Source organism: Neomicrococcus aestuarii (assembly GCF_014201135.1).
Taxonomy (GTDB): domain Bacteria; phylum Actinomycetota; class Actinomycetes; order Actinomycetales; family Micrococcaceae; genus Neomicrococcus; species Neomicrococcus aestuarii.
The window spans coordinates 1,554,165-2,015,537 of record NZ_JACHDR010000001.1 but is presented as its reverse complement, the minus strand read 5'-3'; the positions used below and the strand labels follow the sequence as shown (position 1 = coordinate 2,015,537).

426 protein-coding genes, 5 tRNA genes, 2 rRNA genes, 8 pseudogenes and 3 riboswitches (2 of these 444 running past the window's edge) are annotated in these 461,373 nt (G+C 59.6%); of the genes and pseudogenes, 225 read left to right on the top strand and 216 right to left on the bottom strand.

The genetic code is table 11. The annotated features are described in order from the left end of the window. From putP to HD598_RS09115, 4 genes are all read left to right on the top strand, one after another. On the top strand, positions 1–849 hold the 3' portion of the coding sequence (gene putP / locus HD598_RS09130; protein WP_183665365.1) for a sodium/proline symporter PutP. Its footprint begins 672 nt before the window's first position; the window shows 849 of its 1,521 coding nt (coding positions 673–1,521); its start codon lies beyond the left edge, outside the window; it ends in the stop codon at positions 847–849. A gap of 265 nt (positions 850–1,114) precedes the next feature. Next, positions 1,115–1,381, top strand: coding sequence for a GlsB/YeaQ/YmgE family stress response membrane protein (locus tag HD598_RS09125; protein WP_071894713.1), 267 nt, complete (start codon positions 1,115–1,117; stop codon positions 1,379–1,381). 380 nt (positions 1,382–1,761) lie between these two features. Next, complete coding sequence (locus tag HD598_RS09120) at positions 1,762–2,814, top strand: SH3 domain-containing protein (RefSeq protein ID WP_183665363.1); 1,053 nt, start codon at positions 1,762–1,764, stop codon at positions 2,812–2,814. Between the two features lie 26 nt (positions 2,815–2,840). Beyond that, on the top strand, positions 2,841–3,311 hold the full coding sequence (locus HD598_RS09115) for an SRPBCC family protein (protein WP_183665360.1): 471 nt from the start codon (positions 2,841–2,843) through the stop codon (positions 3,309–3,311). A 3-nt stretch (positions 3,312–3,314) separates the two neighbouring features. Here the strand turns inward: HD598_RS09115 and HD598_RS09110 are convergent, their stop codons facing one another. After that, positions 3,315–4,157, bottom strand: coding sequence for an SDR family NAD(P)-dependent oxidoreductase (locus tag HD598_RS09110; protein ID WP_183665358.1), 843 nt, complete (start codon positions 4,155–4,157; stop codon positions 3,315–3,317). An 83-nt stretch (positions 4,158–4,240) separates the two neighbouring features. Between HD598_RS09110 and HD598_RS09105 the strand changes: the two genes are divergently transcribed. Continuing rightward, positions 4,241–4,852, top strand: a complete 612-nt coding sequence (locus HD598_RS09105) for a HutD/Ves family protein (RefSeq protein WP_183665356.1) — start codon at positions 4,241–4,243, stop codon at positions 4,850–4,852. A gap of 27 nt (positions 4,853–4,879) precedes the next feature. After that, positions 4,880–5,176 carry a hypothetical protein gene (locus tag HD598_RS09100; RefSeq protein ID WP_183665354.1) on the top strand — a complete coding sequence of 99 codons (297 nt, stop codon included), beginning with the start codon at positions 4,880–4,882 and terminating at the stop codon, positions 5,174–5,176. A 3-nt stretch (positions 5,177–5,179) separates the two neighbouring features. Here HD598_RS09100 and HD598_RS09095 read toward each other — a convergent pair whose 3' ends face one another. Both HD598_RS09095 and HD598_RS09090 read right to left on the bottom strand, forming a co-directional pair. After that, positions 5,180–6,373 (bottom strand): fatty acid desaturase family protein, encoded by a 1,194-nt coding sequence (locus tag HD598_RS09095; RefSeq protein ID WP_183665352.1) that lies wholly within the window; start codon positions 6,371–6,373, stop codon positions 5,180–5,182. A 12-nt stretch (positions 6,374–6,385) separates the two neighbouring features. Then, positions 6,386–7,444, bottom strand: coding sequence for a ferredoxin reductase (locus HD598_RS09090; RefSeq protein WP_183665350.1), 1,059 nt, complete (start codon positions 7,442–7,444; stop codon positions 6,386–6,388). 237 nt (positions 7,445–7,681) lie between these two features. Here HD598_RS09090 and HD598_RS09085 point away from each other — a divergent pair, with 237 nt between their 5' ends. After that, positions 7,682–8,359, top strand: coding sequence for a class I SAM-dependent methyltransferase (locus HD598_RS09085; protein WP_183665348.1), 678 nt, complete (start codon positions 7,682–7,684; stop codon positions 8,357–8,359). Between the two features lie 104 nt (positions 8,360–8,463). Here HD598_RS09085 and HD598_RS09080 read toward each other — a convergent pair whose 3' ends face one another. Continuing rightward, positions 8,464–9,624 (bottom strand): NAD(P)-dependent malic enzyme, encoded by a 1,161-nt coding sequence (locus HD598_RS09080; RefSeq protein WP_183665346.1) that lies wholly within the window; start codon positions 9,622–9,624, stop codon positions 8,464–8,466. Positions 9,625–9,921: 297 nt separating this feature from the next. Continuing rightward, a complete protein-coding gene (locus HD598_RS09075; protein ID WP_183665344.1) occupies positions 9,922–10,938 on the bottom strand; it encodes an NADP-dependent oxidoreductase in 1,017 nt (338 codons plus the stop codon). 129 nt (positions 10,939–11,067) lie between these two features. Here HD598_RS09075 and HD598_RS09070 point away from each other — a divergent pair, with 129 nt between their 5' ends. Both HD598_RS09070 and HD598_RS09065 read left to right on the top strand, forming a co-directional pair. Further along, positions 11,068–11,658: a TetR/AcrR family transcriptional regulator gene (locus HD598_RS09070; protein ID WP_183665342.1), complete on the top strand. Its 591-nt coding sequence runs from the start codon at positions 11,068–11,070 to the stop codon at positions 11,656–11,658. A 118-nt stretch (positions 11,659–11,776) separates the two neighbouring features. Then, complete coding sequence (locus HD598_RS09065; protein ID WP_409366202.1) at positions 11,777–13,873, top strand: heavy metal translocating P-type ATPase; 2,097 nt, start codon at positions 11,777–11,779, stop codon at positions 13,871–13,873. A gap of 51 nt (positions 13,874–13,924) precedes the next feature. On the opposite strand, the gene HD598_RS09060 is transcribed toward HD598_RS09065, so the two are convergent. Then, positions 13,925–14,110 (bottom strand): hypothetical protein, encoded by a 186-nt coding sequence (locus HD598_RS09060; RefSeq protein WP_183665338.1) that lies wholly within the window; start codon positions 14,108–14,110, stop codon positions 13,925–13,927. Positions 14,111–14,275: 165 nt separating this feature from the next. Here HD598_RS09060 and HD598_RS09055 point away from each other — a divergent pair, with 165 nt between their 5' ends. Next, the gene (locus HD598_RS09055; protein ID WP_183665336.1) at positions 14,276–14,488 is read left to right on the top strand and encodes a hypothetical protein; all 213 of its coding nucleotides are present in this window, start codon (positions 14,276–14,278) and stop codon (positions 14,486–14,488) included. A 99-nt stretch (positions 14,489–14,587) separates the two neighbouring features. Further along, positions 14,588–15,277, top strand: coding sequence for a hypothetical protein (locus tag HD598_RS09050; protein WP_183665334.1), 690 nt, complete (start codon positions 14,588–14,590; stop codon positions 15,275–15,277). A 153-nt stretch (positions 15,278–15,430) separates the two neighbouring features. Here HD598_RS09050 and HD598_RS09045 read toward each other — a convergent pair whose 3' ends face one another. Next, positions 15,431–15,931, bottom strand: coding sequence for a DinB family protein (locus tag HD598_RS09045; RefSeq protein WP_183665332.1), 501 nt, complete (start codon positions 15,929–15,931; stop codon positions 15,431–15,433). Between the two features lie 226 nt (positions 15,932–16,157). Here HD598_RS09045 and HD598_RS09040 point away from each other — a divergent pair, with 226 nt between their 5' ends. From HD598_RS09040 to HD598_RS09015, 6 genes are read left to right on the top strand one after another with little or no spacing between them, the layout of a single operon-like run. After that, on the top strand, positions 16,158–16,784 hold the full coding sequence (locus HD598_RS09040) for a biotin transporter BioY (RefSeq protein WP_071894702.1): 627 nt from the start codon (positions 16,158–16,160) through the stop codon (positions 16,782–16,784). After that, entirely contained in the window at positions 16,784–17,917 is a 1,134-nt protein-coding gene (locus HD598_RS09035) for a class I adenylate-forming enzyme family protein (protein ID WP_183665330.1), read from the top strand. Before HD598_RS09040 ends, HD598_RS09035 begins: the two co-directional genes overlap by 1 nt. A gap of 37 nt (positions 17,918–17,954) precedes the next feature. Continuing rightward, the gene (locus tag HD598_RS09030; RefSeq protein WP_183666790.1) at positions 17,955–19,091 is read left to right on the top strand and encodes a thiolase family protein; all 1,137 of its coding nucleotides are present in this window, start codon (positions 17,955–17,957) and stop codon (positions 19,089–19,091) included. Beyond that, on the top strand, positions 19,088–19,792 hold the full coding sequence (locus tag HD598_RS09025; protein WP_183665328.1) for an energy-coupling factor ABC transporter ATP-binding protein: 705 nt from the start codon (positions 19,088–19,090) through the stop codon (positions 19,790–19,792). The genes HD598_RS09030 and HD598_RS09025 overlap by 4 nt, the downstream gene beginning before the upstream one ends. After that, complete coding sequence (locus HD598_RS09020) at positions 19,786–20,409, top strand: energy-coupling factor transporter transmembrane component T family protein (protein ID WP_183665326.1); 624 nt, start codon at positions 19,786–19,788, stop codon at positions 20,407–20,409. Before HD598_RS09025 ends, HD598_RS09020 begins: the two co-directional genes overlap by 7 nt. After that, positions 20,406–20,732 carry a CHY zinc finger protein gene (locus HD598_RS09015; protein ID WP_183665324.1) on the top strand — a complete coding sequence of 109 codons (327 nt, stop codon included), beginning with the start codon at positions 20,406–20,408 and terminating at the stop codon, positions 20,730–20,732. Before HD598_RS09020 ends, HD598_RS09015 begins: the two co-directional genes overlap by 4 nt. Before the next feature lie 7 nt (positions 20,733–20,739). Here HD598_RS09015 and HD598_RS09010 read toward each other — a convergent pair whose 3' ends face one another. Together HD598_RS09010 and HD598_RS09005 are read right to left on the bottom strand one after the other, a co-directional pair. Beyond that, positions 20,740–21,297 (bottom strand): NUDIX hydrolase, encoded by a 558-nt coding sequence (locus HD598_RS09010; RefSeq protein ID WP_183665322.1) that lies wholly within the window; start codon positions 21,295–21,297, stop codon positions 20,740–20,742. Between the two features lie 35 nt (positions 21,298–21,332). Beyond that, positions 21,333–22,229, bottom strand: coding sequence for a dihydrodipicolinate synthase family protein (locus HD598_RS09005; protein WP_183665320.1), 897 nt, complete (start codon positions 22,227–22,229; stop codon positions 21,333–21,335). A gap of 134 nt (positions 22,230–22,363) precedes the next feature. Between HD598_RS09005 and HD598_RS09000 the strand changes: the two genes are divergently transcribed. Next, complete coding sequence (locus HD598_RS09000) at positions 22,364–22,795, top strand: hypothetical protein (protein ID WP_183665318.1); 432 nt, start codon at positions 22,364–22,366, stop codon at positions 22,793–22,795. Positions 22,796–23,186: 391 nt separating this feature from the next. On the opposite strand, the gene HD598_RS08995 is transcribed toward HD598_RS09000, so the two are convergent. From HD598_RS08995 to HD598_RS08975, 6 genes and pseudogenes are all read right to left on the bottom strand, one after another. Further along, positions 23,187–23,405, bottom strand: a complete 219-nt coding sequence (locus tag HD598_RS08995; RefSeq protein ID WP_183665316.1) for a KTSC domain-containing protein — start codon at positions 23,403–23,405, stop codon at positions 23,187–23,189. Beyond that, complete coding sequence (locus HD598_RS13555; protein ID WP_311539006.1) at positions 23,402–24,106, bottom strand: DUF2130 domain-containing protein; 705 nt, start codon at positions 24,104–24,106, stop codon at positions 23,402–23,404. Before HD598_RS13555 ends, HD598_RS08995 begins: the two co-directional genes overlap by 4 nt. Further along, positions 24,075–24,818 carry a DUF2130 domain-containing protein gene (locus HD598_RS13550; protein WP_260170527.1) on the bottom strand — a complete coding sequence of 248 codons (744 nt, stop codon included), beginning with the start codon at positions 24,816–24,818 and terminating at the stop codon, positions 24,075–24,077. Before HD598_RS13550 ends, HD598_RS13555 begins: the two co-directional genes overlap by 32 nt. Positions 24,819–24,820: 2 nt before the next feature. Continuing rightward, positions 24,821–26,701 carry an ATP-dependent nuclease gene (locus tag HD598_RS08985; protein WP_183665314.1) on the bottom strand — a complete coding sequence of 627 codons (1,881 nt, stop codon included), beginning with the start codon at positions 26,699–26,701 and terminating at the stop codon, positions 24,821–24,823. Continuing rightward, positions 26,701–28,473 carry a type I restriction endonuclease subunit R, EcoR124 family gene (locus tag HD598_RS08980; RefSeq protein WP_311539005.1) on the bottom strand — a complete coding sequence of 591 codons (1,773 nt, stop codon included), beginning with the start codon at positions 28,471–28,473 and terminating at the stop codon, positions 26,701–26,703. Before HD598_RS08980 ends, HD598_RS08985 begins: the two co-directional genes overlap by 1 nt. After that, positions 28,466–28,771 (bottom strand): annotated as a pseudogene (locus tag HD598_RS08975) (transposase); the annotation flags it as partial. The pseudogene HD598_RS08975 and the gene HD598_RS08980, both read right to left, overlap by 8 nt. Before the next feature lie 47 nt (positions 28,772–28,818). On the opposite strand from HD598_RS08975, the gene HD598_RS08970 reads away from it, so the two are divergent. After that, a complete protein-coding gene (locus tag HD598_RS08970) occupies positions 28,819–30,216 on the top strand; it encodes an IS30 family transposase (protein WP_183662820.1) in 1,398 nt (465 codons plus the stop codon). On the opposite strand, the gene HD598_RS08965 is transcribed toward HD598_RS08970, so the two are convergent. Next, positions 30,203–30,880, bottom strand: a complete 678-nt coding sequence (locus tag HD598_RS08965; protein WP_260170526.1) for an IS3 family transposase — start codon at positions 30,878–30,880, stop codon at positions 30,203–30,205. The genes HD598_RS08970 and HD598_RS08965 overlap by 14 nt on opposite strands. Further along, a complete protein-coding gene (locus HD598_RS08960; protein WP_183665308.1) occupies positions 30,880–31,164 on the bottom strand; it encodes a transposase in 285 nt (94 codons plus the stop codon). Before HD598_RS08960 ends, HD598_RS08965 begins: the two co-directional genes overlap by 1 nt. A 48-nt stretch (positions 31,165–31,212) precedes the next feature. On the opposite strand from HD598_RS08960, the pseudogene HD598_RS08955 reads away from it, so the two are divergent. The 6 genes and pseudogenes from HD598_RS08955 to HD598_RS08930 all read left to right on the top strand — a co-directional run. Then, positions 31,213–31,989, top strand: a pseudogene (locus HD598_RS08955) (transposase); the annotation flags it as partial. Positions 31,990–32,395: 406 nt separating this feature from the next. Beyond that, positions 32,396–34,150 carry a KAP family P-loop NTPase fold protein gene (locus tag HD598_RS08950; protein ID WP_183665306.1) on the top strand — a complete coding sequence of 585 codons (1,755 nt, stop codon included), beginning with the start codon at positions 32,396–32,398 and terminating at the stop codon, positions 34,148–34,150. Then, positions 34,140–35,015: a hypothetical protein gene (locus HD598_RS08945; protein ID WP_183665304.1), complete on the top strand. Its 876-nt coding sequence runs from the start codon at positions 34,140–34,142 to the stop codon at positions 35,013–35,015. The genes HD598_RS08950 and HD598_RS08945 overlap by 11 nt, the downstream gene beginning before the upstream one ends. A gap of 5 nt (positions 35,016–35,020) precedes the next feature. Continuing rightward, positions 35,021–36,304, top strand: coding sequence for a queuosine biosynthesis protein queC (locus HD598_RS08940; protein ID WP_183665302.1), 1,284 nt, complete (start codon positions 35,021–35,023; stop codon positions 36,302–36,304). Further along, entirely contained in the window at positions 36,301–37,056 is a 756-nt protein-coding gene (locus tag HD598_RS08935; protein ID WP_183665299.1) for a TatD family hydrolase, read from the top strand. Before HD598_RS08940 ends, HD598_RS08935 begins: the two co-directional genes overlap by 4 nt. Before the next feature lie 240 nt (positions 37,057–37,296). Next, on the top strand, positions 37,297–38,847 hold the full coding sequence (locus HD598_RS08930; RefSeq protein WP_183665297.1) for a hypothetical protein: 1,551 nt from the start codon (positions 37,297–37,299) through the stop codon (positions 38,845–38,847). Positions 38,848–39,103: 256 nt separating this feature from the next. Here the strand turns inward: HD598_RS08930 and HD598_RS08925 are convergent, their stop codons facing one another. Beyond that, positions 39,104–40,018, bottom strand: a complete 915-nt coding sequence (locus HD598_RS08925) for a hypothetical protein (RefSeq protein WP_183665295.1) — start codon at positions 40,016–40,018, stop codon at positions 39,104–39,106. A 4-nt stretch (positions 40,019–40,022) separates the two neighbouring features. Here HD598_RS08925 and HD598_RS08920 point away from each other — a divergent pair, with 4 nt between their 5' ends. Then, entirely contained in the window at positions 40,023–41,111 is a 1,089-nt protein-coding gene (locus tag HD598_RS08920) for a recombinase family protein (protein WP_183665293.1), read from the top strand. Further along, positions 41,063–41,533: a hypothetical protein gene (locus HD598_RS13545; protein ID WP_260170525.1), complete on the top strand. Its 471-nt coding sequence runs from the start codon at positions 41,063–41,065 to the stop codon at positions 41,531–41,533. Before HD598_RS08920 ends, HD598_RS13545 begins: the two co-directional genes overlap by 49 nt. A 568-nt stretch (positions 41,534–42,101) precedes the next feature. Here the strand turns inward: HD598_RS13545 and HD598_RS08910 are convergent. Then, positions 42,102–42,174 (bottom strand) — tRNA-Ala (locus HD598_RS08910). A gap of 113 nt (positions 42,175–42,287) precedes the next feature. Here HD598_RS08910 and HD598_RS08905 point away from each other — a divergent pair. The 4 genes from HD598_RS08905 to HD598_RS08890 all read left to right on the top strand — a co-directional run bounded on the left by HD598_RS08905 (position 42,288) and on the right by HD598_RS08890 (position 47,061). Next, a complete protein-coding gene (locus tag HD598_RS08905) occupies positions 42,288–43,760 on the top strand; it encodes a TrkH family potassium uptake protein (protein ID WP_311539004.1) in 1,473 nt (490 codons plus the stop codon). Then, complete coding sequence (locus HD598_RS08900; RefSeq protein ID WP_183665291.1) at positions 43,753–44,445, top strand: potassium channel family protein; 693 nt, start codon at positions 43,753–43,755, stop codon at positions 44,443–44,445. Before HD598_RS08905 ends, HD598_RS08900 begins: the two co-directional genes overlap by 8 nt. A 73-nt stretch (positions 44,446–44,518) precedes the next feature. Continuing rightward, positions 44,519–45,835, top strand: a complete 1,317-nt coding sequence (locus HD598_RS08895) for an AI-2E family transporter (protein ID WP_183665289.1) — start codon at positions 44,519–44,521, stop codon at positions 45,833–45,835. Between the two features lie 116 nt (positions 45,836–45,951). Continuing rightward, positions 45,952–47,061 (top strand): Fic family protein, encoded by a 1,110-nt coding sequence (locus HD598_RS08890; protein WP_311539003.1) that lies wholly within the window; start codon positions 45,952–45,954, stop codon positions 47,059–47,061. 8 nt (positions 47,062–47,069) lie between these two features. Here the strand turns inward: HD598_RS08890 and HD598_RS08885 are convergent, their stop codons facing one another. The 3 genes from HD598_RS08885 to HD598_RS08875 all read right to left on the bottom strand — a co-directional run bounded on the left by HD598_RS08885 (position 47,070) and on the right by HD598_RS08875 (position 50,167). Next, the gene (locus HD598_RS08885) at positions 47,070–48,323 is read right to left on the bottom strand and encodes an MFS transporter (protein ID WP_311539002.1); all 1,254 of its coding nucleotides are present in this window, start codon (positions 48,321–48,323) and stop codon (positions 47,070–47,072) included. Between the two features lie 175 nt (positions 48,324–48,498). Next, positions 48,499–48,675: a hypothetical protein gene (locus HD598_RS08880; protein WP_183665285.1), complete on the bottom strand. Its 177-nt coding sequence runs from the start codon at positions 48,673–48,675 to the stop codon at positions 48,499–48,501. A gap of 55 nt (positions 48,676–48,730) precedes the next feature. Next, the gene (locus tag HD598_RS08875; RefSeq protein WP_183665284.1) at positions 48,731–50,167 is read right to left on the bottom strand and encodes an MBL fold metallo-hydrolase; all 1,437 of its coding nucleotides are present in this window, start codon (positions 50,165–50,167) and stop codon (positions 48,731–48,733) included. Between the two features lie 163 nt (positions 50,168–50,330). On the opposite strand from HD598_RS08875, the gene HD598_RS08870 reads away from it, so the two are divergent. Next, complete coding sequence (locus tag HD598_RS08870; protein WP_071894686.1) at positions 50,331–50,588, top strand: metal-sensitive transcriptional regulator; 258 nt, start codon at positions 50,331–50,333, stop codon at positions 50,586–50,588. A 32-nt stretch (positions 50,589–50,620) separates the two neighbouring features. On the opposite strand, the gene HD598_RS08865 is transcribed toward HD598_RS08870, so the two are convergent. Further along, positions 50,621–51,211 carry an NADPH-dependent FMN reductase gene (locus HD598_RS08865; RefSeq protein ID WP_183665282.1) on the bottom strand — a complete coding sequence of 197 codons (591 nt, stop codon included), beginning with the start codon at positions 51,209–51,211 and terminating at the stop codon, positions 50,621–50,623. Positions 51,212–51,382: 171 nt separating this feature from the next. Continuing rightward, on the bottom strand, positions 51,383–52,537 hold the full coding sequence (locus HD598_RS08860) for an IS30 family transposase (protein ID WP_183666784.1): 1,155 nt from the start codon (positions 52,535–52,537) through the stop codon (positions 51,383–51,385). 32 nt (positions 52,538–52,569) lie between these two features. Here HD598_RS08860 and HD598_RS08855 point away from each other — a divergent pair. After that, positions 52,570–53,858, top strand: a protein-coding gene (locus tag HD598_RS08855) for an IS3 family transposase (protein WP_183665280.1) whose coding sequence is annotated in 2 segments (ribosomal slippage) — positions 52,570–52,843 and positions 52,843–53,858 — 1,290 coding nt in all. Because the reading frame shifts where the segments join, the coding sequence is not laid out codon by codon here. A gap of 177 nt (positions 53,859–54,035) precedes the next feature. Beyond that, positions 54,036–54,362 carry a BCCT family transporter gene (locus HD598_RS13540; protein ID WP_260170524.1) on the top strand — a complete coding sequence of 109 codons (327 nt, stop codon included), beginning with the start codon at positions 54,036–54,038 and terminating at the stop codon, positions 54,360–54,362. On the opposite strand, the gene HD598_RS08845 is transcribed toward HD598_RS13540, so the two are convergent. Both HD598_RS08845 and HD598_RS08840 read right to left on the bottom strand, forming a co-directional pair. Next, positions 54,335–55,135: a sulfite exporter TauE/SafE family protein gene (locus HD598_RS08845; RefSeq protein WP_221244629.1), complete on the bottom strand. Its 801-nt coding sequence runs from the start codon at positions 55,133–55,135 to the stop codon at positions 54,335–54,337. The genes HD598_RS13540 and HD598_RS08845 overlap by 28 nt on opposite strands. A gap of 105 nt (positions 55,136–55,240) precedes the next feature. Then, positions 55,241–55,381 carry a hypothetical protein gene (locus HD598_RS08840; protein WP_183665278.1) on the bottom strand — a complete coding sequence of 47 codons (141 nt, stop codon included), beginning with the start codon at positions 55,379–55,381 and terminating at the stop codon, positions 55,241–55,243. 57 nt (positions 55,382–55,438) lie between these two features. On the opposite strand from HD598_RS08840, the gene HD598_RS08835 reads away from it, so the two are divergent. Both HD598_RS08835 and HD598_RS08830 read left to right on the top strand, forming a co-directional pair. Next, positions 55,439–55,573 carry a hypothetical protein gene (locus tag HD598_RS08835; RefSeq protein WP_260170523.1) on the top strand — a complete coding sequence of 45 codons (135 nt, stop codon included), beginning with the start codon at positions 55,439–55,441 and terminating at the stop codon, positions 55,571–55,573. Between the two features lie 117 nt (positions 55,574–55,690). Next, positions 55,691–55,882 carry a benzoate/H(+) symporter BenE family transporter gene (locus HD598_RS08830; protein ID WP_183665276.1) on the top strand — a complete coding sequence of 64 codons (192 nt, stop codon included), beginning with the start codon at positions 55,691–55,693 and terminating at the stop codon, positions 55,880–55,882. On the opposite strand, the gene HD598_RS08825 is transcribed toward HD598_RS08830, so the two are convergent. Then, complete coding sequence (locus tag HD598_RS08825) at positions 55,879–56,370, bottom strand: PaaI family thioesterase (RefSeq protein WP_183665274.1); 492 nt, start codon at positions 56,368–56,370, stop codon at positions 55,879–55,881. The two genes, HD598_RS08830 and HD598_RS08825, sit on opposite strands and share 4 nt — an antisense overlap. Positions 56,371–56,516: 146 nt before the next feature. On the opposite strand from HD598_RS08825, the gene HD598_RS08820 reads away from it, so the two are divergent. After that, positions 56,517–57,539 (top strand): LLM class flavin-dependent oxidoreductase, encoded by a 1,023-nt coding sequence (locus HD598_RS08820; RefSeq protein ID WP_183665271.1) that lies wholly within the window; start codon positions 56,517–56,519, stop codon positions 57,537–57,539. Between the two features lie 54 nt (positions 57,540–57,593). Here the strand turns inward: HD598_RS08820 and HD598_RS08815 are convergent, their stop codons facing one another. Then, the gene (locus tag HD598_RS08815) at positions 57,594–58,772 is read right to left on the bottom strand and encodes a PD-(D/E)XK nuclease family protein (RefSeq protein WP_183665269.1); all 1,179 of its coding nucleotides are present in this window, start codon (positions 58,770–58,772) and stop codon (positions 57,594–57,596) included. Positions 58,773–58,852: 80 nt separating this feature from the next. Here HD598_RS08815 and HD598_RS08810 point away from each other — a divergent pair, with 80 nt between their 5' ends. Beyond that, complete coding sequence (locus tag HD598_RS08810) at positions 58,853–59,227, top strand: DUF3052 domain-containing protein (RefSeq protein WP_183665268.1); 375 nt, start codon at positions 58,853–58,855, stop codon at positions 59,225–59,227. A 708-nt stretch (positions 59,228–59,935) separates the two neighbouring features. Next, a complete protein-coding gene (locus tag HD598_RS08805) occupies positions 59,936–61,216 on the top strand; it encodes a reverse transcriptase domain-containing protein (RefSeq protein ID WP_221244628.1) in 1,281 nt (426 codons plus the stop codon). A gap of 146 nt (positions 61,217–61,362) precedes the next feature. On the opposite strand, the gene HD598_RS08800 is transcribed toward HD598_RS08805, so the two are convergent. Beyond that, positions 61,363–62,370 (bottom strand): PDR/VanB family oxidoreductase, encoded by a 1,008-nt coding sequence (locus tag HD598_RS08800; RefSeq protein ID WP_183665266.1) that lies wholly within the window; start codon positions 62,368–62,370, stop codon positions 61,363–61,365. Next, a complete protein-coding gene (locus HD598_RS08795) occupies positions 62,370–63,449 on the bottom strand; it encodes a Rieske 2Fe-2S domain-containing protein (protein WP_183665264.1) in 1,080 nt (359 codons plus the stop codon). Before HD598_RS08795 ends, HD598_RS08800 begins: the two co-directional genes overlap by 1 nt. Positions 63,450–63,814: 365 nt before the next feature. On the opposite strand from HD598_RS08795, the gene HD598_RS08790 reads away from it, so the two are divergent. Then, a complete protein-coding gene (locus HD598_RS08790; protein ID WP_183665262.1) occupies positions 63,815–65,143 on the top strand; it encodes a cryptochrome/photolyase family protein in 1,329 nt (442 codons plus the stop codon). Between the two features lie 133 nt (positions 65,144–65,276). Here the strand turns inward: HD598_RS08790 and HD598_RS08785 are convergent, their stop codons facing one another. The 3 genes from HD598_RS08785 to HD598_RS08775 form a co-directional block, all read right to left on the bottom strand. After that, entirely contained in the window at positions 65,277–66,677 is a 1,401-nt protein-coding gene (locus HD598_RS08785) for an MFS transporter (RefSeq protein WP_183665260.1), read from the bottom strand. Beyond that, complete coding sequence (locus HD598_RS08780; protein WP_221244627.1) at positions 66,670–67,110, bottom strand: MarR family winged helix-turn-helix transcriptional regulator; 441 nt, start codon at positions 67,108–67,110, stop codon at positions 66,670–66,672. Before HD598_RS08780 ends, HD598_RS08785 begins: the two co-directional genes overlap by 8 nt. 87 nt (positions 67,111–67,197) lie before the next feature. Beyond that, positions 67,198–68,352 carry a N(5)-(carboxyethyl)ornithine synthase gene (locus HD598_RS08775; RefSeq protein ID WP_409366201.1) on the bottom strand — a complete coding sequence of 385 codons (1,155 nt, stop codon included), beginning with the start codon at positions 68,350–68,352 and terminating at the stop codon, positions 67,198–67,200. Positions 68,353–69,044: 692 nt separating this feature from the next. Here HD598_RS08775 and HD598_RS08770 point away from each other — a divergent pair. Further along, positions 69,045–70,481: a pentapeptide repeat-containing protein gene (locus tag HD598_RS08770; protein ID WP_183665256.1), complete on the top strand. Its 1,437-nt coding sequence runs from the start codon at positions 69,045–69,047 to the stop codon at positions 70,479–70,481. 10 nt (positions 70,482–70,491) lie between these two features. On the opposite strand, the gene HD598_RS08765 is transcribed toward HD598_RS08770, so the two are convergent. The 4 genes from HD598_RS08765 to HD598_RS08750 form a co-directional block, all read right to left on the bottom strand. Further along, positions 70,492–71,076, bottom strand: a complete 585-nt coding sequence (locus HD598_RS08765; RefSeq protein ID WP_183665254.1) for a recombinase family protein — start codon at positions 71,074–71,076, stop codon at positions 70,492–70,494. Positions 71,077–71,233: 157 nt separating this feature from the next. Further along, a complete protein-coding gene (locus HD598_RS08760; protein WP_068731916.1) occupies positions 71,234–71,425 on the bottom strand; it encodes a hypothetical protein in 192 nt (63 codons plus the stop codon). Positions 71,426–71,680: 255 nt separating this feature from the next. After that, a complete protein-coding gene (locus tag HD598_RS08755) occupies positions 71,681–72,088 on the bottom strand; it encodes an SRPBCC domain-containing protein (protein WP_260170708.1) in 408 nt (135 codons plus the stop codon). Between the two features lie 489 nt (positions 72,089–72,577). Then, positions 72,578–72,970, bottom strand: coding sequence for a MerR family transcriptional regulator (locus HD598_RS08750; protein WP_183665250.1), 393 nt, complete (start codon positions 72,968–72,970; stop codon positions 72,578–72,580). Positions 72,971–73,136: 166 nt separating this feature from the next. Here HD598_RS08750 and HD598_RS08745 point away from each other — a divergent pair, with 166 nt between their 5' ends. From HD598_RS08745 to HD598_RS08730, 4 genes are all read left to right on the top strand, one after another. After that, a complete protein-coding gene (locus HD598_RS08745; protein ID WP_183665248.1) occupies positions 73,137–74,678 on the top strand; it encodes a SulP family inorganic anion transporter in 1,542 nt (513 codons plus the stop codon). A 220-nt stretch (positions 74,679–74,898) separates the two neighbouring features. Continuing rightward, on the top strand, positions 74,899–75,492 hold the full coding sequence (locus tag HD598_RS08740; protein WP_035762867.1) for a recombinase family protein: 594 nt from the start codon (positions 74,899–74,901) through the stop codon (positions 75,490–75,492). Between the two features lie 72 nt (positions 75,493–75,564). Next, complete coding sequence (locus HD598_RS08735; protein WP_311539000.1) at positions 75,565–77,007, top strand: Mu transposase C-terminal domain-containing protein; 1,443 nt, start codon at positions 75,565–75,567, stop codon at positions 77,005–77,007. Then, the gene (locus tag HD598_RS08730) at positions 77,007–77,819 is read left to right on the top strand and encodes an AAA family ATPase (RefSeq protein WP_183665246.1); all 813 of its coding nucleotides are present in this window, start codon (positions 77,007–77,009) and stop codon (positions 77,817–77,819) included. The genes HD598_RS08735 and HD598_RS08730 overlap by 1 nt, the downstream gene beginning before the upstream one ends. Before the next feature lie 341 nt (positions 77,820–78,160). On the opposite strand, the gene HD598_RS08725 is transcribed toward HD598_RS08730, so the two are convergent. Next, on the bottom strand, positions 78,161–78,550 hold the full coding sequence (locus tag HD598_RS08725) for a heavy metal-responsive transcriptional regulator (RefSeq protein WP_183665244.1): 390 nt from the start codon (positions 78,548–78,550) through the stop codon (positions 78,161–78,163). 106 nt (positions 78,551–78,656) lie between these two features. On the opposite strand from HD598_RS08725, the gene merA reads away from it, so the two are divergent. The 4 genes from merA to lspA all read left to right on the top strand — a co-directional run bounded on the left by merA (position 78,657) and on the right by lspA (position 83,135). Continuing rightward, on the top strand, positions 78,657–80,087 hold the full coding sequence (gene merA, locus HD598_RS08720) for a mercury(II) reductase (RefSeq protein ID WP_183665243.1): 1,431 nt from the start codon (positions 78,657–78,659) through the stop codon (positions 80,085–80,087). Between the two features lie 212 nt (positions 80,088–80,299). Continuing rightward, positions 80,300–80,686, top strand: coding sequence for an ArsR/SmtB family transcription factor (locus HD598_RS08715; protein WP_183665241.1), 387 nt, complete (start codon positions 80,300–80,302; stop codon positions 80,684–80,686). Beyond that, positions 80,683–82,629, top strand: coding sequence for a heavy metal translocating P-type ATPase (locus HD598_RS08710; RefSeq protein WP_183665239.1), 1,947 nt, complete (start codon positions 80,683–80,685; stop codon positions 82,627–82,629). The genes HD598_RS08715 and HD598_RS08710 overlap by 4 nt, the downstream gene beginning before the upstream one ends. Then, complete coding sequence (gene lspA, locus HD598_RS08705) at positions 82,626–83,135, top strand: signal peptidase II (protein WP_183665237.1); 510 nt, start codon at positions 82,626–82,628, stop codon at positions 83,133–83,135. The genes HD598_RS08710 and lspA overlap by 4 nt, the downstream gene beginning before the upstream one ends. Before the next feature lie 133 nt (positions 83,136–83,268). Here the strand turns inward: lspA and HD598_RS08700 are convergent, their stop codons facing one another. The 4 genes from HD598_RS08700 to HD598_RS08685 form a co-directional block, all read right to left on the bottom strand. Further along, complete coding sequence (locus tag HD598_RS08700) at positions 83,269–84,180, bottom strand: C40 family peptidase (protein WP_183665235.1); 912 nt, start codon at positions 84,178–84,180, stop codon at positions 83,269–83,271. A gap of 6 nt (positions 84,181–84,186) precedes the next feature. After that, a riboswitch (cyclic di-AMP (ydaO/yuaA leader) is annotated at positions 84,187–84,344 on the bottom strand. A gap of 85 nt (positions 84,345–84,429) precedes the next feature. Beyond that, the gene (locus HD598_RS08695) at positions 84,430–84,903 is read right to left on the bottom strand and encodes a histidine phosphatase family protein (RefSeq protein WP_183665233.1); all 474 of its coding nucleotides are present in this window, start codon (positions 84,901–84,903) and stop codon (positions 84,430–84,432) included. 11 nt (positions 84,904–84,914) lie between these two features. Then, entirely contained in the window at positions 84,915–86,480 is a 1,566-nt protein-coding gene (locus HD598_RS08690; RefSeq protein WP_183665231.1) for a multicopper oxidase family protein, read from the bottom strand. Positions 86,481–87,094: 614 nt separating this feature from the next. After that, positions 87,095–87,961: a F510_1955 family glycosylhydrolase gene (locus tag HD598_RS08685; protein ID WP_183665229.1), complete on the bottom strand. Its 867-nt coding sequence runs from the start codon at positions 87,959–87,961 to the stop codon at positions 87,095–87,097. A gap of 232 nt (positions 87,962–88,193) precedes the next feature. On the opposite strand from HD598_RS08685, the gene HD598_RS08680 reads away from it, so the two are divergent. The 6 genes from HD598_RS08680 (at position 88,194) to HD598_RS08655 (ending at position 94,631) form a co-directional block, all read left to right on the top strand. Beyond that, positions 88,194–88,862: a response regulator transcription factor gene (locus HD598_RS08680; protein ID WP_311538998.1), complete on the top strand. Its 669-nt coding sequence runs from the start codon at positions 88,194–88,196 to the stop codon at positions 88,860–88,862. Next, complete coding sequence (locus HD598_RS08675; protein ID WP_183665225.1) at positions 88,859–90,004, top strand: sensor histidine kinase; 1,146 nt, start codon at positions 88,859–88,861, stop codon at positions 90,002–90,004. Before HD598_RS08680 ends, HD598_RS08675 begins: the two co-directional genes overlap by 4 nt. A gap of 97 nt (positions 90,005–90,101) precedes the next feature. Continuing rightward, on the top strand, positions 90,102–90,431 hold the full coding sequence (locus tag HD598_RS08670; RefSeq protein WP_183665224.1) for a heavy-metal-associated domain-containing protein: 330 nt from the start codon (positions 90,102–90,104) through the stop codon (positions 90,429–90,431). A gap of 75 nt (positions 90,432–90,506) precedes the next feature. Further along, on the top strand, positions 90,507–92,744 hold the full coding sequence (locus tag HD598_RS08665; RefSeq protein ID WP_144824176.1) for a copper-translocating P-type ATPase: 2,238 nt from the start codon (positions 90,507–90,509) through the stop codon (positions 92,742–92,744). A gap of 59 nt (positions 92,745–92,803) precedes the next feature. Continuing rightward, positions 92,804–93,487, top strand: a complete 684-nt coding sequence (locus HD598_RS08660; RefSeq protein WP_002854313.1) for a DUF305 domain-containing protein — start codon at positions 92,804–92,806, stop codon at positions 93,485–93,487. 88 nt (positions 93,488–93,575) lie between these two features. Further along, positions 93,576–94,631, top strand: coding sequence for a type II glyceraldehyde-3-phosphate dehydrogenase (locus HD598_RS08655; RefSeq protein ID WP_002854314.1), 1,056 nt, complete (start codon positions 93,576–93,578; stop codon positions 94,629–94,631). Between the two features lie 106 nt (positions 94,632–94,737). On the opposite strand, the gene HD598_RS08650 is transcribed toward HD598_RS08655, so the two are convergent. Continuing rightward, positions 94,738–95,220 (bottom strand): beta/alpha barrel domain-containing protein, encoded by a 483-nt coding sequence (locus HD598_RS08650; protein ID WP_260170522.1) that lies wholly within the window; start codon positions 95,218–95,220, stop codon positions 94,738–94,740. Between the two features lie 68 nt (positions 95,221–95,288). Here HD598_RS08650 and HD598_RS13535 point away from each other — a divergent pair. Then, positions 95,289–95,480, top strand: a pseudogene (locus HD598_RS13535) (DUF4158 domain-containing protein); the annotation flags it as partial. Positions 95,481–95,619: 139 nt separating this feature from the next. On the opposite strand, the pseudogene HD598_RS08640 reads toward HD598_RS13535, so the two are convergent. After that, a pseudogene (locus tag HD598_RS08640) lies at positions 95,620–95,931 on the bottom strand (integrase core domain-containing protein); the annotation flags it as partial. Positions 95,932–95,978: 47 nt separating this feature from the next. Here HD598_RS08640 and HD598_RS08635 point away from each other — a divergent pair. Then, complete coding sequence (locus tag HD598_RS08635; RefSeq protein ID WP_183662820.1) at positions 95,979–97,376, top strand: IS30 family transposase; 1,398 nt, start codon at positions 95,979–95,981, stop codon at positions 97,374–97,376. A gap of 4 nt (positions 97,377–97,380) precedes the next feature. Here the strand turns inward: HD598_RS08635 and HD598_RS08630 are convergent. Then, positions 97,381–98,354 (bottom strand): annotated as a pseudogene (locus HD598_RS08630) (IS3 family transposase); the annotation flags it as partial. Between the two features lie 135 nt (positions 98,355–98,489). On the opposite strand from HD598_RS08630, the gene HD598_RS08620 reads away from it, so the two are divergent. Continuing rightward, complete coding sequence (locus HD598_RS08620; RefSeq protein ID WP_183665216.1) at positions 98,490–98,996, top strand: hypothetical protein; 507 nt, start codon at positions 98,490–98,492, stop codon at positions 98,994–98,996. Beyond that, entirely contained in the window at positions 98,989–100,413 is a 1,425-nt protein-coding gene (locus HD598_RS08615) for a heparan-alpha-glucosaminide N-acetyltransferase domain-containing protein (RefSeq protein WP_183665214.1), read from the top strand. The genes HD598_RS08620 and HD598_RS08615 overlap by 8 nt, the downstream gene beginning before the upstream one ends. A 162-nt stretch (positions 100,414–100,575) precedes the next feature. Here HD598_RS08615 and HD598_RS08610 read toward each other — a convergent pair whose 3' ends face one another. Continuing rightward, on the bottom strand, positions 100,576–101,175 hold the full coding sequence (locus HD598_RS08610) for a TetR/AcrR family transcriptional regulator (RefSeq protein ID WP_183665212.1): 600 nt from the start codon (positions 101,173–101,175) through the stop codon (positions 100,576–100,578). Between the two features lie 63 nt (positions 101,176–101,238). Here HD598_RS08610 and HD598_RS08605 point away from each other — a divergent pair, with 63 nt between their 5' ends. After that, positions 101,239–101,799 carry a hypothetical protein gene (locus tag HD598_RS08605; protein ID WP_183665210.1) on the top strand — a complete coding sequence of 187 codons (561 nt, stop codon included), beginning with the start codon at positions 101,239–101,241 and terminating at the stop codon, positions 101,797–101,799. A 441-nt stretch (positions 101,800–102,240) separates the two neighbouring features. Here HD598_RS08605 and HD598_RS08600 read toward each other — a convergent pair. The 3 genes from HD598_RS08600 to HD598_RS08590 form a co-directional block, all read right to left on the bottom strand. After that, positions 102,241–102,313, bottom strand: a tRNA-Ala gene (locus HD598_RS08600). 66 nt (positions 102,314–102,379) lie between these two features. After that, positions 102,380–102,982, bottom strand: a complete 603-nt coding sequence (locus HD598_RS08595) for a response regulator transcription factor (protein WP_183665208.1) — start codon at positions 102,980–102,982, stop codon at positions 102,380–102,382. Further along, positions 102,979–104,241 (bottom strand): sensor histidine kinase, encoded by a 1,263-nt coding sequence (locus HD598_RS08590; protein ID WP_183665206.1) that lies wholly within the window; start codon positions 104,239–104,241, stop codon positions 102,979–102,981. The genes HD598_RS08595 and HD598_RS08590 overlap by 4 nt, the downstream gene beginning before the upstream one ends. Before the next feature lie 142 nt (positions 104,242–104,383). On the opposite strand from HD598_RS08590, the gene HD598_RS08585 reads away from it, so the two are divergent. Further along, positions 104,384–104,851, top strand: coding sequence for a small multi-drug export protein (locus HD598_RS08585; RefSeq protein WP_183665204.1), 468 nt, complete (start codon positions 104,384–104,386; stop codon positions 104,849–104,851). Here HD598_RS08585 and HD598_RS08580 read toward each other — a convergent pair. Next, positions 104,848–106,998, bottom strand: a complete 2,151-nt coding sequence (locus HD598_RS08580) for an MMPL family transporter (protein WP_183665202.1) — start codon at positions 106,996–106,998, stop codon at positions 104,848–104,850. The two genes, HD598_RS08585 and HD598_RS08580, sit on opposite strands and share 4 nt — an antisense overlap. Before the next feature lie 62 nt (positions 106,999–107,060). On the opposite strand from HD598_RS08580, the gene HD598_RS08575 reads away from it, so the two are divergent. The 4 genes from HD598_RS08575 to HD598_RS08560 all read left to right on the top strand — a co-directional run bounded on the left by HD598_RS08575 (position 107,061) and on the right by HD598_RS08560 (position 109,044). Next, positions 107,061–107,591, top strand: a complete 531-nt coding sequence (locus HD598_RS08575; protein ID WP_183665200.1) for a MarR family winged helix-turn-helix transcriptional regulator — start codon at positions 107,061–107,063, stop codon at positions 107,589–107,591. Then, complete coding sequence (locus HD598_RS08570; RefSeq protein WP_221244625.1) at positions 107,588–107,842, top strand: LapA family protein; 255 nt, start codon at positions 107,588–107,590, stop codon at positions 107,840–107,842. The genes HD598_RS08575 and HD598_RS08570 overlap by 4 nt, the downstream gene beginning before the upstream one ends. Positions 107,843–107,946: 104 nt before the next feature. Further along, positions 107,947–108,405, top strand: coding sequence for a helix-turn-helix domain-containing protein (locus HD598_RS08565; protein ID WP_183665198.1), 459 nt, complete (start codon positions 107,947–107,949; stop codon positions 108,403–108,405). A 39-nt stretch (positions 108,406–108,444) separates the two neighbouring features. Next, complete coding sequence (locus HD598_RS08560; RefSeq protein ID WP_183665196.1) at positions 108,445–109,044, top strand: PIN domain-containing protein; 600 nt, start codon at positions 108,445–108,447, stop codon at positions 109,042–109,044. 48 nt (positions 109,045–109,092) lie between these two features. Here the strand turns inward: HD598_RS08560 and HD598_RS08555 are convergent, their stop codons facing one another. The 8 genes from HD598_RS08555 to glgX all read right to left on the bottom strand — a co-directional run bounded on the left by HD598_RS08555 (position 109,093) and on the right by glgX (position 118,045). Then, entirely contained in the window at positions 109,093–109,308 is a 216-nt protein-coding gene (locus HD598_RS08555) for a helix-turn-helix domain-containing protein (RefSeq protein ID WP_071894644.1), read from the bottom strand. A gap of 59 nt (positions 109,309–109,367) precedes the next feature. Further along, a complete protein-coding gene (locus HD598_RS08550) occupies positions 109,368–109,868 on the bottom strand; it encodes a DUF456 domain-containing protein (RefSeq protein WP_071894643.1) in 501 nt (166 codons plus the stop codon). Positions 109,869–109,950: 82 nt separating this feature from the next. Further along, a complete protein-coding gene (locus HD598_RS08545; protein ID WP_183665194.1) occupies positions 109,951–110,679 on the bottom strand; it encodes an HIRAN domain-containing protein in 729 nt (242 codons plus the stop codon). Next, positions 110,670–111,080 carry a hypothetical protein gene (locus tag HD598_RS08540; protein ID WP_183665192.1) on the bottom strand — a complete coding sequence of 137 codons (411 nt, stop codon included), beginning with the start codon at positions 111,078–111,080 and terminating at the stop codon, positions 110,670–110,672. The genes HD598_RS08545 and HD598_RS08540 overlap by 10 nt, the downstream gene beginning before the upstream one ends. 81 nt (positions 111,081–111,161) lie before the next feature. After that, positions 111,162–111,545, bottom strand: coding sequence for a hypothetical protein (locus HD598_RS08535; RefSeq protein WP_157103274.1), 384 nt, complete (start codon positions 111,543–111,545; stop codon positions 111,162–111,164). A gap of 15 nt (positions 111,546–111,560) precedes the next feature. After that, entirely contained in the window at positions 111,561–113,444 is a 1,884-nt protein-coding gene (treZ, locus tag HD598_RS08530) for a malto-oligosyltrehalose trehalohydrolase (RefSeq protein WP_183665190.1), read from the bottom strand. Between the two features lie 3 nt (positions 113,445–113,447). Continuing rightward, positions 113,448–115,841, bottom strand: coding sequence for a malto-oligosyltrehalose synthase (treY, locus tag HD598_RS08525; protein WP_183665188.1), 2,394 nt, complete (start codon positions 115,839–115,841; stop codon positions 113,448–113,450). An 11-nt stretch (positions 115,842–115,852) separates the two neighbouring features. Next, complete coding sequence (glgX, locus tag HD598_RS08520) at positions 115,853–118,045, bottom strand: glycogen debranching protein GlgX (RefSeq protein ID WP_183665186.1); 2,193 nt, start codon at positions 118,043–118,045, stop codon at positions 115,853–115,855. Between the two features lie 95 nt (positions 118,046–118,140). On the opposite strand from glgX, the gene HD598_RS08515 reads away from it, so the two are divergent. Further along, on the top strand, positions 118,141–119,598 hold the full coding sequence (locus tag HD598_RS08515; protein WP_183665184.1) for a GuaB1 family IMP dehydrogenase-related protein: 1,458 nt from the start codon (positions 118,141–118,143) through the stop codon (positions 119,596–119,598). A 17-nt stretch (positions 119,599–119,615) separates the two neighbouring features. Here the strand turns inward: HD598_RS08515 and HD598_RS08510 are convergent, their stop codons facing one another. After that, the gene (locus HD598_RS08510; RefSeq protein ID WP_183665182.1) at positions 119,616–122,153 is read right to left on the bottom strand and encodes a GcvT family protein; all 2,538 of its coding nucleotides are present in this window, start codon (positions 122,151–122,153) and stop codon (positions 119,616–119,618) included. A 215-nt stretch (positions 122,154–122,368) separates the two neighbouring features. Between HD598_RS08510 and HD598_RS08505 the strand changes: the two genes are divergently transcribed. Then, the gene (locus tag HD598_RS08505; protein WP_183665180.1) at positions 122,369–123,001 is read left to right on the top strand and encodes a GntR family transcriptional regulator; all 633 of its coding nucleotides are present in this window, start codon (positions 122,369–122,371) and stop codon (positions 122,999–123,001) included. Between the two features lie 117 nt (positions 123,002–123,118). On the opposite strand, the gene HD598_RS08500 is transcribed toward HD598_RS08505, so the two are convergent. The 6 genes from HD598_RS08500 to HD598_RS08475 all read right to left on the bottom strand — a co-directional run bounded on the left by HD598_RS08500 (position 123,119) and on the right by HD598_RS08475 (position 132,958). Further along, positions 123,119–124,909 (bottom strand): BCCT family transporter, encoded by a 1,791-nt coding sequence (locus HD598_RS08500; RefSeq protein ID WP_409366200.1) that lies wholly within the window; start codon positions 124,907–124,909, stop codon positions 123,119–123,121. 103 nt (positions 124,910–125,012) lie between these two features. Then, a complete protein-coding gene (locus tag HD598_RS08495) occupies positions 125,013–126,620 on the bottom strand; it encodes a GMC family oxidoreductase (RefSeq protein WP_183665177.1) in 1,608 nt (535 codons plus the stop codon). Between the two features lie 67 nt (positions 126,621–126,687). Further along, entirely contained in the window at positions 126,688–128,238 is a 1,551-nt protein-coding gene (locus HD598_RS08490; protein ID WP_183665175.1) for an aldehyde dehydrogenase family protein, read from the bottom strand. Next, a complete protein-coding gene (gene betT / locus HD598_RS08485; RefSeq protein WP_183666772.1) occupies positions 128,235–130,457 on the bottom strand; it encodes a choline BCCT transporter BetT in 2,223 nt (740 codons plus the stop codon). Before betT ends, HD598_RS08490 begins: the two co-directional genes overlap by 4 nt. A 202-nt stretch (positions 130,458–130,659) precedes the next feature. Next, positions 130,660–131,874 (bottom strand): formaldehyde dehydrogenase, glutathione-independent, encoded by a 1,215-nt coding sequence (gene fdhA, locus HD598_RS08480; RefSeq protein WP_183665173.1) that lies wholly within the window; start codon positions 131,872–131,874, stop codon positions 130,660–130,662. A gap of 160 nt (positions 131,875–132,034) precedes the next feature. Beyond that, positions 132,035–132,958 (bottom strand): LysR family transcriptional regulator, encoded by a 924-nt coding sequence (locus HD598_RS08475; protein ID WP_183665171.1) that lies wholly within the window; start codon positions 132,956–132,958, stop codon positions 132,035–132,037. A gap of 116 nt (positions 132,959–133,074) precedes the next feature. Here HD598_RS08475 and HD598_RS08470 point away from each other — a divergent pair, with 116 nt between their 5' ends. Continuing rightward, complete coding sequence (locus HD598_RS08470; protein WP_071894632.1) at positions 133,075–134,379, top strand: aromatic ring-hydroxylating oxygenase subunit alpha; 1,305 nt, start codon at positions 133,075–133,077, stop codon at positions 134,377–134,379. After that, entirely contained in the window at positions 134,376–135,743 is a 1,368-nt protein-coding gene (locus HD598_RS08465) for a ferredoxin reductase (protein ID WP_183665169.1), read from the top strand. Before HD598_RS08470 ends, HD598_RS08465 begins: the two co-directional genes overlap by 4 nt. 6 nt (positions 135,744–135,749) lie before the next feature. On the opposite strand, the gene HD598_RS08460 is transcribed toward HD598_RS08465, so the two are convergent. Then, positions 135,750–136,238 (bottom strand): Lrp/AsnC family transcriptional regulator, encoded by a 489-nt coding sequence (locus tag HD598_RS08460; RefSeq protein WP_071894630.1) that lies wholly within the window; start codon positions 136,236–136,238, stop codon positions 135,750–135,752. A gap of 159 nt (positions 136,239–136,397) precedes the next feature. On the opposite strand from HD598_RS08460, the gene ald reads away from it, so the two are divergent. Together ald and HD598_RS08450 are read left to right on the top strand one after the other, a co-directional pair. Next, a complete protein-coding gene (ald, locus tag HD598_RS08455; RefSeq protein WP_183665167.1) occupies positions 136,398–137,513 on the top strand; it encodes an alanine dehydrogenase in 1,116 nt (371 codons plus the stop codon). 233 nt (positions 137,514–137,746) lie between these two features. Continuing rightward, on the top strand, positions 137,747–139,168 hold the full coding sequence (locus HD598_RS08450; protein ID WP_183665165.1) for an SIR2 family protein: 1,422 nt from the start codon (positions 137,747–137,749) through the stop codon (positions 139,166–139,168). Positions 139,169–139,407: 239 nt separating this feature from the next. Here HD598_RS08450 and HD598_RS08445 read toward each other — a convergent pair whose 3' ends face one another. Continuing rightward, complete coding sequence (locus tag HD598_RS08445; RefSeq protein WP_221244624.1) at positions 139,408–139,863, bottom strand: DedA family protein; 456 nt, start codon at positions 139,861–139,863, stop codon at positions 139,408–139,410. Between the two features lie 127 nt (positions 139,864–139,990). Here HD598_RS08445 and HD598_RS08440 point away from each other — a divergent pair, with 127 nt between their 5' ends. Continuing rightward, positions 139,991–141,448, top strand: coding sequence for a benzaldehyde dehydrogenase (locus HD598_RS08440; protein WP_183665163.1), 1,458 nt, complete (start codon positions 139,991–139,993; stop codon positions 141,446–141,448). A gap of 510 nt (positions 141,449–141,958) precedes the next feature. Here HD598_RS08440 and HD598_RS08435 read toward each other — a convergent pair. After that, entirely contained in the window at positions 141,959–142,834 is an 876-nt protein-coding gene (locus tag HD598_RS08435; RefSeq protein ID WP_183665161.1) for an SDR family oxidoreductase, read from the bottom strand. Between the two features lie 103 nt (positions 142,835–142,937). Here HD598_RS08435 and HD598_RS08430 point away from each other — a divergent pair, with 103 nt between their 5' ends. Next, positions 142,938–143,303: a winged helix-turn-helix transcriptional regulator gene (locus HD598_RS08430; protein ID WP_183665159.1), complete on the top strand. Its 366-nt coding sequence runs from the start codon at positions 142,938–142,940 to the stop codon at positions 143,301–143,303. 11 nt (positions 143,304–143,314) lie between these two features. On the opposite strand, the gene HD598_RS08425 is transcribed toward HD598_RS08430, so the two are convergent. Continuing rightward, entirely contained in the window at positions 143,315–144,283 is a 969-nt protein-coding gene (locus tag HD598_RS08425) for a zinc-binding dehydrogenase (protein WP_183665157.1), read from the bottom strand. A gap of 158 nt (positions 144,284–144,441) precedes the next feature. On the opposite strand from HD598_RS08425, the gene HD598_RS08420 reads away from it, so the two are divergent. Both HD598_RS08420 and HD598_RS08415 read left to right on the top strand, forming a co-directional pair. Continuing rightward, a complete protein-coding gene (locus HD598_RS08420; RefSeq protein ID WP_071894617.1) occupies positions 144,442–144,909 on the top strand; it encodes a PaaI family thioesterase in 468 nt (155 codons plus the stop codon). An 85-nt stretch (positions 144,910–144,994) separates the two neighbouring features. Then, entirely contained in the window at positions 144,995–145,774 is a 780-nt protein-coding gene (locus HD598_RS08415) for an IclR family transcriptional regulator (RefSeq protein WP_260170521.1), read from the top strand. Between the two features lie 25 nt (positions 145,775–145,799). Here the strand turns inward: HD598_RS08415 and HD598_RS08410 are convergent, their stop codons facing one another. The 7 genes from HD598_RS08410 to HD598_RS08380 are packed head-to-tail and all read right to left on the bottom strand — an operon-like array spanning position 145,800 to position 152,384. Next, positions 145,800–146,312, bottom strand: a complete 513-nt coding sequence (locus HD598_RS08410; RefSeq protein WP_183665155.1) for a hypothetical protein — start codon at positions 146,310–146,312, stop codon at positions 145,800–145,802. 1 nt (position 146,313) lies between these two features. Beyond that, positions 146,314–147,903, bottom strand: a complete 1,590-nt coding sequence (locus HD598_RS08405) for an acyl-CoA synthetase (protein ID WP_183665153.1) — start codon at positions 147,901–147,903, stop codon at positions 146,314–146,316. Continuing rightward, positions 147,900–148,793 carry a 3-(cis-5,6-dihydroxycyclohexa-1,3-dien-1-yl)propanoate dehydrogenase gene (gene hcaB / locus HD598_RS08400; protein WP_183665151.1) on the bottom strand — a complete coding sequence of 298 codons (894 nt, stop codon included), beginning with the start codon at positions 148,791–148,793 and terminating at the stop codon, positions 147,900–147,902. Before hcaB ends, HD598_RS08405 begins: the two co-directional genes overlap by 4 nt. Before the next feature lie 33 nt (positions 148,794–148,826). Beyond that, positions 148,827–149,378: an aromatic-ring-hydroxylating dioxygenase subunit beta gene (locus HD598_RS08395; RefSeq protein WP_183665149.1), complete on the bottom strand. Its 552-nt coding sequence runs from the start codon at positions 149,376–149,378 to the stop codon at positions 148,827–148,829. A gap of 7 nt (positions 149,379–149,385) precedes the next feature. Continuing rightward, the gene (locus HD598_RS08390) at positions 149,386–150,603 is read right to left on the bottom strand and encodes an NAD(P)/FAD-dependent oxidoreductase (RefSeq protein WP_183665147.1); all 1,218 of its coding nucleotides are present in this window, start codon (positions 150,601–150,603) and stop codon (positions 149,386–149,388) included. A gap of 51 nt (positions 150,604–150,654) precedes the next feature. Further along, on the bottom strand, positions 150,655–151,002 hold the full coding sequence (locus HD598_RS08385; protein ID WP_183665145.1) for a bifunctional 3-phenylpropionate/cinnamic acid dioxygenase ferredoxin subunit: 348 nt from the start codon (positions 151,000–151,002) through the stop codon (positions 150,655–150,657). Between the two features lie 14 nt (positions 151,003–151,016). Then, on the bottom strand, positions 151,017–152,384 hold the full coding sequence (locus HD598_RS08380) for an aromatic ring-hydroxylating dioxygenase subunit alpha (RefSeq protein ID WP_183665143.1): 1,368 nt from the start codon (positions 152,382–152,384) through the stop codon (positions 151,017–151,019). 247 nt (positions 152,385–152,631) lie between these two features. Between HD598_RS08380 and HD598_RS08375 the strand changes: the two genes are divergently transcribed. From HD598_RS08375 to dmpG, 6 genes are all read left to right on the top strand, one after another. Continuing rightward, the gene (locus tag HD598_RS08375) at positions 152,632–154,059 is read left to right on the top strand and encodes an MFS transporter (RefSeq protein ID WP_183665141.1); all 1,428 of its coding nucleotides are present in this window, start codon (positions 152,632–152,634) and stop codon (positions 154,057–154,059) included. Between the two features lie 108 nt (positions 154,060–154,167). Further along, the gene (locus tag HD598_RS13775; RefSeq protein ID WP_183665139.1) at positions 154,168–154,617 is read left to right on the top strand and encodes a PaaI family thioesterase; all 450 of its coding nucleotides are present in this window, start codon (positions 154,168–154,170) and stop codon (positions 154,615–154,617) included. An 86-nt stretch (positions 154,618–154,703) separates the two neighbouring features. Continuing rightward, positions 154,704–155,645 (top strand): 3-carboxyethylcatechol 2,3-dioxygenase, encoded by a 942-nt coding sequence (locus tag HD598_RS08365; RefSeq protein WP_183665137.1) that lies wholly within the window; start codon positions 154,704–154,706, stop codon positions 155,643–155,645. Then, positions 155,645–156,490: a 2-keto-4-pentenoate hydratase gene (locus HD598_RS08360; RefSeq protein WP_084637201.1), complete on the top strand. Its 846-nt coding sequence runs from the start codon at positions 155,645–155,647 to the stop codon at positions 156,488–156,490. The genes HD598_RS08365 and HD598_RS08360 overlap by 1 nt, the downstream gene beginning before the upstream one ends. Before the next feature lie 8 nt (positions 156,491–156,498). Continuing rightward, positions 156,499–157,479, top strand: coding sequence for an acetaldehyde dehydrogenase (acetylating) (locus HD598_RS08355; RefSeq protein WP_183665135.1), 981 nt, complete (start codon positions 156,499–156,501; stop codon positions 157,477–157,479). After that, entirely contained in the window at positions 157,479–158,540 is a 1,062-nt protein-coding gene (dmpG, locus tag HD598_RS08350) for a 4-hydroxy-2-oxovalerate aldolase (RefSeq protein WP_183665133.1), read from the top strand. Before HD598_RS08355 ends, dmpG begins: the two co-directional genes overlap by 1 nt. A gap of 258 nt (positions 158,541–158,798) precedes the next feature. Here dmpG and HD598_RS08345 read toward each other — a convergent pair whose 3' ends face one another. The 5 genes from HD598_RS08345 to HD598_RS08325 all read right to left on the bottom strand — a co-directional run bounded on the left by HD598_RS08345 (position 158,799) and on the right by HD598_RS08325 (position 165,189). Beyond that, positions 158,799–160,361 (bottom strand): HNH endonuclease signature motif containing protein, encoded by a 1,563-nt coding sequence (locus tag HD598_RS08345; RefSeq protein ID WP_183665131.1) that lies wholly within the window; start codon positions 160,359–160,361, stop codon positions 158,799–158,801. Between the two features lie 217 nt (positions 160,362–160,578). Beyond that, positions 160,579–161,850, bottom strand: a complete 1,272-nt coding sequence (locus tag HD598_RS08340; protein WP_311538997.1) for an MFS transporter — start codon at positions 161,848–161,850, stop codon at positions 160,579–160,581. Between the two features lie 9 nt (positions 161,851–161,859). Further along, positions 161,860–162,735 carry an SGNH/GDSL hydrolase family protein gene (locus tag HD598_RS08335; protein WP_260170520.1) on the bottom strand — a complete coding sequence of 292 codons (876 nt, stop codon included), beginning with the start codon at positions 162,733–162,735 and terminating at the stop codon, positions 161,860–161,862. A 171-nt stretch (positions 162,736–162,906) separates the two neighbouring features. Continuing rightward, entirely contained in the window at positions 162,907–164,541 is a 1,635-nt protein-coding gene (locus tag HD598_RS08330; RefSeq protein WP_183665129.1) for an MDR family MFS transporter, read from the bottom strand. Beyond that, on the bottom strand, positions 164,542–165,189 hold the full coding sequence (locus HD598_RS08325; RefSeq protein WP_221244623.1) for a TetR family transcriptional regulator: 648 nt from the start codon (positions 165,187–165,189) through the stop codon (positions 164,542–164,544). 140 nt (positions 165,190–165,329) lie between these two features. Between HD598_RS08325 and HD598_RS08320 the strand changes: the two genes are divergently transcribed. After that, positions 165,330–167,504, top strand: coding sequence for an acetoacetate--CoA ligase (locus HD598_RS08320; protein ID WP_183665127.1), 2,175 nt, complete (start codon positions 165,330–165,332; stop codon positions 167,502–167,504). A 6-nt stretch (positions 167,505–167,510) separates the two neighbouring features. On the opposite strand, the gene HD598_RS08315 is transcribed toward HD598_RS08320, so the two are convergent. The 3 genes from HD598_RS08315 to HD598_RS08305 form a co-directional block, all read right to left on the bottom strand. Continuing rightward, entirely contained in the window at positions 167,511–168,491 is a 981-nt protein-coding gene (locus HD598_RS08315; protein ID WP_311538996.1) for an aldo/keto reductase, read from the bottom strand. 15 nt (positions 168,492–168,506) lie between these two features. Beyond that, positions 168,507–169,124: a malonic semialdehyde reductase gene (locus tag HD598_RS08310; RefSeq protein WP_183665125.1), complete on the bottom strand. Its 618-nt coding sequence runs from the start codon at positions 169,122–169,124 to the stop codon at positions 168,507–168,509. Positions 169,125–169,205: 81 nt separating this feature from the next. Next, positions 169,206–169,658 (bottom strand): VOC family protein, encoded by a 453-nt coding sequence (locus tag HD598_RS08305; protein ID WP_183665123.1) that lies wholly within the window; start codon positions 169,656–169,658, stop codon positions 169,206–169,208. Positions 169,659–169,819: 161 nt separating this feature from the next. Here HD598_RS08305 and HD598_RS08300 point away from each other — a divergent pair, with 161 nt between their 5' ends. After that, positions 169,820–170,566: an IclR family transcriptional regulator gene (locus HD598_RS08300; protein ID WP_183665121.1), complete on the top strand. Its 747-nt coding sequence runs from the start codon at positions 169,820–169,822 to the stop codon at positions 170,564–170,566. 7 nt (positions 170,567–170,573) lie between these two features. Here the strand turns inward: HD598_RS08300 and HD598_RS08295 are convergent, their stop codons facing one another. Beyond that, on the bottom strand, positions 170,574–171,356 hold the full coding sequence (locus HD598_RS08295) for an SDR family oxidoreductase (RefSeq protein WP_183665120.1): 783 nt from the start codon (positions 171,354–171,356) through the stop codon (positions 170,574–170,576). 217 nt (positions 171,357–171,573) lie between these two features. On the opposite strand from HD598_RS08295, the gene mhpA reads away from it, so the two are divergent. Continuing rightward, positions 171,574–173,322: a bifunctional 3-(3-hydroxy-phenyl)propionate/3-hydroxycinnamic acid hydroxylase MhpA gene (mhpA, locus tag HD598_RS08290; RefSeq protein WP_183665118.1), complete on the top strand. Its 1,749-nt coding sequence runs from the start codon at positions 171,574–171,576 to the stop codon at positions 173,320–173,322. A gap of 21 nt (positions 173,323–173,343) precedes the next feature. Here the strand turns inward: mhpA and HD598_RS08285 are convergent, their stop codons facing one another. After that, positions 173,344–174,414 carry a lactonase family protein gene (locus HD598_RS08285; RefSeq protein WP_183665116.1) on the bottom strand — a complete coding sequence of 357 codons (1,071 nt, stop codon included), beginning with the start codon at positions 174,412–174,414 and terminating at the stop codon, positions 173,344–173,346. A gap of 69 nt (positions 174,415–174,483) precedes the next feature. Between HD598_RS08285 and HD598_RS08280 the strand changes: the two genes are divergently transcribed. The 4 genes from HD598_RS08280 to HD598_RS08265 all read left to right on the top strand — a co-directional run bounded on the left by HD598_RS08280 (position 174,484) and on the right by HD598_RS08265 (position 178,684). Further along, positions 174,484–175,317 (top strand): fumarylacetoacetate hydrolase family protein, encoded by an 834-nt coding sequence (locus HD598_RS08280; protein ID WP_183665114.1) that lies wholly within the window; start codon positions 174,484–174,486, stop codon positions 175,315–175,317. A gap of 148 nt (positions 175,318–175,465) precedes the next feature. Continuing rightward, entirely contained in the window at positions 175,466–176,872 is a 1,407-nt protein-coding gene (locus tag HD598_RS08275) for a hypothetical protein (protein WP_183665112.1), read from the top strand. A 222-nt stretch (positions 176,873–177,094) separates the two neighbouring features. Further along, a complete protein-coding gene (locus HD598_RS08270; protein ID WP_071894596.1) occupies positions 177,095–177,952 on the top strand; it encodes an alpha/beta fold hydrolase in 858 nt (285 codons plus the stop codon). A gap of 129 nt (positions 177,953–178,081) precedes the next feature. Continuing rightward, positions 178,082–178,684 (top strand): mycothiol transferase, encoded by a 603-nt coding sequence (locus tag HD598_RS08265; protein WP_183665110.1) that lies wholly within the window; start codon positions 178,082–178,084, stop codon positions 178,682–178,684. Between the two features lie 76 nt (positions 178,685–178,760). On the opposite strand, the gene HD598_RS08260 is transcribed toward HD598_RS08265, so the two are convergent. Further along, positions 178,761–179,606 (bottom strand): HpcH/HpaI aldolase/citrate lyase family protein, encoded by an 846-nt coding sequence (locus HD598_RS08260; RefSeq protein WP_071894594.1) that lies wholly within the window; start codon positions 179,604–179,606, stop codon positions 178,761–178,763. A gap of 207 nt (positions 179,607–179,813) precedes the next feature. Between HD598_RS08260 and HD598_RS08255 the strand changes: the two genes are divergently transcribed. The 6 genes from HD598_RS08255 (at position 179,814) to HD598_RS08230 (ending at position 185,865) form a co-directional block, all read left to right on the top strand. Beyond that, positions 179,814–181,334 carry an HNH endonuclease gene (locus tag HD598_RS08255; protein WP_183665107.1) on the top strand — a complete coding sequence of 507 codons (1,521 nt, stop codon included), beginning with the start codon at positions 179,814–179,816 and terminating at the stop codon, positions 181,332–181,334. A 68-nt stretch (positions 181,335–181,402) separates the two neighbouring features. Then, on the top strand, positions 181,403–182,860 hold the full coding sequence (locus HD598_RS08250) for a glycoside hydrolase family 1 protein (RefSeq protein ID WP_183665105.1): 1,458 nt from the start codon (positions 181,403–181,405) through the stop codon (positions 182,858–182,860). Between the two features lie 13 nt (positions 182,861–182,873). Beyond that, positions 182,874–183,269, top strand: coding sequence for a helix-turn-helix domain-containing protein (locus HD598_RS08245; RefSeq protein WP_183665103.1), 396 nt, complete (start codon positions 182,874–182,876; stop codon positions 183,267–183,269). Next, complete coding sequence (locus HD598_RS08240; RefSeq protein WP_260170519.1) at positions 183,269–184,510, top strand: aminotransferase-like domain-containing protein; 1,242 nt, start codon at positions 183,269–183,271, stop codon at positions 184,508–184,510. The genes HD598_RS08245 and HD598_RS08240 overlap by 1 nt, the downstream gene beginning before the upstream one ends. Next, the gene (locus tag HD598_RS08235) at positions 184,507–185,127 is read left to right on the top strand and encodes a flavin reductase family protein (protein ID WP_183665099.1); all 621 of its coding nucleotides are present in this window, start codon (positions 184,507–184,509) and stop codon (positions 185,125–185,127) included. The genes HD598_RS08240 and HD598_RS08235 overlap by 4 nt, the downstream gene beginning before the upstream one ends. 120 nt (positions 185,128–185,247) lie before the next feature. Further along, positions 185,248–185,865, top strand: coding sequence for an NAD(P)-dependent oxidoreductase (locus HD598_RS08230; RefSeq protein WP_071894588.1), 618 nt, complete (start codon positions 185,248–185,250; stop codon positions 185,863–185,865). A gap of 117 nt (positions 185,866–185,982) precedes the next feature. On the opposite strand, the gene HD598_RS08225 is transcribed toward HD598_RS08230, so the two are convergent. From HD598_RS08225 to HD598_RS08210, 4 genes are all read right to left on the bottom strand, one after another. After that, positions 185,983–187,470: a dihydrolipoamide acetyltransferase family protein gene (locus HD598_RS08225; RefSeq protein WP_183665097.1), complete on the bottom strand. Its 1,488-nt coding sequence runs from the start codon at positions 187,468–187,470 to the stop codon at positions 185,983–185,985. A gap of 26 nt (positions 187,471–187,496) precedes the next feature. After that, positions 187,497–188,471, bottom strand: a complete 975-nt coding sequence (locus tag HD598_RS08220; protein ID WP_183665095.1) for an alpha-ketoacid dehydrogenase subunit beta — start codon at positions 188,469–188,471, stop codon at positions 187,497–187,499. Then, positions 188,468–189,607 carry a pyruvate dehydrogenase (acetyl-transferring) E1 component subunit alpha gene (pdhA, locus tag HD598_RS08215; RefSeq protein ID WP_260170518.1) on the bottom strand — a complete coding sequence of 380 codons (1,140 nt, stop codon included), beginning with the start codon at positions 189,605–189,607 and terminating at the stop codon, positions 188,468–188,470. The genes HD598_RS08220 and pdhA overlap by 4 nt, the downstream gene beginning before the upstream one ends. Before the next feature lie 254 nt (positions 189,608–189,861). Beyond that, a complete protein-coding gene (locus HD598_RS08210) occupies positions 189,862–190,965 on the bottom strand; it encodes a histidinol-phosphate transaminase (RefSeq protein WP_071894585.1) in 1,104 nt (367 codons plus the stop codon). A gap of 84 nt (positions 190,966–191,049) precedes the next feature. On the opposite strand from HD598_RS08210, the gene HD598_RS08205 reads away from it, so the two are divergent. Beyond that, positions 191,050–191,466 (top strand): phage holin family protein, encoded by a 417-nt coding sequence (locus tag HD598_RS08205; protein ID WP_071894584.1) that lies wholly within the window; start codon positions 191,050–191,052, stop codon positions 191,464–191,466. 24 nt (positions 191,467–191,490) lie between these two features. Here HD598_RS08205 and HD598_RS08200 read toward each other — a convergent pair whose 3' ends face one another. Then, on the bottom strand, positions 191,491–192,999 hold the full coding sequence (locus tag HD598_RS08200; RefSeq protein ID WP_071894583.1) for an alpha/beta hydrolase family protein: 1,509 nt from the start codon (positions 192,997–192,999) through the stop codon (positions 191,491–191,493). A gap of 59 nt (positions 193,000–193,058) precedes the next feature. Then, positions 193,059–193,454, bottom strand: a complete 396-nt coding sequence (locus HD598_RS08195) for a hypothetical protein (protein ID WP_071894582.1) — start codon at positions 193,452–193,454, stop codon at positions 193,059–193,061. A 206-nt stretch (positions 193,455–193,660) separates the two neighbouring features. Here HD598_RS08195 and purB point away from each other — a divergent pair, with 206 nt between their 5' ends. Further along, complete coding sequence (gene purB, locus HD598_RS08190; protein WP_071894581.1) at positions 193,661–195,103, top strand: adenylosuccinate lyase; 1,443 nt, start codon at positions 193,661–193,663, stop codon at positions 195,101–195,103. A 41-nt stretch (positions 195,104–195,144) separates the two neighbouring features. Here the strand turns inward: purB and HD598_RS08185 are convergent, their stop codons facing one another. From HD598_RS08185 to HD598_RS08150, 8 genes are all read right to left on the bottom strand, one after another. Beyond that, positions 195,145–195,789: a response regulator transcription factor gene (locus tag HD598_RS08185; protein WP_183665093.1), complete on the bottom strand. Its 645-nt coding sequence runs from the start codon at positions 195,787–195,789 to the stop codon at positions 195,145–195,147. After that, positions 195,783–196,895: a sensor histidine kinase gene (locus HD598_RS08180; RefSeq protein ID WP_183665091.1), complete on the bottom strand. Its 1,113-nt coding sequence runs from the start codon at positions 196,893–196,895 to the stop codon at positions 195,783–195,785. The genes HD598_RS08185 and HD598_RS08180 overlap by 7 nt, the downstream gene beginning before the upstream one ends. A 10-nt stretch (positions 196,896–196,905) precedes the next feature. Then, a complete protein-coding gene (locus tag HD598_RS08175) occupies positions 196,906–197,655 on the bottom strand; it encodes an ABC transporter permease (RefSeq protein WP_311538995.1) in 750 nt (249 codons plus the stop codon). Further along, positions 197,652–198,686 carry an ABC transporter ATP-binding protein gene (locus HD598_RS08170; protein ID WP_183665089.1) on the bottom strand — a complete coding sequence of 345 codons (1,035 nt, stop codon included), beginning with the start codon at positions 198,684–198,686 and terminating at the stop codon, positions 197,652–197,654. Before HD598_RS08170 ends, HD598_RS08175 begins: the two co-directional genes overlap by 4 nt. Before the next feature lie 105 nt (positions 198,687–198,791). Next, positions 198,792–200,000: a pyridoxal phosphate-dependent aminotransferase gene (locus HD598_RS08165; RefSeq protein WP_183665087.1), complete on the bottom strand. Its 1,209-nt coding sequence runs from the start codon at positions 199,998–200,000 to the stop codon at positions 198,792–198,794. Between the two features lie 36 nt (positions 200,001–200,036). Beyond that, positions 200,037–200,798 (bottom strand): oxygenase MpaB family protein, encoded by a 762-nt coding sequence (locus HD598_RS08160; protein ID WP_260170517.1) that lies wholly within the window; start codon positions 200,796–200,798, stop codon positions 200,037–200,039. A gap of 17 nt (positions 200,799–200,815) precedes the next feature. Then, positions 200,816–201,646: a thioesterase II family protein gene (locus HD598_RS08155; RefSeq protein WP_183665083.1), complete on the bottom strand. Its 831-nt coding sequence runs from the start codon at positions 201,644–201,646 to the stop codon at positions 200,816–200,818. A 44-nt stretch (positions 201,647–201,690) separates the two neighbouring features. Further along, positions 201,691–202,596 (bottom strand): Gmad2 immunoglobulin-like domain-containing protein, encoded by a 906-nt coding sequence (locus tag HD598_RS08150; RefSeq protein ID WP_183665081.1) that lies wholly within the window; start codon positions 202,594–202,596, stop codon positions 201,691–201,693. Positions 202,597–202,779: 183 nt separating this feature from the next. Here HD598_RS08150 and HD598_RS08145 point away from each other — a divergent pair. After that, positions 202,780–203,430 (top strand): annotated as a pseudogene (locus HD598_RS08145) (type I restriction endonuclease); the annotation flags it as partial. A 61-nt stretch (positions 203,431–203,491) separates the two neighbouring features. On the opposite strand, the pseudogene HD598_RS08140 reads toward HD598_RS08145, so the two are convergent. The 3 genes and pseudogenes from HD598_RS08140 to HD598_RS08130 form a co-directional block, all read right to left on the bottom strand. Further along, positions 203,492–203,779: pseudogene (locus tag HD598_RS08140) on the bottom strand (integrase core domain-containing protein); the annotation flags it as partial. Positions 203,780–203,783: 4 nt separating this feature from the next. Beyond that, on the bottom strand, positions 203,784–205,181 hold the full coding sequence (locus HD598_RS08135) for an IS30 family transposase (protein ID WP_183662820.1): 1,398 nt from the start codon (positions 205,179–205,181) through the stop codon (positions 203,784–203,786). A 47-nt stretch (positions 205,182–205,228) separates the two neighbouring features. Next, positions 205,229–206,094 (bottom strand): annotated as a pseudogene (locus tag HD598_RS08130) (IS3 family transposase); the annotation flags it as partial. Between the two features lie 842 nt (positions 206,095–206,936). On the opposite strand from HD598_RS08130, the gene HD598_RS08125 reads away from it, so the two are divergent. After that, positions 206,937–207,410 carry a hypothetical protein gene (locus HD598_RS08125; RefSeq protein ID WP_183665080.1) on the top strand — a complete coding sequence of 158 codons (474 nt, stop codon included), beginning with the start codon at positions 206,937–206,939 and terminating at the stop codon, positions 207,408–207,410. After that, positions 207,410–207,712, top strand: coding sequence for a transcriptional regulator (locus HD598_RS08120; protein ID WP_183665078.1), 303 nt, complete (start codon positions 207,410–207,412; stop codon positions 207,710–207,712). The genes HD598_RS08125 and HD598_RS08120 overlap by 1 nt, the downstream gene beginning before the upstream one ends. A 114-nt stretch (positions 207,713–207,826) precedes the next feature. On the opposite strand, the gene HD598_RS08115 is transcribed toward HD598_RS08120, so the two are convergent. The 4 genes from HD598_RS08115 to rlmN all read right to left on the bottom strand — a co-directional run bounded on the left by HD598_RS08115 (position 207,827) and on the right by rlmN (position 213,227). Continuing rightward, positions 207,827–208,273, bottom strand: coding sequence for a hypothetical protein (locus HD598_RS08115; RefSeq protein ID WP_183665076.1), 447 nt, complete (start codon positions 208,271–208,273; stop codon positions 207,827–207,829). Between the two features lie 257 nt (positions 208,274–208,530). Continuing rightward, positions 208,531–209,349 (bottom strand): IS21-like element helper ATPase IstB, encoded by an 819-nt coding sequence (gene istB / locus HD598_RS08110; RefSeq protein ID WP_183665074.1) that lies wholly within the window; start codon positions 209,347–209,349, stop codon positions 208,531–208,533. Then, the gene (istA, locus tag HD598_RS08105) at positions 209,346–211,022 is read right to left on the bottom strand and encodes an IS21 family transposase (RefSeq protein ID WP_183665072.1); all 1,677 of its coding nucleotides are present in this window, start codon (positions 211,020–211,022) and stop codon (positions 209,346–209,348) included. The genes istB and istA overlap by 4 nt, the downstream gene beginning before the upstream one ends. Before the next feature lie 858 nt (positions 211,023–211,880). Further along, positions 211,881–213,227 carry a 23S rRNA (adenine(2503)-C(2))-methyltransferase RlmN gene (rlmN, locus tag HD598_RS08100; RefSeq protein ID WP_183665070.1) on the bottom strand — a complete coding sequence of 449 codons (1,347 nt, stop codon included), beginning with the start codon at positions 213,225–213,227 and terminating at the stop codon, positions 211,881–211,883. Between the two features lie 157 nt (positions 213,228–213,384). Here rlmN and HD598_RS08095 point away from each other — a divergent pair, with 157 nt between their 5' ends. Both HD598_RS08095 and HD598_RS08090 read left to right on the top strand, forming a co-directional pair. Then, a complete protein-coding gene (locus tag HD598_RS08095) occupies positions 213,385–213,720 on the top strand; it encodes a PadR family transcriptional regulator (protein ID WP_183665068.1) in 336 nt (111 codons plus the stop codon). A 109-nt stretch (positions 213,721–213,829) separates the two neighbouring features. Continuing rightward, positions 213,830–214,126: a hypothetical protein gene (locus HD598_RS08090; protein ID WP_183665066.1), complete on the top strand. Its 297-nt coding sequence runs from the start codon at positions 213,830–213,832 to the stop codon at positions 214,124–214,126. 159 nt (positions 214,127–214,285) lie between these two features. Here HD598_RS08090 and HD598_RS08085 read toward each other — a convergent pair whose 3' ends face one another. The 3 genes from HD598_RS08085 to HD598_RS08075 form a co-directional block, all read right to left on the bottom strand. After that, a complete protein-coding gene (locus HD598_RS08085) occupies positions 214,286–214,783 on the bottom strand; it encodes a hypothetical protein (protein WP_183665063.1) in 498 nt (165 codons plus the stop codon). A gap of 202 nt (positions 214,784–214,985) precedes the next feature. Then, on the bottom strand, positions 214,986–216,197 hold the full coding sequence (locus HD598_RS08080) for an MFS transporter (protein ID WP_311538994.1): 1,212 nt from the start codon (positions 216,195–216,197) through the stop codon (positions 214,986–214,988). 111 nt (positions 216,198–216,308) lie between these two features. Further along, positions 216,309–217,547 carry a hypothetical protein gene (locus HD598_RS08075; RefSeq protein WP_183665062.1) on the bottom strand — a complete coding sequence of 413 codons (1,239 nt, stop codon included), beginning with the start codon at positions 217,545–217,547 and terminating at the stop codon, positions 216,309–216,311. Positions 217,548–217,697: 150 nt separating this feature from the next. Between HD598_RS08075 and HD598_RS08070 the strand changes: the two genes are divergently transcribed. Then, positions 217,698–218,330, top strand: coding sequence for an arsenate-mycothiol transferase ArsC (locus HD598_RS08070; protein WP_183665060.1), 633 nt, complete (start codon positions 217,698–217,700; stop codon positions 218,328–218,330). 33 nt (positions 218,331–218,363) lie between these two features. Here the strand turns inward: HD598_RS08070 and HD598_RS08065 are convergent, their stop codons facing one another. Next, the gene (locus HD598_RS08065) at positions 218,364–218,996 is read right to left on the bottom strand and encodes a response regulator transcription factor (protein WP_311538993.1); all 633 of its coding nucleotides are present in this window, start codon (positions 218,994–218,996) and stop codon (positions 218,364–218,366) included. A 43-nt stretch (positions 218,997–219,039) separates the two neighbouring features. After that, complete coding sequence (locus HD598_RS08060) at positions 219,040–219,213, bottom strand: hypothetical protein (protein ID WP_183665059.1); 174 nt, start codon at positions 219,211–219,213, stop codon at positions 219,040–219,042. A 245-nt stretch (positions 219,214–219,458) separates the two neighbouring features. On the opposite strand from HD598_RS08060, the gene HD598_RS08055 reads away from it, so the two are divergent. Further along, entirely contained in the window at positions 219,459–220,007 is a 549-nt protein-coding gene (locus HD598_RS08055; RefSeq protein WP_311538992.1) for an ABC transporter permease, read from the top strand. Positions 220,008–220,019: 12 nt separating this feature from the next. Beyond that, a complete protein-coding gene (locus HD598_RS08050) occupies positions 220,020–220,409 on the top strand; it encodes an ATP-binding cassette domain-containing protein (protein WP_183665057.1) in 390 nt (129 codons plus the stop codon). Positions 220,410–220,603: 194 nt separating this feature from the next. Here HD598_RS08050 and HD598_RS08045 read toward each other — a convergent pair whose 3' ends face one another. Both HD598_RS08045 and HD598_RS08040 read right to left on the bottom strand, forming a co-directional pair. Further along, complete coding sequence (locus HD598_RS08045) at positions 220,604–221,956, bottom strand: MFS transporter (protein WP_183643452.1); 1,353 nt, start codon at positions 221,954–221,956, stop codon at positions 220,604–220,606. Between the two features lie 179 nt (positions 221,957–222,135). Next, positions 222,136–222,873, bottom strand: a complete 738-nt coding sequence (locus HD598_RS08040) for an IclR family transcriptional regulator (protein ID WP_183665055.1) — start codon at positions 222,871–222,873, stop codon at positions 222,136–222,138. A gap of 66 nt (positions 222,874–222,939) precedes the next feature. Here HD598_RS08040 and HD598_RS08035 point away from each other — a divergent pair, with 66 nt between their 5' ends. Then, on the top strand, positions 222,940–224,136 hold the full coding sequence (locus HD598_RS08035) for an MFS transporter (protein WP_183665053.1): 1,197 nt from the start codon (positions 222,940–222,942) through the stop codon (positions 224,134–224,136). An 85-nt stretch (positions 224,137–224,221) separates the two neighbouring features. On the opposite strand, the gene HD598_RS08030 is transcribed toward HD598_RS08035, so the two are convergent. From HD598_RS08030 to HD598_RS08015, 4 genes are all read right to left on the bottom strand, one after another. Then, the gene (locus HD598_RS08030; RefSeq protein WP_183666750.1) at positions 224,222–224,629 is read right to left on the bottom strand and encodes a DUF779 domain-containing protein; all 408 of its coding nucleotides are present in this window, start codon (positions 224,627–224,629) and stop codon (positions 224,222–224,224) included. Between the two features lie 24 nt (positions 224,630–224,653). Beyond that, on the bottom strand, positions 224,654–226,177 hold the full coding sequence (gene exaC, locus HD598_RS08025; protein ID WP_311538991.1) for an acetaldehyde dehydrogenase ExaC: 1,524 nt from the start codon (positions 226,175–226,177) through the stop codon (positions 224,654–224,656). Between the two features lie 285 nt (positions 226,178–226,462). Next, complete coding sequence (locus tag HD598_RS08020; RefSeq protein WP_183665049.1) at positions 226,463–227,710, bottom strand: aminopeptidase P family protein; 1,248 nt, start codon at positions 227,708–227,710, stop codon at positions 226,463–226,465. Positions 227,711–227,879: 169 nt separating this feature from the next. Next, complete coding sequence (locus HD598_RS08015) at positions 227,880–228,401, bottom strand: creatininase family protein (protein ID WP_183665047.1); 522 nt, start codon at positions 228,399–228,401, stop codon at positions 227,880–227,882. A 32-nt stretch (positions 228,402–228,433) separates the two neighbouring features. Here HD598_RS08015 and HD598_RS08010 point away from each other — a divergent pair, with 32 nt between their 5' ends. The 5 genes from HD598_RS08010 to HD598_RS07990 all read left to right on the top strand — a co-directional run bounded on the left by HD598_RS08010 (position 228,434) and on the right by HD598_RS07990 (position 233,669). Further along, positions 228,434–229,453, top strand: a complete 1,020-nt coding sequence (locus tag HD598_RS08010; RefSeq protein WP_183665045.1) for a PucR family transcriptional regulator — start codon at positions 228,434–228,436, stop codon at positions 229,451–229,453. A 327-nt stretch (positions 229,454–229,780) separates the two neighbouring features. Then, positions 229,781–230,689: a hypothetical protein gene (locus HD598_RS08005; protein ID WP_183665043.1), complete on the top strand. Its 909-nt coding sequence runs from the start codon at positions 229,781–229,783 to the stop codon at positions 230,687–230,689. After that, positions 230,682–231,836, top strand: coding sequence for a peptidoglycan-binding domain-containing protein (locus HD598_RS08000; RefSeq protein WP_183665041.1), 1,155 nt, complete (start codon positions 230,682–230,684; stop codon positions 231,834–231,836). Before HD598_RS08005 ends, HD598_RS08000 begins: the two co-directional genes overlap by 8 nt. After that, on the top strand, positions 231,829–232,518 hold the full coding sequence (locus HD598_RS07995) for an ABC transporter ATP-binding protein (protein WP_183665038.1): 690 nt from the start codon (positions 231,829–231,831) through the stop codon (positions 232,516–232,518). Before HD598_RS08000 ends, HD598_RS07995 begins: the two co-directional genes overlap by 8 nt. A gap of 11 nt (positions 232,519–232,529) precedes the next feature. Further along, complete coding sequence (locus HD598_RS07990) at positions 232,530–233,669, top strand: ABC transporter permease (protein WP_183665036.1); 1,140 nt, start codon at positions 232,530–232,532, stop codon at positions 233,667–233,669. A 3-nt stretch (positions 233,670–233,672) separates the two neighbouring features. On the opposite strand, the gene HD598_RS07985 is transcribed toward HD598_RS07990, so the two are convergent. Further along, positions 233,673–234,332: a GntR family transcriptional regulator gene (locus HD598_RS07985; protein ID WP_311538990.1), complete on the bottom strand. Its 660-nt coding sequence runs from the start codon at positions 234,330–234,332 to the stop codon at positions 233,673–233,675. A 268-nt stretch (positions 234,333–234,600) separates the two neighbouring features. Between HD598_RS07985 and glyA the strand changes: the two genes are divergently transcribed. The 6 genes from glyA (at position 234,601) to HD598_RS07955 (ending at position 241,923) form a co-directional block, all read left to right on the top strand. After that, positions 234,601–235,968 (top strand): serine hydroxymethyltransferase, encoded by a 1,368-nt coding sequence (gene glyA / locus HD598_RS07980; RefSeq protein WP_183665034.1) that lies wholly within the window; start codon positions 234,601–234,603, stop codon positions 235,966–235,968. 2 nt (positions 235,969–235,970) lie between these two features. Beyond that, positions 235,971–237,191, top strand: a complete 1,221-nt coding sequence (locus HD598_RS07975; protein ID WP_183665032.1) for a sarcosine oxidase subunit beta family protein — start codon at positions 235,971–235,973, stop codon at positions 237,189–237,191. Between the two features lie 31 nt (positions 237,192–237,222). Next, positions 237,223–237,513: a sarcosine oxidase subunit delta gene (locus HD598_RS07970; protein ID WP_071894553.1), complete on the top strand. Its 291-nt coding sequence runs from the start codon at positions 237,223–237,225 to the stop codon at positions 237,511–237,513. Between the two features lies 1 nt (position 237,514). Further along, on the top strand, positions 237,515–240,427 hold the full coding sequence (locus tag HD598_RS07965; RefSeq protein ID WP_183665030.1) for a 2Fe-2S iron-sulfur cluster-binding protein: 2,913 nt from the start codon (positions 237,515–237,517) through the stop codon (positions 240,425–240,427). Then, entirely contained in the window at positions 240,417–241,052 is a 636-nt protein-coding gene (locus tag HD598_RS07960; protein WP_311538989.1) for a sarcosine oxidase subunit gamma, read from the top strand. Before HD598_RS07965 ends, HD598_RS07960 begins: the two co-directional genes overlap by 11 nt. Positions 241,053–241,494: 442 nt before the next feature. Continuing rightward, positions 241,495–241,923 (top strand): VOC family protein, encoded by a 429-nt coding sequence (locus HD598_RS07955; protein WP_183665026.1) that lies wholly within the window; start codon positions 241,495–241,497, stop codon positions 241,921–241,923. Positions 241,924–241,956: 33 nt separating this feature from the next. Here the strand turns inward: HD598_RS07955 and HD598_RS07950 are convergent, their stop codons facing one another. The 7 genes from HD598_RS07950 to HD598_RS07920 all read right to left on the bottom strand — a co-directional run bounded on the left by HD598_RS07950 (position 241,957) and on the right by HD598_RS07920 (position 249,235). Continuing rightward, on the bottom strand, positions 241,957–242,658 hold the full coding sequence (locus HD598_RS07950; RefSeq protein WP_260170701.1) for an RES domain-containing protein: 702 nt from the start codon (positions 242,656–242,658) through the stop codon (positions 241,957–241,959). A gap of 514 nt (positions 242,659–243,172) precedes the next feature. Continuing rightward, complete coding sequence (locus HD598_RS07945) at positions 243,173–243,310, bottom strand: hypothetical protein (RefSeq protein ID WP_183665022.1); 138 nt, start codon at positions 243,308–243,310, stop codon at positions 243,173–243,175. 115 nt (positions 243,311–243,425) lie between these two features. Continuing rightward, the gene (locus HD598_RS07940; RefSeq protein ID WP_183665021.1) at positions 243,426–244,634 is read right to left on the bottom strand and encodes a cysteine desulfurase family protein; all 1,209 of its coding nucleotides are present in this window, start codon (positions 244,632–244,634) and stop codon (positions 243,426–243,428) included. Next, complete coding sequence (gene nadC / locus HD598_RS07935; RefSeq protein ID WP_183665019.1) at positions 244,631–245,503, bottom strand: carboxylating nicotinate-nucleotide diphosphorylase; 873 nt, start codon at positions 245,501–245,503, stop codon at positions 244,631–244,633. Before nadC ends, HD598_RS07940 begins: the two co-directional genes overlap by 4 nt. Then, positions 245,500–247,146, bottom strand: coding sequence for an L-aspartate oxidase (nadB, locus tag HD598_RS07930; protein ID WP_311538988.1), 1,647 nt, complete (start codon positions 247,144–247,146; stop codon positions 245,500–245,502). The genes nadC and nadB overlap by 4 nt, the downstream gene beginning before the upstream one ends. Further along, a complete protein-coding gene (gene nadA, locus HD598_RS07925) occupies positions 247,143–248,459 on the bottom strand; it encodes a quinolinate synthase NadA (protein ID WP_183665017.1) in 1,317 nt (438 codons plus the stop codon). Before nadA ends, nadB begins: the two co-directional genes overlap by 4 nt. Next, complete coding sequence (locus tag HD598_RS07920; protein WP_183665015.1) at positions 248,456–249,235, bottom strand: NUDIX hydrolase; 780 nt, start codon at positions 249,233–249,235, stop codon at positions 248,456–248,458. The genes nadA and HD598_RS07920 overlap by 4 nt, the downstream gene beginning before the upstream one ends. Before the next feature lie 352 nt (positions 249,236–249,587). Here HD598_RS07920 and HD598_RS07915 point away from each other — a divergent pair, with 352 nt between their 5' ends. Together HD598_RS07915 and HD598_RS07910 are read left to right on the top strand one after the other, a co-directional pair. After that, positions 249,588–249,959 carry a hypothetical protein gene (locus HD598_RS07915; RefSeq protein ID WP_183665013.1) on the top strand — a complete coding sequence of 124 codons (372 nt, stop codon included), beginning with the start codon at positions 249,588–249,590 and terminating at the stop codon, positions 249,957–249,959. Between the two features lie 6 nt (positions 249,960–249,965). After that, positions 249,966–250,646, top strand: coding sequence for an RES family NAD+ phosphorylase (locus tag HD598_RS07910; protein ID WP_183665011.1), 681 nt, complete (start codon positions 249,966–249,968; stop codon positions 250,644–250,646). A 23-nt stretch (positions 250,647–250,669) separates the two neighbouring features. Here HD598_RS07910 and HD598_RS07905 read toward each other — a convergent pair whose 3' ends face one another. Further along, positions 250,670–251,812 carry a lipid II:glycine glycyltransferase FemX gene (locus tag HD598_RS07905; protein ID WP_183665009.1) on the bottom strand — a complete coding sequence of 381 codons (1,143 nt, stop codon included), beginning with the start codon at positions 251,810–251,812 and terminating at the stop codon, positions 250,670–250,672. A gap of 67 nt (positions 251,813–251,879) precedes the next feature. Continuing rightward, complete coding sequence (locus HD598_RS07900; protein ID WP_311538987.1) at positions 251,880–253,448, bottom strand: long-chain-fatty-acid--CoA ligase; 1,569 nt, start codon at positions 253,446–253,448, stop codon at positions 251,880–251,882. A gap of 153 nt (positions 253,449–253,601) precedes the next feature. On the opposite strand from HD598_RS07900, the gene HD598_RS07895 reads away from it, so the two are divergent. From HD598_RS07895 to HD598_RS07880, 4 genes are all read left to right on the top strand, one after another. Then, complete coding sequence (locus HD598_RS07895) at positions 253,602–253,913, top strand: metal-sensitive transcriptional regulator (RefSeq protein ID WP_071894541.1); 312 nt, start codon at positions 253,602–253,604, stop codon at positions 253,911–253,913. 17 nt (positions 253,914–253,930) lie between these two features. After that, positions 253,931–254,275: a heavy-metal-associated domain-containing protein gene (locus HD598_RS07890; RefSeq protein ID WP_260170516.1), complete on the top strand. Its 345-nt coding sequence runs from the start codon at positions 253,931–253,933 to the stop codon at positions 254,273–254,275. Positions 254,276–254,305: 30 nt separating this feature from the next. After that, on the top strand, positions 254,306–256,663 hold the full coding sequence (locus HD598_RS07885; RefSeq protein ID WP_183665007.1) for a heavy metal translocating P-type ATPase: 2,358 nt from the start codon (positions 254,306–254,308) through the stop codon (positions 256,661–256,663). 110 nt (positions 256,664–256,773) lie between these two features. After that, positions 256,774–258,042: an exonuclease domain-containing protein gene (locus HD598_RS07880; RefSeq protein WP_183665005.1), complete on the top strand. Its 1,269-nt coding sequence runs from the start codon at positions 256,774–256,776 to the stop codon at positions 258,040–258,042. A gap of 34 nt (positions 258,043–258,076) precedes the next feature. Here the strand turns inward: HD598_RS07880 and HD598_RS07875 are convergent, their stop codons facing one another. Next, positions 258,077–259,087: an EamA family transporter gene (locus HD598_RS07875; RefSeq protein WP_183665003.1), complete on the bottom strand. Its 1,011-nt coding sequence runs from the start codon at positions 259,085–259,087 to the stop codon at positions 258,077–258,079. A 94-nt stretch (positions 259,088–259,181) separates the two neighbouring features. Here HD598_RS07875 and HD598_RS07870 point away from each other — a divergent pair, with 94 nt between their 5' ends. Both HD598_RS07870 and HD598_RS07865 read left to right on the top strand, forming a co-directional pair. After that, positions 259,182–259,727 carry a CGNR zinc finger domain-containing protein gene (locus tag HD598_RS07870; RefSeq protein WP_071894535.1) on the top strand — a complete coding sequence of 182 codons (546 nt, stop codon included), beginning with the start codon at positions 259,182–259,184 and terminating at the stop codon, positions 259,725–259,727. Between the two features lie 42 nt (positions 259,728–259,769). Beyond that, the gene (locus tag HD598_RS07865) at positions 259,770–260,114 is read left to right on the top strand and encodes a hypothetical protein (RefSeq protein ID WP_071894534.1); all 345 of its coding nucleotides are present in this window, start codon (positions 259,770–259,772) and stop codon (positions 260,112–260,114) included. Positions 260,115–260,128: 14 nt separating this feature from the next. Here the strand turns inward: HD598_RS07865 and HD598_RS07860 are convergent, their stop codons facing one another. Both HD598_RS07860 and HD598_RS07855 read right to left on the bottom strand, forming a co-directional pair. Continuing rightward, positions 260,129–260,449, bottom strand: a complete 321-nt coding sequence (locus HD598_RS07860) for a hypothetical protein (protein ID WP_232317986.1) — start codon at positions 260,447–260,449, stop codon at positions 260,129–260,131. A 51-nt stretch (positions 260,450–260,500) separates the two neighbouring features. Then, entirely contained in the window at positions 260,501–261,085 is a 585-nt protein-coding gene (locus tag HD598_RS07855) for a hypothetical protein (RefSeq protein WP_183665001.1), read from the bottom strand. Between the two features lie 317 nt (positions 261,086–261,402). Here HD598_RS07855 and HD598_RS07850 point away from each other — a divergent pair, with 317 nt between their 5' ends. Then, on the top strand, positions 261,403–262,050 hold the full coding sequence (locus HD598_RS07850) for a TetR/AcrR family transcriptional regulator (protein ID WP_071894532.1): 648 nt from the start codon (positions 261,403–261,405) through the stop codon (positions 262,048–262,050). Positions 262,051–262,072: 22 nt separating this feature from the next. On the opposite strand, the gene HD598_RS07845 is transcribed toward HD598_RS07850, so the two are convergent. The 9 genes from HD598_RS07845 to HD598_RS07810 form a co-directional block, all read right to left on the bottom strand. Then, positions 262,073–263,386 carry an MATE family efflux transporter gene (locus HD598_RS07845; protein ID WP_071894531.1) on the bottom strand — a complete coding sequence of 438 codons (1,314 nt, stop codon included), beginning with the start codon at positions 263,384–263,386 and terminating at the stop codon, positions 262,073–262,075. After that, positions 263,383–264,642, bottom strand: coding sequence for an MFS transporter (locus HD598_RS07840; protein WP_311538986.1), 1,260 nt, complete (start codon positions 264,640–264,642; stop codon positions 263,383–263,385). Before HD598_RS07840 ends, HD598_RS07845 begins: the two co-directional genes overlap by 4 nt. Next, positions 264,639–265,418 (bottom strand): CPBP family intramembrane glutamic endopeptidase, encoded by a 780-nt coding sequence (locus tag HD598_RS13520; RefSeq protein WP_260170515.1) that lies wholly within the window; start codon positions 265,416–265,418, stop codon positions 264,639–264,641. The genes HD598_RS07840 and HD598_RS13520 overlap by 4 nt, the downstream gene beginning before the upstream one ends. A gap of 42 nt (positions 265,419–265,460) precedes the next feature. Beyond that, positions 265,461–266,801: a hypothetical protein gene (locus HD598_RS07835; protein ID WP_183664996.1), complete on the bottom strand. Its 1,341-nt coding sequence runs from the start codon at positions 266,799–266,801 to the stop codon at positions 265,461–265,463. 30 nt (positions 266,802–266,831) lie between these two features. Beyond that, entirely contained in the window at positions 266,832–268,991 is a 2,160-nt protein-coding gene (locus HD598_RS07830) for an ABC transporter ATP-binding protein (protein ID WP_409366180.1), read from the bottom strand. A 2-nt stretch (positions 268,992–268,993) separates the two neighbouring features. Beyond that, positions 268,994–270,739: an ABC transporter ATP-binding protein gene (locus HD598_RS07825; protein WP_183664994.1), complete on the bottom strand. Its 1,746-nt coding sequence runs from the start codon at positions 270,737–270,739 to the stop codon at positions 268,994–268,996. 229 nt (positions 270,740–270,968) lie between these two features. Beyond that, entirely contained in the window at positions 270,969–271,778 is an 810-nt protein-coding gene (locus HD598_RS07820) for a dioxygenase family protein (protein WP_183664992.1), read from the bottom strand. Positions 271,779–271,980: 202 nt separating this feature from the next. Next, entirely contained in the window at positions 271,981–272,535 is a 555-nt protein-coding gene (locus HD598_RS07815) for an NAD(P)H-dependent oxidoreductase (RefSeq protein ID WP_183664990.1), read from the bottom strand. A gap of 184 nt (positions 272,536–272,719) precedes the next feature. Further along, a complete protein-coding gene (locus tag HD598_RS07810) occupies positions 272,720–273,169 on the bottom strand; it encodes an SRPBCC family protein (RefSeq protein ID WP_183664988.1) in 450 nt (149 codons plus the stop codon). Positions 273,170–273,285: 116 nt separating this feature from the next. On the opposite strand from HD598_RS07810, the gene HD598_RS07805 reads away from it, so the two are divergent. The 6 genes from HD598_RS07805 to HD598_RS07780 all read left to right on the top strand — a co-directional run bounded on the left by HD598_RS07805 (position 273,286) and on the right by HD598_RS07780 (position 280,064). Beyond that, positions 273,286–273,834 carry a DUF2087 domain-containing protein gene (locus HD598_RS07805; RefSeq protein ID WP_183664987.1) on the top strand — a complete coding sequence of 183 codons (549 nt, stop codon included), beginning with the start codon at positions 273,286–273,288 and terminating at the stop codon, positions 273,832–273,834. A 96-nt stretch (positions 273,835–273,930) separates the two neighbouring features. Continuing rightward, on the top strand, positions 273,931–274,689 hold the full coding sequence (locus HD598_RS07800; protein WP_183664985.1) for a LamB/YcsF family protein: 759 nt from the start codon (positions 273,931–273,933) through the stop codon (positions 274,687–274,689). Beyond that, positions 274,686–276,470, top strand: a complete 1,785-nt coding sequence (locus HD598_RS07795; protein ID WP_183664983.1) for a 5-oxoprolinase subunit B/C family protein — start codon at positions 274,686–274,688, stop codon at positions 276,468–276,470. Before HD598_RS07800 ends, HD598_RS07795 begins: the two co-directional genes overlap by 4 nt. Next, positions 276,467–278,215, top strand: coding sequence for an acetyl/propionyl/methylcrotonyl-CoA carboxylase subunit alpha (locus tag HD598_RS07790; RefSeq protein ID WP_183664981.1), 1,749 nt, complete (start codon positions 276,467–276,469; stop codon positions 278,213–278,215). Before HD598_RS07795 ends, HD598_RS07790 begins: the two co-directional genes overlap by 4 nt. 40 nt (positions 278,216–278,255) lie before the next feature. After that, positions 278,256–278,936, top strand: coding sequence for a GntR family transcriptional regulator (locus HD598_RS07785; RefSeq protein WP_183664979.1), 681 nt, complete (start codon positions 278,256–278,258; stop codon positions 278,934–278,936). Positions 278,937–279,038: 102 nt separating this feature from the next. Further along, entirely contained in the window at positions 279,039–280,064 is a 1,026-nt protein-coding gene (locus HD598_RS07780) for a restriction endonuclease (RefSeq protein WP_071894521.1), read from the top strand. Positions 280,065–280,116: 52 nt separating this feature from the next. On the opposite strand, the gene HD598_RS07775 is transcribed toward HD598_RS07780, so the two are convergent. From HD598_RS07775 to HD598_RS07765, 3 genes are all read right to left on the bottom strand, one after another. Further along, entirely contained in the window at positions 280,117–280,806 is a 690-nt protein-coding gene (locus tag HD598_RS07775) for an 8-oxoguanine DNA glycosylase OGG fold protein (RefSeq protein ID WP_183664977.1), read from the bottom strand. 181 nt (positions 280,807–280,987) lie between these two features. After that, a complete protein-coding gene (locus HD598_RS07770) occupies positions 280,988–281,776 on the bottom strand; it encodes a putative hydro-lyase (protein ID WP_183666738.1) in 789 nt (262 codons plus the stop codon). 11 nt (positions 281,777–281,787) lie between these two features. Then, the gene (locus HD598_RS07765; RefSeq protein ID WP_183664975.1) at positions 281,788–283,005 is read right to left on the bottom strand and encodes an NRAMP family divalent metal transporter; all 1,218 of its coding nucleotides are present in this window, start codon (positions 283,003–283,005) and stop codon (positions 281,788–281,790) included. A gap of 269 nt (positions 283,006–283,274) precedes the next feature. Between HD598_RS07765 and HD598_RS07760 the strand changes: the two genes are divergently transcribed. The 5 genes from HD598_RS07760 to HD598_RS07740 all read left to right on the top strand — a co-directional run bounded on the left by HD598_RS07760 (position 283,275) and on the right by HD598_RS07740 (position 289,208). Then, positions 283,275–283,880: a rhodanese-like domain-containing protein gene (locus tag HD598_RS07760; RefSeq protein ID WP_183664973.1), complete on the top strand. Its 606-nt coding sequence runs from the start codon at positions 283,275–283,277 to the stop codon at positions 283,878–283,880. 188 nt (positions 283,881–284,068) lie between these two features. Then, on the top strand, positions 284,069–285,121 hold the full coding sequence (locus tag HD598_RS07755; protein ID WP_183664971.1) for an ABC transporter substrate-binding protein: 1,053 nt from the start codon (positions 284,069–284,071) through the stop codon (positions 285,119–285,121). 4 nt (positions 285,122–285,125) lie between these two features. Next, complete coding sequence (locus tag HD598_RS07750; RefSeq protein WP_183664969.1) at positions 285,126–286,175, top strand: FecCD family ABC transporter permease; 1,050 nt, start codon at positions 285,126–285,128, stop codon at positions 286,173–286,175. Further along, positions 286,172–287,227 (top strand): FecCD family ABC transporter permease, encoded by a 1,056-nt coding sequence (locus HD598_RS07745; RefSeq protein ID WP_311538985.1) that lies wholly within the window; start codon positions 286,172–286,174, stop codon positions 287,225–287,227. Before HD598_RS07750 ends, HD598_RS07745 begins: the two co-directional genes overlap by 4 nt. A 1-nt stretch (position 287,228) precedes the next feature. After that, the gene (locus HD598_RS07740) at positions 287,229–289,208 is read left to right on the top strand and encodes an ATP-binding cassette domain-containing protein (RefSeq protein WP_183664967.1); all 1,980 of its coding nucleotides are present in this window, start codon (positions 287,229–287,231) and stop codon (positions 289,206–289,208) included. On the opposite strand, the gene HD598_RS07735 is transcribed toward HD598_RS07740, so the two are convergent. The 3 genes from HD598_RS07735 to HD598_RS07725 are packed head-to-tail and all read right to left on the bottom strand — an operon-like array spanning position 289,178 to position 292,420. Further along, positions 289,178–289,996: a glycosyltransferase family 2 protein gene (locus HD598_RS07735; protein WP_183664965.1), complete on the bottom strand. Its 819-nt coding sequence runs from the start codon at positions 289,994–289,996 to the stop codon at positions 289,178–289,180. The genes HD598_RS07740 and HD598_RS07735 overlap by 31 nt on opposite strands. A 7-nt stretch (positions 289,997–290,003) precedes the next feature. Beyond that, a complete protein-coding gene (locus HD598_RS07730) occupies positions 290,004–291,356 on the bottom strand; it encodes a bifunctional PIG-L family deacetylase/class I SAM-dependent methyltransferase (protein WP_183664963.1) in 1,353 nt (450 codons plus the stop codon). Beyond that, the gene (locus tag HD598_RS07725; RefSeq protein WP_183664961.1) at positions 291,350–292,420 is read right to left on the bottom strand and encodes an acyl-CoA dehydrogenase family protein; all 1,071 of its coding nucleotides are present in this window, start codon (positions 292,418–292,420) and stop codon (positions 291,350–291,352) included. The genes HD598_RS07730 and HD598_RS07725 overlap by 7 nt, the downstream gene beginning before the upstream one ends. Positions 292,421–292,505: 85 nt before the next feature. Between HD598_RS07725 and HD598_RS07720 the strand changes: the two genes are divergently transcribed. The 6 genes from HD598_RS07720 to HD598_RS07695 all read left to right on the top strand — a co-directional run bounded on the left by HD598_RS07720 (position 292,506) and on the right by HD598_RS07695 (position 296,730). Next, on the top strand, positions 292,506–293,174 hold the full coding sequence (locus HD598_RS07720; protein WP_183664959.1) for an RNase H family protein: 669 nt from the start codon (positions 292,506–292,508) through the stop codon (positions 293,172–293,174). A gap of 57 nt (positions 293,175–293,231) precedes the next feature. Next, entirely contained in the window at positions 293,232–294,380 is a 1,149-nt protein-coding gene (locus tag HD598_RS07715) for a WD40/YVTN/BNR-like repeat-containing protein (RefSeq protein ID WP_183664957.1), read from the top strand. Positions 294,381–294,412: 32 nt separating this feature from the next. After that, on the top strand, positions 294,413–294,712 hold the full coding sequence (locus HD598_RS07710; RefSeq protein WP_183664955.1) for a MoaD/ThiS family protein: 300 nt from the start codon (positions 294,413–294,415) through the stop codon (positions 294,710–294,712). 29 nt (positions 294,713–294,741) lie between these two features. Continuing rightward, positions 294,742–295,242, top strand: coding sequence for a carboxymuconolactone decarboxylase family protein (locus HD598_RS07705; protein ID WP_183664953.1), 501 nt, complete (start codon positions 294,742–294,744; stop codon positions 295,240–295,242). 76 nt (positions 295,243–295,318) lie between these two features. Then, positions 295,319–296,359, top strand: a complete 1,041-nt coding sequence (locus tag HD598_RS07700) for a pirin family protein (protein ID WP_183664951.1) — start codon at positions 295,319–295,321, stop codon at positions 296,357–296,359. A gap of 26 nt (positions 296,360–296,385) precedes the next feature. Continuing rightward, positions 296,386–296,730: a GNAT family N-acetyltransferase gene (locus tag HD598_RS07695; RefSeq protein WP_183664949.1), complete on the top strand. Its 345-nt coding sequence runs from the start codon at positions 296,386–296,388 to the stop codon at positions 296,728–296,730. A 28-nt stretch (positions 296,731–296,758) separates the two neighbouring features. On the opposite strand, the gene HD598_RS07690 is transcribed toward HD598_RS07695, so the two are convergent. Then, a complete protein-coding gene (locus HD598_RS07690) occupies positions 296,759–297,172 on the bottom strand; it encodes a hypothetical protein (protein ID WP_183664947.1) in 414 nt (137 codons plus the stop codon). A 175-nt stretch (positions 297,173–297,347) separates the two neighbouring features. Here HD598_RS07690 and epsC point away from each other — a divergent pair, with 175 nt between their 5' ends. Further along, complete coding sequence (gene epsC / locus HD598_RS07685; RefSeq protein ID WP_183666734.1) at positions 297,348–297,920, top strand: serine O-acetyltransferase EpsC; 573 nt, start codon at positions 297,348–297,350, stop codon at positions 297,918–297,920. 24 nt (positions 297,921–297,944) lie between these two features. On the opposite strand, the gene HD598_RS07680 is transcribed toward epsC, so the two are convergent. The 3 genes from HD598_RS07680 to HD598_RS07670 all read right to left on the bottom strand — a co-directional run bounded on the left by HD598_RS07680 (position 297,945) and on the right by HD598_RS07670 (position 303,089). Beyond that, positions 297,945–301,025, bottom strand: a complete 3,081-nt coding sequence (locus tag HD598_RS07680) for an aminotransferase (protein ID WP_183664946.1) — start codon at positions 301,023–301,025, stop codon at positions 297,945–297,947. 93 nt (positions 301,026–301,118) lie between these two features. Next, positions 301,119–302,321 (bottom strand): acyl-CoA dehydrogenase family protein, encoded by a 1,203-nt coding sequence (locus HD598_RS07675; protein ID WP_183664944.1) that lies wholly within the window; start codon positions 302,319–302,321, stop codon positions 301,119–301,121. A 183-nt stretch (positions 302,322–302,504) separates the two neighbouring features. Continuing rightward, positions 302,505–303,089 (bottom strand): TetR/AcrR family transcriptional regulator, encoded by a 585-nt coding sequence (locus tag HD598_RS07670; RefSeq protein ID WP_183664942.1) that lies wholly within the window; start codon positions 303,087–303,089, stop codon positions 302,505–302,507. 119 nt (positions 303,090–303,208) lie between these two features. On the opposite strand from HD598_RS07670, the gene HD598_RS07665 reads away from it, so the two are divergent. Beyond that, positions 303,209–303,970 (top strand): SDR family NAD(P)-dependent oxidoreductase, encoded by a 762-nt coding sequence (locus tag HD598_RS07665; protein WP_183664940.1) that lies wholly within the window; start codon positions 303,209–303,211, stop codon positions 303,968–303,970. A gap of 65 nt (positions 303,971–304,035) precedes the next feature. On the opposite strand, the gene HD598_RS07660 is transcribed toward HD598_RS07665, so the two are convergent. Then, complete coding sequence (locus HD598_RS07660) at positions 304,036–304,638, bottom strand: LysE/ArgO family amino acid transporter (RefSeq protein ID WP_311538984.1); 603 nt, start codon at positions 304,636–304,638, stop codon at positions 304,036–304,038. 70 nt (positions 304,639–304,708) lie between these two features. On the opposite strand from HD598_RS07660, the gene HD598_RS07655 reads away from it, so the two are divergent. After that, on the top strand, positions 304,709–305,572 hold the full coding sequence (locus tag HD598_RS07655) for a LysR family transcriptional regulator ArgP (RefSeq protein ID WP_183664938.1): 864 nt from the start codon (positions 304,709–304,711) through the stop codon (positions 305,570–305,572). Here the strand turns inward: HD598_RS07655 and HD598_RS07650 are convergent. Further along, positions 305,565–305,969 (bottom strand): DUF1801 domain-containing protein, encoded by a 405-nt coding sequence (locus HD598_RS07650; protein ID WP_071894498.1) that lies wholly within the window; start codon positions 305,967–305,969, stop codon positions 305,565–305,567. The two genes, HD598_RS07655 and HD598_RS07650, sit on opposite strands and share 8 nt — an antisense overlap. Before the next feature lie 56 nt (positions 305,970–306,025). Here HD598_RS07650 and HD598_RS07645 point away from each other — a divergent pair, with 56 nt between their 5' ends. Beyond that, the gene (locus HD598_RS07645; protein WP_221244620.1) at positions 306,026–306,895 is read left to right on the top strand and encodes a sigma-70 family RNA polymerase sigma factor; all 870 of its coding nucleotides are present in this window, start codon (positions 306,026–306,028) and stop codon (positions 306,893–306,895) included. On the opposite strand, the gene HD598_RS07640 is transcribed toward HD598_RS07645, so the two are convergent. Together HD598_RS07640 and dnaB are read right to left on the bottom strand one after the other, a co-directional pair. Next, entirely contained in the window at positions 306,892–307,143 is a 252-nt protein-coding gene (locus HD598_RS07640) for a hypothetical protein (RefSeq protein ID WP_183664936.1), read from the bottom strand. The two genes, HD598_RS07645 and HD598_RS07640, sit on opposite strands and share 4 nt — an antisense overlap. Before the next feature lie 80 nt (positions 307,144–307,223). Beyond that, positions 307,224–308,588 (bottom strand): replicative DNA helicase, encoded by a 1,365-nt coding sequence (gene dnaB / locus HD598_RS07635; RefSeq protein ID WP_183664934.1) that lies wholly within the window; start codon positions 308,586–308,588, stop codon positions 307,224–307,226. A 716-nt stretch (positions 308,589–309,304) separates the two neighbouring features. On the opposite strand from dnaB, the gene HD598_RS07630 reads away from it, so the two are divergent. Beyond that, positions 309,305–309,736 carry a DUF1801 domain-containing protein gene (locus HD598_RS07630; protein WP_183664932.1) on the top strand — a complete coding sequence of 144 codons (432 nt, stop codon included), beginning with the start codon at positions 309,305–309,307 and terminating at the stop codon, positions 309,734–309,736. A gap of 94 nt (positions 309,737–309,830) precedes the next feature. Here the strand turns inward: HD598_RS07630 and HD598_RS07625 are convergent, their stop codons facing one another. The 11 genes from HD598_RS07625 to HD598_RS07575 form a co-directional block, all read right to left on the bottom strand. Beyond that, positions 309,831–310,379 carry a flavin reductase family protein gene (locus tag HD598_RS07625; RefSeq protein ID WP_071894493.1) on the bottom strand — a complete coding sequence of 183 codons (549 nt, stop codon included), beginning with the start codon at positions 310,377–310,379 and terminating at the stop codon, positions 309,831–309,833. 40 nt (positions 310,380–310,419) lie between these two features. Next, positions 310,420–310,534, bottom strand: a riboswitch (SAM riboswitch). Positions 310,535–311,295: 761 nt separating this feature from the next. Continuing rightward, the gene (gene rplI / locus HD598_RS07620; RefSeq protein WP_071894492.1) at positions 311,296–311,754 is read right to left on the bottom strand and encodes a 50S ribosomal protein L9; all 459 of its coding nucleotides are present in this window, start codon (positions 311,752–311,754) and stop codon (positions 311,296–311,298) included. 15 nt (positions 311,755–311,769) lie between these two features. Further along, positions 311,770–312,009, bottom strand: coding sequence for a 30S ribosomal protein S18 (gene rpsR / locus HD598_RS07615; protein WP_071894491.1), 240 nt, complete (start codon positions 312,007–312,009; stop codon positions 311,770–311,772). A gap of 101 nt (positions 312,010–312,110) precedes the next feature. Further along, positions 312,111–312,677, bottom strand: coding sequence for a single-stranded DNA-binding protein (locus HD598_RS07610; protein WP_183664930.1), 567 nt, complete (start codon positions 312,675–312,677; stop codon positions 312,111–312,113). A 40-nt stretch (positions 312,678–312,717) separates the two neighbouring features. Continuing rightward, the gene (rpsF, locus tag HD598_RS07605; protein WP_183664928.1) at positions 312,718–313,023 is read right to left on the bottom strand and encodes a 30S ribosomal protein S6; all 306 of its coding nucleotides are present in this window, start codon (positions 313,021–313,023) and stop codon (positions 312,718–312,720) included. Positions 313,024–313,236: 213 nt separating this feature from the next. Then, complete coding sequence (locus HD598_RS07600; RefSeq protein ID WP_183664926.1) at positions 313,237–314,529, bottom strand: M18 family aminopeptidase; 1,293 nt, start codon at positions 314,527–314,529, stop codon at positions 313,237–313,239. A gap of 28 nt (positions 314,530–314,557) precedes the next feature. Further along, on the bottom strand, positions 314,558–315,376 hold the full coding sequence (locus tag HD598_RS07595) for a response regulator (RefSeq protein ID WP_183664924.1): 819 nt from the start codon (positions 315,374–315,376) through the stop codon (positions 314,558–314,560). Further along, on the bottom strand, positions 315,373–316,746 hold the full coding sequence (locus HD598_RS07590) for a sensor histidine kinase (RefSeq protein WP_183664921.1): 1,374 nt from the start codon (positions 316,744–316,746) through the stop codon (positions 315,373–315,375). The genes HD598_RS07595 and HD598_RS07590 overlap by 4 nt, the downstream gene beginning before the upstream one ends. 65 nt (positions 316,747–316,811) lie before the next feature. After that, a complete protein-coding gene (locus HD598_RS07585; RefSeq protein WP_183664919.1) occupies positions 316,812–317,693 on the bottom strand; it encodes a hypothetical protein in 882 nt (293 codons plus the stop codon). A gap of 2 nt (positions 317,694–317,695) precedes the next feature. Further along, on the bottom strand, positions 317,696–318,628 hold the full coding sequence (locus tag HD598_RS07580; protein WP_183664917.1) for an ABC transporter ATP-binding protein: 933 nt from the start codon (positions 318,626–318,628) through the stop codon (positions 317,696–317,698). A 101-nt stretch (positions 318,629–318,729) separates the two neighbouring features. Then, complete coding sequence (locus HD598_RS07575) at positions 318,730–320,322, bottom strand: glycosyltransferase family 87 protein (protein ID WP_183664915.1); 1,593 nt, start codon at positions 320,320–320,322, stop codon at positions 318,730–318,732. Between the two features lie 104 nt (positions 320,323–320,426). Here HD598_RS07575 and HD598_RS07570 point away from each other — a divergent pair, with 104 nt between their 5' ends. Together HD598_RS07570 and HD598_RS07565 are read left to right on the top strand one after the other, a co-directional pair. Next, the gene (locus tag HD598_RS07570) at positions 320,427–321,389 is read left to right on the top strand and encodes a hypothetical protein (RefSeq protein ID WP_183664913.1); all 963 of its coding nucleotides are present in this window, start codon (positions 320,427–320,429) and stop codon (positions 321,387–321,389) included. A gap of 214 nt (positions 321,390–321,603) precedes the next feature. Continuing rightward, positions 321,604–322,689: an inositol-3-phosphate synthase gene (locus HD598_RS07565; protein ID WP_071894482.1), complete on the top strand. Its 1,086-nt coding sequence runs from the start codon at positions 321,604–321,606 to the stop codon at positions 322,687–322,689. Positions 322,690–322,810: 121 nt separating this feature from the next. On the opposite strand, the gene HD598_RS07560 is transcribed toward HD598_RS07565, so the two are convergent. The 3 genes from HD598_RS07560 to HD598_RS07550 all read right to left on the bottom strand — a co-directional run bounded on the left by HD598_RS07560 (position 322,811) and on the right by HD598_RS07550 (position 326,777). After that, a complete protein-coding gene (locus tag HD598_RS07560; RefSeq protein WP_183666728.1) occupies positions 322,811–324,472 on the bottom strand; it encodes a formate--tetrahydrofolate ligase in 1,662 nt (553 codons plus the stop codon). 227 nt (positions 324,473–324,699) lie between these two features. Next, the gene (locus HD598_RS07555; RefSeq protein ID WP_183664911.1) at positions 324,700–324,918 is read right to left on the bottom strand and encodes a hypothetical protein; all 219 of its coding nucleotides are present in this window, start codon (positions 324,916–324,918) and stop codon (positions 324,700–324,702) included. A 434-nt stretch (positions 324,919–325,352) separates the two neighbouring features. Beyond that, a complete protein-coding gene (locus HD598_RS07550) occupies positions 325,353–326,777 on the bottom strand; it encodes a CCA tRNA nucleotidyltransferase (RefSeq protein WP_183664909.1) in 1,425 nt (474 codons plus the stop codon). Positions 326,778–327,119: 342 nt separating this feature from the next. On the opposite strand from HD598_RS07550, the gene HD598_RS07545 reads away from it, so the two are divergent. From HD598_RS07545 to trxA, 5 genes are all read left to right on the top strand, one after another. Beyond that, positions 327,120–327,695, top strand: coding sequence for an NUDIX hydrolase (locus HD598_RS07545; RefSeq protein WP_183666726.1), 576 nt, complete (start codon positions 327,120–327,122; stop codon positions 327,693–327,695). Positions 327,696–327,699: 4 nt separating this feature from the next. Continuing rightward, positions 327,700–329,394, top strand: a complete 1,695-nt coding sequence (murJ, locus tag HD598_RS07540) for a murein biosynthesis integral membrane protein MurJ (protein ID WP_260170513.1) — start codon at positions 327,700–327,702, stop codon at positions 329,392–329,394. Between the two features lie 56 nt (positions 329,395–329,450). Next, positions 329,451–331,262, top strand: a complete 1,812-nt coding sequence (locus HD598_RS07535; RefSeq protein WP_183664907.1) for a hypothetical protein — start codon at positions 329,451–329,453, stop codon at positions 331,260–331,262. Positions 331,263–331,478: 216 nt separating this feature from the next. Then, the gene (trxB, locus tag HD598_RS07530; protein WP_071894477.1) at positions 331,479–332,468 is read left to right on the top strand and encodes a thioredoxin-disulfide reductase; all 990 of its coding nucleotides are present in this window, start codon (positions 331,479–331,481) and stop codon (positions 332,466–332,468) included. A gap of 61 nt (positions 332,469–332,529) precedes the next feature. Next, positions 332,530–332,853, top strand: a complete 324-nt coding sequence (trxA, locus tag HD598_RS07525; RefSeq protein ID WP_183664905.1) for a thioredoxin — start codon at positions 332,530–332,532, stop codon at positions 332,851–332,853. A 1,012-nt stretch (positions 332,854–333,865) separates the two neighbouring features. Here the strand turns inward: trxA and HD598_RS07520 are convergent. From HD598_RS07520 to rpmH, 8 genes are all read right to left on the bottom strand, one after another. After that, positions 333,866–335,011, bottom strand: coding sequence for a ParB/RepB/Spo0J family partition protein (locus HD598_RS07520; protein WP_260170694.1), 1,146 nt, complete (start codon positions 335,009–335,011; stop codon positions 333,866–333,868). 1,047 nt (positions 335,012–336,058) lie between these two features. Further along, positions 336,059–336,970, bottom strand: coding sequence for a ParA family protein (locus HD598_RS07515; RefSeq protein ID WP_157103347.1), 912 nt, complete (start codon positions 336,968–336,970; stop codon positions 336,059–336,061). A gap of 328 nt (positions 336,971–337,298) precedes the next feature. Further along, entirely contained in the window at positions 337,299–337,994 is a 696-nt protein-coding gene (rsmG, locus tag HD598_RS07510) for a 16S rRNA (guanine(527)-N(7))-methyltransferase RsmG (RefSeq protein ID WP_232317984.1), read from the bottom strand. A gap of 2 nt (positions 337,995–337,996) precedes the next feature. Beyond that, positions 337,997–338,581, bottom strand: a complete 585-nt coding sequence (locus tag HD598_RS07505) for a Jag family protein (RefSeq protein ID WP_183664903.1) — start codon at positions 338,579–338,581, stop codon at positions 337,997–337,999. A 3-nt stretch (positions 338,582–338,584) separates the two neighbouring features. Continuing rightward, complete coding sequence (gene yidC, locus HD598_RS07500) at positions 338,585–339,553, bottom strand: membrane protein insertase YidC (RefSeq protein ID WP_183664901.1); 969 nt, start codon at positions 339,551–339,553, stop codon at positions 338,585–338,587. Between the two features lie 6 nt (positions 339,554–339,559). Further along, positions 339,560–339,862 (bottom strand): membrane protein insertion efficiency factor YidD, encoded by a 303-nt coding sequence (gene yidD / locus HD598_RS07495; protein WP_232318127.1) that lies wholly within the window; start codon positions 339,860–339,862, stop codon positions 339,560–339,562. A gap of 115 nt (positions 339,863–339,977) precedes the next feature. After that, a complete protein-coding gene (gene rnpA, locus HD598_RS07490) occupies positions 339,978–340,358 on the bottom strand; it encodes a ribonuclease P protein component (RefSeq protein WP_071894472.1) in 381 nt (126 codons plus the stop codon). A gap of 64 nt (positions 340,359–340,422) precedes the next feature. Continuing rightward, positions 340,423–340,560, bottom strand: coding sequence for a 50S ribosomal protein L34 (rpmH, locus tag HD598_RS07485; RefSeq protein ID WP_071894471.1), 138 nt, complete (start codon positions 340,558–340,560; stop codon positions 340,423–340,425). Between the two features lie 385 nt (positions 340,561–340,945). Here rpmH and dnaA point away from each other — a divergent pair, with 385 nt between their 5' ends. The 11 genes from dnaA (at position 340,946) to HD598_RS07435 (ending at position 353,036) form a co-directional block, all read left to right on the top strand. Beyond that, the gene (dnaA, locus tag HD598_RS07480; RefSeq protein ID WP_183664897.1) at positions 340,946–342,376 is read left to right on the top strand and encodes a chromosomal replication initiator protein DnaA; all 1,431 of its coding nucleotides are present in this window, start codon (positions 340,946–340,948) and stop codon (positions 342,374–342,376) included. 431 nt (positions 342,377–342,807) lie between these two features. Then, positions 342,808–343,932, top strand: coding sequence for a DNA polymerase III subunit beta (gene dnaN, locus HD598_RS07475; RefSeq protein ID WP_183664895.1), 1,125 nt, complete (start codon positions 342,808–342,810; stop codon positions 343,930–343,932). Between the two features lie 91 nt (positions 343,933–344,023). Beyond that, a complete protein-coding gene (gnd, locus tag HD598_RS07470; RefSeq protein ID WP_183666720.1) occupies positions 344,024–344,911 on the top strand; it encodes a phosphogluconate dehydrogenase (NAD(+)-dependent, decarboxylating) in 888 nt (295 codons plus the stop codon). 9 nt (positions 344,912–344,920) lie between these two features. Beyond that, positions 344,921–346,150, top strand: a complete 1,230-nt coding sequence (recF, locus tag HD598_RS07465) for a DNA replication/repair protein RecF (RefSeq protein WP_183664893.1) — start codon at positions 344,921–344,923, stop codon at positions 346,148–346,150. Beyond that, positions 346,147–346,719 (top strand): DUF721 domain-containing protein, encoded by a 573-nt coding sequence (locus HD598_RS07460; protein WP_071894467.1) that lies wholly within the window; start codon positions 346,147–346,149, stop codon positions 346,717–346,719. Before recF ends, HD598_RS07460 begins: the two co-directional genes overlap by 4 nt. 379 nt (positions 346,720–347,098) lie before the next feature. Next, positions 347,099–349,105, top strand: coding sequence for a DNA topoisomerase (ATP-hydrolyzing) subunit B (gyrB, locus tag HD598_RS07455; RefSeq protein WP_183666718.1), 2,007 nt, complete (start codon positions 347,099–347,101; stop codon positions 349,103–349,105). A gap of 52 nt (positions 349,106–349,157) precedes the next feature. Next, complete coding sequence (gyrA, locus tag HD598_RS07450; RefSeq protein ID WP_260170512.1) at positions 349,158–351,968, top strand: DNA gyrase subunit A; 2,811 nt, start codon at positions 349,158–349,160, stop codon at positions 351,966–351,968. Positions 351,969–351,979: 11 nt separating this feature from the next. Next, complete coding sequence (locus HD598_RS07445; protein WP_071895293.1) at positions 351,980–352,558, top strand: DUF3566 domain-containing protein; 579 nt, start codon at positions 351,980–351,982, stop codon at positions 352,556–352,558. Between the two features lie 106 nt (positions 352,559–352,664). Continuing rightward, positions 352,665–352,738: transfer RNA gene (locus HD598_RS07440), tRNA-Ile, on the top strand. A 55-nt stretch (positions 352,739–352,793) separates the two neighbouring features. Next, on the top strand, positions 352,794–352,928 hold the full coding sequence (locus tag HD598_RS13315; RefSeq protein ID WP_221244617.1) for a DLW-39 family protein: 135 nt from the start codon (positions 352,794–352,796) through the stop codon (positions 352,926–352,928). Positions 352,929–352,963: 35 nt separating this feature from the next. Next, positions 352,964–353,036, top strand: a tRNA-Ala gene (locus tag HD598_RS07435). Between the two features lie 50 nt (positions 353,037–353,086). On the opposite strand, the gene HD598_RS07430 is transcribed toward HD598_RS07435, so the two are convergent. The 3 genes from HD598_RS07430 to HD598_RS07420 form a co-directional block, all read right to left on the bottom strand. Continuing rightward, complete coding sequence (locus tag HD598_RS07430) at positions 353,087–354,259, bottom strand: IS481 family transposase (protein WP_183664891.1); 1,173 nt, start codon at positions 354,257–354,259, stop codon at positions 353,087–353,089. Between the two features lie 241 nt (positions 354,260–354,500). Then, a complete protein-coding gene (locus HD598_RS07425) occupies positions 354,501–355,883 on the bottom strand; it encodes an MFS transporter (RefSeq protein ID WP_183664889.1) in 1,383 nt (460 codons plus the stop codon). A 353-nt stretch (positions 355,884–356,236) separates the two neighbouring features. Continuing rightward, positions 356,237–357,256: a LacI family DNA-binding transcriptional regulator gene (locus HD598_RS07420; protein ID WP_183664887.1), complete on the bottom strand. Its 1,020-nt coding sequence runs from the start codon at positions 357,254–357,256 to the stop codon at positions 356,237–356,239. Positions 357,257–357,449: 193 nt separating this feature from the next. Between HD598_RS07420 and HD598_RS07415 the strand changes: the two genes are divergently transcribed. From HD598_RS07415 to accC, 5 genes are all read left to right on the top strand, one after another. Next, positions 357,450–358,634 (top strand): oxygenase MpaB family protein, encoded by a 1,185-nt coding sequence (locus HD598_RS07415; RefSeq protein ID WP_183664885.1) that lies wholly within the window; start codon positions 357,450–357,452, stop codon positions 358,632–358,634. Between the two features lie 81 nt (positions 358,635–358,715). Then, complete coding sequence (locus tag HD598_RS07410; RefSeq protein ID WP_183664883.1) at positions 358,716–360,092, top strand: NAD-dependent succinate-semialdehyde dehydrogenase; 1,377 nt, start codon at positions 358,716–358,718, stop codon at positions 360,090–360,092. 69 nt (positions 360,093–360,161) lie between these two features. Next, the gene (locus tag HD598_RS07405) at positions 360,162–361,682 is read left to right on the top strand and encodes a pyruvate carboxylase subunit B (protein WP_183666714.1); all 1,521 of its coding nucleotides are present in this window, start codon (positions 360,162–360,164) and stop codon (positions 361,680–361,682) included. 15 nt (positions 361,683–361,697) lie between these two features. After that, entirely contained in the window at positions 361,698–362,249 is a 552-nt protein-coding gene (gene accB, locus HD598_RS07400; RefSeq protein WP_183664881.1) for an acetyl-CoA carboxylase biotin carboxyl carrier protein, read from the top strand. A gap of 40 nt (positions 362,250–362,289) precedes the next feature. Next, complete coding sequence (gene accC, locus HD598_RS07395) at positions 362,290–363,645, top strand: acetyl-CoA carboxylase biotin carboxylase subunit (RefSeq protein ID WP_183664879.1); 1,356 nt, start codon at positions 362,290–362,292, stop codon at positions 363,643–363,645. Between the two features lie 126 nt (positions 363,646–363,771). On the opposite strand, the gene HD598_RS07390 is transcribed toward accC, so the two are convergent. Then, positions 363,772–364,617 (bottom strand): glycosyltransferase family 2 protein, encoded by an 846-nt coding sequence (locus HD598_RS07390; RefSeq protein ID WP_071894463.1) that lies wholly within the window; start codon positions 364,615–364,617, stop codon positions 363,772–363,774. A gap of 67 nt (positions 364,618–364,684) precedes the next feature. Then, positions 364,685–365,947, bottom strand: a complete 1,263-nt coding sequence (locus HD598_RS07385; protein WP_183664877.1) for a hypothetical protein — start codon at positions 365,945–365,947, stop codon at positions 364,685–364,687. A gap of 158 nt (positions 365,948–366,105) precedes the next feature. Between HD598_RS07385 and HD598_RS07380 the strand changes: the two genes are divergently transcribed. The 5 genes from HD598_RS07380 (at position 366,106) to HD598_RS07360 (ending at position 371,807) form a co-directional block, all read left to right on the top strand. After that, complete coding sequence (locus HD598_RS07380) at positions 366,106–366,651, top strand: peptidylprolyl isomerase (protein ID WP_071894461.1); 546 nt, start codon at positions 366,106–366,108, stop codon at positions 366,649–366,651. Positions 366,652–366,778: 127 nt separating this feature from the next. Beyond that, positions 366,779–367,657 carry a rhomboid family intramembrane serine protease gene (locus HD598_RS07375; protein WP_183664875.1) on the top strand — a complete coding sequence of 293 codons (879 nt, stop codon included), beginning with the start codon at positions 366,779–366,781 and terminating at the stop codon, positions 367,655–367,657. A gap of 612 nt (positions 367,658–368,269) precedes the next feature. Beyond that, a complete protein-coding gene (locus HD598_RS07370) occupies positions 368,270–369,589 on the top strand; it encodes an MFS transporter (protein ID WP_183664873.1) in 1,320 nt (439 codons plus the stop codon). 2 nt (positions 369,590–369,591) lie between these two features. Further along, positions 369,592–370,635 carry a GNAT family N-acetyltransferase gene (locus HD598_RS13770; RefSeq protein ID WP_183664871.1) on the top strand — a complete coding sequence of 348 codons (1,044 nt, stop codon included), beginning with the start codon at positions 369,592–369,594 and terminating at the stop codon, positions 370,633–370,635. Next, positions 370,632–371,807, top strand: a complete 1,176-nt coding sequence (locus tag HD598_RS07360; RefSeq protein WP_183664869.1) for a PQQ-dependent sugar dehydrogenase — start codon at positions 370,632–370,634, stop codon at positions 371,805–371,807. The genes HD598_RS13770 and HD598_RS07360 overlap by 4 nt, the downstream gene beginning before the upstream one ends. Positions 371,808–371,859: 52 nt before the next feature. Here the strand turns inward: HD598_RS07360 and HD598_RS07355 are convergent, their stop codons facing one another. Then, entirely contained in the window at positions 371,860–372,372 is a 513-nt protein-coding gene (locus HD598_RS07355; protein WP_071894457.1) for a DUF3817 domain-containing protein, read from the bottom strand. A gap of 110 nt (positions 372,373–372,482) precedes the next feature. Beyond that, a riboswitch (guanidine-III (ykkC-III) riboswitch) is annotated at positions 372,483–372,549 on the top strand. A 12-nt stretch (positions 372,550–372,561) separates the two neighbouring features. On the opposite strand from HD598_RS07355, the gene HD598_RS07350 reads away from it, so the two are divergent. Beyond that, positions 372,562–372,876: a DMT family transporter gene (locus HD598_RS07350; RefSeq protein ID WP_071894456.1), complete on the top strand. Its 315-nt coding sequence runs from the start codon at positions 372,562–372,564 to the stop codon at positions 372,874–372,876. Between the two features lie 57 nt (positions 372,877–372,933). On the opposite strand, the gene HD598_RS07345 is transcribed toward HD598_RS07350, so the two are convergent. Together HD598_RS07345 and HD598_RS07340 are read right to left on the bottom strand one after the other, a co-directional pair. Further along, complete coding sequence (locus tag HD598_RS07345; protein ID WP_260170511.1) at positions 372,934–373,302, bottom strand: VOC family protein; 369 nt, start codon at positions 373,300–373,302, stop codon at positions 372,934–372,936. Between the two features lie 14 nt (positions 373,303–373,316). Then, on the bottom strand, positions 373,317–373,673 hold the full coding sequence (locus HD598_RS07340; protein WP_409366179.1) for a cell division protein CrgA: 357 nt from the start codon (positions 373,671–373,673) through the stop codon (positions 373,317–373,319). 138 nt (positions 373,674–373,811) lie between these two features. Between HD598_RS07340 and HD598_RS07335 the strand changes: the two genes are divergently transcribed. Both HD598_RS07335 and HD598_RS07330 read left to right on the top strand, forming a co-directional pair. Next, positions 373,812–374,615 carry a class E sortase gene (locus HD598_RS07335; protein WP_183664865.1) on the top strand — a complete coding sequence of 268 codons (804 nt, stop codon included), beginning with the start codon at positions 373,812–373,814 and terminating at the stop codon, positions 374,613–374,615. Between the two features lie 169 nt (positions 374,616–374,784). Continuing rightward, the gene (locus HD598_RS07330) at positions 374,785–375,462 is read left to right on the top strand and encodes an anthranilate synthase component II (protein WP_071895290.1); all 678 of its coding nucleotides are present in this window, start codon (positions 374,785–374,787) and stop codon (positions 375,460–375,462) included. Between the two features lie 47 nt (positions 375,463–375,509). On the opposite strand, the gene pknB is transcribed toward HD598_RS07330, so the two are convergent. From pknB to HD598_RS07295, 7 genes are read right to left on the bottom strand one after another with little or no spacing between them, the layout of a single operon-like run. Beyond that, positions 375,510–377,753 carry a Stk1 family PASTA domain-containing Ser/Thr kinase gene (pknB, locus tag HD598_RS07325; protein WP_183664862.1) on the bottom strand — a complete coding sequence of 748 codons (2,244 nt, stop codon included), beginning with the start codon at positions 377,751–377,753 and terminating at the stop codon, positions 375,510–375,512. 14 nt (positions 377,754–377,767) lie between these two features. After that, entirely contained in the window at positions 377,768–379,795 is a 2,028-nt protein-coding gene (locus HD598_RS07320; protein WP_183664860.1) for a protein kinase domain-containing protein, read from the bottom strand. Then, a complete protein-coding gene (locus HD598_RS07315) occupies positions 379,792–381,240 on the bottom strand; it encodes a peptidoglycan D,D-transpeptidase FtsI family protein (protein ID WP_071894450.1) in 1,449 nt (482 codons plus the stop codon). The genes HD598_RS07320 and HD598_RS07315 overlap by 4 nt, the downstream gene beginning before the upstream one ends. After that, entirely contained in the window at positions 381,237–382,802 is a 1,566-nt protein-coding gene (locus HD598_RS07310) for an FtsW/RodA/SpoVE family cell cycle protein (RefSeq protein ID WP_183664858.1), read from the bottom strand. Before HD598_RS07310 ends, HD598_RS07315 begins: the two co-directional genes overlap by 4 nt. Next, positions 382,799–384,544, bottom strand: coding sequence for a PP2C family protein-serine/threonine phosphatase (locus HD598_RS07305; protein ID WP_183664856.1), 1,746 nt, complete (start codon positions 384,542–384,544; stop codon positions 382,799–382,801). Before HD598_RS07305 ends, HD598_RS07310 begins: the two co-directional genes overlap by 4 nt. Then, complete coding sequence (locus HD598_RS07300) at positions 384,544–385,146, bottom strand: FHA domain-containing protein FhaB/FipA (RefSeq protein ID WP_183664854.1); 603 nt, start codon at positions 385,144–385,146, stop codon at positions 384,544–384,546. Before HD598_RS07300 ends, HD598_RS07305 begins: the two co-directional genes overlap by 1 nt. Further along, positions 385,143–386,042: an FhaA domain-containing protein gene (locus HD598_RS07295; protein ID WP_183664852.1), complete on the bottom strand. Its 900-nt coding sequence runs from the start codon at positions 386,040–386,042 to the stop codon at positions 385,143–385,145. The genes HD598_RS07300 and HD598_RS07295 overlap by 4 nt, the downstream gene beginning before the upstream one ends. 219 nt (positions 386,043–386,261) lie before the next feature. On the opposite strand from HD598_RS07295, the gene HD598_RS07290 reads away from it, so the two are divergent. After that, positions 386,262–386,345 (top strand) — tRNA-Leu (locus HD598_RS07290). A gap of 157 nt (positions 386,346–386,502) precedes the next feature. Here HD598_RS07290 and HD598_RS07285 read toward each other — a convergent pair. Together HD598_RS07285 and HD598_RS13765 are read right to left on the bottom strand one after the other, a co-directional pair. Next, complete coding sequence (locus HD598_RS07285) at positions 386,503–387,189, bottom strand: hypothetical protein (protein ID WP_183664850.1); 687 nt, start codon at positions 387,187–387,189, stop codon at positions 386,503–386,505. Positions 387,190–387,371: 182 nt separating this feature from the next. After that, a complete protein-coding gene (locus HD598_RS13765) occupies positions 387,372–388,157 on the bottom strand; it encodes a helix-turn-helix domain-containing protein (RefSeq protein ID WP_183664848.1) in 786 nt (261 codons plus the stop codon). Between the two features lie 272 nt (positions 388,158–388,429). On the opposite strand from HD598_RS13765, the gene HD598_RS07275 reads away from it, so the two are divergent. Both HD598_RS07275 and HD598_RS07270 read left to right on the top strand, forming a co-directional pair. Beyond that, positions 388,430–388,654 carry a hypothetical protein gene (locus HD598_RS07275; RefSeq protein WP_183664846.1) on the top strand — a complete coding sequence of 75 codons (225 nt, stop codon included), beginning with the start codon at positions 388,430–388,432 and terminating at the stop codon, positions 388,652–388,654. Positions 388,655–388,864: 210 nt separating this feature from the next. After that, a complete protein-coding gene (locus HD598_RS07270; protein ID WP_183664845.1) occupies positions 388,865–390,391 on the top strand; it encodes an HNH endonuclease signature motif containing protein in 1,527 nt (508 codons plus the stop codon). A 243-nt stretch (positions 390,392–390,634) separates the two neighbouring features. On the opposite strand, the gene HD598_RS07265 is transcribed toward HD598_RS07270, so the two are convergent. Continuing rightward, positions 390,635–392,665: an ABC1 kinase family protein gene (locus HD598_RS07265; protein WP_183664843.1), complete on the bottom strand. Its 2,031-nt coding sequence runs from the start codon at positions 392,663–392,665 to the stop codon at positions 390,635–390,637. Between the two features lie 143 nt (positions 392,666–392,808). On the opposite strand from HD598_RS07265, the gene HD598_RS07260 reads away from it, so the two are divergent. The 3 genes from HD598_RS07260 to HD598_RS07250 all read left to right on the top strand — a co-directional run bounded on the left by HD598_RS07260 (position 392,809) and on the right by HD598_RS07250 (position 394,909). Beyond that, positions 392,809–393,510: a dienelactone hydrolase family protein gene (locus HD598_RS07260; RefSeq protein WP_183664841.1), complete on the top strand. Its 702-nt coding sequence runs from the start codon at positions 392,809–392,811 to the stop codon at positions 393,508–393,510. 48 nt (positions 393,511–393,558) lie between these two features. Further along, positions 393,559–393,987, top strand: coding sequence for a universal stress protein (locus tag HD598_RS07255; protein WP_071894441.1), 429 nt, complete (start codon positions 393,559–393,561; stop codon positions 393,985–393,987). Between the two features lie 115 nt (positions 393,988–394,102). Further along, entirely contained in the window at positions 394,103–394,909 is an 807-nt protein-coding gene (locus tag HD598_RS07250; protein ID WP_183664839.1) for a LysR family transcriptional regulator substrate-binding protein, read from the top strand. Here the strand turns inward: HD598_RS07250 and HD598_RS07245 are convergent. Both HD598_RS07245 and HD598_RS07240 read right to left on the bottom strand, forming a co-directional pair. After that, a complete protein-coding gene (locus HD598_RS07245) occupies positions 394,863–396,266 on the bottom strand; it encodes a GntP family permease (protein WP_183664837.1) in 1,404 nt (467 codons plus the stop codon). The two genes, HD598_RS07250 and HD598_RS07245, sit on opposite strands and share 47 nt — an antisense overlap. Further along, positions 396,263–396,802 carry a gluconokinase gene (locus HD598_RS07240; RefSeq protein WP_183664835.1) on the bottom strand — a complete coding sequence of 180 codons (540 nt, stop codon included), beginning with the start codon at positions 396,800–396,802 and terminating at the stop codon, positions 396,263–396,265. Before HD598_RS07240 ends, HD598_RS07245 begins: the two co-directional genes overlap by 4 nt. A 180-nt stretch (positions 396,803–396,982) precedes the next feature. Between HD598_RS07240 and HD598_RS07235 the strand changes: the two genes are divergently transcribed. After that, positions 396,983–398,269, top strand: coding sequence for a carboxylate--amine ligase (locus tag HD598_RS07235; RefSeq protein ID WP_071894437.1), 1,287 nt, complete (start codon positions 396,983–396,985; stop codon positions 398,267–398,269). 37 nt (positions 398,270–398,306) lie between these two features. On the opposite strand, the gene HD598_RS07230 is transcribed toward HD598_RS07235, so the two are convergent. Continuing rightward, positions 398,307–398,807: a GNAT family N-acetyltransferase gene (locus HD598_RS07230; protein WP_183664833.1), complete on the bottom strand. Its 501-nt coding sequence runs from the start codon at positions 398,805–398,807 to the stop codon at positions 398,307–398,309. Positions 398,808–398,958: 151 nt separating this feature from the next. On the opposite strand from HD598_RS07230, the gene HD598_RS07225 reads away from it, so the two are divergent. The 15 genes from HD598_RS07225 (at position 398,959) to HD598_RS07155 (ending at position 413,844) form a co-directional block, all read left to right on the top strand. Then, a complete protein-coding gene (locus HD598_RS07225; protein WP_071894431.1) occupies positions 398,959–399,768 on the top strand; it encodes an enoyl-CoA hydratase/isomerase family protein in 810 nt (269 codons plus the stop codon). A gap of 89 nt (positions 399,769–399,857) precedes the next feature. Beyond that, the gene (locus tag HD598_RS07220; RefSeq protein WP_183664831.1) at positions 399,858–401,093 is read left to right on the top strand and encodes a C45 family autoproteolytic acyltransferase/hydolase; all 1,236 of its coding nucleotides are present in this window, start codon (positions 399,858–399,860) and stop codon (positions 401,091–401,093) included. A gap of 146 nt (positions 401,094–401,239) precedes the next feature. Then, positions 401,240–401,932, top strand: a complete 693-nt coding sequence (locus HD598_RS07215; RefSeq protein ID WP_183664829.1) for a fasciclin domain-containing protein — start codon at positions 401,240–401,242, stop codon at positions 401,930–401,932. 109 nt (positions 401,933–402,041) lie between these two features. Then, entirely contained in the window at positions 402,042–402,623 is a 582-nt protein-coding gene (gene sigK, locus HD598_RS07210) for an ECF RNA polymerase sigma factor SigK (protein ID WP_183664827.1), read from the top strand. After that, positions 402,623–403,444, top strand: a complete 822-nt coding sequence (locus HD598_RS07205; RefSeq protein ID WP_183664825.1) for an anti-sigma factor — start codon at positions 402,623–402,625, stop codon at positions 403,442–403,444. The genes sigK and HD598_RS07205 overlap by 1 nt, the downstream gene beginning before the upstream one ends. Positions 403,445–403,598: 154 nt before the next feature. Next, positions 403,599–405,173 carry a molybdopterin-dependent oxidoreductase gene (locus tag HD598_RS07200; RefSeq protein WP_183664823.1) on the top strand — a complete coding sequence of 525 codons (1,575 nt, stop codon included), beginning with the start codon at positions 403,599–403,601 and terminating at the stop codon, positions 405,171–405,173. 69 nt (positions 405,174–405,242) lie between these two features. Next, on the top strand, positions 405,243–405,485 hold the full coding sequence (locus tag HD598_RS07195; protein WP_071894426.1) for a hypothetical protein: 243 nt from the start codon (positions 405,243–405,245) through the stop codon (positions 405,483–405,485). Between the two features lie 73 nt (positions 405,486–405,558). Next, positions 405,559–406,473, top strand: a complete 915-nt coding sequence (locus HD598_RS07190) for a carbohydrate kinase family protein (RefSeq protein ID WP_071894425.1) — start codon at positions 405,559–405,561, stop codon at positions 406,471–406,473. A 245-nt stretch (positions 406,474–406,718) separates the two neighbouring features. Then, positions 406,719–407,888, top strand: coding sequence for an ABC transporter substrate-binding protein (locus HD598_RS07185; protein ID WP_183664821.1), 1,170 nt, complete (start codon positions 406,719–406,721; stop codon positions 407,886–407,888). Between the two features lie 6 nt (positions 407,889–407,894). Then, positions 407,895–408,803 carry an ABC transporter permease gene (locus HD598_RS07180; protein ID WP_183664819.1) on the top strand — a complete coding sequence of 303 codons (909 nt, stop codon included), beginning with the start codon at positions 407,895–407,897 and terminating at the stop codon, positions 408,801–408,803. Continuing rightward, complete coding sequence (locus HD598_RS07175; RefSeq protein WP_183664818.1) at positions 408,800–409,747, top strand: ABC transporter permease; 948 nt, start codon at positions 408,800–408,802, stop codon at positions 409,745–409,747. Before HD598_RS07180 ends, HD598_RS07175 begins: the two co-directional genes overlap by 4 nt. Further along, positions 409,744–410,859, top strand: a complete 1,116-nt coding sequence (locus tag HD598_RS07170) for an ABC transporter ATP-binding protein (RefSeq protein WP_311538982.1) — start codon at positions 409,744–409,746, stop codon at positions 410,857–410,859. Before HD598_RS07175 ends, HD598_RS07170 begins: the two co-directional genes overlap by 4 nt. Before the next feature lie 99 nt (positions 410,860–410,958). Beyond that, complete coding sequence (locus tag HD598_RS07165) at positions 410,959–411,756, top strand: HAD family hydrolase (protein WP_183664816.1); 798 nt, start codon at positions 410,959–410,961, stop codon at positions 411,754–411,756. 38 nt (positions 411,757–411,794) lie between these two features. After that, positions 411,795–412,667 (top strand): glycerophosphodiester phosphodiesterase, encoded by an 873-nt coding sequence (locus tag HD598_RS07160; protein WP_311538981.1) that lies wholly within the window; start codon positions 411,795–411,797, stop codon positions 412,665–412,667. Positions 412,668–412,866: 199 nt separating this feature from the next. Then, positions 412,867–413,844, top strand: coding sequence for an HpcH/HpaI aldolase/citrate lyase family protein (locus HD598_RS07155; RefSeq protein ID WP_183664814.1), 978 nt, complete (start codon positions 412,867–412,869; stop codon positions 413,842–413,844). A 45-nt stretch (positions 413,845–413,889) separates the two neighbouring features. On the opposite strand, the gene HD598_RS07150 is transcribed toward HD598_RS07155, so the two are convergent. Both HD598_RS07150 and HD598_RS07145 read right to left on the bottom strand, forming a co-directional pair. Next, the gene (locus tag HD598_RS07150) at positions 413,890–414,897 is read right to left on the bottom strand and encodes a hypothetical protein (RefSeq protein WP_183664812.1); all 1,008 of its coding nucleotides are present in this window, start codon (positions 414,895–414,897) and stop codon (positions 413,890–413,892) included. Between the two features lie 50 nt (positions 414,898–414,947). Next, a complete protein-coding gene (locus HD598_RS07145; RefSeq protein ID WP_071895284.1) occupies positions 414,948–416,270 on the bottom strand; it encodes a uracil-xanthine permease family protein in 1,323 nt (440 codons plus the stop codon). Between the two features lie 64 nt (positions 416,271–416,334). On the opposite strand from HD598_RS07145, the gene HD598_RS07140 reads away from it, so the two are divergent. Beyond that, a complete protein-coding gene (locus HD598_RS07140; protein WP_183664810.1) occupies positions 416,335–417,876 on the top strand; it encodes an aldehyde dehydrogenase family protein in 1,542 nt (513 codons plus the stop codon). A gap of 706 nt (positions 417,877–418,582) precedes the next feature. On the opposite strand, the gene pgm is transcribed toward HD598_RS07140, so the two are convergent. Then, positions 418,583–420,226 (bottom strand): phosphoglucomutase (alpha-D-glucose-1,6-bisphosphate-dependent), encoded by a 1,644-nt coding sequence (gene pgm, locus HD598_RS07135; protein ID WP_183664809.1) that lies wholly within the window; start codon positions 420,224–420,226, stop codon positions 418,583–418,585. 86 nt (positions 420,227–420,312) lie between these two features. Here pgm and HD598_RS07130 point away from each other — a divergent pair, with 86 nt between their 5' ends. After that, positions 420,313–420,609 (top strand): cupin domain-containing protein, encoded by a 297-nt coding sequence (locus HD598_RS07130; protein WP_071894419.1) that lies wholly within the window; start codon positions 420,313–420,315, stop codon positions 420,607–420,609. 90 nt (positions 420,610–420,699) lie between these two features. On the opposite strand, the gene HD598_RS07125 is transcribed toward HD598_RS07130, so the two are convergent. The 5 genes from HD598_RS07125 to HD598_RS07105 all read right to left on the bottom strand — a co-directional run bounded on the left by HD598_RS07125 (position 420,700) and on the right by HD598_RS07105 (position 426,424). Continuing rightward, positions 420,700–422,193, bottom strand: coding sequence for a peptide MFS transporter (locus HD598_RS07125; protein ID WP_183664807.1), 1,494 nt, complete (start codon positions 422,191–422,193; stop codon positions 420,700–420,702). Positions 422,194–422,232: 39 nt separating this feature from the next. Continuing rightward, positions 422,233–422,643 carry a hypothetical protein gene (locus HD598_RS07120; RefSeq protein ID WP_183664805.1) on the bottom strand — a complete coding sequence of 137 codons (411 nt, stop codon included), beginning with the start codon at positions 422,641–422,643 and terminating at the stop codon, positions 422,233–422,235. A gap of 32 nt (positions 422,644–422,675) precedes the next feature. Continuing rightward, the gene (locus tag HD598_RS07115) at positions 422,676–423,929 is read right to left on the bottom strand and encodes a M4 family metallopeptidase (protein WP_221244614.1); all 1,254 of its coding nucleotides are present in this window, start codon (positions 423,927–423,929) and stop codon (positions 422,676–422,678) included. Positions 423,930–424,025: 96 nt separating this feature from the next. Then, entirely contained in the window at positions 424,026–424,895 is an 870-nt protein-coding gene (locus tag HD598_RS07110) for a DNA/RNA non-specific endonuclease (protein ID WP_183664803.1), read from the bottom strand. Between the two features lie 23 nt (positions 424,896–424,918). Further along, positions 424,919–426,424: an amidase gene (locus tag HD598_RS07105; RefSeq protein ID WP_071894415.1), complete on the bottom strand. Its 1,506-nt coding sequence runs from the start codon at positions 426,422–426,424 to the stop codon at positions 424,919–424,921. Between the two features lie 68 nt (positions 426,425–426,492). On the opposite strand from HD598_RS07105, the gene HD598_RS07100 reads away from it, so the two are divergent. Beyond that, positions 426,493–426,819 (top strand): rhodanese-like domain-containing protein, encoded by a 327-nt coding sequence (locus HD598_RS07100; RefSeq protein WP_183664801.1) that lies wholly within the window; start codon positions 426,493–426,495, stop codon positions 426,817–426,819. Between the two features lie 62 nt (positions 426,820–426,881). Then, entirely contained in the window at positions 426,882–427,832 is a 951-nt protein-coding gene (gene pheA / locus HD598_RS07095; protein ID WP_183666706.1) for a prephenate dehydratase, read from the top strand. Between the two features lie 165 nt (positions 427,833–427,997). Here pheA and HD598_RS07090 read toward each other — a convergent pair whose 3' ends face one another. The 3 genes from HD598_RS07090 to HD598_RS07080 all read right to left on the bottom strand — a co-directional run bounded on the left by HD598_RS07090 (position 427,998) and on the right by HD598_RS07080 (position 430,756). Beyond that, the gene (locus tag HD598_RS07090; RefSeq protein WP_071894414.1) at positions 427,998–428,657 is read right to left on the bottom strand and encodes a methionine ABC transporter permease; all 660 of its coding nucleotides are present in this window, start codon (positions 428,655–428,657) and stop codon (positions 427,998–428,000) included. After that, the gene (locus HD598_RS07085) at positions 428,654–429,766 is read right to left on the bottom strand and encodes a methionine ABC transporter ATP-binding protein (protein WP_183664799.1); all 1,113 of its coding nucleotides are present in this window, start codon (positions 429,764–429,766) and stop codon (positions 428,654–428,656) included. Before HD598_RS07085 ends, HD598_RS07090 begins: the two co-directional genes overlap by 4 nt. A 78-nt stretch (positions 429,767–429,844) precedes the next feature. Then, on the bottom strand, positions 429,845–430,756 hold the full coding sequence (locus HD598_RS07080; protein WP_071894412.1) for a MetQ/NlpA family ABC transporter substrate-binding protein: 912 nt from the start codon (positions 430,754–430,756) through the stop codon (positions 429,845–429,847). 74 nt (positions 430,757–430,830) lie between these two features. Between HD598_RS07080 and HD598_RS07075 the strand changes: the two genes are divergently transcribed. Continuing rightward, positions 430,831–431,004, top strand: coding sequence for a hypothetical protein (locus HD598_RS07075; protein WP_157103256.1), 174 nt, complete (start codon positions 430,831–430,833; stop codon positions 431,002–431,004). Between the two features lie 52 nt (positions 431,005–431,056). Here the strand turns inward: HD598_RS07075 and HD598_RS07070 are convergent, their stop codons facing one another. Further along, on the bottom strand, positions 431,057–432,040 hold the full coding sequence (locus tag HD598_RS07070) for a diacylglycerol/lipid kinase family protein (protein WP_071894411.1): 984 nt from the start codon (positions 432,038–432,040) through the stop codon (positions 431,057–431,059). Positions 432,041–432,108: 68 nt separating this feature from the next. Here HD598_RS07070 and serS point away from each other — a divergent pair, with 68 nt between their 5' ends. Continuing rightward, complete coding sequence (serS, locus tag HD598_RS07065) at positions 432,109–433,395, top strand: serine--tRNA ligase (protein ID WP_071894410.1); 1,287 nt, start codon at positions 432,109–432,111, stop codon at positions 433,393–433,395. A 78-nt stretch (positions 433,396–433,473) separates the two neighbouring features. Continuing rightward, complete coding sequence (locus HD598_RS07060) at positions 433,474–433,893, top strand: VOC family protein (RefSeq protein WP_071895280.1); 420 nt, start codon at positions 433,474–433,476, stop codon at positions 433,891–433,893. Positions 433,894–434,046: 153 nt separating this feature from the next. Here HD598_RS07060 and HD598_RS07055 read toward each other — a convergent pair whose 3' ends face one another. Next, the gene (locus HD598_RS07055) at positions 434,047–435,828 is read right to left on the bottom strand and encodes a choice-of-anchor I family protein (protein ID WP_183664797.1); all 1,782 of its coding nucleotides are present in this window, start codon (positions 435,826–435,828) and stop codon (positions 434,047–434,049) included. Positions 435,829–436,190: 362 nt separating this feature from the next. On the opposite strand from HD598_RS07055, the gene HD598_RS07050 reads away from it, so the two are divergent. After that, positions 436,191–437,096: an HAD family hydrolase gene (locus HD598_RS07050; RefSeq protein WP_260170510.1), complete on the top strand. Its 906-nt coding sequence runs from the start codon at positions 436,191–436,193 to the stop codon at positions 437,094–437,096. 23 nt (positions 437,097–437,119) lie between these two features. On the opposite strand, the gene HD598_RS07045 is transcribed toward HD598_RS07050, so the two are convergent. Continuing rightward, positions 437,120–437,797: a hypothetical protein gene (locus HD598_RS07045; RefSeq protein ID WP_071894408.1), complete on the bottom strand. Its 678-nt coding sequence runs from the start codon at positions 437,795–437,797 to the stop codon at positions 437,120–437,122. Between the two features lie 436 nt (positions 437,798–438,233). Further along, positions 438,234–438,758 (bottom strand): inorganic diphosphatase, encoded by a 525-nt coding sequence (locus HD598_RS07040; RefSeq protein WP_183664795.1) that lies wholly within the window; start codon positions 438,756–438,758, stop codon positions 438,234–438,236. A 127-nt stretch (positions 438,759–438,885) separates the two neighbouring features. On the opposite strand from HD598_RS07040, the gene dacB reads away from it, so the two are divergent. The 5 genes from dacB (at position 438,886) to HD598_RS07015 (ending at position 445,108) form a co-directional block, all read left to right on the top strand. Then, positions 438,886–440,280: a D-alanyl-D-alanine carboxypeptidase/D-alanyl-D-alanine endopeptidase gene (gene dacB / locus HD598_RS07035; RefSeq protein ID WP_183664793.1), complete on the top strand. Its 1,395-nt coding sequence runs from the start codon at positions 438,886–438,888 to the stop codon at positions 440,278–440,280. Positions 440,281–440,369: 89 nt separating this feature from the next. Then, on the top strand, positions 440,370–441,677 hold the full coding sequence (locus tag HD598_RS07030; RefSeq protein ID WP_409366178.1) for a zinc-dependent metalloprotease: 1,308 nt from the start codon (positions 440,370–440,372) through the stop codon (positions 441,675–441,677). A 3-nt stretch (positions 441,678–441,680) separates the two neighbouring features. Continuing rightward, a complete protein-coding gene (gene tilS, locus HD598_RS07025) occupies positions 441,681–442,712 on the top strand; it encodes a tRNA lysidine(34) synthetase TilS (RefSeq protein WP_183664791.1) in 1,032 nt (343 codons plus the stop codon). Between the two features lie 69 nt (positions 442,713–442,781). Continuing rightward, complete coding sequence (gene hpt, locus HD598_RS07020) at positions 442,782–443,333, top strand: hypoxanthine phosphoribosyltransferase (RefSeq protein ID WP_071894404.1); 552 nt, start codon at positions 442,782–442,784, stop codon at positions 443,331–443,333. Between the two features lie 188 nt (positions 443,334–443,521). After that, complete coding sequence (locus HD598_RS07015) at positions 443,522–445,108, top strand: HNH endonuclease signature motif containing protein (protein ID WP_183664789.1); 1,587 nt, start codon at positions 443,522–443,524, stop codon at positions 445,106–445,108. Between the two features lie 120 nt (positions 445,109–445,228). Here the strand turns inward: HD598_RS07015 and HD598_RS07010 are convergent, their stop codons facing one another. After that, on the bottom strand, positions 445,229–446,215 hold the full coding sequence (locus HD598_RS07010; RefSeq protein ID WP_183664788.1) for a hypothetical protein: 987 nt from the start codon (positions 446,213–446,215) through the stop codon (positions 445,229–445,231). Positions 446,216–446,456: 241 nt separating this feature from the next. Between HD598_RS07010 and ftsH the strand changes: the two genes are divergently transcribed. The 10 genes from ftsH (at position 446,457) to panC (ending at position 455,581) form a co-directional block, all read left to right on the top strand. Next, positions 446,457–448,673, top strand: a complete 2,217-nt coding sequence (gene ftsH / locus HD598_RS07005) for an ATP-dependent zinc metalloprotease FtsH (RefSeq protein ID WP_183664786.1) — start codon at positions 446,457–446,459, stop codon at positions 448,671–448,673. Positions 448,674–448,736: 63 nt separating this feature from the next. Then, positions 448,737–449,324 carry a GTP cyclohydrolase I FolE gene (gene folE, locus HD598_RS07000; protein WP_071895277.1) on the top strand — a complete coding sequence of 196 codons (588 nt, stop codon included), beginning with the start codon at positions 448,737–448,739 and terminating at the stop codon, positions 449,322–449,324. Between the two features lie 7 nt (positions 449,325–449,331). Next, positions 449,332–450,258, top strand: a complete 927-nt coding sequence (folP, locus tag HD598_RS06995; RefSeq protein ID WP_183664783.1) for a dihydropteroate synthase — start codon at positions 449,332–449,334, stop codon at positions 450,256–450,258. Between the two features lie 12 nt (positions 450,259–450,270). After that, positions 450,271–450,657, top strand: coding sequence for a dihydroneopterin aldolase (gene folB, locus HD598_RS06990; protein WP_183664781.1), 387 nt, complete (start codon positions 450,271–450,273; stop codon positions 450,655–450,657). Then, positions 450,654–451,181, top strand: coding sequence for a 2-amino-4-hydroxy-6-hydroxymethyldihydropteridine diphosphokinase (gene folK, locus HD598_RS06985; protein WP_183664779.1), 528 nt, complete (start codon positions 450,654–450,656; stop codon positions 451,179–451,181). Before folB ends, folK begins: the two co-directional genes overlap by 4 nt. After that, positions 451,181–451,693: a DUF3180 domain-containing protein gene (locus HD598_RS06980; RefSeq protein ID WP_183664777.1), complete on the top strand. Its 513-nt coding sequence runs from the start codon at positions 451,181–451,183 to the stop codon at positions 451,691–451,693. The genes folK and HD598_RS06980 overlap by 1 nt, the downstream gene beginning before the upstream one ends. After that, a complete protein-coding gene (locus tag HD598_RS06975; RefSeq protein ID WP_183664775.1) occupies positions 451,674–452,189 on the top strand; it encodes a PH domain-containing protein in 516 nt (171 codons plus the stop codon). Before HD598_RS06980 ends, HD598_RS06975 begins: the two co-directional genes overlap by 20 nt. A 10-nt stretch (positions 452,190–452,199) precedes the next feature. Beyond that, positions 452,200–453,687 (top strand): PH domain-containing protein, encoded by a 1,488-nt coding sequence (locus HD598_RS06970; protein WP_183664773.1) that lies wholly within the window; start codon positions 452,200–452,202, stop codon positions 453,685–453,687. Continuing rightward, positions 453,680–454,576 carry a Rossmann-like and DUF2520 domain-containing protein gene (locus tag HD598_RS06965; protein WP_183664771.1) on the top strand — a complete coding sequence of 299 codons (897 nt, stop codon included), beginning with the start codon at positions 453,680–453,682 and terminating at the stop codon, positions 454,574–454,576. The genes HD598_RS06970 and HD598_RS06965 overlap by 8 nt, the downstream gene beginning before the upstream one ends. 84 nt (positions 454,577–454,660) lie before the next feature. Continuing rightward, on the top strand, positions 454,661–455,581 hold the full coding sequence (gene panC / locus HD598_RS06960) for a pantoate--beta-alanine ligase (protein WP_183666700.1): 921 nt from the start codon (positions 454,661–454,663) through the stop codon (positions 455,579–455,581). Here the strand turns inward: panC and HD598_RS06955 are convergent. After that, positions 455,578–456,582 carry an NAD(P)H-dependent flavin oxidoreductase gene (locus tag HD598_RS06955; RefSeq protein ID WP_183664769.1) on the bottom strand — a complete coding sequence of 335 codons (1,005 nt, stop codon included), beginning with the start codon at positions 456,580–456,582 and terminating at the stop codon, positions 455,578–455,580. The two genes, panC and HD598_RS06955, sit on opposite strands and share 4 nt — an antisense overlap. Before the next feature lie 261 nt (positions 456,583–456,843). Further along, complete coding sequence (locus HD598_RS06950; protein ID WP_183664767.1) at positions 456,844–457,125, bottom strand: hypothetical protein; 282 nt, start codon at positions 457,123–457,125, stop codon at positions 456,844–456,846. A 43-nt stretch (positions 457,126–457,168) separates the two neighbouring features. On the opposite strand from HD598_RS06950, the gene HD598_RS06945 reads away from it, so the two are divergent. Both HD598_RS06945 and HD598_RS06940 read left to right on the top strand, forming a co-directional pair. Beyond that, positions 457,169–458,692 (top strand): 16S ribosomal RNA (locus tag HD598_RS06945). A 511-nt stretch (positions 458,693–459,203) separates the two neighbouring features. After that, positions 459,204–461,373 (top strand): 23S ribosomal RNA (locus HD598_RS06940) (it continues 932 nt past the right edge of the window). Together the 16S and 23S rRNA genes form the textbook arrangement of a ribosomal RNA operon.

The window sequence follows — 461,373 nt, the reverse complement described above, 5'->3', positions numbered from 1 at the left end:
GCCGCGAACGCCGCCGATCCTGCCAACGAGCTGCACCGCACGTCGCTGATTTACGGCGGCACCGCACTGGGCATCATCTCCGCCTGCGCCTGGGGCTTGGGCTACTTCGGCCAGCCACACATCATTGTTCGCTTCATGGCCCTGCGCTCTCCACAGGACGCGAAGGCCGGACGCCGCATTGGTATTTCGTGGATGATCCTCACCGCCGCTGGCGCCATCAGCACCGCACTGGTGGGCATCGCCTGGTTCAACAAGTACCCAGAAACTTTGGAAGATCCTGAGACGGTCTTCTTGCGCATGTCCCAGATCCTTTTCCACCCATTCGTCGCTGGTCTGGTGCTTGCCGCCGTGCTTGCCGCGATCATGTCCACTATCTCTTCGCAGCTGATCGTGTGCTCTTCGGCGCTCGTAGAGGATCTCTACGGCATCATGGGCCGCAAGACCTCTGACCGCACCAACGTGAGCCTCGGACGCGTAGGCGTGTTGATCGTGGCACTCGTCGCTGGCATGTTGGCGTTGGATCCGAGTTCCAGCATTTTGGAACTCGTTGCTTTCGCGTGGGCCGGCTTCGGCGCAGCGTTTGGACCGGTCATCATCTTGGCGTTGTACTGGAAGAAGTTCACCTCGTGGGGCGCTCTCGCCGCGATGGTTTCCGGTGCCGTGACCGTGTTTATCTGGGGATCTAACGATGCCTTGAGCTCGACGCTGTACGAGATTGTTCCTGGCTTCATCATCGCTACCGTCTTGGGTGTTGTGGTGTCCTTGTTGACCACTAAGCACCACCCGGTGATTGACCGCGAATTCGCCGAAATGAAGCGCCATGCCGCTGGCGAAACCTCAGGAATCTAGAGCCAATCCAGATTCCATCTAGTCAAACGCGAATGCAATAAAACCGGGTTGAAAGATTCTTCAACCCGGTTTTATTCCCTATTTCGTCGATTGCAAAGACTCGATGGGGTCAAGCACAAATTTATTACGTGGTGTAAAATTGTCTTATGTCTGGAACGAGACCCCATGGTCAGTGCCCAAAAGGCATGGTCACTCGCCCCTCGCACCAGATGAAACCAAAAAGAGTTCACCTCGGTGAGCGTGTTAGTCAGGGAGGCAATACACAATGGGTTTTATCGGTTGGATCGTACTAGGACTTATCGCAGGAGCTATCGCTAAGGCAATCATGCCCGGCAACCAGGGCGGAGGTTGGTTCATGACCCTCATCTTGGGTGTTGTGGGCGCAATCCTCGGCGGCTGGATCGGCTCTGCACTCTTCAACGTCAACATCAACGAATTCTGGTCGATCTCCACGTGGCTCTTGGCCATCGTTGGTTCTTTGATCGTTCTCGTTATCTGGGGCTTCATCACGAAGAACCGTAGCAACGCCTAAGCATGACTTAGCGGTTCACCACACTTGGTGAACATGAACGACGGAAGCGTCCCCGCTCAAGCGGGGGCGCTTCTCTCATTTCCATCACCTTCTCTGGCGCCCTCGACTCCCCGGTGAGGCCACTTCACGACAACCACCCCCATGCGAGAACACTTATCGACAAGAAATATTCAAAAAGTTGTAGAAAGTTGGCCGCACATCAGGAGATGACTCAAAGAAGAACTCGCATCGACCCCCAAAAAGACACCGAATTGCCCCCGAATCTTGACCTCAAGCTCTTGTAACCCCTCCCCCACAAGAGCACACTCAAGAAGGGGGTTTTATGCATCACTTGGAAAATCCCCCGCAAAGTGGAACACACACACCATTGGGGGATCACCATGTCTGCCACAACGTTTCGCGCAGACTCTCATTCACGAATCCGCTGGACCGCCGCTCTCGCGGGGATCTCTATGGCCGCAACGGCACTGATCGGAGGCGGACAGGCCCAAGCTCAAGGACAGACACAGCAGGCCGTCAACGTCCCAGCAGGAAAACAAACGTATAGTCCGCAGCCAACACTTGCCCTCGCCACTGACATCAATACGTATGTCAGCCGGGGAATCACCACGGACAATCTCAATGTGCGCTCAGGACCTAGCGCAAGCTATCGGATCCTGACGTTCATCCCGACTGGCACCACCGTCACCCTGTATTACAAGCACCCGACCACCGGCTGGTACCGCGTGTATTATGGCGGCACGTGGGGCTGGGTCAGCTCAAGCTACATCCGGAGCATCGGCGCCTCGCCCACCGTGAATAGGTACACCGGCCCTAACCGAACGTCGCGAGTGGTTCTCACCTTCGATGATTGTCCGCTGACGCTCTCGGCGTTTGACGCCGCTACTCTTTACGCGCGCGACAACAACATCGGGCTAGTTCTGGCCCCTACCGGCACCTGCCTCTCGACTTTCAAGGCACGGTACGGAATTGACTTGGCGTCGCGAGCTCGTGCGCGCGGCCATTACGTGATCAACCATTCGGCCTCTCACCTGGAACTGACCACGTTGAGTTACTCGAGCATGTTGGCTCAGTTGGGCTCGCCTGGTGTCGTAACGAATATGGGCCGACCTCCGTATGGATCCGTCAACGCGACGGTCAACGCCGCCTATGCGGCAAAGGGGATGTACCAGTGGCTGTGGGATGTGGACACTCGAGATTGGGAGAATCGGTCCAAGTCCGTCACTATCTACAACGCCGTGTATTTGGCGCGTGCTGGTTCCACCGTCCTGATGCACATGCGTTGGTACGGTTTCAGCCCTGATTCGTTGCGTCAGATCAAGACGGGTCTGGCTAATCGCGGCCTGAATGTGTGCCGCCCGTATCGGGGCTATGACAACGCCGGATCTGTGCTGACATCTCCCACGTATCTGCCGCAAAGTCTGCCCTGTTGATGCCCTAGAAACGGTAGATTAGAAGGATGAACTGGTCCCATAGCGCAACTGTCACACTCCCTGAAGCGATGGCCGATGTGTGGGAGGTGATTTCCACGCCTGAGCTCTTGCCGGAGTGGAATCCCGCCGTGTCTAAGCTTGAGCGCCAGGATAAGTCGAAGCGACGACTCGTCCCCGGCGACCGTCTGGATTTTGTTCCTCAACCACCCATCATGGGCTCCATTCACGCCGCCACCGCTCCCCCGGCCGTGGTGACAGAGTTCCGTTTGGAGCGTGTTTTCGAGTGGCGTCAGCCTCAGCCTGGCGGTGGCATGACCGTGCGCTGGGATCTTGAAGCTGTTGCGGCCGGAACGCAGATCACTCAGACGGTGAAGATAACTGGCATCGGTTCGAAACTGTTCGCGGAGACCAACGGTAAGCCGTTTGCGGCGAATTTCGAACGCAACGCGAAGACGATCCCCGCCCTTGAGGATCATGCACGGGCCTACCGCGTATAAGTTCTAGTTCCGCCCGCGGAATGCCCGCATCGTCGAGTAGATCCCGAACGCATGCTCGGCAAGGTAGTCCCACGCTGGTGTGGGCAGTGCGCCGCGCAGTGTTCGGGCTGCGTTTGTCAGTTTCGGAATCACTACCAGTGGCGTGCCTTTGAGCATCGCCGTCCACGCCGCGCCGGTCACAGCTTCGGGCGTCAGTAGCTTGGTGAGTTTTACGGGCTGCGCGCCGTCGAACATGCCTGTGGAGGTGTAGAGCGGGCAGATGGTGGTCACGGCGATGTTGCTTCGCTCTGCTTGCAGCTCGAGTCGCAACGTATCAGACCAACCCAGCGCCGCCGCCTTACTTGCCGCGTAGACACTCATGCGCGGATTACTCACGAAAGCAGCCGCTGATGCGATATTCATGATGCGGCGCTGCTGAGTCCCTTGGTTCATGGCGGCGAGGAACTCGAGTGTGATGTGCATGGGGGCGCTCGCGTTGATGTTCATGGTCAACTCAATGTCCTGATGCGTGTGCTCCGCGAACGGCTTGCCGCGCACAATTCCCGCATTGTTGATGAGAATATCCGGGGTGCCGTTGGCGAGTACTTCTTGCGCTGCCAGTACGACGACGCTGGCTTGCGAAACGTCCACAACCTGCGGTTCGATGACGGTTTCGTGAGTGGAATCTTTGGCGAGAGTGCGCAGTTCCGTGGCGGCCTGCTCCAGGTTCTCAGCGTTGACGTCCCAGAGAACCACGCGCTTGGCACCTTCAAGGACCGCCTTTTGCGCATAGATTCTGCCCATTCCTAGCGCGGCGCCCGTAATGAGAACGGTCAGCCCGCGAGCGGACTCCAAAGTTGTAGTCATGCCCCCAAGCTACCCGCTGGTAACCTGCGAATCTAGACGCGGAGAGCAATTGTCAGAGGACGTTTCCAAACTATGCTCGACTCATGACTTCTTCATCCGCGTCACTGACCACAGGCTCCGTTATTTCCCTTGCTTCGAGCCCCAAGAAGTCCTGGGGTCACGGGGACGTACGCGTGATCGCTTCTGGTTCCATGCTGCCTGACGGCGCGTTGGAAGCGACCGGCGCGGGCGCTACCGACTTCGACTGGCGACTTAGCGTGGCATCCATCGAGGGCGCCGGCGACTTCACGCCTTATCCTGACTTTGAGCGCACGTTGACGGTCATCGTCGGCGAGTTGCTGGAGCTGACCATTGATAGCGAGACGCATCCCGTGGAGCTGTACCGCCCACTCAAGTTTGCCGGCGGCGCCGCGACCGTAGCGACTCTGCCGACGGGCGAAGTTCTAGCACTCAATGTCTTTGCCCGCACGGGCGTAGCACGGGCCAGCGTCCGCATTGTGGAGCTGTCCAAGAAAATGGAACAGCACCTCTTCGGAGCCCAGTTTGGGGTGCTCCTCCAAGGTGCTGCAACGATGTCCTACGCCGGGGCCGATCACCATCTCAACGTCCGCGACACCGTAGTGGGCGGTGAAGACGATTCGCCTCGCGTCACCGGCCGCGGTTTCATGGCTGTGGTGTCTTTCGATCTTCCCTAGCCCCCGGAAGTGATTCACACTTAGATCATGGAATCGCTCCGGCACTTTTGGGCGGAACATCGAACCCTACTCAGCGCAGTGGCTGCCGCGCTGAGCTTTGGGATCGGTGTGCTGTATCTGTTCGTCGTCCCTGAGTACCGGCCCACGACGGGACCGGCACTGCAATTCCTCTTGCGATACGCGCACTCGGCCTGCTGGTTCTTGCTGGCCATCACGTTCGCCTTGATCAAAGTGAATGGCACCGCGAAAATCCGGAAAGTCACCGCCTACACAGCGTTAGCGCTCTATGCAGGCTTCATGATGAGCTTTCTACTGACCCGCTAGAGATCAGGGAAGAGCCAAGCGGAAGACCTTGCCCCATGCGGATCCTACCTGCTTGTAGAGCGGGCCGGTGTTGTATGGGAGGCCGTAGCGTTCGCAGATTTCCTGAACCTTCGGTGCAATCTCGCCGTAGCGGCTTGATGGCAAGTCTGGGAACAAGTGGTGCTCCACTTGGTGGGACAGATTGCCAGTCATGAAGTGCAAGAACTTGGAGCCAGAGATGTTGGAGGATCCCAACATCTGGCGGATATACCAGTCACCGCGGGCTTCGCCGTCCACCATTTCGTCCGTGAACGTTTCCGTGCCGTCTGGGAAGTGGCCACAGAAGATCACGGAGTGAGCCCAGAGGTTACGAATCAGGTTTGCCGCAGCAGTTCCGAGGAACGCTTCCTTGTGCGCACCGGTGGCCAGAGCCAAGCCGGGTGTCACCACGAAGTCCTTCATGATCTGGCTACCGCCGGACTTGGCGAAAGCCTTGAGGTCATCCATGAAGACTTCCTTCGGCTTGGTGCCATCCAAGTAGAGGTCGATCTCCAAGTCATAGATGGCGATTCCCCACTCGAAGAAGGGAGCCAGAACCATATTGAAGACCGGGTTGAGGAGGTTAACCGGCGTCCACTCTTGAGCAGGATCCATACGCAAGAGGTTGAATCCCACGTCCTTGTCCTTGCCGAGGACATTGGTCCAACGGTGGTGAAGGTCGTTGTGAGTGTGCTGCCAAGAACGGGCCGGCGTCGCGAAGTCCCACTGCCACGTAGTGGAGTGAATGTCTGGATCGCGCATCCAGTCCCACTGACCGTGGAGAACATTGTGGCCGATCTCCATGTTTTCAATGATCTTGGCAGAAGCCAGGGCTGCCGTTGCGGCGACCCAGACCGCCTTGTTCTTTCCATCGAGGATCAAGGCGCCGCGGCCCAGGATCTCGAGGTAGCGCTGAAGTCGGATGACGCGGCGAATGTACTTCGCATCCTCGGTGCCGCGCCTCTTCAAGATGTCACTCTTGATGGTATCCAGCTCTTTGCAGAGCTCGGCGACTTGCTCGTCGCTCAAGTGCGCAGCCGCCGGTGGACGCACTGCTGGTGAGCCTTTATCCGCCAAGAGTCCTGGACGCACTTCACGCTTGTCACGCTGTGGCGCATGGGACGTGGTGTCGATGCGCGGAGGTGTTGGTTTTTTCTGCAAGGTAGCTAGTGGGTTCATATTTGCTCCTTTTTAGAGGCCTAGATTCACGCTACCGGCCGCAGCCGAAACGCATGTCTGGATTAATTCTCCGGGTTCGCCGTGCACCTCACCGGTGCGCAGATCCCTGACTTGTCCGGCCCGCAAAGGGGTCAAACAGCTGTGGCAGATGCCCATGCGGCAACCGCTAGGCATCAAAATTCCGGCGTCCTCGCCGATTTCAAGAAGCGTTGATTCGCCGTCGGCTTCCACTTCTTTGTCAGACAGTTCGAACGTCACCAGACCGCCAGCTCCGGGTTCGCCAGCGTTGAGCTCAGTATGAAATCTCTCTATGGTGAGCCCCGCCGCTCCGGTGCCGGACCGTGTCCACAAGGCTTCGGCGTCGGACACAAATCCTTCCGGTCCGCAGACGTAAGCTGCCCGCGTTCGCCAATCTGGACAGACTGCATCTAACTGCGCCGGGGTGCTCATATCGAAGCGTTCGCCTACCCCCGTGAAGTTTTCAATCAGCCGAAGACCGGGGAATTTCGCAGACAGTGCGCGCAATTCGTCCACGAAGAGGCTGTCCTCTTCGGTGCGTGCCGAGTGAATCAGCACCACGTCCGCAGTTTTCTGGTGCGGAATGAGCGTGCGAATCATGGACATGACAGGTGTGATGCCGCTGCCGGCGGTCATCATCAGGAGTGGTCGGGCCTCTTCGGGAAGGGTGAATTCGCCTTGAGCCGGCGCCAAGAACAGCACGTCGCCAACGCGAGTGTTGTGGACCAGCGTGCTAGATACTTCGCCGATGTCCGTCACGGTAACGGATGGGTGTTGGCCGGGAGCGGAGCTAATCGAGTAGGAGCGCCAGTGACGGACACCGTTAATTTCTACGCCGATACGGGCCCATTGGCCGGCCTTATGAGTGCGCCAGCCGTAGCCGGGGCGAAAATAGATGGTTGCGCTTTGCGGGGTCTCGCGTACTACTTCAGTAACTACGCCGCGCAATTGGCGACGCGAAAACACTGGATCGAAGAGTCCGAAGAGTTCCTCGACACCGAGTGGATGTATTGCAATAGACGCGGCCTGCGCCAAAGGCCTTAGCCGTTTCATTCTCTAAGTGTAGGTCGATTTGAGGATGCTTTTTGCTCCATGACGGGCATTCATCCCTCAGACGAGATACTGCTAGGCGGCGCACCGGTAACGTCCAGCTAACGGTCAGCATACCTGAGGCCACTTCACCGCCGCTCTACAAGTCCCGAGCACTGTTGGTGTGAATGCGCGCGGCGTCCTCACTGAAAATGCTCATGATTTGCGCACTTTTGACAATGCATGCCGGACACTTGAGGCATGAAAGAAACATCTGACCTTCAAGAGTTCTGGGAAGACCGCTATTCGAGCGCGGACCAGATTTGGTCCGGCCGCGTCAATGCGGTCCTGAAAGACGTCGCCAGAAACCTGACTCCCGGCACCGCCCTGGATCTAGGCTGCGGCGAGGGTGGCGACGCCATCTGGCTCGCCCAGAATGGCTGGAGCGTCACGGGCGTAGACCTTTCCACCACCGCTACCCAGCGCGCCAGCGAGGCTACGCTTGCCGCCGGAATTCCACCCGAACGCTTCCACTTCGAAGCCGCTGACCTCACCAAATGGTCCACCGAGGAGCGCTTCGACCTGGTCACCGCCTCATTCTTGCTCTCGTGGCCCATCGAGATTCCACGCGATGCCATCCTCGAGCGCGCCACGCAGTTCGTCGCTCCCGGCGGACACATCCTGGTCGTTGCACACGCCGCACCGCCACCATGGTCCAAACACGCACACGCTGACGAGCACCAGCACGGAGACGGACAGGCGGGCCACTCCCACGGCCCCAAATTCCCCACCCCGGAAAGCGATCCCGCGGTCCTTAACTTGGATCCTGCGAAGTGGGAAGTGCTGACGGTTGAACTTCGCGAGCGTTCCGCTCAAATGCCAGACGGTACGACGACGCAGCTCGACGACACTGTGGTCCTTGCGAAGCGTGTTGCTTAAGTAAGCGAAGCCCGCCCCAACACTGGTCCGTGTGAAACGGGTTCAGCCTGGAGGCGGGCTTTTGCTTGAGTAACGCTCGAGGCCGAGCGCTCAGTTACCGCTACTTAGGCGTTGACCTTGGATGCAGCAGCCACGGCTTCGGCAACAGCTGGAGCAACGCGTGGGTCCAGTGCGTTCGGAACAATGTGGTCCGTCGCGAGGTCATCGCCCACCAATTCGGCGATCGCGTGAGCGGCAGCTACGCGCATTTCCGGAGTGATACGGCGAGCGCCAGCGTCCAGTGCACCCTTGAAGATGCCCGGGAATGCCAAGACGTTGTTGATCTGGTTCGGGTAGTCAGAGCGTCCCGTTGCCACCACGGCTGCATACTTCGCGGCCACCTCTGGATCCACTTCTGGATCCGGGTTTGCCATCGCGAAAACCATGGAATTCTCGGCCATCGTGGCGATGTACTCTTCCGGCACCTTCGCGGCGGATACGCCGACGAACAAGTCGGCACCCACCAAAGCGACGTCGATTCCGCCGGAGAGGTTGTTCGGGTTCGTGACCTCAACCAGCTCTTGCTTGGAGGAGTGCAGATCCTCGCGGGACGCGGAAATGATGCCCTTGGAATCGCACACCACAATGTTCTTGACGCCTGCGGTGAGCAGGGTCTTGGTGATGGCTACGCCTGCGGCACCAGCGCCGGAGACCACGATCTTCACATCTTCCAGCTCGCGGCCGGTCACCTTGGCTGCGTTGATGAGGGCGGCCAAGACGACGACGGCGGTGCCGTGCTGGTCGTCATGCATCACGGGGATATCAAGTGCCTCAATAAGGCGCTCTTCCACTTCGAAGCACTTCGGCGCAGCGATGTCTTCGAGGTTGATGGCACCGAAAGACGGCGCAATCTGGATGATGGTCTCCACCATCTGATCAACGTCAGACTGGTTGATCACGATGGGAATCGAGTTCAAGTCACCGAACTCCTTGAAAAGCACGCTCTTGCCTTCCATAACTGGCAAGGAGGCGCGCGGTCCAATGTTGCCGAGACCCAAGACAGCGGAGCCGTCGGAAATCACGGCCACCAGGCGGCTAGCCCAGGTGTATTCCTTGGCGAGGCTTTCATCCTTCGCGATGGCGCGGGAAACCTGCGCTACACCCGGGGTGTAAGCGATGGATAGGTCGCGCTTGGTCTCGAGCTTCGCTTTGGGGGTGGCGTTGAGCTTTCCGCCTTGGTGATACTCAAAAATTTCTTCGTCATTAATGATGATGGGCTGAGTCATGAGGGTCTTTTCCTTCGGAAATTGTGGGGGCAAGAGGTTATGGCTAACAACAAGAGACAACGGCGGATTGGGCCGGTAATGCCATAACGACGTGCGCGAACAGTCCGAGGGTGCACGGAGCTTGCGCTAGATTCAGATCACACTGCGATGGCAGCGGTCTGCCGTCTAACTATAAAAGACCCTTTTGCGGTACCCCCGATTCCGGATATTTATTGCGTCACAGTTTGCGGCCGCAATCACTTTGTGACCAGAAGTCACTTGACTACGGCCGTTTCACCGAGCGGTTATTCGATCAAGCTACTTCGTGACGCGCACCAACATCTTGCCGGTGTTCGCACCACGCATCATGTCCAAGAACGCGTCCACAGTGTTCTCGATGCCATCAACAATGGTCTCGTCGTAGGAGATCTTGCCAGCAGGGAACCACTCGCCCATCTTTGCCTGGAATTCAGGCGCGAGGTGCAGGTAGGAGCCCAGCGTGAAGCCCTTGAGCGTGAGCGCGCGCGTGATGATATTGCTCATGTTGTTCGGGCCCGGCACTGCAGAGGTTTCGTTGTACGCCGAGATCGCTCCGCATAGGGCCGCGCGGCCGCCGTCGTTGAAGGCTGCGAGCGCCGCTTCGAGGTGCTCGCCACCTACGTTGTCGAAGAACACGTCAATGCCATTGGGTGCCGCGGCGGCCAGTTGCCCGCGAACATCGCCGTCCTTGTAGTTGAAGGCGGCGTCGTACCCGTATTTCTCCGTCAGCAGCGCAACCTTCTCCGCGCTACCGGCCGAGCCAATGACGCGGGCCGCGCCCAGCAGCTTCGCGATCTGACCCACGGCGGTTCCCACGGCCCCGGCCGCGCCGGAAACGAATACCGTATCGCCTTCCTTGAGGCCAGCGATCGCAGTCAAGCCCACGTACGCGGTGAGCCCGGTCATCCCCAAAATGTGGAGGTTCACCGAGAGTGGCACCCCCGGGATTTCGTGGATGGGACGGAAGGAGGCGGCGTCGTCCTGGATGATGTCGCTCCAGCCGTGCTGGTGCAGGACTACGGTGCCCACTGGCAATTCCTCGGCGGAGGATTCAACGACGCGGCCCACAGCGCCGCCCGTGATGCGCTCGCGGAGCTGATACGGCGGGGTGTAGCTGCGGACGTCGTTCATGCGGCCGCGCATGTACGGATCCACGGACACGAACTCGTTGCGCACGCGCACCTGCCCGGGCTCAAGTTCGCCGTAGGTGACCTGCACGGTTTGGAAATTGTCGTGCGTTGGCCAGCCGGTGGGGCGGGAGGCGAGCTGGATTTGCGTGCTGGTGGTGGTGCTCATGCGGTTTCCTTGCGTTAGTCCGTGGCGCGGGGTCGTTAAGTACGACGACGCTGGCTTCCGTTACGTCAACAATCTTTCTGTAACGAGTATTCCAGATTATGCTGGGATCATTCCGTGAGAAGAGGAAATTTGGCACGCACAACATCGTTTGACCGTCACGACGTCGCTCGGGGTGCCCGCGCCGTCTTTTGGTCCCAAGGCTATGAGGGTGCCGCGATTCCGGATCTGGAAGCGGCTACCGGGCTGAGTCGATCCAGCATTTACAACAGCTTTGGGTCCAAGTTGGGGCTCTTCGAAGCCGCCGTGGAGAGCTACCTGAAAGAAGTGGTTCGGCCGCGCATTCAGCCACTGACAGGTGATGTTGTTGAACCCGGTGCTCTTGAGGCGTATCTCCGGGATCTTCGGGAGACGTTCGCCGAGTTGACACCTCAGACTGCCTCGAACGGTTGTCTTCTGGTCAATACGGCCGGCTCTCCGATCGCCAAAGACGCCCATGTTGCTCAAGTGATCGCCGATTACCGCTCCGAGCTGGGGTCCGCGTTTTCCCACGGCGTCGCTGCGCTTTATCCCGAGCTCTCCCCCGCTGATGTTTCCCTCAAGGGCGAATCCATCACGGCGCTCGTGATTTCGGCGTTCGCCCTGGTTCGGGTCAACAGGGACCTCGCGGTGCAGAATCTGGAGACCGCCCTTCGGGTGATTGAGGCGAGTCCAGCGAGCTAATTGGGGCGCCCTTCGTCACATTGTGTCATGATGAGAATTACCCTTCCTCATATACCCCTAGTGGGTATATGCTTTGGCCATGGATCATGATCACTCATCGCACGCCACTGATTCCGACATGGACCACTCAAAAATGGACCATTCCACGATGAACCATATGGATCACAGCGAACATGCTGGACATGAAAACCACAGCGGGCACATGGGCCACGCAGGTCACGGTGGTCATGCCGGTCACGTGGCGATCTTCCGCCGCCTGTTCTGGATCATGCTGGTTCTGGCCATTCCAACCGTCGCTTTTAGCGCGTCCTTCGCGCACATCCTGGGCTATTCGCTTCCTGACGCCGAGTGGACCCACTGGGTCTCACCGATCCTCGGAACCGTCATGTACGTGTGGGGCGGCAAGCCGTTCCTGACCGGTGCGGTGGATGAGATCAAGGCTCGTAAGCCCGGCATGATGCTGCTGATTGCCCTCGCTATCACGGTGGCTTTCTTGGCATCGTGGGGTGCCTCGCTGGGCATCCTCGATCACGAACTGAACTTCTGGTGGGAGCTCGCGCTCCTGGTGGTGATCATGCTGTTGGGTCACTGGATCGAGATGCGATCGCTCGCCCAAACCACCTCCGCGCTGGACTCGCTCGCTGCCCTTCTCCCCGACGAAGCGGAAAAGGTGGACGGCGAAAACATTGTGAAGATTTCGCCGTCGGAACTAAGCGTGGGCGACGTCGTCGTCATCCGTCCCGGATCCTCCGTGCCCGCGGATGGAAAAATTGTGGACGGCTCCGCGTCCATGGACGAATCCATGATCACCGGTGAATCGAAAACCGTACGCCGCAACGTCGGTGACCCTGTGATCGCCGGAACCGTCGCGACGGATTCGGGCTTGCGCGTGGAGGTTACGGCAACCGGGGACGGCACCACGCTGGCCGGAATTCAGAAGCTCGTGGCCGAAGCGCAAGCATCATCGTCCCGAGCCCAACGCATTGCCGACACAGCGGCGTCGTGGTTGTTCTGGTTTGCCCTCGTCGCCGCGGTCATCACCGCCATCGTGTGGACGCTCGTGGGGCTGCCGGATGACGCCGTGGTCCGCACCATCACCGTGTTGGTAATCGCGTGCCCGCACGCTTTGGGCCTGGCTATTCCGCTGGTGGTGTCGATCGCCACCGAGCGTGCCGCCCGCAACGGTGTGCTCATTAAGGATCGTTTGGCGCTTGAGAGCATGCGCTCCGTGGATACCGTGATCTTTGATAAGACCGGAACGCTGACCAAGGGCGAGCCCGTGGTCACGGCCGTTCACGTTGATCCTTCTGCGCCGGCAAAGATCGGAAATCTGACCGAAGATTCGCTCGTGGCACTCGCCGCGGCCGCCGAAACGGACAGCGAGCACCCGCTGGCTCGGGCGATTGTTCGGGCAGCGACGGATCGTCAACTCGATGTTCCTCGCGCCACCGATTTCACGTCCTCTCCCGCCCAGGGCGTGCGCGCCACCGTGAGCGAGTCCGTGATCGAGGTGGGCGGACCGCTGTTGCTCGAGAAGCACGGCGTCCAAGAGTTGCCGGTTGCCGATGAGTGGCGCAAGAACGGCGCCATCATTTTGCACGTGCTCGCGGACGGCGCTGTGATTGGTGCGCTGAGCCTGGCCGATGAAATCCGTCCAGAATCCCGCGCCGCGATCGACGCCCTGCACAAGCAGGGCACCAAGGTGGTCATGATTACCGGTGACGCTCAGGCGGTCGCCGAATCCGTGGCGCGTGATCTGGGAATCGACCGAGTCTTCGCGGGCGTGCGTCCCGAGGATAAGGCCGCGAAGGTTGCCGAACTACAGGCCGAGGGCCGCAAGGTGGCGATGGTGGGCGACGGCGTGAACGACGCTCCCGCCCTTGCCCAAGCCGATGTCGGCATCGCGATTGGTGCCGGAACCGATGTGGCTATTGGTTCGGCCGGCGTCATCTTGGCGTCTTCCGATCCGCGCGCGGTGCTGTCAATCGTGGAACTGTCGCGGGCCAGCTATAAGAAGATGAAGCAAAACCTTTGGTGGGCCGCCGGTTACAACCTCATCTCCGTACCGCTGGCCGCTGGCATCCTGGCGCCGATCGGGTTCATGCTGCCCATGAGCGTGGGCGCCATCTTGATGTCCGTGTCCACGCTGGTGGTGGCGCTGAACGCGCAACTGTTGCGCCGACTGGATTTGAATCCGGAGACGCTGGCTAAGTAGAGAAATAGTCGGTGGTGGCTGGATTGTTCCTCGCCCACCACCGACTACCTACTAGAGCTTCGTGTAGTAGTCCCGAATGAACTTCGCCACTTGGTTGTACTCGTTGCGATCGAAGAAGCCAGCTTTCACAAGGTAGTTCTTCGGAGCCACGTTATGATTGCCCCCCGAGTGCTCTTGCATGGTGGCAACAGTGATGCACTTAGACAGGATGCCCCCGGGAGCCGCTAAGAAGTTCATCAAACAATCCAATGTCTACGGAAATTAACAAGTGAATATCTCACGTTCCAACCCCGCCACCTCCGATTTCTCCCAAACTGCTAAAACTCGTTCCCCGCATGGACAGGATTGACGTAACTGCTGCCTAGTTGGCTTATTACTGCCACCAAGCGGTAAGCTTTGGCTATGCCATCTCTGAAGGATCGTAAGACGCTTGAACGAGTCCGCGCTCAGCGCGCTGATTCTCAGCGCTCGATTTCTCCACGCGAAGATGAAATCAAAAACGACGCCGCCACAGGCCTGCGTCTTATCAATAGCTTTAAGAATAAGGCTGTAGGGCGCGCTGTACTTCTTTCGGGAATTTCCCCCGAGGACGCCCGCCGTCTCGGTGCCGTGTAGTTCAACCGCATTACCAAGTTGTCTACTTTTCCAAGAGTCACTCTTCGTTGCCTCACATCAGACTTGGGTCTAACGGTCCCACCGCTTGACCAGTGTTTTATGGACGAAATTGATCACCCTGTCTTTGCACATGCAAAGAGAATCTGGCAAGCGGGCAACGACCCCAAACTCGAACGAATAAGTTCCATAGACGACAACATATTTTTCAAGTGCAAGCCAAACGTGCCGCTACGCGGTGCCATGTGGCTTGAAAAGAATGCCAAAGACAAGGCATGGCTTGTAGCGGCAGGGCCAAGAAGCGAAGGGTCACGCGGGGATTTTTACGAAGCACTCCAATCCACTTGCGCCAGAAATCTCGCACGAGCAAGGATCTCGCGATCCAACTTTAAGTTGGGGAAGAATACGTACAGCGATCATTTGCTACCCGAAGACGACGATCGGAAACGCCTAGAGCTCGAACGAAATCTGACCTTAGTCCTGGAAGCTGACCAGAAGATCTTGGACATGGTGAGGAAAGCACAAGAAAGCCCTACTTCAGTTTTTGCTACTGAAGTCTATGGGTGCAAAGTCGAAACGATGGTAGAGAAAAGTGAGTTCCAAGAACTCTACGTTCACATTATGATCATTGGCTCAGCACCCAAAGATGCCATGTCACTAATCCTTAGCGTCGCAGTTCCCGAGGCATTTGAGGAAGACTGGGACTTTCTAGAGGAAGCGCCGGTGGGCATGGAATCTAGCGGCGGCATGTATTGCTACACCCTCCTCGCACCGGGCTGGAGACATCTCTAGCCACAACTCTCCAGTCGAATCTTACGGACTGGAAAACTATTTCTTATGAATATTATAAATGGGATATCATAACGACATTTTTGATATCCGAATTCAATAAACACGATAACGGAAATCAAATTTAATTCAAGGCTAATTACGCGAATTCCGCGGTCAACCCTCCAGGCCCGCCGCCAAGATCTGCTCCCTCAGAATCTCCGCGTGCCCGCAATGCTGGGCAAGTTCGCGTAGGACGTGCAGCTGGATCCACTGCACTGTGAGCGGTCCACGCCGGTTGCCGCACCAGACGGTCGAGGCGCTGACGCCCGCAACAGCCTCCCGCGATGCCTGACAGGTTTCCAGATACTCCCGCGCAACAGACTCAATCGTGTCCGAATCTTCTAGATCAAAGGACTCGTCCGGCGAGTCACCAATCCCCAAATCCGCCCGGGACATCCCCGTCCGAGCCTCTTGAAACCACACACGCTCCACGAAGATCGCATGCTTGAGCAATCCCAGAAGCGTCGTCTTGGACGGAACCAGGCGCCGATGCGCTTCCTCTTCCGTCAGCCCCTCAAGAGCAGCCAGAAGCATGACTCGGTGCTGATCGATGAACGCGAGGATCTGCGTCTCAAAATCCGCGGCGTACACGTGCAATTGATCGGGGTTACTCATGGAGACAGTATGGCGGACGGATTCCGCTGACATTACGACGACGCAGCGTAAGTCGTGCGCGCATCCTTCCGCTCACGCTGGGCTCACTCTGGGCTCCCGTTTTGCGACATGAGTCACAGGGTTGCTATCGTTGCAAGCAGTCGCTGAACACCGTTCAAGAATTCGTTTTCATGGCCGCCAATCCAGCGAAGCACTCGTTCACCTCACCCCCAGAAGGTCTGCAACCGTGACTACTTCACACACCTCCTTAGAGCAGCCGGGACGCGGACGTCTCGATGCCACCAGCCTGGCCCGCGTGGCGATCTTCGCCGCCATCGTTGCCGTCCTTGGCCTGCCCGGCTCCTTCAGCGTCGCCGGTGGCGTGCCCATCACTTTCCAGACGCTCGGCGTCATGCTCACCGGCGCCATTTTGGGCCCCTGGCTCGGCGCGCTCTCGATGACCGTTTTCATGGCGCTCGTCGCCCTCGGCTTGCCGCTTCTGGCTGGCGGCCGCGGCGGCATCGGCGTGTTCTTTGGCCCGTCTGCTGGCTACTTGTTTGGCTGGATTTTGGCCGCGTTCGTGATTGGCCTGATTGTGCACGCGGGTAACCGCAAGCCGGTCACGTGGCGGACGTTCCTGGCGATGATCGTGGGCGGCATCCTGGCCATCTACGCCATAGGCATCCCGGTCCAGAGCGCCGTCACGCGCCTGCCGATCGGCGACACCGTCCTGACCAGCCTTGTCTTCATCCCGGGCGACCTCATCAAGGCCGTGATCGCTACGATTATTGTCATGACACTCGTCAAGGCCTACCCCCGCGCTTTCCGCCGCACGTGGGCTTCACAGAACGCGTCGGTAGCGGAACGGGTCTAATGATCGTTCCTTTAGACGGTGGACATCCCGGTCTACTCGAGCAGCTTCGTGAGGTCCGCACCGCCGGCTATGTGCCGTTGGTGTTGGATCCTCGGTGGTCTGCCGAGTACCGGGATTCCATGGTTTCTGCGGCCGCGAGTGCTGAGATTCCGGAGGGTACCGCGTGGGCCACGCTGACGTCGGGCAGTAGCGGTTCGCCGCGGATCGTGCTCCGTACGGCTGCTTCGTGGCGGGACTCGTTCGCCGCGGTGTCTGAATTTCTGGGCGGCAGCGGCGCGGAAAGTGTGGCACTTCCCGCCCCTGCGTCGTCGTCCCTCACGCTCTTTTCCCTCGCGCACGCACTCGACGGCGGCCCCACTCCGCACCCACACATCACCCCCGCAACCGACGCGCTTCACGGCACCCCGCAGGCTCTTCGCGCGGCGCTCGAGGCGGGCACTCCCCCACGGTTGCGTGCGGCGCTGATCGGCGGCTCGCACCTGGATCCTGCCCTGCGCGAGCGCGCCGAGGCGGCCGACATCCGCGTGACCGCTTACTACGGTGCTGCGGAGCTTTCCTTCGTGGCGTACGACGACGGAGCTCACCCCAGTGCCTCCCCTCACGAGGGTCCGGGCTTGCGAGCATTTCCCGGGGTTGAGGTGGAGATTCGCGAAGGCAACGAGCTGTGGGTTCGATCGCCGTTCGTTGCGTCGGGGTATGCGGGTTCTGCCGGCCCGTTGCGGCGCGACGGCGCGTGGGCGACGGTCGGCGATCGAGCGGAGATTGTTGGCGGCCGCATCCGACTCTTGGGACGTGCCGATGATGCCATCTTGAGCGCTTCGGCGACCATCGTGCCGGAGGAAGTCGAGGCAGTGTTGCGTTCGATTCCAGGTGTGCGCGATGCGATCGTTTTTGGGCTGCCCCGCGAGCGCGTCGGCGCCCTGGTTGCCACGATGCTGGAGCTCGAGCCGGAGAGCAGCGACACCGCAGAACTTGCTAGGATTCGTGAGCTTGCCGCCGCCCGGCTGGCCACGGCCCACCGCCCCAAACGCTGGTTCCGCGGTCAGATTCCGCGCACCGCGTCCGGCAAACCAGCTCGCGCCGAAGTGTTGCGCTCAGTACTAGCAGGAGAGGCTGCACACCTTGGCTCCTAATCACGGCACTCTAAGCGAGGCGCTGTCTGATCAAGCACTGTCTGATCAAGCGCCGGTCATCATCGCCGCCCGACGTAGCCCTATCGGCACGCGGGGTCGCACGTTGGCAGGCTTGCGCGTCGAAGACTTGGCTGCACCCGTGATTCAGGCCGCCCTACGCGATGCCGAAAAGGTGAGCGGCTCCCCCATCACCGTGGCTGATGTTGTCTTGGGCAATTGCATGGGACCTGGCGGAAACCCGGGCCGCATCGCAGCCCTCGCCGCGGGCCTCGGACACGAAGTTCCCGGCGCCACCGTGGACCGCCAGTGCGGCAGCGGTCTGGCCGCCATCGTTGACGCTGCCGCCGCCATCCGGGCTGGCGACGAGCGAATTCGCGTGGCCGGTGGCGTCGAGAGCCCGTCCACTGCGCCGGTCCGTTCGGTGAATGGCGTTGCCTATGACCGCGCACCTTTCGCCCCCACCGGTTTTTCAGATCCCAGCATGACCCAGGCTGCCGAGAACCTCGCGGCGCTGGACGGCATTTCGCGCGAGCGCCAAGACGCGCACGCCGCGCGCAGTCACGCTCGCGCCCGGGCCGCTCGGGATGCGGGCCGCTTCGACGCCGAGTTGGTTCCGTTGGCTGGCTTGAAGTACGACGACGCCATCGGTGCGGCCGAGCGCCTCCTCCCGCGCCTACCGGAGTTGTTTCCCGGCGGCACGCTCACTGCTGGCACGGCCACGCGTATTGGCGACGGCTCTGCCGCCGTCGTGATTGCGCCTGCTTCTTATGCTCGATCCATCAACGCTCCGGGTCTCGCGATCCGTGCGTCCGCCGTGGTGGGCTGCGATCCAGCGCTTCCCGGAATCGGTGCGGCGGGAGCGATTCAGGCGGTTTTGCGATCAGCCGGAGTGGAGCTCTCGGACATCGACGCGCTGGAGATCGTGGAAGCTTTTGCCGCCCAGAGCTTAGCCGTGATCGACAGGATCGGGATTGACGAAGACGATCCTCGACTCTCCGCCGACGGCGGCGCTCTTGCTTTGGGACACCCGTGGGGCGCCAGTGGAGCGGTGGCCGTCGTGCGACTTTTCAGCCGGCTGGTTCGTTCAGGTGCACCCGCGGGGACTTTGGGTGTTGCCGCGGCGTCGATCGGTGGCGGCATGGGCATCGCCGCAGTACTGGAGGTAGTCCGATGAGCGTCGTTGAAAGCGCAAACGCCATTCATCTTGCTGGCGTCGGCGTGCGCTTGGGAGACACCGATGTCCTGCGTGATGTTTCCCTGGATTTGAACGCGCGCACCATCGCTGTGATCGGCGAAAACGGTTCGGGAAAATCCACGTTTGCCCGGTTGATCAGCGGATTGATTCACCGAACCTCGGGAGAGCTGAGCGTGCTGGGCGTGGACCCGAATCGCAAAGCCGCGGAGCTGCGTCGTCGTATTGCAGTGGTCTTCAGCAACCCGGACGCGCAAATCATCATGCCCACCGTCGCTGAAGACGTGGCCTTCTCACTGCGCGCGGACCGCCTGCCCGCAGCGGCGCTGAAGGAAAAAGTGGACACCGCGCTGGAACGATTCGGGCTCACCGCCCTTGCCGAGCGCTCCTCCCACGACCTTTCCGGCGGACAAAAACAACTGCTCGCGCTCTGCGGAGCGTTCGTGCGCAACCCCGAACTCGTCATCGCGGACGAACCCACCGCTTACCTCGACGCCCGCAACTCCCGGCGCGTGGCAGACCACCTCTTCGAAGACACCGGGCACCGCCTAGTGCTGGTCACCCACGACCTCGCGCTCGCCGAACGCTGCGACCAAGCCGTGGTGTTCGCCGGCGGCCGCGTGGACGCTGTAGGTGAACCAGCCGCTGTGATCGCGCGGTACGAGGAACTGCTGTCATGCTGACGCTGTATAAGCCCGGGAACGGGTGGCTGCACCGGATGCCGGCGGGCCGGAAGCTGCTGCTGATTGTGGTGGTAGTGCTCGCCGTTTCGCTCTTGCCATCCACGTATTGGGCCGCGGGTGTGGCCGGCGGTGCCGCGATTCTCGGGTATCTCGTGGCTGGTCTGGGACCGGGGATTGCTGGGCTCTCTGCCGGTCTCAAGGAGCTGTGGAATCAGGTGTACGGGGTGCGCTGGGTTATCGCGATTACGCTGATCAGCCAGCTGATTTTCATGGGCCCGGAGCCTGCCGTGGCGAATACCGCGCGCGTGACATCAGCCATTGTGCTGGCCGCGTTGCTGGCGCTCACCACGCGCGTTACTGCTCTGCTTGATGCAATTGAGCGTGGGCTTCGGCCGCTGGATCGCGTGGGAATTGACTCGCAGCGGATCGCCCTGTTGCTCACCGTGACCATCAGCATCATCCCGGTGCTCGCCGGAAAAGCCAACGAAGTGCGCGATGCTCAACGCGCCCGCGGCGCCCGGATGAGCCCGCGCACGTTCGTGGTGCCGTTCTTGATTGTGGCGCTCAAGCACGCCGATGAGCTCGGCGATGCGCTGACTGCGAGGGGTGTGCGATGAGTGATTCTAAGCCAGCTGTTTTGGGTCCGACTGTGGACGATCAGACCCGATGCGTCCATTACAAAACTGCGCTGGATGTCATCGCCATCAAGTTTGCGTGCTGCGGCGAGTATTACCCGTGCCATTTGTGCCATCTGGAGGGAGCCGACCACGACGCCCAGCAGTGGCCAGTGTCCTCGCGGGATCAGCGCGCGGTGCTGTGCGGAGTGTGCGGGTACGAGTTAGCGATCAACGAGTATTTGGGGGTTGATGCTTGCCCGTCGTGCGCCGCCTTGTTCAACCCCGGATGCAAGCTACACACGGAGCTGTATTTTCAGGTTTAGGCGCTTTTCAGGCTTTGTTGCTTGTCCCGAGCCCGGCCTGTGTTGCTTGCTTGAGGATGTTTGCTAGCCGGTTTTCGAACCCTGTGGCGAGGTTGTTTGGGAGGTCGTTCACTGGGAACCACTGGACGTCTTCACTTTCGTCGCTGACCTCGATGTTGGTGGCGGGGTCGGCGAGCGCCACGAATCCTACGTCCCAGTGAGCCGCGCACTTGAAGCCGCCGTGCAGCTCGTGGCGGTCCAGGTCCATGATGTTGTTGGTGGCCAGTGTGAGCGTTGCAATCCCCGACTCCTCGCGAGCTTCACGCTGGGCAGTATCGGCGACCGTGGCGTCGTCGTTCTCCAGGTGCCCACCAAACTGCACCCAGAACTGGCCCTTGCGGTGGAAGCAGAGCAGCACCCTGTCCAGAGCTGGCGAGAACACGAAGCACGAGCCCGTGATGTGCTCAGGTCCGCCCTCGCGGCGCAGTGCGGCGTCACCATGTTCTTCGACGAAGGCGACATATTTGCTGCGGTCTTCAGAATCGGGAAGCACTGTTAGCTGAGCGAGGAGGTTTGAGGTGATCACCTGTTTATCTTCTCAGGAACCGATGCAGCGTGCGGCTACTCGGCCAGCCCTAGCCCGGTGACGACTTTGGCCACGCTTTTACGTTGGCTTTCGTCTAGCCCCTGAATCGGAAGCGGTAGGCACTGGTTCGGTGCGAGTCCAAGGAACTCGGCGATTGCGGCGGTGACGCGCAAGCTACCGCCAAACTCCGCGAATAGATCCCACAGCGGAGACAGCCGTTCAGATTCCGCGGTGGCATCTTCAAATCGACCTTCTTGCACAGCCCGCGTGATTTTCAGGGCCACGTTCGGCAAGGTGCCGCCGATGACGGAGTACCAAACATCGCATCCAGCGTTAAGCCCAGCAGCCCCAAAAGCATCTCCGGAGACCCCAATTGAAACAGTTTCCGGAATCACTGCGCGAATGGAGTTCACTCGCTCTAGGGCCTGCGCCGGACCAGCGGGAACGCCAGGAATCTTAATCGACGCGATACCAGGAAGTGCCGCGACCCGTTCGTAGAGATCAAGAGTGAAGGTGAAGTGAGTGGTTCCGGGGTTGTCGTAGACGATGACCGGCAGATCGGTACTTTGAGTGACTGTCTTGTAAAGCTCAAATACATCGTTCGGCGTCAGCGCTTGGTACGTCATCGGCGCAAGCAAAACGGCGGCGGCGCCAGCGCATTCCGCAGCCTTGATGTTTGCCACCACGTGCGAGGCCCGAAGTGCGCCGACGCCGATGAACACGGGCGTCTCCCCCGCATGCTCGACCGCAAGATGAGCGACTCGCTCGCGTTCGGTTGCTGAAAGATACGCGTAAGAACCTGTTGACCCGAGAGCGGTGATGGAATCGACAGCGGCTGCCGAAAGTCGCGTCACAAGCCGGACAAACGAAGGCTCGTCAACGGAATCGTCGACAAGCGGCGTCAGTGGAAAGGCACTCAAGCCGGTGAGCATGTAGTTTCTCCGAACATCGATGGGTCTACCCGGAAGGGCAAAAATCGCCCGCGGGATCTAGCGGAAGCTTACTCTCGAAGCGACTTCGGTTCTGAGAAACTTTGGCGTGGAGTCTCACCAGATCGTTCGCGTCAGTGATCGAACACATTCTTCAGGCGAAAAGTCTGAATGCATGGGCAGAGCCATCAAGGGATACCGTAGCCGCCGATTCAGCAACCAGCTCAAACTTCGTACCACTGGTCATACCCCACACCCCGATTCGTCATGAGTGTCCACTGAACCAAGTACGGTTCAAACCCGCTGAACGCCGCATCCTCAGCCAAGCGCTCTTCAAGCGCATCGTCATCGACGACGACGAACGAGTCACCTACGTGCTAACCGACGCCGTCGCAGACGTTCTCGCCCACCTCAACGCGGAGGTGCCAGACGACCTCACCCCGGAAACGAACCTGCCCCGCGATCACGCGGGGCAGGTTTCGACCTTCCCAAAATGTGGGACTGTTTTCCTCGCATGCAAACGAGTTGCGGAGGGCGCATCATCATATTCGCTGCTACGCAGCGGCTGAGAACCGAATGCTCTCGGTCAGGCGAGAGCGCAAGCCGCAACCCCGTATCTCAGAGGCGCGAGCAGATCAAATCGTTGAGGCGTACATGGCGGGCGGAACGGTCTACGACTTGGCACGAGAGTTCGACTGCCACCGGGTCACGATCAGCGCGGTCTTGAAGCGTCGGGGCGTTACTCTCCGCCGCCTGTCACCAAGCGATGAACAGGTATCCGAGATGATTCGTCTTTACGAATCTGGCCTCTCCCTCTCAAAAGTGGGTGAGCGTCTCGGTTTCAACGCGACAACGGTGCTGCACCGACTGCGTGCGGTCGGGCGCACGAGTCGCAGCTCATATCAGCCATGAAGACGATGACCTCAATCGCTGCGGCTGCGCAGGAAGGAGAGCTGACGCCTAACTTGCAACCTTACGTACCGGGTACCCGGCCTTCTTCACGTTGACATAGAAATAGCGCCCAACACTTGGGGCAACGAGCAACTCATTGTAAATGGACGCTGGAACGCCAGCGTACTGATAGACACCACCCTTAACAAACGCGACTTCCAGCGTCTTCGTCTCCGGATCGTAGCCAACTTCAGCCACGTTGCTGCTCACTACTGATACTCGATTCATTCGTTGACTCCTTCGTCGTCTTTCGCAGCTTCTAGTTCCGCGAACTTTGCCGCCATCGTCGGGTTACTCCTGGTTAGCTTCTTGATGGTCACATCCTGAGCTTTATCGTTAGCGAGTCGCAAATTGCGTTCGGAGCCAAGAAGCGCCTCCTTCGCCTTTTGGAGCCGATCGATGGACTTGTCAATCTCGTCGATGGCTGTGTGGAAACGTCGCGCGGCGAGGTCGTAGTTCTTGCCGAACGCGGCTTTGAAAGTATCGAGCTCATTCTCGAAGTTCGTGATGTCGATGTTCTGCGCCTTCACCAACGCAAGCTCATTCTTATAGGTGAGTGCGTTGAGCGCTGCGTCACGCAGCAGGGTAATCATTTGAATAAAGAACTGCGGACGAATCACGTACATCTTCGGGTATCGGTACGAGACGTCCACGATCCCTGCGTTGTAAAGATCGCTCTCCGGTTCCAGGAGGGAGACCAGGATTGCGTACTCGCACCCCTTCTCGGTGCGATCCTTGTCGAGCTCTTTGAGGAAGTCCTCGTTCTTCTTCTTAGTGGCGGTCGTGTCGTTCTCGTTCTTCATCTCGAACATAATCGACACGATCTCGGTGCCGGACTCGTCGGAGTCGCGGAAGATGAAGTCGCCCTTGCTCCCTGTGCGGGCGTCGTTGTCCTTCTCAAAGTAGGCTCGGGGGGAAGGCTGTGGCACGGATACGGTTGAACTCGATCTCACAGTGCTGCTCGAGCGTCTCGCCGACCATCTTTGTCGACAGTTTCGCTTTCATATCGCGCAGCCGCTCGATCGCATCGTCGCGGTCCTTAATCTGCGTCTCGTACTTGTCCTTGAGTGACTTCTCCGCGAGCTGCTTCTCTAACTCCACCTTCGCCAGTCCGCTCTTGAACTCGTCGCGCTCCTTCTCGACCGCGCTCACCGCCTCGGTGATCGCCAGTTTCTGCGACACCTCGGCGCTCTCAAGCTCGGCTTTCAGAGCCTGAATCTCAGCGTCTTTCGTCGAGGCAGTCTTCTGCAATTCGGCGGAGAGCTTCGCTTCGGCGAGCTCGACGGCGGACTGCTTCTCCTGCTTAGCCTTCTCGAGCGCCCCGGTGAGGGAATCGCGCTCCTTCTCGACGGCCGTGAGTGCCTCCGTCACGGCGAGCTTCTGTTGAGCGTCACCGGCGTCGAGTCTGGCTTTCAGATCCTGAATCTCGGCGTCCTTGGCGGCGGCAGCTTTCTGCAGCTCTCCCGCAGCCTTCGCTTCGGCCAGCGCTAGAGCCTTCTGCTTGTCCTGGTCGGCAAGTTCGAGACGCTCATGGAGCTGCTTGTCGAACTCACTGTCACGGACCTGTTTGGCGATGTCGGCGTATCCCGCCTCATCGATAGTGAACGTCTTGCCGCAATGCGGGCACTTGATTTCATGCATGATCAAACCTCCTTTGCTTTCATCAGTATCTCGGTGAGCATCGGAGGAACCGTGCCCGCTGCTTCGAGAGTGGCCGTCCGATAGGCCAGCTGATTCTTCGACAGATTGATGCCAGAAGCAGCCTCGACTGCCTCACATGCCGATTCCCACTCGGGCCAATCGGCCCCGAGGAATGTCTCGAGGTGATCGTCGAAGACTGCCACGTTGTCGGCAACGACTGCCGACGGGAAGTCCTCCTCGGTGCGACCGAAGTACTTGAGCGCAGAGCGGTTAGCGGCGACATGACCAGCCCGCTCCTCATCGATCTTGTTCTGCTCCTTGCCGTTCGTCCGAGCACGCGCCTCAAATCCGCTGTCAGCGTCAAACAGTGCAAAAGTAGGAATCCCCAGGGCCGTCAGGATTGCGTGCGCCAACGGAATTGACTGCTTTCCACCAACTGGAACGATCGAAAGACCAGCTGCCTCCAGGGAGCCCACGCCTCCTCGGTCCCCGACGCCATACAAAACCGCCGACTCTGTAGTGCCTTCGACGAGAAGCGCCCGCTGAGCAAACAGCGCAACCGAGAGTTGATTCGTCACAACGCCGTCGAGTTGGCGATCAACGACCGCAGGCTTGACAACGCCCTTCAGCTTGTCCTTAACATCCACGAGGGACGCCGAGTGGACGGTCACGACCGGGGTTTCATCAGTTGATCGTGTCAGGCGACGCACCTGATCGAAATGCCGCGCTTCCAAAAAGTACGGACTGTGGGTTGCGTAGCTCACCTGGATGCGCTTGTCGGGGTCCTCCGCCAAAGAGCGGAGCACCTTCGCGAATGTCTGAGCCTGAATCGGGTGCTGGAATAGTTCCGGCTCCTCGATGGCCAAGCAGATAACGCCCTCCGCCGACGCCGCACCGGACTGCGCCAGCAGTTGCAGGGAAGAGATCAGCAGGGTGCGTTGGAACCCGTGGCCCTGGCGCTCGACGGCGGTCTCCGTCGCGCCATCCAGAATCGAGACGCCGAACGTAGTCCGCGGGGCTTTGAGCTCTACTTCTGCGGGCATGACCGATACCGCTCGCCCCGGCGTGTACGACGTCACAACCTCGTTAAGCTGCGCCGTCATCGTTTCGAGTTGCGCCTTGAACTTATCCTCATAGACCCGTTGTTGTCGGGCTCGGGCATCCTCCACGATTGTCGCGATTTCCTCGTCGGCCGCTGCTCGGTCAACAGAACGCTCGAGGATACGCCCAATAATGCTCGCCTTACCGTCGAGCGATTCTTCACTGGCACGAAGGTCCGCAGTGACGATCACGAAGTCGAACAGGCCACTCATCTTGCCGCCGCTATTGAAGCCGAAGAAATTGGTCTGCAGCGCCTCCGGAGCCTCCACTAATTGCGGGGTGTTTGCTGCTTCCCACGTCGTCATGGCCAGATCGACGGCCGTCCCCGTGGCCGCAGCGGGAAGCCCTAGCTCCGTTCGAGTTTGACGGAGCTCGGCGTAGAGTTGCTTCTTTGCTGTGGCGCTTGTCGCAGCCTTAATGTCGTTGAAGTCGGGGAAGCTTTTCGCATTCGCCGAGAAGACCTCCACGCCGCTGGCGGAACGCTGCTTCCAAGCGGTAAAAGTGTCGGCTCCGGCGGGAGCATATTTGCCGAGCGCCTCGCGGTCCTTTTCAGTCAGATCGTTGAAGGTGACCTGAACCTCGATATCTTCATCGATCGCCCCGAACGAGCAATCCTTCTCGGTCAACGACCCGGGTTTGCCGTTGAAATACCAGTCAAGAGCGCGGAGCACTGTTGACTTGCCGGTGCCGTTCGGGCCGATGAAGGTCGTGACGCTGTCGAAATCGATCGTCACATCCTTCAGCGTCCGGAAGTTCCGAATTCGAGCTGACTGAATCTTCATTAATTGCTCCCGTCTGGGCCCAGCCCGAAGAACCGTTCGAAGAACCCTCCGAGCTTCTGGATCACGCGTTGCTTCTTCTCGCCATGGCCGCCGTCAGCAGAGAACCGCGATACCGGCGGCAACACCTTCGTGATTGCTGTGCCGCTGGTGCGGATCTGTCCGTCGCGGAACGCGGTCTCAAGGAAGACGCGGGTCTCGTCTGCGCGGAGGTTCTCATCGGTGATGATGCTCTCGAGTTCGGCCTCGCGCTTGGCTGCGATGAATGCTCGCCATTCCTGGTCGATCTCGCCATCCACAGAGAGAGAATCGACGAAGTCCTCGATGAGGTCCTTCTTGTTGCGCAGGGTAGGGCTGGCGTCCACGGCGCGGGAGATCTCGGCACGGATCTCTTTGTCATCACCGTCGCCGCATTCATCGCGGTACTTCTGCACGAGCATGAGGATGTAGTCGACGTTGATCTCGACCTGCTTGATCAGCTCGATCTCGAAGACGACATCATCGTTGATCTGTTCCTTGTCGGCGTCTTTGTCCTTGCGGAACTCGGCATACAGGTCGAGGTAGACGCTGCGGTAGTCCTGGCCTTGACGGTCGGTCAGTAGGGCGGAGCCGTCGAACTCGTCGAACGAAGTCAGGATGTTCTGCAGTCGCAGGATCGCACCGAACAGCTGGATGAACTCCTTCTGCTCAGCCTCACCGATGATCTTCTGACCGAGAGGGAAGGCGCTGAGCAGTTCGTTGACTTTCTCGGCGTAGTCGTTGTAGTACTCGCCGTACGGCTTGAGAAGTACCACGCCGCGGGCGTCCTTGTTTCCGAACAGCGCGATCGCGTCGTTCGTCTCGTCTTCAAGGTCGCGGAAGCTGACGATGTTGCCGTAGGTCTTGACGGAGTTCAGGATGCGGTTCGTGCGCGAGTACGCCTGGATCAACCCGTGCGCGCGCAGGTTCTTGTCGACAAACAGGGTGTTCATCGTGGTCGCGTCGAAGCCGGTTAGGAACATGTTCACGACGATGACCAGGTCGATCTCGCGCTGTTTCAGCTTGAGCGAGAGATCTTTGTAGTAGTTCTGGAACCGGTCGGCGGAGGTGTCAAAGGACGTGCCGAACATGTCGTTGTAGTCCTGGATCGCGTCTTCCAGGAACGAGCGAGCGTCCATGTTCAGTGTGCCAGTGTCAAAGCCCTCTTCGTCGAGGCCGCCGTCTTCGACCGCGTCGTTAGCACCGTAGGAGTAGATCAGACCGACCTTCAACCGCTTATCGGATGGCAGGCCTTCTTGCTGGATCTGGAAGTGGTTGTAGTAAACGCGGGCGGCCTCGATAGACGCGGTCGTGAACAGCGCGTTGAAACCACGCACGCGGCGCTCCCCGAGCGTGTAGTGCTCGGCACGCTTGGTCTTCTGGTCGAAGTGCTCGAGCGTGTACTTCACGATGTCGGAGATGCGGCGCGAGTCGAGCAGGACACTCTCTGTGTCGATCGCAGACACTTGGCTGTCGTCGGGGTTGCCGACCTTGACGGTGTTGACGTAGTCGATCCGGCAGGGAAGCACGTTCTTGTCGGTGATTGCATCGACGATCGTGTGGGTGTGCAGCTTCTCACCGAACGCCTGCTCGGTGGTTTTGAGCTGCGGGTTCCCGCCGCTGCCGGATTTGGCGGAGAAGATCGGGGTGCCCGTGAAGCCGAAGAGGTTGTACCGCTTGAAGGCCTTTGTGATCGCGGTGTGCATGTCGCCGAACTGAACCGTACTGGGTTTGATAGACAGTTTGTGTTCACGCACTGAGTGTTCCAGCCGTGGTTTGTTGGTGGTAATTGGTTTCGAACTCGGTGGGAGTTTGATACCCGATACCTGAATGGATGCGTAGGGTGTTGAACCAGTGCACCCACTGCGCAGTGCTGGTTTCGACTTCTTGTACTGAGCCCCATACTTTCCGTTTCCTCGCGTGAATGAGTTCAGTCTTATACAAACCGATCACCGATTCCATCAACGCGTTATCCAACGCGTCACCCACCGTCCCAATAGAACCCCGCACACCCGCATGTGACAAGGCTTCTTTGAGTTCAGTGGACGTGTATTGCCCGGATTCAACTGGTCGTAGCAACACCTTGATCGTGGAGGTATGCAATGGGAAGACCATCAGCATGGGTGCGGCAGTTCACAGGCCGTTCAGCGATGAAGTCGCCGGGGGCTCCGTCTCATCGTCAGGAGGTCGAACGAGAGTTCTGGAAGCACATCGCCACCGGGATCACCTCTGAGAAGGCAGCAGAGGCCACTGGTGTGTCTCAAGCCGTTGGTGCTCGATGGTTCCGCAATCGTGGTGGTATGCCGCTGTTTATGTCCTCGAAGGTCTCTTCCCGGTACCTTTCCTTCCAAGAGCGTGAGGAGATCGCTCTGCTGCGAGCCCAAGAAATCGGTGTTCGCGAAATAGCTCGTCGTCTAGGACGGAGTCCTTCTACGATTTCACGAGAGTTACGGCGTAACGCGGCCACCCGAGGCGGGAAGTTGGACTATCGAGCCTCAGTTGCTCAATGGAAGTCGGAGGTCTTCGCTCAGCGGCCCAAGACTGCAAAGCTGGTGAGTAATCCCAGGTTGCGGGACTACGTTCAGGACCGACTGGCGGGAAAAGTCACCGCTGCTGACGGACAGGTGATTGATGGGCCTGATGAGGCTGTGTGGAAGGGCAGAAATAAGCCTCATCGCGGGGATCGCCGATGGGTGAAAGGCTGGAGTCCTGAGCAGATCTCCCATCGGCTGAAGGTTGACTTCCCTGAGGATGAGTCCATGCGGATCTCGCACGAAGCTATCTACCAGGCTCTCTACATTCAGGGCCGTGGTGCTCTGAAGCGTGAATTGGTGACCTGCTTGCGCACCGGCCGCGCCCTTCGGGTCCCGCGTGCCCGAGCGCAGGCGAAATCATGGGCCCATGTCGATGAGAAGGTCATTATCAGCCAACGGCCCGCCGAGGTCGAAGACCGAGCCGTGCCAGGCCATTGGGAAGGTGACCTGATCATTGGACTCAATCGCTCGGCAGTCGGCACGCTGGTCGAGCGCACCACACGGTTCACCATGCTTGTCCATCTGCCTCGCGAACAAGGCTACGGCACCCTCCCGCGGAAGAAGAACGGTCCTCCTTTAGCCGGGTACGGGGCAGTGAGCATGAAAAACGCGTTGTCGAAGACTGTTGCGGAACTGCCCGAGCATCTGCGAAAGTCACTCACCTGGGATCGAGGCAAAGAGCTCTCAGCTCATTCTCAGTTCACCGTCGAATCTGGAGTACCAGTCTATTTCGCAGACCCACGTAGCCCCTGGCAACGCGGCACGAACGAGAACACCAATGGGCTGCTACGGCAATACTTCCCCAAAGGCACCGATCTCTCACGATGGGGCGCTGAAGAAGTCGCAGCCATCGCTCACACCCTCAACACCAGGCCGCGAAAGACCCTGGGATGGAGAACCCCAGCTGAAGCGTTCGAAGATTATCTAGAATCAGTACAACAACCGAGTGTTGCTACCACCGATTGAATTCACCTTGAGTGCCGGCGTCTGAATGATGAATCAGCCTTTTCACGCTGAAACGCTGCCCACTAAGCCGTCGAACCATGAGTGCATGATTCAACGCACTCGTCACCAACGAGGTACGCCGAGACGTATCCACGTTCCATCCCAGAATCCTGCGGGAGGCCACATCGGTAATGAACGCGACATACACAAACCCTGACGGGACACGCACATAAGTGAAATCAGCCACCCAGACCGTGTTCAAATCCGTGACGTCCCACCCGCGTTTGACCAGATCAGGGAACCGGTGCGCGCTCCGATCGGAAACCGTGGTCACCGGCTTCTTGCCCCGAACGACCCCGTGAACACCGGCCAATCGCATCAACCGTGCCACGTGATCACGGCCCACAACATGGCCTTCACTCTTGAGTGCATGCCACATTTTCACAATCCCATACACCCCGTAATGACGCTCATGCAGCTGCCTCACGACCGGCACAAGCTCACTATCACGTCGTGTTCTGGCGCTTATTGGTCGGGATTTGAAAGCGTAATACGTGCTCGGGGCGATCTTCACACCAGCATGACGCGTGAGCACCGTGCAGATCGGCTTGACCCCATAGCGATCCCGAAACTGATCAATGAATTTCACGATCAACCTCGTGGGCCTCGAGCACCGCTTACGCATTAAGACGCGGCCGAACGCAAGATCTCGTTCGCCCGCTTCGCTTCCGCGAGCTCGCGCTTCAACCTACGATTCTCGCTCGCCAAATCCACACTCACAGCCCCTGCCAAACCAGGAGTTGATTGTCGATTCCATGTCCGCAACGTGTCATACGGCATCCCCACCACGCCAGCAACCTGCCGGATCGACGCCGTAAGAGACTCTTCCTGATACTCCGAGCGGCGTTCCTGCAACAACCGGACCGCGCGCTCCCGAAACGCTGTGTCGTACTTCACTCCACTGGGCATAACTCATTCTCCAATCAATCATGAGTGTCTACCAAACCCAGTACGGTTCACGAAACCGTCATCCGCTCCGCGTTGAAACAGGTGCCCGGGATCAACCCGAGCAGGCCCGGCCGCAAGGTGTTGATCCGTACCGACGGGGCTGGTGGTTCCAAACAGCTTCTCGGCTTCCTCTCCAGCAAGGGGGTGTCGTACTCGATCGGCTTCACGCTGCCCATGAGCACCCCGGAGCTCTACCACCTCATCCCCGAGACCGCGTGGCAGGACGCCTACAACGCCGACGGCCAGGTCCGCGACGGCGCAGCAGTGGTCGAGTTCACCGACCTCCTCCAGAGCAAGGGATCGTTGAACGGGTATCCCTCAGGGATGCGAGTGATCGTCCGCCGGGAACGCCCCCACCCCGGCGCTCAGCTCCGTTTTGATGATGTCGATGGCTACCGGCTTACCGCCTTCGTCACCAACACCCGCACCGGTCAGTTGGCTGACTTGGAGATGCGGCACCGGCGCCGGGCCCGCTGCGAGGACCGCATCCGCACCGCCAAGGACACCGGCCTGTCGAACCTGCCCTTGCAGGGCTTCGCGCAGAACCGCATCTGGCTGCTCATCGTTGGCTTGGCCAGCGACTTGCTCGCCTGGATGGCCATGCTCTGCCTCGACGGCCCCGCCAGGCGATGGGAACCCAAGACCCTGCGCCACCGCCTGTTCACGATCGCCGCCACGTTGGCCCACACGGGAAGGCGCACCATCCTGCACCTCAAGCGGAACAACCCCTGGTCCACAACCATCCTCGACGGCTGGAAGCGGCTCGCAGCCCTCACGACACCCTGACCACGCCGCCATCCGACCCGACGATCAGCAACACCTCTTCGGCAGTGGAACCGACGCCTACCCGCAGCGCATGCGGGACCTTGTCACACCCCCATGCCAGAATCATGACTACGAGACCGGCAGCGACGCTGGACCGTCGGTCAGCCGGGCCCTATGAAAGATCGAGGTTAGCTTGCGCACCGACGCCTCTGGTCTGTTGGGGCGGCGGATAGCGTGCCCACGGCCGACGGTTGTGGGCGACGGTAAGAAGCCCTCGGTGTCGCTACCCGATTCAACCGTCTCCGAGTAAGTCGCCGTGTCGAAGGGACGTGACGAGTCCGATGCGCGACAATGATTCATGACAGGGATCTCATGACAACCTAGGCGATTCGCACAGCTGAGCCATCGCCAGAGAGCGAGGCCGGCGATGGCGACAGCACCACCGCAGATCAGACTCTGGGACGACAACCCCAGCAGCCTGGACCTACTGGGGTTCGACGCGGTGGTCGATCCCATCGTCGCGGCAGTCCGGGAGCACCAGATTCACCCTCTGACACTCTCGGTACAGAGCCCCTGGGGTGGCGGGAAGTCCACTGTGCTCAAGCTCATCGAAGCCGAGTTCGAAAATGATGAGACCTGCTTCGTCGTCTCGACCAATCCTTGGGTTTACGACGATCAGGATGATGTCAAGGGCACCCTGATATCCGAGATCCTTCACGGTATCCAAGCGCAGATCAAAGACACTGGCGTCAAAGAGAGTGTCGGCAAGAAGGCCAAAGAGCTTCTGGAGCGGATCAGCTGGAGCCGAGCGGCTGTAGCGATTGCCAAGGGCGCTTTGACTTTTCAGGTCGATCCGCAGCAGATCGCCGACATCTTCCGCCCGAAGGATCCCGCTGGCCCGGAGTCAATGGCGAGTTTCAACGATGCGTACAAGGACTTGCTGGCCTTGATACCGAAAGTGGAGCGGGTCGTTGTTCTTGTAGACGATCTTGATCGTTGCCTGCCGGATGCGGTGACTGCGACGCTCGAGGCGATCAAGCTGTTCTTGTCGACAGAGAAGATGGTGTTCGTGCTGGCGGCGGATCAGGACATGGTTCGTGACGCCATCTCGGTCAGCCTGGACGGGGCTCGACGCGGCGATGTCTTCGCGAGGCGTTACCTGGAGAAGATTGTCCAGATTCCTATCGCGCTTCCGCGGCTATCTGGAACGGATGCGGAGGCGTACATCGGGCTCCTGATCGCGGGACGCACGATGGAGAAGGAAGACCTGCGCAAGTTGGCCGACCACGTCCGTAGCCGCAGGAACCAGAATCTGACGCCGCTGCTGCACGAACTTGGCGAACTGAAACCTGCACCGTCCGAGGAAGATCTGGCATTGGCGACCCAGCTCGCCGAGGGCTTGAGTGCCGATCGTCGCTCTAATCCCCGTCAGATCAAGCGATTCCTCAACGCGTTCGGTGTCCGGGAGTCCATCGCGCAAGCACGTCAGGTCAAGATCGCTCCGGCCGTGATGATCAAGATGTTGCTGCTCGAAGAGTTGCACCGCACGTCCTTCAACACCCTCGCTGCAGCTCCCGCCCAGGACCGCAGGGCGCTCCTGGCCCGCTGGGAGGCATGGGCGAACCCATCAGGAGAAGAGGGAGAGAACGCGACGCTTCCGACCGGCATCGATGATGGAACGAAGGATTGGGCGGCTGCGCCACCGTTCCTCAGTGATGAGAACCTGGACCCTTACATCAGTCTGGCTGCCAGCCTGATTAACGTCAGCATGGGCGCGCAGGTTTCGGACGACGTACTTGCCTTCATCAATGATCTTCTCGGAGAAAGCGAAGCTGCACGCAACGTCGCTGCCGAGAAGCTGTGTGATCGAGGCCAAGATGAACAACTTGCCGCGCTGGAAGTGCTGATTGGTGCCACGAAACGGACCGATAACGCTGAAGCGGTGATCCGAGGTGCCGTCCTCTGGGTGAGCAAGAACGCCACACTCGACGAGGCCGCCGCGGAGGGTATTGAGTCCCACTGCTGGGGAAATCGCCTCACGCCAGGATCAATCGTGGAACTCGCCAACAGCGGTCGCCCCGCGCTCCTAGGGCTAGTGCGCCGCGCTGCGCAGGACACCTCGCTGCACGCCGCAACACGAGAAGCCGCGCGCGACGAACTGGAGCAGCTCGATGGGAACTAGCGGCGCATACGGCGGCAGTAATACCGCCGAATGGAACGATTTCCGGGATGCCTGGTGCGATCTCGGCTCCTCGAGCGGCGGAAGCGTCGCAGACGCCGAGGCCTCCGAACCCGCCCCACCTTCGGACACGCTTTTCGATCCTGCACAGCCAGCCTCAGACCTCGACCGCGCTGGTCAAGCGCTCATCGACGCGCTGTGGCGCGACGATCCTGCCACCCGAGGCAACACAGTCCCCCCGATTCCTCGCCCTCGCGTCCCAGGACGCCGCGGGGCTGGCGCGGGAGGAGCAGGCGGTGCCCGCTCCTCTGGAGGACGTTCCGCAGGCACAGGCCGATCCGGCAGCAGGTCAACCAGGCAGGTAATTGGCGGGGCTTCTCGTGGTGGCGCGACGATCGGCGCCGCATACGCGCTCAGGGACCGCGACGCCCAACGGCTGTCGGACTACGGGCTCTCGCTGGAGGAGTTCGACTCCCTAACTCCTCGCGCGCGCATCAGTAGGCTCGTCACGATTATGGTCGGCGACGACGGACACCCCGACGATCGAGCCATCCGACAGGCAGCCACCGAGCAGGTCAAGAAGATCGTTGGCGTTGAGGGAGAACCGCCCACCGCCACCGAAGCGATCAAAGGATTCGTCAGCGCCTACATTTTCCAACTCGGGCTCGTGGAACTCCAAGACCAGATCACTAACGGCACTCTTGATGGCAATGAGGCCGTCGTACGCGAACGGATGCTACGCGGCTGGATCGATGCGAAGGTGCGCGGACTGGACATCGACGCTAGCCCAGCACTGTCCGCGAACAGCCTGCATCAAGCGGCAGCCGACCTTGCCCAACGAGCGATCCGTGTACTAAGAGCGAGGTGATCGACATGCCACAGACTCACTTCTACCTCTCCGGCGAAGATTCCACGAACGATAACTTGGCCGCCTACCAGCGGCTTCGGTGGCCAACCGTGGCAGCCGAGACTGACACCGTCAAGAGCGGACTCGGCTGGTGGTTGCCTTCACTGGGACATGTCCCAGACCAAGCCATCGACCTGACGCGCATCGCTGGCGCCGCGTACCTCGCCGATCGGCTTTCAGGAAGACCGACCGCCTTCACACGGCGCCTCCAACTGACCGTCGAAGTCGCTGATCCTGCGCCCTGGGAAGGCCAAGCCGCCAACCAACTCGCCCAACTGCTCACCTGGCTGACCGGCGACACCTGGGAGATCGAACTCGTTCAGGACCCCACCGCAAGACCCGCGGCCACCTCCGATAAGTCAGCCGATACCGTCGCGTCGGTCGCTCTACTCAGCGGAGGCCTCGACTCCTATCTCGGTGCGCTACACCTGCTGTCTACCATGGACGACGCTCCGCTGTTCGTCGGCCACTACGACACCGCTACCGCCGTGCGACGCGCCCAGAACACCATCCGCTCCTGGCTCCAAGAGAGCTACAAACCGGCGCCCTCCTACACGCAGATTGAGTTCACGCAGGCTGCTGGCAAGAAGGAATCCTCCAGCAGGAGCCGTTCTTTACTATTCATGGCGCTTGGAGTTGCCATCGCATCAAGTCGCCAGGCTACGACGCTCCTCGTGCCCGAGAACGGTTTCACCAGCCTAAATCTTCCGCTGCATCCCAACCGGGCCGGTGCGCTTTCGACCCGCTCCACCCATCCCGAGACCTTTTATCGCGTCAACGAACTCCTGCACACCCTCGGACTGTCGATATCGGTGACGAACCCGTTTGCCGACTACACCAAGGGTGAGGAGATGCGCCTGGTCGCTGACGGCCAGCCACCGACAGGATGGGAGCGCACCGCAGGATTGACAGTCTCGTGCAGCAAACTCGACGGGGCGCGCATCAAGGGCGGCAACTCCACTCTCAACTGCGGGCTGTGCTACGCATGCGTCACCCGTCGTGGTTCCTATATTGCGGCTGAGGTAGACGACACGACCATCTACCTCTCTGACAACCTGGACGGGAACGCTCGTGACGAACTCCTAGAGCGTCGTTACAGTGACCGCGCCGCCATCAGCTACGCGATAGCACGCGGTATCGACGAATACGCGATCGACGCAGGGACGTGGCCCCCAGATGCCGATCTAGACGCAATCAGCGATCTCGCTGAACGCGGACTGTCCGAACTGAGGGAAGTGGACCTGACATGACCGGTGCCAAACTTCCCGCGCTGGACGCCCATGCGCACATCGCTCCCGACGTCACCCAGGGTCAGATTGCTGCGCTCGGCAACGCTGTTGTGTTCGCTGTGACGCGAAGCCTGCATGAAGCGGACCAGGTCAAGAACCGGCGCGACAACTCACTCGTCTGGGGAGTCGGAGTTCACCCAGCGGTCGCGGCCGCTCGCGCCGTTTGGGACGCAGCGCGGTTCGAAGAGCTTCTAGGCTCGTTCGCGCTTGTCGGTGAGATCGGCCTGGACCGACGCGGCGGGAGCTGGGCTCAGCAACGCTCCATCTTTCACGAAGTCCTCACCATCGTCCGCGACGAGCCCGTGCTGGTCTCCGTTCACAGCTCCGGGGCACCAACCGAGGTCGTCCAACACCTCCACGATGTCAACGTGCGTGGAGCAATCCTTCATTGGTTCAACGGAGACGACACCGACGTCAAACGGGCGATCGACATGGATGCGTACTTCTCAGTCAACGCCGCGATGTCCGAAGAACAGCTTCGCCGCCTCCCGCGCGACCGAGTTCTGTGCGAGACGGACTTCCCGGCTCGAAAGGTCCGCGCCCGCACGCCCGCTGACACACAGAGGATCGAGAAGCTGCTGAGCGAAGCCTGGAGCATCAGCACTGGCGAAGTCCGGGCTACGACATGGTGGAACCTACGCACGCTCAGCGAGCGTTCCGGTGCCATCGAGCGCTTACCTGAGAAGATCGCAGATGTCCTGCTGTATTTGTAGATCCCAAGCACTGATCGCGTTTCGGTTTGATCATTCCGTTCAGCCGCGAACAACGCTTCGGCAGTCTTCGCCGAAGCCCATCCGCCGACAGCATCCCGCGAAGGGTGCTGGCTGGACGATCGCAACGATGGATAACTCGGGGCCGTGATGAACACCGCGTATCCACTCCCGACTCCTTCCACGGTGCGTCAGCTATACGGGTCTGCATTCCGGTGCGCGCATCCGGAGTGCAGCCGACCGTTGTACAAGCTCTCGGACGACACGGGTGACCGACTGCTGAACAGCCGAGTCGCCCATATCCACGCCCGCCGCAAGGGCGGACCACGGTGGCTCAAGATGACTGCCGACGAGAACCGGGCCTTCGACAACCTCGTTCTGCTATGCATCGAGCACTCCTACGAGATCGACGAGATGCCGGAGCTTTTCCCTGCCGACCTGCTTCGCGAGTGGAAGGCGGCGCAGATCGCAGAGCACGACCGCCTCCAACGCAACTGGCCGATCAACGACGATGAGGCAACTGAGGTGCTCGTCGCGTCAGAGTCGTTTGACGCGCTGCATGCTCCGTCAACGGTCGAACTGGTGCGTCGGGTAGAGGCACTTCGACTCGCGGCTGGGCGGACTCGCGCCGTCGTACGCTCGTGGGCTGGGCGTTGGCAGCAACTGCGAGAGCAGACGCGAAGATCTTTCAACATGTGGGATGACGAGGGCAATCCGGTGCACGTGGAGCCGTCGGAGATGGAAGTTCGCCCGATACAGGAGGGCATTCAGTCGGCTCTGGCGGCAGCGCTCGATGAAGTGGGGCCTGCGGCGGAGGCGGCACGAATCGAACTTGCTGCGGTCCGAGTGACAGGTAGACAGGTTGCTCCGTGGTGCGACGCTCTGGAACGTGCGATCACGGAGCTGATCGATACGGCTTCGACCTGGACGGGACGCTCTGAACCGGCGTCGGACACGGCATTCGATGATGCGCTGGGGGAACTCCAGCGATCGGTCACCGATCTCGTGCGCGCCTCTCGTGGCGAACAGGTCGCGGTGCCCGAGCTTCCACCAATCGCCAATGAGCCCGAGCAGGTGGACCCCCTGGCGGAACACCGAAAGCTCCTCGATGAAGCCCGACCGTTCCATCGAGTCCGTCACCGTCCGTACGACCCGGAACTCCGCGAGCGTGTTGCAGGCGCGACCGCTCAAGCCGCAGCGATCCCACCGACCGCACACTTCCTCGCGATTGGTCTTGACCCCACCGCCGCTCTCGCGATTGCGGTAGGGGGCAACGCGACCGAGGATGAGCGGCTCAAGCTTGTGGAACGGGATCAACAGCGGCTTCCAATCTGTGCTGCGGCCGCACTACTCCAGGAGGCCGGTCGCCACGGCGACGCGAAGGATGCCCCTGCCGTTGCCGCAGATGAGAACCTACGTCGCTTATGGTCGGAAACGGACTGGTCCAAAGGTGCCTCGTGGGTCGGCAACGACGTCAACGGTCAGTCGATGATGTGGGCCTTCGCCCGTGCGACATCAGACGCTGAAGTGCATGACCGCCTTGCCCATGCTCTAGAGACTGCGCCGCAGTTGCTGACGTCTCTTGTCGTCTCCTGCGCCGGCTGGGTAGAGCAGCTCGACTTTCAGACGTGTAACCTCATCGGATTCGATCGCACCTATCGCGAGCTTCCTCCCTGGCTACCCGTCAAGGCCATCAGGACGCTGGCAGCAGATGTAAAGGCGCTCGACAAAGGCATTGACGACGCGGACGTCCTGAACGCGCTTCTGCGGCACGCCCTCAGCGAAGTGGAGTAACAGTGAAATGCACCCCCCCGCGCGACCGACGCGCCACCAGCGCATGAGTGTTGATGCTCGGCACATGCTCGCGCTCGGCAAGTCAGGGCGGTATAAGCTCAAGCGGGACGCAGAAGCCATTTCCCCCAAGGTCTTGGCCGCTTTGCCCAACTGGGTCGCGCTCGACCCGACCCGTGAAGTCGCCGATCTCCTTGTCGGTGTCGATGAGGTACGTGTGACGTCACGGGCCGGAGTTCCGGTGAGCGGGCGCCCCTGCTTATGAGTCTTCCAAGAGCCTGCGGAACAGGTTCGTGACACTATCGGGATGGTCGATCTCGTGGTCGAGGTCGACCTCGAGAGCGGCACGAAGCTCAGGCAGGTCGGGTGCAGCGTACGCAGGGCTCTCCACGAACGAGATGACTTCGCGGATCGCTGCATCCCACCACTTCTGCGTGCCCCGTTCACCGCGCTGTGCACGGCGATCCTTGAGTAGGTCTTGCCAGACTCGCAGCTCCCAGGTGTTGCGGCCTGCCTCAATGGAGCCCTCGCCGGAGAGAAGCTCACGGAGCCGAGCCTCCAACTGATCCGCGCGCTTGGACTTGCGCTCCCAGGTGTCGACAGTGAAGTTCCACCAGACCTTTTGCCGTAGCCGCATGACTCTGTATGCCAGGTTCTGAGTGGAGTCGTCTTGGATGTCCTCGACGACTCGCTGAAGCTCACGAACGATGCGTTGTACATGCTCGACTTCGTAGGACACGGTGTCGACTGAAGACGCAGCGGAATCTGCGGAAGATGAAGCGGACTCTGCCGCGTCTGCGGCGTCTTGTGTGGTTCTGGTGAGCGCCAGGATTGGTGTAGCGACGTTGTTTTCGATCCCTTCAGCGATCTGGTCGACCTGGCTGCCCACGGCACCGACAGCTGAACGAAGCTCATCACTGACCTGGCGGAAGCGCATCGCGAAACTACCCGCTTCGCGGTCCAGGTAGATGCGTAGCAGCTCCTCATCGGTCAGCGCGCGCGTGGACCGGCCCTGCCGAGTTTGGCGACGGCCCTGGTCATCGAAGTGTGGTGGCATAGTCGGGCGAACCTCTACGCGGACGAACGGCGTTGGCTCGGCTACGCCCTCCTCCACGATGAAGACTTCGACCGGGACTGGTCGTGTCTTGCTCGTAACGTCTTGGATACGGGACACGGCCTTGTCGAGACCTCTGGGCAGTCCGACCCATCAGGTCAGCTACTGCATCGTGCACAAGGTCGACCGCCTCGCCCGCAACCGGGTAGATGACGTCGAGATCCACCGCCGCCTCGTCGAAGCCGGGGTGACGTTGGTTTCGGCGACGGAGAACATCGATGAGACGCCATCGGGGATGCTGCTGCACGGCATCATGTCCACGATCGCCGAGTTCTACTCCCGCAACCTCGCCACCGAGGTCGCCAAGGGTATGAACCAGGAGGCCATCGGCGGCGGCACGAACGGGCGCGCGCCCATCGGGTACCTGAACGTTCGCAAGCGCGATGAGCTCGGCCGTGAGGTTCGCACCATCGAGCTCGATCCCGAGCGAGCGCCGATGATCGAGTGGGCGTTCAAGGCCTACGCCTCGGGCAACTGGAGCGTCAGCCAGCTCCATGACGAGCTCACCTCGCGCGGGCTTCGCAGCCTGCCCACGCCTAAGAGGCCGGCGAAGCCGCTGGCGGTGTCCACCATCCATCGGCTCCTGACCAACCCTTACTACAAGGGCGATGTCATCTACCGAGGCACCCGCTACAAGGGCAACCACCCGGCGCTGGTGCCCGCCGAGGTCTGGTACCAGGTCCAGTCCGTGCTCACCGCGCACCAGTGCGCCGTCGAGGCAACCCAAGTCCACGGCCACTACCTCAAAGGCACCATCCACTGCGGCCAGTGCGGCTCCAGGCTCATCGTCTCCAACGCGAAGAACCGCCACGGCAACGTCTACTGCTACTTCGTGTGCTCCGGTCGGTACTCCAAGCGCACCGACTGCACACGCCAGGCGATGCTCATCGAAGATGTCGAGAAGCTCATCGAGGACTACTACACCCGCGTCCAGATCACGCCCGCCCAGCAGGACGCGCTGCAGGGATGCTCCAACATGAGTTCGACCGGCTCATGGCTGCTGAAACCGAGGAACTCGAACGCCTCACCACCAACCGCGACCGGCTCGAGGGCGAGCAGGACCGCCTCATGCAAGCGCACTAGGCCGACGCGATTCCACTCTCGGTGCTCAAGCGCGAGCAGGACCGCATCGTCGCCGAACTCGACCAAGTGACCCGCCGCATCGACGCCCACTTCGGCGACTACGCCGACGCCCGAGCCCACCTCGACGACGCCCTCGGCCTGCTCGCCAACTGCGCCGACATCTACACCCGCTGCGACGACACCAACCGGCGTCTGTGCAACCAGGCGTTCTTCACGAAGTTCTTCATCGACGAGGACAACGAGCTTCGCGTCGAGCACAACCGCCCCGTCGAGATGCTGCTCGATCCGCAGGTCAACGCCAACGCTCTGACCAGGGCCGCGGACGCGAACAAGGCCCGAACCCCGACCAACGTTTCCGTTGGCAAGGGTTCGAGCCTTGTGCGTGCGGTGGAGGTAAGGGTGTTGAGTCTCACCACATCGTTCACCCCATCTCCTGGGACATCCTTCACCCCGAACGTTTCTCTTTCCGGGGCTTTTATCGGTGGCGAGTGATCGTTCACCTAAAGACCTGGGACATCGTTCACTTCCGGGCGATTCACACCCATGTCCTAGGACATCGTTCACGAAGATAAACCGTGAGCACCCGGAACAAAGCCATCATCCTGGCCGTCGCCAAGCTCGTCGTGACCGCGGCGTTAGCGAAACCCCGTGCCGCTAAAAATGCCATGTTGAGTGTTCTGAAACCGGAGTATTTTCGACGCCGCGATTCACGTTACAAACTCAAATGCCTGCGAACCACGCAGCAAACGAGTTCCGGCAGCCACGTGAACTGCACCCTGTCAGATCGAGTCCAGATCATTGCAACGCCGCACTTGCATACGCTCCCGTGTCGGCCTCGACAGCGGAACACGACATCTATGGGCCATCCGTGCAGCTGATTCACATCGACGCGCGTCTGCGACCACTGTCATCGACACAAAAACCGGAGAAATACTCAAACAGTTCGAAATCGACCCCAACAAGAACTACCAAAAACAAAAACCCAGCACCCACCAGGCACCAAGTTAAACAAAAATGTCCTGGGACATCGTTCAGAACGATGTCCCAGGACATTACACGGTGGAGGTAAGGGGATTCGAACCCCTGACCTTCTGCATGCCATGCAGACGCGCTACCAACTGCGCCATACCCCCGTGCCCAAACTGATTCGTTCGGGAACGCTTATCTAATTTACTCCATATCTCTGCAAGGTTCCAAATCCGTAGCTGTACGAATAGGTCACCCTTAAGGAGTAGGCTTCCACCTTGTGTTCTTCAGAGCGCGTCTCAAACGCAAACTTCACGCGGCCGTAGCACCGGTCGCTGAGGCCCTAGACAAGCTGCGTTCCGGCTACCGCAGCCCCTACTCACATACCACCGGCAGAAGTTCGGTGATCGGCCAGCGGCTTCGTCGTCTCCAGCCGCAGACTCCGGCTCAGATCATCGCTATCGGATTCCTGACCACCATCGTGGTGGGAACGCTGTTGCTGATGACTCCGGCGGCTCGCGTGGGCGATGGCGCCGCGAGCTTCCTCGACGCCTTGTTCACCGCCACGTCCGCTACCTGTGTAACCGGCCTGATCACGGTGGACACCCCCACGTACTGGACGCCGTTCGGGCACGCGGTCATCATCGCGCTGATTCAGATCGGCGGCTTCGGCGTCATGTCCTTCGGCGCGCTGATCGGCCTCGTCATCACCCGCAAACTAGGCCTTCGATCCCGCCTGATCACCGCGCAGGAAACGAAAGCGCAAGGTCTGGGTGAGACCAAGCGCGTCATCGTGAATGTCCTGTTGATTAGCGCCGTGACGGAAGCCGCGATCGCCGTCGTACTGGCTCTTCGTTTTGCCCTCGGGTACGGGTACGCGCCTGATCAGGCAATCTGGTTCGGCGTTTTCCACTCGATTTCAGCGTTCAACAACGCCGGTTTCGCGCTCTACACGGACAGCATCATCGGCTTCGTAGGCGATCCCTGGATCGTCATCCCCTTGAGCATCGGCGTGATCCTCGGCGGCCTCGGCTTCCCCGTGATCATGGAGCTGCGCCGCCGCTACCGCAAGCCAAAATCCTTCAGCATCCACACCAAGCTCGTGCTGATCGGCACCGTGGTCCTCCTGGTGGGCGGCACCGTGTTCATCTCCGTCCTGGAATGGAACAACGCCAAGACTCTCGGCCCGCTCAGCGACGGCGAGAAAATCCTCGCGGGCTTCTTCCAATCCACCGTCACCCGTACCGCGGGCTTCAACTCGATCGACGTAGGCCAAATGCACCCGGTCTCCTGGCTGGGCATGGACATCCTCATGTTCATCGGAGCCGGCCCCGCCGGTACCGCCGGTGGTCTGAAGATCACCACGTTCGCAATCCTGTTCTTCATCATGCTCACCGAGATCCGCGGCGGCACCGCCGTGAACATCTTCGGCAAACGCATCTCCCGCTCCCTGCACCGCGAAGCGCTCACCATCGTGTTGCTCTCGCTGGGCTTGGTGGTGGGCTCCACCATGGCCATCATGTTGATGTCAGACCTCGGTCAGGATCGCATCCTCTTTGAGGTGGTCTCCGCGTTCGCCACCGTGGGAATGAGCACCGGTATCACCGCAGCGCTACCGCCCGCGGCGCAGTACATTTTGATTGTGCTGATGTTCGCTGGTCGTGTGGGTCCTGTGACTATTGCTTCCGCGCTGGCACTGAAGACGCGCCATCCGCTCTACGAATACCCGAAGGAAAGGCCGCTCATTGGCTAACTCACGCAAATTCTTTGGTTCATCGGAAACCCATGCCTTGCGCACGGTGGCCGTCATTGGCTTGGGCCGTTTCGGCGGCGCCCTCGCGGTGGAGCTGGAATCCCTTGGCGTCGAGGTCTTGGGCATCGACGCCCGCGAAGACACCGTGCAGAGCTTCAACGGCATCCTCACCCACGTGGTGCGCGCCGATTCCACGCGCGAGGAAGTGCTGCGCCAGCTCGGCGTCCACGAGCTCGACGTCGCCATTGTGGGCATCGGCTCGGACATCGAGGCGAGCATCCTGACCGCGTCCCGCTTGCTCAAGTTCAACAAGCCGGCCATCTGGGCGAAGGCTATTAGCGAGCCGCACGCAGAGATCCTGGGGCAGCTCGGCGTCAGCCATGTGGTGCGTCCGGAGAATGACATGGGCCGACGTGTAGCTCACCTGATTTCCGGCGGCATCATTGACTACATCGATTTGGGTCAGGACTTCGTGCTGGTCCGCACGCGCGCACCGGAATTCGCGTTGCACCGCCCGCTGAGCGTGCTCGAGCTGCGGAAGACGCACGGCATCACCATCACTGCGATCCGTCCGGCTGATGGCAAGTGGGAGTCCGCTACCCCGCAGACCATCATCGAAGCTGAGGATGAGATCCTGGTCCAGGGCCCGCGCCGCAACGTGGAGGGCTTCCGACCCAGCGCCTAGCGTGTGATCTAGATTGCTCCCAGCGTTTTAGAATGAAGTCATTGTTGGGGGGACTAGAAGAACGAGGGCGCGTGTGAGTGAGAATTCACGAACTGATAACCAGTACGACGACGCAGCACCGGTACCAGAGACCGTTGCAGTAGCGCACGGGTCAGATTCCGACGGTTCAGACTCGAAAGATCTGACCGTTCGGGACGTGATTTTCCGGGATCCGGACGACGGGCCAGTGGTGCCGATTGACGCACCGAAGCCGATTCCGGGCATCCCACGCTACTTGAGCATCGTCATTGGTGCCGCCGCACTGTTGATCATCTTGATCGCCGTGCAGGGCGCGAAAGACATCATTGCTCCAGTCTTCTTGGGCCTGAACCTGCTCATTGTGGTGTACCCGCTGCAGCGCTGGCTCGCCACCAAGATTCAACGACACGTGGCCGCCGCGATTGCCCTGGTGGTGGTGTTGCTGGTGCTGGGCCTCTTCGTGGCGCTGGCCGTGTGGTCCGTGACCGAGCTGATCCGCGAGCTTCCGCAGTACAACACGCAGTTCATGCGGCTCGTAAATGACATTTACGCGTGGCTTGAGAGCCTCGGCATCTCCAACTCCATGGTTCAGTCCAGCCTGCAAGGCATCACCGCGGGCAACCTTATGAGCCTCGTGACGCCGATCCTGAGCAACGTCACCGGCATCCTTTCGATGCTCGCGACACTGGTCATGGGCGTCTTCTTCTTCTCGATGGATTCGGCGAGTATCATCCGCCGCCTCACCCGCGTTGCCGAGGATCGCCCACACATCGCCGGCGCGCTCATTGACTTCGCCCACGGCGTCCGACGCTACTGGGTGGTCACCACCATCTTCGGCCTCATCGTGGCCGTGCTCGATGTGATGGTGCTGGGCATCATTGGCGTGCACTTGGTGTGGGTGTGGGGCGTGCTCGCGTTCATCACCAACTACATTCCGAACATCGGCTTCGTCATTGGCCTAGTGCCGCCAGCGCTCTTGGCACTCTTGGACGGCGGCTGGGTTCCGGCGCTCGCTGTGATCATCTCCTACAGCGTCCTAAACTTCACCGTGCAATCCATCATTCAGCCCAAGTTCACGGGCGAATCCGTGGGCGTGACGCCAACCGTGTCCTTCTTGTCTTTGATGTTCTGGGTGATCATCTTGGGCTGGCTGGGCGCGTTGATCGCGTTGCCGGCAACCCTCTTGCTCAAGGCCCTCCTGGTGGATGCCGATCCGAGCGCCCGCTGGATCAATGCCCTCATCTCCTCCAAGCCGCAGGATTCGCGCCCGCGTTCTAACGCGGATTTGTTGATGCTCGCTCAGATGGGCGGCACCGGCGTGAAAGCGGATGAGATCAAGAACGACGACGCCGCAGCTCGCCCCAATTCCTAGTCTTCGGACACAAGAATCTTCGGCCCGACCAAGAGAATAAGTGATAGCCAGCCAGGTCCATACCAAAGGCTAATCGAATAGCCTTTGGTATGGTGATCTCATGGCAAAGGATAATCGTGAGTCACCCGCTTGCCCGAGGTGATTACCAAGCCGCCGTCCCACCTTTCATTTCCGACCTTCAGGTGAGCCTTCCTTCGGAGACAATCGCGCTGGCTGACGACGCTAGCCAAGAACTGGCGCGGTTCGACGCTGAGGTCGGCACCATTGCGGCGCCCTTTGCGTCCATCTTGTTGCGGAGTGAATCGGCTTCCAGTTCGGAAGTGGAAAACCTAACTTCCAGCGCAAAACAACTTGCCCTTGCTGAAATCGGACAATCTAAGTCTGGAAATGCACAGCTGGTTGTTGCAAACGTTCGCGCAATGAAGGCCGCTATCGCGAAGTCAGATCAATTGAACGAGGCGTCCATCATCGCGATGCACGATGCCTTACTTCACGAATCTGCTCCGGATTTCACAGGCCACTGGCGCGACCAACAGGTTTGGATCGGCGGCGGAAGCATCTCTCCTCACGATGCGAAGTTCGTCCCACCTCATCAGTCTCGTGTGCCTGAACTCATGAGTGATCTTGTTTCCTTCGCCGAACGCACGGATATTCCTGTGCTGATACAAGCAGCAATTGCTCACGCCCAATTTGAAACCATTCACCCGTTTCCCGACGGCAACGGTCGTACTGGTCGCGCCCTGCTCCAGGGGATGCTCCGACACGGACGGCTCACGCAAAACGTCACCGTCCCGGTATCAGCCGGGCTCCTGCACAACATCGACGACTACTTCTCAGCGCTTACGGAATATCGCAAAGGTAACCCGGACGCGATCGTTAGTTCCTTAGCCGACGCGTCCTTTGCCGCTGTTCAGAATGGTCGTCAGCTGGTGAACGATATCCAATATGCTGCGGCCCGTTGGGACGAAGAAGTTCAAGCGAGGCGTCATTCATCGGTGCACTTGCTCAAAAAGTACCTACTCCGCCAACCCGTCATCGATGCCCAGACCGTCGCCCACCAATTGAACGTCAGTGTGGTCACAGCGGGACATGCCATTGATCGGCTTGTAGATGCCGGGGTGCTGAGCCAAATCAGCGCCGGAAGACGAAATCGCTTGTGGCAAGCACCGGAAATTTTAGCGGCCCTAGACGCTTTTGGGGACCGGGCGCGGCGTCGTCGTAATTAGCGCCGCAATTACGAGTTGGCTGAAGCCGCATCGATCTTGCGTTGGCGCATGCCGGTGATCAGCGCCAGGATCAGGCCAAGGACTGCGAGCGCGGCACCCAAGAACATCGGGGCGCGTAGGCCGAATCCGGCGTCCAAAACGGCTGCACCAAGGAGTGCACCGAGGGCGTTGGCGGTGTTGAGGCTCGAGTGGTTCAAGCTCGCTGCGAGGGCCTGAGCCTTCGGGGCCGAGTCCATGAGCAGTGCTTGAAGCGATGGGACCAAGGCAGAGCCTGCAATGCCCAGTAGCGGCACCCACACGAAGACGAGCCACGGGATGTGCGCTGTGAAGCCGAAGGCCAATTGCAGCACGATCATCACGATGCAGCACCACACGATGGTCTTGATAACGGAGACGTCAGAGAGCTTGCCGCCCACGCCGTTACCGATCACCATGCCCACGCCATAGAGCGCCAGGATCACGGGGACCGTCTGTAGCGGGATGCCGGCGACGTCCGTGGCGATCGGGGAAATGTAGGAATACATCGCGAAGAACCCACCAAATCCCACGACGCCGGTGGCGATCGCCATCCAGACCTGGCCGTTCTTGAGGGCCGTGAGTTCGGTCCGAACCGATGCATCCTTGGGCGCGGCGACGGGTGGAACGAAGATCGTGATGAGCACCAAGGTGAGTGCGCCGACGATCGCCACGGAGGCGAACATCCAGCGCCAGCCGATGGTCTGACCCAACCAAGTGATCAGCGGGACGCCCACCACGTTTGCGACGGACAGGCCCATCATGACCCAGGCGATCGCACTACCGCGCTTCGTGGGAGCTACGTAGGACGCAGCCAACAAGGCGGCCAGACCGAAGTAAGCACCGTGCGGAAGACCGGCCAAGAAACGGCTCACCACCACCAGTTCGTAGGTGGGAGCAAAGAAGGACAAGGCGTTGAAGACGGTGAACGCCAACATGAGCCACATGACGGCATTCTTGCGAGGTGCTTTCGCGAGCATCGCCGTGAGGATAGGAGCACCCACCACCACACCGAGCGCGTACGCACTGATCAGAACGCCCATCGCCGGAAGCGAGACACCCAGATCCAAAGCGCCTTCTTGAACGAGTCCCATAATGGTGAACTCGGTGGCGCCAATTCCGAAGCCACCCATCGCGAGCGCGAAGACCGCCCAGAACAATTTCTTGCCATACAGTTTGGGCGCAGAAACCGTGGTGTTCGGGGATGTAGCTGTGGGCTGGTCATCGGGTGCGGGATTTTGGGTCACGCGCCATCCTAGAATTTTTCGGCGCTCTTGAACATACAAGGGCCGGGAGAGGTGACTAATCTCTCCCGGCCCTTGCCTTACTATTCAGTTGATATTTCCGGTGCGCCGAGCACCGGAAGGTGAGGTGCCAGCCAGCGGGGGATCCACCACAAGCGGTCTGGCTGGCACCTAGCTTTTAGCGGCCAAAGAGCTTCGCGAAGAAGCCGCCTCCGGTGGAGGTTTCCTTCGGATCGTTGTCATGTCCTGGGCAACGATCGTTCTTCGGGATGTGGCGCATGACGTCATCCACGTGCTGGCCGCAGCCAGCCCAAGTGGTCTTTCCGCACTTCTTGCAAGATACTGCTCTGCACATATTGGTTTCTCCCTACGATGATTTTTGTTGTGGTGATGAGGAAATTCGATGATGACTACGCGTGCTGCGAAGTCCGTTGCTGGTTTCGCTGTTGAGCGGCGAACCATCCGGCATAGCTGCCTTCAAGTTCCACCACGCTGTAGCCGGCCCGGCGCAATCCACTTGCCACCACGGAGTTACGCACTCCGGACTGGCAGAAGGTGATGATGCTCTTTGCTGGCAATTCGTCGAGGCGCCACATGGCCGACCCGCCCGAGAGCTGCTGAGCTCCTGGGATGGTGCCTTCAGCGAACTCGTTCTTGGAGCGCACATCGATCAACGGCAACTCAGCGAGCTCGCCGTCTCCGGACTCGCGGGCTTCAATGAACTCTTCTGGAGTGATCATTTCCGGGATGTACTGCTCGAGCCCGTCAATGCTCGCAGTCCATGCATTAGCGCCGTCGATGCCTACGCGAAGCAGTGCATCGCGGAAGGTCTCGGCCGCCGCTTGCGACGGAGCCAGGACAATGAGGTCACGATCCTCTTCTTCAGGATCAATCACCCACGCGGCGTAGTTGCTCGCAGAGTTTCCTGCTGGCACGTTGAGCGAACCAACAACGGTTCCCTCATGCACTTCGGCCTGCGAACGCGTGTCGATGAAAATCGCCTGATCAGCAGCCAGTTCATCAGTGACTTGGGAATCCGTGAGCTCGCGCATTTCGGCAAGCTCACCGAGGATCGCTGGACCCTGCTTGTTCTGGCGCTTCATGCGAGCAAAATACGCGTGCGCATCCGGCTGCCCCGCAAGCAGAGCGTCGGTGAAGGCTGCGGCGTCGTCGTCCTTCATGAACGGTGCCCACCACGCAAACAAGCGTTCGTAACCAACCGTGCTGGACGGGATAGCGCCAAGCGCCTTGCCGCACGGGCTGCCGGCGCCGTGGCCCGGGTGAACCTGGACGTGATCCGGTAGCGCCAAGAAGACGTTCTTGAGGCTCTGGAAGAGGGCCTGTGCGCCACCGAAGCGGGTGTCCACTCCCCCGGCGGCCTCGTCAAGGAGGTCGGGGCGTCCCACATCGCCAGCGAAGACGAAGTCACCCGAGAGCAAGTAGCCTGGCTGATCCGTGACAGCGCCGTCCGTGATCAAGTAGGACAAGTGCTCGGGCGTGTGGCCCGGGGTGTGCAGTGCCTGCACGGTGATGTTGCCCAGCGCGAAGGTGTCTTGGTGCATTAAGCGCGTGGCGTCGAAGCCGTACTGCCAGTCCGCTCCGCCTTCGCCGGAGACCAGGAGCTCAGCTCCGGTAGCTGCCGCGAGTTCGCGAGATCCGGACAAGAAGTCCGCGTGAATGTGAGTTTCCGTCACGTGAGTGATGGTCAGGCCGTGCTTGGCGGCGAGGTCCAGATAGATCTGGATGTCGCGTCGTGGGTCAACGACCAATGCTTTGCCTTGGCGCTGACAGCCCACAAGGTAGCTGGCCTGAGCTAGGCCTTCTTCGTAGATTCGTTCAAGAAGCATTCCTTGTCCCCGTTCTCTGTCGTTGAAATACCTGAGGGGGTATCCGTTGATTTCATAGTAAATACCCCCATGGGTATACGTCAAGTTACCCCGGGGGGTATAGTTGAATCTTAAATCAGCGCACTACCGCGCGACGCAACAGAGTGCGCAACAAAGGAGAGTCATGGAACTCAATACCGAAGACATGAAGCCGATCATCAACCGGCTCAAGCGCGCACAAGGTCAAATGGGCGCAGTGATTCGCATGCTCGAAGAGGGCCGCGAATGCCAAGACGTCATTACGCAGCTATCCGCCGTATCGAAGGCCGTGGATCGCGCCGGCTTTGCGATTATTGCCAGCGGACTTCAGCAATGCTTGACGGATGAGAATTCGGATGTAGACCCTAAGGATCTCGAAAAGATGTTCATGAGCCTGGCCTAGGCTTCGCGCCCGGCCAGGCGTCATGCCTGAACTTAGACTTTGGCTTCAGCCTGCCCTTGAGCAGCAGCTACCAGCTCGCCCACGGCGGCCGTAATGTCCCGAGCGTGCGCGCCGACAACAGCTGCGGCGTCGTTCAGTAAATTATCTTTGCCGTAGTCAACCTCGCTACTGAGCGGAATCTGAATTCCCGTCTCCAGCACGTTCGCGCGAATACGGCCCAGCACCTGGCGCAACTGCTCGGCAGCCTTCGAGCCGCCCTTAGCACCGTAGCTCACCAACAGAATTGGCTTCTTGCGCCACTCTGAATAGAGATAGTCGATGGCATTTTTGAGGCTTGCGGGGTAGCCCCAGTTATATTCGGCGGTGACAATGACGACGGCGTCGCTCGCCTTAATGAGGCCGCTCCAATTTTTCGTGTGCTCGTGCACGTAGTTGCCGAGCGCCGGCATCTCAGGCTCGTCCAAGAACGGCAGATTCAGCTCCTTGAGGTCCGTCACTTCCACGTTGACCTGCGGGTTTTCGCCGATGATCCTGACGACCTCGTCCGCGATCTGCGGACCAACGCGCACAGGGCGCGTGCTCGCAATGATGACACGGATGGTGGCGGCCTGAGTTTCCGTCATGGCTTCCTCCTAGATGTGACGCCAATAACAACTCGTCCCAGCCTAGTGAATGATGCGAGGCCATTTCACTACAGCTCCGCCCCGAAGTGAGGCCATTTCACTACAGCCACCCCCATGTGAGAACACTTTTCGACGAGGAATCTCGGGCGGAGTCAATGGGTGATTGCAACGTTAGGTTGCTTGGTTGAGGAGTTCTTTGAAGCGTTTGTTGGGGGTTTCGAGGTTCAAGGTGGGTCGTGGCCGGTTGTTGAGGCTGTCTTGAACTCGTTTTAGGTCGGCCGCGGTGTGTACGGAAAGGTCGGAGCTTTTCGCGAACCAGTGCCGCAGGAGCCTGTTGGTGTTCTCGTTGGTGCCGCGTTGCCAGGGCGAGTGCGGGTCGCAGAAATACACTTGAAGATCGAGTGCTGTCTGGATTTCACGGTATCTAGCCATCTCGGTCCCACGATCGTAGGTCAGGGTCCGACGCATATCGGCTGGTAGCTTTTTCATCGCATTTTTGATGGCTTCGGCGACGTGGACGGAGTCATGGCCATCGGGTAAATGCAAGAGGATGGTGTACCGGGTGGTGCGTTCAACCAAGGTACCTATCGCCGCTTTCGAGGTTGCCCCTGACATGATCAGATCTGCTTCCCAGTGCCCTGGGACAGCCCGGTCTTGCACAGATGGTGGGCGTTCAGAGATCTTCAGTGCGTCCTTGTACGGTGATTGGTTACGACCTAACCCCCGACCGTCAACGATGCGTTTAGCCCGTCCCGTGGACAAGCACCGGTACAGGTCTTTACGCAGTTCGCCACGACCTTGAACATAGATCGCTTGGTAAATGGTTTCGTGACTGATCTGCATAGTCTTATCGTGCGCGAAGTCGCGGGCAAGAACCAGCGAGATCAGTTTCGGTGACCACCCTTGATCCATCGCGTCTTCCACGAACCGCACCAGTGCCGGGTTATCCAGTCGGCGCTTCTTCGGCCGGCGTGATCGCATGAAAGTGAAAACATCAGCAACACCAGCAATGTATTCGCCACTAGAGCTATTGCGGCGGATTTCTCGCCAGATCACGCTGCGATCCCGTCCGAGCTCGCGAGCGATCTGGGAACTTGAATACCCATCACGCACACGTAAAGCGATCTGAACACGCTCATCATGAGTAATCCGTCCAGTCCCGCCAACACCTTCACGCACATGAATGCCAGGAATGCTATCTCCACGTCCCGTTGTGAATTTCATACCGAGATTCTTGTCCATGCGTTTACGAGCAGCAGAGCGAGCCACGCCCGCCGTGACCGACGCCCGAGAAATCGACTCTCCCTGAACCGTCCCAGGTTTGATGCCGTATCTTTTCGAGTTGAGAGGATGGCTTCATGCCGAAGAAGATTGATGCCCAGGTCCGCGAACGAGCGGTCAGGCTGGTGCTTGAGCACCGAGCGGAATACCCATCGAACGCGAAGGCGATCGCAGCCGTTGCCCGTCAAGAAGGTGTAGGGGCTGAGTCGCTGCGCCGGTGGGTCATCCAAGCCGAGATCGATGTCGGTGCCCGGGAAGGTCAGACCAGCGAAGAGCACGCTGAGATCAAGCGGCTCAAAGCCGAGAACCGTCAGCTCCGTGAGGACGTAGCGATCCTGCGCGCGGCAACGACTTTCTTCGCGGGGGAACTCGACCCCCGCAACCGCTGATGATGGGCTTCATCGACCAAATGCGTTCGGAGGGCTTCGCCGTCGAGTCGATCGTACGCGTCCTGCGTGAGCAGGGCGTGAAGATCGCGGCACGCACCTACCGTGCGTGGAAACGCCCCCGGATCTCGGCTCGTACGGTGACCGACGCGATGGTCGTGGACGCGGTCCGTGACGCCGCCTGGAAGACCGTCGTCGACCAGACAGGCACGCAACGGCGTCGGATGACTCCGGAGGGGTTGTACGGGCGGAAGAAGATGACCGCGCTAATCCGCCGTACCGCCTTGCCAGAGGTCTCCCGCGGTGCAGTCGACCGCGCCATGCGGGCGTTGGGACTCTCGGGCGTCACGAGATCGAAAGCGATCCGTACGACGATCCGTGCGAAGGACGGGATCCGTGCCGGGGACCTGTTGAACCGGGACTTCACTGCCCCGCGGCCTGATCACACGTGGGTCACTGATTTCACCTACGTCCGCACCTGGACGGGCTGGGTATATGTTGCGTTCATCCTCGATGTGTTTTCGCAACGCATCGTGGCCTGGCATGTCCAGACCACCAAGCATGTCGACCTGGTCATGATCCCGTTGCGCATGGCGTTGTGGGAACGTGACCGGCAAGGCCACCGAGTCGGCCCTGGGCAGCTGCGGCATCACTCAGATGCGGGATCTCAATATACGTCTGTGATGCTCACCGAGCATCTCGCGTTGGAGGGTATCGCCGCATCGATTGGGTCGGTGGGTGATGCGTATGACAATGCGCTGATGGAGACGGTTAACGGGCTCTACAAGGCCGAGTGTGTGCGGACGACGATCTTCCACGACGGCCCTTACAAGACGATCGCGGACGTCGAGTTCGCGACCGCTGGATGGGTCGACTGGTATAACAACCGAAGGCTTCACGGTAGCCTTGGAATGGTCAGCCCCGACGAGTTCGAGGCGACCTATTACGCGGCCCTCACCCCAGAGCCGCTCCCCGCATAACAGCGGCATTAAACCTGGGACAGTTCACCCCGAGCGATCGCCTCAAAAAACCTACTCCACACAGGAAAGTAAATATCCTGCGTCCTTTTCGCCTTCACCATCACAACCTCCAGCCCAACAACGTTGCAATGACCATATGACTTTGGGTCGAAAAAGTTGTAGAAAATTGGCCGCACAGTGGGGTGGAAGACGGTGGACGGAGGGGCGGTTTCACCGGCTTCAAGCAACCTCAAAAGGCGTCGCAAACGCTCAGGTTTAGCCCTGCTCGTGGATGGCGGCCTGACCACCATGGAATACGCCACGCTGATCTTCGCGCTGCCCGTGACGATCGTTGCGTACCTCGTGATGGCCTCGTTCTCCAAGGTGCTTCGAATGGAACGTGCCGAGCGGGAGGGCCGGGCCCAGCGTCGTCGTACTGTATCTGCCGTGGGCGGCAACGTGCCCGAGCGATCCTGGCGCCGCCAGCAATCCCAGCGTCACGAAAGAAGCTGCGGAACGCTCTGAATAGCCGTGTAGATCGAGATAACAATCAGCAGGCTCGCGAAGCTGAGCTGAAGAACCTTCTTCGGAATGTGGTGCGCGAGCTTGCCGCCGACCACGGAGCCGCTCATCGCGAGCAGCGTGAAGACACTCACGACAACCCAGTCCAGGTGCATAGCCGCTTCGCCGTGCAGGATGAACGCCGTGACGCTGTTGAGGAAGATGACCAGCAGCGAGGTACCCACGGCCACCGGCATTGCGAGGCCGAAGACCAACATGAGCGCCGGAACAATCGCGAAGCCGCCGCCCACTCCGAAGAATCCGGTCAAGAAACCCACAATGGTGGCGGTGATGACAAGGTAAATAACCCCTCGGAAATTGATGACCAGCTTGCCGTCCACGCGCGCGAACAAACGGTTGAGGGTAGGCGGTTTGGTGGATGGCTTGAGGGCTTTGCGGATCATGGTTCCCGCAACCACCACTAGCAAGATGGAGAACAGCGAGAGCAAGAGCGCGCTATCAATGCCTTTTGCCATCAAGGTCCCGAGGAACGCACCGCCAATGCCGAAGACGCCAAACAGGATTCCTTCTTGGAACCACACGTGCTTGTAGCGGGCATGGGTAGAGACTCCAGAGAGCGCGCCTAAGCCCACAATCACGAGGGAGGCCACGGCGGCGTCGTGCACTGGAAGGCCCAAACCAAACGTCAACAGCGGGATGGCAAGAATTGCGCCACCACCGCCCAAGGCTCCCATCAAGAGACCAACGAATAGCCCGCCAACAATGGCAATGAACACGGCTTCTCCCTCTTTAGAGGGGGTACGTTAACGGCGTGAACGATACCCCCGGGAGTATTTTACCAGCTAGGCAGAGTGGGCAGTGGCTGCTCAGATTCCACGTGCTCAGCATCGCCGCGGGACAGCCACAATCGAGGTCGAGGAAATGGTGCAGTTTCCGAATTTCACCTCGTCAAAGGTGAGTTCTCCCGCCAAACGCTCAGCCTGCTGAGAGAAGTTGGCGATGGATTCTCCGAGTCGCGTCACGAGGTTCACGGTGGGCAGCGCCGCCAACCGCGCTTGTACTCGCAGTACGCGCCAAACATGCCCGAGTGGCTCTTGCGCGGCACCGTGAAGCCTGAGCTCGTGCTTGACCCGAAGCCACGCACCGATGGTGGGGCAGGCGAAGAGGCTGTCTACAACTACGTACTCGCCAAGGAAGGCCAGTCCAGCACTTGAGCTTCCCGGAAATCGTCGGTGCGTTCATCACGTCCGGTATCCTGATTTTGCTGCTCGGGTTGTCCGGCCTGGTGCGACGTGCCATGAAAGCCATGCTGATCGTTCGGAGGCCTCGAAATGCTCCGGGCGCTCCTGCAACCCCTCGTCACCGCGTTCTCCACCCGCTTCACGCTCGGCGCGCTCACCACGTTCGTCGTGACGATTTCCGGACTCAGCATCTGGAACATTCACCCGGCGTTCTGGGGTTTCGCCATCGGTTACGCGATTTCGCGTCTGCTGGAGCCTGCCGATTACGCGCCATCCGACTAACCAATCGGGAAAACGAGGCAGCTTCCCGTGGCTGTCGCCACGACCTTGCCCGCACCGTCCGTCACGTGACCCTCTGCGAACGCGACTCGACTGCCGGGCTTCGTCACCACGCCGGTCACAGTCAGCTCGCCGCTTTCCGCGGTCACGCCGCGCAAGTAATTGACCTTGATTTCGATCGACGTGTAGCCGCTGCCTTGCGGAAGCGTGGTCTGCACAGCGCATCCCAGCGCCGAGTCCAGCAGCGTACACACCAGCCCTCCATGAACAATGCCGAGCGGGTTGTAGTGCGACTCGTCCGGCGTGCACACAAACGAAACAGTTCCCGCGCTGACCTCGGACAACGTGAAATCCATGAGGCTTGCGATCGGCGGCGCAGGCAGGACTCTGGACATCATCTGTTGCATATATTCTAGGCCGGTCAGTTTCGGCATCGTCGCCGGACCCGGCCGCGGATCCGCCCACTCAATCACCTTTTTGCGCTCAGACATGCGGATTCCTTTCGCTTTCTTTTCTTTAGCGTACGACGCCGCAGCTTCAGTTACCCGCTACCGGTGCGAACTCTGTGGACACTGAGGGGACGCAGCGTAATTGTGCGTGCTGGAATAGATTCAGACGCATATAAGTTGAGGGAAGTATGAAGAACATAGGTTTTCTGTCATTCGGTCACTGGACCGACCATCCGCAGTCCGGGACACGCAGTGCGTCCGATGCGTTGTTGCAGGCAATTGACCTAGCCGTCGCTGCAGAAGAGCTGGGCGCTGATGGAGCATATTTCCGCGTCCACCACTTCGCTCAGCAATACGCGTCTCCGTTTCCACTCTTGGCGGCCATTGGCGCGCGCACCAAAAAGATTGAAATCGGTACGGGCGTCATCGATATGCGCTATGAAAACCCGCTGTACATGGCAGAAGACGCCGGCGCCGCGGACCTGATTTCGGGTGGCAGACTGCAGCTCGGCATTAGCCGTGGTTCACCAGAACAGGTGATCGACGGCTGGCGCCACTTCGGCTTCTCCCCTGCTGAGGGCGAATCCGATGCTGACATGGGACGTCGCCACACCGAGCGCTTGCTCGAGGTACTGACAGGCGAAGGCTTTGCACAGCCGAACCCTCGTCCGATGTTCCCGAATCCTCCGGGGCTGCTCCGCGTTGAGCCGCACTCCGAAGGACTTCGCGACCGCATTTGGTGGGGCTCCGGCTCCAACGACACCGCGGTCTGGGCAGCCAAGCTCGGCATGAATTTGCAAAGCTCCACCCTGAAGAACGACGAGAACGGCAAGCCGTTCCATGTTCAGCAGGCGGAGCAGATCGAGATCTACCGTCAGGCATGGAAGGAAGCCGGCCACGAGCGCACACCTCGCGTCTCTGTCAGCCGAAGCATCTTCGCCCTGACCGACGACCGCGACTGGCAGTACTTCGGCCGCGATCGCTACAGCTCGGACCAGGTGGGCCAGATCGACGCGAAGACTCGCGCCGTCTTTGGCCGTTCCTACGCGGGTGAGCCGGACGAACTCATCGAGACGCTCAAGCAGGACGAGGCCATCGCGGCCGCAGACACGCTGTTGCTCACGGTGCCGAATCAGCTCGGTGTTGAATACAACGCTCACGTCATTGAGTCGATCCTCAAGCACGTGGCTCCGGGTCTCGGCTGGCGCTAAGCCTTCGGGCGCAAGCGGCGGTTACCTTCGGGTGGCCGCCGCTTTGCTTTGCCATCAACTCGTGGCATCGAGAGCCAGGATTTCGTCCCGCAAGCGATAGTCGTCGGCGGACAGGCCGTGCAAAACTTCCAGCAACGAAACTTGGGACTGGCGCATAATCCTGCGGTTGCCAGTGCTTGCGATGAAAAGCTTCGAATAGTCAACAGTTTCACCGTCACCTAGGCTCAGACTGTCGCTCTCGTTTTCGACATAGTTCCATGCTGTTGGACCGAATCGAATCTCAAAATTTTGAGCGGACGTGGCGCCATCGTCAGCGGTGACAACCAGCTCAACGATCCATTGATAAATACCCACGTAGTTGGCTCGAATCTCGCGAACAGAGCCCGCTCGAAGCTTGCCGTCCAGCTGGTTGTGCAGGGTTGAGCGCGCATAGATCTTGAGTCGATCCTTAACCCTCTTGAGAACCTCTCGGCCGCCTTCAAAGCGCTCCCTTGCACGTTCGGCAACGTCGCTTGCAAACTTCTCAGCGGCCACATCACTTGTGCGCTCTCTGTAGCGTCTGGCTTCGCCCGAAACACAAATTGCGTCGATGAAAGCCAAAAACTCCGAATCACTCACTTCATCCCCCTTAGCGGCAAATTTCCTGTGCATCTGGATGAGGAACGAGTACTGCTCGGTGTGTAACTGTGCGTAGTTCCTCTCCTTGTTCAGCTCATCCATAAGGCGATCAAGGAATCTCTCATACGTAATCACCGTCGCACGTTCCCAACCGTCGGATTGGAGGTAGGTGTACTCGGATGCGCAGAGCAGAACGACGACGCCGAACTTACCGTCTCGCTGACCGTATTTGAGGTAGGAGTTGTAGCTATGCCCGTGGCCGTCGGAGGTTTCGTAGTTTTCCACTACGACTACGGTCGAGTCATTCTCTAAAACGAGGTCGGCGATATCTAGGCGATGTCCTGACTCGGCAGTATTGACTTCCTGACGGACGGAGTAAGGCTCGTCTGGCAGATCAGCCGAAGGTCCCAGCCGCTCGCGGATCAGGTTGAGAAAGACTCTCTGGCCTAGCGTTTCGAAGCGGCGCGAGCCTCCGATATCCAGAATCCATCGAAAGATGTTCGACAGCTGTTTCTCATGCGTCCCATGGTGCATCACGTTGAAGACATTGAACGATTCATGACTCGACCGGCCCAGCACGGGCAAGAGCTCGGTTATGAGGTCGTAGTCATCCATGCCCTCATTCTGCTACACCACTGCCTACGAAAAGTGAGCTGCGTCGTCGTAATTCAATTTCGAAATGGCACACTAGTGCCATGTCCAAGACCATCGCCGAAAAGCTTCAGATCAAGCCCGGAAATTCAGTGCACGTGGTGGGCGCCAGCGCCGAAGAACTCGCCCTATTGGAACCGTTGCCGGAGGGTGCGAGCTTTGTTGACGGAATCGAGGAAAGCGTTGCCGACTCAGCCCTCATTTTCGCGCGCGACAAGGCGCAACTGGATGAACTTTTCCTGCCTGTGCGCGACCATCTAGCTGGGACTCGCGCGGGCTGGGTGCTATATCCGAAGGGCAATAGGTCAGACATCAACCGGGACAGCATCTGGCGGTACATGGAAGAGTTCGACTGGACGCTGAACTCCAACGTGTCCATTGACGATTACTGGTCTGCGGTGCGGTTCAAGATGAAGTGACCTCCATGGGCCAAAAATCTGCAGAAGCACTCGGCTGTACCGATTCACCTGAGTATTGGCTGGGGTTCGAACATGAGGAGCACAAATACTTGAAGATCATTCTTGGAACAGGCTCACGCTAAAAGACCTGTTGACAACGAAATCCGAAAGCGTCGTGCTAAACCGGCCCGTACTGAGAACGTTTGAAGGTTGGAAGCCTTCTTCCAGCCGAGGTAGTCGATTGCCATTTAGACGCCCCATATCCGCTACAGTACATCTAGGTCCCCAGAGGGACTAGGCCTCGATCCGTTTTGGAGAAGATTACGATTGATCATCGTCTGATCCAATGGGGTTGCATTCGCGAGTTTGCAGCCCGCGTGACGCACACTTTGCCTGGATTTGAAGCCGTTGTTGGGGGCTGAGCAATTTGCTCAGCCCCCAACGCCCATACCGATAATCGGGAGTCCTCAAATGTGGTGGGAATTAGATAAGCGAATTCTTGATAGGTCTACTCGATTAGTCGTCGAGTTCGAGACCTACGCAAAATCTATCCACGATGAAAATGAACGCCGAAAGCGCAGAAGTTCAGGCCGACCGGATCTGCTCCCAGTTATACGCCCAGAGATCTGGAAACTCGATTCAGGGTTTAATCCATTTATTGTCCGGTCCAGACATAAGCGCATATCACACGCTCTGACACAGAGCCTTAGAAATCGATCCTACAGGCCTATGCGCCCCGCGGGCTTTAGCGTCCCAAAACCCTCCGGTGGCGAACGAATTATCAGCGCATTCCAAATTGCTGACGAGGTAGTCTCTAATCGAGTTTTTCGTTCTCTAACCCGCAAGAATTTACCAAAGCTCAGCGCACGAGCATATGCCTACCGGCCAGATCTGGGACCACACGACGCAATCTCATATATTTCGACCGAATTTCTAAGGGAACAGCGTCTTTTTGTCGCCGAATACGATTTCAGCAAATTTTTCGATAAAGTTGATCACAATTATATATTATCCTCACTTGATTCAATCGGAATAAATAGAACACCTCTTGAACAATATTTAATCGAGCGCTTCCTACAATCACCCGAGCCATATCTTTCTACTCGCGACAAGAATGAGGATGTCTCACCCAGAACTTATGGGATTCCACAGGGCACCTCACTCAGCCTATTTCTCGCTAATCTCGCCGCCTCCGAATTGGATCGCGGGCTTGAGAGACTCGGAGTTAGCTTCGTTCGATACGCCGACGACACACTTATTTGGAGCACCGATTACGGACGGATTGGGGAGGCCGCCTCGCTTTTGCAGGAGGCATCTAGCCGGATTGGCTCGCCAGTAAATTCAGAGAAGAGCCCTGGAATCCGGCTTCTCATCAAGGAGGAGACCAAGAATGTAGAGATGGCCTCAACAAAATACGTCGACTATTTGGGCCACCGACTTAGTCTTCGAAATGTCAGCTTGAAAGATAGCTCCATTACACGTTTGAAAAATCGAATCAACAAGTTGATTTATACCAACCTCCTGCTAGAGCCTTTACAACGCACCCAAGATTTCAATCGCCTAACCAATGTTGACAGGGACTATGTGACATTAATATGGCAACTTCGCCGATACTTATACGGACCTCTAAGCGAAAGCGACATTCGCCGTTTTCAAACGGGTGCAATACCACCTATGTCATTTGAAGGAGTAATGTCCTTCTTTCCCCTAATAACGGACGAGAATGCACTGCGAGAAATCGATGAATGGATGGCGACACGAGTGTGGCTTGCAATGCGAAAACGAACTGAGCTTCTGAAGACACCCGAAACAAAACTTCCGCAGCCACACAATATGGAAAAAAGCAAGCTTATTGGCTTTCAAACCACGTCAACACGTACTGGAGATATTATCGATTTGCGAATGCCAAGCGTTCGCAAAATTGCAAAGGTGATGAAAATGGCCATTTCCACTCATGGCCTTCACGTTGTGTCTGGCCAAGCACCGCTCTACCTTTATTCACAAGAATAGATCTGTTTCGACAGAGATTGAGGTCCTAGCCATTTCCAGCTTGGCCAGCGCTTTTCACAAACGATTATGGATCATAGTTTCACAAAACCGCTGATCCGGTTCATAGCAGTTTGACCTGCGCCCACTAAATCTATGTTAATTTGGCATTAGCTGGACTCGATAGTGACCACGGCGCGCTGCGCGCTGGCACCTTCAGAAGCCTTGTCAGCAGACCCCACCACCCGCGAAACGCAGCAGTTCATCTTCTGATTCAGGCGCTGCTGGCGCTCGCTATAGAACACGTCGCGGTGATCAATGATGCCGGTGAGCTCGGTGATGCGCACTTCACAGAGGCCGCATTCGCCCTTGCGACAGTCAAACATCATGTCCGCGCCCGCGTCCTCGAGCGCTTCCAGCATGGAGCGATCCGTGGGGACGCGCACTTCGAGATTCAGTTTGGGAACGCGAACAATGAACTCTTCGGGGTCATACCAACCGCTATTTCCGAAGGTTTCGTATCGCAAATTCGGTAGGTCCAATTCGCGTTCAATCCACGCGCGGCGCACGGCGTCCATGAGGCGGATGGGTCCGCACATGTAGAGCTCCGTGTTCAGGTCCACGTCGTTGAGCAGTTCGGCGACGGAGAGCGACGTGCCCTCGTCGTCGATGTGGGCTTGGAATCGCTCGCCGTGCTCGGCCTCGAGTTCTGCGAAATACGCCATCGCTTCACGGCTACGTCCCACGAAAACCAGGGTGTAATCCGCCTTGAGTCGCTTCAACACCCGTGCCATATTCGCAATCGCCGTCACGCCAATGCCACCCGCAAGCAGCACGTACTTCTGCGCGCCAACCCGCAGTGGGAAGTTCTGGAGCGGCTGAGTGATCCGCAACGAATCCCCCACGGAAACCGTATGCATGAACTCGGAACCACCGCGAGACAGCGGCGCCTTGAACACGCTGATGGCAATCCGCGAACCGTCCTCGGACGAATCCACCACCGAGTAAGAGCGCTGAACGTCCTCGCCATCAATCTGCACCAGCAGATCAATGTGGGAGCCAGGCTCCGCCTTCACCGGCAATTCCGGAGCAAAAACAATGCGTTTGATGTCGCGCGCAATCTCGGAGACCTCAACAACGGTCGCCGATTGCCACACCTGCGTTTGTGAAACCGCCATTAGGACGCCACCAACCGGCCTTCGGCCTCCAGCATCGCGGTGAGGATGCGGCGCACCCACATGCCTCCGGAGTCGATGTTGAGGTTGTAGAACTGGTAGTCCGGATTCGCGTCGATCGCGGCTTGCTGGGCTTGCAACATGGCCTCGTCTTCGGCGAAAACACCGTGCACGCCATCGCGCAATTGCGTGGTGATGAGCTGGCTGTCTAGGCGGTAGTTGCGCATGAACGCCCAGAAGTAGTGGCTGGATCGATCAGTTTCCGGGGTGATGGTGTTCATGACGTAGCCGTTGACGCCTTGGCTGCGGTCGCCCTGGGGCGCACCGGTGCCGGCCTTGGCAACGCCAACGTCAATACGAATAGTGCTCGGCGCTTCGAAGTGAATAATCTGCCAGCGATCCACCTTGCCCTCGAAACCAGGGAACTTGTCCCGCATATTCTTGAGCCAGAATGGCGGCGCATCGATGTTGTGCATCCAGCGCGTGACGGTGACGCGGTTGCCCTCATGTGTCACCACAAAGTCGGATTCGCTCAGCTCATCCTGGCCAATCGAGGACGAGTGCACGAACTCCTCGTGCGTGAGGTCCATGAGGTTATCGAGGATCAGCTGGTAGTTGCAGTCCGCGTGAATCGTGAGGCCGTCGCCGGCCCATTCCTCCGACGTCATCTGGGACATGTCCGGCACCAAGTCCGGATCCGCAAGCGTTGGGTCGCCCATCCAGATCCACACGTAGCGGTAGCGCTCCACCACTGGGAAACTCGGGACGATCGCGCTCGGGTTGATGGTCTCCTGCGCAGGCATGGAAATGCAGCGTCCAGCGGAGTTGTAAACAATGCCGTGGTAGGGGCATTGCAGGCCGTCCTTGCCCACAACCTTGCCCTGCGACAGCGGCGCGAGGCGGTGCCAGCACGCGTCGGCGAGCGCCACAGCGCGCCCGTCTTCCGTCCGATAAAGCGCCACCGGACGGTTGGCAATGCGGCGTGACATGGGCTTTCGGGTCACTTCGTGATCCCACGCCGCGACGTACCAGGCGTTCAACGGGTGCGGCAGAATCTTGGCGGTCACGGTATTCGTGCTCATGGGTTGTCCTTTCGAAACTAACTATGTGCATAGTTAGTTGGTTGGCTCAATAATACCTATGGAGATAGTGAGTTGCAACACATTCTTGTGCGCACTTCTTGAGGACGACGGCGCAGCTCGGCCCTGCGGGCAGGCTCAGCTCCGCGAGCCTCATCTTTCGGAGGTCCGCCTGCACCTTCCGATGCTTCGCAACCTTCTTTGGACGCGAAATCAATCCGGGCATGGCCAGTGGCCCACGGCGTAATAGTTGATGTTGTGACCGATCTTGAACATCAGGTCAGCGAAGGCCGTTGGCTTGACCCATTCACAGCCCGTGCCTTCGTCGCAGGCGATATCGATGATGAGCGCAACGATAGAATCAGCTCATGGTCGCTATCACGTGGTTCCGAGACGATTTAAGGCTTGCAGATCACGCGGCACTCAGTGCGGCGGCGAAAGATCCGGACGGAATCGTGGCGCTATACGTACTCGATGACGAAACTGCCGAAGTCCGTCCCCTTGGAAGTGCCGCTCGATGGTGGCTTCACGAGTCGCTCCAACAACTTGAGCGTTCTCTGGCCACCTATTCCATTCCATTGATTCTGCGTCGCGGCCCCGCAGAACAGGTGCTCCCCGAGGTGGTGTCAGAGGTCGGAGCCACCGCTGTGCACTGGAACCGCAGGTACGGAGCGGCCCGGGCTCTCGATGCTCGACTTAAAGAGTCGCTCACCGCTCGTGGAATTACTGCCCACTCCTACCACGGCAATCTGTTGTTCGAACCGTGGACAGTCACGAATTCCAGCGGGGATCCCTATGCTGTGTATTCAGCGTTTTGGCGAGCATGCTTGAGGTCGCCTGAACCCGACCATCCGCTTCCCATTCCAACCACACTGATCCCAGGTGGCCAGCAACCTTATAGCGAAGACCTAACGGCATGGAATCTTCAGCCCGTAACTCCTCGTTGGTGGAACGGATTTCACGACCGCTGGGTACCCGGCGAAGCGAAGGCACTCGAAAAGCTCACTCATTTCCTGGATAGCGCCGTGACTAGGTATCACGAAGAGCGTGATTTTCCAGCGCGAAGCGCTACTTCTGAGCTATCTCCCCACCTACGCTTTGGAGAAATCAGCCCTCGAACCATCTGGCATATCAGCCGCGCGGCGAATCAAGAAGTTGAAGTATTCCTTTCCGAACTTGGATGGCGCGAGTTTGCTTGGCACACTGCTTACGCATTCCCAGACCTTCACCAACGATCACTCAACCAGAAGTATCAAGACTTCCCATGGCGCAAGGGGGGCGGCGAGGAGGTTCAAGCTTGGCAACAAGGCAACACCGGGTACGGGATAGTAGACGCAGGCATGCGAGAGCTGTGGCAAACCGGCTTCATGCATAACCGAGTCCGCATGGTGGCGGCATCCTTCTTGACGAAGAATCTGCTGGTGGACTGGAGGGTGGGTGAAGAGTGGTTTTGGGACACGCTCGTCGACGCGGATGAAGCCAGCAATCCCTTTAACTGGCAATGGGTAGCAGGTTGCGGGCGCGATGCCTCACCGTACTTTCGAATCTTCAACCCACAAACGCAGCAAAAGAAGTTCGATCATGACGGCCTCTACGTCAACTGCTGGGCTCCTGAAAGCGCCAACCTCGAACCCCTTGTGGATCTGTCCCACTCTCGCGGCGAGGCTCTGGCCGCCTATGAGTCAATAAGGCACTGAGCGAGCCCCACCATAATAACTATGGGTCATTCGGGTTACCCGCGTGGGTGGAGAGGTCGGCATGGTCAACATGACCCGCGCATCAACCATCAGCGGTTGGTGCGCGCTTCCCCTTTTGTCTAATACGCAGAAACTATTTCCGGTGATGAGGAGACTGCTTGGGACGCGAAATCAGTGCGTGAATAAGCAGCGCAATAAACACGACACCAGCAAGGCCAGCGCTAATGGCGAGGGTCAGATCGATGCCTTCGGCAGTCGGGTGAGCGTCCGGCGCCATGTGTGCCGCGAGCACCGCAGCCGAGACGGCGGTTCCGAAGGAGCTACCCACAGTGCGGAGAACCTGATTGAAGGAGACCGAGCTTCCGAGTTCTTCCGCAGCGACACTGCGCGCAATCAGTCCAGGCATCGCCGCGTAGCTCGCGCCCATTCCCAGACCAAGCACCAACATGCCAAGGAGGATCTCCCAGAGCTGCGCATGGGACAGCCACATGAGAAATGCGGATGCTGCCATGATGCATGAGCCCACCGGAAGCAGGGTTGCCAAAGGGATGCGGTGGGACACTTTGCGAACCACGCGGTTTGCCGTGAAGCTACCCACCGAAAGCGGGAACATCACCCATCCTGCCCAGAACACCTGCAGCGCGATGCCGTAGCCAGTGGTCGCCGGTGCCTGAGCAATCAAGCTGGAGATCGAAAGTCCCAGATACATCACGGCACCTAGACCGATGGCCGTGCTGTTAGCCAGCAGCACCTCGCCATTTCGCAGGACGCGCAAGTTGATGAGCGGATGTGCAGACGCCAATTCAACCTTGACCCACGCCCACAAAGTGATGACGGAAACCAAGAACGTGCCGATGGTCAGCAGTGATCCCCAGCCCCAGTTGGGGCCTTCACTGATGCCGAGCAGGAGCAACCCCAAGCCGAGACCCAGCAAGACCGCGCCAGCAAAGTCGAAGGGAGTCCGCGGAGCCATCTCATCTGGGCCCGCGGGAACCACGCGAAGCACCACAATGATGGCGCTGACAACAAAAAGCGCGGCAAACCAGAAAGCGAATCGAAAATCGAAGAGTCCCGCGATGATGCCTGTCAGCGGATAACCAATGCCGATACCCGTCGCCACCGTGACGGACAGACTCGAGATGGCAGAACGCACCTTGTCAGGCGTTACATAGCGACGAGCCAAAGCAATCGTCACCGGCACAATTCCATACGTCAAACCCTGCAATAGACGACCGACCAAGAAGATGGAGAAGTTCGGCGCCGTCGCTGCGATCACGGATCCAACAAAGATGATGGTGAGCGACCACAACAACAGCCGCTTCTTATGCGGCCCATCGCTGATACGCCCCATGACCGGCGTCGCCACGGCGCCCACCAGAAGGTTCGCCGTCAGCATCCACTGCGCCGCACTCACGGAAACATTCATTTCTCGCGAAATAGTGGGCACCAACAGCATGCCCAAAGAGCTGACGATAGCCGTCGACAGAGCCGCGTAAATAAGCGCCGGCCCGAGTTTAGATCGCACTTCAGTCATCGGCCGCCTCTGATCCCAACTTCTGAAGGACAGGAATGGCAGCGCGAAGGATGGCGCGCTCATCATTAGAGAGACGTTCCTGGATGGCCGTTTGCAGCCAAGTGACGCCGGCGTCCAATTCTTCCGTCAATTTCTGTTGGCCCGCTTCGGTGAGCGTTATCCAGGTACGACGGCGATCGTCGTCGTCCGGGATGCGGGCAGTAAATCCCAAGTGTTCGAGCTCTTTTGTAGCGAGCGAAATTGCTTGCTGGCTGACTTGAACCACGGCCGCGAGTTCCGTGGTTGATGCACGACCGTGCTCCGCGAGATGGCGCAGAACGCCCAATTTTCCGGGCGAAAGTGTCCGCCGGGAATTGAAGCGGAGGGAGAACGGGTACAGCGCTTCGTAGAATGAGCGCGTCATCAGTTCGTGAGGCAAAGAGTCATGAGGCACTCAGAAAGTGTACAAGCTACTTGTGTAAGTTGCTTGTACACTTTCTGCCCTAACGCCCTAGGCGGAGTTTTATCGGCCTCAGATCTGCTATTTCTTGCCGCTCCGAGCGTATGGATAATCTTCATCACGCTTCTGGAAAGCGAGGATGGCACGGTTCTGGATCATGCCATTCCGGATCTCGATCGCGCGACGAATCGGCTCGCTCTTGTCCCAGGCTTCTTCGCCGTCGAGCACCACGCTGATGAATGGCAGGAGCGCCTCGCTAATTTCCCAGCTCGCCGAGTTCCAGAGGTAGGAAGGGCTGTGGTCAACCGCGTAGTAGTTGATGTTGTGGCCGATCTTGAACATCGGGTCTGCGAAAGTGGTTGGCCTCGCCCATTCAAATCCCATGCCTTCGTCGCAAGAAACATCGATGATGATGCTGCCAGGAGTGAAGACTTCAAGATCCGAATTCCGCACGTACATCAGCGGATCATTAGGGTCCTGCAGCGTGCAGTTCACGACGATGTCGCTCTTGGCCAAATAGTTCGCGAGCGGCCAGCGGCCCTCTTCGGTGATGGCCTCAAGGGAATCGTCGACCTGATCGAACTGCACCATGTCCACCGAGTGGATGGGCGAAGCGACCGCGGCGACTGCCCGACTGGTCAGCACGTGAACGTCGTTAATTCCGTGAGCAAGAAGCGCAGTGACTGCACCACGCGCCGTCGCACCGAAACCGATGACCGCGGCGCTGAGCCTGCGGCCGTAATCGCCAGTTGAGCCCGCCAAAGACAGCGCGTGGATGACCGAGGCGTAGCCGGCCAGCTCGTTGTTCTTGTGGAAGACGTGCAGCCCGAAGCTGCCGTCGGGGCCCCAGTGATTCATCGCTTCGAAAGCGATCAGCGTCAGCTTTTTATCGATGGCCAGCTGCGTGATGGCATCGTCTTGCACGCAGTGCGGCCAGCCCCACAAGATCTGTCCATTTTTCATGTCTTCAAGATCTGAAGGCTGAGGCTTGGGCAAAAGCAGAATGTCAGAAGCCGCAATCACCTCGGCGCGCGTGCCGATTGAACCCACATATTTGCCGATTTCTGAATCGTCCATGCCGAAGGGCTCGCCGTAGCCGGATTCCACCATGATGCGGTGTCGATAGTCCTCGTGGATGCGCTCAAAGTGAGCTGGATGGATTGGCACCCGGCGCTCGTCGATCTTCTTCGAAGTTCCCAGTACACCCATAGAAAGGGTTGTTGCCGTAGCCATTATTCACGTCCTGTCGGGAACGCCGCGGTGGCGTCCCCATACCTTCAACGGTACAGGTGATCTCTGGCGAGATTAGACACGAGACACTCATTGGCAACAGAACTAGAGACTCTCGCCTAGCGAATGGGACAAGTCACGTACAGCGTTCTGCATTACTCGAGAGAAGAGTCAACACAAATATTGGATGCTGTAGATAATTGAAAACCCACTCCGAGATTTATCAATTCCTACAGCAAACCGTCCGCCCAAGTTATCTCAGCAACCGCCCGGGCAAGCGATCTCTGGTCCGAAGGGCTCTTAGAAGAATGGGGCTACCAAGGTAAAAAGCCACTCGAAGCATCATCTGAACACCAAGGCCGACACAAAGTCCTAGAAATCTTCCCCACGGCAACGTCAAAACGACCGCAAGTCAGTAAGACGCAATCTGCAACCACCAGGACACACACAATCCAAACCAAGACACCGGAACTCGGCTACTAGGTCTGCATCTGAAGGATCCGAGAAACCTACAGTTTCAGAGCCGTCGTTTGACTAGAGATTTTCGACGACTTGGGTTAGTCGATAATCTCCAAAGGTGGAAGCGCACGCACGAAACCAACCCAAATGCTAGGTCCGATGTGTGGAGATTTTCCCTTCTTTGGGAGCTCGAAGATCGGCAGACTGGGTCGAAATGTGGACAAAAGGAATCTAGGGAAATGATTGTTATGGGCCGAAAAGGTAAGTCCAACGAACCACACAGTGCGTCCTCTAAAAGCACGCCACGGAGATCACAGCTCCTCTTTGCTGTTCTTGGAATGGTCGGTATTGGGGTCATGGTTTTTGTCGTACTTTGGTTCATCGTGGCTGGCGTTGTTAATAGTTCTTGGCCATGGGAGCTGGCTAGTGAAGGAACAACGAGAGCTAGCATTCTTTCGACTGTCTTTGCAGCTGTCGCCGGTATGGGTGGTATTACCTATCTAACGATTGCATACCGTAAGCAGAGTGATAGTGAAGCACTGAGCTTTATGAATCGGCTAGAGAATGCAGCACGACAACTCAGTTCGTTTGATCCCACTGTTCAGTTTGCTGGGATCTATGCACTCGAAGCGTTAGCTGATGAAAGTGAAGAAGATAGAAAACAACTTTGTATTGATGTGCTTTGCGGATACTTGCGTCTTCCCTACCAAGGCAACGGAGAACCCAGTCTGTTGCGAGAAGTAGTTGAGAAAAGAACGTGGACTTTCGAACGAGGCAACGTTGAAGAGATTCGAAGCCACATCCTACGTCCAGCGGATCGCGAAGTAAGGCTCACAATTATTCGAACCATTACTAAGCATCTCCAAGCGCACTCGCCCAATTCTTGGTCAAACTTGAACCTAGACTTCACCGGCGTTTTGTTCGATGGCGGAGACTTCTCTGGTGCAGTGTTCTCCGGCAAATCAGTTAGCTTCTCAGGCGCGTCATTCACTGGAACAGAAGTAACTTTCAAGGACGCCGTGTTCTCCAGTGAAAACCTTGATTTTAGTATGTCTGAGTTCAGAAGCGAGCGGATAGATTTTACTGGCGCCACGTTCATCGGAGGTATGACGTACTTCAAACACGCAAGGTTCAGTCGGGGTGATGCAATATTTACTGAAGCCAAATTCCAAGAAGGAGGGACTGTCTCGTTTAGATATGCCAATTTCTCAGGAAGGCTTGTGGATTTTTCTTCGGCAGAGTTCTCCGGCGGCACACTAAATTTTGAAGAGGCAGTGTTCTCACGGGTGATGATGAACTTCAGCGACTCCGTGTTTTCTGGATCCTTACTTCTTTTCACTTGGGCACGCATCGAAGGAATGTGGCTCAACTTCCATGGCTCGACTTTTTCAGGAGGCGAGCTGAAATTCAGTAACACAGAAATGTCCCACGGCTACTTATCGTTCAACGACACAATCTTCGAGGAAAACGGCAAAGTGTCCTTCAGAAGGTCAAACTTCGTTGGCACAAAGGTCACTTTTAAAGATGTGGTGCTTGGCGGTGGATCACTGGACTTCACTAATCCACAGTCTTGGGAAGTTCCACCCATGGTTCCATGGAAAGAGGGGAAACCTCCGATCGGCGTTACGCCCGAAGAATGGCCCCCAACTGTGGCTACAACCGACCCCCCTAAATAGAGCTATGAACTTAAGATGAATTTACGTCGATACGTTTCAGCTCTCGATAGATCGTGGTCCGGGAGACGTTGAAGAGCTCCGCAAGTTCGCTCTGCGTGTGCTCACCCCGGGCGGCGGTCGACAACAGATGCTTCCGCTGCGATGCGGAGAGCTTGGGCTGCTTACCCTTAAGCTTTCCTTTGGCTTTCGCAATGGCCATGCCTTCTCTAGTACGCGCTCGGATCAGATCCGCTTCGAACTCAGCGACCATCCCAAGCACATTAAAGAGGAGCCGACCAACAGGGTCTTTCGGATCATAAATACTCCCGCCAAGACTCAACGCGACACCTTTTCGGTTCAGCTCATCAGCAATGTCCCTCGCGTCGGGGAGTGAACGTGCCAGGCGGTCGAGTTTCGTCACGACGAGAGTGTCGCCAGCACGCACGGCGGCGAGTGCTTTTCCAAGTCCAGGACGTTCGCGATTAGTACCGGTCAACCCGTGATCGACATACAAGTTCTCGGGCAGCACGCCCAAAGCGCTCAGTGCAGCTTGTTGGGTTGCGAGATCCTGCTCGCTCGTTGAAACGCGCGCGTACCCGATAAGAAGTCCCGTCATGCCCTCATTGTTGCAGTTACGGTGCCTTCATCGCGCACATTATCGTGCGAGTTTTACGTGCACATGCAACGGCCGAGAACTTGCGACCGATGTCAGAGTCCGAAGTCCTCAGCACTTCTGTCCATAGTCAACAGCACTGCCGCCCGCAAGAGGAACCTTATGTGGAATAACGGGATGACCCGTCGGTGAACTTGTATCCGATGTGGAATTGTTGGATCAGGACGTGATCTACGAACTCATCCTTGATACTTTCTGAAAATTCGTCGGCTTCACGCCAGTTGTCAAAGACACCAAGCACGGTGTTGTCAGGGGTGGCATCCTGTTGGACGATCCATACGACTTTTTTCACTAGTGTCCTTTTTGACCGTTTCAAATCAGGGTAACGCAGACACCAATGAAGGGTCAGTGGCTGTCGTTTTCTTCTAAGTCGACAGCACAGTCCGAAGTCCTCTGTCCCGCATCGGGTGACCGCAAGCGGAACGCTCATTGCTCAGCTGCCTGTAGGAGGCTTCATAGTGGGTGTCCCGTAGGTCGGTCTTCTATCGGAGCCTCCCTAAGCGGAACCTTCACTGGGAAGGCACACAAGACCAAAGTCCCGCTAGCCTCAAACGTCCCGGAGAACTTCGTAGGTAGACCAGAAATCATCCATGGAGCGCGGGCGCCCCAAGAGCAGGTCTTCCAAATACAGTAGGTGCGTATGCCAGCCAGGCAGGTAATTTGTTGCTTCGACCCCGAGTTCATCGTGAGTCAGAACCAGGCCGACGGCATCATCAACCGACGTGAGTTCGATCTGCAACTTCGAGAGATCCTCGTCTGGGAATTTCCAGGTCATTGATAGCAGCTGTTCTGGTTCACAAGCCAGGATCTGACTGGTACAGGAATAGTTTTCTGCGTGCTGGATCGTCACAACACCACCATTGACGAATGTCCCTTCTGTGAGGATTCCGAGCCACTGAGGTAGCGCGGTGGGATCTGTAAGACCCCACCAAAGACGGCTTATCGGAACATTCATGGACCACTCATGTATTACGCGCCCGTTGGCTTCTTGAATGGAACGATTCTTGAGTGGCATATCCAGAGATTAGCTCAGAAGGGCGTTTGCATGACAGCTTTGTAGAGAAAACCACGCGTGCCCCGAACGTTGTCCCGTAAGCCGGTCGTTCACCGGTACAGGTGCAGACAACTTCGGACACTAACTGTGACTGTTAACTTCGTTTGGCGGTTGGAGCACAAATAGTTTTGGCGGTTAATGTTCACTTAAGCGGGTTATGGATGCCTGTTGGCCCTCTTTAGCTACGTGCTAGGAATGGGTTAAGTTAGGCGTTAGCTTGCAAGGCGCGGTACGTATGGTTTCATGCGCCAACAATCAGCGCGCCGATACCCGCGACCAAAAGTGAGCCGCGCCCCCGACTTACCCATGTTGGGCTTCCTCACCTCGAGCATCGAAAGCCAGGTCGCCTACCAGCAGCGAAAAGGTGAAACCGATGCCAGCGATGCTGATTCATTTGGTGTGCAGGTCAGCGATGAATGATTCGGCTCGTTCCAGGTTCAAGGCCAGTTTATCGCGCTTGGTGATCGCCCGCTGGGTGTATTCAGTGAGCTTCACACGAGCAGTTTCGTTAGCAGGTTCAGCGGCTAGTTTGTCCACTGTGTCTAGCAGTTCACCCATCTCTTCCAAGGTGAAACCCAGTGGTTTCATGGAACGGATCACCAGCATGCGTTTCAAATCTGATTCGGTATACACGCGAAATCCTCCCTCGCTGCGGGTGCTTGCTGGCAGGAGACCCACCTCGTCGTAATGGCGAATGGTGCGATGTGAGAGACCTGTCGCCTCAACCATGTCTCCAATATGCAGGGTGCGCGTATTAGCAGCCGCTGGTGTGGGTTCAGGCATGAGTTCCTCCGTGATCGTCAATTACAACCCTACCCTCACGTTAGGTTAGTGTGGGGTTAGATTTTTCAGGCCCTACCGAACAGGTAGCCCTTGACTCCTCCTGAGCGCAATGACGCGCCGCTAAGAATTCTATGCACTCCCAAGGGCTTTTGCCCTAAATCCATCAATGAATGGAGACTCCTTCGTGAGCACACAAACACCTGCAGAACCCCAGGCCCTCACGCCAGTAGAGCGCCAATCGGTGCTGCGCACCCTGAAATCCCCGCGACTACTCAAAACCGAAGTCCTCGCCGGGCTCGTCGTTGCTTTGGCCCTGATCCCTGAAGCCATCGCCTTCTCCATCATCGCCGGAGTCGACCCTCGCATTGGTCTCTTCGCGTCCTTCACCATGGCGGTCTCGATCGCCTTCCTCGGCGGACGCCCCGCCATGATTTCAGCCGCCACCGGTGCTATCGCCCTGGTGATCGCCCCGTTGATGGAAAGTCACGGGATCGATTACTTCATAGCCGCAGTGATCATGGCCGGAATTTTCCAAATCATCTTGGCATTGCTTGGGGTCGCTAAGCTCATGCGCTTCATCCCGCGCCAAGTGATGGTCGGTTTCGTCAACGCTCTGGCCATCCTGATTTTCATGTCTCAGGTTCCCGAGCTTCTCGGGGTCCCCTGGCTGGTCTATCCACTGACTGCGCTGGGACTTTTGATCGTCTTCGGCCTGCCTAAATTGACCACCGCGATCCCGGCTCCGCTGGTCGCCATTGTCGTTTTGACCCTCATTACCGTCTTCGCGTCCCTGGCTGTTCCCACCGTCGGGGATAAAGGAGAGCTGCCCGAAAGCCTACCCGCGTTATTTTTCCCTAACGTTCCACTGAATTTCGAGACGCTGCAGATTCTCTTCCCCTACGCTTTGGCCATGGCCTTCGTGGGACTACTTGAATCACTGATGACCGCGAAACTTGTCGATGATGTCACTGACACGCACTCGAATAAGACCCGCGAATCCTGGGGTCAGGGTGCAGCGAATATCATCACCGGATTCTTCGGCGGCATGGGCGGGTGCGCGATGATCGGGCAGACCATGATCAATGTGAAAGCTTCTGGAGCGCGAACGCGAATTTCCACTTTCCTCGCTGGTGTCTTCCTGCTCATCTTGGTCGTAGTCTTGGGTGATATCGTCGCGCTGATCCCGATGGCCGCACTGGTCGCGGTCATGATCTTCGTATCGATCGCCACCTTCGACTGGCACAGTATCAAGCCCTCCACGCTGCGCATGATGCCCAAGAGCGAAACCACCGTCATGCTGGTCACCGTGATCTTCACCGTCGCCACGCACAACCTCGCGATCGGTGTCGGGGCCGGTGTGCTTACTGCCATGGTGCTCTTCGCCAACCGCGTCGCGCACTTCGTGACCGTGACCCGCACAGTCGAAGAGCATTTTGACCAGGAAATTGCGAAGTATGTCGTCGACGGCGAATTGTTCTTCGCTTCCTCCAACGACCTATACACCCAGTTCAACTACGCAGAGGACCCTGAGGACATCGTGATCGACATGCATCAGTCGCATCTGTGGGACGCCTCGACCATTGCGGCCTTGGATTCCATCACTGACAAATATGAGAAGTATGGGAAGAACGTGGACGTTCAAGGGCTGAACCAAGCCAGTGCCAACATGCGCGAACGCATGGGTGGAAAACTCGGCGGCGGTCACTAATACATTAAGGAATGAAGAGGTATCGACGGAATCAGATTCCGCCGCTACCTCTTATTGTGCGTGTCTCAAAAATCTAAAGCTTTTTGAGACTCTACCTAGAGTAGAAACTTGTCGCATCAAATACTTGGAAAACGCGGGCTGTATTTGTCTTATAAACTCGTCCCAACGTAAAACGTCTTACCTGCTTGCCGCACAGGGGTTTTTGAGTCACACTGGGCAGGTGAGGCATTTGGGATACACACGAGTGAGCACTTCGAGCCAAGACGCGGCCTTGCAACTCGACGCTCTTGCTGCAGCGGGGGTGCAGAAACGCGACGTGTTCGCCGATGTGACATCCGGCAGCCGGAGCGCGATTGAGCGGCCCGGGATGAAGAAACTGCTCGAGTACGCGCAGTCCGGGGACACCGTGGTGGTCTGGCGAGTAGACCGGCTCGGGCGATCCCTGATCGATGTTTTGAACACCGTGAACCTCTTACGAGAGCGCGGGGTTAATGTCCGCTCCATTTCCGATGGCATAGACCCGGCCACGTCGACCGGACGGATGATGCTGAACATGCTCGCCTCATTGGCCGAGTACGAGCGAGAGCTGATCGTTGAACGAGTCAATGCCGGCATTGCTGCCGCCCGGCAATCCGGAACCCGTTTCGGCCGGCCGGTCTCTGACCCGGCGGTGATTGCCGATAAGCTCGCGATCGCCAAAGATGCCCGCGCCAGGGGACGCACCGCCGAAGACGCAGCACGTCTGGTTGGCTGGAGCCGCGCGACGTTCTACCGCCACTTGGGCCAAGAATCCGCCTCTGTCAAGAGCCTGTGATCGGCCATGTCCCGGCGAAGCGAAACGCGCAGGGACGCACCGCTGGGACAAAACCAGAATGGCAGCAGTACCGTGAAAGCAGGAACCTCTTACAGCGGCCTGATCAAGGCAACGGCACGCTGGGAAATACTGCGGCAACACGTCGAAGACGGAGTGCCGCTGACGGTCTTGGCTGAGGAACACCATATCGGCCTGAGGACACTGCAGCGATGGCACCAGAGCTTCAAGCTCCAGGGGAAGCCTGGTCTGGAACCGGTGGCACAGGGCAAACGCGGACGCCGGATGCCCAGCGACTTCGTGAAGCTGGTCGAAGGCCTCGCCTTAGCTAAACCGCCCAGGACCACTGCAGCCATCCACCAGCAAGCTAACAAGGTGGCGCTCCACCTGGGGTGGGCACCGGTTTCCTACTCCACCATCCGCTCGATTGTCGGCGAGATAGATCCCGGGATGATGACACTGGCGCAGCAAGGCGCGGCGGTGTACCGCGATAAGTACGAACTGGTCTGGCGCCGCCGCGCCGAACGTCCGAACTCGGTGTGGCAGGCTGATCATACCGAGCTCGACATCCTGGTCCTAGATGCTAGCCACCAGCCGGTCCGCCCGTGGCTCACCACGATCATGGATGATTACTCGCGAGCCCTATGCGGGTACATGATCTTCACCGGTGCTCCCTCATCCTTGAATACGGCATTGGCGTTGCGTGAGGCGATCTGGCCCAAAAAGACAGCTGATTGGCCGATGTGCGGAATCCCTGATGTGCTCTACGTGGACCACGGAACCGATTTCACGAGCCACCACTTGGCGCAGGCTGCCAGAGACTTGCACTTCGAAATCACTTTCTCCGCAGTAGCCCGGCCACAGGGCAGGGGAAAGATTGAGCGTTTCTTCGGTACGTTGAATACCGAGCTTTTGGCCCGACTACCGGGTTACTTGCACAACGTACGCAATCCCAAACCCGGACTATCGATTAGTGAACTGGACACGGCGCTAGGTGAGTTCATTGGGCAGAATTACCACCAGCGTGAACACCAAGAGATCAAAGAAACACCTCAAAAAGCGTGGCAGGGCAACGGCTGGTTGCCGCGTCTGCCTGAATCCATCGATGAACTGAACCTGCTGCTGCTCACGGTCGCCAAACCTCGAATCGTCCACCGCGATGGGGTGCACTTCCAAGGGCTACGCTACATATCTCCCTTGCTGGCTGCCTATGTCGGAGAATCCGTCATCCTTCGCTACGACCCGCGAGACGTTGCCGAGATTCAGGTCTTTCACCATGGCCAGCACATCTGCAAAGCTGTGGATCCCACGCACGAACGATCCATCATGACCTTTAAGGACGTCCAGAAAGCACGCTCTGCACGAAAGCGTCAGCTGCGCGGACAAATCAATGAACGAATCGCCACCGTCGCGGAATTTCTAGCGGCCGGGCAACCAACAACGGAGGCACCCCAGCCTGATCCGGCGGTCCACCGAACCAAGAAAACGAAGCTGCGCACTTACGCGGAGGACGAGTAATGGGACCAACAACTTTTATCGCAACGAAAGAGCACCGCCGCTTCACTGAGTTCGCCAATGCGGTGCGTCGGCAGCGGACTATCGGGGTCTGCTATGGACAAGCTGGAATCGGCAAAACCCTATCGGCTAAACGTTATGCCAACTGGAGCCCGAAAGCCGAGGCGTTAATAGAGGAATGGGGTCGACGGGAGGACAGTGACCTCCAGATCTACAAGGATCTGGCCAAAACGCGGACCGTCTTCTTCACCCCAGGGGTTCTGACGACGCCTAAGCAAATCAAGGATGAACTCTCTCTGGTCACCACCCGGACCTCGATCTGTATCCATCAACATCTCGATACTTTAGGTGCCACGAATGGCCCGATGAATCAAGACAAGCATGTTGAGCTGATCATCGTTGATGAGTCGGAGCGACTCAACGCCACTGCCTTAGAAGTGCTACGAGATAGGTATGACAGGAACAATATCGCTCTGATGCTGATTGGGATGCCTGGCATCGAAAAGCAGTTCAGTCGATACCCTCAGCTCTATAGCCGTGTTGGTTTCGCTCACGAGTACCGTCCGCTTGCTCAGGATGAACTGCATTTCGTTTTGCAACGAAAGTGGCGTGCCCTCGGCAAAACTCTGGACTTGGAGGACTTCACCGATACCCAAGCTGTCGCGGCGATCGCCCGTATCACGCGAGGTAATTTCCGGCTGATCGATCGACTCTTCACACAGATGCAGCGAGTCATGAAAATCAATGAGCTGGACACGATTACCGATGATGTTGTTGAAGCTGCTCGATCCACGCTAGTGATCGGAATCAGTTGAACCGCCAATAATAGGTGCGCAGAAACCGCCAAACGAAGTTAACAATCACATCTGTCCATAGTCAACAGCACTGCCGCCCGCAAGAGGAACCCCTTGCGGGACACTCACTATCGCGGCCGCTGTCTCTGTGATTCTCGACGCTAAATATCGCAGAATTTACGACGCCAAATGTCGCAGTCCCAAGAGTCGGAAGATGTCTCGCACAGCCAAGGCTCCAGTCCACCGGGCGACCGTGAAGCAGCCCAAGTCCCAGATGGGACGCGTGAGTCAATGGTTGCCCTCTTATTGACTGGCAGGCATTCCTGGCCACGACACCCGCAACTACAGGGGAGGGCCGTTGATCAGATGTAGCGGCAGACCTGGTCGGTGGAGCAGGAGTCCGGTTCCAGCGTGCTGGCATCTTCGTGGAGCTGGGAGATGGTTTCTCTGAGGGCCAGGAGTTCGGAGATCTGGGCATCGATTTCACCGAGGCGCTGCCTCAGCAGGCCCTGGACGTGCGAGCACGGTGTTTGGCCGAGCTCGCGGATCTTCAGGATCTGCCGGATCTGGGCAAGGGTCAGCCCGGCGGCCTGGCCCCTGTGAATGAATCCGATCCGACCCACCGCATCCTCGGCATAGTCCCGGTAGCCGGAGGCCAGGCGCTCGGCAGGAGGGAGCAGCCCCGACTCCTCGTAGAACCGCAGAGTCTTGGTCGTGGTTCCGGTCGCTTCCGCGAGCCGTCCGATCCTCATGTTCGCTGATGCCCTTTCCGATGGCCGCAACACTTGACCTTCCATTGTACTGGAAGGTTCATAATTGCTCATAGGACGTTTTGGCCCACAGAAGAAGAGGCATCTAATGAACAACGAACAGTTCGATTTAGCGATCATTGGCTCCGGCGGCGGAGCGTTTGCGGCCGCGATCCGAGCCACTGGCATGGGCAAGCGCGTCGTGATGGTGGAGCGTGGCACTGTGGGTGGGACATGCGTAAATACCGGCTGCGTGCCGTCCAAGGCCTTGCTTGCCGCCACCGAGGCCCGCCATGTGGCGCTGGACTCCGCCCGCTTCCCCGGGGTGGAGACCTCTGCGAGCCCGGTGGACATGCCCGCCCTAATCCAGGGTAAAGCCGCGTTGGTGGAAAGCATGCGGTCGGAAAAGTACGTCGACCTGGCTGCGGACTATGGCTGGACCATGATCGAGGGGGAAGCCTCGTTCACCGGGGCCCAGGAAGTGCCGCTGCTCAACGTCGCTTCCCCGAACGGCGCGCTGCGAACGATCGAGGCCGAACACTACCTCGTGGCCACCGGAGCCGCGCCATGGGTGCCGTCCGTCCCAGGACTGGCCGAGTCCGGGTACCTAACCTCGACGACGGCGATGGAACTGGACGAGGTGCCCGAATCGTTGTTGGTCCTGGGCGGGGGCTATGTTGCCATGGAAATGGCGCAGCTTTTCTCCCGGCTGGGCTCCCGGGTTACCCTGCTGGTTCGCTCCCGGTTGGCTTCACAGGAAGAGCCGGAGGCTTCCAAGGCGCTGGCTGGCGTGTTCGCCGACGAGGGTATTCGGGTGGTCCGGCGGGCCACCGTGGACAGCATGGAGCGCGATGAGGCCAGCGGAGGGGTCATCGCCTCCGCATCCGTGGCCGGGGGAAAGGAAGTGTTCCGGGCTGACCGACTGTTGGTGGCCACGGGACGCCGTCCTGTGACGGAAGGATTGAACCTTGATGCCGTGGGCGTGACGACCGGCGCATCCGGTGAGATTGTCGTCGACTCCCGCCTGGCCACGTCCAACCCGCGCATTTGGGCCGCCGGGGACGTGACCGGGTATCGGGAGTTCGTCTATGTCGCAGCGGCCCACGGTGCCCTGGCCGTGGAGAATGCGTTCACTGACGCCGTGGCTGAGGTCGACTACCGACACCTGCCGCGGGTCACCTTCACCAGCCCCGCTCTCGGGTCGGTCGGGATGACGGAGAAGGAAGCTGTCGCTGCCGGGATCCGTTGTGAGTGCCGGGTTCTGCCCCTGGAGTACGTGCCGCGCGCCGTGGTCAACCGCGATACACGCGGCTTCATCAAGGTTGTCGCTGAGCTTGGCACCGGACGGATCCTGGGCATCTCCTCAGTGGCCAAGGACGCTGGAGAGATCGCGGCCGCTGGCGTCTACATCCTCGAAGCAGGAATGGCCACCGCGCAGGTCGCCGCCGCTTGGAGCCCCTACCTGACGATGGCCGAGGGTATCAGGATCGCATGCAAGGCCTTCACCACCGACGTCGCAAAGCTCTCCTGCTGCGCCTGATCCACAACCCCCTACCGAAGCAAAGGAATGCCAGGCGTTGTCATTTCGCCTCGCTGTGCAGGGAGCGAACCTTCACCGCGACGGTTGTTCAAGATTTGCGATCCTCAACAGACCGCACAAAGTGCTCATGTTCTATCGGGATGAGCACTACGGTGGCCCCTTGCGGCTGGATACGTCAACAAATGATCAGTAAATTGAGATATCATCATTAAATGCTGATCAATCAAGATGCTCCGGTGGACGCGTGCGGGCTGGACCCCGCGGCCGCCTTGTTCCATTCTCTTAGTGACACGATCCGACTGAAGATCGTCAAGCGCATGGCCCACGGTGAGGTGCGCGTTAGTGACCTCACCCGCGAACTTGGCCTGGCCCAATCCACGGCCTCGATGCACGTGGCCTGCCTGCGCGACTGCGGCCTGGTCGAGGGACGCTCCGAGGGCCGCAGCGTGTACTACTCGCTGTCCCGCCCGGAGCTGATGGACATGCTTGCCCAGGCCGAGATCCTGCTTGCCGCCACCGGCAACGCTGTCAGCCTCTGCCCGAACTACGGCCCCGAAAGCACCACCGCCCCGATGGATCAAGAGGAGAACGCCCGATGAGTGACGCCTGCGGATGCAGCGATGAGACAGCAGAAGCCGGTGAAGCCGAAGAGGCCCTGGGGTTCTGGCAGGTAACCGAGGTCCGGGCGGCCGCCGTTTCCGGTGTACTGCTGTTGGCGGGGTGGATCGCCTCGCTGGCCGGAGGCCCCCGGATGCTGACGCTTCCCCTGGAAATCGGTGCACTGCTGGTTGCTGCCTGGACGTTCGTTCCCTCCACGCTCCGACGCCTGTTCAAGGGAAAGATCGGCGTCGGGACGCTGATGACGATCGCCGCCGTGGGCGCGGTGGCTCTTGGCCAGTTCGAGGAAGCCGCGATGCTGGCCTTCCTGTATGCAATTTCGGAGGGACTTGAGGAATACTCACTGGCGAAAACCCGGCGGGGCCTCCGGGCACTGCTGGACCTGGTTCCGGCCGAGGCACGAATCCTGCGCAACGGAATCGAAACGACGGTGTCCCCCTCCGACCTGGTCGCCGGGGACCGTATGGTTGTCCGGCCCGGGGAACGCCTGGCCACCGACGGGCGGGTGGTCACCGGACGCACCTCCCTGGACACCTCGGCGCTCACCGGAGAATCCGTCCCCGTCGAGGTCGGCCCCGGCTCCGAGGTATACGCCGGTTCCATCAACGGCACCGGTCCGCTGGAAGTGGAAGTCACCATCACCGCTGATAACAACTCGCTGGCCAAGATCGTGCACATCGTCGAGGCCGAGCAGTCCCGCAAGGGTCCGGGCCAGCGGCTGGCCGATTCCATCGCCAAGAAGCTGGTCCCGGGCATCCTAATCGCCGCGGCCCTGATCATCGTCTTCGGCTTCATTGTCGGGGAACCGGCCCTGTGGTTCGAACGCGCCCTGGTTGTACTGGTGGCGGCATCGCCCTGCGCGCTGGCCATCTCCGTGCCCGTCACCGTGGTGGCCTCCGTCGGGGCCGCCAGCCGGATCGGGGTACTCATCAAGGGCGGCGGGGCACTGGAAACCCTTGGCAAGATCCGCACCATCGCCCTAGACAAGACCGGAACCCTGACCCGAAACAAACCCTCCGTGATCGAGGTCGTGGGCACCGCCTCCGCGACCCAGGAACAGGTGCTTGCCCTTGCGGCGGGACTGGAAGACCGCAGCGAACACCCCCTCGCCCGCGCCATCCTCGCATCCACCACCGAGCGGGCATCGGTCACCGACGTGGACACGGTTCCCGGGGCGGGCCTGGAGGGGCGGATCGATGGCAGGCTTGTCCGGCTCGGCCGCCCAGGATGGATCAAGGCGGGTGACCTGGCCGGGGACATCGAGCGAATGCAGCGCGCCGGAGCCACCGCTGTGCTCATCGAGGACGACGGCAAGGTCATCGGCGCCATCGGCGTCCGTGACGAGCTGCGCCCCGAGGCTCGCGAGGTCATCGCCAAGCTCACGGCCTCCGGATACACCACGGTCATGCTCACCGGGGACAACGTCATCACCGCAACGGCCCTGGGCAAGGCAGCGGGGATCACCGAAGTTCATGCGGACCTGCGCCCGGAGGACAAGGCGGAGATCATTCGAACCCTCAAGTCCCGGCAGCCGACCGCGATGGTCGGGGACGGAGTCAATGACGCGCCAGCCTTGGCAACGGCAGATACCGGCATTGCCATGGGTGCCATGGGCACAGACGTCGCCATCGAAACCGCAGACATCGCGCTGATGGGCGAAGACTTGAATCACCTGCCACAGGTCCTGGACCATGCACGCAACACCCGCCGAATCATGCTCCAGAACGTGGGCCTGTCGCTGCTGCTGATTGCTGCCCTGATCCCCCTGGCACTCTTTGGGGTGCTCGGCTTGGCAACGGTAGTCCTGATCCACGAACTGGCCGAAATCGTCGTGATTGCCAACGGTGTCCGGGCCGGTCGGCTCCGCCGCAAAACCGCGCTACAGACCGTGCAGCCAGCCTCGATCCTGGAACCCTCGGCATGAGCGGCCAACTTGTGGCTCGTTCCTCGGCGCAGGTTCGAACCGCGCGTATTGTCAGGGCCGCGATGCTGCTTGGAGCCGTTGTGCTGGTCTGCGTGGATCTGGCCCTCAAGGCATTGGCCGAAAGCTTGCTTTCCAACGGTAAGGTAATCGACCTGGGGCTGATCAACCTCCGGTTGCTCTATAACCCGGGCGTCGCGTTCAGTTTTGGCGCGGACCTTCCCGCCTGGGCCATCGTGGCGGTCACCGGGCTGATCATCGCCGGACTTACCTGGTATGCGGTTTCCTCGGCACCAGCCATGGGCAGAATGTCCCGGGCGGGTGCAACGTTGCTGCTCGGCGGGGCCTTCGGCAATTTCATTGACCGGTTGGACGGGCGCGGCGTGGTGGACTACCTGCACACCGGGTGGTTCGCCACCTTCAACCTGGCAGATGTGTTTGTTACAGCGGGAGTTGTTCTGTATGCACTCGGAGCGCTTCGTCCCGCCCCTTCCAAGGGCGGCGACTGACCACCTCTGCGCATGCGCGCTGACATGCTGGCGAAACTGAACCGCCGACGTCCCGTAAGACGGTCGTTCAACGGGAAGCAAGTGTGGCCCCATCCAAGAGAATCGAATGGGGCCACGCAACTCTAAGCTCTATTTAGCTGGCCAAGGTGTAATAGCCCATAAGGGGGCCGTACGGGCTGTCCGCGTCGCGGATGACGGTGCCCACACTGGGGTTCTGGGCGCCGATGATCTTTCCATTGCCGATGTAGATACCGGCATGGCTTCCGTTGTTCTGGTAGACCAGGTCTCCGGGCTTGGGGTTGCTGGTTTTGACGAACTTTCCGCTGGTACGGATGGCCGTGGTGTTGTGCGGCAGGCTGATGCCGGCCTTGCCATAGACGTACTGAATGAACCCCGAGCAGTCCCACCCGGCGGGGCTGTCTCCACCCCAGACATACGGGGCACCCTTGTACGACAGAGCCATGCTGGCGATATTACCCAATTTTCCGCTGGAGGCGGTCTTCACCGCTGAGCCCTGGTCTTCTGCTGCTTTTGAAGCCCCCGACTGCGGGGTGACGGTGACGGTGCTGGCGGTTGGCTGAATGCTGGACCCGGCGGCCGAAGGATGGGTGTGCCGAGTCGTGGCGGCACCCTGGGCCCCGGAGGTTGAGGCCTTGGAAGCCGCATGGGAATGTCCTGCCCGTGAAGTCACCGGTGGGGCTGCATGGGTGTGATGGGAGTGCGTCGCACCCGAACGCGGAGCCGGACTGGAGGTAACGGAGGCGCGGGTGGACTTGTAGGTCCCGGATTTAGGCGCCGTTGTCGCGCTGATGCTGGCACTGTCACCGGAGGAGGCGTACGTGGGCACCGAAAGGGCACTGCTGGGCAGCTGCTGGGCTTGGCTGGGGGCCGCCAATCCCAGTGCTAGACCGGAAGCTGCGACAACAATGATTGCTTGGCGACCGAAGGTACCGGCATTGAAGGAAACGGCCTTCGAGAGCGTTTCCATGGGGTTGCGGCGGACCGGTGTTGCTCGGTGGCGAGCGTGGGCATGACGAATGGACATGATGTGTATACCTCTCCCAATGCCTGCGGGGTAAGCTGTCGGGTTCGAGTGGGAGTCACTCGGTCCTGCACACCGAAGATCGGCATGAGGACTTAACCCCTAGGGTCCTGATGGACCCGAAGATGGGTCCCCCGCCACTGCCAGTACATAAGCGAACGGTCCCCGACATGGTGGCAGCGCTCGGCAATCCATCCGGGGTGACAGACTCCAATGGAGCCCGGTAAAAGAAAAACCTACAGCAAAAACCCCTCAAAAGTCACATTCCGATAACGAAGCAATATCTTTTTGATAACGTCTGGAGATGCAGTTTGACTCTTGGGGTTTTGTATATCGGTCTGTGACTAGACTTTCAGCTTCAAAGTCCAGGCTAGTCACGGAGGTGAGAGTGCGCTCGCGTTTCCGCGGGTCGTACCACAGGGCCTTGCCCGCGGCTGAACGGCGCGTTAACCAGATTGGCAGCTGGTGGCTGACCAAAATAGCTTCCGCCTCGCGGCCGCCAAGTTCCACCGCACGATCGCGGTGTTCAACAATGACGGCCATCAGTCGTTCAACCTGGCCCCGATAGGGCTCCCCCCAGGATGGACGAAATGGATTGATGACACAGGACGGTGGTTTCTGCGGTCGTCGCATAATTCTGTATAGTCCCTCAAAACGGTTCGCAGCCTCGATGATTCGATCATCGATTACGATGTTCGGGTCCAGGGCCTCGGAGGTCAACTGCACCGATCCCTGTCCTACTTGAGGTAGGAGAAGACGCCCATCATCCCGGCCTCGGCGTGGTAGGCGTTGTGGCAGTGGGTTAGCCACTGGCCCGGGTTGTCCGCCTCGAAGTCGAAGACGATGGTTTGCCGGGGTTTGATGATGACCGTGTCCTTGCGGGCGCCATGGTCGGCCAGCTGGAAGGTGTGGCCGTGCAGGTGCATGGGGTGCCACATGTCGGTGTCGTTGGTCATCGTGACCCGCACGCGTTCGTTCAACCGGAGTTCGAAGGCGCCCTCGAAGGGGTTGGCCGGGTCGAAGCGTCGCCCGTTGATGCCCCAGTCGTACTCCATCATCGATCCGGTGAGGCGTACCTCGTGGGTCCTGGTCGGGTCCTTGGGTGGGAGCAGGACGGATTCGTGTGCCTTCAGTCGGCTGCCATCGAGCACGGTTCCGCCCAGGGTCTGCGGGAGCCGACCGGAGAGCGTGGTCTTTGGACCGGCTGCGATGATGCCGTAGGCGTGGCCGGTCTTGCCCTCGGGCAGGGCCAGTACGGGCACCGCCTGGTCGCCGAGGGTGATCAGCACGTCCAGGCGTTCGCCCATCCCCAGGACAACGGCATCGGCCTGGCGGGGCTGGACCGGGAACCCGTCGGTGTGGGTGATGGTCAGTTCCTGGCCGGGGATCCCGACCCGGTAGGCGGTGTCTCCGGCCGCGTTGATCAAGCGCAGGCGGATCCGGTTGCCCGGGGTGCTGGAGAAGGTGTCCGGGTCGGATGGGGGGCGGCCGTTGAACAGGTGCACGGGGATCTTCACGTCGCCGGCGTCCCCGCCCAGATAGTCGCTCTCAGCGCCCATGAGCATGTGCTTCATGGGCATGCCCGAGGAGCTGTCCTGGCTCATGGACCCGTGGTCCATGCCCGCCATGCCGGCCATGCCCTCCATGTCGCCGGACATGTCCATCCCGGCGGAGAGTTCCTCGACGACGTCCTGCGGTGTTCCGGTGATCCCGTCGAGCCAGTCGTCCAGGATCACGACCCATTCCTGGTCGTAGCTGAGGGGCTCGTTGGGGTCCTCGACGATCAGGGCCCCGTACAGGGCGCGTTCGCGCTGGGTGTCGAAGTGGGAGTGGTACCAGTACGTGCCCGGATGGGACAGCCGGAAGCCGTACGTATAGCGTCCTCCGGCGGCGATGGGGTCCTGGGTCACCCCCTGGACTCCGTCGGCGTCGTTGCGCAGGGCCAGCCCGTGCCAGTGCACGCTCGTGTCCTCGGGCAGGTCGTTGGCGACGCTGACCTTGAGCAGGTCCCCGGTCTGGGCGCGCAGCAGCGGCCCGTTGAGGCCGTCGTTGTATCCCCAGGTGGTCAGGCCCCGACCCTGGAGGGAGGTCTCGAGGGGTGCGGCGGAGAGCCGGTGGGTGACGGTGGTGCCCGAGGCGGCGCGTCGTTTCTCGTACTCGGCGACCAGCGGGTCGGTGGGCAGGATGCGCCCTGACGGTTGGGGGCTGATGGCGGGATCGGCGCAGGCGGCCAGCCCGGCCAGCGCCAGGGCCCCGACGGAGGCGCCCAGGAAGGTGCGGCGGGTGGTCAGTGAGGAGGTCATCGGTTCTTCTTTCCGTCATCCGGCCCCGTGTCGCAGGCGGGCGCGACGGGGCCGGGCATGGCTGATCAGTTGCTGGGTGAGGCCGGTGGCGTACCGGGGCTGCGTGCCGCTGTCACCCGGAGGTATTGGCGGACCCTGCGCTCACCGGTGGGGCGCGGCCGGGGGCTTTAGGTGCGGCTGATGGCCAGTTGAGCCAGTGAAGGGTCCACGGGGGCCGGAAATGGGCAACCCAGGGCAGGGGTGGTGCGGTCAGTCCCCCACCGGGGCTAGGCAGGAGGGCCCGGGAGGCCAAGTGGGACACGACAGGTGCCTTGGTCAGGGCCGAGGCGCAGGTATCGTCCACGGCCTCCAGGGCACAGACCGGCAGCCCGGGGGTCGGCTGCCTCATCCCCGGCAGGCTCGGCCGGGAGCACGACCTCGGGCACCATGCCGGCCGGACCGATGGCCCCCGGCCCGAGGTGATGAACAGTTGTGGCGGTGGCCGTACCGGTGGCGGCCCAAGCCGCGCTGGTGCCCGTACCAGCGTGCATCCCGAGCAGGCCCAGGATCAACACGAGGGTGCCCAGAACGGTTCGAAGGGCGGGCCAGTCGGACAGGGGGGCGGCGGGAGGAGGTCACAGCAGCGATTCGGTGGTGTTCCCGCCGTCCGTGGTGGACAGCACGGTCGAGCCGACGACCAGCAGTGCTTCGGTCTGCCCGTCGTCGGTGATGCCCGTTCCCAGGGCGGTGGCCGTGCCGACAGGGCGGTCGCTGGCGGTCCAGGTGTCGCCGGCGTCGGTGCTGGTCAGCAGGTGTCCCTCGGTGCCGGCGCCCACGGCGGTGGTGTCATCGGCCCAGGCGACCAGGTGCATCAGCTGGGGGGTGTCCAGGATGGTCCAGGTCGCGCCGTGGTCGGTCGAGCGGAACATGCCGGTTTCGGTGGTGGCCAGCACGGTCCCGGTTTGGGGGGAGATCGCCAGCGATGCCGGGGCGACGGGGATCTCAAGGCTCTGCCAGGTGAGGCCGTCGGTGCTGGCGCGCAGTTGCCCATCGAAGCCGAGGACCCCGTTCGGGCCGGCGGCCAGGGCGTGGAAATCGGATGCGCCGCCGCGGGAGAGCACCGTCCAGCTCTGGCCCCGGTCGGTGGACTCGGCCAGGCCCAGCGGCTCGGGCAGGTCGGTGCGCGGCGCGGGGTGACCCGAGGCCAGGTAGCGGCCCTCGGGAGTCAGGGTGAAACTCATGAAGTCCACGACCGGACCGACCTGGGTCAGCTCCCCGTCCTGGAGCCGGAACAGGCCCTGGTGGGTGGCCAGCAGCACCTCACCGGACTCGGGGTCCCGGGTGAGGGCATGGACGTGGGTGATGGCCGTGCTGGTGCCCTGCGTGCCGGTGCCGGCCGCCGGGGATGTCGCGGGGTTCGGCGCGGCGCAGGCGGTGAGGGTGCCAGCGCCGAGCAGGGTCAGCCCGCCGGCGATCAGGGTTCTGCGGGTCAGGGGGGTCATGGAGCCTTTCCGCCCCGGGCCAAAAGGCGGGGCTATCTACCATTGTCGGCCGGTGACGCGCCGGGATGGGGCGGTTTGCCTTGAAGATTCGATGAAGATTCCCCGACCCGGCACCGTTCTGAGCCGCCGGGGCGCGAGACAGAGCGAGACTGGACCCATGAACTCTGGCACTGGCACTGGCACTGGGACTGACACTGGGACTGACACTGGGACTGGTCCGGCGGCCGGCCGGGTGTTGGTGGTCGATGACGAGAAGCCGCTGGCGCGCATGGTGGCCACCTACCTGGAGCGGGCCGGCTACGAGGTGGCCCTCACCCACACCGGCCCGGCCGCAGTGCAGGCCGCCCGGGTTCACGAGCCCGACGTGATGGTCCTGGACCTGGGCCTGCCCGGGCTGGACGGGATCGAGGTGTGCCGGCGGGTGCGGGCCTTCTCCGAGTGCTATGTGCTGATGCTCACCGCCCGCGGCCATGAGCACCACCGGTTGGAGGGATTGGCGGTGGGGGCCGATGACTACATCACCAAACCCTTCAGCGTCCGGGAGCTGGTCGCCCGGGTGGGGGCGGTCATGCGCCGGCCGCGCACAACGGTGTCAGCCCCCGAACCGGAACGGGTCTGCGGTGACCTGGTCATCGACCTGGCCGCCCACGAGGCCCGCGTGTCGGGCCAGGTGGTGCAACTAACGCGCACGGAGTTCGACCTGCTGGCCGCCTTGTCGGGGCGCCCGCACCAGGCCTTCTCCCGGCGCCAGCTGATCGATATCGTATGGGACCCGGCCTGGGTGGGCGATGAACGGCTCGTGGACGTGCACATCAAGAACCTGCGCCGCAAGCTCGACGCGGACCCGGCCCGCTATATCGACACCGTCCGCGGGGTCGGCTACCGGATGGCGGAGCAATGACCGGCCGGCGGCGCTACCAAGGATTAGCGGCCCGGTTCTTCCTCGCCCAGCTGCTGGTGGTGGGGGCCAGCGTGCTGGCCGCGGTGGTGGTGGCCTCCCTGGCCGGCCCACCACTGTTCCACGAGCACCTGGAACAGGCCGGGGCCAGACACGATGCAGCCCAGGTGCTGCACGTGGAGCAGGCCTACCGGGACGCCAATTTCTGGACCCTGGGCGTGGCTCTGGCCACGGCCTTGATCTGTTGTCTGGCATTGACCTGGCATGTCGCCCGCCGGATCCAGAGTCCGATCAACGCCCTGACCCAGGCGGCCAAGGCCATGGCCGGTGGACGGTACGACACCCGCGTGCCGGCCATAGGCGCCGGCACCGAGGTGGAGGAGCTGGCAGGGTCTTTCAACACCATGGCCGCACGGCTTCAGCGCACCGAGGACACCCGTCGACGGATGCTCTCGGACCTGGCCCACGAGCTGCGCACCCCCGTCTCCGTGCTGACCGTCTACCACGAGGCCCTGCAAGACGGGGTGTCCCACTGGGACGAGCCCACCGGTGAGCTGATGGGCGAGCAGCTGGCCCGGTTGACCCGGCTGGTGGAGGACATCAACGACGTCTCCCGCGCCGAGGAGGGCCGGATCGAACTGGACCGCAGCCCCCAAGGGGTCAGCGGGCTGCTGCATGCCGCGACCGAGGCCCACAAGGAGGCCTACGCCACCAAGGGCGTGGCCCTGACCATGGACGCCGATCCGGGCCTGGTCGTGGACGTGGACCGCCAGCGCATGGGCCAGGTCCTGGGCAACCTGCTCACCAACGCCCTGCGCCACACCCCGGCCGGGGGCCGGGTCACCCTCGAGGCCCGACAAAGCCCGTCCGGGGTCACGCTCAGCGTCACCGACACCGGGGAGGGGATCTCTCCCGAGCACCTGCCGCACGTCTTCGAACGCTTCTACCGCGGGGACACCGCCCGCGACCGTGACCACGGCGGCTCCGGGGTCGGCCTGGCCATCTCCCGAGCTCTCATCCAGACCCACGGCGGCACCCTGAGCGCCACCTCCACCACGGCCGGGGCGACATTCACCATCGACCTGCCCACCAAGCAGCCCCCCCCGACCAGCCCACCTACCGGCGCACCCGTTTATCCACCGTGAACACCGGCGCTCCACCCCTTGAATGATACCCCCGGGGGGTATATACTAAGAGGAGAGGCGCCGTCCGGCGCCGCCCTCAGACCTGAAGGAGACCGTCATGACCGAATCCGCCCGCACCCCGCTGCCGGGGGCCACCAACGGCTGCTCGTGCTGCGCCCCAGCCGCCGACGCCACCGCCCCCGCCGGGCGCCAGAGTGCCGGCCCAACCGGGACGAGCGCCGGCGACGCGACCTACCAGGTGGAGGGCATGACCTGCGGACACTGCGTGGGCTCCGTCGCCGAGGCCGTGAGCGCCCTGGACGGGGTGGACGATGTCCGGGTCGAACTGGTCGCCGGCGGGGCCTCCCCCGTCACCGTGACCGGGCCCGCCTCCGCGGACTCCGTGCGGACCGCCATCGAAGCGGCCGGCTACCGCGTCCGGATCTAACCGACCCATCCCCTCGAGGTCGGCGCCCCACCGCCGAGCCGGTCGCCGAACAGACCGCCGAGCAGAAGGAACACCATGAGCACACCGCACCACCACGATCACCCCACCGACCAGACCGCCGAACACCCAGACCCGAACCCCCACGCCGGCCACGCCAACCACACCGACCATGCCGCCCACCACCCCGCGGACGCGGCCACCCACGGTCAGGCCATGCCGCAGGGTCACGCCCACTCGGCCCTGGACGAGGACCACCAGGTCCACGACCACGGTCAGCACGCCGGGCATTCCACCGCGATGTTCAAGAACCGGTTCTGGGTCTCACTGGTGCTCTCCATCCCGGTGGTGTTCTTCAGCCACATGGTCGGGCAGCTGCTGGGCTACCACGTCCCCGAGTTCCCGGGCTCGGCGTGGATCGCCCCGGTGCTGGGCACCGTGATCTACCTCTATGGCGGCATGCCCTTCCTGAAGGGCGGGCTGACCGAGTTGCGCGCCCGCCAGCCCGGGATGATGCTGCTGATCGCGATGGCCATCACGGTGGCCTTCGTCGCCTCCTGGGTCACGACCCTGGGCATCGGGGACCTGATGCTGGACTTCTGGTGGGAGCTGGCGCTGCTGGTGGTCATCATGCTGCTGGGCCACTGGATGGAGATGCGCGCCCTGGGCGCGGCCTCCTCCGCCTTGGACGCGCTGGCGGCGCTGCTGCCGGAGGAGGCCGAGAAGGTCGTGGACGGTGATACCATCACCGTGCCGATCACCGAGTTGGCCGTGGGCGATGTGGTGCTAGTGCGGGCCGGGGCCCGGGTGCCGGCCGACGGGACCATCCTCGAGGGCGCCGCGGAGTTCGACGAGGCGATGATCACCGGGGAGTCGAAGCCCGTGCTGCGCCAGGCCGGGGACACGGTGGTCGCTGGGACCGTGGCCACCGACAACACCGTGCGGGTGAAGGTGGCCGCCGTCGGGACCGACACGACCCTGGCCGGGATCCAGCGGATGGTCGCCGACGCCCAGGAATCCTCCTCCCGCGCCCAGGCGTTGGCCGACCGGGCGGCGGCCCTGCTGTTCTGGTTCGCCCTGGTCGCGGCGATCATCACCGCGATCGTGTGGACCGCGATCGGCCAGCCCACCGACGCGGTCACCCGCACCGTGACCGTGCTGGTCATCGCCTGCCCGCACGCCCTGGGCCTGGCCATCCCGCTGGTGATCGCCCTCTCCACGGAGAAGGCCGCCAAGTCCGGGGTCCTGATCAAGGACCGGATGGCCCTGGAGCGGATGCGCACCATCGACGTGGTCCTGTTCGACAAGACCGGCACCCTGACCGAGGGCGCCCACGTCGTCACCGCCGTCACCGCGATGCCCGGCGTGTCCGAGGCAGAACTGCTGGCGGTGGCCGCCGCGGCCGAGGCTGACAGCGAGCACCCCGTGGCCCGGGCCATCGTCACCGCCGCCGGGCAGCACCCGCAGGCCAGCACGTTGCGCAAGCGCGGCACGGACTTCAGTGCTGCCATGGGCCGCGGGGTGCGCGCCACCGTGGACGGCTCCGAGATCCTCGTCGGGGGCCCGAACATGCTGCGCGAGCTTAACCTGACCATGCCGGCGGAGATCACTGAGCACACCGCCTCCTGGACCGCGCGCGGGGCCGGGGTGTTGCACGTGCTGCGCGAGGGGTCCGTTATCGGCGCGGTCGCCGTGGAGGACAAGGTCCGTCCCGAGTCCCGGGCCGCCGTGGCCGCCCTGCACGCCCGCGGCATCAAGGTCGCGATGATCACCGGCGATGCCCGCCAGGTCGCCGAGGCCGTCGGGGCGGACCTGGGCATCGACGAGGTCTTCGCCGAGGTCCTCCCCCAGGACAAGGACACCAAGGTCACCGAGTTGCAGTCCCGGGGACTGTCCGTGGCCATGGTGGGCGACGGCGTCAACGACGCCCCGGCACTGGCGCGGGCCGAGGTCGGCATCGCCATCGGCGCCGGCACCGACGTGGCCATGGAGTCCGCCGGCGTTGTGCTGGCCAGCAACGACCCCCGCGCGGTGCTGTCGATGATCGAGCTCTCCCAGGCCAGCTACACCAAGATGATCCAGAACCTGGTGTGGGCCACCGGCTACAACGTGCTCGCCGTGCCGCTGGCCGCCGGCGTGCTCGCCCCGATCGGGTTCGTGCTCTCCCCCGCGGTGGGCGCGATCCTGATGTCCGCCTCCACCATCGTGGTCGCCCTCAACGCCCAACTGCTGCGCCGGATCAACCTGGACCCGGGCCACCTGGCCCCCCTCGGCGCCCCCCGGCCGGAGGCTGCCCTTCAACCCGCGACCTCCTGATCGCGCCTCTTGGCGCGAACTCTGATATGAACCCTCAACCCACTATGGAAGGACCCACCATGAAACGCACCATGACGCTGACCGCCCTGGCCCTGGCCTCCGCCCTGACCTTGACCGCCTGCGGCACCGGCGCCCAGGACGAGAACGCCGGCGCTGAGGCCTCGGCCACTGCGACCAGCTCCGCCCCGGCCGCCACCCCTGCGGCCACGGCCACCGCGACACCGTCCACCACGGCGACCGGTTCGGCTGAGGAGGTCTCCGCCGAGCACAACGACGCGGACGTGATGTTCGCCCAAATGATGATCCCGCACCACCAGCAGGCCGTTGAGATGAGCGAGATGCTGCTGGCCAAGGATGACGTCCCGGCGGAGGTGGCCGCGTTCGCCCAGAAGGTCATCGACGCCCAGGGGCCGGAGATCAAGCGCATGAACTCCATGCTCACCGCCTGGGGCCAAGACCCCGTGGACACGGACGGCATGGACGGTATGGAGGGCATGGACCACGGCGGGATGTCCGGGATGATGTCCGAGGAGGACATGACCGCCCTCGACCAGGCCCAGGGCACCGAGGCCGCCCGGTTGTACCTGGAGCAGATGACCGCCCACCACAAGGGCGCCGTGGACATGGCCAAGGACGAGGCCAAGGACGGCCAGAACCCGCAGGCCGTGCAGCTCGCCGAGCAGGTCATCGCCGACCAGGAGGCCGAGATCACCGAAATGCAACAGATGCTCGACAAGCTCTGAGCACCGTCGTCCGCTGCGGGCATCCGGTGAGACGCGGCTGGCGATAGACCCCGAAACCGGAACGGGTCCTCCAGGAAAGGAGACGAGCATGCAGGACAAGATCAAGGTCGCGGTGAACGGGTACGGGGTCATCGGCAAACGCGTCGCCGACGCGGTCCGGGCCCAGGAGGACATGGCGCTGGTGGGAGTCAGTGACGTCATCGCTGACTACCGGATCGCGACTGCGGCCGGGAAGGGTATCCCCGTCTACGCCTCTACCGAGCAGGCCCTACCGGTGATGGCGGATGCCGGCCTTCCCGTCGTCGGAGGCCTGCACGACCTGCTCGAGAACGTTGACGTCGTGGTGGACTGCACCCCGGCCCAGGTGGGCGCCGGCAACCTGGAGCTCTACCGTGCCCACGGGGTCAAATCCGTGTTCCAGGGCGGGGAGAAGCACGATCTCACCGGCCACTCCTTCGTCGCCCACGCCAACTACGCCACCGCCCTGGGCCGGGACAGCACCCGGGTGGTGTCCTGCAATACCACCGCCACCGTCCGGGCCCTTACCGCGCTGAAGGACGTCGGACTGCTGTCCAAGGCCCGGGGGGTGCTCATCCGCCGGGCCACCGATCCGTGGGAATCGGACCATTCCGGGATCATGAACACCATCGTCCCCGAGGGCCGAATCCCCAGCCATCAGGGGCCCGACGCCCAGTCGGTGGTCCCGGACCTGGACGTGGTCACCATGGCCGCCAAGGGAGCCCACACTCAGAACCACCTGCACTACTGGACGATCGAGCTCACCCGCCCGGCCGAAAAGCAGGAGGTGTTGGAGGCGTTCCGGGCGATGCCGCGGATCGCCTTCGTCCGGCGCTCGGACGGCGTCGTGGCGGTCAATAGCACCGTGGAACTCATGGAGGACCTGGGCCGGCCCCGGGGTGATATGTATGAGGTGGCCCTCTGGGAAGACATCCTCACCGTGGACGGCAACGAGCTGTACTACACCTACACGGTGGACAACCAGGCGATCGTCGTCCCCGAGAACATCGACGCGATCCGGGCCCTCACCGGAACCGTCGACGACGGCGGCGAGTCCATCCGGCGCACCGACCGCGCCTTGGGGGTGCGCCAGGACTTCGTGCGCTCCTCGGTGGCTGCCCGTTGAACTGCGCGGCAGACGCCGCTGAGGCGGTGCCCGGCCCCAGGAATGGGGGGTGGTCGGACACCGCTTCGGCGGCCGCGGACTACCGCAGCGGTCCTATGGCCTCCGGTCAGGTGCGAGAGGCCGTCGCGATCGCGTTGATGGCCTCATCCAACACCGCATTGAACTGCGCTGGGCTCTGGGCCGTACTCAGCCCTTCGGTCAGGGCGCGGGAGAAGCTGGCGATCACGCCGTGGTTGCGGGCCAGCAGGGTGGTGGCCTGGGCCCGGGTATAGCCGCCCGACAGGGCCAGGACGCGGATCACTCGGGGATGGTCCACGAACTCGCGGTAGAAGTCCGCCCCCTCCGGCAGCGTCACTTTGAGGATGACCGACTGGTCGTCTCCGAGCTTGTCCAGTTGGGCGAGGATTGCCGCCTTGAGCTGGTCCTCCACCTCGGCCTTGCGGGGGCTGCGGATATCCACCTCGGGCTCGATGATGGGCACCAGCCCGGTAACGAGGATCTGACGGGCGAGCCCGAACTGCTGCTCCACGACGGAGCCCACCCCGTCCCCGGGCAGCTTGATGACCGAGCGCATCTTCGTCCCGAACATGGGGTCTTGGTAGTAATGGGGACGGATTGAGCGCTAAGCCCTGCTCGGGCGCGAGGTAGCGTGGTGATATGCCGACTGATCAATATTTGACCGAGGAACAAACGGTGGTGTTCGGGCGGTTCGTAGGCGAACCATCTCCGGCGGAGCTGGAGCAGTTCTTCTATCTCGACGCGGCTGACCTGGAAGGGATTGCTGAGCGTCGCGGTGAGCATAATCGGCTCGGTTTTGCGCTTCAGGTTGGGACAGCGCGGTTCCTGGGGGCCGCGTCCCCGAGGCGGGCTGGAAGCCTACCTCTGCGGCTCTTGCCAGTGGGCGCAGGGAATTTGCAGGGATGGTGGACTCTGGCGTCTGGCGCGGGCACGAAATTCTCATTGAAGCGCACTAGGTTTTTTGCCGCTTTCATGCGGGTTGCGGCTCTCGGTTGAGGGTCGCGTAGTGGGCGGTTTCGAACTCCATAGGGGGAATATATCCCAAGCTGGAGTGGAGGCGTCGGTTGTTGTACCAATCGATCCAGCCGGCGGTGGCGTATTCGACGTCGGCGAGGGTTTTGTAAGGAGCTGAGTGGAAGATCGTGGTGCGGATGCACTCGGCCTTGTAAAGGCCGTTGATGCTTTCCATGAGCGCATTATCGTAAGCGTCCCCGACGGACCCGATCGAGGGCTGGATCTGCTCGAGCGCAAGGCGCTCGGTGTAGAGCAGCGACGTGTACTGCCCGGATTCAACTGGTCGTAGCAACACCTTGATCGTGGAGGTATGCAATGGGAAGACCATCAGCATGGGTGCGGCAGTTCACAGGCCGTTCAGCGATGAAGTCGCCGGGGGCTCCGTCTCATCGTCAGGAGGTCGAACGAGAGTTCTGGAAGCACATCGCCACCGGGATCACCTCTGAGAAGGCAGCAGAGGCCACTGGTGTGTCTCAAGCCGTTGGTGCTCGATGGTTCCGCAATCGTGGTGGTATGCCGCTGTTTATGTCCTCGAAGGTCTCTTCCCGGTACCTTTCCTTCCAAGAGCGTGAGGAGATCGCTCTGCTGCGAGCCCAAGAAATCGGTGTTCGCGAAATAGCTCGTCGTCTAGGACGGAGTCCTTCTACGATTTCACGAGAGTTACGGCGTAACGCGGCCACCCGAGGCGGGAAGTTGGACTATCGAGCCTCAGTTGCTCAATGGAAGTCGGAGGTCTTCGCTCAGCGGCCCAAGACTGCAAAGCTGGTGAGTAATCCCAGGTTGCGGGACTACGTTCAGGACCGACTGGCGGGAAAAGTCACCGCTGCTGACGGACAGGTGATTGATGGGCCTGATGAGGCTGTGTGGAAGGGCAGAAATAAGCCTCATCGCGGGGATCGCCGATGGGTGAAAGGCTGGAGTCCTGAGCAGATCTCCCATCGGCTGAAGGTTGACTTCCCTGAGGATGAGTCCATGCGGATCTCGCACGAAGCTATCTACCAGGCTCTCTACATTCAGGGCCGTGGTGCTCTGAAGCGTGAATTGGTGACCTGCTTGCGCACCGGCCGCGCCCTTCGGGTCCCGCGTGCCCGAGCGCAGGCGAAATCATGGGCCCATGTCGATGAGAAGGTCATTATCAGCCAACGGCCCGCCGAGGTCGAAGACCGAGCCGTGCCAGGCCATTGGGAAGGTGACCTGATCATTGGACTCAATCGCTCGGCAGTCGGCACGCTGGTCGAGCGCACCACACGGTTCACCATGCTTGTCCATCTGCCTCGCGAACAAGGCTACGGCACCCTCCCGCGGAAGAAGAACGGTCCTCCTTTAGCCGGGTACGGGGCAGTGAGCATGAAAAACGCGTTGTCGAAGACTGTTGCGGAACTGCCCGAGCATCTGCGAAAGTCACTCACCTGGGATCGAGGCAAAGAGCTCTCAGCTCATTCTCAGTTCACCGTCGAATCTGGAGTACCAGTCTATTTCGCAGACCCACGTAGCCCCTGGCAACGCGGCACGAACGAGAACACCAATGGGCTGCTACGGCAATACTTCCCCAAAGGCACCGATCTCTCACGATGGGGCGCTGAAGAAGTCGCAGCCATCGCTCACACCCTCAACACCAGGCCGCGAAAGACCCTGGGATGGAGAACCCCAGCTGAAGCGTTCGAAGATTATCTAGAATCAGTACAACAACCGAGTGTTGCTACCACCGATTGAATTCACCCTGGGACCCGGCATCGGAGTGGGCCCGCAACGAACGGGGCTGGATCGGGTGGCCGTCTCGCTCACGCTGCCACACGGCCATCCGTAATGGGATGAGCACCAGATTCGTGTGCATGCTGGTAGCGGCATGCCAGGCAATAATGCGTTGCGAGAACACGTCAACGATGAACGCGACGTAGCAGAATCCTGCCCAGGTCCTCATGTAGGTAAAGTCCATGACCCAGGTGTGGTCTGGCCGTGGGGCGGTGAAATCCCGGTCGAGCAGGTCACCGGCCCGAGTGCCGTCTTTGGCCGGTATCGTGGTGCGGATTCCCTTGTCCCGGCGTACCCCAGCGAGCCCCAGAAGGGTCATCGCCCGATCAACAGCCCCTGCGGAAACGTTCACGAAACCGGGCTGACGGCGCACCAGTGCGGTCATTTTCCGCCGCCCGTAGAGGCCCTCGGGCGTCATCGTGCGCTGCCCGGACGCAGTGGTGGTCCATGCCAGGTCGCGGACCTTGTCGACCACGAGCGCGTCGGTCATCGTTCTGGCCGCCACCGCACCCTGTTTCCAGTAGCGGTAGGTTCTCGCGGCGATCTGGTAGCCCTGCTCGCGCAAGACCCGGCAGATCGACTCGACCGCGAACCCAGCTGCGTTCATCTGATCAATGAACGCAGCCATCAACGGTTGCGGGTCTCGAGTTCCCCCGCGAAGAAAGTTGTTGCCGCTCGAAGGATCGCCACGTCTTCTCGCAGCCGCCGGTTCTCGGCCTTGAGCCGCTTGATCTCAGACTGCTCGTTCGTTGTGACGCCTCCGCGTTCGCCGGTATCGACTTGGGCTTGGATCACCCAACGACGCAACGACTCCTTCCCCACACCGAGCTGCTTCGCTACAGCCGTGACCGCGGCCGTCAACGACGGATACTCCGGCGAGTGCTCCGTGACAAGACGCACGGCGCGCGCTTTCACTTCCGGATCGATGATCTTAGACATACTGCTCATTCTCCTAGACTCAAACAGGAGCGGCATCAAACCTAGGACGCTTCACTTGACGGATTACTGGATGCCGCGCTGATCGCCTCGCTATATGCTCTCGCCGGAGCCGCCATCCTCACACTCATCCCCCTAGTGCTGAAATGGACCCTTATCGGGTACTACCCCGTTGGTGACCGGCCGCTCTTTAGCTCCTTCGTATGGCGCGGAGAACTCGTTGACGTGTTCGTGGAACAGCTAGCTGTCCCTCACTTCTTGCGTCACGCCCTTGGCTCACCGCTATTCAACGCATACCAACGCTTAATGGGCGTCAAAATCGGTCGCGGTGCGTGGGTGGAAACTTGGTGGCTACCTGAGTTTGACCTAGTCAACATCGGCGAACGTGCCACCATCAACCGTGGCACGGTACTCCAAACACATCTCTTTCAAGACCGTGTCATGTCCATGGAACGCGTCTTCGTCCACGACGGCGCCACCCTCGGCCCGAACTCATTCATGCTTCCCGGCTCCGAAATTGAAGCCCGAAGCACCGTAGGACCCGCTTCATTGGTCCTTCGCCAAGAAGTGATTCCACCGGACGGCTACTGGGCCGGCAACCCCGCCCAACGACTCAACGAGAAGGAGGTGACACACCATGGCTGATGATTCCAACCCTGACACCGAACTGCTTCCGGTCCACCCGCGCCCAGGCGCACGGCCCGCGCGCTCCATTTGGGTGGGTGAAGACGGACCCGCACCCGTTGAGGAAACCAATGCCGACGTTCGGCCCTTCTCCCATGGCAACGGCACGCAATTCAGTGAAGTGGCCTCCACTTACCAAGCACGGCACCTGATAGAAACCACATCAAAAAAACCTAAATCCCAAGCCAATAGTCACCGCTCACAAACCCGTTTGCTGGGCGTTGACGTGGCACGCGGCATGGCGTTTCTCGGCATGGTGATCATCCACATTTTGCCTGGCTCTGACGAAAACTCGGGCAGCCCGACGCCCATCTGGACCATTTTCTCAGGCAACGCCGCCGCACTATTCGCCTTGCTTGCGGGTGTAAGTCTCGCGTTCATGACGGGCGGTCGAAGCCCCTACACAGGCGACAAGCGCATACGCGCGCTCGTCTCGATTGCCACTCGTTCCCTCATCCTCTTGGTCATCGGCATGACCATCAACTTGGTGGGCGAGGCCTCAGGAGTGCTGAACATCTTGCCGTATTACGGACTAATGTTCTTCATCGCCATTCCTCTGACGCTATTTCGCGTCCGCTGGCTAATCCTCATCGCCCTCATATTTGCCTCGGTAGGACCATTCTTGGTCTTCAGCGCCTATGATCTGGTTGGCGATCCCTTCACGGGAAACCCCACCATTCTGGATCTTTTCACGCGCCCTAGCGAAGTGTTCACCATCTTGACCTTCACAGGTGCCTACCCGATTGTCACGTGGGCTCTCTACCTTTGCGTAGGCATCGCTTTGGGTCGCTTATCGCTGCACCGAGAGCGTACGCAGGTCGCTATGGTGATCGTCGGTACCGTCATAGCGGTGTTTAGCAAGATCACTTCCTTCATTTTGCTGGCGCGTCAAGGAGGCCGCGAAGCAATTTTTGACGCCACCAAGGACCTGGCTCGGGCTGATTTCCGGGATCTTCAAATCTTCGGCCCGGAAAGTTACTACCCCACCACCACGTATTGGTGGCTCGCGGTGGACGCTCCGCACTCCAACACTCCGTTCGCCATGACGTTCAGCTTGGGAGTTGCCATGGCCGTCCTCGGCCTCGTGCTGCTCCTGAGCAAATACCTCATGAACTGGCTTGCCTTCTTCGCGAATATGGGTTACATGACCTTGACGCTCTACGCCATGCACCTGATTCTGGTCGGCATCGTGGACGTGACTCCCCATCCCGCCTTCTGGTTCATAGCTCAAGTGACATTTGCTGTGGCGTTTGCAGTCATCTGGGCACTAACCGTCGGCCCCGGTCCACTGGAAAAGCTCGTCTCACGGGCATCGAAAGCCGTCGGATCCGCCTTCATTCCAGAGCGGACCAGACCTCAAAAAGCAGCTCGACACTAGACGTGACGCCGCGTGAGAGACCGTCATCCCCCAACCTATGTCTCTGTTGGCTTGAATGCGTCCCTCTAACGTGTGAGCTGCAACAGTAAGGGGCCGCTCATACGTTAAAAATTTGGAAATGATCGCCCGTTCGCGGATCCTTTACCGGACAGAATGCCGGAATCAGACGCCAATGTCTGTAGCAAGAGAATCAAGGTGTCGGGCAAGTTCCTTCATGGCCCAGTCGTTGTCCTCGTCCTGATGTTGTCGGATGAGATGAAGGGCGAACCCGTCGATGATGGCGTGGGTGCGTGCCGTCTCAGCCTCCGGGTCTAGCTCGGCATATCTGGGATCGGTCGCGAGAAGTGCGAGTATTTGACGGCATCCTTCTTGGAGGTCCCGGTGCGCCCGTTCATAGGCAGGTCGGAGTACCGGATCAGTGAACGCAAGGACCCCAACGGAAAGGAAAACTTCCATCTCCACCCGCCGCTCGGCATCGAGCGGTAAGAGTTGGGAAAAATAACTATCTACAGTCAGTCGAATCGATTGCCGTGGCTGGGTTGCAGCGATGCGATCAACAACCTTCTGACGGACAAGGTCCAGCACGTAGGCGCGCAGGGTCTCCTGCGTCGGAAAAAGGTACCGGAGCGAACCCGCGGTTATACCAGCCTCCGCGGCGACGTTGCGGACCGAAAGCTTAGTTATCCCGTCGCGCACAACCACACGCCAAGCGGCCTCGCCGACCCAGCGCTCGCGAACCGCTTTGTCGATCAACTTAGGCATATACGAATTTTGGCACACCTGTGTGATAACTTGGTAACACAGGTGTATCAACAAGGGGAAGCCGTGATTCTGGGTCTTATCATCGCTTGCGAACTTGGCTTTTGGATCGCCATACTTGCTGGGCTGGCAGCCAGGTACATTCTCCAAGCCAAACGTCTTGGCAAGACTCTGCTCCTGTGCGCTCCACTGATTGATCTAGTGCTGCTGGTCGCCGTCAGCGTGCATTTGGGCGCCGGTGCCACAGCTTCCTGGCACCACGGACTGGCGGCACTCTACATCGGGTTCTCCGTGACCTACGGCCACCGGATGATCGCTTGGGCAGATACTCGTTTCGCCCACCGATTCGCCGACGGCCCCGCTCCAATAAAAGTAACTGGGCGGGATCATACCCAGCAGTGTTGGAGTGACTTCGCGCGTACCCTAGGGGCCGCTCTCATCGCAGCAGGAATCCTCGCGATCATCACTTGGTGGGTTGACGACCCAAATCGCACCGAAGCACTCACTGGGTGGTACCGCATACTTGGAATTGTCGTCACGGTTGAGTTCATTTGGGCCCTCAGCTACACCATCTGGCCCCGCAAAGTGGCAGTACCGTCCGGCTACACCCCTCATCCTTCTGACTAAACCCCACCACGGGAACCAAGTAACAGCCTTGCACCCATGGCAACTTAGCTCGAGGCTTACAGCACCGGCATCAAAATCCATGTCCTATGCGGGCCCTTTAAAGGAATCGATTCAAATACCAAGCTAGGCAAACCCCTAGCGAAACCATACGACTCTTCGGAAGGTCTCCGAATGCGCAAACTAGTTCCGCGGATGGAAGTGAGTGCCTTGCAAACACGTGTGGTGGCCGACAATTGGTTTCCGCACTGAAATCTGTCTCGTCGCCACTCCACGCCGTCTTGTGTCAGACCGAGGCAACGCGTGCGTCGGTGTAAAGCCAAGACGTTCTGGATTGAACCACAGTAGTTGTAATAGTCAACTCTCGTTGACTCTCCCACCAACAGCTCAGACACAGATGTCCTGAGACACCGTTGAGTACGATGCCCCAGAACATTACAAAAGTGGAGCTTAAGGGAGTCGAAACCCTGACCTTTTCATTGCGAACGAAACGCTCTACCAACTGAGCTAAAGCCCCTCGCCTTTCGGCGTGAGAATACGTTACTCCTGCGCCGAAAAGACTTCAAAAACACTGAAACGAAGCCTAGATCCAGCCGTTTTCCCACGCGCGCTGCGCTGCCTCCTGGCGCGAGTCCACGTTGAGTTTCGCGAAGATCGTGGAGACATAATTGCGTACGGTTCCCTGCGCCAGCCCCATCGATGTCGCGATCCGCGCGATGGACTCTCCCCCACGCCCCAGTCGCAAGACATCCAATTCACGCGCGGTGAGTGGGCAATCGTTGGCCGCCAGAGCAGCCGCGGCAATCTCGGAATCCACATACCGTTTTCCGGCAGCCACGTCCCGAATAACGCGGGCGAGTTCTTGCGCGGGCGTCGATTTCGGCACGAAACCTGACACCTTGTTCTCCAGCGCCCGCCGCAAAACACCTGGCCGGGCATGCCGCGTCACCATGACAATGCGCGTGGGCACGGACCGTGAAATCTGGGCGGCCGCCTCGATCCCGTCGGCATTCGGCATTTCCAAATCCAGCACGCACACATCCGGCTGAAACTCGCGCGCCAACGCTATCGCTTCCACGCCGTCGCGCGCTTCGGCGACAACTTCGAGGTCGTCCTCAAGCCCCAAGAGCGCCACGAGCGCTCCGCGGATCAAGTCCTCATCATCGGCCAACAACACTCGAATCATGCCGAAACCTCCTGTGGCACAGCCACGCTCATCACAAATTCGTCTGCCTCTTGCCGCGCCTCCAATTGGCCGCCGGCCGCAACAACCCGCTCCCGCAGACCCGCAATACCATTCCCCGAATGCGCGGAAACTTGCGCGGCAGCCGGGGCTTCCGCGGGGTTGTTATTCCGGATTTCCAGGCGTACGACGCCGCCGCTCACCACCATCCGAATGCTCGCTTTCGTAGCACTTGAGTGCCGCAAAATATTGGTGGTTCCTTCTCTGACTACGTGACCCAAGAGTCGGTGAGAGGGGGCGGGAACGGAAGCTGCGCCGTCGTACTCGGGGGAAACGGAACCGAAAGCAGAACCGTCAGCCGGGAGCTCAACCGAGCAATCAACGCCCGCGGACGTGAGGACCTGGGCGGCGTTGCGAAGTTCCTGTTCGAGGGTGACTTCGCGGTAACCGTGGACCAGCGCGCGAGTCTCCTCCATGGCGAGCTTGGCCTGTTCGCGGGCCTCACGCAGATTGGTCATAGCCACGTGAGGGTTCTTCTCCAAAGTGCGCTCGGCGAGCTCAGTTTTGAGTGCGATCACCTGAAGGTGGTGGCCTTGAATGTCGTGGAGGTCGGCTGCGAATCGGAGGCGCTCTCGCGTCACCGCTAGCTCGCCCTCAATATGCCGCGCCTTTTCAAGCTGTCGCATGATGTCCCAGAACCAGAGACTAAGAATCAGTGTGATAGGGAAAAATGCCATCACGAAGAACACCACAAGAGGTTCTTTTGTCATCTCCATCACTGAGGCCTGATGAATCCAGCCGCTGAAAAGCGCATGCGCAATCAAAACAGTCACTACGCCAATCGCCCATGCTCGCCACGTCTTCGAGGGGTCACTCAGCATCCACGTCCACAACATCATTTGAAGCGGAAAACTACCGACTATCACCATTCCTGGGTGCCACAGCGTCACCGCCCAAATGATCAGCGCGGCAGCCCATGAGAGGACGCTCAGCGCTCTCGTCAAGGAATCACCTTGTGCGTCAAACAGCGGCGGATACCCTCTCCAAAGTCCACCCTTGAAGCGATTCGAAAGCACCGACAGCGTGATGCAAAGAGCGATGGCGGCCAGCGTTACTGTGATGATCATCCATTGCGGCGCACGCGTTGCAAAGGCGTAGAACACCACCATCGCAAGTACGGTCACCAACAACAAAAGCACGGAGATGTACGTGTACAGCCACGTAGCTTTCATCCCACGCTGGACGATTGCGGAACGGTTCATGCCTTCCACACTATCCATATGACATTTGTCAGGGACAGCTGATGAAATCCTCCCGAAAAGAGGTGACGGCAACTCACTACTGGCGCGGCCGGGATCGCGATTGACTGGATATCAACATCAACTCAACCATTGAGGAGTCATCATGCAGGAGCATCTTTTCCAGTTCGTTAGCCAGTGGGATTCATGGGTTCAGGTCCTCGCGGTCTCGCTCGTTTCGGCGATTCCATTCGTCGAGTCCTACTTCGGATCCGCGATTGGAGTCGTGGCGGGGATGCCACTGTGGTTGGCGGTCCCCGCCGCCGTGGTGGGTAACTGGATCAGCATGTTCGTTCTGGTGCTGCTCGCCGATAAGACCCGCGGCCGCTTCGCCAAGCCATACGCCGAGAAGTCGAAGAAGCGCGAACGCTTCGAGCGCCTCTTCAACCGTTGGGGCGTGCCGGGCGTCTCGCTGATCGGCCAGACCGTGTTGCCTTCGCAAATCACGTCCGCCGCGATGGTTGGCGCCGGCGCCTCACCGCGCCAAGTGATCCTCTGGCAGAGCATCTCCATTGTCATCTGGGGACTCGTGTTTGGAAGCCTCGCGATGGCCGGGTTGGCGGTCCTGTTCTAGTCGCCGGTTTTGGATTCACGGGACAGCTTGGACGGCCACCACAGGATCCGTCCAAGCTCATGCCCCAGTGCGGGCACGAGGAACGAACGCACCACGAACGTGTCCAGCAGGACACCAAACGCCACGATGAATCCCAGTTGCACCATGAACATGATCGGGATGACGCCGAGGGCGGCGAAGGTCGCGGCCAGCACCACACCAGCAGACGTAATCACGCCGCCGGTAACAGCCAAGCCGCGCGTGATGCCATCCTGAGTGCCGACTCGCAGCGCTTCTTCACGCACACGCGTCATGAGGAAGATGTTGTAGTCCACGCCGAGCGCCACCAAGAACACAAACCCGAACAGCGGCACGGCCGGATCGGCGCCCGGGAAATTGAAGAGCCCGTTGAACACCCACGCTGACACGCCCATCGCCGCACCGTAGGACAGCACGGTGGTCAGAATCAGCACCAGCGGCGCCACCACGGAGCGCAGCAGCAGCATCAGAATGATCAGAATTGCGCCAAGCACCAGCGGGATGATCTTGACGATGTCCTCTTGAGCGGTGACCTGCGTGTCCAGTGCGGTCGCGGTGGTTCCACCCACCAGGGCATCTGGATCGATCGCATGCGCGGCCTCTCGAATCGCCACAATTGTCCGCTCGGCTTCAAGCGAATCCGGCACGTCCTTGAGCGTAATGCTCAGCTGATTCTTGCCGTCCACCTCGTGCGCGTCCGTCCCCGGTCGCACGGGCCCACCGTCCGCGGCTAGCAGCGTGACTGAAGCTACGCCGTCGTCCTCTGAAATTTTGTCCGCAATAGAGGACGACGACGCCGCCCCCACTATCGCGAAAGCGGGGCTTCCAGCGCCGGCATCAAAGTGACGGGCGATGGCTTTCTGTCCCGCAGCGGAGTCGGTGGCGGTGAGGACGAGCTCTGATTGCGGGACGCCTTCGGCCTTGAGCTGAGTGATGCCGAGGCAGCCGACCGCGAGAACGAGTGCCGTGACGATCCAGACGGGGCGCGAGTGTTTGCGGACGAAGCGGGCGATGTTGAGCCAGAGTCCTTGGGCGTCTTCACCGTCCGCGAGTGGCTTCGGAAAGAACGGCCAGAACGCTTTGCGACCCAGAAGTGCGAGGATCGCGGGCAAAAGAGTTAACGAGGCGAAGACGGAGAAGATGATGCCGGAGGCGGCGATGGGGCCGAGAGCCTTGTTGGAATTCAGGTCTGAGAAGAGCAAGCACAAGAGGCCCACCGTGACAGTGCCTGCGGAGGCGACGATCGGTTCAAACGAGCGTTTCCAAGCCGAGAGCGCGGCGTCGAAACGTTGCTTCCCATGCGCGATCGCCTCTTTGAAACGCGCTACATAAAGCAGCGAGTAGTCCGTGGCAGCGCCAATGACCAGGATGGAGAGGATGCCTTGGCTTTGGCCGTCGAGGCGGATCCAGCCCCACTTCGCCATCCAATAGACCACCACAATCGCAGCGCACAGCGCGGCCACCGAGGTGAAGAGCACCGCGAACGGCAACAGCACCGAGCGGTAGACCACCAGCAAGATCACCAACACCGCGAGGAGGGCTACGCCTAGCAACAAACCGTCGATGCCAGCGAAGGCGCCCTTGAGATCAGTGGTGAAGCCGGCAGGACCGGTCACGAATGCTTGGGTGTTTGCAGGGACGGATTCCGCAGCCATCTCGCGAATTTCGATGACCTGCTCATCCGTCTCCCCCGCAGGGTTTAATGGCGCAACGATTTGCAGCGCCTTGCCGTCTTCGGAAGGAATGGGGCCCACGGGCTCGCCTTCCACAAGACCAGCGTCTTTGAGCTCCGTCATGAAGCTGGAGATATCGGCGGGGGAGAGCGCAGATTCAGATTCGAAAACGATGATCGCCGGAATGGCTTTCGAGGTGCGGAACTTCTCTTGAGCTTCGAGCGCCTTGGTGGCCTCGGCGGTGGCTGGCAAGAAGCTGGATTGGTCGTTGGATTGAACCTCCTCGAGCTTGCCGAACGTGGGGCCGCCAACGCCTGTGACGCCGAACCAGACAAGAACCAAAATGAGCGGAATGAAAATTCTCAACCAGCGTGGGTACGCTTTCTTGGTTGAGAGTTGTTGCGGAGAATCTCCGCGCACACTCTTGGTGTGGTCGAGTTCGTGCTTCCCAGTCATTGCTCTTCCGCCTCATAGGTTATATCTTGAAAGATACTATTCGATAGTAGAATAGTTTTACTATGGAAGTAGATTACAGCGTGACACCCGCATCTGCTAGTGGGCCAAAAGATCCGAGCGCCTACCGCCCGGATCCTCAGGCGTTTGCTCTGATCAACGCACTCCAAAATTTCACGATCGCTTCGGATCACTACGCGCATCTGGTGGGCGGAAACAATAAAATGGTGCAGCGGGATATGTATGCCCTGCGCGCCATCATGCAGGGGTCGCTCGCAGGAGAGTCACTAAGTCCCACGGATCTCGCGAAGGCCGTCAACCTCTCGACGCCAGCCACTACGGCCCTCATTGATCGCCTCGTGAAGAGCGGGCACGTCACCCGCCGCGCGAGCGAAACCGACCGCCGTCGCGTTGTTTTAGAAGCTACGCCTAAAGCGGCCGAGGATGGTCGGCGCATGTTTATGCCACTCGCCATGTCACTCATGACCGTGATTGATCGGTACTCCCCCGAGCAGATAGCGCTCTTAACGGAGTTTATTAGCGAAGCCGTCGACGCCGTGCACCGGAGTGCAGAAGCTTCTAAGGTAGAAGAATGAGCGATCAGCACCCCGTCCAGGACCCCAACTCGGGGTCAGGTTTTTCAGGGTGGCTCCACCGTATTTCGGCCAAGCAGTGGCTCGCGGTGGCGCTGGTCATGGTGGTTTTCGTGTTTATCTTGCAGAACCGCGAGCGCGTGCGCATCGAGCTCTTTTTCAGCCAAATGTATTCGCCGCTCTGGCTCACGCTGGGCGTGGTGTTCCTACTCGGCTGGCTAGTGGGCGCGTTCAGCTTCCGGCGCCGCAAATAAGGGTTCAAGCCAAACATCTCTGACTTTTGCGCATCTGCCGATTTCACTTATTGCAGTTATTGCAGTTACGTGTCACAATTGAGGCAAGCAATAAGGAGTAGACCATGTCCACCTCTTCCAACATCCAGAGCGTTCAGACAATAGACGTTTCGTCATCGCAGAGCACAGAAGCCCGAGAAGTCACGCGACATTTTGAAAAGGCTTCTCCGGACGACTTGCGGATCCGCATTGAATCACCAACAGGTGACACGATTACTGTGCCCGAATCGCTCAGCGAACTTCTCCAAGCTGTCCTTCGCCTAGCAGCCGCCGGAGAAACAGTAGGAATAACTCGCCTCTCAAAGTCCCTCACTAGTGTGGAAGCAGCAAAGTTCCTTGGAATGTCTCGCCCGACGCTCATGAAGCTGGCTTCTAGCGGCGAAATTCCTTCACACAAGGTGGGATCACACACCCGCTTCGATCGAACCGATCTTCAGGCCTTCGCTGAACAACGGACGCAGAAGCAGCGGAAGTCTTTCGATGAACTTCGCGCATTCGAAGACTCGTTGGACTTTCAAGAGTAATTTCGAGATCCGTGGCCCCTGACTGCCTAAGCTGAAAGCATGCAGCAAGGGGCCACGCTCGTATTTCTGGACGCCAACATTCTCGTCTCGAGGACACTTCGCGACTGGTTTTGCATCATCAGTCAAGAATCCGGAGTTGACGGCATCGAGCCCAGATGGAGCGAAGATGTGATGACCGAGTATCAATATCACGTGCGCAAGGCGAACCCAGGCTGGTCTGAACAGCAAATAGGCGGGTGGCGTCGTCGGCTGTGCGAGGCTTTTCCCGCAGCACTAATTACAGGCTATGAGATCTCCAAAACGCACCTCACCACAGTGCGCGATCCACTAGACAGTCACGTTATTGCGGCTGCAGAACATGGCAAAGTCGATTATCTAGTAACGGCAAACTACTCTGACTTTGAGCCTGCCGTGGACGACGTCGAGTTCGAAATCTATCGCCCCGATGAGATGCTGTGCCTCATCGCGCAGCGTCGACCCGAAGCTATTAGTAAAGCGGCTCGACGCCAAATTGAGTACTGGGCCAAAAAATCATCGAATAAGACGCTTCACCAAGCCCTTGTTGACGCGGGCGCGCCTGAATTCGCTCTGCTTATTAAACAGCGCATGACTTACTGGGCAACTACCGGAAAATACTGAGAGCAAGCGCTGATGCGCGTTGCCCGCGCTCACCACTAGTGTCGAGCGTTAGCCCTCGACGTCCGCCCCTGCGTTGATGCGCTTTTCCGTCTCTTCGTAAGCGCGCTTGATGTACGCCTCAAGCTGGACATCCTCCACGCGCCACATTCCACGTCCACCAATTTGGACGCCAACCAGCTCGCCGCTTCGCACGAGGGCACGCACTTGCGGCAGGTTCACGTTGAGGATTTCGGCTACATCGGGGAGGGTCAAGAAACGTGGCATAACCCCATTATGATCCCATTTGGATCACTTTGCTTGCACTAGCGAGTGCTTGTGGATATTTAGCGGCTCGCGAAGTGCCAGATCACGCCGATGACCCAAGCGGAGCTCGCGAGTGCCACCATGCCGAACTCCACGAGGATGCCCAGACCGGTTGCCTTCAACGCGGATCCGGCCGAGCGAAGCGCCAGCCCAAAGTCCTTGCGTCGCGCGAATTCCATGCCCAAAAGTCCTACGCCGAAGCCCACAAACAGGCCGACCACCGGGATGACGAACATGCCCACGATGCCGCAGACCACGGCCACCACAATGGACTTGCTGGGGATCTGTTGCTGTTTGAGGTTTCGCCCGGTCAGGACCGCGGACGCGCTCCAGCCGATGGCGACCAGCGCCATGCCGATGATGCCCATGGTCCACGAGGGCGTGCTGCCTAGAATCCAGGCCCATGCGAGCAAGGAGCCCATGGCCAGAATGCTGCCCGGAAGCACCGGATAGATGGTGCCGAGCGCGGCTACCGCGAGGAGCAGTCCGGCGATGATGGTGACGATGATTTGAGTATCCACGCTATTAGTCTCCCACTAACAGGGGCCGCCAACTTTGCCGGTCAAGCACTACTGGCGCAAAATTACAAGCGTCATGCGCTGGCTAGTACGCCCACACAACATTCAGAGTAATTTTTTGATGTTGCTCGGCCAGGGCGGAATTCACGTGGACAACTGTGCCGGAGGCGGACAATTTTCGATCAGTGCATTGAGACAAATAGTCCAGAACGGGTGCCGGAATGTAGCCGAGCTTCACGCCTTCTACTGTGAATACCGCTTGCGCTCGGGAATCGTGCGCGTTTTCGGGCTCGTTCCGAATTTCAACGGTATCGCCTTCTTGAAGTCGTCCGCTATCGACGTAACCAACGCCTTCGGGGTGATAGCGAAGCCCGTGAATAGGGACCTCTGCTTCAATGGACTTTCTTGCGAAATCAACGATCGGCTCTGGATAGACCTCGATTGTGTCCGCAATTCTCCGACCCAACGAACGTCCCAGAATCTCAAATTCAGTCGCTTCTTCAGTGAGCCCCAAAGAGCGTAACCAGTCATGCCGGTCAGGCCGTTTCAACGACATCACGCGAGTTGAAAAAACTGGAAAAAGCGTACGAGACTGATAGTTTTTCTCGAGGTTATCGAACCCCGGGATGGGACGGAAATCAGGAGCGTCCGATACTTGAGGGTAGTAGGAAAAGGTATAGATCCCAGATGGATCTCTACCTAAAACCCCGGCAAGAAAATACTTGCGGGATAGTGGATGTTGCCACGTCACGAGCAGTGAATCAATGTGCCGAGAGTCGTTTAGCGCTTCAGATTGAGTTGATATCAGTGACACTCCACGATCCTTTCTCGGTTGCACTTGATGATTTCACTGGCCAACTTAGCAGCCGGCCCAGACATTTGGGACTGTTGAATCAGAGATTCAATCACGTCGTCACGCAGTGCCTCGAGTTTACTCGCCCACGCTGAAAGCCGACCGGGAGCAAACTGGCGCGAAAAGCCTGCCGCATAATCCACCAGGCTCTTGGATTGCCCATCTTCGAACTGACGTGCGCGGGCCTTGACCGCAAAGTCAAAGATGCCCTGCGGTTCAGCAAGCAGTTTCTCCCGTCTGGCTCCTCGCGAGGTGATTGCCATCGCTGTCGCATGATCAAAACTTGGTGCGAGCCGATTCTTTTTGCCCAGAGTGACTTCGATGGCCCAGTTGTTACTGTGACGATCCGTATTCCCGATCAATCCATCGAAAAGCAAGTAGTCGCAGAAGACTTCAATCGCAGAGAGTTTTGGTGAAGAACCGTCCGGAGGATCGAGTGTTGTCTATACCGAAACAATGTTCTCAGCGCTGTGGCCTCGAGCCTTTCTGTCTTTGGGGTCGAAGTTCTCAACATGTCCACTGAGAAAAGCTGAGCCTTCCGAAAAGCTATGGCCTCTCGTACGAATGACGTTTCGCGAGATGCAACCTGCTTGTCCGTTCAGAACGGCTAGTCGTACGTCCGCGCTTGGCACACTGATGAGGTCGGCAATAATGCTTGCCGCGTACTCGGCCGATGCTTCATCCGGAGACCGCTCTGGTCGCGTTGGTTTGAACATCCACCGATCTTCGGGTTCAGGATCATCGCCGTGTGCCGGATCAGTAAACCAGTCCTTTTCTGACTCACCACCAGGTTCTTCAAGCCAGAGCTTCCAGGAGCTCAGATCCACGATATTCATCTTGTCTCATTCAATTGACGCGAATTGCTCCCACGCCACCACACTGAACCCGGGCGCGGTGCCGCTGACTTCTCCCCCGCAGTTGGGGCTAGTCCACAGTTGTAGTACGACGCCGCCGCTCAAGCCAGCGGCCTCCCTCACCCTCGTGAGGTCTTGCGGTTGGGCGGAAAGATTGAACAAGATATGCACCCGCCCCGAGGACGAGGTGCCGCGCGTCAGCAAGAGCCACTGATCCTCCTCGCTGAAGTCCACCGCAACGGAAGCGAAGCTCGGGTCGGTGAGCTGCGGCGTCGTACTGCGAAGGGACAGGAGCTCGCGGTAGGTCGCAAGCACGGTGCCGTGAGCGGTGTCCGAGGACTCGTTTGCTTCCTCCCAGCGCAGGACCGAGTTGCGGAACGTCGTCTCATCCTGAGGATCCGGAACCTTGGCGCGGTCCCAGCCCATGCGCTCGAACTCTGCGAAGCGGCCGGAGCGGACGGCTTCGCCGAGATCCGTCTCCGGGTGGCTCGTGAAGAACTGCCACGGGGTGGACGCTGCGAACTCCTCCCCCATGAACAGCATGGGCGTGAAGGGGCTCAGGATGTTCAGGGCGGCGCCGAGGATGAGCTGATCGGGGCCAAGCGCTGGGCTCCAGCGATCGCCGGCGGCGCGGTTGCCGATTTGATCGTGGTCTTGGATGCAGACCACCAGCTGGAGGGGGCTGACGTTCTTCTTGTCGATAGGCCGGCCGTGATGGCGGACGCGGAAGCTGGACCACGAACTGTTGTGGAAGAAGCCATCCGTGATCGTCTTGGCGAGCGCACCTACGCCACCAAAGTCGCCGTAGTAGCCGTCCAATTCGCCGGTGATGTTGGCGTGGATAGCGTGGTGGTAGTCGTCGTCCCACTGGCCGTCGAGGCCGAAGCCGCCGAGCTCGCTAGGGCGAATGAGTCGGTCATTGTTCAGATCCGATTCCGCGATCAGGAACTTGTGGCCGTAGCGGTCCTCGAGGTGATCAACGCGCAGCGCAATCTCTTCGAGAATGTGCATGGCGCGCTCATCCTTGAGGGCGTGCACGGCGTCCAAGCGCAGGCCATCCACGCGGAAGTCCGTGAGCCACATGAGGGCGTTGTCGATGATGTAGCGGCGGACCTCGTCCGACTCGGGTCCGTCGAGGTTGAGCGAATCGCCCCACGTGTTGGCCTCGCTCGGTTTCAAATACGGGCCGAACTGCGGCAAGTAGTTTCCGCTAGGGCCCAAGTGGTTGTAGACGACGTCTTGGATGACGCCGAGACCAGCGTGGTGGGCTGCGTCGACGAATCGTTGGTACGCCTCGGGGCCGCCGTACTGCTCGTGGACGGCGAACCAGCTGACGCCGTCATAGCCCCAGTTATGCGTGCCATTAAAGGAGTTCACCGGCAGCAGCTCGATAAACGTGATGCCAAGATCCTTGAGATACGGGAGTTTCTCGATGGCCGCGTCCAAGGTTCCTTCTGGAGTGAAGGTGCCCAAGTGGAGTTCGTAGATGGCTCCGCCGGAGAGACCGGGGTTGCGCCATTCGCAGTTGGTCCACCGGAACGCCTTCGCATCCCAGCGCTCAGAAGGTCCATGCACGCCGAGCGGTTGGCGGCGCGAGCGGGGATCCGGCAAAGGCGTCTCGAGTGTGCCGGCGGTTCCTGCTACCGATTCCACGATGAAACCGTAGCGAAGCGGACCCGCTTCGCTCGATGTGCTCGATGTGCTCGATGGAGCGTCGACCTCCACGAACCACCAGCCGTCGCCGCGCTGATCAAGTTCGCGGCCCGAAGGTTCCGGTGCGCGGGTCATCTCCAGCGCTTCGTTGCCTTCTTCGTGGACTTTGACCAGTTTCACCGAGCGCGCGTGAGGCGCCCACACGGACACGATTGACATGGATTAGGAGACCTTTCGCAACAGCGCGACCGGAAGCGTGGACAGAACCTCGCTGAGCTGCAAAGAGCCGTCGCTCTCCACGCTCTTGCCCGAGATTTCGTCACGGTACGTTCCGGCTTCCACCTTGAGAGTGGTGTCCTGCCAGCCGCCGATCCGGTCCAGGCCGAGCGGCAAACGCGTAATGACGGTGATGGCCCCGCCACGATCGAACGCGAACGCATGATCCTTGGCAGTACCTTCGACCGTCACGGCCTCGTAGCCCGTGAAGAGGTCGGGGTGGTCGCGCTTGAGACGAAGTGCTGCCGCGACGACGACGAGCTTCGTGAAACCGAGTTCGCTGTCATCAGATTCGCCATCGCTATTTTCGGTGCTACTAGTTGCCGAGTTGTCGATGTCCGCAAGCAATCGTTGCCGCAACTCAAAGTCCACGGGGCGACGGTTGTCTGGGTCCACAAGGGACCGATCCCAGAGCTCGGTGCCCTGATAAACATCGGGAACGCCGGGCATGGTCAGCTGCAAGAGCTTGGCCGACAGTGCGTTGGAATCTCCAGCACGCTGAGCACCGGCCACGACGCGTTCGATCAGGTTCTTGACGTCCTCGGAATCGAAGGCGGCATCCACCGCGGCGTGCATCTTGGACTCGAACTCAACATCCGGGTCCGTCCACGTGGTGCTATCGCCTGCTTCGCGGGCGGCTTTCTCCACGTACGCGTGGGCGCGCTCGCGGGAAAGGGGCCACGCGCCAATGAGCGCTTGCCACATCAAATCGGCAAAGGCCGTGTCGCCGATGGGCGCTAAGGCTTCCAACTGGGCAAGCGTTCCGGCCCAGTTCGCTGGAACCTCGGCCAACACGGAGATGCGGGCCCGAGTGTCCTCGGACCGCTTGGTGTCATGCGTGGACAACGTGGTCATCGAATGTGGCGATTGCAGATGACGCTTTGCAAGCTTCAAATGCAGATCGAAAGGCTCCACCGAGAACACGGACGGATCCGCGCCCACCTCATTGAGCGAGGTCAAACGGGTGTAGCGGTAGAACGCCGTGTCCTCGACGCCCTTGGCCATGACCATGCCAGAGGTCTGCTGGAACCGAAGCGCCAACTCGCTCATTGCACCGTCTACAACTGCACCGTCGCGCGATTCGCCGTCGGCACCCACTGCAGGCAGGAGCGCTTCGTGCAAAGCGGTAATCACTTCGGCCAAATCTGGCCGGTGTACTCGGGCCGAAAGGATGGCGAGCTCGAGGTGAGCTGCGCCGTCGTCCGGGAGGTACGAGCGGTAGACGGGGAAGCTGGCCAGGATCTCTGCGAGCGCATCCACGAGGGACTCGAAGTCGGGACCAGCGCTCGCCGAGTCTTCAGAGCCGGACAGCAGATCGGCGGGAACCAGCCGCGCGAGGCGGCGCACTTCCGAGTTCAGCAGGCCATCGGCAATGGCTCGCTTGGTGTCATGCGTCATCTCGGCGTAGCGCTCCACGGGAACCATATCCGTGAGGATCTCCCGGCCAGCCGGATCCACAAACAAGCGGTCCACGTCGGCGAGCGCGTCGTACCCGGTGGTTCCGGCGCACTCCCACGATTCGGGCAACTGCTCGCCCGGTTCCAAGATCTTCTCCACCAAGACGTAGGCGCCGCCAGTAATCTCGCTGAGTCGCTCCAGGTACCCGCGAGGATCCGCGAGACCGTCCGGGTGATCTACACGCAACCCATCGACGAGTCCCTCATCAAACCAACGCTTGATCTCCTGATGGGACTCATCGAACACCCACGGAACTTCCACGCGCACACCGGCAAGAGTGGTGACGCCGAAGAAGCGGCGGTAGTTCAAGGTTGCGTCGGCCTCGCGCCACGACACCAACTCGTAGTGCTGCTCCGCCAAACCAGCAGTGGAAGCCTCCGTCCCCGGCGCAAGAGGGAATGTCTTGTCGTAGTACCGCACGAGGCGAGCTGCGTCGTCGTACTCCAAAGCCTCAAGCTCATCCGGACTATCGCCGAGAACCGGAAGGCGAACCTTCCCTCCCCCGGCCGCCCAATCGATATCGAAAGCTTCCGCGTACCGCGACTCCTGGCCGTGCGTGAGCAGATCCCACCACCACGTATTCGCGGACGCCGTGGCGACGCCCATGTGGTTCGGGACGATGTCCACGAGCAAGCCCATGCCAGCGGCATGAACGGCCTGGGACAGCGCCGCGAGACCGGCCTCGCCACCGCGCGAAGGATCCACCGTGGTGGGATCCGTGACGTCGTACCCGTGATCCGAACCCGCTTCCGCGGTCAGGATCGGGGACACGTAGACCCAGTCGATCCCCAACTTCTGGAGATACGGGACCATCTTCGCCGCATCAAAGAGCGTGAAGCTCTCGCGGATCTGGAAACGGTAGGTGCTCGCGGGAGTTTTCATCGCAGGATTCATTAGGAAGAACGCTCCGGAGTTTGGCTCACCGAGCCCGCCATCGCGGCCAAGGACGCTGCGACGGAATGATCGGTTTCCACGGGGACTTCCTCGTGTTCGCGCAGCACCATCATGGAGCGTGACGCGAGGGTGACGGTGGCGCCAGCGGTCAGCGCCTCCGTGTCCGCGCCAGTTCCGGCGGTGTCCACCACAATGTCCCACTTGTCCGCGAACTTGTCCGAAGGCAACGTGAACGTCACGTCTTCGAAGTGCGCGTTGAAGTAGAGCAAGAAGCTCTTGTCCTCGATGGGCTGACCGCGAAGGTCTGTGGAGTGAATGCCGCGGCCGTTCAAGAACATGCCCACGGAAGCGGGCGTATTAGCGTCCCACGCCTCGTTGGTCATGGACTTGCCGTCAGCGCTGAACCACAGCACGTCCGGAAGCTCCACGCCGTCTTCCATTTCCACTTGGCGGCCATCGAAGAAGCGGCGGCGCCTAAACGTGGGGTGCTCGGCGCGCAGCTTCGCCACGGCAGCCGTGAACTCTTGCAACGGGCCGTCCGCGTGCTCCCAGTTGATCCACGTCAGCTCAGAGTCCTGGGCGTAGCCGTTGTTGTTGCCGTTCTGGGTGCGGCCCAATTCGTCGCCGTGGCAGAGCATCGGAACGCCCTGGCTCAGCATCAGCGTGGCAATGAAGTTTCGCTGCTGCCGCGCGCGGATGGCGAGGACCTCGGGATCATCCGTGGGTCCTTCCACGCCGCTGTTCCAGGAGCGGTTGTGGGATTCGCCGTCGTTGTTGTTCTCGCCGTTGGCGTCGTTGTGCTTCTCGTTGTAGGAGACCAGGTCTCGCAGCGTGAAGCCGTCGTGGGCCGTGACGAAGTTGATGGAGGCCACGGGGCGGCGGCTCGAGTGCTCGTAAAGGTCCGCGGAGCCCGAGATGCGGGACGCGAACTCGCCGAGCGAGGAGCGCTCGCCGCGCCAGAAGTCACGCACGGTGTCCCGGTACTTACCGTTCCATTCGGTCCATTGCGGCGGGAAGTTCCCCACCTGGTAACCGCCGGGCCCAATGTCCCACGGCTCGGCGATGAGCTTCACCTGGCTGATCACCGGGTCCTGCTGGATGAGTTCGAAGAACGTGGAGAGCTTGTCCACATCATAGAACTCGCGCGCCAGAGTGGAGGCGAGGTCAAAGCGGAAACCGTCCACGCGCATCTCGATAGCCCAGTAGCGCAGGCTGTCCATGAGCAACTGGATGGCGTGCGGGTTGCGGACGTTGATGGAGTTTCCAGTGCCCGTGTAGTCCGTGTAGTACCGCTTGTCTTTTTCTTCGAGGCGGTAGTACGCGTGATTGTCGATGCCGCGCATCGACAGCGTGGGGCCCATGTGGTTGCCCTCGGCGGTGTGATTATAGACCACGTCGAGGATGACTTCAATGCCCGCCATGTGCAGGGCCTTGACCATGGCCTTGAACTCTTGGACCTGCTGGCCCGCATCGCCCGTGGAGCTGTACTTGTTGTGCGGGGCGAAGAAGCCGATGGTGTTGTAGCCCCAGTAGTTGGACAGTCCCTTGTCCTGCAGGGTGCTGTCATTGACGAACTGGTGCACCGGCATGAGCTCGAGCGCGGTGATGCCGAGCTTTTGCAAGTGGGCGATCACGCTAGGGTGTGCCACACCGGCGTAGGTTCCGCGCAGTTCCTCGGGAACGTCCGGGTGCATTTCGGTGAGGCCCTTGACGTGGGCTTCGTAAATCACGGACTGGTGGTAGGGAGTGCGCGGCTTGCGGTCCCCGGCCCAGTCGAAGAACGGATTCACCACAATGCCCTTCATGGCATGGCCGGCAGAATCCTGATCGTTGAAGGAGTTTTCGTCGCCCCAGTTGTAGCTAAAGAGCGACTGGTCCCAGTCGATTTCACCCTCGACGGCCTTCGCGTAAGGGTCAAGCAACAACTTGTTGGGGTTGCAGCGATGCCCGTTGGCAGTGTCATAGGGTCCGTGGATGCGGTATCCATAGCGGTGACCTGGGATCACGTGGGGGATGTAGCCGTGCCACACGTAGCCGTCTACTTCTGTGAGTTCTATGCGGGACTCAACGCCCGCGTCATCGAACAAGCACAGCTCTACTTTTTCCGCGACCTCTGAGTAGATCGCGAAATTCGTGCCATTGCCGTCATACGTTGCGCCTAATGGGTACGCTTCTCCGGGCCAGATTTCCACGAATTCTCCTCACGGTATTCGTTAGTGTCCTGTGTCTAACCTACCCCGATCCTGTGACTCTCCCGGATGATTTCCGCGTGGCATAGTCTGGAGTGGTGAAGTTCCTTAACGACGCTGCCCCTGCTTACGACCTCACCTACAACGACGTTTTCATGGTGCCCTCGCGGTCCTCCGTGACGTCCCGCTTGGATGTGGACCTGAAAACCCCGGATGGCATTGGCACCACCATTCCTTTGGTGGCGTCCAACATGACTGCGGTGACGGGCCGGCGCATGGCGGAGACGATGGCTCGCCGCGGAGGCATCGCGATTATTCCGCAGGATATTACGCAGGACGCGGTTGCGGACATGATCGGTAAGGTCAAGGCGGCTCACCCGGTTTTCGAGACCCCCATTACGGTTTCCCCGGACGACGCCGTGGCCTCGGCTTTGGCGTTAATCGGAAAGCGGGCGCATGGCGCGGCGGTAGTCGTCGACGGTGGGCGGCCCGTGGGTGTGGTGAACATGCACGACCTCACCGAGGTGGACCGTTTCACGCGCATCTCCGAGGTCATGAACACCGAGATGGTGACCGTCCCAGCGGACGCTGACCTGCGTGAAGTCTTCGATACGTTGTCCTCACGCCACCTGAATTTGGTGCCCGTGTTGGATGGGGATCAGCTGGCGGGCGTGTTGACCCGCAAGGGCGTGCTGCGTTCGGCGATTTACCAACCGGCGCTGGATCCTTCGGGAAAGCTCTTGGTGGGCGGCGCGATCGGCATCAACGGTGACGTGCATTCCAAGGCCGTCGCCTTGCTGGAATCCGGCGCCGATGTACTGGTGGTGGATACCGCCCACGGTAACCAAGAAAAGATGATCGAAGCCCTGGCACATTCGGTGGCTGCTCGCGACGCGTTCGCGGATCAGACCGGCCGCCGCATCCAGATTGTCGCCGGCAATATTGTCTCGGCGCGCGGCGTGGATGAGCTGGTGGCCGCAGGTGCGGACATCATCAAAGTCGGCGTTGGGCCGGGCGCCATGTGCACCACCCGCATGATGACCGGTGTGGGCCGTCCGCAGTTCTCCGCGGTGCTGGAATGCGCGCGCACCGCCACGGACCTCGGTGCAACGGTGTGGGCTGATGGCGGCGTGAAGTACCCGCGCGATGTTGCCCTCGCGCTCGCTGCCGGAGCCGCGTCGGTGATGATCGGTTCGTGGTTCGCCGGAACGTACGAGTCCGCCGGAGATCTCATGCAGGATTCCAACGGCAAGTTCTACAAGGAATCCTTCGGCATGGCCTCTGCCCGCGCCGTGAAGAACCGCACGAAGGACGCCTCCGCGTTCGACCGTGCCCGCATGGGATTGTTCGAAGAAGGCATCTCCCACTCCAAGATGTTCTTGGACGCAGACCGCCCAGGCGTTGAAGACCTCATCGACGGTATTATTTCCGGAGTGCGGTCCTCGTTCACCTACGCGGGTTCGCGCAATATTGAGGAATTCCGCGAGCGGGCCATCGTCGGCGTCCAGTCAGCTGCTGGTTACGACGAAGGCCGCCCGCGGGAATCCAGTTGGTAGAACCGGTGGCGGCTCGCTTACTTCGCTGAGCCGCTCACCAACGGTGCAGAGGTAGCGCTCGGCGTCTCCTCCGAGATGCCGCGCAAGCGCTTCATGTCCGGATCGTAAACCGGCTCTTGCGTCACAGTGGCGGCGATGCGGCGACCGAAGTACTCGATCTCCACCTTCTCCCCCAGCTCCACATGCGCGGGGAGCCACGCGTACGCAATGGGGCGTCCCACCGTGTAAGCGAAACCGGCGCTCGTGACGTAACCGGCTGCTGCGCCGTCGTAATAGACCGGCTCCTTGCCCAGCACTACGTCCTTTGCCGAATCAATCAGCAAGCAGCGCAAGGTGCGGGTCAACGGCTGTTCGCGGATGGCCTCCAGTGCGGCCTTGCCCACGAAGTCGGCTTCCTTCTTGGTGCTCACGGCGAAGCCGAGGCCAACCTCGTACGGGTTGTGCTCAGTGCTCATGTCCGAGCCCCACGAGCGGTAGCCCTTCTCGAGACGCAGCGAGTTGAAGGCGGCGCGGCCAGCGGCGATGATGCCGTGCTTCTGGCCAGCCTCCCACAAGACATCCCACAGCTTCTGGCCGTTTTCTGCCGAAGTGTAGATTTCCCAGCCGAGCTCGCCGACGTAGGACAAACGCCAAGCATTGACCGGCACGCCGCCCAAGTGAGCGTTCGTGGAGCGGAAGAACTTCAGACCCTCGTTGGAGAAGTCATCGGTGCTGATGGCGTTAACGACTTCGCGAGCCAGCGGGCCCCACAAGCCGATGCAGCACGTGCCACCCGTAATGTCGCGGACGTGGACGTAGCCGCCGGGCAGTTCGCCCGTGTTCTGCTTGCGGGCCTCCACCTCGAAGTACGCGGTATCGATGTTGCCGTTGGCGCCCACCTGGAAGGTGTCTTCGCCGAGGCGAGCCACCGTGACATCGGAGCGGATGCCGCCCTTTTCGTCGAGCAGGAGCGTGTAGGTCACCGAGCCCACGGACTTGGCAATGTTGCCGGTGCTCAAGCGCTGCAGCATGGCAAGCGCTCCTGGGCCGGACACTTCGAGGCGCTTGAGCGGGGTCATGTCATACATGGCCAGGCCGGTGCGGGTCTTGTACGCCTCAACGGCTGCGATGGAGGAGTGGTGCTGAGCGCTCCAGCTATCGCGAAGCGGTGGCTGCCAATCCCACGGGAGGTCGCTCAAGTACTTGGCGTTGGATTCGTACCAGAACGGGCGCTCCCAGCCGCCGGTGGGCAAGAAGTGGGCGCCGAGTTCACGCTGGCGAGCGTGGAACGGGCTAACGCGCAGCTCGCGGTGGGCCAAGCGTGGCTCGAGTGGGTGGCGGATGTCGTAGACCTCGACGAAGTTCTGCTTCGAGGTGGCTTCCACGTAGCTGGGGGCGAGCTCTACTTCTTCGAAGCGGTGAATGTCGCTATCAGAAAGGTCGATTTCCGAGCGGCCCGTGGCGATGAGCTCGGCGACCGCGCGAGCGATGCCTGCAGAGTGGGTGACCCAGACAGCCTCAGCCACGAAGAAGCCCTCGACGTCCGAGGACTCGCCCACGAGCGAGCCGCCATCCGGGGTGAAGGAGAAGATGCCGTTGAAGCCGCTGGCGATCTCAACGTCCTTGAGCTCGGGGAGCAAGCGCTTGCAAGCTTCCCAGGCTGGGAGGAAATCTTCGAGGGTGAACTCGAGGCTCGAAGGCATGTTTTCCTTCGTGTACTCATCCAGGGCGATCTTAGGAAGTTCGTCCAGATCAATAGCCATGGGGCGGTGCGCGTAGGAGCCGATGCCATAGACATCGCCGTGCTCGCGGAAGTAGAGGTCCTCGTCCTGGTAGCGGAGGATCGGCAGGCCGGCGCCGTTTGGCTCCGGGTTGCGGCCTTCAAGTCCCTTGACGGCGGAGGTCTTCGCGTACTGGTGGGCCATCGGCACGAGTGGCAGTTTCATGCCAGCCATCGCGGCAACCTTGACGCCCCAGAAACCTGCGCAGGAAATGACAACGTCTGCTTCAACAAGCTCTTCGCCAATACGCACGCCGGTGACGCGGTGGTTGGAATGCTCAATTCCGGTGACTTCGGTGCGGTCTCGGTAGACGACGCCGGCAGCCTTGGTGCGCGCGATCAGCGCATCGACCGCTTTACCTGCGAGGGCGAGGCCATCGGAGGGGATGTAAAGGCCGCCGAGGACGATGTCCTCATTCAGGAGCGGGTACATTTCCTTGCACTGCTCTGGGGTGAGGATGGAGGCTTCGATCCCCCACGCGCTGGCCCAGCCCAGTTTGCGGTGAAGATCCGCCAAACGAGCTTCTGAGACGGCGATCTCGAGTCCGCCGACCGGGTTGAAGGCGTCAAGGGACGTCAGCTTCTCCACGGTGTAGGAGGCGAACTTGGTCATGCTCTTAGACGAGTTGGTCTGGTACACCAGGCCGGGAGCGTGGGAGGTGGAGCCGCCGGGAAGTTCAAGGGGGCCCTGCTCAATCACGGTGATGTCGCTGAATCCGCGCTGGATGAGCTCGTCGGCTAGGTTGGTGCCTACGATGCCTGCGCCGATGATCACGACGCGCTGGGTGTTAGACATGTTGTTCGCTCCTGACGAGGATGGTGCTGAGACGACGGCGAGGCGAAGAAACTCGCTCACGAAATACGAGTTATATATTCAACTTATATACTACCGTTTCTAGTAGCGTAAGCCACAGGAAATTTGAGGTCAATACTTTTCCTGATTGAATTTTTCGAAAGAGGGACACGGTGGTCCAAGCGCTCACTTCTCAACCCCGCTCACACGGCGAATCCATGGCAGATATTGCGTACGAGCGGATCCTTCACATGCTCGTGACGCTGCGCATCTATCCTGGCGACCCCATCCATGATGAGGCAATCATCAAGGAGCTCGGAATCGGCCGCACTCCCGTGCGTGAGGCACTCAAGCGCCTCGAAGTGGACAAGCTCGTAGTCACCTTCCCCAAGCGCGGAACGTTCGCGACGCGCGTTGAGGTCAGCGACCTCGCGTACGTCTCCGAGATCCGGCAACAGCTCGAGCCCATGGCCGCAGCCCGCGCCGCGCGCGTGGCCACACAGGCCACTCGCGATCGCCTCCGGGAAACGCTTCAGGACATCCAAAACTTCGATATTGAGGGTTCCACCGCCACGGACATTCTGACGTTCGATGCCAACGTGCACCGCGAAATCTACAGCGCCTCCGGAAACCCGTACCTCGAAGACGTCCTGGTCCGCCAAAGCAACCTTGCCACCCGCATCTGGTGCTTGGTCCTGGACAAGCTGCCCCGACTCACCAACCACGTCGAGGAACACCTCGCCCTGCTCCAAGCGATCATCGACGGCGACGAACAGCTCGCCGCCGACCGCGCGGCCGCCCACGTCAAGGAGTTCGAAGTCGCCGTCCGCACGGCGCTCCTCGACGTCTAAACACACACGTAGCCCCCGACCCCAGAAAAACTCTCGGGTCGGGGGCTACGCTATTTCGCTGGAACTACAGGCTAGAGCGGGAGCCTAGCTGCGTCGTCGTACTAGCAAATTTAGCCACTAGCGCGAGGACGGGCGCGGGCGCTCATCCACCACGGCGTCATCCCCCGGCTCTGCGAACTCGGTGTTCACGATCGCGATTTCGGCGGTCATGAGGCTGAACTCGCCGGACTCGTGGCGCTCAACGCCCTGAACCACGGACTGCTCCAGAACCTCTTGAGCCACCTTGTTCTGCAGGATCAGCGGATCCTTGCTGAGGTCGCGCCAAATGGCCACGCACAGCAGGAGCATCACAATCACGAACGGCAGGGCCGAAACAATCGTGATGTTCTTCAGGCCGTTCAGAGCGGCCGCGGGATGATCGCCGCCGGCAAGCAGCATGACAGCAGCCACCGCACCCACCGCGGTACCCCAGAAGATGATGGCCTTCTTGGACGGGTGCTCAGCACCGTTCTCGCTCAAGGAACCCATCACGATCGACGCGGAGTCAGCGCCGGTCACGAAGAAGATCGCAATCAGGACCACAGCCACCACCAACATGGTGATTTTCAGCCACTCGGGCAGCGCGAGCGCGCTCAAGTAGTCGAACAGCGCGGTATCAAAGTTGATATCCGGTGCGCCATCCACCATCTGCGTCAGCGCGTTGCCCATATCCCCCGCGCGCTCGGCACGCTCTTGCAGGCCAATGGCGCCGCCGCCGAAGATCGAGAACCAGATCAGCGTCACGATGGACGGAACCAGGAGAACGCCGGTGACGAACTGGCGGATGGAACGGCCGCGCGAAATGCGAGCGATAAACAAGCCCACGAACGGTGCCCATGACACCCACCAAGCCCAGTAGAAGACGGTCCACGAGGACAGCCAGGACGCGACGTCGCCGGAAGCGGCGGTGCGCGAGGCCATCTCCGGAAGATCGCCAATGAAGGCGCCGATGGCGTTCGGGAAGACGTTGAGGATGAAGAGCGTCGGTCCGCCGATGAACACGAGGACCGCGAGGATCAAGGCCAGCACCATGTTGGCGTTGGAGAGCCACTGGATGCCCCGCTCAATACCGGAGACCGCCGAGGCCACGAAGAGTGCGGTCAGCACGGCGATGATGATCACCAGCAAGCTGGAACCCACGTTCTCCATCAGCCCCACGGACTGCAGACCGCCACCGATCTGCAGCGCGCCCAGGCCCAAAGAACAAGCGGAGCCGAACAGCGTGGCCAAGATGGCCAGAATGTTGATGGCTTTGCCGCCCCAACCGTTCACAACGCGCTCGCCGAAGATCGGCACGAACATCGCGGAGAAAAGCTGCGGGCGCCCCATGCGGTAACAGCTGTACGCCATACCGAGGCCCACAATCGCGTACATGGCCCACGGGAACAGGGTCCAGTGGAAGAGCGTGGTGCCCATCGCGGTGCTGAGCGCTGCGTCCGTCTGCCCGTCCACCGTTCCCGGCGGAGGCGACATGTAGAAGAACAGCGGCTCGCCCACACCGTAGAACACCAGGCCAATGCCCATGCCGGTTGCGAACATCATGGAGATCCAGGACGTGGTGCTAAATTGCGGCGCTTCGCCGTCCTTGCCCAGCGGGATGCGACCAAAATTCTTCATCGCCACCACCAAGACGAAGGTCGTGAAGAACGCCGCCGCTGTCACGAAGAGCCAGCCGGTGTTGGTCATGACCCAGGTAAGGGCGGAGCTGGCGGTTTCGCCGAGGCCTTCGGGAGCTGCGAAGCCCCACACGATGAACGCGAGGGCCAGCGTGCCGGCGATGCCCACGATCCACTTGTCAGCGCCTACTTGCGTGTAGTTGCGCGGCTCGCGACTGCGGGCTGTGCGGAGCTCATCAAAGAGGCTCTCAATTTTCTTGTCACTTGCTTTATTCACGGGATATTCCTCTGCTGGCGGACCAGCGATTTCCGGTTGTTGAAGTACGACGACGAAGGGTCACCACAGGTGGTGAAGCCTAGGCGGTTGCCCCTACAGTCGCTGCATGTGCCGTGCGTGATTCACTCACGAGTTCCGCGCAACGCTCGCCGATCATCATGACGGTGATGTTGGGGTTCACGGTCACGAGCTCAGGCATGACGGAGGCGTCTGCGACGCGCAATCCCGTGACGCCCTTGACGCGCAGTTCTGGATCAAGCGGGCTCATGGCGTCCTCTACAGGACCCATGCGAACCGACCCTGCTGGGTGGTACACGGTGTTGTGCGTGCGGTGCAGGTAATCTGCGATTTCCTCATCCGTCTGGATGTCTTGGCCGGGGAACTGTTCCGCTCCAGCCCAGTCCGCCATGGCCGACTGGGAGACGATCTCACGGGCCTTGCGGATACCGAACGTCATCACGCGGATGTCGTGGCCTTCGGGATCGGTGAAGTAGCGAGGGTCCACCTTGGGCTTGTCACGGTAATCCGTGCTACGCAAACGGACGGTGCCGCGGGACTTCGAGTGGGTCACGTTCGGGGTGAGGCAGAACGTGTTCTCGCCGGTGGGGTAACCCTGGCGCAGCGTATGCATATCAAACGGGACGGAACCGTAGTGCATCATCAGGTCCGGACGGTCCAAGCCCTCTTGGGTGGGGGTGAAAACGCCGATCTCCCACCACTGCGTGGAGGTCTCCACCATGGGCTTCTTGGCTTCCCACTGGATGACGCCCTCTGGGTGGTCCTGCAGGTTTTCGCCGACGCCCGGGGCGTCAACGAGCACTGGCACGCCGATTTCTTCAAGGTGCGCTGCTGGGCCGATTCCGGAGAGCATGAGCAGCTTCGGAGAATCGATAGCACCTGCGGAGACGATGACCTCCTGCTGGGCGGTCAGCGTGACCGTGCGACCAAACGCGCCGTTGACCACGTCTACGCCGGTGCAGTGCTTGTTCTCATCGAAGTTCAGCTTGCGTGCCTGCAAGCCGGTGAGCAAGAAGAAGTTCTCGCGGTCCTTGATGGGGTGGATGTAGGCCACCGACGAGGACGAGCGGGTGCCGTCCGGGAGGCGGTTGATCTGGAAGAAGTTGGCGCCGTTGATGACGGTCTCGTTGTTGTTGAACTTCGCGCGGGGAATCCCGGCTTGTTCACACGCATCAAGAATCGCGACACCGCACGGGTCCACGGCAGGCACGTTCATGAGCTTCACGGGACCGGAATCGCCGTGGTGCGGGGCGTCCGGACCGGCGTCCTCGTTGGTTTCCAACTTCTTGTAGAGGCGGTAAGCCATTTCAGAGTTCCAGCCGGTGGCTCCGAACTTCGATTCCCACTCGTCAAGATCTTCGCGAGGCGCCCAGAAAGCGATGCACGAGTTGTGGCTAGAACAGCCGCCCAAGACCTTCGCGCGAGCGTGGCGCATGAACGAGTTACCGACCTCTTGAGCCTCAATGGGGTAATCCCAGTCCAGGCCAGATTCCAGCAGTTCCATCCAGCGATTGAGCTGGAGCACTTCGTCATAACCGCGATCATCCGGTCCGGCTTCTACCAGGGCCACCGTCACGGACGGATCCTCGCTCAAGCGGGACGCCACTGCGGCTCCCGCCGAGCCGCCGCCAATCACAATGTAGTCAAAGTCAGTTTTTTCAATGCTCATAATTCTTTGCCTTTCTTGATGCTGCGGCATGTATTTCGTAGACGGGGAAGTTACTTCGCTTGGAAGATCACTTAGCTGGGAACCAGCCGGTTACCGCCGGGGAGAGGTTCTGATAGATGTGCTTCGCCTCTTGGTATTCGCCAAGGCCGGTAGGGCCGAGCTCGCGGCCAACACCTGACTGGCCGAAGCCACCCCACTCTGCTTGCGGCAAGTACGGGTGGTAGTCGTTGATCCAGATGGTGCCGTGACGCAAGCGTCCAGCAACACGCTGGGCACGACCCGCATCTTGCGTCCAGACGGCGCCGGCGAGGCCGTAGATCGTGTCATTCGCAATGGCGATGGCTTCGTCTTCGGTCGTAAAGGTTTCCACCGTGACCGTAGGTCCGAATGCTTCGTCCTGGGCCACGGACATCGAGGAATTCACCTGGTCGATGACTGTGGGCAGGTAGTAATGCCCCTGACTCAAGCCTGCGCCGTCGTCCTCCGTAGCGGCACGACCGCCGCAGCGCACGCGCGCGCCTTCAGCAATACCGGCCTGAACGTACGCATCTACCTTCGCCAAGTGCTGCGCCGAAATCAGCGGACCGGTTTCGGCATGCTCGTCGAACGGGCCGCCCAAGACAATCTGGCTGGCGCGGCGCACGAGTTCGTTGACGAAGTCCTCAGCGATGGATTCCTCCACCAAGAGTCGAGCACCGGCCGAGCACACCTGACCCGAGTGCACGAACGCACCGTTCAAGGCGTTGTCCACGGCGGCGTCGAAATCGGCGTCGGCGAAGATCACGTTGGGGTTCTTGCCGCCCAGCTCCAGGGCAACCTTCTTGACCGTGTCTGCGGCAGAGGCCGCGATCTTCCGGCCCGTGATGAGACCGCCCGTGAAGGACACAAGGTCCACATCAGGGTGCTCGGACAGGACAGCGCCAGCGGACGCACCGCTACCGGTCACCAGGTTGGCAACGCCGTTCGGCAAGCCCAACTCGCGCAAAACGTCCATCATCAAAACGGCGGTGGACGGCGTGAGCTCAGCCGGCTTCAACACGAACGAGCAGCCCGCCGCGAGCGCCGACGCGATCTTCCACGCAGCCTGCAAAAGCGGGTAGTTCCAGGGGGTGATCATCGCTGCGACGCCCACGGGTTCATAGACCACGCGGGAGAGGACGTTGGCGTCATTCGCGTCGACGAGTCGGCCCGCTTCCTTTCCGGCCAACTGACCGAAGTACTCGAAGCACGCGATGATGTCATCCATGTCAATACGGGATTCGATGATCCGCTTGCCGCTATCCAGGCTCTCCGCTTGCGCGAATTCTTCTTTACGCTCACCGAGTCGTGCGGCAACGCGCAACAAGAAGCGGCCGCGATCCGGAGACGGAACGCTAGACCACACGCCGGAATCGAAAGACTTGCGGGCGGCCTCAATAGCGCGGATGGAATCAGCGGACGAAGCCTCAGAAACCAGTGCCACCTGCTGACCGTTTGCAGGGCAGTTGATGACGCGGGTTGCACCGTCAGCTGCGGGCCCAAAGACACCATCGATGAAGATACTCTTGCCTGTCGTCAAGAGCTCTTCATTAGGGCTCTTACCGAAAGTCGTTGCGGTGGAATCTCCGGCTAAGGTCATGATTTCTCCTTGAGGGGTTGGTGGTCTTCAGAGACGCGCTGGTTCTCAGAGACACGCTGGTCTTCAAAAGCGGCAGAGTCTGCGGAGATGCGCCGTTCGGTCACGGTTCGCTGTGGCATCGGCACCGCCGGAATAGCCGCGGTATCAAAGTCGCGGCTCCAATCGAGCTTGGTGGAGCCGCCTTCATTAATCTGGCTCAAACCGTCCACTTCTGACTGGTGACGGAGGAAGGCCATATGCGTCTCATACTTATCCAGTACATCAGCAATCAGCTGTTCTTGCGTCAAACCCAGAAGGTCGAGGCCGTGGCTGCCCTCTTGGCAGAAGGCTTCCAGACGGTAGTACGAGCTGGCGGTTCCGGCGTTGAGGGCGAAAGTCGGTTTGCCCAAACGAACCGGGTACACGTGGTACTTGAACGGGCGGTGATCCCGGTGCGTGGTGGCAATCAGGTCAACGGATTCGAGCTGGAGCTCGCCCACCGTTTTCACGTGCAGTTCCGCCTTGACGCCTTGGCTCAAGAACTCCTGCTGGACTTCCTTCAGAGCCGGCTTGACGACCTGGTTGATGTAACGCTCCGTTTGGGCGCGATTCGGCTGGGTCAGCTGACGTGACAAGCGCTGGCGCCAATCCAACGTGGAACCGGAACGGCTCGAGATCATTTGAAGCAGGGACTGATCCTGGCTCTTGGAGAGCGCCGTTTCAATCCTCAAGGACTTATACAAGCCCATCATCAAGAAGATCAGCACCACGGAGAACGGCAATCCCATGATCACCGTTGCGCCCTGAAGTGTTGGCACGCCGCCCACGAGCAACATGGCCAGCGTCAGCACGCCGATCGCCAAGGACCCGAACAAGCGGACGGGCTTGGAGCCGTCAGCTTCAGGGTCTTTCAGGTGGGACGTGAAGTTCGCCATTACGAGTGCGCCCGAGTCGGCGCTCGTGACGTAGAACAGCATTCCGGTGAAGGTAGCGATACCGGCGAGCAACGGCACGGCTGGGTACTGTTCCAGCAGCGAATAGAACGCGCGCTCTGGATAGTTCATGGCGATCTCGCCGAACGCTGTGTTGCCGTCGATCACCAAGGCGATCGCGCTGTTTCCGAAGAGTGAGATCCACACGAGGATGAAGGCCATCGGAACTACCAGCACGGCGGTGACGAACTGGCGGATGGTGCGGCCGCGCGAAATGCGGGCCAAGAAGAGGCCGACGAACGGCGCCCAAGCAATCCACCAGGCCCAGAAGAAGAGGGTCCAGCTGTTCAGCCACGCGTCGGGGCGATCGAACGCAAAGGTATCGAGCGCCATGCCGGGGAACCGGGAGATCATGTCGCCCACGTTGCCCACGAGGGCGTCCAGCAAGAAGGCGGTCTTTCCGGTGATGAGGATGTAGCCCATGAGCAGGACACACAGGATCACGTTCAGTTCAGAGAGGCGGCGAATGCCTTTTTCTACGCCGGTCAGGACGGAGATGGTGGCCATGACCACGGAGAGCGCAATGAGTGCGATCTTCCACGCGGTGCTTTCAGGGATGCCAAAGATGAAGAAGAGTCCGTAGTTCAGCTGCGCTACGCCGATACCTAGGGAGGTGGCGATACCGAAGATGGTGCCCAGGACTGCGGCGATGTCGACGCCGTGGCCAATAGCGCCGTTGATGCGCTTGCCAAAGATCGGGAACAACGCGGAACGGATGCTCAGCGGGAGGTTGTGACGGTAGGCGAAGTAGCCCAGCGCCATGCCGACGAGGGCGTAGAGGCCCCAGCCCAGCAGTCCGTAGTGGAACAGCGTCCAGACCAGCGCTTGGCGCGCAGCTTCGGCCGTTCCTCCGTCGCCGCGGGGTGGCGCCAGGAACTGGGTGACCGGCTCCGCGACGGAGAAGAACATCAGGTCGATTCCGATGCCGGCGGCGAACAGCATTGATGCCCAAGTGAAGAAGCTGAAGGTGGGGCGTGAATGATCCGGCCCCAGCTTGGTCTTACCCACTTTGCTGGCGGCGATGAAGATGACGAAGACAAAAACGCTGACCACCAAGAGGGTGTAGAACCAGCCCAGGTTTTTGCCAATCCAGGTGACCATCGCTGTGATGACTGCATCCGCGGAGGCCTTATCAATCATGGCCCATAAAGCAATAGCTAGAACGCCAATTGCGGATCCAAAAAAGACAACTTTATTGACTCTGGCGCGCGGTTCGTCGGTGTTTTCACTCCCGACTTCGCTTGCCATCGTGCTGGTTGGCTTGTGCACAGCTTTCCTCCGTTGACAACTGCGAGCGCTTCTTGTGGAACTGCTCGCTGTTGCTTTGAATAGTTGGATCTGTTAACCACTTGATCCGGAACACTCCCCGAGCTACCGGAACAAACCTGGCTAGTCGGGGGACGCCATGCCGATGCGGAGGGTTTCTCAGCGCATCGGCATGGCGAGCGCGTTATCTGGCGATCATCCCGTGAGGGTCCAACACGAACTTGCGTGCTGCGCCTTCGTCGAAGGCGGCGTACCCTTCGGGAGCCTGATCCAGTGAGATCGCGGTTGCTTTGACGTTCTTGGCGATAGAGACCTTCTCGCTCAAGATCGCTTGCATGAGACCGCGGTTGTACTTCATGACCGGGCATTGGCCCGTCACGAACGTGTGTGATTTCGCGAAGCCCAAACCGAACCGCATGGAGAGCGATCCGACTCGCGCAGCTTCATCGACCGCTCCTGGGTCACCGGTGACGTAGAGTCCCGGGATGCCTAGGCGACCGCCGGCGCGGGTGATCTCCATGAGGGAGTTCAGCACCGTTGCCGGTTGTTCTGTGGAGGCCGCGCTTCCGTGGCCACGAGCTTCAAAGCCCACCGCGTCAATGCCGCAATCCACTTCGGGAATGCCCAAGATCTGTTCGATCTGATCAGCGGGATTCCCAAGGGAAACGTCCACGGTTTCGCAGCCGAAGCTGCGAGCTTGCTCCAGACGATCCTTGTTCAGATCGCCCACAATCACTACGGCCGCACCCAGAAGTTGGGCGGAGGTTGCGGCAGCCAGACCCACTGGGCCAGCTCCTGCAACGTAGACCGTTGAACCTACCGTCACGCCGGCACCCACAGCTCCGTGGAATCCGGTCGGGAAAATGTCAGAAAGCATGGTCAGATCAAGGATCTTCTCGAGCGCTTGATCGCGGTCTGGGAACTTCAGTACGTTCCAGTCGGCGTAAGGAACCAGCACGTACTCGGCCTGGCCGCCTACCCATCCGCCCATGTCCACGTAACCGTAGGCTGAGCCCGGGCGGTCAGGGTTGACGTTGAGGCAAATGCCCGTTTGACCTTCTTTACAGTTGCGGCAACGGCCGCAGGAGATGTTGAACGGAACGGAGACGATGTCTCCTACCTTGAGGAATTCCACGTCGCGGCCCACTTCAACCACCTCACCGGTGATCTCGTGGCCAAGAACAAGACCCTCTGGCGCAGTGGTGCGTCCTCGCACCATGTGCTGGTCTGAACCGCAAATGTTGGTGGCGATCGTCTTGAGGATGACCCCGTGTTGGACGGTGCGTCCCACGTTGTCCGGGTGCACTCCCGGGCCATCGTGAAGAACGAAATCAGGGTACTGCGTGTCGATGACTTGAACCTTGCCAGGACCGGCATAGCTAACTGCTCTGTTGCCCATTTTCGGACCCCCGAATCTAAAATATTAGTCTGATATATGTTGCAGACTACTGTTTAGTGTGCTCAGGGCCACAAGGCTTGTCAAGACCTCCCGCAGTCTCGAAACCTGTTGTTAACACTTGCATAGTGAGGCGCTCGGCGCCACCTAGAAGCGCGTTAGCTCAGTCCCGCCGCTCCGCCAAAATGCCGCGCGCGGACTGCTGCAGCATCGCCAAAGACTCCCGAATCAAGGACGATTCCAGGCTTCCTCGGCGGCCCACAGCAAGGATTCGACGGACCGGCCGATTAGGACCGGCGAGCCGCAATCGCACCACGTTCTTCACTCCGCTCAGGGGTGCCAGCCGCGGCAAGAATCCCACCCCCAACCCCGCGCTCACGAACGCCGTCATACTGTCCCACTCGGCGGATTGATGCACCACGCGCGGCGTCTGCCCCACGGCCACAAACGCCGCGGTAAACAAGGCTCGGTACGTGGAGCCGGGCATGTCCGTAATCCAGTTATCGGACACCAGCTCATCCAGCCGCACCGCGCCTCGCTCGGCGAGGGGATGATCGCTCGGAACCACCACATCCAGCGGGTCATCCAAGAGCGGCACTTGCTCAAACTGAGGGTCGTCCTCCACCCGTGCTTCCGTTTGCATCGCCACCACCACGGCGAGGTCAATCCGTTCGGCCACCAGGAGTCGGTAGCAGCGCTCCGGGTCCGCATCAATCAGTTGAAGATTCAGTTCGGGCCACTTCTCACGGAGCTGTTTAGCCACCGGCGCCAGCAACTGAGACGCCGCGGTAGAGAAGCCGCCCAAGCCCAAGTGCGCCGGCACTTGATCACCCGCACTCATGGCGGAGGCGCGGAGATCTTCCCACTGGCTCACGATGGCGTCGGATCCCTCGACGAGGAGCCGCCCCGTGGTGGTCAATCGAATGCCTCGACCGTCCTTGACGATGAGCTGAATTCCCCACGCTTTTTGGAGTTCCCGAAGCTGCGCTGAGATCGCTGACGGCGAGTAGCCGGTGAGCTCGGCGGTGGCCGCGACGGTTCCGCACGCGGCGAAAGTTCTGAGCGTGATGAGGCGAGAATCGATCATGCGGTAATTTTGCACGATTCAATTCAATTTGTTGCGCTTTTATACGTGAGTTGTAATGCGTAGTGTTCTCTTGTCAGTACGCAGGCGAAGACCCTCATGAAGAGAAGGACCACCTCATGTCAATTACCTCGAACCCTTCACGCACTTCCCGAGGGAAACTCTCCAGCACTGTTCCCGCCGAACAGCTAGCTGAAATCCGGGAATTGTTTGAAGAGCGTCGAAAGGGATTCTCGCTGGACGCGCCGTTCTACACGGACCCAACGATTTTCGGCATGGATATGCAGGGCATTTTCCAGAAGAACTGGCTCTTCGCCGCGAGCGTTGCCGAACTTCCCGAACCCGGTGATTACGTCACGGTGGAGTACGGTCCTACTTCGCTACTGATTATGCGCAAGGACGACGGCGGGGTGAACGTTCTGCACAACGTCTGCCGTCACCGTGGGGCCCGGGTGCTCACGGCGCCCTCCGGTTCTACCGGCAACTTGGTCTGCGGCTACCACTCGTGGACGTACTCCCCCGAAGGCGATTTGATTCACGCCTCCGCTCCGGGCGAGACCGAGTTCGATAAGAGCTGCTTCGGCCTCAAGAAAGCACACAGTCGCGTGTACGCCGGCCTGATTTTCGTGTGCGTTGCCGATGAGCCGCCGACGGATTTCGACGAAGTCGCCAAAATCTTTGTGCCCTACCTCGAGCCTCACGACTTGGGCCGCACCAAGGTTGCCTACCAGCAGAACATTGTTGAAGAGGGCAACTGGAAGCTCGTCATGGAGAACAACCGCGAGTGTTACCACTGTGATGGTCACCCAGAACTTGCCTGCTCCCTCTTCCCCACGTGGGGTTTGACCGAAGGAATTGTTCCTTCCCACCTTGAAGAGGTCTGGGACCGCAACAAGCAGGCAGAAAATTCCCTTGAGGAACGCTGCCGCCGCTACGGCCTTCCCTACGAAGTGGTGGAAGAACTCGATACCCGCATCGCCGGCATCCGCATTTCCCGCGAACCGCTCGACGGCGAAGGCGAATCCTTCTCCCCCGACGGACACCGACTCTCCAAGAAGCTCTTGGGCAATCTCCGCGACTTCCGCTTGGGCCGCTGCTCGATGCACCTTCAGCCCAACAGCTGGTTCCACTTCCTCGGCGACCACGTCATCACCTTCGGCGTCTTCCCCATCAACGAACACCAGACCCTCGTGCGCACCACGTGGCTGGTAGCCGATGACGCTGTTGAAGGCGAAGACTACGATCTCGACAAGCTCACCCACACCTGGAAGCAAACCAACATCCAGGACAAGGCGTTCGTGGAACTCTGCCAGCAAGGCGCAGGCAGCCCAGCCTACGAACCCGGCCCTTACATGAAGAGCGAATACCAGGTTGAAGCGTTCATCAACTGGTACGTGCAGCGCATGCAGGAGCACATGGCATGACCATCACTACCACCAGCATCGAGGTACCGGAACCGCAACGCGTTCGCGACTTCGTGATGCCGTGGAATCACACGCTCAGCGCTAACGGCCCAGCCGCAAACGCGGCGCGTGCGCTGGGCCCGTGGCACCCGCAAGAGTTCATGGCCGAGTGCGTGGAAACCATTCCGGAAGCCGGCGGGCTCAAGACCTTCGTCTTCCGCCGGCTCGATGGCGCTCCCCTCGCCTTCCGTGCGGGACAGTACTTGAACATCGCATTCCCGATTCACGGCGAAGACCAAGATCCCGTGGACCGCAGCTACTCGATCTCGAGCGCGCCGACGTCCCCGTGGACGTTCAGCATCACCGTAAAGCGGGACAACGGCGGGCTCGTCTCGCCCTGGATCCACGATCATGTGGAACCCGGAACCGTGTTGGACATGCTCGGACCGGTTGGAGCGTTCCACTTGCCCGACGTCGAACGGCGCCCCCGCTACCTGCTGCTTGCAGCGGGCGCGGGCATCACGCCCATCATGTCCATGCTGCGAACTATCCACGCCCTCCCAGGCCGAGCAGACGTCGTCGTGCTTTATCACGGTGCCGCACCCGGAGAATTTGGGTTCGCCAAGGAGCTCGAATACATCGCCAACGTGGATGACCGCATTCAGGTCTTTTACTCCCTCGGCGACCGTTCCGTGCCCGAGAATTGGGAGTGGATGCTGGGCCGATTGACCGCGCAAATGCTCGAACAAGTGGCGCCGGATGCGAACGGCCGGCAAGTGTATGCGTGCGGGCCCGAGGGCTACCTGAATCACGCCGCGGACTTGTTGCGCAAGGTCGGCGTGGATGACACGTCCGTGCACATGGAATTCTTCTCCGGCGACCGCAAGACCCTCCTTGAGTACCAAGAGGAAATTTCCCTCGCCGAGGATCTAGCCGAAGAATATGCGGAAGAGGCGGCCGAGCAGACGAATCACTTCGCCGAGACTCAGCCCGCCGAACTGCAGCTTTTCCAGCCGGCGGCGACGGATATTGATACCGAAGCCGAAGTGGAGGCGGAAGCGGTCGCTGATGCTGACACTGATGCTCCCGTGGATGATTCGGATTTCACCTCCGTTGGCGAAGGAACGCTCACGCTGTCCTTCATCAAGTCCCGCATCAAGCTGCGGATCGATCCCACCGAACGCATTCTGGGTCCTGCCCAGCGTGCAGGCGTGCGGATTGGCGCGAACTGCCAAGAAGGCATGTGCGGTTCGTGCAAGATCGTCAAGATCTCCGGCGAGGTGGAGATGAACCACCAGGGCGGAATCCGCGCGCGCGAAATCGCGTCCGGAAAGTTCCTCCCGTGCTGCTCTACAGCTCAATCAGACATGGTGATTGACGCCTAAGGGCCGCTACACCCACGGAATCTCCCCGCGGGAATTCTCGAAGATCAAACTTGTCCGCGTGTTCGCAACGGCCGGATTCGCGGACAAGTGATCGAGCACAAACTGTCGCACTTCTTGCGAATCCTTGAGCCCCACGTGAATGAGGAAGTCCTCGTCACCGCCGAGGAAAAACACTTGCGCCACCCCCGGAAGCGCGCGAATCATCGCCGCGAACTCCGCCATCAGGTGCCTGGCCCCCGGTCGAATACGTACCGAAATGAGCGCTTCAAGCGCGTGCCCCACAGATTCGGGCTCCACTTCAATCGTGAACTTGCGGATCACTCCGTGCTCTCGCAGCGCGTTGAGCCGCGCCAAACACGTGGACTGCGCAATCCCCAACTCTTCCGCGAGCGACGCATTAGTTCGGCGCGAATTCTCATTGAGCAGACTCAGCAATTTGTGGTCGATGGCGTCCAGCACGTATTTATCCCGCAGATTCTTCGCTGTGGCACCCATCACGCCAACTCGCTTTCGTTTGTTTTCACCAATTATTCAGATGCAACCGTGGATTATTCGGTGAACCTATTGTACTTCCGCAGAAAACTCTAAAGTTAGACGAAGAAAGTGCGGCAACCGCGCTCACAAAAATCCCCTCCACTCTCCCTAGGAGCCCCCGTGATCATCGGCGTCCCCACCGAAGTCAAGAACAACGAATTCCGCGTCGCCATGACGCCCGCTGGCGTCTCCGAATTCGAGAACCGCGGCCACGAGGTCCTCATCCAGGCTGGTGCCGGCGTGGGCTCGGGACACACCGATGACGACTACCGCGCAGTCGGCGCTGAGATCGTCGAATCCGCTGACGAGGTTTGGGCTCGCGCAGACATGGTGGTCAAGGTCAAGGAACCTATCGAATCCGAATTCCACCGCTTGCGCGATGGCTTGGTCCTCTTTACTTACCTGCACTTGGCTGCGGACAAGGCCTGCACTGACGCTTTGGTCAATGCCGGTACGACGGCGATCGCTTACGAAACCGTGACCAACGGACGTACGCTCCCATTGCTTGCCCCAATGTCTGAGGTTGCGGGGCGCTTGTCCGCTCAGATTGGCGCCGTTCAGTTGCAGCAGCCAAACGGTGGCCCCGGCATCCTCATGGGCGGCGTTCCAGGAACGCGTCCGGCCAAGGTTGTAGTGATTGGCGGCGGCGTTGCTGGTGAAAACGCTGCAGCTATTTCTGCAGGCATGGGCGCCGATGTCACGATCATCGACATCAACATTGCCCGCCTCAAGGAAATCGACACCGCCTACGCAGGCCGCATCAAGACCCTTGCCTCCAACAAGCTGACCATTGCTTCCGAGGTTGCCGCCGCTGACTTGGTGATCGGTTCCGTGCTGATCCCGGGCGCAGCAGCTCCTAAGCTCGTCACCTTGGACATGGTGGAAAAGATGCGCCCCAACACGGTGCTCGTTGACATCGCTATTGATCAGGGCGGCTGCTTCGAAGGATCGAAGGCCACCACCCACGCTGAGCCAACGTTCCGCGTTCACGATTCCGTGTACTACTGCGTGGCCAACATGCCAGGAGCCGTCCCACAGACCTCCACCGCGGCTCTCACGAACGCCACCCTTCCTTACGCGCTGCGCATCGCCGACCGCGGGTGGGAAGAAGCGTTGAAGTCTGACGCTGGCTTCGCGAACGGCCTCAACACCCACAAGGGCAAGGTCACCTTCAAGTCCGTCGCCGAAGCACACGGCTACGAATTCACGCCTGTGTCTGAGGTACTCGGCAACTAGTACTTACGCCCGCGATCTACGCTTCCAGATTTGGAAAGCATTTTCCGTCGCGCCGTTGTGACATCTCATCATTAGCAGGGATGCCGAGCATATTGTTTTCAAGCGCTCGGCATCCCTGCTAATTGTCGGTATCTCTAGTAGGATGAAATTACTCGTTAGCTCAAATTCGAAACTAGTTCCCATTTCTACCGGGCACACCTTTCTCAACAATTACGTGCACAATTGGAGTCCAGATGAGCGCGCCGGATATCGATAAGACACTCGCTGATATTTTCCGGCCGCTGGCTGGCACCTCTCATCATTTGACGTTCATCTTGGGGGCCGGCGCCTCTGCTCCTTCAGGCCTTCCAACGTGGGATCAGTTTGCAATACGAGTAGCCACGCTGAGCGGTCTTGTCGAGAAAGAAGACACCGCCGCTTCGCTTCTCGAACGACAAGATCATGCCATTCTTCTTGAGGCAGCAAAGTACAAATCAGGTGATCGATGGGCCGAGTATCTCTTTGAGGCCCTCTACGGGACGGTTTCAGAGAACCTGCAACCGTCCCCACTACATCTCGCCGTCGTGGGGCATTACTTAAGCGACCCCAAGCGTTGCACGATAGCCACCCTGAACTTTGACCCACTGCTCGAAGAGGCTCTGTCTGACAATTCATCGGAAGATGTATACATCGGGATTGACGGCATTGATGAGCCTGACGAATCCCATACCGTTCATCATCTGCACGGCGCCCTATACATTGGCGAGGACGAATATCACTACCTCGAACCGATCATTACGTTCAAAGATTTTGCAGAACTTGTAGACGCAAAGGCGCCGTGGCAAAAGGAGTTCCTCGAAAAAGCGTTGCGAAAAGGTCCAATTCTTTTGGCTGGTACATCGTATCGAGACCCTGATATCCGTCAGTGGCTGCATGAAATCATGATGAGAGCGGAAAGTGAGTCATTCTTCAGCCCAATTGTCACCATCGTCCGAGAAGGCCTCCGCCTAGACAAAGAAGTCTTTGACGAAATTGATGGAGCACTGGCAGCTGAATGGGAAGCCATCGGCATTAAGGCGCTACGCCTTCAAGACCTCTCCGACGTTGCCGCCCTCATTCGTGAGCTCGAGTCCATGGATAAGCCGGATTACGTGCCGCCGCAGAAACGCGCACAGCAGGTCTGGAAGCGCCATAAAGAGAAATTCAAGGAACTACAACCGCAGTACTCTGCAGCGTTGAGCACATCCGCGACGGAAATTTCCAGCCACCTTGGCATGGAGGCATTGAAATGCACGCTTTGGATAGCCAATGGCTACGGGAGTCTAGCCCGCTGGGCTACCGAGTCAACACATTATTTGTCTGTAAACCAGCTCAAGTTGGTGCCAACAGGACACGACAGCCCGTGGATTGCTGGCGAGGCGATTAGTACGGAAGAACCCAAGATAAAGAATGTCATCCGAGACAATCGGCTCGAGCCAAGATGGAAGTCAGTGATCGCGGTTCCCATCTTTGTGGGCGACGGAAACAACCCCGACTTTGCGTCAGCAGTTCTCACGTGCAGTATGAAACTACCTGCGGAAGAGGTCCTTCGGAAGAAACAAGAGCTTGAACTTGTTATAGGTGAACAGAGCTCTCAATGGAGCGAACTTCTGAATTCCGTTGCTTTTCAAGACTGAAGGACTAGGATTCAAGAAAAGAAAGGCAGATATGTTGCCACAGTCTAACAGGGCAGTCAAGAGTGAATCGACCGGCTCATACACAATTCGCATGCCCAAAGATGCAATGACAGGGCGTTTTGTAACACCTTCGAACCGCTCCGAGGCGACAGGAACGATCCGGATTTTGTCAGCTAAAGGAGACGCTCGCGGCAAGGAATCGACGTCCGTACCGAAGCGATAATTTCGCCAGCGTTTTGTCAACCGTCTTGGCGACGGTATTTGATCCATGCCCACGTGACGATTCCTATAACAATCGCGGTAGCAACAACCCACTGCCAGCCCAGTTCTAGCCAGGCCAGGACAACGGCCATTCCCACCGTGGAGTAGATGAGCGCCCAGATCAGACATCCCACCGTCACCGCTGGCAAGTAGCGTTTGAGCGACATGCGACCCATGCCCGCACTCGCGTTGACGGCCGTCTGAATACCCACGGTCAAGAAGGATAAGGGAACAGCGAAGATGCCCCACCGTTCCATAAAACGCTGGGCTCGCTCGTAAATAGGACCCTCAAGGAAGTGTTTGAACCGGGAGTGCTCAGCTCCTCGGGCGATGCCGCGACCGATCCAATACGTGGTGTTTGCGCGCAACATGGCACCTAAGAAAAGTCCTACGTACGCCAACCCAAACGGTAGCGAAGAGAACATTTCAGACATTTATCCAGCCTACTGGTTTGCTGTGAAGCTCTTCCACAAAGTGTGAGCCGGTGATCTAATGAGAGTCATCACTATCTATCTATGTAGTGGATCACTTTCACCGCATATGACCAGCTTAAGGATGGCAATGACGCTCTTCGATCAGTCCACGTGGGAAAACAAGATCAACATCAATGGTTGGCGAGATGCCTCCACAACCGCCGATGCCCTCGAACCAGCGACGGGAAACAAGCTTGCCTCGGTTGGTTTGGCGAGCGTCGACGACGTCAAGGAAGCAGCCAATGCTGCTGCCACGGCTCAAAAAGAGTGGGCCAAGAAGAAGCCTGAAGAGCGCGCTGCCATTCTCCGCAAGGCCGGAATGCTCTTCGAAGAGCACGCGCCAGAGATCCACGAATGGATCATGAAGGAGTCCGGTGCCATCCAGGGCAAAGCCGGCCTCGAAACCCACGTCGCCGCGAACGAGTGCTTTGACGCCTCCGCACTCCCCCATCATTCTCAAGGCGATGTGCTGGCCTCGGACGACAATCGTTGGTCCTTCGCGCGCCGTCGTCCGGTGGGCGTCGTCAGCGTCATCGCACCATTCAACTTCCCACTCATTCTTTCCATCCGAGCCGTGGCACCGGCGCTAGCACTGGGAAATGCAGTCCTGCTGAAGCCGGACCCACGCACTGCGGTGTGCGGCGGCGTCGTTCTCATGCGAATTTTTGAAGAAGCTGGGTTGCCAGCTGGAGTGCTCAGCCTGCTACCGGGTGGAGCGGATGTAGGTGCGGCCGTTGTGGAGGCGCCCGAAGTCTCCGTGATTGCGTTCACGGGGTCCACGAACGCGGGCCGGAAGATTGGCGAAACCGCGGGACGCTTGCTCAAGCGGGCGCACTTGGAACTCGGTGGGAACAACGCGATGATCGTGCTTCCGGGCGCGGACTTGGCAAAAGCCGCTTCGGCAGCAGCTTTCGGATCCTTCATGCACCAAGGCCAGATCTGCATGTCCACGGGACGGCACCTGGTCCACGAATCCATTCACGATGAATACGTGGCCGCGCTGTCCGAAAAGGCAAAACACCTGCCAGTGGGCAATCCCGCCACCGAGCAAGTTGCATTGGGTCCCATCATTGATGAGAACCAGCTCAAAAAGGTAGACGCCCTGGTCCAGGATTCCGTATTGCAAGGCGCCACTGTAACTGCTGGCGGCGCCATCAAGGAGGGCCTGTTCTATCAGCCCACCGTGCTCACGCACATGAAAGTTGAGCATCCAGCGTGGAACCAAGAGATCTTCGGCCCGGTAGCGCCTGTCATGAAATTCTCCACGGTTGAAGAGGCCGTCGAGCTCGCGAACAATAGCGATCTGGGACTGTCGATTTCAATTCTTGGCGACGTGGGGTTGGCGATGCAGATCGCTGACCAGCTCGATTCCGGCAAGGTACACATCAACGAACAAACGGTGATGGACGAATCGCAAGCGCCATTCGGCGGCGTCAAGAACTCCGGCAACGGAACGCGTATCGGTGGAGCGACCGCAAACATCGAATCCTTTACCGAGATTCAGTGGTTGACCATGCGCCCAGAGATTGCGCCGTACCCTTTCTAAGATAACGACGACGCAGCTTGGGTCAGTCTCCTGCGCTCAGGACACTGTGGTGTTTCGAGAGACGAGATTGACCCAAGCTTTGCCTACCTGTTGAACGGTGCTTGTTGTGGTTGGGCCGTGGACGGTTGTCAAAGATGTCATGAACTTATGCCAGGTCGGCCGCTGTTTCCGGGGCTGCTGCTGACATGAGCAGGTCTGCTTCCCAGTGCCCTGAAAAATAGATCGATTGCTGAGTGGTTTCGTGACTGATCTGCGTAGTCGTATCGTGATCGCAGACTCGGGCAAGAACTAACGAGATCAATTTCGGTGACCACCTGAATCCATCGCGCCTTCCACAAACCCCACCATCCCCTAGTTATCCCGGCGGCGCTTCTACGGCTGGCTCGATCTCCGGAAAAGTGAACCATCAGCAATGGCAAGATATTGACGATGACAGCCGTCGAGTCGGGTGCAGGCTCCCTCACGCGTGAGTTCGAGCCCGCACCCACCAATTTTCGGACGCAGTACTTGCTAGGCGTTGTGTCCCAGCTGCGCGACCGCGCTCTTCACAGCGTCCTGCATGGTGGTGGCAGGGCGGCCCAGAAGCGTGCTCAAGTCGTTACCGGAGACCAGCAGGTCTCCGCGGAGAATGCCGCGGTCGCTATCAGCAAGGATCTTGGCGAATCCTTCGGGAACTCCGGCGCCTTCCAAAAGCTTGGTGAAGTCCTCCTCCGGGAGGTCCTGGTAGGAAACAGGCTGACCTGAGGCAGCGCTGACGGCTTCGGCCAGCTCAGCGAGTGAGAAGGATTCGTTGCCGCCGAGCTCGTAAATTTTTCCACCCTGATCTTCGGCAAGAAGCACAACGGCAGCCGCTTCAGCGAGATCCGCGCGGGTAGCGGCGTTCAAACGACCATCGCCAGCGCTACCAAACACAGAGCCAAACTCCAAGTAGCCACCGATTTGAGCGGTGTAGTTCTCCAAGTACCAGCCGTTGCGGAGCAGTACAAACGGGACGCCGGACTCGCGAAGAGCCTGCTCGGCAAGCTGGTGATCTGCTGCCAGGGCCATCTGGGTGGTGTCAGCATTCGGGATGCTCGTGTAGGCGATCAGCTGAACGCCGGCTTCCTTTGCAGCGTTAATAACGTTGGCGTGCTGTGCAACTCTTGGGCCAGGTTCGCTGCCGGAAACCAGCATGACCTTCTCAACGGCAGCGAAGGCGGCGGCCAAGGAAGCCGGGTCCGAGTAGTCAATCTCGCGGGTATGGACACCAAGCTCGGCGAGGCGGGCGAGCTTTTCGGCGTTGCGGCCTCCAGCAATGATCTGGTCTGCAGGCTGTCCCTTTTCCAGAAGTGCTTCAACGACAAGCCGCCCAAGGTTGCCGGTGGCTCCGGTGACGAAAATGCTCATGAGGTGTTTCCTTTCGGGATGAACTATCTACCAGTCACCTCAACCTCGCATGTCACCAGGAACTTCCCACGAGAGAGTACGCACTTTAAAGTAAGCTCCTTCTATGCCCACACTCCCTGACACGATCGTTGCTGAACTCCCCGTCGTCTTCCCCGCCGGTTGCCCCAGCCGCACCGTACTTGATCATGTCTCCAGCAAATGGGGCGTGCTTATTCTCGTCTCGCTTGCTGAAGGACCACAGCGCTGGAGCGAGCTGCGTCGTCGTGCTGAAGGCATCAGTGAAAAGATGCTCGCCCAGACGCTCAAGACCCTTGAATCGGACGGTTTCGTGCACCGCGACGCGCAACCGGTGATCCCACCACGTGTGGACTACAGTCTCACAAGCCGCGGCGAAGAACTCGTAGCGCTTCTTCGGCCACTCGTGGATTGGATCGCTGTGCACGCCGAAGATATCGTCAACCCAGTTTAAGGCCTAACACGCTACAGAGTAATGACGATCTTTCCGGAAGATTCGCCCTTTTCCATGACCTGAAATCCTTCGTGAATGCGCTCGAGCGGCAACACGCGATCAATCGTGGGGCGCAATTTCATTTGCTCCACAACGCGCAACATGCGGGCAAACTCCGTGCGGGTGCTACCCGTAGAGCCCAGCACGCGCAGCTGGTTGTAGAAGATACGTCCAAGATCCGCCTCGGGGCTAGTTCCGCTCGTGGTGCCGGCGATAACAATTGCGCCGCCGGGCCGCAAGCAACGCAGCGAATGCGCCCAGGTTGCTTCGCCCACGGTTTCAATGACGACGTCGACTCGCTCCGGCAAGCGGGCACCGCTCTCAAACGCTTCGGTTGCGCCGAGGGACAGGGCCAGTTCGCGCTTTTCAGCGGTGCGGCTGGTGGCGAATACTCGCGCTCCCGCGGCACTCGCGAGCTGAATTGCGGCTGAGGCCACGCCACCGGACGCCCCTTGGACCAACACTCGATCTCCGGCTTGGACTTGTCCCTGCGTGAACAGCATGCGGTAGGCGGTGGACCACGCGACGGGCAAGCACGCGGCCTCTTCGAAACTCAAGTGCGCGGGCTTATCCAACACACACCGAGCAGGAACGGAGATGTACTCCGCGAAGCCGCCGTCGTGCGATTCAGACAGCAAATTGCGGTTGGGATCCAACGTCTCGTCGCCAAATCCGGCGTCGGGATCAGCGATTACTGGATACACCACCACTTCACGGCCGTCCTCGGTCACGCCGGCGACGTCACACCCCAGAATGATGGGAATGTTTTTGGGGTCATGTCCCACTCCGCGCAACGTCCACAGGTCATGCATATTAAGGCTCGACGCCTTCACCTGCACCGTGGTCCACCCCAGTTGTTGGTCCGGATCCGGAACGTCTTTCACCTGAAGGCAAGACAACGGATCCTGTAAGTTCTGAGCAATGGCAACGGCGGCACGCATGAAATCTCCTTAAAAGTGTTTACCCCATCACACCAACGCTGCCCGCTCGGAGCGAGAGCGCGTGCCGCCTGACGGAATGATTTCTAGATTTTTGATTAAGACGACGCTAGCTTGGGTCCAGAGCCCCACGTACCTTCTCGAGGAAGAGAGAAAACCGCATGAGCATTTGGGTAGGCGAGGTTCCTGTCGAGGAACTGAACAATAACGGGCGCGGAGCGCTCAACGAGAACCTTGGCATCGAGATTCTTGAGAAGACCGATAACTCCCTCATTGGGCGCATGCCGGTTGATCACCGCACCACTCAACCGGCTGGAGTTGTCCATGGTGGAGCGTCCGTGGCTTTCGCGGAAACCCTTGCCTCGTGGGCGGGGTTCCTCTCAATTGATCGTGAGAAATTCCACGCCGTGGGTCTGGAGATCAACGCAAACCACGTACGACCAGGAGTCTCCGGCCAGTGGCTGCGGGGCGAGGCGACGGCCGTGAACCTTGGACGCACCACGCAGATTTGGGACATCCGCATCACGAACGAAGACGGGAAGCTCGTGTGCATCTCACGGTGCACGCTGGCCATCATTGCGCAGAAGTCTGCGTACACCACCCCGGAGCAACGTGATGCTTCTCGCTAAGGCTGAATGACCTTGCTTCGGTAGAATAGATAGGTCATTCACCGGCAATGTAGCCGGTGTCGTCTACCTTTGGAGGTCGTAGACATTGCCCCCTCGTTCATCAACCCGGGATGCCCGTACGGCCGTTGACAAAGCTATGGCTCTGCTCAATGCCTTCGGCGAAGATGCGCTCATTGGCGTGGGTGTGAGCGAGTTGGCGCGCCGGGCAGACCTGTCCAAGTCCACCGCTTTCAGGCTCTTGAGCCTGCTCCAAAACAACGGCGCCGTGGAACGCGCAGGCAACAACTATCGCCTGGGCAAGATGATCCAAGATCTTGGCGCCACTCAAGAAACCGCGTGGCACGGACGCATGCGCGACGCCCTCACGCCCTTCCTTGCTGACTTGTACGAGCTCACGAAGCAGACCGTGCACCTCGCGGTCCTTGACGGTTCCAACGTCATTTACCTCAACAAGCTCTACGGACACATTCAGGTCCGCAGCCCGTCTCGCATTGGTGGCCGCGCGCCAGCACACTGCACGGGTGTGGGAAAAATGCTCTTGGCGTACGACCACGCCGCGACCGAAGAAGTGTTGAACAGCGAACTGATTCGGTGGACGCCTCACACCATCACGGATCCTGCCGTGTTGCGCACCGAGCTCGAGAAAGCTCGGCAGACCAACCTCGCCTTTGACCGCGAAGAGATCATGGTGGGCTTGAACTGCATTGCTGCGCCGGTCTTCGGCAGCAACAACAAGCCGGTGGCCGCGCTCTCCGTGTCCGGGCCAGTGGGCAAGTTTGTGCCGGAGTCTCAAGCGTCGTTGCTACGCAAGGTGTGCTTTGCGGCCGCACGCGCTGCAGCGGCAGTTGCTCCACGGAATCCGTAGACCCGCGGTTCTCGGCATTCTGGTATTAGGTCCCCGGAACGTCGTCGATATTTCGGGACTCTTCGAGCACCCAAGCAGGCTCCGCCGCCAGGAGCGAGACAGACCGATCCTTCAGATCAACGTCCACCACGTACCGATATCCCGCGGCTTCGCCGCGCGCGATCTGCTCCACGTCGCCTTCGTCCGTGGCCAGCACCAGTCGGCGGCAATGAGGATCGCTCTTCATGATGTGCTCAGACACGAGCTGAATAGCACCGGCGACTGCATGCTCTGATGGTTCCAGGTACCGGTCACGCGTGCCGGAAGGATAGGAATCCCCCACCGGGTGACGAGCCGCAGACGCCACGTTCACCGTGCCACGGTCCTCACCGTTTTCGGTCACGTTGAACGCTTGCACGAACCCTTCGGCGGGGGCCGTCTCCGTCAGAGACCAGGCCTCGCCCAAGGCTGCGGGCCACGCGAGAAGATCTACTTCGTCGGCATGCCCGTCGCTATGTCCATTGTCATGTGCGCTGCTTTGCTCATCGACCTGCGACATCTCAACGATCCCCTTCTTCAGCGATCAGTTGGCGAACCGCCACCTTGTCCAGCTTGCCGGAGCCATTGCGCGGAACACTCGTGGCAATGACGAGTTCCTTGGGCAACTTGTAACGCGCCAAGTATTGGTCAGCGAAGGCTCGAATCTCTTCAATGCTCGGCGCTTCCGCGGTCTTGAAGCTCATGACGGCCACGACGCTCTCGCCCCACTTGGGATCCGAGCGGCCCACCACGGCGACGTCAACCACGCCCGGGTATTCCATGAGCGCGCGCTCCACCTCGGCCGGGTAAACGTTCTCGCCGCCAGTGATGATCATGTCCTTCAAGCGGTCCACGATGAACAGGTAGCCGGCTTCGTCACGGTAGCCGATGTCTCCCGAACGGAACCAGCCGTCGAAGAACGCGGCCTCGGTAGCCTGCGGGTTGTTCCAGTAACCGCTCGTGACGTTAGGTCCCTTGACCCACATTTCGCCCGTATCGCCAGGGTTCTGAACCTCTTCACCGGTAGCCGGGTCCACGATCTTGACCTCGCAATACGGCATGGGCAGACCACAGGATCCGGGCTTCGCGTACGTCAGCTCGGTAGGCAGGTACGTGGCGAACGGCGCGGTTTCCGTGAGGCCCCAAGCCTGCTGAACGGGAACGCCCTTGTGCTCGTACTGCGAGATGAGGATCGGCGGAACTGGGGCGCCTGCGCAGATGAGCGCGCGCAAGCTACCAATGTTGGCGGTCTCAAAGTCGGCCGTCTGTTGCATCGCCGAGAGCATGGCTGGAACCAAGAACGCTTGCTCCACACCAAACTTCTCAATGTCAGCAAGGACCTGACGGGGGTCAAAGCTGCGTCGGATAATCGTGCGGCCACCGCGCACCAAAGAGCGGATGGTCAAGGCGTTCAAGCCGCCAATATGAAACATGGGCGCGACGGCAAGGTTAGTATCCCCGCGGCGAGTGTCCACGAGAGAATCCACGTTCACGGAGTTCCACCACACGTTGCCGTGGGTCAGCTGAACGCCCTTAGGCTTGCCCGTGGTTCCGGAGGTAAACATGAGGATCGCTAGGTCGTCGTCGAACTGCTCAACAGGTTCCGGAAGCTCAGCCTCCGCTCCCTGCGCTACGAGATTCCTAAGCAGCTGGTACGCCTGCGTGGCCGCGCCTTCAACGGGGGGCACCTCGGGGTCGTTATCCACGAGCACCAGTGTGGTCTTAGAGAAGTCGTACTCGTTCTGCTCGATCACCTGGTTGACCACGTCAACGTGACACTGCTCCACGATCAGCACCTTGGGATCCGACTGCCCCAAAAGTCCCTCGACTTCGCGGGGTGCAAGGCGGAAGTTGAGCGGCTCAAAGATCGCGCCGATCCACCACGCGGCCAGCATCGTCTCAATAAACGTCACCGAGTTCAGGCCTAGGTACGCCACGCGGTCGCCACGCTGAATGCCGTGCGCTACGAGGCTGCGGGTGAGCGCGCTGACCTCTTCGTTGAGTTCGCGATAGTTCCAGGTACGGTCGCCGTAAACCAGCACCTCATTGTTCGGAAAGAACTGGACCTGCCGCTGAATACCTGCAACGGCACTGATATTGATGCGAGTCATAGCTCGTCTCCTCCTGCTGCACGCTCACCAAAGCCACGCACGCCAATGCCTCCGTCTGCGTTGATGATGTTGCCCGTGATGTTGCCCGAGTTACGGCGGGACGCCAGCAACACGTAAGAACCGGTGAAGTCGTTCGGGTCCACCGAAGCGTCATGCAACGGGATCAGCGGGTTATCCCCCGTGACCTCGGATCGTGCGAAGCTCGCTGCGATCGAACGTTCCTTCAACCCAATAGATTCCGGTCCGCGAAGATCAGTGTTCATGCCGCCCACGGCCACGCCGTTGACGCGAACTTTCGGCGCCAGTTCGTACGCGAATTGGTTCACGAGTCCGCGGCACGCAAACTTGCTCGCCGTATAAACCGGTCCGCCGCCAGCCGTATAAAAGGACGCATTGGACAGCGTCATGACAATTGAGCCGCGCGTCTTCACGAGCTCGCGCCACGTTGCCTCCACCGTCAGCAAGTACCCCTTGACGTTGATGCCGAACAACTCATCAAAAGTCGCGGACAGCTCCTCGCCGTTCAAGCGAGTCACCGAACGGTTAAAGTCCCAAATTCCGGCGTTCGGCACCACGATGTCCAGCTTGCCGAAGCGATCAACCGTTGCCGTGACCGCGCGGTGCAGATCCTCCGGATTGCGGACGTCACCGGACACCGCGAACATGCGCTCGGGCACGTCGCTCTCTGAAACGACCTTGTTCAGCTTGTCCAGATCGCGGCCAAAAATGACTACGGAAGCGCCCTCCGCAACGAAGCGGCGAGCAACAGCCAAGCCAATGCCGGAGCCGCCTCCGGTAATGAAGGCAACGTCTCCGGATAGCCAACCGCGGTCTTGAGCTGCGGCGTCGTCCTCAATAGTGCGGTGTGGGGCCGCGGCGGACTCACTCATGGTGACCTTCCAACGAAATTAGGGTGAAGTGGTTTAGAAGAACGTGGAGAGGTTCTTCGCTTGAAGGACGTTGGCGTCGAAGTAGATTTCGCGCTTGAACACCTTGAAAGTGCCGTCCTCGGCAACCCGTAGGGTATCGATCCGGCCGCCCGCGTAGATGTCCGTTTCCGTCTGGAGACGGTTGCGGTAGACCAAGAACGCACTGCGGACCGTGAGCTGATTTTCGCCCGTGTGGCGGACCATCACGTTGGTGACGAGATGACGGGTGCGCGATGGTGGATCCTCGGCCCAGGCCATGCCGGAGTCGTACCGGCGGATGCGCCATGCGAGGGACTCTTTGGTCTCGTCGAAGTAGGCGGCTTCGCCAGGCACGCCGACGCTGAGGGCGGCTTGGCGGCGCAGTCGGTTGGTGCGCAGCGGCGCCCAATAGAAGAGGTCATCGTCGAAGCAGTCCAACCAGTCCGCGAAGCGGCCGTCGTCCAGAAGCTCGGCTTCGTGGAAGTAGAACTGGGAGACGCGGTGGGTGAGCTCTGCGTCGGCTAACCGTTCCGCATATGCGCCCACGTTTTCAGCTGTTTCAGTCATGATGCACCTACTTCGCCAGTTTCTTGAGGTTGAAGGTGGGATCCGCGAGCTGCGCGGGGTCCACGGTGATTTTGCGGTCGATAATGCGGCGTGCGGCGCGGACCGCGAGCGCATCATCGATCGCTGCGCAGCCCACGAGTTCGCCGTTTTCGTTGAGGCGGAATGCCGCGACGGGCACGCCGTCGACTTCGCGAATCACGGTCTCGCCGTGCTCCGTCCACATGGCGCCGACGCCTTCAACGTGCACGCCGTGGCGATCAGACCAGAACCATGGCGCCGAGTGCACGGGCAGATCCTGACCTAAAATCGCCGCCGCAGCCGTCTTTCCCGTGTTCATGGCGTGCTCCCAGTGCTCCGCGCGGCGCAAAAGCGTGCCGTCACGCAAACGGGTACGGGACGAGTCCCCTACCGCATACACGTTCGGGTGCGTGGTGCGTTGGGCTTCGTCCACGAGCGTGCCGTTATCTTCCTCAAGGCCCGCGTCTTCCGCGAGATCCGTGAGCGGGATGATGCCGATTCCTACCAGTACGACGTCGCCCGCGTACGTTTCGCCGTCCTCGGTACGGACGTTCGTCCCGTCCTGGTCAACGAAAATTTCGGTGGGGATGCCCCGGACCACCGTTACACCCTTTTCGGTGTGCATCGCGTGGAGCCGCTTCGCGAGGGTTTCGCCGACGGCTGGAACCAGCGGAGTTTCCGAAGGATCGATCAGCGTAACGGAGGCTCCGTGCTTGAGCGCGCTCGAAGCGACCTCGGCACCGATAAGTCCGGCGCCGATGATGGTGAGGCGCTTTCCGCCCGCGATGGCTTCGCGGAGCTTGTCTGCGTCTTCCTTCGTGCGAAGCTGCAGAACAGTATCGAGATCGTTGCCCGGGATGTGGAGCTTGCGGGCCACACCTCCCGTGGCCAGCACTATGACTTCGCCGGGAACCTTGGTATCAGCCTCGGTCACCACCACACCCTCGTTCGGGTGGATCGACACCACCTTCTCGGCGAGAACCGTGACGTTGTGCTCGGCGTACCACTCGCTCTTGATGAGCTGGATGTCTTCGGCCGAACGCTCTTGCAGGAAGTAATCCTTGGAGAGCGGCGGACGATCATACGGGGCGCCGAACGGATCGAGGATGGTGATGGGACCTTCGTAACCGCGGTGACGGAGTTCGTGAGCGGTGGAAAAACCGCCCATGCCGCCGCCAACAATCGCGACTGATTGTGGCGAAGTCATAGTGCTGAGTCCTCTATAGATACGGGGTGGAAGTGGTGGAGCGCTGAGGCGTTATGCCTGTTCGGCCACCGGAACGTTCGGGTACAAGAGCACGTCACCGTCAACAACCTCAACCTTGTGGGTACGGGCTGCGATGGTGGCGGGCATGCACATGGCTTCGCCGCTCTTGAGGCAGAACTTGGCGGAGTGCACGGGGCATTCCACCTCGGTGCCTTCAATCCAACCGTCGGCCAGGGAAGCGGTTTCGTGCGTGCATTCGTCGTTGAGGGCGTAGAAGTTGCCGTCCTCGGCGTGGAACACGGCGATGTCGTCTTCCGTGCCTGCTTCCGCAGCAGAGATGACCTTCGCTTCACCCTCGTCGATGTCGTCGACAGATCCGATGTTGATTGCTTCGCTCATGATGATGGGGCTCCTTAGCCTTCGTTCGTCTCGTGCCATGCGGGAGTGTTCATAACCTTGGCCCAGTGCCGGTAGAAAGCACGTCCCGCCGCATCAGAGTACAGCTCGCTGGTCTGACCTGGGTATGTGCCGTCTTCGCGTTCCGAGCCAATACCCATTTGGAAGTTCAGCGGCACCGAGTTCGTGACGAAGCCACCGGAGATCGCCTGAATCTCAGACCAGTTCTCTCCGTCGTCAGCTTCGAAGATGCCGGACGGTCCGAAGGTGCGCAGATTGTAGAGACGCTGCGCATCTTTCACGTCTTGCGGCATGGACTTATCCACCAGGATCCACGCCCACACTTCGATCTTGTCGGGACCCTTGGGGTGCCATACGCGAATCGAACCGTTGACCGGCAAGTAGGAGAAGTTGGGGAAGACCGTTGCGTGACCGGTTGTCATAGGACCCTCAACGGCATCGTCGCCGAGACGTTCGCGCAAGAAGTCGTAGTCGTAGTAGTCGTGGACCATCTTGGCGTCGAAGCGGGACTTCGGGTGCGTCGGGAATCCAGCGCCGTGACCGTTTTCGGAACCGTGCTGGCGACCCGGAGTGGCAGCAATGTCCGCTTTGGGTCCCTTACCCGTTGGGGAGAGCACCATGAGCGCGGACGCGTGAGACATGTTCACGTGATACCAGTCCGTGGCGAACTGCTCAGCGGCGAGCTTCCAGTTTCCTTCGAGCTCCCACTTCATCACGCCGCCCACCACTTCAGTGCCTTCAGGGTCGCGATCCAGCATGGCGTCCATGTAGTACTTCATGTCCCCGAGGTTGTCCTCGAGCGAATCGGCGTTCTTGTCCCAGTTGCCGAAGATGAGTCCCTTGTACGTTTCAACGCGCGGCACCTCGATGAGGGACCAGTTTTCCTTCTTAAAGGTGTCTGGGTACGCGGTCTCGTTCGGAACGCTCTGCAGTGCACCAGCCAAGTCAAAGGACCAGCCGTGGTACGTGCAGGTGAACATCTTGGTGGCGCCGGCATCAGCACGGCACAAGCGCACGCCGCGGTGACGGCAGGAGTTCAAGTAGACGCGGATCTTCTTCTCTTTATCCATGGACACGATCACCGGATCTTCGCCCATGAACGTGGTGAAGAAGTCGCCTGGCTTCTTGAACTGGGTTTCGTGTGCCAAGAACAACCAGCTGCGAGCGAAGACGCGACGCATTTCTTGAGCGTAGATCTCCCGATCCGTATAGATCGAACGGTCAATCAAGCCACCGTCGGAGTCGATCAGCGGGCTCACATCAATATTGCGTGGCTTCGCCGCGCCGGATCCGGCATCAAGATTGCGGCGCAAAGCACCAATGGAGTCATTCGCCTTGGCAGACGTCATGTCTTCAGCGGTCATCGTTGATCCTTCGCTTGAGTGGTGCAGGTACTGCGTTGACCTCCATCCAACTACCGTGAGCCACAACACGCCACATTGTGTTCCGAACCATAAAAACCGGCACCTTGTCAAGTGCCAGCCTTATCGTTCCATTCAAATCAACACTCGGTGTGACGCGTTCCACAGAGTGGCACACTTACTTGGGTTCCCCAGAGACCTACCTCACTATCAATGGAGCATTCCCCACGCACACACCTTTGGAGAACCAATGGAACAGCACACCACGGGCAACGTCGCCCCGGCCGAGGATCCGAATCCTCCAGCAATCCGCCCTCGTACCGAAAAGGAACGTAAGCGCGCCGTCATTTCCAGCTTTCTTGGCTCGACGGTCGAGTACTACGACTTCCTCCTCTACACCTCGGCAGCCGGCTTGGTCTTCCCGAAAATCCTCTTCAACGGCATGGACCAGGGCCTCGCAACGACGCTGGCCTTCGCCACACTTCTTGCGGGCTACCTTGCCCGTCCACTCGGCGGCATCCTCTTCGGCCACTTCGGTGACAAGATCGGCCGCAAGAACATGCTCTTCATTACGATGCTCATCATGGGCGTCGTCTCCTTCGCAATCGGCCTCATGCCGACAAACCTCGGCCCCGCTTTCGCAGGTATTGCACTGACCATCCTCCGCGTGATCCAGGGCATCGCCGTGGGTGGCGAATGGGCCGGCGCAACGCTCATGGCCATGGAGCACTCCAAGGGCAAGTCCCGCGGCATCGGCGCTTCGATGGCCGTCACTGGTGGTCCTGCCGGCGCCGTGTTGTCCACTCTCGTGCTCGGCCTCTTCATGTCCCTTCCAGCCGACCAGTTCGCTGCGTGGGGTTGGCGTATGCCGTTCTTGCTCTCGGTCGTCGTGGTCGCAATCGCGCTCTACCTGCGGTGGCGCGTCACTGAGTCCCCAGAGTTCGAAGCTGCTCGTGCTCGCGGCGACGTCCACACCGGCGTTCCACTCGTCAAACTCTTCAAGGAACACCCGAAGGAAGTCCTCTTGGGCTGCTTCGCCGGTGTTGCCGCATTGTTCATGCAGGGCTTCTTGGCATCGTTCATGGTCAAGTACTTGGCCTCGACCTCGGAAAAGATCGCTGCAGTTTCGGGCGAAGCTCCAGCCTTGCGCTCGGATATCCTGCTCTACCTCTTGACGTTCTCATCCTTCCTCCACATCTTCACGATCCCGTTCTTCGCTCACTTGTCTGACAAGTACGGACGCAAGAAGGTCATGATGTCCGGTGCCGTGGTGGGCGCTCTCTTGGTCTGGCCAATGATCGCGCTCTTCCACTCCAACAACTACTGGCTGATCGCTCTCGCGTTCATCATTGGTAACCCGATCATCCAGGCCTCCCAGTACGGCCCGATCGGCGCATTCCTCGCCGAGAAGTTCTCCCCCGAGACCCGCTACACGGGCGTTTCCATCACCTTCCAGGTCTCCTCGATCTTGGGTGCCGGCGTCGCTCCTCTGGTAGGTCAGTGGTTGGTTCCTGCGGGCAACGGAACCCTGTGGCTCATCGGCGTCTACTTCGTCGTGCTCCTGGTCATCTCCACGACGGCCATCGCGCTCTCGAAGGAGACGTACCGCAATCCTGCGGTGCGCAAGGAATCCCGCGACACCGAAATTGTGGATGACGCGGTAGTTCAGGGCTACTAAAAATTTCCAAAAACTGAATTCTTGAGGACGACGGCGTAGCTTACGAAAGAGGGCTGCGTCGTCGTCCTTTTCATCCCGGCTTAAAAATCCAACTAAAGAGAGGCAATCGTGGCTCACCCACAAACTGTTGAAGAGTTCAAAGCGCTCGTTGAGAAGTTTGAGGCCCGGCGCGGGTTCGATGACATTGCAGTGACGTTGGGCCTTCAGCCGCATGACGTGACCGAGGATTCCATTTCGATGACCTTGCCGCTGACAGAACCAATGGCTCAGGCCAACGGCATGTTCTCCGCCGCTTCCCTGTTTGGCGCTGCTGACATCACGGGCACGTTCCTCGCGATGATGACGTACGCGGATCGTGGCGGATTCCCGCTGGCCGTGCAGTCCAACCTGAACTTCATGAGCAATTCCAAGGCATCACCGGCCGTTGCTACCGCCCGCATCTTGCGCGGCGGCGGTTCCGTGGCCGTCGCCGAAGTGTCCGTTGCGGACGCCGACGGTAAAGAACTGGTGCATTCGACCTTCACGTACGTCATCAAAGATAGAACGCTCGGCAAATAGTGTTCCGCCCGTTGGCACGAGTCCTAGAGACTCGGCTCACGGTGGAGTGAAATAGAACAAGCATTCATCCAACGAAGGAGTACACCATGCCTCAGGCACTCGTGTGTATGTCGCACAGCCCGCTCTTGGAGCACACAGATCCCCCAGCCGACGTCAAAGCTGCCGTCGAGGAATCCTTTGAAGCGGTTCGCAAGTTCGTCAAGGACTTTGACCCGGATCTGGTCATCAATTTTGGGCCCGACCACTACAACGGTTTCTTCCAGGACCTCATGCCTCCGTTCTGCATCGCTTACAACGCGCACGGAACCGGCGACTACGACTCTTTCGACGGCGAACTCAACGTTCCCACCGAAATCGCTGAAGAGCTCGCGAAGTTCCTCGTCACTCAGGACATGGACGTCGCTATCTCCCGGAAGATGGAAGTCGACCACGGCGCAGTTCAGCCGATGGAAGTGATCTACCACGGCGACGCAGCAGCGAAGCCCATGATCCCCGTCTTCATCAACTCGGTGGCTCAGCCATTCACGAAGGTTTCCCGAGTTCGTAAGCTCGGCGCCGGCATTGGCGAGTTCTTCAAGAATTCGGACAAGAAGGTGCTCTTCATCGGCTCCGGCGGACTCTCCCACGATCCACCGGTTCCACGCTTCAACGAGGCCACCGACGAGCAGAAGAAGTTCTTGGTGGAAGGGCGCAAGCCAACCCCCGAGGCTCGTGCCGCTCGTCAGCAGCGCACCATCGACACCGCAAAGGCGTTTGCTCGCGGTGAAGCGGACATCATGGACCTGAACCCTGAATGGGACTTGGCGTTCCTCGACATGTGCCGCTCTAACGATGTTGAGCGTTTCGATTCGCTCGTCGCCGAGGAAATGGACGCTGTTGCCGGCCACTCCTCCCACGAAGTTCGCACTTGGGTTGCCGCGTACTCCGCTTTGCGTGCGTGCGGCGAGTACGAGATCACGTACGAGTTCTACAAGCCCATCAAGGAATACATTGCAGGATTTGGCGTAACGACGGCGGTGCTCAAGTAATGACTCTCAATAACGAAGTTCCAGCGGCCGGCTGGGCAGATTCCACGTCCGATCAGGCGGCCGCGCACCAGCGCGTCATCGTTCGTTTCGGCGAAGAATTGCTGTCCGCGTATGAGACCAAGGAAGCGATCGATCCACTTCGCGATCAGATCCCGAACATGTCCTTGGCCGAGGCCTACGCCATCCAGGAGTACCAGCTCCACAAGCAGCAAAGCACCGGCCGCGTTCTTGCCGGCCGCAAGGTGGGTCTGACTTCCCTTGCTATGCAGCAGCAGCTTGGTGTCGACGAACCCGACTTTGGCTACTTCTTCAAGGACATGGTCTATGGTCCAGACGCTGAGATCGCGACGGAACAGTTCATCTCTCCCAAGGTTGAGCCTGAGTTTGGCTTTGTTTTGAAGAGCGAACTCCGCGGCCCGAACGTCACTCGCGAAGAGGCACTCGAAGCGATCGAGGCTGTGTACGCAGCCATCGAGATCATCGATTCCCGCATCAAGAACTGGGACATCAAGCTCGTTGACACCGTTGCGGATAACGCATCGTGCGGCGCCATTGCCGTGGGCTCCACGCCTCTCGACGTGACCCCTGCTGAATTGGCTGATATCCAGGCATCGCTGTTGATCAACGGCGAAGTCAAGGGTTCCGGCACTGGCGAAGCCGTCATGGGCGATCCGATCGCTCCCTTGGTGTGGCTTGCCAACACTCTCGGCAACGAGGGCGTTGCTCTCGGGGCCGGTCAGCTCATCCTCCCCGGCTCGTTCTGCGGTGCCGCACCTGTTGTCGCCGGAGAGTCCGCAACCGCCGATTTCGGTGATCTCGGCTCCCTCACCATCAAGTTTGTCTAGGAAGAAATATGGCTAAGAAAACTGCCGCGATCGTTGGATCCGGAAACATTGGCACGGACTTGATGTTCAAGCTCATGCGCCGTTCGAAGAACATTGAAGTCAAGTACATGATTGGCGTCGACCCCAAGTCTGATGGCTTGGCTCGCGCCGCTCGACTTGGCCTCACCACCTCTGCCGAAGGCGTGGACTGGTTGCTCAAGCAAGAGGAGCTACCGGACTTCGTGTTCGAGTGCACCTCGGCGAAGGCTCACGAGTTCAACGCTCCCAAGTACAAGGAAGCCGGCATTCATGCCATCGACCTCACCCCGGCCGCTGTTGGCCCGTACTTGGCTCCCGTCGTGAACCTTGATTCGCTCGAGGACGTCATGAACGTCAACATGATCACCTGCGCTGGTCAGGCAACGACGCCGATCGTCGCCGCTGTGTCCTCTGTGGTTCCGGTTGAGTACGCCGAGATCGTTGCTTCGATTGCTTCGAAGTCTGCCGGTCCTGGAACTCGTGCGAACGTGGATGAGTTCACCGAGACCACCGCAAAGGCTCTTGAGAAGGTCGGCGGCGCCAAGAAGGGCAAGGCCATCATCATCATCAATCCGGTGGAACCACCCATGATGATGCGCAACACCATCTACTGCATGATCCCCGCCGAAGCTGCCGAGCCAGGCGAGCTTCAGGACAAGATCCGCGCGGCGATCGATGAAGCAACCGCGAAGATTCAGGATTACGTTCCGGGCTACGGCCTCCGCATGGAGCCACAGTTCGACGTAGCCCGTGAGGACTGGGGCGGTAACGGTCGCGTTGGCATTTGGGTTCAGGTCGCCGGCGCAGCCGACTACCTCCCTGATTACGCAGGCAACCTCGACATCATCACTGCGGCAGCCACTCGTACCGCTGACTTGTTGGCCGAACGCATGGATGCCACCGCAGCAGCACACAATTCGTCCGCATCCGCTGATACCTCCGCTACTGATTCCCCGAAGGTTGGTGCCTAATGACTGCATCTCCAGAGACCACGAACGCACCGTTGCCAACGACCTTCGACGTTCGCCTCACTGACACCACGTTGCGCGATGGCTCCCACGCTATGAGCCACAAGTTCACCGAGCGTCACGTTCGAGATGTTGTTCGCGCGCTCGATGATTCCCGTGTGGAGGTCATTGAAGTCACCCACGGTGACGGACTCGGCGGTTCTTCGTTCAACTACGGCTTCTCGCTGACGCCAGAGCTCGATCTCATCAAGGCAGCCGTGGACGAAGCCAAGCAGTCGAAGATCGCTGTTCTTCTTCTCCCCGGCCTTGGAACTATCCATGACTTGAACCAGGCGTTCGATGCCGGTGCAAAGGTCGCCCGTATCGCTACCCACTGCACCGAGGCGGACATCTCGATCCAGCACTTCCAGCACGCGCGCAAGCTCGGCATGGAAACCGTTGGCTTCTTGATGCTCTCCCACCGCGTCAGCCCGGAAGAGCTCGCGAAGCAGGCCCGCATCATGGCCGATGCCGGTTGCCAGTGCGTGTACGTGGTGGACTCTGCAGGAGCGCTCATTCTTGATGATGTCTCAGATCGTGTTTCTGCTCTGGTGGCAGAGCTCGGCGTCGACGCTCAGGTTGGTTTCCACGGTCACCAGAACATGAGCTTCGGTGTTGCAAACTCGGTCTTCGCTGTTCGTGCCGGCGCAAAGCAGATCGACGGAACTCTCGTTGCTTTGGGCGCGGGTGCCGGAAACTCTCCAACCGAAGTTCTGGCCGCAGCGTTTGATCGTTTGGAGATCAAGACTGGCGTCGATGTGCAGGGCCTCATGGCTGCTGCTGAAGACATCGTCAAGCCGTTCATCACGCGTATGCCGGTCATGGACCGCGCGTCCATCATGCAGGGTTACGCTGGCGTTTACTCGTCCTTCTTGATCCACGCTGAGCGCGCAGCTGACCGTTACGGCGTTCCTGCTTACAAGATCCTCGAGGAAGTCGGCAAGGCTGGGTACGTCGGTGGTCAGGAAGACATGATCGTTGACGTCGCGCTGCAGCTTGTCGCTGAAGGTCACGGTCGCAGCTAAGGCTCAAGCTCTTGCACTCCTAGCTGATCGCTGATTGCTGATCACAGATCTAGCGGCCGAGCGCACAGAGTCTCAGGCGCATAGCCACCTGCGGTGTCCACATTCACGCAATGTGGACACCGCTTTTCTCTGATCACTTTTAAGTTCTCAAAGAGCGGTTCCGTCGCCGCCGATCGTTTCACGGCGCGGAAAAGTCATGTTGGGTCAAAGGTCAGCGAGAATCGGCTCGGCTCAGTGCAGGGAAAACTCGGATCACAACTAGGCCGTGATTTGAAGTTGCCCAGCCTTCTCAGGGTGGAAGTAGGCGTTGCGCATGAGTTGGTTACTCGAGCTTTCCTCGGGTGGTGGGCTCCAGAAGGGCACTCCGTTTCTCACGGTGATAGTCCATCCCGTCTCATGGACCAGATGGTGATGATGTCTGCACACCATGGCCGCATTCTCCAAGGTGGTGGGGCCGCCTCGCGAATACTCTTGGACGTGGTGAGCTTCGCATCGGTCTACCCCGCTAGCGCATCCGGGGAACGTACATCCTCTGTCTCGGGCGTAGAGGACTTTTCGTTGCTCCGCGGTAAAGAGTCTCTTTCGAGATCCCACATCTATTGCTTGCGAGTCACCGCCCAGAACCACCGGTAATAGCTCTGCGTTGCAGGCGAGTTGCCGGATGGAGCGCGGGTTGATTGGCCCCGAGTGGACGGCGTCAGACCGGAAGTTTGCATCGGTGGCTGCGAGATCAGCCTCGAGCGTCTTCTGATCAATATTCACCACAATCTGCGGCTGATACCCACCGTTGATGGATAGCTTGCCCGTCTGAAGACCAACGGTCAGCGCATGAATTGCCCCGTCAAGGCGCTTCTGAGCGAGCGAACGAGTGTCCTTCGGAGCTTCAATCTCCTTGCCATTCTGGTCTAGCGCCACAGGAATCTCATCGACTTCAGACTCCTGCCCGTGGCCCTGACCGCGCCCCTGACCGCGCCCCTGTCCCTGCCGACGATTCCCCGACAGTTCACCGGCCGGATCGTGATTCGCCGAGCGAGGGTTGGCCTCTGGCGCGATGGCCGTCAGAAAGGTTTCATGTTGGATGGCATCCATCAGAAAGGACCACTTGTGCAGCCCAAAGTGTTTCCCTTGGTAGTAGGCACCTTGGAAGTCCCTCTTCACTTCAAACGTGGGTTGGACGCCCGCCGCGTTGATCTTGTTCTCCCAGTTCCGCTTCTCCCGCTCCACGGCCTTGGGAGTCGAGCTCAAGGCCGCTTTTACGAGTGAAGCCTCGATCCGCTCGGAAAGCACTTTGGCCTCCACAGGATCCGAGCTGATCTGCTGAATGGGCGCTTGCAAACCATCAACGGCGCCAATGATCTTGGCGGCCAACGCAACGGGCAGAGCAGCGTCTTCGAACGCAGTCGCCACGAAAGGATGGGCCGTCTCCGTGTCGCCGTTAGGGGCCTCCACAGCCATCACCCCATGGGCGGTGTTCAGCCGCTGCTGAACCTCACCGGGGCTGATATGTAGCACTTGGGAAAGCCGATCTTTGACGGACCGGAAAGGCGAACGCCCCGTAGAAAACTTCTTCTCAGCATTCAGCGCATTGATCTCTTGCTCCATTCGGAACGCGAGTGTGACCTGGGTGCGGCCAGCCTCATGGCTCAACGTCTCAATGGACAGTCCCAGCTGATCGAGCTGGGTGGGCGTTGCATCCACTCGGGACGCGGCAATCCGCAGTTGGGCCATGCGGGATTGCAGATGCGCGAACTCTTCTTGAAGCGCATTCACGGTCAATTTGGTAGGCGGATTGGGATGTGCAGCCGGAACTAATTCCTCCATGCATACAACTCTAGAAGTGACCCCTGACACTTAGAACTTACGTCGATTTTTGTGGACAAGCCGCATGAAATACGACGAAAAACACCGCGTGTGGGTGATTTGTGAACCGAAAATCACCCAAGGAAGTCACCTTCGCTATCGCATAGTGGTTCGATTCAGCCAGTACGACGACGCCTGCTTACGAAACATGGGTGAACTTGCCGCCCGCTGGTGTCGGCTACGGCACCGACTTGATCCGGTACACCAGCACAGCGGCCAGCAGCCCGATCGCGGCCGCCACAATGAACATGGTGCGGTACCCGCCGAAATAGGTGACTGCGAGGAAAGCGAGGGTCGGTGCGATCACTTGCGGCAGAGAGGCGGCGATATTGATAACGCCAAGGTCCTTGCCGCGGCTAGCGCTCGATGGCAACACTTGCGTCAACAGCGCGAAGTCAACGGCAAGATACGCACCGAATCCAGCCCCCAGGACCACGGCCCCCACCAAAGCAGCGGGGAACGTAGGAGCAAACGCCATGATGACGGCGGCGCACGCAATCATCGCGGATGATCCAGCTACGAACACTCGTCGCTTGCCTGCGCGGTCGCTCCATTTGCCTGCGATCACGGTGGTAATCACCACGGTGACAGCATATGCGCCGGTCAGAATCAGCACTCCGCCGGCTGGGTCCGGATGCTGGATGACATCGGTGAGGAAGAAGAGCAAGTACACAATCGTGAGCTGATTACCCACGAACATTAGGAAGCGCGTGAGCCAGGCCCACCCGAAATCCGGATACTTGACGGGGGAAATCCAAAACCCTGCCAAGAACTTTCGCCATTCAAAACGTCCAACGGCATCGCGCGGAAGCGCCGGGTCATCGCCGCGAAAAACATACACGAGGACGCTAAGCACCAGAATCCCGGCACAAAGCAGGTACCCAAAAGGCACGTTTCCGGCAATGACAAAGCCCACCGCGGCACCGGTCAAAATTCCGAGAGTTTGCCCCATCGCGGCCAAACCGCCCACGAGACCCCGCTGTTCCAAGGGCACTCGGTCCGGGATCGCGGCATAGATCGCGGCATACATGGCGTTAGCGCCGGCTTGCACAAGACACCAGCCCGCCACCATGATCGCCACCGTCGTAGCTCCGGACATGATGAGCAGCGCCACCACCACTACCAACGCTCCGCCTAAAACCCAGGGGCGGCGTCGACCGAAGCGGGACGTGGTGCGGTCGGACAGTGCGCCGCTCAGCGGATTGGCAACCAGGGAAACGAACGCACCAAAGGCGGTTACTAGAGAAAGGATTGCTTCTTTATTGGGCGCATCAATTGCGGTAGCTTGCAGGCCAATGAGCACATTGATGGGTGCAAAAAATACGGTATTGATTCCCCAGTTGACGCCCACAACACCGGCGGTCCAGGACGCGCGCACGCGCTGAGTCGGCTCCGCAAGAGCCGCAGCAGGCCTGGCGGCTGGCGGCACGGTCTTTGGCGCGTCACTCACCACTTGATCTTAGGTGATCAGCGCACCTAGATGAGACTCGACTTTCAAACGTTTCCGGTAAATCCGCTTCATGCCCTCGGCCGGTCGTATGAGTTCGGGCCAGCGCGGCGAGAGCGTATCCCCCAACGTGACACCACGCATGCGCCGCCCGAACATCGGCATGACCACTTCGCGCCACCATTCCACTTCGCGCACGGTGTAGCCCACGGGCCCCACTCGCTGCGATGGCCCAAATGGTTCAAATTCTAGAAAGTGATCAATTCCGAACAGCTCAAGAAACTGAATTGCCAAATAGCGGTGGCCGGCTCGGTTCATGTGGAGCTTGTCGTCATCCCACATGCGCCGGTCGCGATACGCATCAAGCGTCCAATAATCCAGCAACACCGCACCGCGATCAGCGTTGTCTTTCACGATCTGCCGAACGGCATCGTTGAACACATGATTTCGCCGTTTCATGGCGCCTAACAAAGGATGAAGCGGCACGTCAAATCCCGTAAAGAGAACCACTTGTGCGCCTGAACTGCAGAGCCGATCCACCGCGGCCGAATACCGCTCCAGCAGATCGTCCATGTCCTGGCGAAGCTCCAAAATGTCATTGCCGCCCGCATAAAACGAAATCAGCGTGGGTTCCAGCGCGAGAGCGTGGTCAATTTGTTCTTCCACAATGGGGCCGAGCTTCTTGCTGCGAATAGCCAGATTCGCGTACTCCCACCGCGGATCCACCTTGGACAGCTGCTTCGCCACACGGTCCGCCCACCCGCGCACACCGTTGGGCAACCGCGGGTCCCAGTCACCCACACCCTCGGTAAACGAGTCCCCGATAGCTACAAATCGCCCAGGCCGCACGGTCAGTCGGGCTCCCCCGGCCATCAAATAATTGGGCATACTCCCCAACCTAAGAACCCAAGCTGACCGTTCTGTGAATATTGCGTGAACGGAGCATGGCGGTCACCGCTTAAAGTGAGCTGCGGCGTCGTAATTTCTAGTACGACGCCGCAGCTTGAGTTCACTGCTTACCTCACCACAGCGGGAATTGCGCTAGGCGAGGCGAGGGTTTTAGTCGCGCTCAATCTTGGTGGCGAGCGCCTTCTCTTCAACGAAGAGCAACGCGATCACGCCGATGAGCATGACGGGAACGAGCCAGAAGAACAGCGGAACGAGGGCCTCGTTGTAAGAGCTAATCACGATGTTCTTGATCTCTTCCGGAAGGGAATTGACGATCGCCGGCGTCAGCGAGGAGCTCGCGTGAGCATCTCCGCCGCCCGCGGCCTGCGGCAAGCGCTCACTGAGCAAGTCGCCCAAGCGCGAGGCGAAGACCGAACCCACCACAGCCGAGCCGAGCGTTGCGCCGACCTGACGGAAGTAGTTCTGGCCGGCGGTCGCGGTGCCCACCATGGAAATCGGGAAGGAGTTTTGAGCCACGAGGGTCAACAGCTGCATCGCAGCGCCCAAGCCAATACCCATGATGCCGAGGTATACACAGATCAACCAGACCGGAGCATCCACCTGCAGGGTGGAAAGCATGAAGAGGCCCAGCGCCGTCACGAGGGAACCGGCGATCATGACCTTCTTGTAACGACCGGTGGCCGTGACGTAACGGCCCACGATGATGCCGAAGACCAACAAGCAGGCCATCATCGGAATCATGAGCAGACCAGCTTCGGTAGGACCGTAACCGGTCACCATCTGCAAGTACGTTGGCATGTAGCCGATAGCGCCGAACATCGCGATACCCGTCACCAAGCCGGCGACCGTGGTGAGGTTGAAGTTCTTGCTCTTGAAAAGACCCATAGGGATCACTGGGTTCGCGGCCTTCTTCTCCACCCAGACAAAGAGCACGGAGGCAACAACAGCGGCGGCGATGAGGGACAGGATCTCGGCAGAGTTCCACTCGTACTGGTTACCACCCCAGGTCGCCACGAGCACGATCGCCGTGGTGGCAATGGCGATGAGGGCCATGCCGAGGTAGTCGATCTTTGGACGGGTCTCATGAACAGGCTTGTGAATGTGGAGCAGCGTGGCTGCGGCAGCGAACGCGATAATCGCGAGCGGCACGTTCATCCAGAACGCCCAGCGCCAGCCCGGGCCCTCAGTGAGCCAACCGCCAAGCAGCGGACCGGCAACTGAGGAGAACGCGAAGACGCCACCCATGACGCCCATGTACTTGCCGCGCTCACGAGCAGGAACAACGTCCGCGATGATGGCCTGCGAGAGGATCATCAAACCGCCGCCGCCAATACCCTGAATAGCGCGAGCGAGGATCAACATGTTCATATCCGGCGCAATCGCACCGATGAAGCTACCAATCAAGAACGTGCTGATGGCAAACAACAGCAACGGCTTACGGCCGAAGATGTCGCCAAGCTTTCCGTAGATCGGCATCATGATGGTGCTGGCAAGAATGAACGCCGTAATAACCCACGACATGTGCTCCACACCGTTGAGCTCGCCCACGATGGTGGGAAGCGCGGTGGAAAGTACGGTCTGGTTGAGCGAGGACAGCAACATGGAAACCATGAGTGCCGCGAAAATCAGGCCGAGGTGAGCGGTCTTCTCTTCTTTAGCTGGCTTTTCAACCGCTACGTCAGTTTTGTCCGGTTGGTTCCCGGGTTCTCGATGTGAATTAGTGAGAGGCTGATCAGTTGCCTCTTGGGTGGCCGAAACTGCCACCTCTTCGTTAAGTGAACTCATTTATTTGCTTTCCAGAAGGTTTCTAAAAGTCTCAAGGGATCGGATGATCGCATCAGATTCCCGATGAAGTGCGGTTTCGCCATAAGTTTTGAATGCGTGCAAGAGAATCGAATTGGCCAACATGATGGCCGCTTCAGCATCCTCATGGGTCAAGCCGTCGCCCAAGGGTTCTTCAAGTCCCGCGGCGACCTCTCGCTCAGCGCGTTCAAGTTCCTTGGTGAGCATCTCCGACACAGCACCCATATGCGCTTTCATCCGCAGCGCGAGCTCGGGGTGCGCATGCACCAACTCCTTGCGGCGCTTCATGTCAGCCGTGCGCCCCAGCTTGTCCGTTGCCGAAGTTTCGCGGACCGTGCCGCGAACCAGACGGGTCAAGCGCAACAAGGTGGGTTCCTTGCTGATGCGGAAGCGCTCACGCACTTCGTCGCTCAATTGCGGGGCACGTAGCCCCAGCAAGGCGTCTTCCTTGGACGGGAAGTAGTTGAAAAAGGTTCTGCGGGAGATGCCGGCGCGGTCCGCAATGGCGTCAATCGTGGCGGCGGCAAGGCCGTCGGCGAGCGCCAGGTCAAGAGCTGCTTCATGGATTTGGGTCCACGTCTCCACTTGGCGCCGTTCGCGCAGAGAGAGCTCGGTTTTACATTCGGTCACCGGAATACTTTATTGCACCAGTGCAATATTGCACAAGTGCAAAGTTGCACTGGTGCATGTATTTTGGTCACACCGCTCTATGACGTAGCGCTCTTTCACTAAAAGCGGGTGGCCCAAGACAGTGATTTAGTATCGAAATCATGAACGTGACTGCCACCACACCGTCGGGTGCAACGCCGCACCAACTTCCTTTGGAAACCACCATCGACCTCGGAGAGATCACGTGGGAACCCAGTGAAGAGTTCAAGCACAACACCACGCTCTGGGACTTCATGCAGTGGACTCTGGAGCACCGCGGGATTGAACTCAAGACCTACCGAGATGTCCTGAAGTGGTCCGTCGATGACACGAGCGGATTCTGGGATGCGGTACGTCGCTACTTCGATGTCCTCGGCGAAGGCTTCGGCGACAACGAACGAGCACTCACCCGCGAGATGATGCCGGGCGCGGAGTGGTACCCGAACGCCACGCTGAACTTCACTGAGAACGTCCTCAAGTACGCCAACTCACCTGAGCAACGAGACGAAGTGGCACTGCTCAACGTCACCGAAGACGGCACCCAGTCAGGGTTCACCTGGGCGCAGCTCGAGAACAACGTCGCCCAGCTCGCGCAGCTGCTCAAAGACAGCGGCGTGGAGCCCGGTGACCGCGTGGCAGCGTACTTGCCGAACATCCCGGAAGCGTTGATCGGACTACTCGCGGCTGCTTCGATCGGCGCGGTCTGGACCATCAACTCCCCTGACTTGTCAGTGCAAGCAACGCTGGACCGCCTTCAGCAGCTCGAACCAAAGGTTCTCTTCGGCGTCAAGAGCTACCAGTTCAACGGCAAGATCATTGACCGCTCGGCCCAACTCGTAGAGATCGCGAATCAGCTCCCGTCCGTCACGACGCGCATTCTGGTCCCCACCGGCATCGACGCTGACTCCTCAGGCGACTCGAGCGACGCAGCCGCCGCGGGCAACCCAAACGACGCAGTCGTTCCAAGTAGGCCGAGCGTCCTGAGCTACCGCGCATTGCCGAGCGGCGGCGTCGTACTGGAAGAACCGCTACCCGCAACGGAGCCGAGCTATCACCGCGTCCCGTTCGCGCACACGCTGTGGGTGCTGTTTTCGTCCGGCACCACGGGCAAGCCGAAGGGCATTGTCCACGGGCACGGCGGCATGCTGCTTGAAGCGCTCAAAGGCCCCGGCCTCAACCACGACATGCGCCGCGGCGACCTCTACTACGTGGCCGCGAACACCTCCTGGATGGTGTGGAACACGCTCGTGAACAACCTCGCGACCGGCTCATCAGTAGTCACGTACGCGGGTTCGCCCATGGCCGGCCGCGTGGATCAGCAGTTCAAACTCATTGCCGAAACCGGCGCCACGATGTTCGCCACGGGCGCGGCGTATCTTTCTCTCGTGGAGAAGTCCGGCCTGGTTCCGGGCGCCGAACATGACCTGACCAAGCTTCGGTCCATCATGTCCACGGGCTCGCCACTCCCGGATTCCACATGGTCGTGGGTGCACACGCACGTGAAGCCGGACGTGCACTTGGGTTCGGACTCGGGCGGCACGGACATTTGCGGCGGATTCTTGGGGTCCAACCCACTTGAGCCGGTGCGCTTGGGCGAACTTCAGAGCCCGCAGCTCGCTGTGGCCGTGGAGGCGTGGGATGACAGCGGACGCCGCGTCTTCAACGATGTGGGCGACATGATCATCACGCGGCCCATGCCGTCGATGCCCGTGTTTTTCTGGGGCGATGCCGATGGTCAAAAGTACCGCGACGCGTACTTCGAGAAGTTCCCGGGCGTGTGGACGCACGGCGACTGGATCACCGAGCTGCCGAGCGGCGGGTTTGTGGTGCACGGACGCTCCGATGCCACGCTAAACCGTCAGGGCGTGCGCTTGGGATCGGCGGATATTTACAACGCCATGCAGCACATTCCTGAGGTCACGGATTCGCTCGTGATCGGCGTGGAGGAAGCCGACGGCGGGTACTACATGCCGCTGTTCGTGGTGCTTCGCGATGGCCAGACCACCGAGAACGGCCAAGTCAGCGCCGAACTCGCGGAGCGAATCAAGACCACCATCCGTTCACGCACCTCAGCGCGTCACGTCCCAGACGAGATCATCGCAGTGCCCGGCGTGCCCACGACCCACGCTGGAAAACGCACCGAAGTGCCCGTGAAAAAGCTCTTCGCAGGTCACGATCCCGAACGCGCCGTCAACCGCGGATCACTGCAGAACCCGGAGACTATCGACTGGTTTGTGGCGCGCGCGAACGCGTACCGCGACAAGAAGATCTCCTCCGCGAAACCTTCCGACGCGTAAGGAAACTTACGGAACCGAGACGCCGCGCGCGGCCGTCCACAAGCGGTACCAGTCCTCGCGACTCATCTGCTCAGCGACGGTCGCCGCGTCGGCGCTCGCGGCGATGCGCGCGGGGTTCGTGCTGCCGATGACCGGGCGCACGCCCCAAGGGAGTTTGAGCAGGAACGCAAGAACTACGGCTTCGCTTGAGCACGAGTAGCGATCCATGAGTTCTTGGACCACGCAGCGGCTTGCGGCGAGAGCGTTGGCTCCTGACCCGGCTGGGTCCGCAGCGGAGGCGTCGTCGTGCTGGCGAGAGGGATCAAAGAGCCCGCCCGCGAGCGGCGACCACGCCTGAATTTCCACCTTCTTCGCGCCGCAGTACTCCACGAAACCGGATTCCACGGGCTCGCTCGTGGCGTTGAAAAGGATGCTGGATTCCAGCAAGTTGCGGTGCTGCAGGCTGAGCTGCACTTGCGCCACCGCGGGCGGTTCCCCGAAGGCTCGCTCGAACGCGGCGAGCTGCGCGGCGGACATGTTCGAGACGCCGAACCGCTTGACCAGCCCCTCCTCACGCAGCGCGCTCAGGGTTTCGGCGAGCTCGTTCCACGAGGTCAGCGGGTCCGGGCGGTGGATGAGGAGGGCGTCCAGTTGGGAGATTCCCAGGCGTTCCAGAATTCGTACGACGCCGCCGCTTACGTGAGCGCGCGAGGAATCGTAGCGCTGGGGGTCGCCCAGGATGATGCCGACTTTGGATTGGATGCTGATCCTGTCCCGCAGGTCGGGGCGTTCGGCGAGCACGCGGCCGAAGACCTCTTCCGCGCGGCCGTGCTTATAGATGTCCGCGTGATCGAACGTGGTGATGCCGGCCGCGAGCGCCGCGTCAATGGCGGCGTGCGCTTGGTCGACGAGGGCCGTGGCGTCCGGCTGCGCGCTGAGCGGCCCCGGTTCCCACGGCCCTCCCAGACCCATACATCCGTAAATAAGTGGCGTGTTTGGTGAAGTCACGCCCCCAGCCTAGAGCTAGATGGACTCCGTCTGCTGCTCAAAGCTCAAACGCAGTGCTCGTGGGCGGTACGCGTTCTCGCCGGCGCGGCCGAAGTTGACCACCATGAACGCGCTCTTACCGGTGCCTTCAAAGAACTCCTTGTTGACGCCGTCAACGCTGAAACCTGCCATGGGGCCGGTCGCGAAGCCGAGAGCGCGCAACGCAAGAATGAAGTAGCCGCCCTCCAAGTGAGAGCTCATTTCGCCCATACCGCGGCGGGCCTTCGCATCCGCAGCGAGCTTCTCCGTCATGCCCACAGCGTGTGGGGCAACAAGGCCCATGTGCTCGGAATAGTTGTCATCATAGGAGAGGATCGCGGTCATAGGGGCGGTGAGCGTGCGCTCCTTGTTGTTGGAGGACATGTGCTCCGCCAAACGCTCCCGGGCCTCGCGGGACTTCACCCAGGTAATCCGCATGGGCTGGCTGTTCATCGCCGTCGGCGCTAGGACCACGAGCTCCTGAATCTTGACCAAGTCATCATCAGAAACCTGGTAATCGGAATCGAAGCGGTAAGCGGTGTGTGCCTGAACAAAGATCTGATTGAGGGCGTCTTGTTCGATCGGCGGGTTCTCTGCGAAATTTTCTACGGTCATGCTCCCAGTATTCCGCAAATGGGCGCGCGGAATTGAGCTGCGTCGTCGTCCTAAGTCACGCAGAGAGCCCTTGGACCACGTCTAGCTATCCGCACCGGATTCGGGTTCCGCCGCAATGTCTGGCCCGCCGCCGGAAATATTGAACATCCAGGCGATTCCGAACTGGTCTTGCAACATTCCGAAGTAGTCGCCCCACGGCGCTTTCACGAGGGGCTCGAGGATCTGGCCGCTCTCGGCGAGCGCCGCGAACTTGTCCTTGACGCTCTCATAGTCATCGCCGAAGAGCGCCACGGAGAAGCCGCCGTGCTTGGGCTTTTCCATGTAGGCGGGCGTGTCCGAGGCCATGATGACGGCACCGGAATCGGTCTCCAGCTGGGCGTGCATGATGAGGCTATTTTCGTCCTCGCTCTGGGCCATGCCGTATTCACCGAACGTGCTCATGGTGAGTTTGCCGCCCAGGACGGACTGGTAGAACTCCACAGCCTGTCGAGCAGATGTTTCGAAGTTGATGTAGGTGGCGAGTTTGTACGTCATCTCAATGCCTTTCACTGTGTGACAGGGAGAGCCGACACCCTCCGCCACACAATATGCCACCCCACCATGACACTTAGATAGAGCCCTTCCAAAGATTTTTCACGCTCAGCATTGAGAAACCCATGCGTCAGAAATCCCGGCCCTCGTGTCATGATCGTGGGGTGTCACCCACCCATGAACATCCTGAAGCTGACCCGGCGGGACTCGAAGTTGACTCCGCGAACTCTGCCGCGCCGTCCTCCCGCACGAGCGGTTCTCAAACGCTGACCCGCGGGATCGAGGCGCTTAAGTTTGTGGCAGCGTCCAATGGCGTGACGGTGGCTGAGGTGGGCGAGTTTCTCAAGGTGCACCGTACGGTGGCGTACCGGTTGCTCAATGCGCTGGCTGATGCCGCGTTGGTCTATCGCGGTGCGGACGGGAAGATTCGGGGTTCGTTTGGGTTGAGCGAGCTCGCTGTTGCTGCGTACTCCAGCGTGCGGTCCGCCGCAACGAAACATTTGCAGGAAGCGTCCAACGATCTTGGCGCCGCGATCGCGCTGATTATTTTGGAAGAAAGCACCGCCCGGGCCGTGCTGGTGGTCTCCCCTCGTAGCGGTTCGTACCACGTGGCATTTTCCGAAGGGAGCACGCACCCGCTCGATCGCGGGGCTGCCGGACACGCGATCTCGTCACTTCTCCCGCACGATTCCTCCGCGCACCCTGAGGTGCTCGCAGCGACCAGCCGCGGTTACACGAAGACGTACGGCGAAGTGGAACCGCTCATGTACGGTTTTGCGGTTCCACTTCAGTTGCCGCACGGCGGGCCGGCTGCCTGCCTGAACGTGATTGCTACCCGTTCAGATATTGAGGACGACGCCGTAGCTCGCCTCCAGCGGGCTGCTCAGGACATTCTGGCGGAGCTGGGATAAGAGCGGCTTAGTACTTGTACGACTGACCACCATCAATGGGGATGACCGCTGCGTTGATGAATCCGGCGTCGCCTGAGAGCAAGAAGGCCACGAGCTGGCCGACTTCCTCTGGCTTACCGAAACGCTTCATGGGGTTTGGCTGGACGAACTGCTTGCCGACCTCTTCCCAGTTCTCTGGATCAATCTGCTTGAGCGAACCTTCGACCATGGGGGTCATGATGGCGCCAGGTGCAACGGCGTTGATCTGAATGTCGTACTGACCGTACTCAATGGCCGAGTTACGAGTCAGGCCCACCACGCCGTGCTTGGCAGCCGCATAACCGGACTGGTTACCCACGCCTCGGATGCCGCCGACGGAAGCGGTGTTTACCACGGCGCCAGATCCTTGCTCACGCATGACCTTCAGTACGTGCTTGAGGCCGTAGAAAACGCCGGAGAGGTTCACATTGATGACCTTGCCGAACTCGTCCGATCCGAAATCTTCGGTGGGATTCTGCTTGCCTTCGATTCCAGCGTTGTTGAAGAAACCGTCAATGCGACCAAACTTCTTTACAGCTTCAGAAACGTAGTTTTCAACGTCGCTTTCTTGAGCAACGTTGGCGGTCACCAAGAGCAATTCAGCATTCGGAGCTACTTCACGAATCGCCTCCTCGGTTTCCTTGAGGCCTGCTTCATTGAGGTCCACCAACGTCAACTTGCCTTGTTCTTTGGCAACCTGAACCGCTGCAGCGCGGCCCAGTCCCGATCCTGCTCCGGTGATGACTACTGACTTACCTTCAAAGCGTTGCATGACACCTTTCCTTTGGTCTCAGTGATGTTTCGTCTGATGCCACTGTCAACACAACAACTCGCGAATCTATTCCACATAAGCCGCACTGACACGCGTTCCGTCAGGTGGCACGCTTCACTTGACCTGCATCACACATGGGTTTTGAATTGACTTAGATTTGCAAATAACGCCTAAAGACGTGCGTTATTTGCACACATTTATCAAGCAAGGCGGAATAATGGCTTACTCGGACACTGCAGTCCAGGAAACGGAAGTTCTGATTGTTGGCGCGGGACCGGTTGGTCTCATGCTCGCCAACATTCTAGGAATGTACGGTCGCAAGGTGGTGGTCCTCGAGGCGATGGACCAGCTCATCGACTACCCGCGCGGCGTGGGACTCGACGACGAATCCTTCCGCACTATCCAGACCGTGGGTCTCGTGGACACCGTTCGCCCGCACACCTCCCCTCAGCACATCATGCGTCTGGTCAACGGTGCCGGAAAAGTCATCCTCACCAACAACCCGCAGACGGACGAGTTCGGCTGGGACCGCAAGCACAGCTTCATCCAGCCCGAGGTAGATAAGGCGCTTTACGAGGGTCTTGCTCGCTTCGACAACGTCGAGGTGCTCTTTGGCCACCGCGTAGAAAACGTGGACGAAGATGCCGACGGCGTCACCGCTATTGCACTGGTTTCCAAGGACGAAGACACCGTTGAAGAGCGTCGCTTCCGCGCACAGTACCTGGTGGGCTGCGAAGGTGGAAAGTCCCCTACGCGTAAGCGCATGGGCGTCTCCTTCGAGGGTGAATCCCCATCCACCCGCTGGTTGGTGGTGGACGTCAACAACGACCCGCTCGGCACCCCTAATGTGTTCCTCGGCGCCGACCCCAAGCGCCCTTACGTTTCCATCGGCTTGCCGCACGCCGTGCGCCGCTGGGAGTTCATGCTTCTTGATCACGAAACCGAAGAGCAGGTCACGGACCCTGACTTCGTCAACGAGATGCTCAAGGACCACGTGCCGGACCCGGCAAGCTTGGACTACATCCGCCGTCGTGTGTTCACCCACCACGGCCGCATCGCGGGCACGTTCCGCAAGGGCCGCCAGCTCATCGCCGGCGACGCCGCGCACCTCATGCCGGTCTGGATGGGTCAGGGCTGGAACTCGGGCATGCGCGATGCCACCAACCTCGGCTGGAAGCTCGCGTCCGTGATCTCCGGCCAGGCATCTGATTCGCTCTTGGACACCTACACGGATGAGCGTTCCGAGCATGCGAAGTCCATGATCGACCTGTCCATGACGTTCGGCTCGGTCATCAAGCTAACCAATCCGGCCGCTGTGGTCGCCCGCGACACCGCCTCTTCCGTCTTGAACCTGTTCCCACAGGTCAAGAGCTACTTCTCCGACATGCGATTCAAGCCGATGCCGCGCTACACCAAGGGTGTTCTGGTGGATCCGTCCACGCGCACAGCCGGTACGGCGAAGGGACGCATCATCTCCAAGATGATCCCTGTCCTGACCGCTAACAACACGGTCTCCCCTGTGGGCGTGCAGTTCCCGCAGTACCGCTTCAACTCTGAAGCTGGCAAGAATCTCTTGCTGGACGACGTGGTGGGCAACTGGTGGACCGTGATCGTGTGGGGCAACAACCCTAAGGATGTTTTGCCAGAAGCTTCCCTCGAGAAGCTACGCGGTCTGGGTGCGAAGCTCGTGGCTATCGTTCCCGAGACTCAGCGCGAATGGGCTGAGAAGTACACGGATGAGGACATCACCGTTCTTGGCGATCACACGGGTCGCATGAAGAAGTGGTTCGATGACCGCCCGACGCCCATGATCTTCTTGCGCCCTGACCGCTTTGTGGCCGGCGCATGTTTGAACCAGCACGGTCCTGCAACGTTGGACGCCATCTTGTCCGCGTTGAAGTTCAAGGACGGCACCGGCGCTCCAGCCGATCAAGTTCCGGCCGGAGTGCGCGGTTCCTCATACTAGCTCTCGCTACGAATTATCGCTTTAGGGCAAGAACGCAAACCACGCCGGGTTCTCCCCGGTTTTGATGCGGCACACCAAATGCAGCGGCGACGTCTTCTGGGCGTTCGCCGCTGTGGCGTTTCCGCCTTGGATAGCCGCTACCTGATGAGCCACGCGGTACACGGACACATGCTCAGACGTCTCGCCGCCCACAAAGTAGAACGCCCCGTCCGGTGACAACGCGCTGGCACGGGGGCGCGCTTCGGTAGACACGTAGTCCACCACCTCAAGCCCTGGCCCGGTTCCCTTGCTTCGCTCTAACACCGTCACGGTGCTGGTGGTGCGCTCGGTCGCGAACACGAGCTCGCCTGCAACTTGAATATCGGCCGCCCAGATGGGGCGCTCGGGAACCTCGGGGCCGCCAGAATAGCGGGCCACCCCCTGAATCAGGCCGGCACTCGGAGGCACGATCGACGCACGAGAAACCTCCGTCAGCTCCCCCGACTCAAGATCGCGCTGGAACTCGATCACTTCGCCGCTCATCTCCGTGAGCGCAAACAGCGTGCTGTCACCCGCAAATGCCAAGTGGCGTGGTCCGGAACCGAGCGGAGGCACGGAGGCGACGCTGCGTCGTCGTAATTGAGAATCCTCCACTGAATACGCGGCAATCTTGTCCGCGCGCAAAGAAGTGGCGTAGGTGTGGCGGCCATCCGGGGCCGTGACGATGCAGTGCGAGTTCTCGCCGAAGCTGTCCACTTGCGCAGGCCCGGCAGGCAGCCCGTCCGGGGTCAACGGCACGAACGCGATGTTCCCGCCGTGATAGCTCGCGCTCCACAAGCCGTCGTCAGCCACGGAAATATAGGCCGTCTGGTGCGGAAGATCGAAAGAACCGGCCACCTCAATGTCGCCGCCCGGGAACACATTGAACACGCTGACCCGAGAAACTTCACCAGTCTGGGACGCGTACAAACGCTGCCCAGAAGCGTCATACGCGAGGCAATTCACGCCGTCGAAACCGTGCATCACCTCGAGACGTTCAAGGATTCCGTTCGAAAAACGGTGTAGCTCAAGGGTGCCCTCAGCGCGGCACGCAATCACGATGTGGCAGTTCATGACAGACCTTTCGTTCCATTTGATGAAACGGTATCTGAAATTTCGCGGCAAACGTGATGAAGTGGATTTATGAGACTTGCTACCCTTCGCCGAGACGGAAATCCTGCGGACACTTTTGCCGCAGTTATTGAGAACGACGCCGCCACTGAGCTTTCCGGGTTCGCTGACGTTGGGGCGTTCCTTGCGAGCGGGCAGTCCGTGGATACGGCAGAGCGCGGGGCTTCAGTTTCGCTGCCTGAGGCTTCCTTCGCGACGCTGGTGACTTCGCCTTCCAAGGTATTTTGCATCGGCTTGAACTACCGTAACCACATCGCCGAAACCGGCAACGAAGTTCCCAAGTTCCCCACGATCTTCACAAAGTTCGCCGATTCCTTGTGCGGCGCTGAGGATTCCATTGAGATTCCCGCTGAGGACCACCGCATTGACTGGGAAGGCGAGCTTGCGATTGTGATTGGCGCGGGCGGGCGTCGGCTTTCAGAATCCGACGCACTCGGCGCGATCGCCGGTTATGCCGTGTCCAACGACGTCTCGATGCGCGGCTATCAGGGCCGCACGCCCGAGTGGACGCAGGGCAAGTGCTGGGATGCCGCTACGCCTGTAGGCCCGTTCTTGGTTTCGCCGGATGAGTTTGAGATCGGCGCCCGCATTGTCACGCGTGTGAACGGCGAAGTGGTCCAGGAGGACTCCACCAGCGACTTGGTGTTCTCGCCTGCCGCATTGGTTGCTTACTGCTCTACCTTGGTGCGACTTCGCCCGGGCGATTTGATCTTGACTGGCACGCCAGCTGGCGTTGCTCTGGGCCGCCGCAACTCCGAGGGTCGCCACCCGTGGCTCAAGGCCGGGGATGTTCTGGAAACTGAGATCGAGGGGCTTGGCGTGCAGAGGAATACTTTCAAGTCGTAGGACATCTTGCGTTCCTTGTTCATTGGCGAACGATGGCAATCAATGCCGTTTTCCACTATAGAAATAGACTTAAATATATCCCAATTATTTTTTATAGACTCAAATTTCCGATTGTCGTAATAGTCGGGGACCAATAGAAGGACTACCCGTGAACTTAGGAGATACACCGGTTGAGCCGCATGATGCAGGACGCAGCAAAGATTCGTTCCAAGAGAATCACGAATCAGCTCCGGACTCTTGGCTTGAAGATTTGCGCATTATCGATGTGGACTCGTGGCCTCACCGAAAGAAAGTTGAACTGACAAGGCATGTATTTACGACGAGAATTCCAATTCCATTGCCGGACGGCTTCCAGTTTGCTGGGCCTGCGGATGCGCCGGGCACGGGGAAGTCAGAAGACAGATCCAATTGGGTCCAGTTTCAAGTTCATCATGTCGAATCTGGCGCCTCTACGGACTTGCGTGCCGCCGAAGCGGTATTTAAAGTAGCCGAAAAGAGCGCTCGAAGACTTACTCAAGGCGAGAACGCAGATTCCGTCCAGCGTGAATATTGGACTGTCGTCGATTCCGTGACTCCCACTGAGACGAGATCCGGGCAAGCGTCAGATGATCGAGTTCTTACGCGGAATTGGGAGGAAGACTCGCTGCTAAGGATCGTTCACGTTTTACGCGAAGTCGTGAGAGCTGAACGAGCGCACTCGAGAAGCCGCCAAGGCATTCCTAGCTACGAACAAATCCTCAGTCCCGTACTGGGGTATCAAGAAATCGGTGAATACCTCCTCAACAGCGACAGCCCAGAAGCGTCGCACTTCTTTACGATATTCCCCCGTTGGAGCAACCCATCTCTTGTTCTACTCGACCATCAGAACGTCGGCCTCGATCAAGTTTCGGCTCGCGCCGATGTTGCTCAGAGCGATCCAGCTCTAAGCAGTTGGTTGGTCGACTTGGAGCTTGGTCTGCCATCAATTCTGTGGCGAGAGCGACTCGCTGACGCGGATTATCAATTTCATACTGAGGGTAGATATGACTTAGCTACTATCCTGTCCACCACTGCCACTGAGATTCTTATCGACGGGCTTCTCAAGCTCCTTTGGTGGGAAAAGAGCCTGTCGGATTCAGAAACTTCCGCAGCGTTTGTTGCGGAAGCATTTAATTCGTCTAGAGATTCCGTGACCCGCATGAACAAGTACCTCGCACCCATGCTGGGAGGAACCTGGAGTGATCCCACTGGACCTGTGCAACAGTGGTTGAAGAACACTTGGAAACTACGCCATAGATCGGTTCATGCTGGATATTTTCCGCGCTACCAAGAGGCCGACTTAGCTCTAAAATCGTCATACGAAATAGCAACCTTCTTCTTTGATCGTCTTTCCGAGAAAAGGAACGAGTTCAGCCGCGTTTGTCTAAGCACGGTCGCCCAAAGTGGTTTGGAAAAGCGAAACCTCTGGAATGGAAAAATCAGGAGATTTGCGGAGACTGTCGCCGAGAGAGAGCCCGACTGGCGCCTGAGCATGAAGATGTTCCTTGACGAAGTCGAAAAAATAAGGGAATCGTAACCCCCACGACCTCCATTGAATAGAAAACCTTTGCACGTTACGCAGATGCCCTAAGAGTCCATTCCTAAAGGTTTGGCTTCTCAATTGGGATTTGGTCTGCAAATGCACCACTTTCGGCAACGATCATTGCATGCCCCGTGCCACCCTTTGGAACGCTCACTAGAGCGCTCCAGCGGTACTGCCTAGGCTGGAAGAAATAGTCAGAAAGTATCAAGGAGTCTCATGAGCACTGTTGCCATCCCGGATTACACCACAGACGAATTCTTCGGCCTCGAGGATAAGTGGCTGGAAACCGCTCCCGGCGAGCTGACGCACTACCACGAGGTGGGCGAAGGCGCCCCGATCCTCTTCCTCCACGGCTCCGGCACCGGTGTCACTGCGGCTGCGAACTGGTGGCTAAACCTTCCTGAGTTGTCTCAAGTGGGCCGCTGCATTGCGATCGACTCGATCGGTTACGGCCAGTCCGTGGTTGCTGAAGGCACGCAGTACGGCATCAAGGAATGGGTCCGCCACGCGGTGCGTGTTCTGGATGCTTTGGGCATTGAGAAGACCTGGATTGTGGGCAACTCCTTGGGCGGCTGGCTCGCATTCCAGTTCGCGATCGATTTCCCGGAGCGCCTCCTCGGCATCATCTCCATGGGCACCGGCGGAGCCAAGCTCACCGGCGCACTCAAGGGCCACTCCAACCCAACCTTGAGCGAAGAGGGCATCCGCAACACCCTTGAACTCTTCGTGGTGGACAAGTCCCTCGTCACGGATGAGCTCGTGAAGCTGCGCTACGCGTCGGCTTTGAATGACACCGCCTCGGATCGTCTCAAGGACGTTGTTGAGGCCCGCGACCGCGACCGCATTGAACTTCCGTTGGACTTCGACGTGCTCTCCAAGCTCGAGGTTCCCGTGCTTTTGATCCACGGCGTCCAGGACGTTGTCATCCCGGTCTCCCGCACGTGGGAAATCCTCAACGTCATCCCGAACGCCGACGCTCACATCTTCAGCCAGTGCGGCCACTGGTCCCAGGTGGAGCGCGCGGACGAGTTCAACAAAGTCATCACGGCTTGGCTTCGCGCTCGCGGGGTCTAATCTCGCTGGGTCTAGTTCCGAAGCATTTTTCTAGTACGACGGCGCAGCTCACCACGTGTGGGCGGCGCCGTTTTGCGTCTATCCACTTTTTGTCTACCCACCGGTGCGTTACGCGGGTAGCGTGAGCCTATGACAAGCACTTGGTACGAAGGCAACGACGCCGCCACCCCGTGGGAGCCACCACTGAACGGCACTGAAGCCGAGCATCTCTTGGGCGCATTGGATCGCCTCCGTGCGACGTTCCGGTGGAAGGCTGGCGGCCTGAACGCCGAGCAGTTGGCCACGCGGCTGGGGCCGTCCACGCTCACGATCGGCGGGCTGCTCAAGCACCTCACCAACGTGGAGGCCGTGAAGTTCACGTGGGATCTCGCCGGCAGCAACCCGGGTGAGCCCTGGGCGTCGCTCGAAGATACCGAATGGCCGTTCACGTCGGCAGCAACGGACTCCCCCGAAGAGCTCTACAACAATTACGACGCCGCGGTGTTGCGTTCGCGCGAAATCCTTGCGGCCGCACTCGCTGGAGGAGGTTCCAAAGAGAATGGCGGCCTAGGGCAGGCTATCTACATGAGCGAAGCGTGGGGCCAGACGGTCTCGCTGCGACGGCTCGTCTACGATTTGGTCGAAGAATACGGCCGACACACCGGACACGCGGACCTCATCCGCGAATCCATCGACGGACTCGTCGGTGAAGACCCACCCGCTCACTGGCGACCAGAAGGTTCCGCGAACTAACGCGAGACGACCCCACCCGCGACCGAATGGTTTGAGCGCAAGCCGAGCTGCGTCGTCGTACTGAATAAAACCGGAGTTACGCGTTCCAGAGGCCGTAGGAATCCGCGAGGCCCGCGATCTTCTGCGCGCGCGCAAGACGCGGGAGGTAAGAACCGTCGCCCACCTCGGCGCCCGCAGCGTGAGCCTGAAGCATCTGTGCCGCCCACGTGAGCTCGTCCTCGCTCGGCGAAAGTCCCTTGTTGACCGCATCAGCGTGCTCAAGCGCGAGCGCGAGCTTGCCCGTCATGCCCATCTGAGCCGTGGTCTGGCACTCAGCCGTAACCTCGCTGGGATCAGCCGTGACTGAGGACGGGCCGTCAATCGCGCCGGGAAGACGGCCAACGCGGGACGCGACCACCAGCTTGCCGCGAGCGTACGCGAGAGCCATAGGATCGTCGCCCACACCCGTGTCCTTACGGAAATCATTCGTGCCAAACGCCAAACGGAACGTGCCCGGGGCGCTCGCAATGGCGGTGGCGTTCTCGATACCCAACGCCGATTCGATCAGTGCAAGCACCGGAATGCCAGCGCGCAAACGCATCGCGGTATACGCAACCTGCTCCGGCTTCTCCGTCTGCGCGAGCATCACGCCACGCAAACCCTTCGCGCTGCTGAGCTGGGCGAGATCCGTGGCCCAGTCGTCGGTATCCGGAATATTGACGCGCACCCACGCCGTCATACCCGTGTTCAGCGCCTCGATTACCGCAGCGCGAGCCTGCTCCTTCTTCGCCTCCGGCACACTCGCCTCGAGGTCAAAAATCACGGAGTCTGCTTCCGACGCGAGCGCTGGCGCGAAAAGTTCCGGCTTCGAGGCGTTGACCAAAAGCCAAGAGCGAGAAAGTTTTGCGGGAAGAGCTGCTGCGCGTCGGTTACGAAATGCCATGTGTTCCAGCCTATCCACCTGAATGGGTGCCTGGCGCTTTTGTTCATAGTGGTTGTGGCGAATCAGGCATTTTGAGGGTCCCTTTTTGAATGAATTGGTGATGGAAAGAACGCACAGGTTGGCGTGATGGGGCTAAATGGGCTTGCTTATCCACAATTTGGGCTTTGCCGGGGGTTGCTATGTGGGCGGGTGCCTAGCGTGGAGGGCATGGACATTGATGAAGGAGCCCGGGTGACACCGGAAGCGAAGGAACCGGCAGGAGTGCTTGCTGTTTCTGTTGGGACTAGTGCCGAAATTGCGGCGCTTACCGCGGTTCTTGCGAGCGCCGCGTTAGGACCTGCGCCTTCCGTGACCGTCGTGTTGGGGAGCGATCTTTCCGGCCTCGATTCGGGAAGCGCCGGGCAGCTCGCGTGTGAAACCGAATGCGTGGACATGCTGCGAGCGCTAACCGCACTTCGGGCCGCCGCGGATGCTTTCGAAATGCGCACCATCCATAGTCTGTATGCGGTTCGCGCGTCTCGGCTCTCGAGCGTGCCGCCCCTACCGAATTCCGAAGGGCAGTCTAGTGACCCGTTCGCCGCCCCTCCCCTCGCCAATGAAACTGCAGACGCAGCCACCCCGCCGAGGTTAGGCGAATCCGCTACGAAGGGCCTCGAGGCCGAGATCGCGTTGGCACAGAAGGAACCGAGATACCGAGGCGCTCGTGCTTTAGAGGTGGCATTGGCGGTGGTCGATGACATGCCCCGAACTTTCAAGGCCTTGGCCAGTGGAGTCTTGAACCGCGAGCGCTGCGAAGCGGTTTACCTGACCACAGCTCCACTGTCTTCGGACGCGCGAGCCGAGGTTGATGAGTTGGTGTGCGGTGACCTCCAGAAGATCGCACACTTGGGTTCCCGCGATCTGCGCGCTCTAGTCGCCGATCACGCTCAGGGGGTTGACCGACTAGCCGCAGCCAAGCGTCGTCGTACTGCAGAGAAGAACCGCCACGTCACCTTGCGGCCCCTCGACGACGGAATGGCGCAACTGACAGCGATTGTGCCAGCCAAAGACGGCGCCGCGATCTTCAACGCGTTGTCCAAGTCGGCAAGCAAGGTCCTGACCGGTCCCAACAATGGAAACCGGGCGCTCGGGGCAATCATGGCAGATCTTCTGCGGGACCTTGTGGTGGGCGGCCCGCACACCGGCGAGGGCGTGCTGACTCCACCTCACCCTGTAGAAGTTCAGCTTGTGATGACGGAACGGACGCTGTTCTCAGGGGATTCGGAACCCGCACACCTGACCGGTTACGGCACGCTGCCAGCCGATGTGGCCCGCGAAATTGTGGAGCGAGCCTCCACCGAATCGCGGCTCATGATCCGCCGCGTGTTCACCGCGCCATCCACCGGTGATTTGGTGGGATTGGAATCCCGCGCACGCATCTTCCCGTCAGGGCTCAAGCGATTCATTGAGTTGCGGGACGCGAGCTGTGCGACGCCGTGGTGTGATGCGTCCATCCGGCACACGGACCACGTGGTGGGCTGGGCGGAGGGCGGCCAAACCACCGCGGAGAACGGGCAGGGATTGTGCGAGGCCTGCAACTACGTCAAGCAACAAGCCGGGTGGTCCAGCAGCGTGGTTCCCGGCGATCGGCACAGCGTTGCTACCACCACGCCCACCGGGCATCGTTACTTATCCATTGCGCCGGAACCGCCGGGAATGTTCGGGGACGAAGCCCGGGACGTCTCTTAGTCTCTCTTGTGTGGTCCGCGTGTTGACGCCCGCGTGACCTTCATTGGCGATTCCTGCAGAATGAGCCTGTGAACATTGCGGATGCAGCGGACTTTGCCGCCGAGATTCCACCAAACTTCCTGGTAGGAACGGCCACCAGCGCTTTTCAAATTGAGGGCGCCGTTGAGCAGGACGGCAGAACACCCTCAACGTGGGATGCCTGGCTTGGCGACCCCTCGAAAGCGGTGGACGGATCCGACGCTCGCAACGCGGTGGACCATTACAACCGCATGCCCCAGGACGTTGCTCTCATGCGCGAGGCGGGCCTGGACGCCTATCGTTTTTCGGTGTCTTGGTCCCGGATCTTCCCCGAGCCCGGAGGCGCACCCAATCCGGCCGGCGTGGATTTTTACCGGCGCCTGTTGCAGGAGCTCTCCGACGCCGGAATCACGTCCGTCCTGACTCTGTTCCACTGGGACACCCCGGCGTATCTCGAAACCGGCGACGGTTGGCTGTCGCGAAATACCGCGACCGCTTTTGCTGACTACGCGGCGTTCATGGGTCAAGAGTTCGGCGGTCTTGTGGACTACTGGTGCACCATCAACGAGCCAGCCACAGTGGTGGGAAACGGGTACGCGTCCGAGCTTCACGCGCCTGCGCGCAACGTCGGTTTGAAAGCTTTGCCAGCGGCGCATCATCTCCTCTTAGCGCACGGCATGGCCGTTCAGGCGCTTCGCGATGCTGGTGTGCGCGGGAAGATCGGGATGTCCAATGTGCACTCCCCGGTGGTGCCCGCCTCCGAGAAAGACCCATTGGCCACGGCCGGTGCCGCGATTGTGGACGTGGCTTACAACTGGCTCTTCGCCGATCCCGTGCTCAAGGGCGAGTACCCCTGGGGTGTGGAAAAGCTGACCGAACTCATGGGTGCGACCATCCACGATGGAGACTTGGAGATCATTAGCACTCCCCTGGATTTCTATGGGCTGAACTACTACATGCCTACCAAGATTGCGTCCGGCCCCGGCCCGGACGGACCAGTTCCTGCGAGCATGCTCATCCCCAACGGACAAGATCCCTCGCCGCTACCGTTGCCGACCCCTGTACATCAAGCCGAGTGGCCAGACCGGGACATGACCGCTTACGGCTGGCCCATTGCCCCCGAATATCTTGGGGTGATGCTGAGCCGCATGCGCGACCGCTACCCCAATCTGCCGCCGCTGCTCATCACGGAAGGCGGCGTGAGTTTTGAAGAATCCCCGGATCCAGACCGTGGGCGGGTAGAAGATCACAACAGAATCGAATACTTGCAAGATCACCTTCGCACGCTTTTCGCTACCACCTCAGCTGGTGGCGTCGCCGAGGGTGTGAGCGTCGGCGGATACTTCATCTGGTCCTTGGTAGACAACTGGGAATGGGCGGCCGGGTACCGTCAAAAATTTGGACTGGTGCATGTGGATCGCATCTCGTTGGAAAGAACACCCAAGGCAAGCTACTCGTGGGTGCGCGATGTTCAACGTGCCCGACTATCCCAGCAGCCCAGCGCCTAGACTCGTAGACATCATGAGCGAAAAATCCCATGCCAATCAGCCCACAACCTTCGCGCCTCTGAACGCCGCTGCCGCCGATCGGCTGGCCAAGGCGCTGACCGACTCTGACGACGTCACGGTCTTTGTGGATGGCACCGCCGTAAAGCTGCCGACCGAGGCCGTAGTCGCCATTCAGGACGTGCTTAGGCGCCTCTCCCGAGGCGATTCCATCACCGTGAGCACCAACGAAGAATTCCTCAACACCTCAGAAGCGGCAAAACTGGCTGGGATCTCGCATACTTATATGCGCCAGCTCACAGACAAGGGAGAAATCCCCGTCGAATATCGGGGCACCCATCGGCGCATCAAACCGGCGGATGTCATGGCATGGCTTGCCAGCAGGTCACACCTCAGCGACAAAGGAAAGTAATGAACGAAGCAACACCAGAGCTCGATTACCTTTACTCAGCGCGTGCCGCGAATATCAAGCAATCCGCGGTCCGTGATGTCTTTGATATCTCGATGCGTGAAGGTCTCGTCTCGCTCGCTGGCGGAAATCCGTACCTCCAGTCGCTGCCTCTTGAAAAGCTCGGAACTCTTGCGCACGACATCCTGGCGCAAGAGGGCATGACCGCCCTTCAGTACGGCAATGGCCAGGGCACCTCAGAACTTCGCGAAGCTATCTGCCACGTTATGGCTGAGGAATTTATCCTCGATGCTTCTCCCGAGAACGTTGTGGTGACCGCCGGCAGCCAGTCCGCGCTGGACATCACTTGCAAAGTCTTCTGCGATCCGCACGATGTGGTGCTGTGCGAGGACCCCACCTATGTGGGTGCGTTGAACACCTTTGAAGCCAACCAAGTAGCGGTCCACCCTGTTCGCGTTGACGAGCACGGTCTGGTTCCAGAAGCACTGCAAGAAGCCATCGTCGCGTTGCGCGCTGAAGGCAAGACGGTCAAACTGCTCTATACGATCCCTAGCTTCAACAACCCCTCGGGCATTACGTTGTCCGCCGAGCGGCGTCAGCAGATTGTGAACATCTGTAAGCAAGAGGGCCTCTTGGTGATTGAGGACAATCCCTACGGCATGCTCAAGTTCGAGGGCGAATTCAACCGCCCCATGCGAGCCGACAATCCTGAAGACGTGCTCTACCTCGGTAGTTTCTCCAAGATCTTCGCTCCAGGACTTCGCGTGGGCTGGGCCCTTGTTCCAGAGCGATTCCAGCGACGCTTCTACCTCGCAAACGAAGCCGTGATCTTGTGCCCGCCCACCCTGAACCAAATGCTGGTGACTTCCTATCTGGAAAATCACGACTGGAAGGGGCAGGTTGCCACGTACCGCGAGCTTTACGCGAAGCGTTGTGCAGCCATGATCGCCGCTCTTGAAGAATTCATGCCTGAGAGCATTTCGTGGACTGTTCCCGAAGGCGGCTTCTTTGTGTGGCTGACGCTTCCCGAAGGCGTGGATACGTACCCGCTGCTGCACACTGGCATCGAGGCTGGCGTTGTTTTCATTCCCGGAGCCGCGTTCTCGCCAACTCAGGAAAACCCCAACAAGCTACGTCTCGCCTTTAGCGCCGTGGACGAAGAAAGCATTCGTGAAGGAGTCAAGCGACTTGCTCCTGTGCTGATCCAGGCCATTGCGGCCGCCGAAGGGGCCGCCGCGTCATGACGGAGCGGGATGAGATACCTGTTGAGTCTTTGACGAGTCGAGAAGTGTACAAACTTCTGACGTCTCTGGTCATCCCGCGTCCCATCGCTTGGGTCTCCACTATCGACTCCGCAGGGGTTCCAAACCTTGCCCCACATTCCTTCTTCTCCGTTGTTTCGTCCGAACCGGGCATTGTTCAGTTCACATCTACGGCGCGGAAGGATTCGTTGCGGAACATCGAGGAGACCGGGGAGTTCGTTCTCAACGTCGCGACCACCGAGCTCAGGGATCAAGTGAATCTGAGCGCAACACCGTTTGAACACGGCATCAGCGAGTTCGAGAAGGTGGGCATCGCCATGGAACCGTCAAAGACGGTCAAACCACCTCGCGTTGCTCAGTCACCGGCGGTCATTGAGTGCGTGCTGGAACAAGTTCTCCAGATGGGTAACGGATATATGACCTTTGGAAGAGTGCGTCATTTTGCCGTCAACAGCGACCTCTTCAACGAACGACGTCACCCGATTCCCGGGCTTCTCGATCCCGTGTCCCGTCTGGGTGCCAACGAATGGGCAGGTCTCGGCGAGATCTTTGCGTTCGACCGGCTCACTGTGGACGAGTGGAATCAAACCAATAATTAAAGATTCAAGTTAGTGGAATAAGGGCTACGACCCACCGGTTATGCCCTGTAGATGTCCAGTAGCTGAATCGCTTCAAAGATTTAGCGAAACGTTGCAAAGCCCTCTCGAAAGGAATCACCCATGAAGATCGCTGTGTATGGCGGAAACGGCATGGTTGGCAGCCAGATTGTCAACGAAGCAGTAACCCGTGGCCACGAAGTGACGGTTCTGAGCCGTTCGGGTCAGTTGGCAGATGAAGCGCTTGCCGGAAAGGTCAGCAGCCAGCAGGCTGACGTGACCGACGTGAGCAAGATTCAGGAACTCGCGCAGGACAACGACGTCATCGTCATCTCCGTGCCCCCAGCACGCGACGGTGGAGATCACGCTCCCATTTTGAACACTCACGAGGAATTGGCTGAGACGCTCTTGCCAACCCGTTTGTTCGTTATCGGTGGCGCTGGTGCCCTTCAGGTCGGCGACGCTCAGCTCAAGGATCAGCCTGGCTTCCCCGACGCCTACAAGGCTGAGGCAGAGACGATGTCCAAGGCCCTTGATGCTTACCGCGACTCCTCGGGCGTCAACTGGACCATGCTTGCCCCAGCTCCGATGATCGCTCCGGGTGAGCGCACTGGTCAATACAAGTTGGGTGCCGAGTCCCCTGTGGGAGATTCCATCTCCACTCAGGACTTCGCTGTTGCCGTTCTCGACGAAATCGAGAACCCACAGCACCGCGAGCGCCGCTTCACGGTAGCAAACTAGGTTCTCAACTAGAGGAGCCGGTCACCTTTCGGTGACCGGCTCCTCTAGTGTTTTCGACTTGGACGCGAGCACTTGGGGCTCGATGCTTGCTAGTTTCGAAGCGCCTCGCGTGCTCTCCTAGTCGAGCAAGAGTGCTGGCTCTTCCATGATTGCCGCGACGTCCGCCATGAAACGTGCCGAGAGGTCGCCGTCCACCACGCGGTGATCGAACGATCCACCTAGGGTAGTGATCCAGCGTGGGATGACCTCACCCGAAACCACCCACGGCTTCTGGCGGATAGTACCGAACGCTACGATCGCGACCTCACCGGGGTTGATGATGGGCGTTCCGGTGTCGATTCCAAGCGCACCGATATTGGTCACCGTTAGCGTGCCGTTCTGCATCTCAGAAGGCTTCGTCTTACCCGCACGTGCGTTACTCGCAAGATCGTTCAAGGCGATGGCCAGCTCTTTGAGCGAAAGGTTCTGCGCATCCTTGATGTTGGGGACCATCAGGCCGCGCGGAGTTGCAGCCGCGATGCCCAGATTCATAAAGTGCTTGACCTTAATTTCAGCACCGTTCTCCGTCTCAACCCAACTGGCGTTAACTGACGGGTTGCGGGCAGCCGCCCAAATGACCGCCTTGGCCAGAATCAGAAGAGGCGACACTTTGATGCCTTCAAAGTCCCTGCTCTTCTTCAGCCGCTGCACGAACTCCATGGTCCGAGAGGCGTCGACGTCCACAAAGATGGAAACGTGCGGTGCGGTAAAGGCGGACTGCACCATGGCTTTGGCGGTCGCCTTTCGCACGCCACGAACCACTTGCCGTTCTACCCGATGCGATTCAACGGTGTTCGAAGCCTTCCAGAACGTTGGGGCGGCATCTTGTTCGCGGTCGCGCTGTGCTTGGTAGCTTTCCAAGTCTCCCCGAGTGACTTCACCGTAAGCACCGGTGGGAGTCACTCTTTCCAGCTCAATGCCGAGATCTCGCGCAATTTTGCGGACCGGCGGCTTCGCTAAGACACGGTTCACGAAGTGAGTCAGTGGAAGTCGCGCTTTCGCCGCGGAGGAAGGCCCCGCCGAGGTTGTGCTTGAAGGAACGGGCACGGCGTCAGACGGTGCACTCGCGGGCATCTGTAGTGCGGCCGACGATCCGGAGGTGCTGCCGGCACTAACGCCGGCACGAACGCGAGGGCGGCGGTGTGGCGCATCGGCCTTGGGGCCGGAGCCGACAAGAGGACCACTTGCTGCACCATCGGACATTGAGGCCGGTGGTTCTTCCAGATCAACCTTGGATCCAGCTGTCAGCCCTGACGGGGTCACCAACTCACCCGGCACAGAGTCAACCTTGATAGTGCGGATGGGACTGGTTTTCGGATTGGGATCTTCGGCAAGCGTGTCAACGGTGAATAACGCGGCGCCGACTTCGAGAGTGTCTCCCTCTTGAGCGTGGAGCTCACGCACCACACCTTCGAAGGGACTCGGGAGCTCGACGAGACTCTTGGCGGTCTCGATCTCCACAAAGATGTCATTGACCTTGACGGTGTCGCCTGGCTTTACTTTCCAGGCAACAATTTCCGCTTCTGTAAGGCCTTCCCCGACGTCCGGCAGATTAAACGTGCTCATGATTCTCCTGGTACCTCGTGGGAAAACTAGTATGCGAAAGATCGATCAAGTGCATCGAGCAGCTTGTCGATATCTGGGAGGTAGCGGTCTTCGACCTTAGAGATCGGATACGGCATGTGGTAGCCACCCACGCGAATCACCGGTGCTTCGAGTGCATGGAAGCACCGTTCAGAGATGCGGGAGGCGATTTCGCCACCAATGCCACCGAAGGTAGGCGCCTCGTGGGTGACAATCACGCGGCCAGTTTTCTCAACTGATTCCGCAATCGCGTCAAAGTCAATCGGGCTAATGGAGCGCAGATCGATGACCTCGACGCTTCGCCCATCTTCGAGGCTTGCTTCGGCTGCGGCGAGTGCCACCGGGACGAGTGGTCCGTACGTCACGATGGTCGCGTCAGCTCCCTCGCGGACAACCTGTGCCCGAAATGCATCAGGGGCCGGGGTTTCGAGATCGACTTCGCCCTTGAGCCAGTAACGACGCTTTGGCTCGAAGAAGATCACAGGGTCTTGGCACTTGGCCGCCTGCTGAATCATCCAGTACGCATCGTTGGCGTTCGACGGGCTGATGATGCGCAGACCTGCAGTGTGAGCGAAGAGCGCCTCGGGTGATTCGGAGTGGTGCTCCACGGACCCGATACCACCGCCGTAAGGGATACGGATAACAACGGGCGCACTGAAGCGTCCCTCGGAACGTGAGCGCATCTTGGCAAGCTGCGTGGTGATCTGATTGAACGCGGGGAAGACGAATCCATCGAATTGGATCTCAGCGATCGGCGAGTATCCTCGCAGCGCCATACCAATGCAGGATCCAACAATTCCGGACTCAGCAAGCGGTGAATCGATCACGCGGTCAGCGCCGAATCGGGCCTGCAAACCTTCAGTCACGCGGTACACGCCACCGAGCTTTCCAATGTCCTCGCCGATCAGCAATGACTTGGGATTGTTCTCAAGAGCTTTAGCCAAGCCGCTGGTAATGGCTTTCGCAATAGTCATGGTGGTCATGCGTGCTTACCTCCAGCAGTTGTATCGGCTTGGTCCAAGAATCCGGCTTCGTATTCAAGATGCTCCCGGAGCTCTGCCTGAATGAGCGGGTGAGCTTCGGCGTAGACGTTCTCAAAAAGGTTCTCGAGTTGCGGAACCGGGAAGCTCATGGCTTCCTGACGCACGCGCGCCGCCATTTCGTCGGCACCTCGGGATACGTCCTCGAAGAAGGCGTCGTCTCCGATTCCGGTGGCTCGGAGGTGGTTCTCGAGACGAGTAAGTGGATCGCGCTCCACCCATGCCGCTTCTTCGGAATCTAGGCGATACTTCGTTGGATCATCAGCGGTGGTGTGTGCACTCATGCGGTAGGTGTAGGCCTCGATGAAAGTGGGTCCTTGGCCGGTGCGCGCGCGTTCGAGTGCCCAGCGGGTGACTGCTAGAACGGCGAGCACGTCATTGCCATCGACGCGGATGCCTGGGAACCCATACCCTTGCGCGCGGTAGGACAGAGGCACTTTGGTCTGTACCTCGACAGGAACCGAAATGGCCCACTGATTGTTCTGGCAGAAGAACACCAGCGGTGCGTTGAAACTTGCGGCAAACACCATGGACTCATGGACGTCGCCCTCGGAGCTGGCGCCGTCGCCGAAGAAAGCCATAACGGCAGTTCCGTCTTCAGCACGCTGTTCAGGAGTCATCGCCGCATCGTCCATCTTGGCGGCCATGGCGTACCCGGTGGCATGTGGCACTTGGGCGGCCAAAACCATCGTGTACATGTGGAAGTTGTTTTCGCGGGGGTCCCAACCACCGTTGGAGATTCCGCGGAAGAGTCGCAGCATTTGTGGAAAGTCCACGTTGCGGGTCAACGCGACGCCGTGCTCGCGGTAAGTGGGAAACAGGTAATCCTGCGGTTTTGTGGCTCGACCGGCACCGATCTGGGCGGCTTCCTGGCCGCGCAGCGGAACCCAGAGAGCGAGTTGCCCTTGGCGTTGAAGCGCGGTTGCTTCTTTGTCGAAGCGACGCGTATAGAACATGTCGCGGTAGAACTGCCGCAGCATGTCGTCGTCAACATCGCTCAGGTACGCATCCCACTCGGGGTTGGCTTGTCGTTCCCCGTCGATATTCATCAACTGGATCATCTCGCCAGAATCGTGCATGAATTACCTCGTACTCTTTACCCCGGAGACAGCGCACTTACCCATCAGAAGCGACTTCGCTCCCTGCGCACTCTTTCCAGAGTACTTTTCTTGATGTAGCGCTGAACGCTTCGCCGAGAATGCGTACTATGCGAGCACAACGCACTGAAGACAACAAAAGCGCTGGGGAGGCATCCAGCGCTCAGCTAGTTGCCTCCCCAGCGGAAGTCACTTGCTGCCCCTTGAGGTCAGCAAAAACTCATGAGTGGCTAGTTCTAACCAGCGAACTCCTTGGCGATCTCGAGGAAGCGGGTATTCGCTTCAACCTCACCAATGCTGACGCGAACTCCCTCTGTCCCAAAGGCTCGAACGGAGAGTGCTTGACTATCCGCGGCGGCCGCGAATTCAGGGCTACGTTCGCCGAGCGGAAGCCAGACGAAGTTGCCTTGTGTCTCTGGGAAATCCCAACCCTGCTCCTTGAGAGCCGCCACCACGCGGTTTCGTTCTTGAACGAGTTCCTCCACGCGCGCAAGAACTTTGTCGATGTTCTCCAAAGACACTACGGCCGCGTCTTGAGCGAGCGTCGACACTGCGAAAGGTGTTGCGACCAAACGCAAGCTCTCGGTGATGTGTGGTTGTGAAACCGAGTAGCCCACGCGGAGGTTGGCGAGGCCGTGTGCTTTAGACAAAGTCCGAAGCACCACCACGTTCGGGTAGTTACGGTACAGATCAATACCGTTGACGGTCTCAGGATCACGCACGAATTCGGTGTAGGCCTCATCCAAGACAAGGAGGATGTGCGATGGCACCCGAGCCAAGAATCCTTCTACCTCAGCCCGGGTTAGCGCCGGTCCAGTCGGATTGTTCGGGGTGCACAAGATAATCACTTTGGTCTGATCAGTGATGGCCGCGATCATAGCGTCAAGATCATGCCGGCCGTCTCCAAGCACAGGGACGGGGACTGGAGCGGCTCCCGTTGTTTGCACGCAGATGGGGTATGCCTCGAACGAGCGCCAAGCATAGATAACCTCATCCGGGCGGCCATCGTCATTCTGTCCCGCAAACGCAGACAGGATCTGTACTAGAGCGCCCAGCGAACCGGCACCAGTGACTACATCGTCTGCTGGAACGCCCAGGTACTCACCCAATTTCTCACGCAATGGAGTCGCGAGGGAGTCTGGATAACGGTTGATCGCCGCCTGTTCTGCGATCGCCGCGAGTACCTCGGGAAGTGGAGGCAAGGGATTCTCGTTTGAAGCAAGCTTGAACGCATCAAGTCCGTCTACGGCCGAAGCGGGCTTTCCTGCAGCGTAGCGTGGCAATCGATCCACCACAGGCCGCGGACGTAGGGATGGAACTGGTTTTTCCTCAGAAGACATACCGAAAGAATATCGCCACCGCGCCATCCGCCTTCCCGAGAGAAGTCACAGTTCACACACTGTGATCCGTGACATGATGGGTACATGATCCGATTTCTGGTCCGAGTCGTCGTCAACGCCCTCGCCCTTTTTGTAGCGGCCTGGTTGCTCCCCGGAATCACTGTGGGTGCCGAAGCGGCAACAGCAGCCACCGGCAACAACACCGCCGGAGATATCCTGTCTTACCTTGCAGTCGGCGCCATTTTCGGCCTCGTCAACGCAGTGGTTCGGCCCATCATTTCACTTCTGTCATTGCCCATCACGTGCCTGACTCTGGGGATCTTCGCCATCATCATCAACGCGGCCATGCTCATGCTGACGTCGTGGATTATGTCCTTCACGCCGATCGGCTTCCACGTTTCCTCATTCTTCTGGGATGCCGTGCTTGGTTCGATCATCATCAGCATTGTCTCCGCGTTGATTGGCTGGGTAATACCGGACACGATCGACCGCGGGGCGTAGGCCCTCGCAAGTTGTCTAACGCTACTAATTCCTCGCGGTAGCTTTCTCTTGCTTTTTCACTTCCAGCATCACTTTGCCCGTGAGTTCCATAGCGCCAATCAGCGGCATGACCCACTTCGATCCACGCGCTCTTTTCCAGCTCACCCGGTGCACAGTGGCAGCTGTTGCCACCCCCGCAGCACCCGCATATGCGGCATTTGCGGTAGTGATTGCCTCCGAGTCTTCGAAGGTCAGTTGCTTTGATTGGTAGTGGTAATTATCAACGCTATGAGCGCTCAACGGGTCGATTGAAAGTGCCTCATCAGGATTCACATATCCACTCAAGTACGCGGTGACTCGACTCGGTGACACAGGGTTACGCACGCCGTCTGCGGACGGAATCGGGTCCTCGGCATGCTCAATGTGTATTGCTTTGACATCTTCCGGAATTTCAATCTTCCCGACTGGGGATCCCACCGTGACCACTTGTTCAACGTTGTATTGAGCGCGAAACTCTGCGTTTCCGGCAAGATTTGCCGCGTGCACACCGCCTTGGCTATAGCCGTTGAGAATGACACGGGACCCTTCCTCAGCTCCGATAGCGTGAAGTGATTCGAGAGTCGCCTTCGCAACTTGCGGGCTTCCATGATTTAGTCCCTCCGCAACGCCCGTCATGGCGAAAGGGTTTTCTTCGGAGATCCAAGTATTCGTTCCAGGAAACGTCACCACATATGTCTTTGACCCGTCAGGGGCCGCCATCTCGGCGATCGTGATTTCTCCTTGCGTATCCGGAGATAATGGCGAATTGGTCAGTTCTCGTGACATCTCCACTAGATCAGTCACCTCGCCGCTGACTCCGCGGTATCCGAGTTCCTCCGTCCGCTCAACATTGATGGGTTGGTGATTGACGAGCCCAAACTGAAAAGCGAGAACCTCACCAAGGATGAGAGTTAAGTCGGCGCCGTCGGGTACTTCTATGCCAGATGCTTCAAGTGTGGAAATCGCCTTACCGACGGGGTCGTCGATCCCTACAGCTCCGACGCCTTCAGAAACCACCCAGGCGCCGCCTTCGAGCAATTTGAGACCGATACCGGCTGGACGGAACAAAAGAAGTGCCGCCGCTAATGCGGTGCTCGGCAGGTTCTGCACCCCAACTTCATATGTCTCTGTAGTGAACTTCGGCGACTCGTCTGTTGCGTCTAAGAATGCCGCGAGCACCGGCTGTTCAGAACGCACGTAGTCGACGGCTTCATCTACCTGCCGTTCCGAGTCCTCGTACGTTTGGATTGCCAGATCTAGACGCAACACATTCTTGAGAGTGTCAAAGTTGAGCTTGACCAAGTGCCCAAAAACGCCTCCGATCGCCACCTGCGCCTGAAGGATCGAAAAGCTAAAGAATGCAAACGGAATGATCTTGTCTTGAGCTCTGCGGTACCAGTACATGGCGTCGCCAGTTCGCAAGTGGGCATCGTTAAGGAGCTCTCGAGCCTTTTCTAGCTCTTCCAGGCGAAATTCTGTGGTGGATTCCGTACCACCATCAATCCAAACGGTCATTTTCTTCTCCTTTGCGGATGTCTGCGGGGTGATGATTTCCCGACGAAGTTCGTTGATTACTAACGCACGGACAAGTAGTTGAAACCGCCATAGAAAGGCGTACTCATGCCCGTATTGGCCATTGTCTGGACGAGCTGGGCAAGTCGAGTGCCGCTCTCGACATAGGCCTGAGAAGCTTCCGATTGAAGATCCTGAAGTCGTTGATCCCATGAGGACATTTCGGCGATGACACCGGAGATTTCCGCAGAAGCGTCTCTCGAACTACTAAGCGCCTCCCACGCCCGCACATGCATCGCTTCAACTCGGCGCTTGAAGTTCACGCCCGCTGGCGAGTCCCACTTCACTGCATGGATGTGCCGCAATTTTGCTTCGAGATCCTGCACCAGCTCCTGACCTTGCTGGATCTCCCTTGAAGCGTCGCTGAACCAATCCGCCAACATCTTGTGCTCCCTCATGAACTGGGCCGCGGCCTCCTACCCCGGCTCTCCTGTCCACACGCTATGCAAGGCATCTCCACCACCAGCTCAAAAAGCAAAAGGTTGGGGAAAACTCAGAGCCGCCCCACGAGTCGCTCCCCAAAGTGCGTGATTGAAAGCAAGAAATCCACAAGGCAACGCCACCAACGCCGAGGAACCCAAAAGAAGATGAAAGAATAGGGGTCATGGTTGATATCGCGCGTACTTCTTTGGCCCAGTCCCCTTCGGCAAGCTCTAGTTCTGATGACTTCATTGCATTGGGCCCTCTAGACGGCCGGTACCGCGCAGCAACTGCTCCGCTCGTTGATTACTTGAGCGAAGCCGCCCTCAACCGTGATCGTGTCCATGTTGAAGTTGAGTGGCTCATTCACTTGACGGACAACAACGTTCTTCCAGGCGCCGGCCCGCTCACCGATGAGCAGAAGGCTGGTCTGCGCAAGATCGTCACGGATTTCAACCATGATTCCGTGAAGGAACTTGCCGAGACGGAGAAGGTCACGGTTCACGACGTCAAGGCCGTCGAGTACTTCATTGGCGCACGCCTCGCACCGCTTGGCTTGGAGCACCTCAAGCCCATGGTTCACTTCGCTTGCACTAGCGAAGACATCAACAACCTCTCGTACGCGCTCGGCATCAAGGACGCTGTCACGAACGTCTGGCTTCCTGCAGCGGATGCTCTCACGCAGCAGATCTCTGACATGGCGGACGCCAACAAGGACGTCCCCATGCTTTCTCGCACGCACGGACAGCCGGCAACGCCGTCCACGCTCGGCAAGGAGCTTGCGGTCTCCGCTTGGCGTCTGAACCGCCAGCTCAAGCGCGTCAAGAACACTGAATTCCTTGGCAAGATCAACGGCGCCACGGGCACGTTCTCCGCTCACGTTTCGGCGGTTCCTGGCGCTAACTGGCCAGAGATTTCCCGCACGTTCGTTGAGGGCTTGGGCCTGACTTGGAACCCGCTGACCACCCAGATCGAATCTCACGACTGGCAAGCTGAGCTGTACTCGGACGTGGCCCGCTTCAACCGCATTCTGCACAACATCTGCACGGATATCTGGAGCTACATCAGCATCGGTTTCTTCGCGCAGATCCCAGTGGAGGGCGCTACCGGCTCTTCCACGATGCCGCACAAGGTGAACCCGATTCGCTTCGAGAACGCCGAAGCTAACCTCGAGATCAGCAACTCTCTACTCGATACCCTGGCGGCAACTCTGGTCACGAGCCGTTGGCAGCGCGACCTCACTGACTCGTCCAGCCAGCGCAACATCGGTGTGGCTTTTGGCCACTCGATCCTCGCAATCAGCAACGTTGCGAAGGGCCTCGAGCGCCTCGACGTAGCCGCCGACGTCATGGCCCAGGATCTCAACGAGAACTGGGAAGTTCTGGGCGAAGCTATCCAGACCGTCATGCGCGCCGAGGCCATCGCGGGCGTGCCTGGCATGGAGAACCCGTACGAGCGCCTCAAGGAGCTCACTCGCGGTCACCGTGTTGACGAGGCTCGCTTGCGTGAGTTTGTTGCTGGTTTGGGATTGACGGACGACGCCGCAGCTCGCCTCTCTAACCTCACCCCCGGTACGTACACCGGAATTGCCGCTGATTTGGTGCAGTTCTTGAAGGACGCTCGCTAAAGCGTAGAACACTTACACGAGACCGCGGCTGGCGCTATTGCCTAGATCCAGCCGCGGTCTCGTGCTGTGCGGGCCGCTTCGATGCGGTTCGTGGTGCACGTCTTCGCGATGGCGTTGGATAGATAGTTCCGCACCGTTCCCGCACTCAAGTACAGGGCTGCCGCAATTTTGGCGACAGGTTCTCCATCGGCGGCCCGAAGAAGGATCTCCACTTCGCGTTCGGTAAGCGGGTTATCCCCTTCAAAGAGGGATTCTTGTGCCAAGTGCGGATCGACCACTCGCAGTCCCGAGTGGATACGTCGCACTACTTCGGCCAGCTGATCCGCGGGCGTATCTTTGACCACGAACCCGGAGGCACCGGCCGCGAGCGCTCGTTTGAGGTATCCGGGCCGGTCGAAGGTGGTCACCATAAGCACCCGGACGTGTGGCTGTTCGGTGCGAATCCGCTCAGCGGTCTCAATGCCGTCCATTCCCGGCATTTGAACGTCCAGTAAGCAAACGTCCACTTGCTGCTCTCGAAGGGCCGCGAGCGCTGCGGTACCGTCGCCTACTTCGGCGATCACGTCGATGTCTGGTTCCAGGTTCAGCAACGCTGCCATCGCACCGCGCACCAGCGCTTGGTCGTCTGCGATGAGCACTCTGATCTGCGCACGGCCTTCCGCAACAACTCCATCTCCAGTCACCATGCCACCTCCACTAAAGCGCCGCCAAAGCGCGATTCGCTCAACACCAAACGTGCATCCACGGCAGCCAAACGTTCGCGAATTCCCCGAAGGCCATTACCCTCCACGGCATCAGGACCGGAGACGTCCTTGCGGATGCTGCCCCAGCCGTCGCCATCATCCTCGATGGTCAAGGAATCGACGTCCCATGAGATGAGAACTTCGGTGGCGTGAGCGTGGCGCAGAATATTCGTGGTCACTTCGCGGATAACCCACCCGAGTTGAACACTCACGGCAGGTGGCACGTCATCCGGGTCCCCAGAGACGGTCACCGCGTGGCCGGCGGCTTCAAGCGTTGCTTGGGAATTCAGCAGCTCTTGGCTCAGGCTCGCTCCGCGCAATCCGGTAACGGTAGCTCGGACCCCCGCTAGAGCTTCCGCCGTGATCTCACCGATCTCGTGAAGTTCTTTTTTGGCGCGCGCCGGTTCGGCGTCTAAGAGCTTCTCGGCGAGCTCGGATTTGAGCTTGACCACCGTGAGCGAGTGCCCCAAGAGATCGTGCACATCCCGCGACAATTTCACCCGTTCTTCGGCTCGTGCAAGCTCAACGCGCATGTGTTCCGCGCTCTGGCCGGCCCGCATCATCTGGGTCACCATCAAGTTCACGACGAACACCAACGCCATCGCAATTCCCAAGGACAGCACTGCGTCGACGCTGCCCAACCACCATCCTGCAAGGACCAGGCCAGCAAAGGACAACGCCGCAGTCACGAGCAGAGCTCGAAGCCCCAGGAGATAAGCGGCAAAGCTGATCAAGAAAGGCGTGAAGGACAGGTAATTGGCTGCGTCTACGAGCATGGTTGGCAGGGGCAAGATGCACAGGATGCCGAAAATCGTCCACGCTCTCTTGGGCGCGTGTCCGCCGAGGCAGTCCGGCAAGGTGATGAACCCGTAGAGGTACACGCCGGCGAAAGCAGCAATGGAGGCCAGCCCCAAGCCGCGGATGGCTGGAGAACCTGAAAACTCCCACACTGTCATCAAGGGAAAGATCAGGAAGAACAGCCAAATGGCGGCAATGATCCACGCGTGCCTCGCCCAAAAGCTCGGGCGTGTGGATGCCGTCTCGCTCATGGTCTTCAGCCTATCGGCGAGCGCGGGAGCGGCGAACGCCCCACAGTGCGAGCGCCAAGAAAATCACCGTCCAGGCCACCACGTTGGCGATGTACCACCAGAGCTCTTCCCGTGTTCCGTCCGCCATGAAGCCTTCCAGCACCGGCCATCGAACCAGCCCAATCATCCCGTACATCGGCGTGAAGCGGGCGATATCCAGCATGGTTCCGGACAGTGGGATGAACACGTTGCCGAAAAACGCAAAGAACGTCACGGAACCGGAGGCCACGCCAGCCGCGGAGTCGCTCTTGAACAAGAGCCCGGCCGCGAGTCCGTAAAGCGCAAAAACCGCCGAGCAGCCCAGAGAGATTGCGGCTGTCGCCCACCAGATCCAGGTGGCGTCCGCTTTAGCTCCAGTGAAGATGCCGACGGCATACACAATGACCATGGCCACGGCCGCGAAGGCCAGCGCCACTACCGTTTTGGTGAGCACGAACTGCCAGGGCCGCATAGGTGTCAGCCCGATCTGCCGGCCCCACCCTTGAGTCTGCTCGGTGGCCGCCGTCGCCGAGATCGCGGTCACCGCACTAACGGCACCGTACGCCGCCATGGAAGCCATGACGTAGTACTTCAGGTTCGCGTGCCCTGCCATCTGCTCGCCGCCTGCCGTGGAAGCGCCGAACAGCAAGTACATTGCGGCTGGCAGCAACAGCACAAACATCACGTTCGATACGTCCCGCGCTTGGCGCTTGAACTCTATGGCCATGTAGGTGGGGTTCACGATGCAGTCCTTACGGTTTCTTCAGCACTGTGGGCTGACGCATTGGCCTCGGTCAAAGAAATGAAGGCGTTCTCAAGGGATGCCCCGGAGATCTCGAGATCACGAGGCGAAAGGTCCGCGAGCGCTGGAGAGGTCAAAAGCGCCCGCGCCACAGTGTCGGAGTCCTTAGCCAAGATTTCAACCCGATCCCCGTTGCGTGAAAGCTGTTGCACCCCAGGAATGGAGCGAAGAATCTCAACCCCAGCTGAGGCGTCGTCTTCTGAAACTGAAGACAAGGACAGCGTTGCGGAAACCGTGCGGCCGGACGCGAGCGAACGGAATTCCGCGGTAGGCGCGTCCGCAATGAGGGAGCCGTGCGCCATCAAAATGACTCGTTGGGCGAACTCTTGCGCCTCTTCCAAGTAATGAGTCGCGAAAACCACGGTGCGCCCGGTCAGCGCTTCGGCCTGAATCGTGTGCCAGAAGTGTCGCCGCGCGTTGACGTCCATGCCCGCGGTGGGCTCGTCCAAGAAGAGCACGTCCGGGTTTGGCAAGAGCGCCAGCGCGAACTTCAAGCGCTGTTGCTCGCCGCCCGAGCATTTGACGACTTTGCGAGACGCTAGAGCCGTGATCTCAGCTCGTGCCATGACTTCATCCACGCGTGAGCGACCGTGGTGCAGGGCGGCGATTGCCGTCACGGTTTCGCGGACGGTCAGGTCTCGCAAGAGCCCGCCGGTCTGCATGACGGCGGAGACTCGTCCGGCGTCCATGGCAACTCGGGGCGCGGCGCCCAAGATTTCCACAGTGCCGTCGGTGGGTTCGGTGAGGCCCAGCATCATGTCGATGGTGGTGGTTTTTCCCGCGCCGTTCGGGCCCAGAAAGGCCACGATTTCGCCGGGGTGGATAGTGAGGTTGACGTTCTTGACGGCCTCTACGAGTCCGTCCCGCGTTCTAAAAGATTTGGAGACGTTCCGCAAATGAACCGCGGGCGCGGTAGATTTCAGCCCTGATGACCTTGATGACCCTGATGAATTTGCCGGTGATGAGACCATGCCTCAAGAGTCCCACCCCTGAGAACCTAAGAGAAGCGCCAGCCGTCACAGGATCCGCATGACACTTGTCATGGACTGATCCCTGAGGACACTTTGGCCCTGAGACTACCGGGCATGCCGCGCCTGGAACTCGAGGATTCGATCCACTGCGACGGCGACGGCGTCGTAGCCTGCTGCGAAGCTCAACCGCACGAACCGGTCCCCGTCCTCCGCATCAAAATCCGGTCCCGGGGTCAGGGCCACGTACGCTTCCTCGAGTAGTGCTGCGCAGTACGCGGTGGACGTTTCCCAGACGGACAGCCACGGCCCCAAGTCCGCGTAGAAGTAGAACGCGCCGTCGGCTGGCGCTACTTCGCCCCAGCCCAAGCGCGGCAACGCTTCCAACAAGAACGCACGAGTCCGGGCGAACTCGGCCACCGCGGCGTCCCCTTCCGCGTAGGCGGCTTCAGAAAAGGCTTCGACGGCCGCGTATTGCGCGGGGGCTGGCGCACACAAAGCAACGTTTCCTGCGAGAGCATCGACGCCAGGGATCAGATCATTCGGCAGCACCGCCCAGCCCAGGCGCCAGCCGGGCATGCCCCAGAACTTGGAGAAGGAGGAAATGACCACGGCGGTGGGGTCCACCTCCACCGCCGAGACGCCGCGCGCGTCCGGCTCCGATGGGGGCGCGTAGGTGATGCCGTGGTAGATCTCGTCGCTGATCAGGCGCGCCCCGCGGGCGTCGCACCAGGCTACGAGCGCTTCGAGTTCGGCGCGGTCCACCATGGTTCCGGTGGGGTTTGCGGGCGAGGCGAGGATCAGCCCGTCGAGGTGCCCGTGTTCGGCTTGGGCTTCATCGAGCAGTTCGGGCGTGGGTTGGTACCGGGTGGAGGCGTCGCACGGGATTTCCACGACGTTGATGCCGAGGGCGCTGAGGATGTTGCGGTACGCGGGGTAACCGGGGCGGGCCATGGCGACGCGGTCGCCTGCGTTGAACGCGGCGAGGAACACCAGCATGAACGCGCCGGACGCGCCCGTGGTGATGGCGATATTTTCGGTGTTCACCGTGGTTCCGTACCAGCGCTGATAGTGCGCTGCGATCCGTTCGCGCAGCGGCGCAATCCCGAACGCGGAGGTGTAGTTGAGCGATACGCCGGAAGCGTGCAGCCCGGCGGCGGCTTGGTTCACTCCCGCTGGCGCTCCGCCCGAGGGCTCGCCCGCGCACAAGGACACCACGTCGTGGCCGGCCGCCCGCAACTGAGCCACGCGATCCAGGATGTTCATGACGTGGAAGCTGGGGACGAGGGCTCGGGAGGCTACGCGCTTTTCAACCATGCCTCGATTCAACCATGCCCTGATCGTTGGCAGGTTTCAGCCCAAACGGCTCAAGTAATAGCGCATCGGCGCGTGCCGCACGGCGAGCGGAATTTTCGGTAGTACGACGCCGCAGCTCGCCATGAGTGCCCGATACTCCAGATCCTGCCGGGTTCCGTAGGCGCCGCCAAATACTTCAGGACCGTAGGCTTCGCGGAGTTTAGCGGGCAGCATTCCGGCCGTCAGGGTGCGGGCGATCGGCATGGCCGCTTTCAGGTAGCGAGGCACGTTCCGGGGGCGCATCAGCTGTGCCGCGACCTCACGAACGGGAGGATCGACGCGGAGCCGAGCTGCGGCGTCGTACCAATAATCCCTAAATTCTGCCCGCGAACCGGGCCACCGCTCCTCCGGCATCCCCAGCGCGGTGCCCAACAGGGCGTATTCGCGGTAAATATTCTCAGCGTCCGCGCGGTTCAGGGGTCCGAACATGTTCTCGTAGACGAGGATCGCCGAGTCGTAGAGCGTTGCCGCAACCCACAGCTGGAGCTCGGGGTCGTGGGCGTCGTAGGCAGGATGGTCATCGCCGCCAGCTGAACGAACTGGCTGGTGCGCTTTACTCACCCACTCCACCACGTTCGCCGCTTGCCGCGGCGTGCCGTTCGTGAGGGCGTAAATGTAAGTGAGCGTGCCGTGGAGACGCTTGAGCGGGTCCTTCGCGAAGTTCGAATGCTGCACCACGCCGTATCCGACGCCCGGGTGAGCGATCTGTAACAGAATCGCCCGCCCGCCGCCGGCGATCATGATGCCCTCGGGTGCCATGTCTTTCAGTGTGAGTGTCATGAAGGCGTGGCGTCGGCGAATCCTGCGAGCGCCGCTGCGAGCTCGGGGACGTGCTGCTGGTGGTAGAAATGCCCGCCGGGGAACTCGCGGTGGCGGCCGTTGACGCCCAGAAGCTCGTGCCAACCGCGCATTTTCTCGGTGCTCGCGCGATCGTCCTCACTGCCGCTCAGCGTCAGGAAGTTCTTGGTGCTGAACGTTGCCGGCGGTGTGAAGCGGTAAGCGTCCTCGAGCTCAAAATCCCGGCGGATCTGCGGCAAGAAGGACAACGCAACCTCGGGCTGATCCGCGAGTTCGCGCGGAATGCCGCCCATCTTCACGAGGAACTCGAGAGCGTCCCGGTCATTCAACTCCCGCAGCTCCCCTGCCGACTCACGAACGTAGATCGGGGCCCGAGCGAACCGCTTGCGCTTCACGGGCGCCGCGCTCGCAGACAGAACTGTTCCCAGCACGGACTGCCCGGCTTCGCTGAGCGCACGCACCGTTTCCACCGCGAGGAGCGCACCCATGCTGTGTCCGAGAATGATCAGGGGCCGGGTCTCGCTCGAGTCTTTCGAAGGACGTTGGGCGAGTATTTCCTGAGCTAGACGGTCGCCGTACCGGTGGAGGCTGTGCAGTTCGGTAGCGCGCCGCGGCGCCGATTCGCCCGAACTTACGTGCCCCGGAAGGACCGCCGTGGACAATCGGATGGAGGTCTCGCCGAAAGCCTCCCGCAACGGACCGACCCACGGGATATAGGTGGAAGGAAGCGCGCCAGCATGCGGGAGAAGCAAGACGTCCAGCGATGCCGGTGTCGATTTTTGACCGGGTAGCGGATTCAAGAGTGCCAAAGATGTACCTCCGGGTTGCGGTGGGATCCTTCTTTACACCCTACTCAGTTCTCCTCAAAGGAAACCGGCACCGCGGCCGCCGTGTAAACGCTGCCATCCTTGGCGCTGTATTCGAGGAACACCAACGCGCCGGTCGCTGCGCCGGTATCGGTGAATGTGACGGAGCCGGTGAATGGTTCTAGCGGTGCAGCGGAGCCGCCCATCACCACAGCTTCGCCGATGCGCGCTGAGGTTCCGTGGGCGTAGAGATGAACGTTGACCACGGCCTCGAACGCGCGCGATTTTCCGGTCACGGTGACGGGGCTGGAAATAGCGGCACCTGCTGCGGGCATCGCTGGCTCAATTTCACTCGAGACGGCACCCAGGATGTAGAAGAATCCGTCGGACATTTGCCGGAACATCACCGTCGTGACCGCCCCGGAGGTCGCGTCGTTTCGAATCTCCACTTCGCCGGACCGCGCATCGCCTTGTTGCACTTCCCCGTAGACCGGATCCGAGAAGCCCACGAGCTCTTCGGCGAACCCCTGGACGGCTTCTTCGGCGGTGCTGTAGCGCAGGCTTCCCGCCGGATTCGGCCAGACCACATTCTTTGCTTCGGCGGCCGGCAGTGCGGTTGCGCTCGTATTCATAGAGGACGACGACGCAGCTGACGTAGGTGCCGACGTTGACGCAGTTGCGGCTGAAGTAGAGGACGCCACTGTTGGCGAAGAAGACGAGCTCAGAGTGCTGGGGACTCCGTCCGGACTCGAAACGCCCGGCGATGAGCTAGCCGCAGGTGGAGTTCCGCCGCCCCTGCCAAACATCATGAAGAGAGCCACCGCCAAGGCGATGACCGCCACCACTAACGCCACAATGGCAGTATTTCGACGCGAAGTTCTCCCCGAGCCGGTCCCCGAACTCCGGGGATGCGCGTCATCGGGATCTTGCTGAGAAAACTCTCTCTCGCTCATGCCAGAACGCTATGCCTGTCTTGAGCGAGAAGCGAGCAAGAGATCGCATCGATTGGGCGTCAATTGCGTAACGGTAAGTAGGCAATTGACATGTGATCTGCAAGTTAAAAGATTTCAGGTGATTTAGCGTGGTCGTCGAAAGATTTCGGAAAGCACTTCCTAAGTGTCATCAACTGGAGATACATTCAAAGTTACAACTACTTCGAAGGGGAACCGAGCGAATTTTCAGAGCGTCTAAATGCTCTTGCGGCAAAAATTCGTCAGCAAAAATCGATCATTGACACGGAAGAAGCGACTAAAAACGCGTTCGTCATGCCGTTCATTTCGACCATCCTCGGAGACGACGTTTTCCATCCACTTGAAGTAGTTCCCGAGTACACCGCCGACGTAGGGGTGAAGAAGGGCGAAAAGATTGACTACGCGATTGTGCGCGACGGTGAAATTCAAATGCTGATTGAGTGCAAGAAGTCTGCTGGCGATCTCCGAATTGAACATGCCTCACAGCTCTACCGCTACTTTGCCGTGACAAACGCATGTGTCGCCGTTCTGACGAATGGTGAGGTCTATCAGTTTTACACTGACTTGGACGCGGCGAACCGGATGGATTCAAAACCATTTTTGATTCTCGATATGTCGGACATCGACGAAACTCTTATTCCAGAACAACAGAAATTGTCGAAAGACAAATTCGATATCGAGTCAGTTGTAAGCGCAGCTGAGGAACTCAAGTACATAGGCCAGCTTAAGCGGAATATCGCTTCGCTGTTCTCGGAACCAACAGAGGAGTGGGTTAAGTTCCTTGCAGCAAAAGTTTACGAGGGTCCCATCACTCAATGAGTACAAGAGCAATTCAGGGACTGCCCACGTTTTGGTTGACTCGTGGGGTTGATAGTTTTTAGGCGGCTAGCGCCATGCTGTTGATTGTCTCAAACTCGATCGGGGTTAGTTTACCGAGTGCTTTCTGCCGTCGCCGGCGATGGTAGGTTCGCTCGATCCAGGTAGTGATGGCCAGGCGTAGTTCTTGGCGGGTGTCCCATCGTTTCCGGTTCAGCACGTTCTTCTGCAACAGGGCGAAGAACGATTCCATGGCCGCGTTATCGCCGCACGCGCCGACCCTGCCCATCGAGCCATTCAAGCCGTTGGCGTTCAGTGCGGAGACGAATTTGCGGGATCGGAATTGGGTGAATTCAATCGGTGGTAGCAACACTCGGTTGTTGTACTGATTCTAGATAATCTTCGAACGCTTCAGCTGGGGTTCTCCATCCCAGGGTCTTTCGCGGCCTGGTGTTGAGGGTGTGAGCGATGGCTGCGACTTCTTCAGCGCCCCATCGTGAGAGATCGGTGCCTTTGGGGAAGTATTGCCGTAGCAGCCCATTGGTGTTCTCGTTCGTGCCGCGTTGCCAGGGGCTACGTGGGTCTGCGAAATAGACTGGTACTCCAGATTCGACGGTGAACTGAGAATGAGCTGAGAGCTCTTTGCCTCGATCCCAGGTGAGTGACTTTCGCAGATGCTCGGGCAGTTCCGCAACAGTCTTCGACAACGCGTTTTTCATGCTCACTGCCCCGTACCCGGCTAAAGGAGGACCGTTCTTCTTCCGCGGGAGGGTGCCGTAGCCTTGTTCGCGAGGCAGATGGACAAGCATGGTGAACCGTGTGGTGCGCTCGACCAGCGTGCCGACTGCCGAGCGATTGAGTCCAATGATCAGGTCACCTTCCCAATGGCCTGGCACGGCTCGGTCTTCGACCTCGGCGGGCCGTTGGCTGATAATGACCTTCTCATCGACATGGGCCCATGATTTCGCCTGCGCTCGGGCACGCGGGACCCGAAGGGCGCGGCCGGTGCGCAAGCAGGTCACCAATTCACGCTTCAGAGCACCACGGCCCTGAATGTAGAGAGCCTGGTAGATAGCTTCGTGCGAGATCCGCATGGACTCATCCTCAGGGAAGTCAACCTTCAGCCGATGGGAGATCTGCTCAGGACTCCAGCCTTTCACCCATCGGCGATCCCCGCGATGAGGCTTATTTCTGCCCTTCCACACAGCCTCATCAGGCCCATCAATCACCTGTCCGTCAGCAGCGGTGACTTTTCCCGCCAGTCGGTCCTGAACGTAGTCCCGCAACCTGGGATTACTCACCAGCTTTGCAGTCTTGGGCCGCTGAGCGAAGACCTCCGACTTCCATTGAGCAACTGAGGCTCGATAGTCCAACTTCCCGCCTCGGGTGGCCGCGTTACGCCGTAACTCTCGTGAAATCGTAGAAGGACTCCGTCCTAGACGACGAGCTATTTCGCGAACACCGATTTCTTGGGCTCGCAGCAGAGCGATCTCCTCACGCTCTTGGAAGGAAAGGTACCGGGAAGAGACCTTCGAGGACATAAACAGCGGCATACCACCACGATTGCGGAACCATCGAGCACCAACGGCTTGAGACACACCAGTGGCCTCTGCTGCCTTCTCAGAGGTGATCCCGGTGGCGATGTGCTTCCAGAACTCTCGTTCGACCTCCTGACGATGAGACGGAGCCCCCGGCGACTTCATCGCTGAACGGCCTGTGAACTGCCGCACCCATGCTGATGGTCTTCCCATTGCATACCTCCACGATCAAGGTGTTGCTACGACCAGTTGAATCCGGGTTGGCTACCACGGTCGGAGTGCACCACGGCCACTGACGGGCTCCTGAGCGCCACGGCGTGGGCCAGTGCGGCCACCGCCAGGGACGCTTTCATACGGCCGTCCATGGAGTAGCCCACGATCCGGTTCGAATACAGATCCTTGATCGCGCACAGGTAGAGCTTGCCCTCTGCGGTGGGGTGCTCGGTGATGTCCGTGACCCACTTCGTGTCCGGCGCCGCTGCGCTGAAGTCCCGCTTGAGCAGGTCATCGTGGACCGGTGGACCAGCCTTACGCCCTCCGACCCGTTTGCGGTGGATGACAGAAAGGATCCCATTGGCCGAGCAGAGCCGCCAGATCCGGCGTTCGCTGGCCACCGTTTTGTCGCCGGCGTTGAGCTCGTCGGCGATGAACCGGTAGCCGAATGCCGGGTCGTCGGCGTGGACGTCGATCGCAGCGTTGATGAGGTGTGCTTCCTCCCAATCCCGAACCGAGACGGGGTTGGATTTCCACTTGTAGAAGGCCTGTTTGGAGAAGTTCAGTACCCGGCAGGTCACCGCGACAGGAACACCGTCGGCGGCAAGGTCAAGGACCAGCGGGAACATCATTTTGGGTTGATGTCCCTGGAAAGATACGCGACTGCCCGGCGCATGACTTCGGCTTCCTGTTCCAAAAGCTTGATGCGCTTCTTCGCTTCCCGCAGCTCGGCGGATTCTTCCTTCGCAGCCCTGGTTTTGGGGTCGTCTTCCTCGTCGGCTTTCTTCAGCCAACGGTGCAGTGCAGCCGGTGAAACGCCGAAGTCCTTGGCGATCGTGGCCAGCGGTGCTTCGCCCTTGCGGGCAACCGCGACCACGTCACGGCGGAACTCTTCGGGAAAGGCCTTGGGCATGATGAACATCCTTCCACCCGCGAGGTTAATCCTCACAGGTCAGGAGTCAACCAAACCTTCAGCAGTCCCTCACGCCACTCGTAACTAAGGCTCGCGGCCAATTTCTTAGCGAGCGAATCAACGATCGACTCAAGGCAGCGCTTGGTGAAACGGGAACGACTCACGTCTACGTTTCAAACAACGATGCAGATCTTGCGAGCACTGTCACTAGCGAAGAAGCTGTCGACAAAGATCTCGCAAACGAAGATGGTGTTATAACCACACTTGAGGAGCTCGATGGGTTCCGTGTAGTTCAGGCGATTGTGTGTGGCGAAGTCAAAGCCAGCACAGTTGCCCATCGAGATGCCAAGTCATACTTTGCGATTCTTCTCGATGACAACAACCGGCGCCCAATCGCTCGTCTCCACTTCAATCGACCTCAAAAGTACATTGGTCTTTTCGACGCGGACAAGACTGAAACTAGGCATCCGATCGAGTCGGTCGACGAGATCTACGCCTTTGCTGACTATGTCAACCTTTTTTGGCCCCAGCATGACGGTTATTCCTGGCCCCACTGAGGAAAATTTGGTGGCCCTGGTCCCGCGGGTGCCCTAGGGTCAGGGGTCCTTCATGAACCAAATGCATAGGCCCCGTTCCCACTGATCGCTGGGCTTGTACCGCTCGATGTCAGGGGTATGGACGAAGTCCACCACCACATCGAGCAACGTTGCGATGGACTCATTCGGTCGGCTCGCCGCGTGAAGAGTGATGGCTTCGAACACGGCTTACGGGCAGAGGAATGCAATATGTTTTCCTCAATGGAAAGACTTGAGTTTCCGCAATGGAAAGTCTACATTGGTGACATGACAGACGAAAGAAGCGCGCGGCCCAATCCTCAGCAGGCACAGCAGGCGCTGGACACCGTTGCCGAATCGCACCGTGCTCTGGCCCCCTTCGTCCGTTCCCCTGGATGGCTGTATCCGGCGCAGGGCGTGGGGATGAGCCTGTTCATCATTGGGTTGGTGCTCTTCACCTCGCATGGGTGGGCGACAGTAGCCCTGGGCACCTCAATCATCATTTTCTGCGTGTTACCGGTCCTGCAGACGGAGCGGTCCCGGGTGATCCTGGACGTTTACACGCACCCTGGAAGCCGGGTCCTGGGCTTGCTCTATCTGGCAGGTTTTGCGGTTCTCGTCACCGGCGCCCTCGTGGTCCATGCCCTAAGCGGAGGAGAGTGGGCTGCTTATGTTGCCGGCCTACTGGCACTTGCCCTCACGCTTGTATGCGGGCCCGCGATGGATAAGAAACTCGCTGCTTCAATTAGAGCCTCTCACTGATGGAGGCCGATTTTGACGAGATCATTCACGTTCCGACCCGACTACGTATCTGCGCGCTCCTGGCCGGTGCAGGAGAAGTGGAATTCAGCGTAATCCGTGACGGTCTTACTCTCAGCGATTCGGTACTGAGTAAGCATCTGAAAGTCCTTGAACAGGCCGGTTACGTCAACCTGCGCAAGGGCACGGTCAACACTCGAACCCGCACCCGGGTGCACATGACCAAGGCAGGTTCACGCGCCTTTAAAGGCCATATCCAAGAGCTGCGGCGGCTGGCAGCCAGTGCAGACCACCTGGCAACCTGACACTGGGCACTGCCAGGCCGTATCTCTGGGGCGTTCCCGCCCGGTGAAAGATCCTGCCGCGGGACGGTCGGCTTGGGGATGAGCTCGCGTTCAGTCCGTGCAAGGAAGCCGTCATCACGGAATGTGGGCGCCGATGCGGGTGACGAGCCCCTGGGGGTCAGCGCACGAGACGAACACCGCGGTGTTGCCGCATTGGATCCGCACGGATGGGCCGCCAACGAGGTAGCCGGTGCCTCCACCGGGGAGAATGCGCAGACCCATGCCTTGGACAAAACCGGTGTTTCGTCCCGCGGAGACTGCTGATATCTCCCGATACGGGATCGTGGTCGCGAAGACACCGGCGACGCGGATCGACAGGCATTCTTCGTCCAGTCGAATCCGGACGGACATCGTCATAACAGCAACGAAAACCGCCGCCACAAGCACCGCCAGCCCGGGCCAAGGAGTGGCAGCCAACAGAATGGACACAGCTGCAATTCCGACAGCAGCCAGCACGGCACGGTACCGCAGAGGTGTAAATGTCCGGAATTCCACAGGTTTCGAGTCTTCCCCCAGCATCATCTCTGCAGTCTTCTAGACGAGTCGCGTGTCAGCAACTCGGTTCATCCACGGACCTGAGCGATTGCCCGGAACTGGGGTGGTTCGGCGTGGTCCGCGGGTGCAGGCGACGCCAGACGTTCCGTGCAGGCGAGTTCTGCAATCACATTCAGCTCCGAAACGTCCCGCCAGCCGATCCCTCAGGGGGCACTTGTACTCAAGGCTGGCCACCCAGAGAGCGGAGGCACCGGCAACCGGGCAGCCGGCATGGGTCCAGCGATTTAGCTCGCTGTTTGTTGGTTGAGGGTGTGGGCGAGGCGGTAGGAGTCGGTGCCGGTTTCGATGATGGTTCCGTTGAAGGTCAGCCGGTCCACGATGGCGGCGCAGAGACGTGGGTCGCTGAAGGTTTTGGTCCAGCCGGAGAAGGATTCGTTGGAGGCGATGGCGATGGAGTTTTTCTCTTCCCGTTCGGTGAGGACCTGGAAGAGGAGCTCGGCGCCTCGGCGGTCCAGTTCCATGTAGCCCAGTTCATCAATACACAGCAGGTCCACGCGGCCGTAGCGGGCGATGGTCTTTGCCAGGACTTTCTCATCGGCAGCCTCTACGAGTTCGTTCACGAGCCGGGTGGCGAGGGTGTACTTGACCCTGTAGCCCTTCTCGGCGGCGGCAGTGCCGAGTCCGATGAGCAGGTGGGATTTGCCGGTTCCGGAGTCACCGATGAGGCAGAGGGGTTGTCCTTTGCGGATCCATTCCCCGGTGGCCAGGGTGTGGATGGTGGCGGGGTTGATGTTCGGGTTTGCATCGAAATCAAAGTCCCCGAGCCATTTGTCCCGGGGAAAGTTCGCGGCCTTCACCCGGCGAATCGAAGAGCGTCGGTCCCGGTCGTCGCACTCGGCCAGCAGCAGCTCGGCCAGGAAGCCCTGGTAGGAGAGTTGTTCCTTCCCGGCGACGGTCAGGGCCTCGTCCAGGACCGCGCGGATGGTGGGCAGGCGAAGCCGGCGGCAGGCCTGGTCCACGGCGGCGACCGCGGCCTGCTCGGTCAGGCCGCGCCTCCGTCGCAGGGTCGGGGTGATGGTGGTGGCCGGTGCGGTAGGGCTCATGAGATGTTCTCCTTCGACGCGGGTCCTGCAGGGTGTTCGGTGCGTTTGGCCAGCAGCTCGTCATAGGCATTGACCGAGGGCAGGGGCCGGATGTCAGGCGGGAGCCCGGCAATGACGGCGGCGGGGTCCATGAGGCGGCGTTGGGTGAGACTGACAACCCGTTGCACTCTCTCTTCAGCATGAGCACCGGGATGACGGTCGGAACTGGCCCCACCCCGGGAAGAGGTCGTGGCGTGTCTGCGGGCTTCGACCGCGACGACGTCTGCGCTGACCGCGCCCACTACCAGCGCAGCGGTGATCCCTGCATGGATGTCTCCGGCTTCCATGGACCGGTGAAGGAGCAGGACGTCGATAAGTTCGCGGGTCCCGTCGGCGTCGCCGTTGACCCGGCGGGAGGCGGCCCAGAAGGCTTCGTGGGCGGACGTGAACGCCCCGGACTCCCGTGCCCTGGCCAGAGCGGTGGAGCCGGGGAGGGCTCCGGGTTTGGTTTTGAGGACTTCGAGATAGTGATCCAGCTGGACCGATTGACCGGACCGGGCGGAGACCCGCTGATGCCTGGCGGCCACGGTTCGGCCGTCAAACACCACGACCTCGGACGCCCGCAGCGAGACCCGGACCCTCCGGCCGATGAACCGGGCCGGGACGGAGTACTTGACCATCCGGACCATGATCATCGAGGACCTATCAACTCTGGGGGTCAGCACCAGACCCGGATCAAACTCCTCCGCCGGCAAAGGGGCCAGGAACGGCCGTTCAATCTCGAAGTCCTGACCGATGGTGCGGACCCTGTCATTGATGCGCCGCCCGTCGTCCTGGGCTTCCCAAGCCCGTATCCGGTCGTTGAGCTCGTCCAGGGAGTCAGCGACAGGCATGGGCGAGAGTCTGTTGCGGCGGAACCGGCCCACCTCTCCTTCAACCCCGCCCTTTTCATGGGCCCCTGCGGTGCCGGACTGGCAATAGAAGGGATCGAAGCCGTAGAACGAACGGAACAACACCCACCGGTCATTCTCCCGACGTTGCCGGCCCTGCCCGAACACCACCGCGGTGACCGCGCTGGTGAGGTTGTCATAGCGGATGTGTTTGGTCGGGATGCCGCCAAGAACGTTGAAGGCCTCGACGTGGCCCTCGAGAAAGGCTTCCTGGGCCTGGGTCGGGTAGATCCGGTGGATGGCTCTGCCAGAATGCGATAACCGGAAGATAAACATGTGGCACTTCGTCTTCACGCCGTTCAGCACGACATAGACCTCGCCGAAGTCCACCTCGGCCTCGGCGCCCGGCGCGTGTTCCTGCGGGACGAACACCTCAACGCGGCGTCCGGCCTCCACATCAATCTGGGCCCGGCGGACCCTGACGTAGTCCCGCACTGTGGAGTACGACAACTCCTGCGCACCGTGCTCTTCGATGAGCCGGGCCAGGATCCTGCGGGCGGTATGGCGCTGCTTCCGCGGCGCCGTCGTATCCTCGATCAGCATCGCATCGATCGCGTCCTTGAACGGCTCCAGCCGCCAGGCCACACCCTGTCTCTGTTTGCGCTCCGGAGGGGCAGCTGAATCCAGTGCCTGCCTCACGGTTCGTCTGTGAACTCCGTGCCGGACCGCCAACGCACGAACCGACAGGCCTTCAACCCGGGCGTCCCTTCGGATCCGCGCGAACAATTCCACTCTCGACTCCATCCAGACCAGCCTTCCGCCGCATCCATCCACTGATGAATCCAACGTTGAAGGTGGGGCCACAAATAACCGTCACAAGTGCCCGGCGAGTCATGAAGTGGGGCCAGATATAACCGTCCTACCGGGGCCATCCAAACCTGTCACAGCCACCTTTGCCGAACAACTACGCGAAACTACACGTCGGTACGCTGCCGAACAGTAATTCGGGTGTTGCATTAGTCTGCCGCCGCGGGTTGTCCGCAAGCGCCGCCGTTTTCCCTCCCCGCGTGTATCTCGCGCAGCGTGATAGGAATTTCGCCGTCTTCCATAGCCCGAAGGACTGCCCGCGGCACGGATGGCAACGCCGTCCTTCCGATAGAACCCAGACTGACTTCACCAGCATTCCAGCGAAGTTCGGCTGGAAGTTCACGGCGGGCATCGCGTTCTCGGTTGTGAACCAAGCTTGGATGAGACCCGGCAAATGGACCGCTTTGGGCGTCGCATAGGTAAAACCGAGTGCTCCGACGATGACTAGAAATACCAGGGATGCTCCGGTGAAGACACCACTGACCGCGGCCATCATCATCTAAGGGAGAAGTTTCATTCTTGCGTCCTTTTGCATGTCCGCCGGATTCACTTCACAGGGTCCGCGTCGGTTCAGCTGTGGACCAGTGAGAACTCATCAGTTCGTCGATAGTGCAGACGCCAACTACGTTACTGCCCAACTCTTGGGCGCAACATAGCCAAAAGTATCGACCTTTCAAAACTTTTGGCTATCGTGCTCGGCGGGTTCTCCGCGACCTAGCTTTGATAGCCCCGGCCGCCCGCACCACTGGAAGCCGAGGCACTAACGCAAGCCCCGGCGTCGTCATCAAAAAATAACTACTCGGCAGCCGCGAGCTGTCCGCAAGCGCCATCGATTTCCTTGCCGCGCGTATCGCGCAGCGTGGCAGGAATTCCGGCATCCTCAAGAGTCTGAATGAACACTCGCGTTACGGACGGCTCGGACGACGTCCAGATGGATCCGGGGGTTGGGTTCAACGGGATCGGGTTCACGTGCACCCAACCGCGTCCGCGCGAGTTGAGCTTCTTCGCGAGCAGCGCGGCACGCCACGCGTGGTCGTTCATATCCTTGATGAGTGCGTACTCGATGGAGACGCGGCGGCCGGTCTTCTTGTAGTAGCCGTACGCGGCGTCGATAGCTTCGTCCACTTTCCAGCGCGAGTTCACGGGAATGAGGTCGTCGCGCAGCTCGTCATCTGGAGCATGCAAGGACAACGCAAAAGTGACCGGAATGTTCTCGTCGGCCAGCTTGTTGATCGCCGGGACAAGGCCCACGGTGGAGACCGTGATGTTGCGCGCGCTCATCCCCAGGCCTTCGGGGGCGGGAGCCACCATGCGATGCACAGCGTTCATGACGCGCTTGTAGTTGGCGAGCGGTTCACCCATGCCCATGAACACGATGTTGGTGACGCGTTCGGCGTCGTGCCCTCCATCGCGGCGCAGCCCGCCCAAGCCGCCTTCGGCGATCACTCGGTTGGCTTGCACAATCTGGTCAAGGATTTCAGCGGCGGACATGTTGCGGGTCAGGCCGGCTTGGCCGGTGGCGCAGAATGGGCAGTTCATGCCGCAACCGCACTGGCTGGACACGCACAGGGTGATGCGGCCGGGGTAGCGCATGAGGACGGATTCCACGAGGGAGCCGTCGAAGAGGCGCCACAAGAATTTGATAGTGTCACCGTTGTCCGTGACGAGGCGCTTGACCTCGGTGAGCAGCTTCGGGAACATCGCCGAAACGAGCTCTTCGCGACCGGTCGCCGGAAGGTCCGTCATACGCTCGGAGTCTGTGGTGTAGTGCTGGAAATAGTGAACGGAAAGCTGCTTCGCGCGGAAGGCTGGGAGGCCCAGTTCCTTGAGCTTCGCCTGACGCTCCTCGAGAGTCAGGTCCGCCAAGTGTGCTGGTGGCTGCGAAACGCGTGGCGACTTGAATTGGAGCAGCGGGCGCCCCTCGGAAGTCGTCTGCTGTTCCCAGCCCTCGGTTGCGGGCCGCACTTGATTGCGGTTATTTTCCCGTACGACGCCGCCACTCAATTGAGCGGGCCGCGTCCCTTCCGCTCCCCTCACCCCGCGCAATGGGCCGGCGCTCGGTGCATCCGGGCGGCGCGCATGCGCTTTGGAGGTTCCGGAACGGTGGTGTTCTGGCTCTGGGGAGGAATTTTTGGGAGTCATCCGCTCCATTGTCCCACGCTTGTGCAAGGCGCATCGAGCCTCTCAACTCTGCACAACGTACCCACCGTTAATACTTTCGTCTATAAATCGTCACCCTAAAGTAGATAGTTTCCCAAACTAAGTTCCAATCTCGAATAGCATCACTTAGCGTACAAGCATGGACATTTGGCAATGGCGGGAAGAGTTTGCCCGAGCCGCTCTGCGTTACGCGGTATTGGCAGCACTGTCTTTTCGGGATGCGCATGGTTATCAGCTTCTGACTTACCTGAAGGAAAAGGGATTCGGAAATATCAAAGGTGGCACGCTGTACCCAGTGCTGGCGCGGATGGAAGACGAAGGCCTACTACGTCATTCGTGGGATACCTCAAACACGGGTCCGGCGCGCAAAATCCTCATGCTCACGGATGAAGGACGCAGTCAAGTTGAGATCGCTGAGCACGCTTGGAAAGACATCTCATTAAGTCTGAAGATGCTGACTTCCACGGCGGCTTAGGCCTTCACTTCTTAGTATTCGCTACTCGACTTTTAGGGATCCACTCATGATCAGCTACCAGACCAGCTTAAAAGCCGCCCTTCGCGCTCGCGGAGCAAGTGAGGACTTAGTGGCATCTGCCATGGAGAGCATTGGGTGGCCGGCAGAGAATCAAAGTCTTGAAGAATATGAGGCACTGGTGAGGGAATTTGGCGAACCTGGTACCTACGCAGCGCAACTCATGCCGGAGAATCGAGGTAAGCCACGTCTTCCGTTCATGCTCGCTGCCATGGTGCTGGCGGTGATTGCGCTCTTCGCGATGCCAATCGAACAATTTGGCTGGTGGAAACCTCTCATTGTCTTGGGACTTTTGGTTGCGGGCATCCTCATCGAATTCGTCCGCTACACCCAAACAGGAAAGCGCTAGTTCGCTGGTGACTCGCGCATGCACTGTGAACCTCAAACTGCATTCACTGAGCCTCATGTTTTCGCTCGTTGTTTATAGGAACTCGTTGCCAAGCAGAGAGGCTGGGGCGTCGCTCGTCATGAGCAACGCCCCAGCCTCTTCCAAATATCGTCTGCTGACTTAGAAGCCGATGATCCACCGGATAACTTCGAACACCACCGCTCCTGAAACGCCATCAAGAATGGCGATCCCGCGAGCCTTGAGCCATGGCTTCAGGGTGTTGTTGAAGTAGTTCACGAAGTGAGTCTTGCCAACCTTTACGGCTCCGATGACGCGCGTGTAAGTGGCATATGAAATTCGCTTGATTGCCTCAAGTGCTGCGCGGACCGCAACTCGAATAGCCAACGCTGGTAGAGCTTGGATGGAAGCCTGACCGGACTTATCCGCCGGTGGAAGCGTCACCAAATTGCCGCTGGACGAGCTTGCGCCACCAAGAGCAAGCGTGGACGCTGCGGAGAGCGAGCTAGTTGCCGCGATAGGAGTCGAAGTGCTCGCCTGGATTGAGACGGTTGCAGTAGCTGGGACGCCGACGGACGCCTGTGCGCTACTGGCTCCAGTGAAGGCCAGAGCACCAACAAGAGACGCGGAAACCGCGGCTTTTACAAATGTCTTTTTCATTTTTCCCCTCAACAAAGTGTCTGTTTTGATCAACAATTGCTGATCACGGCCAGCCTATTTACACTCTTGCGATGAGTAAATGAATCCATGCGAAATTCGATTCAATTGTATTCGAACGTCTAAATCAGTGGACCCGAACGTATTAAAGAAGGACCGCTAGATCCCGACGAAAGTCTGTTGACGGAAGTACCTTTGAATGCACCTATGAGACATCCTCAATGTAGCGCTTGGGGCTGATCATCGTGGCTCCGACGAGCATGACCACCACGCACACACCGAGGGTCGCGAAGGAAGCACCCCAGCCGCCGGTGGCGTCGCGGATGATGCCGAACAGGAAGGGCGCCGCACAGGCTCCCGCGTAACCGAGTCCCTGACTAAAGCCACCCAGAACACTCGCGCCTCGGGTTGTCCGCGAGCGCAAATTGATCATGAGAAGCGCAGTAGCAAAGGTCGCCTGGCCCAAACCGGAGAACGTGATCCACAACCACGTGCCATTCTCAGGCGAGAAGTACATTCCGGCGTGCCCCACAATCCAGAGAACCGTGAAGAGCACGATGGCGTAGAAGGGCTTTTTGAGTTTCGGCAACCACAATGGCACCAGCAAGCTAACCGGCAGTGCGAGGATCGCGAAGTACGCGAGCGCAGTGCCAGCCTCCCCCGGCGTGAAGCCGTGCTCCACGAGATACAACGGGATCCACGTGAAGTACACGTACGTTTGGGCCGAGTTTCCGGCCAAAAAGATGGCCAGGCCCCAAGCAACGGGCGAGCGGAACGGATTGATCTTTGCGGGGGTGGCTGAGGTTGCGAAGGGATCGTCCGGTCGCTTTTTGCCGGTGAGTCTTTCAACGCGACGATCCTGAGCCAACTGAATGGCCCACGGTACGGCAACCACCAGACTCAGGAGTGCCCAAATAGCCATGGAGAACTGCCAGTTGGTGGCTTGGGCAATGGGTACCGCAAACAAAGGGCTGACGGCCGTACCAATAGATATGAGCGTTACGTAGATCGCCGTGACCAGCGCCAATCGGTCCGGGTAGTACTTCTTGATGAGAGGCGGAAGCACCACGTTGCCGATTCCGTATCCTGCGAGCGCCACAATGGACAGCGCCAAGAAGGACCACACGTTTGGCATGAAGACGCGCAGCACCTGACCCACTACAGCCAGCGTGATGGAGACAGCCAGAGCGCGTTCCAGCCCCAACCGTTTAATGAGCGCCGGAGCGAAGAACCCAAACACCGCGAAGGTTCCGGGCGCGAGCATCGCCAAGAGACCCGTGGATGCCGAATTGAAACCGAGAGCAGGTCCGGCTTCGGGAAGCAGTGGCGCCACCACCAGAGCGGCGGCTCGAAGCGCCAGCGCAAGCATGAAGATGCCAACAAGCGCAGCGATGCGCCCGGCGAGAGGTTGTTTCACGAAGAGATTGGTCACCTTTGCACCATGTCACAACTTAGGTTGCAACTCACATCCTGGTCACTCACCGCCCTCGCGGGCTACGGATTGTGACATCTCAATCCCACGAAAGCCCTACGCCGCGCGTTCGGTTTCCGGCTGGCTCATCACGGCGTCAATGTTGCGGATCAGGACCACCAACCAACCAAACAACACGCCTGCCGCCACCAGTTCAAGGGCCGTGAGGTTGTAGTACCCCAGCCCAAACCACAGATATGAAGCGCCCACCAAGACCAGCACCGCACCAAAACTCATGATGTAGAACGCTCCCGGGAAATACGGCATCCACACCGGCACCCCGAGCATCATGAAAACAATCAAGAACGCGGCCACCCAGACAAACGCCGTGTGCAGGTCAGTCATGGTGTGCACGGGAGCCAGTCCGATCCCCACCAAGCACACGCCGATTCCAATGAGGCATCCGCGCACAATCGAGACGCGCGGCCGCACAAACCGCGTCTCCACTCGCCTCAAGAACCGCACGGGCAGAGCCGGCGAAAAATCAATCAGCTCTCGCTTGGCCAGCCATTTCACTTCGCTCCAGTCCTTGAGTTCACGCGTGATGAAGTCGGCGAGCAGTGCGAGCAGAATTCCTGAAGTCACCAGCGTGGTGTTGAACGTCCAATAGCTGGTGGGGCCTGCCTGCCCCGTGCCCAGTTCACTGAACATCGAGTGCCACCAGAAGGGATTTTCGGCGTACAGCATGCTCACCACAACGCCCGCGGCGACATAAGAAGCCAACAGCACTGACAGGCTTGCCGTGCTGATCTTGGCGCCCGAAGAGTAGGACAAGTACGCAGCCATCGCCGCAGCGCCAGCCACCATGGCCGATCCCGCGATCGCATCAACAGTCAGGCCCACGAAAGACGCTTGGAACATCCGAAACAGTGCTAAGGATCCCATCATCGCGATGGATCCGTGCATGGCCATGAGCGCCAGAGCGTCGAGAATCCGGCGCGGCAATGGTCGTTCCGAGAGCCACTTCAGCGCTTGCTGCGTTGCGAAGAGAAACCCCATGAAGAACGCGAGCGCCGAGGCAATCGCAGACAGAATTGCCGCATACACGGCCACCGAATTGTCTCCAGACAGCGGCGGTCGGTACCCCTGGAACGCGAGAAAAGCGAAGCCGCCCGCCAGCACCGCGGCCACAATTCCGGACCAGGTGGCGCGGGATTCCACGCGCACCAAGTACTTGTGGTTCAGGGTATTGAGCTTTTGGGCTTGCGTTTGGCGCGCTACGTTTCCGTCATTTTCAGAAAGGAGTACCACGCCGCCGCTCGGCTTGGGTGCCTTCTCTTCAGATCTAGGGGGCATACTTCCCAAAGTACTGGAACCCCTGCGATGGCCTAAAAAATCACTCTGAACTAGTTACAAATCACAGCGGCGTCATTATGCTTGTTAACCTAAAGTTCACTTTCTGTTCAACTGAGGTTCAGATAGGGACTCGACTCAAAAGGAGTGGCCATGGAAACACGACGCATGCTGCCACGCATCGCTGAACACCTGACCGAGAAGTACGGAAAGCTCTTCAGCCCCGAGAAAATTGCCGATGTCGTCAACTACTCGTTCGCGACGCTCGACGCCCAAAGTAAAGTCAAGACTCACCTTTTCACCACCACGGAGCACTTCGCGGATCAGCGCCTCCACGCACTGGCTATTTCGCATGGACTCATCGAGGGCGACAAGCCGCGTGTATTGTTCGTGTGCCCGTCCAACACCGGACGCTCGCAAATTGGAGCTGCCCTCATGGGACGCCGGACAGAAGGCGCTGTCGGGACGCGCTCCGGCGGCGTCAACCCGGGCGGCCACTTGCATCACCGTGCCGTGGAAGTCCTTCAGGAGCGCGGCATCGACTTGAGCGGCATGTTCCCCAAGCCCATCGACACTGACGTCCATGACGCCGCCGAATACGTAGTCGCCATGGGTTGCTTGGACCAGATCGAGCAGCGGCCAGATAGCACCTACATCGAGTGGGACATCCCGCTCCTTGCAGAAAAGTCTGTCGAGGAAGTTCGGGAGATCGTCGATCTGATCGAACGCCACGTCGACGAGTTCACCAAGGAGCTCTCCACGAGCGCCCGCCACGCGGCGGCCTAGCGACTAAAGCACCAATTCCTGAAATCCGCCGGGCTAGTTCTGCTGGCCCGGCGTCAGGAGTCCTGACTCATAAGCCAGGACCACCAACTGAGCGCGATCATGCGCCTGCACCTTATCCATGATGCGATTGACGTGCGTCTTCGAGGTGTACGGCGAGATCTGCAGATGCTCTGCAATGTCCGTGTTGGAGAATCCCCTCGCCACGAGCACCAACACTTCTTGTTCACGAACCGTCAGTTGCTCTAGCTCGGGAAAATGCGGCGTCCCCGCGGAGGAGTTTCGCGGAACTTCAGCGACATAACGGGTGATCAACGCCCGGGTGGCGACGGGCGACAGCAGAGCTTCGCCGTCGTACACCGCTAAAACTGCCTTCACAATGTCCTCAGGCTCAGCGCCCTTGCCGATAAATCCGCTGGCTCCCGCGCGAATGGCGGAAACCACGTTTTCGTCTTCCTCGAACGTGGTCAGAATGAGGTCGCGTGCGTCAGCGTTGTTGGGGTCCTCGAATATCCGGCGGGTCGCCTCGATACCGTCAACGAGCGGCATGCGAATGTCCATGAGGACCACGCTCGGGCGAAGACTCTGGACGCACGCCACGGCCTGGGCGTCGTCAACAGCCTCCCCCACCACCTCAATATCCGGGTGGGATCCAAGAACGTCCGTCACCCTTGGCGGGTGAGCGACTGATCATCCACCACCAAAACTCTGGTCAAGGCGTCACCGCCGCAGATGGCGTCATGGCTAACTGCGCATACAGCCAGAAATAGCCGGGCGTGGTGTCTGTCCAGACGGTTCCGCCGATCGCCGCCGCGCGCCCGCGTAGCCCCACGAGCCCAAAGCCGCCGCCGGTTTCAGCATCGCGTTCCGGAGCCGTTAAAGACACCGGGTTAGCCACGGAAAGCGACATGATCGGTGGCACCCACCACGTCAGAAAGTTGGCCGCGAATGGTCACGTGAGCATCGAGGCCCGCTAGGCGCATGCGCTCCAATGAGCCATTCAGTTCGCCGAGATCAGGCTGCAGCAGCGGAGGCGTTCCACTGCCATACGACGACGTGCCTCGGCTTCGCGGGTCTGGTCAGCACGCTGTGCTCGCTCCGTGAGGGATACCAAATACTCTTGGCGCGACCGTGAACTACCCCAGTGCGCAGGCCACCGCAAAGGCCGCGAGTCCCGAACCTTTAGTCCGCATGGGTGGGCCCGGAAAAGTCACCGCACTGGAAAGCGCCGTCCCAGACAGCACGATCAGCACGCAGTCGGAGTTGGCGTCGCAGGTTTCCAGCGCGCTCGCGAGCGCATCCTCGTTGATTTCCAACCTCGGCACGTGGTTCTCGATCGCGGTCCTCGCTGTGGCACTCTTGATCGCCATGCTGCTCACGAGCTCCGGCGTAGCGCGCCGCACCCGTGAGTTCGGAACGCTGAAGGCACTCGGCTGGTCTAACAACCGAGTGGTAGCTCAGGTGGCAGGCGAATCCATGATTCAGTCCATCATTGGCGGCATCGCCGGACTCGCGCTGGGCCTCGGTGCCGTGGCGATCATCTACGCGATTGGTCCCACGATCAGCGATGGAGGGACTACGACGACGCCGGCTGGCGGACAGGGTGCTCCACGCTCCGGTGTCCTTGTGGATCGTCTTGCTCGCAAGTGGCCTAGCCATCCTCAGTGGCTTGGCCACTAGTGCCTTCGGCGGTTGGCGCGCGGCGAGAACCTGGTGGTCCTCAAGAACCTCAACCTCGAGGTGGCACCGGGCGAGTTCGCTACGATTCAGGGACCCACGGGCGGCGGAAAGTCGACGCTGTTTCAGTTCCTTGGCGCTCTCGATACGCCGGACGAAGGAACCATCCAGCTTGGCACTCACCAACTGACCAAGTCATCGAGCGGTCAGCTGACCAGGGTGCGCCGGGATTACATCGGGTTTGTCTTCCAAGACTTCAACTTGATCCCCACGCTCAACGCCTACGAGAACGTCAACACCGCACTGGAAGGCCGCGCGATTTCCAACGCCGGAGGCCTCACGATCATCGCGGTCACGCATGATTCAGGGGTTGCAGCTCGTGCCGAGCGTTGCCTGCACTTGTAGGGCGGGCAGATCTTCGACGAGTCGGATCCCGCGCTGCGCCGCCACTAAACGCAAGGGCCACTAGCCGCAAGAGGTATCGCAGGACGCAAGCCGCGTCGTCGTATTCAAGAGGAAAAGCTGAAACCGGGCTGCTTGGAGATGTGTTGTAAGAATCTCCAATCAACCCGGCTTCTGCCGTTAACAAATGGGAAACGCTAGTGACGCAGCGCGTCCTTCGAGGTCTCCTTCGCGAGGGCGACCGCAATCAGCGAGATCGCCGCGGCACCCACGAGGTACCAGGCCGGAGCGAGGTTGTTACCGGTGACCTGAATCAGCAACGTGGCTACGAACGGCGCGGTGCCGCCGAAGATCGCGTTCGCCAAGTTGAAGCTCACCGCGAAGCCGGAGTAGCGGACGCGCGTGGGGAACATTTCCGCGAGGAAGGATGGGAGCGTTCCATCGTTGAGCGTGAGCATGGCGCCGAGAGCAATCTGGATCAGCAAGATCACTGCGAAGGAATCGGAATCCAACAGTGCGAACGCTGGGACGGTGAAGAGAATGAACAGCACGGATGCGGCCATGAGGACCTTCTTGCGACCAAAGCGGTCGGACAGCATGCCGGTCAGCAGGATGAAGCCGATGTACGTCAACAGGGCCACAGTGGTGGCGATGAAGGACAGCGTCTGATTCAGCCCCATGACCTCTGACAAGTAGGTAGGCATGTAGGACAGAATCACGTAGAAGCCCACGGCGTTCAGCAATACCGCACCCACCGCGAGCAGCAGCGGACGCCAGTAGTTCTTGAACAGATCCATCGCGGGAGCCTTCACGGCCTCGTCCTCGAGGGTCAGCTCGCGGAAGGCCGGGGTGTCCTCAAGCTTGGTCCTGATGTAGCGGCCGATGAGCCCCATCGGCGCAGCCAAGAGGAACGGAATACGCCAACCCCAGTCCTGGAGCGCTTGCGCGTCCAATAGTCCGGTCAACGCAGCGGCAAACAAGGAGCCCAAAAGCAGGCCGGCAGCTGTAGAAGCCGGTACGACGGCGGCATACAGTCCACGCTTGTTAGCCGGCGCGTATTCCACGAGGAACGCCGACGCTCCCGCGTACTCGCCGGAAGCGGAGAAGCCCTGCACCAATCGTAGGAGCAACAACAACAGCGGGGCGCCGAAGCCCAACACCGCATAGCCGGGGAGTAGTCCCACGCAGAAGGTCGCGAAAGACATGATGAGAATGGACCAGCTCAGCGCGTTGCGGCGTCCAATGCGGTCGCCCAAGTGGCCCCAAATGAAGCCACCCAATGGGCGGACCAAGAACGAGATCGCGAATAATGCAAAGGTAGAGAGAAGTGCCAACTGCCGGTCTTGTTCTGGGAAGAAGACCACAGCGATGGTGGTGGCGAGGTAGCCGTAGGCGGCGTAATCGAACCATTCCACGAAGTTTCCAATGAAGGATGCTGTTACCACCCGGCGGCGGGCGTCTTTGCCGATGCCTTCAGGGCGTGGTCGCGCTTGACCGCTCAGCGTAGGTCCGAGGTCCTGAGCGTGATTCGCAGGTGAATTAGAAGACATGTGCCTGTCCTTGACGTCAGAGTATGGCGACCGTTATCCGGTTGCCTGTGTCTTAACGAAATTGCCCTCGTGCTGCAGCAGTGGGGGATCCAGAAGGAACAATTTTGTTGCGTAAATCACAACACGGTTGCGTCTGAACGTCAATAGATCGGCAAATATTAATCTGCGGCAGCCCCCGATTACGCCTCTCCCGGGGCACCCATTCGCGCGGAAATCCGAGCCGCGCAGTCGCGTGTGGCCCGCCCCAAATCTGCCACGCGCTCCTCCGGCACGCGGTATCGCGGAGCCAACATGATGATGGCACCCACCACTTCCCCGCGATGGTCAAAGACCGGCGCGGAGACACCCACCTCGTCCGGTGAAGTGCGTCCGTAGTTAGCGAGATAGCCCTGCTCGGCCAGCTCTTTGAGCGTGGCCTTGGAGCGCGCCTTGGTTGGATTCGCATGCGATTCCAACACTTGCACTGACGCACTTTCATACGTGGAATAGCGCGTACCGAGTGCTGCCATGTGCTTGATCTGCTGCGGCGAAGGAACCTGCTCTACGGTCACAGACTCCGAGCCAGACCACACCTGGAGCGCCACGGACTCCTGAGTTTCCTCCGCGAGTTCGCGCATAAACGGCAACGCCAATCGGCGAATATCAAGGCCCGCGAGCAACGGTCCTGCGACACTAATGAGTCCCAGTCCCAGCCGGAACTTCCGGCTTTCCTCGTCCCGCTCCACGATTTCCAAGAGCTCGAGCGTGGACAAAATGCGGGACACGCTGGACTTGTGCAGTCCCACCCGCGCGGCGATTTCCGTGACGCCCAACAACGGCTCGTCCACCGTGAAGCACTTGAGCACTTCAAAAACATTCGCGATCACGGAAGACCCTTCGCGCGTCGCCTTTCCCGCCGCTGCGGCTTCTTCACTCACAAGGGCTCCTCACATCTACGGAACGTTGGTGCGGATTTCACAACAACTCACTGACAAGATAGTCACATGATTGCCAGAAGATATTGGTTAGGCGCCGCGCTGTCGCTGTTGATGGTGGGCTGGGGCGCCAACCAATTCGCGTCCCTCTTGGCGCTATACCGCCAAGAACATGGCATCAGCGAGCTGGCCGTCACCGCCATGCTCGGCATTTACGTTTTAGGTTTGATCCCCGCGCTCTTGCGCGGCGGATCGCTGTCGGATCAGCGCGGCCGAGCCGGACTCACTCGCCTCGCCCTCGTGTTGGCGGTGGTCGCAAGCGTCCTCATGATCGGCGGCTCGGCTTGGTTGTGGCTGCTCTTTGTAGGCCGTTTCGTAGCGGGAGTCGCCACGGGTCTCGCGATGGCCGTCACCACCAGTTGGGTGAAGGAACTTTCGCAAGCACCGTACGACGACGCCGCCTTCAGCACCGGGGCACAGCGCGGTTCGCTATATTCAGCGAGCGGATTCATGCTGGGGGCCATCGTGGCGGGGCTACTTGCGTCCTTCGCCCCCTTGCCGCAGGTCCTTCCATACGCGGTTCACATTGCACTCAGCCTTGTCATGCTTGCGGTCATCCGGGCGCTCCCGGAAACTTTGCACCCGCATCGACAGGCCGCTCACGCCGCGCTTCCCACCGAGGACGTGGCGCTCTCAAAGCGTCGATTCGCGCGCGTAGTGGGACCGGCGGCCCCATGGGTTTTCGGCTCCGTGACCACCGGTTTCGCAGTGGTTCCCGCCTTCATGGCCAACTACGGCGTGAACCGCTTGCTCTACGCCACCGCCTGTGTAGGACTCGTCCAAGGCTTCGGCGTCCTCATCCAGCCTCTCGCCCGCAAGCTCGACACCCCCACCAGTGCTCGCGCACTCTTGGTGGGAATGAGTACGTCAGCCGCCGGTTTAGGGATTCTTGCGCTCGCAATGTGGCTTGAAAGTCCGGCGTTGGGGCTGCTCGCATCCACGGTGCTGGGCTGTGCATACGGAACTCTCATGGTGTCCGGCCTCTTGGAAACCCAGCGACTAGCTCCCGTGGGTCAGCTGGGCAGGTACAACGGCAAGTACTACACCCTTGCTTACATTGGCTTCTTGGGCCCCGCCATTCTGGCGTTTGTAGGTATTTGGCTTTCACCATGGTGGCAACTCGGCCTTCTGGCCGTACTGCTTTCAGGCTCCATCGTTGCCGTCGCGCTCAACTCGCGCAAGGCACTCCCCCGCACAGCCGACTAAACCCAACCGCTGACACAACAGCACCTCCGCGCACCGGAAACTGGTGCACGGGGGTGAGCTGCGTCGTCGTACTTATAGGGCCCTATCAGGCGTTCATGAGCGTACTGCGAATCAAGAATCGCTTGCCTTCCGGCGCCTCAACCGAGAAACCGGCGCCGCGACCATTGACCACATCCACGGTGAGGTGAGTGTGTTTCCAGTACTCGAATTGCTCGCGGGACATCCAAAACCCAATGTTCCCCAAGACAGAATCGCCTTCCGGCGACGGAAGCTCGAACGTACCCAAAAGCACGTCCGAATCCCCCGTCTTGAAGTCCCCTTCCGGAAAACACATGGGCGCGGAGCCGTCGCAGCAACCGCCCGATTGGTGAAACATGAGTGGGCCGTGGATGCCCCACAGTTTTTGCAGAAGCTCCACGGCTGCGGGCGTGAGCGCCACGCGCGAGACTTCCTCGCCCGCAATCTCCGGCCGAGCCTCAACACGTGTTGTCATCATGCCCTCCCTCTATTTTTCGGTTTAGAAGAAACCGAGCTTGTTCTCAGAGTAGGAGACCAAAAGGTTCTTAGTCTGCTGGTAGTGGTTGAGCATCATGAGGTGGTTCTCACGGCCGATGCCCGAGGACTTGTAGCCGCCGAACGCCGAGTGCGCAGGGTACGCGTGGTACTGGTTGACCCACACACGGCCAGCCTGAATGTCACGGCCAGCACGGTACGCAACGTTGCCATTGCGGCTCCAGACGCCAGCGCCCAAGCCATAGAGGGTGTCGTTGGCAATGGAGATTGCGTCCGCGTAGTCCTTGAACGTCGTCACGGAGACCACGGGGCCGAAGATCTCTTCCTGGAAGACGCGCATCTTGTTCTGGCCGCGGAAGATGGTGGGCTGCACGTAGTAGCCACCTTCGAGGTCGCCACCGAGTTCGGCGCGGCCGCCACCGGTCAGCACCTGAGCACCTTCTTGGCGTCCAATATCCATGTAGGAAAGGATCTTTTCGAGCTGATCATTGGACGCCTGAGCGCCCATCATGGTGTCCGTGTCCAGCGGGTTACCCTGCTTGATGGCATGTGTGCGAGCCACCACGGCCTCCAGGAACTTGTCCGCGATGGACTCCTGAATCAGCGCGCGGGACGGGCACGTGCAGACTTCGCCCTGGTTCAGTGCGAACAGCGTGAAGCCTTCTTGAGCCTTGTCATAGAAAGCGTCATCCGCTGCCATGATGTCCTCGAAGAAGAGGTTAGGGCTCTTGCCACCCAATTCGAGCGTGACGGGGATGAGGTTTTCAGAGGCGTACTGCATGATGAGTCGGCCCGTGGTGGTCTCACCCGTGAACGCGATCTTGCGGATGCGCTTGTTGGACGCGAGTGGCTTGCCGGCCTCGAGACCGAAGCCATTAACGATGTTCACTACGCCGGGCGGAAGGAGATCTCCGATGATCTCAAAGAGGACCAAGATGCTGGCGGGGGTCTGTTCGGCCGGCTTCAAAACGACGGCGTTGCCTGCAGCGAGTGCCGGAGCCAGCTTCCAGACCGCCATGAGGATCGGGAAGTTCCACGGGATGATCTGGCCCACGACACCGAGAGGCTCATGGTAATGGTAGGCCGTGGTGTTGTCGTCGAGCTGTGAGAGCGAACCTTCTTGAGCTCGGATGGCGCCGGCGAAGTAGCGGAAGTGATCGATGGCCAACGGAATGTCAGCGTTCAAGGTTTCGCGAACAGCTTTGCCGTTATCCCATGACTCAGCAACTGCGATGAGCTCAAGGTTCGCTTCCATACGGTCCGCGATCTTGTTGAGGATTACCGCGCGCTCGGCGGGGCTGGTCTTGCCCCAGGCCGGTGCCGCTGCGTGCGCAGCATCAAGTGCCGCCTCAATGTCCTCAGGGGTGCCGCGGCCAACTTCGCAAAACACTTTGCCGTTGACTGGGGAAACGTTCTCGAAGTACTGACCCTTGATGGGTGCTTTCCATTCGCCGCCAATGTAGTGCTCATAACGGCTCTTGAAAGTAACGACCGAACCCTCAGTTCCAGGGTTTGCGTAAACGGTCACGTTTGCTCCTTTGCGTCGTCGCAGCCGGCGCTCCGTTTGCTGGCACCACCGCGTAAATGTGAGCCTAGTCATATTTAGTCTCACACAACAGGAAATCCTCAAACTCTCAACTGAAACTCAGAAAGTTCACCGCTTGGCGCACCCTCACTACCGTTCGTCGATAAAGACTCGGGAAGTGCCCCAAATATGACGACTTCCGAAGGGATTTCCCAAAACCAAAGAGCCCCCGCTTCGCGGATCTCCCGAAAGAGATGCGTGAAGCGGGGGCCCAGCGGAGCCTCTTAATTAGGCATCGATGATGTTGTGCTCCGGGCCGAAGCCGAACTTCGTGATGTTCTCTGCGCCGTCTTCACCGACAACGAGGATGTCGTGCTCGCGGTAGCCGCCGGCGCCTGGCTCGCCGTCCATGACGGTGATCATAGGTTCCATGGAGACAACCATGCCCGGCTCCAACACGGTGTCGATATCTTCGCGCAATTCGAGGCCAGCTTCGCGGCCGTAGTAGTGCGAGAGAACACCGAAGGAGTGGCCGTAACCGAAAGTGCGGTTCGGGAGGAGGCCGTAGCCAATGTAGATCTCGTTGAGTTCAGCCGCGATGTCCTTGCAGACTGCCCCCGGCTTGATGAGCTCTAGGCCCGCGCGGTGTACCTCAACGTTGATGTTCCACAATTCAAGGGAACGCTCGTCCGGCTGGCCCAAGAACATGGTGCGCTCAAGAGCGGTGTAGTAGCCGGACGTCATCGGGAAGCAGTTGAGGGAGAGGATGTCGCCCTTCTGCAACTTTCGAGTGGTGGCCCAGTTGTGAGCGCCGTCGGTGTTGATGCCGGACTGGAACCATACCCAGGTATCGCGGATTTCGGAGTCAGGGAACGTCCGAGCAATCTCGTGCGTCATGGCCTCGGCGCCAATCAAAGCGACTTCGTATTCCGTGATTCCTTCACGGATGGCCGCCTTGATAGCTTCGCCACCCAAGTCACCGATGCGCGCACCGTGCTTGATGACCTCGATCTCCTCGGCGGACTTGATCATGCGCTGGCGCATGGCTTCCTTGGAGATGTCCACGAGCTCTACTCCGGGGAACTGTGCTTGCAGCTTTGCATGCTGATCCAGTGAGAGGAAGTCGAACTCGACACCAAGACGCTTCGGGGTAATGGCTCGCTGCGCGAGTACTTCGGCAATGGCGAACTGGTAGTTGTCGCGCTTCCAGTCCGTGTAAACGAGATTGTCGCCGTAGGAGCGACGCCATGGCATGCCGGCGTCGATGTTGGCGGTCACGGAGACGGAATCCTGTGGGGTAACCACGAGTGCGTAGGCGCGGCCGAAGCTGGTGAAGAGGAAGTCCGAGTAGTACTTGATGCCGTGGTATGAGGTGAGCACGGTGGCTTCGAGGCCCTTATCCTCCATGATCTTGCGCAGACCGTTGAGGCGGCGCTCCATTTCAGCGTCGGAGAAGGTCAAGGAAACCTTTTCACCGTTGTGAAGAACCTTGGTGCGCTCGAGCTCGGCGATGGACGATGCTGGGATGGTGGTCATTTCACTCTCCTATGAGTTGAGTAGGTGTTGCAATTTTTACTACGGTGTTGCGATTATCACAACATGATTGGAGGTATTGGTCAAGAGGTTTCGGTGATATTTCTTCGACACCCTCGTTCCGCACAGCGGAGTCGGCTTCTCTACGACTGCGTGCGGACCAAGAGGAGCGTCAGACCGCCACTGCTTTGTGGAGCTCGAAGGCGAGGTCGGAGGAAATAGCTGACACGACGTCGTCGTACAACAATTTCCCCTTCTCAGTGCTGGCCCCATCCGGAGCCGAGAGGCAACCGGACCGCGGGGTGCGCGCTGCAACCGCAGGCAGGCGATCGAATTTGGGTAGGACAGCTGCGGGGCCCACGGGGGCTCGGGACATGTCCACCGAGTTGGGTGACAAGTGCAGCATGAGCGCCGTTTCCAGAACCCCACCGTGCTCAATGTCCCAGCCGGGGAAGCCCTGCGGATATACCTGCGCCAAGGTTTCTTCGCCGACGTAGTCCCAGTAAGACAACAGGAGGCCAAAGCGGTCGCCCTGCTGTTCTCTATTAAGAGACTCCATCGCGAGGTCAATGCCCTCATCTAAGAACTGGTAGTTCTCGTAGTGACCATTCAGGAAGATGATGTGCTCAAACCCTCGCTTCAGGTAAGAGGTCACAAGGTCCTTGGTCTGAGCAATGACCGTGGCTGCAGACAAGCAGCGCCAAGCACCCGGACCTCGGGCACATCATGGAACTCATTGCCCAAACCCTTGACGCGCAAGCCGTCCTCTACGATCACTCAGGCGAAGTCCTGGCTAAATCCGCGTCGAAGTTGGCCACCAAAGAGACCGCCGACGTGGATAAGGTTCCGCATCAAGCGGACGCCGTCGTCGTCATAGCTGGAAATATCACCGCAACCCTAGAAATCAGCGCAACCACGCAACCGGTAGAGCTCCTCCAATCCGCAACGTCCCGCACGGCGGAAGTCCTCTCCATTGCGCTCGCGCATCTCTTGCGCCCTTCTTCGTCCCACATTGTGGAGCAACGTCTCATCCGAGCGATCATGGAGGACGCCCTCTACGCCACGCTGGCGAACTTGTGGGACCGCGCCAATGTGCCTCTGGGGCCGTTCGCGATTTTTGTGGTGCGGCCGTTCAACAGCGGCACACTGAATACCAGTGTCTATGCGGCGGTCCGGAGAATCCTGGGACATGGGGCGATGGACAGCGTGGGAACGGATTTAATTGGAGTCATCCCGCTCCCGGACGCGGGAACGCGAGCCGCCCGCGAGAAATTCGCGGCGAGCCTGAATTCCATCGCCACTAAGTTCCCGTCCCGCGCAGTGGTTAGCACACTGAGCTGGAACCAAACGTTCGCGTATTTGTCCTATACGGATGCGGTGGCCGTCCTCAACGATGAGCACTTCAGCAACGCCGGCGTTATCGACTCCATGCGCCACTATCCCACACGCGCTTTAAGGAATTTAGAAAATCAATACTTTTCGCGAAGTTATATCCATGCGCAAGTGGAACCTTTGCGGCTCTGGGATGAAAAACACAGCACACAACTCGTGGACACTCTCACCACGTGGCTGGACCGTGCATGCAACACCACGGAGACCGCGGCGGTGCTGCACGTGGAGCGGCAGACCCTGCACAAACGACTCACCAAGATCTTCGAAATTCTCGAGGGCGATCCCCGGCATGACGCGGATTTACTGGGGTTGCACCTGGCTTTGCGGATGTCTCAATTGCGGACTGAGATCTAAGCTTGGGATCGCGCTAAATACGCAATGGCCCTGGAGGCTTCCGTGCACTCCGGAGCAACTTTCGTCATAAAGGAATAGCGGCGCTCAACCCCCAGCCAGACCCTTGTGCACTGTCCAGGCCTAGCATAGGATCGCCATAGAACATCAAAGTTTTTGATTTTCTAAACGCCGAGAATTCTCGGCCGTCAGCAATTTCGAAGATGGGGGAACATCATGAAGTTCGCGGGAAAAGCAATTGGCGGAGCGTTCGCCGCATCCTTAGTAATCGCAGGGGCCTCACCCGCATTGGGAGTCGCGTGCCTTTCAGGAGACACAAACTAAATTCACATGAACCAAACTTTGAAAAAGGTTTTCCTGGCCCCTCTGGTGCTTCTTGCGGCTGTTGGCATGTTGAGCGGGTGCGGCTCAAACTCGGCTACGCCACCTAACGAGAAATCGTTGAGGGCAGTCTCGACACTCACTGAATTTCCAATGGAAATTTCTATGGCAAATGAAATCTTGATTCAGGAATGCATTAGAAGGGAAACCGGCCTCAACCCTCCGTTGAATATATCCGAGGTCAACCGACGCCCCCTCACGCATCCAATGTCCAATGTGTTCACTTCCGAAGCCGAAGCGAAACAATTGGGCTACATCACTACGTTCAAAGATGAACCTGACGCACTTGAACTCTGGATAAAGAGCTTGTCCGTCCAGGATCAACAGAGATATTGGACCGCTTTCACAGGGCCCCCGGACGGACCGGAGGTTGAAGTCGCGGGCTCAAACGGTCAGATTGTGAGCACGGCAAAAGCGGGTTGCAATTCCAGTGCCATTGCTCAAGTGTATGGCTCCATCGAAAGTAATCTTTCGCTTACCTTAATGATCAACGAGTACCTCGTCGCCGCTTATAGTTCTGCTGGCAACCGAGATGCCGAACTCACCCGCTTGGTTCCGAAGTTTGAGCAGTGCATGAAAGATCACGGATACAGCGTCACGGGCTTTGGTGTTCAAAATCTTGCAGCCACCATGTTGGGAAAGTATAGAAAACTGGGCGAAAAACCCAATGCGGAAGAGCAGAAACTCGCCGCCGCAGACTTCGCTTGTCAAAACGAAATTGATCTCCTTGGAGTAATCAACAAAAACTTCGCACAAGGGGCGGATGCTTGGCTACAGGCAAACGAAGGCAAGCTACTGGCTATGCAGGAAGAACTTAATAAAGCGAAGGATCGAGCCATAAAGATCATCAATGGGTAGCGGCAATAAACAGAATACCCGAACCTCATTTGTAGCACTGCTCGGCGGCTTGATCACTGCCGTCATCATTGCAGTGGCGAGTTTAGCGTTACTTGCTGCAGTGGGAATCAACAACTTTCAAGCGACGCAACAGCCAGCAGCAACCACCCCGGCCATTACAGTCACTGCAGAAAAAGGTGCCGTGGAGGAGACCGTCGACGTCAAAGTCCACTCGCTACGAAATGCCTCCATGACACTTACTGGCGCTTATTTGGGCGCAGGGGTGGTAACAGGTCCCCCGCTACCAGTTGGTTCCACAATTAAGGATGGCGACTCGATACTTTCTATCAACGAGAAGCCCGTCTTGATTATTCAGGGTGAGATTCCCGCCTATAGACCTCTTGGTCCAGGGTTGAAAGGTGACGATGTCACCCAACTCCAAGAGTTCCTTGTACGAGAGAATTTCAAGCACTGGGACAAGAAGGGAGTTTTTGGTGCCTCCACCGCGTTGGCGCTGGCAAAGTTCTACAAAGAGCGCAACCTTCCCGTGGTGAATGAAAACGGTGAACTAACAACCTCTTTGCGGCAAGCCGGCCTACCCCTCTCACGATACTTTTTCGCGAAAAGCATGCCTCTTGAAATTGCCGAGGACTGCGGACCTGCGGGCCAACAAGCCGCGGATTTCAAGTGTGTACTGCAATCCAGCGCTACCAGCACCGTGATTTCTTCAAGCGCAGACCGGGATCTGCAAGGCATGCAGGTCCTGTTGACAAGTGTGAGTGGTCAACCGGTTGTCGCTACTGTTGGCAAGCCCACGGTCAAACAACAGGCCACTGTCCGCAAAGAAGCGGATACTGCTCAAGAAGCGGCGCAACCGGCCACAGAGCGCTGGTTCAGCCTCACCGGCCTGCCTAAAGACAGCGCCGAGTTCGCCGAGAACGCTCGAGTGGTGGTGCAAACATCAGCCAAGGATGGGCTCAGAATCCCAGCAACAGCTATTCACGAAGACGCTAATGGTCAATCGTTCTTGCAATCTGCATCAGAAGCAGACTCGGGAGAAAAAGCGACCACCAACCATCCCGTCAATGTCCTTTTTTGCGCCAATAGCTATTGCGCTATTAAGGGCGAAAAATTAGCGGCGGGAATGGAATTCAGCGTCCTTGAATAACGACGAAAACAGACAACAACTTGTCCGCGCACACAACGTTCGGAAGGTCTTTGAGCCCGGTGAACAAGGCGTACGTAGCGGCTCGTTCAGCATCAACTCCGGGACTTCCACGGCTATCGTGGGGCCCAGCGGCTCTGGGAAAACCACCCTTATGACGCTACTGGGGCTCTTGGAAAAACCGGATAGTGGAGAGCTGACGCTGTTTGGCAGCGACTCCAAAAGCTTAACTCTGACCGAGGCAACCAAAATCCGCCGCCACGAGTTGGGATTCATTTTTCAAGCATTTCATTTGATCCAACATCTCAATGTCTCTGAAAACGTCATGCTGGGATTACACCCAGCGGAGACAGGGCAATCGGACCGAAAGCAAAGAGTCACGGACCAGCTGATGGCGCTTGGGCTGGAAACCCACGCAAATGCGTTCCCAAAAACGTTGTCCGGCGGCCAGCAACAGCGAGTCGCAATCGCTAGGGCGCTTGTCCGGCGCCCCAAACTTCTTTTATGCGATGAACCCACCGGAAATCTTGATAGCACCAACGGCGAGATTGTGATTCAGGCGCTTCTGAATTCAGTATCTAATGATTCGGCGGTGGTGATCGTGACACATGATGAAGACTTGGCTGCACGGTGCTCCCATCGCATTCGCGTCAAGGACGGAATCGCCACGGGTGACTCGCTGTGAAGAACTCGCTCATGCTTTCGCTCAAATCCGTGCTCAGACGATGGCGCCGAAACCTCATCTCGCTGATCGTGACGGCGGCTGGAGTAGCTGCGCTGGTGGTCCTGCCATCCATGTCCATTGGCTCATCGGAAGCGGTGTCTAACCGATTAGATGAAGCTACCAGGAGTCGCATCACTGTCCTCCTACCGTGGGAAACCTGGGAAAGAACCGAGCAATCGTTGATAACACCGCTGAAAAACTCGTCAGCCATTACTGACGCAGGCACATTGGTCAAACCTGAACGGATGTCCACTTCTGTGACAGTCAGCAATGACAAAGTCAGCGATCAATCCGTTCAATCGACGGCGGGAATTGCAACACCCAGCGGCCTACGCACGGCAAAAGTTGCAGTGCGCTCAGGAGGCATCGGTGCGGATTCTGTGATCTCCAACCTCCCCCAGGCTGTCTACGTTGGGTCGCGAATCGCTATGGAACTGAGCTACTCAAACGTGGCCTCAGGCGGCCTGGTCATCGATGGGGTCAAATATTCCGTTCTTGGAATAGTTTCGAGCGAAGAGGCTTGGATTTCAGCGAGCGTGCTTTTCACACCAGCCTCGGCGCAAACGGCGGGACTGACCCCCAACCAGCGAGAACTTACGGTCGCCACTTCAGGCGAAGTAACTGAGAAGCTTAAAAAATGGATTGCCACCGCCGTCTCCCCTGAGAACCCGGAAGCCGCCACCGTGCTGAGCGCCCCCAGCGCTCAAGAGCTCAGGGCTGAAATCTTGGAACGCGGAAATAGCCTCACCACACTGATCGCGATCATCGCAGGCGTCACCGGTTTCTTGACCTTGGCCGCAACGACTTTTGCATCGCTCACGGAACGCCGCCGCGAGATGGGACTTTATCTAGCCTTGGGCTATGGAACCCGCTTTGTGGCAAGCCAAATTGTTGTTGAAGGCATGATCGTAGGATTCCTCGGCGGACTGACGGGCTTCCTCGTGGGCACCGCCATCGCCGGCACCATTAGTGCTTTCAGCTTTCCGCTGTTCTTCTTACCGCCAATCCTTCTTGGCCTTCCTTTAGCGGGCGGCGTACTTGGCTTCTTGAGCGCACTCTTACCCGCGCTGGCTGCCACCAGAGTCGCTCCCAGCGAATTGTTGCGGGATTAGACATCAAAGCGCGCCGCGCATCGCCATTTCAAAGTTGTGCACGTGATCGCGCACTAGCCGCTCGGCTTCCTCGGCGTCACCCGAGGCGATAGTGCGTAGCAAGGTGGAGTGCTCGCGCACGTGCTCCCCCACGGAGGGCAGGCGGTCAAACACCATGACCCAAATGCGCGTCACCAGATTGTCCAGGCGCACTAACGGTTCCTCCAAATGCGGATTATCCACGGCGCTGTAGATCATCCGATGCACGGCAAGGTCATATTCTAAAAGCTCGCGGTTGGTCATCGATTCAATGTCCAGCGCTTCAATCTGTTCCGCTTTTTCCAACAGCCGCTTGCGCACAGCCGCCGGTGCATTCGCGGCCGCTTTGGCCGCAGCCAGTGGTTCCAACGCCCGGCGCACATCGGAAATAGACGCCAGGTCCTTGATATCCACCGCGGTCGCAAAGGTACCGCGCCGCGGATAGGACACCACCAAGTGGTCAACTTCCAGCTTTTTGAGCGATTCACGAATGGGTGTACGCCCAATTCCCAGTTCGGCGGCGAGCGCACCTTCGTTGATGGGCGAGCCTGGCGCGATCTCCAGCATCACGAGCCGGTCCCGCAAAATGTTGTAGGCGCGCTCAGCGAGCGAGACATATTCGCCCGTTTCGTCTGCAGTTTTCACGGGAAGCCCTTCCGCGGGTTGGTTGCTTGTTCCAGTGCACTCGTGGGTTACTTTTCCCTAAATTACGACGACGCTGGCTTGCGTTCCAGCCCACCCACAGCTTCGTGAGCGGTGTCATATTTCAGTTTAAAGATGCGGGGTATTGACCCCTTGTGACCACCACCATACTATGGTCTCACAGTTGATGTATCAGTTGACGACGAATCGTTGATTTTTAGATCACCTCCAGGAATTCACGAACATTCTCACGAACGCTCAAAGGAACCTCATGACGGAACAGTCCGCTACGCAGGGTGCTACCGCTACCCTTGCCAACGTCCTCAACGAGGATCTTTCCCAGCTTGATCCACAGATTTCTGGGTTGATTGATCTAGAACTACAGCGCCAGCAAAACACGCTGGAAATGATCGCCTCTGAAAACTTCGCGCCCTTCGCAGTGATGCAGGCACAAGGAAGTGTCCTCACCAACAAGTACGCCGAGGGCTACCCCGGAAAGCGCTACTACGGTGGTTGCGAATACGTGGACCAGATCGAAACCATTGCGATCGATCGCTTGAAGGAACTGTTTGGCGCAGAATTTGCGAACGTTCAGCCGCACTCCGGCGCTCAGGCAAACGCTGCCGTCATGCACGCGCTCATCAAGCCCGGCGACACCATCTTGGGCCTGAACTTGGCGCACGGCGGCCACTTGACGCACGGCATGAAGATCAACTTCTCCGGACGTTTGTACAACGTTGCGGCCTACGGCGTGAGCGAAGACACCCACACCATCGACATGGATGAAGTGGAGCGCATCGCCAAGGAGAGCGAGCCCAAGCTCATCATCGCCGGCTGGTCCGCGTACCCTCGTCAGCTGGACTTCGCTCGTTTCCGCGAAATCGCGGACTCGGTGGGCGCGTACCTCATGGTGGATATGTCCCACTTCGCCGGACTCGTAGCAGCAGGTTTGCACCCCAACCCGGTTCCTTTTGCACACGTCACCTCCTCTACTACACACAAGACCCTCGGCGGTCCTCGCGGCGGTGTGATCCTCACGAACGATCCGGACATCGCGAAGAAGATCAACTCTGCAGTGTTCCCAGGTCAGCAGGGCGGACCGCTCGAGCACGTCATTGCTGCTAAGGCTGTGGCCTTCGGTGTCGCGTTGGGCGAAGGCTTCAAGGAACGTCAGGAGCGCACGTTGCGCGGCTCCAAGATTCTGGCCGAACGCTTGAGCCAGCAGGACGTCCAGAACGCGGGCATCTCCGTGCTCACGGGCGGCACGGAAGTTCACTTGAACCTCGTGGACTTGCGTCACTCCGCTCTTGACGGCCAGCAGGGCGAAGACCTTTTGCACGAGGTCGGGATCACCATCAACCGCAACGCGGTTCCATTTGACCCACGCCCACCCATGATTTCCTCGGGCTTGCGCATCGGTACGCCGGCGCTCGCAACCCGCGGATTCGACGACGACGCTTTCCGCGAAGTCGCCGACATTATTGCCCTCGCCTTGGTGATCGGCGCTCAGCGCGCTGCTGCCACCGAAGGGGACAACACCGCCGCTAGCGACGCGACGAACGAACTCGATTCTCTTCGTACCCGCGTGCGCGAACTCGCTCAGCGTTTCCCTCTGTACCCACACCTCACGAAAGGCTAGAGATGGATCAGCGTCATCTTCCGGAACACCCGGACTTCTTGTGGAGCAACCCTGAGCCAAAGAAGAGCTACGACGTCATCATCATTGGTGGCGGCGGACACGGCATTGCAACTGCTTACTACCTAGCCAAGAACCACGGCATCACCAACGTGGCCGTCCTCGAAAAGGGCTGGCTCGCTGGCGGCAACATGGCCCGCAACACCACCATCATTCGCTCAAACTACTTGTGGGATGAATCGGCAGCGATCTACGAGCACTCTCTCAAGCTATGGGAAGGCCTCGAAGAAGAACTCGGCTACAACATGTTCTTCTCCCAGCGCGGCGTCATGAACCTCGCGCACACTCTTCAGGACGTTCGCGAATCGGTGCGTCGTGTGGAGGCCAACCGCCTCAACGGCATCGATGCAGAGTGGATTGACCCTAAGCAGGTCAAGGAACTGTGCCCCATCATCAACATCAACGATGACATCCGCTACCCCGTCATGGGCGGAACCTACCAGCCACGCGCTGGCATCGCGAAGCACGACTGGGTGGCCTGGGGCTACGCTCGCCGCGCGTCCGAACTCGGTGTAGACCTCATCCAGAACTGCGAAGTCACCGGCTTTGTCAAAGACGGCAACAAGATCACCGGCGTGAAGACCACCCGCGGCACCATCAACGCCGGCAAGGTGGCTCTTGCCGCAGCCGGCCACACCTCGGTGTTGGCTGACATGGCAGGCTTCCGCGTTCCAATCCAGTCCCACCCACTCCAGGCACTGGTCTCCGAACTGCACGAGATCATTCACCCCACCGTGGTGATGTCCAACCACGTGCACGTCTACGTCTCCCAAGCTCACAAGGGCGAACTCGTCATGGGTGCTGGCGTTGATACCTTCAACGGTTACGGCCAGCGCGGTTCCTTCCACGTGATCGAACACCAGATGTCCGCTGCTGTGGAGCTGTTCCCGGCCTTCGCTCGCGCTCACTTGTTGCGCACCTGGGGCGGAATCGTGGACGTCACCATGGACGCTTCGCCGATCATGGGCAAGACGCCGGTGGACAACATGTACATCAACTGCGGCTGGGGCACCGGCGGCTTCAAGGGTGTACCTGGCGCGGGTTGGGCGTACGCGCACACCATCGCGAACGATTCGGCTCACGAGACGAACTCCGCGTTTGGCCTCGAGCGTTTCGAGACCGGAGCCCTCATCGACGAACACGGCGCAGCCGCCGTCGCCCACTAGTGGTCACTACTAAGGATTAACAGGAGCAATCATGCTGATCATCGAGTGCCCATTCTGTGGGCCACGCAATGAAACGGAATTCCACTACGGCGGACAGGCACACGTTGCCTACCCCGAAGATCCCTACGCGCTGAGCGACAAAGAATGGGCCGAGTACCTGTTCTACCGCGAGAACCCCAAGGGCGAATACGCCGAACGCTGGAGCCACTCCGCTGGCTGCCGCAAGTGGTTCAACGCGATTCGCGACACTCGCACGTATGAGATCTCCGCGACGTACAAGGCCGGAGAATCTCGCCCCACTTCTACCTCTGCAGGAGCCTGACATGACCGCTCAGAACAACCGCTTGGCAAGCGGCGGCGTCGTCAACCGTGACGCTGCCCTCTCCTTCACCATTGACGGCCAGTCTTTCACCGGTTTCGCCGGAGATACGGCAGCGTCCGCGTTCCTCGCCTCCGGCAACATTCGCGTAGGCAACTCGATCTACTTGGGTCGCCCTCGCGGCGTCCTCTCAGCAGGCGTGGAAGAACCCAACGCCTTCGTCATGGTCAAGGGCAGCCACAACGAATCGATGATCCCAGCCACCAGCCTCGAGCTTGAAGACGGCATGGAGCTGTTGTTCCAGGACGGCATCGGCACTTTGGATCAGCGCAAAGACACCGCCGAGTATGACAAGAAGCATGTCTTCACCGACGTCCTCGTGATCGGTGCCGGACCTGCGGGCCTCGCCGCTGCGAGTGCCGCAGCGAAGACCGGCCAGCGCGTCATGATCCTCGAGCAGGACTTCGCCCTCGGTGGCGATCTCCTCTCGGCTAACGCTGATGAGACCGTCAACGGCCAGTCCGCCGCTGACTACCTTGCAACCGTTTCTGCCGAACTTGAAGCAGCCGCAAACGTCACGGTGCTGACCCGTACGTCGGCGTTCGGCTCCTATGACAACAACTATGTGATCGCCCTCGAAAAGCGCGTCGCCACCAACCCCAACGCATCCCGTCAGCGCTTGTGGCACATCACCGCCAAGCGCGTGGTGCTCGCGGTGGGCGCTATGGAACGCCAGATCGTGTTCGCAAACAATGACGTCCCCGGCGTCATGCTCGCCTCCGCGGTGCGCACCTACATCAACCGCTACGGCGTCCTTCCGGGCAAGAACGCGGTGGTCTTCACCACCAACGATTCCGCTCAGGCAACGGTTCGTGCGCTCGAAGCGGCCGGCGCTACCGTCACGGTAGTGGACGCCCGCAACGGCGAAGCCGTGGTGGACGTGACCTCCAACGGTGACCGCGTGACCTCCGTGACCATCGCCCCGATCAACGAGCTCGGCGACATCACGGGCGAAACCCGCGAAGTTTCAGCAGACCTCGTAGCCGTCTCCGGCGGTTGGAGCCCCACGGTCAACCTGCACAGCCAGCGCCAGGGCGTCATGCACTGGAACAACGAGCTCGCCGGCTTCATCCCAGAACCAACCGTCAAGAACCAGACCCTCGCTGGCTCCGTCAACGGCACCTACTCGCTCGAAGCGAGCATCGCCGAAGGTAAAGCAGCGGGCGAAACGGAAGCTGCGTCGTCGTCCTCCATTGAAGACCGCATCCGCATCGCCGGCACCACCCTCCAACTGTGGAGTGTGGCCGCGCCAAACGGCGAATGGGACCAACACTTCGTGGATCCGCAGCGCGACAACACCGCCAAGGACATCCTGCGCGCAACCGGCGCGGGCATGCGATCTATCGAGCACGTCAAGCGTTACACCTCGATTTCCACGGGCGTGGATCAGGGCAAGATCGGTGGCGTCAACACCATCGGCATCCTGACCCGTTTGCTCAAGGGCGAGGACGCTCGCGCTATCGCCGCAGGTCAGCCCGGACAGGACGCCTCCGGTGGCGCCGAATCCGGACTCATCAACGACGGCGGCGAAGCAACCGAAGCCAAGCCAAAGCCAGTGGCACCAGGCCTCTTCGGAACCACCACGTTCCGCGCACCGTTCACCCCAGTGGCATTCGCAGCCCTCGCGGGCCGCAGCATCGGCGAACTCTACGACCCCGCCCGCACCACCGCCGCCCACTCGTGGCACGTGGCCCACGGCGCCAAGTTCGAGGACGTAGGACAGTGGAAGCGCCCATGGTTCTACCCGCAGGGCAACGAAGACATGGACCAGGCCGTGGCGCGCGAATGCATCGCAGCCCGCGAATCCGTGGCCATGATGGACGCCTCCACCCTCGGCAAGATCGAGATCCGCGGCAAGGATGCGGCCGAATTCCTCAACCGCATGTATACCAACCCGTTCCTCAAGCTGCCCGTCGGCAAGGCCCGCTACGGCATCATGTGCTCCCCTGACGGCATGATCTTTGACGACGGCGTGACCCTGCGCCTGGCCGAAGACCGCTTCTTCATGACCACCACCACGGGCGGCGCCGCGAAGGTCCTGGACTGGCTCGAGGAGTGGTCCCAGACCGAATGGCCAGAACTGGACGTCTTCTTCAGCTCCGTCACCGAGCAGTGGGCAACTACCGCCGTGGTGGGACCGAAGTCCCGCGAGGTCATCGCCAAGCTCGCCCCAGGACTCGACGTCTCCAAGGAAGGCTTCGGCTTCATGGAGTTCCGTGAAACCGTCCTGGCGAGCGGCATCCCGGCCCGCATTTGCCGCATCACGTTCTCCGGCGAACTCGCCTACGAAGTCAACGTGCCCACCACGTACGGGCTCAAGGTGTGGGAGGACATCGTCGCTGCCGGCGAGGAATTCAACATCACCCCGTACGGCACCGAGACCATGCACGTGCTGCGCGCCGAAAAGGCATACCCGATTGTTGGGCAGGACACCGACGGCACCGTCACCCCGCAGGACTTGAACATGGAATGGATCATTGGCAAGAACAAGGAATTCGTTGGAAAACGATCCTTCGCTCGCCTCTCCCACACGGACCACGTGCGCAAGCAGTGGGTTTCCGTGCTCCCTGTGGACAAGACCTTGCGCTTGCCAGAAGGCACGCAGATTGTCCGCAAGGAAGATCTTGGCTCCTACGACGGCACCGGGCTTCCGTCCGCGCCGATCCCGATGGTGGGTCACGTGACCTCTTCCTACGATTCCCAAGCACTCGGCCGAACCTTCGGCTTGGCGCTGCTCAAGGACGGTCTCAACCTGATTGGTACTCAGTTGGTGGCATCGTTCGATGGCCGCTTCGCAGGCGTCGAAGTTGGCAATACCGTTCTCTTCGACCCTGAAGGAGCTCGCCGTGACGGCTAACACCCTTTCCCTCGCACCACACCAGGTCCAGCCATCCGCTGAGGTGCTCGCGTTCCGCGTGAGCCCAGCGGCTCACTTGGCGCAGCGGTTGTCAGAAGGTTCTTCTGAGGCAGTTTCCCTCAAGGAGGTGCCTTTTGCTCAGCTCGTAGGGCTCCGCGCGAAGGACGACGACGCACGCTCGGCTTTGGAGGCCGTCCTCGGTGCCGCTTTGCCCACCACTGTTGGCGCTCGCGTGGCTCTCCCAGCTGGAGGTTCCGTGGTGTGGCTTTCCCCTGACGAGTTCTTGGTCATTGCCCCCGATGCCGCTCCTGGCGAGGAACTGTTGTTCTCTCGTTTGGAAACCGCGTTGGGTTCCTTGTCCGGTCAGGTGCTTGACCTCTCGGCCAACCGCACCATCTTGGAGCTCTCGGGTGAATTCGCTCGCGACGTTCTCGAAAAGACCATCCAGCTGGACCTCCACCCGTCCGTCTTCCCAGTGGGCTACACCGTCCAGACGCTGTTGGAAAACACGGGCATCATCCTCTCCCGTACGGAAGAGAACACCTGGCAGGTCCTCCCCCGAGCATCTTTCACCGTGCACATCGCCGGTTGGTTGCTCGATGGAATGCGTGAGTACGCGAACTAGCGCTTCTCACTCCTGAAACCGGGGGACGCGTGTTGCTGTGGGGTGCGCGCGTCCCCTTTTCATGCCCTTTTCGCCTCGGCCACGTAAATCTGTCGCATGGAGCCTCGCCATTCGCCTGTGCCAGTCGCCTCTTCGTAGCAATCCTTGCGTCCACGTATTGAACGTTGCATGACCACCGGCCACACGGCCCGGCGCACCTGCCGCAAGGGCTGCGTCGTCGTACTGAATGTTGCGCCGAACAGCGCTTCCGGGCCCCTCGAAGGGGCCGCCCACAATCCACATGTAGCTGCAGTTGCATGATCGTCGTCTCCGCACCGACGATCACGCAACACGAGCTACGCCTAGCCGCTGGAACTCAGCTTCACGCCTCTTCCCACCGTCCCATCCGAGTGGAAGACTCGAGCGTGCACCCACCATCGATGAAGAAGTAAAGGTGACGACCATGGACCGCATGATTTTTGTGAACCTCCCACGCCGCGACGCAGCGGCGACGGATGCGTTCTACGCAGCGCTCGGCTTTGAGAAGAATGAGATGTTCTCTCACGAGAACGCCACCTCGTGGAAGCTTTCGGAGCAAATCTTGGTGATGTCCCTCAACGAGGACTTCTACAACTCGTTCCTTGTCAACGGGGACAAAGCGTCCTTCGGTGAGGGCACCAAGCAGATGCTCAACGCTATCTCGGCCGAGTCAGAGGCAGAGGTGGACCAGTTCGTCGCCAACGCAACGGCTAACGGCGGCGCTATTTATCGGCCGGCGAAGGCTGACGCGCCCGGCATGTACTCGGCCGCGATCGTGGATCCGGACGGGCACGTGTGGGAAATCGTCTACATGGACATGAGCGCCTGGGCCGAGGGTAACGAGGCACAGTAGCTGGCGACTAAGACAGCTAGAGATTGATCCAGACTAGACAGTAATAAGCCCCAATTGCTTGATTGCCGCGACTAATTCAGGCATTTCCCGGTCCACTGGAACTGTCTGAATGTCGGTTACCAACCGGCTGCGTTCACCGTCCTCGGGACGTTCGAATATCGCCCATAAAACTAAATCGTCACCGTGCCGCGAACGGAAATTAATACCGTCGCAAAAGTTAGACGTGCCTTTCTCAGACTTCTTCCACAGAAACTCGGAGACTGATTGAGTCAGAGACCGCTGTTCCGGGTTCTTCAACGCTGAGGCGTCAAAATCTTTCAACCCGTGAATTACCCGCGCTTGTTCTATGAAGTGTGAGTAAAGTTCAGCAACAGTTGCCGAGGCGGTGATATCAACAAATCTTCCGGCCAGCTGAGCTGACCCTGCAAGTCTCTTGCCACACCATTCGTCGATGTCTATATGACCGGGGGTTACAGTGGGCCATTCTTTGGCGTCCTCTTCATTTTCAAGAATCTCATCAAGTTCTTCCGCCAAGAATTCGTCGGGCCTCAGGGGTGCAAGGAGCTCTACGAAACACGCGTACAAGCTTTCGCCAGCGTAGACAGTTCGATAAAGCTTGGCAGTCAAAGAATCCCAGCGCCCGTTAAACCGACCTTCCGATCCAGCCCATCGCCATCCGGCCCAGGCCCAAGGTTCCGGCGGAAAGCCAACCCTCCATACCCACCCTTGGGCCATCACGATCTTCATCCGAGACGCGCAAACGCTCGGGCGGCGTCTAAGATGTCACGCTCTCTCTCGGCCGTAGCGCCTTCTCTGATGAGCCGTGCGGGTGCCTGATCTTGAAGATGCGGGTTCATTCCCTGAAACCAGTTCTGAGTAATGCGTTCACCGTTGCTTTCACGCACCAATTCGGCCACGTGGTATGTGAAACGCATTGAGGCTTGGGTGGCCTGCGACGGCACCCTTTTGCCTTCACACCACTCTCGTACCGCCCGAGTCTCGCGCACGTTCCCTATGTACGCGACGAGTTTCGCACCCAAGATCTTGGTGAGTTCTTGCATGAGCTCAGGGAATTCCAGGCGAATAGAATTTTGATACGCGTTGATTCCAGGTGAAGCGGTCTGTCCCATACGCCAATTATGGCCGCTCTAGCGATCAATCACCAGTAAAATAACCTGTGAATCACATACTAAATCACAGTTTATATCCCAACATAGCTGGTTTCCGTCCGTCCCAAAAACGCGTGAGATCAGAGTTTTTTGGACTTCTCCGCAGTGCGCTCCTCGACGGGCGTTTTCCAGCCGATGATGAACTGGCGGACACTCAACGCCAAAACGGCAACGATCACAACAGCCATAGCTATGACCACGTACTGCCAAACTTGCATGGAGATCACCTAGCTGCCGATGGGATATGAATTGGCCCTACTCTTTTGAGACTACGCGTCGACTCGACAAAAGGTGAGACTTTTGACCAGCTTTCGTTTCATCCCGAAAAGTTCGTCATTTCTGGCGCAGATTCGCTAAGTGAGCAATCGACTCCGAGAGCAGGTTCGCAGCGCGTTCGAGGTCTTCGGAGGTGATGGTTGAGGGCAAAGTGAAGCGGACGACCGTTCGGGCATCGTCTTCGCTGATTCCCAGGGCGATCAGCACGTGACTTGGGTCTGTGGATCCGGCCGCGCAGGCTGAGCCGGACGAGCAGATAACTCCTCGGCGTTCGAGTTCCAGCAACACGGATTCGCCATTGAAGCCAGAGAAGATGAAGGACACATTGTTCGGCAGACGGTTACCCTCAGCTGGTTCGAGTCCAGTAAGAACCACCGAGGGCACCAGCTCGCGGACGCGCGAAATGAAGCGATCACGCATGGCGATCATGTCCGAAACGCGTGAAAGTCGCTCGGATTCGGCGAGTTCCAGCGCAGTAGCCATTGCCACGGCGTTGGCCACGCTCACGGTTCCAGAACGCAGTCCTCGTTCTTGGCCGCCACCGCTCATGACCGGCTCAATCTGCGCGGAGCGGGAAACATACAAAACACCGCAACCCTTGGGCGCCCCGAGCTTGTGCCCCGAAATGCTCAACGCATCAACCCCAAGCTCCGAAACCTTCAACGGCAACCAGCCGGCCGCCTGAACGGCATCGGTATGAAAGAGTGCGCCGTGCTGGTGTGCAATCGCGGACAAGGCCGCGATGTCCTGCACGGTTCCTACCTCGTTGTTGGCATACATGATGCTGACAAGGCCTTTTCCGCCCCATGACACCAAGCGGGACTCGAGCGCATCAGCGCTCACAACCCCCGAAGAATCCACGGGCAGCACAGAAACATCAACGCCGTGCCAACGCTCCAGATATCGCGCCGATTCCAAGACGGCTGAGTGCTCAATCGCGGACACCGCAACGTGAACCTGACCCGCTCCTGCGTCCACAGCTCCGGACCCACCAGCGTTCAGCGCCTGACCCACCATCGGCAACACGAGTCCCTTGATGGCCAGATTGTCCGATTCCGTTCCACCAGAGGTGAACACCACTTCGGACGGACTGCACCCCAAAACCGAAGCCACGCGAGCGCGGGCATCGTCGAGCCCGTCCAAAGCACGAGCCCCGAGTTCGTGGTGCGAGGCCGGGTTCCCAAATTCCCCGGTCAGGTATGGCCACATCGCCTCGAGCACTTCGCGCCGCACCGGGGTGGTGGCCGCGGCGTCCAGGTAGATCACGAAATCACCACGTCAAGCCCAATATCCAGATTGGACACCGAGTGCGTGAGCGCGCCGACGGAGATGACATCAACGCCGGTCGCCGCAATATCAGCCACGGTGGAAAGGTTCACGCCGCCGCTGGCCTCCACCAGCGCACGCCCGCCAATCAGCGCCACGCCTTCGCGCAGCTCTTCCACGGTGAAGTTATCCAACATGATGGTGTCCACACCGGCATCCAGCACGAACGGGATCTGTTCCAAAGAATCCACTTCCACCTCAAAGTGCGTGGTGTGCCCCAGGCGTTCGCGCGCCGAACGCAGCACCGACGTCAGCTTCGAAGCGTCGCCCCCGGTCAGCACGGCGAGGTGATTGTCCTTGGCCATCACGGCATCGGACAGGCTGAAGCGGTGGTTCCGCCCACCGCCGCATCGCACGGCGTAGCGTTCGAGTTCGCGCAGCCCTGGCGTGGTCTTGCGCGTATCCACAATCCGTGCGGCGGTTCCCGCGGTCAACGCCACATATTGTGAGGTCAGCTGGGCAATCGCGCTCATGCGTTGCACCAAGTTCAGGACCACGCGCTCCGCGGTCAGCAAGGAACGCGCGTTTCCGCTCACTCGCGCGAGCACCGCTCCGGCGTCGAAAGCGGCGCCTTCTGGCACCAAGAGCGAGACCTCAGCGGCGTCGTCGTGCATCAAGAATCCCGCGTTAATGACGGGGCCGCCGGACATCACCCCGGCCTCGCGGGCGCGCAGCTCGGCGGTCGCGCGGGCGTCGGCGGGGATGAGCAAGAGCGAGGTCAGGTCGCCGCTCGGCGCATCCTCGGCGTACGCGTTCTCGAGGACGCGCCGGATGGCGGCAGGTGCCAGCGGGATGGGTTCTAGGGTCACGATGCAGTCCTTTCCGCGAACGCCAATTCATGCGTTGACGTGCGGTTTTCTTCTTTGAGTACGACGCCGGAGCTCACCCAGGTGCCACCCTTGCGGGAGTCTTGGCGGTAGTGTGCGCCGAGTGATTCTTCGCGGGCGAGGGCCGATTCGGCGAGGAGTAGTCCGAGGGTTCGGAGGTTGTCCGCGGCTGCGTCTTCGCCTGGGGTGTTCGCGAGGAGTTTGCGGATGCGGTTGAGTCCGGCCGCATCTCGGATGATGCCGGCGTCTCGCTCCATGGCGGCCTGGACGTCTTCACGCGTGAGCGAATTGATGGACGCCGAAATCTCCGAGGATGAGGCGGCAGGAATCGACACTTCGCGCGGTGCTGGCCGGGAGGAGGCAGCGCCGCGGAAAACGCCTGCGTCCAGGGAGTCGTGAGCACCAGAAAGCGCGTGCTCCACGGCGCGCTCGGCGAAGACCACGCCCTCCAGCAGAGAGTTCGAGGCCAAACGGTTCGCCCCATGAACTCCCGTGCAGGCCACCTCGCCCACCGCATACAGACCGGGCACGCTCGTGGCGCCGTTCAAGTCCGTGGCCACGCCGCCCATCCAATAGTGGGCCGCGGGGCTGATGGGAAGGAGTTCGCGGGTCCAGTCGAAGCCCGCGGCTCGGGTCATGGCATCCAGTGTCGGGAAACGTTGAGCTAGGAAACCCTTGCCGCGCTCGGCCTCAATCGCGGTAGCGTCCAGGAACGCCGCGCCATTCTCGCGTTCGGCGCGCGCATGCAACGCCAAGGCTCGGGATACCGCATCGCGCGGAGCCAACTCACCCAGCGAGTGATACTCCTGTACAAAACGCTTCCCGCGAGCATCGCGAATCACGGCGCCTTCACCGCGCACGGCCTCGGACACGAGCTGCGAAGACACCGATCCGTCCGCGCCTTGCACCGTCAACACTGTGGGGTGGAACTGGTAGAACTCGAGGTCTTTCAAGATCGCGCCGGCACGCGCGGCCAACAGGACGCCGTCGCCGGTAGCCACGGATGGGTTCGTGGTGTGAGCGAACAATTGCCCAGCCCCGCCTGTGGCGAGGATGACTGCGGAGGCGAGCAGGCGTCGTCGTACTCCGGTAGAAGACAAGTACTCAACGCCCGTCACCGCGCCGGAATCCAGCACCAAAGAACCAACTTCAGCGCCCTCAATCACGCGCAATCGCCCCTGATCAGCAAGGCTTTTCGCAGTCGCCACCAGGGCGGAGGTGATGCCGCGGCCGGAGGCGTCGCCGCCCACGTGGAGGATGCGCGGAAAACTGTGCGCGGCCTCGAGCGTGAGCAAATAGCGGCCGAACGCGTCCCGATCAAAGGGCACGCCGCGCGCCACCAGCTGATCCACCGAGTCCGCGCCGCCAGCGCAAATCTGTCGCACAGCGGCGGGCAGCCCGTGCATCGAACCGGCAGACAGCGTGTCCTGCACATGGCTCTCCACGGAATCGCCCGGGGACCGTTCGCCCTCGCGCAGCACGGCGGCGTACCCGCCTTGGGCCATCATCGAGTTCGAATCCTCGAGCGCCGCCTTGGTCAACAGCGTGACCTCGGCGCCGCGTTGCACGGCGGAGATCGCGGCGCTCAGCCCGGCAACACCGCTGCCGATCACCAAAATGCTCACGGCTTGGCCGCCAACATGCGCTCGAGCGCGATCTTCGCGGTCGCGGAGACGTGCGGATCCACCGAGATCTGGTTGCGCACTTCGCCGTCAACCAAGCCTTCAAGCACCCAGGCAAGGTAGCCCGGGTGGATGCGGTACATCGTGGAGCACGGGCAAATCACCGGGTCCAGGCAGAAAATAGTGTGCTGCGGATACTCATTCGCGAGACGGTTGACGAGGTTGATCTCGGTGCCGATCGCAAACGTGGTGGGTTCCGTCGCGGCCGCGATGGCCTTACGGATGTAGTCCGTGGAGCCATATTCGTCCGCGGCGTCCACGACCTCCATAGGGCATTCAGGGTGCACGATCACTCGCACGCCCGGGAATTCAGCGCGGGCCTTCTCAATCTGGGAGACGTTGAAGCGCTTGTGCACGCTGCAGAAGCCGTGCCACAAAATCACGCGCGAATCCTGCAGTTCGTCCTCGGTGTTTCCACCGAGCGGCTTGCGCGGATTCCACATGGGCATCTGCTCAAGCGGCACGCCCATGGCCTTGGCGGTGTTGCGACCCAAGTGCTGGTCCGGAAAGAACAGCACGCGCTGCGCACGATCAAACGCCCAGGTCAGCACGGTTTCTGCGTTCGAGGACGTACACACGATTCCGCCGTGCTCGCCACAGAATCCCTTGAGCGCGGCACTGGAATTCATGTAGGTCACGGGGATGACGGGGACCTTGCCGTCCGCGTCCGGCTCAGTGCCAAACTGTGCCTCAAGCTCCGCCCACGCCGCCTCGACGGAATCGATGTCCGCCATGTCAGCCATGGAGCAGCCGGCCGCGAGGTTCGGCAGGATCACGGCCTGCTCCGGGGTGGAGAGAATGTCCGCGGTTTCGGCCATGAAGTGCACGCCGCAGAACACAATCGCTTTCGCATCCGGCTTAGTCAGCGCCGCATTTGCGAGCTGGAAGGAGTCGCCCACGAAGTCCGCATACTTCACGACTTCGTCACGCTGATAGAAGTGCCCCAGTACGACGACGCTGTCCCCCAGCACTTCCTTGGCTTTCAGAATGCGCTGGTCCAGTTCTTCGTCCGTTGCGTCCTTGTACTCTTGCGGGAGCTGGCCCTGTCGCGGGGTTTCCTTTGGTGCGACGTCAGCCATCGAGGCGCCCGGACCGTAGGTGGGCATGCCCAGCTTGTCCGCGAGGGCATCGAATTCCCACGGTCCCTGATTCAGGTCCGTGGAGCAGGTCTGCGGGGCGAAAGAGCCTGCGTTGTTGCGCTTGAGCTCTGCTTCTTCGCGAGTGATGAGCTTGATGGAGGTAGCGACGGATGTCATGTGGTGCTCCTGGAAGGGGAACCGAGCCCACGGGGGCCGGTGTATTTGAATAGTTTCGGTGGTCTATGACGGCCGCCGCTTTGGAAGAGGTCTGTCTCTTCGAGGGTGTTGCTGGCGAGCATGTCTCGCCGGAAATTGGCTTTGTCGAGGGTCTTATTCAGGACGGCCTGGTGGACTTCTCTTAGCTGGGCGAGCGTGAAGAGTTCGCCCAAGAAGTGGTAGCCGGCTTGCCCGTGCTCCACCTTGTTGCGCAGGCGCCATAGGGCGTAATCCACGATTTCGCGGTGGTCGAAGGCGAGTTCTTCGGGGCAGCCGTCAGCCGGTTCCGCGGGATGCCACTCGACGTTATGGCGTGCCTCGAAATCCTCGGGGAAGTCAGAGTCCCGCACGAGCGCCCAGTACACAATGGACACCACGCGGTGCGCTCCAACATCTTTGTGCTGCGCTCGTTGGAGTCCACCGAAGGCGTAGAGCTGTTCAAGGTAGGCGGGTTCGATGCCCGTGGTCTCTTGCAGGTTCCGGCGGGCTGCACCTTCGAGCGATTCGTCAGCCCGGAGTGGACCCCCGGGGAGCGCCCACAGGCTCAAGAAGGGTTCCCGAACGCGCTTGACGAGCGGTAGCCACAGTCCAAGTTTTCCGTCTTCTTTGGGCCGAAGCGCGAAGATCACGGTGGAAATGGCCAGTTGGGGCTGGAGGTGTTCGCGTTCGGAAATGTTGGCGGCGGGGATGGTGCCCACGTTGCCAGCGGCAACGAACGGTTCGCCGAAGAGACTCATTCGCGCCCTTCCTCTCTGCGATCTACCGGGGCTATCTGCAATGAAAGCCCCTCGTGAAGTCTCCAACCTTCGTTATAGTCAGATTGACTATAACACCACTTACTGTGATGTTCGCTTGAAGCTTCTCGAAGTCGGCAGATAATCAATGGTTCAGAAGTAGGTGCAACGCGCTGGAAACAACTTGAGTGTCCGCATTCGCTCAAAACACGATCAGATTCGATTCATTTTTGTGTCATTTGAGACTCACAGGGCATTGATTTGGCCGTCAGATGAGCGTAAGTTGAGGAAACAGGTACGGCCTGCCCAACAATGAGGCCACGCAGATAGACCGTACAAGCAAAGGAACCCCACCATGAGCAGCACCATCCAGACGGAAAGGGCTATCCACCATCAGGTCACCCAGATTGGGATTGCTGACATCGTCGCGTATTTGCTGAGCAATTTAGGACCAACCATGACAACGGCTCTAGCAGGTAAGTCACTGCAGACCATTCGTCGATATGCGAAGGGCGCCCTAGATGTTCCCGAAACGGCCGAAAAACAACTGCGGGATGCCTATCACGTCTTCACTTACCTTGCACAGGTAGACAGCCCAGCAACCGTAAGGGCCTGGTTCATGGGAATGAACCCCCAACTTGATGACAAGTCGCCCATCGAAGAGCTTGTCGGTGGCCACCCTAGCGATGTGCTGGCCGCCGCAAAGGCATTTGTAACGGGAGGATAAGGTCCGGTGGCACCTGAAGCGGAACCAGCATTGATAGCCAATCCTCAAAAGGTTGTGAGAATAACAAGGACTATTGACCCGCTTGCTTATTCCAGAGTCGGTGCTGTGGAAGCTAGAAAAGCTAAGCAGGGGAATCGCTTTGACGTACCTGGCGGCGGTGTACTTTATGCGGCTACCCTCGATGCAACCTGCATCCATGAGGTCTGCTCAAGATTTCGGCCGAGCGCCTTTTACAGGTCACTCAATATCTCACTTGACGAACAAGAGGGATTCAGCAACGAACTCCCCGAGGACTGGCGGCTCAACCGTAGGTTCTACGATCTAGAAATATCCACGGACTTACCATTCGTGGATATTCGCCATCCGAAAACGTGGAAGTGGCTCGACGAGCGACTTCCCGGGGTGCTCTTTCAGCGGAAGCTCGATCATTTCGATGCCGAGCACGTTTACAGTAGCGATCGAAGCCTAACCCGCCAGCTGGCCGGTGAAATCTACACAGCTACCGATGCCAAAGGTCCGCGTTTCGCAGGAATTCGCTATATATCCCGCTTGAACAACGGTGAGTGTTGGGCGATATTCGAGCATAAAGAGTATGTCAATGTCTCCGAAGCTGGCGTCCGGTCTATCGAAGTAAACCACCAGGACCTTGTTGCTTGGTCCGAAATGTGGTCAGTAACTATTAAATAGAGTTCTTAGCGGCCGGCGAACCCCTACTTCCCCCGCCGCTTCATGTAGAGCTCGTACGCGGTGGTGAACACCTTGTTGAGCGTCAGATCCCATTCGCCGAGCGTTTGGACAACATCGCAGCCAAGGGTGGTCTTGAACAGCGTCAACCCGGCCAAGTGGTGCTCCTTGGAAAGCGTTGCGGAGACGCCACCCTGATCCAAGAACGCGCATCCTTCGGCCACGGAATCGGTGATCATGCGGTGCATCAATGCCTTTGGGGCAAACAGTTTGCGCTCAACGGCGGACGAAGCGCCGTAGACGTACCAGGCACCCTCTCCGGAGTGCACGCGTATCGCGGCCGCCAAGTCCACGCCCTCGTGCGAAGCGATGTACACCGTGCACGTTCCGGGCTTGTGGTTGTTCAGCGCCGCGAACATGTTCTCAAAGTAAGACTGTGGGCGGCCGGTGAACCCGTCGCGCTCGGCGGTCTCGCGGTACAAGGTGTGGAAGCGGGCGATGTCGTCGTGCGAACCCACGGTCACATCCAGCGGACCCGATGCAGCCTTACGCGTTTCGCGGCGCGCGTTCTGGTTCATTTGCCCCAAAACACCGTCGACGTCCAGCTGGGCTCCGTCGTCGTCCACTAAAGGAATCCGAGCCTGAAATTCTGGCTGCCCCACCGTGAAATCTTCGCCAGCTTCTTCTTTCCGCCAGCCGGCGGCGCGCAAGGAAGCGGCCACAAAATCGGCTCGCGGTGATGCGAAAGCCTCGGGGAGCTCGGAAATGAGCGCCGCGGAACCTTGAGAGAGCGCCTTGCGAACATCCGCAGCCTTCCAGGAACGGCGGATCAGCGGCGCCCCCATCTTGACCATAAAGACGCGGTTCTTCTTGAAGTGCGACACCATCGGCTTGAGGAATTCCTTGAAATCCTCGTTCTCCCAATCAAAAACTGGGCCTTCGGGAAGGTACGCGAGCGTGTACTTCACCACGGGAACCGGGCGGTGCAGGACCAGCGCAGACCCTACCAACGCGGAATCGCGGAACCACCCCAGATACTCGGCGCGCCATTCCTTCTTCACCTCAGCCCACGCGGGCAATTGGAGGAAGGACGAGCGCGGGTGCTGCTCGAGGTGAGCGCGGTGCTCGGAAGCGGTAATGGGACGCACGGAAACAGAAGAGGCACTCACCTTCCCAGCCTACCAACGGGAAGCGCTGGGCTGCGGGAGTACACAGTACGACGACGCCTCGTGGCGCTCACTCTGCGTGTCGGGCGACGAGCTCACGCTTCAGAATTTTGCCGCTAGGACCCAGCGGGAATTCGGGCATGAGCTCCACGATGCGCGGGTATTTGTAGGCGGCCAATTGTTCTTTCGCGTAGGCGAGGATTTCCTCAGAGGTGACCGCGCTGCCTTGAGATACCACCACGGCCGCAACAATTTCTTGCCCTTGGATCTCGTGAGGGACGCCGTAGACCGCAACGCTCACGATCTCCGGGTGCTTGGACAGCACTTCCTCGACTTCGCGCGGGTACACGTTGTAGCCATTGCGCAGGATCATGTCCTTCTTGCGGTCCACAATGGTGAAGTAGCCGTCTTCGTCCTCGGTGCCTAGGTCACCGGTGCGGAACCAACCGTCCACCACGGCTTCCGCGGTTGCCTCTGGTCGGTTGAGGTACCCCTTGAACAGGTTGTGTCCGCGGATGACAATCTCTCCGAGTTCACCGAGGGGCAACAGTTCAATCGAGTCCATAACTTCTGGCCGAGCAATGCCCATCTGGATGCCCCACACGGGTTGGCCAATGGTTCCTGGGCGCGGCGGGACGCCTACGTGATTGAAGCTTGCTACCGGCGACGTTTCGGTGAGTCCGTAGCCTTCATGAATGCTCACGCCGAAAACTTCCTTGAACTTCTCGTGGACGGCAACCGGCAGGGCCGCGCCACCGGAAACGCCGTAGCGAAGGTTCTTGGAGCGCTTCGGGTTGGTCTTGCTCTCTTCGAGCATCGCCATGTACATGGTGGGGACGCCGAAGAACAGGTCGATGTCATGCTTTTCCAGCAAATCTAGGGCCGCGGCACCGGAGAATCGAGGGCAAAGAACCACGGTGCAACCGGCGCGCAGTCCGGCGTTGAGAACTACGGTCTGCCCGAACGTATGAAAGAGCGGGAGGCCGCCGAAGATCTTGTCTCCACGCCTCATCTCGAACGTACTCGTTAGCAACACGGAGGTCTGCTCTACGAGTGCGAGGTGGCTGCCGAGTGCACCCTTCGGCTGGCCGGTAGTGCCGGAGGTGTAGAGAATCGTGGCGGTCTGGTCCGGGCGGCACGGCTCGTAGGTGGCGACGGGCTCGGCGGTTTCTGCGAGCGCTTCAAGCCGCGCGAATTCGGTGGCACCTTCGGGCGCCAACACCGTGAGGACCGTGGCTTCGGCCGCGGCCGCGCCTGCCGCGCCCTGCTCCAGGAGAGGAGCCGCGCAGATCAACGTCTTCGCGCCGCTGTCCCGCAGCACGTACTCGATTTCGCGGCCCTTGAGCAAAGCGTGAATGGGGACCACGATTCCGCCGAGCGCCAGAATCGCGTAGTACACGCGGGCGAAGTCAGGAACATTTGGGATCAGCACGGCAACGGGCACTCCCGGACCCACTCCTTGAGCCTTCAGCGCGCCGGCGTAGCGCCGGGTCTGCTCCCACAGTTCGCGGTAGGTGATCTGCTGGTCATCCACCACAATGGCGATGTCGTTCGGGAATCTTTTCGCGGATTCGAAAACGATCGACGCTACCGAGATGGTGGAGAAGGATTCATTTGCAGAATTCGAAGAAGCAGTCACCGGGTGTCCATTCGTGAAAAGCTGTGAGGCGGGTCACCCGAAAGCGTGTCATGGTTCTCAGTTTCAAGTCAAGAAACTGAGTTCCATGCGCCGCGAGCGAACCGATAGCGCCCACAATTGCCCAACCATACCCACTGGGGGTATATTCGCTCTATGGACCAGCACGAGACCACCTATGGCTATACCGAAAACAAGGACGCCCTCCTCAAGCGCCTCAAGCGCATTGAAGGGCAAGTCCGCGGGGTCGCGCGCATGGTTGAAGAGGACAAGTACTGCATTGACATCCTGACTCAAATGTCAGCGATCAATGCGGCACTTCACAAGGTCTCGCTGGGACTCGTCAACGATCACATCGGTCACTGCGTGGTCAACGCCGCGCAAGCCGCAAACGAGTCCGGGGATATGACCCAGCTTGAAGAAAAGATCGACGAAGCCACGGCCGCCATCGGTCGCTTGTTGCGATAACCCTGAAAGAGTTACCCATGAACCTACTTCCTGTCACCAACAATTCATCGTGCAGCTGCTGCTCCCCCAAGGGCGGCGACGAGCACGGTAGCAGCTCGGCCACTATCAATCTCAGCAATTCTCAGGAGAACACCATGAGCGAGTCCCTCAAAGTCAGCATTGACGGCATGACGTGCGGCCACTGCGTCGCATCCGTTACGGAAGAAATTTCCTCCATTGAAGGCGTCGAGAAGGTCGATGTTGACCTGAACGCCGGCGGAATTTCGACCGCAACCATCACTAGCTCGAAGCCGATCGACGAAACCGCAGTCGGCGAAGCTGTTGCGGAAGCTGGCTACACGCTAGTTTCCAACAACGGCTAGTCACAGCACTTTTACCTTAGAAGGGACATCATGGAACGGGTCGTCGAGCTCGATATTCAAGGGATGACGTGCGCATCCTGCGTTAATCGGGTGGAGCGAAAGCTCGGGAAGCTTCCGGGCGTGGAGGCGACAGTTAACCTGCCGCTCGAATCCGCGCGGGTGACGGTTCCCGATGAGGTCACGGACGCGCAGTTGCTGGAGACAGTTCAGGCTGCCGGCTATCAGGCCTCGCTCAAGGCACCTCTTCATGCCCAGTACGACGCCGCAGCTCACCACGGTGAGCACGGTGCGGACACGGATCCTTCGATGGATAACGACGCCGAGGCTCCGCAGGATCACGTGAACCATATGGGTAAGCGTGGAACTGCGGAGTACTTGAAGCCACGGTTGATTGTGGCTGCGGTTTTCACCGTTCCGTTGTTCATTATTTCCATGATTCCTGGAATGCAGTTCGCCAACTGGGGCTGGTGGGCCTTCGCGCTTGCTACCCCCGTGGTGCTGTGGGCGGCCTGGCCGTTCCACCGCGCCACCTTGGTGAATGCGCGTCACGGTGCGTCCACGATGGACACATTGGTGTCCTTGGGTGTTGCCGCCGCGTACCTGTTCTCGGTGTGGCAATTGCTACGCGATCCGGGAATGACGTCCCATGCCCACTTCGGCATGGCCATGGACATGTCCCAGCACCAGTTGTACTTCGAGACCGCGGGCGTGATCACCACGTTCCTCTTGTTGGGCCGCTATCTTGAAGCCCGCGCGAAGACTCGTGCCGGAGATGCTTTGCGTGCACTGTTGGATCTTGGTGCTAAAGAGGCGAATGTTCTGCGCGATGGCAAGGAAGTTCGCGTTGCCGCCACGTCTCTGGTTCCCGGGGATCTGTTGGTTGTTCGCCCTGGCGAGAAGATCGCGACGGATGGCTATGTGGTGGAAGGCAATTCCGCGATCGATACTTCTTTGGTGACAGGCGAGTCCGTTCCGGTGGAAGTCGGCCCAGATGAAACCGTCACCGGGGCCACCATCAACACCTCTGGCCGACTGGTAGTTCGCGCCACCCGCGTTGGCGCAGACACCACTCTGGCCTCGATGGCACGCTTGGTCTCGGAAGCTCAAACCGGTAAATCCAAGATCGCCCGCTTGGCCGATCGCATTTCGGGCATCTTCGTACCGGTGGTCATTGGCATCGCACTGCTGACCTTCGTGCTGTGGTGGCTAATTGGCGGGGAGCTGGAACCTGCTTTTGTGGCCGCCGTTTCCGTGCTGGTCATTGCCTGCCCGTGCGCTCTTGGCCTTGCGACCCCCATTGGCTTGCTGGTGGGAACCGGCCGAGGCGCACAGCTGGGCATCCTTATCCGCGGACCAGAGGTTCTCGAGGACACCCGCACCGTCAACACTGTGCTGTTGGATAAGACCGGAACCATCACTGAGGGCAAGCTATCTGTTTCTTCCGTGATCGCTTTCGGCGGCGCCTCCCGCACCAAGCTCGTGGCTCTGGCCGCAGCCGCGGAACAAGGCTCCGAACACCCCATCGCCAAGGCGATTGTGGATCATGCCGCCGCGCTTCGTTCCGAAGGAAAGCTGGAAGATCTCCCCACGCCACAGACGTTTGAGTCGTCCGCGGGTGGTGGCGTGAAGTCTCGCGTCCTTACCCCTGCGCGCTGGCACTCCGGCACCCCCACCGGGGTGGATGTCTTAGTGGGCCGACCCTTGTTCTTGATGCAGCAAAGCATCATCTTCGGCAAGGATCAGCTCGAATCCTTCACGGAGGCTCAGGAAAAGGGTGAGACCGTGGTGGCTCTTGCCGTGGGCGGTAAAGCTCTCGGTTACATTAGCCTCCAGGACACCATCAAGCCGTCGTCAGCCGCGGCTATCGCGGAGCTCAAGGCGATGGGCCTTCGTCCCGTATTGCTGACCGGCGACAACAAGGCCGTTGCCGAGAAGGTTGCTGCTGAAGTCGGTATTGCCCCCGAGGACGTCTTCGCGGATGTGCTTCCTGAAGGCAAGGTGGAGTCCGTCAAGCACTTGCAGGCTCAAGGGTCCGTGGTTGCAATGGTGGGCGATGGCGTGAACGACGCCCCCGCGCTGGCTCAGGCAGACCTTGGAATCGCCATGGGCTCGGGCACGGATGTGGCCATCGAAGCCGCGGACATCACCTTGATGGGCAATTCGCTCACCCAGGTAGCTCAGTCCATCGCGCTGTCCCGGAAAACGTTGTCCACCATCAAGACCAACCTGTTCTGGGCCTTCGCCTACAACACGCTCGGTATTCCGATCGCCGCCTTCGGCTTACTCAACCCCATGATCGCCGGCGCCGCCATGGCTGCGAGCTCAGTCCTCGTGGTGTTGAATTCGTTGCGTTTGCGCGGATTCGCTCGGAACCAAGAAGCCAAGTAACAACTAGTCATTTAGGGTTTACCCTCTTCAATCCCCCTGGATGGTCCCTTAGATTGAAAGCGGATGACGCTGGCTCATCCCACAATTTCAGGCACTTTCCAGGGGGAATTTTGTTTAACGGACACTTCGTCGTGGTGGATACGGAAACCACGGGACTTTTCCCTGGAAAACACGACCGCATCGCCGAAATTGCGGTGGTAACTCTGGACCGCTCCGGCGAAGTGGTGGATCGCTGGGAAACACTCGTCAATCCTCAACGCGACCTCGGCAAGCAGTCGATTCATGGCATCTCCGCTCGCGATATCCTCAGCGCACCTACTTTCGAGGACATCGTGGACGAGCTGGAATGGCGCCTATCGGGAAACGTAATTGTGGCTCACAATCTGTCCTTCGATGCACGCTTCCTCGACGCGGAATTCCACCGTGCCGGCACCCCTTTGCCTCAGTACTACTTGAACAGCGGCATGTGTACCATGCGGATGGTTCACCGTTACCTTGAAGGCGGCGGACGTTCACTGCAAGACTGCTGCGACGCCTTTGATATCACGCTAGATCACGCGCATACCGCCGGAAGCGATGCCCTTGCCGCGGCAACTCTCCTGTCTCGCTACCTTGAGTTGGACCCGGATCTCCCAGAGTGGGATGCTGCTCTCTCTGGTGCCGTTTCTGGATCGTGGCGCTTGAGCGAGCCTCGAGAAATCATTAACCCGGTCCTCCGATCGGAATTCTCCGGATCAAGGCCACAGCATTTCTTGGACCGAATCGTTAACCGACTGCCCGAATTCAAGGGACCTGCCGAGCACGAAAACTATCTCGCGGTCCTCGACCTTGCACTTGTGGACCGAGTTCTCTCGGCGCATGAAGAACAGCAATTGGTGTCAGTAGCTAACGATCTGGGCATCGGGCAAGAGGAAGCTAAAGCCCTTCACCACCGATACTTCCAAGACCTCGTTCAGGCGTGCTGGCAAGACGGGGTGCTGACGGAGGATGAAACCTCAGATCTCTACCAAGTGGCGAACTTGCTGCAAATTGATCTGACTACGGTGCATGCTGCTCTCATCAAGCCGAAGAACACCGTAGTCTCGTCAGCCCAATCCGCAGAGTCACCATCTACTACGACCGCCTCGCACAGCGGACGCTTTTCACTTGAACCGGGCACTCTTGTAGTTCTTACTGGCGAAATGCGAGAGCCACGGGACTTCATCGAAACGAAGCTTCGCGATGCAGGCTACGTACCTCACAGTGGAGTTACGAAAAAGGTGGGACTGCTAGTCGCAGCCGACCCCGACTCTTTGTCAGGTAAGGCAAAGAAGGCTCGCGACTACGGCATTCCCGTGGTCAGCGAGGACTATCTATGGAATCAGGTTCTGAGTCGATAACCCCGCAAAACACCGGACAAATCACCAGCGAAAGTCAGCGGGAACTTGGTTCCGATGCCCGCACCACGTTAATAGCTCCGGTCTCGGCCGGAACGCCGGGAATCGGATAGTCGCTCGGCATAACGTGGTCATCATCGGTGGGTTCGGAACGCAGCTCGTCCCACCGCACCAGCACCACGCCGGCGAAGATCAGCAAGCCGCCCAAGAGCTGGATGGGGAGCGGGAGTTCGCCGAGGAACAGCCACGCCCAGAGCACGGCGGCCACCACCTCAAAGAGGGACACGAAGGAAGCGACCTTCGAACCCAGCGCGCGAGCCGCCATGATTCCGGTGACGTACGCGAACGCCGTCGAAATCAGGATCAATCCCAGCAGCGCAACCCACCATGGGACCACGGCACCTGCAAGAGTCACGTCCACGAATGACGTTTCCATGGGAATGATGCGAAGCAGACCGGCGAGGCCCATGATGGCGGCACCGACGAAGAGGCCCGCGGTGGCAAGAACAATAGGCGGCAGAGTGTCGTTCTCTTCAGCGGTCACGAAGAAGTAGACCACCAGGCCCACGGCGGCCACGAGTCCCCAGAGCACGCCGATGAAGTCGATCCGCTCAGAAGCGCCCAGGTTGAGCACAAGTACCAGCCCGCCAAATGCCAAGATGGTACCCACGATGGTCATGGCGCGTGGCGCTTTGCGGTGTTGAATCCACAGGATCAAGACGATCATGACGGGCGCCAAGTACTCGAGCATGAGCGCAACGCCTACGCTCAACCGCTCCACGGCATGGAAGTACGCGAGCTGACAGGCGGCCACACCGAAAGCACCAAACAGCAGGATGGGCTTCCAGTTGGCAAGCAGGATCCGCCATTGGCCGCGCAGCGCAAGGATCGCAGGAATCAGCAGCACCAGACCGGCCCCGGTCATGCGCCAGGTGACGGCCGCGCCCGTGCTCCATCCTGCTTCAAGCAGCGACTTCGCGAAAGAGCCGGAGGTGCCAAAAATGATGGCGGACACCAGCGCCACACCAATTCCTGTGAGGGGTTTCATACTTCTAGTTGCCTGTAATCTCGTTGCGTGTCATGATCAAAAATTCTTATACCAGTGACATAATCTTGCGTAAGAATATCACCGGAGGAACCGAATGCCACTCTTTGCCCCAGACACTGTCACGAGCCTCACCTCGCTCGTGAATCTCATCAATACCGGCACCTCACCAGTGGATGGGTTGATCACCGTGGCAGACCTCGCAGAATTCCTCGCAACCGAGCGCTTCTCCGGATTCGTCGCCGGCACCCCGGCCGAGCTTCGCGACGTACGCCAGCTGCGTCGTCGTCTGACGGAAATTTGGGGATTAGAGGACCACGCCGCCGTCCCCGAGATCAATTCCCTCTTGCGGTCTGCGCGAGCCCTCCCCCAGCTGGTCAAGCACGATGACTGGGATTACCACATTCACGCCACATCCCCTGATGCCTCACTCTCGGATCGCTTGGGAACAGAGGCCGCCATGGCACTGGTGGATGTGGTGCGCTCACGCGAGTGGAACCGACTCAAAACGTGTGCGTCACCAGAGTGCAACAACGTGCACTTGGATTTGTCCCGGAACAGGTCCAAGAAGTTCTGCGACTCCGGAAACTGTGGAAATCGTGAGAACGTCCGTGCCTACCGGGCCCGCCAAGCCGTAATCTAGAACAATGGTCGAAGATGACCACCACACACAAAAGAGGACACCATGAGTGCTGAAGTTCCCCAGGTTGGCGATCACCACGCAGCAGAGAACTATGACGTCGAGCTAGAAGAAGCAACCGACGGCCCATGGCGCAAGGCTGGCCGCTGGGTGATCGGAATCTTTGACGCTGCACTCGGCGGCGACGGTTCGGAAGCGGCAGGGGCCACGGCCGTTGTGCGCCGATTGAGCGATGACAAAGAAATCCTGCGCATCACGGCAGGCGGAGTGGATGAAGCGGAAAGCCTTGTGGCTCTCATTCGCAACGATCTAGAAAACCTCAGCCAAGAGGAATTCTTGCGCGAATGGGGCGCTCGGGATGACACCGAAGTGATGGATCCCGAGGCCTAAGCCAAAACTCGGTCTTAGTGGCCGAAGTCTTTTCGCTTGGCGGGGCGGGCTGAAACACGGTTGACGCCCGCACCCGTTCCCAAGTCTTCTGGGTTGTCCTTGGCTGCCATGATGAGCAGCGAGATCAACAAAAGCGATGCAATGAACGCAATGCCGAACATGATCAGACCGATGTCGAAGCGCAGTGCGTTTTCAGAACCGCCCGTTGCAGCAATGGTGGAGACAACTCCGGCAATGAGTGCTAGCACCAAAGAGAACAACAACGGTCCCTTAACGGTCTGCTTCCAGCTGCGCTGGGTGTTGCTCTTTCCGGGTTCGCCGGCTTGATTGCTCACGAAAGAAGGCCTCCTGAAACCAAATGACTGCTTTATTCTACGTGACTTCTTCTACTTAGCGTCGAAACGGTAGGTCAGAGCAGCAATGAGGGTGAACACAGCAACGATGATGTGACCGCCACCCGCAATGCCCAACAATCCGTGCAGGTCCAACTGGTTGCCAATCATCATCGCCACGCCTGCGCCAGCGGTCACCACGCCTGGAATAAGCAGATCACGCGCTGGCACAAAGGACTTTCGGCCCACAGCCCACGCCCACACCTCGCACACGCCAGCAAGCGCCAGTCCCGCGCCACCCATCCACGCGATCACGAACTCGGACTGAAACGGCAGTACGCTCAACCCGGCCAAGATGGACACCATCGCGCCAATTCCCAGTGCGCGGCGCATAGGCTCCGGAGCACCCGGAATGGAACCGAAGTCGAAGAGCGATTTTCCGCCCACCACCATCACCGCGCCCAGAAGGAAGCTCGCGGCGGTGAGCTGCGGCGTCGTCCAGAAAACCGTGACCAAACCAAGAATGAGGGCTACGGCGCCGCGCAAGAGCAAGGGTTTCCATGCCGCAGCGGCAACCTCAACGGGAATCTTGTTGAGCTCGGGCGATGAAGGCTGTGCGGAAGAGGGGGAAGAAGTCACCCCTCAAGTTTAGAGCCCCCGCTGAACGCGAACTCTCGGTTCGCACGCCAAGGCGAACCACATGACATCACAACGGGCCCCAGCGTCTTCACAACTGGTCGTGACGAGCCACCCCCCAACTGCGGCTCGTCCTCCCTAAGACCAATCGCGCACGTGTAGTGCCCGTTGCAACATCCTCCGTAAACAGTGATCACTCGTCGATTCCTGGCGGGAGATCGCCTCCGTTCCCCGGTTCTCCCACCGCGACACACACGAAATGTGACACTGAATCGTCTTATGTAAACACTGTTTACATTATTACACCGTAGGCTAGTACCGTGATCCCTGTCAAAACGAAGCGTTACCATCACGGGAACCTCCGTGAAGAACTGGTGCGGGTGGGGTTGGACTTAGCGCGCGAGGGTGGGCCGCCAGCAATCAAGCTACGCGAAGCCGCCAGGCGCATTGGAGTTACCCCCTCCGCGGCGTATCGACACTTCGCCGGGCAAGAAGGACTTTTGCTCGCAGTAAAGGCCGAAGTGCTGCGCGAATTGACCGTAGCGATGACTGCAAAAGTCCAAGCGCTACCGGAGGATTCTTCTCCGTTCGCCAAGGTCAGAGCCGCCTCTGCGGCCTACTTCGAATTCGGAATTCTGACCACCGGCCTCTACGGAGTCCTGTTGGATACGGTGGATAACCTGCCGCACCTCTCGCGAGACGTCCAAGAAAAAGTTGCCACGGATCTGGACGCTGTGGAGATGGTGTATCCCTCCACGCGCTTCCCGTTCACGTACATGCTCACCCTCGTGGCGCAGACGCAAGCGTCACGGAATGAACGCTTCGACACCGCCCTTGTGGTGTGGGCTGCGGTCCACGGCATCACCACCATGTGCGCCACCGGGCCGCTTCGGCTAGAACCGGTGGAACACAAGCGCAGCCTCTTCGAGACCACCATCAACTCCATCGCGCAAGGCTTGAAGATATAGCTTTCCGCGGCCTCCAGAACCCTTAGATTTTCATCCACACGTCGGTACGCGCCCGCAGCCACAACGTTGCGGCTCGGGCAGCCATATACCCCACGGCGAAAGCCAGCCAGATGGCAATAATCGCGCCAGCGCCAGGGGCTGCCAACGTGGTCAGCCACAACAACGGCGCGTACACAGCCAGAGCAATGACGCCCGCGAGCGCCAGATACCGGGCATCCCCCGCACCGATCAACACACCGTCCAGAACGAACACCACACCGCAGAGCGGCTGGCTGGCGGCCAACACCCACACACCGACGGTGATGAGTGCCTGAACGTCAGGATCGCTGGTAAACAAGCGTCCCGCGAACGGCGCCGCGATCGCCAGAACTAGGCCAGTGAAGAGCCCAAAGTAGATACCCCACCGCGTCATGACGCGGGTCAGCGAGCGAACTTCACCCACATCCCCGGCGCCGAGTTCCTTACCGATGAGCGCTTGAGCCGCAATCGCTAAGGCATCCAACGCAAACGCCATGAACGTGAAGAGCGTGAAGATCACTTGGTGCGCTGCGAGCGTCGCGGCCCCTTGGCCGGTGGCCACAAAGACTGTTGCGAGGATTCCCACGCGCAGGGTGAGCGTGCGGAGCATGAGCCAGCCGCCCACGTGCGCCATGCCCAGCACTCCACTCCAGGTGGGCGCCAGATTTACGCTGTGCTCTTGCGCGCGCGGAATCAGCATCCACAGGTAAGCAAGCGCCATGCCCCATTGCGTGACGGAGGTGCCGAGCGCGGATCCGGCCACGGACATCCCCAACCCGTACACGAAGAGGACGTTGAGCCCAATGTTGGTGCCGAAACCCACGGCGGCCACGTACAGCGGCGTCTTCGTGTCTTGCAGTCCGCGGAGCACGCCGGTGGCTGCGAGGACCAAAAGCATGGCGGGCAACCCGGGCATCGACCAACGGATGTAGTCAATGGCAAAGCGAGCTACGTCGTCGTGCCCTCCCATCAAGGAAACCAGCCACGGCGCGGCAATCCACAGCACCACCCCCAGAATCGCGCCGACGATCAGCGCAAGCCACACGCCATCGCGGCCCGCAGCGTACGCCTGGTGCAAGCGGTGCGCGCCGAAGTGCCGCGCGACCGCCGGAGTGGTGGAGTACGCGAGGAAAATCATTAGCCCCACCGTGGTGTGGACTACCGCGGTGCCAAGGCCCGCGCCGGCGAGCTCGGAAACGCCGAGGTGCCCGACGATCGCAGTGTCCGCCATCAAAAACAGCGGTTCCGCGATGAGGGCGCCTAGCGCGGGGATCGCGAGGGCCAGAATTTTGCGGCCAATTCCGCGATGCTGCGTCATGAAAGTACCTCTCGCGGTTGCGGGGCGGATCCGGGTTGATTTCTCAGAAGTACGACGGCGATGGCCCCGGCAAGTGCCACGAGCCCGGCAACGCAGGCCACCAGCAAGGGCCAGCCTGCGGCGGTGAACGCGTAGCCAATGAGCCAGCCGAAGAGACTAGAACCCACGTAGTAGAAGAGGTTGTAGAGGCTGGTGGCTTGCGCACGATTATGAGTCGCGAGGCGGCCGATCCAGCCTGACGCCACGGCGTGAGCACCGAAGAAGCCCGCCGTGTAGATCAGCAGGCCAATGATGATGAGCGGAATTGACTCGAACAAGGTGATCGCAAGGCCTATGAGCGCTATGACGAGCGTGGCGAGCAGGACCGTGAGTCGGCCCAACGGGAGAACGAATTTTCCGGCTTGGCGCGAACTCCACGTGCCGGCGAGGTAAGCGGTGAACATCAAAGAGGCGAGCGATGCCGGGACAAAGAAGGGTGGCGCCTCGAGCCGGAACGCTAGGTAGTTGTAGGTGGCGACGAAGCCGCCCATGAGCAAGAAACCCTGCGCATAGATCGCCAGGAGAGCCGGCCGACTGATGGCCCATGTCAGTTTTCCGGTGATCCGTTTGAGCGCGGTTTCGTTCTCGAGTTCGCTCTGTTGCGGGTGCTGGAATCCGCGCGGTTGTGGGGCTTTCTTGATGAAGATCAGCGCTGCTACCGCGGCGAGGCAACTGACTACAAAGGTGCCGATGCGCCAGTTGACGAACTCGCTGAGTGGGCCGGCGATGAGTCGTCCTAGCAGGCCGCCAATCGTGGTGCCGGAGACGTAAGTGGCCGCGGCGATAGCCGCGTGCGTGCGCGTGACTTCTTCACTCAAGTACACGAGCGCCACCGCGGGGATGCCGCCGAGAACGAGTCCTTCGCCGAGGCGAAGGAGCAAGAGCCACTCGAACGTGGGCGACCACGGAACGGCGAGGCCGAAGATGACCGCCCCGATGATCGAGTACGTCATGGTCTTCAAACGACCAATGCGATCCGCCACCATGGACCACGGGATCACGGCGATCGCGAGACCCAGTGTTGCCGCGGAGACTGCGAGCGCAGCGTGGGAATCCTCGATGTGGAGGTTGCGAGCGAGCTCGGGCAGGACACCTTGGAGGCTGTAGAGCTGGGAGAACGTGGCGACGCCCGCAGCGAAGAGCGCCAAGATCAGGTTTTTGTAGTCTGTGGAACCGTGCCGGTGGCCATCGAAGTCGCTGTCAGCTGAGCCTGTCACGACGCCATGAGCGGTAGCACCGTATAGGAGATGATGAGCGCTACCGCGTTGTTGAAGAAGTGGAGCACATACGAGTACGCGAGGGACTTTCCGGAAAGAATGTACGCGAGCGTAATGACCGTGCCGAGCGTGAGGTACGGGATGACGGAGACCCATTCGAAGGTTCCGCTGCCGATGAAGTGCATGCCGGCAAACAGGGCGATCGAGATCAGCGCGCAGACCCACTTGTTGATGTAGCGGCTGAGCTTGCCGATCAGCAAGTGGCGGAAGATGAACTCTTCAACCAGTGGACCCATGATGGCCGTGACCACGAACATGGTCAGAAATGGGACCTCGGTGGTGAGGCCCTCAATGGCTAGCTGGTTCTCGCTCTTGACGGGTTCCCCGAGCGTGCTGATGATCGTGGCAGTGAGCATGAGGCTGGCAAACCAGCCGCCAGGAATGAGCATGACCTTGGCCCACGGGTTCCACTGGAAGGTCTTGAAGGAACTCCACAGGTCGTGCCTGGCCAAGAGCATGGCGATGGTGAACATGAACGCGTAGACCACAAGGTTCACGCCGAAAATCGCCAGGTTATCGCTCGGGAACATCCCGCGGAAACCCGGAACGAGCAGTAGCAACGCGGCGCCGCCGACAACGAAGATCAACGCGTAGAGCGCTACGGCTGCAAAGTCTCCCCACACGAACTTCCCGGGCCCGAAATCTGGCTGCTTGAGCCTACGGGGAAGCATGTACTGCGCTTGTGACCCATACGAATTCGTGCGGTTTTGGTGCATTCTTCCACCCTATCGCCGTTCCACCCTATCTCCGTGAGCTGGCTACTCCTGCTTATCTGCCAAGAACCAAGCACGCTCATGCTTGAAGCGAACTGCGATACCCGCCCAGCCGTCGTCGTGCAGGTCAATGCGATCCACCTCGCCACCGAGGGGCAAGAACGAATCCTCAGGCCCCCACACGTCTTCGTCTGACGACTCACGCTCCCACGCGAGGTCCGTGTCCCATTCGCGGACGTCGGCGGCACCCCGGCGATGATCCGCGATCATCCCGGTGAAACCGTGGCCCGCAAAGCCCACCAAAACGGCTGTCTGAGCGGCACCTTTAATGCGCAACGGAAAGCGCGTGTGCTCGCTCCAGAGCCAGCCCTTTTCCAGCTGGCGCTTGAAGTCCTGCGGGGTCAAAGAGTTCACGGCATCGATTCCGTGGTGGACACAGTAATCCGTTGCGAGAATGAGGTCGGTGTCAGGGTTCAACATGAAGTCTTCATCGTCATCGAACCGGTGATCTTCGCGCTGCGACTCGGTCCAGCACAGGCAACCGGGAGTGACTTCTGCCAGACTCTTTTTCAGCATGGACAGCTCGTCATTAAAGCCCGCGCTGGAGAAATCGCCGATAACCGGCCCCAACGTATTTGGCGGGACTTGCCACACGTAGTTACCCACTACCGCACGGGAAATACCCCGCCAAACGACCTTCGCGATCTGTCCCACCGCGAAGACACTCAGCGCCAAAGCCGGAAGTGCCCATAAAGCAGACCAGGGGAAGTCGTCCAACTCTTGAGAGGTCTTGCCGAGCTCCGAACCCATAACCCAACGAACAATAGTCCACGCGAGCACTGCGGCGATCGTCAGGCCGAACGCCCAGTTGATGCTGTACCGCTGGGCTTTCGCCATATTGGTCTGCAGCGTGGCACCAATAGCCATGGTCTCCGTGGTGGCTGCCGACTTGGCTAGCTTCGCAACGTAGTGCAATTGCCGCACGGACATCACCACGTGCACCACCAACCAGATGGTGGTCAACGCCGCTCCAACCCACCACACCCCGGCAGTAGTTTCACCCGTGTGGGAAGCCGTGTAGGCAACGCCGGTCAAGACGAGTGGGACAAGGAGCACCGCGAACCGCGCAAACGCCCAGCACCCAAAAACGAGACTCATCATCGACATCCACGCGGCGCCCTCGAACACTGTGTAGACCGTGAGCCCGCCCTGCCACAACGGTTCCTCGGGCGCTTCCCATGGTCGCTCCGCGATGAAGGTTCCCACAGCACATGCGATCAGGATCATCCAGGTTGGAACCATGCTGAGCGGCATGGAAAAGCGCACGGGAACGCGCCCCCACTGTTCTGCAGTAGGGGCAGCGACCGGCCAAGAGATGGGTTTCATGATGGTGTGAGTGATGAGTCGTTTGAGGGATCAGTCTTCGGCAGCGTGCTTACCGCGGTAGGTAGAGGTGGTTCCTTCTTCCTCCACCACAGCGGCTGCGGGAGCCTCGGCTGGGACGGAAGCTGCGTCGTCGTGCTGGGTAGGCTCCTCTGTTTCCTTCGCAACCGGCGCCCCCACGGCGACCTCAGCGTCAATATCCGCGGAAGGCCCGCGGAACTGCGACATGTAGAGGCGGTAGTAGGCACCCTCGCGCTTGAGGAGCTCCTCGTGGTTGCCCTGCTCCACGATCTGTCCGTTCTCCATCACCAGGATGACGTCAGCATCGCGGATGGTGGAGAGGCGGTGCGCGATCACGAAGGACGTGCGATCCGTGCGGAGCGCAGCCATCGCGTGCTGCACCAGGACCTCGGTGCGGGTATCCACTGACGAGGTTGCCTCATCCAGGATGAGCAGCGAAGGATCGGCCAAGAACGCGCGCGCGATCGTCAGCAACTGCTTCTCACCCGCGGAAACGTTGGTGCCGTCTTCGTCGATCTTGGTGTTGTAACCCTCTGGAAGCTGGCGCACGAAGCGGTCCACGTAAGTGGCCTGAGCCGCCGCGATGACTTCTTCATCCGTGGCGTCCAATCGGCCGTAGCGGATGTTCTCCATGATGGTGCCCCCGAAGAGCCACGCATCCTGAAGCACCATGCCAGTCTTTGACCGCAGCTCTTCGCGGGAAAGATCGCGAATATCCACGTTGTCCAGCGTGATGCGGCCCGAGTTCAACTCGTAGAAACGCATCACTAGGTTCACGAGCGTGGTCTTGCCGGCGCCCGTCGGACCTACGATCGCCACGGTGTGACCCGGGCGAGCTTCGAGGGACAGGTTCTCGATGAGCGGGCGATCCTGCGTGTAGGAGAAGGACACGTTCTCAAACTCCACGTGACCATCCGTACGCTCCGGAAGGTGGCTGGTCGCCGTCTCCGGCTCCTGCTCCTCGGCGTCCAGCAGCTCAAACGTGCGCTCCGCCGAAGCCACACCGGACTGTAGCATGTTGGCCATGCCCGCAATCTGGCCCAGCGGCTGCGTGAACTCGCGCGAGTACTGAATGAACGCGGTGGCATCACCCAAGGTCATCTGACCGCTCGCAACACGGAGGCCGCCCGCCACGGCGATGCCCACGTAGGACAAGTAGGTCACGAAGGTCATGATCGGGAAGATCATGCCGGAAACAAACTGGGCGCCGAAGGCCGACTTGTAGAGGCCCTGGTTGCGTTCTTCGAAGCGCTCCAGCATGTCATTCTCGCGGCCGAAGACCTTCACCAGATCATGGCCGGAGAAGGACTCTTCGATCTGCCCGTTGAGGTGACCGGTAGCCTTCCACTGCTCCACGAACTTGCCCTGAGCGTTCTTGCCGATGATACCTGCGGCGACACCGGAGATCGGCAACGCAATAAGGGCGATGAGCGCGAGCTGCCAGGACACGATGAACATCATGACCACAATGCCCAGGACGGTCAGAATTGAGCTGACCAGCTGGGATAGCGCCTGCTGGAGGGCTTGCTGAATGTTGTCCACATCGTTCGTGACGCGGGAGAGTACGTCGCCGCGCTGGCGAGTGTCAAAGTAGTTCAGCGGCAAGCGGTTGATCTTCGCTTCCACCTCCGCGCGCAGGTTCCGCACGGCCTTCATGGTGATGGCGTTGAGGATGTAGCCATTGAGCCACATCATGAACGCGGCCACTAAGTAGAGCGTGAGCACAATGATGATCAAGCGACCCAGCTCGGCGAAATCAATGCCTTGGCCGGGCGTGAACTTCATGCCCGCAAGCATGTCCGCCTGATCAGAGTTTCCGCTCGCGCGGACGCCGTCTACCACTTGCTGCTTGGTCAGACCGGCAGGCATATCCTTGCCCACCATGCCGCCAAAGATCACGTCCATGGCCTGACCCAAGATGCGCGGTGCAATCACGTTCAGCACCACGGAGATGGCCACGAACACGAAGACCAGCCACAAGGAGAGCTTGTACGGCAACAACAGCCCTACAAGGCGCTTCGCAGAAGGCCAGAAGTTCTTGGCCTTGCGCAGTCCTTGCTGGCCGCCGAAACCGTCATCCATGATGGCGTCGCCGAATTGCTCAGTCTCTTCGTCGGTGATGACCGGTGCTTCTGCTTTCGAATTCTTCTTAGCCGTAGTTTTCTTAGCCATAGTTAGGCCACCTCCTCCGCGCTGATCTGAGATTCCACGATTTCGCGGTAGGTCTCATTGGATTCCAAGAGTTCTTCGTGCGTTCCACGGCCCACAATTTCACCGTTTTCCATGACCAGGATCTGATCTGCGGAGGTGATGGTGGAAACGCGCTGCGCCACGATGATCACGGCCGCGTCCTTGGTAGGTTCCTCGAGCGCTGCCCGCAAGCGCGCATCCGTGGACACGTCCAAAGCGGAGAAGGAGTCATCGAACAAGTAGACGCGCGGCTTCGAGGCCAGCGAGCGCGCGATGCACAAACGCTGACGCTGACCGCCGGAGACGTTGGTGCCACCCTGAGAGATCTTCAGGTCCAGGCCTTCGCCCTTCTCGCGGACAAAGTCCTCCGCCTGAGCAATCCGCAGCGCTTCCCACAGCTCGTCGTCGGTGGCATCCTGAGCACCGAAGCGCAGGTTGGTAGCCACGGTTCCGGAGAACAAGAACGGCTTCTGAGGAACGGCGGATACCAAGCGGGAGATTTCCTCGCGCGGCAAGGTGTTGGTGGGCCGACCATCGAGCAGGACTTCGCCCTGATCCGGGTCATAGAGCCGCGGAATCAGGTTCAGCAAGCTGGTCTTGCCGGCGCCCGTGGAACCGATGATCGCGGTGGTCTTGCCCACCGGAGCTGTAAACGAAATACTGTTGAGAATTGGCTTCTCAGCGCCCGGGTACACAAAGCTGACGTTCTTGAATTCGACAGCCGGGGCGCCATCCACCGGAGCTGCCACACCAGCGACGGACACCTTGGGATCCTCGAGCGTGGAACGGGTAGAGAGCACTTCATCGATGCGCTCAGCACACACCACGGCACGCGGAATCATCATGGCCATGAACGTTCCCATCATGACGGCCATGAGGATCTGCAAGAGGTATTGCAAGAACGCCGTCAGGGCGCCTACTTGCATCTCGCCGGAGTCCACGCGCTGACCGCCGAACCACAGCACCGCCGCAGTGGACAGGTGCAGGATCATCATGATGAGCGGGAACATGAGCACGAAGATCTGGCCGACCTTCACGCCGATTTCCGTCAATCGCAGGTTCGCCGCGTCAAAACGCTCGGTCTCATACTTCTCGCGTGTGAAGGCGCGGATGACGCGGATACCAGTGATCTGCTCGCGCAGGACACCGTTGATTCCGTCCAAGCGATCCTGCATGGTGCGGAACATCGGCATGAGCAGCGCCACGAGGATGCCTACCACAATGCCAAGCAGCGGCACGGACACCCACACCAACCAGGACAATCCGATGTCTTCGCGCAGCGCCATGATCACGCCACCCACGCACATGATCGGCGCGGACACCATGAAATTCAGGGCCATGAGCAAGAGCATTTGTACTTGCTGGACGTCGTTGGTGTTACGGGTGATGAGCGTTGCGGCTCCAAAAGAATTTACTTCGCGCGCGCTGAACGCTGACACGTTGCGGAATACCGCCCGACGCAAGTCCCGGCCCACAGCCATGGACGTTTTGGCGCCGAAGTAGACCGCCAGAATTGCGGTAATGACCTGAGCGAACGCAACGGCCAACATGACGCCACCGGTGCGCCAGATGAAGTCGGTGTCACCCTTTGAGACGCCTTCATCGATGATGCTGGCGTTCAGCGATGGCAAGTACAAAGCAGCGATTGTGGAGAGCAATTGCAGCACCACCACTGCCACGATCCAAGCCGCATACGGCTTTGAATATTGGATTAACAACTTAAGCAGCATGGCGTGGCAATTCCCCAATCAGATACACAGCATCTCCCGCGAGCAAAGGTCACTTTACACGGTGGTATTGACGTTTCCGTATCGCTCTTAGGGATGAAAATACGACGACGCCGCTCACCCCGGTGCCCACCCTTGGACCCGCGGTGATTCAGTAAGAACCATGTCCGCGGAAGGGAGCGTGAAGTGAGCGGCGTCGTCGTACTAGAAGAGAACTACTGCAGTGTCCTCTTTAGGTAAGAGTCCAGGAGCGCTTCGAGAGACCGAACCAGAAACCGTCGATCGCGGTCTTCGCATTGATGTCGCCGGAAGTGTACGCGGCACCCAAAGCGACATAGAGCGGAGCCCAGTGCTCGGAGCGAGGGTGTGCCTCGCGGGCAGCCGGAGCCTTGTGCAAGAAGTCAAGGATGGAGTCCACGTCGCCGCGGGCCATGGCTTCTTCGGCCCAGTGGTCGAACTCGCTCGAAGCAGACGGTGGCGTGCTATCAGGGCCGCCGGCTGGGTTGAACCAGCGCAGGTTGTGGGTGGTGAAGCCCGAACCCACAATCAGCGTGCCGCGATCGCGCAACGGAGCCAGCGACTTGCCGAGCTCAAAAAGTCCCTGTGGATCAAGGGTTGGCATGGACATCTGCACTACCGGCACGTCAGCTTCAGGGAACATTTCCTTGAGCGGAACGTAGGCGCCGTGGTCCAGGCCGCGCTCTTCGTCGCGCTCCACGTGGTGACCGTGGCTCCCGACCAAACGGGTGACTTCGTCAGCGAGCTCGGGAGCCTGAGGGGCGTCGTAGCGGACGTCGTAGTAGCGCTGTGGGAAACCCCAGAAGTCGTAAACGAGTTCGGTAGGGCGCTGCGTTGCAGAAAGCGTCACCGGGGCGTTCTCCCAGTGCGCGGAAATCATGAGGATGTCTTTGGGCTTCTCAAACGTGGACGACCACGTGTTGAGCTGGCTGGTCCACAGTGCATCGTCCGCAAGGGGCGGCGCGCCGTGGCTCAAGAAAAGAACTGGCGGTTGCTTGGTGGTTGCCAAAGATTCGGTGGTCATGAGTACAACCTTACGATCATTTAGTTGAAAGATCAAGTAAATTTTTACGGAGGTGGCCGTGATGCGTGTCTCCAAGCTCAAGCCTAGTGGTGAGCGGGCGCTTCCGAACACCGCCGCGTTCTTGGTAATGGGAAAGCGAAAGAGCGCCGTCCCGCGAACGGAACGACGCTCTCAAACCACTAGAACCAGGAAGAACTCGAAATTAGTTGCTTTCCGCAGCAGCGCGAAGCTTGCCCAGGACGTCCTGAAGCTGTGCCACTACCTCGGCGTCATCCTTCGGGTGGGTTTCAGCGAAGCGACCCACGGAGTTAGGGATGGAAAGCTTGGCGTCTTCCAAGACGTTGGCGCCGGCGATACCAGCAGACTTGCGGGCCTCATCCTGTGCCCACACTCCACCGAACTGGCCGTAAGCGGTTCCGATGACTGCGGTTGGCATGCCGGATGCTGCGGAAGCGCCGAATGGGCGGGAGAGCCAGTCGATGGCGTTGTTCAAGACAGCAGGGGTGGTGCCGTTGTACTCAGGGGAAACAAAGAGCAAAGCGTCTGCATCTGCAGCTGCGGCGCGCAATTCGGCGGCAGCGGCAGGAACCTGGCCTTCAATGTCGATGTCTTCGTTGTAGAACGGGATGTTCTCGAGGCCCTTGAAGACGGAAACCTCTACACCTTCGGGAGCGGTTGCTACGGCAGCGTCTGCGAGCTGTGCGTTGTGGGATCCGTTTCGAAGCGATCCTACGAGTGCTAGGACGTTAGTTGCCATGTTGTTCTCCTTGAACTGTTAGCCGGCCGAAGCCGGTTGAACTATCAAGGGAACTCAACTCGCCACCCGGGAGTCTGATTCCCGAAACCTCTTGTGAAGCTCGTCGCTAAAACTAAATACGTGCCTGTCAGGCGCTCTTTAGAGGCACTAGAACAAGCACGTATCCAGAGAGTTGTAGCGAGATTTACTTCGCGAGCAAAGCCTCAAGTTTGCGCAGCGTGCTGCCCCAGCCTTCTTGGGCGAGCGGCAGAATCTCTGCGTCGTAGGGACCTTGGGAGACCTTCATGAGGGTGGTTTCGGCGTCCACTTCTTCCAGCTCCACACGCAGTTCCATGACGTTTCCGCCGTTCTGCGGGGTGGCTTCGGTCTGTCCCACCAATAGTTCTGGTTCGCGAACTTCAACGAAAACGGCGTCCACCGGCGACTGCATGTCTGGGTTCTCGATTGAGTGCATCACGAAGTGCTCGCGGCCGCCTACGCGGGCGTCAATGACGGCGTCGGACTCGCGGACGGTCCAGCCGTCGGGCGCAAACCACTGCACCAAAACGGGCACTTCGGTCCACGCGGACCAGACGGTGGCGCGGGGCGCCTTCAGCACGCGCTCAAGTTTCAATTGCTGCTTTTCAGTAGTCATGCAATGAGAATATCGGCGGAGCTTGTTGGCGTCACTTATTCGGGACCAGTTCAGTACGACGACGCAGCTCACCTCCCAGCGCGGCCCCATTTTTCGCATGAGGCAAGATAGTCCCCATGAGCTCTCCCCTACCGAATCAGGATGCTGAGGCACTGAAGCGAGCGCGCATGATCGTTGCTGCTCTTGCAAGTTCTACGCTCCGGAGACCGTTGCTCCGGGACATCATGGAAGCGCGGGAAGAACCGCGTCTGGATCCGCACCGAGACCCTACCGAGAACACGGCCCAGAACACCGCAGAAGACACCGCCGACAGCTCCCGTTCAAAGCGCGCACAGTACGACTGGCTCGCCCGCGGCATCATCAATGAACCACTGTTGCGAGAGACTTCCACTCAGCTCAAGAACCTTCTCAGCGAGGATCTCATTCTTCGTGTGGGCCGCCTGGACCAACTTCCCGCTAAGGAACCGGAACGGATTACGCAGTCCCAACTCATTATTCGGACGGTTTTCCAACGAGTTAAACCTCGAAAATTCCTCACCGAGCCCGAGCTCAACGCCGGCCTCGCGATGTTTGTTGAAGATGTTGCTCTGGTGAGGCGCGATGGAGTTGATTCCGGGTTTTTGGACCGCAGTTCCGACGGCGCCCGGTATGCGCTTCGCGCGTGAGAGAGAACATGTCACAAAAGTCTTAGAAATAAATTGTTGAACAATCGCCCGCAATGGTGCATTCTTAGTGGAACACTTCTTGAGACGGAGATCACCATGAGCACTATTGACCTCAACAGCGATGTTGGAGAATCTTTCGGCAACTGGACCATGGGAGATGACGCTGCCATCTTCGAGTCCGTCTCAAGCGCCAACGTGGCCTGTGGTTTCCACGCGGGAGACCCGTCCACCATCAAGCAGACTTGCAAGGACGCCGTCGCGAAGAACATCACCATCGGTGCTCACGTAGCTTATCGCGATCTCGCGGGCTTTGGCCGTCGGTTCTTGGATTGCTCCCCGCAAGAGCTCGCCGATGACGTGCTGTACCAAATCGGCGCCCTAGAAGCCATGGCGCGCGCGGTCGGCGGCACCATCAAGTACGTCAAGCCGCACGGCGCGCTCTACAACACGATCGTTCACCATGAGGCCCACGCACAGGCTGTGGTTGACGCCGTCAAGGCTTCCGGACTGGAACTCCCGCTACTCCTTCTTCCTGGATCGGTGGCTCTCGCGAAAGCTGAACAGGCTGGCCTTCGCGCCGTCGCCGAAGCTTTCGCGGACCGCGCTTACACCCCTGAAGGTACGCTCGTGAGCCGCCGTGAACCCGGCGCCGTCCTGCACGATTCCACGGAAGTGGCCCGCAACATGGTCCGCTTGGCCACCACGGGAAAGATCATTGCGATCGACGGCTCTGAGATCGATATGCCCGCCGAAAGCATTTGTGTCCACGGCGACACCGCCGGAGCGGTCGAAATGGCCCGCCAGGTCCGCACCGCTCTGGAAGACGCTGGCGTCACCATCAAGGCCTTCGCGTGAGCACTCCCCCGTCAGTAGAAGCTCAGCGTTCTATCTGCTGGACCGGTACGCGCGCGTTCTTGATCGAATGCGCGGACCTCACCGAGGTGGTGAACCTTCACGCTCACCTCGCGGCGCATCCGTTGCCGGGTCAGCGCGAGCTGCTCGCGGCCGGTCGCACCGTGATGGTGGCGTTTGATTCCCGTAAGTACGCGGTTTCCGGTGCGCAGGCGGTCGCTTCTTTGGATTACGACGACGCAGCTTCCGTTTCCGGGGACACCATCCGCATTCCTGTGCTGTACGACGGCGAGGATCTCGCGGCCGTTGCCAATTTGACGAACATGAGCGTTGAGGGAGTTATCGCAGCTCACACGCAGACCCAGTGGCGAGGCGCTTTCGGCGGCTTTGCACCGGGTTTCACTTACCTTGTTTCGGACAGCGATCCGCTGGTGGTTCCTCGTCGTGAGACGCCAAGGACCGCGGTTCCCGCGGGATCCGTTGCGCTGGCCGGAAACTTCTCGGCGGTCTACCCGCGCCAGTCCCCCGGTGGTTGGCAGCTGATTGGACGCACCAGCGCACAGATGTGGGACTTGGACCGAGACAAGCCGGCCCTGGTCCGGCCCGGCGACACCGTGGTTTATGAAGCGGTCCGCGAGCTCATCGAGATCAATGGTGTTTCAGCTGAGAACACCCCGGACGGTTCAGGTGGCGGTTCCGGCGAGAGCCCGGCGTCCCTCGAAGTGATCCATCCGGGATTGCAGTCGCTCATTCAGGACTTGGGCCGTCCCGGCCTCGGCGATCTTGGCGTTTCCGCCTCTGGCGCTGCGGATAAGACGTCCGTCCGCCAAGCCAATCGCATTCTCGGCAACGATTCGAATGCGGCGGTGATCGAAAACGTCCTCGGCGAGCTGGAACTGCGAGCGCTCGGCGAACTCATCCTGGCCGTCACGGGCGCAGAAGTCTCTATCGAGATCGAACGAGTCACGGAAATCGAGCAGCCAGCAGAGCCCGAACAACCATCGGAACCCAAAGAACTTGAAGAGTCCGACGAGGACATCGACACTGGCCCACAGTTCCACGTCCAGCAGCGCACGGCCCCTATGCGCTCGGCGTTCAAGCTTCACGACGGCGAGACCCTACGCTTGGGCGCCCCTCGAGCCGGATTGCGCACCTACGTGGGTGTCCGCGGTGGTTTCGATGCGCCAAAGTTCTTGAACAGCCGCGCCACCGACTCAATGTCCGGGATCGGCCCGTCGCCTCTCGCAACCGGACATGTCCTCAACGTGGGAAGCCCGGCGCGAGCAGGCGGCGTCGTACAGGCAGTAGTAGGTCAAGCGGAACCGGCCATCGCGGATCTTCCCCAAGCCGGGAAACTGACCGAGCTGCGCATCACGCTAGGCCCGCGCGACGACTGGTTTGATGCGGCCGGAATTGCGGCGCTCACGGAGCAAGAGTGGCTCGCGACCAGCCAATCGAACCGAATCGGCGTGCGATTTGAGCTCAGCGACGGCTCCCGCCCCATGACGCGAGCGAAGGACGGCGAACTCGCAAGCGAAGGCGCCGTCCCCGGCTCTTTGCAGATCCCACCTTCTGGGCTTCCCGTGCTGTTTTTGGCCGATCATCCGGTCACCGGCGGTTATCCGGTGGCAGGTGTGGTGATCGAATCGGATCTTGCACTAGCCGCTCAGCTTCCGCCGGGCGCTCGCGTGAAGTTCACGCCCGTTGACCCGGATTCGTTGACCCCTCTTTCACCCTCAACCACATCACCCTCCACCCCTTCACTCAAAGGACCATCCGCATGAAAAAGGTGCTCATTGCTAATCGCGGCGAGATCGCAGTTCGAGTGGCGCGCGCGTGCGCGGATGCTGGCCTGACCTCGGTGGCGGTGTATTCGGACGCGGATGCGGACGCTCTGCACGTGAAGCTCGCGGATGAGGCGTTCCCGCTCGCCGGGCAAGCGTCCACCGATTCCTACTTGGTCATCGACAAGATTTTGAAGGCTGCGAAGGACTCCGGCGCGGATGCGATCCACCCCGGCTACGGCTTCTTGAGCGAGAACGCGGACTTCGCGCAGGCCGTCATCGACGCAGGCATCACCTGGATTGGCCCCACCCCGGAGGCCATCCGCTTGCTGGGCAACAAGGTCACCGCTCGCGACGTCGCCGTCACGGCCGGCGCCCCGCTGGTTCCAGGCACGGACGGCCCCGTCACCACGGGTGAAGAGGTCCGCGCGTTCGCCGAGGAATTTGGTCTTCCGGTTGCCATCAAGGCGGCGTTCGGCGGTGGCGGTCGCGGCATGAAGATCGCCCGCTCCCTGGACGAGGTTGAAGACGCCTACCACTCCGCTGTTCGCGAGGCGACGGCCGCGTTCGGTCGCGGCGAGTGCTTCGTGGAACGCTTTTTGGACAAGCCGCGCCACGTCGAAGCGCAAGTTATCGCCGATACGCATGGCAACGTCGTCGTAGTGGGAACCCGCGACTGCTCCCTCCAGCGCCGCAACCAGAAGCTCGTCGAGGAAGCCCCCGCGCCGTTCCTCACGGATGAGCAGCGCACCCGCATCCACGAATCCGCGAAGGCGATCTGCCGCGAGGCCGGCTACACCGGCGCTGGCACCGTGGAATACCTCGTCGCCCCAGACGGCGTGATCAGCTTCCTCGAAGTCAACACCCGCTTGCAGGTGGAGCACCCCGTCACGGAAGAAACCGCCGGAATCGACCTGGTGCAGGAGCAGTTCCGCATCGCGGCCGGTCTGCCGCTCTCCATCACCGAGGATCCCACTCCGCGCGGTCACGCGTTCGAGTTCCGACTCAACGCCGAAGATCCCGCCGCCGGCTTCCTTCCCGGCCCCGGCGAAGTCACCGAATTCGCGGCCCCCACGGGCGCAGGAATCCGCGTGGATACCGGCGTCCGGACCGGTTCCGTGGTGCCCGAGTTCTACGATTCGCTGCTCGCCAAGCTCATTGTTCACGGTGCGGACCGCCAGCAAGCGCTGGTCCGGGCGCGCAAAGCCCTCGACGAGCTCGCCATCAAGGGCCTGCCCACCGTCATCCCGTTCCACCAGGCCGTAGTGCGTTCGGCTGATTTCACGGATCCGAACGAACTGCGCGTTCACACCACGTGGATCGAGAACGACTTCGCCGTGGAGCTCGCCGCCTCCGAGTACCTCACGAAGGCAACGCCGGACTCCTCGCGCGAGACCCTCACCATTGAGCTCGACGGCAAGGTCGTTCAGCTAGGGCTCCCGTCCAACTTGATTCGGGCGATCTTGTCCGGTGGCGGTTCCGGCGCTCCCTCCTCTTCCAAGGACGACGCCGCAGCTTCCGCCCCAGCGAACCCTGCGGATCTGCGCTCCCCGATGAACGGCAACCTCGTGAAGTGGGTGGCTGAGGATGGCGCCACCGTTGCGGCCGGCGAGCCGATCGTGGTGCTTGAGGCCATGAAGATGGAAACCACGGTGGTTGCGCACCGGGCTGGCACCCTAAAAAGGGCCCAAGTGAAGCCGGGTAACGGTGTAGTTCGCGGAGAAGTCCTCGTCACTATTTCCTGAAGGTAACGGGCGTGTTTCATCACCCGGTAAATTAGAGGTCATGGTTGCCGCGAACGTACTGGGATCAATTGCGAAAGGATCCGCCGAGCACGCGCACACGAGCGCGTGGATTGTTTCCGTGCTGCGTAAAAGGATCTCCGAGGGGAAGCTGACGCCGGGCAGCAAGCTGTCCGAGCAAGCGCTCTCAGAAGCCCTCGGGGTGTCCCGCAATACGCTGCGGGAAGCGTTCGCGATCCTGTCCAACGAATCCATCATCACGCGAATCCCCAACCGCGGCGTGTTCGTCGCGCGGCCCAGCGTGGAGGATATTCGCGAGATTTACCGAGTGCGTCGCATGCTGGAACCGGCCGCCATTCTGTGGGCCTCGCCCACGCCTGCCCAGATCAAACATCTGCACGAGATCATTGCGTCAGCCCGAACCGCGCGCGACGCCGGAGCCTCGGGTTCCATGGCCACCGCCAACCAGCGGCTCCACCAAGAGCTTGTTGCGATGTGCGGCTCCCCCACGCTAGACACCGTGATGGAGCAAGTCCTCGCCCAAATGCGCTTGGTGTTCCACGCAATGGCCGAAACCCCCGACTTCCACGCCCAGTTCGTGGAGCGCAACGCCGCCCTGGTCCAGGACATCGTGGACGGCAAGCGCGAAGAGGCTGCCGCGAGCCTTCGCGAGTACCTCGTGGACGCTGAAGCGGTGCTGCTGGAGCACGTCGCGGCCGAGTAGGGTCTTCCTAGTAGTCAGGTAGCGTATTCCGCCTTCGACCACTGTTTTCTCGCCGTATGATGAGGCGAGCAACGGCGCGCAATTTCTAGGGAAGCAGAGTTCATGCAAGTTTGGGGAATCCACAATGACACGCTTAGCACGGAGCTCATCGAAGGCAGTTTTGTCAGCCTCAGCTGGGACAACATGGGTGATCTTTCCAAGATTCCCGGCGGACGTGAGGAACTCAAAGACGAACTGGCACGCCGCACCCCCGAGGACTCGCACAAAGCAATCCCTGTTTGGGCCGGAATTCTCTTGCGATTTCGGGATGAAATCCAAATAGGCGACGTCGTCATTGCGCCCTACAAGGCAGACAGCACGATCAACATCGGCATAGTCCGAGGTGAGTACGAGTACGCGGCCAACGAACAGAGTCATCGTCATAGGCGCAGAGTCGAATGGAAGAAGATCGGGTTGTCTCGGACGGTCTTTACCCAACCGGCGCTGTATGAAATTGGATCTGCTATCACGCTGTTCAGGGTCCGAAAGCATTCTCACGAGTTCCTTGCGGCACTCAACGCTCGGACTCAGGACGTCGAAAAGGTTTCTGCAGTCGTAGAACGAGCTGCGTCCACCTACGTTTCCGATGACGACGCTCCTGATGAACCACGCGCATCGCGAATCGAGCGGCATACGCGAGACTTCGTTTTAGAAGTCTTACAGGAACGAATCACCCATCGGCAGTTTGAAGAGTTCTCTGCGGATCTTCTCCGCGCTTTGGGGTATCAAGCACGCGTCACGTCATACTCTCAAGACGGGGGCGTAGACGTCATCGCCCACAAGGACCCGCTAGGTGTCGAACCGCCACTCATCAAAGTTCAGTGCAAGCACAAGACCGCAACCATTGGCGCGCCAGAAGTGCAGCAACTCATCGGAACTCAGGGCACTGGGGAACTCGTAGTCTTCATGACGCTCGGCGCATACAGCCGTGATGCGTTGGGGCTCGAGCGCCAACGTCCCGGGCTACGACTTATCTCAGGCGAAGATATGGTGACCCTGGTGCTTGATAACTACGCGGCGCTGCCTGAACGCTGGCGATCACTCATGCCACTGACACCTTTGCTAGTGGTCTCGGACGCAGCTTCGTAGATAAGACGGCCTACGCGCGAGGGCCTCTCACTTCTGGGCGTCCTACGAGTGCCTACGGTTTCGGGGAAAAGAGATACTTCTCGACGCAGTCAGCACGTTCAATGTTAGGAACCTTTTCAACGGTCTCGTTGACCAGCGTGATGTAGTCACTGTATTCCGCCGGAGTCCACCGGGATCTCGGGGGCCAGTTAGTGGTTGCAGCTACTTTCCGGTCCAAAATAAGGTGACGGAGCTGGCGATCGTTACCCGGATTACTGGCAAAATACAGCACCTTGGTGAAGAAAGCCGGACCTAGTCCTAAGATCCGGTTCTTCGCATTCGAGTAGAAACTTTCGTATGCGACCGCTGATGAAACACTCGGGTCCCCTGCTAAGAGGATGCCGGCCAGCAGTTTTCTTCCAAATTCTGGTTCCGGAAGCGTTCGAACACGGCGGTAGATATCCCTCGCTTTGGTGCCGCATCCCCACGAGCAGACTGCTACGTAAAAGTTAACAGCGTCTTCTTCTGTCTTTACTGCGGTGCCCAATTGGAAGAGGTCGTGGCGCGTAAGGTGCTTTCGGCCTCGATCGTCCCTGCCCTCCTCACTGAGGATGGATGGGACAGCGGGCATTTGTGTGTCGTCCCACTTGCTCAGCCAGTGTCCTGGGTAGAAATTGAACCCATGGGAGTTGACTTGCTCGAGAGTCGGAAACTCACTCTCTCGAGCAATGCGCTCCGCGAGATCTTCTGGCGTTGTTCTCACTCGGGGCATCGGTCATCTCCCAGCTCTCGGGTGCCATCACTTTCAACGCCAAGGCTAGCTTTCCAAGATGACGAATAGAACTTTGCAACGTTCATCTTGCGTAACTGGTGTTCCTCCGAGCTAAGTCAACGAAGTTTCAGCCAGCACTGATTTATCGCCAATCGCCGATAAGGATTACCGGTTACGGCACCAGGTATTGCGAATCCTTGGCATCCGTGATGAGCATGTGACCGGGCGCATGGCCGATCGCCAGCGCAGGCTTGGACTCCATGATGGCCGCTTGAGGAGTGACTCCGCAGGCCCAAAACACTGGAAGGTGGCCGTCAGGAATCTCTACGGCGTCGCCGAAGTCTGGGCGGTTGATGTCCTTGATTCCCAGCTCTTCCGGGTTGCCGATGTGCACGGGTGCACCATGGACGGCCGGGTAGCGGGAGGTGATCCGAACGGCGTCCGCCACCTGGTTCGCGGGCATGGGACGCATTGAGACCACCAGGGGTCCGCTGATTTTCCCGGCGGGATCGCAGCGCACGTTGGTTTGGTACATGGGCACGTTCACGCCTTGGCTGATGTGCGCCACGGGGAGGTCCGCTTCAAGGAGTGCGTTCTCAAAAGTGAACGAACATCCAATGATGAAGGTGACCAGATCATCTCGCCAGTACTCGGTGATGTCCGTGGGCCGAGCGACGGGAACCCCGTTTTCATAGACCACATATTGCGGGACATCCGTGCGGATGTCCCCTCCCGCGAGTAGCGGGCCAGAAGTTTCGCCCGCGTCCAAAACGCCCAGAATGGGGCACGGCTTAGGGTTGCGCTGCGCGAAGAGCAGCACGTCAAAGGCCAGTTCCTTGGGAACGATCATGAGGTTAGCTTGCGCAAAACCTCGCGAAATTCCGGCAGTAGGACGGACGAGGCCCTCCCGGAACAACTCCCGCGCGCGTTGCGGGGAGATGCCCGAGAGGTCCTCCGTCATGTTGCTGAGGCTCACTTGAAGAGTGCGCCGATGCCCGCGAGGGAGTTCCATGCAAGGAACACCGTGAGCAACCAGGCCAGTACACCGATGATCAGAAGCCATGCGGGGTACTTGTAGCCGTTGAGAAGATCACGACGACGCCAGGCCGCGTAGAGCAAGACGCCGAAGCCTACGGGCAGGATCAAACCGTTGAAGGCACCTGCGAAGATCAGCAGAACCTGCGGAGCCTGACCCAAGAACAAGTACACAACGGCACAGAAGGCGATGAAGATGACCGTGAGCAGGTTGCGCTTACGCTCCGAGGTGTTGTGGCTCGTCACGAAGGAGATGGACGTGTACGCGGCACCAATGACCGAGGTCAAAGCGGCTGCCCACAAGACCACACCGAACATGCGCGTTCCGATTTCACCGGCCGCCTGACCGAAGGCTTCAGCAGCCATGTTGTTGGAGGTCAGCGTAACGCCGCCGGCAACCACACCGAAGATCGCAAGGAACAAGAGCACGCGCATGAGGCCCGTGATGAGGATGCTGAGGATCGAGGTGTTGGTGATGTCCTTGACGGCCGCTTCACCCTTCACTCCGGAATCGATCATGCGGTGAGCGCCAGCGTAGGTGATGTAGCCCCCCACGGTGCCGCCGATCAAGGTGGTGATCACCAAGAAGTTCACTTCCTCAGGGAAGATCATGTTCTTGAGCGCTTCGCCCACAGGAGGTGCAGCAACGATCGCCACGTACAACATCAGAAGAATCATGATGGCGCCCAAGAGCACCACAATTCGGTCCAGCGCCATGCCTGCGCGCTTGGACAAGAAGATCAAGATGGCGATAACTGCTGAGATTGCGCCACCGATCTTCGGCTCCAGACCCATCATGGCGTTGAGGCCAAGACCGGTTCCGGCGATGTTGCCGATGTTGAAGACCAAGCCGCCGATGAACACGAGAGCCGCGAGGACCCAGCCGATTCCCGGAAGAACCTTGTTGCCGATTTCCTGAGCGCGAAGGCCGGTAATGCCGATGACGCGCCAGACGTTGAGCTGAACTGCGATGTCAACGAGAATCGAGGCAAGAATCGCGAAAGCGAAGGCTGCGCCGAGCTGCACCGTGAAAACGGTGGTTTGCGTAATGAATCCCGGTCCGATGGCACTGGTTGCCATCAGGAACATAGCGCCTAGAAGCGCTGTGCGGTGAGAGCCGGTACTCGAATTCGAGACCTTTACTGCATCAGCCATTTTTCCATCCAAGGGGTGCGGGTGACTGGTGTCACAAGAAGTAATGAAAGAAACGGTACATGTTGTTCAACAATCTGTCGAGAAAATTGTTCAACAAATTCGTAATGCGTCTACTACAAGCGGGAATCCGCCCATTGAACGGTCTTTCAACCTTCTCCGGCCATTCCATAATAGTCATCCGAGGAAATATACCCCCTTGGGTATTTTGACCAGACGGAGAGGCAACTGCAATACTCTGCGGGTACTCAATCCCCCTCGAGAGGCATTTCGTGACTACTTCAACTGCCAGCGGCGGCATTACAGCACTATCCCCTGAGACGTTGCGCGAGTGGATCACTCAGCACGAAGACCTCGTCATCATTGACGTCCGCTCCGCCGCAGAATTTGAATCGCTCCACATCCGTGGTTCCTACAACGTTCCACTTCCACTGCTGTCTGAGCACACGGAGGAGCTAGCTGATCGCTTGGGCTCTCGCGTAGTTCTGGTCTGCCAGTCCGGCACTCGCGCCGAGCAGGCACGCCAGCGCCTTGCAAAGGTGGGAATCGACGGCGCCTATGTCCTGACCGGCGGCGCACCAGCGTTCGAAAAGAGCGGCGGCGACGTTGTTCGCGGCAAGGATCGCTGGGATCTCGAGCGCCAGGTTCGCATGGCCGCAGGCTCCCTCGTAGTCGCCGGCCTGGTGGGTGGAAAACTTGTTTCCCCGAAGGTTCGCATGGTTGCTGGTGCAATCGGCGCAGGATTGACATTCTCCGCAGCTACCAACACGTGCGCCATGGGTCGCGCGCTCTCGGCAATGCCATGGAACAAGGCAACGACTGAGCCCACGCGCGAAAGCGCGATTCTTTCGCTCCCCAACAAGGCGTCGTCTAACTAAGAATCCAACGACAAAGAGTAGAAAAGGGCTGTGTTGAGAAACCCTCGTGGACCTCTCAACACAGCCCTTTCACATCATAAATACAGATTACGAAAGCTTAATTTTGCGTAATCACAGTTACTAAGGCTAACCTAACTGACGAATACTCCGGTGTATCCCCCTCGACCCTTCGTCACCAAGGACTCCTCATGGAACTGACCCGCCGCTCAGCGCTGCTGGCCTTTGCAACTACTGCCGCCCTCGGACTCTCGGCCTGCGCCACGAGCACCACCGGCACTTCTTCGAGCTCCGCCAGCGGAAGCTCCACCACGGCCGCCTTCCCGGTCACTGTCAAGCACATCTATGGCGAAACCGTCATTGACGCAGCGCCCGCCAAGATCGCCACCGTCTCCTGGGTCAACGCCGATGTTGTGCTGGCGCTGGGCGTTGTCCCTGCGGGCATGGCCAAGGACGCCTGGGGCCAGAACGCCAACAACTCCACGGATTGGAAGGACGCCAAGCTCAAGGAGCTGGGCGCCGAGATCGGCTCTGACAATGCGCCCGTTCAGTATGACGAGGCAGACGGCATCAACTTCGACGAAATCGCGAAGCTCCAGCCGGACCTCATTGTGGCCGCCTACTCCGGACTGACCCAAGAGGAATACACCAAGCTCTCTAGGATCGCGAAGGTTATTGGCCCGGTTGCCGCGGCCTACACCGCTCCATGGCAGGATTCCACGCTCGCAATCGGTCAGGCCCTTGGCAAGGAAAGCGAAGCCAAGGCCCTCATCGAGACGGTTGAAAAGCAGCTGACGGACGCCGGCGAAGCCAACCCGGTCCTGAAGGAATCCACGTACATCGCGGGCAACTTGGAGCCAGCTACCGGCGGCATCAACATCTACACGTCTGGCGATAACCGCTCCCGTTTCCTGTCGTCGTTGGGCATGACGGAATCGCCGATCGTCGAAGCTAACAAGGAGGCTGACGCCTTCTACTTCAACTGGTCTGCAGAGCGCGCGGATGAGCTGGCCGCAGACGTGTTCTTCACGTGGCTTCCAGAGGGCACCACGGTAGATGACGTTAAGAACGACTCCCTGCTGGGCCAGATCCCTGCCGCGAAGACCGGCGGCCTTGTTGCCGAGAGCAGCCAGGCGCTCACCCTCGCGGTGTCCGCTTCGAGCCCGCTGAGCTTGCCGTGGGCACTGGATCAGGTGGTTCCAAACATCGTCAAGGGCGCTGAAGCCGCAAAGGCTGCAAAGTAGTCCCTTGCCTTCCACCCTCACCGCCACCCCGCCTGCGGGCGGTTCAGCGGCCACTCGAAAAGCAGCGCGCTCCGGTCTGATCGGAGTCGCGTTGCTTCTCGCGTTGGTTGCCGCCCTCGCGTTATCGCTCACTGTAGGGGCGCGTACGACGACGCTGCCTACCGTCCTCGAGGCCCTCACCTCCGCGGATCCCGGCAATGGTGATCATGCGGTGGTTCTGGCGCGCATTCCTCGCACCATTACAGGATTATTGGTGGGTGCCGCGTTGGGTATGGCCGGCGCCGGAATGCAGGGCATCGCACGAAACCCACTCGCTGACCCGGGGGTGTTGGGCGTGAACGCGGGAGCGGCGTTGGCCGTGGTGGCGGGTATTTATGTTTTCGGCGCAGCCACCATCAATGTGTTCATGTGGTTCGCTTTCGCCGGCGCCGCGATCGCCGCGTTCTTGGTGTACGCGGTGGCAAGTATTGGCCGCGAAGGAGCCACTCCCATCAAGCTCGCGCTAGCGGGCGCGGCCTTCGCAGCGGGATTCTCCAGCATCATGAACGCCGTACTCATGCTCAGCCAGGAAGCGCTGGATAACTTCCGTTTCTGGCACGTGGGCACCCTAGGCGCTCGCACGCTGGACGAGATCGCCCAAGTGGCACCCTACTTAGCGCTCGGCGCGGTGATCGTGTTGTTCTCCGGCCGCAGCCTCAACGCACTCTCCCTCGGCGACGACGCAGCCCGCGGACTCGGCATCAACGTGAACCGTGCCCGCATCATCGCAGGGGTAGGCGTGGTGTTGTTGTGCGGCGCAGCGGTAGCCCTCGCCGGACCGATCGCCTTCGTTGGCCTGGTCATTCCGCACGCCATCCGGCTCCTCGTGGGCTCCAGCTACCACCGCATCCTCCCGCTCAGCATGCTCGCCGGACCGGTTCTGCTGCTGGGCGCTGACGTGGTGGGCCGCGTGATTCTTCCGCCGTCCGAGGTCCAAGTGGGCGTCATGACTGCCCTGATTGGCGCGCCGGTCTTTATCTGGCTGATTCGCTCCCGCAAGAAGGTGGGGCTGTGATCACCACCAAGGTTCCCGCAAAAGTCAGCACCAGTGGATCAAAAACCGGTGTATCAAAAACCCGTGGCCCGCGCACCGCAAGGGTAGCCGCGGTGCTGAGCGGCGTCGTCGTACTGCTATTTTTTGCCAAGGTGCTCCTGGGCAGCTTCCAAGTATCCTTCGTGGACTTTTGGCGGATTCTGGGCGGCGAAACCATCCCCGGCGCCACGTTCATTGTCATGGAGGACCGGCTCCCGGCCGCGATCATCGCGATCCTTGCGGGCGCCGCGTTCGGCATGTCCGGCACCATGTTCCAGAATCTGCTGCGCAATCCGCTGGCCAGCCCGGACGTGATCGGCATCGGTTACGGCGCGAGCGCTGCGGCGGTCGCGGGCATGCTGTGGTTCGGTCTGCAGGGGTGGGCCCTCGCAGGCGCGGCGCTGGCGGGCGGCCTCGCGATTGCCTTGCTCATCTACTTCATGGCAAATTCCGGCCACCAAACCGGCAGCCGACTCATCCTCATGGGCATCGCCTTCGCGGCCATGCTGCAAGCCATCATTAGCTACCTGCTCACGCGTGCGGACGTCCGCACGGTCGACGACGCGCTGCGCTGGATGATCGGCTCCCTCAACTCCAGCACGTGGGACCGCGCGCTCTTGCTCCTGGTGGCACTCGTGGTGCTGGTTCCGCTAGCGGCACTGGCTGCGGGGAAGCTGAAAATTCTGGAATTAGGGGACGACGTCGCAGCTGGGCTAGGCGTGAACGTTTCGCGGGTGCGCCTCGGCATCGTGGTGGTGGCCGTGTGCCTCAGCTCGGTGGCAACGGCCATCACCGGGCCGATCGCGTTTGTGGCCTTCCTCGCCGGGCCTCTTGCTCGGCTCATGAACCGTGGCGCCTCCAGTTTGATTCTTTCGGCCCTGACCGGCGGCGCCTTGGTGCTGCTCGCCGAGTTCGTGGCCTCCAACGCTTTCGGGGACACGCAACTTCCCGTGGGCGTAGTGACCGGCGCCCTCGGCGCACCCTTCTTGCTCTGGCTGCTGGCACGCAGCAATCAACGTGGAATAGGAGGCTGACGTGACCACACTTTCAGCCCAAGAACTGTCCTTGTCCTACGACTCCCGCTTGGTGGTCAACAACCTCAGCCTCGAGCTTCCCACGGGCGAAGTCACCATGATTGTGGGCGCCAACGGCTGCGGAAAGTCCACACTCTTGCGCGGATTGTCCCGATTGTTGGCGCCGAAGTCGGGCACCGTGCTGCTCGACGGCGAGGACATCCACCGCCTCTCGTCCAAGGACGTCGCCCAGAAGCTGGGCCTCTTGCCACAATCCCCACTGGCACCGGACGGCATTACCGTTCGCGAGCTCGTGGGCCGCGGCCGCTACCCGCACCAGGGCTGGTTCCGCCGTTGGACCGCGGACGATGACCGCGCCGTGAACCACGCACTAGCCGTCACAAACTGCGAAGACCTCGCTGACCGCTCCGTGGATGAGCTCTCCGGCGGGCAGCGACAGCGCGTGTGGATCGCCATGGTGCTGGCTCAAGAGACGGACCTCTTGCTCCTCGATGAGCCCACGACCTTCCTCGATATTGCGCACCAGCTTGAGGTCCTGGACGTGGTGGCAGATTTGAACCGCCGCCGCGGCACCACCGTAGCGATTGTGTTGCACGACCTGAACCTGGCGGCCCGCTACGCGGACCACCTCGTAGCCCTCAAGAACGGGCAGATCGTGGCGCAGGGTCGCCCCGCGGACATCGTCACTTCGGAGCTCGTTCAAGAGGTTTTCGGCTTGCCATCTCGCGTGATTCCGGATCCCGTGGCCGGCACCCCACTCGTGCTGCCCATCGGCCGCAATCGCATCCTGCGTACTGCGAGTAACTCGGTCGCTGCGAGTAACCCAGTCGCTGCGAGCGCCGCCGAGTTAACCACCGACGCAAGCGCAACCACGTCCGCCGCCGTCTCCCCCGCCACCTCAACCCCGGCGGAAGCCGCGGTGAAGGCTGGGACGCACGCTGCGTCGTCGTCCTCTCTCACAGAGACCGACACCGAACCACGCCAGCCCACCCTTGACGTCGCACCCACCATGGTGTTTGATCTTGACGTGGTGGCCGTGCAGGATCTGGGGCCAAGCTTCCGGCGCATCACCGTTTCCGGAGATGACTTGGAGCATTTCGGCACCAATTCGGATCCTCTGGACTTGCGCATCAAGGCGCTGATTCCTGCAGCTCGCGACGCCGAAACGTACCAACACATGCTAGGGCTCTTCGCGGATCTGCGGCCCGGCGGAACCATCACGGCTTCCGCAAACAGCACGTGGTACAAAACGTGGCTGTCCATGCCGGAGCAAGAGCGCGGCTACATGCGTACGTACACGGTGCGCGCGCAGCGTCCCGCGGGGCATCCGAAGAACGTCTCGCAGCACGCCGAACTGGACCTCGATTTTGTCCTGCACGTTCACCGCGAAAACGGCGAACTGGTCGGCGGGCCTGCATCCGTCTGGGCGGCCGAAGCGACTGTGGGCGATTCGCTGCTGCTCATGGGGCCCAACCGGCACCTTACGGATGCGAGCTACGGCGGCATCGAATTCCGTCCCGGATCCGCTCAACGCATCCTCTTAGCAGGCGACGAAACCGCAGCTCCCGCCATCTGCTCCATCCTGGAATCCTTGCCGCCGGGCGTCCAAGGCAACGCCTTCATTGAAGTACCCGCCGTCGAGGATATGCACGGCACGTCCACGCGTTCGGGCGTCACGGTGCAGTGGTTGCCGCGCGGATCGCGCCCGCACGGCGAACTATTGAGTGCCGCAGTGCGCTCCGTGGTGGCCGTCCCCGGAGCCGGCGCGGTAGACCCCGGGCTGGAACCTGAGGACATCGACGTGGACGCCACCATTTTGTGGGAGACCACCACGGGTGGATCGCAACCGTTCTACGCGTGGCTCGCGGGCGAGGCCGGACTCATCAAGGAGCTACGCCGTTACTTGGTGCGGGACGCCGGAATTGACCGCAAGCAAGTGTCCTTCATGGGTTATTGGCGCCGTGGCAAGGCCGAGGGGTAGCTTCCCGGGTACGCCGTGACGTGAGCCGGGAGTCGTCGTTCGCCCCTGCGCACCCCGGGCTGCAAATCCCGCAAGTAACCCGCGAATCCGCCAGCGGTTCTGCCTTGAAGCCGACCAGACGTCACGGCGTGAACTGCAGTAGAGCCCACCACGAGTTTGCCAGCATCCCGGAGCGCACGAATGAAGGCGGCGTCCTCACCGATGTCATACGCGGGAAAACCACCTGCCTGAAGATAGGCATTGGCGCGGAACGCCATGTTCGCACCGTAGATGTGCTCGGTCCCGTCCAGCGGATCGTGGCGTTCGTGCCACAACTTTGCCAGATCCGGGTCAGTGTCCCGAGGGTCCGGCTCCACGGTCCCGAGGATGGCGTCGGCGCCCTCATTCGCGACGTTCACGAGGGACACCAGCCAATCCGCGGGCACAAACGTGTCGCCATCGGTGCATGCCACCAGCACGCCGCCGAGTTCGTTGGCAGGAACGTCGTCAAGGCCCGCCCGAATGCCGGCGTCTCGCGCGCGGCCCGGCGAACCCACCTCAACGTTGAGCGAAACGATGCGCGGATCACGTTTGGAAGCTTCTTGCGCAATGCACAAGGACCCGTCCGTGCTGGAGTCCACCACCACGCTCAATCGCACGGTGACATTGTGGTGAAAAGTAAGTTGGTCCATAGCCAGCTGAACGTGGTGGAGGCACGTGCCCAAGCGTTCTTCTTCGTCGCGGGCCGGCACTACTACGAGGACTTGTGAGATACGGGCTGATGGTGGTGGGGTGGAACGGGTATTCATGAGCGAGTCATTCTTTCTTCTCAAAAACCTCGAGCAGAAATGCACTCTCTCGGTGGTGAATCAAGGGTGGTTTTTGAGTGATAGGGCGAGCAAGTTCGTGGACCCGATGGCCATCGAGCGGCCACCCGTCAATGGGGCCCAGCCAGTGGCAAAGCAGAAGATGGCCGTGGGGAGACAGGGAATTCCAGGCTGCGGTCAGCAGTTGGGTGAGTTCGTCCTCGGTGAGAAAGTAGCCGATTTCCGAGACCACCACGAGGTCCAAGGAAGCCGGGCGGAAATCCCAGTCACGCGGCAATTGCGCTAGCCGCAATTCCACCGTGTTCAGCCCAGAGAGGCGTGCACGTGCGAGTTCTAGCGCCTCGCTACTGGCGTCGAGCCCCACCACGGAACTACACCGGTCGGCGAGGTCTTGAGTCAGCACGCCGATGGAGCAACCGGCTTCCACGGCGCGTTCGTAGCGTTCTCGAGGGAGGCTCGCACCCGTCACGGCACGCTTGCGGCGTTCGTACCAAGAGTCCACATACGCCCACGGGTCTTTGTCACGGCGGTAGAGGTCATCAAAAACCTCTTGCGCCGAGGTGGAGCCGAGTTCCACCACAGGGGTAAAACGGAAGAGTTCAAAGTCCCGCTCAAAGTGAGCTCTGACCGACTCCGTCAGCAAGACTTCATCGCCGGGCTGCCCTGACAAAGGCTGAATCTGAGAAACATGCTCGGCGAGGGCCGCGCGTTTACCGGCAACCTCCTGGGCGGTGAGCTCTAAGCGTTCAAAATCGCGCCAGCGCGGATCACTCGGTGGCGCCCAGTGCCAGTACCAAATCGGGAACTCCAGCAAAGGAACCCCTGCCAGGGCGGCGACGCGACGACCACTGACACCCACAGCTTCGTGGTCCGTGTGACCGTCGGCAGCATAAGTGACAGCAAGCACGGTGGGCCGATTCGTGGAGCGGATCGCACGCAATAGCGCAGCGTCAAGGGCCGAGCCTGACGCCACCACTGCGCCGTCGTGCATTCCCAGATAATCTAACGTCAATTGCTCTTCCCGGCCAAGGTGCGCCAACGCGCGATGCATTTCCTGGAGCCGCAGATCCGCCAACTGCTGCGGCGAATGCGTGGGGGAATTCGGGTGAGAGGCCTCCCCCGCCGTGCACAGGAGCACCGTGACGTGGGCTCCCCCGGTAATGGCGCGCTGGATCAGCCCGGCGGCTGCGAGCGCTTCGTCATCCGGGTGCGCCGAAACCACCACCACGTGCCCGTCTTTGCCGGGGATTGCACGCGGATCGAGGTCTTTCAGCGCGTCAAGGCCCGCATCACGCCATGCGCTTTCCGGGGTTCCCGTGGAGTCGTGGGTGAAGCTCACCATGAGTGCCCCGATTCCAGGATGAGCTCGCCGAGGGCGGCGTCATCGCGTGCCCCGTGGTGCTGGCGAATGTAGAGGTCAAGGTCTGCGACGCGCCGCGAGTGGTCTTCGTCGAACGCTAGCGCGGCCGGACCAAGCGACTCTCCGGCGGCTGCGAGCGCTACGCGGCACGCTTGCTCGGCAATACCGCGGGTGCGGTGCGCTTCGGCCCAATCCACGGTGCCGCGTTCGGCACGTTGAGCAGACAGGGTGAACGACGACGCCGCTGCGGCCAGGTGCCGATCCACCAGTCCCAAGCGTGCGTGGGCAATCTGATCCGGTGCGCGGTGGGTTGCCTTGGCGAGCATCGAACGAAAGAGGCCTACGGCTCCGCCGAACCAGCACGCGGCGACGCCGATGCCGCCTGCGGCGAAGTTGGGGCGCGTCAAGTACCAGTCGGGCTCACCCACTGCATGGGCGGGAACATCTGTGAATGAAATGGGGTTGCTCACGATGTTTTTCAAGCCGGTCGCGTGCCACTGGCTGGAGTCTTCAACTATGACGCCCGGGTGCTTGAGGTCGATTGCGAAGGTCCCGCGGCGGGTGTCATCCACCCACGCGGTGACGATGGCGTGAGAGAGCTGGCCGGCGAGTGAGCACCACGCTTTAGTTCCCTGAAGTACCCAACCGCTGGGAGTGTGTGTTGCCGTGAGTCTCGCGTTGGGAGCTTCGGCTGCGAAGACACCCCACGTTGATCCCTCCGGGATGCGGATAGCGCTACCTGCATCCGCAGCTTCGCGCAGGATGCCGAGTGCGTCGAGGTGGGGTTCAAGGGTTCGCGCTGCCGCGAGATCGACTGCGGCAACGGTGGCTAGGAATTCCCACTGGGTCAGGAGGGGGATGTTGAGTGCGGGTTCTTCAGCGAGGACTTTCAGGACAGGCTCAGTCTCACCCTTTGCAGCCTGCGCCGTGTCTAAAAGATTTTTGTAAACCGGCTCGAGAGCACTGCGTGGGCTCTCGAGATCCCACGCAAAACTTACCCACTGAACCTCGTCATGATGCTGTTGGATGGCAGTCCTCCCTTGCACTCACATATTACACTTATAGTGTAAGTTTTGGGTGCCGCGTTCTCCCCCATCCTAACGGTCAGAGCAGTTGAGCAGTTTCAGTCTTGTGAAATACACCCCGCAAGGCACCTGCCCACTCACAAGGGATAGAAATGAATATTCAGACAGTCCCGCAGCCCCCAGCAGCACCCACCGCGCCGCAGAACTCGCCCGCGCACTGAATTCCAGCAAGACCCTCGCCGTGCAGGTGTCCACAGATGCTTCTAAACGCAAGGGCACCACGGCGGGACTCGGATGGGTGATTGATTTCCAGCATGCCGACCCACGCAACAAACTCACTGCTCCACGCCTTGGCTTTGATCTCCGCGAAGCCCGCAGCATCCTCGAGGCCGAGCTACACGCGATCAGCACCGGACTAAAGAAGGCCATCAGCTGGTGCAATGGCATGGAACTCCAGCTGACTGCCGCCGACATCACCCCCACTTTTGTGGTCCGCTCCGATAGCCAGGTCGCAATCCATTTGCTCGATGGAACGTTGAGCCAAGACGCTGTGGGGTCGAAGAACGTTGACACGGTTCTGACCGAACTGAAGTCCATTGCCCAGCGACACCCGGTGGAATTCACGTGGGTTCGCGGACACAACGGGGATCAGGGAAACGAGTTCGCGGACCGTCTCGCGGTTTTTGCTCGCCGCACACACGAGTCCGCCATTGAGCCCGAGCGCCAGCAGCAGACGTTCGAGGTCATTCGCCGCGACTACCTGGCCACGCGCTGATACGGGATCTCGCGGTAGGCGTTGAGTTATGTGCGTCACAGTGGTGGACTAGGTCTCATGACTGAGCAAACAGTAGCGAGCCCGTCCACCACCGAGGCCGTCTCAATTTCTCCGGGCACCACCGTCGTTGCCATCGGAACCAAGAAGGGGTTGTGGCTGGCCAGCAGTCCCGACCGCTCCGAATGGACCCTTTCCGGTCCGTTCTTTGGAACCCTCGAGGTTCCTTCGGTCGCCGTCGACACCCGCGAGGATCGCGTGCGCATTTTTGTGGGCATCAATGACTGGCACTTTGGCCCCACGGTGGTTCATTCGGACGACGGCGGAGCTCACTTCTCCGAGACATCGGCCGGTGCCGTGGTGTTCCCGAAAGAGACGGGCGCTTCCCTTGAACGCGTCTGGACCATCACCCCGGATACCGCCGGGCGGCCAGGAGTGGTGTGGGCAGGATGTGAGCCCATCTCCGTCTTCAAGTCCACGGATGGTGGCGAGCACTTCGAGCTGGTGCAAAGCCTCTGGGATCACCCACACCGTGAGCACTGGGGTGCCGGATTCGGTGGGCCCGCCGCTCACACCATTGTCCCCAACCAAGTAGATGACAACACCGTGCACATCGCCATGTCCACCGGTGGCGTCTATCGGACCACGGACGGCGGCACCTCGTGGAAGGCCACCAACAAGGGCATTCGCGCGGAATTCCAGCCCGAGGACGAGTACCCCGAGTTCGGCCAGTGCGTGCACCGCATCTCAGCCGATGCCGCGGATCCCGGAACGTTGTATTTGCAGAACCACGGCGGCGTGTATCGGACGCGGGATAACGCGGAGACGTGGGAACCCATTGAAACGGGATTGCCCGCGAACTTTGGGTTCTCCATCCTCACGCACCCGTCGAAGGGCGGCACGGCGTGGTGCATCCCGGTCTCCAACGGTGACGATCGATTCTTCCCGAGCGGGAAGTGCTCGGTTTACAAGACCACGGACGGTGGAGACACGTGGGTGGAACAGCACCAAGGCCTCCCGGACGAGGACTACAACGTCTCTCTTCGCGATGCCGAAGGCGTCGACGGTCATCCAGACTCTTTGGGCTTGTACTTCGGAACGCGCGGTGGCGAAGTGTGGTTCAGCGCTAACGAAGGCGAGTCTTTCGCGCGCCTCGCGCACCGTCTCCCAGACGTGCTCAGTGTCCGGGCCGCCTACGTGCCTGCTTAAGCTGCGTCGTCGTCATTTCAACCCAGGAAATCATGTCCACCGAGCAAACCACCGTCACCCTTGTTATGCCCGCCGTCATCGCAAATGTCGCCGGCGGCGAGCGCGAACGCAACGTCAGTCTTCCGGCCCCGGCGACCATAAAAGCGCTGCTGGATCAAGTATCGGGTGAGTTTCCGGTCTTTGGGCGACGTGTAAGGAATGAAGTAGGGGAAATCCGGCGTTATGTGAATATCTTTCTAGGGAAGCGGAACATCCGGAACGCCCAAGGTCAGGACACGGTTTTAGCCTCGGGCGATCGGGTGACAATTGTCCAGTCCGTCGCCGGCGGATAGGACGTACCAGTGAGCATGAAGGAGCTACGGTGAGCGGAACCGAGCAGCACGAGAACCTGTTTATTGACCGTCAAGATCAAGCCATCTTTAAGGCGCTCAACGCGGTTTCTTTGCGGGTGGGCGAGGCCATTGACGCAGCCGAAGTTTCTCGCATTGCTTTGGAGCTGATGTACGTTCGCATCTCCCAGATCAACGGTTGCGTATTCTGCCTGGATCGACACGTCCCCAAGGCACTGCAGGCCGGAGCAACCCACCAACAGCTTGCGGTGGTGGCAGCTTGGCGCGATTCCTCAGCATTCACCACCGAGGAGCGTTTGGCGCTAGAGCTCGGCGAAGTCGTCACCGAGCTGCCAGACCCAGAGTTCCGCAAGGAAATCGTCGCAACGGTGCGCGCTGAACTCGGCGATCCCGCCGCATCGGCTCTGACGTGGGCGGCCATCAACATGAACGCGTTCAACCGCGTCTCAATCTTGAGCCACCACCCCGTCACGCCGCACAAGTACCCCACCGAAACCGGGCCAGGCAAGTAACCTCGGCCACCGAGTAAACGGAACCCCCGAGTTACCGCAACTCCCGAGCCAGACGGAACCCAGAGCAAGGATCCCCGTGAGCAATCTTGAGACCACGCCAGAAGAAGAGCTATTAGCCTCAGGCAACTCCTGCGAAGGCGTTGAGCTGCTGGAACCGCGCGACGTTCCGCTGGGCGGGCCACGCGCCATGAACGTCCGCCGCACCTTGCCGCAGCGCAAGCGCAGTCTCGTTGGCGCCTGGTGTTTCTTGGATCATTACGGCCCGGACCGGGTGACGGATTCCAACAGCATGTACGTGCCGCAACACCCGCACACCGGTTTGCAGACCGCTTCTTGGCTCTTCACGGGCGAGATCGAGCACAAGGATTCCGCCGGTTTTCAAGCGATCGTGCGCCCTGGCGAGCTCAACCTCATGACCGCTGGCCACGGCATCACGCACTCCGAGTTCTCCACCCCGGACACGGAAATCCTGCACGGTGCCCAGTTGTGGATTGCGCTTCCGGACAGCGCCCGCCAGATGCCGCCGACGTTCCAGCACTACGCGCCCGAGGCCATTGTCAGCAACGGAGCCGAGGTTCGCGTGTTCTTGGGGACCTTGGGCGTCAACGAACACACCTCCACGTCCCCCGTCACCACGCACACCCCGCTTCTGGGCGCTGAGATCCTGTTGGCGCCGCGCGCATCCGTGGAGCTGACGTTGGATCCCACCTTCGAGCACGGTTTCTTGCTGGATGCCGGCGCTGTGTTGCTTGATGGGCATACGCTTCCCAAGGATTTCTTGGGCTACTTGCCCACCGGTCATAACAAGGCCGTATTGACCGCGAAGAACGAGCCGGTGCGCGTGCTGTTGATTGGCGGCACCCCGTTCGAAGAGCAGATTGTCATGTGGTGGAACTTCGTGGGCCGCACGCATGAGGAAATTGTGCAGTACCGCAAGGATTACATGGCCGAAATGGGCTTGGAAGAGCGTTCGGAAGCGGACACTGTGGGTGACTCCGCGGAGTACGACGACGCTGGGTTGCGTTTCGGTGTCTTCCCCCCGAACGAGCCCGCTCCCCTTCCCGCGCCGGCCTTGCCGAATTTGCGGATCCGACCTCGCATTAACCCATCCAACTAGTACAAACCACCTTCAAAGGAGTCATCATGAGCGACGACCAGTTCTCAGTTCATTTCGCAGATCACCCTTCACGCTTCGAACTGCGCGATGGGGATAAGGCTATTGGCGAAGCGCGCTTCAAGGACGTCGAAGTGGACGGCCAAGCGCAACGCATTTTCTACCACACCGTGGTCTCAGAGGAGTACGGCGGGCAGGGTCTTGCCGGTCGCCTCGCCGCCTACGCTTTGCAGCGCGCGGAAGCGGAGAACCGCGTGGTGGTTCCTGTCTGCCCGTACATCAAGGCCTACGTGGCGAAGCATCCTGAGTACCAGACCAATTCCACCGCGGCACAGCCACGCCACCTCGAATTGCTCAACAGCGGCGGTAAGTAAGCAGGTTGGTGCTCGCCTAGAGGGCCGGTTAGCGGCGTGACACAACGAGGGCGCTAACCGGGCCAGTCAGCGCGCCAGCGCAACATCCAATGATCAACAGCGCCGTGATGTCATAGGTGGGGATCTGCCCTGTTCCCAGAGCAAAAGCGAAGCCCAGAAGAATCACGCCAACAACGGAGAGAAGGACTCCCCGCCGAGGATGCTCGCCTCGATTTCCGAGAGCAAACAATCCCATCGACACCACTGTTGCCAGCAGTGCACCAATGATGATGGGAACGGCGTAGAACACCGCCACCGTTGAGACGCTTCTGGCCAGTGATCCTGAGTTTTGGTTCAGGAGTGAGGAAAGAGTAGCTAGAACTGTGATTCCGAGCGCGCGGACGAAGGAGAAGACAGCTCCTCGAACGTAGCTAAAGTGGCCCTGTTTCATCATTTCGCTCATGACTTGAGCCTAACCGCCTAAGCTAGTGCCAGATAGTGTTGCGCTTGGCTGCCCTCACGGGGTGAAATCTGGCGTGACGTGGAAGAAAACCCGTGAAACCGAAGTTGTAGACACCATGACCGACGCGCAAGATCACCGTACTGAAGAGGACGCTCCATTGACGGAACAGCCCACCATGATTCAGCTCATGAAAGAGGACCTTCAGGCGGCTCGCGCGCAGGATCCTGCGGCTCGTTCGGATCTGGAAGTGGCAATTGGCTATTCCGGTATTCACGCCATGTGGTCCCACCGCGTTGCCCACGAGTTGTGGAAGCGCAAAGCCGGCAAGGCGCCCGCGCGATTGCTCAGCCAGTTCATGCGCTTCCTGACTGGGGTGGAGATTCACCCAGGCGCCACCATTGGCCGCCGCCCGTTCATTGATCACGGTTCCATGATTGTCATTGGCGAAACCGCCGTGATTGGCGACGACGTTCTCATGTACCAAGGAGCCACTCTGGGTGGCCGCGCCTTGGATAAGACCGAGCGCCACCCGAAGATCGGCAACAACGTCATGCTGGGTTCTGGAGCCATGCTCATTGGTCCCGTCACGGTGGGCGATGATGTTGCTATCGGATCCAACGCCGTAGTAGTTCGCGATATCCCAAGCGACTCGATCGCGCTGGGCCTCCCGGCATCTCACCGCCACAAAGAAGGCAACTACCCGCTGGACCCACGGCACGATCTCATCGATCCCGCCACGTTGCTCTAGGCGAATCTTCCGAGCTGCGCCGCCTTAGGCGTGAGCTGGCGGGAACGTCGCCACAACTTCGGAAAGCACCTGATCAAAGGCGTCAATCACGAAGTCCACACTCTCGCGGTCAATACACAGTGGCGGCTTGATCTTGAGGACGTTCTGGCGCTCTGACGTGGGCTGAACAATGACGCCGAGGTTGAGCATCCGTTCGCACACTTCCATGGTCTCTTCCTTGGCAGGTTCCAGCGTCTCGCGATCGCGCACCAATTCAACACCCAAGTACAGGCCTGCGCCGTGGACAAAACCGATCAGCGGGTGCTTCGCCATGAGCGCTTCGAGGCGTTCCTTGAAGTAGTCGCCCACCTCAGTCACGTTCTCTAAGATCTTGTCCTCGTCCATCGCGTCGAGAACCGCAAGTCCCACGGCACAGCTCAAAGGTGAACCGCCCGCCGAGGAGAAGAACATCCCCTCGTTACCCAGGGATTCAGCGATGGCACGAGTGGTGATGACGGCGCCAATCGGGAAGCCGTTGCCCATGGGCTTGGCGATAGTGATGATGTCTGGTCGCACACCCTGGAGGTTGAAGCCCCAGAAACCTTGGCCCATGCGACCAAAGCCCACTTGAACTTCGTCCGCGATGCTCAGTCCGCCCGCGCCGCGCACCTTCGCGTATACCTCGCGCAAATACCCTTCAGGCAGGAGCACGCCACCGGCATTGCCCAGCACGGACTCGCAAATGAAGCCAGCCACTGGCTTTCCTTGAGCGTCCAGTTGCTTGAGGGTGTCGGCGAGCTCGGTGGCGTAGTAGGTCTCGGCATCCGGGCCGGTGTGCTTGCCGCGCAGCGGGTTCGGCACATCCGCAACGTGCACCCAGTCTGGCCGCGAGTTCAGAGCGTTGGGTTTGTCATACGTGCTGGTGGTGACGGCATCAGCGCCAATCGACCAGCCGTGGTAAGCCTCGCGCAGGGAAATGATGGTTTTGCGACCCGTCGCTGCCCACGCCAAGCGCAGGGCAAGATCCACGGCCTCAGTTCCCGAGTTCACGAACAACACGGTGTCCAGGCTGTTCGGCGCCTTCTCAATCAGACGCTCCGAATACTCGGCCAATTGCCGGTACAGGAAGCGAGAGTTGGTGTTCAGAAGGCTCAGCTGCTTCTGCGCGGCCGCGGTCACCTTCGGGTGCGAGTGCCCCAGACCGGCCACATTGTTTACGAGATCTACATACGTGCGCCCGTTGGTGTCCACGAGGTGGTGCTTCCATCCGCGCTCAAACTCGGGCGGGTTCACGTAATAGCGCTCTTGAGCGGAGGAGCTCACTCGGTTGCGGCGATCCTGTTCGATCGCAGCGTCCGGGCGTTCCTCTTCACGCGGCAACCCCAGCAGCGGCGCGGGGTCAATGGTGAGTTGCTCGTACGCAGGCGCGAGTTCTCCTCCGCCCACAAACGGAATGCGGGAGGTTGCGCGGGAGCTAACCCACAAGATGCGTACGCGGTTCAGATTCACAGAGTCCGACGACGCCACTCGGCCCAGCAGCTCACCTGCGGACACGGTGCCTGCGTGAGGCAGTTTCGTGAGTCCTTCAAGAATCAGGCGAGTGCCGTCGTTCGCGGTCAGAACAACTTGCTGTTCGTCCTTGGTTTCCATGGTGGTGGGTGGAAGCGAAACGACGCCATCGAAAGGCGCGAAGAAGCGAGTACGCGACGTGAAATAAGCCTCGAGGCCAAAAGGAATGGTGCTGGGAGCGTCCACCGAGTTCACACGAGAACGGGTAAGACGTTCGCGAGCGTACGGAAAATAAACACCCTGTTCGCCAGATTCTTCGGCGATGGAAGCAAGCTTCTCTCGGATGAGGCGCTGTTCCGCACCCTTTTCGAGCCAAACACCGTCGTCCATGAGCGGGGATTCCGCACTGAAATCCAGGCGGTGCAACGTGACCGGTGCTTCTAGCAGCGACCCTTCAAGTGCCTTGAGACGCTTCTTCTTGGGGAAGGAGAACGGGCCCGAATCAGCGACAGTCCGCCCCTGACCATCGTTCCCGGAGGTCTGCGTGGACGGATTCGCGGCTTGCTCGGCGAGCTCCGTTTCCGAAATTTGCACGTGGAGAGCGGCACGCGTTGCGGCCCGCATAACGTCTAGCGGGTACCGCGTAGCTTCGTCGAAGATACGCCACTCGCCCTCAATACGTTCGGCGGCGTAATCGTTGTCCGCTTCGAGCTCGAGCTGTTTGGCGCCGCTGGTCACCAGAACGCACGCGCGCAACACCACGAGCGGCCACAAAGCCGAGACTTCGGAGGACGTCAGCGCTTGCTGTTGGTGGAAGGCACGGGCAGCCACCAACACATCCAGCGGACGTTCGGCGGTGTGCTGCAACAGGGAAGACAAGGTGGTGGCGAGTTCGGCCACACGCCAACCCGTGGACACGTCCCCGAAGTCCAGCAAGGTCAGCTGTTCCGATTGCTGCGGTCCGCCCCACATGATGTTGTCATCGGTGATGTCACCGTGAACGGCCTGCACGGGAAGTTCGCCGACTTGTCCCAGAATGCGTTGCGCCGCCTTGAGGGCCGCACGAACTCGTTCGCGACGCGCTCCGTCATCAATAGAGTCCAGCAGGGACTCAGACACTTCCACCGCGCGGCGAAGATCCCACTGCGTGGAGCGGTGAAGGCCCGGGTGAGCGAAGTTCTTCAGGGCCGCGGAGGCTTTGCCGCTCAGCGTGCCCACTTGTTGCATCATCACAGCGGAGAGGTACTGGGCATCTAGGAGCGAGGTGCCAGGGACAAACTGGAAGCGGCGGGCGAAATGCTCGGTGCCGTCGATGTCCACGATGGTGCGGATGGCTACGCCGTCGGTCCCCCGAATCACGTTGGCCACAGGAACGCCGGCGGCCACGCACGCGCCGAGGGCGTCGTTCTGGACCTCGATTTCCACTAGCGGGAACGCGGCGTTGTCGATCTTGAGGACGGACTGCTTTCCGTCCAGCTCGTGGAGCAAGAAGTTGCGATCCTGATTGCTGCCCAGCTCGGTGACACTCACGGCGGTCACTCCGAAATACTGCTGTGCAATGGTTTGGGCAAGTTCAACAGTGATGTTCGGACGGCGAAGACCAGCGAGTGCTTCCATACCTCCCATTATTCCAGCCCCACACCCACGAAGAAGTCGGCTCGTCCCACCTTGTGGACAAGCCGTCTGACCGAACCCTCGTGAGGCCTCTTCTCACACGAACGCAGACGCGCCCGTCACTGCTCTACCCACAATCAGCGAGTTCACTTCATAGGTTCCCTCATACGTGTAGATCGCCTCGACATCCGCGAAAATCTTGCCCATCTCGCGATCCGCCAGAATCCCGTTGCCGCCCAACAATCCACGCCCCAGCTGGGCACTTTCGCGAGCCAGCGTCGTCGTACTGGCTTTGACCAGTGCCGCGTGCTCCATCTGTAGCCGGCCTTCCTCTTGAAGCCGCGCGAGCTGCGCCATCATGGCGAGCGAGGCCGTAGCGTTCCCAAGAATCTTCGCGATGGGCTGCTGCACCAACTGAAATTCCGCGAGGGGGTGGCCGAATTGCTCGCGGGTAGTGGCGTAATGATGTACGACGTCGAAGGTCGCCATTTGTGCGCCCGCCGCCTCCCAGCCCACCCACGCGCGCGAATTACGCAGCAGGACGTTGGTTGCGGAGAAATTCGCGGCACCGGTCAAGGCGTTGGCGAGCGGGATGCGCACCTGGTCCAGCGTGATGTCCGCGTTCGGGATGATGCGCAGGGCGGTCTTGTGCTGGATCTTGTGGGCGCTCACGCCGGGGCGATTCGTCTCGACCAGGAAGCCTTTGACCTCGTGATCGGCGGTATCGCGCGCGAACACCAGCAAGAAGTCCGCGAACGTCGCGCCACCGATCCAGCGTTTGAAGCCGTTGATGACCCACTCGTCACCCTCACGCGTGGCAGTGGTGCAGAGGCCTTTCGCAATGTCAGAGCCGTGTTCAGGCTCGGTCAGGGCGAAGGAACCCACTGCGCGGAAGGTGCGCAACAGCGGGATCCAACGAGCTTGCTGCTCGGGCGAGCCGGCCTCCATGAGTCCGCCGACGATGAGTTCGTTGTGAATGCCGACGAGCGTGCTCAAACTCAGGTCCGCGCGGGCGAGCTCCGCGTACACGAGGCCCTTGAAGAGTCGGCTTCCGGGTTCAAGTTCAATCTCGCCGAAGCCGTGATCACCCAGAGCGCGCAAGAGGTGGTGCGGGAACTCGTCCCGGGTCCAGTATTCGGCTGCGTGGGGGCGGATGTTCTGGGTGAGGAATGCGCGCATGTCGGCGAGTTTTTGCCGCTCGTGCTCGGGAAGCTGGCTGGCGACGTCGAAGAAGTCGGCGGTAGCGAGGGCCGGGGCGGATTCCACAGGGTTGGCGTGGAAGTTCAGTGCGGTGTTCATGCTGATCCTCAAGAGTGGAATCGAGCTGTTGCCGCCATGGAGGTGGTCCATCGCACGGTGTTGGTGGATCACACGCTGGGCCGCTGCAACAGTACTGAAATCCCTTCCAGAGTACTACTGTGCGGCGTAGAAGTGAACCCCGTCACACGGTGCTTGAATTGGCTTGTTGGGCTAACGCCCTTGTCAGGCTGAGATTCCGGCCGTCAGAATGGCAGCGAGCTCCTGGTACGCTTTCGCATCCCCCAGCCCCGTACGCTGGCGCACTTCACCCAGCTGAATGCGCACCATCGTGGCGCTCGTGAGGTCAGCAGCAAAGGCCGCATTGACCTTACGGAAGTCCCCGGCCGCCACGCCTTCGTCGATCAACGTCTTCACGCGCTCGGCGGCAAACTTGGTGTTCATTTCATAGACCTCGCGGGCTGGCGCGAAGTTGCTCATATCCAGCATGAACTGCTCCGATGCCGCCGAAAGTGCGCGTCCAACGGCATTCAAGTATGCGGTGATGCGATTCAGTGAGCCGCTCGCCTCAGCAAGCTCCGTCTCCACTGCGAGGGTGGCCTTGCGGAAGAAATGCTTGGTGACTTCTTTGACCAGAGCATCTTTGCTCCCAGCCAACGTGTAGAGCGTGGACTTTGAGCATTTGAGGCGCGCTGCCACGTCATCAAGGGTCAAGTGAGAGAAGCCGTCCATCAAGAACATCTCGATCAGCGAATCGAACAGTTCATTGCGACGCTGGGTCGCAAATTCGGGCCGTTCGGAAGTTTTCATGCATTGATAGTACGCGGACATCGTTGTCAGCCCGGGATTGCGACAGTACGCTGAAACAAACCCCAGTACTCATAGCGAGCGGCGAGCTCCGCCGTCGTCATCATCTTTGAGGAGACCGAATGCGAACCGAAGGAACCGTCACGCTCATCACGGGAGGCGCGTCCGGCTTGGGCCGAGCCACCGCCGAACAGCTAATTACCCGCGGAGCCACCGTAGTCCTCGTGGACCTTCCTTCCTCTGCCGGGGAAGCCGCAGCCGAGGCCCTCGGCGAAAACGCGCACTTCGTGGGCGCCGATGTCACGTCCGAAGAAGACGTGCAGAAGGCCGTGGATCTCGCGGCATCCTTGGGCGATCTGCGCATTGTGGTGAACTGCGCGGGCGTAGCCACTCCTGGCAAGGTGCTCAGCCGCAAGGGCATTCTGACGCTGGGCGATTTTGAGCGCGTAGTGCGCATCAACTTGATTGGAACGTTCAACGTGATTCGCCTAGCCGCTGAGAAGATCTCGGCCACCGAGTCCGTGGACGGCGAGCGCGGGGTCATCGTGAACACCGCCTCCGTCGCCGCTTTCGACGGGCAAATTGGTCAGCCCGCCTACTCAGCGTCCAAGGGCGGTGTGGCCGCTATGACGCTGCCGATTGCCCGCGAGCTGGCCGCTCACCAGATTCGTGTCATGACCATTGCGCCCGGCATCTTCGAGACACCCATGATGGCCGGGCTCAGCGAGGAAATTCAAGCGTCCTTGGGCCGCCAGGTTCCGCATCCTTCACGGTTGGGACGTCCCGCCGAGTACGCCGTGCTGGTTCAGCACATCGTGGATAACCCCATGCTCAACGGCGAGACCATTCGTTTGGACGGCGCCATCCGTATGGCTCCGAAATAGGCCAGTCCCCGACAGCCCACCGGCTAGCCTTTCGTACGACCGATAGACCGCCGACGTCCTGAGGTTTAGACGGGAAGCGTCGCGAGGCGAACCGCGAGGATCGTCAAAATCACGCCAATCGACAGGTCAATGATGCGCCAAGTCCGCGGGCTCTTGACGAGCGGCGCAAGCGCCTGAGCGCCAAAACCCAACGCAAGGAACCACACCACGGAGCCCAGCATCGCTCCGGCAGCGAAGAACCACTGCTCTCCGGGGTGCTGGTTCGCGAGTGCGCCCAAGAGCACCACGGTGTCCAGATACACGTGGGGGTTCAGGAACGTCATCGCGAGCGTTGTCCCGACTACCGCCTTGAGGCTCAATCGCGTGGCCGCCGTGGGATCCAGTGCTTCCTTGTGCGCCGCACGGCGGAAGGACTGATAGGCAAGGAACGCCAAGTACGCGGCGCCTGCCCATTTGAGAACCACCAGCACGGACGGGAACTCCTGCACCACAATTCCCAGACCTGCAGTGCCCGCAGCAATCAGCAACATGTCAGCAAAGATGCAGATCAGCACGGCCACGCCCACGTGGTTTCGCATCAGGCCTTGGCGCAACACAAACGTGTTCTGGGCGCCAATAGCAACGATCAAAGAGAGGCCGGTCAAGAAACCGGAAAGAGCAGTAGTCACAAGCAACAACAGTAGGGATGCTCAGCCATTCAGTACAGCTAAATATTCTTCAGTACGGTAAGAATTACTTATGCGCTGGAATCGAGAACACCTCGCCACCCTCACGGCCATCGTGGAGACCGGCACCTTTGACGCCGCCGCAAAACAGCTCTCCATGACTGCCTCCGCCGTGAGCCAGCGAATCCGCGCGCTCGAAAACCAGGCTGGTCAGGTGCTGATTGTGCGCGGAACCCCGTGCGTTCCCACCGAGGCCGGACTCGCGCTGGTGCGGCTGACCAAACAGATGGAGCTCTCCGAGTCCGAGGCAGCCACCGTCCTAGACAAAGCTCACTCCGCTCACACGGTTTCCATCGCCGTCAACGCAGACTCGATGGCCACTTGGTTCGCGCGCTGCCTCCCAGACTTCGCCGCGCTACACCCCACTTCGGTGGAGATCCATCTCGAAGACCAACAACATTCCGCGGAACTGCTTCGCACCGCCCAAGTGATGGCTGCTGTGACCTCCGATCCGCACCCGGTTCAGGGCTGCTCAGCGCAACCCCTCGCGGTCATGAGGTATGTTCCCGCAGCGCGAGCAGACGTCGTCGTACGCCATACAGAACGCGGAAAACTGAACTGGAACACGCTACCGGTGGTGCACTTCAACCCGAAAGACGCCATCCAACGAGACCTGCTGGCGGAGCGCGGGGCGACCCCCGAAACTCAGCACACCGTCCCCAGTTCCGAAGGTTTTGCGCGCGCCGTTCTCGCGGGCATGGGGTGGGGCGCGATGCCACTTCTGCAATGCCAAAAGCACTTTGACAGCGGCAAACTCGTGCCGCTCGAGCCTGATTTGTACGTGGATATTCCGCTGTATTGGCAGCGCTGGAAGATCGAATCGAAAGTGCTGGATGCGCTCGGCGACATCGTGAGGAAGCGAGCGCAGGCTATTTAGCCGTCTTCTTCGCAGCTTTCTTCTCCGCGTTGTAGGCGGCCGCGGCGCGCACTAGCTCAATGAAGTGCTCTTTATTGAGGTCAAGAGACTCATCAACGTCAATCGCGCGGCGCTGGTTTCCGTTGCCGTTGTTGAAAAGGCCATGCGGATCCTCGTAGAGCGCGCCGAAGTTGAAGGTGAGCTTGATCTTGTCCTTGTGCGCATCACCCACAATCATGATGCCGTCCTTCTCCCACACAGGACTGCCCATCCACTTCCACGTCTCCGTCACGTCCGGGACCGCTTCCTTGATCCATTCACGCATTTGCGAGAGCCGTTCGCCGCGCCAATCCTCTATGCTCGCAATGAGCTCGTCGATCTTCTGTGGAGCTTGGGACTGATCTTCTAGCTTGGCCATGAGCGGTCCTTTCGTTGAGTGACACCGTACTGCATGCATCTTGAGGAGATTCTCTGTTGGCACCGGACGAATTAGCAAACGCTTTTGAAGCTGAGCGCCCGCGACTGACTCGCGTTGCCGCGCGCGTGTTGGGTGATGCGTCCGAGGCCGAGGACATGGTCCAGCTGGCGTGGCTGCGGTTGGCTGGAACGAACGAGTCCATCGAGAACCTGCCCGGTTGGCTCACCACCGTGACCGTCCGGTTGTGCCTGGATCGTTTGCGGGCGAAGGTTCCGGTGGCGGAGGAAGATTTGGAGATCACTGAGGACGTTCCCGATGTTGCCGATGAGGTGCTGCTGGGGGAAGAACTTGGGGCAGCGCTGCAGGTGGTTCTCGAGCGATTGTCGCCTCGTGAGCGCGTGGCTTTCGTATTGCATGACAGCTTCGCCTTTGATTTCGATTCCATTGCCGCGATGCTCGAGGTTTCCCCGGCCGCCGCGCGAAAACTTGCTTCCCGGGCGCGCACCAAATTGCGGGAAAATGCCATGCCTCTCCCCTCGCCGGTGCCTGATTGGGAGATTGTGGACGCGTTTTTATCCGCCGCGAAGCAAGGCGAATTCGAGCGGTTGCTGACGCTATTGGCGCCGGATGTGGTGATCGGCGGAGACGCCGCGGCCATTGCGATGGGCACGCCCGAGCGCATTTCTGGCCGGGACACGGTGGCGACCTTCTTCAATGGCGCCGCCCAGACCGCGTTCCCTGCGTTCATTGGTTCGCGGGCTGGAGCGGCGTGGATTGATCGCGGAATTGCGCGGGTCGCTTTCGACTTCGCCATCCACAACGGCCAGGTCCGGAGCATTACGTTCCGCGCGGATCCTGACGTGCTGCAGACGGTGGCGCGGCGCAAGGATGATTCCTTGCTAGTACGACGACGCAGCTCGCCTTAAGCGTTAACGGCTCCGTCTTCGGGGAGCTCGGCAAAGGTCTTCTTCATGTCGCGGTACCAGCCAAGTGCGGCCCACGGCTTACGCCAGCGACCCTTCATCTCTTCGCGAGCAGGCACATGGGTTTCGTCCCCAGCCTTGACGGCTTCCTTGAGGTGCTTGTCTTGAGCGTTGATCACGTCATCGGCAGTCTTGCCGGTGTGCGCGACGTCGCAAGGTCCGCCGAATTGGCGGCAGGTCATGGTTTTCATCGTCTCTCAGTGTCCTTTCGGTGAAGTACTGCTACTTCTATGACGGATCTACTCGGTGAAATGTGACCAGTCGAGGCGAATTAGCGAGCCATGTTGCTAAAGCGCGAGTAGTGACCTTGGAACGCCACCACAATGTTTCCGGTGGGACCGTTACGGTGCTTGGCCACAATGATGTCCGCTTCGCCTGGACGCTCGGAGGTGTCCTTGTTGACCACGTCGTCGCGGTGGAGCAAGAGCACCACGTCGGCGTCCTGCTCAATTGAGCCGGATTCACGAAGGTCGGAAATCACGGGGCGCTTATCCGGGCGTTGCTCGGAGCCACGGTTCAGCTGGGAAAGCGCGATCACGGGGACGTCGAGCTCTTTCGCGAGCAGCTTGAGAGCACGCGAGAACTCGGAGACTTCTTGCTGACGGGATTCCACGCGCTTGCCGGAGCTCATGAGCTGCAGGTAGTCAATGATGACCAGTTTGAGGTCATTCTTCTGCTTCAGACGGCGGCACTTGGCACGGATTTCCATAAGCGACATGTTGGGCGAATCGTCAATGAACAAGGGCGCGCTGTTGAGGCGTCCCATGGTGTTGGCGATCTTCTGCCAGTCCTCGTTACGCACGTTACCCTTACGCAAGTCCTGGAGCATGAGCTGTCCCTCCGCGGAGAGCAAGCGCATCGCGATCTCGTTACGGCCCATTTCCAGGGAGAAGAACACCGTGGCCATGTCATGGTGGATGGCTGCCGAGCGGGCGAAGTCCAGCGCGAACGTGGACTTACCCATTGCGGGACGTGCGGCGATGACGATCATCTGTCCGCCGTGGAGACCCTGCGTGAGCTCATCGAGTTCGTAAAAGCCGGTGGGGACACCGGTGAGGCCGTCGCCCCGGCTGCCGTTAGCCTCGATCTCGTCGACCGTGGCTTCCATGATGTCGCGAAGGGCCACGTAGTCTTCTGCGGTCTCTCGCTCAGAGACGGTGTAGATCTCCGCTTGAGCAGCATTGACGATCTCTTCGACTTCGCCGCCTTGCGAGTACCCCATGTTCACAATGCGGGTACCTGCTTCGACGAGCCTGCGCAGTACTGCGCGTTCGTGCACAATCTCGGCGTAGTAGCCGGCGTTGGCGGCTGTTGGAACGGACTGAATGAGCGTGTGTAGGTAACCGGGACCGCCGATGCGGCCGATTTCTCCGCGCTTGGTCAGCTCATCTGCCACCGTGACTGCGTCAGCAGGTTCGCCCTTGCCGTAGAGGTCAAGGATGGCCTCGTAAATAGCCTCGTGGTTTGGTCGGTAGAAATCCGGGCCGCGAAGGACTTCGATGCAGTCGGCGATGGCATCCTTGGAGAGCATCATGCCGCCCAAAACGCTCTGTTCTGCAACGATGTCTTGCGGTGGCGTGCGCGCAAACTGCGTGTCTTCAGAACGTGATGCGTTGTCCAGGTGCTGAACGGCCACGAATTCCCCTTGATGTACTTAGCGTGATCCCGTGAAAGCCCACGGCGGCGCAATTCTTAGCTCTTGCGTCAGAAGTCCATTGTCCTGACACCCAGTGACACTTAGAAAAGACCAACGTTGGGGATGGAAAATAGGCACTCTGCGATATAGAGCTCAGGCAACCATAGTCCCGTAGTTCGTCCGACTCAAATGAGTTATCCACAGGCCATGTGCATAACTGACACATTCATCCACCGCCCATGTGTATAACTTGGGGATATCCCTGTGACCCCAACCTTGTTTCTGACCATTAACCAGCTCTGACTAGGCTAAACACAAATTCACAGCTGTGGATTCAAAATACTTTTCCACAAAGGTTCAAGCGCCACCTCCAGGTTCAAGCCGATCTACAGTGGATAAATACTTGAAAATTTGGGGATACCCACAAGAGTTATCCACAGGTTGGGGGTACTTGTGCACAGACACGCGCGGGATCATGCTAAGAACTTGACTGGAAGCTTTCATCCGTGCATCGAGTGCATCCGCCGTTTGGAGTCCGTCAGTTGTGGCGTCATCACCAGCCGGCCACTCGGTTTGAGGGCAACGAATGCCTCGTGATGATGACGCGCCATTGGAGACACTGTGCAGCGTGAGTGGTTTCAGATGGCGCCCCGTGCGAAGTGGAGCGTTTATCGATGTCGCGACAGAGAGCACGCAGGGCCACTACATTGGTGTTTATGGCCGAGAACAAGACGCAACCCACAGTTGTTGACCCTCGCGAGTTCATCGCTTCCGTAGAGCACCCCACGCGGCGTGCGGACGGCGAAGTGCTGCTGGAGCTCATGGAGGAAGTCACCGGCAAGCCACCGGTGATGTGGGGACCCACCATTGTGGGCTTCGACGAGTACTTTTACCGCTATGACAGTGGGCACGAAGGAACGGCACCCATGGTGGGATTCTCGCCGCGCAAGGCAAGCCTGTCGCTGTACGGAATCAAAGAGGCTCCGGAATCCGCCGAACTACTCGCCAAGCTTGGCAAGCACAAGACGGCGGTCGCCTGCGTATACGTCAATAAGCTCGCCGACATAGACCTAGAGGTCTTGAAAGAGCTTGTGCGTGTAGGACATCGGCACTACGCCGAAGTGCTGAACCAATCAGCAGAGAGATAAGCGCGCGCCCGGCAAGTGATGCCGGGCGGTGGCGATTCAGCGCGGTCGGCTTCTAGACAAGCGCGTCTAGACGAACGTGTCTGAACTGGCGCGTTTAGACGAGCGCGTTGTCCTTGAGCGTGCGGAAGGCCGAGCCATGGAAAACCAGTGGTTCGTTAGCGTCGCCGTGGGATTCGTGGCCGTGAACGCGCAAGAGCACCACCTGGTGGTCCCCTGCAGGGAACTCGGACTCAACGGTGCAGTCCAGCCATAGTGCTGCGTCCTCAAGGAACAAGGCTCCGTCATCAGTGGATGCAAGGTTGAGGCCAGCGAAGCGATCGCCATTGCGGGATGCGATCTGGCGGCAGACACCTTCGTGGCTCTCGCCAAGGATGGATACGCCAATGCGCTCTGCGCCGCGGACGATTGGCCACGTGCGGGACGAATTTTGTACTGCGAACATCACCAGTGGTGGCTCAAGGGAAACGCCAACCGTGAAGGAAGAGGCCACGATTCCCTGAGGTTCCCCGTTGACGATTGCGCACAACGCGGCAACGCCTGATGGGAAACGTGAAAATGCCTGACGGAGGGACTGAGCTCCCACATCATGAGAAATGGTGCCGCTACCGGTGGTAACGGTGGTGCTCTCTACGCTGGCGGTCATAACAGTTCCTTAGGTAACTCGTCCGCAGTCCGTTGGTCGGATGCAGTACTTGCGTTGCGGAGTTCCCCGAACGCCGAATCGTCACCTGGAGCACCCCACTACTACCAGAGGGTTGCCGGTCAACCAGCCAGGGCTTGTCATTGACTCTCTTGATTCTGAGTTCAACGGTAAGGCGTATTCGATCTACTCGTCAAAAGTGGGCGAAACATTTCGAAAAGCTAAGGAACCAGCTATTGACATAGAACAGAAGATGGAAATAGTCCGGAAACATCGAAGAAACATCAATCCCAGCGTCACTTGATCATTCAATCGACGCGGGCGGAATCACTTCGCCGCCATCTCGGGGAGTACTAGCACCCCTCTCAATGCGTCACTGGACGTCATGAAAGGTCCCTCGTGGGCGATGTGAAGTGATGAACGGAACTGTGGAGCCCCGGTAGAAGACCAAACGTAGCTGGTGTTGTGTGATCGTCGCTATTGAAACTACGATGACGCAACACCAGCTACGCAGCGCCGAATGGCCCGCAACAATCCGTACGTTTCGACATTCGGCCAAGCAACATTGGCTACGACGCCAGCGCGCGCCACACAACAATCGCTACGTCGAGCCGATGGGCGTGCAACTATCCGTACGTTTCGGTTTTCGGCCACGCAACAATCTGTACGTCTCGACATTCGGCGACACAACAATCGCTACGTCGCCGCACGGGACGCCGGTGCCGCGCGGTAAGAACGCGCAGCAAGACACTGCCAACAAAAACAAGCGGCCAGAACTAGGTTCAAGAAGAGCACCGAGAAGACGAGAGCAGGCATGACGAGAGCTCGGAAGTGAAGATGTTGAAGTGGAAGAACAAAAAGAAGAACCGCCCCCAACCGGGAGCGGCTCTTCTAAATTCTCAGCTATTCAGCGTGAAGGTTACTTGCCCTTTGCGGCAACAACCTGAACGTCGAATGCAGCCAAGACGTCTTCGTGCAAGCGAGCGGTAACCGAGTGGTTACCAACAGACTTGATGGCGTCCTGGATCTCGATCGAGCGGCGGTCGAGGTTGCCGAGGCCGGCTTCTTCGATTGCTGCTGCGATGTCAGCTGGCTTGACGGTGCCGAAGAGGCGTCCCGCTTCACCAGCCTTGACGGAGAGACGAATGGTGGTGGACTTGAGCTTTGCAGCCAAAGCCTGTGCATCCTCGAGGTTTGCAATGGCCTTTGCGGCGCGAGCAGCGTTGAGAGCCTCAACGTGCTTTTCTGCACCCTTGGTCCACGGCATTGCGAAGCCGCGTGGGAGAAGGTAGTTACGTGCGTAACCGTTCTTTACTTCCACTACGTCGCCAGGAGTACCGAGTCCGGTAACTTCGTGAGTCAAAATGAGCTTTGCCATGTTTGTTTTCCTTCCTTAGCCGCGGCCAGCGCCGGAGTAAGGCAACAAGGCGACTTCACGAGCGTTCTTGATTGCCTGAGCAATCTTGCGCTGTTCCTGAACGGAAACGCCGGTCACGCGACGTGCACGGATCTTTCCGCGATCGGAGATGAACTTACGCAGCAAAGCTACGTCCTTGTAGTCGATGACCGTCACATCGGCGGCCTTCAATGGATTCGACTTTGGTTTGGGCTTACGGAGTTCAGCCTTAGCCATCGTGGAGCTCCTTTTCTGTTGGAGCCCGCAGATCAATCTGCGGGATGGTGAATGTTTTGTTTATAGAAGATCGAGGACGATCTCCCGCGTGAGCGGGATGTTTAGAACGGTGGTTCGTCGTTCCCGAGGTCGTTGCCCCAACCATCCGAAGATGAGGTGGAAGCACTGCTTTCCCACGGGTTGTCATTCTGGCGCTGTGGCTGAGCGTTAGCTGCGCCCCAGTTGCCGCCTCCACCGGAGTTGCCCCCGTTGAAGTTGCCACCAGAATTTCCACCACCGAAGTTGCCGCCGCCACCGCCGGAGCGCTGAGCACGGCTAACCTTTGCCGAAGCGAAACGAAGCGATGGGCCGATTTCCTCGACCTCAAGCTCCATTACGGTGCGGCGTTCGCCCTCTTTGGTTTCGTACGAACGAGACTTGAGGCGACCCTGAGCGATGACACGCATGCCCTTCGTGAGCGTCTCAGCTACGTTTTCGGCAGCTTCGCGCCACACAGACGCGCGGAGGAACAGCGCTTCGCCGTCCTTCCACTCGTTGGACTGGCGATCAAAGGTCCGAGGCGTCGATGCGATCGTAAAGTTCGCAACGGCGGATCCGGACGGGGTGAATCGAAGTTCGGGATCGGACGTCAAGTTTCCGATCACAGTGATAACTGTCTCGCCTGCCATGGTTCCCCTTCAGTAGTGTTCGTACGCGGTATCCGCGAGATTACTCTGCGGAAACCTTCTGATCTTCCGGACGAATGATCTTGGTACGCATGATCTGTTCAGACAAAGAAAGCTGACGGTCGAGTTCGGCCGACGTTGCAGGCTCTGCCGTGAAGTTAACGACTACGTAGATCGCTTCAGACTTCTTCTGGATTTCGTATGCCAAGCGGCGACGTCCCCAGATATCAACGTTGTCAATAGTTCCACCCTCGTTGGTTACAACTTCGAGGAACTTGTTGATGGTTGGTTCAACGGTGCGCTCGTCGACCTCTGGGTCGATCAGCACCATCAATTCATAAGCACGCATGTGAACCCACCTCCTTTGGACTTAACGGTCACGGTCTTTCCGCAACAGGAGGTTCTTCGCGTTGGTGAATGTGACCCCATATGGACATGCGGGCACAAACAACCTCAGCTATCTTACCGGAATTTCTCCCCTAACCATAACGACGGCGCAGCTTCCTTCCCAGCCCCACAGTGGGTTCTTGGGGACAACCGTGCCGCTTCCGCCGGCTTGTGTCTAGCTGTGGGTGAAGAACGCCTGCGCAATGCGTGAGAGCGAGTACAAGTCCTCGACGTGCGCCATTTCTCGTGCCGAGTGCATCGAGAGCAGCGGAACGCCCACGTCCAAGGTTCGAATGCCGATCCGCGTGGCCGTGATGGGGCCGATGGTGGACCCGCATGGCATCGCGTTGTTGGAGACAAACTCTTGGTAGCGGGCATCAGCCGTGGCGCACCACTGCGTCCACGCCGCCGCCCCAGGAGCATCCGTGGAGTAGCGCTGGTTCGCGTTGATCTTCAAGAGCGGTCCTTGACCGGCCACGGGCTGATTGTGGGGGTCGTGGCGCTCCGGGTAGTTCGGGTGAATCGCGTGCCCGGCATCCGAGGACAAGCACACCGAATCCGCCACGGCCCGGTAGGACTCTTCAAGAGACCCGCCCAGCGCGAAGCCGATCCTGCGCACCACTTCTTCCAAGAACGGCCCGGCCGCACCGGAGCGGGACGCGGAACCGATTTCCTCGTGGTCGAACGCCGCGATCATGGCAATTCGCTCGCCTGGGGCGTCGGCAATCTCGAGCAAAGCGGTCAGGGAAGCGTGTACGGAGCTGAGGTTGTCGAGTCGGCCGGAGGCCAAGAATTCGTTCGTGGCACCAAAGAGAGCCGGCGCCTGCGCGTCGCACGCTACGACGTCGTACCCGCCAATGCTGAGCGGATCGATGCCGGCAGCGTCCGCCAGTACCGCCAAAATGTCCGATTCTTCCGCCCGACCCGTGCCCCAAATGGGGTTCATGTGGCGTTGCGGATCCAGCTTGAGCCCCTCGTTGACGCCGCGGTCCAGGTGGATTGCGAGTTGCGGGAAGCGCAAAAGTGGGTCGGTGCGGGTGAGAACTTCGGTGCCGTCGTGGGTGACGAGCCGCCCGCCGAGGACCAGTTCGCGGTCCAGCCACGAGTTCAGCAGCGGCCCGCCGTACACTTCAACCCCGGCCTGCAACCAGCCAAAAGCGCTCGTGGTGGGCTTGGGCTTGAGCTTGAAGGACGGCGAATCCGTGTGGGATCCCAGAATGCGGAAGCCCGTGGTGGCCGTCGCGGAGTCCGGAATCACGAACGCGATGAGCGCGCCGTCTCGCTGCACAAAGTATTTTCCGGGCGTCAGATTCCACGCTTCGGTCTCGACGAGCGGGCTGAAACCGTCAGCCACCAGCCGCAAGACGCCTTCGGCAACGGCGTGGAAGCTCGAGGGCGACGCGGACACGAAGTCCGCGAGGTCAAGAGCGTGCTGCTGTGCTGGCGAAAACTGCGGGGTGCGTTCCATGAAACGAGCTTAACAACTCCCGCGCTTTTCAGCTCCCATTCGAGCCCGGAACCACCAATCCGTGCTCGTACGCGTAGACCACGGCCTGCACGCGGTCGCGCAGGTCAAGCTTGGTCAGGATGCGCCGCACGTGAGTTTTCACGGTGGCCTCGGAGAGGAAGAAGCGTGAGGCGATCTCGGCGTTGGAGAGCCCCTCGCTGATGGCTCCGAGCACTTCCATTTCGCGCGGGGTGAGATCCCCGCCCGGCCCCGAATGCGCCGGGTGAGGCGCTGCGGCGGTTCCGCCTGCAAAAGGTACGACGCCGCCTGGTGCCGTCCGGTGACCGCCCTCGGCTAGGTTTCCACCCGCGTAGGGTGACCCCGGGTTGCTCTGGGTGCTTGCCGCTCCCGGGGTGACGGGGCGCACGTAGGTTTCGAGCAAGCGCTGGGTGACACGAGGGGCTACGACGGCGTCGCCGCTTGCGACCACGCGCACCGCGGAGACCAGTTCTTCGGGTTCAACGTCTTTGAGTAAGAACGCTGACGCGCCAGCCCGTAGGCCTGCAAAGGCGTATTCGTCCACATCGAAGGTGGTCAGAATGATGACCTTGACCTCCGGGTATTCTGCGGCGATGCGGCGCGTGGCTTCGATGCCGTCCATTTCCGGCATGCGCACGTCCATGAGGACAATGTCCGGTGCCAGCAGCTCCGTCATTTCCACGCCTTCGCGGCCGTTCGAAGCTTCACCGACCACCGTGAAGTCGTCCTCACCCTCAAGGATGAGCCGGAAGCCCATGCGCAAAAGACGCTGGTCATCCACCAGCAAGATGTTCAGGTGTTGGTTCGTGGTCGATTCGTGCGCGGTCATGAGGCATCCTCAGTCTTAGAACGATGAATTTTCAATGGAGACGTGCGCAGATCCGCCCCCGCGGGGGCGTGGCTGGAGTCACTCGGTGAATGCACGGGAAGCGTCAACGTCACGAGCACGCGCCAGCCGCCGTCTCCCGCGGGACCGGCCTCGAGCGTGCCGTCGTACATGGCCGCGCGCTCCGCAATACCTTTGAGCCCCTGCCCCGAACCTTGGCCGGCACTCGTTCGCGTCACGGGAGCCGTGGCTTCTGAACCGTAACGAGGGGCACCTGCGTGAGCTCCGTCGTCGTACACCAACAACGTCACGTGCGTGTCCGTCCGGTCCACCCGCACGTGAACCTCGGTGGCCGTGGGAGAGTAACGCAAGGAATTCGTGAGCGACTCCTGAATGATGCGGAAAATGGTTAGCTCGAGCGTGGGATCGGCGTGAATTGCCGGCCCTGACTGCGTGAACGTGAGCGGCATGCCCGCTTTTCGGAAGCCCTCCAACATGTCCCGCAAAGACTCCTGGGACGGCTGCGGCGCCAACGGCGAGTTCGAGTCCTCGCGCAATACGGACAGCATGCGGCGCATGTCAGCGAGCGCCGTCCTGCCCGTACCGCTGATGTCCTCAAGAACCTCGCTGGCCTTGTCAGGATTGCGTTTGAGGGCAATTCGCGCGCCGTCGGAGAGGGCGATCATGACGGAGAGGGAGTGCGCCACCACATCATGCATTTCGCGGGCAATGCGCGTGCGTTCCTGGTTTTGCGCGAGCTCCCGGATTTTCAGACCCCAGTTCGCGATTTCGGCCTCGTGAATGCGGTTATTGCGCACCCACGATCCGATGCCGGTGACGAAGTAGTTGGACATCAAAATGGTGAAACCCACCAGCACCATGATCAGCACCGGGCTGACTTCGCCGCCCATTTCGGGGTTATTCAGCTCGGGATCGCCCATGAGGCGGTCAATGTTCAGCCAAATCCCCGCCACAATCAGGGCACTGGCCAGGGTTGCCAGGACGAAGGACCGGCGCGGACGGTATTTCGTGGCCACGGTGTACAGCATGATCATGGTGCCCAAGCCGCTGGTGGTCGAGTTCTGATCCACCACTACTAGCAACAGCTCTAGAGCCAGCACCAGGACGAACAGCGCGAGCGGCCACCGCCGCCTAAAGAACAACAGCACGCCCACTACGAACACGATGCTCAGGACCAGCGCCCAACTCTGAGCGCCCTCCACTAAGAACAAGAGCGGAGTAGCGCTCAAAAACAGGTAGACAGCACACACCAAGAGATCCGTGATGACGGGATGGCGGCGCAAAAAGCGCACGATGGGCCACCGTCGCCGGTCAAAGACCTCGTTGAGTGAGGGGGTGGGTGTTGCTGACATGTCTCTAGCCTACGAAAGTGGGGGCACGCTCTCGCGCGCCCCCCATACCGAATGTGGATACGTGCTTAGATATCGCGGCGCTGGGTGAGGATCGCGCCGGCAACCAGTGGCACTACAGCCCACGTGATGAGCGCTATGAGGGCCGGTACGAATTCCACATCAATCTGTCCCATGGACTGGTCCATGACCACCGTGGCCAGGGACGTGGGGAGCCACTTGACGATGTTCTGGGTGATGTCAGATTGGAAGACGGAGAGCGCCACCGGCAGCACGAACACCACGGCCACCACAATCATGATGGGACCTACAGAGTTGCGCAGAATCGCGGCAATGCCGTAGCTCATGAGCGCAATGATCATGACCGCGAATGGAGTCCACCACAGCGCCTTCTGGAAGGCCTCGCTCGAGAAGTCCTGGCCGTAGCCGTATTGCTGAGCGATCACTTCCACAATGCCCGCGGAGGCTAGGATGCCCACGACCGAAAGCACGTAGGTCAACAGCGCCACAATCAGCGCCTTCGCCCAGTAAACGGGCCAGCGGCGCGGTGTTGCCGCAAACGTGGTGCGGGCGGCACCGGTGACGAATTCGGAGCTGATGTTGATGACCGCAAGGGAGCTCAACAGCAACACCGCGAGCTGCCATCCGCCGGACGCCATGTAGTTGAAGGCACCTTCGCCGGTGGCTTCAGCGGGTACGTCGCCGGTGGTTGCGGCGCTGGAGATTTCGTCGATGAATGACGCGAACGCCCACGTGGAGAGCGCGGCAATACCCACGAAGAGCAAGATCGAGGTGATGATCAGGATCCAGTTGGAGCGCAGGCTACGTAGCTTGATGAGCTCGCTACGGATGACGCCGCCAAAGGAGTTGTTGTGGCCCAGCTCCGAGCGCCGGTAGGTGGCGGGAGCGTTGGCTTGCAGGCCGTCAGGGTTGATGGTTTGAGTGCTCATAACTACTTGCTTCCCTCCGCGGCGTCGAGAGTTTCGCCGGATTGGTATTCCACTTCCGTCTTGGTCAGGTTGAGGTACGCGTCCTCAAGGGTGACCGCCACCGGGGTTAGCTCGGTGACGAGGATGCGGTTTTCGAGGGCCAGTTGGCCGATCTGACGGGATGAAAGCCCGGAAACTTCAAGGAGCGTGGAATCGCGCTCCACAATAGTGACGCCCGGGCCGTTGAGCGCGCCCACGAGCTGTGCGGCGGCATCGGTGCGCACCCGTACGCGGTGATCGCCCGTGCTGTTGAGCAGCTGATCGATAGGGGCATCAGCAATGACGCGGCCTCGACCGATCACCACAAGATGGTCCGCGGTCTGCGCCATTTCGCTCATGAGGTGGGAGGAGATAAACACGGTGCGGCCCTCGGCGGCGAGAGCGCGGCAGAGCTGGCGCACCCATTTCACGCCTTCCGGGTCCAGGCCGTTGACGGGTTCGTCGAAAATCAGGGTCTCTGGATCACCCAGGAGTGCGCCGGCGATACCGAGGCGCTGGCCCATACCCAGCGAGTACCCCTTGATGGGCTTGTGGGCCACGGCTGCGATGCCGGTGAGCTCCAAAACGTCGTTGACGCGCTTCTTCGGGATGCCGTGGGTGGCAGCGAGGGCGCTCAAGTGTGCGCGAGCGCTGCGGTTGGGGTGTGCCGCGCGAGCGTCCAACAGGGCGCCTACTTCACGCAGCGGAGCATTATGTGCGGCGAGCGGTTTGCCGTTGATGGTGATGCTGCCTTCAGAAGGCTTATCAACTCCCATGGCCATGCGCATGGTGGTGGATTTGCCCGCACCGTTGGGCCCTAGGAATCCGGTAACTTTGCCCGCGTGCGCCGTGAACGTCGCGCCGCTTACGGCGGTTTTGGTGCCGTAGTGCTTAGTGAGTTGTTGAGCCTGAATCATGCTTCCAGCCTAGGAACATTCCTGCGCTGGCGAACCACCCTGCGGGATGAACTCGGTGATGCAGTACGACGACGCAGCTCATCCCAGCGGACGACTTCCCGTTAGCTGGAAGTACTGTTTTCACGCTCGCGGGAGGATGCTTTGGGCCCGGTGAGATAGCGGGACAGGATGGCCCAACTGAATTTGTCCGGTTGCCCGGCGAAGGGGCCGGCTTGCGGATCCTCTTGTCCCACGCGGCGGACAGGGTCCGTGCTGGGGTCAAGGATGGACATGACCACTTTGCCCATGATCCAGACGGTGGCGAGGATGTGCGCGATCACCGCGTAGACGTAGAAAGCTGGCGGGAAGGAGTGCTGTGGTTCCCACTGCGCGAAGAGCGCCCAGAGGTGTAACCAGACGGCCCAGAAGTGCAGGACTTCAAAGAGTTGCCAGATCAGGAAGTCTCTCCAGCGGGGCCACGCAAGCGCGACGAGTGGTACTAGCCAGACCACGAATTGTGGCGAGTAGACCTTGTTGAAGAGGACGAAGCTGGCCACGATCAAGAACAGGATTGAGGAGAGTCGTGGGCGTTGCTTCGCGACGAGCGCGAGGACGGCAATGAGCACGCAGGCTAGTGCGAAGCCCCAGAATCCGGCCTTGTTGATGAACTCGGCGCTCATGAGCGGCATACCGGGAACGTTGGCAGCGCCGAGGTTCCAGGCGTACCAAATGGAGGAGTATCCTGCGTCTCGGTCCCGGCTGAACTCGAAGAAGTAGGACCACGCGTCAAAGTCGGCAAGGGCGAACGGGATGTTGACGGCAATCCACGCGACGGCCGTTCCGGCCACATTCCAGATAAGGGGCTTGTACTTTCCCGTGCGGATAGCCAGCACAATGACGGCGCCTAGGAACAGGATGGGGTAAAGCTTGGTTGCCGTGCCGAGACCTATAAAGATGCCGGCCACGAAGGGTTTGTCCCGAGACCAGAAGAGCAGTGCCACAGCCAGGGCGGCGACGGCCCACATATCCCAGTTGATGGTGGTGGCCAGCATCATGCCCGGTGCTACCGCGATCATCGCCGCGTCCCACGGGCGCCGGCCCGCGGTCTTACTGGTGACGATGACCGTCAGGATCCAGAGCAGGGCGACGAAGAACAGGTTGATGTCAAAGTACGCGAGCGTGCGGTTGAACTGTCCACCGAAAGCGTCTCCGCCCGGCGTGAGCCAGGCCGTTACCGACGCCACCACGGACATGAGGACGGGGTATTCGAACAGTTCACCCCCGGTGAAGGGAGCGAAGGCGTTATCGGCGAACCCGCGGGCGTGGAAGAGCGCAGACCAGTCTGAGTAGCAGGCCCACTGATAGGAGTTCAGTCCGCCCCAGCCTTGAGTGCGGCACATGTTTTTGGCAAGGATCGCCCCGAGGATTCCAATGACCGTCAGGATCACCAGAACGCGCTGCACCGTGAAGATTCCCGGGTTGACGCGGCCTGGGTCCGTGAAGCGACCCAGGGGTCCGCCGATCACTTCGGTCAGGCGGGACAAGAAGCGATCGTTTCGTGTGGGGACGGTGATGCGCAGCGGCCCTTGCTTGGGACCGCGCGAAACAGGGCCGTGTGAAACGGAACCCTTCGAGTCAGGGGCGTTCGATTCGGAGCTGCGCGAAGACTCGCTGCGCTCGTGGCGCGTGGGGGATGTCCGTCGTGGCTCCTTCATATCTCCACACTAGCCAATATCACTTAGGCGTCTCGACTTGTTCACATCACATTCACTGTCAGGCAACCCTAGCCACCTACTGTGCAACGAGAGGGAAGGGCGCCATGACAAAAGCTCGGCAAGTTTTGCAACAAGCGGCTCGACCCGCTCTAGGAACCGCGGCCGCGTGGGCGCGCACAGATTTTCAGGCACTCTGCGTCGCTGAGGCATACAACGCGGGCGTCCTGGGACGTGCAGTCGCCCTCGCCATCTCCGCGCCGACAGAACAAGAGCGGCTCGAGTTTGCCACCGAAGCCTGGCCTCATATCCGCGCACAGTCCTCGAGCGAATTCCGTGTGGGGTGGATCGCTGAGCGCACGGGCGCCACCTGGGTGCACCACCAACGTGCTGACCGCAGAGTGATCACGGATCTGTGGGATCCCCACACTCAACGTATTTTGGCCGACGCCATCAATTCGCCGCATCCGCGCGGCGGAGTGGTCCTGGCTATTGAAGGATCTTCAGTGTTGTCATTCGCTGACCTCATTCTGGGATCCTCGCGCCTTCCCACGAGCCACACGACGCTCGCGGGTCGGCTGCGTTGGCTCGCTGAAGCCCAACGATTGTGTCTCGTCAGTTCTACCCTCCTCCCAAATTCAACCGAAAAAGGTTTAGTTGATGCTGGAGTGCGGGTTGAGGGCCACGCTTTTGAATGGCTGGGTTCCCTTCGCCCTCAGAATGCGTGTTTCGAGCCGAACGTTTTGATTGCCCCTGAGTACCGCCAGGATCAGAATGCGGAGTCCCTTGAGAACGGGATGCGTGAATTAGTGGCGAACCTCGCACTCGAGGGGCCGCTGCGTTACATCTCAGCCGGTTGGGAATCGCCAGAGCTCATTTACGAATGGCAACGCTCAGAGGTTGTCAATGTTTCACGTGGAACACAATGGCTGGGCCCGTCATTGCGTGCATTGCGCCAAAATCAAACGGTTAACGTTGTAAATGATCGGAATCTGGCCGTGTGGAAGGCCGTGACAAACGCGGCCGGAGCGGAATGGATCAACCATTTTGTAGCGGTCAAACCCCGCTGAACCCCTCACTGACGCAACGGGACCGCTCACGGAACCAGGCGTCGTCGTACTCAAAACCGCCTCCCCAAAAGCCAAAAGCGGGGTTGCGGCACTTCGCGCTGAGAGGAACCCGGAATAATAACAACGCTAAGTGCACTAGAATCAATGAGGCTCAATCTGCGGTAATTATTTGCGCGCTGGAGCCGAAGTATTCAGGTTTTCTTAGGAGCAATGAGTGTCGGGCAATCCAATTCGCGTGGCCATCGTGGGCGTGGGCAACTGTGCCACCTCACTGGTACAAGGTGTTGAGTACTATCAGAACGCTACCGCTGGCGATACCGTTCCCGGCCTGATGCATGTTGAATTCGGCAAGTACCACATCAACGACGTTGAGTTCGTTGCCGCATTTGATGTCGACGCCAAGAAGGTTGGTCTCGACCTTGCCGATGCCATCCTTGCGAGCGAAAACAACACCATCAAGATCGCCGACGTCCCACAGACCGGCGTCACCGTTCAGCGCGGTCACACCCTCGACGGCCTCGGCAAGTACTACCGCGAGACCATCGAAGAATCTGACGCAGAGCCAGTTGACGTTGTTCAGGTCCTCAAGGACAACAAGGTAGACGTTCTGGTCTGCTACTTGCCGGTTGGATCCGAAGAAGCCGCCAAGTTCTACGCTCAGGCAGCGATCGATGCGAAGGTTGCCTTCGTCAACGCCCTCCCCGTGTTCATCGCGGGCACCAAGGAATGGGCTGACAAGTTCACCGAAGCCGGCGTTCCTATTGTTGGCGATGACATCAAGTCCCAGATCGGCGCCACCATCACGCACCGCGTCATGGCTCGCCTCTTCGAAGACCGCGGCGTGGTCCTGGACCGCACCTACCAGCTCAACGTGGGCGGCAACATGGACTTCAAGAACATGTTGGAACGCGAGCGTTTGGAATCGAAGAAGATCTCCAAGACTCAGGCAGTCACCTCCAACACGTCCGCAGATCTTTCCGACCGCGACGTGCACATTGGTCCTTCGGACTACGTGGCCTGGTTGGATGATCGCAAGTGGGCGTTCGTTCGCCTCGAAGGCCGCAACTTCGGCGACGCTCCGGTCTCCCTCGAGTACAAGCTCGAAGTGTGGGACTCCCCGAACTCCGCAGGCGTCATCATCGACGCCGTCCGTGCAGCGAAGATTGCACTGGACCGCGGCATCGGCGGACCGATCCTCTCGGCATCCTCTTACTTCATGAAGTCCCCACCAGAGCAGTACGAGGACTCCATTGCTAAGCAGAAGGTCGAAGACTTCATCGCTGGAGTCACCGAGCGCTAAGCCATTGCTGTTCTAGCAGCAAAAAGGGTGGGCCGGCTTGTCAACGAGACATCGTTGCAAGTCAGCCCACCCTTCGCTTTTACGGCCTCGGGATTAGAGCCATGAGATTAGGGGCGTGAAATTAGAACAGGCCAATAGCCTTTCCGTCCTCAGCCACGTCCATTCGCAGTGCGGCCGGCTCCTTCGGCAAACCAGGCATGGTCATGATGGCCCCGGTGATAGCCACAATGAAGCCGGCACCGGTGCGAACCTGAAGATCTCGGATGGACACCGTGAAGTCCGTGGGTGCACCCAGCTTGGTGGCGTCATCTGAGAACGAGTACTGCGTCTTGGCCATGCAGACCGGCATCTTGTCCCAGCCGTTGTCAGCAATTTCTTTGAGGCGCTTCTTCGCGGCCGCACTAAAGTCCACTCCGCTGCCACCGTAGATCTCTTTGACGATTGTCTCGATCTTTTCCTCGACGGACAGATCAAGCTCGTAAAGCTGGTGGAAATCGTTGGGTTGCTGGGCGGCGCTGATGACCTTGCGTGCGAGGTCCCGGCCGCCTTCGCCACCTTCGGCCCACATATTGGCAACGGCAACTTCGGCGCCTTCGCCGCGCACGAGTTCCTGAACAATCTCGAGCTCCGAGTCCGTGTCTGTGGTGAAACGGTTGATCGCCACAATCGGTTCAATGCCGAACTTGCGGATGTTGGCGATGTGGCGCTTCAAGTTGGAGAAGCCGTCGCGGATGGCTTGGTCGTTGCTTTGGCCAAGATCAGATTTTGGTACTCCGCCGTGCATCTTGAGCGCGCGGATGGTTGCCACAATGACGGCTGCGTCCGGGCTGAAGCCGGCGAAGCGGGCCTTGATGTTGAGGAACTTCTCGGCGCCAAGGTCGGCACCGAATCCGGCCTCGGTCACCACGATGTCCGCGTATTCGCGGGCGGTGTTGGTGGCGAGAATCGAGTTGCAGCCGTGGGCGATGTTCGCGAACGGGCCACCGTGCACAAACGCCGGCGTCCCCTGAATGGTCTGCACGAGATTGGGCTTGAGGGCGTCTCTGAGCAACAGCGTCATGGCGCCTTGAGCGTTGAGGTCTCCCGCGGTGACCGGTGTGCGGTCATAGGTATAGGCCACGGTGATTTTGGAAAGGCGTTCGCGCAGGTCGTCAATGGAGGTGGCGAGGCAGAAGATGGCCATGACCTCGGAGGCCACGGTGATGTCGAAGCCACTTTCGCGCGGCACACCTTCGGTGGGTCCGCCCAGGCCAATGACCACATTGCGCAGGGCGCGGTCGTTCATATCCAGCACGCGGCGAAATTGGATGCGGCGCGGATCGATGTTGAGCGTATTGCCTTGGTGGATGTGGTTGTCCAGCAGGGCTGCCAGAAGATTGTGGGCACTCGTGATGGCGTGGAAGTCGCCGGTGAAGTGCATGTTGATGTCTTCCATGGGAAGCACTTGGGCGTATCCGCCGCCGGCTGCACCGCCCTTGATGCCGAAGATGGGACCGAGTGATGGCTCGCGAAGAGCGATCACTACCTTCTGACCTTCAAGGGCGAGTGCGTCACCGAGGCCAACCGTCGTGGTTGATTTTCCTTCGCCGGCTGGCGTCGGTGACATGGCGGTAACAAGGACAATTTTGCCGAGCGTCGCTGGGCTTTCCTTCGTGCGGAAGACGTCAACCTTGGCCTTGTACTTGCCGTACAGTTCGAGCGCATCGTCGTCGATGCCCGCGGCTGCAGCAATGGCGGTAATAGGCTGAAGCGTTGCGCGTCCAGCGATCGCGAGGTCGGTCATTTCCAGGTCTGGAGTCTGAGTTTCTGTCACGGTACCCTCCTTTGGGTCTGTTACAGCTTCAAACTATCGCAGTTTGTTAGCTGAATTGAGGACTTACCGGACGCGATGAATCATTTCCAGTGGAAACTGAGCTTCCCAGCGTTCACGAGGGCGTGAGTCGTAGTAAACGGCTTCACGACGCTTGGGAATTCGCTTGGATGCTGAGGGGTGGTGGTTGCGCATTGTGGTTACCTCCTTTCGATGCTGTCGATGAAGCGTGAGGTGAGAAGTGCGGGGCCCGCGAAGAGCAGTTCGGCGCCGTCTGGGGTTTTCAAGGACGACGACGCAGCTTGCGAAGGCGTGTCCCTTGCGAACGCACGGGGTTGGTTTGCGCTGACGTTCATGGCACGAAAAGGCGTGGTTTCTGCGTGATCTTGCTGAACGATCAGCGAGGGTGGGCGGTACATGATGGTCTCTTTCGAAGGCAGGGCCGGTTGTTGATCAACGGGGCCTCTCGAACGAGGTACCTAGCTTGAGTGCAGCTCCATCGATTTCAGACGTCTGACCTCAGAGGGTTCTGATGAACGAAATGCGATTAAGAAGAAAAGTCTTGCGGAGTGACTGCTGGTGGCTAGTGCGCACGCACGGAGGCAGAGAAGTGTCCTGTATTTCCGAGATTCGGAGTCTTCGTTCGGAAAATAATCACTTTCATCCACCTCCTTAGGCAGTCAGGCCAGCAAGCTGGCGTCCAATAATTGACGCGAGGGAAACTGTGGATCAGACGATCTCATTGGTGTTTCCCAATCGAGAAATAACTGTACGGTCACTTTCGCAGCGAGCGCAAGCCAAAACTCGGAATTAGTGAATCTTTTTTGTGAAACCCAGTCTCATGAAGCAAACCTTAGGACTGCTGGCTCCACCACTCTTTGAGGAGCGCGGCCGCTTGATCGTAGTCCACGGGTCCGTGATCCAAGCGGTGCTCAAGCAGGAATTTGTACGCCTTGCCCACCTCCGGGCCTGGCTTGATGCCGAGGATCTCCATGATCTGTTCACCATCCAGGTCTGGACGAACCGCATCGAGTTCCTCTTGCTCTCGCAAGGTTTGGATGCGCTGTTCAAGATCGTCGTAGGCGAACGCCAAGCGCTCGGCCTTGCGGCGATTGCGGGTAGTGACGTCGCTTCGGGTCAAGCGGTGGAGGCGTTCCAACAACGGTCCGGCGTCGTTGACGTACCGGCGCACGGCCGAATCGGTCCACCCGGCATCGCCGTACCCGTAGAAGCGCATGTGCAACTCCACCAGGCGGGCAACGTCCTTGATGCTCTCGTTGTCGAAGCGCAGTTCACGCATGCGCTTCTTGGTGAGCTTGGCGCCCACCATGTCATGGTGACGGAAAGAAACCGCACCGCTCGGCTCAAACTTCCTGGTGGCAGGCTTCCCCACGTCGTGCATGAGCGCCGCGAAACGCAACACAAAGTCCGGCGCCGGCACAGGCCCGTCTGAATCGGATTCCAGATCGGCAGCTTGTTCGAGTACTTGGAGCGAGTGCTGGTACACGTCCTTGTGACGATGGTGTTCGTCGGTTTCCAGCTGCAAAGCGGACACTTCCGGCAGCACGTGATCCGCCAAACCGGTTCGAACCAAGGCATCGACACCCGCACGAGGGTAAGCACCAATAATGGTTTTGATGATTTCATCCCGCACACGCTCGCGGGAAATGCGGTTAATCTCCCCGGCCATATCCTTCATGGCCCGCTCGACCTCGGGGGCCAGCTCCACCCCCAACTGAGAGGTAAAGCGTGCGGCACGCATCATGCGCAGCGGATCATCCGTGAAGGAAACGGCTGGCGTGCTGGGTGTCATCACTCGGGACGCGCGCAAGTCGTCGAGACCCCCGTAGGGGTCCACCAACTCGAGCGACGGCAAGCGAAGCGCCATGGCATTCATCGTGAAGTCGCGGCGGATTAAGTCCTCTTCAAGCCGGTCACCAAAGGCAACAATTGGCTTCCTGGAGTCGCCGTCATAAGCGTCTGCACGATAGGTAGTTACTTCGAATTGGTCCTTACCGCGCCTGAAAGCAATGGTTCCGAACTCTCGACCCACGTCCCACGTGGCGTCTGCCCAGCCTTCGATGACCTTCAACGTGTCATCAGGACGCGCATTCGTGGTGAAGTCCAAGTCCGGAGAAATACGTCCCAAGAAGAGGTCTCGAACCGGCCCTCCCACGAGCGCAATCTCAAAACCGGCGGCGCTGAAGAGCTCACCGAGCTCCAAAACAGCTTTCGGAAGTCCAGTGAGTAAGCGGGGAAGGTCCGTCAATTCATGCATAGTGCCTTTAAGATTGCCAGATTCAACACTGATTCCGCGCCACCGTCAATAGCTCGGCCAGTGAAAGTAAGGCTATTAGCTAGAGTGGAATACATGGTTCATCCGGTTCCGCGCGCTCCCAAACGCACGCCGCTATCTTTAGCGCGTGCTTATGAGCGCGCCAAGATCCGGGAAAATCAGCGCGAAGAGCGCCTCAAGAACCAAGAATTATTGGGCCCAGAGGGCACCAAGAATGCGGGACCGGTCCCGGATGCAGACGCAGACGATTCTGAGAAGCGCGCTGCACAGCGCGCGGAAGCGAGCCAGCGTCGTCGTCCTCAAACCCCTACGCCGCGTCCCGGAATGTACCGCGTGTATCAGGAGACCGTGTACCAAGAGACGGAATACACGTCCGTCACGGAAGTCTCCAACGCCGTTCCCACGCCTCTCTCCGCCGCCCGCTCAGCGCAAGCCTCGGGAAATTACGCCCTGCCCACCGTTGAAGAGGTGAGCGCGGGCGGAGTCATCGTTGACATGTCCCGCAGCGACCTCCCGGTAGCGATCATCGCCCGGTACAACCGCGGTGGACGCTTGGAATGGTGCTTGCCCAAGGGCCACCCGGAAGGCGTCGAAAGCAACGAGCAAGCCGCCGAGCGCGAAGTGGAAGAGGAAACGGGCATTCAAGGCCACATCCTCACACCGCTCGGCAGCATCGACTACTGGTTCACCGTGCCGCGCTACCGCGTCCACAAAACCGTGCACCACTTCTTGCTCACCGCAACCGGTGGATACTTGACCATCGAGAAGGACCCGGATCATGAGGCGGTAGACGTGGCCTGGGTGCCGCTGGCCGAACTGACCAACCGGTTGTCCTTCCCCAACGAACGTCGCATCGCGCAGCTCGCTCGCGAAGCCCTCCCGCGTTACCTCAAAGGATAGGTGGATGAGCGCTCCTACTGATGCTCGAGGCCGCTCAAAAGCAGTGGCACTCATGGCGTCGGGAACTATGGTTTCCCGCGTCTTGGGATTCGCCCGAACTGCCTTGCTTGCCGTCGCGATTGGTTCCACTACTGCCGTAGCGGACATCTTCGAGAAGGCAAACGTCATCCCCACCATCATTTTCATGCTGCTTGCCGGCGGCATTTTCAATGTGGTGTTGGTGCCTCAGCTGATCAAGGCGTCCCAAGCGGCAGACCGCGGAAGCGCGTACACCTCTAAGCTCATCACCCTCACGGTGGTGGTCATGGCGGCTGCAACCGTGCTTCTCACACTGCTGGCAGGTCCCATCATCCAGGCGCTCTCGAGCGGCTGGACAGAGCAGCAAATAGCCCTGGGAACCGCCTTCGCGTACTGGTGTATGCCCCAAGTCTTCTTTTACGGCGTCTATGCCGTGGTGGGGCAGGCACTGAACGCCCACGGACGGTTTGGCGCCTACATGTGGGCGCCCGTCCTCAACAACGTGGTGCAGATCGGCGTGATTGGCGCCTACATCTTCTTGTTTGGTGCTTACCGCGCTAACGGTCAGCAGTTTGAAACGTGGACCTCTCAGCAGACCTGGCTCCTCGCGGGCGGGTCCACTCTGGGCATTGCGCTGCAGGCGCTGGTGCTGTTCATTCCATTGATGCGTACCGGTCTACATATCCGGCCGGACTTCGGCTGGCGCGGCATGGGCCTGCGTCACGTGGGCAGAATCGCCATCTGGACGCTTGCCTCCATGACGGTGGGCAATGTGGCGTCGTTGATCTACGGACGCATCGTGTCCGGTGCTACGGCCGCTCGCGCCCAGTTGCCGGACGGCGGGGCTAGTGTCCCCGGTGAGTACGCGCTCAACACCAGCCAGCTCATCACCGTCCTGCCGCATTCGATTTTTGCGCTCTCCCTCGCGACGGTGCTCTTCAATGAGCTCTCTTCACACTTTGCGAAGAAGGAGCGGCACCTCATCGCTCCGGCCCTCTCACGAGGTCTCAAGACCACGGCTGTGCCGATCTTGTTCGCTACGGTGGCGTTCATTGTGCTCGCGGGACCGGTGGGCCGCATCTTCGGCGGCACCTCTGACACTGCGGTGGAATCCGGCGCGGCCATTGGACAGTTGTTGTTGCTCACCACGTTGGGGCTACCGTTCAAGAGCGTCCACTTCTTCCTGATCCGCGTGTTCTACGCGGAAGAGGACACCAAAACGCCCATGATCATCCAAACCAGCATTGCCGTGATTGGATTGATTGCCGCGTTCATCATGGCTGCAACCGTTCCGCCGCTGCATATTGCGTTCGCGATGGCGCTGTTGTTCGGTATCACCAACATCCTTTCCGCCATCATTGCGCACGTGTTGGTGGTGCGCCGCTATGGGGATTACGGGGTGGCGTCTGTGCTGGATGCGTACTTGCGCATCGGCTGGATCGCAGTGTTTTCCGGAGTGGTGGGCGCCCTGGTGCTCTTCGCTCTGGGCGGTTTTACCTTTGGTTTCGCGTGGCAGTCCATCTTCACCGCGATTCTGTCCATCTGCATCGTTGGCATAGTGATGGCCGTTGTTTATGTCCTCTTGTTAAAGCGCTCACGGGTGCCTGAGCTGGACGAATTCTTGGGCCCACTTGCGCGACGCATTCCGAATTTTGCTTCCGGCAAGCGTTCCCGCCGGTAGTCTTTACGCAAACCGGCACTTGACGAAAGTGCCAGTCACCAGTTCTGGAGGAAGTTTTGGCACAGCAGTTCAACGTGGGCACGGTGCTCGGTGGTCGCTACCGCGTCACCGAGCGTGTGCTGATTTCTAACGACGACGATCACGTGTTGCGTGGGTTCGATCAGGTTCTTGATCGCCCCGTTTCCATCCTCGTTGCCGCGCCCGTTAACGCTGCACAGGCGGCTACCAGCGCTCGTGAGATCGCTACCGGTGAGCGCATCGGCAACGTCCAGATCCTGGACCTCGGTCTCAGCGACGGCCGCACGTACCTCATCACCAACATCGCGGAATCCGCGGATCTGCTGGATCTGGTGATCGAGGCCCCTAAGAACACCCCGTACATTGAGCCGTTCATGACGGACACGTTGGGTTCTGAGATCTTCGGTGAGGCGCGCGCTTTCGAGCCGCACGTTTACGAAGACGATGACGAGTACTATCACGAGCTCGCTCAGCAGGGGAACCGTCCCACGAATCCTGGCATCCAGCAGCGCTTGAACGACCTCCGTTCCCGCTTTGGTCGTTCCAAGGACGCTGAGAACGACGACGCCGCAGCTTACGAACAATCTCGGCCTGCGGTTGAGGAATACATTCCGGAGGAGCCAGAGGTACCGCGTACGGCCGCTCGTCCGCAGTCCACGGCTCCCTCGTCGCAAGAGACGTCCAGAACTTCTGCAGGTGCCGCTGTTGCGGGAGCTGCAGGGGTAGCCGCGGCCGGCCTTGCCGGTGCAGGTGCGGCCTCCGCGGGGGCGGCAGAGACTACGGGAGCTGCGGCAGCGGCGTCGTCGTCCGCTCCTCGTCGCGGCACGCGATTTTCCACCCCACCTCCGCGCCCCGATCACGAGCCGAAGGTAACTCCGCTTACCGAGGATGACGACGACGCAGCGAGCGTGAGCGATACCCGTTCGGCTGAGAGCGTGGCTCCTTCGCGTAGCACCCAGGCTTCCGCTGCCGCAGCGCCTGCAGTGGCCGCTGCGGCTGCTTCGAGCACTACTTCGAGTGCTGCCCCGAAAGCCACGAGCGCGCCGGAGTATGCCCAGGACGAATCCGTTCAGGATGATTCGCTTCAGGATGATTCAGACGAACAGTGGGATGATTCCGAGAACGACTACCAGTCAAACGCCGGTTACTACGACGACGACGATGATGACGATGATGTGGATCGGGACAAGGAAACGCGAACCCGCCGTCTGATCATCGGGGCGCTTCTTGGCCTCGTGTTGATCGTTGCAGTGGTGTTCGCTTTCCAGGCGTTGATCCCACGTGGCGGTAGCGTCGCAGCGAACTCCAGCTCCGCGAACTCCTCCGGAGCAGCTACCTCCTCTGCGGCAAGCTCCGCCGCTCAGAGCACGCAGGCAACCGCGGCGCCGGCCGAAATTGTGGGCTTGAGCCGTCAGGTTCCAAGCAACCAGGAACTCAACTCTGATCGCGACTCCATCTTGCCGCTCGCCATCGACGGTAGCGAAGGTACGTTGTACCGCACGTACTCATTCTCGAGCGCCGAGTTTGGCGGTTTCGCCAACTCCATGGCCCTGGTCGTGGAGCTGCAGGAAGCGACCACCGTGTCCGAACTACAGCTCGCTGGCATGAACGCCACGGGCGGAGCCTTCGAGATTTTGGTGGGTGAAAGCGAAGACCTCGCTGACGCCACCGAGGTTGCGCAAGGATCCTTTACCGGGCCCACCATGACGGTGCCGCTATCCACGAGCGAAGCTGACGCGACTAAAGTTCAGTACGTCTTCATCAACATCACCGAACTTCCTCGACAGGCCGCGCCTGCGTCTCCTGAACGTCCGTTTGGTTTCCAGCTCTCCGAAATCACGGTGAAGTAGGTCTGCCAGCATTTCGCCTCGTGCGGCACGCGCTTAACCGAGACAAAGAAATTCCCCCGGCTCTGATGGATTCGCCTCCACTGAGTCGGGGGAATACTTTTTGAGTGCGCAGGGTTGTGACATATACGTAAATCTCTATGTCCGAGGATGGCGCTCATAGGCCCGGCCTGTAGCCTAGAGATCACACTATAACTTGTTTTGAAAGAGGACCTACCTGTGACTGTGGAAACCGCAACGGACATCCGCGACGTAATTATTGTCGGTTCAGGACCTGCCGGCTACACGGCTGCGGTGTACACCGCGCGTGCCAACCTCAACCCCATCGTCTTTGCGGGTTCGGTCACGGCCGGCGGCGAATTGATGAACACCACCGAGGTGGAGAACTTCCCAGGCTTCGTTGAAGGCATCATGGGCCCTGAGCTCATGGACAACATGATGAAGCAGGCAGAGCGCTTCGGTGCCGATATTCAATTCGAAGACGTTGAATCTGTTGACCTCAAGGGTGATATCAAGACGGTTACCCTCGGAAATGGTTCGGTCTACCGCGCCAAGGCAGTCATCATCGCTACCGGTTCCGCTTACCGCGAGCTTGGCCTCCCGGATGAGAAGCGTCTCTCCGGACACGGAGTTTCATGGTGCGCTACGTGCGATGGCTTCTTCTTCCGCAACCAGGAAATCGCTGTCATAGGTGGCGGCGACTCCGCTATGGAGGAAGCGCTCTTCTTGACGAAGTTCGCCTCCAAGGTGACCATCGTTCACCGCCGTGATGAGCTCCGCGCTTCCAAGATCATGGCTGAGCGCGCGTTGGCTCACGAGAAGATTGAGTTCGCTTGGAACTCTGCTGTTGCCGCTGTGAACGGTGAGGACAAGGTCAGCTCCATCACGCTCCGCAACTTGATTGACGGAACCGAGCGCGAGCTGCCTATCACGGGTCTGTTCGTTGCTATCGGTAACGATCCTCGCACCGCACTCGTCAAGGATCAGCTTGAGCTGACGGCAGAGGGAACCATCGCAGTTCAGGGACGCTCGTCCAAGACGTCCTTGCCTGGTGTCTTCGCCGCTGGCGACGTTATTGACCCGACTTACCGTCAGGCAATCACCGCGGCTGGATCCGGCTGTGCAGCCGCCCTGGACGTGGAGCACTACTTGGCTTCACTCGAAGGAACCGAAGCTGTTGTAGCCGAAGCTGAAAGCGTTTCCGCCTAATTCTCAGAGTCTGGCGTCTACAAACCCACCACAACTTAGTAATCCAAGAACGGAGACCAACATGAGCAACGCAAAAGATGTCACCGAGCTGACGTTCCAGAAGGACGTACTCGATTCGGACAAGCCAGTTATCGTAGACTTCTGGGCGGAATGGTGCGGTCCCTGCCGCATGTTGAGCCCAATCCTCGACGAGATCGCTGCAGAGCACTCTGAAAAGGTTGAGGTCGTAAAGATCAACGTTGACGAGAACCCAGCAATCGCTGCACAGTACGGAATCACTTCGATCCCTGCCGTCTTCGTCTTCAACGGTGGCGAGCACGTAGCTTCCTCCATCGGCGCCAAGCCGAAGAAGGTCCTCGAGCAGGAATTCGCAGAGTACCTCTAAGTCACTGAAAGGTTCACCCCAGCGGTGACCTTAACAGTTCGGCTCTCTGGCCGGGTGCATGTTTCACGTGAAACATGCACCCGGCCTTCTTTATTGAATCTCACTGCGCGATCTCATGACGCACCTGTGGCGACCCTCAAGCCTCATGTCGCGGCTGTCGCGACAGATGATGTGACCCTCGGGCATGCATGGTCGGATGCTCAAGCCCCAGTACGATGCCTTCTCTCGCTCATAGGAAACACACGTTAGACCAGCGGTAGTCAACGCCATCGAACCATTACCCGGTTCACCCAAGGCAGACGTATCATTCCGGTTCTCTGACGAACGAAGGGGCGAAGAGACCTCGGGACGTGCAGCACGAAATGCCTTCGCTCAATTGCTCGCACACAACTCACGCAATTCCTGGATGGCTACACAGCTCTACGCGCTGCATCGAGCAGGGCAGGCGAATGAAGTGGCTCCCTTCTGGCACCCAGTTGGAAACATCCTCCATCGAAGGTCATCGAAAGTGGACGAGCTGCAACGAAGACGTGTGGTGCAAGTTCAAAAGGAAGATGGTCGCCTTGGCCGATGTTTCACGTGAAACACGCGACTTGACGGACCGCTAAGCGGAGACACAGGATGACGATCCGGACTACTCCGAGAAGCTCAGTCACTCATCCGAGGAAGGCTAGTTTCAGTAGATCTAACGCTTCTAACCCTGCTACTGGCCCAGCCTTGAATGGTCACGGTGCTCTTGTTTCACGTGAAACATGCGTACTGGGAGGACCGTATCATCGCAGACGCAGATCAGGATAGCTCAGCGCGTGAGAGATCAGGCAACGCAGTCATCTTAGAAGGACTACCTAGCAGAGAAGTAACAATGGAGAGCGTGAGAAGCCATCCCCAATTGCTGTGAATTGTAGTTCTTTGAGCGTCTCTGTTTGGGAGTTCTGCGATAGAACAGGAAAAGGGCAGGTCATGTTTCACGTGAAACATGACCTGCCCTCTAACAACTTCCTAGAGTGTTGACTTAGCTAGAAGGAGCAATCACTCCCATGATGCGATTCAGGTCATCGACACTCGCAAACTCGATGCTGACACGGCCCTTCTTGGCGCCAAGCGTGATCTTGACCTGAGTGTCCAGGCGATCAGAGAGAGCGTTCGCGAAGTAGTCGAGACGCTCGGGACGCGCAACATCCTTCTGTTGCTTCTTATTATCTGCACGACGGAGACCTGCCTGCAAGGCGACGATCTCTTCCACGGAACGAACGGAGAGACCCTCATTCACAACTCGTTGCGCCAAGCGCTCCATCTCAGCTGGATCCTCAAGTGCGAGCAACGCTCGTGCGTGACCAGACGAGATCACGCCAGCAGCAACTCGACGCTGGACAAGAGCCGGCAACTTCATGAGTCGAATGGTGTTAGAGATCTGAGAACGTGAGCGACCGATCTTCTGGGACAGCTCATCCTGAGAGCACCCGAACTCTTGAAGTAGCTGTTGGTAAGCGGCAGCCTCTTCGAGTGGGTTCAGTTCCGACCGGTGAAGGTTCTCCAAGAGTGCATCGCGGAGGAGATCTTCGTCTTTCGTTTCGCGAATGATCGCTGGAATGGTTTTAAAACCAACGCGCTGAGCGGCACGCCAACGCCGTTCACCCATAACGAGTTCGTACGGTGCATCTCCCGGCTCGCCAGAAGGACGAACAACAATTGGCTGAAGAAGACCAATCTCGCGTATGGAATGCTCGAGTTCGGCCATGTCATCCTCGTCGAAGACCTGACGAGGTTGTTTCCGGTTCGGATGAATCGAGTGGATCGGCAGCTCAGCGTAGGACAATCCAGGGATGGACTTCAGTTCCTCGGCAGATGTTGGCGTTGCTTCAGCAGGAGCATCATCAGAGGTCGGTTCGGACGAGGCAGAAGCAGAGGATTCGGATACTGATGCAGGGGTTTCGACTGCGTCACTTCCAGCAGAAGGCGACTTTCCGTCTTCCTTGAGATCCTTTGACTCCTTGGACTCATGAGCTTTAGACACCTGGGCTTTGGCCTCATCGCCACTGACCTCAGCCGTTGACTTCTGCTGTGTTTCACGTGAAACATTATCCTCTGGCACATCAATCGAGGTATCCGCTTCCGGCGTCTCTTCGGCAGAGTCTTCTGTCTGGTTCTGAGTTTTCAGGACTCGAGCTGCGCGAGAACTGAGGAGGTCTGGTACTTGCGCCCGCTTCTTAGTGGGACGAGATGTTTCACGTGAAACTTTCGAAGGAGACTTCTTCGGCGCACCAAAGAACATATCTACGGGGCGCATCCGCGGCAATTCGTCGTCGTCATTTGCCTCTGCTGAACCCTCATCCGTGGAATCATCGGCAGCCTTCGACTTCGCTGCAACTTCCTCCAGGGCTTTACGACGTCGCTCACTGGTCCGCTTGCGAAGTGCTTCTACCGCGTCCGAGGCGCTTGGGCTCTCATCACTTGTGGCATTACCGGAGCTTTTGCTCAACGGCTTGGAAGCATCGGCATCAAGGGACTCCAAGCCCTCAGAATCAACCTTGTTAGGTTTCTTAGTAGAAGCCTGATTCCCACTGATCGGTGCTTTGCGAGGATCTGGTGTTTCACGTGGAGCAGGAGCATCAGCAGAGTCCGTCTTGCCCGCAGAGGACGTCTCTTGAGACGCCTTCACTTCGCTGGAAGAGGATGTCCCTTCGGAGAGGTTATCGGCCTGCGACGCCACCTCAGAGAGACGACCTGAGGCATCGTTTTTAGCACCGTTATCCACAGCCTCGGTTTGCAACGGCTTGTCACCGATAGCGGTATCGGCAACGGGCATTTCTGCCGGTTCTACGGGCTCAATAGGTCCGGTTGCGATTAGGGCTCCAAGGCCTCTTCCGAGGCCCCTCCGCTTCTCTGCCATAAATTCTCCTCAGTGTTTTCCACAGTTGTGGAATACACAACTTCATGCGTTTGATCTCGTTCAATTCTAGTCCGCATCGCAAGCGGAAGGATCTTTCGACTCGTGAAAAGGACACGTTCGCCCGTTTTTGCTCTGACCCGTGACTGGTGTTAGAACCAATGCTTAGAAGCGAAATCTCAGCGGCGGACCAAGTCAATCAAGAGCCAATAACGAGAAAGGGATAGATACCAACATTCTAGTATCTATCCCTTTGTCTATGCAGTTCGGTGTATGAAACGTATGGCTTGCACCAGGAGGAGCGCCCGCGCTACACCCCTACTTGGAAGTGGCGGCGTCCTTCTCTGAACCGCGCTTAGCAATTTCGCTTGCCGCTTCCAGGTAGGAAAGAGCGCCAGTGGAGTTTGGATCGTAGGTGATCACTGTCTGCTGGTAGCTTGGCGCTTCTGAGATTCGTACGGAACGCGGGATGACAGCATCGAGAACTTCGCTCGGGAAGTGTTCACGTACTTCCGCGGCTACTTGCGATGCCAAGTTGGTACGTCCGTCATACATGGTCAACAGGATCGTCGATACATCGAGCTTCTCATTGAGGTGCTTCTGAATCAGCTTGATGTTGCTCAGCAGCTGGCTCAGGCCCTCGAGTGCGTAGTATTCGCACTGGATAGGAATCAGAACTTCGTTCGCAGCCACGAAAGCGTTGACCGTCAAAAGACCTAGCGACGGTGGGCAGTCGATGAAGATGTAGTCGAGCCGTGCTTCGCCGTTACTTGCACGGTGGTTGGCGTACTCTTCCAGAGCGCGGCGCAAGCGCTGTTCGCGAGCCACCAAGGAGACCAGTTCAATTTCTGCGCCGGCAAGGTGAATGGTGGCTGGAGCAACCACAAGATTTTCAAGATCTGGGCAGACCTGAATAACCTCGGCCAGGCTGACATCGTTGATGAGGACGTCGTAGATGCTGTCCACTTCTGCACGGTGATCAATGCCTAGAGCGGTAGAGGCATTTCCCTGGGGATCGATGTCCACCACGAGGACGTGCATACCCTGCTTAGCAAGAGCAGCCGCAAGGTTAACGGTCGAGGTAGTTTTACCCACCCCGCCCTTCTGGTTGCTGACCGAGATGAAGCGGGTCTGGTGAGGAATGGGGAGCGTGTTGTTCTTCAGTTCTTCGCGCCTTTTCGTCTCATTGGCAATCTGATTCGCAAGCGGTGTGCTCTCATCGATTTCCATGAAATCCCGATCCCTGACTGTTGTTGCAGTAATGTGCTCGGCGGCTTGCTTCTCCGCCGTTGAATCCTCTGGTGTTGCGACCTTTGCCGATTCGGCTTCGGTTTCCCCGATGCCCTCCTCCGCAGCCGCCTCAACAACTTCGTTTTCGGTGGCTTCATCCGCTCGATCCTCAGGATCTTCGCGACGATTGCCCTTCAAAAGTTTATCGGTTAGCCCGGACATAAAGGGTTTCACGTGAAACATGGAATGTTGTCCCTAAAATCAACCACAAAAAGTTGCAGACGTGGAAAGTGATGCTGTTGCCGTCTCTCGACGGCTAACGGAGCAACTACGAACCAACTCGAATACGAACCAAGGTAGTGGGCTCCTCGAGGATGTCCGCGCCGGCAATCAAAATCTCCGGCGTAGATCCGCCAGCCTTCTTGACGACCTTGCGTGCCTTCTCAATTTCCTCTTGAGCGCTTCGACCCTTAATGGCCAGCATCTCGCCGGAACCGTGCAACAACGGAACAGACCACGGAATCAGATTCGTCAGAGCTGACACTGCCCTCGCGGTCACTACATCAGCATTCACAAAGTCCACCATCTGCTCGGCACGGCCGCGCATCACCACGACGTTGTCCAGCTCAAGATCCTCAATGACTTCGTTGAGCCACAAGCAACGACGCTCAAGAGGCTCAATCAACGTCAGCGAAAGATCGGGCCGAGCAATCGCCAAAGCGAGCCCCGGCAAACCTGCACCAGAACCCACATCGGCCACCGTCACGCCCTGCGGAATGTGTTCCCCAATGACCGCGCAGTTAAGCACGTGCCGCCCCCACAACCTAGGAACTTCGCGAGGGCCCAAAAGCCCACGCTCCATTCCAGAGGTTGCAAGATGCTGCACAAAACGCTGAGCCAAATCGAAGCGATCACCAAAGATCTTCTCCGCGCTCACGCGCTCGGATTCACTCGGCAGCACCGGTTCGGTTGCGCCAAGAGCGCTTGGAGTTTCCTCCCCAGAAGACATCGGCTGATCACTCATGCTTAGACAAGCTCTTCCACGGACACCACAATGTGGCGCTTGGCGCCTTCGCCCTCAGACTCTGAGAACAAGCCAGCATCGGCAACCACGTCGTGAACAAGCTTGCGCTCGTAAGCGCTCATGGGTGCCAAGTGCACAGGTTCATTGCTGGACTGTGCTTCCTCAATGGCCTTATCGGCGATCTCACGAAGCTCACCCTCGCGCTCCTTGCGGTAGCCCAAGATGTCCAGAACCAGGCGGGAACGGTTCCCCGTCGAGGTCAAAACAGCCAAACGAGTGAGCTCCTGAAGTGACTCGAGAACCTCACCATTGCGGCCCACGAGAGCCTCAAGCTCCTTGTTATCGGCTTCGTCGCTCACGATCGAAATGTACGTACGACCGCTACGAACCTCAATATCAATGTCGCCATCAATATCGGCTACATCGAGCAATTCCTCGAGGTAATCCGCAGCGATATCGCCCTCTTCCTCCAAGCGCTCAGCCTTAGTTGAACCATTAGCCGAGCCCTCCTCAGAAACGGAAGCTTCGTCGTCGTGATCCAATTCTGGCTGCTCCACGTCAACAGCATCCTCAGTGTGCTGATTCATGAATTACCTCTTTCGCTTGGGTTGGCGCTTTGGCTGCGCGCGCTGGGTCTTCTTGGCTTCTTCAACAGCTGCAGCGGCAGCGGCGGCTTCCTCGGCCTTCTTCTGGCCGATAGGAGGCAGGCCCTTCGCGGCACGGCGAGCGTTCAATTCACGCTCAGCTTCGGAACCGGGGGTGGGGTTGTTGCGGATGACCCAGAACTGCTGGCACAAGGTCCAGACGTTCGTGGCGGTCCAGTAGAGCAACAGACCAATCGGGAAGTTGATGCCACCGATACCGAACACGAGCGGAAGGATGTAAAGCATCATCTTCTGCTGCTGCATGAACGGGCCTTCGAGGGCTTCCTTGGTCATGTTCTTGGACATGATCTGGCGCTGCGTAATGAACTGCAGAGCGGACATCGCAACAATCAAAACGACGGCCACGATGATCACGGAAATGTTGACGTTTCCGGAGTTCAGCGTGTTCAAGAAGGTGTCAGAAAGACGTGCGCCGAAGATCGAGGATTCGTCGAAGGAGCGGACGTGAGCTGCGGACAGCGCACCAATACCTTCGCCGGCGGCCTTGGCGGTAGCGGTGTTGTTGAGCACCGTGAAGAGCGCGAAGAAGAACGGCATCTGGAACAGCAACGGCATACAGGAAGAGAACATGCCGGTGTTGTGCTTCTTGAAGAGCGCGCGCTGCTCGGCAATCATGGCCTGCTGCGAGAGCTGGTCCTTCTTGCCCTTGTACTTCGCTTGAAGTTTGCGCAGTTCTGGCTGCAACGCCTGCATGGCGCGCTGGGCCTTGATCTGCTTGACGAATACCGGGATCAACGCGGCACGAATCACTGCCACCACGGCAACGATCGAGAACGTCCAGGTCCAGCCGGAGTTCGGATCCATGCCAAGGAAGGAGAAGAGCTCATGGAAGGCCCACAAGATCCAGGACATCAACATCCTGAATGGCCATAGAAGCGTGTCAAAGATTTGCATGAGGTGTTAAGCTCCTCGATCCGCGGCTGCGGACTCGTCAATGTCGTCTGGGATGGGCGGGTGGTTTAGAACAATGATCTTCGGCGTCTTGCCTTCTGGCCAAATCCGTTTACCGGGCGGAACCATATCGATCCCGCCTTTGCCCCACGGATTACAGCGCAATAAGCGCCTGGCAGCTAGCCAACTTCCGCGCGTGGCGCCGTGCACAGTGACGGCTTCCAGTGCGTAAGCAGAACAACTGGGGAAGTATCCACACACATCGCCGTAGGTGGGCGAGATGATGAGTCGGTAGAGCTTCAGAAATCCCATGAGCAGGAGCCGGGGGATTTCGAGGATCCATTTCAGCGCGGTGAGAAAGGGATTGGTGGGAGAGGACGACGACGCAGCTTGCGCAGGTGCGCCCGTTACTGACGCGTGGCTAGCTTCAGCGCACATGTTCTTCCCCCTTAGAAGAGTGATGCTCCGTGTGAATCTTCTCGATTTTTTGGAACGCTGAGTGTAGATCGCGGCTGAGTTCATCCCACGTGGCAGTGCTTGCGGCCGGCAAAGCTCGCATCACGATGCCGAAACCTTGTGGAAATTGCTTCACATAGTCTGCGGAAAGAGCCCTTAAACGTCTCTTAACGAGGTTACGAGTCACTGCGTTCCCAACTTTCTTGGAAACGATGAATCCAACTCGGCTAGGAAGGGGCTCAGCGAGAAGATGTGCGTATACAACAACGTTCCGGCGCCCAATGCGGGCACCGGAACGTACGGTGTCTGAAAAATCGCCGGCGGTCCGCATTCGGTGCTCAACAGGAAGCATTAGTTCCTCAAGGCACGAGACGGCACGGTATTCCTATCAGTTGTTCTTTCTGAACTAGCGCGAACTAGGCAGAAAGTGCAGTGCGGCCCTTAGAGCGGCGGCTTGCCAAGATGGCACGGCCAGCGCGGGTGCGCATGCGAAGACGGAAGCCGTGCTTCTTGGCACGACGGCGGTTATTCGGCTGAAAAGTCCGCTTGCTCACGATTAACTCCACTAAGTCTGTTGGCGCGCCGCGCCCGTAACAGAACAGGTTGACGCTGAAAATTCAATGCATCGACCGCCGGACAAGCCTGGAAACAGCACTTGGTGGCGGCGAACTCTCGGTGTAAAACACGCCAGAGGACGCACATAGGACTGATTAACAATAGGGGAACCCTAGAATGCACGTCAAATTGGGGTCGCAAAGAGTGACCGTTGAGGCCCTCTGTCAAGTTATACACGGTTGTGGACTTGAGAAAACTTTACTTGTGGGTAAGTGCTTAAAAATCCTGTGATTCTTTGATCACAAGTTATCCACGGCCTGTGAATAAGTTTGTGGATGATCGCTAGACTCGCAGTGAGAGTTTTCAAAAAAGGGGAAGCAACGAATGAGCACGGATGAATCCAACAACCTTGGCAGCTCGTGGCGCCAGGTTATCCGGGTCATGGAGGACGATGACCGTCTTACGGCCCGAAATCGCGGATTTGTCACCCTCGCGAGCCCTACGGTTTTGGCTGGAACGTCCCTAGTCATCGCCGTTCCGAACGAATTGACGCGCGAAGTTCTACAGAACAATCTCAAAGAGCAGATTGAAAACGGTGTGGAGAAGGTCTTCGGAATGCGCTTGCACTGCGCGTACATCGTTGATCCTGAGCTGGAAAAGCGCGATCTTACGGAGCCTTCCGCGGAAGAACCCAAGGCTCCGGCCCCCGTTGAGCACGAGGTTTCTAACCGCCCGCAGCCAAAGCCGGCTCCCGCTCCGCCGTCGACGTCTCAAGAATTTGGTCGGCTCAACCCCAAGTACATTTTCGATACGTTCGTGATTGGCTCGTCCAACCGCTTCGCTCACGCGGCAGCCGCTGCCGTGGCTGAGGCACCCGCGAAGGCCTACAACCCGCTGTTTATTTACGGTGATTCGGGTCTTGGCAAGACTCACTTGCTTCACGCCATTGGCCACTATGCACGCCAGATGTACAAGGGAATCCGCGTTCGCTACGTGAATTCGGAAGAGTTCACGAACGACTTCATCAACTCGATTCGCGACGATGAAGGAACCAGCTTCAAGACCACGTACCGCAACGTGGATATCTTGCTCATTGACGACATTCAGTTCCTGGCCGGCAAGGACGCTACTCAGGAAGAGTTCTTCCACACGTTCAACGCGTTACACAACCACTCCAAGCAAGTGGTGATCACGTCCGACCTTCCTCCCAAGCAGCTTTCCGGTTTCGAGGAACGTCTTCGTTCCCGCTTTGAGTGGGGTCTGATTACGGATATTCAGCCACCGGAGCTTGAGACGCGTATTGCGATTTTGCGCAAGAAGGCTGATGCCGAAGGGCTAAAAGCCAGCGATGACGTGCTCGAATACATCGCGTCCAAGATCTCTTCCAACATTCGTGAACTCGAGGGCGCTCTCATTCGTGTGACGGCATTCGCGTCCTTGAATAACTCCGAAGTTGACCGGGATTTGGCCGAAACTGTGCTCAAGGACTTGATCACGGATGAGGGTGCGCAGGAGATTACTTCGGCGCAGATCATTGCTGCCACCGCGGATTACTTCAATTTGACCCTCGATGAGCTCAACTCGAAGTCCCGTACCCGGACCCTGGTGACCGCTCGCCAGATCGCTATGTATCTCTTGCGCGAACTCACGGATATGTCCCTTCCACGCATCGGCGCGGAGCTTGGCGGACGCGACCACACCACGGTGATTCACGCTGAACGCAAGATTCGCGAACTTATGGCAGAGCGTCGAGCGATCTTCAATCAGGTCACGGAACTCACAAACCGGATCAAACAGAGCCAAAACTCCCACTAAATCCCGCGTTTTTTGTAGTTCTGCACAGCTCATTGTTCTTAACCTGTGGATAACCATCCTTAAATGCGTATAACTACAGCAATGCTTGTGGACTCAAGTTTCGCCGTCGTAATTCATCCACTTAAGCCGCAGCGGTCCTCAACTTAAAGCACACACGTTGTCCACAGGCAAAACAAACGAAAATCCCCGAAAAAGGGGGTTATCCACAGAATCCACAGATGTTATTAACACTACGAACCTCTTTAAGCGCGAACATCAAATAACAAAATCAAAAATTTTGGACCCCTCCCGCGCTCCGCTTTCCAGGGGCTCCTTCAGTCGCCTCACGAATCACACACAGGTGGCGACCCACCCCCACCAAGCGGCTAAGCTTGCAGGGATACGTGTGTGTAATTCGGTGAAAAACCCATGAATGAAAGGCGGAACTCTTCGTGAAGTTCAGCGTCGAGAGGGATGTCTTTTCCGAGGCAGTAGCGTGGACCGCTCGCTCCATCAGCCAGCGACCATCCTCACCAGTCCTTGCAGGAATTTTGTTGACTGCCGAAAACGGCATTGTCACCTTGGAAAGCTACGACTACGAAGTCTCTGCTCACATTGAATTCCCTGCCGATATCAGCACTAAAGGAACCATCCTGGTTTCCGGCAAGCTTCTCGCAGAGATTTCTCGTGCTTTGCCTTCGTCAAAGGTGACGTTGGAGCAAGATGGTTCGAAGGTCACCATCACGGCTGGTCGTTCGCGCTTCAATGTGGCCACCATGCCAGTTGCGGATTACCCAGCTCGTCCGGCAACACCTGAAGTTGTGGGCACCGTAGACGGCGAAGCTTTTGCACACGCAATCCAGCAAGTCATCGTGGCAGCATCCAAGGATGACACTTTGCCCATCTTGACTGGCGTCAAGCTTGAGTTTGAAGGAGACACCATCTCCTTCCTGGCTACTGACCGTTACCGATTGTCACTTCGTGAGCTCAATTGGAAGCCGGCTAAGTCAGAGATTTCCACGTCCGCACTGGTCAAGAGCCGCATTTTGAACGAAGTTGCTCGTACTCTCGGCGGATCCGGTGAACTCAAGATTTCTCTGGGCGACAAAGCGGACATCATCGGTTTCGAATCCGGCAACCGCCGCACCACATCCGTCCTGGTAGACGGCGATTACCCGAAAATTCGCTCGTTGTTCCCTAGTGAGACCCCAGTTCACGCTTCGGTCAGCACTCAAGAACTTGCAGAAGCAGTTCGTCGTGTAGCCATTGTTGCCGAGCGCAACACCCCAGTTCGCATGTCCTTCACGGATGGCCAGTTGACTCTTGAAGCCGGAACGGGCGAAGACGCCCAGGCTGAAGAATCGATTTCGGCAGCCCTTGATGGCGAAGACATCACCGTAGCCTTCAATCCCACGTATTTGAGCGAAGGATTGAGCGCTTTTGACACCGATTTCGTTCGTTTTTCCTTCACCACGGCAGCAAAACCTGCCATGCTGACGGGACAGCGTGAAGCTGATAGCTCTGACGATGACGCATACCGTTACCTCGTGATGCCCATCCGATTGCCAAACAGCTAACCTCAACCGCACCAGCGGAACGTTTTCGAGGTCACAACCTATCGCCGCAGGTCAACTGCGCTTTCTGAGAGGGACCATGAACACTGAATCGATGCATCTTGGCATGATCGGCCTAGGAAAAATGGGCGCGAACATGCGCCAGCGTTTGATCAACGCTGGCCTCCAAGTCACCGGATATGACCGTAATCCAGAGGTTTCTGACGTTCCGAGTCTCCAGGAACTCGTGTCCGCGCTACCTTCCCCACGCATTGTGTGGGTCATGGTGCCGGCAGGAGCTCCAACCGATTCGGTTATTGGCGAGCTCAAGTCCTTGCTGAGTGCAGGAGACTTGGTCATCGATGGCGGAAACACGCGATTCAGCGATGACGAACGGCATGCCGCCGATCTTGCCGAAAACGGAATTCGCTTTGTAGATTGCGGTGTTTCTGGCGGAGTTTGGGGCCTCAAGAATGGTTACGGCCTCATGGCCGGCGGCGAATCTTCTGACATTGAAGAGCTCATGCCCATCTTCGATGCGCTGCGGCCCGAAGGCGAACGTGCTCGAAGCTTCGTCCACGTGGGTGATGTGGGTGCTGGCCACTACGCGAAGATGGTTCACAACGGCATCGAATACGGAATCATGCAGGCCTACGCCGAGGGCTACGAACTGCTCTCCGCAAAGTCCTCCATCAGGGATGTCCCAGGAACCTTCACCGCGTGGCAAGAGGGAACCGTCATTCGTTCCTGGCTTTTGGACCTCGTGGTGGAAGCACTCGAAAAGGATCCTGAGCTCAAGGACATCGCCGGTTATGTGGACGATTCCGGTGAAGGCCGCTGGACCGTTGAAGAGGCAATCGCTAACGCGGTTCCTATGCCGGTCATCACCGCAGCTCTTTTCCAGCGCTTCGCGTCCCGCCAGGATGACTCACCCACCAACAAGATGATTGCGGCTCTGCGCCAACAATTCGGTGGACACGCAGTAAAACGACCCACCGAGTAGGGACACTGAGTGTTCATTACTCATCTCTCGTTGACTGATTACAGGACCTATCAACAAGCGGATATTGAGCTTGGCGAAGGGACTTTTGTCTTCGTTGGATCGAACGGCGTGGGCAAAACCAACGTGGTTGAGTCCATCAACTACCTGGCGCATTTGGCCTCCCATCGCGTCTCAAATGACGCACCGTTAGTCCGTTTCGGCGCACCTCGCGCCATTGTGCGCGCTCGAGTGGAACGTGGAAGCGATCCTGAAGCGCGCCAAGCCGCGAGCGTGCAGCTAGAAATCACGCCGAAAGGCGCCAATAGGGCACGTATCAATCGCTCCAACAACGTGCGTGCCGCGGATATTTTGGGCATCGTTCGCTGTGTGATGTTCGCTCCCGAAGATCTTGAAATCGTCAAAGGCGACCCTAGTGTTCGGCGTCGTTTCTTCGACGATTTTCTGGTGACCTTGCAGCCGGCTCAGGCGTCCAACCGCAAGGACTACGATCGGGTCCTTCGTCAGCGCAACGCGCTTTTGAAATCCGCGAAGGGTTCCCGCTCGCTCAGCGAGGCTCACGCAGCAACCCTTGAAGTCTGGGATCAGCATCTTGCACAGACGGGAGCTCGTCTTCTCAAGGGTCGGCTGGCGGCGTTGGCCGCTCTGACGCCGCATCTTGTGAACGCTTACGCCGGTCTCACTGATGGAAGTAAAACGGTTTTTGCCCATTACCGCAGTTCAATTCTTCAGGAATTGGAGGACGACGGCGCAGCTTTCGGAGCGCAATCATCGGCAGAGGACGCTTCGGTCGAGTCCGGGGACGGACTCTCGCTGACCGCGGAGACTCCGCTCGAAGAGATCGAGTCAATGTTCCGGGCTGCCTTGTTGCAACGGCGAAAAAAAGAAATGGACCGCGGGCTGACGCTCGTAGGACCTCACCGAGATGAGATTGAACTGTTCATCGGTGACTTCCCGGCTAAAGGTTTTGCCTCGCACGGCGAAACCTGGTCCTTGGCACTTGCTCTTCGTCTCGCATGTTTCGAAACCCTCTTGGACGACGACCCCACGGAGGGGGCGGCACCCATCCTGATTCTCGACGACGTTTTCGCTGAACTCGATAGCAGCCGCCGCGCCAAGTTGCTCTCCGCGATGGAGCGCGCGGATCAAGTCCTCATTACGGCTGCGGTGGCAGAGGATGTTCCCTCCGAACTTCAAGGGACCATCATTCCGGTCTCAAGCGGGGTGGTGGGTTCGGCATGAGTCGCGAAGATTTCGATGAATCAGAACCGGAGAATGATCCGCTCCTCGAAGATTCTCCGCGCACTTTGTTGAATCGCATGCGAGCGGCCGCCGTTGAACGCGGCGAAGTACGCATGGACGCGGCCCAAGCGAAGCAAGTGCAGTCTCGCGCTGCACGATCCGCTCAATCGCGCAGCGAACGCCGCAATAAGAACTTTGTGAACTACTCGGACGCCAGAGATCCAAAAGACCTCGGCGGCATCATGAAGAACTTGGTGCAAGATCGCGGCTGGAACGCCCCCGTAGCGGTCGGCTCCGTGATGTCCCGTTGGGAAGAGCTCGTGGGCGCCGACATCGCTGCGCACTGCAAACCCGTCAGCTTTGACAACGGAATCGTGACCATTAGGACTGACTCGACCTCCTGGGCTTCCCAAATGCGCTTACTGAATTTTCAACTACTGAAAGTCTTCAGCGAGAAGCTAGGCAGCGGCGTCGTACGGGAAATTAAGGTGCTGGGACCCACCGCACCCTCGTGGCGCAAGGGAATCCGAACCGTGAAGGGCCGCGGCCCGCGCGATACGTACGGGTAGAGCGCGGCTGAGAAGCTCGCTCCGAAATTTCGCCCGTGGAGCAACGTACCGCGCCAGATGCCTGAACCCTACCAAACAGGGGTCAAATCTATTTGCGCGGCCTTAAATGGCCGCTTATCCCATACTCGGGTAGCGAACATCGCAAAAATTGAGGCGAAAACGGGTAGAATTATTCCCAATGGGCTGAGAGTCTCTTCGTTGCGACTCCCGGCGTCCACAAAATGATGTGGGTTTTCCCGCTTTAACATCTTCGAGGAGCTTTTCACACGTGGCAGAAGAACATTTGGAACCGACGCAGAGCTCCGCACCAGCACCCGATAGCGCTGATGCACCCGTCGAAGCCACCCCGAGCTCTACCGAGTCGGCTCCCAAGACTCCCGTGGGAAGAGTCGAACACGAATACGGCGCGAGTGACATCACCGTCCTCGAAGGCCTAGAAGCTGTTCGCAAGCGCCCCGGTATGTACATCGGATCCACCGGCGCGCGCGGCCTCCACCACCTTGTCTACGAAGTGGTGGACAACTCTGTTGACGAAGCCATGGCCGGCTATTGCGATCACATCGATGTGACGCTGCGTGCCGACGGCGGCGTTCGAGTAGTGGATAACGGCCGCGGTATTCCGGTGGATATGCACCCCACCGAGGGCAAGCCCACCGTGGAAGTTGTCATGACCATCCTGCACGCCGGCGGTAAGTTCGGCGGCGGCGGATACGCGGTGTCCGGCGGTCTGCACGGTGTGGGTATCTCCGTGGTGAACGCGCTCTCGAAGCGTGTGGACACGGAAATTCGCCGCCAGGGCTACAAATGGCACATGTCCTTCGCTAACGGTGGCGTGCCCCAGGGCACCCTCGTGCAGGGCGAAGCAACCGAAGAGACCGGCACGTCCCAGACGTTCTACCCGGATGATGAAATCTTCGACACCGTCGACTTCGACTTCGAGACGCTACGCGCTCGATTCCAGCAGATGGCGTTCTTGAACAAGGGATTGCGCATCACGCTCACGGATGAGCGCGTGGTCCATGACATCGAAGACGAAATCGCCGTGGATGATGACGAGCCCGCAAAGGCAGAAGCTCCAAAGCACCGCCGCGTTGACTACAAGTACGACGATGGCCTTCTGGACTACGTGAAGTACTTGAACTCGTCCAAGAAGTCCGAATTGGTCCACGAAGACGTCATTTCCTTCGAGTCTGAGGACACCGAGCGCAAGATTGCCCTCGAAGTGGCCATGCAGTGGACCACCGCGTATTCCGAATCCGTGCACACCTACGCGAATGCCATCAACACGCATGAGGGCGGAACGCACGAAGAAGGCTTCCGCGCGGCGCTGACCAGCTTGATCAACCGGTACGCCAAGGAAAAGGGCATCCTCAAGGACAAGGATGAAAACCTCACCGGCGATGACATCCGTGAAGGCTTGACCGCCGTCATTTCCATCAAGCTGGGCGAGCCACAGTTCGAAGGTCAGACCAAGACCAAGCTCGGCAACTCGGTAGCTCGCGGTTACGTGCAGTCCGTGGTGAACCAGGAACTCGGCGACTGGTTGGAGCGCAATCCAATCACCGCTAAGGACATCATTCGCAAGGCTCAGCTTGCTGCACACGCCCGCATGGCAGCCCGCAAGGCGCGCGATCAGGCGCGTCGTAAGTCCCCGCTCGAGTCCTTCGGCATGCCAGGTAAGCTCGCTGACTGCTCCTCGAAGAACCCTGTTGAGTGTGAGGTCTACCTGGTGGAGGGTGACTCCGCAGGTGGTTCGGCCAAGCGTGGCCGCGATCCGCGGACCCAGGCCATCCTGCCGTTGCGAGGCAAGATCTTGAACGTGGAGCGCGCTCGCTTGGACCGCGCACTGGGCAACAAGGAAGTCCAGTCCATGATCACGGCCTTCGGCACCGGTATTGGTGAAGAATTCGACCTTGACAAGCTGCGTTACCACAAGATCGTGCTCATGGCAGATGCTGACGTCGACGGTCAGCACATCACCACGCTCTTGCTGACGCTCCTGTTCCGCTTCATGCGTCCGCTCATCGAAAACGGCTTCGTCTACCTTGCACAGCCGCCGCTGTACCGCATCAAGTGGTCCAACGCTGCGCACGATTACGTGTTCTCGGACAAGGAACGTGACGACAACGTGGCAAAGGGACTGAGCTCTGGCCGTCGCTTGCCAAAGGACAACGGCATCCAGCGCTACAAGGGTCTGGGCGAGATGGATTACTCCGAGCTGTGGGACACCACTATGGACCCGGCGCACCGTACGTTGCGCCAAGTCAGCATGGAAGATGCCGCCGCTGTAGACCAAGTGTTCAGCGTGCTCATGGGTGAAGACGTGGAGTCTCGCCGTAACTTCATCCAGCAAAACGCGAAGGACGTCCGTTTCCTAGATATCTAGGACGTTCCCGCCGTTTTGCCCCCACGTTTTTGCAGAAATTGAGGATTGATTCATGAGTGAACAGCCCCCACAGGGTCCTGAAGACAACGAAAATTACGACGCCGCAGCTTCCGAAGGTGCCGCAACTTCCGGTTCCGAGGGAATTGGCTCCGAAGGAACCGGTGCTGACGTTACTGGCGCCGCTGAAGGCACCAGTGCGGTAGTGAATGCGCCCGGCGACATTGTTGCCTCCGGAGCTGGCACCGCCACGGTCGTTGAGGGCGACATCGTGACGGACCGCATTGAGCAAGTGGACTTGCAGTCCGAAATGCAGCGTTCGTACCTGGACTACGCGATGGCCGTGATTGTGGGCCGCGCCCTGCCGGATGTTCGCGATGGTTTGAAGCCTGTGCACCGCCGCGTGATCTACGGCATGTTTGATGGCGGTTACCGCCCCGAGCGTTCGTTCAACAAGAGCGCGCGCATCGTCGGCGACGTCATGGGTACCTACCACCCGCACGGTGACTCGGCGATTTACGACGCTTTGGTGCGTTTGATCCAGGACTGGGTTATGCGTTACCCGCTGGCTTTGGGTCAGGGTAACTTTGGCTCCCCGGGTAACGATGGCGCTGCTGCTCAGCGTTACACCGAAACCAAGCTGGCCCCACTGGCCATGGAAATGGTTCGCGATATCGACGAAGACACCGTTGATTTCCAGGACAACTACGACGGTAAGAACCAAGAACCAACCGTTCTGCCGTCCCGTTTCCCGAACCTCTTGGTCAACGGTTCCTCCGGTATCGCCGTGGGTATGGCCACCAACATTCCACCGCACAACCTTCGCGAAGTCGCCGAAGGTGTCCAGTGGTCCCTGGCCCACCCGGACGCTTCGCCTGAAGAGCTTCTTGAAGAGCTGCTCAAGCGCGTCAAGGGACCGGATTTCCCTACCGCAGCCACCATTCTGGGCCGCCGCGGCATCGAGGACGCGTACCGTACGGGCCGTGGTTCCATCACCATGCGCGCCGTGGTCAACGTAGAAGAACTTCAGGGACGTACGTGCTTGGTGGTCACGGAGCTTCCGTACCAGACCAACCCGGACAACCTGGCCATGAAGATCGCCGAATTGGTGCGCGAAGGCAAGATGTCAGGCATCGCGGATATCCGCGATGAGACGTCCGGCCGTACCGGTCAGCGCCTCGTGATCGTCCTTCGTCGCGACGCCGTGCCGAAGGTTGTCTTGAACAACCTCTACAAGCACACCGAACTTCAATCGAACTTCTCCGCGAACATGCTCGCGATCGTGGACGGCGTGCCTCGCACACTGTCTTTGGACGCTTTTGTTCGACACTGGATCAAGCACCAGATCGAAGTCATTCGGCGTCGTACTCAATACCGCCTGCGTAAAGCCGAAGAGCAAGCCCACATCCTCCGCGGCTTGCTCAAGGCCCTCGACGCGCTGGACGAGGTCATCGCCCTCATCCGCCGCTCGCCATCCGTTGAAGAGGCACGCGAAGGCTTGAAAGCGTTGCTCGAAATCGACGACGATCAAGCCAAAGCAATCCTGGACATGCAGTTGCGCCGTTTGGCCGCACTCGAGCGCGAGAAGATCCGCGCCGAAGCTGCACGCTTGGAAGCCGAGATCGAAGAGTACAAGGCCATCTTGGCTGACGTGGGACGCCAGCGTTCGATTGTCTCCGAAGAACTCGCCGAAATTGTGGACAAGTACGGCGACGAGCGCCGCACGCAGATCCTCATGGGCTACGACGGCGACATGAGCGTAGAAGACCTCATTCCTGAAGAGGAAATGGTGGTCACCATTACGCGCGGTGGATACGTCAAGCGCACGCGCAGCGACAACTACCGTTCGCAAAACCGTGGCGGCAAGGGCATCAAGGGTGCAGCGCTTCGCGGCGACGATGTGGTGGAGCACTTCTTCGTCACCACGACGCACAACTGGTTGCTGTTCTTCACGAACCAAGGCCGCGTGTACCGCACCAAGTGCTACGAGCTTGCCGAGGCAGCTCGTGACGCTAAGGGCCAGCACGTCGCGAACATTATGGCGTTCCAGCCGGACGAACATATTGCTCAGGTTCTGGACTTGAAGGACTACTTGCAAGCTCCGTACTTGGTGCTCGCAACCAAGGGCGGTCTCGTCAAGAAGACGCGCCTGCAGGATTACGACACCAACCGCAGCGCCGGCGTCATCGCCATCAACCTGCGCGACGAAGACGAGCTCGTGTCTGCGCTTCTGGTCTCTGAAGAAGATGACCTGATGCTCATTTCCCGTAACGGCCAGTCCTTGCGGTTCACGGCAACCGATGAAGCGCTTCGCCCCATGGGCCGCGCAACCTCCGGTGTTACCGGCATGAAGTTCCGTGACGGCGATGAGCTGATGACGGCCGATGTCGTTGCCGATGACTCCTACGTGTTCATCGTGACGGACGGCGGCTACTCGAAGCGCACCTCGATCGACGAATACCGCGTCCAAAACCGCGGTGGCCTGGGTATCAAGGTGGGCAAGTACCAAGAAGAGCGCGGACACTTGGTCGGTGGACTCATTGTCCAAGAAGAAGACGAAGTGTTGGTGGTCATGGAAGGCGGCAAGGTGGTGCGCTCCGGCGTCGCCGGCGTACCTTCCAAGGGCCGCGACACCATGGGCGTGATTTTTGCGAAGCCGGACAAGAATGACCGGATCATCGCAGTCGCCAAGAACGTTGAGCGTAATCTTGCTTCTGAGTCCTCAGAGGAAGAATCCGCTGAGGATCCAAGCTCCGCTCCCGCTGAGGCGGCGGTAGATGCAGTACCGTTGACTGAAGAAAAGACGGAAGTCTCGCAAGAGGCGACCGATGAACCTGTAGAAGATTCTGACGGAGGTCTTTCGTGACCACTCCTTCGATGCCGCGCAAGGGCGCGTCGAACAACGTGACCGCTCAGTCGGGCGCGGTAAGGCGCCCCGCGCCCACCGTTAACCCGCGCACGGGTTCTCAAGCGGGCGCGCGTCCAGGAGCGCCCCGTACCGCCGCAGCGGCCGCTGGTACCCAGCCGGCCCGCAAGCCCGGCCAGAGCCCCGCAGGACGCCAGCAGCAGCTGGTTCGCCCTGCACCTAAGGCCAAGGTGCGTAAAGCACGCCTGTTGGTCTCTAAAGTTGAGCCGTGGTCTGTGCTGAAGATGGCGTTCTTGCTTTCCGTGGCTTTGGGCATCATCACCGTGGTGGCCGCAGTCATGCTGTGGACCGTGTTGGATGTCACAGGAGTTTTTGACAAGCTCAATGAGCTCATCATGGGCGTTCTGGGTACCGAATCCAGCTTCGACCTGAAGCAGGTTCTATCACTGGGTCAGGTAGCGTCTTTTGCCACCATTATCGCGGTGGCAAATGTGGTGATTTTGACCGTGATTGCAATGCTCGGCTCGCTTTTGTACAACATTTCATCGTCGCTTGTTGGCGGCATTGGAGTGACCCTGACGGACGACTAAAAGGCGGCGCCGCACGCATCGATTCCCCAAATTCGCGGAGGAGAATCCCCGATTTGGAAAGTCGGCTATGTGTCCGGTAAAGTCTTATCTCGTCCTCAGGGCAAAGGGGCGTATAGCTCAGGCGGTTAGAGCGCTTCGCTGATAACGAAGAGGTCCCAGGTTCAAGTCCTGGTACGCCCACGGAAACACCTTCTAGGTGAGTCCGAATGCACTGAGAACACAGAGAAGGAACAACATGAAGAAGTTCTTGATGGTCCTGATCGCAGCAGCCTCCGTTTTCGGGTACAGCAAGTACAAGGAATCAGAAGCTGAGAAGACTAAATGGAATGAAGCCACGGACACGTTGGACACGAACGGCAAAAAATTCTGATAGTATAGACGGGTTGAGAAATCAACAGTCCTTCTGGGGGCATGGCGCAATTGGTAGCGCACCTGCTTTGCAAGCAGGGGGTTAGGGGTTCGAGTCCCCTTGCCTCCACAGTGTCATGAGTCGCGACATAGGTTACACCTGAGTCGCGACTTATGTCGTTAAGAGCCCGGCCATCGGCCGGGCTTTTTCATTTCGTTGTGCCAGTAGTTGTGTTGGGGATTGATGGTGTTGGTCGCGATGATCTCGCCGGTGTCGAGATGGATGATGGTCACGCTGGTTTCGTCGATGAGGGCGAGGATTCGTTTGCCGCGGTGGGTGACGCCGATGCCGAGGTGGTGCATGACGCCGGCGTGACGCAGGCTCATTTTGCCGTTGGGGGCGACGTGGTCGTAGCGGAGTCGGTAGTGCCCTTCGCGTGGTGTTGATGGCAGTGCTGGTGGTTTCGCGCGGTAAGCGGCTCCGGGGTTAACGCGGTTAGTGCTGCGGTGGGGGCGGTGTTCGTTGTAATGCTCTGTGAATTGGTCGAGTTGGTTTTGGAGCTCGGCCAGGGTGTGCGCGACGGGGCGGACGCTGAGCCAACGTTTGAGTGTTTGATGGAAGCGTTCGATCTTGCCCTGCGTTTGCGGGTGCCCGGGTGAACCGTTTTTCTGGCGGACTCCTAGCAGCGGTAGGAGGTATTCGAAGGCGTTGCGTCCACCGCCGAAGCGGGCAGTGTAGACGCGTCCGTTATCGGTCAGGGTCGAGGCCGGGATGCCGTGTTGTTCGGTCGTGGCGAGGAATGTCGCGACAACGTCGTTTCCGGTGACGGGTTGGTGGGCCCTGCAGGAGAGCAGGAAACGGGAGTGGTCATCGAGCCAGTTCAGGATCTCGACGTCAGTGCCGTCGGCGAGGCGCCAATGTGTGAAATCGGATTGCCAGGTCTCGTTGGGCTGGGCGGCTTCACAGCGAATGTAGGAAGAGCGCGGGCGTTTTTGAGGCTCCGGGATGATGAGTCCGGCCTTGTGTAGGATTCGGCGGATCGTGGAGGTTGAAGGCGGCCGGTAGCCTTCTTGCTCGAGATGCCAGGCGATGGTTACAGGACCTGCGTCGAGGCCCTCACCGCTGAGCTTTTGCCGCAATGACAGTATTCGAGGACGGACTATTTCTGGGGTGGCTGCCGGGTTAGATCGGGGTTTTCTTGATCGTGGCTCGACAGCCTCGAGGCCCTCTTGTTTGTAGCGGGCTAGGAGCCGGTAGATCTGGCGTCGTGAGAGCCCATACTCGCGAGCTGCATCGGTGACGGTGAGTTGCTTGGCAACAATCTTGAGCACGATGACGCGATGTTTCGACACCCCCACAAGTGTGACGTATGTCGCGACTCAGCAGCGACGTATCAAGTGTGACCTATGTCGTAAATCCAGACACCCTTGCCTCCACAGAATAAAAGATCCGGTTCACATAGAAATATGTGGGCCGGATCTTTTTTGTTGCCTATGACTTCGTAGAGTTCCTACGGCTTAAAAGAAAGAGGTTGGTCGCGTCCTCGATGTACTGAGGACGCAACCAACCTCTTTGCAGTCGCGATGCCAAGAACTACTTGGCGGCCACTTCTACGGTGTGTGATTCAACGTCATTCAAATCAATGCCGCGCGTTTCTGGCAAGATGCGCACGCAGATCAGGGTGATGACACACGTGAGCATGACGTAGACATCCGCTAGCCAGCCGGCCTGAATACTCACAAAAAGCTGGTTCAAGTACGGGGCGAATCCACCGAACACAGCCACGGAGATGGAGTAGGCCAGGCCGATGTTTCGGGTACGAGTGGCGGTGGGGAAGATTTCACTCATGACAGCTGCAATGATGGCGCCCATCATGCCCACGATGAGAAGTGCAATGGTGCTGGCAACGAACAACGTCCATGGCTCCTGACCGATCATGGTCTTCAAGAGGAACTCCAACAAGAACATTGCAATCGCGAAGCCGTACAGCAACGGCTTGCGGCCAACACGGTCGGAAAGTCGGCCCCAAAACGGAAGCGCAATGAGCGCAATCAGCTGGCCGAAGACCGTGGCCCAGTAGGCGCCCTGCGGTGCCATTCCCTCTTGAGTGATGGCGTACGTGGAAACGTAGCTCGTCCAGGTGTAGTGCGCTGACGTTAGACCGGTAACCAGGCCGATGACCAAGAAAATGTTTCGAACTTGTGATTTCGAGGCGGTCTTGGCGCCGGCCGGAACTACGTGGGAAGCCTGAGTCGTTTCGTTGTGGTGCTCTTCATTGACGACCTCTTCAACGAAAACGTCGCTCTCCTGCATACCGCGGCGGAGCCAGAGAGCTACGAGGGCAAGCACTGCACCCAAAAGGAACGGAATACGCCAGCCCCAGGCACCGACTTCAGCCTTGGAAAGGAAGCCGGTGATAGTTCCACCGAGGGTGTAAGCAATGACGGTGCCGCCGAAGATGGAAGCGTAGACGAGGCTGCCCCATTGACCGCGGCGATCTTTTGGTGCAATCTCGGCGACGTACGTGTTGGCAGTAGCCGACTCGCCGCCGTGAGCGAATCCTTGCACCATACGTGCCAAGACCAGGAGGATCGCGGCCCAGATGCCGATTTCCTGGTAGCCCGGAAGAAGTCCAATAGCGACCGATGCGGTAGCCATCGAGAGCATGGTGGTGATGAGGACGAACTTCCTGCCCTTACGGTCAGCGATGCTGCCGAAGATGATTCCGCCCAGTGGGCGCATCAAGAAGCCGACGGCGAAGACGCCGAAAGTTGCCAAGAGGCCGGCGACCTTGTCTTCGGGGTTGAAGATGGCGGCTGCGATGTACGGGGCGAAAACCGCGTAAGCGCCCCACTCGTACCACTCGAGGAGCTGACCAATAGTGCTGGCCAAGAGGGACTTCTTTTGTTGCTTGTGGCTAAGCGAATAATCCGCTGGGGCGGCGGTTTTCGTTAGTTGGTCGCTCGTATGACTCATCGAACCACTCCTTTGTGTTTTCAATTGGCAAGATCAATGCCTGCGTGTGATGACCCGGCGTCGAGGTGTGTGAGGCCATGTGGGTGCGTGCTAAATGTAGATGCGAGTGCGCTAGAGTTTGAGTGTGTTCCGCGTCACAGGGCACTCAATTTAGCATGAAATCGTTTTCATGGCAACAAGGATTTTTTCGGAGGTCCGGATTCGGCCCCTGGCACAGTGAAGGAATTTCCCAGTCAGGAGGCGATTGGTGGCTTTGAAAAATTGTGCGAGGAGCAGGGCTTGAATGAGCGTGCATGAGACCAGAAAGCATGGTGCCGGAGCCTCTCTGACAATCCCGATCGAGGCTGCTTTGATCAGGAAATGGGGGCGAATCCCGTGGAGTTTCTCACGATGAGTTCGATGTCGAACACCTGCTGCACAAACGGCGAATTTGGGTTGGCGATGCGGCTCATCAGAAGTTTGAGGGCGGTTGTTGCCATCATGTCCATGGACTGTCGAACGCTAGTCAGGCTGAGGGCGCCCCAGGATGCCATCGGAATATCGTCGTAGCCAACAACCCATAGATCCTCGGGGACGCGAAGTCCTAGCTCTTTTGCGGCATCCATGACGCCGAAAGCAATGACGTCCGTGGTGCAGAAAACCGCCTGTGGCTTCTTGTCCCGCAAGATGGCGCGACCAAAGTGAAGGCCTGCTGAGTACGAAAACTCCGTTGTGGGCGCTTGCACTTTGTCGAGCTCAATTCCAGCCTTGGCGAACTCAGAGATGAATCCCTGGCGGCGATCGCGGCCGGTGCTCACTGTGGCCCAGCCCCCAATTACTGCAACATTGGTGCGCCCGTGTTTGAGAAAGTACTGCGCTACGGATCGACCGCCGGCGATGTTGTCGCTGACAACGTGGTCGCTCTCGACGTCGTCAATTTTGCGGTTGACCAACACGAGGGGAAGTCCGTATTCCAAAGCCGCCGGTAGGGCTTTTGAATTTCGGAGCGCGGTCAAGAAGATCACGCCGTCAATGGCGCGTGAGCGGATCGCTTTGATAGCGGATTCGTCGGTCACTTCACCGTCTGAGACCCAGACGTTCATGCTGAGATCTTGTTCGGCGAGATTCTTAGCCAAGGTCTCCAGCATCAGTGGATACCAAGGGTTGGTCAACTGACCAGTCACAACTCCAATGATCCCGGTTCTCCGGGTTCGCATGGCGCTTGCCAGTGCGTTTGGAACGTAGCCGACCTCGGCCATGACTTTCTCTACGCGAGTGCGGGTTTCATCGCTGACGCGAGTGGTTCCCTGCAGCACGCGTGACACGGTAGCGGAGGAGACGCCCGCCAGTCTGGCGATGTCTTTTACTCCGAGTAACCCTTGGCTTCCAGTCATTCCTCCACCTTATCTGTGCCCTCAAATATGTCCTGTTGGAGAACAACGGTGAACTCCAACATTGACAACTGAGCGAGCTTGCTCACATTGAAAATATGATGTAGCTTACAGAAAGTCCCCCGATGGCGAGACCCTATTCGCCTTCATGAAATCGTTTTCATGCTGAGGGTTCGCCCATGAAAGGGAGACGACGATGAGTGAAGCACCCGTGAATGCCAACCAGTGGCCCACGCTTCGCGGAGATCGCGATGCGTTCGTAGCTGAGTTCGGTGTTGAACGAGCTGAACGTTTCAACCAGGCATTTTGGGGCACCGACCCAGAGGCCGATGCACTTTTCACGAGCGGACACTCAGTCCGTGAGATCATGACCGGCCTACGGGACGCACTTGCCAGCGGAGAAGTCACTGAAGGCACTCTTCCGGAAATCGCAGCCTTGATCGAAGACATGCGACGCGCCTTTGACGGCATTGATATGGAACGAGTCGAACGCGGACGTTTGGCTTACCTGTCCATCCCACCTCTGTCCCACGGCCTCGCACTCGGCCCGGGATCACTGGTACACACCTACTCGACCCCAGCAATCGCAGATCTTCTGGTGAACACCGGTGAACTGACCGACGGCGCAGTGAAGCGCTTGGCGTACACCACCAACTGGATCTACTCGCTCTTCATTCCGGGCGGACTTGAGCCCGGAGGCAAGGGCTTCGAGCACTCCGGAATGGTCCGCACCATGCACGCTCACGTGCGTCGAGTGCACCAGAACCGTGGGCTGGACTACAGCGCTTGGGGTGCACCCATCAGCCAGTTGGACATGCTCCGTACCTGGCTGAACTTCACGTACATCCCGTACCAGGGACTGCGCACCATGGGCTGGTTCCCGAATGACCAGCAGATTCAGGACATCTTCTACTTGTGGCGCGTGGTTGGCCGCTTGATCGGCATCGATGACGATCTCATGGAAGGCCTCAATGACATTGAGTCTTCCCAGGAAACCTTGGACGCTATTCACTTTGTGGACGGCGAACCCAACAAGGCTTCTCAGGATCTGGTGGACGCACTACGCACCGGCTTCGTGGCGAATGCTCACCGCATCACCAACTTGCCGGAGGAATCACTTCTGGAATGGACGGACGCACACATCCGCATCATTCACGGCGACGAGGTTGCAGACAGCTACAACGTCCCACGTTCGGTAATTCACCCGATTATCGCCTTGAACACGGCGGCCGTCACCGAGCGCTACGACATGCTGCGGGCGAACCCCGAAGCTCTTCAAGCCGAGGTCCAGAAGAACGAAAACATTCTGCTCTCGCTGCTGACTGACGACACCTCCTACAACAAGCAGGACGAGCGCCTCACCGTAAAGGTTCCTGCCTAACCTGCACCCCTTCGGACGGATCTATCCACCGAATCTATCCACCGAAAAAGACTTCACCCTTCTTTGAAAGGACACGTTCCCATGTCACTTGAATACCGAGTCCAAAACCCTGTCACCAACGAAGTTGTTGAAAAGTTCCCCACCGCCACCGACGAAGAGATCAAGCAGGCCGTCGCCGGCGCCGCTGAAGCGTTCAAGACGTGGCGCAACACCACGTTCGCCGAGCGTGCTGAAATCCTCTCCCGAGTCGCCGACCTCTTGCGTGAGCGCAAGGGCGAGCTCGCAGAGATCGCAGCCCTGGAAATGGGCAAGCCAACCCCTGCTGGCGAATGGGAAATCAACTTCTCCGCCGACATCATCCAGTTCTACGCGGATCGCGCCGAAAAGCACTCCGCTGACATCGAAATTGATGACATCACTGGCGGCAAGGCGATCGTCCGCCGTCTTCCATTGGGCCCAATCCTTGGCATCATGCCGTGGAACTACCCCTACTACCAGGTGGCACGCTTCGCTGGCCCTAACCTGATGAACGGCAACACGGTTCTTCTCAAGCACGCCGAGATTTGCCCGAAGTCATCTGCAACATTCGCTCAGATCTTCACCGACGCTGGTCTTCCCGAGGGCGTCTTCACCAACATTTACGCTACCCACGATCAGATTGGAGATGTCATCGATTCGCCAGAGATCCAGGGCGTTTCCTTGACTGGTTCAGAGCGCGCAGGTTCCATCGTGGCTGCACGCGCAGGCAAGGCACTCAAGAAGTGTGTCCTCGAGCTGGGTGGAACGGACGCATACGTCATCCTCGACACGGACAACGTCAAGGAAGCTGCCGCAGAAGCATGGGCCAAGCGCATCGAAAACGTGGGCCAGGCATGTACTTCTAACAAGCGCATGATCGTCATGGAAGACATCTATGACGAGTTTGTGGATGCGATGGTGCAGATCGCCGAGTCCTACAAGCAGGGTGAACCGCAGAAGGCTGGCGCCAACGAGTTCTACCCGCTCTCGAGCCGCGGTGCTGCTGAGAACCTTGACGATCAGGTCAAGCGTGCCGTTTCTGCCGGCGCCAACTTGCGTACCGGCGGCGAGCTGCTGGAGCAGGGCGCGTACTTCACGCCGGCCGTGTTGACGGACGTTCCTGTGGGTTCGGAGTCCTTCTACGAAGAATTCTTCGGTCCAGTGGCCGAGATCTACAAGGCAAGCTCGGAGCAAGAAGCGATCGACCTGGCCAACAACTCCCGCTACGGACTCGGCGGAGCCGTGTTCTCGCAGGACGTGGACCGTGCCAAGAACGTGGCAGCTCAGATCGACACCGGAATGGTGCACGTGAACTTGGGTCAGGCGTTCAGCCCGGCCCTGCCATTCGGCGGAATCAAACGCTCAGGCTTTGGCCGTGAGCTCTCTGTTCTTGCCATGGACGAGTTCGTGAACAAGCAGACCTTCTACGTCAACGATTAGTCAATTGTGAGCGCTGGCCGTGTCCTCACGGGCACGGCCAGCGCACTGAAGAAAACCGGAGCCAAACAAATGGTGAGTATGGAATCAATCGCATCTGTGATGAGCCTAGGAGGACGACCTCCTGGAAGCCGCCGAGAAATCAAAGTCATCGACACAACTCTTCGAGACGCACATCAGAGCATCTGGGCTACCCGCATGCGCACTGATCACATGCTGTCTATGATCGATGACTTCAATGGCGCAGGTTTCGAACAGGTCGACTTGATGGCCCCCATCCAGTTCGACGTCTCCGTGCGTTACTTGAAAGAAGACCCGTGGGAGCGCGTGCGTCAGATCAGCCGCCGCCTCCCCAACTCCAAAGTTCGAGCACTCATTCGCTCGAGGAACCTCGCAGCTTTCGACTTCCTTCCACACGATGTCATCGACGCGTGGGTTGATCGCCTCGTCGCCAACGGCGTGAAGGTCATTGGTGCCTTTGACGGCCTCAACGACATCGACAACATCTCTCGAGCCTTGGTTCGCGCGAAAGAGCACGGCGTGGAAACGTTCGGCGCCGTCTCTTTCTGCGAAAGCCCGGTGCACACGGACGAGCTCTTTGTAGCGAAGGCTCAAGAGCTGATCGAAAAGGCTGACGTCGACGCCATCATGCTCAAAGACGCTGGCGGTCTGCTGACCCCGGACCGTATCCGCACGCTGGTCCCCGCACTGAAGTCAGTCATGGGAGACCGCGTTCTTGAAGTTCACACGCACAGCCTTACGGGCCTTGCGCCACTGGTGTGCTTGGAAGCTGTAGAGCTTGGCGCGGACGCCATCCACCTCTCGGTTGCGCCGCTGTCCTCGGGCAACGGGCAGCCGTCCACCCAGAGCGTGGTCCGTGACCTTCGCGCTCTTGGCTATGTCGTGAACGTGGATGACGAGCGCGTCGACGCTATCAGCAACCGCATCCGCGAGATCGCCGAAGAAGAGGGCAAGCCTTTGGGCGAGCCCGTTGAGTACAACGGCTTGCACTACATGCACCAGACTCCAGGCGGCATGCTCTCCAACTTCAAGTCTCAGTTGGAAACCGCTGGCCTCTCGGATCGTTACGACGAGCTGCTCCACGAAGTAGCTCGCGTGCGTAAAGAGCTCGCGTACCCCATCATGATCACCCCGTTCGCACAGTTTGTGGGAACGCAGGCCGTGATGAACGTGATGGCCGGGGAGCGCTACAAGGTGGTCCCTAACGAAATCAAGAAATACGTTCTGGGCTACTACGGAACCCTGTTGGCGGAGATCGAACCGGAATTGCGGGAGAAGATCATCGCTAACGGCGCCTCGGACATCCGTTTGGAGCCTTCAGAACCAGCCCCCATGTTGCCTTCGCTTCAAGAGCGCTATCCGGACGAGGACCTCGACACCTGGCTGCTTCGCGCCCAGTTTGCCGGTTCCCAGGTGGACGAAATGAAGAAGACGGTGGCAGAAGGCGGCAACGCGGACGAAATTCCGCAGCCCTACTTTGGCCTCATCAAGGCTCTCTACGAGAAGAGCGAAGACGGCCAACAACATCTCAAGTTCGGTGATCTGGCGATTTCGCTGGACAAAAGCAAGTAGTAAGGAAGAAGTTCAATGACTAAGCCAGACATGAAAGAAATCAAGGCAATCGTCGACTGGGTCAACGCCACGGAAAACATTCGTGAGCTCTCCCTTAAGGTCGGCGAGGTGGATCTTTTCATCTCGAAGAACCGCGAACGCAACGCGGCGTCGTCGTCCGCCCCAGTAGCTCCCGTAGCTCCAGCACCCGCCGCAGCACCGGCCCCAGAAGCAGCCCCCGTAGCCGCACCAGCGCCTGCAGCGCCAGCGGCTCCAGCCCCAGCCGCGGCCCCCGCGCCACAGCCGGCCGCCGCAGCGAGTGCAGCATCGGACGAGCCCGCCGCGGACGAAGTCGTCATCAAGGCCCCCATGGTCGGCGTGTTCTACGCTTCCCCGCAGCCGGGCTCCCCGGCCTTCGTCTCCGTGGGTGACACGGTCGCCGAGGATACGGTTCTCGGCATCGTCGAGGTCATGAAGCTCATGAACAACATTGAGGCGAAGGTCTCCGGCGAAATTGTGAAGATCCTGGTGGAGAACGAGCAGGCCGTCCAGTTTGGTCAGCCGCTCATGATCATCAAGCAGTCTTAACAAGTTCGCTGCGCTACCTACCAAGAAATGAGGTCACACGATGGCTGAACCCCTCAAGAGCGTGCTCATCGCCAATCGCGGCGAAATCGCGCTCCGCGTGATCCGCGCGTGTAAAGAACTGGGAATCCGGAGCATCCTCGCCCATTCGGAAGCGGACGCTGATTCCTTGCCAGCGAAGCTCGCTGACCAGGCCGTATGCATCGGCCCGGCTCAGGCCAAGTGGAGCTACCGCGATTCAACCGCCGTCATCAGCGCTGCACAGGCGTTCAAAGCTGACGCGATTCACCCGGGCTACGGATTCTTGTCCGAGAACCCTGATTTCGCGGCCTTGTGCGAGGCCGAGGGCGTGGGCTTTGTGGGTCCATCGTCGACGATTATTCGTTCGATGGGTGACAAGATCGAGGCGAAGAAGATCGCTCGCCGGGCCGGTGTTCCTACGGTTCCTGGGTCTGACGGCGCGGTCTCTGAGTTTGCAGAAGCCCTGGCGATTGCCAAAGAGGTCGGTTATCCACTGTTGATCAAGGCTGCCGCCGGCGGTGGCGGTCGCGGTATGCGCGTGGTGGAGCGGGAGGAAACGCTCGAGAAGGATCTCAACGAGATCATGTCTGAGGCTGAGGTCGCTTTCGGCGATCCGTCCGTGTACATCGAGCGGTACCTCACGGACATCCGCCACATCGAGATTCAGGTGATTTCCGACGGCGTGACCACTTTGCATTTGGGTGAGCGAGACTGCACTGCGCAGCGTCGCAACCAGAAGCTCGTGGAGGAATCTCCGTCACCGGTGTTGGATGAAGAGTTGCGTCGCGGCCTGAACGAAGCTGCTGTGGCACTGTGCAAGGAGGTTGGCTACGTCAACGCCGGCACGGTGGAGTTCGTTTTCGACAACACCGAGCGCAAGTACTACTTCATCGAAATGAATACGCGTATTCAGGTGGAGCACCCGGTCTCTGAAATGGTGACGGGCATCGACTTGATCAAGGCTCAGTTGTTGATTGCTGGCGGTCAGCCTCTCGATATTCGTCAAGAGGACATCGCTATCAATGGTCACGCGATTGAGTGCCGTATCAACGCGGAGAATCCTGATCAGGGATTCGCGCCGAGCCCGGGCACCATCACGAACTTCCGTGCCCCTGGTGGCTTTGGAATCCGTATGGATACGCACATTGAGACCGGTTACGCGATCCCGCCGTACTACGACTCCATGGTGGGCAAGCTGATTTGCTGGGGCCGGGACCGCGATGAAGCGATCACGCGTTCGTTGCGCGCGCTCGAGGAAATGGTGGTGGAAGGCGTTACCACCACCGCATCCTTCCAGGCCGAAATTCTCAATAGCGAGCAGTTCCGCAGCGGCGATTTCAACACCGGTTTCGTCGCCAAGTTCATGACCACCCGCTAAAGGTACAAAGACTGTGCGCCTGACTAGACGTTCCTAGTCAGGCGCACTTTTTGTTTAAGAATTTAGTACGACGACGCAGCTTGCGTGAGTGCGCCAGTCACCGTGTGCTGGGCACCGGTTGAGGGGCTAGATTCCGCCGCGGACGGTGGCTTGGCCCTTTCGTGCGGTGTGCAAGTAGCGAAGGACCTTCGCCGGGTAGTAGACGGACATGAAGATCAGCATGGGAACGCGCAGGACGCGTTCGGTGATCTGGTGTGCGCTGTACGTGCGATCAAAACGGTTCACGTAGTAGCGGTAATCCTTGGGGGAGTCCTCGAGGCGTCGCGCGGACATGCCAGAGACCATGGCCGGCACGTATCGGATGAGGAGATTGTTCTCCGCCAAGTGCAAGGAAACGTCGATGTCTTCGTGCATGAGGTCTTCTTCATCGCGGCACACTTGGTCCTTGATGATCTCCCATGCGCTCTTGCGTACGGCCATGTTGGAGCCGAAGAGGAAGTGGTATTGCTTGCGTGCCAGCTTCAGGACCAGCTGACGCATCTTGTCATCGGCTTTGAGGCCGAAGCGCCGCAGTGGCATGTCGTAGTAGACCACGGGTCCGGTGGCAGCCATGACGTCAGGATCTGTAAAAGCCTCGGAGACGCGTTCCACCCAGTCGGGTTCAATGATGGAGTCGGCGTCAATGCGACCCAGAACATCACCGGTGGCAAGTCCCAAGCCGTGGTTTCGGGTAGGAACAAGTCCCTGCTCCGAATCCTGGGTGGCCAGAATAATGTTCGACTCGGGATACTCCTGCTGCATATGCCGGACAATCTCGGCGGTGGAGTCCTTGGACATGTTGTCCACCACGATGATTTCGTGTGCAGGGACGCTCTGATAGATCGCTGCTACGAGGCACTGCCTAATGCAGCTCTCTTCGTTATACGCGGGGATGACGATCGATACTGATGGAGTTTGCGGCACTCCCTCAATCTAACAGCGTAAAGGTGTAGGCCCGCGCCGAAACGGCACGGACCTACACAATCAGTACAACTCGACGCTAGTTCGAGGGGTGCTTTTTGATATTCGGAGCAACATCCTTCGGCGTGATGACCGAGTGGCTCTTGGTATCAGCGGAGTCGTTATCCTCAGAAACAGTGTTCGAGTCAGAGGCGTTAGCGCTCGCAAGGTCGCGGTAGATCGGTGAATCGTCTTCTTCGGAGGTTGGCGTGAGGCCAGCCTCGGCGTTCAGATCCGGATCTTCGGCACCTTCTAGGGCTTCGTCAATGGGTGCCGAACGCGTGATTTCGTCGTCGTTCTCCACGGGCTCAGCTGCTCCCAAACGAGTGACGGGCTCGGAAGCTACGTCGTCGTTCTTCTCGTCAGCAGCAACCGCAACGGCGGCAACTGGCTGAACTGGAGCGGATGCTGCGGGAGCTGCCGGGGCAGACTCTGCAATGACGTCCTTGACCTCAGCTGGCGTAGCTTCCTTGACGGGAGCTGGAGCCGTTGCTGGGACTGGAGCTGCGTTGAGCGGTGCGGGAGTCTTCCACGGATCCTCAACGGGACGGGAAGCGCGCCAAGCGGCAGCGCCAGCGGCGGCACCTGCGGCAACGACGCCGAAGATGAGCCAGCCCTTACGGCGCTTCTGCTGAGCGTTGGAGCGGTTCAACTGGCGAGCTGCTTCGCGAGCGGCCTGCGAAGCTGCCTTCTGAGCACGCTTCACGGTGCGCTTGTCGCCACTGATCTTGGTCACGAGCGTCTCGACGCCGGCCGGAACCTGAACGTTGTCAATCTTCTTCGCGGCGTCAGAGGCTGCGTGGGACAACTTCTGCGATGCGGCAGGCAAGTATTCCTTCTCAACCTTGGCGCGAGCGGAGTCAACGTGAGGCTGCACGTCCGAAGCAATCTTATGCGCTTGCTCCTGGACCTTGGAAATACCCTGCTGAAGCAAAGGGGAAACAGCGGCGATACCAGCAGCCAGCTCGTCAGCAACCTTGTGGATGCTGTCCTGAACCTTAGGTGAGGCGGTCTCAATGCCTGCGTTCAAGCGGTGCACAGCGTCGTCAACCTTAGGCGCTGCCCACTCCTTGGCCTGATCGACCTTGGGCGTAGCCCAATCCTTCGCGTGGTCCACCTTGGGGGTTGCCCACTCGCGAGCGGAATCCACCTTAGGGGCCGCCCATTCGCGAGCGTGGTCCACGGCTTCTTTTGCCTGACCTACGGCTTGATCAACCTTTGGTTGAGCCCATTCGCGAGCCTGATCAACAGACTGATTCACTGCCGCGCCCAGATCCTGGGAGTTGCGGTTCTTTTTACCCATCAAGGCCTCCGAAGTTAGTGAACTTACAGTTTCACCTTACGTTCCGGCCGCCCCAATTTCTACGCAAACACTGCCCGCCGTGGATATCTTGGCCTTTTGTTCACTGTGCGCGTAGCCAAGAACATGAGTTGTGGGCTGAGGAATGAAAGAATAAGGCCATGACTGCATTTCCTACGCACAAGGCGACCATCCACACCACCCTCGGCGACATCGAGGTTGACCTCTTCGGTAACCACGCCCCGAAGACCGTGAAGAACTTCATTGGTCTTTCCACCGGCGAGCAGACCTGGGTTCACCCACAGACCGGCGAAGAGCAAGTAAAGACCCCGTTGTACAACGGCACCATCTTCCACCGCATCATCGCTGACTTCATGATTCAGGGCGGCGATCCCCTGGGCCAGGGCATCGGCGGACCGGGCTACAAGTTCGACGACGAAATCAACCCAGACTTGAACTTCAACGAGCCTTACAAGCTCGCCATGGCAAACGCTGGCATCCAGATGGGCCGCGGCACCAACGGTTCGCAGTTCTTCATCACCTCCGTTCCCACCACCTGGTTGCAGGGCAAGCACACCATCTTCGGTGAGGTCACTGACCCAGCTTCCCGCGAAATCGTGGACCAGCTCAACGGTGTTGCAACGGACATGCGTGACCGTCCCCTCGAGGATGTTGTCATCAACTCCATCGATATCGTCGAGCTCTAAAGTCAGCTGACGGCGAGTCATTCGCATTTCCTTGTGGTGTAGGAAACCCCGGTAGGGCCGCCTAGTGCGCCCCCTGCCGGGTTTTCCTCATTTCCACCCCCATTTCCTCGAAGAATTCGGAGCCACCGTGTCCTACGATCCGCCGAACTATGGCGTTCAATCCACCCCGGAGCCGGAAGCCGTCCCGGTGTGCCCACGGCACCCGGACCGCGTCTCCTACGTGCGGTGCCAACGGTGCGGTCGGCCCACCTGTGGTGAATGCCAGCGCCCAGCAGCTGTAGGTATCCAGTGCGTGGATTGCGTGGCGGAAGCTCAGCGCGCCATGCCCACCCAGCGCACGGCCCTCGGCGGAAAGGTTCGTGCTGGCGTTCCTCTCGTGACGTACGCGATCATCGGCGCCACAGCCCTTGCCTTCTTGTTGCAGTTCATCCTGCCCAGCTTTGACACGTCGTTGCTCTACGCGGGAATTCTCACTGGTTCCGAGCCCTGGCGCATGCTGACCTCCGCGCTGCTGCACTCGCAGAGCATGATCTTCCACATCCTGTTCAACATGTATTTGTTGTACGCGATCGGCGGCATGCTGGAACCGCTCTTGGGTCGGGCGCGCTTCTTGGCGCTATACGTGCTTTCGGCGATCGGCGGCTCCGTGGCGGTGCTGTGGCTGGAGGATCCTCGGGTTGCTGTCATCGGTGCTTCCGGTGCTGTCTTCGGCCTGTTCGGTGCGTTGCTGGTGATTATGCGGCAACGACGCGTGAACTACACCGGCATCCTCATCACGGTGGCCATCAACCTGGTGCTGGGCTTTATCCCAGGATTCAATATCTCGTGGCAAGCCCACGTCGGTGGACTGTTGGTGGGCCTCGCGCTCGGTGCCGTCTTCGCCTATGCACCGGCGGGTCCACGCCGAGCCACGATTCAGTGGGCCGGCGTTGCGGTAGTGACAGCGGTCCTCGGCGTACTGACTTACTTGGGGTGGATGACGATCGCGGAGCGCTTCATCGGCTAATCGTCCACACCCACTGAAGACACCCTGAGGGGCCCACTGCAGATCGCCTGCGGTGGGCCCCTCAACTTATCCACACAACTTATCCACAATGTTAAGAACTCACAAGAATGTAATTTCGCCACAGTTTTCGGGGCTTAAGTGCGCCGACTCACAAGCTGCTGGTTCAAAAATTCCCTAGACACAGCGGTTTCCCCAGAGCTGTGGATTCAATCACGAAATTCTGGACAGCTTTTCCTTTCAGACTATCCACTGCCTGTGGATAACTCGGTTGTTCACAGGCAGTGGATAGACCGGTGTGGAAAATCGAGGGTGGATAACTTTCGGGTCATACCCCTGAAAATCCGCCAAAAAGCACTTAAAACATGCGGATGTGGACAACCGCGGAAGCTTATCCACAGGGGTTGTCCACATTGTCGATAAGTTACACACGTGTGATTAGGGGGGTGTTAATAACCTCGCATCCCTGTGGATACGCGGGATTAGAACACAGTTACGCACACTTCCATCCCCAGCTGTGGATAACCTTCGTGCACACGCTGTGCGTTAACCCCAGTTCACACACCTAGATGAACGCTGCAACGAGTGATTAAAACGCAGCCGATTCTCCCTAGGATGGCTGGTGTGAAACCCGTAGGCCGCTATGCATTCTTGATCGTCGCCGTCACCTTGTTGGCCCTCGTTGCCGGCGCGGCCTTTCGATCCACTACTGGCGCGCTCTTTGAACCGCTCGAGGACGAGTTCGGCTGGTCCAGAACCGGCACCTCCGGCGCCGTGACGGCGAACCTGGTCCTCTACGGACTCACGGCTCCCTTCGCCGCTGCAGCCATGGAAAAGTTTGGCGTCAAGCGCGTGGTGATCACGGGCCTTGCCGCTGTCGCGATCGGAGCCGGCCTCACCACGGTGATGACCAGCCTGTGGCAACTGTGGGTGTTGTGGGGCGTTTTCATCGGGGTGGGTACCGGCGTCATGGCGCTTGTTTTCGGCGCGGTGGTGGCCCAGCGCTGGTTCCACACACATCGCGGCTTGGTCATGGGCATCTTCTCTGGCGCCAACGCGTGTGGACAACTGATCTTCTTGCCCCTGATTGTTCAGCTTGCCGAAGGTCCGGGATGGCGCACGGCAGCGCTCGCTACGGCAGCCGTCGCGGCCCTCGTGATCCCGCTTTTCTTGATATGTTTCCGTGATCGACCCCAGGACATGGGCCGTTTGCCGTATGGCGCACCCCCAGAAATTCAGGACGACGCCGCAGCTTCCACCCCAGCGCAGCCTTCCACTTCTGGCACGGCCTCGGCGCCGCGACCCACGTGGAAACTCGCGATCGACGTGCTGGTGGAGGCGTCGAGATCGCGCGCGTTCTGGATCCTGGTCTTTACGTTCTTTGTGTGTGGTTGGTCCACGAACGGACTCATTCAGACGCACTTCATCCCGGCCGCGCACGATCACGGCATGCCAGCGACCACGGCCGCGAGCTTGCTCGCGCTGATCGGTATCTTCGACGTCATCGGAACCGTGCTCTCCGGCTGGCTCACGGACAAGGTCAACCCGGCCGTCCTGTTGATGGTCTATTACTCGTTGCGAGGGCTCTCGCTGGTCTTCCTCAACATGATGCTGGCTCCGCACATCGAACCACCTCTGTGGGTGTTTGTGGTGTTCTACGGTTTGGACTGGGTGGCCACTGTCCCGCCTACCGTGGCGCTGTGCCGCACGTACTTTGGTGCAGAAAAGGCTGGAATTGTCTTTGGTTGGGTGTTCGCTAGTCATATGATCGGAGCAGGCATTGCCTCGGTTAGCGCTGGCATTATCCGGGATACCACCGGCTCCTACCTCTTAGCGTGGCTGAGCGCGGCGCTCTTGTGTGGGGTGGCAGCGGTTTCCTTGTGGGGGATCCGGAAGCAGCCCGTGCGGGAAAACGAAGCTGCAATGAAGGGATAACCGTGGTGAACCCCGCCAATGCTCATATGGTGCGACTTCCCATCTCCAAGGCCGATCTTGGCGAGTGGACGCGATTGGTCAACGCCATCGCGGACTTTGACCAGACTGGGGAAAAGTACACGCCCACCTTGCTCGAAGAGGAGCTGGAGGCCCCGGGCGTTGATCAGGACCTAGATACTCTGGCAATCTTTGACGGTGATCGCATGGTGGCGTACGGGCAATTGCAGGTCACGGACGGCCTGCGGGATGGCTACGCGAAGGCGATTTTCGGTGGGGGCGTGGATCCGGTGTATCGCCGGCGAGGACTGGGCGCGGAAGTGATCGCCTGGCTGTTCAAACGCGGCAGCGCCAAAGCCGCCGAGAAGCACCCCGGGATCCCCACGCTGGCCAGCATGTGGATCCACCACCCGGGCAGTGTGGATGAAATCCTGGCCCTCAACAACGGTTTTGTGCGGGCTCGCTATTTCGCGGACATGAGCTTGAACTTCGACGTGTGGGAGCCGCCCGCAGGCTTTGAAATCGGCGCCCCGCCACGGCCGGATGCTCGCGCGGTGGAGTTCCTCCCAAAACAGCACGGTGAAGCGACCCGGCACGCCCACAATGAGGCGTTCGCCGACCACTGGGGTTCAACCTCGCGCACCAAGGAAAATTGGGAATCGGTAGTGTTGGGATCCGTGGCGTTCCGGCCGCAGCTCTCCCGCATCGCCATCAAACCCGAACTTTCAACGGAGCTTTCAACCGAGCTTTCAACGGACAATCCGGACGCTGTGCTTCCCGATGACGCTGTGGACGCGTACGTTCTGGCGACCGAGTATCAGGACAAAGAGCTCTACATTTCCACGGTTGGCACGCGGCGCCGCGCTCGAGGGAAAGGCCTAGCCACCGAGCTCTTGGTGGAATCGCTCAAGCAAGCTCAGCGCGAAGGTTTCGTGAAAGCCGAGCTCGGCGTAGATTCGGCCAGCCCCACAGGCGCGAACGCCATTTACGCGCGCATCGGGTTCCGCGTCGTGCGGACCTCGGTCGTGATGGAACGGCTGCTGACATGACCTCGCGGCGCGGTTTCCTGATTTCGGCGGCTGCCCTTGCCGTCGCCGGTCAGACCGCGTGTGTCCCGAACGCAGGGACGGGTTCGCAAGCTGCGTCGTCGTCCGGGCAAATTTCCAGTACGACGACGCAGGCTTCCGCGCCGTCCGCGACTTTCGCGGCGCCGTTGGTACCGCAAGCACCGCGGGTGGCGCTCGAAGGGTTGAACTCGCCCTGGCAGATCGCGTTTCTGCCCGATGATTCGGGTGAGACGGGGAACCGTTCCGCGCTCATTACGAGCCGCGATACGGGCGTGGTGTACCGGGCTGATGTGCCTCTGGAGGCGTCGGAGGCTGCGAGCCTGAGCGAGTTCGCGCAGGTGCCGGACGTGTATCACGGGGGTGAAGGCGGGCTCTTGGGCCTGGCCTTGGCGCCGGGATTCTATGACTCACCTCGAGCCTACGTTTACCGCAGCGCGCAAAGCGGAAATCAGCTCCTGACCACCACAGACTTCAAGGACTTCGAGGTGCTCGTCGGGGATATTCCGCGCGGGCGAATCCACAATGGGGGACGGCTCGCGTGGGGTCTGGACGATTCCCTATTCGTGGGAACCGGCGACGCCGGGCAGGCAGAGAATGCGCAAAACCCCAACAGCTGGGGCGGAAAAATTCTCCGTGTGGCGATCGATCCGAACACCGGCAAGCCCCAGCCTGTGGAGATCTACAGTTTTGGGCACCGCAACGTCCAGGGGATCGCGTTTACGAGTTCGAACCAGATGTGGGCGACGGAGCTAGGGCCGGATCGGAACGACGAACTGCAACGTATCGTCAAAGGCGGAAACTACGGTTGGCCAGCGGTGACCGGTTATGACATCACCGCGCTGGACGGTGTCACGACGCGTCCTGCGCAGCACGTGTGGGAATCCACCGCGGACGCGTCGCCGTCGGGGCTGGCGATTTTCCAGAACACCGCGTTCGTGGCTTCGCTTCGCGGTCAACGGCTGTGGATTGTGAGCTTGCCGCAAGGGTCTACGGAGGCCGAGGAGCTGGCGCCGGGACCGTTGCCGCAACTGGATCCCCCGGAATTCCACGGGAGCAGGCTGCGGGATGTGGCGGTGACCCAGGACGGCCAGCAGCTGTGGATCATCACCGATGAAGGCGAGTCCTCCAAGCTTTTGGTGTGTGACTTGGGCTAGATGATGAACCGCCCAGCCCAGAGCCGGGCCAGCTAACCTAAAGCCGGGCCGGTTAGCCCTTTGGGATCGGAGGGCCCAGCATGATGAGAACGCTGGCAAGAACGGCCACAAAGACGATTCCCGCGAGGATCGCCAACAGGGGGCGTCGCAAGCACCACGCTTGCACGTTTTCCACAAAGCCCTGGGGTGCGTCTCCGCCGGGAGCCAAGCGCCATCCGCCTTCAAGAAGGCCCTTGCGCAGCATGGAGCGTTCAAAGGGAAGCGTCGCGAACGGGATGATGGCTGATACCAAGCCCAGCACGCCGCGGCCGAAGGACCACTTCTGGTTCACCCACACGAACACGGTCACCACGCAATAGGACAAGAACACCACGCCGTGGATCGTGCCGAAAACGGGAACGAAAGCTTCGGAAACGCCCGAGTACTTCAGCACCATGCCAAGGATCAACAGCGCCCACGTCACCATTTCGGCGGCGGCAACCAGCCCGTAGATTTTCTTGGGAGTCCAGCTGCTTGCGGAGCTGGTTGAGTCGGCAGAGCCGGTGGGGGCATGAACGTCAGTCACGATTTTCCTCTGGTAGGTAACTCCTCAAGTTTACCTTGGGTCCCTCAGCCGTGATTGCTCAAAGCATCCATCGAATGGTTGATCTTGCGGGGTTGGTGCTATCTTCGTGAAGTCGGACCCGCGAAGGGTCCGCCGGACGAGGGAGCCGTACCCGGATCGCGACAAGACGGCCACGAAGGATGATGTCCCGTGTCTTGGATCGTACTGATTTTCTCCGGAATGCTGGAAGCCGTCTGGGCGGTATCGCTCGGAAAATCCGAAGGCTTCACCAAACTCTGGCCCACCGTCTTCTTCGGCGTCGCCATCGTCATGTCCATGCTGGGCCTCGCCTACGCGATGCGAGAGATCTCGATCGGGACCGCGTACGCGGTCTGGGTAGGGATCGGCGCTGCACTGACGGTCGCTTATGGCATGTTCTTCGGCGGGGAATCAATCTCCCTGCTGAAAATTCTGCTGCTTACGGGGCTGATCGGATGCGTTGTGGGACTAAAGTTCGTCGAATAACGCAAGCCGCGGCGTCGTAATCAAAAAATCTGTAGCGACGCCGCAGCCTTAACGGTTCTAGTCCTGGTGCAACTGAACGAAATTGCCCACGGTGTCATTGAGGATCGCGGAAATGCTGCCGTCCGGGCCCTCTTGCGGTTCTTGGTTAAAGACGACGCCGAGGCTCACCAAACGCTCGTATTCTTCCTGAACGCTGGACACACCAAAGACGATCATGGCGTGGCCCTCCTGGTGAAGGCCCTCCATGTACGCCTTGGCGAGCGGGTGATCGCTCGGCTCCAGCAGCAGGCCAGCCTTGTCCGCAGGGTCCTTGGACTTCACGATGAACAAGTTGTACTCCGGCATGGCCATGAGGGTTTCAAAACCCAGAATGTCCGTGTAGAAAGCGTGAGCCTTCGCGGGGTCCGTGACGTGAATGGATGTCATTTTGATGCGCATTGCTACCTCCAACGAGTGGTCATGAAGAAGCCCACCATCGCGATGCCGAAGCCAATGAAGATGTTCCAGCCACCAATGCCTGGAATCGGGAAGAGGCCGCCGCCGAGGTAGTAGACGATGATCCAGAGAAGGCCCAAAATCATGAGGCCAAACATGATGACCTTGTACCACGTAGGAGAAGGCGCATTCTTCTTGGCTTCACGTGCTGCGCGGCGGGCGGCACGGAGCTCCGGCTCCTTCTCCTTCGCAAGCTTGCGTTCGGCCTCGCGAGCGGGATTACCCTTCTCGTGGCTCGACACCGAGTGAGAGTCGTGATTCTTCTTGGATTCGGGCACTAGAACTCCTGCAGTCTGGGACACGCCGGTAGCGTCAATCAACAAACTCCAGTCTAACGAGTAGACCAGCGACTCCCGCCGTGCTTTCAGGGACGGGGGATAACCTTCGAGGGATAACCTAGTGAAGTAGTTGTAGAAAGTACCGCAGAAAGTAGTCAGCACGTGCGTGAAACCGCGAGAAAGCCTTCGGGCCGACTTCGCGCTGTGGGCGTGCTGGGGGAACTCATTCTGACCGCCGGGATCTTGGTGCTGCTCTTTGTGGCGTGGGAGCTTTGGTACACCAATCTGTCCGCCGCCCGGACCTCGGCCGCGGTCACCCAGAACATTCAGGCGCAGTTCGCTCGCGAGGCCGCGCAGGATTCGGCAGGGGATGCTTCTGGGAACGCTTCAGGGACCGCAGGTTCAAGCGATGCCGCAGCGCGTCCGGCCGATCAAGCTCCCGCAACCGTACTGCACTTGCAAGGTCAGACCTTCGGGGTCCTGTATGTCCCCAAATTCGGGAAGCAGTGGTCCCGACCCATCACCGATGGCGTGGGATCCGAGGTCCTGAACGAGCTCGGCGTAGGGCATTACCCGTCCACGGCGATGCCCGGCGAGGTGGGGAACTTCGCGGTAGCGGCGCATCGTCAGACCCACGGTCAAGCGTTCTGGGATATCGACAAACTCACGGACGGTGACCGGATCTACGTCCAAACCGATCAGGGCTACTACACCTATCGGTGGACGCGCACGGATGTGGTGTCCCCGCAGGCCTCTGAAGTGCTTGCGGCGGTTCCGTATGAGCCGGGTCAGCAGGCATCCAAGAAAGTGTTGACGATGACCACGTGCCACCCGCCCTATTCCACCGAGATGCGGATGGTGGCCTTCGCCGAATTGGAGTCGTGGCAGCCGCTCTCAGCCGGCGCTCCCGCCGCCATAGCGGAGACCGTGGAAGCAAGTCTTTCTGCCAGCGCAGGGGGCGGATAAATGTACGCGTGGATCTTTAGGCACTTACCGGGGCCGCTGTGGTCCAAGGTTTTGATCGCCGTCATCTTGGTGCTGGCCGCAATATTAGTCTTAGCAGAGTACGTCTTCCCATGGCTCAATCAGTACAATCCATGGAATGAACCGACGATAGGAACGGTGTTAATTCGTGGTGGATCCTAACCAGTCCGCAGCAAGCGGTCAGTCCGTGCGCATTTTGGTAGTCGACAACTATGACAGCTTCGTCTACACCCTGGTGGGCTACCTGCAAGAGCTCGGCGCTCAGACCACGGTGGTCCGCAATGACGATGTCACGTTGGATGAGGCGATCGAACTCGCCCGCACTCGCGACGGCGTACTCGTGAGTCCAGGACCCGGCAACCCTGCCGAGGCCGGCGTCTGCATTGACCTCATCAAGTGGTGCGGCGACAACAACAAGCCCATGCTCGGTGTCTGCTTGGGCCACCAAGCGCTCGCAGAAGCGTACGGCGGCGTAGTCACGCACGCCGAAGAGCTCATGCACGGCAAGACGTCCCTCGTGAACCACGGCGATCACCCGATCTTCCAGGATGTCAGCGATCCGTTCACGGCCACTCGCTACCACTCCCTCGCAGCCGTCCGGGACACCATCCCTGACTCCCTCGAGATCACCGCGGAGACGGATGGCGGCGTCATCATGGGCCTCGCGCACAAGGAAGCTCCGCTGTGGGGCGTGCAGTTCCACCCAGAGTCAGTCTTGACCGAGGGCGGCTACCAGATGCTCGGCAACTGGCTCGCCTCGATGGGTTTGACGGACGCTGCCGTGAAGGCGAAGTCGCTGAGCCCGCTCATTAGCGACGCTCAGAAGTAGCAGTCAGAAGTAACAGCAGGAAGTAGATGGGTAGGCGGACTTACCGCTTACCCATTTCCGTTTCCGTTGTCCTTGCCCTTCGCGTTGCCGTTTCCGTTGTCCTTGCCCTTCGCGTTGCCGTTGCCGTTTCCGTTTCCGTTATTGGAGGACGACGGCGCAGTCGTTGGAGCAGCGCTTGTGGATGCGGCGCTCGAACTCGCGGTCTCCGATGAAGGACTGCTGGATGGTGACGGGCTTGGCGTCGCCGTGACCGTTTCCGTCGTTGGCGACTGAGTTGGAGCTGCAGCCCGGGCCACGCTGATGGTCACGATGCTGCCCTGGGCCACCGATTCTTTTTCGGCCGGAACCTGAGCAACCACGGTGCCGGGGGTGACCCCGGAGCGTGTCACGTACTGGATCTGCACGTTGAGCCTCACGCTGTCCGCCTCAAGGGCTTCGGTGGCCTTGGCCTGAGTCATATCGATAACGCGCGGAACTTCTACGCGACCCGTGGAGAGCGTAATGGTGACCGAAGTGCCCGCACGGACCTTATCGCCGAGGGCAGGGTTGGTCTTGACTAGCATTCCAGCAGGAATTTCCGGGTCATTGACGTGTTCCACTTCGTCATCCACGCTGAGGTTCAGCTTGGCGAGACGATCCCGCACGGTGCTTTCAGACTGACCTTCGAGATCCTTCGGAATAGTGACCTGCTCGGGACCCTTGGACAGCAAGAGGAGGATGTCAGCGTTCGCGCGAGCGTTTGAACCAGCACCAGGTTCAGTGCCGATCACTTCGCCTTGCGGAACCTCGTCACTGAAGCGCTCTTCGGTCCGCGGACGGAGCCCGGCAGCAATCAGCGCATTCTGCGCATCAATTTGGGACATGCCGGACACGGCAGGGACCGCGATGGTGGCATTGGCAACCTGCTGTTGCTGGGACCACTGCAAGAAGAAATACGCGCCACCGGCCAGAAGCGCGAGGGACAGAATCGTGACGATCGCGATCCACCAGCCACGGCCAGCATGGCGGCGGGGTGGATCGTCGCTAGTCATGTAATCAGCAAGGAGCGGCTCTGGTTCGTCGTGCTCACTCGTAGGCAGACCATCGCGATCGCCGGCGCTGTCGCCCGCTCCGCTGACTAGCGAAGCGGAAAGAGGCGCGGCAGAAGCACCACCTGCAGCACTTGAAGAGGTGAGCCCTAACGCGGTGGCAGAACCCAACGCTGCGGTGGAGTCCATCGGGGCAGGTTTCAGCACCGTCGTGGAATCATCCACATCGAACGTAGAGAACGCCGCTGTGGCATCGGACGCGTGAGCCGCGGACAAAACCGTGGTCGCCGCATCATCATCCCCAACCCCGCTGGTGCTGGCCGAGGCCCCTGAGACGGAAGCTGCGTCGTCGTCCTCAGAAGTATCCTCAGCACCCAGCAACACCAACACGTCGCGCAACGGGAGCCCGGACTCGACGGCCTCAAGCGCAGCGTCAAACTCCTGAGCGGACGCGAAACGATCCGCCGGATCCTTCTCGAGAGCCTTGGCAATCACCGCGTCGAGCGCCGGGGAAACATCCGGGTTCACGGAGGACGGCGCCACGGGCTTCTCGCCGACGTGCTGATAGGCCACAGAAACCGCGCTCTCGCCCACGAAAGGCGGTCGCCCCGTAGCCAACTCAAAGAGCAAGCAGCCGGCCGAATAGATGTCGCTTCGCGAATCAATCGCTTCACCACGCGCTTGTTCTGGAGACAAATACTGGGCGGTGCCCACGATTGCGTGCGTCTGCGTGACGGTCGCCGACGCGTCCGCCAAGGCCCGGGCAATACCAAAATCCATGACCTTGATGTGGCCGGACTCAGTGACAATGACGTTCGCCGGCTTGATATCCCGGTGCACAATGCCGCGTTGGTGACTGAACGCAAGCGCCGAGAGCACGCCGCGCGTATACGTCTGCGCGAGCTCCACCGTGATCTCGCCGGCTTTGAGCAGATCGCGCAGGGTCCGGCCCTTGACGTACTCCATGACAATGAACGGCACCCGGAATTCCTGGTTGCCCTCATCGAGGCGCTTGTGTTCGCCAGTGTCATACACCTGGACGATCGAGTGGTGGTTCAGCCCCGCAACAGCCTTGGCCTCGCGGCGGAATCGCGTGACCACCATGGGATCCCCCGCGGTATCACGGCGCAACAGCTTGACCGCTACCTCGCGACCCAACAGCTCATCATGAGCCAAAAACACATCGGCCATCCCGCCACGGCCAATCAATGACTTGATGGCGTAGCGATCGTTGAGAACGGAGGGAGGCGATGTATTAGTCATGTTTCGCTCTAGCGTCAGCTGCTAGGGGTCGGGGTAGTGGTTGCGGTGGCGCGGGTGCGGTCTTCAGCCGAGGGAACGGACGACGCCGCGGCGGCCGGACTCGAGGTCGGTGCGGTGGAGGAGGTGCCTGCGGGGGTGCTCGCCGAGCTACTCGCTGGAGCGCTCGAGGAGGTGCTGGCCGGGGCGGAGGACGTGGCCGCAGGACCGCTGGACACCCAGTACTGCACGGTGGAGCCGACGGTTACGGAGTTTCCAGATTCCGGCGAAACGCGGGTCACGGAGCCTTCAGCAACAGTGTCGCTGGCTTCGGTGCCTGCACGTGACGCTTCTAGACCGGCTTCGGCAAGAGCGGCAAGCACCTCGGACTCTGGCTGGCCCTCAAGACGAGCCGGAACTTCCACATCAGACGGCGGCACCGCATAGGTCAACGTGACGGTGGAACCAACTTCGACGGTTCCAACTGGGCTGACAGCCAGGACCGTGTTCTCCGTAGAGTCGCTGGTTTCTTGGCTTTGGGAGTCTCCCTTGAGGCCAAGCTGCTCGAGCTCGGCCAGGGCCTCTTCAAGCTGCATGCCCACAAACTGGCTCTCCGAAATGCTCACGGTAGTGGGCGCGGAGGAGGAGGAAGCGCTTGAGGATGCCGAAGAGGAGGCACTCGAAGAAGCGCTGGAGGACGCTGAGCTAGAAGTGGAGCTAGAGGCGCTCGTGGAGCTAGAGGCGCTCGTGGAGCTGGACGACGAGGAGCTGCTCGATGAGGATCCACCGCCCGTCAACTGAGGCAAGAGCCACGAACCCAAGAGCGCGAACAACACCAACGCGATGAGCGCCACCAGTGGCCAGGTCCATCGGGAACGGCCTTGAGCCACCGGTGGATTGGATTCACTCGCTGCGTCATCTGGCGAGTACCGGCGTTGCTGAGAACGCTGATCCTCGCTCAAGGACGCGGAAATTCCGTCAGCGGTGGCGTCATAGGACGGTGCCTCAGCTGCTGCGGCACCGGCTGAGCCTGCTGCAATACCTGCTCCGGCACCGAGTCCGGCGCCAGCGGCGGCCGCTCCGGCAACCGGCAGGGCCGAGGTCTTCGGAGCTGAATCGTCCTGATCTACCGGAATCTCAGACACCGCCTGCGTGGCTGCGGTCTGTGGTTCTACGACGTCACCGGACGCAGTGATTGGTTCATCCACCAAGAGCATGCCTGGGACAGCAGCGGTAGCGCGGCGGACGTCGCCTACGCGCAAGGCGTCGGCGGCTTCGGCTAGCTTGTTGGCGCTCTCCGGACGCTGCTTGGGGTCCTTGGCCAGCATGGACATGATGAGCGCGCGCACGGGAGCCGGGATGGAGTCCGGCAAAGCTGGCGGTGGATCGTTGACTTGCGCCAAGGCGATCGCGATTTGAGACTCGCCCGTGAACGGACGGCGGCCAGCCAAGCACTCGTAGCCAATGATGCCAAGGGCGTAGATGTCAGAGGTGCCAGTGGCCTGCTGGCCCGTTGCCTGCTCCGGGGCCAAATACTGGGCCGTGCCCATCACCTGGCCGGTGGCGGTCAACGGGATCTGGTCTGCAAGGCGGGCGATACCGAAGTCGGTGATCTTGACGCGGCCGTCATCAAGCATGAGCAGGTTGCCCGGCTTCACGTCACGGTGCACCAGGCCACGATCATGAGCGGCCGCGAGGGCACGTGCGGTCTGCGCGATGATGGAGAGCGTGCGGTCCGGCGAGAGCTGGCGTTCGCGTTCAATGATGGAGGAGAGCGGCGGACCCGGAACGTGCTCCATGACGAGGTACGCCGAACCGGCCTCTTCACCGTAGTCAAAGACGTTGGCGATGCCGGAGTGGTTCAGGAGGGCGGTGTGCCGGGCTTCCGCGCGGAAGCGCTCCAAGAAGCCGTTGTCCCCGGTGTATTCCTCTTTGAGAATCTTGATGGCCACGATGCGACCAAGAATCTCATCGCGAGACTTCCAGACCTCGCCCATGCCGCCAATCGCAATGCGTTCGGTTAACTTGTACCGTCCGCCGAGCGTGATCCCGGATGTAGGCCTCACTTATTGAACACCGCCTCAAGAATTTTCTTCATGATCGAACTAGATGTGCCGCGGCTTTCGTCATAGGAAATTCGCTCTACAACAACCGTAATGGCAACTTGGGGATTATCTGCTGGCGCAAAGCCGGTGATCCATCCATTGACGAGGCCGGAGGTGCCGATATCGGCCGTACCGGTCTTCGCCGCGAGGTCCACGCCGTCCACTGCGGCGCCCATGGCGGTGCCGCTCAAGACGGGTTGACGCATGAGTTCCGTGACGTCATCCGCCACTTCCTTGGTGGTGGCAACGCTGAGCTGCTCTGGCTGCGGCTCTTGCAAGACGCGCAAGTCCGCTGCGGTGACCTTCTCGATGATGTTTGGCTTCATGACCACGCCGTCGTTCGCGATACCCATGGCAACCATGTTCATCTGGAGCGGGGTGGCCTTGGTGTTGTACTGGCCAATCGAGCTCATCGCGAGCTGGGCGGCGTCGATGTCCTCAGGGAAGACGGACGCCGTGACGCGCATGGGGATCTGGAACTCTTGCGCGAATCCAAAGCGTTCTGCGGTGGCGCGGATTGCGTCCTCACCCACGGTCTCGCTCATGGTCACGAACGGGGTGTTACAGGACTGGGCAATGATGAAGTCCAGATCAGCAGTAGTTTGGTTGGCACAAATGCCTTCGCTGAAGTTGCTTAGCGTGGTGCTGGTGCCAGGAAGCGTGATCTCCGTGGGGTTCGCGTAGGTGTCATCCACGTTGTACTTGCCGGATTCGAGCGCGGCGATTAGCGGGATGAGCTTGAACGTAGAACCGGGCGCAATCAAGTGTCCGATTGCGGGGTTGATGTTCGGCGAGAGTCCTGTGGTTTCGAGGATTTCCGCCATGTTGGCCGTGGCCTGGCTGGTGCTGTGCACCGAAAGCAGGTTGGGGTCGTAGCTGGGCTTGGACGCCATCGCGAGGATGTCTCCCGTTGAGGGATCCGTGACAATAGCCGTGGCCTGCATGCCGTCTGGCAGAGCGTCGTAGACGGCTTGCTGCAGGTCGCCCTCGATGGTCAGCTCCACGGACGCGCCCTCGTTGGTGCCGCCCGTCAAGAGGTTCACCATGCGGTCATAGAACAAGCTGTCCGATTGCCCACTGAGCTCTTTGTTGAGCGTCGATTCGAGGTGGCGTGTGCCGTAGGCGAGCGAGTAGAAACCCGTCAGGTGCGCGTACAGTTCCGGCTCAAGGTACTTGCGCTGGTAAGAGAAGTCCCCGCCCTCGGTGGCTACGGACTCGGCGATCGGCTCTCCGTCCACCAAAATGGCGCCACGCGGAAGATCGAATTCTCGGTAGAGCTGACGTGTGTTCAAGGCGTTGGCGTTGAGGTCACCCGCGGCGAAGAACTGCACGTAGGTGAGGCTGCCCATCACCAAAAGGAAGAGCGCTAGGGCTGCGATCCAGGTGTTTCTAATGGCCTGATTCATGCGTCGCCTCCTTCGGACTTGGGACCGGGTTTCGGTGTGAGGTCAACCGTGTCTGTGCCAGCGCTGGTTCCTTTGCCGGTTCCGGATTCCTCTTTTTTAGAGGACGACGACGCCACGTGGGCTGCCGCTCCCCGTGAAAGATTGGTGCGCACCGCGTGGGGTTCGGGGGTTGCGTCGAGCGCACTGCGTGCGTTCATTTCCGTCACTCGCTGCGATTCTTCCGCGGTGAGCGGTCCGGCAGTGGTGATGGGGCGGCGTGCGTTGTGGGAGACCAAGAGCAACAAGGCCACGATGATCCAGTTGGACAACAGCGCGGAACCGCCGGCGGACATGAACGGCGTGGTCAGACCGGTGAGCGGTATGAGTCGTGTGACGCCACCGATCACCACGAAGCACTGCAGGGCAATAGTGAAGCTCAAGCCCGTGGCCAGAAGCTTTCCGAAGCCATCGCGGGTGCCAAGGGCGGCGCGGATTCCGCGACTGACCAAGAGGACGAACAACAGCACAATTGCCGTGACGCCGATGAGGCCCAGCTCTTCGCCGAAGACGGCCATGATCATGTCCGAGTTGGCGAGCGGCACCAAGCGGGGGCTTCCCTCGCCGAGGCCGGTACCTGTCATGCCGCCCGTGCCTAGACCAAAGAGTCCTTGGACAATCTGCCGGGAGCTACCGTACTGGCGGTTGTAGACCTCGGGATCAAAAGCGTTGATCCACGCGTCAACGCGCAATTGCACGTGGCTCATGAAGTTCACCGCGAAGACGGCGGCGACGGCTACCAGGCTGAGACCTATGACAATCCACGAAATACGGCCGGTGGCTACGTAGATCATGGCCATGAATAGGCCGAAGAAAAGAATCGAGGAGCCCAGGTCACGCTGGAACACCAGAACGCCGATGGACACGCCCCACGCGATCAGCATGGGACCCATATCCCGGAAGCGCGGGAACTGGATAGGACCAATCTTGCGACCAGCCAGCAGGATGAGATCTCGGTTGCTGGAGAGGTATCCGGCGAAGAACAAGGCCAACGTGATCTTGGCGATTTCGCCGGGCTGGAAGGTGAAGGGACCTAGAGCAATCCAGATGCGTGAGCCGTTGATTTCGACGCCAAGACCCGGAAGCAATGGCATGAGCAAGAGCAGGACGGACGCGGCCAAGAAGATATAAGTACCGCGGCGCAAAATGCGGTGATCACGGATGGCCCAGAGCGTGATGACGGCGGCCGCCATCGCAACGCCGGTGTACATCAGCTGGCTGGAGGCGGCGTCTGCGTTGATGGCGTTATCCACGCGGTGGATCATCGCGAGGCCTAGGCCGTTGAGGGTCACCACAATCGGCAGGATGTAGGGGTCGGCGTACTTCGCCCAGATGCGCAGGACAATGTGCACCACGAGCGCGAATCCGCCCAAAACGGCGCCTTGGATCATGAAGCTTTGGCCGGCCTCGTTCTGGGCGGCCATGTCTACTAGCCAGTTGGCGCCCATGGTGATGCCCAAGGCAACCACCAGGAGGACTAGCTCAAGGTTTCGACGCGGAACCGGTTTGGTCTGGATGTTGCTCATGAGTTACCTCCGGTCGGAGACGGTGCGGCCGGCGATGAAGTGGAAGTGGAGTTAGACGAGCTCGTTGGCGACGCGGCGGCGGAACTCGAGGATCCCGTTGCCCCCGACGAGCCCGAAGAGTTCGAGGAGCCCGATGCCGGGCTGCTGCTGGATCCCGGCGTAGGAGTGGGGGATTCGAGCGTCGGCGATTCGATGGAACCGCTGTCCGTGCAGTAGCTCGGCACGGTGGTTGTCGCTGTCTCGTTCTCGCTGGTGCTTCCCGTGGCCGGTGCAAGCACCGGGCAGGATTGGCGCGCTGTGATCAGCAGTTCGCCCACGATTTCTTGAGCATGCTCAAGGTCTCGAGCAGGAAGCGCGTTCGTGATGCGCTGTTGCGTGTAGGCGGGCAACACATCCAAAGGAATGTCCGTGGGGGTGTCCAAGCGGGACAGCTTCAGTGGGCCCAACTCTTGGGAAACACCCTTGAAGATGGCCACTTTTCCGGAGTAATTGCCCACGTAGTACTGGGTCTGCGTCCAGGAGTAGGCGAACCACGTGATGACCACCATGACCACAGTCATGAAAGCTAAGAACGCGGGAACCAGCCAGCGCGGCAGACCCCAACGGCGAGTGCTCGCAATGGTGCCGTCGCCCAAAATATTGGATGGCCCCACTCCAGCTAGCCGGCCGTGCACCTTCTCGGAGCGGGGGCGCGATTTCGCCAACTGAGCGGCTTCCGCCGATTCGATGGCTGCCAGCTGCTCTTGACGAGCTTGCTCGGACTTATGAGTCAGAAGTTCGGCCGCACGGCGTTCGCCAGAACGCTGGGTGACAATCGGAATCAGACCCGATTCGGTAGCCAACTGCGCTGCGCCCACGAGTTTGTGGGGACGCGTGGCCATCTGATGGCGGATCAACGCCGCGCTGGCTTCAACGTCGCTTCCGGACGCAGCAATGAGGATCTGTCCGGTGTCCGGCGCATGGTCGTCGCCGGCTGCCCGAGCGTTATCGAGAAGCGTGTTGAGCGCTTGATCGTCCTCGGATTCCTCCACGACGTCAAAGAGCACCACGGTCACGTTATCCGGGGCACCGTTGGCCAGAGTGACTTGAACTAGGTCATCGGTGGCTTCTTGAAGATCCTTGGTGCCGCGCACAATACGCTCCACCACAGCTTCAGAAACGCACGCGTTCAAGCCGTCTGAACACAACAGCCAGCGCTCGCCAGGGGCTACCGGAATCTGTTCAATATCCAGCTCCGGGCTGGCGTCCGAATCACCCAAGACGCGCATCAAGACGTTCTTGTGGGGGTGCGTTTCCGCCTCTTCGGGACGAATCCGGCCTTCGTCCACCAGTCGTTGCACGAAGGTGTGGTCTTTGCTGATCTGCTCAAACACACCGTCCTTGAGACGGTACGCGCGCGAATCGCCAATGTGGCTGAACTGAAAAGTCTCATCCGTGAGCAAGAGTGCGGTCACGGTGGTTCCCATGCCCTGAAGCTTGGGGTTGTGATTGACGAGTTCGTTCAGGATGGTGTTGGCCGTCTGAATCTCGTCGGGAAGGATGGTCTCCGCACCTTCATGGTGCGGCCGATCCAGGTGCACCAAATCCAGCACCGTGGAAGCAGACGCCACGTCTCCGCCCACGTGGCCACCCATACCATCCGCCACTACAGCGAAGTAGGTTCCCGCGTACCCGGAATCGTCGTTTTTCGAGCGGACACGCCCCACGTGGGACGCTGCCGCAAAGCGGAGCGCTAGCGGCATTAAGGCCTCAGCTCCATGACGGTCTTACCAATGCGGATGAGTTGCCCCGGACCCACGCGTTGTGCACGGTTCAGACGTTCATCACCCACAAAGGTGCCATTCGTGGAGCCCAAATCTTCCAAAAACCACTGCGAACCTTGCGGATACAAGCGTGCGTGACGCCCCGAAGCGTAATCGTCGTCCAACACCACGGTGGCCTCTTGAGCGCGACCCAACAACAATGGGCTCGCAGCCAATTCAAAATCCCGACCCTTGAGGGGTCCTTCCAGGATGACCAACTTCTTGGGAGCAGGTCGTGCCGCCGTTCGCGGCGGCGCTGCAGCCACAGGAGCCTGCGAAGCCGGGGCGGACGATCCCGCAGGGGAGGCACCCGCTGAAGCTGCGCCGTCGTACTGGGAAACCCCCATGCCAGCGGTAGCCGGGCTGGTCACTGGAACCGAGCTAGTGCCCGTTGCCAAGCCTTCCGCGGCCGTCGCCTGACGTGCCTTGTTGCGGCGGCCGATCACCAAGTCACGGCGAAGTGAACCGATGATCATGAAAATGAAAATCCACAAAAGTAAAAGGAAACCCAAACGGAGGGCAAGAAGGGCTAGTTCGCTCATCGACTACCTCCGGTGGTGCGCCGAGATGCCGGCATGAGTCGGAAATTAATGCGGGTGCTACCAATCATGATGTGGGTGCCATCCAGAAGTTCTTCCGGCCCATCAATACGGTACCCGTTCACGCTAGTGCCATTCGTGCTGCCAAGATCCTCCACGAAAATGCCATTAGCGTCGCGGAAAATCTCAATATGTTTGCGGCTCACGCGCGAATCATCCACCGTGATATCCGCTTCTTTAGAACGACCAATCACAATAGCGCTCGCGTTAATGGCGAAACGCTTGCCGTTGACCTCGATCACCGGCTGCGTGCGTGGCGCTTCGGCCGGTCGCTGCGGGGGAGGAGCGGGCGTGTTGACCGGCTGAGGGGCCGGGCGGGATGCGGCAGCAGGAGCCGCTTGGGGCCGTGCGACGGGTGCGGCAGGTGCGGCAGCGCGAGGCTGAGGCGCCGCCGACGGGGTCTGCGCGGGGGCTTGCGTCGGGGCAGGAGGATTCGTGCGGCGCGGAGCAGGAGTCTCGGGCTCGCCATCCTTGGACATCGTGGCGTGAATCTTGATGAGCCCGGGGCGAGTATCAGCGTTCTTCTTGAAAGAGACACGAACGGAACCCTGCAATGTGTAGGACTGCGAATGTGCGTGATCCAGGGCAACATCGCACAGTTCTTCAGCCAACGTGGGACCCCACTCGCGCGCTGAAGCAAAATCATCGGGAGACAAGAGGATGTCAAAGTTATTTGGCGCCAGCGTGCGTCCCTGAGAGAGCGCGAAAGAACGCGCGTCCATCTCATTGCGCAAACGGCTAGCAATCTCCACAGGTTTGATGCCGTCCTGGGCGGAGCCTCGGAAAACGCTCGTGACGAGCTTCTCTAGACCACGCTCTACATTGTCTACAAGTCCCATGCGCACTCCTCCCTCTACACCTGCACAGCTTTTCCGATACTACGTGACCGTGCTGTGAGCTATCTCCAGAATCCCATGAATTTCGCCGATCTGTGCGGACATTCTTGCGATCGAACTCCCTATTATTCATCTCGATTAGGCGGAGCGCATGAGCCGCAAGTATGATTATCTACGCTTCGCAACCACGAAGTTCTCTCTGGGGCTTCGGTTGTGGATTGCGCGCGAGTGGCGGAATTGGCAGACGCGCTGGCTTCAGGTGCCAGTGCTCGCAAGGGCGTGCGGGTTCAAGTCCCGCCTCGCGCACAAAAAAATTAGCGATGCTGTGGTCTCGAGTAATTCGAGATTCACAGCATCGCTTTTTTGTTTCCGGCCTTGTTTCCGGTTGCGGAATTTCTAGGACGACGACGCAGCTTGCGTTGACAGCGCAAGCCGAGGCCGCGTCGTCGTCATCTAAATAGGGCTACTGAAGTACTCCAGCGAGGACAAGCGCACTGATTGGCTGGGTTTCAGAACCAAGGGAAGTACCCAAAGCCGCGTATGTACCCTCGTAGGCCGTCACTGTGGCGCTATAGGTGGTCAGAGCATTGAGTGACGTTACTGCATTCTCGGCAAGCCTGTACGTCACGGCAAAGTCGATTGACGCGCCCGGTGCAATGGTGTGATTCCCGAAGTCGATGAAAGTATTTGTGGTGTCGGGGTTGGAACCATTGTCAGTCGTCGACCGACCCGCAATGGTTGCCTCGGCCGTGCCGGAAGGGGACGTCACAGAATTGACGGTAAGCCCAACGTAGCTTCCCGTGCTAACGATGGCAGCAATTCCGCTGGTAAACGCGATGGTGACTTGCGCTGTGAGGGGTCCAGTGAAGCTTGAGGCGGTTGGTGGATTCGTGAATCGGATGGTTTGTGGCCACCTCTGTTCCAATACGGATGCATCGACGGTGGCGTCGAAGAGCGCGAGATTCGCCCCGACTAGCGGTTGATTGTAAATGTCTGCCCATCCCACGAGGAGGCTGTGGGTGGACGCCGCGGCGAACGGCGCAACACCGGCAGCTGCGATGACGGGTGCAGACCAGGCTGCGGCGGAAACTACTCGGCGACGGGATGGCTTGGAGTTTCGTGAAGTTTCGGCGGAGTCGTGGTGTGACACGGAGTCCCTCTCTTGATACCTACTAGTCAGATGGCTTTTCAAGACAAGTAGACGCAACTGAGGAGGTTACGCGTGAGCTGTTCGGTGCACTTTGGCGCAAATTAATGAGCCGTTGTCGCGAATCGCCGCAACCGTGTCCTGATGTGTCACAAAAGGGTGTCGCTGTGCGTCGCGGGTCCGTGTTACATCGCTTCGAACTCGGGCACGTTGTCGGTTGCTCGGAGTGCACGTTGCAGTGCGGCTCGCGAGGTGAACCCCACTTGTTTCGCAATGCTTTCCAGAGAGTTGGAGTGACCTTCCGGCGAGGACATGAGCTGGCGAGCCGCGTCCACGCGAAGGTTGCGGAGGGTCCCGGCTACGGTGGTGCCCTCCCTGGTGAAGGCGCGTTGGAGGTTTCTCAGGGACGCGCAGAGGTCCTTTGCCAACCGGGTTGGCGTGAATTCAGGGTCTGCCGAATGGGCGATCATAAGCCGAAGCGCGCGCTGGTACAGGCTTGCCGGTAGCCGTGGCTGCGCTTCGTCTGAGTGTTTGCTCGCGAGCATCACGGCGACAAGCTGACTTGCCAAGAGATCCTGCACTACAAACTGTGAGAATCGATCCTCGGGATGGTCAACAGCAGTCACACCTTCCACAAATCTCATGACAGGATGCAGCACGCTGTTGGGTGCCTCGATCTTGCCTGCGATTGCATCCAGGTGTACGCCTGCCTCGGTCAATCGGCGGTAGGGCACGGAGATCACGTAGAGCGTTGAGTTCACGGGCCATTCAACATGCGCGCTGATGGAGGTGAGGGCGTAGAGAGCTTCGCCCGCAAGTAGTCGAATGGGCGGCTTGTCGGGATTCTTGGGTGTCAGTGACATGCTTCCGGCCGCCACAAAGACCAACCGGATCAGGTCCGCATCCGGCGTCGCTTGCCTGTCCGCGGATCCGCGGCGAACGTCCACGCGATAGGCGGCGTGATCGCCCACAACCGATCCTCGGGCATGCAGAAGCCAATCGGGGGCAGCGTTTTCATACGAGCCCACGTGGTTCGATGCCGATGGATGGCGCGGACGACGTGTGGTGTGCGCGCTCGTCGGTGTTGAGCGCGGTGAGCCAAGCATCAGAGAGAGACGCTGGGCTCCGGGTTGGTCTGGCTTAGGCAGCTTTGTTCCTCCTGCGCGAACATGCGATCGAAGCCAAAGGTGACGAGAATAGGCGCGCTGGGAAACGCAACTTACGTAATAAGATTACGGCATAAGTGGCATCTGACATGCGTAAATGCATTTCTGGGAGTAATAAAGAAGATGCAGAAAACTTGTGGGAGATGAGCCCTGAAATTCCGGAGGTTTCCGGCAAACAGAAAACTCACTACCGCAACACAGCATTCTTCAAGGTGAGGCTCTTATCGTTGTCAGTACCTCAAAAGGTGCGAGTGATGATAGAAAGCCCCAGCCGATTCCCTTGGCTGGGGCTTTCGCCTTAAAGCTCCCGCTTTCTTCTTCCGGATTGCTGGGGTGAATTTTTTTGATTACGACGACGGAGCTTGCGTCTAGCGCCAAGGTTCCGTTCCTTTCAGGGTCACTTTCGTGCGGGATTCACCCACAGGCACGCGTTTTCCTACTTATTTAGAACATTTGTCCACATTCGAAGATTCTTATTCTAAGTGTCATGGCTGATGCATAGAGTTGTGGTTATGGAAGTCCCGAGTTCTTCGGACCTGCTCAACCTTCTGTCCACCTTCAATGCGACCGATTTATCGGTAAACGAGCTTCGAGATCACTATGTGGTCTTGCAAAGACATCTTGCGCTTCTTCAAGAAGCCACCCGGGTGGTGCCGGCGAGCGTCACCGAGCTGGATCAACTGGGTGTAGCGGCTGAAGCGACTGCACATCGGATCGGGGCGGTGCAGGTTGAAGTTGCAGCCCGAGTAGAACAGGGCGTCGAGGCGCTGATGCGGGACGAAGCAAATCCTTACCGCCGGTCCAAATATCGTTCCGCGGTGGAGCGTCTGTCCCAATTGCTGCACATCAACCCGGGGGAGGTGCATAAGCGCCTCGAGGTCGCTCACGCTGTGTCTGCGGCCCAGGGTGGCGCTGTTGAGGGAGGCCCAATGCACGTTCCTGTCGGCGAAGCTTTCGAAGCAGGGTCTATCTCGGTTGCGAACGCTTCCCGAATCGTCGCTGGAGTTGAGAAGCTACGTACTCCCATTTCTCAAGTCAGCGCTAGCGAGCAAGAAACCGACGAACTGTGCGAACGAATGGAATCCGAGCTTGTCTATACGGCCCAAACTGGTACCCCGAAAGCTGTCGATCGATTGCTGAAAACGTGGGAACACCGAGTCAACGCGCTAGGAGTCCTTCCTACTCAAGCCGTGAAACAGGACTATCAGGGCGCATTCTATGCGGGCCGAAAATTCGGGCTTCATGAGTGGGTGTTGCGAATGGACGATCTTCAACACGAAACGTTCATGACCGCCTACGCTCCTGAGCTAAACCCGCGATCCACTGACCACGTTGGCGGAGACGCAGAGATAGACGTGGACGGACGTGGCGAGCCGTTGCCCTTGGCGGCAGACGAAAACGGGAAGCCCATTGAAGCGCCCAAGGATTCGCGCTCGCGCGGTCAGAAGAAGCTGGACGGTGCACTCCATGCCATCAAAGTAGGACTGACGTCGGGGAAGCTCTCCCTCAATGGCGGCTACCAAGCTCAGGTGGTGGTGAACATTGACCACAAGAGTCTCGAGGCCCAGCTAGTGGCGAAAGACGGACTGTTTCGATCGGATGCTGTTCACTCCGGACCCATTAACCCCACTGCCATCCGCCAACTAGCCTGCAATGCGGAACTGCTGCCCGTTGTTCTGGGAGCGGGATCACAAGTAGTGGATTCGGGAAATCGCGCACGACTCTTCAGCGCGGAACAACGCAAAATCCTCTACGCGCGGGACAGAGGGTGCACCTTTCCTGGTTGCACCACTGGCGTGGACAGATGCGAGGCGCACCATGTCCACGAATACTCCCGAGGAGGTGTGACTACCTTGGAAAACGCTGCCATGGTCTGCTCGCACCACCATCACTTGGTGCATGAAACCGGCTGGGAAATCAGCATGCGCTCCGGTGTCCCGTACTGGACACCTCCAGTGGAAGAAGATTCGCGACGTCCACTTATGCGCAACGTTTACTTCCATCCGGAGAAGTCCACCCAACTTCCGCTGGCTGTCTAAGCGCTGATTCGTTGAAGGGCTGAGCCGGACAGAGTGCTGGGCCCGACAAAGCGCTGGGCTGATCAGAGTGTTGACCCGACGGAGTGATGAACCGGTTAGTAAGAAAGCTTTCGCGTGGGCCGAAGGGTCTTGATGCGACTGTGGATTGACAACTCAATAGTGCCGCTGGCGTGCCAATTGTGCCGTCGTTGTGCCCGCACTCTTGTGCTGAATCATGGCATCAGGATTGGACTCGTCTTTGCGTCAGTATTGGTCATCGTCCCCACGGAAGTCCCTGTGGAACACCAAGACAACAGATCTGAGCGCCAGGATGAAACCCATAAAGAGCAGAACGTATCCAATGAAGCTGTAGATGCGGATGCCATCGGTGAGCATGGGGCCGGTCTCAGCGGTGATGAGAACGATCGCCGCGAGCGTAGCGGAACCGGCAAGTACCGCGACAACCAACTGCTGAACGAGTCGATTGAGGAAGCCGCGGTCCGACGGATGCGCCAGCATGCGCACATTGAAGGAGAGGCGGCCCTGCTCCACGTCCTCGGTGATCTTGTTGATGCGACGAGGCAGTGATGCGAACGCGGGGATGGCCTGCATGAAACGCATTTCGGTTTGCTCAAAGATCTTCTTTGGCCCGAACTGCGCTGTTGCGATGCGTCGGCCTTCTTCGCGGGCAAGAAGCACCACATCGATGCTCGGGTCGATCAGTCGAAGCGTTCCTTCGAGAGCACCGAGTGCTCGGAAAGCCGCCGCGATTTGCGGAGGCACCGTGAAGCCGTGGCTCACCACGAGGGCAAAGAGCGCGGTGAACATTTCTGAGCTTCCGGCGCCGCTGAAACCGCCCCGATAGCGGACCATGAGCTGGCCGAGGGTGCGTTCGAACGCGCGCTCGTTGAGCTGGTCTGGACGATCCAGCAAGATGAGCATTGCATCGGTAGCAGCCTGATTGTCGTTCTTATCGATCGCGAAGAGCAACATGGCTAGAGCTTGCTGGCTACTGGGATCCAATCGTCCTACGGAACCGAAGTCCACCAGGCCTGGTTGTCCAGACTCGGACAAGAAGATGTTTCCGGGGTGAAGGTCCGCGTGGAAGACGCCATCATGGGTGATCTGTTTGAGGGTTGCCGAGACGAGTTCGCGAGCAAGTTCGAGGCGTTGAGCATCGTCCATGGTTCGAAGAATGTGCTGAGCGTCGCCGAGTGGAACGCCGTCCAAGCGTTCCATCACCAGAAGGCGAGTGCTTGAGAGAGATTCGTACACGGCAGGAACCCGCACGTTGGTCTTGTGAAGTGCGCCCGCAACAGCCTGCATGTTGTTGCGTTCCACGCGGTAATCCAACTCTTCCCGCAAGGAATCAATGAATCCGCGGGCGATTCCTACAATGCCTAGGTCCCGGGCCCAGGGAGCTGACTTCTCGAGCCACTGCGCAATCCGGAGCACAATCTCGGTATCGGACTGCACCTGCCGCACGGCGGTCGGGCGCTGAACCTTAATCACTACTGAATCGCCAGCAATGGTCTGAGCCGTGTGAACTTGGGCCACGGAAGCGGACGCCAAAGGGTGCTCGTCGATGAAAGAAAAAGCGGTGGAAAACGGGCGGCCCAAAGACGTCTCGATGGCCGATTGGATGACATCCCACGGCTCCGGGGTGGCATTGGTCTGCAGCTTGGAGAGTTCCGCGATGTAAACGGGCGGCAGCAAGTCGGATCGTGTGGATAGCATTTGGCCGAGCTTCACGAACGTCACACCGGCCTCGTTGAGCGTTTCCCGCAACGCGATGGCCGTCTCTCGGTGAGAATCACGGCTCTTGTCGAGACCACGAATCTGGCTCACCAATCCGTGCCGCACAGCAATCCGCATGATCTGAAAATACCGGGCTTGGCGGCGTCGTCGTGCTGAAAAATCGCGGAAGAAACTCACCGGATTCGGTAGGGAACCCGTGGGAACCAGGATCTCGAGGAACATCAAGATAGCGACGCCGAGGGCGAACATCCAGAACGTGGCGAGGCCCGCGAGCATGAGCGCGGGGCCAATGTTGGCATCGGAAATGGAGCCATCATCCGCATAGCCCATGACAATGAACTGCACGCCGCCCATCAGGACCAGCGACATCAGAAGAGCCACGAAAATTGCGCGAGGCCAACCTACGGGAACGCCGAGAATTCGCCGCGCGAGGGTTGCGATGAGCCAGACCTGAAACACCAGGAACAGGAGGCCAAGGACTAAGGAGAAGACGAAACCTAGGGCGTCGAGTGAGTCGATCAGACTACTGATGGTCATAGATTTCCCCCACAGGCGGCTGCTGTCCATAAACTTCGGGGGCGAAATCCCCGGATTACCCCTAAGACTTACTGTAGCGGGAGGGGGTTCCCTAGTATGGGAGGTGCGTCACAAGTGAATGAGACTGAAAAGGATAGAGCAGTATGACTCCAGCAAAGGTTCCACACCAGAACGTCACGTTTGATTCCACCGAGGGCCAAGCCCATGGTTATATCGCCATTCCCGAGAGCGGCAAGGGTCCTGGGGTCATCGTGATCCAGGAATGGTGGGGTCTTGTTGACCACATCAAGGACGTTTGTGATCGCCTTGCAGCGCTGGGATTTGTGGCGCTCGCACCGGATCTTTACGGCGGATCCATTACCCACGACGGCGCCGAGGCCGCTGAGATGATGAGCAAGCTCCCCGCAGAAGAAGGCGCACGCTTGCTTTTGGGCTCTGTCGATTACCTGTTGAACCGAGACGAGGTCACGAGCGAAACCGTTGGAGCCATTGGCTTCTGCATGGGCGGTGGCTTTGTACTTTCACTTGCTGCACAGGCCGGAGACAAAGTTTCTGCAGCCGTACCGTTCTACGGCGTGGGTCAGGGTGTTCCGGAGAGCTTCAAGACCATCACGGCAAAGGTTCAAGGCCATTACGCCGAGCAAGATGACTTCTTCCCTGTGGATCAGGCACGCGAACAAGAGAAGCAGATTCGAGAAGAATCGGGCACCGAAGTTCAGTATTACTACTATGACGCGCCTCACGCGTTCCATAATGATGAGAACCCCATGGGAAATTACCGCGAAGACCACGCGAAACTTGCGTGGACTCGCGCGGTGACCTTCCTTCAGGACAACGTCCACTAACCCAGCGACGTAGCAGTACCCCCGCAAGAACGCACTCTAAGGAGCACCATGAGCAAGATCATCATTGTTGGCGTCGATGGATCCGACACCGCATTTGACGCGGCCACTCGCGCAGCTGAGCTCGCGTCGAAGACGGGCGATGAACTTCGCGTCGTTTCCGCGCACGCAAAGGACAACACCGAAGTGGTGCACATTGGAAGTGATACGTGGATCTTGGATGACGCCGACCAGGCAAACAAGCTCTCCGCCAACATTGCCGAGCGTTTGCGCCAGTCATTCCCGGAAGCAAACATCACCTCCGGCGCCATCCACGGCAAGCCGGCCGAAGGTCTCGTGAAAGAGGCTGAGGAATTGGGCGCCGATCTCATTGTGGTGGGAAACGTTGGCATGAAGGGACTCGGCCGCGTGCTGGGTTCCGTAGCGAGCGGTGTGGTCAACAACGCTCCATGCGACGTGTACATCGTCAAAACTGCCTAAGTACGCGGTAGTCGGCGGTCAAGAACGCAGTGAAAAGTGTTCTTGAGCCGGACCATGGCGTTCTGAACGCCTGAGATTCTGCGGCGCGGCGGCCTACAACGGGTAGGCTGTCCGCGTGGCAGGGCTCAAAATTGCGTATGTTGCCGGGGTCATGCCCGGAAAGTGGATCGATCGATGGCGTGCGCGCCTCGAGGAGCATCCGTTAGAAATTTTCCAGTACGACGACGCTGCGGCGTACGTTGCGCTGTTGGAAAGCGGGGACGCCGATCTGACGTTCATTCGTTGGAGTGGCGATTCGCCCGCCTCCGCTGCATCGAGCCCAGGGAAGCCGGCTCTGCACGTCATCCCGCTCTATGAAGAACTTCCGGTGGTGTGCGCGCCGAAGGACCATGACATCGAGTATTTCGATGAGTCCGTTCCCGCCTCCGCTGTTGAGGGCCAGAACTTCCTTGACGTGGACAAGTACGGTCCCAAAATGACCTTAGAAATCGTGGGGTCCGGGGCCGGACTAGCAGTGATGCCCATGTCTCTCGCCCGATTGCACGCCCGCAAGGACGTCGTGTGGAAAGTGCTCGAGGGTGCCCCTTCAACGCACGTGGGTCTCGCGTGGATGCGCGTGGATCCTATCCGGCCTAGCGCCCGCGCGGAAGCTATTGAAGCCGACCCCCTCGTAGCGGAATTTATCGGCATTGTCCGCGGGCGATCGGCGTCGTCCTCCCGGCAGCCGCTCACGCAAGAGCGTCAACAGCAAGAAGCCGCCGAAGCACGTAAGGCACGGCAGCAATCCAAGCCGGCGAAGTCTTCGGTTAAACCAAACGTGGCCAAGGCGAAAGGCGCCTCAGCCACGTCAGGGTCTAAATCCGGAAAGAGTTCCGCTAGCCGGCGAGCCCAGCCAAACCGAACGCGACGGCGGCCAAAATAAAGCCCATCACGCCGAGCAAGGTCTCCAAGACCGTCCAGGTCTTGAGGGTGGTCTTGACGTCGAGATCGAAGAATCGACCTACCAGCCAGAAGCCCGAGTCGTTCACGTGGGAAGCGATCACGGAACCGCCAGCAACGGCGATGACCATGGCGGCGAGCTGGAACTCATTGAGGCCAGCGGCAGCCACACCCGGTGCCAAGAGGCCCGCAGCGGTGGTCAGTGCAACGGTTGCCGAACCCTGAGCAATGCGCAGGATTCCGGCGATGATGAAGCCAGCGAAGATGAGCGGGATGCCCATGTCGCCCAAAACATCAGAAAGTGCAGCACCAATGCCTGAGGTGCGCAGCACGGAGCCGAACATGCCGCCGGCGCCGGTGATCAGGATGACGGAACATACGGGGCCAAGAGCCTGCTCCATGACCTGCTGAATGGCGGTGGAGGACATGCCCTGCTTACGGCCCAAGACCAAAGCGGCCACGATCACGGCGATCAAGAGGGCAACTGGGGTCTCACCGAGTGCGCGCAAGAACTGGAACCAGACCTGGTCCTTGCTGCCCTCAGGAAGAACGCCAGCGGTCGCAAGAGCGTTCAAGCCGGTGTTGAGGAAGATCAGCACCAAAGGAATGAGCATGACGCCCAGAACGGCGCCGAAGCGTGGCGGGTTGGCTTCGTGCTCAGCATCGGCTTCACCAAGGATGGCCGGAATCGGGAATTCCCACTTCTTGCCAGCCCAAATACCGAACAAGTAGCTCGTGACGTACCAGGTAGGGATAGCAACCAAGAGGCCAAGGATGAGGACGTAGCCAGCGTTAGCGCCGAAGAATTCAGCGGCAGCCACTGGGCCCGGGTGCGGTGGCACGAAGACGTGCATGACGGAGAACGCGCCAGCGGCTGGAAGGCCGTACAAGAGCACGGATCCGCCCAAACGGCGGCCTACGGAGAACACCACAGGAAGCATGACCACAAGGCCAGCGTCAAAGAAGATCGGGAAACCGAAGATCAAAGATGCAACGCCCAGAGCAAACGGAGCGCGCTTCTCACCGAAGATAGAAATCAGCTTGTCAGCGATGACTTTTGCGCCACCGGACTGTTCCACAATGCGGCCCAACATGGCGCCGAGACCCACCAACAGGGCAACGCTAGCAAGCGTGTTACCGAAGCCCGTGGTGAGAACACTGACTACTTTGCCGGTGGGGATCTGCGTTGCGAACGCGGTCAAAAGGCTCACGATGATGAGCGAAATGAATGCGTGGATCTTGAACTTCATGATCAAGACCAAGAGCACCACAATGGCCGCAAGCGCAATCAGCAAAAGCGGTGTGGCGCCCAGAGTTTGAGTCCATCCTTCGATGGTCATCGGGACGTCCCTTCTCCACCGTTAGTCAGTCCCAAAGCTACGAGTGATCGGTCTGCAAGGTCTGCGGGGGTGGTGTTGTTTTCAATGTTGAAGCCGCCCTCGTCGTCGCCAAGCTCTTCGAGCGTCGCGAACTGACTAGGCAGCAGTGAAGATGGCATGAAATGCCCCTCGCGGTGATCAAGACGTTCCTCGATCACGTTGGAGGGGGCTTTAACGTGAATGAAGACTACGCGCCCATCTGCTTCGCGCAGAAGATCGCGGTAAGAATGCTTGAGCGCCGAACACGTCACGATAGATCCCGAGCCGTCAGAAGTGTGCGCGGTCATCCAATCGCGCATTTTGCGCAACCAGGGCCAACGATCCTCATCCGTGAGCGGGTGGCCCGCAGTCATCTTGGCGATGTTCTCTGCCGGGTGGAATTCATCCGCCTCGGCGTAGGGCCATCCGAGTTTTTCGGACAACAATTTCGCCAAACTAGTTTTGCCTGAGCCGGAAACGCCCATCACGACGATGTGCAGATGTTCGCTGGCATCCATGTAGTACTCCTTTTCTGCGCCATTGCGGCACAGAAAAGTATGTCGCGTAACGCTCTTGCGCACTAAGAGTACTGAGAAACTGGCCAGAGTGTTGGCGCCGTGCCGCTGAGGGTGACCCATCACACAACCTAAGTTGTGCCTTTTCGTATCAAACGCCCCTCACGCGCTAAGTTGGAACACATGCGCGTGCCGGATACTCAGCCCTTTGTCCCAGTGATCCTCGGTGGGGATATCGGTACTTACTCGCTCGCGCGCGAGTTCCACGAAGCGTACGGTTTCGTCAGCGTGGTGGTTCCCGCCGGCAGCAATGGCGTCCTCGATTACTCCGTCGCCGTGGATGTCCGTCCCGCTGGAACCATGACGGAAGCAGACGTCGTCGTACGGTATTTGCGGGAACTAGCGCAAGAACTAAGCCCAACCGGGCAGCGACCGCTCATGCTTTTTGGTTCGCTGGACCTGCAGGTCACGCTCATTACGCGCCACCGCGAGATGCTCGAGGACGCGTACGTGATTCCGTATGTGGATATCGACACCATGGAGCGGGCCGCGCTCAAGGAGAATTTTTACGAACTGTGCGCTGAACTCGGCGTTCCGCACCCCGTCACGGTTGCCGTCGACATGGTGGATCACGCCGCCGGCGCCCCTGCCCCCAAGAATTTGCCGTACCCGCTGATCGGCAAGCCAGCCGACTCTTCCGCTTGGGTGAGCGCGAAATTTGAGGGCAAGAAGAAGATTCACACCATCACGGACGAGGGCGATCTGCTGTCCTTGCTGGGCCGCATCGCCGGCTCCGGGTACCGCCAGAAGTTCATCCTGCAGGAATACGTTCCCGGCGGCGATGACCACATGCGCTTGTGCACCTATTGGGCCGAACAGCCTGGTCACGTCACGTTTGCCGCGTATGGCGAAGTGGTGGTGGAGGAGCACTCGCCGATCGTGCTGGGTAACTCCGCCGGCATTGTCACAGGCGTCAACGAGGAAGTCATCAACCACGGCGTCCGACTTCTCGAAGCGCTCAAGTGGGAGGGCTTCGGCATGATCGACGCGAAACTGGATCCGCGCGATGGCCAAGTGAAATTCTTCGAGCTCAACCCGCGTCTGGGCCGCAACCACTATTACGTGACCGCCACGGGGCACAATGCGGCTCGCTTTTACGTGCGCCGCTATTTGGGCGAGGAGTACGACGCCGCCAACGCGCGTTCCGTGGAGACCGGCAGCTACCAGCGGGTGGGGGGAGTGGACGCGGCTAACGCCGAGCTGCTCTACACGGTGTTGCCGTTGCCGCTGCTGCGTAAGCACTTGCGCGGAACCGTGGGAGAGAAGGCTCGACGCCTAATGGCCGCCAAGCGCGTGGTGAACCCGCTCATGTATTCGGCGGAGAAGCACCCGCGTCGCTGGGCGTATTTGGCCATGAACGCCGTGAATTACGTGCGGAAGTTCCGCCAGTTCCCGCCGCGGACGTCCTAAATTCGTTCTGAAACGCGGAAGAGCTAGACCCCTCGACTCATTCGGGTCTGCTCATTCGAGCAATCCGCACCTCGCTGGGGCCAAGCTTGTAGTTCTGTTCCGCGCCATCGAGTTCGAAACCTTCCTTGCGGTAGAACGCCTGAGCGCGCGCATTGTCTTTGAGCACCCACAAGTACGCTGCCTGAGTGCCAATCGCGTGCTGGATGAGTTCGTGAGCAACTCCGGTTCCGTACCACTCGGACGTGATGTACGTGCCCATGAGCTCTAGTTCTGCTGGCGCATCGGACTCGCGAGATTTTCCGGCCGTCGCCCATCCGATGATCCGCGGGTTCTCCGTGGCGATGGTCGCTACATAGGCGATCTCATCTGGACCAGCCAGGGTACGTCGCCACCGGTCCACATCAATGTGGTTCTCGAGGTCGTCCAGAAACTCTTGCGGCAGCACGTGGCCGTACGCTTCGCGCCAGCCGGTGATGTGGACGGCTTTCACGCCCTCGGCATCTTCGGCTGTTGCGCGGCGAACCAGAAAAGGCTTCATGATGTGGAGCCTACTTGGTGAACGGGTGTTGTATCCCTGAAGTAAATCGCAACGGAAGTGACGCTGGGAGCTAAGCGGCGTCGTCTTACTCAAGAATGAAACCCCTATGTGACCTAGACTGCATTTAGGTGTCACGTTTGAGGAGGAATTCATGGATTTCAGCGGTTTAGAGAACTTGGTGATTGAGCAGGACGGCCCCGCGCTGGTGGTCACCGTGAACCGGCCGGCCGCGCTGAATGCGCTCAGCCAAGCGGTGGTGAGCGAGTTCGAGCGGCTAGTGACGCAGCTGGAAATGGCCGGAACGGATGCAAAGTGGCCCGTTCGTGGCGTCATCATTACCGGTGGCGGCGAAAAGTCTTTCGTGGCCGGCGCGGACATTGCCGAGATGAACGCCATGAGCCCGGATCAGGCGCTCGCGTACGGGCAAAGCATGCAGGCCGTGACGTTGCGGCTCGAGCGGCTCCCGCTGCCCGTGATTGCGGCGGTGAACGGTTTTGCGCTCGGCGGCGGCTGCGAACTCGCGATGGCGTGCGACTTCATTTATGCGAGCGAGCGCGCAAGCTTCGGGCAGCCAGAAGTGAACCTGGGCCTGGTGCCTGGGTTCGGCGGATCCGTGCGACTCCAGCAGCGTGTGGGCGTGGGAATCGCCCGCGAGCTGATCTTCACCGGTCGACGCATCAAGGTAGACGAGGCGCTACGAATCGGCCTTGTCAACCGTGCATTTGGGTCTGTGGAAGAGATGTTGGATGCCGCGAAAGCGACCATCGCAGAGATCGCCGAAAAGTCGCCGACCGCCGTCGCGAACGCGAAGAGTGCCATGCATTCCATGATCCATTTGAGCGTCGAAGACGGTCTTGCCGAGGAAGCGCGTTCGTTCTATCAGGCGTTCCATACCGAGGACTCGAAGGAGGGTCGGGCGGCGTTCATCGAGAAGCGCTCGCCGCAGTGGCGGGGTCGGTAGTGGTGGGGTCGCTAGCGGCGGTGGGTCGCCTAGAAGGGCTGTAAAGGAAAAGTTGACAAACGTCATGACGTCAAGACAAACTTGACACCATGACAACAACTCATTGCACCACCCGAAACTCTTCCCACCACGTCTCGTCATCCACTAACCCCTTCGCCTTCCTCACCTCAGCCTCGGGGCTGGGGGATATCGACTGGCTATCCGCTAACTGGGCAGCGATTGATTGGGCGTCCGTCGATTGGTCAGCGATTGACTGGGCCTCGCTCTACGCACCTCAGAACGTTGAGCCACAGCACGCGGCGACCCCTGGCCGGACGGCACCTAACTGGACGGCACCCGACTGGAGGGCCGCCAGCGCCGGTCGCGAGATCGAGATCTTCCGCATCGTAGAGGGCCAGCCCGGCAAGCAGTGGAAGGCACTGTTTAAGGCTACGAAGTCTGCGTACCTCGCGTGGTACCGCAGTGGCGACGTGTCCCAGAGGCCCAGCCTGACCGAAGCCCAGGCCCAACTCGCTGCGCACATGCCAGAGCTCATGCCCACCTACCGTAAGCTCGTTGAGCTCACCGGCAACAACCCGGACGCCGCCCGCTTTTTGACCATGTGGAACATGCCTGCGTTCGCGCCAGCGTGCTCCCAAATTGCCTTCGCCGACCCCTCGCCTACGCTCATCCGCAACTACGATTACAACCCGGACCTCTGGGAACGCACCATTTACACGAGCGCGTTCCGTGGCAAGAAGGTCACCGGCACGGGTGACTGCCTGTGGGGACTTTTGGACGGCATGAACGAATCCGGCCTCGCGGTCTCGCTAACCTTCGGCGGTCGTCCGGGCAGCGGTGAAGGCTTCGCGATTCCGATTGTCATCCGCTATATCTTGGAGACCGCGTCCACCCTCGAGCAAGCGCGCGAAATCCTGGCACGCATCCCCGTGGCGATGTCCTACAAGGTGACCGTGATTGATCGCAGCGGAGAGAGCTTTACGGCATTCGTTGCCCCCGGCCAGCCTGCCGAGTTCAGCGATCACCCCGCCGCCACCAACCACCACGGAGTTACCCCCGAATTCCCGGAGAAAGCTGCGAGATTCCGCTCCGTTGAACGACTCGAACACCTCGACGGCCTGCTCAGCGAGCACCGCGAAGCCGAGACCACGTTCGATGAATTCCTGGAAAAGCCACTCTTCAGCACGGAGTACTCCGCGGGCTTCGGCACCCTCTACTCGGTCATGTATCGCCCTACGGAGGGGGTGGCTGAGTACCGTTGGCGCGGGCAGCACTGGCGAATTACCCATGACGACGACGCAGCCTCGCGCACGATTATTCTCTAACGGATCGCGGTTCTTGGGCTACTAAAAAAAGTTTTGGGTGAGATCCAATCCGCTGTCTGGAGCGCTCCGAACACCTTGTGACAGCCCGGGCCGAATGGTTTGGGACACCGAGTGGCCCATTCAGGGCTCGAGGCAAGGAGATCGACATGAAGTACACACAGCGCAAAATGGTTGGACTGTTTTCGATCGCAGCAGTTGCAGCTCTAGGTATGAGCGCCTGTTCTATGGGCACAGATTCGGGGTCAGGCTCGAGTTCGAGTTCGGGCTTAAGCATGGCGCCGAGCAGTTCTGCGTCTTCATCGAGTTCGGCGATGAGCAGCGAATCGGCCATGGATCCAGCGGCCAACCTCGTGGGAACGGGCTGCGCGGCTTACGCGAAGGCTGTTCCAGACGGTGAAGGATCCGTTGCTGGTATGGCGCAGGATCCCGTGGCCGTCGCGGCCTCGAACAATCCGCTTCTCACCACGCTAACGAAGGCTGTCTCCGGTGGGCTCAACAAGGACGTCAACTTGGTGGACACGCTCAACGGTGACGAGTTCACGGTGTTCGCTCCCGTCGATGAAGCGTTCGCTGCGATTCCAGCCAAGGACTTGAAGGCCGTGACGGATGATGCGGACACGCTCACCAAGGTCCTGACCTACCACGTGGTTCCTGGCCAAATCACACCCGATGACTTGAAGGGTGACCTTAAAACGGTCGAAGGGGACACCGTCAAGATCAGCGGCAGTGGTGACAAGCTCATGGTCAACGGTGCCAGCGTCATTTGCGGTGGTGTTCAGACCGCCAACGCCACGGTCTACTTGGTGGACACGGTGCTGATGCCGCCGGCAAAGAAGTAATTGCTCTCTCAGTACGAAGGCAGGTCAGTGGCGGACGGGTGAACAATCATTCGTCCGCCGCTGACGTGAGCATGAATAGAGGCCCAAACGCTATGAGACCCTTGAGCGTATGATTCCGAATCGATCGAGTGAATCAACGTCGGAATTCACTCCGAGCATGGAAGCTCTTGTGTCCCAAGTGGCACAAGGGGATGAAGCTGCGTTCGCTCATCTCTATGACCGCCTTGCTCCCAGAGTTTTCGGTCTTGTGCGGCATCTTTTGCGCGATGAGGCACAAAGCGAAGAAGTCACTCAGGAAATTTTCGTTGAAGCGTGGCAGAACGCCGCCCGATTCGATCCCCAACGAGCCAGTGCCGCTACCTGGCTGTTGACAATTGCGCATCGTCGCGCCGTCGATAGGATCAGGGCAAGCCAAGCCAGCCGTCAACGGGATCTCAAGGTGGGAATTCAAGAATTTCAAGAGAGCTATGACGATGTGGAAGACAGCGCGATTCTTCACGATGAGAGTGAGCGCATGACGGACGCTATGAAACAGCTCAGCGATCCACAGCGTCAGGCCATACAACTGGCGTATTTTGGTGGCCTCACCTACGGAGAGGTTGCCGACAGGCTTCAACTTCCCTTAGGGACTGTGAAAACCCGAATACGGGATGGCATGAAGAAACTTCGAGATCTGATGGGAGTCGCGTGATGGACAAGAACAACGACGAGCTATCAAGCGACTTCGAGCCCAGCTCTTTGAATGCGTTGAACGCTCTCAACGCGCTCAGTGATGCCGAGCGGGAACAAGTACTGCGTCAGGCCGAAGAATCGGAGACCGCGCGCCAGGAATTCGATTCGTTCCAAGAAACGGCCGCCCTCTTGAGCCTTGGCACTACGCCTACGGAACCACCCGCACGGCTCAAGGCCAACCTCATGAACGCAATCTCCGGCGTCGTACAGGTTCCTGCTGAACCCACCGCCGCAGCCGAGCCTGAAATCCAAGCCGAGACCGAAATCCAAACTAAGCCTGAAGCCCGAACTGAGCCCCCGAAAAACTCGCACCAAAAGTTTTTCGCTCTCGCCGCGAGCGTTCTGTTCGTGACCGCGGGTGGGCTGGGAGTGGTTGCGTGGAATCTGAATGAGCAGCAACAAGCGCTCAACGAGCGCGCCACGGCTCTGGCCACCGAGCGCGACGGCATGATGCAGATTCTGAGCGCACCGGACATGAAGTCGAAGTTGCAGACCCTCGATGACGGTGCAACTGTCAGGCTGTCCTACTCGGTGGCTTCCGGGATGATGGCCGTTTCCACCACCGGTATGCCGGATCTGCCTGAGGACAAGGGCTATGAGCTCTGGCTGATCTCCGCCGAGGGGGCAACGCCGGCGGGAATGCTTGATACTTCGGAGGCTGAGGGCATGAAGATGATCTCCGGTTCGATGTCCGATGTCACCCATTTCGGAATCACGGTTGAACCGGCCGGGGGATCGGACGCTCCTACCTCGGATCCCATCATTTTGCAGGCGCTCTAGTGGAAGGCCCTGCAAATTCCAGCTCCACGGCAGAGCACTCCAATCTAAAGCCTGACCGGCTCCGAACTAGTGGCAATGGGCTGGAATTAACGGTCCGAAATCATGGGGCCGCGGTCAACATCTAGCGGCCGGCAAGCAGTGGGGTGAATGAGGAATGGATACGTCGAACAGCGCACGAGCCAGTTTCCCGTGGCGGTACGCCGTGGCAGGAGTCTGCTCGGCGCTAGTACTTTTCACCACCGCACAGGCGATCTCGGGGTTTTTCTCGAGCGCTTCCGCGCCCATGGTGGCGTTGGGGTCCACGATTATCGACTTCACTCCGGCTTGGCTCAAAGACTGGGCGATCGGGCTGTTCGGTACCAATGACAAGCTGTTCTTGTTCATCACCCTGGGCGTGGTGGCCGCCGCGCTCGCAGGCATCGTGGGATTGGTTGCCAAGCGCAGCATGATGGCCGGATCCGCGCTGGTGCTCTTGTTGGCGGCAGTCCTCGCCGCGTCAGTGATGACGCGCTCGTCGACTACCCTCACGGATCTGGTTCCCACTGCTCTGGGCACCGTGTTGGGTCTTAGTGCTTTGAGGCTGCTGACTCACTTGGCTCGAAAATCATCATCGGCGCCGGAAGCCGGCAGCGCTTCCGCACCCGATTCAAGCCGAGCCGCCGCGCGGCGACACTTCCTGCTGGGCACTGCGGGAACGGTGGTGCTGAGCGTGATCGCAGCCGGTGCTTCCCAAGCCCTGCGAGGCGCGAGTAACGCGGTGGAGGCAGCCCGCTCGGCGCTGGGTCTGCCGGCCGCGAAAGTCACCGTGCCTGAGCTCCCGAAGGGCGAGGACCTGAACACCGTGGGCGTCTCTCGGTTCATCACGCCCAATGAGGAGTTCTACCGCATCGATACTGCGCTTTCCGTGCCGCGCATCGACCCGCAAGAGTGGGTTCTCAAGGTCCACGGCATGGTGGAGAACGAGTTCACGCTCACCTTCGACGAGCTCTTGAGCAAGGACCTCGTGGAGCACTACCTGACGCTGACCTGCGTTTCTAACCCCGTGGGCGGGGATCTGGTGGGCAATGCTAAGTGGCTCGGCTACCCGCTGCGGGAGCTACTGAAGCAAGCGGTTCCGCTGCCCGGGGCAGATATGGTGCTGTCCACCTCACAGGACGGGTTCAGTGCGTCCACGCCGCTCGAAGTGCTCACGGATAACCGTGAAGCGCTGTTGGCGATCGGAATGAATGATGAGCCGCTGCCGCTTGAGCATGGTTTCCCCGTGCGCATGGTGGTTCCCGGGCTGTACGGCTATGTCTCGGCCACCAAGTGGGTGGTGGATCTCGAAGTCACGAGGTTCCAGGACAAGACCGCATACTGGACCACGCGTGGGTGGTCTGAGCGCGGCCCCATCAAGATGTCCTCCCGCATTGAAACCCCGCGCTCTTTCGCGAACCTCCCCGCGGGAAAAGTGGTGTTCGGCGGGACCGCGTGGGCGCAAACCACGGGCATTGCTCGCGTGGAACTGCGCATCGACGACGGCCCGTGGCAGGAGGCGGAGCTGTCCTCCAACGTTTCCGCGGACACGTGGCGGCAGTGGCGCTACGAGTGGAATGACGCCACCTCTGGCAGCCATTCCGCGACCGTCCGGGCCACCGATGCGAACGGTGAGCTCCAAGCTGATGAGGTTGCGCCCCCCGCCCCGGATGGTTCCTCCGGCTGGCATCGCTTGCAGTTCAGTATTCAGTAAGTACGACGACGCAGCGTGCGTTGCGCTGTCATGGTCGCGACGGCGTGCTGGTGATGAAAGAATGGGGAGGTGAACTCATCTGAATCCATCGACGTCGCTGGAATTGAAGCTCAAGCCGAATCGCTCTTGGGCGACTTGGCGAGCGTCCCAGACATCGAGGCGTTTCAGGCGCTGTTGCGACTCCAAGCAAAAATTGGTGAGTCCCTCGGCGAATCGGCGCGCACCTTGGCGGAGAACGGATCATGGGCTGCTGTAGCCCAGGTTGCGGGAACCTCACGACAAGCGGCGTGGCAACGGTGGAGTGCTAAATAATCTGGTGCGGCATGCACTAGAGGCTCGGTAGGATTAAAAAGCACAAGCTGATTTGCGAAGGAACCCCAACATTATGCTGCTGGTCATCGGAGAAGCCCTGGTGGACGTATTGTCCGGAGGCATTTCAGCGCCTGAGGCATACGTGGGCGGTAGCCCCATGAACGTTGCCGTCGGCCTTGCCCGTTTGGGTCACTCGGTTGGGTTCGTGGGCCAATATGGTCAGGACGAATACGGTGACATGATCCACCGGCACTTGCGCGACAACTCCGTGGTGGAGCTAGCTCCGCGCACTGAGCGCGAGACTTCCACCGCTAAGGGGCAGCTGGATCCTGCCGGTTCGGCCACCTATTCCTTTGATATTTCTTGGGATCTTCAGCCACTCGAGGGCGAGGCCGCCACTGCGCTTGAAGAAGCCCAAGTTCTGCATGTGGGTTCCATCGGTTCCTTTTTAGACCCAGGGGCCGCGGCCGTTATCGACGCGGTCGAGCGCGCTCGCGGTCACGCCACCATCTCTTACGACCCCAACGTTCGCTCTGCCCTCATCGATGACAAAGACGCTGCGATCGCCAAGATCGAGCACATCGTGAGCATGTCTGATGTGGTCCGCGCTTCGGACTCTGATCTCGAGTGGCTCTACCCGGACCGCGATGCCCGCGACACCGCCAAAGCGTGGCGCGAACTCGGTGCCGCGCTCGTGTGTGTGACGTACGGCAGCGGTGGCCCGTGGGCCGTTGTGGCCGGGGGAGAAGCCCGCGCCAACGCGGTTGCCGTTGAGGTTGAAGACACCGTGGGTGCCGGCGACTCCTTCATGTCCGCGCTGATCTCCGCACTGGTTGAGCGCGAACTCGTGGGCGCCGCTCAGCGTGACAAGCTGCGCGCGATCGACTCCAACACGGTCAACGACGTTATTGACTTCGCAGCTAAAGCCGCGGCCATCACGGTGTCCCGCGCGGGCGCTAACCCGCCGTACCGCCGCGAGATTTCCTAACCGGTAGTTTTGTCTGACCGCATATATACCCTAGTCAGGCACCTAAAGAGGTAGATCTCACACGCGATTTACGCGGAGTTCACCTCGTGATACCCACTGTTCACCTTGCACTCCCCAACTGGTTACTGACCGCGCCTAAGGTTCTGGAGGTACTGTACTGACCGAGGTCTCTTCATTCCTCGTCAACGGCACCGAACTCCTATTTCTATCGCGTCGTCAGAAATGAGAACACCGTGCGCATTGCTATGCGTTCTTCACTCGTGGCCGGCTTGGCCGTCACCGCGCTCGCACTGAGCGCTTGTGGTTCTTCCACCCCTTCCTCCACCCCTTCCTCCTCGTCTTCTTCCGCTTCCTCGGCCAGCTCGAGCGCTAGCGGTGCGTCCACCGACGCAGCTAAGACCGCCACCTCCGCTGAAGAGCTGGGTGGCATGGACAAGCTCGTTGAAGCTGCTAAGGCTGAAGGCCAGCTCAACGTCATTGCACTTCCTCACGACTGGGCCAACTACGGCGAGATCATCGAGGGCTTCAAGACCAAGTACGGCATCACCGTCAACGAAGCCACCCCGGATGCTTCCTCAAAGGAAGAAATCCAGGCAGCGGACGCCAACAAGGGCACGGACAAGGCTCCGGACGTCTTTGACCTCGGCACCACGGTTGCTTTGGAGAGCACGGATTACTTCGCTCCTTACAAGGTTGAGAACTTCGACAAGATCCCAACCGAGAACAAGGATACCGAAGGCAAGTGGGTCAACGACTACACCGGCGTCATGGTGGTTGGCTACAACAAGACTCTCTTCGGCGAAATCACCTCGCTTGACCAGCTCACGGACGCCAAGTTTGATGGCGCAGTGGCCGTCAACGGCAAGCCTGCAGAAGCTGGCGCTGCCTTCAACGGCTTCCTTTTGGCTAACCTCGCCAACGGCGGAACGCTCGATGACGGCACCAAGGGCCTTGAGTACTTCAAGGAGCTCAAGGACGCTGGCACGTTGAACCAGACGGATGTCACCAAGGGCACCATCGAGTCCGGCGAGCACGGTGTGGTCTTTGACTGGACCTACAACCAGCTTTCCTACACCTCTTCCCTCAAGGAAAAGGGTGTCGAGTGGGCAACGTTCGTTCCAGATGACATCAGCGTGGTGTCCTACTACAACCAGGCCATCAACAAGGATGCTCCTCACCCGGCAGCAGCTCGCTTGTGGCAGGAATACCTCTTCTCTGACGAGGCTCAGAACCTGTGGCTCAAGGGTGGCGCTTCCCCAGTGCTCGCCGCTGAGATGAAGAAGGCCGGAACCTTGAACGAAGAGTTCGCAAAGAACGTTCCAGCTGTGACGGACCCACAAACTCCTACCGCAGATCAGGCTGAGAAGATGAACAAGTTCTTGGCTGATAACTGGGATAAGACGATCGGTCAGTAGTCAATCATGACTGCACTCTCGGATGCCCCGGCTCACGCCCCACAGCAGGATGATCCTGCCCGCGTGAGCCGGGGCCGCCGGTTTGCTTGGCTCGGCTCCGTGCCGTTCTTCTTGTACACCGGCATCTTCTTGCTTCTGCCCACCCTCTTGGTGGTCATTGGTGCGTTCCGTGATCGCAACGGAAACTTCTCTCTTGCGGGCATCAATCTGGTGTTCTCGCAACAGACCCTCCAAATTTTCTGGACCACCACCTACCTGAGCTTGATCACGGCCGCAATCGGCGCCGTCGTAGGGGCACTCGCGTCCTACGCCCTCGCCACGAGCCCCGAAGGTAGCGTCCTGCGCCGCGTCTATACGGCACTGTGCTCCGTGCTCGCGCAGTTCGGCGGCGTGATGCTCGCGTTCGCGTTTATTGCGCTGATCGGCAGAAACGGCACGCTCTCGCGCCTCATGCGTGACGTCTTCGAGACTCAGATTCCCGGCGGCTTCCTCAGCTCCGTCCCCGGACTCGTGCTCGTGTACTGCTACTTCCAGATCCCACTCATGGTGATCGTGTTTCTCCCCGCCCTCGACGGACTGCGTCAGCAGTGGCGCGAAGCCAATGAATCGTTCGGCGGCGGAACCTGGACGTACTGGACGAAAATTGCGGGACCGCTGCTGGCGCCGTCGTTCTTTGGATCCTTCTTGCTCCTGTTCGCGAATGCCTTCTCCGCGTACGCAACCGCCGCGGCCCTGATTTCGCAACAGAACATCATTGTCCCCATGGCCATCGAAGGTGCCTTGCGCAACGAAAATAACCCGGGCATGGATTCCTATGCGCAAGCGCTCGCGCTCGGCATGATTGTGGTGGTGGCGATCGTGATGATCGCGTACGCCTTGCTCCAGAAGCGCACGTCGAGGTGGTTGGGCGCATGAAACGCAGCGAAAAACGTGCGCGCAATCAGCGGATTTTCCGGCTGATTGTTCTGGGGCTCGTCCTCATCTTCATGCTCTACCCGCTCTATGCGCTGTTTGAGTTTTCGATTCGTTTCCCGCTGACCGGCGCGTATGACTGGTCCAGCTGGACGCGCCTCGTCGATGGCTCGCAGTCTCGGCTCGAACCGTTGCGCAACGGTTTTGTGAACTCTTTGGTGATCGCGCTGATTACCGTGGCGATCATGCTGGTGCTCCTGATTCCCACCATGGTGTGGGTGCGCTTGCGCGTGCCGCGGATCAAACGGTGGGTGGAGTTCATTTGCTTGCTCCCGCTCACCATTCCCGCTGTGGTGTTGGTGGTGGGACTCGCGCCGGTGTACCGGTTTATTGCCATTTACGTACTGGACACCAATGCCATTTGGCTGTCCTTCGCATACGTGATTCTGGTGCTGCCGTTCTCCTACCGAGCCCTCGATGCCGGCCTGTCCGCGATTGATGTCAAGACGCTCTCCGAGACCGCTCGATCCTTCGGCGCCAGCTGGTTCACCGTGCTGTGGCGCGTGATTTTGCCGAATATTCGCACCGCTATTGCCTCCGCGAGCTTCATTGCCGTGGCCGTGGTGTTGGGCGAGTTCACGATCGCCCGCTTGCTCAACCGCGAAACCCTGCAGACTGGCGTTTTCTTGGTCAATCAAGCCGATCCTCAGGTTGCCGCCGCGGTGTCCCTCTTGGTGCTGATTTTTGGTGTGGTCCTGTTGGTGGGCTTGGGATTGTTGGATCGCGGCGGTCGGCGCACTTCGCGGCCCGCCGTGGGCGATTCCGCCTCCAGTACCACGACGCAGCTCACCAACCCTGCCTCCCTTACGGACTCGGCGCTCACCGGCCCAGCCCCCGCGGCTTCGGCGAAGCCCTCTTCTTTGGCTCAACAGAAAGATCTCTCGTGACTGAGCAGAACCTTATTTCGACGGCTGCGCTGACCCAGACGCGCGACGGCGTTGCCGTGTCCATGCGCGGACTCAGCCGCTATTACGGATCCGTCCGGGCGCTGGATAACTTCAACTTGGAAATGGCCCCGGGCGAGTTTGTGGCGCTCTTGGGTCCATCCGGTTGCGGTAAAACCACCGCTCTCCGCGCCTTGTCCGGGCTCGAAGAAGTGGACGCCGGCACCGTGACCGTCGATGGCCGCGATCTCACGGATGTTCCCGCGAACAAGCGCAACATGGCAACCGTGTTCCAGAGCTATTCGCTGTTTCCGCACATGACCGTGGCGCAGAACGTGGACTTCCCGCTGTCCTTGCGCAAGCAGTCCACTGCGCTGCGCAAAAAGACCGTGGACACCTACCTGGAACTGGTGGGCTTGGGCCAGCATCACGATCGCTACGCGAGCGAACTCTCCGGCGGCCAGCAGCAGCGCGTTGCTTTGGCCCGGGCGCTCGCCGTGCAGCCGGACGTGTTGTTGCTTGATGAGCCGCTCTCCGCGCTGGATGCGAAAGTGCGCGTGCAATTGCGCGACGAGATCCGCCGCCTGCAGCTCGAGCTCGGGACTACGGCGCTGTTCGTGACGCACGATCAGTCTGAGGCTCTCGCGGTCGCGGACCGCGTGGGCGTGATGCAGTCCGGCAAGCTTTCGCAGATCGGCGCTCCACGCGAAGTGTATGACCGTCCCACGAACGCCTTCGTGGCCGCCTTTGTGGGCAACACCAACCGTTTGCCTGCCAAGATCGAGGCCGGGGAAGCCACCGTTTTGGGCACGCGCGTTCCGCTGCTGCCTGGTTCTGAGGCCGGTCCGGACGCTTTTGTGCTGGTGCGACCTGAGCGCTTGAATGTTGAGCCGCTCGGGGCCAACGATTCTGCAGCCTCCAACACTGCCGCAGTGGACCCGCGTGGAACCGTGGTGTCCACGTCCTTCTTGGGCGACTACGCCACTGTGAACGTTGAGTTGGACGACGCCACGATCATCGTTGCCCAGGTCCACGCCCGCGTGGCCGAGGCCCTCAAACGCGGGGATCGCGTGGAGATCGGCGTGGACAAGGTGCCCGTGCTCGCGGTGGATTAGTGAGTGACTGGTACTAGGGCTGGCTTAAGGCTCGGCCGGAGTCGACCAGTCATGGCCCACCGGGTTTGGCTCGTAAATTTGTCCAACTAAACTGGGTGAATGCGCCTGATTGCAAGTGACCTCGATGGAACCATTGTCCGCAGAGACGGTTCCATTTCTGAGCGCACCATTCAAGCGTTCCGTAGGGCCCGTAACGAGGGTGTGCAGATTGTTTTCGTGACCGGCCGTCCCACGCGCTGGCTGCAGCCCATTCGTGAGGCGTTCGATTCCATTGGGTCCGTTATCTGTTCAAACGGCGCCGTGGTCTACGACTTCGAAACGGAAAAGGTCCTCGAAGCTCAGACCATTCCTGCCCAAGACGTCATGCAGACCCGCGAACTGATCCTCGGTTTGGAGTCGGAGGCCACGTTTGCTGCGGAAACCATCCGACGCCTGCACCTCGAAGAGACCTTCCCGGAGCCGGGCGATTCGCGGCACCTCAAAGAAGTGATTCCCGCGCCTTTTGACCCGGTGCTGCTGGGTGAAGAGGGCGTGGTTAAGCTCCTTGCCAAGTCCCGCACTTTGAGCCCGGAGACGTTCCACGAGCTGGTGGAACCGCATGTGCAGGATCTGGTGTCCGTCACGCATTCGGCCTTCAATATGACTTTGCTGGAAATGGCTCATCCCTCCGTCAACAAGGCTGCGGCGCTCGCCCGGCATGCCGAGTTGTTGGGCATTGAGGCCAAGGATGTGGTGGCGTTCGGTGATATGCCCAATGACATTCAAATGCTCGGTTGGGCCGGGCGAGGCTACGCGATGGCCGGTGGGCATATTTCGGCGCTCGCGGCGTGCGAATTTCAGGCGCAATCCGTGGAGGACGACGGCGTAGCTCAAGTCATCGAGGACCTCCTAGGCTAAGTGCCCGCTCACCTGCGCAGATTCCATAGAATGAGCATGTGACTTCCGAGCAGCGTCCCTCCCGTACGAACGAGTTGGGTCGTACCCATGAGATTCTGGGGCCGAAGACGCACGGTCTTGAGCCGGTTCCGTATTTGCTCAACGAGCGCGGGAACGCGTTGGAAGGGCACAAGCTCGCGTTTGCCCACCGAGGCTTCTCGCCGGAGGGTGATGAAAACACCATGCCCGCGTTCCGTCGCGCAGTGGACCTCGGCTTTCGCTATCTTGAGCTGGACGTGCGGACGTCCAAAGACGGCGTGCTCTACGTCTTTCACGACGAAACCCTGGACCGGGTCACCAATGGCAAGGGTCCCATCAGCCAGTTGACCAGTCTGCAGATCGCGGACATCAAAGTGGCAGGAACTGCCCCCATCCCCACTTTTGAAGAGCTCTTGAATGAGTGGGATGACATCCACCTCAATGTAGACATCAAGGACGCCGCGGGCGCCGAGCTCTTCGCCCAACACGTCATCGATGCCAAAGCCAACCACCGCGTTCTGGCCGCTTCCTTCTCTGATGAGCGGCGTCGTCGTACTTTGACGGCAGCAGGGGAGCGCGTGGCGAGCTCGTCCGGAATGGTGACCACCGTGCTCTCCACGGCCTTCGGGACGGTAGGGGCGCACCGACTGCTGAAGCTGCGGGAGCGGGGAATTGTGGCGTTGCAGGTTCCGCCAAGGTATGTGGGCGTGCCGGTGGTGACGCCCGCTTTTGTGCGGCACGCGCACGAGGCCGGGCTGCAAGTGCACGTGTGGGTGGTCGACGAGCGCACCGAAATGGAACGGCTCCTAGATCTGGGTGTGGACGGGATCATGACGGATCGGGCAGAGGTGCTCGCAACCGTCATGGATGAGCGAGGGTACTGGCCACAATAGGGTCAAGGTGTGCCGTGAGTCACAATCTGTTAGTCTGGGTTCACCGCAACTGCCACGCGCTGACATAGCGCAACCAGAGGCCCCGCTGACTCCGCGGAATGCTTCGAGGCAAGGCTTGGCTCGGCAGCTTTCATCGAAAGCGCCCGGCGGCTCCGGTTCTGCTCCTCGAGCGCTCACTTTCCCCTAGAACGGCACGTTCATGTCTATTGATTCACTGTCCCTAGAAACTTTGTCTTCAAACTCCTTGACTGCATCGCAGCAGGCAACCGCTCGCCGAGCCCAAGACCTGGCCCCAGAAGTGGGACCAGAACTCGCGCGCACGTGGCTGCTCGTCAACGGCACCCATGCGGATCGCTTCGATCACGCCGTTGCCTCCGGAGCAGACGTGGTGGTCTTGGACATCGAAGACGCCGTGGCCCCCAAAGACAAAGAGCGAGCACGCCGCAATGTGACGGCCTGGCTGGATTCTACGGACGAGCACGGGCGGCAGCGTCACGCCTGGGTGCGTATCAATGGGTTCGGTACGCAGTGGTGGGAAGAAGACCTGCGCGAGCTCTCCGGCGTTGCAGGGCTCGATGGCGTCATGCTCGCCATGGTGGAATCGCCAGAGCACGTGACCAAGACCGCTGAGGCGCTCAAGAACACCAAGATTGTGGCGCTCGTGGAGACGGCGCGCGGGGTGCAAAACCTGCAGGATATTGCCACCGCCCGCTCCACGTATCGCTTGGGATTCGGGCTCGGTGACTTCCGCCGAGACACCGGCTTTGGTGAAAACCCCATGACCCTTGCGTACACGCGCTCGCAGTTCACGATTGCATCGCGCGCGGCCAACCTCCCAGGTCCTATCGATGGACCTGCGGTGGGAGCCTTGGGTTCTAAGCTCGCAGAGTCAACGGCTGTGAGCCTCGAATTCGGGATGACGGGCAAGCTGTGCTTGATGCCCGAGCAGGTGGCAACCGTCAACGAAGGGCTAAGCCCGTCCTTGGCCGAATTGTCTTGGGCTACGGAATTCTTGAAGGAGTTCGACTCTGACGGCGGCGAGATCCGCAACGGATCTGATCTTCCACGCCTAGCGCGCGCCAAGAAGGTTTTGGGCCTCGCCCACGCCTTCAACCTGCATGTTCCAGAAGGCTTCGATGTGCACTTCGAGGCACCGACGGACACCTACCACTGCTAAAAGCCAACTATTCCGTGCGACCCAAGCTAGCTATTTCAACAGTGACTACGCTTGCTTGGGTCGCAGCGGTTGAGTGAGGTTTTTCAAGATATCTATGGGGACGTTGCCGTAGTCGCGCATGTCTTGCTCGTCGGCGTCGTCCAGAATCCGCAACCACACGCCGTGCTGCGCAATGCCGCTCAAACGGATGGCCGGCGCAACAAGCTCGGAGAGTTCGTCGACGGTTCCGTAATCGGACCACTGTTCGAGGTAGGTGTGAATGACTTTCGTGATGCGCTCATCGTCTGGCTCGCACGAGAACTCGTCACACATCCAGCGCACGGGCACGGACAGCGTTCCGAAAGGATGTGCCCAGTAGGAATCCGCGAGGTCCATGAAGCGGAGCGGATCGCCCTCTTCGAGCGGAAGCATCACGTTGCCGCGGTGAAGGTCGTTGTGGTCCAAAGATAGGGGGATTCCTGCACTGTGCAGGAGTGCGGCATCCTGGTGCAAGGGCTGGAAGCTCTGGTCCAACTGCTCGGCCGTCTCGGCAGGAATGTGGAGCGGGTGATCCGCTGGCAGGGCCGCGTGCAGAATGAGCTGTTGCTCAAGGTGAGTCATGATCCACGCCGGATCCAGAATCGGCATGCCGTGATCAAAGACCTCATCATCCCGGCCGACGAGTTCCACCTGAGCGCGGCCGAAATCTTGAAGCATGAGCGCCCAGAGGTCTGGGAACGGGCTCGGCAGCGTCTTGAGATTGTCGCCGTAATCAGGAAGCAAAAACCAGCCAGTTTCCATGTTGACGTTGAGCGGAAACGCAAAGCGTTGCTCATTAATGGAATTGAAGAAGCCGGTGATGCTTCCTTCGGCGCTCAGGCCTGGGCACGGCGCTTTGAACCATAGTTGGCCGGCATCTGTGGGAATGGTGGCCTGAGTGCTCCACAGTCGAGTCCTGCCCCATTGCGTGGGTTCAGTGCGGGACACCTCAAATTCTTCAAGGGTTGCGTCAATCCATTCATCGACGTCAGCCCGCCACTGAGGGTCTGCCCACTGCTTTGTCCACCATGCCACATTTAGATAATACGCAGTAAGGATGAAAGGCGCTCAACGGCGCAAGCAATTTAGCCGAGCTTGCCCGGATTTACTCCTGAGTCCTCAGCAATGGCAGTTGGCTCCGTGCCGCGTGCTCGAGCGATGGCTCGCATGACGTGGAAGATGAGAAGCGTTGCCGCGGTTCCAAGAGCGATGCCACCGTATTGCGCTCCACCGAGGGTGAGTACTGGATTGGCGATGGCAATAATCAGGCCAGATCCGGCCGTCATGAGGTTAATGGGGTTGGAGAAGTCCACCTCATTCTGCACCCACAAGCGTGCACCCATGATGCCGATCATTCCGTACAGCACAATGCCGGCACCGCCGGAAACGCCCGCTGGAATCGTCGAGATGAGCGCGCCGAACTTTGGCAAGAACGCAAGCAAAATGGCCACCGAGCCCGCAACCCAGTAAGCCGCGGTAGAGTAAACCCTCGAGGAAGCCATGACCCCAATGTTCTCGGCGTATGTAGTAGTTCCGGATCCGCCGAAGCTTCCTGCGAGAGCCGTGGCCACGCCGTCGGACATCAAAGCCCGTCCGTAGCTACCATCCAGATCCCGGCCCGTCATCAGGGCCACCGTCTTCACGTGACCGATATTCTCGGCAACCAACACCAACACCACGGGAAGGAACAGTGGCAACAAGCTCGCGTGGAACTCGGGCAAATGGAACGGCGGAAGGCCCACCCAGCCGGCCTCGGCCACGGGCGTGAAGTCCACCTGACCCTGCAACAGCGCCACGATGTAACCCACCACAATGCCCACCAGGATGGACAAACGGCCCAGCATGCCCTTGAAAAGCACGGCAGAAATGACCACGGCGGCCAGCGTCACGAACGTGGTCAGAGGGACTTCCTGCATGGCGGTGGTGGTGGCGGAGGCCAAATTCAGCCCGATCGCAGCCACGATCGTGCCCATCACCACCGGCGGCATGAGAGCGTGAATCCAACCCACACCGGATTTCTGAACAATCAATCCCACCAAGAACAGCGCCACGCCGGACATGACCAATCCGCCGAGCGCACCGCCAATCCCGTGCTGATTCATGGCCGCGCCAATGGGGGCGATGAACGCGAAGGACGAACCGAGGTAGCTCGGCACCTTGCCCTGCGTGATCAAAAGGAAGAGCAACGTGCCCACACCCGTGAAGAGAATGGTGGTGGTCACGGGGAAGCCGGTCAGCGTAGGCACCAACACCGTGGCGCCAAACATCGCCATGATGTGCTGCACGCCGATGCTCGCCGTCAGCGGCCAGCTCAGACGTTCGTCCGGTGCCACCACCGATCCCGGGCGAATGGTTTTCCCATCCCCGTGCAGTGTCCAACCGAATCCCAGTGCGTTGCGTTCATTCACGCGCTTAAGAGTAGTGCGTGAGGCGGACACTTGTTGCCTACGTGCGGTGGGTAGAGTTCATTTCATGAAGTACGACGACGCAGCTCAAGACCGCACCCTGGCTTCCGGACACGAAACCCGCGAGGATAGCGTGGCCGATGAGACGCCAATCGAAACGGAGCTGGCGCCCATCCACGAAGAGGCAGAAGCCTCACCGGAGGAAGTGGAGCTAGACGTTGTCCCCGAGGCCACCAAGCATTTGGGCGTCGCGGAGACCGTCGCGCACTTGCGCGAAGGAGCCCGCGAACGCATCGCCGTGACTCGCAAGTTCCGGGCCGCGCAGCTCAAGGCGTTCGAACGGATGATGAGCCGGCACGAATCAGACTTCGTTACTGCTTTAGCCCAGGATCTTGGGAAGTCCGCCGTGGAAGCCCGACTCACGGAGCTGAGCATGGTCCGCAACGAGGTCAAGCTCGCGCAGTTGTACTTAACCGAGTGGATGGGTGCGCAGCATCAGCGCATGCCGATCGCCTTCCAGCCGGCCGTCGCCAAGGTAGAGCCGCAGCCGTTGGGGCTAGTGCTGATCATGGGGCCGTGGAACTATCCGGTGAACAACCTGCTCATCCCGCTGGTCTCCGCGATTGCCGCGGGAAACTGTGCGGTGATCAAGCCGTCAGAAAACGCGCCCACCGTGAGCGCTTTGCTCGAGCGTTTGGTTCCGCAGTATCTGGACCACCGTGCGGTTGCCGTCGTGACTGGCGGCGCCGACGTTGCCGCGGAACTTCTCGAGCAGAAGTGGGATCACATCTTCTTCACCGGTAGCGAGCGCATTGGCCGGAAGGTCTACGCGGCTGCCGCGCAGCAGCTCACGCCCGTCACCCTTGAACTCGGCGGTAAATGCCCTGTGGTGGTGGTTGACGGAAACTGGCCGGCGATTGCTCGGCGCATCGCTTTCGCGAAGTTCACCAACGCCGGCCAGACCTGTGTGGCGCCGGACTATGTGCTTGCCGTGGGGCGAGCTGCGGATGAGTTGGAAAAGCACTTGCCGCGGGCCATCGCCGAGTTCTATGGCAAGGATCCGAGCTCCTCAAAGGACTTCGGACGGATTGTGAACGAATCCCATGTGGACCGTCTCGCCGGGTATTTGGCGGACGGCGACGTGGTGGCTGGTGGAATCGTGGACCGCGCACATCGCTATGTGGCGCCTACCATTCTGAAGAATGTTGATCCGGCATCGCCGGTGATGCAAGAGGAGATCTTTGGGCCCATCTTGCCGATCATTCGTGTGGCGAACGTGGACGAGGCCATCGATTTCATTGGCAACCGCTCCGATCCTCTCGCAGCCTACTTGTTCTCCGAGCGGCCTCGTTTGCATGCGATCTTCGAGGATCACGTGCGCGCCGGCAGTATCGGAATTGGTGTGGCGATCCTGCAAACTGGCGTGACGAATCTGCCGTTTGGCGGCGTTGGAAACTCGGGCACGGGCAACTATCACGGCAAATATGGGTTCGACACGTTCTCCCAGCTACGACCCACTTTGGCGAAGACCACCATGGTGGATACGCTCAAGCCGGTTTATCCGCCGTATGGATGGGCTAAATCCACCATGGTGAAGCGCGCTTTGTAGAACAACATACAGTTCCATAATGCTGTTATTTGTCGCAAAATTTTCTGAATGAGCCCTAGTCAAAGGCTCGCGGTACGCCCGGTACTGTGTAAGTCTTGGATTTTTGGGGCCGTTTTGTTATTGTTGAATCTACGAGCGTTCGCCGGAAACGGACAGATCCCAGCAGATCTTTGAACACTTGGCTGATGATGAGCCTCCTATCCGTTCCTAGGATCTCGGACTCAACCGATGGTGGTCCGCGTGTATACCCCCCAACACACGCGGGCCACTTTCAGTGGAGTCCGCGGTCACCGCTTTGCCCGCTTCGGGACTCCCTTTTGGGAAGTCTTGCGGCGGGCATTGTTGTTTTCGGGCGCGCTTCCCTGATTCCGTGCCATCTACACGTAGCGATTGTTGAGTCGCCGTCTCAGCGCATCCATCGAGGCGTAGTGATAGTTGCACTCCATGCCGCTGGCCCACTCGGAGTGGTGGGCTGATCGGCCGAAACCCGTAGCGATTGTTGCGTTTCCACAGAGTGAAGCGAGGGAATCGTCGCTGGACTCTCGTTTTCCTAGGAAAAACGAGCTCTAGTCCGCAAGTATTGCTACGATCGGTTGCCCTTAACAGGGTTCATTTCATCGGCCCGTAGCCAGCGTTGCGTGATCGTCGTCTCTGAACGTACGATCACGCAACAATCCGGACGAGTGGCCGCGGTTGGCCGCGTCAACTACTCCGCCAACACCGAATCCACGATCGCTTTGGCGTCACGCTGGACCTCAGCTAAGTGCTCGGCGCCCTTGAAGGACTCCGCGTAGATCTTGTAGACGTCCTCTGTGCCGGACGGCCGCGCGGCAAACCATGCGTTCTCGGTGGTCACCTTCAAGCCGCCAATGGACGCGCCGTTTCCGGGCGCCTCAGTGAGTTTGGCCGTGATGGTCTCGCCCGCGAGCTGGTCGGCGGTGACGTCTGAGGGGCTCAACTTACCCAATCGCGCCTTCTGATCCACCGTGGCGGCAGCGTCGATGCGAGCGTAGGCAGGCTCGCCATATTTCTCCGTCAGGCCGCGGTAGAGCTGGCTGGGGGACTGGCCCGTGACGGCCTGAATTTCGGACGCCAAGAGCGCTAGCAAGATGCCGTCCTTATCCGTAGACCACGGGCGGCCGTCAAAGCGGACAAAGCTCGCGCCGGCGGATTCTTCGCCGCCAAAAACGCCGGTCCCATCAAGGAATCCGGGAACAAACCACTTGAAGCCCACGGGAACTTCCACGAGCTTGCGGCCCAAACCGGCGGCCACGCGGTCAATCATGGAGGAGGACACCAAGGTCTTTCCCACGCCCGCATCCTGCGGCCAGGACGTCCGGTTGCGGTACAAGTAATCGATCGCCACGGACAAGTAGTGGTTGGGGTTCATGAGCCCACCATCCGGAGTGACGATGCCGTGCCGGTCCGAGTCGGCGTCGTTACCGGTGGCGATATCGAACTTGTCCTTCTGCCCAATCAGGCTCGCCATGGCGTGCGGGCTGGAGCAGTCCATGCGGATCTTCTCGTCCCAGTCCAGCGTCATGAAGGACCAGCGCGGATCCACGAGCGGATTGACCACTGTCAGGTTGAGGTGGTGATGCTCGGCAATCGCGCCCCAATAATCCACGGATGCGCCGCCCATCGGGTCCGCGCCAATGCGGATTCCGGCGTCCTTGATCGCGGAAATGTTGAGTACTTCCGGCAGCGCATTGACATACGGGGCCCGGAAATCATGGTGTACGACGCCGTCGCTCAGCTTCGCCTGAGCCAGCGGCACTCGCTCTACTTCAGCGAGCTTGCCCTCGATCAGTTCGTTGGCGCGGCGGGCAATCCAGGACGTGGCGTCCGAATCCGCAGGGCCGCCGTGAGGAGGGTTGTACTTGAAGCCACCGTCAGCTGGGGGGTTGTGGCTGGGGGTGATGATGATGCCGTCCGCTTGCGAGGTGTGTGCGGGGTCGGCGTTGTAGCTGAGGATCGCGAAGGACACGGCGGGAGTCGGTGCGTAGTCGCCGTCGCTCTCCCAGAGAACCGTGACGTCATTCGCGGCAAGAACTTCTAGGGCACTGTCTTGCGCGGGGTCGGAGAGCGCGTGCGTGTCTTTGCCCAAAAAGAGCGGCCCGGTGATGCCTTGACCGCGGCGGTAGTCGACGATCGCCTGGGTGATGGCCAAGATGTGGTCTTCGTTGAAGCTGGTCTTCAAGGAGGACCCGCGGTGTCCCGAGGTTCCGAACGCCACGCGCTGGGTGGGTTCTGAAGGATCCGGGTGAACGTCGTAGTAGGCAGAAACTACTGCATCAACATCGATGAGATCTTCTGGAAGGGCACGAGTGCCCGCACGATTCTGGCTCATAAGTTCAGCTTGTCAGAAATCGGGTGGGAAGTCAGGTAATTGTTGCTTGACGTACATTGGTGATTCAGCGAAAGAAGGGCCGTGGCATGACGAGTATTCGACTTCCAGCAACCTCAACGGTGCAACAAGATGACGCGAACGCGCGCGTCACGCAGTGGCGCTTCGAACCTCACACGGAGACGAAGCGGCACGTGCATGAGACCGACTACATCGTGGTTCCCGTAACGAGCGGCGAGCTCACCATCGAAACCCCTGACGCGCTCCGCCATAAGTTCCAAATCGAGGCCGGCCAGTCCTACACGCGGCCTGCTGGGGTGGAGCACAACGTTGCCAATGACACTGATGAAGTCATCATCTTCGTGGAGATAGAGCTCAAGAAATAGAAAACGTGGGCGACGCTCCACCAGCAATGAATGCTGATGAAGAACACCGCCCACGTCATTTCTGCGGCGTGAGGAGAAGCCCCGGAGAGGCTACTTCACGCCGCCCATGAGGCGCTTGATAGCAGGCGTGGCCACCAACAGGGCAACGCCCAAGATGATGCAGCCAGCGCCCAGAGCCACGAAGTACGCGATCTCCTGGCCAGGCTGGTAGTACGCCGCCAGCACGCCAGAAAGCGTGGTTCCCAAAGAGACGGACAAGTAGAACAAGGCCATCATCTGGGTGCGGAAAGCTTCCGGTGCCAGCTTAGTGGAGATGGACAAGCCGATAGGGCTCAAGAACAACTCAGCGAAGGTGCACAGTAGCAAGATGCCAGCGAGCACCAAGAGTGGCGTTTTTTCCAAAGACTCCATGGGAATGAAGATCAAGTACGCAACGCCAATGATGAACAAAGACAGTGCAAACTTCAGCGGAGTGGACGGCTGGCGCTGGCCCATCTTGGTCCACATCGTCGCGAAGATGCCCGCGAAGATGATGATGAAGACGGGGTTGATGGATTGCACCCACGAGGCCGGCATTTCCCAGCCGAAGAGGTTGCGGTCAAGTCGTTCATCCGAGTACACGGCGATGAACGTGAACTGCTGCTGGAACAGTGCCCAGAACGCCACGGACGCAATGAAGAGCGGGATGAACGCGAAGACGCGCTTGCGCTCTACCGTGTTGACCTTCTTGCTGCGCAGGATCACGGTGAAGTAGATGATTGCGGCGATGACCACTACGTAGGAGATCACGGTGGCCAGGTTGTCCAGGGTCACGAGGCGAATCGCGAACACGGCAACAATCACTACGAGGGCCGCGATGCCAATGAGGGCGACCTTCTTGTATTCCTTCGCAGGCAACGGGTTGCTGACTTCGCCGGCAATGGCGGGCAAGTTCTTGCGTCCGGAGGCGTACACGGCAATGCCGAGCGCCATACCCACGGCGGCGGCTCCGAAGCCCCAGTGGAAGCCCATGCTGGTCTGCAGGAAGCCGGTGATCAACGGGCCTACCAGGCCACCGATGTTGACGCCCATGTAGAAGATGGAGAATCCGGCGTCACGGCGCGGATCTTCACGCGAATACAGGGATCCCACAATCGCGGAGGCGTTCGCCTTGAGGCCGCCGGATCCGATCGCCACGAGGACCAGACCAATCGCGAGGCCCACGCCACCTGGCAAGAGCGCCAAAGCAATGTGGCCGAACATGATCATGATGGCCGCGTAGAACAGGACGCGCTCGCCGCCGAAGACTCGGTCGGCTAGCCATGCTCCGAGGATGGTGCTGAGGTACACGCCACCGCCGTAGGCGCCCACAAGGCTCACGGCGAGGGCTTGATCCATGCCCAGTCCACCTTCGGCGACGGAGTAGTACATGTAGTACGCGAGGATCGCTTGCATTCCGTAGAAGGAGAAGCGTTCCCACATTTCTACGCTGAAAAGCGTTGCGAGCGGCTTGGGGTGACCCAGGAAGCCGCGCTGCGATGCCGAGTTTTCGGCCGCATTTGGCGCGTCAGTGCGCGCATCAATCGAATTTGAGGAAGGGGACATTTGCAATATTTTGCGCTTGTTGCGGCGCAAGTGCCCACTTTAGTGATCCAGGTCGCCATCCATTGTGGGCCGCGTAACGGGATGCTTAAGAACCTCGACCGCGAGCACCCTCACCGTCTCCGGCAGCTCGGAATCCGGGAACTCAAACTGCTCATCGCCGATCCAAATGTTCCATTGGTACCGGTCCCGCTGCTGGTGCTGCTGGGCTCGGTTTCTTTCTGAGTACGACGACGCAGCTTCCGTCTCGCCATCATCATCCGTGAGCGTCGGGTCAGGTAGGGGATGATCCGCGTGGTTTTGGTTTTGGTTTTGGTTCTGGTCTTGACTCTGCTGAGCTTCGAGGAGGGCTGCGTCGACGAGCGCCGAAAGGTCTGGTTCATTGGAGCACTCGATGGCACCGCGGCGCGAAATACCGGCGAATCCGCCTGACCGCGTCACTTGTACCCTCATGGCTTCACTCTAATGAACTTGCTTGAGGAGACCTAGGGCGTCGGCTGGAGAACGCCCACAGTTTCCCAGGCTTTCTGGACAGTAGCTTGCTGGGAGGACTCTTCACCGAAGATGCGTCCCGCGTGCTTCACGGTGGATTCGGCGAAAGCCACGAAGGTGGCATCGAGGGGGAGCTCTTGGGACAAGAGGACGTCCGCCCATACTCGACCGGCGCCTTCCCACACGTTTCCGCCGATCGCGGTGGCCGCGAGGTAGAACGCGCGGTTGGGGATGCCGGAGTTGATGTGAACTCCACCGTTGTCCTCGCGCGTGGTGACGAATTCGCTCATGTGCTCGGGTTGTGGGTCCACGCCGAGTGAGGGGTCGTCGTACGCGGTTCCGGGTGCTGACATGGAGCGTAGTGCGTCGCCGGCGATCTGTGGGGTGAACACTTCGCGGCCAATGAACCAGTCGGATTCCTCAGCGCTTTGCCCCAGTGCCCACTGTTCGGCCACGGTTCCTAGGACGTCGGCGCAGGACTCGTTGAGGGCGCCGGATTGACCTTGGTAGGTGAAGTTGGTGGTGTACTGCAAGAACCCGTGGCCGAGTTCGTGAGCCACCACGGTGTAGGAATCCGTGAAGGTGGCGAAAACTTCGCCGTCGCCATCGCCGAAGACCATTTGTTCGCCATCCCAGAAGGCGTTGTCATAGTGGTCCCCGAAGTGCACGGTTCCTTGGAGAGCCACTCCGTGGCCGTCGATGCTGGACTGGTTCAACACTTTTTGCAAGAACGCGTAGATGCTGCCGAACGTGTCGTAAACGCGGTTGACGTCTACATCTTCAGTGGGTTCGTCGCCCTCGGCGCGCACGAGCGTTCCGGGAAGTACTTCCTTGTTCTTAGCGTCAGAGATCTTGCGGGCCAGCGTGCCCTTCACCTGAACGATCGAAGGTTCCGGCTGTGGATTGCGGCGTTCTTGGCGCATCCGCTCGTCAATCTCGAGCGTGCGACGAGCAATCTCCGAGGTCTCCGCCGAAATGAACTCGAGTCCCGGCCCGAAATCAGAACCCTCGACCTGAGAACCTTCAACGCCAGATCCTTGAGCGCCAGAAGCTCCAGATTCGGGAGCCGAAGTAGGGGAGGGTCGCAAGCTCCGAACGGGACCCTGAGTCGAGTCCTCGTTTCCAGAACCACCGTTTCCAGACCCACTGTTTCCAGAGTCCTCGCGAAGATCATCCGTGGGCGCGGGCGTTCCCTCCGCCACGCTCTCCAAGAGGTACGGCGGAACTACGGTGCAAAAGATCTCCATGTCCCTATCTAAACCTTCCCCACTGACATTTAGAACCGTTCGGCCCGACCCTCCAGAGAAGTCCCAGCGAAAACTCCGCCAACGCAAATGTGCTGCCTAACCCAAGATCAGGTCTTGCGGCCCGCTCAACTCGATCCAGCGTCGTCGTACGTCAGGGAAGGCAGGACGCTGCGCAAGCGTCGCCGCCAAAACGTCCGCGGCAGCCAACTGATCCACGGGCAATCCCGTCAGCGCTGCCACGTCCGCCACCGGGATCTGGAAGGTCTTGAACGGGCCCGGCCCGTCCTCGCCCGCTTCCTGGCCGGGACGCAGCCCGCGGCGCAGAATCATGTCCAAACCCTCGCCCTGATCCAGCACGTACGCGCTCGCAGCCAGCTCGCCCCCGCGATTCCACGCGGCGATCTTGAAGAATTGGCGCGGCACCAAAAACCCGCGATAGCTGGGATCTTCGGCTGTAAAAACGCAGCCGGTGAACACGGACAAGCGCTGATCGAAGGTCGCTGCATGCTCGAGCACGTGGTCCTCGAGGCCCAGCCACAGCTCCTTGGACTGGTTGAAGTAGCCCGCTTGTGGCGCGCAGACCGTGTAGTGGAAGGTGTCCGCGTTCGCTTGCGTCGCGACCTGCCGCTCACCCCACACGGGATCACGACGCCGCACCACGTGCCCACGGTCAATGTCGTTGCGCGCGTACAGCTCCTCACCGGCCTGGTGTTCGGCGGGCAATCGCGGGTCCAGGCGCCAGTTGTTGCCGCGCTCGATGTCCGTCACCAAGGTCGCGCCGTCAATGTTCACGGCGGTGATGGCCGGCATGCGCCGTTCGGTGTCCTGGTGAATGGAAAAGTGCGTGTAATCCAGGACGGTCAGCCGCGGATCGGACGGCACCGTGACCGTCTCCGTGCCCAGAAAATCGGGCTGGTATCCGCTAGTGGTCGATGATTCGGAAAGTGACTGGTTATCCGTGGTCATCTCTCGATCCGAACACGCCGAGGTTAATTCTGGGTGAATACCAGCGGCCCGCGCGCGGCTTCCATCGCGGCGGCGAGCGTGAGCAGTTGCCGCTCCGAATGCAAGCGACCAATGAGCTGAACGGCCATCGGCAGGCCGTTCGACGTGATGCTCACGGGCACCACGATCGCCGGCAGCCCGGACACGTTCACCATGGACGTGAACGGCGTGAATTGGCATTGCAGGACGTAATCGCGTTCGGGATCCTCGCGTGTGAAGAAGCCGATTTCGGGCGGCTCCCATGCGAGCGCGGGCGTGAGCACCACATCAAACTTGCCCCAGGCTTCGCGGAATCCGCGCCCGATCTCACTCAAGCGCGTGGCCGCAGCCTGCTTGGTTTCTTCCGATTGTGCGCGCGAAGATTCCCGGAAATCTCGGGCCAGCGGGGTCAGTAGCGCCTCCGCTTCTACCGGAATCGGCGCCTCCGCGAGCCCTCCAGTCCACACCGTGCGGAACGTTGCGTGATAGTCCTCGGGATACTCAAATTTTTCCGGTACGACGACGCAGCTCACCTTCTCGAGCAGCTTGCGGCCGGCTTCGAGTGCGGTGAGAGATTCGGGGGAGAGGCTGCTGCCGAGGGCGGAATCAAAAGGCGAATCGGTGGAAACGGCAATGTGTAGTGGCTCTTCGCGGCCGTGGAGCTTGGCGCTTTGCGGGTTGTCCTTCGCGTGCTTCGGCGCGTAGGTCGCGTGGACAGGATCCAGTGTTCGCGCCACCTCGTAGTACGAGTTCGATCCGCGAGCGCCGGTCATCGCATCCAACAACAGGGCGGCATCGAACGCTGAACGGCCCAAAGGTCCGGTGACCGCAAGCCGGGGCGCACCGCGCTTATCCGTGAGCGGGGTCTTTCCTTCGCTGGCGCCGTTCATGAGGTCCTCGCGAATCAAACCCAGGCTCGTTTTCAAACCCACGAGCCCGCAAGCCGCCGCTGGAATGCGGACGGAACCTCCGCCGTCGTTCCCGGGAGCTACCGCCAGCATGCCGCTCGCGACCGCGGCAGCCGCGCCGCCGCTCGAACCACCGGGCGTGCGGTTCGGGTCAAAGGGGTTGCGAGCCGGAGGGTTCGCGTCGTTTTCGGAGTACGCGTTGAGACCGAACTCGGGGACAGCCGTTTTGCCGATCGTGAATGAACCGGCCTGCGTCACCTTGTCCACCAGCGGATGCGTGAGATCTACCGGAGTTTCGGGAGTGATGCGCGAGCCCATCCGGGTGGGGAACCCGGCCACGTCGATGAGGTCCTTCCACGCAAGCGGCAACCCACCTAGAAGGTCGCGCGCGGAACTGGAACGAGCGGCGTCGTATTTCTTCGCAGCAGTGAGCGCCTTTTCACCATTTACGGCAACGAAAGCCCCCAACTCTTCATTGAGTGAGTGGATTAGATCGAGGGACTGAGCCAATAATTTGACGCTCGTGGTCTCTTCGCGATGCAACGCATCACGTAGTTCCCACGCGGCGGGAAGGGAACTAAGGCGCTGCGAGTGGTTCGTCATGATGGATCCAACTATAGGCTTGAGTGATTAGATGATTCAGAGAATTTTTGAACAGTGAGGTGCCCACCATGAGTGAATTCGAAACCGTTTCAGTGGACCAGGTTCCAGCCGACGCCTTGGTGCTGGACGTGCGCGAAGAGTACGAGTTCGTGCACGGCCACGTTCCCGGCGCCGTGCACATCCCCCTCGGCGACTTGCCGTTGCGCGTAGATGAGCTGGACCCGGACGTCGACACCTACGTGATTTGCCGTACCGGAGGCCGCTCCGCGCAGGCCGCCGCTTGGCTCACGGGCCAGGGCTACACCGCGTTCAACATCGCTGGCGGATCCGGCGCCTGGCTCGAAGCTGGCAAGCCACTTGAGTCTGAGAATGGTCAGGAGCCGACCGTACGGTGATTGACTCAACTGCGCCGAGCGAATCAACTGCGCCCGGTGAACGCGCCGCAACGAGCGTTTCCGTGCCCGCCGCGAACCGCCGCTCCTACGCGTTCCTAGGACCCGCGGGAACCTTCACCGAAGCCGCGCTTCTCCAAGTTCCCGACGCGGCGGAAGCGGACTTCTTCCCGTGCAGCAGCGTCAACTCGGCGCTCACGATGGTGCGCGAAGGTCGCGTCAGCGCGGCAATGGTCCCCATCGAGAATTCGGTGGAAGGTGGCGTCTCCGCGACCCTCGATTCGATCGCGAACGGCTCCAAGCTGCAGATTGTACGCGAGGCGCTGGTCCCCATCACGTTTGTGCTGACCGTGCGTCCGGGCATTACCGAGCTCTCGCAGATTCGGGCGATCTCAACGCACTCGCACGCGTGGGCGCAGTGCCGTTATTGGGCTGAAGAGAACACTCCGAACGCTGAGTTCATCCCCGCCTCCTCTACGGCGGCGGGCGCACTGGGCTTGCTGGACGAGGACGTCACGTACGACGCCGCCATCTGCTCGCCCCTAGTTGCCCAACAGAATTCGCTCACGGTGTTGCGCACGGGCGTGGAAGATAACTCGGGCGCCGTGACGCGTTTCGTGTTGGTGTCCTTGCCTGGTTCGTTGCCGCCCGTCACGGGCTCCGACAAGACCAGCGTGGTCATCCCGCTGCCGGATGATCACCCGGGTGCGCTGATGGACATTCTGGATCAGTTCGCGTCCCGCGGCGTGAACCTCTCCCGCATTGAATCCCGACCCACGGGCGAAGGACTGGGCAACTACTTCTTCTCCGTGGACGCCGAGGGTCACGTGCACGAATCCCGCATGGCGGACGCCCTCATGGGCTTGCACCGCATTACGCCGGAGATCCGATTCTTGGGTTCCTACCCGTCGGCGGACAAGCTCTCGCCGAGCTTTGGTCGCCACAATTCGGAGGAAGCGTACCGTGACGCTCGCGCGTGGGTGGATCGGTTGCGCGGGCTGACGGACGGTCTGTAATTTCGCGAAGGACGACGACGCCGCATGCTTCTGACACTCCAGCTATCGCAGGAGAACCGAGCATCGCACTGAATCAGAGCATTGGCGTGAACAGTGAAGGGACGAGACCCATTGTGGGCCTCGTCCCTTCACTGTTTTGTCTTGCTAGCTTTTAGCTGTGTCCGTTTAGCGGTGAAGCGCCTTGCGAGCTAGCCAGTTGCCAATGAGCTGCGCCAACTGAACCAGCAGCACAATCACCACGACGGCCAGGATGGTCACGGCGTAGTTGAACTGCTGGTAGCCGTACGTAATGGCCATATCACCGAGTCCACCACCGCCGATGTAGCCGGCAACCGCGGACATATCCACCACGCCGATGAAGACGAACGTGTAACCCAAAATCAGTGGGCCAATCGATTCCCTCAACACCACATCAAAGAGCACGCGGGCACGGGAGGAGCCCATGGCGCGAGCTGCTTCCACCACGCCCGGATCCACGCCCACCAAGTTCTGCTCCACAATGCGGCCGATCACCACGGACGCCATGAGCGTCATGGGGACAATCGCCGCCTCGGTGCCGATACTCGTGCCGATCAGCGAGAGGCTAAACGGTCCTACGAGGGAGATGAAGATGATGAACGGGATGGGTCGCACCACGTTGATGATGAAGTTCAAGACGTTGAACACCACGGCGTTCTGCAAGATGTTCCCTGGACGGGTGGCATAGAGCAGGATGCCAATGATCAGGCCGAAGAATCCGCCAAGAAGCATGGTGATGACCACCATGGTGAGAGTTTGTTGGAGGGACTGCGTCAGCAGGGGCCCCATGGTCTCCCAGTCGATCATGATGCGTCTCCCTTCAAGATGCTGCGCTGATCGGCCCAGACTTGCGTTGCGGTGATCCTTGTAAGGCTCTCAATGAGCTGTTGCACGTCAGCGTCCGGGCCGTCGAAGACGTAGGTGAGCGAACCGTAGGGTCGCTGCGCGATCTCCGTGATGGAACCGAACACCACCGTCTTTCGAACCGTGCTGGCCTGGCTGAGTAAATCAGCCACCCCGGAACTGGCAGGTGCCTCTGAACTGGAGCCAGCGTCGTCGTACTCACTGCGATCCGGAACCGCAGACTCAACAATGCTCACCGTGACGAAAGTGCCGGGGTGAAGCGATTGCAAGCGGGCGACCGTCTCCGGGCTGGGCCGGTCCTGGATGGTGGAGTTGATGAAGCGCTGGGTGGCTTCTTCCTTCGCGAACGCGAACACGTCATAGACCGGTCCGTATTCGAGAACCTTGCCGTGTTCCATGACGGCCACGTTGGAGCAGATGCTGCGCACCACGTGCATTTCGTGGGTGATGACCACAATGGTGGTGCCGAATTCAGTGTTCACACGCTTCAAGAGGTCCAAGACCTCCGCCGTGGTTTCTGGATCCAGCGCCGAGGTGGCCTCATCCGCCAACAAAATCTTGGGGTTCGTGGCGAGCGCGCGCGCAATACCCACGCGTTGCTTCTGACCGCCAGAAAGTTGGGACGGGAACTGATTGCGCTTGGACTCGATGCCCACAAACCGCAGCAATTCAGTGACGCGCTTAGCGCGTTCTTCCGCCTTCACGCCGGCCACAATGAGCGGGTACTCGATGTTCTTGGCCACGGAACGCGAATTCAACAGGTTGAACTGCTGGAAGATCATGCCGATGCTCGAACGAAGCGTTCGCAGCTCGCGTTCTTTCATCCGGGTCAGGTCTGCACCGTCCACGCGAAGATCACCGGTATCCGGCAACTCCAACGCGTTGATCAGGCGAACCAAGGTGGACTTTCCAGCGCCCGAGTATCCGATGATTCCGGTAATGGAGCCGGCCTCAATATCCAGCGTTACATCCTGGACGGCCTTGACGGGGTCCGAGTTTTTAGTTCCCGGGAACGTCTTACTGACGTTTCTAAACTCTACGATTGCTGTCACAGCGAGAATCCTTTGCTAAGCACAAGTAGGTGGCTCCACGCGTCATCGCAGAACCACCTACTGAGTGCAGAAGAAGTACTAGGAGTTCTTCTTGTTTTCTTCAATAACGCTGAGCGCCTCTTGGAGTTCTTCAGGGGTATCCGTCTTGAAGATTCCACCCTCTCCGAGGTCCTCGCGAATGGCTGCTTCAACTTCAGGATCGTGGTAAAGCTCTGCGATCTTGATGAGCGTTGGGTTGGTCTTGTCTTCGTCGCGAGCCACAAACGCGTTGATGTATGGCTTCGAAGAATCGGCGGCGGGATCATCCTTAGCGATGATCAGGTCCTTGCCGAGCTTGGCTGCGGTCGCGTAGTTGTTGTTGACAATGGCGCCAGCCAACGAATCCAGATTCTGCGCAGTCATCTTGGCGTCCATCTGGACTACCTTGACCTTGGAGTTGGCGGTGTCGATCTCAGCTGGGGTGGACGTGGAGTTCGCGCCGCCCTTGATGGAGATCAAGCCAGCCTGCTCAAGCACAATGAGCGAACGGGACAGGTTGGTGGGGTCATTCGGGACACCAATTTCCGAACCCTCAGGGATTTCCTCGGTGGACTTGTACTTCTTCGAGTACAACGGCAACGGGTAAATCGCGGTGGCGCCAATAGGCTGCAGGTTCTTGTTATTGGCCACGTTGTAGGTCGCCAAGTACTGCAAGTGCTGGAACTCGTTCAAGTCCAGCTGCTTCTGATCAAGCGCCGGGTTTGGCTGGTTGTAGTCAGAGAAGTTCTGGAATTCCACGGTCACGCCGGTTTCTTCCTGAACTACCTTCTTGAACACTTGCCAGTACGGCTCAGCGCCGTCGGAAACACCGATCTTGACCGTCTTGATGTCCGTGGGTAGCGCCGAGGCTGAACTCTGGCTGCCGCCATTGCTGGCGCCGCAAGCGGTAAGCAGGGAGATTGCGAGAGCGGCAACTGCCGTGCGTCGCGCAATGAGAAGTTTCTTGGTCATGATGCTCTTTCCGGCTGGAAGTTTGAGTAGTTCGCCCTCTCAAGCTACGCGGAAGGAGTACACAAAATGAACTCGTGAGTAACAACTTTGCCGAACGACGTTCGAGAATCACGCCATTCTCACAATTGCAATCGAATAATCTTCGGCAAATGGTGAAAATGGAGCTATTGCTGATGAATCAAGTTGTGGGTGGGAACCAAATGGTTGACGGTGTAGGCGGCAATGAAAATCAGGTCTACACCAAATGATTTCTGAACTATGTGGCCGAATGTTACGTCGGCGCGTAACGGATAAATTGACCTAGCGGCGAAACACGTTGCCGAGGGCGCCGGGCCACCGTGGGGCGTCGGCAACTCGGACGTTGAGCGAGTTTGGCAAAATGCGCGCACGGATGCCCATCACTTCGCCCACTGGATCTCCATCCAGCTGGGCCAGAATGGGTTCCACGCTGCGAAGTGAGAACTGTTCGCCTTGGAAGTATTCAATGACAGGGATGCGGCGCTTCACGCGAACCACGGTCTTGACGAAGATGCGGGCCCAGTCAACGGGTGATCGTGGGGTCATGACTACGAGGTCCATGAGGCCGTCGTCCACTTTGGCGTTGGGCACAAAGTCGAATCCGCCTTGAAGCTTGCCGCAGTTCGCGAAAATCACGGAGCGCACGTTGCGCTTTTCCCAGTTTCCGTCGCCTACCTTGAAGCTGATGGGAACGTTGCTGCCCTGAATTTTCCGGAAGCCGGCTTCTACATAGGCGAGGGGGCCGACCTTCTTCTTGAGGTCATCGCGGGTGTCGTCCATGACTTCGGCGTCGATTCCCACGCCGCCCATCACCAAGAACACGTGCTCGTCAATCTCGCCACTGGGTCGTTCAAGGTCGATCCGCACGGCGTCAATGGCACGGGCCTCGCCGTGAACGGCGCCGCTGATGGATTCGCGAAGATCATCCACGTTGATTTCAAGGTTTCTCGCGAGCAAATTGCCGGTGCCCAGGGGGAGGATCGCCATCTGGAGTGGCTCTTCGCCCTCCGGGGTCTCCCGCTGGGCGAGCACTTCGGCGACCTCGCGGACCGTGCCGTCGCCACCCGCGGCCACAATCACGGTGTAGCCGGCCTCGATGGCGTCGAGGGTCATCTGCCGACCTGGATCATCCACGGTGGTCTCGAAGAAGCCGGGTTCTTCAAAACCAGCATCCTTCACCGCCGCTGAAAACTGCGTTTGAAGCTTGGTGGCCCCGTTCTTTGACGGGTTCAAAATCACCGCAAAACGCTGTTCGCGAGTACTCAATGTGACGCCCCTCCGCCGAAGACATGCTCTATTCCTTTGAGAATACATGGAACAGGTAACCTGTAACGGTGATCGACGTCAAAGAACTCACTGAGAATCCTGACCTTTTCCGTACTTCGCAGCGCAACCGCGAAGCCGATGAATCCCTCGTGGATCAAATCATTGCCGCGGACGCTTCTCGCCGCGCTGCAATCGCGGAATTCGAGTCTCTGCGTGCTGAGCAGAATGTCTTCTCGAAGAAGGTCGGCAAAGCCGGCGGTGAAGAGAAGCAAGCGCTTCTCGCGGAGGTCAAAGAATTGTCCGCACGCGTGAAGGAAGCTTCCGCCGCTTCTGACGCAGCGCAGGCCGAGCAAGAGCGCTTGGTCCGCATGATGCCGAACCTCGTTCTCGAGGGCGCTCCTGCCGGTGGCGAAGACGACTTCACCGTGGTCAAGACCGTGGGCACGCCTCGCGACTTCGCGGCCGAGGGCTTCGAGCCCCGCGACCACCTTGAACTGGGCGAACTCTTGGGCGCCATCGACATGGAACGCGGCGCCAAGGTGTCCGGTTCACGCTTCTACTTCCTCAAGGGCGTCGGCGCGCGCCTTGAGATTGCGCTCATGAACATGGCGCTTGATCAGGCGATTTCCTACGGCTTCATCCCCGTCATTACCCCCACCTTGGTGCGCCCCGAAACGATGCAGGGCACCGGTTTTGATGTGGAGCACGACGACGAAATCTACCGTCTTGAGCGCGACAACCTGTACCTGGTGGGAACCTCGGAAGTAGCCCTCGCGGGCTACCACGCCGACGAAATCTTGGATTTGGCGGGCGGGCCCATTCGTTATGCGGGCTGGAGCACGTGCTACCGCCGCGAAGCCGGTTCCGCCGGTAAGGACACCCGCGGCATCATCCGCGTGCACCAGTTCAACAAGCTGGAAATGTTCATCTACGCGCCAATCGAAGAGGCCGAAGCTGAGCACGCCAAGCTGCTGGCCTGGGAAGAAGAGATGCTCGCCAAGGTGGAGCTCCCGTACCGCGTGATCGACACCGCCGCTGGCGACCTCGGCATGAGCGCCGCCCGTAAGTTCGACTGCGAAGCCTGGGTTCCTACCCAGGAGCGCTACCGCGAGCTGACTTCAACCTCGAACTGCACCACGTTCCAGGCTCGTCGTTTGAACATCCGCGAACGCCAGGTTGACGCCGAGGGCAAGAAGGGCGGCACCCGCGCGGTAGCAACCCTGAACGGAACCCTCGCCACCACCCGCTGGATCGTGGCATTGTTGGAGCACCACCAGAACGCCGACGGCTCCGTCAACGTTCCAGCCGCTTTGCGTCCATACCTTGGCGGTCTGGAAGTTCTGCCAGTTCTTTAGGACTTTCCTCGAGAGAGTTCTCTGCGAGGGCTTGCGATGCAAGAGCCGTCAGGCGATAGCTAGAAAGGGTTGTCCACCGTGATCAACATTTCCACCTACCTGCTTTTCAATGGCCAAGCAACGCAAGCCCTCGAGTTCTATCACGAAGTTCTCGGCGGCGACCTCGACATCATGCGCCATGGCGACATGGGAAACACCGAGCACCCGGATTGGGTCATGCACGGCCAGCTCTCCACGCCGTTCGGCTGGGACCTCATGGCCGGCGACCACCCGAACGAGGAAGCTCCGGCGAAGGTCGGCAACACCCAAGCCTGCATTTGGGGAGACGACTCCGTCCGCATGACGGAGATCTTCAACGCGCTAGCAGTCGGCGGCACCGTCCAGACCGCGCTCGCACAGCAAATGTGGGGCGACTCCTACGGAGACCTCACGGATCAGTTCGGCATCTTTTGGGCTGTCAACATCTCCGGAAACCGCACGGCACCCTTAGCCGATTAACCCTCTTCGGCCCTCGGCTGAGTCTCTGCAGTCCGCAACCAGGGCACTTAGGCGAGCTGCGTCGTCGTACTAGAAAAATAACGCACGAGAGGGCGGGAGCCCGGACCAAAAATGGAGCCGGATCCCGCCCTCTCGTCGTGAAGGAGTGAGTGGCTAGTTGACTGTGATCTCGAAGACGCTCGTGGAGCCGGAAACCTCGTTGCCCACTACCAAGAGCGGCTGGCCGGTTGGGGAATCCGTGGCGGAGACGAAGTCCAAGCCCTCAGGGCCCAGATCGCCAGCCGCCTTGACGGTAGCGGCCTCATCGGAGCCTTCGTCAATCAATTCCTCAGCGTTGACGGAGAAATCGCGGTTGTTCACGTAGGTCACAAACTTCGCATCGGTGGGGGTGGTGATGTCGTAGACCATGACGCCGCCCACGCGCTCGAGGCCGGTGAAAGCGTAGGTGCGGCCGTCGATCTCGCCGATCGCGAGGCCTTCAGGCTCTGGACCCTTGTCATCGGAGCGGGAATCGAAGGAAGCTTCGGTGTGGTTCGAGTTGAAGTACTCAGGATTTGCCTCGGCGATGATCTCTTCAAACTCGGTGCCGGACTCGAAGACCAGGTTGCCGTTGGGATCGAAGATGGAGAAGCCGCGGCCACCGTAGGTGTAGAGCTTCTCGTAGCAGGAGCCGTCAGCGTTCAGGCCGTTCGCGGTGGTGATGTTGAGGCGGCCAAGCTTGGCGTCCTCGCGCAACTGCTTGACGGTCAACCCCACCTCAGCAGCAACGGAATCGCAGATCGGCGCGAGGCCGTCCTTGCCGAGATCCTTCACACGGGCCACCTCAGAGTAGCCGTCCCACTCGCGGGAATCGCCCTCGTTAGCGGTCACGAAGTAGTCCTTGCCGGACACCTTGTAGGAGCCGATTGCGTCCGGCATGCGGAAGCCCTCGACCGGCCACGTGGTGACGTTGATGGACTTGTCCTTGTCAGAGGCGTCCAAAGCGATGTCCATGCGATCAACCGTGCCCAGCGGGAGCAGGTCGGTGATAACGCCGGAGTTCACGTTGAGCACGGCCACGGCGTTGGCTTCTTGGACGCTGATGTACGCCTTGGAGCCGTTCTCGGTGACGGTGATGTACTCGGGCTCGAGGTTCTCAGAAACCGGGAACTCTGGGATCACGCCGGTGGCGTCCTCGCGGCCGCCGAAGACGCGCACGCCTTCAGGCAGGTTGTTTTCGAAAGCGTGGAAGTCTGCGATCTTGACCTGAGCCTGGGAGATGGCGCCCTTGAAGCCCTGGTTCTTCGCGGTGAGCGCCTTAGGCAAGGTCACGACGGCCACGGAACCTTCAGGGTCCATCGAGTAGTCCTCAGCTGGTTCGCCCTCGTTGGCGACCAGCGCGGTGGCGCCGTTCGGGGTGATGGTGACCATGTCAGGAAGCGATCCCACGCGCACTGCGCCGAGGATGGTTGGCTTTGCTGCGTTCGCGTCCACGTAGAGCAGCCAGCCGCGGTCCGTTTTGTCCGGAGCTTCCACGGCGACCACGCCGAGGCCGTCCGCGCGAACAGCTACCGAGTTGGCGACAGCGCCTTCTGGAATGACGGAACCGTCTGCGGCTGCGGTGCCGGCGGCGTTGATGTCGAATTCCCTGACGGGGTTGGCGGGGTCGCTCGCGTCGAGGACCTCCACCACGCCAGCGTTGGCGTTCACCGTGAGGATGCGCTGGGACCGCGGAACGAACTGCACGATTTCAGCGGCAGATTCGTCGAAGATTCCGGTGTCATAGGAGCCCACAGCGGACAGCTGCAGCGCAGCGTCTTCGGCGGAGTAGTTGACCGGGGTAGCAATGACGGAAGCGGATGCGGGAAGGGCGGTGGCTGCGCACGCGGTGACGGCGGCAAGGGTAGCGATGGTGGCGCGAGAGCGCTTGCTGCCGAGTTTCACAGAGTCATTCATGGGAGATTCCTTTGCGGGTGACGTGTGGGAACTCAGCCAACCTACGTTTCGCCCGTGATTTCCCCGTGACGTCACTGCAAATGACGGGTTGACGGAAGGTAAATTCGGGGTGAACTCTCGATTTGCGGTAGTAATTGACGCGGAGGTCGACGACGCAGCTTACGCCCGCAGGCAGCCTATGGAGGGCCTGTGGAATGCTAGGTGACACACGATTGTTGGGTTAGGTAAACACTCACACTGTGCGAACGGCTGTGGATATAAACGTGCGGTTCATCTTGTTGACCACTTGTTTACCGAGAGTTCATGCGGCGTGTGGCACGGTTCATCGCCAAAGACGGTGCGGAAGTGTTTCACTAGAACTTATGGCAACACAGATATGGACCGGCAACGAGGACCGGATGACAATGACAAATACTGACGTAAAGATTTTGAATGGCGTACATCCCCCGCTTGAGGGTGTTGGTGCGAAGAAGCTTGTGAGCCTCGATGTGGATGGCACCCTGGTGAACCACGACGGCCACATGTCTCCACGCGTGCGCGAAGCGGCGCTGGCTGTAGTGAACGCCGGCCACCACGTGGTGGTCTCGACGGGACGTTCCTTGGGGGCGACGCTTCCGATCATCGAGCTCTTGGAAATTGACCGCGGACATGCGGTGGCTTCGAACGGTGGCGTGACCCTGCGCATCGACGCCAACCAGAGCAATGGTTTCGAAGTCATTGACCGCCGGACCTTCCAGCCTGGTCAGGTGTTGCGCAAGTTGCGCGATGCAATGCCTACCGCAAAGTTTGCGCTAGAAACCGTGACGGGCGAGTTCCTTGCCACGGAGCGTTTTCAGGACATGAGCTTTGGCGTGGACGCACGCGGAGTGAGCTTTGATCAGCTCTTGGATATTGAGACCGTGCGCTTGGTGGTCTTCTCCACGGACACTTCCGCCGAAGACTTCGGCGAAGCGGTCCAGAAGATCGGACTTCACGGCGTCACCTACTCCGTGGGCTACAGCGCCTGGCTAGACATCGCCGCCGAGGGCATTTCCAAGGCGAGCGCGCTTCAGGGCCTGCAAGAACGACTCATCAGCGCCGGACACGAGATCTCTCAGACCGTTGCTGTGGGCGATGGCCGTAATGACATTGAAATGCTCACGTGGGCTGACCGTGGCGTGGCCATGGGTCAGGCTCCGGACGAGGTCAAGAACGTCGCGAACGAAGTCACCGGCGCCGTTGAGGCCGATGGCTTGGCCGATGTTCTGGAGTCTTTGCTCGAGGACTAGCCGCGGGCTACCTGCTCCGAGGCTTAGACGCCACGCGGGTTGTACGGAACGCCGGCCGGCTCCAACGATTCCGGACCGGACACTAGATCCAGCAATCGTGCGGCGGCCGGGCGGCACGCCCATTCTTCGTTCCAGAAGGATCGGGCGATCGCCTTCGAGACCGCTTGAGTGGAGATTCCCAGCGCGGACGCAATGGCCTTTTGCTGTCCTCTGACACCTGGAACCAAGAGATCCAGCACGGACCACTCAGCTTCGGTGCGCGTGAAAACAATCTGAGCAATGAGCCTCAACACCGCCTCCGCCTGAGCGGCGGCCTCGCCGTCGGGGCCCTCGACGGCCAACGGAATTCGTTCGGTGCTGCGCTGCGCCCGATTCACAGCGCGACGCGCGTAAACCAACCCGAACCCTTCGGCATCGTTGATGCTCTGATCCGCAAGCTGCGCGCTCGACTCAAGCTGCGTCGTCGTACTGGGTGGATTTACCGGACCTACGCCGATTCCAATATGCCAGCGGCGCTCGCGGATCGCGGCCAACGCGACTTCAACCGCCACGTGCGCGGACTGAACCACGCCGATGGCCTCGTCGCCGATGGAGCGCTGAAAAGGAACAAGCGTGGGGAGCTCGCTCAAGAGATCAAGGAGTTCCTCGACGCGATCGCCAGATTCCCGAGAATCTCGCTGATTGATGGTGAGGACGAACATTTCTCCATCTTCGCCGCACATCAACCGATTTGGGTTGATTTAGCCCCGCGAAACGCCGCAAGACCCGGGTCTATTCGCCGTAGCGACGCCGTCGGGAGGTCTCCGTGGCGACGCCGTCACTCCCCGAGCCCGCGCCGCTTCGCCCTGAGGCGGTGCCCTGACGACCCGGAACCCCCAAGTTGACCGTCACTAGACCCAGGTGAGGCCACTTCTCTACAAACCCATCCCTGTGAGAACACTTTGCTACAAGGAAACTCGAAGAAGTCGTTGCAAAGTGGCCGCGCATGGGGTGGGCCGGCGCTGAAACACGGTTGGAGCCAGGAGAACCGCGAAGTGGGGGCGTGGCCGCGGCGAAAACGGGAATAGAAAAGCGGAGCGCCCCGGCGTATTTGCCGAAACACTCCGCGTTTCTTGAAAACCTGACCAGGCAGGACGATTAGACGTCGCGACCCTGTGGCTCGTCCGCTGCAGACTCTTCGCCGTGCTTGATGAAGCGCTCGATGGAGCGCTGGAGCTCGGCTTCGGCAGCTTCGCGGCCTTCCCAGCCCTCAGCCTTGACCCACTTGCCTGGCTCAAGATCCTTGTAGCGGGTGAAGAAGTGCTCGATTTCCTTGATGAGCCAAGGATCCACATCTTCGAGTTCCTGGATGTGATCGAAGCGCTTGTCCTTTGGAACGCAGATGAGCTTGGCATCTCCGCCGCCGTCGTCCGTCATGTTGAAAACGCCGACTGGGCGGGATTCCACGAGCACGCCCGGGATGAGGTCCACGCCTGGGATCCAGACCATGGCGTCCAACGGATCGCCGTCTTCGCCGAGGGTGTCCTCGAAGTAGCCGTAGTGCGTGGGGTACTGCATCGGGGTGAAGAGCACGCGATCCAAACGCAAGCGGTGGGTCTCGTGATCAATTTCGTACTTGACGCGAGATCCGGCGGGGATCTCGATGGTGACGTCGTGTTCCATAGAAACCTGACTTTCCTCAGTAATAACTTTCACTACCCTGCGTGGATTGAATCGGCAGTTAGTGTTAACAAAGTGCTGTGCCAAGGCTACAAGGCAAGGCACGTTGACGGCTATTTGAGAGGCTTGCATGAATTGGAAGAGGGGTCGGCTTACCCTCGTTGCGGTGTTTCTCGTGGTCGCGCTCGTTGTGGGGCTGATCACGTGGCTGGTCATAGCGCTTGGTTCTTCACGCACGGAGGCACTTGCTCCGCTGAACCGCCCGACCCAAGCCGCGTCGTCGTACTCTCTTTTCCCGCCTGCGAGCGGCACGCAAGCTGAGGATTTTTCTCAGAAGTCGCAGGCCATCACGCAACTTTTCGATGACGCTCAGGGCGAGTTCACGGCGAGCGTGGTGGATGTTCCTAGTGGTGAGACCGTATTTTCGCGTAATGGTGAGACTGCGGGAGTGCCGGCTTCGAGCTTGAAAACGTTGACCGTTGCTGCCGCGTTGCAGACGTTCGATTCGACCCACCGATTCGCCACCACCACACTTTTGGGTGCTGATGGAACCGTGTATTTGCGCGGCGGCGGGGATGTTTTGCTGGGTTCGGGCGAGAATTCCACCGCCGTTTCGGGGCGGGCGGGACTTGCGTCGCTCGCGAAGCTCACGGCCACTGCTTTAAAGAACGACGACGCAGCCCCGGCTTCCGTAAAAATCGTCCTGGATGATTCGCTGTTCACGGGTGACGCGCTGTTGCCCGCGTGGGATTCTTCGCTCATGACGAGCGGCAATATTTCGGCGGTGCAACCGATCGCGATGTGGGGAGCGCGCTCGAGCTCGGCCGAGAAAGCCGGACGAGTCTCGGACCCCGCGCTGACGGCCGCTCAGGCTTTTGAGAAGGCGCTGGTGGCGGCGCTTGATGGATCCGGAATCAGCGTGACGGCGAGCGGTTCCGGGGATTCTGGCGGTATTTCTCGCGGAACGACCGCCGCCGAGGCGAAGGAACTGGCCAAGGTTGAAGGCGCTACCGTGGCCGAAGTCGTGGAGTTCATGGGCGAGGAATCGGACAACTATGTTGCCGAAGCACTGGGCCGACTCGTCGCTTTGCAGTCCGGGAAGCCGGGGACGTTCGAGGGCGGTACCGCCGCGATCCTGGAAAAGATTGGCGAGATCGGTGTGTCAACGGAGGGCGTGACCATGGTGGACGCGTCCGGGTTGTCCGCGGAGAATCGCGTGAGCCCGGCTCAACTGACCGGAGTTTTGTCTGCTGCCTCAAGGTCCAGCAAGGCCGTGCTGCGGGATGTGCCGTATGCGTTTCCGATCGCCGGACTGTCCGGAACGTTGGATGCGCGGCTGACGGATTCGTCCGTGGCGGGCGTAGTGCGGGCCAAGACGGGAACGTTGACGGGCGTGACCACGCTGACCGGAACCCTTGTGGATGAGAGTGGTCGGCAACTGGTGTTCTCCTTCTTCGCAAGCGACGTGGATTCTTTGACGGACGCTCGGGCCGTACTCGACGCGGCCGTGGCGGAATTGATCTAGCTTCACCCATAACGAAATCCACAGGTAAATCCGGGATTCGCGTGGTGGGATAGAGGGAGCGGTGACCGCCGCGAACTTCAGGAGGCGCAGTGTCTAACAAGCTCGAATCAGGCGAATCAGTGCAGAACGCCGAATCTGGTGACGTGTCAGCACCGCACATCGGGGATTCCCTAGTGGGGTGGGGCGTCGCAGCCACCACCGCCAGCAAGGTGTCCACTGCGGGACCCAAACTGTCTGTGCGTGAAATCCAGGACGTGGTTTCCGCTTTGCGCACTGCCGCCGACGAAGCCGTGGATCACGTGCAACGCATTACGCAGCTCGAAGCCGCCGCAGGTTTGCGGAATTCGCCGGTATTGGTGGTGGACCGCGCCACGTGGTCCAAAGCCACCATCGAGTCTTTCAAGTTCATGTTGACGCCAACTTTGCGCCGGTTGTGGGACGCAAAGGGGCACACCATGTCGCCGGCATCGACCGCCGTCTCCGCGGCCGTATCCGGTACCGAACTCGGTGTGATCACCGGGTTCCTATCCGCGAATGTGTTGGGCCAGTTTGATCCTTTCGCGGGTCGTCACGGGCGACTGTTGCTGGTGGCGCCGAACATCGTGACCATCGAGCGGGAGCTCATGGTGGAGCCTTCGGACTTCAGGTTGTGGGTGTGCTTGCACGAACAGACGCACCGCGTGCAGTTCGCGGCCGCTCCGTGGTTGCAAGGTTACTTGCAGGAGAACATCACGCAGCTGACGGCTGGGATGTTGGACTCGCAGGACGCGCTTGCAGACCGACTCAAGAACGCCGCGAAGGTGGCCTCGGAGGCTTTCAAGGGCCGGAAGTCCGGTGGTGATAGCGAGGAATTGCCTTCGCAGAGCACGCTGATGTCCGCCATCCAGACGCCCGAAGAGCGCGCCATTCTCAGCCACGTCACGGCAGTGATGAGCTTGTTGGAAGGCCACGCCAACGTGGTCATGGACGCGATTGACGCGAGCATCGTGCCGAGCGTGAAGACGATTCGTCGACGCTTCGACGATCGCGGCCGGAACAGGTCCTCGCTGGAGAACTTCGTTCGACGACTCTTGGGGCTGGACGCGAAGATGCGCCAGTACCGAGACGGACAGATCTTCGTCGAATACGCCGTGAAGGAACTGGGGATGTCCGGGTTCAACGTGGTGTGGGAAGGCCCGGAGAATCTCCCGACCGAGCACGAGCTGCATCACCCGCAAGAGTGGGTCGAGCGCATGCGCTCTGGTCAGGTCGGTCCGGGTAATCAGGCTGGTCAGGGTGATCTCGCGAGCCAGGGTGATCTCGCGGGTCAGGGCGGTGCTGGGCCCGCGGAGACCGTCGATGCAGATGCAGATGCAGGCGCACACGCCCCGCAGACTGACGCCACTTCCGGCAACTAACCGATGGGCGGAAACCTGCCCGCCGTGGTTGCCCGCGCGCGGAATCTAGTGGCGGAAGCGCTGGACGCTTTTGATGCTCAGCGCTCCGGCGGTGCACCCCAAGCGTTTGTCGCGTGTAGCGGGGGAGCTGACTCCTTGGCGCTAGCCGCGGCCGCGGGATTCCTTGCTCAACGCAAGGGGTATTCCGTCGGTGCGCTCGTGGTGGACCACGGGCTTCAAACAGGAAGCGCGGAGGTAGCGGAGAAGGCCGCTTCGCAGTGCGCCGACCTTGGACTTTCGCCTGTGCGGGTCTTGAAGGCGCACGTGTCCGGGAACCTCAACGAGGCCTATGCGCGTGAGGCGCGATACGCCGCCATCGAAGAGTTTCTGTCGGCGGACGCTGCGTACCAAAACTCGCCCGTGCTCTTGGCGCACACGCTCAACGATCAAGCCGAACAAGTCCTCCTGGGCCTCGCTCGCGGCTCCGGAACTAGAGCCATCGCTGGGATTCCGCCGGTTCGCGGGCGCTACGTGCGGCCGTTCTTGCCGCTCTCTCGTGAAGACACTGAGTGGATCTGCCACCACGCGCGCCTGGACTTCTGGGTGGACCCCACCAACTTGGAAACGGACGCGCTGCGCAATCAGGTCCGCTTGACTCTCTTGCCGGCGCTCGCAGACACGTTGGGCGCCGTTTACGAAAACCTAGCGAGGACCGCCGAACTCGCTCGCGACGATGCCGACTATCTCGATGAGCTCGCCGACGAAGTGTTGAGGGACGCGATGATGGCTCCGCCGTCGTCCTCGGAAGTGAAACTGGACGTGAATCGCCTCACGCAACTGCCGCGCGCGCTGACAAGCCGAGTTATTCGGCAAGCCGCGATCATGGTGGGCGGAAAAGCCCCGGATTTCGAGCGGACCCGCGCCGTTTTGGGGCTGCTGCGGCTGGGGCCGTCCACCGGTCCCGTGCAATTGGAAGGCCACGTGGACGTTATTCGTACCACTGAGATGCCCCGGGGGCTAGTATTTCGGTCCGCGAGGCCCAAGACTGCTCACTAGTATGGCAATGTTAAACGCAGCAAGACTCACTCGCGCGCAAGCGCAATTGCACCGGAACAGGAGCACGGCGTGGATACCAAAGATGTAGCCAGCGATATCGAAAACGTTCTACTCAGCAAAGAAGATATTCAGGAGCGCATCAAGGACCTTGCGGCGCGTATTGACGCCGATTACGAGGGCCGCGACATTCTGCTTGTGGGTGTTTTGAAGGGCGCCGTTATGGTCATGGCCGACCTCGCGCGCGCACTGCACTCGCACGTGACCATGGACTGGATGGCCGTTTCGAGCTACGGCTCCGGCACGCAGTCCTCCGGCGTTGTCCGCATTCTGAAGGACTTGGACACGGATTTGTTGGGCAAGCACGTGCTGATCGTCGAGGACATCATCGATTCCGGCCTGACATTGTCCTGGTTGCAGTCCAACCTGCGCTCGCGCGGCCCGGCTTCTGTGGAAATCTGCACCTTGTTGCGCAAGCCTGACGCTGCCAAGGTTGAGATCGACGTGAAGTATGTGGGTGAAGAGATCCCGAACGAGTTCGTGGTGGGCTACGGCCTGGACTTCGCTGAGAAGTACCGCAACCTTGATTTCGTGGGCACGCTCGCGCGCCACGTCTACGAATAAACCTCAGTAAGTTGGCCCCGGTTCGTCCGGGGCTTTCTTCTTTTAACTTCCGTTCAGCTTCTAACTTCCCTTCAGTACGACGACGCAGCTTGGGTTTCGCAGTCCCGTTTCGGCAGGGCGGTTGTGGAGTTATCCCCAATTTAGAATTTCTGTTCTAATTGTCGTAGATGTGTTCTAGAATAGGTGGTATGGAAGTCGGGGTCAAACCAACTCAACTTGATTCACCATCCACCTTCGATGCCACCGAGTATTCGGTCACTGCGCTTCGTGAGCACGCGCTGCTCTTGCAAAGCCATCTCGCTTTCCTCGCGGAAGTAGCCACAGTTGTCCCGGGGTCTGCCTCTGAACTGGATGACGTTGGGCTCGCGTTTGAGCGCCTGAGTCATCAGGTGGGCCGTCTGCAAGTCAACTTCGCGGCCCGCATGGAGCAGGCAATTCAGGACTTAAATTCGGACGTGCAACTGAGTTCGGAGCGCTCCAAATTTCGATCCGCCAAAGAGCGGCTCTCGCAAGTTCTCCACGTGAATCCCGGGGAAGTGCAGAAGCGCCTGGACATTGCCCATGCTATTACTCCCGTGGAGTCGCCAGAAGGGGATGTGGAAACCGCGCATCCGTTGATTGGTAGGGCGTTTGAGGACGCTGCGTTGCCCGTGAGTTTGGCGGCAAAGATGATCGGTGCCGTGGATCGACTTCGGGAGCCTATTGAGCAAGTCACCGGCAGCGCGGAAGAAGCGGATCTGCTTTCCGACCGCATGGAAGCTGACCTGCTTAAAGCGGCGACGAGTTCCATCCCCAAAGCCGTAGATCGGCGCGTCAAGGACTGGGAGAACCGCATCAACTCCATGGGTGTTCTGCCAACGCAGCAGGTCAAACAGGAGATTCAGGGAGCGTTCTATTTGGGGCGGTTCATGGGACTTCATCGGTGGAGCTTGCTAGCGGACGATCTTCAGCATGAGACCCTCCTGACCGTCATGGCGCCTGAAGTGAGCCCGCGGTCGCGGAACCAGGTGTCTGAGGATGCGGGTTCTGGGCTGGGAACGCAACTGGGCTCGGGTGCGGGACTGGACTCCGGACCAGGATCTCGAGCCGGAGCGGAGGGAGGCGAGGTCTCGGAAACCGTCGCCCTCGACGAGAACGGAAAACCGCTCGAAGCGCCAAAGGACGGACGATCCCTTGCCCAGAAGCGCCTGGACGGCGTTCTCCACGCACTCTCGGCCGGGTTGAAAGGCGGAAATGTGTCTTTGCACGGCGGCTACCACCCGCAAGTAATCGTCAACATTGATCAGAAGAGCCTCGAGCGGGATCTCCTAGCCTCGGATGTCGAGTTCCGCTCGGACGCTGTTCACTCCGGCCCCATCAACCCTCGTATCATCCGGCAACTAGCCTGCAACGCTGAACTCTTGCCAGTGGTGTTGGGTGGAGATTCTCAAGTGGTGGACGCAGGCAACCGAAGGCGACTCTTTAGCGCCGAGCAGCGCAAGTTGCTCTACGCGAGGGACCGCGGATGCACGTTCCCCGGATGCACCACGGGGGTGGATCGGTGCGAAGCCCATCACGTGCTCGAGTACTCGAAAGGCGGCGTCACCACTTTAGAAAACGCGGCGATGGTGTGTTCGCACCACCACCATCTGGTTCATGAGACGGCGTGGGCGATTGTCATGCGCAATGGCGTTCCTTTCTGGAAACCGCCCGTGCAGGAGGATGCCCAACGACCCCTCATGCGAAACGCCTACTTCCATCCGGAGAAGGCGCAACAGCTAGCGCTTTCTGTCTAGATCCACATCCGAAATCGTCCTGTTCGTCCGCGCTTACTCTGGCCCAACGCCCGAGTCCGCACGGCTATTCGGGGTACCCGGGCGACTGTTCCTTGAACATTTCGCAGCTGTTTGAAAACTTCACAGTGATCGAGTGCGGGATCGCCTCACGATTCCCACCACTACGGCAATGAGGAGGGCAGTACCCACAACCCACAGCTGGGGGTTATCCAGACGCATCTGCGCGCGGAAGACCTCAGAGCCGTAATCCAACATGTCCCTCACGTTGCCATTCAGAACACGCATGCCTGCCGCGCTCTGTGTGGCTGTGGCGAGCACAGGGATGAAGAAAAGTAGGGCAAGGTCAACGACCCAGATTGCTAGTCGACCAAGCGGCTTCCAGCCGTACCAAGCCAGCGCCAATCCCACGATGATCGCGGGCAAGAAGCGGTAGACGTAATTGAGGAACGTTGAGTCGCCGGAGAAAGGGTCAGGGAGGGGACCGGTGAACGACTCAATCAGTGGCATCAAGAATGGGCCCGAAAAGGGTCCGCTGGGGGAGGTCCATGAAAGGATCCACGAGGTCACGGGTACGGCGACGAGGGCCCACATCAGGGCACTCCACGTGGGCGTGCCGGAAGCGAAGACCATGGTCACCAGCGCAGCAAGAGCTGCAAAGAGCACGAAGCCAGCGAGTAGACCCCAAAAATACAACTGGGCAGTCGACGAAGCACCGGCGCCAATGCCCAGTCCTTTGGCCATCTCCCAGAAGGATTGGCCGATCGAAATCAGTAAGCCCAACGCAACGCCGAGCGAGGCACCCAAGGTGACGCTGCGTCGTCGTGCTGGCATCACAAAGTACGGAAGGCAACCGGTGATCGTCGCCGCAACCGCGAGAATGCCCACCAATTCCAGCAGCGCGTACTGGCTGAGAGGAAGCATCGAAAAGGGCATGTCCTCGGGCAGGGTTTCGCGGATCCACAAGTTCTGTAGCAGCATGAGTCCGCCGCTGAGAAGGTGGGGTAAGAGGGCTATCGTGGTTCCGATTTGGCCCAGAACTAGGCCGGTGAAAATGGCAAGACCGCGAGAAGAGGTGGACGCTGCGGTGGACGTGGAGGTGGGGCTCAACGGAAACCTTTCGTGGGTTCGTCTTACAGACTACGCAACTGAGGGAATCGTCATGCGCTACGCCGAGAGGGAACTTTTTGGGCCCGTGGAGCGTGAAAGGTTCGTGAGGTGTAATGCTTGAAACTAAACTTTGTACTTCACGTACGTCTCGCGCGCGTAGTTTTTAGTAGCTTGTGAGCGGGATTGACGAATGGCGTCGTACTTTTCGACCAGAAGGGACGGGGAGATATCTCCCCAGCGAATGAACAAGAAGATCTTCAATAGTTGGCCGTTTTGGGTGTTGATCGGCGCTGTCGCGCTGCTTATCTTCCTGCCTTCACTGACTTCCACAAGCTCCGGACGCGTCGACACGAGCGTCGGCATGGAGCTTTTGCAGGACAAGAAGGTTGAAGAGGCCAAGATCTTTGACGCTGATCAACGAGTAGACCTCCAGCTCAAGGAAAGCTTGACGCTTGACGGTGCCGACAAGGGCAAGAACGTGACCTTCTACTACTCGACGGCGCGCGCGCCCGAGGTAGTGGATGCCATCAATTCGGCTGAATTGAACGGTTACACGGATCAGCCCGTTGAGAGCAACTGGCTGCTGTCCATGCTGGGATTCATCGTCCCGTTTTTGATCATCGCGCTGCTCTTCTGGTTCCTGATGTCCCGCGCTCAAGGCGGCGGCAGCAAGGTCATGCAGTTCGGCAAGTCCCGCGCCAAGCTCATCACCAAAGACATGCCACAGGTGACCTTCAACGACGTTGCAGGTGCCGACGAGGCCGTGGAAGAACTCCACGAAATCAAGGAATTCCTCCAAGAGCCAGCGAAGTTCCAGGCAGTGGGCGCCAAGATTCCTAAGGGTGTTTTGCTCTACGGTCCTCCGGGAACCGGTAAGACCCTGCTGGCGAAGGCTGTTGCCGGTGAAGCTGGCGTGCCTTTCTACTCGATCTCGGGTTCTGACTTCGTGGAAATGTTCGTCGGTGTGGGTGCATCTCGTGTGCGCGACCTCTTCGAGCAGGCCAAGAACAACTCCCCAGCCATCATCTTCGTGGACGAAATCGACGCCGTGGGCCGCCATCGTGGCGCCGGCGTGGGCGGCGGTAACGACGAGCGCGAACAGACTTTGAACCAGCTCCTCGTGGAGATGGACGGCTTCGACGCCAACACCAACGTCATCCTGATCGCGGCAACCAACCGTCCAGACGTCTTGGACCCGGCGCTGTTGCGTCCTGGTCGTTTTGACCGTCAGATCCCGGTTGAAGCACCGGACCTTGCCGGCCGCGAGAAGATCTTGCGCGTTCACGCTCAAGGTAAGCCGATGGCCAACAACGTTGACCTCAAAGCAGTTGCCAAGAACACTCCCGGCTACACCGGTGCCGACCTTGCAAACGTCTTGAACGAAGCTGCACTGTTGACGGCTCGTTCCAACGCGCAGCTCATTGACGACCGTGCTTTGGACGAGGCAATCGACCGCGTTATGGCCGGACCTCAGAAGCGTTCGCGCCTCATGAAAGAACACGAGCGCAAGGTCACCGCATACCACGAAGGTGGTCACGCTCTGGTGGCTGCGGCTCAGCGTCACTCGGCTCCGGTCACGAAGGTCACCATCCTTCCGCGTGGCCGCGCACTCGGCTACACCATGGTGGTTCCGAGCGAAGACAAGTACTCCATCACCCGCAACGAACTGCTGGATCAGCTGGCATACGCCATGGGTGGTCGCGTGGCTGAAGAAATCATCTTCCACGATCCCTCCACCGGCGCCTCGAATGACATCGAGAAGGCCACGGGTACCGCTCGCAAGATGGTCACTCAGTACGGCATGAGCGATCGCATTGGATCCGTGAAGCTCGGCAACGGTAACGCCGAGCCATTCATGGGCCGCGATATGAGCGGTGACCGTGACTACTCTGAACGCGTCGCAGCGATTGTGGATGAGGAAGTTCGCGGACTCATCGACACGGCTCACGACGAGGCGTACTGGATCCTCACCGAGAACCGTCACGTATTGGACCGTCTGGCCCTCGCTCTGCTTGAGCGCGAGACCTTGAACCAGAGGGAACTCGAAGAGGTCTTCCACGACATCGTGAAGGCTCCTGCGCGCGAAGTCTGGCTTTCCAAGGACAGTCGCCCCGTACACACCGAACCTCCTGTGCAGTCGCCGAAGGAGCATGCCGAAATTGAAGCGCGCGAGAACGCCGAACGCAACGGAAACGCAAACGGAAACGGACAGGGCACGTCGCCTAGCGACTCAGACCAGAACGCACCAGAAGAGCAAGAAGGTCACGAGGATGTCATGATCGATCCAAGTTCAGCTCCAAAACTTCCGGGCTCTCGTCCGGGTGACGGCGCTGGATTCCCAGGAGCTGAAGGCACCCCCGGCCCCGGTATCGGTGGACCCGGTGCAGGCGGTTCTGGCAGTGGAGAACACGGCACCACGGGTGGCCCCATGACGTCGGATAACCCGGAATCGAAATAGTCTGTGACCCCGAGAGGGGCCTACCGGTAGGATCGAAAAGTGAGCGAAATCGACGACGACGTCATGCGTGGCCAGTACATCGCCCCGCAGATAGATCAAGAACGTATTGCCAAGGCAGTACGGGAAATCCTTGAGGCGATCGGGGAAGATCCAGATCGTGACGGGCTTCAGGAGACCCCTAAGCGCGTCGCGAAGGCCTACGCGGAAATCTTCGCCGGGCTGCACATGGATCCGAAAGAGATTCTGTCCAAGAGTTTTGACATTGACCACGAAGAAATGGTCCTCGTCAAGGACATCCCCTTCTACTCGACGTGTGAGCACCACTTGGTGCCCTTCCACGGACGAGCACACGTGGGCTATATTCCGGGCAATGACGGTCGAGTGACCGGATTGTCCAAGTTGGCCCGACTGGTTGATATGTACGCACGTCGCCCGCAGGTTCAAGAGCGCCTCACCACGCAAATCGTGGAGGCTATCGAGAGCCTGTTGGAGCCGCGTGGGGCGATCGTTGTAGTGGAGTGCGAACATCTTTGTATGTCGATGCGTGGCGTGCGCAAACCAGGCGCAATGACCGTCACGAGTGCAGTACGTGGGCAATTGCGGCAACCCGCAACCCGCGCTGAGGCCATGAGCCTCATTCTTGGAAAGTAGGTATTACATGTCCCTCGGCGCCATCCCCGGAACCGGTCCAGCAACGAGCCCCCTACCCGTCATCAAGAAATCTACGGTCAAGACGTTCGATTCTTTACCCAAGGATCGAACGCTTGTCATGGGTATTCTGAACGTCACGGAAGATTCTTTTTCCGATGGCGGAAAGTACTTGAATTTCGACGACGCCATCCAGCATGGATTGCGCATGATGTACGCCGGCGCAGACATCATTGATGTGGGTGGCGAATCCACCCGACCAGGCGCCGACTTTGTGGCACCCGAAGACGAAGCCAAGCGAGTAGTCCCGGTAGTGGCGGCCCTCGTGAAGGCTGGCGCAGTAGTCAGCGTTGACACGGTCCACACCTCTACTGCCCGCGCGGCGCTCGATGCCGGCGCGCACATCATCAACGACGTTTCCGGTCTCACTCACGAGCCAGACATGCCAGCGCTGATCGCTGAACGCGGTGTTCCCTATGTATTGATGCACCGCCGCGGGGACCAGCAGTCCATGACTGGTCTGACGGAGTACACGGATGTTCTTGAGGACGTTGTCGCTGAGCTCAAGCAGGTTCGCGAGACCTTCCTTCAGGCTGGCGTGAAGCCGGAGAAGATCATCATCGATCCAGGCCTGGGCTTCGCAAAGGACGCTCGCCACAACTGGGAGCTCTTGAAGAACTTGGACAAGTTGCAGGAACTGGGTCACCCGGTTCTGATTGGCACGTCCCGTAAGCGTTTCTTGGGTTCCTTGCTGGCTGCTAACGGCAAGCCTGCAGCCCCGGCCGAGCGTGATCACGCAACCGCTGCCACCACCACGTTGTCTGCCGCGCAGGGAGCGTGGGCTGTCCGCGTTCACAACATTGAAGAGTCGTTGGACGCGGTGAAGGTTGCAACTGCGTGGACTAAGCCTGAGACCGTCGCGCTAGCGAAGCAGTAGTAGGTGTCCCACGTGAGCAACGCACGCGATGCCATCACGGTCACGGGCATGTCCGCCACGGGCTACCACGGCGTTTTCGATCATGAGAAGCGTGACGGCCAGGAGTTCACCATTGATGTGACCCTGTATACGGACATCCGCCCGGCCGCTGCCACGGATGATCTTGCCCTCACGCTGAACTATGGCGAGCTGGCCGAAGTGGTGGTTCGCGAGATTCAGTCCGGTCCGTACGATCTGATTGAGACTCTTGCGGAGCGCACCGCTGCCGCGATTTTCTCTCATTACGACGACGCCGCAGCCCGCTTAGTTGCGCTGGATCTGACGGTTCACAAGCCCCAAGCACCGATCACCGTTCCCTTTCGGGATGTCACCATCACGATTCACCGGGAGAGACCATGACCGAATCCGCACCAGTCAAAGCGATTCTTGCTTTGGGATCAAACCTGGGCGAGCGCGCAGATACCCTGTCTCTCGCCGTTGCAGATCTGGTGGACCGCAACGATGTGCGTCTTTGCCAGGTCTCCCAAGTGGTCCAGACGAAGGCTGTTGGCGGTCCTGCCAATCAGCCGGACTTCTTGAACATGGTGATCGAAGTGGAAACCACGTTGAGCCCGTACGAGCTCTTGGCGCACTGCAACGCGGTGGAGAACAAGCATCACCGTGTGCGTGAAGTGCACTGGGGTCCTCGCACGCTGGACGTCGACATCATCACGTACGGCGATCTGGAAATGGACGAAGAGCGCCTCACGATCCCGCACAAGCTCGCGGGCGAACGCGCCTTCGTTTTGCAGCCGTGGGCCTGGATGGATCCGGATGCAACGCTTCGCGGGGAGTCCGTCGTGGACCTCGCCCAAAAAGCCGTTGACGCCGAGGACCTTCAGCCGTATTCCCCTCACAACGATGCGTGGGACGAGGGGTCCTAGTGGCCACGCTCAAAATTACGTGGTTGGCGATTGTGGTCGCCGTTGCCGCGCTCGGTGGTTGGATCGCTCAACGTTTCGCCTCCGGTGCCGGCTACGGCGCGCCCGTACTGCACTGGACTTCCTTAATCACCATGGGCGCGGTGTCCTTGCTGGCGCTCGTGCTGGGAATTCGAGTGTTGCGGTACCGCCAGGGCAAGTCGAAGAACCCCATCGACCCCATCATGGCCGCCAGAACACTGGTGTTGGCGCAGGCCGGAGCCTACGGTGGGGCCGTCATTGGTGGGTGGCATTTAGGTATTCTGGTTGACTTTCTAGCTGTCGGATCTACTGGTAGCCCCGCACTGGTTTCGTGCATCGTGATGATGATTGGCGCGCTAGTCATGGTTATTGTTGGTTTTGTGGTGGAGCATTTTTGCAAGATTCCGCCGGAGGAAACTGACGGACCAAGCACGCCTCATCAGCGGCGTGACACCAAGGGGGAGACCGAAGGATATGCCACACGAGCCCATTGATCCTGCAGGAATCGAATGGTTACGCGTCTCACCGAAATACTTGAAGGTCCGCATTCTCAACGGGCTGATCGGCCACTTCTTCTTTGTGCTTTTCTTGGCCGTCCCGCTCATTCTGAGGCTTCTGGGCGTTTGGACATGGCCAGCCGAGTGGCTGGTCTGGGCGCTTCCGGCAGCTGGGTTGATCTACGCCCTCGTTGACATTCTCTTCATCATGCCCCGTCAGGTCAGGGCCATCGGCTACGCAGAGCGCGAAGATGATCTGCTGATTCGAGGGGGCGTGATGTTCCGCAAACTCATGGTGGTTCCTTACGGACGCATGCAGTACGTGGATGTTGAGGCCGGGCCCATCGATCGTGCTTTTGGTCTGTGCAAGGTGAAAATGCATACCGCGAGCCCTAGCGCTAACCCGGAGATTCCAGGAATCCCGGAGGCCGAAGGCGCACGATTGCGCGAACAGCTGTCGGCGCGCGGCGAAGCGAAGCTCGCCGGACTGTGAGCGCCGGATCATGACTGAGGAAAACTGGAACCGAGTTCATCCTGTCTCCCCGTTCGTTCGCGGCTGGGTGCTCGTGGCCGGCGCGATCTACATTTATGTACAAAATGTGCTGAATTCCGCGATCGATGGTCACGTCAACAGCAACATCTTCGCCCTCCCCACGGAGGTCTTATGGCCCGTGGTGGGCATCGCCGCCGCACTCTTGACGGTGATCGTCGGGGGCTTCTACTTGTCGTGGCGCTTCACGCAGTACCAAGTGACGGATGAACACGTGCGTGTCCGCACCGGTGTTCTTTTCCGCCAAAACCGCCAAGCAAGAATCGACCGCGTGCAAGCGATCGACATCGTCCAGCCGCTGCTCGCGCGCATCTTCGGCCTCGCCGAGTTGAAGTTCGAAGTAGCGGACTCCGGCGATTCCGCCATGAGCCTGAGCTATCTCAAGTACAAGGACGCCCAAGCGCTCCGTAGCGCCATCCTGACCCGGGCAGCGGGCCTTCGCACCCAAGCCACAACACCGGCACCCGACCCAGACGCGACCATAGCGGCCGACGAAACCGGGGCTGCGTCGTCGTACTCCCTGGAAAACCCACTCACGGAACCCGTGCCCGAAACGGTGGTGGCAACTACGCCGGTGGGGCGGCTGATTGGAAGTTCGCTGCTGAATTCCACGCTGCTGTCCGTGGTCGGCGCAATCGGGGTGCCGTTCATTGTGGCCGGCGTGTGGCTCAACGAACCCATCACTCTGGTGGCCCTCGTGCCGGCCGGACTGAGCGCGGGCGCACTGCTGTGGTCGGAGCTGAATAAGGGCTTCGCGTTCACCGCCTCCTCGAGCCCCGATGGACTCCGGCTCAAATACGGGCTCACCGATACCAGCCACCAGACCATCCCGCCCGGCCGCATTCAAGCGATTCGCGTGGAATCTCCGTGGCTTTGGCGTCTCTTTGGATGGCATCGGATCACCGCGAACGTGGCTGGCTACGGGCTGGACAATGCTGTGCAGCGTTCCGTGCTGCTGCGCGTGGGAAGTCTCGATGACGTGTATGCGGTGTTGCCGATTGTCCTCCCGGATCCCGGCACGGAGAATCCGCGCGCGGTCCTTGAGAAGGGGCTCCAAGAAGTACCCGACGAGGGCGGCAGTGATTTCACGCAGTCCCCGCGCCGTGCCGCCTGGCTCTCACCGCTCACCTACAAACGCCAGGGCTACCTCAGCACGGACACCAGCATCGTCATTCGCGGCGGCAGGCTCACCCGCCACGTCACCTACGTTCCGCACGAGCGCACGCAAGGCGTGCTGTTGCAACAGGGTCCCATCGCCCGGCGCGTAGGTGTTGCAGACGTCGAACTCGCCTCGACAATGGGCATGGTGCGGGCGCGCGTCAAACAAATGGATGTCAAAGATGCGCGACACTTGTTCTTGATGCAAGCGGACAAAGCCGCAACGGCGCGGCGTTTGCATGATCGAAATCAGTGGCTGATCGAGGAGCAACACCATGAGTAAACCCGGCCGTTTAGGACTGGGAATCATCGGCGCCGGCAAGGTGGGTGCCGTGTTGGGTGCTGCCCTGCGCGCTGCCGAACATCAAGTGGTGGGCGTGCACGCCGTCAGCGAGGCCTCGAAAGATCGCGCCGAAGCGCTCTTGCCGGGCGCCCCGTTGTTGGACATTCCGGACATTGTGGAGCGCTCCGAACTGGTGCTCTTGGCGTTGCCGGATGATGCGTTGGGCCCGCTGGTTCAAGGACTCGCAGATGCTGGCCACTGGCAAATGGGCCAGCTCGTAATGCACACCGCCGGCCGTTTCGGAACCGGAATTCTGGACCCCATCCGCGCGTCCGGCGCCATCCCGCTCGCCATTCACCCGGCCATGAGCTTCACCGGAACCAGCCTCGATCTGGGCCGACTGCGGGACTGCGTCTTCGGCGTCACCGCGGACAAGATGATGCTTCCTATCGCGCAGGCGCTGGTCTTGGAGATGGATGCCGAGAGCACGGTCATCGAGGAAGCCGATCGTGGCAAGTACCACGCTGCCCTCGCCCACGCGTCCAACCATTTGGTCACGATTGCCGGTCAGTCCGCTGAATTGTTGCGGCAGATTGGGGTGGAACGACCAGACCGCGTCTTGGGCCCGCTGATGCGCGCTTCCCTCGAGAACGCTTTGAGCGGGGGAGAGTCCGCGTTGACTGGCCCGGTGGCTCGAGGAGATGTGGGCACGGTTGAAGCGCATATTGCCGCGCTCGCAACGGACGGCGTTACCCCGGATCTTCGCCGCGCGTATCGTGAGCTGGCGCGGGCTACCGCTCAGCGCGCTCTGGTGCGCGGGCTTCTCACCGAGGCGCAAACTTCGGCGATTCTGGATGCGCTCACCCTCGGAACTGGCGAATCCTCGTAAGATCAGAGCGTGAGTTCTGACGTAAATCCCGCACCTTCCGTTTTCCGTTCCGTTTCCCAGAACGACGACGCAGCCTCGCCTCGGTTGCCCATTGTCACCACAACAGTGACTGAGTTTCGCGCGGCGCTGCGCGAGCTCATTGAAGCGCATCCTCCGGGAGGGGCCGATTCAGGTGATGAGCCCGTGGGCGTGGGCTTTGTCCCCACGATGGGTGCTTTGCACGAGGGGCATGGGACGCTGGTGCGCACTGCGCGGTCCCGGAACGACATTGTGGCGGTGTCTATCTTCGTGAATCGCTTGCAGTTCAACGATCCTGTGGACTACGAACGCTACCCGCGCACCCTGGACGCTGATGTGGAGTTGCTTGCGCGTGCAGGAGCGGATGTGGTGTTTGCTCCGGAGGAGTCTGAGGTGTATCCGGACGGGAACCCGTTGGTAGTGGTGTCCTCGGGTGTGCTGGGTGAAAAGTTTGAAGGCGCTTCACGGCCGGGACATTTCGATGGAATGTTGGCTGTAGTTTCAAAACTCCTAAACTTTGCGCAGCCAAGTTTATTGACTTCCAAGAAAGTGAATTACACCGCATTCTTTGGACAAAAAGATGCGCAGCAATTGGCTATCATCAGACGAATGGTCCAGGACCTCGCCTACAACGTGGAAATTGCGGCCGTTCCCATTGTCCGATCCGACCGCGGACTGGCGCTTTCCTCCCGAAATCAGTTCCTTTCCGAGGCTCAAGCAGAAGCAGCCTTGGTGTTATCGCGGGCGCTCTTCCTTTTGAAAGCGCGGGCCGACGCCCATGAACCGCTCAATATCGACGATGCTGTGGCGCTTATTGACGCGGAACCGCTTGTAGAACTGGACTATCTGGAAGTCGTTGACCCTTCCACGCTTGAGCCTATTGGCGTGAATTGCCAGGACACTCCCTTTACGGGATCCGCTCTAGCGCTGGTTGCTGCACGAGTTGGCGAAGTACGACTCATCGACAACATGCCGTTGGGTTCTTAGCGAGGCTTCCTTGCCCAGGTAGTGCTTGCTTGCTCGAGGTGGGTGCGGAACTCGTCGAGTTCTTCCACGATCTCTGCGACGCTCTGACCCTGGTGAGTGGTGAATGCTGCGGCTTCGCCCGCGTAAATCGGGAGCTTATCTAGGTTGCCGGAGGCTATTGCCTCGTTGACGCTCTGGGTGATGTTGTCGCTGGCCTCGACGGCTTGCAGTAGTTCGTCTTCGCGGCCGACCCATTCTTCGGCGAACGCGTTTTTGAGCGCCCTGCCGCCATATTCGCGCTCCCACGGAAGCTTTTGAGCGATGTCGAATGCGTTGGTATAGAGGGTGTCATCCAAGGTGGCGTGGCCAACTGCAGACTTTTTCGTCGGGTGAGCCAAAGACTCTCGCGCCGTGATGAATCGAGTTCCAATCCAAGCCGCGTCAGCGCCACCGGCTAACACCGCCGCCACTCCTCGTGCCGTACCGATGCCGCCGGCAGCCACCACAGGTTTGTCGGTCGCCGACTTCGCGTACTGCAGGAGGGGGAGAGTGGCGACCTCGTTGCGACCGTGTCCGCCGCCTTCGCTGCCGCGGACTACAACAACATCTACATCTGCGGTGAGGGCTTCGTCCACTTCTCTGGCGGAGCCCGCTTGAATGCTGGTGATAATCCCTAGATCTTTCGCCACCGCGAAGGCTTCTGACATCCGCCGATCGCTCGCGGAGATAAAGCTCGCGGACATGAAGTTTGGCTGGTGGCTCAGGATGTGGCGAAGAAACGCCAGATCTTCGGTAAGGGACCAGCCAATGAATCCAACTCCCCATGGTGTGCTGAGGTTATGGCACCACCGAAACTGTTGAGCGAACCACTCTTTGGTGCCCTTCGGTTCGATACCAATCAAGCCCAAGCCGCCGGCCTTGCTGACGGCAGCAGCCAATTCACCACCAGCCGCACCGATCATGGGTGCATTGATGATGGGGGATTCTAGATTCAGACGCCTGGTAAGTGATCCACTTCTCATAAACCAATTCTGACCGAAACGTACTTTTGCTGCCACCACCGCTCACCGATCCCAGAGCGCTGACATGGAAAACCCGCGCAATCTCGCTGATTTTCTTGATGGTCACCCGAGTGCCAACGGCGTAGGAGCCCCCGATTTTGCAAGTGCCCGAAATCCGTGTAAAGTTTTCATCTGTCGCCGCGAGGAGAACGGGTCGGAAGGCTTGTTGATTCGGGTGGCCAATCCACTAAAAATCTTTGAGGGTTGAGTTCTTGTTGCCTTTTATGGGTGGTGGGGGCGAGATTGTCGGGGTTTTTCGTTGAGGTCAGGCTCACATAAAGTGAATTTGACGGAAACGAAAAAGGGTTGTAAATTAGATAAGTCGCCAAGGCGGAAACGGAAAAAAGAATTATCCGTGGATGTTTGGCTGATGTCTGTTGTTTGAGATCTCAATAGTGTGTCATGTTTGTTGATACCGAAGTTTTTTCGGTAATAACTGCTGATGATGAATCCGTTTTGGGTTTGTTGTTGGTTTTTTATTGCTGGGTTTGAATTTGGTGCCATCGATCACGCGTTTTCCCGTGTGGTGTGGTGGTGTCTGTATTTTTTTACGGAGAGTTTGATCCTGGCTCAGGATGAACGCTGGCGGCGTGCTTAACACATGCAAGTCGAACGATGATGCCTAGCTTGCTAGGTGGATTAGTGGCGAACGGGTGAGTAACACGTGAGTAACCTGCCCCTGACTCTGGGATAAGCCTGAGAAATTGGGTCTAATACTGGATATGAGCATCTATCGCATGGTGGGTGTTGGAAAGATTTTTTGGTTAGGGATGGACTCGCGGCCTATCAGCTTGTTGGTGAGGTAGTGGCTCACCAAGGCGACGACGGGTAGCCGGCCTGAGAGGGTGACCGGCCACACTGGGACTGAGACACGGCCCAGACTCCTACGGGAGGCAGCAGTGGGGAATATTGCACAATGGGCGAAAGCCTGATGCAGCGACGCCGCGTGAGGGATGACGGCCTTCGGGTTGTAAACCTCTTTCAGTAGGGAAGAAGCGAAAGTGACGGTACCTGCAGAAGAAGCGCCGGCTAACTACGTGCCAGCAGCCGCGGTAATACGTAGGGCGCAAGCGTTATCCGGAATTATTGGGCGTAAAGAGCTCGTAGGCGGTTTGTCGCGTCTGCCGTGAAAGTCCGGGGCTTAACTCCGGATCTGCGGTGGGTACGGGCAGGCTAGAGTGCAGTAGGGGAGACTGGAATTCCTGGTGTAGCGGTGAAATGCGCAGATATCAGGAGGAACACCGATGGCGAAGGCAGGTCTCTGGGCTGTAACTGACGCTGAGGAGCGAAAGCATGGGTAGCGAACAGGATTAGATACCCTGGTAGTCCATGCCGTAAACGTTGGGCACTAGGTGTGGGGGACATTCCACGTTTTCCGCGCCGTAGCTAACGCATTAAGTGCCCCGCCTGGGGAGTACGGCCGCAAGGCTAAAACTCAAAGGAATTGACGGGGGCCCGCACAAGCGGCGGAGCATGCGGATTAATTCGATGCAACGCGAAGAACCTTACCAAGGCTTGACATGGACTAGATCGCCGCAGAGATGTGGTTTCCCTTCGGGGCTGGTTCACAGGTGGTGCATGGTTGTCGTCAGCTCGTGTCGTGAGATGTTGGGTTAAGTCCCGCAACGAGCGCAACCCTCGTTCTATGTTGCCAGCACGTTATGGTGGGGACTCATAGGAGACTGCCGGGGTCAACTCGGAGGAAGGTGGGGACGACGTCAAATCATCATGCCCCTTATGTCTTGGGCTTCACGCATGCTACAATGGCCGGTACAAAGGGTTGCGATACTGTGAGGTGGAGCTAATCCCAAAAAGCCGGTCTCAGTTCGGATTGGGGTCTGCAACTCGACCCCATGAAGTTGGAGTCGCTAGTAATCGCAGATCAGCAACGCTGCGGTGAATACGTTCCCGGGCCTTGTACACACCGCCCGTCAAGTCACGAAAGTTGGTAACACCCGAAGCCGGTGGCCTAACCCCTTGTGGGAGGGAGCTGTCGAAGGTGGGACTGGCGATTGGGACTAAGTCGTAACAAGGTAGCCGTACCGGAAGGTGCGGCTGGATCACCTCCTTTCTAAGGAGCAACTAACACCACCAGCATGCTCTAATGGGTTTGTTTGTGTGGTGGTAGAGAATATCCCGATTTCCTGTACTTGTGTTACAGGGTCGTGGTGCTCATGGGTGGAATATCAACAAATAATTTCCTGGCGTAGTGGATGATCACCACCGGTTAGTACGACTGTGAATCTTTCGAGGTTTTCTGGTCTGGAACGCGGGTGGGGGTGGTTCGAGTCGGGGGGTGTATGACACATTATTGGGGCCTGAAACAACAGGCCGGCACTGCGTGAGTGGTGTTGGGTGTTGTTTTTGGTGTCTGCACGCTGCTAACAGCGATTCTCGGGGTTTCCCGGTTCGTGGTGTGGGGTGTGTGGGTTGTTGTTTGGGAACTGTATAGTGGACGCGAGCATCTAACAATCACACTTTTATGTGTGGTTGTTGTTTTCTGCAATAAATCGAGTAAACCATTTTTTGATTGTTTCTTGTGTTTGTTTTGTGTTTGTTCTTTGCTTATGAGCTTTTTGTGTTTGTAAGTTTTTAAGGGCGCATGGTGGATGCCTTGGCATTGGGAGCCGATGAAGGACGTGGGAATCTGCGATAAGCCTGGTGGAGTTGATAACCGAGCGTTGATACCAGGATGTCCGAATGGGGAAACCCCGCACGTGTTATGACGTGTGACCAATACTTGAATACATAGGGTATTGGGGGAAACGCGGGGAAGTGAAACATCTCAGTACCCGCAGGAAGAGAAAACAAAAGTGATTCCGTTAGTAGTGGCGAGCGAACGCGGAAGAGGCTAAACCTGTGGTGTGTGATACCTGACGGGGGTTGCATCATGGGGGTTGTGGGGTTACCACGTACGATCACCGTTTTGGGTCGTGAAATGTGTGTGTGTTGAGGCGAATAGGTTGGGAAACCTGACCGTAGACGGTGAGAGTCCGGTAGCTGGTCTATGCATGCATGTTTTTGTGGTGATACCCGAGTATCACGGGGCTCGAGGAATCCCGTGTGAATCTGCCAGGACCACCTGGTAAGCCTAAATACTACCCAATGACCGATAGCGGATTAGTACCGTGAGGGAATGGTGAAAAGTACCCCGGGAGGGGAGTGAAATAGTACCTGAAACCATGTGCTTACAAACCGTCAGAGCATCCTTGTAGGTGTGATGGCGTGCCTTTTGAAGAATGAGCCTGCGAGTTAGTGCTGTGTCGCGAGGTTAACCCGTGAGGGGAAGCCGTAGCGAAAGCGAGTCTGAATAGGGCGTTTGAGTGGCACGGTCTAGACCCGAAGCGGAGTGATCTACCCATGGCCAGGTTGAAGCGCGTGTAAGAGCGCGTGGAGGACCGAACCCACTTCAGTTGAAAATGGAGGGGATGAGCTGTGGGTAGGGGTGAAAGGCCAATCAAACTCCGTGATAGCTGGTTCTCCCCGAAATGCATTTAGGTGCAGCGTTACGTGTTTCTTACTGGAGGTAGAGCTACTGGATGGCTAATGGGCCCCACCGGGTTACTGACGTCAGCCAAACTCCGAATGCCAGTAAGTGAGAGCGTAGCAGTGAGACTGTGGGGGATAAGCTTCATAGTCGAGAGGGAAACAGCCCAGAATGCCGACTAAGGCCCCTAAGCGTGTGCTAAGTGGGAAAGGATGTGGAGTTGCTTAGACAACCAGGAGGTTGGCTTAGAAGCAGCCACCCTTGAAAGAGTGCGTAATAGCTCACTGGTCAAGTGATTCCGCGCCGACAATGTAGCGGGGCTCAAGCACACCGCCGAAGTCGCATCATTCAATTATTGATTGGATGGGTAGGGGAGCGTCGTGTACGGGGTGAAGCTGCCGGGTAACCGTGTGGTGGACTGTACACGAGTGAGAATGCAGGCATGAGTAGCGAATGACGGGTGAGAAACCCGTCCGCCGAATGATCAAGGGTTCCAGGGTCAAGCTAATCTGCCCTGGGTTAGTCGGGACCTAAGGCGAGGCCGACAGGCGTAGTCGATGGACAACGGGTTGATATTCCCGTACCGGCGAAAAACCGTCCCATACCAATATCGTTTTCTGCTAACCACCCCAAAGATACTGTTGTTCTCCTTCGGGAGGATGGTTGTGTTGGCGGCGTGGGACCCGGGAATGTGAGGTCAGCGTATTAACAGGTGTGACGCAGGAAGGTAGCCGGGCCAGGCAATGGAAATGACCTGGTCCAAGGGTGTAGGCCGAGTCATAGGCAAATCCGTGACTCATAGAGGTTGAGACCTGATAGGCGCCCACATTGGTGGGTGATCCGGTGATCCTCTGCTGCCAAGAAAAGCATCGACGCGAGGTTTTAGCCGCCCGTACCCCAAACCGACACAGGTGATCTGGTAGAGAATACCAAGGCGATCGAGAGAATCATGGTTAAGGAACTCGGCAAAATGCCCCCGTAACTTCGGGAGAAGGGGGGCCCTAACCGTGAAACCCACTTGCTGGGTGGAGGCGGATCAGGGCCGCAGAGACCAGGGGGAAGCGACTGTTTACTAAAAACACAGGTCCGTGCGAAGTCGCAAGACGATGTATACGGACTGACTCCTGCCCGGTGCTGGAAGGTTAAGAGGACCTGTTAGCGTAAGCGAAGCGGAGAATTTAAGCCCCAGTAAACGGCGGTGGTAACTATAACCATCCTAAGGTAGCGAAATTCCTTGTCGGGTAAGTTCCGACCTGCACGAATGG

Coding starts and splice junctions, on each gene's coding strand:
- HD598_RS08960 (WP_183665308.1), bottom strand. CDS start 31,164: ATGCCCAGTGGAGTGAAGTACGACACAGCGTTTCGGGAGCGCGCGGTC.
- HD598_RS08160 (WP_260170517.1), bottom strand. CDS start 200,798: ATGGCACCCGAGGGCATCATGATCGCCGGCGGCGGGCGGGCGATTCTG.
- HD598_RS08245 (WP_183665103.1), top strand. CDS start 182,874: ATGAGCGAAAAATCCCATGCCAATCAGCCCACAACCTTCGCGCCTCTG.
- HD598_RS13315 (WP_221244617.1), top strand. CDS start 352,794: ATGAAGAAGTTCTTGATGGTCCTGATCGCAGCAGCCTCCGTTTTCGGG.
- HD598_RS08670 (WP_183665224.1), top strand. CDS start 90,102: ATGACCGAATCCGCCCGCACCCCGCTGCCGGGGGCCACCAACGGCTGC.
- HD598_RS07165 (WP_183664816.1), top strand. CDS start 410,959: ATGCGCCTGATTGCAAGTGACCTCGATGGAACCATTGTCCGCAGAGAC.
- HD598_RS08710 (WP_183665239.1), top strand. CDS start 80,683: ATGAGTGACGCCTGCGGATGCAGCGATGAGACAGCAGAAGCCGGTGAA.
- HD598_RS07255 (WP_071894441.1), top strand. CDS start 393,559: ATGAGCAAGATCATCATTGTTGGCGTCGATGGATCCGACACCGCATTT.
- HD598_RS08665 (WP_144824176.1), top strand. CDS start 90,507: ATGAGCACACCGCACCACCACGATCACCCCACCGACCAGACCGCCGAA.
- HD598_RS07715 (WP_183664957.1), top strand. CDS start 293,232: ATGACTGAGCAAACAGTAGCGAGCCCGTCCACCACCGAGGCCGTCTCA.
- HD598_RS08965 (WP_260170526.1), bottom strand. CDS start 30,880: ATGCGTAAGCGGTGCTCGAGGCCCACGAGGTTGATCGTGAAATTCATT.
- HD598_RS08010 (WP_183665045.1), top strand. CDS start 228,434: ATGGAACTCATTGCCCAAACCCTTGACGCGCAAGCCGTCCTCTACGAT.
- HD598_RS07055 (WP_183664797.1), bottom strand. CDS start 435,828: ATGAATGACTCTGTGAAACTCGGCAGCAAGCGCTCTCGCGCCACCATC.
- HD598_RS07555 (WP_183664911.1), bottom strand. CDS start 324,918: ATGTACCGCCCACCCTCGCTGATCGTTCAGCAAGATCACGCAGAAACC.
- HD598_RS07730 (WP_183664963.1), bottom strand. CDS start 291,356: ATGGTGAGCTTCACCCACGACTCCACGGGAACCCCGGAAAGCGCATGG.
- HD598_RS08195 (WP_071894582.1), bottom strand. CDS start 193,454: ATGAGGGAGCACAAGATGTTGGCGGATTGGTTCAGCGACGCTTCAAGG.
- fdhA (WP_183665173.1), bottom strand. CDS start 131,874: ATGGGCAACAGAGCAGTTAGCTATGCCGGTCCTGGCAAGGTTCAAGTC.
- HD598_RS08745 (WP_183665248.1), top strand. CDS start 73,137: ATGAATGGAGACTCCTTCGTGAGCACACAAACACCTGCAGAACCCCAG.
- HD598_RS07125 (WP_183664807.1), bottom strand. CDS start 422,193: ATGTCCCCTTCCTCAAATTCGATTGATGCGCGCACTGACGCGCCAAAT.
- HD598_RS08875 (WP_183665284.1), bottom strand. CDS start 50,167: ATGCTTCTTGAACGAATCTACGAAGAAGGCCTAGCTCAGGCCAGCTAC.
- HD598_RS08715 (WP_183665241.1), top strand. CDS start 80,300: ATGCTGATCAATCAAGATGCTCCGGTGGACGCGTGCGGGCTGGACCCC.
- HD598_RS09115 (WP_183665360.1), top strand. CDS start 2,841: ATGAACTGGTCCCATAGCGCAACTGTCACACTCCCTGAAGCGATGGCC.
- HD598_RS07045 (WP_071894408.1), bottom strand. CDS start 437,797: ATGTTCGTCCTCACCATCAATCAGCGAGATTCTCGGGAATCTGGCGAT.
- HD598_RS08475 (WP_183665171.1), bottom strand. CDS start 132,958: ATGATCGATTCTCGCCTCATCACGCTCAGAACTTTCGCCGCGTGCGGA.
- HD598_RS07040 (WP_183664795.1), bottom strand. CDS start 438,758: ATGGAACACGACGTCACCATCGAGATCCCCGCCGGATCTCGCGTCAAG.
- istA (WP_183665072.1), bottom strand. CDS start 211,022: ATGGAGTCGAGAGTGGAATTGTTCGCGCGGATCCGAAGGGACGCCCGG.
- HD598_RS07295 (WP_183664852.1), bottom strand. CDS start 386,042: ATGGGACTTGTAGACAATGTAGAGCGTGGTCTAGAGAAGCTCGTCACG.
- HD598_RS08005 (WP_183665043.1), top strand. CDS start 229,781: ATGAACCAAACTTTGAAAAAGGTTTTCCTGGCCCCTCTGGTGCTTCTT.
- pknB (WP_183664862.1), bottom strand. CDS start 377,753: ATGACTAATACATCGCCTCCCTCCGTTCTCAACGATCGCTACGCCATC.
- HD598_RS08495 (WP_183665177.1), bottom strand. CDS start 126,620: ATGAGCATTGAAAAAACTGACTTTGACTACATTGTGATTGGCGGCGGC.
- HD598_RS09110 (WP_183665358.1), bottom strand. CDS start 4,157: ATGACTACAACTTTGGAGTCCGCTCGCGGGCTGACCGTTCTCATTACG.
- HD598_RS08505 (WP_183665180.1), top strand. CDS start 122,369: ATGGCAGATATTGCGTACGAGCGGATCCTTCACATGCTCGTGACGCTG.
- HD598_RS07885 (WP_183665007.1), top strand. CDS start 254,306: ATGGAACGGGTCGTCGAGCTCGATATTCAAGGGATGACGTGCGCATCC.
- HD598_RS08445 (WP_221244624.1), bottom strand. CDS start 139,863: ATGTCTGAAATGTTCTCTTCGCTACCGTTTGGGTTGGCGTACGTAGGA.
- HD598_RS08345 (WP_183665131.1), bottom strand. CDS start 160,361: ATGGAGGAATTAGTTCCGGCTGCACATCCCAATCCGCCTACCAAATTG.
- HD598_RS07445 (WP_071895293.1), top strand. CDS start 351,980: ATGCCGCGCAAGGGCGCGTCGAACAACGTGACCGCTCAGTCGGGCGCG.
- HD598_RS08865 (WP_183665282.1), bottom strand. CDS start 51,211: ATGACGGAAACTCAGGCCGCCACCATCCGTGTCATCATTGCGAGCACG.
- HD598_RS07920 (WP_183665015.1), bottom strand. CDS start 249,235: ATGAGTCTCTTCGGCGAACCGTTCGTTGCCGCTGGCAACGTGGGCACC.
- HD598_RS07115 (WP_221244614.1), bottom strand. CDS start 423,929: ATGGAGATCTTTTGCACCGTAGTTCCGCCGTACCTCTTGGAGAGCGTG.
- HD598_RS08180 (WP_183665091.1), bottom strand. CDS start 196,895: ATGAGCGAGACGGCATCCACACGCCCGAGCTTTTGGGCGAGGCACGCG.
- accC (WP_183664879.1), top strand. CDS start 362,290: ATGGCTGAACCCCTCAAGAGCGTGCTCATCGCCAATCGCGGCGAAATC.
- HD598_RS07220 (WP_183664831.1), top strand. CDS start 399,858: ATGACAACAACTCATTGCACCACCCGAAACTCTTCCCACCACGTCTCG.
- HD598_RS08590 (WP_183665206.1), bottom strand. CDS start 104,241: ATGAACCGTTCCGCAATCGTCCAGCGTGGGATGAAAGCTACGTGGCTG.
- HD598_RS07800 (WP_183664985.1), top strand. CDS start 273,931: ATGAGCACTATTGACCTCAACAGCGATGTTGGAGAATCTTTCGGCAAC.
- HD598_RS08220 (WP_183665095.1), bottom strand. CDS start 188,471: ATGACCACCATGACTATTGCGAAAGCCATTACCAGCGGCTTGGCTAAA.
- HD598_RS08685 (WP_183665229.1), bottom strand. CDS start 87,961: ATGACCCCCCTGACCCGCAGAACCCTGATCGCCGGCGGGCTGACCCTG.
- HD598_RS09020 (WP_183665326.1), top strand. CDS start 19,786: ATGCTGACGCTGTATAAGCCCGGGAACGGGTGGCTGCACCGGATGCCG.
- folK (WP_183664779.1), top strand. CDS start 450,654: ATGACCGAATCCGCACCAGTCAAAGCGATTCTTGCTTTGGGATCAAAC.
- HD598_RS07570 (WP_183664913.1), top strand. CDS start 320,427: ATGACAAAAGCTCGGCAAGTTTTGCAACAAGCGGCTCGACCCGCTCTA.
- HD598_RS07670 (WP_183664942.1), bottom strand. CDS start 303,089: ATGAAAACTTCCGAACGGCCCGAATTTGCGACCCAGCGTCGCAATGAA.
- HD598_RS08255 (WP_183665107.1), top strand. CDS start 179,814: ATGGACATTGATGAAGGAGCCCGGGTGACACCGGAAGCGAAGGAACCG.
- yidC (WP_183664901.1), bottom strand. CDS start 339,553: ATGCAAATCTTTGACACGCTTCTATGGCCATTCAGGATGTTGATGTCC.
- purB (WP_071894581.1), top strand. CDS start 193,661: ATGGTTGATATCGCGCGTACTTCTTTGGCCCAGTCCCCTTCGGCAAGC.
- HD598_RS09105 (WP_183665356.1), top strand. CDS start 4,241: ATGACTTCTTCATCCGCGTCACTGACCACAGGCTCCGTTATTTCCCTT.
- HD598_RS07815 (WP_183664990.1), bottom strand. CDS start 272,535: ATGGCAACTAACGTCCTAGCACTCGTAGGATCGCTTCGAAACGGATCC.
- HD598_RS07560 (WP_183666728.1), bottom strand. CDS start 324,472: ATGACCGACCTCGCGATCGCTGGACGCGCAACGCTTCAGCCTATTACC.
- dmpG (WP_183665133.1), top strand. CDS start 157,479: ATGACTGCATCTCCAGAGACCACGAACGCACCGTTGCCAACGACCTTC.
- HD598_RS09125 (WP_071894713.1), top strand. CDS start 1,115: ATGGGTTTTATCGGTTGGATCGTACTAGGACTTATCGCAGGAGCTATC.
- HD598_RS06950 (WP_183664767.1), bottom strand. CDS start 457,125: ATGGCACCAAATTCAAACCCAGCAATAAAAAACCAACAACAAACCCAA.
- HD598_RS06955 (WP_183664769.1), bottom strand. CDS start 456,582: ATGAGAAGTGGATCACTTACCAGGCGTCTGAATCTAGAATCCCCCATC.
- HD598_RS08320 (WP_183665127.1), top strand. CDS start 165,330: ATGAACGTGACTGCCACCACACCGTCGGGTGCAACGCCGCACCAACTT.
- HD598_RS07595 (WP_183664924.1), bottom strand. CDS start 315,376: ATGACCGCGCACGAATCGACCACGAACCAACACCTGAACATCTTGCTG.
- HD598_RS08205 (WP_071894584.1), top strand. CDS start 191,050: ATGATCCGATTTCTGGTCCGAGTCGTCGTCAACGCCCTCGCCCTTTTT.
- HD598_RS07865 (WP_071894534.1), top strand. CDS start 259,770: ATGAGTGCTGAAGTTCCCCAGGTTGGCGATCACCACGCAGCAGAGAAC.
- HD598_RS07945 (WP_183665022.1), bottom strand. CDS start 243,310: ATGCAAGTTTGGCAGTACGTGGTCATAGCTATGGCTGTTGTGATCGTT.
- HD598_RS09065 (WP_409366202.1), top strand. CDS start 11,777: ATGGACCACTCAAAAATGGACCATTCCACGATGAACCATATGGATCAC.
- HD598_RS09090 (WP_183665350.1), bottom strand. CDS start 7,444: ATGAAACGGCTAAGGCCTTTGGCGCAGGCCGCGTCTATTGCAATACAT.
- HD598_RS07650 (WP_071894498.1), bottom strand. CDS start 305,969: ATGGCCAAGCTAGAAGATCAGTCCCAAGCTCCACAGAAGATCGACGAG.
- istB (WP_183665074.1), bottom strand. CDS start 209,349: ATGAGCCCTACCGCACCGGCCACCACCATCACCCCGACCCTGCGACGG.
- HD598_RS07385 (WP_183664877.1), bottom strand. CDS start 365,947: ATGGGTAAAAAGAACCGCAACTCCCAGGATCTGGGCGCGGCAGTGAAT.
- HD598_RS07680 (WP_183664946.1), bottom strand. CDS start 301,025: ATGGAAGCACTCGCTGGTCTTCGCCGTCCGAACATCACTGTTGAACTT.
- HD598_RS08635 (WP_183662820.1), top strand. CDS start 95,979: ATGGGAAGACCATCAGCATGGGTGCGGCAGTTCACAGGCCGTTCAGCG.
- HD598_RS08450 (WP_183665165.1), top strand. CDS start 137,747: ATGAGCGCGCCGGATATCGATAAGACACTCGCTGATATTTTCCGGCCG.
- HD598_RS08800 (WP_183665266.1), bottom strand. CDS start 62,370: ATGGCGGTTTCACAAACGCAGGTGTGGCAATCGGCGACCGTTGTTGAG.
- folP (WP_183664783.1), top strand. CDS start 449,332: ATGTCCCTCGGCGCCATCCCCGGAACCGGTCCAGCAACGAGCCCCCTA.
- HD598_RS08230 (WP_071894588.1), top strand. CDS start 185,248: ATGAAGATCGCTGTGTATGGCGGAAACGGCATGGTTGGCAGCCAGATT.
- HD598_RS08580 (WP_183665202.1), bottom strand. CDS start 106,998: ATGACTGGGAAGCACGAACTCGACCACACCAAGAGTGTGCGCGGAGAT.
- rnpA (WP_071894472.1), bottom strand. CDS start 340,358: ATGCTTCCTGTTGAGCACCGAATGCGGACCGCCGGCGATTTTTCAGAC.
- HD598_RS07110 (WP_183664803.1), bottom strand. CDS start 424,895: ATGACCACGGATAACCAGTCACTTTCCGAATCATCGACCACTAGCGGA.
- HD598_RS07425 (WP_183664889.1), bottom strand. CDS start 355,883: ATGAGTCATACGAGCGACCAACTAACGAAAACCGCCGCCCCAGCGGAT.
- HD598_RS07240 (WP_183664835.1), bottom strand. CDS start 396,802: ATGGATGCCAGCGAACATCTGCACATCGTCGTGATGGGCGTTTCCGGC.
- HD598_RS07515 (WP_157103347.1), bottom strand. CDS start 336,970: ATGGAAATCGATGAGAGCACACCGCTTGCGAATCAGATTGCCAATGAG.
- HD598_RS07695 (WP_183664949.1), top strand. CDS start 296,386: ATGAGCGACGACCAGTTCTCAGTTCATTTCGCAGATCACCCTTCACGC.
- rplI (WP_071894492.1), bottom strand. CDS start 311,754: ATGGCAAAGCTCATTTTGACTCACGAAGTTACCGGACTCGGTACTCCT.
- HD598_RS09015 (WP_183665324.1), top strand. CDS start 20,406: ATGAGTGATTCTAAGCCAGCTGTTTTGGGTCCGACTGTGGACGATCAG.
- HD598_RS07550 (WP_183664909.1), bottom strand. CDS start 326,777: ATGCATGAATTGACGGACCTTCCCCGCTTACTCACTGGACTTCCGAAA.
- HD598_RS07100 (WP_183664801.1), top strand. CDS start 426,493: ATGAGTGAATTCGAAACCGTTTCAGTGGACCAGGTTCCAGCCGACGCC.
- HD598_RS09055 (WP_183665336.1), top strand. CDS start 14,276: ATGCCATCTCTGAAGGATCGTAAGACGCTTGAACGAGTCCGCGCTCAG.
- HD598_RS08675 (WP_183665225.1), top strand. CDS start 88,859: ATGACCGGCCGGCGGCGCTACCAAGGATTAGCGGCCCGGTTCTTCCTC.
- HD598_RS08945 (WP_183665304.1), top strand. CDS start 34,140: ATGGGAACTAGCGGCGCATACGGCGGCAGTAATACCGCCGAATGGAAC.
- HD598_RS08660 (WP_002854313.1), top strand. CDS start 92,804: ATGAAACGCACCATGACGCTGACCGCCCTGGCCCTGGCCTCCGCCCTG.
- HD598_RS07810 (WP_183664988.1), bottom strand. CDS start 273,169: ATGACTACTGAAAAGCAGCAATTGAAACTTGAGCGCGTGCTGAAGGCG.
- HD598_RS07965 (WP_183665030.1), top strand. CDS start 237,515: ATGACCGCTCAGAACAACCGCTTGGCAAGCGGCGGCGTCGTCAACCGT.
- HD598_RS08700 (WP_183665235.1), bottom strand. CDS start 84,180: ATGTCCATTCGTCATGCCCACGCTCGCCACCGAGCAACACCGGTCCGC.
- sigK (WP_183664827.1), top strand. CDS start 402,042: ATGATTCCGAATCGATCGAGTGAATCAACGTCGGAATTCACTCCGAGC.
- HD598_RS07185 (WP_183664821.1), top strand. CDS start 406,719: ATGCGTTCTTCACTCGTGGCCGGCTTGGCCGTCACCGCGCTCGCACTG.
- HD598_RS08595 (WP_183665208.1), bottom strand. CDS start 102,982: ATGATTCGAGTGTTGTTGGCCGATGATGAGGACTTGATCCGCGGAGCG.
- HD598_RS08560 (WP_183665196.1), top strand. CDS start 108,445: ATGCAGCAAGGGGCCACGCTCGTATTTCTGGACGCCAACATTCTCGTC.
- HD598_RS08870 (WP_071894686.1), top strand. CDS start 50,331: ATGGAACTCAATACCGAAGACATGAAGCCGATCATCAACCGGCTCAAG.
- HD598_RS07460 (WP_071894467.1), top strand. CDS start 346,147: ATGAGTCGCGAAGATTTCGATGAATCAGAACCGGAGAATGATCCGCTC.
- nadA (WP_183665017.1), bottom strand. CDS start 248,459: ATGACATCCGTCGCTACCTCCATCAAGCTCATCACTCGCGAAGAAGCA.
- HD598_RS07835 (WP_183664996.1), bottom strand. CDS start 266,801: ATGAAACCCATCTCTTGGCCGGTCGCTGCCCCTACTGCAGAACAGTGG.
- HD598_RS08235 (WP_183665099.1), top strand. CDS start 184,507: ATGACGGAGCGGGATGAGATACCTGTTGAGTCTTTGACGAGTCGAGAA.
- HD598_RS07990 (WP_183665036.1), top strand. CDS start 232,530: ATGCTTTCGCTCAAATCCGTGCTCAGACGATGGCGCCGAAACCTCATC.
- HD598_RS08425 (WP_183665157.1), bottom strand. CDS start 144,283: ATGCGTGCCGCCGTTGCCATTGCTCAGAACTTACAGGATCCGTTGTCT.
- HD598_RS07190 (WP_071894425.1), top strand. CDS start 405,559: ATGCTGCTGGTCATCGGAGAAGCCCTGGTGGACGTATTGTCCGGAGGC.
- HD598_RS08815 (WP_183665269.1), bottom strand. CDS start 58,772: ATGGATGACTACGACCTCATAACCGAGCTCTTGCCCGTGCTGGGCCGG.
- betT (WP_183666772.1), bottom strand. CDS start 130,457: ATGGCAAGCGAAGTCGGGAGTGAAAACACCGACGAACCGCGCGCCAGA.
- treY (WP_183665188.1), bottom strand. CDS start 115,841: ATGAAAACTCCCGCGAGCACCTACCGTTTCCAGATCCGCGAGAGCTTC.
- HD598_RS07260 (WP_183664841.1), top strand. CDS start 392,809: ATGACTCCAGCAAAGGTTCCACACCAGAACGTCACGTTTGATTCCACC.
- epsC (WP_183666734.1), top strand. CDS start 297,348: ATGATTCAGCTCATGAAAGAGGACCTTCAGGCGGCTCGCGCGCAGGAT.
- HD598_RS08830 (WP_183665276.1), top strand. CDS start 55,691: ATGCTCCGGGCGCTCCTGCAACCCCTCGTCACCGCGTTCTCCACCCGC.
- glyA (WP_183665034.1), top strand. CDS start 234,601: ATGACGGAACAGTCCGCTACGCAGGGTGCTACCGCTACCCTTGCCAAC.
- HD598_RS07735 (WP_183664965.1), bottom strand. CDS start 289,996: ATGAATACCCGTTCCACCCCACCACCATCAGCCCGTATCTCACAAGTC.
- HD598_RS08380 (WP_183665143.1), bottom strand. CDS start 152,384: ATGACCGCTGAAGACATGACGTCTGCCAAGGCGAATGACTCCATTGGT.
- HD598_RS07230 (WP_183664833.1), bottom strand. CDS start 398,807: ATGAAGCCTTTTCTGGTTCGCCGCGCAACAGCCGAAGATGCCGAGGGC.
- dnaA (WP_183664897.1), top strand. CDS start 340,946: ATGAGCACGGATGAATCCAACAACCTTGGCAGCTCGTGGCGCCAGGTT.
- HD598_RS08085 (WP_183665063.1), bottom strand. CDS start 214,783: ATGAAAAAGACATTTGTAAAAGCCGCGGTTTCCGCGTCTCTTGTTGGT.
- HD598_RS07590 (WP_183664921.1), bottom strand. CDS start 316,746: ATGTCAGCAACACCCACCCCCTCACTCAACGAGGTCTTTGACCGGCGA.
- HD598_RS07820 (WP_183664992.1), bottom strand. CDS start 271,778: ATGACCACCGAATCTTTGGCAACCACCAAGCAACCGCCAGTTCTTTTC.
- mhpA (WP_183665118.1), top strand. CDS start 171,574: ATGGCTTACTCGGACACTGCAGTCCAGGAAACGGAAGTTCTGATTGTT.
- HD598_RS07665 (WP_183664940.1), top strand. CDS start 303,209: ATGCGAACCGAAGGAACCGTCACGCTCATCACGGGAGGCGCGTCCGGC.
- HD598_RS07380 (WP_071894461.1), top strand. CDS start 366,106: ATGACTGCATTTCCTACGCACAAGGCGACCATCCACACCACCCTCGGC.
- HD598_RS08465 (WP_183665169.1), top strand. CDS start 134,376: ATGACCATCACTACCACCAGCATCGAGGTACCGGAACCGCAACGCGTT.
- dacB (WP_183664793.1), top strand. CDS start 438,886: ATGAATTGGAAGAGGGGTCGGCTTACCCTCGTTGCGGTGTTTCTCGTG.
- HD598_RS09080 (WP_183665346.1), bottom strand. CDS start 9,624: ATGACTCAGCCCATCATCATTAATGACGAAGAAATTTTTGAGTATCAC.
- ftsH (WP_183664786.1), top strand. CDS start 446,457: ATGAACAAGAAGATCTTCAATAGTTGGCCGTTTTGGGTGTTGATCGGC.
- HD598_RS08185 (WP_183665093.1), bottom strand. CDS start 195,789: ATGGTGACTGGAGATGGAGTTGTTGCGGAAGGCCGTGCGCAGATCAGA.
- HD598_RS08000 (WP_183665041.1), top strand. CDS start 230,682: ATGGGTAGCGGCAATAAACAGAATACCCGAACCTCATTTGTAGCACTG.
- HD598_RS08310 (WP_183665125.1), bottom strand. CDS start 169,124: ATGACCGTAGAAAATTTCGCAGAGAACCCGCCGATCGAACAAGACGCC.
- HD598_RS07585 (WP_183664919.1), bottom strand. CDS start 317,693: ATGAGCACTCAAACCATCAACCCTGACGGCCTGCAAGCCAACGCTCCC.
- HD598_RS07780 (WP_071894521.1), top strand. CDS start 279,039: ATGCAAGTTTGGGGAATCCACAATGACACGCTTAGCACGGAGCTCATC.
- HD598_RS08210 (WP_071894585.1), bottom strand. CDS start 190,965: ATGTCTTCTGAGGAAAAACCAGTTCCATCCCTACGTCCGCGGCCTGTG.
- HD598_RS08825 (WP_183665274.1), bottom strand. CDS start 56,370: ATGTCTGAGCGCAAAAAGGTGATTGAGTGGGCGGATCCGCGGCCGGGT.
- HD598_RS08725 (WP_183665244.1), bottom strand. CDS start 78,550: ATGAGGATCGGACGGCTCGCGGAAGCGACCGGAACCACGACCAAGACT.
- HD598_RS08330 (WP_183665129.1), bottom strand. CDS start 164,541: ATGAGTTCACTTAACGAAGAGGTGGCAGTTTCGGCCACCCAAGAGGCA.
- HD598_RS07215 (WP_183664829.1), top strand. CDS start 401,240: ATGAAGTACACACAGCGCAAAATGGTTGGACTGTTTTCGATCGCAGCA.
- HD598_RS13520 (WP_260170515.1), bottom strand. CDS start 265,418: ATGCACCAAAACCGCACGAATTCGTATGGGTCACAAGCGCAGTACATG.
- HD598_RS08690 (WP_183665231.1), bottom strand. CDS start 86,480: ATGACCTCCTCACTGACCACCCGCCGCACCTTCCTGGGCGCCTCCGTC.
- HD598_RS08820 (WP_183665271.1), top strand. CDS start 56,517: ATGAAGAACATAGGTTTTCTGTCATTCGGTCACTGGACCGACCATCCG.
- rsmG (WP_232317984.1), bottom strand. CDS start 337,994: ATGAGTGATCAGCCGATGTCTTCTGGGGAGGAAACTCCAAGCGCTCTT.
- HD598_RS07640 (WP_183664936.1), bottom strand. CDS start 307,143: ATGAAAACCATGACCTGCCGCCAATTCGGCGGACCTTGCGACGTCGCG.
- HD598_RS07915 (WP_183665013.1), top strand. CDS start 249,588: ATGAGCAGCACCATCCAGACGGAAAGGGCTATCCACCATCAGGTCACC.
- HD598_RS08585 (WP_183665204.1), top strand. CDS start 104,384: ATGCAGGAGCATCTTTTCCAGTTCGTTAGCCAGTGGGATTCATGGGTT.
- HD598_RS08805 (WP_221244628.1), top strand. CDS start 59,936: ATGCGCCCCGCGGGCTTTAGCGTCCCAAAACCCTCCGGTGGCGAACGA.
- HD598_RS08395 (WP_183665149.1), bottom strand. CDS start 149,378: ATGACTGAAACAGCTGAAAACGTGGGCGCATATGCGGAACGGTTAGCC.
- HD598_RS08165 (WP_183665087.1), bottom strand. CDS start 200,000: ATGGTTGAAAAGCGCGTAGCCTCCCGAGCCCTCGTCCCCAGCTTCCAC.
- HD598_RS08075 (WP_183665062.1), bottom strand. CDS start 217,547: ATGCCCCCTAGATCTGAAGAGAAGGCACCCAAGCCGAGCGGCGGCGTG.
- tilS (WP_183664791.1), top strand. CDS start 441,681: ATGGGCGGAAACCTGCCCGCCGTGGTTGCCCGCGCGCGGAATCTAGTG.
- HD598_RS07200 (WP_183664823.1), top strand. CDS start 403,599: ATGGATACGTCGAACAGCGCACGAGCCAGTTTCCCGTGGCGGTACGCC.
- HD598_RS07370 (WP_183664873.1), top strand. CDS start 368,270: ATGGCTGGTGTGAAACCCGTAGGCCGCTATGCATTCTTGATCGTCGCC.
- HD598_RS09095 (WP_183665352.1), bottom strand. CDS start 6,373: ATGAACCCACTAGCTACCTTGCAGAAAAAACCAACACCTCCGCGCATC.
- HD598_RS08035 (WP_183665053.1), top strand. CDS start 222,940: ATGATTGCCAGAAGATATTGGTTAGGCGCCGCGCTGTCGCTGTTGATG.
- HD598_RS08030 (WP_183666750.1), bottom strand. CDS start 224,629: ATGACAACACGTGTTGAGGCTCGGCCGGAGATTGCGGGCGAGGAAGTC.
- HD598_RS07655 (WP_183664938.1), top strand. CDS start 304,709: ATGCGCTGGAATCGAGAACACCTCGCCACCCTCACGGCCATCGTGGAG.
- HD598_RS08295 (WP_183665120.1), bottom strand. CDS start 171,356: ATGCAACGCTTTGAAGGTAAGTCAGTAGTCATCACCGGAGCAGGATCG.
- HD598_RS08020 (WP_183665049.1), bottom strand. CDS start 227,710: ATGACCACCATCCCAGCATCGTCCATCGCCGAGCTCGAGCGCACCAAG.
- pdhA (WP_260170518.1), bottom strand. CDS start 189,607: ATGCACGATTCTGGCGAGATGATCCAGTTGATGAATATCGACGGGGAA.
- HD598_RS07345 (WP_260170511.1), bottom strand. CDS start 373,302: ATGACATCCATTCACGTCACGGACCCCGCGAAGGCTCACGCTTTCTAC.
- HD598_RS08970 (WP_183662820.1), top strand. CDS start 28,819: ATGGGAAGACCATCAGCATGGGTGCGGCAGTTCACAGGCCGTTCAGCG.
- HD598_RS08410 (WP_183665155.1), bottom strand. CDS start 146,312: ATGTCGCAGGTCGATGAGCAAAGCAGCGCACATGACAATGGACATAGC.
- lspA (WP_183665237.1), top strand. CDS start 82,626: ATGAGCGGCCAACTTGTGGCTCGTTCCTCGGCGCAGGTTCGAACCGCG.
- HD598_RS08280 (WP_183665114.1), top strand. CDS start 174,484: ATGAGACTTGCTACCCTTCGCCGAGACGGAAATCCTGCGGACACTTTT.
- HD598_RS07105 (WP_071894415.1), bottom strand. CDS start 426,424: ATGACGAACCACTCGCAGCGCCTTAGTTCCCTTCCCGCCGCGTGGGAA.
- HD598_RS06965 (WP_183664771.1), top strand. CDS start 453,680: ATGAGTAAACCCGGCCGTTTAGGACTGGGAATCATCGGCGCCGGCAAG.
- HD598_RS08265 (WP_183665110.1), top strand. CDS start 178,082: ATGACAAGCACTTGGTACGAAGGCAACGACGCCGCCACCCCGTGGGAG.
- HD598_RS07870 (WP_071894535.1), top strand. CDS start 259,182: ATGCCACTCTTTGCCCCAGACACTGTCACGAGCCTCACCTCGCTCGTG.
- HD598_RS09050 (WP_183665334.1), top strand. CDS start 14,588: ATGGACGAAATTGATCACCCTGTCTTTGCACATGCAAAGAGAATCTGG.
- HD598_RS09025 (WP_183665328.1), top strand. CDS start 19,088: ATGAGCGTCGTTGAAAGCGCAAACGCCATTCATCTTGCTGGCGTCGGC.
- HD598_RS08755 (WP_260170708.1), bottom strand. CDS start 72,088: ATGAATGTTCCGATAAGCCGTCTTTGGTGGGGTCTTACAGATCCCACC.
- HD598_RS07895 (WP_071894541.1), top strand. CDS start 253,602: ATGGACCAGCACGAGACCACCTATGGCTATACCGAAAACAAGGACGCC.
- rlmN (WP_183665070.1), bottom strand. CDS start 213,227: ATGACTCCCAAAAATTCCTCCCCAGAGCCAGAACACCACCGTTCCGGA.
- HD598_RS08435 (WP_183665161.1), bottom strand. CDS start 142,834: ATGAGCATTTTCGTCACCGGAGCCACCGGCAACCTTGGGCGGCTTGTC.
- HD598_RS08490 (WP_183665175.1), bottom strand. CDS start 128,238: ATGACCTTAGCCGGAGATTCCACCGCAACGACTTTCGGTAAGAGCCCT.
- HD598_RS08045 (WP_183643452.1), bottom strand. CDS start 221,956: ATGTCTTCTAATTCACCTGCGAATCACGCTCAGGACCTCGGACCTACG.
- HD598_RS07235 (WP_071894437.1), top strand. CDS start 396,983: ATGCGCGTGCCGGATACTCAGCCCTTTGTCCCAGTGATCCTCGGTGGG.
- HD598_RS07305 (WP_183664856.1), bottom strand. CDS start 384,544: ATGCCGCTAGCGCTCCGCTTTGCGGCAGCGTCCCACGTGGGGCGTGTC.
- HD598_RS07180 (WP_183664819.1), top strand. CDS start 407,895: ATGACTGCACTCTCGGATGCCCCGGCTCACGCCCCACAGCAGGATGAT.
- rpsR (WP_071894491.1), bottom strand. CDS start 312,009: ATGGCTAAGGCTGAACTCCGTAAGCCCAAACCAAAGTCGAATCCATTG.
- HD598_RS07505 (WP_183664903.1), bottom strand. CDS start 338,581: ATGAATCAGCACACTGAGGATGCTGTTGACGTGGAGCAGCCAGAATTG.
- HD598_RS08355 (WP_183665135.1), top strand. CDS start 156,499: ATGGCTAAGAAAACTGCCGCGATCGTTGGATCCGGAAACATTGGCACG.
- HD598_RS08260 (WP_071894594.1), bottom strand. CDS start 179,606: ATGGCATTTCGTAACCGACGCGCAGCAGCTCTTCCCGCAAAACTTTCT.
- HD598_RS07845 (WP_071894531.1), bottom strand. CDS start 263,386: ATGACGCAGCATCGCGGAATTGGCCGCAAAATTCTGGCCCTCGCGATC.
- pgm (WP_183664809.1), bottom strand. CDS start 420,226: ATGAGCCAGAATCGTGCGGGCACTCGTGCCCTTCCAGAAGATCTCATC.
- HD598_RS07545 (WP_183666726.1), top strand. CDS start 327,120: ATGTACCGCGTGTATCAGGAGACCGTGTACCAAGAGACGGAATACACG.
- HD598_RS07300 (WP_183664854.1), bottom strand. CDS start 385,146: ATGAGCGAACTAGCCCTTCTTGCCCTCCGTTTGGGTTTCCTTTTACTT.
- HD598_RS09060 (WP_183665338.1), bottom strand. CDS start 14,110: ATGAACTTCTTAGCGGCTCCCGGGGGCATCCTGTCTAAGTGCATCACT.
- HD598_RS08795 (WP_183665264.1), bottom strand. CDS start 63,449: ATGAGCACGAATACCGTGACCGCCAAGATTCTGCCGCACCCGTTGAAC.
- HD598_RS08115 (WP_183665076.1), bottom strand. CDS start 208,273: ATGATGCTGGGGGAAGACTCGAAACCTGTGGAATTCCGGACATTTACA.
- HD598_RS08365 (WP_183665137.1), top strand. CDS start 154,704: ATGCCTCAGGCACTCGTGTGTATGTCGCACAGCCCGCTCTTGGAGCAC.
- HD598_RS08375 (WP_183665141.1), top strand. CDS start 152,632: ATGGAACAGCACACCACGGGCAACGTCGCCCCGGCCGAGGATCCGAAT.
- HD598_RS08655 (WP_002854314.1), top strand. CDS start 93,576: ATGCAGGACAAGATCAAGGTCGCGGTGAACGGGTACGGGGTCATCGGC.
- HD598_RS09085 (WP_183665348.1), top strand. CDS start 7,682: ATGAAAGAAACATCTGACCTTCAAGAGTTCTGGGAAGACCGCTATTCG.
- HD598_RS08770 (WP_183665256.1), top strand. CDS start 69,045: ATGATTGTTATGGGCCGAAAAGGTAAGTCCAACGAACCACACAGTGCG.
- HD598_RS07770 (WP_183666738.1), bottom strand. CDS start 281,776: ATGACGGAGGACCTCTCGGGCATCTCCCCGCAACGCGCGCGGGAGTTG.
- HD598_RS08570 (WP_221244625.1), top strand. CDS start 107,588: ATGAGCGATCAGCACCCCGTCCAGGACCCCAACTCGGGGTCAGGTTTT.
- HD598_RS08430 (WP_183665159.1), top strand. CDS start 142,938: ATGCCCACACTCCCTGACACGATCGTTGCTGAACTCCCCGTCGTCTTC.
- HD598_RS07090 (WP_071894414.1), bottom strand. CDS start 428,657: ATGATCGACTGGGAGACCATGGGGCCCCTGCTGACGCAGTCCCTCCAA.
- HD598_RS08285 (WP_183665116.1), bottom strand. CDS start 174,414: ATGAACTGCCACATCGTGATTGCGTGCCGCGCTGAGGGCACCCTTGAG.
- HD598_RS09075 (WP_183665344.1), bottom strand. CDS start 10,938: ATGAGCACCACCACCAGCACGCAAATCCAGCTCGCCTCCCGCCCCACC.
- HD598_RS08070 (WP_183665060.1), top strand. CDS start 217,698: ATGGAAACACGACGCATGCTGCCACGCATCGCTGAACACCTGACCGAG.
- HD598_RS08440 (WP_183665163.1), top strand. CDS start 139,991: ATGACGCTCTTCGATCAGTCCACGTGGGAAAACAAGATCAACATCAAT.
- HD598_RS09120 (WP_183665363.1), top strand. CDS start 1,762: ATGTCTGCCACAACGTTTCGCGCAGACTCTCATTCACGAATCCGCTGG.
- HD598_RS08555 (WP_071894644.1), bottom strand. CDS start 109,308: ATGCCACGTTTCTTGACCCTCCCCGATGTAGCCGAAATCCTCAACGTG.
- HD598_RS07405 (WP_183666714.1), top strand. CDS start 360,162: ATGGTGAGTATGGAATCAATCGCATCTGTGATGAGCCTAGGAGGACGA.
- HD598_RS07950 (WP_260170701.1), bottom strand. CDS start 242,658: ATGGCCCAAGGGTGGGTATGGAGGGTTGGCTTTCCGCCGGAACCTTGG.
- HD598_RS07630 (WP_183664932.1), top strand. CDS start 309,305: ATGGCCGAGAACAAGACGCAACCCACAGTTGTTGACCCTCGCGAGTTC.
- HD598_RS08510 (WP_183665182.1), bottom strand. CDS start 122,153: ATGTCTAACACCCAGCGCGTCGTGATCATCGGCGCAGGCATCGTAGGC.
- gyrA (WP_260170512.1), top strand. CDS start 349,158: ATGAGTGAACAGCCCCCACAGGGTCCTGAAGACAACGAAAATTACGAC.
- folE (WP_071895277.1), top strand. CDS start 448,737: ATGCGTGGCCAGTACATCGCCCCGCAGATAGATCAAGAACGTATTGCC.
- HD598_RS13550 (WP_260170527.1), bottom strand. CDS start 24,818: ATGCATGAAATCAAGTGCCCGCATTGCGGCAAGACGTTCACTATCGAT.
- merA (WP_183665243.1), top strand. CDS start 78,657: ATGAACAACGAACAGTTCGATTTAGCGATCATTGGCTCCGGCGGCGGA.
- HD598_RS07675 (WP_183664944.1), bottom strand. CDS start 302,321: ATGAACACCGCACTGAACTTCCACGCCAACCCTGTGGAATCCGCCCCG.
- HD598_RS07710 (WP_183664955.1), top strand. CDS start 294,413: ATGTCCACCGAGCAAACCACCGTCACCCTTGTTATGCCCGCCGTCATC.
- HD598_RS08460 (WP_071894630.1), bottom strand. CDS start 136,238: ATGGGTGCCACAGCGAAGAATCTGCGGGATAAATACGTGCTGGACGCC.
- HD598_RS07890 (WP_260170516.1), top strand. CDS start 253,931: ATGAACCTACTTCCTGTCACCAACAATTCATCGTGCAGCTGCTGCTCC.
- HD598_RS08995 (WP_183665316.1), bottom strand. CDS start 23,405: ATGAATCGAGTATCAGTAGTGAGCAGCAACGTGGCTGAAGTTGGCTAC.
- HD598_RS08610 (WP_183665212.1), bottom strand. CDS start 101,175: ATGCCTAAGTTGATCGACAAAGCGGTTCGCGAGCGCTGGGTCGGCGAG.
- HD598_RS08095 (WP_183665068.1), top strand. CDS start 213,385: ATGGACATTTGGCAATGGCGGGAAGAGTTTGCCCGAGCCGCTCTGCGT.
- HD598_RS07875 (WP_183665003.1), bottom strand. CDS start 259,087: ATGAAACCCCTCACAGGAATTGGTGTGGCGCTGGTGTCCGCCATCATT.
- HD598_RS07755 (WP_183664971.1), top strand. CDS start 284,069: ATGGAACTGACCCGCCGCTCAGCGCTGCTGGCCTTTGCAACTACTGCC.
- HD598_RS08170 (WP_183665089.1), bottom strand. CDS start 198,686: ATGGTCTCATCACCGGCAAATTCATCAGGGTCATCAAGGTCATCAGGG.
- HD598_RS07975 (WP_183665032.1), top strand. CDS start 235,971: ATGGATCAGCGTCATCTTCCGGAACACCCGGACTTCTTGTGGAGCAAC.
- HD598_RS07155 (WP_183664814.1), top strand. CDS start 412,867: ATGTCTATTGATTCACTGTCCCTAGAAACTTTGTCTTCAAACTCCTTG.
- HD598_RS07825 (WP_183664994.1), bottom strand. CDS start 270,739: ATGCTGCTTAAGTTGTTAATCCAATATTCAAAGCCGTATGCGGCTTGG.
- HD598_RS07130 (WP_071894419.1), top strand. CDS start 420,313: ATGACGAGTATTCGACTTCCAGCAACCTCAACGGTGCAACAAGATGAC.
- HD598_RS07765 (WP_183664975.1), bottom strand. CDS start 283,005: ATGGCTGATGCAGTAAAGGTCTCGAATTCGAGTACCGGCTCTCACCGC.
- HD598_RS09035 (WP_183665330.1), top strand. CDS start 16,784: ATGATCGTTCCTTTAGACGGTGGACATCCCGGTCTACTCGAGCAGCTT.
- HD598_RS07610 (WP_183664930.1), bottom strand. CDS start 312,677: ATGGCAGGCGAGACAGTTATCACTGTGATCGGAAACTTGACGTCCGAT.
- HD598_RS08305 (WP_183665123.1), bottom strand. CDS start 169,658: ATGACGTACAAACTCGCCACCTACATCAACTTCGAAACATCTGCTCGA.
- treZ (WP_183665190.1), bottom strand. CDS start 113,444: ATGTCAATCGTGTCCGTGTGGGCGCCTCACGCGCGCTCGGTGAAACTG.
- HD598_RS08200 (WP_071894583.1), bottom strand. CDS start 192,999: ATGACCGTTTGGATTGATGGTGGTACGGAATCCACCACAGAATTTCGC.
- HD598_RS09005 (WP_183665320.1), bottom strand. CDS start 22,229: ATGCTCACCGGCTTGAGTGCCTTTCCACTGACGCCGCTTGTCGACGAT.
- HD598_RS07050 (WP_260170510.1), top strand. CDS start 436,191: ATGGCAACACAGATATGGACCGGCAACGAGGACCGGATGACAATGACA.
- HD598_RS07265 (WP_183664843.1), bottom strand. CDS start 392,665: ATGACCATCAGTAGTCTGATCGACTCACTCGACGCCCTAGGTTTCGTC.
- HD598_RS07410 (WP_183664883.1), top strand. CDS start 358,716: ATGTCACTTGAATACCGAGTCCAAAACCCTGTCACCAACGAAGTTGTT.
- HD598_RS09045 (WP_183665332.1), bottom strand. CDS start 15,931: ATGAGTAACCCCGATCAATTGCACGTGTACGCCGCGGATTTTGAGACG.
- HD598_RS07225 (WP_071894431.1), top strand. CDS start 398,959: ATGGATTTCAGCGGTTTAGAGAACTTGGTGATTGAGCAGGACGGCCCC.
- HD598_RS08750 (WP_183665250.1), bottom strand. CDS start 72,970: ATGCCTGAACCCACACCAGCGGCTGCTAATACGCGCACCCTGCATATT.
- HD598_RS07310 (WP_183664858.1), bottom strand. CDS start 382,802: ATGAGCAACATCCAGACCAAACCGGTTCCGCGTCGAAACCTTGAGCTA.
- rpsF (WP_183664928.1), bottom strand. CDS start 313,023: ATGCGTGCTTATGAATTGATGGTGCTGATCGACCCAGAGGTCGACGAG.
- HD598_RS08120 (WP_183665078.1), top strand. CDS start 207,410: ATGGAGGCCGATTTTGACGAGATCATTCACGTTCCGACCCGACTACGT.
- HD598_RS07955 (WP_183665026.1), top strand. CDS start 241,495: ATGGACCGCATGATTTTTGTGAACCTCCCACGCCGCGACGCAGCGGCG.
- HD598_RS07080 (WP_071894412.1), bottom strand. CDS start 430,756: ATGACCAAGAAACTTCTCATTGCGCGACGCACGGCAGTTGCCGCTCTC.
- HD598_RS08940 (WP_183665302.1), top strand. CDS start 35,021: ATGCCACAGACTCACTTCTACCTCTCCGGCGAAGATTCCACGAACGAT.
- HD598_RS08390 (WP_183665147.1), bottom strand. CDS start 150,603: ATGACTTCGCCACAATCAGTCGCGATTGTTGGCGGCGGCATGGGCGGT.
- HD598_RS07315 (WP_071894450.1), bottom strand. CDS start 381,240: ATGAATCAGGCCATTAGAAACACCTGGATCGCAGCCCTAGCGCTCTTC.
- HD598_RS07420 (WP_183664887.1), bottom strand. CDS start 357,256: ATGACTGGAAGCCAAGGGTTACTCGGAGTAAAAGACATCGCCAGACTG.
- HD598_RS07120 (WP_183664805.1), bottom strand. CDS start 422,643: ATGAGGGTACAAGTGACGCGGTCAGGCGGATTCGCCGGTATTTCGCGC.
- HD598_RS08125 (WP_183665080.1), top strand. CDS start 206,937: ATGACAGACGAAAGAAGCGCGCGGCCCAATCCTCAGCAGGCACAGCAG.
- HD598_RS07575 (WP_183664915.1), bottom strand. CDS start 320,322: ATGAAGGAGCCACGACGGACATCCCCCACGCGCCACGAGCGCAGCGAG.
- HD598_RS08790 (WP_183665262.1), top strand. CDS start 63,815: ATGGTCGCTATCACGTGGTTCCGAGACGATTTAAGGCTTGCAGATCAC.
- HD598_RS08135 (WP_183662820.1), bottom strand. CDS start 205,181: ATGGGAAGACCATCAGCATGGGTGCGGCAGTTCACAGGCCGTTCAGCG.
- trxA (WP_183664905.1), top strand. CDS start 332,530: ATGAGCAACGCAAAAGATGTCACCGAGCTGACGTTCCAGAAGGACGTA.
- HD598_RS08385 (WP_183665145.1), bottom strand. CDS start 151,002: ATGAGCGAAGCAATCAACATCGGATCTGTCGACGACATCGACGAGGGT.
- HD598_RS08470 (WP_071894632.1), top strand. CDS start 133,075: ATGTCAATTACCTCGAACCCTTCACGCACTTCCCGAGGGAAACTCTCC.
- HD598_RS08765 (WP_183665254.1), bottom strand. CDS start 71,076: ATGACGGGACTTCTTATCGGGTACGCGCGCGTTTCAACGAGCGAGCAG.
- HD598_RS08615 (WP_183665214.1), top strand. CDS start 98,989: ATGGCTGATGATTCCAACCCTGACACCGAACTGCTTCCGGTCCACCCG.
- HD598_RS06975 (WP_183664775.1), top strand. CDS start 451,674: ATGCCACACGAGCCCATTGATCCTGCAGGAATCGAATGGTTACGCGTC.
- HD598_RS08150 (WP_183665081.1), bottom strand. CDS start 202,596: ATGAGCGAGAGAGAGTTTTCTCAGCAAGATCCCGATGACGCGCATCCC.
- HD598_RS07790 (WP_183664981.1), top strand. CDS start 276,467: ATGAAAAAGGTGCTCATTGCTAATCGCGGCGAGATCGCAGTTCGAGTG.
- HD598_RS07805 (WP_183664987.1), top strand. CDS start 273,286: ATGAGCTCTCCCCTACCGAATCAGGATGCTGAGGCACTGAAGCGAGCG.
- HD598_RS07415 (WP_183664885.1), top strand. CDS start 357,450: ATGAGTGAAGCACCCGTGAATGCCAACCAGTGGCCCACGCTTCGCGGA.
- HD598_RS08270 (WP_071894596.1), top strand. CDS start 177,095: ATGAGCACTGTTGCCATCCCGGATTACACCACAGACGAATTCTTCGGC.
- HD598_RS07625 (WP_071894493.1), bottom strand. CDS start 310,379: ATGACCGCCAGCGTAGAGAGCACCACCGTTACCACCGGTAGCGGCACC.
- HD598_RS07970 (WP_071894553.1), top strand. CDS start 237,223: ATGCTGATCATCGAGTGCCCATTCTGTGGGCCACGCAATGAAACGGAA.
- gnd (WP_183666720.1), top strand. CDS start 344,024: ATGCATCTTGGCATGATCGGCCTAGGAAAAATGGGCGCGAACATGCGC.
- HD598_RS08335 (WP_260170520.1), bottom strand. CDS start 162,735: ATGCCCAATTATTTGATGGCCGGGGGAGCCCGACTGACCGTGCGGCCT.
- HD598_RS08360 (WP_084637201.1), top strand. CDS start 155,645: ATGACTCTCAATAACGAAGTTCCAGCGGCCGGCTGGGCAGATTCCACG.
- HD598_RS07830 (WP_409366180.1), bottom strand. CDS start 268,991: ATGGCTAAGAAAACTACGGCTAAGAAGAATTCGAAAGCAGAAGCACCG.
- HD598_RS08420 (WP_071894617.1), top strand. CDS start 144,442: ATGAGCATTTGGGTAGGCGAGGTTCCTGTCGAGGAACTGAACAATAAC.
- HD598_RS08835 (WP_260170523.1), top strand. CDS start 55,439: ATGCCCGAGTGGCTCTTGCGCGGCACCGTGAAGCCTGAGCTCGTGCTT.
- HD598_RS08565 (WP_183665198.1), top strand. CDS start 107,947: ATGTCCACCTCTTCCAACATCCAGAGCGTTCAGACAATAGACGTTTCG.
- HD598_RS08810 (WP_183665268.1), top strand. CDS start 58,853: ATGTCCAAGACCATCGCCGAAAAGCTTCAGATCAAGCCCGGAAATTCA.
- HD598_RS08950 (WP_183665306.1), top strand. CDS start 32,396: ATGGCGACAGCACCACCGCAGATCAGACTCTGGGACGACAACCCCAGC.
- HD598_RS08785 (WP_183665260.1), bottom strand. CDS start 66,677: ATGACTGAAGTGCGATCTAAACTCGGGCCGGCGCTTATTTACGCGGCT.
- HD598_RS07580 (WP_183664917.1), bottom strand. CDS start 318,628: ATGATTCAGGCTCAACAACTCACTAAGCACTACGGCACCAAAACCGCC.
- HD598_RS08730 (WP_183665246.1), top strand. CDS start 77,007: ATGGGACCAACAACTTTTATCGCAACGAAAGAGCACCGCCGCTTCACT.
- HD598_RS06970 (WP_183664773.1), top strand. CDS start 452,200: ATGACTGAGGAAAACTGGAACCGAGTTCATCCTGTCTCCCCGTTCGTT.
- HD598_RS08880 (WP_183665285.1), bottom strand. CDS start 48,675: ATGTGCAGAGCAGTATCTTGCAAGAAGTGCGGAAAGACCACTTGGGCT.
- HD598_RS07205 (WP_183664825.1), top strand. CDS start 402,623: ATGGACAAGAACAACGACGAGCTATCAAGCGACTTCGAGCCCAGCTCT.
- HD598_RS07785 (WP_183664979.1), top strand. CDS start 278,256: ATGGTTGCCGCGAACGTACTGGGATCAATTGCGAAAGGATCCGCCGAG.
- hcaB (WP_183665151.1), bottom strand. CDS start 148,793: ATGAGTGAGTCCGCCGCGGCCCCACACCGCACTATTGAGGACGACGCC.
- HD598_RS07600 (WP_183664926.1), bottom strand. CDS start 314,529: ATGGAACGCACCCCGCAGTTTTCGCCAGCACAGCAGCACGCTCTTGAC.
- murJ (WP_260170513.1), top strand. CDS start 327,700: ATGAGCGCTCCTACTGATGCTCGAGGCCGCTCAAAAGCAGTGGCACTC.
- HD598_RS07690 (WP_183664947.1), bottom strand. CDS start 297,172: ATGAGCGAAATGATGAAACAGGGCCACTTTAGCTACGTTCGAGGAGCT.
- HD598_RS08650 (WP_260170522.1), bottom strand. CDS start 95,220: ATGTTCGGGACGAAGATGCGCTCGGTCATCAAGCTGCCCGGGGACGGG.
- HD598_RS09100 (WP_183665354.1), top strand. CDS start 4,880: ATGGAATCGCTCCGGCACTTTTGGGCGGAACATCGAACCCTACTCAGC.
- HD598_RS08575 (WP_183665200.1), top strand. CDS start 107,061: ATGGAAGTAGATTACAGCGTGACACCCGCATCTGCTAGTGGGCCAAAA.
- yidD (WP_232318127.1), bottom strand. CDS start 339,862: ATGGGATTTCTGAAGCTCTACCGACTCATCATCTCGCCCACCTACGGC.
- HD598_RS07175 (WP_183664818.1), top strand. CDS start 408,800: ATGAAACGCAGCGAAAAACGTGCGCGCAATCAGCGGATTTTCCGGCTG.
- HD598_RS08240 (WP_260170519.1), top strand. CDS start 183,269: ATGAACGAAGCAACACCAGAGCTCGATTACCTTTACTCAGCGCGTGCC.
- HD598_RS07360 (WP_183664869.1), top strand. CDS start 370,632: ATGACCTCGCGGCGCGGTTTCCTGATTTCGGCGGCTGCCCTTGCCGTC.
- HD598_RS08935 (WP_183665299.1), top strand. CDS start 36,301: ATGACCGGTGCCAAACTTCCCGCGCTGGACGCCCATGCGCACATCGCT.
- accB (WP_183664881.1), top strand. CDS start 361,698: ATGACTAAGCCAGACATGAAAGAAATCAAGGCAATCGTCGACTGGGTC.
- HD598_RS08225 (WP_183665097.1), bottom strand. CDS start 187,470: ATGAGCACGTTTAATCTGCCGGACGTCGGGGAAGGCCTTACAGAAGCG.
- HD598_RS07270 (WP_183664845.1), top strand. CDS start 388,865: ATGGAAGTCCCGAGTTCTTCGGACCTGCTCAACCTTCTGTCCACCTTC.
- HD598_RS07140 (WP_183664810.1), top strand. CDS start 416,335: ATGAAGTACGACGACGCAGCTCAAGACCGCACCCTGGCTTCCGGACAC.
- HD598_RS07015 (WP_183664789.1), top strand. CDS start 443,522: ATGGAAGTCGGGGTCAAACCAACTCAACTTGATTCACCATCCACCTTC.
- HD598_RS08405 (WP_183665153.1), bottom strand. CDS start 147,903: ATGACTCGCATCAATATCAGTGCCGTTGCAGGTATTCAGCGGCAGGTC.
- HD598_RS08985 (WP_183665314.1), bottom strand. CDS start 26,701: ATGAAGATTCAGTCAGCTCGAATTCGGAACTTCCGGACGCTGAAGGAT.
- HD598_RS07245 (WP_183664837.1), bottom strand. CDS start 396,266: ATGACCATCGAAGGATGGACTCAAACTCTGGGCGCCACACCGCTTTTG.